At 58.9% G+C, this 461,373-nt stretch carries 368 protein-coding genes, 5 tRNA genes, 1 other RNA gene, 6 pseudogenes and 2 other annotated features (1 of these 382 running past the window's edge); of the genes and pseudogenes, 317 read left to right on the top strand and 63 right to left on the bottom strand.

Annotated elements, in window-relative coordinates; translation table 11 throughout:
* Positions 1-574 precede the first annotated feature (574 nt).
* The gene (locus tag BCM02_RS08855; protein WP_148928676.1) at positions 575-1,786 is read right to left on the bottom strand and encodes an MFS transporter; all 1,212 of its coding nucleotides are present in this window, start codon (positions 1,784-1,786) and stop codon (positions 575-577) included.
* A 187-nt stretch (positions 1,787-1,973) separates the two neighbouring features.
* On the opposite strand from BCM02_RS08855, the gene BCM02_RS08850 reads away from it, so the two are divergent.
* Positions 1,974-2,933, top strand: coding sequence for a LysM peptidoglycan-binding domain-containing protein (locus tag BCM02_RS08850; RefSeq protein WP_148928675.1), 960 nt, complete (start codon positions 1,974-1,976; stop codon positions 2,931-2,933).
* A 215-nt stretch (positions 2,934-3,148) separates the two neighbouring features.
* Positions 3,149-7,909, top strand: a complete 4,761-nt coding sequence (locus BCM02_RS08845; RefSeq protein WP_187434086.1) for an InlB B-repeat-containing protein — start codon at positions 3,149-3,151, stop codon at positions 7,907-7,909.
* 125 nt (positions 7,910-8,034) lie between these two features.
* Here BCM02_RS08845 and BCM02_RS35905 read toward each other — a convergent pair whose 3' ends face one another.
* Both BCM02_RS35905 and BCM02_RS08840 read right to left on the bottom strand, forming a co-directional pair.
* Positions 8,035-8,463 (bottom strand): RICIN domain-containing protein, encoded by a 429-nt coding sequence (locus BCM02_RS35905; protein ID WP_281288159.1) that lies wholly within the window; start codon positions 8,461-8,463, stop codon positions 8,035-8,037.
* 15 nt (positions 8,464-8,478) lie between these two features.
* Positions 8,479-9,831 (bottom strand): annotated as a pseudogene (locus BCM02_RS08840) (family 43 glycosylhydrolase); the annotation flags it as partial.
* 343 nt (positions 9,832-10,174) lie between these two features.
* Between BCM02_RS08840 and BCM02_RS08835 the strand changes: the two are divergent.
* From BCM02_RS08835 to BCM02_RS36575, 6 genes and pseudogenes are all read left to right on the top strand, one after another.
* Entirely contained in the window at positions 10,175-12,916 is a 2,742-nt protein-coding gene (locus tag BCM02_RS08835) for a glycoside hydrolase family 2 protein (RefSeq protein ID WP_148928673.1), read from the top strand.
* A 176-nt stretch (positions 12,917-13,092) separates the two neighbouring features.
* Positions 13,093-13,254: pseudogene (locus tag BCM02_RS08830) on the top strand (carbohydrate ABC transporter permease); the annotation flags it as partial.
* A 134-nt stretch (positions 13,255-13,388) separates the two neighbouring features.
* The gene (locus BCM02_RS08825; protein ID WP_148928672.1) at positions 13,389-14,369 is read left to right on the top strand and encodes a hypothetical protein; all 981 of its coding nucleotides are present in this window, start codon (positions 13,389-13,391) and stop codon (positions 14,367-14,369) included.
* A gap of 70 nt (positions 14,370-14,439) precedes the next feature.
* Positions 14,440-14,910 carry a hypothetical protein gene (locus BCM02_RS08820; RefSeq protein ID WP_148928671.1) on the top strand — a complete coding sequence of 157 codons (471 nt, stop codon included), beginning with the start codon at positions 14,440-14,442 and terminating at the stop codon, positions 14,908-14,910.
* A 91-nt stretch (positions 14,911-15,001) separates the two neighbouring features.
* Entirely contained in the window at positions 15,002-15,379 is a 378-nt protein-coding gene (locus BCM02_RS08815; protein ID WP_148928670.1) for a YkvA family protein, read from the top strand.
* A gap of 9 nt (positions 15,380-15,388) precedes the next feature.
* A pseudogene (locus BCM02_RS36575) lies at positions 15,389-15,832 on the top strand (GNAT family N-acetyltransferase); the annotation flags it as partial.
* 17 nt (positions 15,833-15,849) lie between these two features.
* Here BCM02_RS36575 and BCM02_RS35900 read toward each other — a convergent pair.
* A complete protein-coding gene (locus tag BCM02_RS35900) occupies positions 15,850-16,728 on the bottom strand; it encodes a hypothetical protein (protein ID WP_246183265.1) in 879 nt (292 codons plus the stop codon).
* A gap of 216 nt (positions 16,729-16,944) precedes the next feature.
* Here BCM02_RS35900 and BCM02_RS08805 point away from each other — a divergent pair, with 216 nt between their 5' ends.
* The 6 genes from BCM02_RS08805 to BCM02_RS08780 all read left to right on the top strand — a co-directional run bounded on the left by BCM02_RS08805 (position 16,945) and on the right by BCM02_RS08780 (position 23,514).
* Positions 16,945-17,973 carry an ROK family transcriptional regulator gene (locus BCM02_RS08805; protein ID WP_148928668.1) on the top strand — a complete coding sequence of 343 codons (1,029 nt, stop codon included), beginning with the start codon at positions 16,945-16,947 and terminating at the stop codon, positions 17,971-17,973.
* 33 nt (positions 17,974-18,006) lie between these two features.
* Positions 18,007-19,224 carry an MFS transporter gene (locus BCM02_RS08800; protein WP_148928667.1) on the top strand — a complete coding sequence of 406 codons (1,218 nt, stop codon included), beginning with the start codon at positions 18,007-18,009 and terminating at the stop codon, positions 19,222-19,224.
* 91 nt (positions 19,225-19,315) lie between these two features.
* Entirely contained in the window at positions 19,316-20,308 is a 993-nt protein-coding gene (gene desA, locus BCM02_RS08795) for a Delta(5) desaturase DesA (protein ID WP_148928666.1), read from the top strand.
* Between the two features lie 138 nt (positions 20,309-20,446).
* On the top strand, positions 20,447-21,169 hold the full coding sequence (locus BCM02_RS08790; RefSeq protein WP_148928665.1) for a DUF421 domain-containing protein: 723 nt from the start codon (positions 20,447-20,449) through the stop codon (positions 21,167-21,169).
* Between the two features lie 81 nt (positions 21,170-21,250).
* Complete coding sequence (locus BCM02_RS08785) at positions 21,251-22,204, top strand: glycoside hydrolase family 43 protein (protein WP_425466163.1); 954 nt, start codon at positions 21,251-21,253, stop codon at positions 22,202-22,204.
* Positions 22,205-22,389: 185 nt separating this feature from the next.
* Positions 22,390-23,514 (top strand): GntR family transcriptional regulator, encoded by a 1,125-nt coding sequence (locus BCM02_RS08780; RefSeq protein ID WP_148928664.1) that lies wholly within the window; start codon positions 22,390-22,392, stop codon positions 23,512-23,514.
* 139 nt (positions 23,515-23,653) lie between these two features.
* Here the strand turns inward: BCM02_RS08780 and BCM02_RS08775 are convergent, their stop codons facing one another.
* Positions 23,654-26,137: a family 43 glycosylhydrolase gene (locus tag BCM02_RS08775; protein WP_148928663.1), complete on the bottom strand. Its 2,484-nt coding sequence runs from the start codon at positions 26,135-26,137 to the stop codon at positions 23,654-23,656.
* Between the two features lie 387 nt (positions 26,138-26,524).
* Here BCM02_RS08775 and BCM02_RS08770 point away from each other — a divergent pair, with 387 nt between their 5' ends.
* The 15 genes from BCM02_RS08770 (at position 26,525) to BCM02_RS08700 (ending at position 45,390) form a co-directional block, all read left to right on the top strand.
* Positions 26,525-27,448 (top strand): ArsR/SmtB family transcription factor, encoded by a 924-nt coding sequence (locus tag BCM02_RS08770; RefSeq protein ID WP_148928662.1) that lies wholly within the window; start codon positions 26,525-26,527, stop codon positions 27,446-27,448.
* A 531-nt stretch (positions 27,449-27,979) separates the two neighbouring features.
* The gene (locus BCM02_RS08765) at positions 27,980-29,407 is read left to right on the top strand and encodes an ABC transporter substrate-binding protein (protein ID WP_187434084.1); all 1,428 of its coding nucleotides are present in this window, start codon (positions 27,980-27,982) and stop codon (positions 29,405-29,407) included.
* Positions 29,408-29,493: 86 nt separating this feature from the next.
* Complete coding sequence (locus BCM02_RS08760; RefSeq protein ID WP_148928661.1) at positions 29,494-30,387, top strand: carbohydrate ABC transporter permease; 894 nt, start codon at positions 29,494-29,496, stop codon at positions 30,385-30,387.
* A gap of 34 nt (positions 30,388-30,421) precedes the next feature.
* Positions 30,422-31,261 (top strand): carbohydrate ABC transporter permease, encoded by an 840-nt coding sequence (locus tag BCM02_RS08755; RefSeq protein ID WP_148928660.1) that lies wholly within the window; start codon positions 30,422-30,424, stop codon positions 31,259-31,261.
* A gap of 3 nt (positions 31,262-31,264) precedes the next feature.
* Positions 31,265-33,697 (top strand): family 43 glycosylhydrolase, encoded by a 2,433-nt coding sequence (locus tag BCM02_RS08750; RefSeq protein WP_148928659.1) that lies wholly within the window; start codon positions 31,265-31,267, stop codon positions 33,695-33,697.
* 67 nt (positions 33,698-33,764) lie between these two features.
* A complete protein-coding gene (locus BCM02_RS08745; protein WP_148928658.1) occupies positions 33,765-35,525 on the top strand; it encodes a glycoside hydrolase family 2 protein in 1,761 nt (586 codons plus the stop codon).
* A gap of 219 nt (positions 35,526-35,744) precedes the next feature.
* Complete coding sequence (locus BCM02_RS08740) at positions 35,745-36,164, top strand: GNAT family N-acetyltransferase (protein WP_148928657.1); 420 nt, start codon at positions 35,745-35,747, stop codon at positions 36,162-36,164.
* Positions 36,165-36,481: 317 nt separating this feature from the next.
* A complete protein-coding gene (locus BCM02_RS08735; protein WP_187434083.1) occupies positions 36,482-36,859 on the top strand; it encodes a GntR family transcriptional regulator in 378 nt (125 codons plus the stop codon).
* Between the two features lie 3 nt (positions 36,860-36,862).
* Positions 36,863-37,576, top strand: coding sequence for an ABC transporter ATP-binding protein (locus BCM02_RS08730; RefSeq protein ID WP_148928656.1), 714 nt, complete (start codon positions 36,863-36,865; stop codon positions 37,574-37,576).
* The gene (locus tag BCM02_RS08725; protein WP_148928655.1) at positions 37,577-38,320 is read left to right on the top strand and encodes a hypothetical protein; all 744 of its coding nucleotides are present in this window, start codon (positions 37,577-37,579) and stop codon (positions 38,318-38,320) included.
* 2 nt (positions 38,321-38,322) lie between these two features.
* Complete coding sequence (locus tag BCM02_RS08720) at positions 38,323-39,417, top strand: DUF4097 domain-containing protein (RefSeq protein WP_148928654.1); 1,095 nt, start codon at positions 38,323-38,325, stop codon at positions 39,415-39,417.
* 10 nt (positions 39,418-39,427) lie between these two features.
* Positions 39,428-40,357, top strand: coding sequence for an ABC transporter ATP-binding protein (locus tag BCM02_RS08715; RefSeq protein WP_148928653.1), 930 nt, complete (start codon positions 39,428-39,430; stop codon positions 40,355-40,357).
* Complete coding sequence (locus BCM02_RS08710; RefSeq protein ID WP_148928652.1) at positions 40,350-41,294, top strand: ABC transporter permease; 945 nt, start codon at positions 40,350-40,352, stop codon at positions 41,292-41,294. Before BCM02_RS08715 ends, BCM02_RS08710 begins: the two co-directional genes overlap by 8 nt.
* 143 nt (positions 41,295-41,437) lie before the next feature.
* A complete protein-coding gene (locus BCM02_RS08705) occupies positions 41,438-44,398 on the top strand; it encodes a hypothetical protein (RefSeq protein ID WP_148928651.1) in 2,961 nt (986 codons plus the stop codon).
* A gap of 47 nt (positions 44,399-44,445) precedes the next feature.
* Positions 44,446-45,390, top strand: a complete 945-nt coding sequence (locus tag BCM02_RS08700; protein WP_148928650.1) for a YbjN domain-containing protein — start codon at positions 44,446-44,448, stop codon at positions 45,388-45,390.
* Positions 45,391-45,460: 70 nt separating this feature from the next.
* Here BCM02_RS08700 and BCM02_RS08695 read toward each other — a convergent pair whose 3' ends face one another.
* From BCM02_RS08695 to BCM02_RS08685, 3 genes are all read right to left on the bottom strand, one after another.
* Positions 45,461-46,480, bottom strand: coding sequence for a FecCD family ABC transporter permease (locus BCM02_RS08695; protein WP_148928649.1), 1,020 nt, complete (start codon positions 46,478-46,480; stop codon positions 45,461-45,463).
* Complete coding sequence (locus BCM02_RS08690) at positions 46,477-47,484, bottom strand: FecCD family ABC transporter permease (protein ID WP_148928648.1); 1,008 nt, start codon at positions 47,482-47,484, stop codon at positions 46,477-46,479. Before BCM02_RS08690 ends, BCM02_RS08695 begins: the two co-directional genes overlap by 4 nt.
* Positions 47,485-47,563: 79 nt before the next feature.
* Positions 47,564-48,574: an iron-hydroxamate ABC transporter substrate-binding protein gene (locus BCM02_RS08685; RefSeq protein WP_148928647.1), complete on the bottom strand. Its 1,011-nt coding sequence runs from the start codon at positions 48,572-48,574 to the stop codon at positions 47,564-47,566.
* A gap of 301 nt (positions 48,575-48,875) precedes the next feature.
* Between BCM02_RS08685 and BCM02_RS36285 the strand changes: the two genes are divergently transcribed.
* The 6 genes from BCM02_RS36285 to BCM02_RS08660 all read left to right on the top strand — a co-directional run bounded on the left by BCM02_RS36285 (position 48,876) and on the right by BCM02_RS08660 (position 52,586).
* Entirely contained in the window at positions 48,876-49,010 is a 135-nt protein-coding gene (locus BCM02_RS36285) for a hypothetical protein (RefSeq protein ID WP_281288155.1), read from the top strand.
* 158 nt (positions 49,011-49,168) lie between these two features.
* A complete protein-coding gene (locus BCM02_RS08680) occupies positions 49,169-49,963 on the top strand; it encodes a hypothetical protein (protein WP_148928646.1) in 795 nt (264 codons plus the stop codon).
* A 194-nt stretch (positions 49,964-50,157) separates the two neighbouring features.
* On the top strand, positions 50,158-50,631 hold the full coding sequence (locus BCM02_RS08675) for a MarR family winged helix-turn-helix transcriptional regulator (protein WP_148928645.1): 474 nt from the start codon (positions 50,158-50,160) through the stop codon (positions 50,629-50,631).
* A gap of 64 nt (positions 50,632-50,695) precedes the next feature.
* Positions 50,696-51,880 carry an ArsA family ATPase gene (locus tag BCM02_RS08670; protein WP_148928644.1) on the top strand — a complete coding sequence of 395 codons (1,185 nt, stop codon included), beginning with the start codon at positions 50,696-50,698 and terminating at the stop codon, positions 51,878-51,880.
* Positions 51,881-51,888: 8 nt separating this feature from the next.
* Positions 51,889-52,188: a hypothetical protein gene (locus tag BCM02_RS08665; protein ID WP_148928643.1), complete on the top strand. Its 300-nt coding sequence runs from the start codon at positions 51,889-51,891 to the stop codon at positions 52,186-52,188.
* A gap of 23 nt (positions 52,189-52,211) precedes the next feature.
* Positions 52,212-52,586, top strand: a complete 375-nt coding sequence (locus tag BCM02_RS08660; RefSeq protein ID WP_148928642.1) for a DUF6463 family protein — start codon at positions 52,212-52,214, stop codon at positions 52,584-52,586.
* 92 nt (positions 52,587-52,678) lie between these two features.
* Here BCM02_RS08660 and BCM02_RS08655 read toward each other — a convergent pair whose 3' ends face one another.
* Positions 52,679-54,532 carry an ABC transporter substrate-binding protein gene (locus BCM02_RS08655; RefSeq protein WP_187434082.1) on the bottom strand — a complete coding sequence of 618 codons (1,854 nt, stop codon included), beginning with the start codon at positions 54,530-54,532 and terminating at the stop codon, positions 52,679-52,681.
* A gap of 136 nt (positions 54,533-54,668) precedes the next feature.
* Here BCM02_RS08655 and BCM02_RS08650 point away from each other — a divergent pair, with 136 nt between their 5' ends.
* Positions 54,669-55,442 (top strand): isocitrate lyase/PEP mutase family protein, encoded by a 774-nt coding sequence (locus tag BCM02_RS08650; RefSeq protein ID WP_148928640.1) that lies wholly within the window; start codon positions 54,669-54,671, stop codon positions 55,440-55,442.
* Positions 55,443-55,780: 338 nt separating this feature from the next.
* Here the strand turns inward: BCM02_RS08650 and BCM02_RS08645 are convergent, their stop codons facing one another.
* The gene (locus BCM02_RS08645; RefSeq protein WP_148928639.1) at positions 55,781-56,350 is read right to left on the bottom strand and encodes a hypothetical protein; all 570 of its coding nucleotides are present in this window, start codon (positions 56,348-56,350) and stop codon (positions 55,781-55,783) included.
* Positions 56,351-56,542: 192 nt separating this feature from the next.
* Here BCM02_RS08645 and BCM02_RS08640 point away from each other — a divergent pair, with 192 nt between their 5' ends.
* From BCM02_RS08640 to BCM02_RS08600, 9 genes are all read left to right on the top strand, one after another.
* The gene (locus BCM02_RS08640) at positions 56,543-58,687 is read left to right on the top strand and encodes a GAF domain-containing sensor histidine kinase (RefSeq protein WP_148928638.1); all 2,145 of its coding nucleotides are present in this window, start codon (positions 56,543-56,545) and stop codon (positions 58,685-58,687) included.
* The gene (locus BCM02_RS08635) at positions 58,684-59,364 is read left to right on the top strand and encodes a response regulator transcription factor (protein ID WP_148928637.1); all 681 of its coding nucleotides are present in this window, start codon (positions 58,684-58,686) and stop codon (positions 59,362-59,364) included. The genes BCM02_RS08640 and BCM02_RS08635 overlap by 4 nt, the downstream gene beginning before the upstream one ends.
* A 396-nt stretch (positions 59,365-59,760) precedes the next feature.
* A complete protein-coding gene (locus tag BCM02_RS08630) occupies positions 59,761-61,341 on the top strand; it encodes a response regulator transcription factor (RefSeq protein ID WP_148928636.1) in 1,581 nt (526 codons plus the stop codon).
* 13 nt (positions 61,342-61,354) lie between these two features.
* Complete coding sequence (locus BCM02_RS08625) at positions 61,355-63,160, top strand: cache domain-containing sensor histidine kinase (protein WP_148928635.1); 1,806 nt, start codon at positions 61,355-61,357, stop codon at positions 63,158-63,160.
* A gap of 144 nt (positions 63,161-63,304) precedes the next feature.
* On the top strand, positions 63,305-64,624 hold the full coding sequence (locus BCM02_RS08620) for an ABC transporter substrate-binding protein (RefSeq protein ID WP_148928634.1): 1,320 nt from the start codon (positions 63,305-63,307) through the stop codon (positions 64,622-64,624).
* 102 nt (positions 64,625-64,726) lie between these two features.
* On the top strand, positions 64,727-65,623 hold the full coding sequence (locus BCM02_RS08615) for a carbohydrate ABC transporter permease (protein WP_148928633.1): 897 nt from the start codon (positions 64,727-64,729) through the stop codon (positions 65,621-65,623).
* Positions 65,616-66,440, top strand: coding sequence for a carbohydrate ABC transporter permease (locus BCM02_RS08610; protein WP_148928632.1), 825 nt, complete (start codon positions 65,616-65,618; stop codon positions 66,438-66,440). The genes BCM02_RS08615 and BCM02_RS08610 overlap by 8 nt, the downstream gene beginning before the upstream one ends.
* 161 nt (positions 66,441-66,601) lie before the next feature.
* Positions 66,602-67,936: a GGDEF domain-containing protein gene (locus tag BCM02_RS08605; protein WP_148928631.1), complete on the top strand. Its 1,335-nt coding sequence runs from the start codon at positions 66,602-66,604 to the stop codon at positions 67,934-67,936.
* Positions 67,929-69,179 carry an extracellular solute-binding protein gene (locus BCM02_RS08600; protein ID WP_148928630.1) on the top strand — a complete coding sequence of 417 codons (1,251 nt, stop codon included), beginning with the start codon at positions 67,929-67,931 and terminating at the stop codon, positions 69,177-69,179. Before BCM02_RS08605 ends, BCM02_RS08600 begins: the two co-directional genes overlap by 8 nt.
* A gap of 112 nt (positions 69,180-69,291) precedes the next feature.
* Here the strand turns inward: BCM02_RS08600 and BCM02_RS08595 are convergent, their stop codons facing one another.
* The 5 genes from BCM02_RS08595 to BCM02_RS08575 all read right to left on the bottom strand — a co-directional run bounded on the left by BCM02_RS08595 (position 69,292) and on the right by BCM02_RS08575 (position 75,687).
* Complete coding sequence (locus BCM02_RS08595; protein WP_148928629.1) at positions 69,292-71,013, bottom strand: cellulase family glycosylhydrolase; 1,722 nt, start codon at positions 71,011-71,013, stop codon at positions 69,292-69,294.
* Positions 71,014-71,574: 561 nt separating this feature from the next.
* Positions 71,575-72,432, bottom strand: a complete 858-nt coding sequence (locus BCM02_RS08590) for a class II fructose-bisphosphate aldolase (protein WP_148928628.1) — start codon at positions 72,430-72,432, stop codon at positions 71,575-71,577.
* Between the two features lie 168 nt (positions 72,433-72,600).
* Positions 72,601-73,455 (bottom strand): carbohydrate ABC transporter permease, encoded by an 855-nt coding sequence (locus tag BCM02_RS08585; RefSeq protein WP_148928627.1) that lies wholly within the window; start codon positions 73,453-73,455, stop codon positions 72,601-72,603.
* 13 nt (positions 73,456-73,468) lie between these two features.
* Positions 73,469-74,353, bottom strand: a complete 885-nt coding sequence (locus tag BCM02_RS08580; RefSeq protein WP_148928626.1) for a carbohydrate ABC transporter permease — start codon at positions 74,351-74,353, stop codon at positions 73,469-73,471.
* 98 nt (positions 74,354-74,451) lie between these two features.
* Complete coding sequence (locus tag BCM02_RS08575; protein ID WP_148928625.1) at positions 74,452-75,687, bottom strand: sugar ABC transporter substrate-binding protein; 1,236 nt, start codon at positions 75,685-75,687, stop codon at positions 74,452-74,454.
* A gap of 303 nt (positions 75,688-75,990) precedes the next feature.
* On the opposite strand from BCM02_RS08575, the gene BCM02_RS08570 reads away from it, so the two are divergent.
* Positions 75,991-79,395 carry a GH36-type glycosyl hydrolase domain-containing protein gene (locus BCM02_RS08570; protein WP_148928624.1) on the top strand — a complete coding sequence of 1,135 codons (3,405 nt, stop codon included), beginning with the start codon at positions 75,991-75,993 and terminating at the stop codon, positions 79,393-79,395.
* 96 nt (positions 79,396-79,491) lie between these two features.
* On the top strand, positions 79,492-80,463 hold the full coding sequence (locus BCM02_RS08565; RefSeq protein WP_148928623.1) for a LacI family DNA-binding transcriptional regulator: 972 nt from the start codon (positions 79,492-79,494) through the stop codon (positions 80,461-80,463).
* 57 nt (positions 80,464-80,520) lie between these two features.
* Here the strand turns inward: BCM02_RS08565 and BCM02_RS08560 are convergent, their stop codons facing one another.
* Positions 80,521-82,101, bottom strand: a complete 1,581-nt coding sequence (locus tag BCM02_RS08560; RefSeq protein WP_148928622.1) for a response regulator transcription factor — start codon at positions 82,099-82,101, stop codon at positions 80,521-80,523.
* Between the two features lie 2 nt (positions 82,102-82,103).
* The gene (locus BCM02_RS08555; RefSeq protein WP_148928621.1) at positions 82,104-83,855 is read right to left on the bottom strand and encodes a sensor histidine kinase; all 1,752 of its coding nucleotides are present in this window, start codon (positions 83,853-83,855) and stop codon (positions 82,104-82,106) included.
* Positions 83,856-84,215: 360 nt separating this feature from the next.
* Between BCM02_RS08555 and BCM02_RS08550 the strand changes: the two genes are divergently transcribed.
* The 4 genes from BCM02_RS08550 to BCM02_RS08535 all read left to right on the top strand — a co-directional run bounded on the left by BCM02_RS08550 (position 84,216) and on the right by BCM02_RS08535 (position 94,714).
* Positions 84,216-85,124 (top strand): ABC transporter permease, encoded by a 909-nt coding sequence (locus BCM02_RS08550; protein WP_148928773.1) that lies wholly within the window; start codon positions 84,216-84,218, stop codon positions 85,122-85,124.
* Positions 85,125-85,141: 17 nt separating this feature from the next.
* Complete coding sequence (locus BCM02_RS08545) at positions 85,142-86,053, top strand: carbohydrate ABC transporter permease (protein WP_148928620.1); 912 nt, start codon at positions 85,142-85,144, stop codon at positions 86,051-86,053.
* Between the two features lie 287 nt (positions 86,054-86,340).
* The gene (locus tag BCM02_RS08540) at positions 86,341-87,915 is read left to right on the top strand and encodes an extracellular solute-binding protein (RefSeq protein WP_148928772.1); all 1,575 of its coding nucleotides are present in this window, start codon (positions 86,341-86,343) and stop codon (positions 87,913-87,915) included.
* A gap of 181 nt (positions 87,916-88,096) precedes the next feature.
* Positions 88,097-94,714: an S-layer homology domain-containing protein gene (locus BCM02_RS08535; RefSeq protein WP_148928619.1), complete on the top strand. Its 6,618-nt coding sequence runs from the start codon at positions 88,097-88,099 to the stop codon at positions 94,712-94,714.
* Between the two features lie 78 nt (positions 94,715-94,792).
* On the opposite strand, the gene BCM02_RS08530 is transcribed toward BCM02_RS08535, so the two are convergent.
* Positions 94,793-95,356: a DUF420 domain-containing protein gene (locus tag BCM02_RS08530; protein ID WP_148928618.1), complete on the bottom strand. Its 564-nt coding sequence runs from the start codon at positions 95,354-95,356 to the stop codon at positions 94,793-94,795.
* 176 nt (positions 95,357-95,532) lie between these two features.
* Between BCM02_RS08530 and BCM02_RS08525 the strand changes: the two genes are divergently transcribed.
* Complete coding sequence (locus tag BCM02_RS08525) at positions 95,533-96,165, top strand: LysE family translocator (protein WP_148928617.1); 633 nt, start codon at positions 95,533-95,535, stop codon at positions 96,163-96,165.
* An 18-nt stretch (positions 96,166-96,183) separates the two neighbouring features.
* Here BCM02_RS08525 and BCM02_RS08520 read toward each other — a convergent pair whose 3' ends face one another.
* Positions 96,184-96,816 carry a DUF1796 family putative cysteine peptidase gene (locus BCM02_RS08520; protein WP_148928616.1) on the bottom strand — a complete coding sequence of 211 codons (633 nt, stop codon included), beginning with the start codon at positions 96,814-96,816 and terminating at the stop codon, positions 96,184-96,186.
* Positions 96,817-96,970: 154 nt separating this feature from the next.
* Between BCM02_RS08520 and BCM02_RS08515 the strand changes: the two genes are divergently transcribed.
* The 11 genes from BCM02_RS08515 to BCM02_RS08465 all read left to right on the top strand — a co-directional run bounded on the left by BCM02_RS08515 (position 96,971) and on the right by BCM02_RS08465 (position 115,324).
* Entirely contained in the window at positions 96,971-97,369 is a 399-nt protein-coding gene (locus BCM02_RS08515) for a hypothetical protein (protein WP_148928615.1), read from the top strand.
* 324 nt (positions 97,370-97,693) lie between these two features.
* On the top strand, positions 97,694-101,008 hold the full coding sequence (locus tag BCM02_RS08510) for a discoidin domain-containing protein (RefSeq protein WP_425466162.1): 3,315 nt from the start codon (positions 97,694-97,696) through the stop codon (positions 101,006-101,008).
* Between the two features lie 186 nt (positions 101,009-101,194).
* On the top strand, positions 101,195-101,899 hold the full coding sequence (locus BCM02_RS08505) for a glycosyltransferase family 2 protein (RefSeq protein WP_148928771.1): 705 nt from the start codon (positions 101,195-101,197) through the stop codon (positions 101,897-101,899).
* 475 nt (positions 101,900-102,374) lie between these two features.
* Entirely contained in the window at positions 102,375-105,050 is a 2,676-nt protein-coding gene (locus BCM02_RS08500) for a discoidin domain-containing protein (protein WP_148928613.1), read from the top strand.
* A gap of 411 nt (positions 105,051-105,461) precedes the next feature.
* Positions 105,462-107,132, top strand: coding sequence for an extracellular solute-binding protein (locus BCM02_RS08495; RefSeq protein WP_148928612.1), 1,671 nt, complete (start codon positions 105,462-105,464; stop codon positions 107,130-107,132).
* A gap of 104 nt (positions 107,133-107,236) precedes the next feature.
* Positions 107,237-108,160, top strand: coding sequence for an ABC transporter permease (locus tag BCM02_RS08490; protein ID WP_148928770.1), 924 nt, complete (start codon positions 107,237-107,239; stop codon positions 108,158-108,160).
* Positions 108,161-108,170: 10 nt separating this feature from the next.
* Complete coding sequence (locus BCM02_RS08485; RefSeq protein WP_148928611.1) at positions 108,171-109,043, top strand: carbohydrate ABC transporter permease; 873 nt, start codon at positions 108,171-108,173, stop codon at positions 109,041-109,043.
* A 336-nt stretch (positions 109,044-109,379) separates the two neighbouring features.
* Entirely contained in the window at positions 109,380-111,725 is a 2,346-nt protein-coding gene (locus BCM02_RS08480; protein ID WP_148928610.1) for a helix-turn-helix domain-containing protein, read from the top strand.
* Between the two features lie 17 nt (positions 111,726-111,742).
* The gene (locus BCM02_RS08475) at positions 111,743-113,374 is read left to right on the top strand and encodes an extracellular solute-binding protein (RefSeq protein ID WP_148928609.1); all 1,632 of its coding nucleotides are present in this window, start codon (positions 111,743-111,745) and stop codon (positions 113,372-113,374) included.
* Between the two features lie 100 nt (positions 113,375-113,474).
* Positions 113,475-114,281: an AraC family transcriptional regulator gene (locus tag BCM02_RS08470; RefSeq protein ID WP_148928608.1), complete on the top strand. Its 807-nt coding sequence runs from the start codon at positions 113,475-113,477 to the stop codon at positions 114,279-114,281.
* A gap of 74 nt (positions 114,282-114,355) precedes the next feature.
* Positions 114,356-115,324 carry a proline dehydrogenase family protein gene (locus BCM02_RS08465; protein ID WP_148928607.1) on the top strand — a complete coding sequence of 323 codons (969 nt, stop codon included), beginning with the start codon at positions 114,356-114,358 and terminating at the stop codon, positions 115,322-115,324.
* Between the two features lie 181 nt (positions 115,325-115,505).
* Here the strand turns inward: BCM02_RS08465 and modB are convergent, their stop codons facing one another.
* Positions 115,506-116,174 (bottom strand): molybdate ABC transporter permease subunit, encoded by a 669-nt coding sequence (gene modB, locus BCM02_RS08460; protein ID WP_148928606.1) that lies wholly within the window; start codon positions 116,172-116,174, stop codon positions 115,506-115,508.
* A 27-nt stretch (positions 116,175-116,201) separates the two neighbouring features.
* Positions 116,202-116,987, bottom strand: a complete 786-nt coding sequence (modA, locus tag BCM02_RS08455) for a molybdate ABC transporter substrate-binding protein (protein WP_425466161.1) — start codon at positions 116,985-116,987, stop codon at positions 116,202-116,204.
* A 138-nt stretch (positions 116,988-117,125) separates the two neighbouring features.
* Between modA and BCM02_RS08450 the strand changes: the two genes are divergently transcribed.
* From BCM02_RS08450 to BCM02_RS08420, 9 genes and pseudogenes are all read left to right on the top strand, one after another.
* Complete coding sequence (locus BCM02_RS08450) at positions 117,126-117,419, top strand: ArsR/SmtB family transcription factor (RefSeq protein WP_148928605.1); 294 nt, start codon at positions 117,126-117,128, stop codon at positions 117,417-117,419.
* 44 nt (positions 117,420-117,463) lie between these two features.
* Positions 117,464-118,477 (top strand): NADP-dependent oxidoreductase, encoded by a 1,014-nt coding sequence (locus BCM02_RS08445; protein WP_148928604.1) that lies wholly within the window; start codon positions 117,464-117,466, stop codon positions 118,475-118,477.
* Between the two features lie 183 nt (positions 118,478-118,660).
* On the top strand, positions 118,661-119,761 hold the full coding sequence (locus BCM02_RS08440) for a metallophosphoesterase (RefSeq protein WP_148928603.1): 1,101 nt from the start codon (positions 118,661-118,663) through the stop codon (positions 119,759-119,761).
* Positions 119,762-120,303: 542 nt separating this feature from the next.
* Positions 120,304-121,056 (top strand): 4'-phosphopantetheinyl transferase family protein, encoded by a 753-nt coding sequence (locus BCM02_RS08435; protein WP_148928602.1) that lies wholly within the window; start codon positions 120,304-120,306, stop codon positions 121,054-121,056.
* 51 nt (positions 121,057-121,107) lie between these two features.
* Positions 121,108-123,453, top strand: coding sequence for an ACP S-malonyltransferase (fabD, locus tag BCM02_RS08430; RefSeq protein WP_148928601.1), 2,346 nt, complete (start codon positions 121,108-121,110; stop codon positions 123,451-123,453).
* A gap of 28 nt (positions 123,454-123,481) precedes the next feature.
* Positions 123,482-128,365: pseudogene (locus BCM02_RS36570) on the top strand (AprA-related methyltransferase); the annotation flags it as partial.
* Between the two features lie 186 nt (positions 128,366-128,551).
* Positions 128,552-130,207, top strand: a pseudogene (locus BCM02_RS36565) (type I polyketide synthase); the annotation flags it as partial.
* 33 nt (positions 130,208-130,240) lie between these two features.
* Positions 130,241-136,780: an SDR family NAD(P)-dependent oxidoreductase gene (locus tag BCM02_RS36560; RefSeq protein WP_425466160.1), complete on the top strand. Its 6,540-nt coding sequence runs from the start codon at positions 130,241-130,243 to the stop codon at positions 136,778-136,780.
* 60 nt (positions 136,781-136,840) lie between these two features.
* On the top strand, positions 136,841-142,222 hold the full coding sequence (locus BCM02_RS08420; protein WP_187434080.1) for a beta-ketoacyl synthase N-terminal-like domain-containing protein: 5,382 nt from the start codon (positions 136,841-136,843) through the stop codon (positions 142,220-142,222).
* A 102-nt stretch (positions 142,223-142,324) separates the two neighbouring features.
* Here BCM02_RS08420 and BCM02_RS08415 read toward each other — a convergent pair whose 3' ends face one another.
* Positions 142,325-146,215, bottom strand: coding sequence for a BREX system ATP-binding domain-containing protein (locus tag BCM02_RS08415; RefSeq protein ID WP_187434079.1), 3,891 nt, complete (start codon positions 146,213-146,215; stop codon positions 142,325-142,327).
* Positions 146,216-146,510: 295 nt separating this feature from the next.
* On the opposite strand from BCM02_RS08415, the gene BCM02_RS08410 reads away from it, so the two are divergent.
* The 11 genes from BCM02_RS08410 to BCM02_RS08360 all read left to right on the top strand — a co-directional run bounded on the left by BCM02_RS08410 (position 146,511) and on the right by BCM02_RS08360 (position 158,990).
* A complete protein-coding gene (locus BCM02_RS08410; protein WP_148928597.1) occupies positions 146,511-147,449 on the top strand; it encodes a ring-cleaving dioxygenase in 939 nt (312 codons plus the stop codon).
* A gap of 43 nt (positions 147,450-147,492) precedes the next feature.
* On the top strand, positions 147,493-147,726 hold the full coding sequence (locus tag BCM02_RS08405) for a DUF896 domain-containing protein (RefSeq protein ID WP_148928596.1): 234 nt from the start codon (positions 147,493-147,495) through the stop codon (positions 147,724-147,726).
* A gap of 65 nt (positions 147,727-147,791) precedes the next feature.
* Positions 147,792-148,199, top strand: coding sequence for a DoxX family protein (locus tag BCM02_RS08400; RefSeq protein WP_148928595.1), 408 nt, complete (start codon positions 147,792-147,794; stop codon positions 148,197-148,199).
* A gap of 150 nt (positions 148,200-148,349) precedes the next feature.
* Positions 148,350-149,372, top strand: a complete 1,023-nt coding sequence (locus BCM02_RS08395) for a hypothetical protein (RefSeq protein ID WP_148928594.1) — start codon at positions 148,350-148,352, stop codon at positions 149,370-149,372.
* 462 nt (positions 149,373-149,834) lie between these two features.
* Entirely contained in the window at positions 149,835-151,316 is a 1,482-nt protein-coding gene (locus BCM02_RS08390) for a sensor histidine kinase (protein WP_148928593.1), read from the top strand.
* Between the two features lie 9 nt (positions 151,317-151,325).
* Complete coding sequence (locus BCM02_RS08385) at positions 151,326-152,033, top strand: response regulator transcription factor (RefSeq protein ID WP_148928592.1); 708 nt, start codon at positions 151,326-151,328, stop codon at positions 152,031-152,033.
* A gap of 148 nt (positions 152,034-152,181) precedes the next feature.
* Positions 152,182-153,648 carry an S-layer homology domain-containing protein gene (locus BCM02_RS08380; RefSeq protein WP_148928591.1) on the top strand — a complete coding sequence of 489 codons (1,467 nt, stop codon included), beginning with the start codon at positions 152,182-152,184 and terminating at the stop codon, positions 153,646-153,648.
* Positions 153,649-153,982: 334 nt separating this feature from the next.
* Positions 153,983-155,506, top strand: a complete 1,524-nt coding sequence (locus BCM02_RS08375) for a spore germination protein (protein ID WP_148928590.1) — start codon at positions 153,983-153,985, stop codon at positions 155,504-155,506.
* Positions 155,503-156,702 carry a Ger(x)C family spore germination protein gene (locus BCM02_RS08370; RefSeq protein WP_148928589.1) on the top strand — a complete coding sequence of 400 codons (1,200 nt, stop codon included), beginning with the start codon at positions 155,503-155,505 and terminating at the stop codon, positions 156,700-156,702. The genes BCM02_RS08375 and BCM02_RS08370 overlap by 4 nt, the downstream gene beginning before the upstream one ends.
* A 235-nt stretch (positions 156,703-156,937) precedes the next feature.
* Positions 156,938-158,071, top strand: a complete 1,134-nt coding sequence (locus BCM02_RS08365) for a GerAB/ArcD/ProY family transporter (RefSeq protein WP_148928588.1) — start codon at positions 156,938-156,940, stop codon at positions 158,069-158,071.
* 124 nt (positions 158,072-158,195) lie between these two features.
* Positions 158,196-158,990, top strand: coding sequence for a Nif3-like dinuclear metal center hexameric protein (locus BCM02_RS08360; protein ID WP_148928587.1), 795 nt, complete (start codon positions 158,196-158,198; stop codon positions 158,988-158,990).
* 123 nt (positions 158,991-159,113) lie between these two features.
* Here the strand turns inward: BCM02_RS08360 and BCM02_RS08355 are convergent, their stop codons facing one another.
* On the bottom strand, positions 159,114-160,622 hold the full coding sequence (locus BCM02_RS08355) for a glycosyltransferase family 4 protein (protein ID WP_187434078.1): 1,509 nt from the start codon (positions 160,620-160,622) through the stop codon (positions 159,114-159,116).
* Positions 160,623-160,879: 257 nt separating this feature from the next.
* Between BCM02_RS08355 and BCM02_RS35190 the strand changes: the two genes are divergently transcribed.
* The 5 genes from BCM02_RS35190 (at position 160,880) to BCM02_RS08335 (ending at position 166,393) form a co-directional block, all read left to right on the top strand.
* A complete protein-coding gene (locus BCM02_RS35190; protein ID WP_187434077.1) occupies positions 160,880-161,119 on the top strand; it encodes a hypothetical protein in 240 nt (79 codons plus the stop codon).
* A gap of 25 nt (positions 161,120-161,144) precedes the next feature.
* Positions 161,145-162,287, top strand: a complete 1,143-nt coding sequence (locus BCM02_RS08350) for a GerAB/ArcD/ProY family transporter (RefSeq protein ID WP_187434076.1) — start codon at positions 161,145-161,147, stop codon at positions 162,285-162,287.
* Positions 162,220-163,644 carry a spore germination protein gene (locus BCM02_RS08345; RefSeq protein WP_148928584.1) on the top strand — a complete coding sequence of 475 codons (1,425 nt, stop codon included), beginning with the start codon at positions 162,220-162,222 and terminating at the stop codon, positions 163,642-163,644. Before BCM02_RS08350 ends, BCM02_RS08345 begins: the two co-directional genes overlap by 68 nt.
* Positions 163,641-164,846: a Ger(x)C family spore germination protein gene (locus BCM02_RS08340; RefSeq protein ID WP_148928583.1), complete on the top strand. Its 1,206-nt coding sequence runs from the start codon at positions 163,641-163,643 to the stop codon at positions 164,844-164,846. The genes BCM02_RS08345 and BCM02_RS08340 overlap by 4 nt, the downstream gene beginning before the upstream one ends.
* Before the next feature lie 137 nt (positions 164,847-164,983).
* Entirely contained in the window at positions 164,984-166,393 is a 1,410-nt protein-coding gene (locus BCM02_RS08335; protein WP_148928582.1) for a HEAT repeat domain-containing protein, read from the top strand.
* A 70-nt stretch (positions 166,394-166,463) separates the two neighbouring features.
* On the opposite strand, the gene BCM02_RS08330 is transcribed toward BCM02_RS08335, so the two are convergent.
* On the bottom strand, positions 166,464-167,285 hold the full coding sequence (locus tag BCM02_RS08330) for a helix-turn-helix domain-containing protein (RefSeq protein ID WP_148928581.1): 822 nt from the start codon (positions 167,283-167,285) through the stop codon (positions 166,464-166,466).
* Positions 167,286-167,503: 218 nt separating this feature from the next.
* On the opposite strand from BCM02_RS08330, the gene BCM02_RS08325 reads away from it, so the two are divergent.
* The 5 genes from BCM02_RS08325 to BCM02_RS36280 all read left to right on the top strand — a co-directional run bounded on the left by BCM02_RS08325 (position 167,504) and on the right by BCM02_RS36280 (position 173,105).
* Entirely contained in the window at positions 167,504-168,388 is an 885-nt protein-coding gene (locus BCM02_RS08325) for an ABC transporter ATP-binding protein (protein WP_148928580.1), read from the top strand.
* The gene (locus BCM02_RS08320) at positions 168,385-170,004 is read left to right on the top strand and encodes an ABC-2 transporter permease (protein WP_148928579.1); all 1,620 of its coding nucleotides are present in this window, start codon (positions 168,385-168,387) and stop codon (positions 170,002-170,004) included. Before BCM02_RS08325 ends, BCM02_RS08320 begins: the two co-directional genes overlap by 4 nt.
* Before the next feature lie 92 nt (positions 170,005-170,096).
* The gene (locus BCM02_RS35185; protein WP_187434075.1) at positions 170,097-170,255 is read left to right on the top strand and encodes a hypothetical protein; all 159 of its coding nucleotides are present in this window, start codon (positions 170,097-170,099) and stop codon (positions 170,253-170,255) included.
* Between the two features lie 833 nt (positions 170,256-171,088).
* Complete coding sequence (locus BCM02_RS08315; RefSeq protein ID WP_246183263.1) at positions 171,089-171,637, top strand: CBO0543 family protein; 549 nt, start codon at positions 171,089-171,091, stop codon at positions 171,635-171,637.
* 166 nt (positions 171,638-171,803) lie between these two features.
* Complete coding sequence (locus BCM02_RS36280) at positions 171,804-173,105, top strand: globin-coupled sensor protein (protein ID WP_187434074.1); 1,302 nt, start codon at positions 171,804-171,806, stop codon at positions 173,103-173,105.
* Between the two features lie 84 nt (positions 173,106-173,189).
* Here the strand turns inward: BCM02_RS36280 and BCM02_RS08305 are convergent, their stop codons facing one another.
* Positions 173,190-173,498 (bottom strand): hypothetical protein, encoded by a 309-nt coding sequence (locus tag BCM02_RS08305; protein WP_148928578.1) that lies wholly within the window; start codon positions 173,496-173,498, stop codon positions 173,190-173,192.
* A gap of 104 nt (positions 173,499-173,602) precedes the next feature.
* On the opposite strand from BCM02_RS08305, the gene BCM02_RS08300 reads away from it, so the two are divergent.
* Both BCM02_RS08300 and BCM02_RS08295 read left to right on the top strand, forming a co-directional pair.
* Positions 173,603-174,007, top strand: coding sequence for an immunity 22 family protein (locus BCM02_RS08300; protein ID WP_148928577.1), 405 nt, complete (start codon positions 173,603-173,605; stop codon positions 174,005-174,007).
* Between the two features lie 298 nt (positions 174,008-174,305).
* Entirely contained in the window at positions 174,306-175,172 is an 867-nt protein-coding gene (locus BCM02_RS08295; protein WP_187434073.1) for an AraC family transcriptional regulator, read from the top strand.
* Here BCM02_RS08295 and BCM02_RS08290 read toward each other — a convergent pair.
* Together BCM02_RS08290 and BCM02_RS08285 are read right to left on the bottom strand one after the other, a co-directional pair.
* Entirely contained in the window at positions 175,169-175,453 is a 285-nt protein-coding gene (locus BCM02_RS08290; RefSeq protein WP_148928575.1) for a barstar family protein, read from the bottom strand. The genes BCM02_RS08295 and BCM02_RS08290 overlap by 4 nt on opposite strands.
* A 75-nt stretch (positions 175,454-175,528) precedes the next feature.
* The gene (locus BCM02_RS08285; RefSeq protein WP_148928574.1) at positions 175,529-175,969 is read right to left on the bottom strand and encodes a ribonuclease domain-containing protein; all 441 of its coding nucleotides are present in this window, start codon (positions 175,967-175,969) and stop codon (positions 175,529-175,531) included.
* 291 nt (positions 175,970-176,260) lie between these two features.
* On the opposite strand from BCM02_RS08285, the gene BCM02_RS08280 reads away from it, so the two are divergent.
* The 9 genes from BCM02_RS08280 (at position 176,261) to BCM02_RS08240 (ending at position 195,390) form a co-directional block, all read left to right on the top strand.
* Positions 176,261-178,990, top strand: a complete 2,730-nt coding sequence (locus tag BCM02_RS08280; protein WP_187434072.1) for a winged helix-turn-helix domain-containing protein — start codon at positions 176,261-176,263, stop codon at positions 178,988-178,990.
* A 741-nt stretch (positions 178,991-179,731) separates the two neighbouring features.
* The gene (locus BCM02_RS08275) at positions 179,732-187,279 is read left to right on the top strand and encodes an S-layer homology domain-containing protein (protein WP_187434071.1); all 7,548 of its coding nucleotides are present in this window, start codon (positions 179,732-179,734) and stop codon (positions 187,277-187,279) included.
* Positions 187,280-187,565: 286 nt separating this feature from the next.
* The gene (locus BCM02_RS08270) at positions 187,566-188,729 is read left to right on the top strand and encodes an extracellular solute-binding protein (RefSeq protein WP_148928571.1); all 1,164 of its coding nucleotides are present in this window, start codon (positions 187,566-187,568) and stop codon (positions 188,727-188,729) included.
* Positions 188,730-188,732: 3 nt separating this feature from the next.
* Positions 188,733-190,424, top strand: a complete 1,692-nt coding sequence (locus BCM02_RS08265; RefSeq protein ID WP_148928570.1) for an ABC transporter permease — start codon at positions 188,733-188,735, stop codon at positions 190,422-190,424.
* Positions 190,421-191,641 carry an ABC transporter ATP-binding protein gene (locus tag BCM02_RS08260; protein WP_148928569.1) on the top strand — a complete coding sequence of 407 codons (1,221 nt, stop codon included), beginning with the start codon at positions 190,421-190,423 and terminating at the stop codon, positions 191,639-191,641. The genes BCM02_RS08265 and BCM02_RS08260 overlap by 4 nt, the downstream gene beginning before the upstream one ends.
* 1 nt (position 191,642) lies before the next feature.
* Positions 191,643-192,281 carry a metallophosphoesterase gene (locus tag BCM02_RS08255; protein ID WP_187434070.1) on the top strand — a complete coding sequence of 213 codons (639 nt, stop codon included), beginning with the start codon at positions 191,643-191,645 and terminating at the stop codon, positions 192,279-192,281.
* Between the two features lie 43 nt (positions 192,282-192,324).
* A complete protein-coding gene (locus tag BCM02_RS08250) occupies positions 192,325-193,260 on the top strand; it encodes a LysR family transcriptional regulator (protein WP_148928567.1) in 936 nt (311 codons plus the stop codon).
* 111 nt (positions 193,261-193,371) lie between these two features.
* Positions 193,372-194,235 carry a hypothetical protein gene (locus BCM02_RS08245; RefSeq protein WP_148928566.1) on the top strand — a complete coding sequence of 288 codons (864 nt, stop codon included), beginning with the start codon at positions 193,372-193,374 and terminating at the stop codon, positions 194,233-194,235.
* Positions 194,236-194,421: 186 nt separating this feature from the next.
* Entirely contained in the window at positions 194,422-195,390 is a 969-nt protein-coding gene (locus tag BCM02_RS08240) for an alpha/beta fold hydrolase (protein WP_148928565.1), read from the top strand.
* Positions 195,391-195,597: 207 nt separating this feature from the next.
* Here BCM02_RS08240 and BCM02_RS08235 read toward each other — a convergent pair whose 3' ends face one another.
* Positions 195,598-196,656 (bottom strand): glycoside hydrolase family 53 protein, encoded by a 1,059-nt coding sequence (locus BCM02_RS08235; RefSeq protein WP_148928564.1) that lies wholly within the window; start codon positions 196,654-196,656, stop codon positions 195,598-195,600.
* 217 nt (positions 196,657-196,873) lie between these two features.
* Between BCM02_RS08235 and BCM02_RS08230 the strand changes: the two genes are divergently transcribed.
* From BCM02_RS08230 to BCM02_RS08200, 7 genes are all read left to right on the top strand, one after another.
* A complete protein-coding gene (locus BCM02_RS08230) occupies positions 196,874-198,595 on the top strand; it encodes a sensor histidine kinase (protein ID WP_148928563.1) in 1,722 nt (573 codons plus the stop codon).
* Between the two features lie 102 nt (positions 198,596-198,697).
* Positions 198,698-200,254, top strand: a complete 1,557-nt coding sequence (locus BCM02_RS08225; RefSeq protein WP_148928562.1) for a response regulator — start codon at positions 198,698-198,700, stop codon at positions 200,252-200,254.
* 156 nt (positions 200,255-200,410) lie between these two features.
* Entirely contained in the window at positions 200,411-201,145 is a 735-nt protein-coding gene (locus BCM02_RS08220; protein ID WP_148928561.1) for a YheC/YheD family protein, read from the top strand.
* Positions 201,146-201,693: 548 nt separating this feature from the next.
* Positions 201,694-202,614, top strand: coding sequence for an ABC transporter permease (locus BCM02_RS08215; protein ID WP_148928560.1), 921 nt, complete (start codon positions 201,694-201,696; stop codon positions 202,612-202,614).
* Positions 202,615-202,632: 18 nt separating this feature from the next.
* A complete protein-coding gene (locus BCM02_RS08210; protein WP_148928559.1) occupies positions 202,633-203,565 on the top strand; it encodes a carbohydrate ABC transporter permease in 933 nt (310 codons plus the stop codon).
* 73 nt (positions 203,566-203,638) lie between these two features.
* Positions 203,639-205,216: a DUF3502 domain-containing protein gene (locus tag BCM02_RS08205; protein ID WP_148928558.1), complete on the top strand. Its 1,578-nt coding sequence runs from the start codon at positions 203,639-203,641 to the stop codon at positions 205,214-205,216.
* A 257-nt stretch (positions 205,217-205,473) separates the two neighbouring features.
* Complete coding sequence (locus BCM02_RS08200) at positions 205,474-209,766, top strand: glycosyl hydrolase 53 family protein (protein WP_148928557.1); 4,293 nt, start codon at positions 205,474-205,476, stop codon at positions 209,764-209,766.
* Positions 209,767-210,283: 517 nt separating this feature from the next.
* Here the strand turns inward: BCM02_RS08200 and BCM02_RS08195 are convergent.
* Positions 210,284-211,117 (bottom strand): helix-turn-helix transcriptional regulator, encoded by an 834-nt coding sequence (locus BCM02_RS08195; RefSeq protein ID WP_148928556.1) that lies wholly within the window; start codon positions 211,115-211,117, stop codon positions 210,284-210,286.
* Between the two features lie 134 nt (positions 211,118-211,251).
* Here BCM02_RS08195 and BCM02_RS08190 point away from each other — a divergent pair, with 134 nt between their 5' ends.
* Together BCM02_RS08190 and BCM02_RS08185 are read left to right on the top strand one after the other, a co-directional pair.
* Positions 211,252-213,309 (top strand): beta-galactosidase, encoded by a 2,058-nt coding sequence (locus tag BCM02_RS08190; RefSeq protein WP_148928555.1) that lies wholly within the window; start codon positions 211,252-211,254, stop codon positions 213,307-213,309.
* Positions 213,310-213,421: 112 nt separating this feature from the next.
* Positions 213,422-214,924, top strand: a complete 1,503-nt coding sequence (locus BCM02_RS08185; protein ID WP_187434068.1) for an MATE family efflux transporter — start codon at positions 213,422-213,424, stop codon at positions 214,922-214,924.
* Between the two features lie 471 nt (positions 214,925-215,395).
* On the opposite strand, the gene BCM02_RS08180 is transcribed toward BCM02_RS08185, so the two are convergent.
* A complete protein-coding gene (locus BCM02_RS08180) occupies positions 215,396-217,021 on the bottom strand; it encodes a sensor domain-containing diguanylate cyclase (protein WP_148928553.1) in 1,626 nt (541 codons plus the stop codon).
* 240 nt (positions 217,022-217,261) lie between these two features.
* Between BCM02_RS08180 and BCM02_RS08175 the strand changes: the two genes are divergently transcribed.
* The 9 genes from BCM02_RS08175 (at position 217,262) to BCM02_RS08135 (ending at position 230,859) form a co-directional block, all read left to right on the top strand.
* Entirely contained in the window at positions 217,262-219,580 is a 2,319-nt protein-coding gene (locus tag BCM02_RS08175; RefSeq protein ID WP_148928552.1) for an AraC family transcriptional regulator, read from the top strand.
* Between the two features lie 1,373 nt (positions 219,581-220,953).
* On the top strand, positions 220,954-221,940 hold the full coding sequence (locus BCM02_RS08170; protein ID WP_148928551.1) for an ABC transporter permease: 987 nt from the start codon (positions 220,954-220,956) through the stop codon (positions 221,938-221,940).
* A 143-nt stretch (positions 221,941-222,083) separates the two neighbouring features.
* Entirely contained in the window at positions 222,084-222,821 is a 738-nt protein-coding gene (locus BCM02_RS08165; RefSeq protein ID WP_425466156.1) for a carbohydrate ABC transporter permease, read from the top strand.
* Between the two features lie 102 nt (positions 222,822-222,923).
* The gene (locus BCM02_RS08160; protein ID WP_148928549.1) at positions 222,924-224,504 is read left to right on the top strand and encodes a type 2 periplasmic-binding domain-containing protein; all 1,581 of its coding nucleotides are present in this window, start codon (positions 222,924-222,926) and stop codon (positions 224,502-224,504) included.
* A 664-nt stretch (positions 224,505-225,168) separates the two neighbouring features.
* The gene (locus tag BCM02_RS08155; RefSeq protein ID WP_148928548.1) at positions 225,169-226,143 is read left to right on the top strand and encodes an ABC transporter ATP-binding protein; all 975 of its coding nucleotides are present in this window, start codon (positions 225,169-225,171) and stop codon (positions 226,141-226,143) included.
* A 15-nt stretch (positions 226,144-226,158) separates the two neighbouring features.
* Positions 226,159-227,142, top strand: a complete 984-nt coding sequence (locus tag BCM02_RS08150) for an ABC transporter ATP-binding protein (RefSeq protein ID WP_148928547.1) — start codon at positions 226,159-226,161, stop codon at positions 227,140-227,142.
* Positions 227,143-227,190: 48 nt separating this feature from the next.
* A complete protein-coding gene (locus BCM02_RS08145) occupies positions 227,191-228,870 on the top strand; it encodes an ABC transporter substrate-binding protein (RefSeq protein ID WP_148928546.1) in 1,680 nt (559 codons plus the stop codon).
* 78 nt (positions 228,871-228,948) lie between these two features.
* Positions 228,949-229,953, top strand: a complete 1,005-nt coding sequence (locus BCM02_RS08140; RefSeq protein ID WP_148928545.1) for an ABC transporter permease — start codon at positions 228,949-228,951, stop codon at positions 229,951-229,953.
* 12 nt (positions 229,954-229,965) lie between these two features.
* A complete protein-coding gene (locus BCM02_RS08135) occupies positions 229,966-230,859 on the top strand; it encodes an ABC transporter permease (protein ID WP_148928544.1) in 894 nt (297 codons plus the stop codon).
* Positions 230,860-230,931: 72 nt separating this feature from the next.
* Here the strand turns inward: BCM02_RS08135 and BCM02_RS08130 are convergent, their stop codons facing one another.
* The 3 genes from BCM02_RS08130 to BCM02_RS35175 form a co-directional block, all read right to left on the bottom strand.
* Complete coding sequence (locus tag BCM02_RS08130) at positions 230,932-231,279, bottom strand: hypothetical protein (protein WP_148928543.1); 348 nt, start codon at positions 231,277-231,279, stop codon at positions 230,932-230,934.
* A 405-nt stretch (positions 231,280-231,684) separates the two neighbouring features.
* Complete coding sequence (locus BCM02_RS08125; protein ID WP_148928542.1) at positions 231,685-231,867, bottom strand: hypothetical protein; 183 nt, start codon at positions 231,865-231,867, stop codon at positions 231,685-231,687.
* A 46-nt stretch (positions 231,868-231,913) separates the two neighbouring features.
* Positions 231,914-232,084 (bottom strand): hypothetical protein, encoded by a 171-nt coding sequence (locus BCM02_RS35175; RefSeq protein WP_187434067.1) that lies wholly within the window; start codon positions 232,082-232,084, stop codon positions 231,914-231,916.
* 121 nt (positions 232,085-232,205) lie between these two features.
* Here BCM02_RS35175 and BCM02_RS35170 point away from each other — a divergent pair, with 121 nt between their 5' ends.
* The 4 genes from BCM02_RS35170 to BCM02_RS08110 all read left to right on the top strand — a co-directional run bounded on the left by BCM02_RS35170 (position 232,206) and on the right by BCM02_RS08110 (position 234,580).
* A complete protein-coding gene (locus BCM02_RS35170; RefSeq protein WP_187434066.1) occupies positions 232,206-232,370 on the top strand; it encodes a hypothetical protein in 165 nt (54 codons plus the stop codon).
* A 116-nt stretch (positions 232,371-232,486) separates the two neighbouring features.
* Positions 232,487-233,014 carry a YcxB family protein gene (locus BCM02_RS08120; RefSeq protein ID WP_148928541.1) on the top strand — a complete coding sequence of 176 codons (528 nt, stop codon included), beginning with the start codon at positions 232,487-232,489 and terminating at the stop codon, positions 233,012-233,014.
* Between the two features lie 200 nt (positions 233,015-233,214).
* Positions 233,215-234,069 (top strand): MBL fold metallo-hydrolase, encoded by an 855-nt coding sequence (locus tag BCM02_RS08115; RefSeq protein ID WP_148928540.1) that lies wholly within the window; start codon positions 233,215-233,217, stop codon positions 234,067-234,069.
* A gap of 10 nt (positions 234,070-234,079) precedes the next feature.
* Complete coding sequence (locus tag BCM02_RS08110) at positions 234,080-234,580, top strand: CBO0543 family protein (protein ID WP_148928539.1); 501 nt, start codon at positions 234,080-234,082, stop codon at positions 234,578-234,580.
* A 62-nt stretch (positions 234,581-234,642) separates the two neighbouring features.
* On the opposite strand, the gene BCM02_RS08105 is transcribed toward BCM02_RS08110, so the two are convergent.
* Positions 234,643-234,951 (bottom strand): hypothetical protein, encoded by a 309-nt coding sequence (locus BCM02_RS08105; protein WP_148928538.1) that lies wholly within the window; start codon positions 234,949-234,951, stop codon positions 234,643-234,645.
* Between the two features lie 283 nt (positions 234,952-235,234).
* On the opposite strand from BCM02_RS08105, the gene BCM02_RS08100 reads away from it, so the two are divergent.
* The 20 genes from BCM02_RS08100 (at position 235,235) to leuS (ending at position 254,192) form a co-directional block, all read left to right on the top strand.
* Complete coding sequence (locus BCM02_RS08100) at positions 235,235-235,651, top strand: SRPBCC family protein (RefSeq protein ID WP_148928537.1); 417 nt, start codon at positions 235,235-235,237, stop codon at positions 235,649-235,651.
* Positions 235,638-235,976 (top strand): ArsR/SmtB family transcription factor, encoded by a 339-nt coding sequence (locus BCM02_RS08095; protein ID WP_148928536.1) that lies wholly within the window; start codon positions 235,638-235,640, stop codon positions 235,974-235,976. The genes BCM02_RS08100 and BCM02_RS08095 overlap by 14 nt, the downstream gene beginning before the upstream one ends.
* Positions 235,977-236,104: 128 nt before the next feature.
* Positions 236,105-236,683 carry a nitroreductase family protein gene (locus tag BCM02_RS08090; RefSeq protein WP_148928535.1) on the top strand — a complete coding sequence of 193 codons (579 nt, stop codon included), beginning with the start codon at positions 236,105-236,107 and terminating at the stop codon, positions 236,681-236,683.
* A gap of 203 nt (positions 236,684-236,886) precedes the next feature.
* Entirely contained in the window at positions 236,887-237,825 is a 939-nt protein-coding gene (locus BCM02_RS08085) for a TauD/TfdA dioxygenase family protein (protein ID WP_148928534.1), read from the top strand.
* A 344-nt stretch (positions 237,826-238,169) separates the two neighbouring features.
* Entirely contained in the window at positions 238,170-238,655 is a 486-nt protein-coding gene (spoVAC, locus tag BCM02_RS08080; RefSeq protein ID WP_148928533.1) for a stage V sporulation protein AC, read from the top strand.
* A gap of 2 nt (positions 238,656-238,657) precedes the next feature.
* Entirely contained in the window at positions 238,658-239,668 is a 1,011-nt protein-coding gene (gene spoVAD, locus BCM02_RS08075; RefSeq protein ID WP_148928532.1) for a stage V sporulation protein AD, read from the top strand.
* An 18-nt stretch (positions 239,669-239,686) separates the two neighbouring features.
* A complete protein-coding gene (gene spoVAE / locus BCM02_RS08070; protein ID WP_148928531.1) occupies positions 239,687-240,037 on the top strand; it encodes a stage V sporulation protein AE in 351 nt (116 codons plus the stop codon).
* 381 nt (positions 240,038-240,418) lie between these two features.
* Positions 240,419-241,375, top strand: coding sequence for an AAA family ATPase (locus tag BCM02_RS08065; RefSeq protein WP_148928530.1), 957 nt, complete (start codon positions 240,419-240,421; stop codon positions 241,373-241,375).
* Between the two features lie 4 nt (positions 241,376-241,379).
* Positions 241,380-242,621 carry a DUF58 domain-containing protein gene (locus tag BCM02_RS08060; protein WP_148928529.1) on the top strand — a complete coding sequence of 414 codons (1,242 nt, stop codon included), beginning with the start codon at positions 241,380-241,382 and terminating at the stop codon, positions 242,619-242,621.
* Positions 242,618-244,861, top strand: coding sequence for a transglutaminase TgpA family protein (locus BCM02_RS08055; protein WP_148928528.1), 2,244 nt, complete (start codon positions 242,618-242,620; stop codon positions 244,859-244,861). The genes BCM02_RS08060 and BCM02_RS08055 overlap by 4 nt, the downstream gene beginning before the upstream one ends.
* Before the next feature lie 125 nt (positions 244,862-244,986).
* Positions 244,987-245,574 (top strand): YqeG family HAD IIIA-type phosphatase, encoded by a 588-nt coding sequence (locus BCM02_RS08050; RefSeq protein WP_425466155.1) that lies wholly within the window; start codon positions 244,987-244,989, stop codon positions 245,572-245,574.
* A complete protein-coding gene (gene yqeH, locus BCM02_RS08045; RefSeq protein WP_148928526.1) occupies positions 245,571-246,692 on the top strand; it encodes a ribosome biogenesis GTPase YqeH in 1,122 nt (373 codons plus the stop codon). The genes BCM02_RS08050 and yqeH overlap by 4 nt, the downstream gene beginning before the upstream one ends.
* Before the next feature lie 55 nt (positions 246,693-246,747).
* Entirely contained in the window at positions 246,748-247,644 is an 897-nt protein-coding gene (locus BCM02_RS08040) for a shikimate dehydrogenase (RefSeq protein WP_246183262.1), read from the top strand.
* A gap of 42 nt (positions 247,645-247,686) precedes the next feature.
* Positions 247,687-247,977: a ribosome assembly RNA-binding protein YhbY gene (gene yhbY / locus BCM02_RS08035; RefSeq protein ID WP_148928525.1), complete on the top strand. Its 291-nt coding sequence runs from the start codon at positions 247,687-247,689 to the stop codon at positions 247,975-247,977.
* A gap of 59 nt (positions 247,978-248,036) precedes the next feature.
* Positions 248,037-248,630, top strand: coding sequence for a nicotinate-nucleotide adenylyltransferase (nadD, locus tag BCM02_RS08030; RefSeq protein WP_187434065.1), 594 nt, complete (start codon positions 248,037-248,039; stop codon positions 248,628-248,630).
* Positions 248,620-249,195: a bis(5'-nucleosyl)-tetraphosphatase (symmetrical) YqeK gene (gene yqeK, locus BCM02_RS08025; protein WP_148928524.1), complete on the top strand. Its 576-nt coding sequence runs from the start codon at positions 248,620-248,622 to the stop codon at positions 249,193-249,195. Before nadD ends, yqeK begins: the two co-directional genes overlap by 11 nt.
* Positions 249,192-249,539 carry a ribosome silencing factor gene (gene rsfS, locus BCM02_RS08020; protein ID WP_148928523.1) on the top strand — a complete coding sequence of 116 codons (348 nt, stop codon included), beginning with the start codon at positions 249,192-249,194 and terminating at the stop codon, positions 249,537-249,539. Before yqeK ends, rsfS begins: the two co-directional genes overlap by 4 nt.
* The gene (locus BCM02_RS08015) at positions 249,536-250,438 is read left to right on the top strand and encodes a CvfB family protein (protein ID WP_148928522.1); all 903 of its coding nucleotides are present in this window, start codon (positions 249,536-249,538) and stop codon (positions 250,436-250,438) included. The genes rsfS and BCM02_RS08015 overlap by 4 nt, the downstream gene beginning before the upstream one ends.
* Positions 250,439-250,580: 142 nt before the next feature.
* Positions 250,581-251,354, top strand: coding sequence for a class I SAM-dependent DNA methyltransferase (locus BCM02_RS08010; protein WP_148928764.1), 774 nt, complete (start codon positions 250,581-250,583; stop codon positions 251,352-251,354).
* 99 nt (positions 251,355-251,453) lie between these two features.
* Positions 251,454-251,700: a binding site (T-box leader), on the top strand.
* Between the two features lie 50 nt (positions 251,701-251,750).
* Positions 251,751-254,192 (top strand): leucine--tRNA ligase, encoded by a 2,442-nt coding sequence (gene leuS / locus BCM02_RS08005; protein WP_148928521.1) that lies wholly within the window; start codon positions 251,751-251,753, stop codon positions 254,190-254,192.
* Positions 254,193-254,244: 52 nt separating this feature from the next.
* Here leuS and comER read toward each other — a convergent pair whose 3' ends face one another.
* Positions 254,245-255,129 carry a late competence protein ComER gene (comER, locus tag BCM02_RS08000; RefSeq protein ID WP_148928520.1) on the bottom strand — a complete coding sequence of 295 codons (885 nt, stop codon included), beginning with the start codon at positions 255,127-255,129 and terminating at the stop codon, positions 254,245-254,247.
* Positions 255,130-255,423: 294 nt separating this feature from the next.
* On the opposite strand from comER, the gene BCM02_RS07995 reads away from it, so the two are divergent.
* The 7 genes from BCM02_RS07995 (at position 255,424) to holA (ending at position 263,921) form a co-directional block, all read left to right on the top strand.
* Positions 255,424-256,062 carry a ComEA family DNA-binding protein gene (locus tag BCM02_RS07995; RefSeq protein WP_148928519.1) on the top strand — a complete coding sequence of 213 codons (639 nt, stop codon included), beginning with the start codon at positions 255,424-255,426 and terminating at the stop codon, positions 256,060-256,062.
* 131 nt (positions 256,063-256,193) lie between these two features.
* Positions 256,194-256,727, top strand: a complete 534-nt coding sequence (locus BCM02_RS07990; protein WP_246183260.1) for a deoxycytidylate deaminase — start codon at positions 256,194-256,196, stop codon at positions 256,725-256,727.
* Positions 256,728-256,821: 94 nt separating this feature from the next.
* A complete protein-coding gene (locus BCM02_RS07985) occupies positions 256,822-259,554 on the top strand; it encodes a ComEC/Rec2 family competence protein (protein WP_148928518.1) in 2,733 nt (910 codons plus the stop codon).
* Between the two features lie 185 nt (positions 259,555-259,739).
* Positions 259,740-260,702, top strand: a complete 963-nt coding sequence (locus BCM02_RS07980) for a D-2-hydroxyacid dehydrogenase (RefSeq protein WP_148928517.1) — start codon at positions 259,740-259,742, stop codon at positions 260,700-260,702.
* A 215-nt stretch (positions 260,703-260,917) separates the two neighbouring features.
* On the top strand, positions 260,918-261,466 hold the full coding sequence (locus tag BCM02_RS07975) for an RNA polymerase sigma factor (RefSeq protein WP_148928516.1): 549 nt from the start codon (positions 260,918-260,920) through the stop codon (positions 261,464-261,466).
* Positions 261,463-262,614 (top strand): anti-sigma factor family protein, encoded by a 1,152-nt coding sequence (locus BCM02_RS07970; protein WP_148928515.1) that lies wholly within the window; start codon positions 261,463-261,465, stop codon positions 262,612-262,614. Before BCM02_RS07975 ends, BCM02_RS07970 begins: the two co-directional genes overlap by 4 nt.
* 284 nt (positions 262,615-262,898) lie before the next feature.
* Positions 262,899-263,921 (top strand): DNA polymerase III subunit delta, encoded by a 1,023-nt coding sequence (holA, locus tag BCM02_RS07965; RefSeq protein WP_342791301.1) that lies wholly within the window; start codon positions 262,899-262,901, stop codon positions 263,919-263,921.
* A gap of 548 nt (positions 263,922-264,469) precedes the next feature.
* Here the strand turns inward: holA and rpsT are convergent.
* Positions 264,470-264,742, bottom strand: coding sequence for a 30S ribosomal protein S20 (gene rpsT / locus BCM02_RS07960; RefSeq protein ID WP_148928513.1), 273 nt, complete (start codon positions 264,740-264,742; stop codon positions 264,470-264,472).
* A gap of 217 nt (positions 264,743-264,959) precedes the next feature.
* Here rpsT and gpr point away from each other — a divergent pair, with 217 nt between their 5' ends.
* From gpr to hemW, 6 genes are all read left to right on the top strand, one after another.
* Positions 264,960-265,961 carry a GPR endopeptidase gene (gene gpr / locus BCM02_RS07955; protein WP_148928512.1) on the top strand — a complete coding sequence of 334 codons (1,002 nt, stop codon included), beginning with the start codon at positions 264,960-264,962 and terminating at the stop codon, positions 265,959-265,961.
* A 354-nt stretch (positions 265,962-266,315) separates the two neighbouring features.
* On the top strand, positions 266,316-268,451 hold the full coding sequence (locus BCM02_RS07950; protein ID WP_148928511.1) for a methyl-accepting chemotaxis protein: 2,136 nt from the start codon (positions 266,316-266,318) through the stop codon (positions 268,449-268,451).
* Positions 268,452-268,583: 132 nt separating this feature from the next.
* Positions 268,584-269,912, top strand: coding sequence for a stage II sporulation protein P (gene spoIIP, locus BCM02_RS07945; RefSeq protein ID WP_148928510.1), 1,329 nt, complete (start codon positions 268,584-268,586; stop codon positions 269,910-269,912).
* Positions 269,913-269,966: 54 nt separating this feature from the next.
* On the top strand, positions 269,967-270,428 hold the full coding sequence (locus tag BCM02_RS07940) for a hypothetical protein (protein WP_148928509.1): 462 nt from the start codon (positions 269,967-269,969) through the stop codon (positions 270,426-270,428).
* Positions 270,429-270,495: 67 nt separating this feature from the next.
* Positions 270,496-272,310, top strand: coding sequence for a translation elongation factor 4 (gene lepA, locus BCM02_RS07935; protein ID WP_148928508.1), 1,815 nt, complete (start codon positions 270,496-270,498; stop codon positions 272,308-272,310).
* A gap of 90 nt (positions 272,311-272,400) precedes the next feature.
* Positions 272,401-273,561 carry a radical SAM family heme chaperone HemW gene (gene hemW / locus BCM02_RS07930; protein ID WP_148928507.1) on the top strand — a complete coding sequence of 387 codons (1,161 nt, stop codon included), beginning with the start codon at positions 272,401-272,403 and terminating at the stop codon, positions 273,559-273,561.
* Between the two features lie 161 nt (positions 273,562-273,722).
* Here hemW and BCM02_RS07925 read toward each other — a convergent pair whose 3' ends face one another.
* Positions 273,723-274,310 carry a DUF1572 family protein gene (locus tag BCM02_RS07925; protein WP_148928506.1) on the bottom strand — a complete coding sequence of 196 codons (588 nt, stop codon included), beginning with the start codon at positions 274,308-274,310 and terminating at the stop codon, positions 273,723-273,725.
* A 186-nt stretch (positions 274,311-274,496) separates the two neighbouring features.
* Between BCM02_RS07925 and BCM02_RS07920 the strand changes: the two genes are divergently transcribed.
* The 13 genes from BCM02_RS07920 to deoC all read left to right on the top strand — a co-directional run bounded on the left by BCM02_RS07920 (position 274,497) and on the right by deoC (position 286,022).
* Positions 274,497-274,964: an N-acetyltransferase gene (locus tag BCM02_RS07920; RefSeq protein WP_148928505.1), complete on the top strand. Its 468-nt coding sequence runs from the start codon at positions 274,497-274,499 to the stop codon at positions 274,962-274,964.
* Positions 274,965-275,209: 245 nt separating this feature from the next.
* Positions 275,210-276,235, top strand: coding sequence for a heat-inducible transcriptional repressor HrcA (hrcA, locus tag BCM02_RS07915; RefSeq protein ID WP_148928504.1), 1,026 nt, complete (start codon positions 275,210-275,212; stop codon positions 276,233-276,235).
* A 32-nt stretch (positions 276,236-276,267) separates the two neighbouring features.
* A complete protein-coding gene (grpE, locus tag BCM02_RS07910; protein ID WP_281288153.1) occupies positions 276,268-276,828 on the top strand; it encodes a nucleotide exchange factor GrpE in 561 nt (186 codons plus the stop codon).
* 72 nt (positions 276,829-276,900) lie between these two features.
* A complete protein-coding gene (dnaK, locus tag BCM02_RS07905) occupies positions 276,901-278,739 on the top strand; it encodes a molecular chaperone DnaK (protein ID WP_148928502.1) in 1,839 nt (612 codons plus the stop codon).
* A 215-nt stretch (positions 278,740-278,954) separates the two neighbouring features.
* Entirely contained in the window at positions 278,955-280,076 is a 1,122-nt protein-coding gene (gene dnaJ / locus BCM02_RS07900; protein WP_148928501.1) for a molecular chaperone DnaJ, read from the top strand.
* 83 nt (positions 280,077-280,159) lie between these two features.
* A complete protein-coding gene (locus tag BCM02_RS07895) occupies positions 280,160-280,312 on the top strand; it encodes a YfhD family protein (protein WP_148928500.1) in 153 nt (50 codons plus the stop codon).
* A gap of 15 nt (positions 280,313-280,327) precedes the next feature.
* Positions 280,328-280,522 carry a hypothetical protein gene (locus tag BCM02_RS07890; RefSeq protein ID WP_148928499.1) on the top strand — a complete coding sequence of 65 codons (195 nt, stop codon included), beginning with the start codon at positions 280,328-280,330 and terminating at the stop codon, positions 280,520-280,522.
* 192 nt (positions 280,523-280,714) lie between these two features.
* Positions 280,715-281,683: a 50S ribosomal protein L11 methyltransferase gene (gene prmA, locus BCM02_RS07885; protein ID WP_148928498.1), complete on the top strand. Its 969-nt coding sequence runs from the start codon at positions 280,715-280,717 to the stop codon at positions 281,681-281,683.
* A gap of 72 nt (positions 281,684-281,755) precedes the next feature.
* Complete coding sequence (locus BCM02_RS07880; protein ID WP_148928497.1) at positions 281,756-282,460, top strand: site-2 protease family protein; 705 nt, start codon at positions 281,756-281,758, stop codon at positions 282,458-282,460.
* A 119-nt stretch (positions 282,461-282,579) separates the two neighbouring features.
* A complete protein-coding gene (locus tag BCM02_RS07875) occupies positions 282,580-283,350 on the top strand; it encodes a 16S rRNA (uracil(1498)-N(3))-methyltransferase (protein ID WP_148928496.1) in 771 nt (256 codons plus the stop codon).
* 5 nt (positions 283,351-283,355) lie between these two features.
* Positions 283,356-284,714: a tRNA (N(6)-L-threonylcarbamoyladenosine(37)-C(2))-methylthiotransferase MtaB gene (mtaB, locus tag BCM02_RS07870; RefSeq protein WP_148928495.1), complete on the top strand. Its 1,359-nt coding sequence runs from the start codon at positions 283,356-283,358 to the stop codon at positions 284,712-284,714.
* A gap of 144 nt (positions 284,715-284,858) precedes the next feature.
* Positions 284,859-285,284 carry an NUDIX hydrolase gene (locus BCM02_RS07865; protein WP_148928494.1) on the top strand — a complete coding sequence of 142 codons (426 nt, stop codon included), beginning with the start codon at positions 284,859-284,861 and terminating at the stop codon, positions 285,282-285,284.
* A gap of 6 nt (positions 285,285-285,290) precedes the next feature.
* Complete coding sequence (gene deoC / locus BCM02_RS07860; protein WP_148928493.1) at positions 285,291-286,022, top strand: deoxyribose-phosphate aldolase; 732 nt, start codon at positions 285,291-285,293, stop codon at positions 286,020-286,022.
* Here the strand turns inward: deoC and BCM02_RS07855 are convergent.
* On the bottom strand, positions 285,949-286,974 hold the full coding sequence (locus tag BCM02_RS07855; RefSeq protein ID WP_148928492.1) for a Na/Pi cotransporter family protein: 1,026 nt from the start codon (positions 286,972-286,974) through the stop codon (positions 285,949-285,951). The two genes, deoC and BCM02_RS07855, sit on opposite strands and share 74 nt — an antisense overlap.
* A 131-nt stretch (positions 286,975-287,105) precedes the next feature.
* Between BCM02_RS07855 and BCM02_RS07850 the strand changes: the two genes are divergently transcribed.
* Entirely contained in the window at positions 287,106-288,569 is a 1,464-nt protein-coding gene (locus tag BCM02_RS07850; protein WP_246183258.1) for a class I SAM-dependent rRNA methyltransferase, read from the top strand.
* A gap of 55 nt (positions 288,570-288,624) precedes the next feature.
* Here the strand turns inward: BCM02_RS07850 and BCM02_RS07845 are convergent, their stop codons facing one another.
* The gene (locus tag BCM02_RS07845) at positions 288,625-288,933 is read right to left on the bottom strand and encodes a CD3324 family protein (protein ID WP_148928491.1); all 309 of its coding nucleotides are present in this window, start codon (positions 288,931-288,933) and stop codon (positions 288,625-288,627) included.
* A gap of 530 nt (positions 288,934-289,463) precedes the next feature.
* On the opposite strand from BCM02_RS07845, the gene addB reads away from it, so the two are divergent.
* From addB to BCM02_RS07820, 5 genes are all read left to right on the top strand, one after another.
* A complete protein-coding gene (gene addB / locus BCM02_RS07840) occupies positions 289,464-293,015 on the top strand; it encodes a helicase-exonuclease AddAB subunit AddB (RefSeq protein WP_148928490.1) in 3,552 nt (1,183 codons plus the stop codon).
* Positions 293,012-297,355, top strand: coding sequence for a UvrD-helicase domain-containing protein (locus BCM02_RS07835; protein WP_187434063.1), 4,344 nt, complete (start codon positions 293,012-293,014; stop codon positions 297,353-297,355). The genes addB and BCM02_RS07835 overlap by 4 nt, the downstream gene beginning before the upstream one ends.
* Positions 297,356-297,421: 66 nt before the next feature.
* Positions 297,422-298,627, top strand: coding sequence for an exonuclease SbcCD subunit D (locus BCM02_RS07830; RefSeq protein WP_148928489.1), 1,206 nt, complete (start codon positions 297,422-297,424; stop codon positions 298,625-298,627).
* On the top strand, positions 298,624-302,076 hold the full coding sequence (locus BCM02_RS07825; RefSeq protein WP_148928488.1) for an AAA family ATPase: 3,453 nt from the start codon (positions 298,624-298,626) through the stop codon (positions 302,074-302,076). The genes BCM02_RS07830 and BCM02_RS07825 overlap by 4 nt, the downstream gene beginning before the upstream one ends.
* A gap of 309 nt (positions 302,077-302,385) precedes the next feature.
* Positions 302,386-303,006 carry a hypothetical protein gene (locus BCM02_RS07820; RefSeq protein WP_148928487.1) on the top strand — a complete coding sequence of 207 codons (621 nt, stop codon included), beginning with the start codon at positions 302,386-302,388 and terminating at the stop codon, positions 303,004-303,006.
* Positions 303,007-303,090: 84 nt separating this feature from the next.
* Here the strand turns inward: BCM02_RS07820 and BCM02_RS07815 are convergent, their stop codons facing one another.
* A complete protein-coding gene (locus BCM02_RS07815; protein ID WP_148928486.1) occupies positions 303,091-303,993 on the bottom strand; it encodes an AraC family transcriptional regulator in 903 nt (300 codons plus the stop codon).
* Between the two features lie 117 nt (positions 303,994-304,110).
* Between BCM02_RS07815 and yicI the strand changes: the two genes are divergently transcribed.
* A complete protein-coding gene (gene yicI, locus BCM02_RS07810; RefSeq protein ID WP_148928485.1) occupies positions 304,111-306,438 on the top strand; it encodes an alpha-xylosidase in 2,328 nt (775 codons plus the stop codon).
* A gap of 149 nt (positions 306,439-306,587) precedes the next feature.
* Here the strand turns inward: yicI and BCM02_RS07805 are convergent, their stop codons facing one another.
* Positions 306,588-307,067: a C40 family peptidase gene (locus tag BCM02_RS07805; RefSeq protein ID WP_148928484.1), complete on the bottom strand. Its 480-nt coding sequence runs from the start codon at positions 307,065-307,067 to the stop codon at positions 306,588-306,590.
* Between the two features lie 388 nt (positions 307,068-307,455).
* Here BCM02_RS07805 and BCM02_RS36465 point away from each other — a divergent pair, with 388 nt between their 5' ends.
* The 27 genes from BCM02_RS36465 to rnpB all read left to right on the top strand — a co-directional run bounded on the left by BCM02_RS36465 (position 307,456) and on the right by rnpB (position 331,764).
* Positions 307,456-307,929: a hypothetical protein gene (locus BCM02_RS36465; RefSeq protein ID WP_342791298.1), complete on the top strand. Its 474-nt coding sequence runs from the start codon at positions 307,456-307,458 to the stop codon at positions 307,927-307,929.
* Between the two features lie 140 nt (positions 307,930-308,069).
* Positions 308,070-308,414 (top strand): histidine triad nucleotide-binding protein, encoded by a 345-nt coding sequence (locus BCM02_RS07795; protein WP_148928483.1) that lies wholly within the window; start codon positions 308,070-308,072, stop codon positions 308,412-308,414.
* Positions 308,415-308,536: 122 nt separating this feature from the next.
* A complete protein-coding gene (rpsU, locus tag BCM02_RS07790) occupies positions 308,537-308,710 on the top strand; it encodes a 30S ribosomal protein S21 (protein WP_005547957.1) in 174 nt (57 codons plus the stop codon).
* Between the two features lie 15 nt (positions 308,711-308,725).
* On the top strand, positions 308,726-309,169 hold the full coding sequence (locus tag BCM02_RS07785; RefSeq protein WP_148928482.1) for a GatB/YqeY domain-containing protein: 444 nt from the start codon (positions 308,726-308,728) through the stop codon (positions 309,167-309,169).
* Between the two features lie 127 nt (positions 309,170-309,296).
* A complete protein-coding gene (locus BCM02_RS07780; RefSeq protein WP_148928481.1) occupies positions 309,297-310,667 on the top strand; it encodes an NfeD family protein in 1,371 nt (456 codons plus the stop codon).
* A 52-nt stretch (positions 310,668-310,719) separates the two neighbouring features.
* Positions 310,720-311,709: a flotillin-like protein FloA gene (gene floA / locus BCM02_RS07775; RefSeq protein WP_187434103.1), complete on the top strand. Its 990-nt coding sequence runs from the start codon at positions 310,720-310,722 to the stop codon at positions 311,707-311,709.
* A 33-nt stretch (positions 311,710-311,742) separates the two neighbouring features.
* Positions 311,743-312,234, top strand: a complete 492-nt coding sequence (locus tag BCM02_RS07770) for a hypothetical protein (RefSeq protein WP_148928479.1) — start codon at positions 311,743-311,745, stop codon at positions 312,232-312,234.
* A gap of 246 nt (positions 312,235-312,480) precedes the next feature.
* Positions 312,481-312,759, top strand: a complete 279-nt coding sequence (yqfC, locus tag BCM02_RS07765; RefSeq protein WP_148928759.1) for a sporulation protein YqfC — start codon at positions 312,481-312,483, stop codon at positions 312,757-312,759.
* Between the two features lie 48 nt (positions 312,760-312,807).
* On the top strand, positions 312,808-314,001 hold the full coding sequence (gene yqfD / locus BCM02_RS07760; RefSeq protein ID WP_148928478.1) for a sporulation protein YqfD: 1,194 nt from the start codon (positions 312,808-312,810) through the stop codon (positions 313,999-314,001).
* 6 nt (positions 314,002-314,007) lie between these two features.
* Positions 314,008-314,976: a PhoH family protein gene (locus BCM02_RS07755; RefSeq protein WP_187434062.1), complete on the top strand. Its 969-nt coding sequence runs from the start codon at positions 314,008-314,010 to the stop codon at positions 314,974-314,976.
* Between the two features lie 181 nt (positions 314,977-315,157).
* On the top strand, positions 315,158-317,353 hold the full coding sequence (locus BCM02_RS07750) for an HD family phosphohydrolase (RefSeq protein WP_148928477.1): 2,196 nt from the start codon (positions 315,158-315,160) through the stop codon (positions 317,351-317,353).
* Positions 317,350-317,847 carry an rRNA maturation RNase YbeY gene (gene ybeY / locus BCM02_RS07745; RefSeq protein ID WP_148928476.1) on the top strand — a complete coding sequence of 166 codons (498 nt, stop codon included), beginning with the start codon at positions 317,350-317,352 and terminating at the stop codon, positions 317,845-317,847. Before BCM02_RS07750 ends, ybeY begins: the two co-directional genes overlap by 4 nt.
* Positions 317,847-318,209 (top strand): diacylglycerol kinase, encoded by a 363-nt coding sequence (locus tag BCM02_RS07740; protein ID WP_148928475.1) that lies wholly within the window; start codon positions 317,847-317,849, stop codon positions 318,207-318,209. The genes ybeY and BCM02_RS07740 overlap by 1 nt, the downstream gene beginning before the upstream one ends.
* Positions 318,210-318,234: 25 nt before the next feature.
* Complete coding sequence (gene cdd / locus BCM02_RS07735; RefSeq protein WP_148928474.1) at positions 318,235-318,690, top strand: cytidine deaminase; 456 nt, start codon at positions 318,235-318,237, stop codon at positions 318,688-318,690.
* On the top strand, positions 318,687-319,598 hold the full coding sequence (gene era / locus BCM02_RS07730; protein WP_148928473.1) for a GTPase Era: 912 nt from the start codon (positions 318,687-318,689) through the stop codon (positions 319,596-319,598). The genes cdd and era overlap by 4 nt, the downstream gene beginning before the upstream one ends.
* Positions 319,599-319,712: 114 nt before the next feature.
* On the top strand, positions 319,713-319,868 hold the full coding sequence (locus tag BCM02_RS07725) for a YqzL family protein (RefSeq protein ID WP_148928472.1): 156 nt from the start codon (positions 319,713-319,715) through the stop codon (positions 319,866-319,868).
* A 57-nt stretch (positions 319,869-319,925) separates the two neighbouring features.
* Positions 319,926-320,675 carry a DNA repair protein RecO gene (gene recO / locus BCM02_RS07720; protein ID WP_148928471.1) on the top strand — a complete coding sequence of 250 codons (750 nt, stop codon included), beginning with the start codon at positions 319,926-319,928 and terminating at the stop codon, positions 320,673-320,675.
* A gap of 389 nt (positions 320,676-321,064) precedes the next feature.
* Positions 321,065-321,952, top strand: coding sequence for a glycine--tRNA ligase subunit alpha (glyQ, locus tag BCM02_RS07715; RefSeq protein ID WP_148928470.1), 888 nt, complete (start codon positions 321,065-321,067; stop codon positions 321,950-321,952).
* Positions 321,945-324,026, top strand: coding sequence for a glycine--tRNA ligase subunit beta (gene glyS / locus BCM02_RS07710; RefSeq protein ID WP_148928469.1), 2,082 nt, complete (start codon positions 321,945-321,947; stop codon positions 324,024-324,026). The genes glyQ and glyS overlap by 8 nt, the downstream gene beginning before the upstream one ends.
* A gap of 11 nt (positions 324,027-324,037) precedes the next feature.
* Positions 324,038-324,859 carry a pyruvate, water dikinase regulatory protein gene (locus tag BCM02_RS07705; protein ID WP_148928468.1) on the top strand — a complete coding sequence of 274 codons (822 nt, stop codon included), beginning with the start codon at positions 324,038-324,040 and terminating at the stop codon, positions 324,857-324,859.
* A 108-nt stretch (positions 324,860-324,967) separates the two neighbouring features.
* The gene (locus BCM02_RS07700) at positions 324,968-325,441 is read left to right on the top strand and encodes a YaiI/YqxD family protein (protein WP_246183256.1); all 474 of its coding nucleotides are present in this window, start codon (positions 324,968-324,970) and stop codon (positions 325,439-325,441) included.
* Between the two features lie 41 nt (positions 325,442-325,482).
* Positions 325,483-327,333 carry a DNA primase gene (dnaG, locus tag BCM02_RS07695; RefSeq protein WP_148928467.1) on the top strand — a complete coding sequence of 617 codons (1,851 nt, stop codon included), beginning with the start codon at positions 325,483-325,485 and terminating at the stop codon, positions 327,331-327,333.
* A 32-nt stretch (positions 327,334-327,365) separates the two neighbouring features.
* Positions 327,366-328,496, top strand: coding sequence for an RNA polymerase sigma factor RpoD (rpoD, locus tag BCM02_RS07690; RefSeq protein WP_148928466.1), 1,131 nt, complete (start codon positions 327,366-327,368; stop codon positions 328,494-328,496).
* An 80-nt stretch (positions 328,497-328,576) separates the two neighbouring features.
* Entirely contained in the window at positions 328,577-329,404 is an 828-nt protein-coding gene (locus BCM02_RS07685; RefSeq protein ID WP_148928465.1) for a hypothetical protein, read from the top strand.
* A gap of 2 nt (positions 329,405-329,406) precedes the next feature.
* Complete coding sequence (locus BCM02_RS07680) at positions 329,407-330,192, top strand: tRNA (adenine(22)-N(1))-methyltransferase (RefSeq protein WP_246183255.1); 786 nt, start codon at positions 329,407-329,409, stop codon at positions 330,190-330,192.
* Complete coding sequence (locus BCM02_RS07675) at positions 330,159-331,280, top strand: Nif3-like dinuclear metal center hexameric protein (protein WP_148928464.1); 1,122 nt, start codon at positions 330,159-330,161, stop codon at positions 331,278-331,280. The genes BCM02_RS07680 and BCM02_RS07675 overlap by 34 nt, the downstream gene beginning before the upstream one ends.
* Positions 331,281-331,360: 80 nt before the next feature.
* An RNA gene (gene rnpB, locus BCM02_RS07670) (RNase P RNA component class A) lies at positions 331,361-331,764 on the top strand.
* Between the two features lie 94 nt (positions 331,765-331,858).
* On the opposite strand, the gene BCM02_RS07665 is transcribed toward rnpB, so the two are convergent.
* Positions 331,859-333,745: a S8 family peptidase gene (locus tag BCM02_RS07665; RefSeq protein WP_148928463.1), complete on the bottom strand. Its 1,887-nt coding sequence runs from the start codon at positions 333,743-333,745 to the stop codon at positions 331,859-331,861.
* A gap of 205 nt (positions 333,746-333,950) precedes the next feature.
* Between BCM02_RS07665 and BCM02_RS07660 the strand changes: the two genes are divergently transcribed.
* The 6 genes from BCM02_RS07660 to thiI all read left to right on the top strand — a co-directional run bounded on the left by BCM02_RS07660 (position 333,951) and on the right by thiI (position 338,629).
* Complete coding sequence (locus BCM02_RS07660) at positions 333,951-334,451, top strand: YpuI family protein (RefSeq protein ID WP_148928462.1); 501 nt, start codon at positions 333,951-333,953, stop codon at positions 334,449-334,451.
* A gap of 55 nt (positions 334,452-334,506) precedes the next feature.
* Complete coding sequence (locus tag BCM02_RS07655; RefSeq protein WP_148928461.1) at positions 334,507-334,716, top strand: DUF1540 domain-containing protein; 210 nt, start codon at positions 334,507-334,509, stop codon at positions 334,714-334,716.
* Between the two features lie 3 nt (positions 334,717-334,719).
* Entirely contained in the window at positions 334,720-335,118 is a 399-nt protein-coding gene (locus BCM02_RS07650; protein WP_148928460.1) for a hypothetical protein, read from the top strand.
* A 144-nt stretch (positions 335,119-335,262) separates the two neighbouring features.
* Complete coding sequence (locus BCM02_RS07645; protein ID WP_148928459.1) at positions 335,263-336,000, top strand: lytic transglycosylase domain-containing protein; 738 nt, start codon at positions 335,263-335,265, stop codon at positions 335,998-336,000.
* Positions 336,001-336,218: 218 nt separating this feature from the next.
* Positions 336,219-337,409, top strand: a complete 1,191-nt coding sequence (locus tag BCM02_RS07640) for a cysteine desulfurase family protein (protein WP_148928458.1) — start codon at positions 336,219-336,221, stop codon at positions 337,407-337,409.
* On the top strand, positions 337,409-338,629 hold the full coding sequence (gene thiI, locus BCM02_RS07635; RefSeq protein WP_148928755.1) for a tRNA uracil 4-sulfurtransferase ThiI: 1,221 nt from the start codon (positions 337,409-337,411) through the stop codon (positions 338,627-338,629). The genes BCM02_RS07640 and thiI overlap by 1 nt, the downstream gene beginning before the upstream one ends.
* A 34-nt stretch (positions 338,630-338,663) precedes the next feature.
* On the opposite strand, the gene BCM02_RS07630 is transcribed toward thiI, so the two are convergent.
* On the bottom strand, positions 338,664-339,365 hold the full coding sequence (locus BCM02_RS07630) for a TerC family protein (protein WP_148928457.1): 702 nt from the start codon (positions 339,363-339,365) through the stop codon (positions 338,664-338,666).
* Positions 339,366-339,510: 145 nt separating this feature from the next.
* Between BCM02_RS07630 and BCM02_RS07625 the strand changes: the two genes are divergently transcribed.
* From BCM02_RS07625 to BCM02_RS07595, 7 genes are all read left to right on the top strand, one after another.
* Positions 339,511-340,173: a TerC family protein gene (locus tag BCM02_RS07625; RefSeq protein WP_246183254.1), complete on the top strand. Its 663-nt coding sequence runs from the start codon at positions 339,511-339,513 to the stop codon at positions 340,171-340,173.
* A gap of 216 nt (positions 340,174-340,389) precedes the next feature.
* Complete coding sequence (locus BCM02_RS07620; protein ID WP_148928455.1) at positions 340,390-340,872, top strand: hypothetical protein; 483 nt, start codon at positions 340,390-340,392, stop codon at positions 340,870-340,872.
* A 48-nt stretch (positions 340,873-340,920) separates the two neighbouring features.
* Positions 340,921-342,762, top strand: a complete 1,842-nt coding sequence (gene typA / locus BCM02_RS07615; protein ID WP_148928454.1) for a translational GTPase TypA — start codon at positions 340,921-340,923, stop codon at positions 342,760-342,762.
* Between the two features lie 113 nt (positions 342,763-342,875).
* On the top strand, positions 342,876-343,205 hold the full coding sequence (locus BCM02_RS07610) for a YlaH-like family protein (protein WP_148928453.1): 330 nt from the start codon (positions 342,876-342,878) through the stop codon (positions 343,203-343,205).
* 60 nt (positions 343,206-343,265) lie between these two features.
* Positions 343,266-343,538 (top strand): hypothetical protein, encoded by a 273-nt coding sequence (locus BCM02_RS07605; RefSeq protein ID WP_148928452.1) that lies wholly within the window; start codon positions 343,266-343,268, stop codon positions 343,536-343,538.
* 15 nt (positions 343,539-343,553) lie between these two features.
* On the top strand, positions 343,554-344,585 hold the full coding sequence (locus BCM02_RS07600; protein WP_246183253.1) for an LCP family protein: 1,032 nt from the start codon (positions 343,554-343,556) through the stop codon (positions 344,583-344,585).
* 80 nt (positions 344,586-344,665) lie between these two features.
* Complete coding sequence (locus BCM02_RS07595) at positions 344,666-344,989, top strand: hypothetical protein (protein WP_148928451.1); 324 nt, start codon at positions 344,666-344,668, stop codon at positions 344,987-344,989.
* Positions 344,990-345,020: 31 nt separating this feature from the next.
* Here BCM02_RS07595 and BCM02_RS07590 read toward each other — a convergent pair whose 3' ends face one another.
* Positions 345,021-345,596 (bottom strand): YhcN/YlaJ family sporulation lipoprotein, encoded by a 576-nt coding sequence (locus BCM02_RS07590; protein ID WP_246183252.1) that lies wholly within the window; start codon positions 345,594-345,596, stop codon positions 345,021-345,023.
* Positions 345,597-345,682: 86 nt separating this feature from the next.
* Here BCM02_RS07590 and BCM02_RS07585 point away from each other — a divergent pair, with 86 nt between their 5' ends.
* Together BCM02_RS07585 and BCM02_RS07580 are read left to right on the top strand one after the other, a co-directional pair.
* Positions 345,683-347,014 carry a PhoH family protein gene (locus BCM02_RS07585; protein WP_148928450.1) on the top strand — a complete coding sequence of 444 codons (1,332 nt, stop codon included), beginning with the start codon at positions 345,683-345,685 and terminating at the stop codon, positions 347,012-347,014.
* 267 nt (positions 347,015-347,281) lie between these two features.
* A complete protein-coding gene (locus tag BCM02_RS07580; protein WP_187434061.1) occupies positions 347,282-348,550 on the top strand; it encodes an ABC transporter substrate-binding protein in 1,269 nt (422 codons plus the stop codon).
* 5 nt (positions 348,551-348,555) lie between these two features.
* Here BCM02_RS07580 and BCM02_RS07575 read toward each other — a convergent pair whose 3' ends face one another.
* Entirely contained in the window at positions 348,556-349,644 is a 1,089-nt protein-coding gene (locus BCM02_RS07575) for a coiled-coil domain-containing protein (RefSeq protein WP_148928448.1), read from the bottom strand.
* 159 nt (positions 349,645-349,803) lie between these two features.
* Here BCM02_RS07575 and BCM02_RS07570 point away from each other — a divergent pair, with 159 nt between their 5' ends.
* Complete coding sequence (locus BCM02_RS07570) at positions 349,804-350,922, top strand: class I SAM-dependent methyltransferase (RefSeq protein ID WP_148928447.1); 1,119 nt, start codon at positions 349,804-349,806, stop codon at positions 350,920-350,922.
* A 59-nt stretch (positions 350,923-350,981) separates the two neighbouring features.
* Here BCM02_RS07570 and BCM02_RS07565 read toward each other — a convergent pair whose 3' ends face one another.
* Positions 350,982-351,218, bottom strand: coding sequence for a DUF2626 domain-containing protein (locus BCM02_RS07565; protein WP_148928446.1), 237 nt, complete (start codon positions 351,216-351,218; stop codon positions 350,982-350,984).
* 290 nt (positions 351,219-351,508) lie between these two features.
* Here BCM02_RS07565 and BCM02_RS07560 point away from each other — a divergent pair, with 290 nt between their 5' ends.
* The 6 genes from BCM02_RS07560 to BCM02_RS07535 all read left to right on the top strand — a co-directional run bounded on the left by BCM02_RS07560 (position 351,509) and on the right by BCM02_RS07535 (position 358,029).
* Positions 351,509-352,156, top strand: a complete 648-nt coding sequence (locus BCM02_RS07560; protein WP_148928445.1) for an RsfA family transcriptional regulator — start codon at positions 351,509-351,511, stop codon at positions 352,154-352,156.
* 138 nt (positions 352,157-352,294) lie between these two features.
* Positions 352,295-353,245, top strand: coding sequence for a ketopantoate reductase family protein (locus tag BCM02_RS07555; protein ID WP_148928444.1), 951 nt, complete (start codon positions 352,295-352,297; stop codon positions 353,243-353,245).
* A 29-nt stretch (positions 353,246-353,274) separates the two neighbouring features.
* Positions 353,275-353,670 carry a DUF3397 domain-containing protein gene (locus BCM02_RS07550; RefSeq protein ID WP_148928443.1) on the top strand — a complete coding sequence of 132 codons (396 nt, stop codon included), beginning with the start codon at positions 353,275-353,277 and terminating at the stop codon, positions 353,668-353,670.
* A 139-nt stretch (positions 353,671-353,809) separates the two neighbouring features.
* Positions 353,810-355,453, top strand: coding sequence for a bacillithiol biosynthesis cysteine-adding enzyme BshC (bshC, locus tag BCM02_RS07545; protein ID WP_148928442.1), 1,644 nt, complete (start codon positions 353,810-353,812; stop codon positions 355,451-355,453).
* Positions 355,454-355,476: 23 nt separating this feature from the next.
* Positions 355,477-356,751 (top strand): adenosylhomocysteinase, encoded by a 1,275-nt coding sequence (locus BCM02_RS07540; RefSeq protein WP_187434060.1) that lies wholly within the window; start codon positions 355,477-355,479, stop codon positions 356,749-356,751.
* A 201-nt stretch (positions 356,752-356,952) separates the two neighbouring features.
* Positions 356,953-358,029 (top strand): DUF4349 domain-containing protein, encoded by a 1,077-nt coding sequence (locus tag BCM02_RS07535; RefSeq protein WP_187434059.1) that lies wholly within the window; start codon positions 356,953-356,955, stop codon positions 358,027-358,029.
* Between the two features lie 38 nt (positions 358,030-358,067).
* Here the strand turns inward: BCM02_RS07535 and BCM02_RS07530 are convergent, their stop codons facing one another.
* Positions 358,068-358,382, bottom strand: coding sequence for a hypothetical protein (locus BCM02_RS07530; protein WP_148928439.1), 315 nt, complete (start codon positions 358,380-358,382; stop codon positions 358,068-358,070).
* A gap of 226 nt (positions 358,383-358,608) precedes the next feature.
* On the opposite strand from BCM02_RS07530, the gene mraZ reads away from it, so the two are divergent.
* The 28 genes from mraZ to BCM02_RS07390 all read left to right on the top strand — a co-directional run bounded on the left by mraZ (position 358,609) and on the right by BCM02_RS07390 (position 389,847).
* The gene (gene mraZ / locus BCM02_RS07525) at positions 358,609-359,046 is read left to right on the top strand and encodes a division/cell wall cluster transcriptional repressor MraZ (RefSeq protein ID WP_148928438.1); all 438 of its coding nucleotides are present in this window, start codon (positions 358,609-358,611) and stop codon (positions 359,044-359,046) included.
* A gap of 60 nt (positions 359,047-359,106) precedes the next feature.
* Complete coding sequence (gene rsmH, locus BCM02_RS07520) at positions 359,107-360,039, top strand: 16S rRNA (cytosine(1402)-N(4))-methyltransferase RsmH (protein WP_148928437.1); 933 nt, start codon at positions 359,107-359,109, stop codon at positions 360,037-360,039.
* 63 nt (positions 360,040-360,102) lie between these two features.
* A complete protein-coding gene (locus BCM02_RS07515; protein ID WP_148928436.1) occupies positions 360,103-360,492 on the top strand; it encodes a cell division initiation protein in 390 nt (129 codons plus the stop codon).
* An 8-nt stretch (positions 360,493-360,500) separates the two neighbouring features.
* Positions 360,501-362,729 (top strand): penicillin-binding transpeptidase domain-containing protein, encoded by a 2,229-nt coding sequence (locus BCM02_RS07510; RefSeq protein ID WP_148928435.1) that lies wholly within the window; start codon positions 360,501-360,503, stop codon positions 362,727-362,729.
* A gap of 96 nt (positions 362,730-362,825) precedes the next feature.
* On the top strand, positions 362,826-364,754 hold the full coding sequence (locus tag BCM02_RS07505; protein ID WP_148928434.1) for a stage V sporulation protein D: 1,929 nt from the start codon (positions 362,826-362,828) through the stop codon (positions 364,752-364,754).
* 135 nt (positions 364,755-364,889) lie between these two features.
* A complete protein-coding gene (locus tag BCM02_RS07500; RefSeq protein ID WP_148928433.1) occupies positions 364,890-366,374 on the top strand; it encodes a UDP-N-acetylmuramoyl-L-alanyl-D-glutamate--2,6-diaminopimelate ligase in 1,485 nt (494 codons plus the stop codon).
* Positions 366,374-367,774 carry a UDP-N-acetylmuramoyl-tripeptide--D-alanyl-D-alanine ligase gene (locus BCM02_RS07495; protein WP_148928432.1) on the top strand — a complete coding sequence of 467 codons (1,401 nt, stop codon included), beginning with the start codon at positions 366,374-366,376 and terminating at the stop codon, positions 367,772-367,774. The genes BCM02_RS07500 and BCM02_RS07495 overlap by 1 nt, the downstream gene beginning before the upstream one ends.
* 17 nt (positions 367,775-367,791) lie before the next feature.
* The gene (mraY, locus tag BCM02_RS07490) at positions 367,792-368,748 is read left to right on the top strand and encodes a phospho-N-acetylmuramoyl-pentapeptide-transferase (RefSeq protein WP_148928431.1); all 957 of its coding nucleotides are present in this window, start codon (positions 367,792-367,794) and stop codon (positions 368,746-368,748) included.
* Between the two features lie 126 nt (positions 368,749-368,874).
* Complete coding sequence (gene murD, locus BCM02_RS07485) at positions 368,875-370,311, top strand: UDP-N-acetylmuramoyl-L-alanine--D-glutamate ligase (protein WP_148928430.1); 1,437 nt, start codon at positions 368,875-368,877, stop codon at positions 370,309-370,311.
* 44 nt (positions 370,312-370,355) lie between these two features.
* A complete protein-coding gene (gene spoVE / locus BCM02_RS07480; RefSeq protein WP_148928429.1) occupies positions 370,356-371,453 on the top strand; it encodes a stage V sporulation protein E in 1,098 nt (365 codons plus the stop codon).
* A 10-nt stretch (positions 371,454-371,463) separates the two neighbouring features.
* Positions 371,464-372,609, top strand: coding sequence for an undecaprenyldiphospho-muramoylpentapeptide beta-N-acetylglucosaminyltransferase (gene murG, locus BCM02_RS07475; protein ID WP_148928428.1), 1,146 nt, complete (start codon positions 371,464-371,466; stop codon positions 372,607-372,609).
* A 132-nt stretch (positions 372,610-372,741) separates the two neighbouring features.
* Positions 372,742-373,647, top strand: a complete 906-nt coding sequence (gene murB / locus BCM02_RS07470) for a UDP-N-acetylmuramate dehydrogenase (protein WP_148928427.1) — start codon at positions 372,742-372,744, stop codon at positions 373,645-373,647.
* A 15-nt stretch (positions 373,648-373,662) separates the two neighbouring features.
* Positions 373,663-374,967 (top strand): UDP-N-acetylglucosamine 1-carboxyvinyltransferase, encoded by a 1,305-nt coding sequence (murA, locus tag BCM02_RS07465; protein ID WP_148928426.1) that lies wholly within the window; start codon positions 373,663-373,665, stop codon positions 374,965-374,967.
* A 96-nt stretch (positions 374,968-375,063) separates the two neighbouring features.
* Entirely contained in the window at positions 375,064-375,828 is a 765-nt protein-coding gene (locus BCM02_RS07460) for a cell division protein FtsQ/DivIB (protein WP_148928425.1), read from the top strand.
* A 252-nt stretch (positions 375,829-376,080) separates the two neighbouring features.
* The gene (ftsA, locus tag BCM02_RS07455; protein WP_148928424.1) at positions 376,081-377,325 is read left to right on the top strand and encodes a cell division protein FtsA; all 1,245 of its coding nucleotides are present in this window, start codon (positions 376,081-376,083) and stop codon (positions 377,323-377,325) included.
* A 17-nt stretch (positions 377,326-377,342) separates the two neighbouring features.
* Complete coding sequence (gene ftsZ, locus BCM02_RS07450) at positions 377,343-378,476, top strand: cell division protein FtsZ (protein ID WP_148928423.1); 1,134 nt, start codon at positions 377,343-377,345, stop codon at positions 378,474-378,476.
* A 472-nt stretch (positions 378,477-378,948) separates the two neighbouring features.
* Entirely contained in the window at positions 378,949-379,875 is a 927-nt protein-coding gene (gene spoIIGA, locus BCM02_RS07445) for a sigma-E processing peptidase SpoIIGA (protein WP_148928422.1), read from the top strand.
* 51 nt (positions 379,876-379,926) lie between these two features.
* Entirely contained in the window at positions 379,927-380,649 is a 723-nt protein-coding gene (gene sigE / locus BCM02_RS07440) for an RNA polymerase sporulation sigma factor SigE (RefSeq protein WP_148928421.1), read from the top strand.
* A gap of 202 nt (positions 380,650-380,851) precedes the next feature.
* Positions 380,852-381,634 (top strand): RNA polymerase sporulation sigma factor SigG, encoded by a 783-nt coding sequence (gene sigG / locus BCM02_RS07435; protein WP_148928420.1) that lies wholly within the window; start codon positions 380,852-380,854, stop codon positions 381,632-381,634.
* 151 nt (positions 381,635-381,785) lie between these two features.
* Positions 381,786-382,064 (top strand): PRC-barrel domain-containing protein, encoded by a 279-nt coding sequence (locus BCM02_RS07430; RefSeq protein WP_148928419.1) that lies wholly within the window; start codon positions 381,786-381,788, stop codon positions 382,062-382,064.
* A gap of 55 nt (positions 382,065-382,119) precedes the next feature.
* Entirely contained in the window at positions 382,120-382,998 is an 879-nt protein-coding gene (gene pgeF / locus BCM02_RS07425) for a peptidoglycan editing factor PgeF (protein WP_148928418.1), read from the top strand.
* Positions 382,995-383,720 carry a YggS family pyridoxal phosphate-dependent enzyme gene (locus BCM02_RS07420; RefSeq protein ID WP_148928417.1) on the top strand — a complete coding sequence of 242 codons (726 nt, stop codon included), beginning with the start codon at positions 382,995-382,997 and terminating at the stop codon, positions 383,718-383,720. Before pgeF ends, BCM02_RS07420 begins: the two co-directional genes overlap by 4 nt.
* A 49-nt stretch (positions 383,721-383,769) precedes the next feature.
* Entirely contained in the window at positions 383,770-384,231 is a 462-nt protein-coding gene (locus BCM02_RS07415) for a cell division protein SepF (RefSeq protein ID WP_148928416.1), read from the top strand.
* Between the two features lie 7 nt (positions 384,232-384,238).
* Entirely contained in the window at positions 384,239-384,517 is a 279-nt protein-coding gene (locus BCM02_RS07410) for a YggT family protein (protein ID WP_148928415.1), read from the top strand.
* Positions 384,514-385,293, top strand: coding sequence for a YlmH family RNA-binding protein (locus BCM02_RS07405; RefSeq protein WP_148928414.1), 780 nt, complete (start codon positions 384,514-384,516; stop codon positions 385,291-385,293). The genes BCM02_RS07410 and BCM02_RS07405 overlap by 4 nt, the downstream gene beginning before the upstream one ends.
* An 84-nt stretch (positions 385,294-385,377) precedes the next feature.
* A complete protein-coding gene (locus BCM02_RS07400) occupies positions 385,378-385,875 on the top strand; it encodes a DivIVA domain-containing protein (RefSeq protein ID WP_148928413.1) in 498 nt (165 codons plus the stop codon).
* 47 nt (positions 385,876-385,922) lie between these two features.
* Positions 385,923-386,206, top strand: a binding site (T-box leader).
* 71 nt (positions 386,207-386,277) lie between these two features.
* On the top strand, positions 386,278-389,358 hold the full coding sequence (ileS, locus tag BCM02_RS07395; protein WP_425466159.1) for an isoleucine--tRNA ligase: 3,081 nt from the start codon (positions 386,278-386,280) through the stop codon (positions 389,356-389,358).
* 204 nt (positions 389,359-389,562) lie between these two features.
* Positions 389,563-389,847 carry a DUF5665 domain-containing protein gene (locus tag BCM02_RS07390; protein ID WP_246183275.1) on the top strand — a complete coding sequence of 95 codons (285 nt, stop codon included), beginning with the start codon at positions 389,563-389,565 and terminating at the stop codon, positions 389,845-389,847.
* A 26-nt stretch (positions 389,848-389,873) separates the two neighbouring features.
* On the opposite strand, the gene BCM02_RS07385 is transcribed toward BCM02_RS07390, so the two are convergent.
* Positions 389,874-390,584: a TraR/DksA C4-type zinc finger protein gene (locus tag BCM02_RS07385; protein ID WP_148928411.1), complete on the bottom strand. Its 711-nt coding sequence runs from the start codon at positions 390,582-390,584 to the stop codon at positions 389,874-389,876.
* A 198-nt stretch (positions 390,585-390,782) separates the two neighbouring features.
* Between BCM02_RS07385 and lspA the strand changes: the two genes are divergently transcribed.
* The 21 genes and pseudogenes from lspA to BCM02_RS07285 all read left to right on the top strand — a co-directional run bounded on the left by lspA (position 390,783) and on the right by BCM02_RS07285 (position 413,451).
* Positions 390,783-391,319, top strand: a complete 537-nt coding sequence (lspA, locus tag BCM02_RS07380) for a signal peptidase II (protein WP_148928410.1) — start codon at positions 390,783-390,785, stop codon at positions 391,317-391,319.
* Positions 391,294-392,256, top strand: a complete 963-nt coding sequence (locus BCM02_RS07375; protein WP_425466158.1) for an RluA family pseudouridine synthase — start codon at positions 391,294-391,296, stop codon at positions 392,254-392,256. The genes lspA and BCM02_RS07375 overlap by 26 nt, the downstream gene beginning before the upstream one ends.
* A gap of 402 nt (positions 392,257-392,658) precedes the next feature.
* On the top strand, positions 392,659-393,213 hold the full coding sequence (gene pyrR / locus BCM02_RS07370; protein ID WP_148928409.1) for a bifunctional pyr operon transcriptional regulator/uracil phosphoribosyltransferase PyrR: 555 nt from the start codon (positions 392,659-392,661) through the stop codon (positions 393,211-393,213).
* A gap of 17 nt (positions 393,214-393,230) precedes the next feature.
* The gene (locus BCM02_RS07365) at positions 393,231-394,130 is read left to right on the top strand and encodes an aspartate carbamoyltransferase catalytic subunit (RefSeq protein WP_148928408.1); all 900 of its coding nucleotides are present in this window, start codon (positions 393,231-393,233) and stop codon (positions 394,128-394,130) included.
* 23 nt (positions 394,131-394,153) lie between these two features.
* Positions 394,154-395,437 (top strand): dihydroorotase, encoded by a 1,284-nt coding sequence (locus BCM02_RS07360; RefSeq protein ID WP_148928407.1) that lies wholly within the window; start codon positions 394,154-394,156, stop codon positions 395,435-395,437.
* 142 nt (positions 395,438-395,579) lie between these two features.
* Entirely contained in the window at positions 395,580-396,725 is a 1,146-nt protein-coding gene (locus BCM02_RS07355; RefSeq protein ID WP_148928406.1) for a carbamoyl phosphate synthase small subunit, read from the top strand.
* Positions 396,712-399,921 (top strand): carbamoyl-phosphate synthase large subunit, encoded by a 3,210-nt coding sequence (gene carB / locus BCM02_RS07350; protein ID WP_148928405.1) that lies wholly within the window; start codon positions 396,712-396,714, stop codon positions 399,919-399,921. Before BCM02_RS07355 ends, carB begins: the two co-directional genes overlap by 14 nt.
* A 102-nt stretch (positions 399,922-400,023) precedes the next feature.
* Positions 400,024-400,755: an orotidine-5'-phosphate decarboxylase gene (gene pyrF / locus BCM02_RS07345; RefSeq protein ID WP_148928404.1), complete on the top strand. Its 732-nt coding sequence runs from the start codon at positions 400,024-400,026 to the stop codon at positions 400,753-400,755.
* Positions 400,755-401,402, top strand: a complete 648-nt coding sequence (pyrE, locus tag BCM02_RS07340) for an orotate phosphoribosyltransferase (protein WP_281288151.1) — start codon at positions 400,755-400,757, stop codon at positions 401,400-401,402. The genes pyrF and pyrE overlap by 1 nt, the downstream gene beginning before the upstream one ends.
* 206 nt (positions 401,403-401,608) lie before the next feature.
* Positions 401,609-403,348, top strand: a complete 1,740-nt coding sequence (locus BCM02_RS07335) for a methyl-accepting chemotaxis protein (protein WP_148928403.1) — start codon at positions 401,609-401,611, stop codon at positions 403,346-403,348.
* A gap of 251 nt (positions 403,349-403,599) precedes the next feature.
* Entirely contained in the window at positions 403,600-404,406 is an 807-nt protein-coding gene (locus tag BCM02_RS07330; RefSeq protein ID WP_148928402.1) for an ABC transporter ATP-binding protein, read from the top strand.
* Positions 404,372-405,451 (top strand): efflux RND transporter periplasmic adaptor subunit, encoded by a 1,080-nt coding sequence (locus tag BCM02_RS07325; RefSeq protein WP_148928401.1) that lies wholly within the window; start codon positions 404,372-404,374, stop codon positions 405,449-405,451. Before BCM02_RS07330 ends, BCM02_RS07325 begins: the two co-directional genes overlap by 35 nt.
* Positions 405,452-405,454: 3 nt before the next feature.
* The gene (locus tag BCM02_RS07320) at positions 405,455-408,385 is read left to right on the top strand and encodes an FtsX-like permease family protein (RefSeq protein WP_148928400.1); all 2,931 of its coding nucleotides are present in this window, start codon (positions 405,455-405,457) and stop codon (positions 408,383-408,385) included.
* Positions 408,386-408,391: 6 nt separating this feature from the next.
* A complete protein-coding gene (locus BCM02_RS07315) occupies positions 408,392-409,276 on the top strand; it encodes an ABC transporter ATP-binding protein (protein ID WP_148928399.1) in 885 nt (294 codons plus the stop codon).
* Between the two features lie 5 nt (positions 409,277-409,281).
* Positions 409,282-410,778, top strand: a pseudogene (locus BCM02_RS07310) (ABC transporter substrate-binding protein).
* A gap of 300 nt (positions 410,779-411,078) precedes the next feature.
* Positions 411,079-411,246 (top strand): hypothetical protein, encoded by a 168-nt coding sequence (locus BCM02_RS35165; protein ID WP_187434105.1) that lies wholly within the window; start codon positions 411,079-411,081, stop codon positions 411,244-411,246.
* 81 nt (positions 411,247-411,327) lie between these two features.
* A tRNA-Met gene (locus BCM02_RS07305) sits at positions 411,328-411,404 on the top strand.
* A gap of 23 nt (positions 411,405-411,427) precedes the next feature.
* A tRNA-Ile gene (locus tag BCM02_RS07300) sits at positions 411,428-411,504 on the top strand.
* Positions 411,505-411,523: 19 nt separating this feature from the next.
* A tRNA-Leu gene (locus BCM02_RS07295) sits at positions 411,524-411,609 on the top strand.
* 332 nt (positions 411,610-411,941) lie between these two features.
* Positions 411,942-412,595: a hypothetical protein gene (locus BCM02_RS07290; protein ID WP_148928398.1), complete on the top strand. Its 654-nt coding sequence runs from the start codon at positions 411,942-411,944 to the stop codon at positions 412,593-412,595.
* 145 nt (positions 412,596-412,740) lie between these two features.
* Positions 412,741-413,451 carry a uracil-DNA glycosylase gene (locus BCM02_RS07285; RefSeq protein WP_148928397.1) on the top strand — a complete coding sequence of 237 codons (711 nt, stop codon included), beginning with the start codon at positions 412,741-412,743 and terminating at the stop codon, positions 413,449-413,451.
* Positions 413,452-413,553: 102 nt separating this feature from the next.
* On the opposite strand, the gene BCM02_RS07280 is transcribed toward BCM02_RS07285, so the two are convergent.
* Positions 413,554-414,516, bottom strand: coding sequence for an S-layer homology domain-containing protein (locus BCM02_RS07280; RefSeq protein ID WP_148928396.1), 963 nt, complete (start codon positions 414,514-414,516; stop codon positions 413,554-413,556).
* A 240-nt stretch (positions 414,517-414,756) separates the two neighbouring features.
* Here BCM02_RS07280 and BCM02_RS07275 point away from each other — a divergent pair, with 240 nt between their 5' ends.
* Positions 414,757-415,059: a hypothetical protein gene (locus BCM02_RS07275; RefSeq protein ID WP_148928395.1), complete on the top strand. Its 303-nt coding sequence runs from the start codon at positions 414,757-414,759 to the stop codon at positions 415,057-415,059.
* Between the two features lie 43 nt (positions 415,060-415,102).
* Here the strand turns inward: BCM02_RS07275 and BCM02_RS07270 are convergent.
* The 3 genes from BCM02_RS07270 to BCM02_RS07260 form a co-directional block, all read right to left on the bottom strand.
* Positions 415,103-415,175: transfer RNA gene (locus BCM02_RS07270), tRNA-Val, on the bottom strand.
* Between the two features lie 5 nt (positions 415,176-415,180).
* Positions 415,181-415,256, bottom strand: a tRNA-Val gene (locus BCM02_RS07265).
* Positions 415,257-415,407: 151 nt separating this feature from the next.
* Entirely contained in the window at positions 415,408-415,599 is a 192-nt protein-coding gene (locus BCM02_RS07260) for a DUF2524 domain-containing protein (protein ID WP_148928394.1), read from the bottom strand.
* Positions 415,600-416,298: 699 nt separating this feature from the next.
* Here BCM02_RS07260 and BCM02_RS07255 point away from each other — a divergent pair.
* Entirely contained in the window at positions 416,299-416,583 is a 285-nt protein-coding gene (locus BCM02_RS07255) for a DUF3892 domain-containing protein (protein ID WP_148928393.1), read from the top strand.
* Between the two features lie 258 nt (positions 416,584-416,841).
* Here BCM02_RS07255 and BCM02_RS07250 read toward each other — a convergent pair whose 3' ends face one another.
* Positions 416,842-417,567, bottom strand: coding sequence for an MBL fold metallo-hydrolase (locus BCM02_RS07250; protein WP_246183251.1), 726 nt, complete (start codon positions 417,565-417,567; stop codon positions 416,842-416,844).
* A 186-nt stretch (positions 417,568-417,753) separates the two neighbouring features.
* On the opposite strand from BCM02_RS07250, the gene BCM02_RS07245 reads away from it, so the two are divergent.
* The 3 genes from BCM02_RS07245 to BCM02_RS07235 all read left to right on the top strand — a co-directional run bounded on the left by BCM02_RS07245 (position 417,754) and on the right by BCM02_RS07235 (position 419,155).
* Positions 417,754-417,966 carry a hypothetical protein gene (locus BCM02_RS07245; RefSeq protein WP_148928392.1) on the top strand — a complete coding sequence of 71 codons (213 nt, stop codon included), beginning with the start codon at positions 417,754-417,756 and terminating at the stop codon, positions 417,964-417,966.
* A gap of 197 nt (positions 417,967-418,163) precedes the next feature.
* Positions 418,164-418,727 (top strand): stalk domain-containing protein, encoded by a 564-nt coding sequence (locus BCM02_RS07240; protein ID WP_148928391.1) that lies wholly within the window; start codon positions 418,164-418,166, stop codon positions 418,725-418,727.
* Positions 418,728-418,846: 119 nt separating this feature from the next.
* A complete protein-coding gene (locus BCM02_RS07235) occupies positions 418,847-419,155 on the top strand; it encodes a DUF1292 domain-containing protein (protein ID WP_148928390.1) in 309 nt (102 codons plus the stop codon).
* Positions 419,156-419,232: 77 nt separating this feature from the next.
* Here the strand turns inward: BCM02_RS07235 and BCM02_RS07230 are convergent, their stop codons facing one another.
* Positions 419,233-419,655 (bottom strand): DUF1885 family protein, encoded by a 423-nt coding sequence (locus BCM02_RS07230; RefSeq protein ID WP_148928389.1) that lies wholly within the window; start codon positions 419,653-419,655, stop codon positions 419,233-419,235.
* Positions 419,656-419,786: 131 nt separating this feature from the next.
* The gene (locus tag BCM02_RS07225) at positions 419,787-421,256 is read right to left on the bottom strand and encodes an aminotransferase class I/II-fold pyridoxal phosphate-dependent enzyme (protein ID WP_148928388.1); all 1,470 of its coding nucleotides are present in this window, start codon (positions 421,254-421,256) and stop codon (positions 419,787-419,789) included.
* 654 nt (positions 421,257-421,910) lie between these two features.
* Here BCM02_RS07225 and BCM02_RS07220 point away from each other — a divergent pair.
* The 3 genes from BCM02_RS07220 to BCM02_RS07210 all read left to right on the top strand — a co-directional run bounded on the left by BCM02_RS07220 (position 421,911) and on the right by BCM02_RS07210 (position 427,618).
* Positions 421,911-423,170, top strand: a complete 1,260-nt coding sequence (locus tag BCM02_RS07220) for an MFS transporter (RefSeq protein ID WP_148928387.1) — start codon at positions 421,911-421,913, stop codon at positions 423,168-423,170.
* A gap of 19 nt (positions 423,171-423,189) precedes the next feature.
* Positions 423,190-424,377 carry an MFS transporter gene (locus BCM02_RS07215; protein WP_148928386.1) on the top strand — a complete coding sequence of 396 codons (1,188 nt, stop codon included), beginning with the start codon at positions 423,190-423,192 and terminating at the stop codon, positions 424,375-424,377.
* 232 nt (positions 424,378-424,609) lie between these two features.
* The gene (locus tag BCM02_RS07210; protein WP_148928385.1) at positions 424,610-427,618 is read left to right on the top strand and encodes an efflux RND transporter permease subunit; all 3,009 of its coding nucleotides are present in this window, start codon (positions 424,610-424,612) and stop codon (positions 427,616-427,618) included.
* Positions 427,619-427,742: 124 nt separating this feature from the next.
* Here the strand turns inward: BCM02_RS07210 and BCM02_RS07205 are convergent, their stop codons facing one another.
* Together BCM02_RS07205 and BCM02_RS07200 are read right to left on the bottom strand one after the other, a co-directional pair.
* Positions 427,743-428,411 carry a YktB family protein gene (locus tag BCM02_RS07205; RefSeq protein WP_148928748.1) on the bottom strand — a complete coding sequence of 223 codons (669 nt, stop codon included), beginning with the start codon at positions 428,409-428,411 and terminating at the stop codon, positions 427,743-427,745.
* A 33-nt stretch (positions 428,412-428,444) separates the two neighbouring features.
* Positions 428,445-428,984 (bottom strand): PCYCGC motif-containing (lipo)protein, encoded by a 540-nt coding sequence (locus tag BCM02_RS07200; protein WP_148928384.1) that lies wholly within the window; start codon positions 428,982-428,984, stop codon positions 428,445-428,447.
* A 116-nt stretch (positions 428,985-429,100) separates the two neighbouring features.
* Here BCM02_RS07200 and BCM02_RS07195 point away from each other — a divergent pair, with 116 nt between their 5' ends.
* The 8 genes from BCM02_RS07195 (at position 429,101) to BCM02_RS07160 (ending at position 437,769) form a co-directional block, all read left to right on the top strand.
* Positions 429,101-429,319: a hypothetical protein gene (locus BCM02_RS07195; protein ID WP_148928383.1), complete on the top strand. Its 219-nt coding sequence runs from the start codon at positions 429,101-429,103 to the stop codon at positions 429,317-429,319.
* Positions 429,320-429,495: 176 nt separating this feature from the next.
* Positions 429,496-431,457 (top strand): stalk domain-containing protein, encoded by a 1,962-nt coding sequence (locus tag BCM02_RS07190; protein WP_148928382.1) that lies wholly within the window; start codon positions 429,496-429,498, stop codon positions 431,455-431,457.
* Positions 431,458-431,618: 161 nt separating this feature from the next.
* Entirely contained in the window at positions 431,619-431,852 is a 234-nt protein-coding gene (gene yidD / locus BCM02_RS07185) for a membrane protein insertion efficiency factor YidD (RefSeq protein ID WP_148928381.1), read from the top strand.
* 359 nt (positions 431,853-432,211) lie between these two features.
* Positions 432,212-434,215, top strand: a complete 2,004-nt coding sequence (gene metG / locus BCM02_RS07180) for a methionine--tRNA ligase (RefSeq protein ID WP_148928380.1) — start codon at positions 432,212-432,214, stop codon at positions 434,213-434,215.
* Between the two features lie 173 nt (positions 434,216-434,388).
* Positions 434,389-435,399, top strand: a complete 1,011-nt coding sequence (locus tag BCM02_RS07175; RefSeq protein ID WP_342791297.1) for a metal ABC transporter solute-binding protein, Zn/Mn family — start codon at positions 434,389-434,391, stop codon at positions 435,397-435,399.
* A gap of 36 nt (positions 435,400-435,435) precedes the next feature.
* Positions 435,436-436,245 carry a metal ABC transporter ATP-binding protein gene (locus BCM02_RS07170; RefSeq protein WP_148928379.1) on the top strand — a complete coding sequence of 270 codons (810 nt, stop codon included), beginning with the start codon at positions 435,436-435,438 and terminating at the stop codon, positions 436,243-436,245.
* Positions 436,233-437,033: a metal ABC transporter permease gene (locus BCM02_RS07165; protein WP_148928378.1), complete on the top strand. Its 801-nt coding sequence runs from the start codon at positions 436,233-436,235 to the stop codon at positions 437,031-437,033. The genes BCM02_RS07170 and BCM02_RS07165 overlap by 13 nt, the downstream gene beginning before the upstream one ends.
* A gap of 22 nt (positions 437,034-437,055) precedes the next feature.
* Positions 437,056-437,769 carry a cytochrome c biogenesis CcdA family protein gene (locus BCM02_RS07160; protein WP_148928377.1) on the top strand — a complete coding sequence of 238 codons (714 nt, stop codon included), beginning with the start codon at positions 437,056-437,058 and terminating at the stop codon, positions 437,767-437,769.
* Here BCM02_RS07160 and splB read toward each other — a convergent pair.
* Complete coding sequence (gene splB, locus BCM02_RS07155; protein ID WP_148928376.1) at positions 437,766-438,836, bottom strand: spore photoproduct lyase; 1,071 nt, start codon at positions 438,834-438,836, stop codon at positions 437,766-437,768. The genes BCM02_RS07160 and splB overlap by 4 nt on opposite strands.
* A 247-nt stretch (positions 438,837-439,083) precedes the next feature.
* Between splB and mntR the strand changes: the two genes are divergently transcribed.
* Complete coding sequence (gene mntR, locus BCM02_RS07150) at positions 439,084-439,506, top strand: transcriptional regulator MntR (RefSeq protein ID WP_148928375.1); 423 nt, start codon at positions 439,084-439,086, stop codon at positions 439,504-439,506.
* 179 nt (positions 439,507-439,685) lie between these two features.
* Complete coding sequence (locus BCM02_RS07145; protein WP_148928374.1) at positions 439,686-440,624, top strand: patatin-like phospholipase family protein; 939 nt, start codon at positions 439,686-439,688, stop codon at positions 440,622-440,624.
* A gap of 5 nt (positions 440,625-440,629) precedes the next feature.
* Here the strand turns inward: BCM02_RS07145 and BCM02_RS07140 are convergent, their stop codons facing one another.
* Together BCM02_RS07140 and BCM02_RS07135 are read right to left on the bottom strand one after the other, a co-directional pair.
* A complete protein-coding gene (locus BCM02_RS07140; RefSeq protein WP_148928373.1) occupies positions 440,630-440,920 on the bottom strand; it encodes a hypothetical protein in 291 nt (96 codons plus the stop codon).
* Positions 440,921-440,957: 37 nt separating this feature from the next.
* A complete protein-coding gene (locus BCM02_RS07135; protein WP_148928372.1) occupies positions 440,958-441,929 on the bottom strand; it encodes a DUF1385 domain-containing protein in 972 nt (323 codons plus the stop codon).
* Positions 441,930-442,087: 158 nt separating this feature from the next.
* On the opposite strand from BCM02_RS07135, the gene BCM02_RS07130 reads away from it, so the two are divergent.
* From BCM02_RS07130 to BCM02_RS07110, 5 genes are all read left to right on the top strand, one after another.
* The gene (locus BCM02_RS07130) at positions 442,088-442,612 is read left to right on the top strand and encodes a YqhR family membrane protein (protein ID WP_246183249.1); all 525 of its coding nucleotides are present in this window, start codon (positions 442,088-442,090) and stop codon (positions 442,610-442,612) included.
* A 67-nt stretch (positions 442,613-442,679) separates the two neighbouring features.
* Positions 442,680-443,132 carry a type II 3-dehydroquinate dehydratase gene (gene aroQ / locus BCM02_RS07125; RefSeq protein WP_148928371.1) on the top strand — a complete coding sequence of 151 codons (453 nt, stop codon included), beginning with the start codon at positions 442,680-442,682 and terminating at the stop codon, positions 443,130-443,132.
* 48 nt (positions 443,133-443,180) lie between these two features.
* Complete coding sequence (locus BCM02_RS07120; RefSeq protein ID WP_148928370.1) at positions 443,181-444,254, top strand: M24 family metallopeptidase; 1,074 nt, start codon at positions 443,181-443,183, stop codon at positions 444,252-444,254.
* Between the two features lie 35 nt (positions 444,255-444,289).
* Positions 444,290-444,847 carry an elongation factor P gene (efp, locus tag BCM02_RS07115; protein WP_148928369.1) on the top strand — a complete coding sequence of 186 codons (558 nt, stop codon included), beginning with the start codon at positions 444,290-444,292 and terminating at the stop codon, positions 444,845-444,847.
* A gap of 186 nt (positions 444,848-445,033) precedes the next feature.
* Positions 445,034-446,287, top strand: coding sequence for an aspartate kinase (locus BCM02_RS07110; RefSeq protein WP_148928368.1), 1,254 nt, complete (start codon positions 445,034-445,036; stop codon positions 446,285-446,287).
* 79 nt (positions 446,288-446,366) lie between these two features.
* On the opposite strand, the gene BCM02_RS07105 is transcribed toward BCM02_RS07110, so the two are convergent.
* The 3 genes from BCM02_RS07105 to comA form a co-directional block, all read right to left on the bottom strand.
* Positions 446,367-446,828: a DUF441 domain-containing protein gene (locus BCM02_RS07105; RefSeq protein ID WP_148928367.1), complete on the bottom strand. Its 462-nt coding sequence runs from the start codon at positions 446,826-446,828 to the stop codon at positions 446,367-446,369.
* Positions 446,829-446,930: 102 nt separating this feature from the next.
* Positions 446,931-447,638, bottom strand: a complete 708-nt coding sequence (locus tag BCM02_RS07100) for a 2-phosphosulfolactate phosphatase (RefSeq protein WP_148928366.1) — start codon at positions 447,636-447,638, stop codon at positions 446,931-446,933.
* 44 nt (positions 447,639-447,682) lie between these two features.
* Entirely contained in the window at positions 447,683-448,549 is an 867-nt protein-coding gene (gene comA, locus BCM02_RS07095; protein WP_148928365.1) for a phosphosulfolactate synthase, read from the bottom strand.
* A gap of 234 nt (positions 448,550-448,783) precedes the next feature.
* Here comA and BCM02_RS07090 point away from each other — a divergent pair, with 234 nt between their 5' ends.
* From BCM02_RS07090 to xseA, 17 genes are all read left to right on the top strand, one after another.
* Positions 448,784-449,050 carry a YqhV family protein gene (locus BCM02_RS07090; protein ID WP_148928364.1) on the top strand — a complete coding sequence of 89 codons (267 nt, stop codon included), beginning with the start codon at positions 448,784-448,786 and terminating at the stop codon, positions 449,048-449,050.
* A gap of 152 nt (positions 449,051-449,202) precedes the next feature.
* Positions 449,203-450,210 carry a stage III sporulation protein AA gene (gene spoIIIAA, locus BCM02_RS07085; protein WP_148928363.1) on the top strand — a complete coding sequence of 336 codons (1,008 nt, stop codon included), beginning with the start codon at positions 449,203-449,205 and terminating at the stop codon, positions 450,208-450,210.
* Positions 450,203-450,721, top strand: a complete 519-nt coding sequence (gene spoIIIAB, locus BCM02_RS07080; protein ID WP_148928362.1) for a stage III sporulation protein SpoIIIAB — start codon at positions 450,203-450,205, stop codon at positions 450,719-450,721. Before spoIIIAA ends, spoIIIAB begins: the two co-directional genes overlap by 8 nt.
* A 15-nt stretch (positions 450,722-450,736) precedes the next feature.
* Positions 450,737-450,940: a stage III sporulation protein AC gene (gene spoIIIAC, locus BCM02_RS07075; RefSeq protein ID WP_110043494.1), complete on the top strand. Its 204-nt coding sequence runs from the start codon at positions 450,737-450,739 to the stop codon at positions 450,938-450,940.
* Positions 450,941-450,971: 31 nt separating this feature from the next.
* Positions 450,972-451,376, top strand: a complete 405-nt coding sequence (spoIIIAD, locus tag BCM02_RS07070; protein ID WP_148928361.1) for a stage III sporulation protein AD — start codon at positions 450,972-450,974, stop codon at positions 451,374-451,376.
* Positions 451,373-452,602 carry a stage III sporulation protein AE gene (gene spoIIIAE, locus BCM02_RS07065; protein WP_148928360.1) on the top strand — a complete coding sequence of 410 codons (1,230 nt, stop codon included), beginning with the start codon at positions 451,373-451,375 and terminating at the stop codon, positions 452,600-452,602. The genes spoIIIAD and spoIIIAE overlap by 4 nt, the downstream gene beginning before the upstream one ends.
* A 27-nt stretch (positions 452,603-452,629) precedes the next feature.
* On the top strand, positions 452,630-453,355 hold the full coding sequence (gene spoIIIAF / locus BCM02_RS07060) for a stage III sporulation protein AF (protein WP_148928359.1): 726 nt from the start codon (positions 452,630-452,632) through the stop codon (positions 453,353-453,355).
* A gap of 42 nt (positions 453,356-453,397) precedes the next feature.
* On the top strand, positions 453,398-454,048 hold the full coding sequence (gene spoIIIAG, locus BCM02_RS07055) for a stage III sporulation protein AG (protein WP_148928358.1): 651 nt from the start codon (positions 453,398-453,400) through the stop codon (positions 454,046-454,048).
* 45 nt (positions 454,049-454,093) lie between these two features.
* Entirely contained in the window at positions 454,094-454,753 is a 660-nt protein-coding gene (locus BCM02_RS07050) for a SpoIIIAH-like family protein (protein ID WP_148928357.1), read from the top strand.
* 290 nt (positions 454,754-455,043) lie between these two features.
* On the top strand, positions 455,044-455,541 hold the full coding sequence (gene accB, locus BCM02_RS07045) for an acetyl-CoA carboxylase biotin carboxyl carrier protein (protein ID WP_148928356.1): 498 nt from the start codon (positions 455,044-455,046) through the stop codon (positions 455,539-455,541).
* A 59-nt stretch (positions 455,542-455,600) separates the two neighbouring features.
* Positions 455,601-456,968 carry an acetyl-CoA carboxylase biotin carboxylase subunit gene (accC, locus tag BCM02_RS07040; protein ID WP_148928355.1) on the top strand — a complete coding sequence of 456 codons (1,368 nt, stop codon included), beginning with the start codon at positions 455,601-455,603 and terminating at the stop codon, positions 456,966-456,968.
* Between the two features lie 251 nt (positions 456,969-457,219).
* Positions 457,220-457,627: an Asp23/Gls24 family envelope stress response protein gene (locus BCM02_RS07035; protein WP_148928354.1), complete on the top strand. Its 408-nt coding sequence runs from the start codon at positions 457,220-457,222 to the stop codon at positions 457,625-457,627.
* 104 nt (positions 457,628-457,731) lie between these two features.
* Positions 457,732-458,289, top strand: a complete 558-nt coding sequence (gene amaP / locus BCM02_RS07030) for an alkaline shock response membrane anchor protein AmaP (protein WP_148928353.1) — start codon at positions 457,732-457,734, stop codon at positions 458,287-458,289.
* A gap of 11 nt (positions 458,290-458,300) precedes the next feature.
* Positions 458,301-458,531, top strand: a complete 231-nt coding sequence (locus BCM02_RS07025; protein WP_148928352.1) for a DUF2273 domain-containing protein — start codon at positions 458,301-458,303, stop codon at positions 458,529-458,531.
* Between the two features lie 122 nt (positions 458,532-458,653).
* Positions 458,654-459,106 (top strand): transcription antitermination factor NusB, encoded by a 453-nt coding sequence (nusB, locus tag BCM02_RS07020; RefSeq protein WP_148928351.1) that lies wholly within the window; start codon positions 458,654-458,656, stop codon positions 459,104-459,106.
* A 74-nt stretch (positions 459,107-459,180) separates the two neighbouring features.
* Positions 459,181-460,041, top strand: a complete 861-nt coding sequence (gene folD, locus BCM02_RS07015) for a bifunctional methylenetetrahydrofolate dehydrogenase/methenyltetrahydrofolate cyclohydrolase FolD (protein WP_148928350.1) — start codon at positions 459,181-459,183, stop codon at positions 460,039-460,041.
* Between the two features lie 7 nt (positions 460,042-460,048).
* Positions 460,049-461,373, top strand: partial view of an exodeoxyribonuclease VII large subunit gene (gene xseA / locus BCM02_RS07010; RefSeq protein ID WP_148928349.1) — the 5' portion only. The gene runs 28 nt beyond the window's last position; the window shows 1,325 of its 1,353 coding nt (coding positions 1-1,325); the start codon lies at positions 460,049-460,051; its stop codon lies beyond the right edge, outside the window.

Raw genomic sequence — 461,373 nt, 5'->3', positions numbered from 1 at the left:
AAAGAAGGGGGAGCCGGCGACTGCCGGCTCCCCCTTCTTCGCATGGCAATTCTGTCAGGTTAAGGAAAAACGTCGGATGAAGCCAACTAGGGCCGTTAGTTGATAGGCTTAAGTCTTAGGAGGACTTCAAAACCTGCTGAAGCTTTGTCCGTCAGGACAAAAGCGTGCCCCGCTCAAGCCCAATCGCCGACCGCGAACAAGTGGGACAGCACGAAAAAGGGAGTCCTGAGCGTTTTCAAAGGAAAACGCACTTCGGAAGCACACGCTTTGGTTCCCCTCGGCGGAGGGGGAAGGGGGAGGCGGTAACAAATCTCGGGTCAAAGGGCGGAGCCCTCTTAACCTGACGGCATTGCTTCGCATGGAGGTGAATGGAGATTGGCGGAGCTTGCCTCGCGGGAGTGCCGGGGACCGAGAGACGAGGCGTGCGCGACCGGCTAGTCGCGATCGTCGGAGCGGGAATCCTTGTCATCGACATAACCGTAATCGAAATCGTAATCGTCATCACCGTAATCAATCGTCGTAATCAATGGATTCATTAGCGGTACTAATCCGCCGGGATGACGTGCTATTCGGTTCACGCCTTTAATTCCCGCGAAGCGCCAGTGCCCGGTCCGCCAAGCCCGCTCTTGACCATGCAGAGGATCGCGGCCAGGACGAGCGCCACGGCGATGAGGAAGATCGACGGCGAGATGCCTCGGACGACGAGCGGGAACACGTAACCGACCATCGTAGCCGCCTGGGTGATGAGGACGTACAAGCTGGCGCCGAAGCCGGCGCGCGAGATGAACATGCGCTGGACGTAGCCCATCGCTACGCCATAGAAGATGGATACATAGAAGGAATGCAGCGGCTGCACGAGAAAAAACAGCGGCAGCGGCGGGCCGCTCGCGTACGCGATATAGCTGATAAGCCCGAACAAGCTCCCCAGCAGGATAATGCGTTTACTCCCATAGCGCATGGCCCAATAACCGGTCACCGTCATGAAGAGCAGCTCGAATACGGCCTGCACGCTCCATAAGTAGGACATGATCTCCGCCTGCCCGAACAGTTGGTTGACCACGAGCGGCAAATACAATCCGCGAATCGCGTCTCCGCAGCCGAGCAGCAGCAGCGCGGCGAGCATCCACGCCGAGAACGGTTCGCCAGCCGATTTGATCGCCGGCTTGATCCCTTCGTCCTCGGCCGGCTTGTAGAGTGCAAGTAGAACGAACAAGCAAGCGTAGCCGGCCAAATTGCCCCACAGCACCCCGTGAAACGAGGTCACCAAGTACAGATTCGCCCCCAGCAGCAGCCCGCCGAAGAAGCCGACGCTGAACGTCGCGCGCAGCCAGAGCAGCGCCATCTCGACGAGATCCGGCGCCTCCCGGGTAAAGCGGCTTCTCGCCAAGGCGTACAGCTGGCCGAGGATTAGCCCGGACGGCGAAGTCGCCAAGGCCATTCCCGCAAGGGCTGACCCGAAACCGTCCGCGCGCATGTACAGCAGTAAGCCGGCCATGCAAGCTCCGGCCGCGACGAGCGGGAGCATTTTGCGATTGCGCATGCGATCGCCGTAAATTCCCGCGATTAAGGTGACGACCATGTTCAGCAGCAGCGCGATCGCGAAGACGGCGGCGATCTCGCCTTTGGCGAGTCCGATCTGCTCCCGCAAATAAATGGCGTTCATCGGGGCTAATATGCCGGTCCCGATGCCGTAGCAGAACATGCCGGCCACGAGCGGCCGGGTTCCTTTGATCCGCGCGAACCGGGCGAGATCGCCTCGCGCCGCCGTTCCTATTCCAAGCCTCATGCCCAGCGTCCTCCTCGTCGATTCTAATGCGGCTATTATACCATTATTTAGCAGCATAATAGCAGGCTGCATTCGGCTTCGTCTAGGGCTTGCGGCCTGATTTTTCGGGCGATTCGATTCGCGAGGGGCAAATATAGTAGAATAATGTCTAGAGAAGCGATTTACTAGGGGAAAGGATGATTGAACGTTGAACGCAAATCAGCCAAGCAGCGGCCTCCAGCCGAGATCGGCGCGGAGCAAGAAGAACAAAACGCCTGCCCCGCCCCAAATGATCCTCGTATGCTTCCTGGCGTTGATTATTTTCGGCGGTCTTGTATATACCTTGACGTTATCGCCGAACGGTCCCGAGGACGTCTTGCAGCAGACGGTCGGCAAGAGCGGAGAAACAGCGGATGCCGGAGCGGCCAACGACCCGTCGGCGGATGCGGAGGCGGAAGGCAGCGGGGAAGAAGCGGCAGGCACGGGGGATGAGGACGGCGCGGATTCGGCGCCGTCGGGCGGCGATAGCGGCACGGATGGCAATGCGGCGATCGGTTCCGGAGAGAACGCGGGGCTTGGCGGCGTCGGCGAATCCCCGGCGGACGGTTCGGAGAACGGCGCGAACGCGGGCGATACGGGCGAGGCCGGGAACGCGGCCCAAGAGACGCCGACGTCGACTGCGGACGAACCGGAGACCGACGTCGAGAGCGCCGACGATGAGCCGGAGCAGACGACGGCTAAGCCGGTCGCGACGGCCAAGCCCGCGACGACGGACTACTCGAAGGTGGCGCTGCCGTATTCCTACACAGTTCGCAAGGGCGACACGCTTTATCGGCTCTCGCAGCTATTCTACGGTTCCAAGTCGCATGTCGGCGACATCGCCTCGCGCAACAAGCTGAGCAAGGACGCGGAGCTGACGGCCGGAAGCGTCATCGTAATCCCGGCGCCGTCGAAATCCCAAGGCGGCGATTCGAGCAGCGCGGACAAGCCCGCCTCCTCGGTCACGGCCGTCGTGCACACGGTGAAAGAAGGCGAGACGCTGTACAGCATCTCCCGGACCTATTTCGGGTCCAACAGCTACGCGAAGAAGATCGCGGCCTATAACAAGCTGGGCGACGGCGACGACGTCAAGGTCGGCACCAAGCTGAAAATACCGCCTAAGTCTTAAACGAGCGCAAGCTGATTCCGGGAAACCGGGGTCGGCTTTTTTTGTGCCTCGGCACAGGTGCGAATCTAGAAAGATACTCCTTTCTAGGTATAGAGATAGAGGGAGGATTGATCTATTATAAATAGGATTATTACGCAGACAGATGACATGACCGCCATGTAAACGGAATGAACGAGCGAACGCATAGAGAAGCGAAGACAGAGGAGCGGAGTTTGATGAATAAAAGGGGATTTATGGCGCGATGGGTTGCCTTCGCGCTGGCGATTATCATGATGACGAGCTTAGCGGGGCCTTACGCCTACGCGGCGGAGACGGCATTGCTGGATCAGAAGCAGGAAACAACGACGGGCGGATACATCTGGATGAACACGCACGCCGTCAAATATCAAACTTTCACGCCGGGAATTAGCGGGACGTTCGACCATGTACAGCTGCATATGGCTACCAAGAGCGGCAATCCGGGGGCAATTATCGTGAAGCTCTATAAAGAATCGAGTCTTTCAACCGTTCTCGCGGAGGGGAGGTCAACCGCGGCCACGAGCACGGGCTGGAACACGGTCGATTTTTCGGATACCGCCCCCTATCTAGATAAAGGAGTGGAGTACAGGCTCGCGGTATCGACGGAGTTCGGCAGCAGCACGGATTCATCAGTGGGCTTCTCGTGGTCCATCGCGACGGGCAATGCGTACCCTGGAGGGAAAGGACAAGGCGCTACTTTCGATTTTGCTTTTCGAACTTATATGATGCCGGATTATTCGGCATCGCCGACGAAAAGCAAACTTAGACTGGCGAAATCAAGCCTGAACGCGAACGGCGTCGACCAGACGGATATCATGTTGACCGTCTATGATGCGCAAGGAACCTTAATGTCAACGGGCGGCGCGGCGATTGCGATCACCTCGACGATGGGGACGGTCGGCGCCATTACCGACCATTTGGATGGTACCTACTCGGCAACGATAACCGCCCCGACTTCGGCGGGCACGGGGGTCATTAACGCGACGGTCGACGGCAAGCTGCTGACCGATAAGCCGAACATCGCGTTTACGCCGGTTCCGACATACAACCTTGTCTATGACGGCAACGGCAGCACGGGCGGCGCGGCGCCGCTGGATGCCGTCGGCTACGGCGCGGGCGATACCGTCATCGTAGTCGGGAACAGCGGAGGGATGACGAAGGACGGCTACGAATTCGCGGGCTGGAACACGGCGGTGGATGGCACCGGGACGAATTATGCTTCGGGATCGACGTTTGCCATGGCCGAGGCAGGCATGACGCTCTACGCGCGGTGGATAGCGGATCCGTCAGGTGTTTGGAAGTCGCTGGGCCCCGGGGAAATATCGCCGGCCAAGACCTTCTTCTCCTCGGTCGTTGTCGAAGACGGAACGCCATATTTTGCTTTTCAAGACTACGAGCATAACGGCAAAGCGACGGTGAAGAAATATGTCGACGGTCATTGGGTGACCGTCGGTTCCCCCGGTTTTTCGCCGGATAAGGCTACTTATATGAAAATCGCGGTCGACGGCGGCACCCCGTACGTGGGGTTCTCCGATCCTTCGAACGAGGGCAAAGAAACCGTCATGCGGTTTAACGGAACGGCTTGGGAGATGGTTGGCGCGCCTGGATTTTCCGCTGGCATGGCCACGTACAATTCGATTGTCGTCGACGACGACATCCCATACGTCGCTTATTCGCAGCTTGGCACCGGCAAGCTGGCCGTCAAACGGTTTTTCGCCGGAGAGTGGCAGGCTCTCGGTCCTCCAGAGGGGATAACGCCGGGGTATGCTTTTCAGGCTTCGCTGCATGTAGACAACGGGGTTCCTTATGTCGCTTATGAGGATGGGAGCTACTTGGACGACAAAATCGTCGTCCGAAAGTTCAACGTCGACAGCGGCAATTGGGAGCACGTCGGCGCGCCGGTCCCCGCCGCGGGAAGAGGCAGCTATCCTTCCTTGTATGTCGAGAACGGCACGCCATATGTTTCCTACGTGCAGCCAGACAACAAGTACCTATTGGCTGTCATGAAGTTCAACGGCAACGAATGGGAAAGCGTCGGGGACCTCTCCTTTATCGGGGGCGCCTCAGGTTCATCCTCATTGCGCGTGGTGCAGGGCATCCCCGTACTGATCTATCAAGGCACAGGTGCCAAAGCTTCGGTCGTGCGATATGTCGACGGACAATGGGAGATGGTCGGATCGGGCGGTTTCTCCAAAGGCGCAGCCGCCTATTTAACGGGGGATGTCGAGGGCGACCGCATTTATGCGGCTTATGCCGATCGCGCCAACGGGGATTTGCCGGTGGTCATGCGATATACGATCCCGCCGACCACCTATACGATCGACGCGCTAAGCGATTTGACGATGCGGGAGCTGAAGGGATCGTACGGAAGCGGCGCCCAGGAGACGAAGAGCGTTACGCTGACGCGGACCGGCACGGGCATCCTGGCGAATCTGGGAGTATCGCTGAGCGGGGCTAACGCGGATGCCTTCACGATTACGCAGCCTGCGGCGAGTACGCTGAATGAAGCGACGCCGTCCACCGCTTTCACGGTCAGAGCGAACGACGCATTGTCTCCCGGCACGTACGAAGCGATCGCCACGGTTCGCGCCGATCAGATGACGGACGTTGCCTTTCGCGTTCGGCAGGTTGTAAGCGAGCCGACCTATGCGGTCCACTATAACGGCAATGGACATACGGGCGGAACCTTGCCGACGGATGATAGTGCTTACGAGCAGGGCGCGACCGTCATCGTGGCGGGCAATAGCGGCGAGTTGGCTCGAACGGGCCATGGGTTCGCAGGTTGGAACACCGCGGCGGACGGCACGGGCACCGCATATGCGCCGGGTCAGAGCTTCGCGATGGGAGCAGCGAACGTGACGCTCTATGCTCAGTGGACCCTGGATGTCTACACGATTAACTTCGAAACGAACGGCGGCTCGCAGATGAGCAGCCAAACGGTGAACTATGGCGAGCTTGCGACGGCGCCGCAAACGCCGACGAAAGCGGGCCACACGTTCGGCGGCTGGTACGCGGACAGCGAATTAACGATGCATTTCGCGTTCACGACCGCGATAACAAGCGACACGACGCTGTACGCAAAGTGGACTGTCAACGCCTATACAGTGAGCTTCGAGAGTGACGGCGGCTCGCAGATGGGCAGCCAAACGGTGAACTATGGCGAGCTTGCGAAGGCGCCGCAAACGCCAACGAAAGCGGGTCATGCGTTCGGCGGCTGGTACGCGGACAGCGAATGGACGACGCCTTTCGCGTTCACGACCGAGATAACAAGCGACACGACGCTGTATGCAAAGTGGGTTGTGAACCAGCACACCGTGAGCTTTGAAACGAGCGGTGGCACAGCGGTAAACAGCCAAACAGTGAATTACGGCAGCGTGTCGATGGAACCGCAAGCGCCAACGAAAACAGGGTACGCGTTCGATGGCTGGTTCGCGAACAGTGAGTTGACGGCGCCTTTCGCGTTCACGACCGCGATAACAAGTGACACGACGCTGTATGCGAAGTGGACGGTCAACGCGTATGCATTGAGCTTCGAAAGTAACGGCGGCACGGCGTTGAATGGTCAAACGGTAAACTACGGCGAGCTTGCGACGGCGCCGCAAACGCCGACGAAAGCGGGCCACACGTTCGGCGGCTGGTACGTGGACAGCGAATTGACGACGCCTTTCGCGTTCACGACCGAGATAACAGGAGAGACGACGCTGTATGCAAAGTGGACGGTGAACAAGCAAATCGTAAGTTTTGAGACCAATGGCGGTTCGTCAGTGGGCAGCCAGACAGTCAATTACGGCGACTTGGCGAAGGAGCCTACAGCGCCAACAAAAGCGGGCCACAAGTTCGATGGCTGGTACATGAACGGCGAGTTGACGACGACATTCGCGTTCACAACGGCAATTACCGGCGACACAACGCTATATGCGAAGTGGACGCAAGAAAATACATCCACGGGCGGCGGTTCGAGCACGGCGACCGCGACGTCGCCGCCTCAAACGGTCAGCTCGACGAACGGACAACTTAAGCTGCTCGTCGGACAAGCAGGCGAGGTGAGTTTAGGTTCCGAGGTGAAACTGACCGTCCCGGCAGGCGCTTCAAGTATGGAGCTTGCCATTACGATCGAGAAAGTAACAGGCACGGACGAGCTGGTCGGAGACGATGCGAGCTTGGCCAGCCCAATCTTCGAAATGCTGAAGAACGATCCGAACCTGTTCCGCAAGCCGGTGACGATCAGCCTGATCTTCGATCCGTCGCGCATCCCAAGCGGGCAGCAAGCGGGCGTGTACTACTATGACGAAGTCGTGAAGGTATGGGTAAAGGTCGAAGGCGGCCAAGTAGACGGGAACCGGATTACGGTAAGCGTCGACCACTTCACGAAATTCGCCGTCTTCGCGGATGGTCAAGCCGAGACGGAGACGCCGGGGCGCGTAGTCCGCGATATCGGCGGTCATTGGGCGGAGGCAAGCATTCGGCAGGCGTTGGCCGGCGGTATTGTAAGCGGCTATGAAGACGGTACGTTCAAGCCCAATGCGACGGTGACGCGCGCGGAATTCGCGGTCATGCTCGTGAAGGCGCTGCAGCCGCAAGCCGAAGAAGCGCAGCTCGCCTTCACGGACGTCGGACAGATTGGCGTCTGGGCCAAGGCTGCGGTCGCCCGTGCGGTCAAAGCGGGCATCCTAAGCGGACTGCCGGACGGCACGTTCCGTCCGAACGCGGCGATCTCGCGCGCCGAGATGGCGGTCATGGTCGCCCGGGCGCTGGATCTGACGCTCGAGACCGGCACGGCGGCAGGCTTCGCCGACGAGCGGAGCATCCCGGCTTGGGCCAAGGGCGCCGCGGCCGCGCTCAAGCAGCTCGGCCTCATGCAGGGCGGACCGGCGGGCGCGTTCGCGCCGCTCGGCGAGTCGACGCGAGCCGAAGCAATTACCGTGCTGCTTAAAGCAATGGCGTACAAGAACGGCTAAGAGGCGGTTGAGCGGAGAGCACGAGGAAATACACACACCCAAAAAAGCGAGCCAGCGCATGACGCGCAGGCTCGTTTTTTGTGCTGCTTGTTGCCGATTTACGCCTAGCGGGAACGGACCTGCCTCTATTTCCGAACCAACTGCCACGTCTGCGCGGCGTTATTGGAATCCTGCCAAATTTGCACATTTGCTCCGTTCGCCGTGGAACCGCCCGAGATGTCGAGCGCTTTGCCGCTGTTCGGATTAATCAGCTTGAAGGCCCCGCCGGTACGTATGATCGCCCAGCGCTGGGCGGCATTGCCGCCGTAATCCTGCCAGATGTGGACATTCGTGCCGTCGGCTGTGCCGGTGCCGGCAACGTCGAGGGCCTTATTGCTGTTCGTGTTGACGAGCGTGTACGCGCCGTCGCCTAGACTCGCGATGCGCCACTCCTGCGCGGTGGAGTTATTATCCTCCCAGATCTGCACGTTCGTGCCGTTCGCCGTTCCGCCGCCCGAGACGTCCAGCGCCTTGCCGCTCGCCGGATTGATGAGCTTATAGACGGTTCCCGTCAGCGCAGCCGGCAGGTAAGGGGTAAGATCGAAGAAATCCAGCTCCGCATAGCCGTCTCCCTTGCCGAAGCGCACCGTGTTCCAGCCGGCGTTCAGCATCGTGCGGCGGGTCGACGTGCCCCAGTTCTCCCAGCCCTTATTGGTCACGTGGAGCGGCGCGGCCGCGCCGTTGATCGTCAGATTCAGCGTCGACCAGCCGCCGCCGGCCGTGCCGTTCGCCGTGCGCGCGGACAGCACGTATTCGCCCGCGGCCGCCGCATAGACCGAATAGTCAACGTAGGAGCTGGCCGTATCGATATGGCCGGCTTTGTTGCCGCCAGAGGCGCTCGTATCCGCGGAAGCATAAGCGCCGCCGCCGAACGCGCCCTCCTCGCCCTCATAACGGACCCGCTGGGATTCGCCCGACGGTACCGCGATCGGCGCGTTCGCCGGACTTGGCGCGCCGAGATTCGGCGTGTTGTCGCCGTTCCAGCCGAAGCGCTGGGCGCGGATCTCCCGGTTCCAGCCGGCGTTGTTGTACTTGGCGACATGGTAGACGATCCAGTCTTCCTTGCCGTCCGGCGAGGTCGTGAACGAGTGATGGCCGGGGCCGTATAGGCCGTTCGCCGACTTGAAGATCGGTTGGCTGCGCTTCGTCCAGGAAGCGGCGTTCAGCAGATTGCTGCTGGTGCTGGCCGTGATGAGTCCGAGGCAATAGTCGTTCGTCCAACTGCCGCTGGCGGAGTAGACGAGGCTGATGACGCCGCCGCGCACGATGACTTGCGGCCCTTCGTTCACGTTCGGAGAATGGTTCGTCTCCCAGGCGTGGACGGGGCGCGCGATTTCCGTCCGGTTCGAGCTGATCGTCCACGGATTGCTCATGCGGGCGATGTACAGGTTTTGCCGTACGTTCGTGTCGCCTTCCCAGCCGGACCAGATAAAGTACAGCTGGCCGCCCGTCTGCAGCACGGTGCCGTCGATCGCCCATTTGTTGGTCGAGTCCGTTATTTGTCCTTTGTTCACCCACGTGCCTTGCATCGGATCGGGGTTCGTGTTCTCGAGCACGTACATCCGGTGGTTGACGTTGTCGCCGTTATCCTTGGCGTAGTAGATGTACCAGGCGTTGTTAACGTAATGGATCTCCGGCGCCCAAACGTTGCAGCAGCCCGTCTCGATGACCCGGGACGGCGCGGCGTCGATGCCGGTGAGCGAAGGGCTTTTCCATATCGTCACGTTGCCGCCCGTCGTCTTCGTGAAGTAATAATAGCCGTCGGTGTGCTTGTAGACCCAGGGGTCAGCGCCGTCCTGCACGAGCACGTTGTAGAAATTGCTTTGGTGCGTGGCCGCGAAGGCCGAGCCGTACGGGATCAGCAGCATGCACAGGAGCAGCATCGCCAGTGTCAGTCTTCCGGTTCGGGTTAACGTTCTTCTCATCAATCATCATCCTTTCCGTTTGTCGGTCGTCGCCCGCATGGGGCGGGCGCACTTCTATCTATAGCAGGAGGCCGCGGAATAATAAACCGAGTCCCGCGATGTTCAAAAAATATGTCTACTTCTACTCCTATATATTAACTTGATGATTTATTAATTAACTTATGTATTGTTAAAACCCTAGCATTGTTCTAAACTAGCGTTGAATAAGCGGTTACATACACGATTAGTTAACTTCGATGTTGGTTCATTCTGAGGCTTACCACTTGAAATTCCATGACCAAGCAAAGGATGTGTTCGATCGATGACAACCCAAACGACATCGGCAGCAACCGTAAGACCGGAGTTCCCCCGGCCGGACTGGCAGCGCGCGGACTGGCATAATTTGAACGGCGCCTGGGCATTCCGCTTCGATCCGCAGGACGAAGGGAGCGGAGCGTCGTGGCAGGTCAGTCCGACGGCGGCGTTCGACCGCGAGATTATGGTGCCCTTCTCTTGGGCCAGCCCGCTCTCCGGCATCGGCGAGAATACGGCGGGCATCGGCTGGTATCGCCGCACGGTAGACTGGCAGCCGAAGCAGCGGGACAGCCGATTGTTCCTGCGGTTCGGAGCCGTCGATTATACGGCCGAGGCGTGGGTGAACGGGGTGTTCGCGGGCGTTCACCACGGCGGCTACGGCACCTTCGAGTTCGAGGTGACGGACGCCTGGCAGTCCGGCGGCGTCAATACGATCGTCGTCAAGGCAGAGGATCGCGACCGTGATTTCCAAACGCGCGGCAAGCAGGGTTATGGCGAGATTCGCGGCATTTGGCAGCCGGTATGGTTGGAAGCCAGACCGCGTACGTTCGTGCGCGATGCCAAATTCACGACGTCTCTGGACGGCACGATCCATGTGAAAGCCCGCATAGAAGCACTCGAGGCGGGTGCGGGGACGCTTTCGTTTGATTTTGCGCAAGGGGATGTGATGCACGAGGCTCAAGTGACGCTGGAGGCAGGCTTGAACGAAATAGATACTACGTTCCAGGTAAGCAGTCCGAAGCTATGGTCGCCGGAAAATCCGCATTTGTACGAAGGAGAGCTTCGGTTTGACGCCGCGGGGGGAGCGGACGTCGTACAGACGTACTTCGGCATTCGCGAGATCGGTTCGGCGCATTTCGGCGAGCGCGGCTACCGCTGGATTACGCTGAACGGCAAGCCGGTCTATCTGAACGGCACGCTGGATCAGTCGTACCATGCGACCGGCTACTTCACCTACCCGTCCGACGAGGAGATGCGGGACGAGATTTACCTCATGAAACGGCTCGGGCTCAACTTCGTCCGCATCCACATCAAGCCGGAAGAGCCGCGCAAGCTCTATTGGGCCGATAAGCTCGGCATTCTCGTCATGGAGGATATGCCGTGCTTCTGGGGCGCGCCGGACGAGGAAGCCCGCGGCGGCTACGAACGCGAAGCGCTGGAAGTGATCGAACGGGACTGGAATCATCCGTCGATCTTCTCCTGGGTCATGTTCAACGAGACGTGGGGGCTCAAGACGGAAGGCGCGAGCGGAGGTCTGACGGGAGATGCGGCGCAGGCGAGCAGCTACCGGCCGGAGGCGCAAGAGTGGGTCAGAAGCATGTACCATTGGGCGAAGCGGCTGGACCCGACGCGTCTCGTGGAAGATAATTCGCCGTGCAACTGGGACCATGTAGAGACGGACTTGAACACGTGGCACTTCTACATCAACGGCTACGAGCAGCTGCGCGGCCACGTGGAGGAGGTCGTCGCGAAGGCGGTGCCGGGTTCGGCGCACAACTTCATCGGCGGCAACGTGCAGACGGACGCCCCGCTCATGAACAGCGAATGCGGCAACGTCTGGGGCATCGAGGGCGGCGCGGGCGACAGCGATCTCGCCTGGCATTACCGGTACATGATGAACGAGTTCCGCAGGCACGACAAGCTGTGCGGCTTCGTCTTCACCGAATTCCGCGACGTGACGAACGAATTCAACGGCTATTACCGGCTGGACGGGACGGAGAAGGAGTTCGGCTACGAGGCTTTCGTGCCGGGCATGACGGTCGCGGATTTGCATGCGCCGGACTTCGTCGTCATCGACGCGCCGCCGTGTCAGACGATCGCGGCCGGCGAACGCGCGACGGTGACGCTGCTGCGCTCGAGCTTCTCGGATCGTTATCATGGACAGACGTTGACCGTGGCATGGGAACTAGCGTATGACAGTCTGGGGACGCGCACGACCGTTGCGTCGGGGACGCTGTCCGCGGCGTGGGAAGGGTACGGCGTCGAATTGCTAGGCGAGCTGGCCGTCATAATGCCGGCGGAGGATGCGGTGGCGGTGCTCGCGATCAAGCTGGTGGACGGCGACGGCCAGATTGTGACGCGCAACTTCACGACGTTCGACGTTCGGGGCGACCTGGCTTCCCGCGCGGATGGGGACGGCCTGTTCCTCCAGCTGCCGGTCGGCGGCTTCGGCGGCCAGACGTTCGCGCATCAATGGCAAGCGGTCGGCGGCGCCAAGACGACCGGCGCGGGAGCGGGCCGCTTCGCCTACGACATTACGCTGCCAGGTCAAGACGAGCTGGAGCTGATCGGGGAGCTTGCGATCGCGTTCGAAGCGGCCGCGTGCCGGCCGCTGGCGCGACATATCGAGGGCGCGAAGTTCGCGGATCATGGCATCAGCATGATGCACGGCGCATCGGCGCAGGTGGAGTATAATCCGAATACGTATTACATGACGGATGAAACGCGCCACGAATCCCGCGTGCACGTCCTCGTGGACGGCGAGCGGATCGGTTCGTTCGTACTGCCGGACGATCCGGCCGACAGCCGCGGCGTCTTGTCCTGGCATTATCAAGCGAAGCCGAATCGGCTGGACGAAGCCGGTTCGTACGGTTACTTGATCCAGGCGAAAGTGCCCGGCCGTCTGGCCGCCAAGCTGGACGCGCGCCGCTCGTTCAAGCTGGAGCTCGAGGCCGAGGACGGCGGCTTGTCGCTGTACGGCCGCAATGCCGGCCGCTACCCGATCGATCTGCTTATCCGCTGCCGCTAAGCATTCTTCGTCAAGTCCGAAGGCGTCACGCCGCTCGGGGGTGGTGCAAGCAAGCAATGCAAACCGTGTAACTCGGCTATTATGTAAATCTCATACCGGCAAGCCCAAAACCGTCTACGAAGACGGTTTTTTGTTTTGACTATGTAAATTCTACGTTTTAAATGCGCATTCTCTTTGCCGAGGGAGTCGTCATCGACAGCGCCTCGAGCGCGACCGCGTACCGCGAACTGGTCCAATATTGCACGATCGTCGTCTCGACGCTGCCGATTCTGACGGTGTATCCGTTCCTGCAGAAGTATTTCGTGAAGGGCGTGTACGTCGGGTCGATCAAAGGGTAGAAGAGAGCTGTCCAACGTCTAGCGGCGTTGGGCGCTTTTGTGCGTTCGTGACAGGAAATATCTGGGGTATTATTCTCGAATGTGCTACTATGATCGGGATGGTGATTAGCGGTAGAACCTAGGAGGAGGAACCAATGAGCACGACATTTCAAGTGTATCCGACAACCGCAAACATACCTCGATTGACGGAGCTTTTGGAGCTCGCGAACGAAAAGCTGCATGCCTTTTTGCGTTCGCTGGAATTAGAGATCACGCCGGTGATCGGCGTGCGGATCGGGGAGGCTACCATCGAAAGCGGTTCATCGAGTACGCTGACGGCTCGTTGGGATGCGGACTACGCCTGGTTTTTTGTGACACCGAGTGAGGATGGCGGAGGATCGGATGCCTATTTCAGCACCGTAGATGAGCTCGTGAATGATATGTGGAAGGAATACGAGGATAAAGAGGGGCCTTACGCGGAAGTGTTTAAGTCCCTTTCCATCGGGCACTACTGGGAGTTGCGCCGGTCGGTTGGTCAGCCTGCTATTATCAATGCGACGTATGGTTTTCTCGCCGCCGCGCTAGCGGAATTGACGAACGGATTTATTTATTCCGATGATGGAGCTTGGCCGGGGCCGCCTAAGCGGGCAGAACAGTTCGAGAGCGAATACTTCAATCCTTCAAAAGTGGCTTATTACGACAAAGCAAAATGGATTGTATACTGCATGGATAATATCGTCGAGGACTATAAAGGCGAGTCCTACGTTTCACCTATACGCATGCTTGTTGAGCACGAATGGCCGTTTGATGAGAGAGTCCGATTCGCCCCTTCGGGACGCATGCTGAAGGAAGGACCTGAGGAAGGCGATCAACTGATCATCGTCCATAGCGAGTATTTCGACTTTCCTTACCTTGTCGTCAATCGATTCAAGGTAAAAGCAGATCTACAAGAATGGCAGCGAATACATAGAGACCTGGTAATTAAAGACCGCCACCGAATTGGCCATTTGCTGACGAGCAAAGTGGCAGACGTCGACCTAAGGCCTTTGCAGGAGGAGAGAAACCTCACCTTCTGGGCGAACTCCCTGCTGGTCAAGGATATCGAATCGCTTCGCAAACAAATCCTCCGTGCATAGTCCACGTCCTTGTTACATAAGGCGCGAGCAACCGTAGAGTACAGCAGTAATCGCAAAAGGAGGTGCTCTCATGAAAAGACCGATTGCAAGTCTAGCGCCGCTAGGTCTGCTTCTCGCTGTTTTGCTAGTCTTGAGCGCATGCGGCAGCGGCACGAAACACGCGGAGCATGTGGAAGTATTCGTCGCGGAGACGCTGGAGCAGAACGAAGCGGGCTTCTACGAGACGACCGGCTTCAAGAAGGTGAACGCGGTCACGACGATCGAAGAAGGGAAGAACCACGTGAAGACGGACACGAAAACCATCGAGGACTACTATGATACGGCAGGTCGGCACATGAAAACCGAAATCGCCCACTCTTATCTGCATAAGTCCCACGTCACGCTGGCGGAAGACAAGGATCAACGCACGGCGACGCTCGAGGAACCGGCCGCCATCCTGATCCCCGACGGAGAGACCGGTCCGTTCAAAATGAACAAGATGACGGAAACCGAGAAAACGAAAGTCCGCGAGCATGTGCAATCTTTCATCGATAAATTATAAGCCGAGTCTCGATGAGATTGCGGATGTTCGATCGCCCCGACCGGTGAAGTTCATGCTACAATGAAGCATCTTGATTGCTAGGAGACCAGCCATGATCGCGCAATTGAAAACTTGGGCGAAGCAGCTCAAGAAACAAGTCTTCGTCCTCTATTTCGCCTACAAAGACGTCCGCACGCCGTGGTACGCCAAGCTATTCGCGATCTGCATCGTCGCGTATGCGTTCAGCCCGATCGATCTCATCCCCGATTTTATTCCGATCTTAGGCTACTTGGATGACGTCATCCTAGTTCCCCTGGGCGTCTTGCTCGCGCTCAAGCTGATGCCGGACGCCGTTCTCGCGGATGCAAGGGGGAAGGCGGAAGAGCGCATGAAAGGCGGCAAACCGAAGAACTGGTTGGTTGGAGGTCTGATCATCTTGATTTGGATTGCTGCCGTCACCGGACTCTTGATGGTATTCGTGAATCGATAGGGGGATTCGATGGATCTGAATCTATTCTTTACTAAGCCGCCCGTCTTGGAAACCGAGCGGCTATTTCTCCGGAAACTAGAGTTGGAGGATGCGCCGGCGTACTTCCGTTTTGCCCATGATCCCGCGGTGTCTGCCGCAACGTTGTGGGAGCCGCATGGGACGATTGAGGATACGGTGAAAGAGTTGAGGGACGTCATGCATAAATTCGACAGCAGACAAGCGATACGCCGGGGAATTTTTCTTCAAGCAACCGGGGACCTGATCGGCAGGACGGGACTTATTCGTGTCGATCCCGTCCATGACAACGCCCATCTTGGCTATGCGATTGCTAGCGAACATTGGAATCGAGGCTACGTAACGGAAGCGGCGAAAGAAGTCCTGCGATTTAGCTTTCTAGAAGCCGGACTTCATCGCATGGAAGCTCGCTGCAATTCGAATAACGCGGCTTCCTATCGCGTATTGGATGCTATTCACTCCGTGATTCTCTCCCGCGAGTTTCTTCTCCGGAACGGCAGCGACAACCCGACCGCAGCCAGCATCAGCAGTCCGCCCCCGCCGCTGGCGAACGGATACAGAATCGGGAAGAACAGACTTGGCCACACCTGCAAAATCCCCGACCGATAGCCGACCGAGACTGGCGTGGCGTTCGACTGATTGACGTAATTCGCGAGCTCCGGCTGGTCCTTCCATTCGCCATACGCTACCCGTTGTTCGGTAACGGCGCCGCGCCGATCCACGGATAGCATCCGCCAAGCCAACGTTTCCGGCTTGAAATTAAACCCGACGCCGTCCGCCCGCTGCACGAGCACGAGCCGTTCCTCGCCTTCCTCCCGTACGAGCAGCATCCCGTAGTACCCGTGATACCGATTCTCGTCCAAGTATGCAGGACGAACTTCCGCCTGGCCGCCGGTCGACCAATCCACGCCGTTTATCGTGATCTGCAAGGCCGATTGCGCTCGGCTGTCCCTCGTCACGTCGCCGGTCAAGAAGCGATCCGTCACGCGGATCGACTGTCCCTTCCAGCTGTATGCGCGTTCATAGACTGCAGCCTCATCGGACGGCAAGGCAATCTGTCGCGCGTAATCGTCAAGCGAGCGAATCGCAACCGTCTTGCCGCCATGCACAAGGCTGTTACGCAGCGAGAAGCCGGAGATCGGCACCCCCGTCCCTTCCCCCAGCACCTCGGCATCGCCGGGCTGCGCGGAATTGACATAGATACGGTCGATTATGAAATGGTTCCGCACCTTGGCGCTCGCCGCGTATTCCAGCCCCATCGCCACGATCGGCGGCGCGGAGAACAAGAGCAGCAGCGCCGCCCAGCCGGTCAACCACCATCGCCATTTGAACATGTTCGATCACCTCTTGCACTTAGTATAGGCATGCGCCTGCCGCTCCGTAAGTTCTATGTTTTGTAGGACCCTACCGCGAAAGCCCCGCTTAAACGCAAGAAATAATCCGCCGCGTATTGCCCGGATCCGCCGTTTCTGCTAAGATGATCAGGACTTATTTAACTTGTTTAAAAAGTAATAAATATGCGATTATGCGACGGAAGGCGTTGAGTTCACATGACCGATTTGCACACGACGCCGAAAGAGATGAAGAAGGCGATTATTCAGCGCATTCGGGCGGCGCTTATTATGATGGGCAGCGCGACGAAGGCGGAGCTCAGCCAGCGGCTGGGCATCAGCTTCCCGACGATCAGCAAGTTTCTGGCGCAGATGGAGCTAAACGGCGAGATCCGCTGCTCCGGGGAGGACGATTCCAGCGGCGGCCGGCGGGCGAAGCGGTATGCGTATGATCCTGAATATATGCTGGGCCTGGCCATCTTCGTCGAGAAGACGGAGACGAACTATACGATCTTCGATTGCGTCGGAGACATCAAGGAGCAGGGGACGACGCCAGGCGTCTTGCTGGAGAATTCGCAGCTGCTGGCCGATCATATCGAGGCGCTCATCGAGAAATATCCGAAGCTTCGCTCAATTGCGATCGGGGTGCCGGGCGCGGTCAACAACGGACGGATTATTTTCATCCCGCCGTACCCGCAGTTCCACGATTACGACTTGAAGGGCACCTTCGAATCGCGCTTCCAAATCCCGGTCGTCGTCGAGAACGACATGAACGCGGCGGTGCTTGGCTATGCGTCGAACATGGAGATCGAGGACGAATCGCTCGTCTACCTCTACTTCGGGCAGAACGGGCCGGGTTCCGGCATTATGATCAACGGCGACGTCGTGCGGGGGAGCACGTTCTTCTCCGGCGAAATCTCGCTCGTTCCGCAGTACGATGACCGGACCTTTCTTGAGGCGCTGCAGGAGGGGGATCGCAACCGGCGGGCCGTCCTGACCGGGGAAGGTCAGGTCGACGCGGTTGCCCGGCTTATCGCGACGTACGCCGTCATCACGAATCCGCGGGCGGTCGTCTTTTGCGATGACGAGGTGGATGAGGCGCTGCTGGCCCGGATAACGGAGCGGAGCACGGCGTATATACCGCGGGAGCATGTGCCGCTGCTGACGATGAGCGATTGGAAACAGGATTACTTGGGCGGGCTGCAGCATTTGGCGCTCGATCTAATGATTGCGGGAACCGATGCCTAAGCTTAGGCGTATACGAACGAATGGGGGAGCGACATGGCAACGTTTTTCTTGATCATCATCTATTTGGCTTTCATTAGTCTGGGACTGCCGGATTCGCTGCTCGGCACCGCCTGGCCGGTCATGAGGCAGGAGCTGGAGGCGCCCCTTAGCGCGGCGGGGCTCGTGTTCATGACGATCGCGGCCGGCACGATCGTGTCGAGCCTGCTGAGCGGCCGCGTGTTGAACCGCTACGGTACGGGGAAAGTAACGCTGATCAGCTGCATCATGACGGCGGGGGCGCTGCTCGGCTACGCCTTCGCGCCGTCGCTCGCGTGGCTGTTCGTCTTCGCCGTTCCGCTCGGGCTTGGCGCGGGCGCCGTCGATTCGGGGTTGAACAACTACGTCGCCGCCCATTACAAAGCGCACCACATGAGCTGGCTGCACAGCTTCTGGGGCGTTGGCGCCACGCTCGGACCGATCATTATGGCGCAGTTCATCACGGGGCGCAGCGACTGGCGCGATGGCTACTTGACGGTGGCCGTCATTCAATTCGCGCTCGTGGTTATTCTGCTCTTCACGCTGCCGCTATGGGATCGGGTCGCACGAACTGGCGGCGTGAACGGCAGCGATAAGGCGGAGGAAGAAGTCACGGTCTCGCATGCGAGCGACGCCCGCCCGACGAAGCCGCTGCGGATCAAGGGCGTCAAGCTGGCGATGCTGTCGTTCCTGTTCTACTGCAGCGTCGAGGCGACGGTCGGCTTATGGGGAAGCAGCTTCCTCGTCGGAGTGAAGGAACTGTCCGCCGCGCAAGCCGCGCAATGGGTGTCCTTCTACTACCTGGGCATTACGGTCGGCCGTTTCGTCACCGGCTTCATCACGTTCAAGGTTAGCAACCGCCGGCTCATCCGGAGCGGGCAGCTGACGGCGATGGCCGGCGCGTTGCTGCTCCTGCTGCCGCTGCCTTCGGTCTTCGCGCTCATCGGCCTCATCGTCATCGGCCTTGGGCTTGCGCCGATCTTCCCGTGCATGCTGCACGAGACGCCGGTCCGGTTCGGAAAGCGCCATTCGCAGACGATCATGGGCTACCAAATGGCGATGGCCTACACGGGCAGCACCTTCCTGCCGCCGTTCTTCGGCTTTCTGGCTTCCGCTGTCTCCATCGGCGCATTTCCTTGGTTCATTGCGGTCTCGGCGGCAGCGATGCTGCTCTGTTCGGAGCAGCTGAACGGACGGTTGGGCGCCAGGGAGTCCAAGCCGAATTCGCAATTTTAAGCTTATGGCATCGTTCGATTGGTTTTAACGGTCATCTTCGTGGTAAAATAAAGCAGACTGCATATTTTCCAATGAGAAAAAGGAGCTTGCAATGAAATTAACACCAGAGTACGGCCGTTTGAGAATGGATATTACGGCCCAAGGCAAACCGGATAGGCGGAAGAGCATCTGGCAAATGGTCAACACCATCATTCCCTTCATTTTGCTTTGGGCGGCTGCCTATTTATGCTTGTCGGTTTCCGTTTGGATCACTTGGGCGCTGGGAATCGTGGCCGCCGGTTTCCTGGTAAGGATTTTTATTATTTTCCACGATTGTTGCCACTTCTCGTTTTTCTCGAGCAAGCGCGCCAATGCGATCGTCGGCACGATCACGGGAATCCTTACTTTTTTCCCTTATGAACAATGGAAGAACGAGCATGCCATTCATCATGCCACGAGCGGGAACTTATCGCGTAGGGGCACTGGCGATATATGGACGCTGACGACGGATGAATACGCGGCGCTCTCGTTCTGGAAGCGCCTCGTGTATCGTTTGTACCGCAACCCGCTCGTGATGTTCGGACTCGGGCCGATCTATATTTTCCTGGTGGCGTATCGGGTGAACCGGCGGGAAGCCAAGCGCAAGGAACGGTTGAACACCTATTTGACCAACGTCTCCATTGCGCTCATGATGGCTATTCTCTGCTGGACGCTGGGATGGCAGGAAGCGCTGCTCGTCTATGTGCCGATTCTTTACGTAGCGGGCGCGGCGGGAATATGGCTCTTCTATGTGCAGCATCAGTTCGAGGATACGTATTTCGAGCACGCGGAGGAGTGGGATTACGTCAGCGCGGCCATGCAAGGGAGCTCCTATTACAAGCTGCCGAAGATCCTGCAATGGCTGACGGGGAACATTGGGTTCCACCACATTCACCATCTGGTGCCTCAGGCAACCAACTACCGGCTGGAGCATATCCACCAGAGTCATGAAGTGCTGCGGAATGTCCCGGCGATCGGTATCCGAATGAGTCTGCAGTCGCTCCGGTATCGGCTGTGGGACGAGACGAACAAACGTTTCGTGGGGTTCAGAGCAGTTAGAAGGTAACGCGCAAATAAGGTCGCTTCGCGGAAGCGGCCTTTTTGTGTTGGGCAAGGATCGGCGGAGGGAAGAGCATGAGCATAGGTTGGATAACGTTGGGGCATCCTACGCGGCAAACAAGCATGATGCGGAGGGATTGCAACGGTGGAGTTCTTCAAAAGCCAAGAGTCGCTGACGGCGTTACAGTGGATCCTGAGAAGCATCGTCGGCTTCGTCTTCTTGCTCGTCGCGGCGAAAATGCTCGGGCAGCGCTCGATTTCGCAGCTCCGCTTCCTCGACTTCATCATCGCCCTGACGCTCGGCAATATTATTGCCCACCCGCTGTCGGATGAGCATCTGGGGCTGAAGGGCTCGATGATTACGACGGTCATGCTGGTCGTCCTCTATATGGCCTCGATCTGGTTGAGCTTGAAGGTGCCGGTGTTCAAGCATTTTTTCGACCCGCCTGCCTTGACGCTCATCCAGGACGGCAAGCTCAATTACCGGAACTTAGGGAAGGCGAAACTGCCGATCGAGTTCTTGTATGCCGAGCTGCGCAAGTCGAACGTAGAAGATATCGCGAAGGTGGCGTACGCGGCGTGGGAGCCGGGCGGCACGCTGTCCGTCTTCGTCCATCCGGCGAATCAGCCGGTGACGCCCGAGGACTTGAAGCTGCCCGTGCAGCCGTTCAACCTGACGAAGCCGATCATTACGGACGGTCATATGAATCATGAGCTGCTGCGCGACATCGGCAAGGAACAGGCCTGGCTCGAGAAACAAATCCAGCCCGCGCGCTTGTCAGACGTTATTCTGGCGACGGTGGACAGCAAGCATACGGTGCAGGTGCACGCGGTGCGGGAGAACGGCAGCGGTTCATTTTATACTTAATTAAGGCTACTCGTCCGTTCCTAGCCCCGGTATGATGGTGTGGCGCACAGCGCACCGAATACGAGAAAAGAGGGGATTGCGATCGTGACAGCCACCTTCACGAACCCGATCATGTCGCCCGGCGCGGACCCATGGGTACTCCGGCATGACGACGGATTCTACTACTTCATGGTTACGCAGCGGGACCGATTGACGTTATGGCGCTCCCGGTCGCTCGCGGGAATCGCGGACGGAGAGCAGCGGATCATCTGGCAGCCGGAGCAGCCAGGACCATACAGCTTCAATCTGTGGGCGCCGGAAATTCACCGGCTGAACGGACGCTGGTATGTCTACTATACGGCCAACGATGGCGGCGGAGACGATACGCGGCGCGTATGCGTGCTCGAGAACGAAGCGGATAATCCGCTGGAGGGCGAATGGATATGGCGGGGCCCGCTCGCGACGGAGCGGCCGGGACTGGACGGCTCGGTGCTGGAGCACGGCGGATCGCTCTACTTCTGCTATGCGGGCTACGGGCATTTCCCGGACTATGGTTCGGCGCTGTATCTCGTGCGAATGACGGACCCGTGCACGCTTGCCGGACCGGAGGCGCTGCTCACGGCGCCGATGCTGGAATGGGAGAAGCAGGGAGGGATGGCGATCAACGAAGGACCCGTCTTCCTGAAGCGGGGCGGGCGCGTCTTTCTCGTCTATTCCGCCAGCACGACCTGGTCGGAGGACTACGCGCTCGGCCTGCTGACGATGGCGGAGGCGTCCGATCCGATGACGCCGGGGGCGTGGACGAAGACGCAAGAGCCGGTCTTCCGCAAATCCGCCGCGGCCGGGGTGTACGCCACCGGACATAACAGCCTTACCGTCTCCCCGGACGGCGCCGAGGATTGGATCGTCTACCACGCGCTGCCGGAGGCGGGGGCGGATACGAAGCTTCGCAGCACGTTCATCCAGCCGTTCGGCTGGCGGGAAGACGGCACGCCGGACTTCGGCACGCCTGCCGGATGGGGCGCGGCGCTGGCGCTGCCTGCCGGCACGGAATAAACAGGAGAGCGGGACGATTCCGCGGCCGTCAATGGATGGCTGAGGGATCGTCCTGTTTCGTTGCGCAAGATAATGGCATGTGGTCTTGCCGCAAGACGGTGACAACGCGTTAGCCGCGTGCCACTCGAAAAAGACGGCATTGTCCGACCGCCTTCGCCCGAAGTATAGTTAAAGTGGTGATCGCCATGAAGGACATGCCGTTATACAAACAAATTCAACGCGCCATCAAGGCGCAAATCGCGCTCGGCAACCTTCGTCCGGGCGACCGGATACCGTCCGAGAAGGAGCTAGCCGAGCAGTTCCACGTCAGTCTGATTACGACCAAGAACGCGCTTAGCGGCTTGGCAGACGAAGGCGTCGTCGTGCGCGCGAAGGGCAAGGGCACCTTCGTCGCCGGCGAGGCCGCCTTCGGGCTGCGCATGCCGCCAGCCGGGGAAGCGGCGACTGGCAAGCCGTTCTCCGTTCCTGCCGAAGAAGCCGCGCGCGCCGGCGGGATGATCGGCATGATCATCCCGTCGATGCGCACGAAGGTCGAGCAGCGGCTGCTGGACGGAATTGAAAGCGCGGTCAACGAGCGCGGCTATACGCTCGTCATCCGCGTCTCCCGCGGCAGCGCGGCGAAGGAACGCGAATCGATCGCCCAGCTGCGCGCGCTCGGCATCGCCGGCCTCATCCTGTTCCCGATCGGGGCGGCGCACGAGCGCCAGACGGTCGATACCGCGATCGCGCTCGGCTGCCCGCTCGTCCTGATCGACCGTTATTACGCCGATCTGAACGTCGCCAGCGTCAGCTCGGACAATCGGGCGGGGGCACGGATGGCGGTCGCGCATCTGGCCGGAGAAGGGCACCGGCAGCTTGCGCTGCTGACGCCGCCGCCGGAGCACAGCGTCGTCGTCGACCGTCTGGCGGGCATCGACGAGGCGCTGGCGGAGCAAGGCATTGCGGAGGCGTCGGTCCGTCGGCTGACCGTGCCTTATGAACGATTCAACGTCCCGCTGGAGACGGCGACGGATGCGCTGGAAGAATGGATGCGCCTCCATCATGCGGCGTTCGCGGCGATCGTGGCCGTCGACGTCGAGCTGGCGCGGGCGGCCTATCGGGCGCTCGTCCGGCTGTTCGGGCCGGTCGAGGCGCGGCGCAAGCGAATCGTGACGTTCGACGATCCCGAGATCGAAGGCATTGCCTACATCCGGCAGGCGATCGCAGCGATCGGCGAGCGGGCCGTCGCGCTGCTGATGGAGCAGCTTCGGACAGGGGCTGGGACGCGCGGGCAGCACGTCGTGCCGATGGCGCTCATGACATCCCCTTAACGAGGGTGAGTCGAAATGATCAAGACATGCCAATACGCGCAAGGGGCTAACCCGGGCGTCATCCGAGGATGACGCGCCGGGCTAGCCCCTTTGTCATGTAAACGTGCTTGTAGCTGCGGTCTGCGGCATGAATCGTACGTTAAGGCGAGACGCGGAAGTTATCGAACCGCGTGGCGTTGTTCATCGTCCGCAAGCCGACTTTGCCGTGCGTGAACGGATTCGCGCCGTTGTCGGTATACGAAATCTTCGGCGTGTTCATATCGCCGACGTACACGCGGATCGTCGTGCCGCTCGCGACGACCTTCATATGGTGCCAAGCGTTAGCCGCCAACGCGACCGGAGCGGAAGCAAGCGCCTCGTAGCCGTAGTTCATTTTGCCCAAGTAGACGCCATCCGGCTTGAGGAACGCATAGTAGCCCTGCACGTAATCCGGATTGTTCGCGAGCACCGTGCCGTTGGCCGGGTTATTCACGCGCACGAGCAGTCCGGCATCGCCCGTCGTATCGACGAGCTTAATATCCGATTCCGCCGTATAATCCGCCCACCGTTCGTTGCCGATCGTCGTCTTGGCGAACGCGCCGCCGCCCGCCGATGCCAGCTCGCCGCCCGTCACCGACCAATTGCCCTCGAAGCGCGTCCAGCCGTTGTCGTTGCCGTCGTTGAAGTCGTCGAGCAGCGCCGTCGTCGCGTCTCCGCGCGAGAACGTCATGCCGCTCAAGTCGAATTCGCCTTTCACGATCTCGAAGCGCAGCTCGTGGTTGCCGGCGGTTAGATATAGTCCCTTCTTGCCGACCGTCTTCCAGCTCTCCCAGTCGCCCGTGCTCGGCACAGGCACGATGCCGGTAAGGTCGGTCGCGCCGTCCCAGACGCGGAATGTCGCATCCGTGAACGTCGTCGCCAGGCGCACGTCCAGATCGTAGTAGCCGGTCTCGGCGACGTTCACCCGGTATTTCAGCCATTCGCCCGTCTGGTTCCAGCCGACGATGTTTTTGCCTTCCGCCGCGGAGCTCCGGATGTCGACGTCTCCGCCGCGGTATGCGCCGCCGAGATTGCCCGCCGACAGATCGTGGTATGCGCCGCCCTCGCCGCCGTTCATGTAATGCACGGCTTCTATCTTGCCGGGCAGCGGCTTATAAGCGTTCCAGGCGCTGCTGCCGTTGACCTTGTTGCTGAAGGCCGCATAGCCGAAGTCGGCGTGGGCGTCGGTCGTCGTATAGCCGATTTTGCCGCCGCCAAGTCCGCCGACCGTGCGCGTCTGCTTCTTCATGCCGTCCACGAACACGGTGAAGGCAGAACCCGCCTTCTCCACGCGGATGTTGTGCCACTTCGTGTAATCGTAACCGGCGGGAAGCGCCGCGTACTGCCAGCCCTGGCTGACGCCGCCGACGACGAAATTCGTCTCCAGCCGGTTCAGGTTGCGGTTCAGCACCGCGACGCCGTAATTGCTCTCGTTGGTATAAGAGAACACGGCGCCGAATACCGGATTCGCGCTCGTTCCCTGCTTGATCTGCTTGGCGTTGAATTCCGCGGTGTAGTCGGCGGCCGAGGAGGCGGCGGTCACCTGCCGGTACGTCGTCGTATTGCCGATCGTATCCTGCCACATCAGCTCTTGGTTGTAGATGCCCCACGTGCCGCCGCCGACGTTCGTCCAGCCGGCGCCGATCGCGGTCCGGTTGAAGCGGTCTTCGAAGTCCGGCAGCTCCGGATTCTGCTGAGCCGTCGTCGTCGGTCCGAGCACGAGCAGCTTGTCCCCGTTCCAGACGACGCGGTCCATGTTCATCTTGCGTCCCGGATAGACGGCGTTGCCGCCGTGGGCGTGCGAGTGGTAGACGATGTAATCGGAGTCGAGATCCGGGCCTTGGACCATGCCGTTGTGCCCGAGTCCCACATTCGTGCCTTCGGTATCGATCAGCACGGGATTCTGGCCGGAGGCCGGCGAGAAGCCGGTCGTCGGGCTTGCGCTCGTCGCGTAATCGACCCGGTAGACGGTGCTCCAGACGTGGTTGCCGGTATACGTCATGTAGTACTTCCCGTTCCGCTTGAACGTCGTCGAGCCTTCGGTCCAGCCGGCCATGGTCAGGCCGGTCGCGACCGGCGCGCCGAACGTCGTCGGCGTCGGCATCGGGCGGGCGATCAGCGTGTCGGCGCCCGTTGCGTAGAAATACCATTTGCCGTCGTCGTCGATGAAGACGTTGCCGTCGATGCCCATGCCGAGGTTGCCGGTCTGCGCCGTGAACGGGCCGGTCGGACTGTCGCTCGCCAGCACATAGTGGCCGCCGCCGCCCGGCGACGAGTACATGTAGAACTTGCCGTTCCAGTAGACGACTTCAGGCGCATAGGCTGCTTTGGTGACCGCTTCGGTCGTGCATAAGCCGCGGTACGTCCAGTCGACGAGGTTGGTGGACGACCATACTTTCACGCCGGTCTGGTCGTCGACGGTGCTGACGTACAGGTAGTAGGTGCCATTGAACTTCAGGATGTACGGATCGCCCTCGCCGTAGAAATCGTTGTTCGCCCATCGCCACGAGCTCGAAAGATTGAACGGGTTGCTGTAGGCGTAAGTGTGGACCGGCAGCAGCATGAGCGCCGCCGTGCCGAGGATTAGCGTTCGCCAAGGTTTCATATCGGATCATCTCCTTCAAGTTGGATAAGAATTGGTGTTGCTCCAGTCGGTATGGAGCCGCGGCACCTCCTTGCATCGAAATGATAGCGTTTGCAAGTTGGAGTATAGCAAAGGGGAGCCGCATCCGCTTATAACCGATTAGATATATTTTTTTGGGAATCAAAGGGAGGATGGAGGAAAGGGAATCCATGCAAGGAGGGAGAGGGGCATTAGGCTTGACGTTTCTAATCGGATTGATCTGGAATCGAACGGCAGGTTTAGGTTTGATTTGACATCTTATTTATATTAATTGGTTAATAAACTAACGTTTTATTACAATATATATGGACAATTCGAATGAGGGATGTTTAAATAACTGTAAGAAAACAAAAAAAGGGAGGTCTATCGTTGCTAGAGCTGACCATCAATGAACCGGATCGCCTGGTCAAGGTCGCGCATGCCTTGAGCACGCACACCCGCATCGGCATTATTAAGCTGCTGCTTAAGAGGCCCAACGTCAATATTATCGAGATCGCGGAAGAGTTGAACATCCCGGTCTCGACCGCCGCCACGAACGTGAAGGTGTTGGAGGAAGCGGAGTTGATCCTGACCGAGCTGCAGCCTGCCACAAGAGGCGCGATGAAGGTGTGCAGCCGGAATTTCGACGATGTGCGCATGATTCTCAACCCGATCGCATTCTATCAAAATACGAGCAAGCTGATCGAAGTCGAGATGCCGATCGGCCACTTCATCAACTTCGACATCCAGCCGACCTGCGGGATGGCGAGCGCGGCGGGCATGCTGTTCGCCGAAGACGAACCGGACAACTTCTACCATCCGGACAGCCGGACGGCCGAGATCATCTGGCTGCGCAAGGGCTGGATCGAGTACCGGTTCCCGAAGAAGCTCCCGCCCGGAGCGCGGATCGCTTCTCTCGAATTCTCGCTCGAGCTCTGCTCGGAAGCACCGAATTACAACAACGACTGGCCGTCGGAGATTACGGTATGGATTAACGACACGGAGATCGGCTCCTGGATCTCGCCCGGCGACTTCGGCGACCACCGCGGCAAGCTGAACCCGCCGTGGTGGAACGACTCCAGCACGCAGCACGGCCTGCTCAAGACGTGGGCGGTCGATGCCGCGCGCAGCACGGTCGACAGCGAGCGCTGCTCCAATACGAAGCTGGCTGATCTTCGCTTGGACGAGAAGCCGTACATTGCGTTCCGGATCGGCCTTAAGCCCGACGCCAAGCATCAAGGCGGCATGAACCTGTTCGGCCGGCAGTTCGGCGATTACCCGCAAGGCATTATCATGCGCATGCAATATGAATAGCGTTGACTGGCCCGCATCATGGCTGGTCCCAAAGTTTCAGATGTTTCGCGCTTGCGCGAGGATCTGAAACTTTTTTGTTGGGAGCTTAGAAATTCAAGCATCCGGTCATCTAGTAAATCAAAACGTAAAGAATGTCCGCGGGAGCGGATGAAAGCGAAGGTCAGCACGGATGTCACAGGTACTGAAGCTTTGTCCGCTAGGACAAAAGCGTGCCCAGCTCAAGCCGACCCGCCGACCGCGAACAATCGTAGCAGCACGAAGAGGGGTGACCAGAGGGCGAAGCCCTTTGGTTCCCCTCGGCGGAGGGGGAAGGGGGAGCGAAAAGAGAATGATTCACTTTTTTTGAAAGAAAGCGTTGACAAGAAGAATATGGCGCATGTATATTTTGGATACAAACAAATAAGTTGTAACAAAACAAAGAAAGTAGATGCGACCGTGAAGGCGGGGGAATCCGAACAACATGGTGAAGCGACGTTTTGATCCGGCTTATTTGTTTCAAACGGAATCATTCATCCTTAAGGGGGAAGCGAAATGGTGATTTGGAAGCAGAAGTGGTCTCATATGTCGGTAGCGGCGATGCTGGTGCTCTCGCTGGGCGTGACCGGCTGCGCATCGAACAACAATAACGGCGGCGGCAATACGGCGAATACGGGCGGCAACGCGGAGCAGGGGACGAACGACGGCAAGGCCGCGGAGGGAACGAATAGCGCCGGCGCGAATGCAGGCTCGTCCGCGGACGCGAAGTCCGAGATCGAGTTCATGGGCTGGGGCGGCGACACCGAGAAAGCGGTGTTCCAGAAGCTGATCGACGATTACATGAAGAAATATCCGAACAAGAAGGTCAAATATACGGTCGTGCCGCCGGGGGAGTATTACCAGAAGCTCGATACGCTCATCGCGGCGAAGAAGACGCCGGACGTGTTCTACGCGGGCGGCGCGCACTTCAACAAGCTCGTCAACAGCGACCAGTTATTGAACTTGGATTCGCTCGTCGAGTCGACCGGAGCGGTCGATCCGAACAACGTCTGGAAGGCTGGTCTCGACCGCTACCGCTTCGACGGCAAGACGGTTGGCGCGGGCAGCTTGTACGGCCTGCCGAAGGACGTCGGTCCATGGGCGATGGCGTACAACAAGGACCTGTTCGACAAGGCCGGTCTCCCTTATCCAAGCGCCAAAGCCGGCGAATATACGTGGGATGACATGCTGGCAGCCGCTCAGAAGCTGACGGTCAAGAACGCGCGCGGCAAGATCGACACGTTCGGCATCGCGGGCTTCTCCCTGGAAGCGGCGGTATGGGGCAACGGCGGCGATTGGATCGACTACAGCACGGGCACCGTCACGATCGACACGCCGGAGTTCGCGGAAGCGATGCAGTTCGCGGCCGATCTCGGCAACAAATACAAAGTTAGCCCGACGCCGGACGACGAGAAGGCGCAGAACGGATACGCACGCTTCGTAGCCGGCAAGATCGCCATGTTCCCGATGGGCCCATGGGATCAACCGGGGTTCTGGAACCTGCCGTTCAAGTGGGACATCGCGGCATGGCCGGCAAGTCCGAAGACCGGTAAAACGGCGACATGGCTCGGCTCGCTCGGCTTCGTCGTCGGCAAGAACACGGACTATCCGGAGGACGCGTTCCAACTGGCCGCATACCTAAGCCTGGATCGCGATTCCCAGAAACAGAACTACGAGCTCGGCCAAGCGGTACCGAACCTGATCGATATGGCGAAGGGCGAATTCCTCCAGATGGACAAAGCGCCGCAGACTCGCCAGGTGTTCCTCGACATTATCGAAGACTACGGCAGACCGCCGGTTGAAGTCGGTTCTAAGAACCTGAAATGGCTGGATACGTTCAACCAGGACGCCAGCCAAGTGTGGACCGGCAAGAAGACGGCCGCGGAATTCCTGAAGGAAGAGCAGCCGAAGCTACAGAAGCTGTACGACGAAGGCAACAAGTAAGGCCCGAATAGCGGACGGGAGTGGCGAAGAGGTCGGGCATCCGCACCTTCGCCCCTCCCGCATGCTTGCGGCAGGGGAGGATACTAATGAAGAAAAAAACAACCGGCTTTCGGCGCAAGGAGATGCTGTGGTCCTTGGCGTTCGTGGCGCCGCCCGTGCTGGGCTTCCTGATCTTCGGCCTGGCGCCGCTGCTCACCTCGTTCGGACTCAGCTTCATGTCCTGGGATATGATGACGCCGGCCAAATTCGTCGGAGCGGACAATTTCGTCAAGATGGCGGAGGACGAGAAGTTTTACAAGGCGCTGTATAACACGTTTTATTTGCTGCTCGGCATTCCGCTTGGCATGATCGTGGCGCTCGTGCTCGCGATGATGATGAACCGGCCGCTCAAGGGCATCTCGATTTTTCGGACGATCTATTACATTCCGGTCGTCTCTCCGATCATCGCGATCTCGCTGCTCTGGCAGTGGCTGCTCAACTACGATTACGGCATCATCAACGAATTCATCTGGCGCATCTTCGGCGTGCAGGGTCCGAATTGGCTCGGCGATCCGAACTGGGTGAAGCCGTCGTTCCTGATGCTCGGCCTGTGGGGCGGCGTCGGCGGCACGATGGTGCTGTACCTGGCGGGACTGCAGGGCATTTCCTCGACGTACTACGAGGCGGCCGAGGTCGATGGCGCGAGCCGCTGGCATCAATTCCGCCATATTACGCTGCCGCTCCTGTCGCCGATTCACTTTTTCGTCGTCGTCATGGGCATTATCGGCACGTTCCAGGCGTTCAGCCAAATGTACATTCTGACCCCGGACGGCGGACCGGAATACAGCGGGGGCACGATCGTGTTCTATATTTTCCAGGAAGCGTTCAAGTACTTCAACATGGGCTACGCGAGCGCGGTTGCTTGGGTGCTCGGCATACTTATCTTCATCGTGACGCTGATCCAATTCCGCTTCTCCAAGCGTTGGGTGTATCAGGACTAAGCGTAAGCACGACCGTTAGGAGGCGTGAAGGACAATGGCGAAAGAACGCCGGCTTATCAACTTGTTAGTCTACGGCCTGCTGCTCGTGGGCTCCATATTCATGCTAGGACCGCTCATCTGGACGATCTCGACGTCGCTCAAGACGCAAGCGCACGTGTTCGACGTGCCGCCGCAGTGGATTCCGAATCCCGTTACCTGGACCAACTATGCGGACGTGTGGGATAAAGCGCCGCTGCTGCACGGGTTCATGAACAGCGCGATCATCGTCGTGACGGTGCTCTCCGTTGGCCTGTTCGTCGCGGCGATGGCGGCGTACGCGTTCTCGAAATTCGATTTTCCGTTCAAGGAAGCGATCTTCATGGCGCTCCTCGGCACGATGATGATTCCGTATTCGGTCGTCATGATCCCGCAGTATATCGGCTTCTCCGAATTGGGTTGGGTCGATACGCTGCTGCCGCTCATCGTACCGGGGCTGTTCGGCAATATCGTCACCATCTTCTTCTTCCGGCAGTTCATGCAGGGCGCGATACCGAACGACCTGATCGACGCGGCCAAAATCGACGGCTGCGGCTACTTCCGCACGTTCACGACGGTGGCGCTGCCGATCGCGAAGCCCGCGATCGCGGCCCAGGCGGCGCTCGGCTTCATGGGTATCTGGAACGATTTCATGGGACCGCTCATCTATCTGCACACGCCGGAGAAGCAGACGATCCAGGTGTTGATCGCGAGCATGCAGTCGAACTACATTTCCAACTCCAATTATCCGTCCATGATGGCGGCGTCGATTATCGCTCTGCTTCCGGTCATTATCGTCTTCTTCCTGGCGCAGCGCTATTTCATCGAATCGATGGCGATCAGCGGGATCAAAGGGTAACGCATGAAGCGCCAGGCGAAGAAATGGACGCTCATCGGCGCGGGAGCCGCGGTCATCGCGGCTGCCGGAGGCGCGCTGTGGATGACCGACAACAACGAAGCAAGCGACAAGGTGGCGGTAACGATGGAGAGAACCTACGAGAACCCGATGACGCTGCCCGAAGAGTGGGAGGATTACGGCATCGGCGACCCTTACGTGCTGCGGCATAACGGCAAGTATTACTTGTATTGCAGCACGAAGGATTGGCGCGTCGGCGTCAAAGCGTGGAGCTCGGACGATCTGGTGAATTGGACGTATGCCGGACTCGTGACGGAGGAGCCGCTGACCGAGGGCGCTTACGCGCCGGAGGTCGTCTATTGGAACGGCTCCTTCTATATGTACACCTCGCCGGGCGGCAAAGGGCACTACGTGCTGCGCGGCGACAGCCCGACCGGACCGTTCGCGATCAAGACGGAGAACCTCGGCCAGACGATCGACGGCTCGGTGTTTATCGACGACGACGCGAGCTGGACGTTCACCCGGGCGGAGTCCGGCGGCATCGTCGCCAGCCGGATGAGCGATCCGTACACGATGGAGGCGGGCACGAAGCTGAACAGCTCGCTCGGCCATTGGACGGAAGGGTCGATGATTATCAAGCGGGGCGGGACGTATTTCCTGACTTACACCGGCAATCACGTGTTCAGCAAAGGGTATCGCGTCAACTACGCGGTCGGGCACGAGGCGCCGGACGGGATGTACGCGATCGCGGCGAACAATCCGATACTGATCTCGACGGCGAAGGATTTCAACGGGCTGGGCCACAGCGCGACTGTGCTCGGACCTGACATGGATGCCTATTATATCGTCTATCACAATCTGATCGGCCATTCGGCCGAAGGGCCGCCCGTGCGGATGCTGAACATGGACCGTCTGACCTTCAACGGAGACAAAATGTCGGTGCTCGGCCCGACGCACGGCGCGCCAACCGAGGCGCCCGCGCTTCCGGCCTTCCGCGATCCGCTCGGCGGCGAGCCGGAGGCGGAGCAATGGGAGCGGGCGTCCGAAGCGGATGGCGGCAGCTTCTGGGTGACGAAGGCGCAGACGGATGCCCGGTTCACCGCGGAGTTCAACGCCGTCATCCAGCCGAAGGGAACCGGCGCTCCGGCGGGAGAGTCGTTGTTCGAGACGGTGGTCTCCTTCAAGGACGAGCAGAACTACCGCAGCATCGGCATCGACCCGGCAGCGGGAACGCTGTCGCTGCGGGAGACTCGCGAAGGTCAGGCGGCCGCGCCGCAAGAAGCGAAGCTGCCGGACGGGACCGATCTCGCGGCGCTGCACGCGGTCCGAATCGAATCGGACGCCGCGGGAACGCGTGTCTATTGGGACGGCCTGCTGCTGGCCGAGCGTAAGGAATGGCAGGCGGCGGCTGGACGCATCGGCTATCGGTATGCGGAACCATTGCAGCCGGAGTTGCATTATACCGCTTTCTCCAACGAGGCGGGCGGCAGCAGCGACGCCAAGGCGATCAAGCCGGTGCCGGGCACGGTGGAAGCGGCGCATGGCCTGACCGGCGAAGGCGCGGCGGCTTCGTTATCCTCGGCCGAGACGCCGGACGGCAGCCGGGCGGCGAAGCTGGCCGAAGGCGGCGAATTATCGTTCCCCGTCGACGTGAAGCGGGACGGGACGTATGCGATTGCCGCCATGGTATCCAAGGCATCGGCCGGCGCGAAGCTTGCGGTTCATGCCGGCGATGCGAGCGAGCGCGTCACGCTGGACGCCGGGTCTTTCGTTGGCGAGGCCGATTGGGCCAAAGTGCCGATCGCGCGGCTGACGCTTACGAAAGGGACGCAGTGGCTGACTTTGACCGGTATGAAAGGCGAAGCCGACATCCGCTATATCGAAGCCGCCTTGTCGGTCGAGATCGGCGAAGCCGGGCCGGTTGCATTCGATCCGGAGGCGACCTTCGGCGATTGGCAGGCGACGGACGGAAGCTATGCGCTGGCGAGCGACGGACAAGATAGCAAGCTATACGGCGGCGATGCGCGCTGGGGAGACTACGAAGTTTCCTTCGGCTTGACGAAGACGGCGGAATCGCTCGGGGAAGCCTCGATTCTGCTGCGGATGACTAGCGAGTCGGATTTCCCGGATCAGGTCGCCGACGCCTTCATCGGCTACGAGCTGGCGTTCCGCAACGGCCGCGTCATCCTGCGCAAGATCAGCTACGAGGTGAACGAAGAGCTCGATTCCGCGCTGCTGGAGATCGGCGAAGGCCAGACGGCTCGCGTCCGGGTGAAGCTGGATGGACCGAAGCTTACGGTGTACGCGGAGGGCAGCGACGAGCCGCTCCTCGCCTATGCGGATAGCAGCGCGTTCCTGCACGGGCGAATCGGATTGCGCGCGGGCTCGGCGGGCTGGTCGTTCTCCGAGGTAACCGTCTCCCCGCCGGGTAAGGAATAGAACAGCACGACATTATAAAGCGCTCCGCGCTTAGCGAGTGCGCGATCATGGAGTAGGAGATCAGCATATGACGACGAAGATGTATATCAAAGATTACCCCCGCCCGCAGTTCGTGCGGGAGAACTGGACGAGCCTGAACGGCGCGTGGCGCTTCGGCTTCGACGATGCGAACGAGGGCGAGCGCGCCGGCTGGCCGTCGCAATTCGGCGGCGATCGGACGATCACCGTCCCGTTCACCTACGAGACGAAAGCAAGCGGTATCGGCGAGACGGCGCATCATCCGAACGTCTGGTACAACCGCGCGCTCGAAATTCCGGCGGAAGCGGCTGGCAAGCGCGTGCTGCTCCATTTTCAGGCGGTCGATTATATCGCGAAGCTGTGGGTCAACGGCAGTTATGTCGGCAGCCATCAAGGCGGCTATGCGGCATTCAGCTTCGACATTACCCCGTATATCGGCTTCGGCGCGGACAACCAAGTGACGCTGAAGGTCGAGGACAGCCTCGACGCGACGCAGCCGCGCGGCAAGCAGCGCTGGGTGCAGGACAATTTCGAATGCTTCTACGTGCAGACGACCGGGATCTGGCAGACGGTGTGGATGGAGTTCGTCGATCCCGCCCATGTCGATGCCGTCAAAATAACGCCGGACTTCGATGCTCGTTCCGTCCGGTTCGAATACCAAGTGAAGGGCGATTTGAACGCGGCAGACCTCCGGCTGGAGACGATCGTCAGCCTGAAGGGCAACCCGGTCAAGAAGGCGAGCCTCTCGATCGACCGTCCGTGGCTGCAGCTGGACGTCGATCTCGTCCACGAGGCGAACGGCCCGTGGAAGCATTGCCACTGGTCGCCGGCCCATCCGAATTTGTACGATGTCGAGTTCGTGCTCTACCGCGGCGACGAGCGGATCGACCATGTGTATTCGTACTTCGGCATGCGGAAGATTTCGATCGAGAAGGGCAAGGTGCTGCTCAATAACGCGCCGATCTACCAGCGCCTAATTCTCGACCAAGGCTACTGGCCGGAGTCGCACCTGACCCCGCCTTCGGAAGAGGCGCTCATCGCGGATATCGACCATATTCTCGCGATGGGGTACAACGGCGTGCGCAAACATATGAAGGTCGAGGACGCGCGCTTCCTGTACTGGTGCGACGTGAAAGGCGTGCTCGTCTGGTCGGAGATGGCGGCGACCTTCGAGTTCAACGATAACGCGGTGCAGAAGTTCACCAACGAATGGATGGAGATCGTCCGCCAGCAGTACAACCATCCGTCGATCGTAACATGGGTGCCGTTCAACGAATCGTGGGGCGTTATGAACATTCGACATGACATCCGCCAGCAGCAGTTCACCGAATCGGTGTACCACCTGACCAAAGCGTTCGACCCGCATCGTCCGGTCATTACCAACGACGGCTGGGAGCATACGGTCTCGGACATCCTGACGCTGCACGACTACGTGGAGAAGAAGGACGAATTCCTGAAGCGGTATGCGAACAAGGACGAGATTACGGGCAACGAGAAGTCGTTCAACCACTGGAAATACGCCTATGCCGTTGGTTACCGTTACGGCGGTCAGCCGATTATCGTCAGCGAGTTCGGCGGCATCGCCTTCAAGTCGGAATCCGGCTGGGGCTACGGTAATCAAGAGGCGTCGGAAGAAGCGTTCATCGCGAGGTTCCGGGGCATCCACGAGGCGATCAAGGCGACGGATTACATCGTCGGCTACTGCTATACGCAGATTACCGACGTGCAGCAAGAGGTGAACGGTCTCCTGACCGAGGACCGCAAGCCGAAGGTGCCGCTCGAGCTCATTCGGGAAATCAATCTATCGTAACCTGCGCGAATAACGAAGAAACAGGCTCCGGCGAGGGGCCTGTTTCTTTTTTTGTCCGTTCTTTCTCCTCTAAGTTTTGTCCATAATACGCATGTATCGATCTTGACGCGGCGCCGTGGCGAACTGGATCATTACAATCTCATGTAATTGGATCTTTTTTTCGGTCGCCTTATCCGTTATCGTTAACGCATACGAGCCCTCGAGAAGGAGTGAACCGGAATGACCGTCACCATCGCGCAGACCGATGAGCAAATAAGCGCGACATTCGCGATAATGAAACAGCTTCGTCCGCATTTGGCGGAGGATGCGTACGTGCAGACAATTCGGAGCTTGCAGGAGCAGGGCTACCGGCTGGCCGTCATCTTCGCGCAAGGCGAAGCCAAGGCCGCGGCCGGATACCGAATCGGCGCGAATCTGGCCTGGGGCCGATTCTTGTACGTGGACGACTTGATCACGGATGAAGCGAGCCGCGCCAGCGGATACGCCGGCGAGTTGATGGATTGGCTCGACGAGGAGGCGCTTCGCGCCGGATGCCAGTCTATGTACCTCGATTCGGGCGTGCAGCGGCACGATGCCCATCGCTTCTACTTGAAGCGGCGGATGCGGATCGCCGCGCACCATTTTGACCGCGTGTATTAATCGCTTGTACTCGCTTTCGTCCTGCATGCAGATTAGTGAAGATCGCCAACGAAGCCGCTTTTGCTTCGCGCGTCCCGAGTAGGGCGTTCGAGCTGAGGCGGCTTTTTGACATACAAGTATGTATAAGTTTCACGCTTATAAATCATCTTGTATTTCTCTGGAATGAAACGCGCCGCGCTGCCAAAAGACGGCTACGGCCGTTCCGCCTTGGAATGTTTGCCCAAAAAGTCGTTGACAATTCGGTCTAGGGCCATTAATGTTTGAAGTGCACTAGTAAGATAGTGCACTGGTTCGTTGAGGCGAAGGAGGGTAGAACGTTGCAGCTGAATTTCAACAGCCCCAAACCGATTTATTTGCAGATGGTCGACGAGACGAAGAAGGCGCTCGTCCGCGGAGAGCTCGCTCCGGGGGACAAAATTCCTTCGCTGAAAGAGAGAGCGCAAATGTCCAACGTGAATCCGAATACGGTACAGCGGGCTTATCAAGAAATGGAGCGGGAAGGACTGACGGAAACATTGCGCGGACAAGGGACTTTTATCAAGAACGACCCGGCATTGCTGCTGCATATTCGTTCGGAAATGGCGCAAACCGCCGTCTTGCATTTCATTGAGGAGATGCGCGGCTTAGGCATAGAGGCGCAAGAGATCGAGCGGATCCTGCGCGACCAATTATCGAAGGAGAAGAAGGAGGGTTAGCGCGTGTCTACGGAAGTTACGGAGAACATGATCGAGCTGTCCGGCGTGCAAAAGCGGTATTTGCTTAAAGCCGCCTTGACCGGCATCGACCTTCAAATTAAGAAAGGCAGCATCGTCGGGCTGCTCGGCCCGAACGGAAGCGGGAAGTCGACGCTGCTGAAAATTTTGGCCGGCCTCATCCATCCGACGTCGGGGGCGATCCGCATCGCCGGACGCGCGCCGGACGCCAGCCACAAGAAGCAGATCGCCTACCTGCCGGAGATCGACCATCTATACGGCTGGATGACGGTCGACGAGACGCTGCGGTTCATCGCCGGATTCTACGACGACTGGCAGGCGGACAAGGCGGCCGAGCTGCTCATGACGATGGATCTCGACGGCAGGCAGAAGGTGCGGAATCTCTCCAAAGGGATGCGCGCGCGCCTAAAGCTGATCGCCGCCCTGTCCCGGAACGTGCCGCTCGTGCTGCTCGACGAGCCGTTCTCGGGCATCGACCCTTCGTCGCGGGCCAAAATCATCCGGTCGATCGTCAGCGAATTCCAGACCGGGGAGCAGACGATCATTCTGTCGACGCATTCGGTCAGCGAGTCGGAGCCGATGTTCGACGAGGTCATCTTCCTGCACCATGGCAGCGTCAAGCTGTTCGATACGGCCGACAACCTGCGCTCGTCGTACGGCTGCTCGCTCGAGAACATTTGGGAGAAGGTGTACGCGTAGATGGGCTTCCGCAATTTATTCCGCAAAGAAATGAAAAGCTTGTTCCCGTTGTTCGCCGTCTACGGCATTGCGGTTACGGCCGCGCAGGTGATCGTGAAGTTCAAAAGCGGCGGGTGGGGAACCGACGCGCCGCTGGTCATCTCGCTCTTGATGCCTCTCCTATTCGCGGCTGTCCTAACCATCGGCGCCGGTTACTTTCAACTGAGCACGGAATGGCGGACAAATACGATTTACCTGCTGCTGTCGCTGCCGATCCGGGGTTGGAAAGTGCTCACCGCTAAGCTCGTCGCGCTGATGGTTCTGCTCGTCGGCACGCTGCTGTGGGTCAGCGGAAGCTTCAGTCTGATCCTGCTCCGAAGCATGTGGAAGACGCTGTTCAGCGATCAAGTGTTCGGCGAAATTCCCCTAACGATGCTCAACGTGGCAGGCAACAGCCTCTGGATGTGCCTGCTGACGATCGTGCTGTTTGTCATGCTCGCGCAGTTCGCGTTCTTGTGCGGCCAACTGGTCACCCGTTTTCGGTGGCTCGTCGCGCTGGCGGCCTTCTTCGCGGGACTGTGGCTGATCTTCCGCGCCGCGCCGCTCTTGTCGATGCTGCTCGCCTGGCTGCCGGATATTCGCTTCGGAGGCGAACTGGACGACGTGATCTATCTGCATTCGGGCATGTTCGTCGCGCTCGTGCTACTCGCCGCGGGTCTGATGTGGCTGAACGGTTATTTATTCGAGAAAGTCGTGGAGGTGTAAGGATGGCATTGCGAACGAATCGGATCGTCCTTCTCCTCTTGGTCGCGGCCGCGCTGGCCGGCATGATCGTCGACATCGGAATCGGCAAGGAAGAGATGTTCGAGGATTTCGGCCGTAAGCTGGTCAATGAACAGAAGACGAACGTGTACGAGGAAGCGAATCAAGACGCGACGAAGACGATAGAAGGGGAGCTGGCGGTTCAGCCGGGCGCGATCAAGAACGTGGCGCTGTCGGGGTGGAACGGCGATATGGACGTCAAGCCCGCGGACGGCGCGACGATTCAGCTGCGCTATAAGATAACGATCACCGCGCCAAGCGAGGAAGCGGCCGACCGGAAGCTGGCGAAGCTCAAAGTCGGCGAAGCGAGCGAGGGCGATACGCTGACGCTTGCGGCGACGCTGAACGGCGAACCCGTAGACGATGGTTTTATCTCGCTCGATTACGAGCTGCTGCTCCCCGCCGGCCTGAAGCTGATCGCGAAGAACCAATACGGCGCGTTGACGGTTACGGACACGAAGGGCGATCTCGACGTCCAGTCGGACAGCGGCATGCTGGAGATCGCCGGCGTTGAGGGAGAGATTGCGGCGGACGCGTCATACAGCAACGTGTTCATGCACGATATCGTAGGCGGCATCGACTTCAAGAACGACTATAGCGACGTCAATATCGAAGGCGTGCGCGGCGACCTCCGGCTTGCGAGCGACAACGGCGTGAACTATATCCGTTCGGTCGACGGATCCGTGACGGGCAGAGCGGAACTCGGCTCCGTCGTGCTAAGCGGCACGGGCGACGCCGACATCTCGGTCGTCGCGGGCAACGTCCAACTCGCCGGCATGCGGGGCGATGCGCGCATTCGGCCCGAGTCGAGCGACGTGACGGTCATGCTGGACGCGGGCGCGGGCTACGCGTTGGACGTTTCCGTTCAGGACGGCGGCATTCGTACTCGGCTTCCGCTAAAGGTCGAGCGCGATCCGCAGAATTTCGGCTTAAAGCGTCTCCGCGGCGAGGTAGGCGACGGCGCGCGCGCGATAGCCATCGATGGCGTCGCGTCGGACATTCATCTATATACCCGTGCGGCGGAGCCGCAGAAGAACTAGGAGGCAGACCATGATGAGCGAACCTATCGTAAGTCTTCGCAACGTGACGAAGCGAATCGGACGCAAGACGATTATCGACAACGTCTCGTTCGACGTGCCGAAAGGCGAAATTTTCGGCTTCCTCGGGCCCAACGGAGCAGGCAAGACGACCACGATCCGGATGATGGTGGGCCTCATGTCCATCACGTCCGGCACGATTACGATTCAAGGCAAGAACGTCGCGAAAGAGTTCGAGCAGGCGATCCGCCACGTCGGCGGCATCGTCGAGAACCCCGAAATGTACAAATTCTTGAGCGGCTACCATAATCTCGTTCACTATGCGCGCATGGTGCCCGGGGTGACGACAGAACGCATCCGCGAGGTGGTGGAGCTCGTCAAGCTGGAGGACCGGATTCACGACAAGGTGAAGAAATACTCGCTCGGCATGCGCCAGCGGCTCGGCGTCGCGCAGGCGCTGCTGCACCGTCCGTCGCTGCTCATTCTGGACGAGCCGACGAACGGGCTGGATCCGGCGGGCATCCGCGAGCTGCGCGACTACTTGCGTCAATTGACTCGCGAGGAAGGGATCACGGTCATCGTCTCCAGCCATCTGCTCTCCGAGATGGAGCTCATGTGCGACCGGGTCGCCATCATGATGAGCGGCAAGATCGTGGACGTGAAGCCGACCCGAGAGCTGATCGGATCGCACGATCAAGCGGCATCCTACTTGATCGAGGCATCGCCTGCCGAGCGCGCGTTCGCGGCCGCTGTCGAGTTCGCGGGAGCAAGCGCGGTGAAGGCGGTTCCGGAAGGCGTGGAAGTGACGGCGGACCGCGATCAGGTTCCGGATATTCTCGCCCATCTGATGCGTACGGACGTCCGTATCTACGGCGTGACGCCGATGCGGCAATCGCTGGAAGACCGGTTCTTGGAAATTACGGGAGGTGAGCGCGTTGGTTAACTTGATTCTCAACGAGAACATGAAGCTGTACCGCCGTTGGCGCACGTGGGTCATGGTGGCGCTCATGATCGGGGCCGTGCTGCTCGGCAGCTTCGTCGAGTGGTACTACGACGACAAGGACGCGCCGCCGGACGCCTGGCGGACCGAGATCGCGGAGGAGAAGGAACACTTTAACAAGCTGTTGGCCGATCCGGGGATGGACGAGGAGACGATCACGTACGCCAAAGACCAGCTGGCCATCGGCGAATACATGCTAGCGAACGACATCCGGCCCGAGTCGGGAACGATGTGGGACGGCATTAATGGTTCCGCGACGCTCGTGATCCTCATTACGCTGTTCACCGTCATCGTGGCGGGCGACAGTCTGGCCGGGGAATTCTCGACGGGCACGATCAAGTTGCTGCTTATCCGTCCCGCGAGCCGTTCGAAAATACTCGTCTCCAAATATATCTCCATGATCATGTTCGGACTGCTGCTGCTCGTCGTGCTGTTCGTCGTATCGGTCCTCTTCAACGGAGTGCTTTATCAGTTCAAGGACATTGGCCTTCCGCTCGTCACGACCGACGCCGCCGGCAACGCCGTGGAGAAGAGCATGGTCGCCAATTTGTGGCTGACGTACTTGTTGAACGGCGTATCGACCATCCTGTTCGTCACGATGGCGTTCATGATCTCGGCGGCGTTCCGCAGCAGCGCGATGGCGATCGGCTTCTCGATCTTCGCGTTGTTCGCGGGCACGCTCTTGACCGAGTTGATCCAGGCTTATTCGTGGGCGAAATACGTGCTGTTCGCGAACCTCGACTTGTCCATGTATTTGGTCGGGCGTCCGTATCAGGAAGGGATGACGCTCGTCTTCTCGATTCTCGTGCTGGCTGCTTACTTCGTCGTCTTCAATCTCGTGTCGTGGCTCGTGTTCACGCGCAGAGACGTTGCGGCGTAACCGCTGCATAGCTAAACCGGCTACCGTTTCTCGGCGGCCGGTTTGTTGGCGTTTGCCATATACGCTGATCAGCCCAGATGATACAATATTAATCGACATAAATCGATCGTTATCGGGTCTGAAGTCGTATAGGGGGCTGCATTGTGAGCGAGCACGCGTCCGCGCAGCGGACTACATCTAACCAAGCGCCGGTCCAGGCGCAGCCGGCTCGGACTGGCACGGCAACGACGGGGAGCGCGGACCCTCGGCAATTGACGGCCGCCAGCCTCATGCAGCTGCAGCGAACGGTGGGCAATCGCGCCGCGCAGGGAATCGTGCAACGGACGCAGGGCGGCCAGCCCGCGCTGCAGCGAGCCGGCGGGAACGCGCCGCCGCAAGGGCAGCAGCAGGGCCCGGGCGGCACGCCGTCCGCGCCGACGCTGACGCCGGAGCAGGAGCAGCGCAAGCGGGATTTCGAGACGGCGCGCGATGCCAAGGCCGGGGAACTCGCGACGGACGCGTTTACGAAAATCCGAAGCGGCGTTAAGCAACAATTGGACGTCTTCCTGACGTCCGATTCGGCGGCGGCGCCGATCCGCGAGAACGTGAAGGCGAAGGTCATCTCGGAAATCTCGGCGAGCATGTCGGGCGGCACGGACGATCAGAAGGCGGATGCGCTCAAGTTCGCGGAGGCGAGCGCGCCGGGCCTCATGCTGCGCAAGCTGAAGTCCTACGCGGAGGAGGTCGCCAACGCGCAATACGGCGATAATAAGAAGCCGGGCTTGGCCGCGGAAGCGAAAGGCGTGTATGATGCCGTGGCGCCGAGCGCAAGCGACGCCGCTTACGAGAAGCAGAAAACGAAGGCGGCAGCCGACGCGAAGAAGAAAGTGGACGGGCTGGTCAAGACGGCCGTCGCGGGGGCGGTTACGACGTCGAAGACGGTCATTGCCGCCAAGTTCGCGCCTTCGGCTTCGGGAGCCGCAGGCGGCTTCGACCGGATCGACGTCGGAACCGTCGGTCAAGACGAGCTGAACAAGCGGCTCGGCTTCGAAGACAAGCTCGTCGACCAGACGGTCGTGGAGACTGAAGATATCGGGAACAATCAGACGCGCGATATCAAGGATATGGAGCATATCTATCGCACGGTACTGGCCGCGCCGCTCAAGAAAGCGGTTCTCTCCAAACTCGGCGTCGGACGGAGCGGCTTCCGGCGGTCCAAGGAGTTGAACAAGTACCGCGATGAGCTGAAACAAGGGGCGCGCAGCAAGGTCAACACGCAGATCAATGCGGAGATCGCGAGCCGCTCCGGCGGGGCGATGTCTCCATCTCCGAACAAGGCCGAGTACATGAAGATGGCGACCAAGGTAAAGGCGCATAAAGAGTCGAAGAAGCTGGTCGACGACGTCATGGCGCTAGAAGCCGACGCGATCGTCGCGCGCCAAGTACCGAAGACGGAGACGCTCGATAAGCTGACCAAGCTCGCCAAGAGCTCGGCTTACGAAGCGGCCAGGCAGAGCAACGCGAACGCGGGCAGCCTGACGGACGCGCAGAAGGAGAAGATCCGGGCCGCGGGCGTCGAGGCGGCGACCGTGCACGCGAAGGAGCTGCTGAAGAAGAAGCAGGAAGCGGCCGTGCTGGACGCGCGCAAGATTACCAAAGGGACGAAGGCGACCGCGCAGGCGCCGGCGACCGGGCCGGATGCGGCGAAGACCGCCGAGATTCGCGGGGCGGTGGAGGACGACGGGAAGACGAAGGATATGGCCAAGAAGCTGATCGACGAGTCGATCGCGGCGCCCGACATTACGGGCGGCATGAGCCGGATCGGCCGGCTCATCGACCTGGCCGCGCCGAATCCGGGCGATGCCGCGTCGATGAGCGTCGAGCTGAAGATTCCGTTCGCTTCGGCGCACGGCGCCGCGCAGGGCTACTTCCTGTTCGGCTTCGGCGGCGAAGCCGAGCGCGAGGACGGCGAGCTCAGCGTAGGCACGGAAGTTACGTTCGGCGCGGGCTTCTCGACGTTCGGCCTGGACGCGAACTTCCGCGTCGGCGTGCATCTGGACGGGAAGGGCGCGGGCTCCGGTCAAGTCATGAACCTGCTTTCCTACGGCTTATATCGCGAGATGACGAACGTATCGAAGCCGGCCGCGCAGCATTTCTGGGGAAGCGGCGGCAAGTCCGGCGACACGAAGATGGTCGAGGCGGAGAAGTGGGCCATGATGATCGAGGAGCAGTACTTGACCGCGGGCGCGGAGGTCAGCGTCGGTTACTTGATGAAGATCGCGATGGAGGCGAACGTCGGCGTTGCCGAGTTCTCGGCGGATCTTGCGGGCAAGCAGCTGAGCACGTATAACATGGATGTGATCGGCAAGAAAGGCAAAGATGCGTCGGGACGCGCCTTGACGGCCGAGGAACGAGTGAACGCGGGCAGCATCGGCAAGGGAGAGATCCGCAACATCTACGACGCCTCGACGGAGGTGGAGCTCAAATTCGGCAAAGACAAGGTGGCCTTCGGACTCGAAGGATCGCTTACCCGAATCGGCAAGAAGCTTCGGGAGGCGAGTCTGACCCTGTCGGCCAGCATCCCTTCGCAATTCGGCGAGGAAGGCGGCGACATGACCATGTATGCGGGCAAAATCGTCACCGCGGCCGTCGGCGCCGGCAAGAACCTGTCCGCCCTGCTCGCGAAAGCGGCGCGTCCGGAGCATAACCGCGGCGAGCGCGCCACGGGCACCGTGCTGGACGCGGGCAGCGACGCGCTGTTCACCGGCAATTACTTCGACGACATCGGGACGAGCTTCTCGGAGAAAATCATGGGCGACGAGACGGTCAACGACACGATGCGCTCCTGGCTGCCGGGTCAGGACGACAGCGCCTCCGCCATCGAGCAGAGCGCCAAGATCGGGTTGTCCAACGCGCTTCAGCTTGCCGTCGAATTCAAGAAGGAATACGATGAGAACGGCGTGTCGGGCGGCTGGGAAGTGACGCTGTCGGCGAGTCAGGTGAAAGGGCTCGAGGTCGACGCCGAGGTCGTGAAGGTCGCGGTGGAGAAGGCGAAGCGGCTCGGCAAACTAACGTTCGGCGGCGGCAATCCGGTCGCGGTCGAAGGGCTTGGCTTCAGCCGATGAGGAAGCATGAAGCGAGAGAGACGTTTGATCGCGAAGGAGGTTAGCGAATGACGGAACATGACAACACCCGCGGCGACGCGCCGCGCGAGGAAGAGAGCCGCGCGTTCCGGTTCCGGACGTTGACGGGCGAGACGCTTGCGGCCGAGCTGCTCCGAGTCCGCTTGACGGACGAAAATGAAGAGCAACGCTGCTCCCTCTTGTTCAGCATGGATTGGGACACCTATCGTCAGCTTGCGAGAGGCGAGTGGATGGGGCTGCATGGGTATGCGCGGGACGGGGCTGCGGAGGCTGGCTTCGATGCCGGCAGGCCGATTGAGCTTGCGGCCGTCCTGAAGCCGGCCGTGATGGCCGCGGCGCTCGGAACGGAGCCGGAGGCGGAGCAGACGAGCGCGATCCTGCTCGGCGAAACCGATGCTTCGGCCATGCTGCGGCAGAGCGAGAGCTGGCTCGTGACGGAAGCGAAGCAGCAGGTCGTCCTTCCCGAAGAATTGGCGGGCGGTTCGCTCAAGCGCGGATACCGCACGATGTGGGCGGAGCGTCGCGATGGCGGCTTGGCGCCGGTCTCGCATCGCGCGTCGCTCAGCGAGGTCGTTCTGCAGGCGTTGGAGGGTATGGGGCTGGCGTACGAGCGGCTGACGGACGATCTAATTCGACTGTCTTGCACGGGTGAGAACGGGACTTGGATCGCGCTTGTCCGCACGGACGAGGAGGAGGGCCTATGTCTGGTCTATTCCGTCTTCCCCGAGCCGGTACCGGAGGAGCGTCGGGCGGAGGCGGCGATCTTCTTCGTCCAGGAGAACTACGATCTGACGGCCGGGAGCTTCGAAATGGACGGCGAGGACGGCGAGGTACGATTCCGGACGAGCTTGGCGGCTGGAAGCGTAGGGATGACGGTCGCGATGTTCACGCGGCTGTTCGACGTGAACGTATCGACGATGGATCGGTATTTCGCCGCGATCGAGGACGGGATTGTGAACGGATTCGCGGAATAACGGGAAAGGAGGCAGGTCGCCAAGGCGACCTGCCTCCTTTTTGTTCTTCGCATCACGTTATCTTAATTGGTTAACCCGCCGCTTTGTCTTTGCGCAGCAGCAGATAGACGAAATACGGTCCGCCGATCAGGGCGACGATAATGCCGGCCGCCACGCCTTCCGCGCTGCCGATGTTGCGTCCGATCGTATCGGCCACGAGCAGCAGGAGGCCGCCGACGAGGACCGAGACCGGCATGAACAGCTGGAAGCGCGGACCGACGAGCGCTCTGGCGATATGCGGCGCCATCAGCCCGACGAATGCGATGCCGCCCGCCACGGAGACGGCGGCCGAGGCTAGCGCGACGGCTGCCAGCAGCAGCCACGTCCGTTCTTTGTTCATCGAGACGCCGACGCCGATGACGACGGGATCGCTCAAGCCGAGAATGTTCAGCCGGTTCGCTTTGTAGAGGGCGAACGGCACGAGCACGACCAGCCAAGGAAGCAGCGCGTAGACGAACGGCCAATCCGTCCCCCAGATGTTGCCCGCCAGCCATTTGGCGATGAAGTCGACCTTCTCCCGTTCGGCGGAGGAGATCAGGACGAACATGAGACCCGAGAGGGCGAAGGCGAAGCCGATGCCGTTCAGCACGATGGCGATCGGCTGAAGGCCGTTTCTGCGGCTGTACGAGAACAGATAAATAAGCAGCGTCGTGATCATCGCGCCGATGAAGGCGACGAGCGGAATCATGTAGACGAACGAGCCGGGCTCGATCGGGAAGAACAGGAAGAACACGGCCACCCCAACGCCGGCCCCGGCGTTGATGCCGATGACGCCGGGATCGGCCAGCTCGTTGCGCGTTACCCCTTGGAGGAGCGAGCCGGATAGCGCGAGCGCCATGCCGGCGAGCAGCGTAATGACGATGCGCGGCAGGCGGATGGAGAAGAGGACGAAGTCTTCTTTGAACGTCCCTTGCCCGAACAGCGTCGGGAGCAGACGGTCATACGAGAGCTTCGCGGCGCCAAGCCCCATGCTGACCACGATCGTTGCCAGGATGAGCGCGAACAGGACGACGAGAATCAAGCGTTGTTTCCTGATTGCGGATTGTCTCATGCGAATGCCTTGCCCCCTTTACGCGCGACGTACAGGAAGAAAGGCAGGCCGATGATCGCGACGATCGCGACGACCGGCGTCTCGTACGGCGCGTTCAGCGTGCGGCCGATCGTATCGGCGAGCAGCATGAACGTCGCGCCGATGACAGCGGCGAGCGGCAGTATGTAACGGTAATCCGTTCCCGCGAACGCGCGCACGAGATGCGGGATCATGAGACCGACGAAGACGAGATTGCCGACGAGGGCGACCGCCGCGCCGGAGAGCAGGATGATGACGACGAAGAGCGCCATTTTGATCTTGGTCGTATTCTGGCCAAGGCCGAGCGCGACCTCTTCATTCAAGCTGAGAATCGTCAATTGGCGCGACAGCATGATCGCGACGAGGATGCCGACGGCAACGATGGGCGCGATGATCTGCAGCTGGCTCCACGTTGTGCCAACCATGCCGCCCGCGGTCCACGAGGAGACGAACTTGGAAATTTTATAATGAATGCCGACCCACTGCGACAGCGCTAATAAGAAGGCGGACACGGCGGATCCGGCCAGCACGAGCCGCACCGGCGAGAAGCCGCCTTTCTTCAGCGCGCCGATGCCGAAGACGAATCCGGCGCCGACGGCCGAGCCGATGAAGCAGGCGACCATCGTGGAGAACATGCTTCCCGCGCCGAAGGCGATCGATACGGCCAGCGCCGCGTTGGCGCCGGACGTTAGTCCCAGTAGGCCGGGATCGGCGAGCGGATTGCGGGTAATGCCCTGCATGATCGCGCCGGCGACGGCCAGCGCCGCGCCGACGACGATCGCCGCGATCTCGCGGGGCAGACGCATCTCGCGGATGATATTAATCGACTGGCTGCTCTCGCTCGAGGTAAGCGCCGCCCATACGTCCCGGACGGCGATGTCCGCCGCCCCGAAGGCCATGGCGACGACGAACATGGCCGCGAGCAAGACGAGGGAGCCGATGAATTTGATTGTGAACGTTATCGAACGCTGATTATTCTTCGCCATTATCACTCATCATTTCCTTCTTAGAATAGGGAAAAAGGAATTCTTAAAGTGGCTTTAAGAATTCCTCCCGAAGTATTTATTAGTTGCCGAGGAAAGATTTTTTGATGAATTCGAACTGTTTTTCGAGCGTTACAGGGTCGCTGAACGAAGCGCCTTCGCCTTGCATTTCGAAGACGTGGTTGTTCTTCACGGCCGGGATGTTTTTGTACATCTCGGTTTGTTGGAACGCCGCGTCGGCATCGGAGTATTTGCTCAGCAGGACGTAGTCGCCCATGTAATCCGGGAGCACTTCCGCGGAGAGGGTGTAGTATCCGGCTTCAAGCGCGTCGGCTTTGACTTTCTCCGGCATCTTCAGCTTCATGCCTTGGTACAGGATTTCGGTGCCGCGCGCCCAGTTCGCGCCGTATACGTACAGATCTTTGCCCCATGCTTCGATGACGGATACGGTCGCGTCTTCGCCGATTTTCGCGCGGATCTCGTTGCCGGCTTGCTCGACGCGGGATTTGAAGTCGTCTACCCATGTTTGAGCTTCTTGTTCTTTATTCAGCAGCTTGCCGATCTCGACGTGTTGTTGCAGGTAATCGAGTTTGCCCCACGTGTACGTAACGACAGGCGCGATTTCCTTCAGCTTGTCGAGGTTCTTGATATTGGAGAGACCGATGATAAGATCCGGGTTCAGCTCAATGATTTTCTCGAGATTCTCGTCGGATACTTCTACAACGTCTTTCATTTCTTCGGTGAACGTCGGGTTCGTCTTGGACCATACGTCCGCGCCGACGACAGGAACGCCGAGCTTGATGACGTTGCCCGTGAAGCCGGAGAGCATCACGACGCGCTGCGGGTCGGCGGGTACTTCTACCGGACCGGTCTCGGATTGATAAGTAATGGTGCCCGTTTTCGTCTCGGTCGCTGCCGCATTGCCCTCGGTTGCGTTGCCTTCCGCTGCATTGCCTTCAGCCGCCGCGTTGCTCTCTGTCGCGGCGTTGTTGCCGGCTGCCGAGTTGGCGTTGTTCGCGGTGTTGTCCTTGCCGCCGCATGCGCTCAGAACGAGCACAAGGATCAGGACGAACGGTACGAGTAACTTCTTCATTGCTGATGTCCCCTTTAATGTTTATAGGTTATTTCCTTGCTCACCAATTCTCGATGATAATGATTATCATTTCCAACGAAAACAAATATATCGCGATTCCAATACGGTGTCAACGGTTTTTGGACAAATCAAGGTTTTAGTTTGTCCATCCTTCAGAAATAATTTCAATAAAGGAAATGTAAGGGTTTACGACAATTGTTGACAATATTCTACCGATCCCCGAAAATGTGGGAGGCGGCTGCGAGAAGCGGTTTCGCCGGACTCCGCGAATGGCATTATAGATAACGTCGCGAGAGTATGAATGGAAAACAGTCAAGGCAAATGGCAAGAGACGGCGGAACCGTCGTACGACAGACCGATGGGCGTGACGCGGCTCTCGATTCTGCTGCTTATTGGAGAGGCAGACGGCATCCGGGCGGCATGGAATGCGCTATAGATCGCCTACTTGTGCCGGGAAACCGCTTCCTGGTATTTTAAAACGAACAATGAGAGCAAATAGAAGCCGCTGGCTGCCGTATTCGGCGCCGCGATCGCGGTGTTCGTAGTCGGAAGCCTCACCCAATAGGCGGCAGACATCTTGAGGAGGAACTACAAGTGAACCTATACAAACCGCGGGAAATTCTCGAACGCATCGAAAAGGTCGAGCTGGAGCTGACGAAGCTGAACGCGGCCCGTTCGCTGAGCGCCGCGCCAAGGCGTCTCGAGGTTCGGGATTCGGGGGATTGCAAGCTGCTGATGGACCACGGGGACAAAGCATCTCCCTACTATAATAGGATTAAAGGCTTCGGACCGCGGCGCGTCGCCGAGCTGGACAAGCTGCTGGCCGAATACGGCGAGGCGTCCCCGTCGTTCGAGCTCACGCCGGACGGCATGACGGAATCGGTTGCCCGGTCGCTAAACGAGCGCGGCTATATACCGGTTCAGCAATTGGTATACATGTATGCGGAGACGCGTGACGATGCGGACTGGCATTCGGAGTTCGAGATCGAGCGCGTGACGGAGGAAACTTCGGAAGCGTTCGTCGGTTGGATTCGCGAATCGCATGGCGGCGGCATGGTCATTACCCAGGAAATGATGGCGCGTTCCAAGCCTTATTTTCACCGTCCGGACTTCGCGAATTACATGCTGCGGATCGATGGCGCCGCGGCAGCGATGGGCTCCATGTTCATCTATGGTCAGTCCGGATACTTAGCCAACGATTATACGTTCGAGTCATATCGGGGAAGAGGCTGCCAGACATCGCTTATTCGCCGCCGATTGTCGGATGCGATGGCGCTCGGCTTGGACTTCGTCGCGACGGACGTGGAATTCGGCACGGCTAGCCACGGCAACATGCTAAAGGCGGGCTTCAAGACGGCGCACTTGAATACGTTCTGGATGAAAGGCTAGTCGAATAGCGGCGCTGACGAATGGAAACTCGATCCTATGGGACGAGCTTCCATTTTTTTGTTTGACAATAATACGATATCGTAGTAAATTAACGTCATAACTACTACGAATTCGTACTAAAAATGTGTTCGAAAAGTCGACGATTCAGCACCGGGAAAGCGACTTGTTGAACAACCCCTAAAGGAGCTTCCGGCATGCATCAGCTATATGACCTCTTTCTTCGAACCGGACTGCGCCCGTTCGCTTTTCTCGATTCGCACCCGCTTGAACAGAAGGTGACGCGTTCGGATCTATCGACGCTGCTCGTTCTGCTGTTCCGCGGCGATTCGACGATGACGGAGCTGGCGTCCGAGATGGGCGCGCCGCTCAGCTCCATGACGAGCATCGCCAAGCGGCTGGAGCGCAAAGGGTACATCGCCCGCGCCACGTCCGCGCAGGATCAGCGGGTGAAGCTGGTCACCCTGACGCAGGAAGGGCGCGCGATCGCCAAGGAGTCCGAGCAGATGATGCTGTCGGTGCTGGGCAAGCTGGAGACGGCGTTCACGCCCGAAGAGATGGAGCAGTTCACCGTGCTGCTGCTGAAGGCGGCGAAGGTGCTGCAGCAAGATGGACCGGCGCGGGCTGCGGAGACGCGCACGCCGGCGGTCAAGATTCGCATCGAGGAGTAACCGGGTCGAACCGGTTTCTTTTTTCGATAATTACTACGAAATCGTACTAAAAGGGGCTGGGGTTATGCGGATTATCATTTATACGGGCAAAGGCGGCGTCGGGAAAACGAGCATCGCGGCGGCGACGGCGGTAAAGTTGGCGAAGGCGGGGAAGCGTACCCTTATCCTCAGCACGGATGCCGCGCACAGCTTGGCGGATTCGCTCGCCATGCCGATCGGGCCGGATCCGGTCTGTCTCGCACCGAATCTGTGGGGACAGGAGGTGAGCAGCCTTCGCGAGACGGAGAACAATTGGGGCGCGGTGCAAGGGTGGCTGACGGCGATGCTCGACAAGGCGCAGCTGCGCGACGTGACGACCGAGGAGATGCTCGTGTTCCCGGGCTTGGAGGAGCTGTTCAGCCTGCTGCAAATCAAGAAGCATGCGCAGAGCGGCCAATTCGACGCGCTCGTGGTCGACTGCGCGCCGACGGGGGAGACGCTGCGGCTGCTCAGCTATCCGAACGTGCTGAATTGGTGGCTGGACAAAATTTTCCCGCACGAGCGCCGGCTGATCAAACTCGTCCGCCCGGTGTCGAAGCTCGTGGGGGGCGTCGAGCTTCCGTCGGACGACGTGCTGGATACGATCGAGCGGTTCGCGCGGGGGCTCGAGGACATGCAGCGGATCATTCTCGACCCCGCGGTCACGTCGGTGCGCATCGTCATCAATCCGGAGAAGATGGTGCTGGCGGAGGCGAAACGTTCGTTCACCTATTTGAACTTGTTCGGCTTCCACACCGACGCGGTCATCGTGAACCGGGTGCTGCCGGACGAGGCGGGCGATGGCTTCTTCGCGCACTGGCGCGCGCTTCAGAAGCAGTACGAGACGGAGATTCGCGAGAACTTCGAGCCGCTTCCGATTCTGAAGGCGCCGCTGCTGCCGAGAGAGGCGATCGGGACCGAGGTGCTCGGCGAGCTGGCAGAACTCGTATTCGGGGAACTGGATCCGTCGGCGATGCTGTTCGCCGGCAGAACCGAGGAGATCCAAGAGGCGGATGGCGAGATGCTGCTCACGCTGAGCATCCCGTTCGCCAGCAAGCAGGAACTCGATCTGACACAGAACGGCGACGAGCTGACGGTCAACGCGGGAGCGTACAAAAGGAAGGTCGTGCTACCGAGGCCGCTGATGGGGCGCGCCGTGCTCGGAGCCCGTTATGCGGAAGACCGGCTCGTCATCCGGTTCGGCAAGCGGGAAACGGCGGGAAGGAGCTGAATTCTGACATGCGAAGAAGAAAAGCACGGCTCGTCCGGCTGGCCGGGGGCGTATCTCTCGCGGCGGAGTTATTCGAGCGAATGGAGGAGCGCGGCGCGTTCCGGCATGCGCGGTCGGCCGCCAAGGAGTGGCTGCTCGCGTCCCGCACGGTGTTGGATAGTTTGATCGATGTCCTGGATGATGACGCGGAGGCAGGGCGGGGCGTGTCCGCGGGAGAAGGCGCGCCGTCCGGGCAAGGCGCTTCTCGCCAGCCTGTCGCGGCGAAGAGGGCGAAAGGCGCGCGCAAAATCGAGATCGCGGAAGAGTAACCAAGGAGAAGGAGCGAGATATCATGGCGAATCACGTAAACGGGCTGAAGAGGCAAATGGGGTTATCCCTCGTATTGACGGGGCTTCTGCACACCGTTGTTGGGCTGGCGATATTCACCTCGGATTTGATTCCCATCGTAACGGAGGGCTTCTGGAATACGGTGGTCGGGAATGAGCGGCTCATCAATCGAGAGAACGCGTTCTGGTTCATGATGTTCGGATTCGTCCTCATGCTGCTCGGTTACGCGGTGGATTGGATGCTGAAGAAGCTCGGGACTGCCCCGCCGCTCGCGTTCAGCTGGTTGTTATTCGCGACGTGCCTGCTCGGCGCGGTCATCATGCCGGTATCGGGTTTTTGGTTGGGGCTGCCGCAAGCTTGGATACTCGCGCGCCGATAAACGAACGGTCCGAAGACCGCCGACGGATTGACAGGAAATCAATAAGGCTGTTTCCTTCGCCCTTCGCAAGGGCGGCAGGGAACAGCCTTCTGTTAGGATGGGGAGCCGGCCGCGGCCTCCTGGGACGGAAACCATATTTGCCGGAAATCGACCCAGCCGTACGAATTAATGCGCACGCCGCGCACGGCTTGATGATACTGCGTGTTGTTCTTCTTGTGCACGAGGAACAGAACGGAGGCGCTATCTTGCAGGAGCGACTCCAGCTTGGCGAGATGCCGCGCCCGGACGCGTTCCTCCGGCTCCGCGCATGCCGTACGCACGACCTCCTCTACGTATGGCAGCATCGGTTCTTCGATGGCGGACAAGAAGTAATTCGGCTGCAAGTAGGCGCCCATCTCCGTAATTTCCGGGTGGATCGGCACGTAGCCGAATAACCGGCAATCGAATCCGTCCGGTTCGACGGCGCCCGCCTGTCCGGGGACTTCGTTCGTAATCTCGAGTTCGACTTGAATGCCGTACGCGCGGCAGCGTGCGATGATCCAGCTGGCCTCCGTCTCATGATAGACGTTGGACGATAGCCGCAGCGTCTCGCCCGCGTAGCCGCTCTCGAGAAGGAGCCGACGGACCGCATCGGCTTCGATCGTTGGCCGGCTTTCCGCCGCCATCTTGTCAGCGATCGCGGCAGGCCGGAACCCGCCCGCCGGCATGATGAGACTATCGCCCAGATCGGCGATCATCCGCTCTCGGTCGAGCAGAAGGTTCATCGCGTGGCGGAAGGACGGGGGCCGGTGCGGCCCGTCCTTGCGGAGGTTGAAGGCGAGCACGCTGCAGCAGATGTATCTAGCCTCCAGATCGTGCCAATCGTGAGGCGGAACCGTGTCCTCGGACGAAGACCGCCTCAGCGAACGGCCGTCCGAAGGCAGGACATCGTTCCAGTCCGGCTGCCGGATCCGGCCTTCCTCGATGCCCGGCAAGATGTAGACTTCGACGCGGTCGAGCAGCGGACTTCCGCGAAAGTGACGGGGGAATGACTCCAGCGCGCATAGCCCCTCGTCGAGCTGCGCGATGCGGAACGAGCCGGTGCCGACCGGCTGGCGGGCGAACGCGTCGCCGGAGGCGCGCGCGAGCTCTTCCGGGACGATGCTCATCGCCGCCGTGCTCAGGAAGCGCGGCAGCAGGACGTTCGGGCAGGCAAGCGCGATGCGAACGGTGCGCGGATCGACGGCTTCGATGGACGCGGCATCGCGCAGCATCCATGCGGCCGCGTACCGGTCCGCGCTCTGCCGAATCCGGTTGAGCGAGAACACGACGTCGGAAGCGGACAGCTCGCGGCCGTGATGGAACAAGATATGTTTGCCCAAGTAGAAGGTCCACGTCGCGGCATCCGGGCTGCTCGTCCACGTATGGGCAAGACAAGGCTTCAATTCCCGGGTGTCCGGGTCATATTCGACCAAGGTGTTGAACACCTGGCTAATGATGTGCGAGTCGAACGCGTAATAAGCGAGGGCGGGATCCAGCGTTTCGAGCGCGCGATGGACGGGGAGCCGCAGCGTATCCCGGGCATCGCCCGCGACGCGTCTGCGGGCGAATCCCATCTCGCCGGACAGCCAGTCCATGAGCATCTCCCGCGCGGTCGGCGTGCCGAAACGGTTCATCCAGTCTATCGCTTCCTTGATCTGTCCCTGTTCCATTTTGCGTTTGATCTCCGACGACAAGAGCTCGTTCTCGTCCGCGGTGAAAGCCAGCTGCGACGTATGTCCGCGCCCTCTGCCGGCCCGCCATTCGATCCACCCTTGCTCGGATAAGTCGCGGACGATTTTTTTGACGTATCGCGGCGTGCAGTACCAGACCTCGGACAGCTTCTCGACGGTAACGGGGAACAGATGTCGATCGGGCTGAGCGCGGTAGTAGGCACGAAGCTCGAAGAAGTGCTGCGCGATGTGCATGGGCGTGAATCCTCTCTTCGTTAAAAGGTGAACGGTTCTATGCAAATGATACACTTTTTGCTCATTCGCGGATACGCCATACTGAGTCCATGACGGCGCTTCGGCGCAAATGAAAACAAAGCAAAAGGTGAGGATCATGAACCGGATTCGAGTATTCGAGGAATTGCACCGCGGGGATGAACTATTGTTTCTGGGCAATGCGTGGGACGTGATGTCGGCGCTTGCCCTGGCGAAGTCGGGCTTCCGTGCCATCGGCACGACCAGCTGGGGCGTGGCAAGCGCACGGGGATTCGCCGACGGCGAGCGGATCGGGTTCGAGGTGCATTTGGAATTGATTCGGGCGATCGCAAGCCAGGTGAGCATACCGGTCTCCGCCGACATCGAAGCGGGATACGGCGCGGATGCGGAGACGGTCGCGAGCAACGTGCTGCGTCTTGCGGAAGCCGGGGCGGCGGGAATCAATATCGAGGATTCGTCGAAAGAACCGCGGGCGCTGAAGCCGATGGGCGAACAAGCGGTTCTGCTGCATGCGATCCGCTCCGCGCTTGATGCTAACGGGCATGACGGCTTCTTCATTAATGCGCGCGCCGATACGTATCTCCTCCTGGAGCAGCCGCTCGCGGAGACGATCGCAAGAGGCCAGGCGTATGCCGAGAGCGGCGCCAGCGGGCTCTTCGTGCCCGGTCTGCGGGATGAGGCGGACATCGCGGAAGTTGTCGCGAACGTTAGCTTGCCGCTGAACGTGATGTCTCTCCCTGGCTTGACGGACGCGGCGCGGCTGCAGGCGCTCGGCGTGAAGCGGTTCAGCTTCGGCAACGCCTTCTCGGACGCGGCGACGGCTTACGTGGAGGCCAAGGCGGCGGAGCTGTGGCGGCTGCGGAATACGTCCGTGCTGTATGATGCGCAATAGCGGCACAGGGCCGAATATCGCCCCCGCTCATAAACGAGAAAGCCGCTCGCACCGGGCAGACAGGCTGCCTAACCGGTGCGAGCGGCTTTTTGGACTTCGGGTGGATATGGCGGGGATGGACCGGTTGAGAGAGCGCGTGATGCGCTAAGGGGAGCGGTTGCCTACGCGCTGCGGGGATGGCAGGTCAAGGGGCTGCCGGCAGGCGCGAGCGGGGAGGGGGGATGGGGACCAATCTTCGCGATTGCTTTGTTTCTTTGTCGGGGTGGCCGTTAATCGTTGCGTGGTTTTTCGAAGCTAGAGGAAGCGTGGTGATTTCGTGAGTCTGAGCAAGCCGTAGGTTACGCCGGGAACTTGCTGCCTTCGACCGAACGCGGCGTCAGCTTGCCGATCCAGATGCACAGGCCGGCGCCGACGTAAGACAAGCCCCAGAAGAACGCGAAGTACTTGTTATCCTCGATCGGAAGGAAGATGCTCAGCAGCATGACGACGTGAAGGACCGCGACCCAGCGAGGGAAAACCTTGGCGCGGAAGGTGACGATGGCGTACAGCAGCGTGCCGCCGGCCATGCCGATCATGCCGATCATTTGAGTAATGCCCGCTACGGCGCTGCCTTCGGCGATTTCTTGGAAGCCGGGCAGGAACGAGGTGAATACGAGCGCCGTCGTCGTGACGTTGCCGATAATAATGGCGAGCGTGCTGATAAAGCCGAGGATGCCGGTCTCGCGGGACTGCACCATATATAGGGCGATGGAGCCGACGGACATGAGGATGCAGGCGATGAAGCCGAACGTCAGCTCCTGTACGCTGTCCGTGCCCCAAATCAGCGACGTCGGGGTCATCCCCATTCTCGCGATCCCCGCGATCAAACAAATCATGCCGAGCCACTGAATTACGCGATTAACATTCATTTTGTTCATTGCCTCCTAAGGTTGGTTTCGATCTGTTCTCATCATACCTCCGGCGCAATCACGGATGGCAGGGTAGGTCATCCTCGGTTTTCCAGGAAGATTCGGCGCCCGGAATCCGGGAAAATCGGGCATGACCCGGGAAAACGCGATTTTGGCATATTCACCCTACGCGACGCACGCTATAATGAAGGCATGAAAACGACGCGAATCTATATGCTGCTCGTCACCGTCTTCTTCCTCGCGACGGCAGCGCTCTACATCAATTGCATACCGAATTACTACCACGCTTTAATCGACCGCTGCATTACATCGGGGTGCGGCTTGTCGGTGCCCGCGCTCGGGATGGAGCCCGGCGGGATGCCGGTCCAGCAGACGGCGCTGTGGCTCGTGCTGATCGACGTTTCGTTCACGATGCTCTTCTACGCGTCGGCGGCCATTATTTTATGGAAGGGCGGCCGGGAGCCGATGGGACTGCTGGGCGCGCTCGCGCTCGTCGCCTTCGGCACGACGTTCCCTTCGCTCGTCATGGTCGGATCGGAAGGAACGCCGCTCCTGAAGCAGTGGTTCATGGGCGTCTCGACGATCGCGTGGTCGGCGGTCTCGCTGTTCTGCCTGCTATTCCCGAACGGCACGTTCGTGCCGCGGTGGAGCCGTTACGCCTTCGTGCTGATCATGCTTCAGAACCTGATCAATTTCTTTAGCGGCGGCAGCATGTGGGAGCACTACGGGCTGCCGATCGTTTTCCAGTTCGTCTGGTTCTTGTCCACGGTGGCGCTGCTCATCTATTCCCAGGTGCACCGGTTCCGCAACGTCTCCACGCCCGAACAGCGCCAACAGACGAAGTGGGTTGTCTACGGCGTCTCGGTCACGTTCATCGGCTTTGCCATCATCACCCTTATGTTCAGTCCGGTCGTGAACGACGGCTCGGCGACCATGTTCATCTGGCTGAACGCCGCGCTGCACATGACGCTCGCCGCGCTGCCGATTACGCTGACGCTCGCCCTGCTCAGACGGCGGCTGTGGGACATCAACCCGCTCGTCAACCGGACGATCGTGTACGGGGCGCTTACGCTCGCCATCGTGCTGTTGTACGCGGCCTCGGTCCTGTATCTGGGTAAAGTGCTGAACAACTGGAACCCGCTCGTCGTCTCGTTCATCGTCACCGCGCTCGTGGCGGTCGCGTTCGCGCCGATCAAGGAGTGGCTGCAGCGGCAGGTGAACCGGATGCTCAAAGGCCGTCACGACGATCCCTATGCCGTCCTGCTCGAGCTAGGCGTTCAGATGGCGGAGCCGCTGGCGCCGGAAGCGATGCTCGAGGTGATCGCGGGCAAGGTCAAGGAAGCGCTGCGTCTGCCGTACGTCGGCGTCGCGATCGGCGTCGAGGGGCAGGAGACGGTCATCGCGGAAGCGGGCGAAGGACGCGGGCAGCATGAGCTGCAGGCATTCCCCGTCGTTCATCGCGGACGCGCGCTAGGCACGGTATATGCGGCCAGCCGGTCCCCGGGCGAGGCGTTCTCCGCCGAAGACAATCTGTTCCTGGAGGTGCTGCTGCGCCATGCCGGTCCGCTCGTCAACAACGCGGACATGCTTCAGGCGATGCGCAAGCTGGCCGAGGATCTGCAGGAGTCGCGCGAGAAGCTGGTGCTCGCACGGGAAGAGGAGCGGAGGCAAATTCGCAACAATTTGCACGACGATCTCGCTCCGAGACTTGCGGCGCTTGCGCTGAACGCGGCCACCGCCCGCAAATTCGTCGAGCGGGATCCCGCCGCGGCGATCGCCATGCTGGATGAGCTGCGTTCGACGATCCGCTCCACGGTCGGCGATATCCGCACGCTCGTGCACGATTTGCGCCCGCCGGCGCTCGACGAGCTGGGGCTCGTCGGAGCAATCCGCACTCGCATGGACGAGCTGAGCAAGCCTGCTCTGCTGCTGGCCGGGGAGGAGAACGCGAAGCCGCTGCGCTTCGAGCTGGACGTGGAGGGCGCGCTGCCGGCGCTGCGGGCGGCGGTGGAGGTCGCCGTCTACCGCATCGTGACCGAATCGATGGTGAATACGGTCAAGCACGCGAACGCAACGGTATGCCGGGTGCAGCTGGCCGTCATGGAGCGGGAGCGGCTGTACGTCGAGATTCGCGACGACGGCGCGAGCAATCCGCAGCATCCGATTTGGTCGGGCATGTCGAGCGGCATCGGGCTGATGTCGATGCGGGAGCGCGCGGCCGAGATCGGCGGCGAATGCGGTTTCGAACGGCTGGAGACGGGCGGCATGCGCGTCTGGGCGCAGCTGCCGCTGAATCATACGGAAGCGAGCAAGGATAAAGGAGAGAAGCTGGCATGAGAATCGTGATAGCCGAGGATCACCCGATGTTTCGGAACGGGGTGCGCAGCCTGCTGGCGACGATCGACGGCATGGAGGTCGTCGGAGAAGCGGCCACCGGCGAAGAGGCGATCGCGCAGGCGGAGAAGCTGCTGCCGGATCTGATCCTGATGGATATCCGGATGCCGGGGATGAACGGTATCGAAGCGACGCAAGCGATTAAGGAGAAATACCCGTCGATCAATATTCTGATCCTGACCATGTACCGGGACGACCAATCGGTCTTCACCGCGATGCGCGTCGGGGCGAAGGGTTACGTGCTCAAGGACGCGGACGAGGAGGAATTGCTGCAGGCGATCCGGATGGTCGGCAGCGGCTGCGCCGTGTTCAGCACGGAGATCGCCGAGCGGATGATGCATTATTTCGCGGCGCCTCCCGCGCCGGAGCCCGCCGGGATCGGCGGCTTGTCCGCCAACCCGCTGTTCGCGGAGCTGACGCGCCGCGAAGCGGACATTCTGCAGTGCATCGCCGGCGGGGAGACGAACGCGCAGATTGCGGCCCGGCTGCACATTAGCGCCAAGACGGTCGCGAACAACGTCTCGAACATCCTGAACAAGCTGCAGGTGCTCGACCGCCACGAAGCGCGCAAGCTGGTCGAGCAATCGAGGACGATGCCGAAGCCGGGACGGCTGGGGTGAGCGGGAGCAAGGAAAGGTAAGAATCGAAGAGGAGAAAGGGCCGCCGCGGAGCGGCCTTTTGGCATTTCGCGACACGCGCCAGGCCGCGCCTCCGTTTCGCAAGAATGCTTGCGTTCGCCGCGTTAAGGTCTGGTCATTCGCCCAGCATCGATCGAATCGACGAGACGCGTCCGGCGCGCATCTTCTCCCGGGAGTTCGAGACGAGCTATCCAATCCAGGCACGCCTGTAGTAAAGTATGTATGCGGTTACATGGCGGGACGCCGGCATAGACGCGATCCGGAGACGTTTATCCGCGAGCGCGGGCGCATACGATCCCATATTCGCATGGAGACGCGAAGATTGTGAGCAGACCTTAATAAATAAAGCCGAAAAGGCTCGATTAGGAGGAGATGTCGATGGCGGCGAGAGAGCTGTGCAAAGTATTGATCGTGGACGACGAGATCCTGATCCGGCAAGGCATTAAACATTATATGAATTGGGAACAGGAAGGCTTCTGCATCGCGGGCGAGGCGGGCAACGGCAAGGAAGCGCTGGAGCTGATCGAGAAGGTGCGGCCGCATATCGTCCTGACCGATATCGTCATGCCGGTCATGGACGGCAACGAACTGACGAAAGCCGTCAAAGCGTCGTACCCCGGCATCGAGGTCGTCGTGCTGAGCAGCTTCGGGGACTTCGATTACGTGCGGGCGACGTTCCAGAGCGGCGTGGCCGACTATATTCTGAAGCCGAAGCTCGAGACAGAGGAGCTGCTCGGCGTGCTGCGCAAGACCGCCGGCCGAATCGGCTCGCTTCGCCCGATCGGCGCCGAGCGGGAAGACGGCCCGGATATTCGGCGGGAGATCGAGCGCATGATCGCGGGCTACGAGACGGAGTCGGATGCGGAAGAAATTCGCCGTGCCTTCCCCTATGGGGCGTTCCGGCTGCTCGGCATGGAGTGTTCGGCGAACGGACGGCAGACCGATGGAGAGGCGGTGCTGCGGACGATCGCGGAGGCGGCCGAGTCCGCGGCTTCCGGTTCGGCCGATATCCGGACGTACGTACTCCTATCCGAACCGAACGTCACGCTCGCCGTGCTGAATTATGACGCCGCGCAGGCGGAGCACGCGGCGGCAGCCTTGGCCGATGCGGCGGCGGCGGCGGTCCGGGAAGCCGATCCGCTCGCCTTCGTCGCGCTGACGGAACCGTTCGCCGGCTTCCATCGCTTGGGCGACACGTACCGCGGCAAACTGCGCGGCCTGTTGCAAGCCGGGTTTTATTTCCCGGAGCGGCATCTGATTGAAGCGGGCAAGCTCCCCGCGTCCGTGCCGGCAGCCCCTCCGTTCCCCTTGGACCGGTTCGCCGCGGACCTGGCCCGCAGGCAATTCGATGCCGCGTTCGGCCAGCTGCGCAAGCACGTTGCCGCGATGTCCGCCTGTTACACGACGGACGCGTTCGAATACAAATCATTTCTGAGCAACATCATCTTCAATATTATCGTCCTGTTGGGCAACGCGGGATACGACGTGAAGCCGCTTGAGCGCATCAAGTTCGCGTCGTTCAATGCGATCAACGAATCGCGCTGCGCCCAGGATGCCGCTGATCGGCTGTTCGCGTTCGTGGAAGAGGCGATTGGCTGCGCGGACGTCAGCATGGCAGCGGCCGAAGGCGGGACGGGGGGCGCGAACATGAAGCGGCTGCTCGACTATATGGAAGCGCATTACGCCGAACCGCTGACGCTGAAGGAGATGGCGAAGCATTTTCACTTCAATCCGTCGTATCTGTCGAGTACCTTCAGCGCGCATAACCCGGACGGGTTCGCGGGTCACTTGAACAAGATTCGCATCGGCAAAGCGGCGGGTTTGCTGCGCGAAGGGGAGCTGGCGATCAACGAGATCAGCGGGCTTGTCGGCTATTCGGACCATAGCTATTTCTGCAAAGTATTCAAGAAACTGACGGGACTGTCGCCGAGCAGCTACAGGCGTCAGCCGATGTCCTAAGGAAGCGGTGCGGATGAAACGATACTTCGAGAAGTTCAAATACCACGGCCTTTTCCTGAAAATGTTCATTATCCTCGTCGTCAGCATCATCGCCGTCTCCGTATCGGTCTCGTGGACGACGATCCGGATATCCGAGCGGTTGTTCATCAATACGTTCAGCATCACGAACGGGAAGGTGATCGGACAGATCAAATCCGGCTTCGAATCGCTGAACACCGCGATCGTCACGGCGGTCAACAACATTCAGCAGAGCGGCACGGTGAAGCAGTTTCTGACCGAGGGGGGCGGCAGCTCGCTGGCCTTGTCCAAAACCTATTACAACATGAACAAGCAGATGAAGCAGATCGCCTATAACGTGGATGCGTTCGAGATCGACATTAGCGTCACCGGCGCGAATGGCCGCGTCTACGCGACGAACCGGGCGAACTGGCCGATTGCCGACGAAGCGCTGAAACGAGAACCGATGACGGCAGCCGCCAAGGCGCAGCCGAGAAGGCTGCTGTACCAATATAGCGACGGGCTGGAGAACGAGAACGGCGAGCGGGAGCCGATCATCGCGGCGACGAAGGCGCTCATGGAGCGATCTAGCGGGAAAATCTATGGCGTCATGTACCTTGTCATGAAGGAGAGCCAGTTCAAGCGCTATTACGAGAGCTATACGAGCGAGGGCAACCATGTGGTCGTGCTGAGCAATGACGGCGTCATCGTCTCGAGCGACCGCGAGGAGCTGATCGGACAGCGGGCGCCGGACCTGCTCGCCCACGCGCTGGATATCGAGAAGCGGGAGATCGACTACAAGGACGCGCGGTTCATGGACAAGGACAACATTATGCTGGCCGATTACTTGTCTTTCTACGACATGCATGTCGTCAATCTGATCGATAAACAATGGGCGCTCGGGCAGTTGATCGATACGAAGTCGATCGTCCTCATCTGCATCGCGATCGTCGGCGTCGCGCTGATTATCGTGTTTCTCATATTCCGGCGGTTGACCCGGTCGCTGACGCGGCTCGTGAAGCAGATCTCGAACATCTCCAAGTACGACTTCCATCACTACGTCGCGGTGAGCGGCAGTTTCGAGACGCGGCAGCTGGCGCACGCGTTCAACTTCATGCTCGACGAGCTGCACGTCTACGTCGAAGAGCTGGTGAAGACGCAGAAGAAGCAGCGCAATGCCGAGCTTGCGGCGCTGCAGCGCCAGATCAACCCGCATTTCCTGTACAACACGCTCGCCTCGATCAAAATCATGGTGCAGCGGGGGAGCCGGGAAAAGGCGGCGGACACGATCAACGCGCTCATCTCGCTGCTGCAGAACGCGATCGGCAATGTCAGCGAGACGGTGAGCATCGAGCAGGAGCTGGACAATTTGAAGAGCTACGTCTTCATCAACCAGGTCCGTTACGGCGAACGGATTAAGGTGAACTATTTCGTCGCGCCGGATTGCATGGAGGCGCAGGTGCCGAAGCTGATCATTCAGCCGTTCATCGAAAATGCGTTCTTCCACGCGTTTAACGCGAAGCAAGAGGGTTATATCTATGTGCTCGTCGCCCAAGAAGGCGGGGACCTCGTCTGCGAAATCGCCGACAACGGCGACGGCATGGAGCTCGGAGACGGAAGCAAGCTGCCGAAGGCGTCGAGCAGCAGGCAGCTATTCACCGGCATCGGCGTGAGCAACGTGAACGACCGGCTGAAGTTGCTGTATGGGGAGTCGTACGGCATTGCCATTACGAGCGAGCCGGAGCAGGGCACGCAGGTGCGTATTCGGCTGCCTTTCCAGCGCGAACCTGAAGATAATACCAGTTTCCAACAATCTTCCTAATACGAGGCGGTAAGCGTCGGGCGAGGATGCGATAAAAGTGCTATTCCGCGCAAAGATATTCCTAACGATCGACGAGAGCGGAATGGTACGATGGCCTTGAGCTTAAGTAACCGCTTTCATTATGCTTTCACAGGGGGAAGATGGATGAAGAAGAAGTTGGCGACGGTGCTATTATCCGGGATGCTGCTGCTAAGCGCGTGTGCATCGAATTCGAACAACGACGCTGGAGGAACGAACGAGGAGGCTTCAGGCGGCGGGAACGCGAAGGCGGGCGCCTCGGAGGTGACCGTCTGGGCATGGGATCCGAATTTCAACATCAAGGCGCTCAACATCGCGGCTGACCTGTACAAGAAGGATCATCCGGATTTCAAATTGAACATCGTCGAGAACGCGCAGGAGGACGTCGTTCAGAAGCTGAACACCAGTCTCGGAGCAGGCACGACCAAGGGGCTGCCGAATATCGTCCTCATCGAGGATTACCGCTCGCAGAGCTTCCTGCAGGCGTTCCCGGACATGTTCCACGAGCTGACGGGTACGTTCAAGGCGGAAGACTTCGCGCAGTACAAAATCGGACCGACGAGCGTGGACGGCAAAAACTACGGCCTGCCATTCGATTCCGGCGTCACGGGATTGTTCGTGCGGACGGACTATCTGGAGCAAGCGGGGTATAAAGTCGCCGACCTGCAAAATCTGACGTGGGACGATTTCATCGAGATCGGCAAAAAGGTGAAGGAAGCAACCGGCAAGCCGATGATCAGTCTGGACCCGAACGACCTGGGCATCATTCGCATCATGATTCAGACGGCCGGTTCCTGGTACATGGACAAGGATGGCAAGGCGCCTTATCTGGTGGGGAACGAAGCGTTGAAGGAAGCGTTCGACGTCTACAAGCGCATTATGGAGGCGGACATCGTGAAGCCGCATTCCGACTGGAGTCAATTCCTGGCGAATTTCAACAGCGGCGAAGTGGCGTCCGTCCCGACCGGCAACTGGATCAACGCCTCGATTAAAGCCGAAGCGTCGCAGTCCGGCAAATGGGCGGTCGTGCCGATTCCGAAACTAGCCAGCCAGCCGGACACGGTGAACGCGTCTAACCTCGGCGGCAGCTCCTGGTACGTGCTGAACGTGGACGGCAAAGAGACGGCGGCCGATTTCCTCGCCAGTACGTTCGGCGCCAACGTCGATTTCTATCAGCAGCTCGTCACGGACATCGGCGCGATCGGCACGTACTCGCCAGCTTCGAGCGGCGCGGCGTATGAGGCGGCCGACCCGTTTTACGGCAACCAGAAGACGATCGCGGATTTCGCGAAATGGACCGATTCGATCCCGCGCGTCAACTACGGCTCCAGCACCTACGCGATCGAAGACGTACTTGTCGTGGAAATGCAAAATTTCCTGAGCGGCAAAGCGATCGATGACGTGCTGAAGGATGCGCAGCAGCAGGCGGAAGCGCAGATGCAGTAAGACGCGTCGGCCATTCCTGCAACACACCTGGCTTTAGCGAGCCGCGCCCGGGGCGTTCCCGGAGCGCGGCGGCTAACGCCGGCCGAAAGAGGAGAGGACCTTATGAGAGCTGCCAGACCCGCCATGAGCATGCAGCGGAAGGCGAGCGCGATCGGCTGGGCGTTCGTCATCTTGCCCGTCGTGCTGATTGCCGCTTTCTATTTCTACCCGATGATCCAGGCGTTCCTGCTGTCGCTGCAGAGCGGGAAGGGGACCAACCTGAGCTTCGCCGGCTTGGCGAACTACAAGCGCCTGTTCGCGGATTCGACGTTCATCACCGCCGTCCGAAACACGTTCGTCTATCTCATCGTCCAGGTGCCGGTCATGATCATGCTCGCGCTGATCATCTCCGTCCTGCTGAACGACAAAAATTTGAAATTCAAAGGCTTCTTCCGGACGGCGATCTTCCTGCCTTGCGTCACGTCGCTCGTCGCCTACTCCGTCGTGTTCAAATATTTGTTCGGCCAGGATGGCCTCGTCAACGTCATGCTGATGAAGCTGTCGCTCATCTCGGAGCCGATCGGCTGGATTACCGACCCGTTCTGGGCGAAAATCACGATCATCATCGCGATTACGTGGCGCTGGACGGGCTACAACATGATTTTCTACTTGTCCGCGCTGCAAAATGTCGATCATGCGATCTACGAGGCGGCCCGCATCGACGGCGCTTCGTCCATGGCGCAGTTCTTCCGCATTACGATCCCGATGCTTAAGCCGATCATTCTGTTCACGTCGATCACCTCGACGATCGGCACGCTGCAGCTGTTCGACGAGGTCATGAACATTACGAAAGGCGGTCCGGGGAGCGCGACGACGACGATCTCCCAATACATTTACAACCTTTCGTTCAAATACACGCCGGACTTCGGCTACGCGGCCACCGTGTCGTATTCGATCGTGGCGCTGATCGTCGTCTTCTCGTTCCTCCAATTCAAAGCGGCAGGTGATAAGCATGCCTAAGTTGAAACGGGCTTTCGCCTATGGGTTCTTGATTATCGCCGCCATCATCTCGATATTCCCGTTCCTATGGATGCTCGTCAGCACGACGAACAAGTCGGTCGACGTGACGAAGGGTCGGCTGCTGCCCGGCGGCGAGCTGGCGGGCAACGTGAGGCGGCTGCTCGATACGGTCGATCTGGTGCCCGCCCTGCTGAATTCGGCCAAAATCTCGATTACGACGACCGTGCTGGCGCTGCTGATCGGTTCGTTGGCCGGCTACGGCTTTGAGATTTACCGGAGCCGCGCGAAGGATATCGTCTTCAACATTTTGCTGCTGTCGATGATGATTCCGTTCGCCGCGCTCATGGTGCCGCTGTACCGGATGTTCGCGACGGTGTCGCAGCATGCGCCCGGCATCGGGATCGACACGGCCGCATCCGTCGTGCTCCCGACGATGACGACCGCGTTCCTCATCTTCTTCTTCCGCCAGAGCACCAAGATGTTCCCGAAGGATATGCTGGAGGCCGGGCGCATGGACGGTCTGAGCGAGCTGGGCGTCTTCTTCCGCATCTACGTGCCGACGATGAAGACGACCTACGCGGCCGCGTCGATCATCACGTTCATGTCGAGCTGGAACAACTACCTATGGCCGCTCATCGTGCTGCAGTCCGAGGAGAATAAGACGATTCCGCTGCTCATCTCCAATCTCGGCTCGGGTTACTCCCCGGATTACGGCGTTATCATGACGGCGATCGTCATCGCGACCTTGCCGACGGCGCTCGTGTTCTTCCTGATGCAGAAGCATTTCGTGGCGGGGATGATCGGGTCGGTCAAATAAGATTTGTCTTGAATGCTACAGCCGCTTTCCATCCGGGAAGCGGTTTTTGGCGTCCTGTCTCCAGGGGGAAATCCACCTTCTGGGAATGAACGAACGGGATTGAATGCACACTAATAAGGTTTCGGAAGAAAAGGCGCGCTCGACGACCGGAGGTTGGCAGCTTGGCACTCACGTTGCGCAAGAAATTATATTTAAGCTTTAGCGCCATTATCGCGTTATTCGTCACGACGGTGATTTTATCGGCGTATCTGTCGGGGAAGATGGTGGAGCTGACGAACGAGAGCGGCGCCTCCGGCAAACGGATGGAGGTGCTCCAACGGCTAAATTTGTTCGCTCGCGCCGCCAACGACAACGGCGCGCATTATTTGCTTGCGCCAGTCTACCTCGAGGCGGATTACGACTCTCGGTTCAGCTCGAACGTCCGCTACGTGAACGCGGAACTGAAGCGGCTGACCGAGACGACGAGCGATAAGCAAGGACTCGCTCAAATCCAGCGCTTCAAGGAAATGTGGGCGGACTACGTGACGGACAAACGCAGAACGATGGCGCTGAAAATACAAGGAGAAGCCGAGCAGGCGCGAGAAGCATACGCGAAGGACAGCTTCGACCCCATCGCGTTCGCGCTCCATGCGTTCTTTAAGAACGAGCAGGCGCGGGTGGACCGGAACAACCGCGAAGTCCGCGAGAACGGCGAACTGATCTCTAAGGTCAACTATACGATGGCCGGCTCCGCGTTCGCGCTGTCGCTGCTCATCGCATACCTGCTGTCCAACTACCTCGTCCACCGCATCGGGCTGCTTAAATCGTCGGCGCAGAAAGTGGCGGAAGGCGATCTGCAGGTGGCGGATTTAAGCTTCCGGGGACGCGACGAACTGCGCGAGCTGGCGGAGGCGTTCAACCGGATGACGCATTCGCTGCGGACCGTGATCGATTCGAACGCCTTTCTGACGCAAATCTCGAGCCGAGACCCGCTGACGGGGATCCCGAACCGCAGATGCTACGACGAAACGCTCGAGCGGGAATGGCGGCGTCTAGCCCGGGAAGCGAAGCCGTTGTCGTTGATTCTGTTCGATATCGATTACTTCAAGCGATATAACGACAACTACGGTCATCAAGCCGGCGACGAATGCTTGAAGCAGGTGGCCGCGATCGTGCAGGAGCAGGTCGGTCCCGGCGAGCTGGCGGCGCGTTACGGAGGCGAAGAGTTCGTGGTGCTGCTTCCGAATCAAGATGAGGCGGCCGCCTTCCGAACGGCGTCGCGTATTCAAGAAGCGCTGGCCGCGCGGCAAATTCCGCATGTCAACTCCGAGGTAAGCGACAGCGTGACGGTGAGCATCGGCATCGCGACCGCGCCGGCGCATGAGCTGGAGCATCCGCGCCGACTGCTGTTCGAAGCCGACCGTGCGCTGTATGCGGCCAAAGAGAACGGCCGAAACCGGATTCGCCTCTATACGCCGGCGGACGCCGGCCAGGAGGGGGAGGACGATCGTGACTAAACGCAGAGCGCTCTCGGCGTTGCTGTCGACTTTCGGGGCGTCGTTGGCGCTGTCGCTTGCTTCGTGCTCCAGCGCCGGCGAGCCGGAGGAACCGGTCCAGCTCACGTTCTGGACGACGACCGCCCAAGCGCAGACGACTTTCTTTCGCAACCGGATCGGAGCGTTCATGGAGGAGCATCCCGGCATCGAGGTGAGGGTGGAGCAGCACGAATTCCCGTTTGCCACGAACGAATTCAAAACGGCGGTGCTCGGCGATCAGACGGTGGACGTCTTCCGCGCGGACAACTCGTGGGTGCCCGAGTATGCGGATCTCGATATCTTGTATCCGTTGGACGAGCTGGCGCCGGCATCCCGGTGGAGCGGGTTCACGGCGTTCGCGATCGAACCGCTGCTGCACGAAGGGCGGTTGTACGGACTCCCCTCGGTTCTGGAGGTACCGGCCTTGCTCTATAACAAGCGGCTGCTGAGCGAAGCGGGCTATCCGTCGCCGCCGGCCACGATGGACGAGCTGCTGGCCATGGCGAAGAAGCTGACCGGGGGCGGGCGGTACGGGCTGTTCGTCACGGAAGATTCCTACTTTGCGCTTCCTTATCTATGGGCCTTCGGCGGCGGCATGCTCACGGATGAAGGCAAGATCGAGATCGCGTCCGACAATTCGCGGCGCGCGTTGGCCTTCATGGTCCGCTTGCGGCAGGAGGGCGTGACGCAGCCCTACTCCGATTTCACGGATTGGTACAGCCGGATGGTCGGCGACTTTACGAGCGGAAGATCCGCCATGATGATGAACGGGCCTTGGGCAATCGGGGATATTCAGTCGACAGGCGGCCAATTCCGAAACAACGACTACCTCGGCATCGCCCCGATGCCGAAGGGACCTGGCGGGCAGGGTTCTCCGGTCGGCGGCCACAGTCTGGTGATCAACAAATACAGCAAACACCCGAAGGAAAGCATGGAGCTGATTGCCTACTTAACGGATAGCGAGACGCAGGTGCGGCAAAGTCTGGCTTTCAAGACGCTGCCGACGCAATCCGCCGCTTATGCCGACGCGCGTCTGGCGAAGGATCGCATCGTGCAGGGGTTCGTCAAACAGCTGGCGGCGGCGAAGGCCGTGCCGTCCATCCCCGAGGGAGCCAAGTTGTTCATGGACTTTACGAACCATCTGAACGCGATGCTGCTCGGCAAGGAGACGGTTGACGTCGGGACGAGGAAGATCGAGGAGGCATGGAAAGCGCTACTGGATTAGGAGACGGGAGATGCGGGTTTCAAACTGCGCGAAATGGCAAAAGGGCATATCTCAGTCACCATGGGTAACCGAGATATGCCCTTTCGTTTGCGGCCGCTTCAGCGAGTGACGGTTAGGATGCCGTTCCCGTCACGCTCGCGCCTTGCTTCGCAATCGTATAATTGACGATCTCGCCGCTCCAGAAGTGGAGCTTCAAGTTTACGACGCCGTCATTCACTTCATTGAAGAAGTTCGCGGGCAGGACGACGGTGCCGGCCGCGTAATCCGGCGTGAACGCGTAGCCGAATTCCTTAAAGGAGGTCCAATTCTGCGGGCCGGCATTGCCGCCGACCGCGTAGACGGCTTCCATCGTGGCCAGGCGGTCGCCGTTGAAGGCCGTCGGGATCGCAAAGCTCTCGCTCGTGCCCTCGGCGCTTGCGAGCGTCGGCGCCTTATACGTGATGACGTCGAACGTCCAATCCGCGCCTTTGTTGAACTCGGCGACGAGCTCGGCGTTCTCGCCAAGTTGGCCGGAGGCGGTCAGCTTCTTCAGCAGGGCGGCCTTGAACGTCAGCGTATCGCCGGACAGCTCATAGTCTCTGCCTTTCTTCAGCTTATCCTTGCCCGCGCGGATGGCGGACAGCTTGTTGCCGTTCAAGTTCAGCGTCACCGACGCGTCTTGAATGTCCGCGCCTTGCTTCAGGAAGATCAGGTCGCTCGCGGCGGTTGCGGAGCGGCCTTTCCAGCTCGCTTTCATCAGATCGAACAGCTGCTGGTCTTTCCACGTCAGCTTCAGCCGGTCGAAATGCTGGCCGTTATCCCACAGCATATGGGTAATGTTCTTCTGGTTCAAGTAGTCGATCAGGAATTCGAAAAACTTCAGCTTCTCGCCTTGTTCGATCGTGCCGGTGTTCTTGTCGAAGCCCAGCAGGCCGAATTCGCCGAGGATGACCGGAATTCCCTTGGCCACGAACGAGTCGTAGACGCGGTCGAACGTATCGGTAATATCCTTCTGCGTCTGCTCCTCGAAGCGGGTGAAGCCGGCGATGTTGACGCTGAACGGCCAGAAGCCGTAATAATGGACGGTCGCGATCAGGTTCGGGTCGTTCAGGCTCTGGATCGTGCCGTACAGCTGGTCGAGCCGGTCTTGGCTGGCGTTCGTCTCGAGGGTCGGCAGCACGAGCGGACGGACGTCGTTCTTGCCGCCGGACGCGCGAACGATCTCATGGAAGGACGTGTTCAGCTCGGCCAAGTACGTGAAGAACGCGGACGAATCTTCGCCCCAGCCGCTAGTGAAGCGCGGCTCGTTAATGCTCTCGAACGACAGCTTGGTCGAGTAGTTCTTGAACCGGTCGGCGATCTGGGTCCACGCCGCATTGTAGCGCGCGAGCACCTCGTCATGCTCGGTGCCCATGTTCGTCACCCACAGCCAGGAATCATGGTGCAGGTTGATCATGACGTACAACCCTTCGTCGAGCGACCAGTCGACGACTTCTTCGACGCGGTCCAGGAACGCGGGATCGATGCTATAGTCCGGCGCGCCGCCCATATGCTGCTGCCAGGTGACCGGGATGCGGATGCTGTTGAAGCCTTGCTTGGCAATAGCTTTGATTTGCGATTTGGTTACGCGCGGGTTGCCCCATGACGTCTCGTCCGCGCCGGTGGCGTCGAACGTATTGCCGAGATTCCAGCCTGGCTGCATTTTCTTGACATAGGACTGAATGCCGGAGGCGCGGTCTTTGTCTCTCTCCCGCTCGGCGCCGTCCGAGGCGGAAGCGACGGCCGGAGTGAGCATGGCGACGAGAAGAAGAAGGGTGAGGACGAGCATGTGTCTAGGTCTGCGAAGCAATGGCATGATTCGATAAACCTCCTTGATAAAATGTCGTCATCTGGCATGAAAGCGTTGTCAACTGAAACTATAACATAGCGCGCGAAGAGGAAGACACCCGGACAATTACGGCGTATTTCATGAGGAAATTATTGGTTAAAGGCTGATTGGTTTGCGTTCACGGTCGAAAGACCGGGAATGCAGCATTCAGCCACAGCTGATTGGTTTGCGTTCACGGTCGAAAGACCGGGAATGCAGCATTCAGCCACAGCTGATTGGTTTGCGTTCACGGTCGAAAGACCGGGAATGCAGCATTCAGCCACAGCTGATTGGTTTGCGTTCACGGTCGAAAGACCGGGAATGCAGCATTCAGCCACAGCTGATTGGTTTGCGTTCACGGTCGAAAGACCGGGAATGCAGCATTCAGCCACAGCTGATTGGTTTGCGTTCACGGTCGAAAGACCGGGAATGCAGCATTCAGCCACAGCTGATTGGTTTGCGTTCACGGTCGAAAGACCGGGAATGCAGCATTCAGCCATAACTCAAAAAAGACCGGACAGAGTCCGGTCTTCGGGTCTTCTATGTGTATTACGCTTTGCCGGACGAACCGAATTCGCGCATTTTGCCGATAACCGTTGCTTTGATCGCATCGCGGCCTGGCGCCAGGAATTTACGCGGATCGTAAACTTCGAGGTCTTTCGTCAGGATTTCGCGCGCGACTTTCGTGAAGGACATTTGGTTCTCGGTGTTTACGTTGATTTTCGCTGTACCCAGGGATACGGCGCGCTTGATGTGCTCTGTCGGGATGCCTGTTCCGCCGTGAAGAACGAGCGGCAGGTTGATCGTTTGACAGATCTCTTCCATTTCCTTGAAGCCCAGTTTCGGCTCGCCTTTGTAAGGGCCGTGAACGGAACCAAGCGCCGGCGCGAGGCAGTCGATGCCCGTGCGCTCGACAAGCTCTTTGCACTCTTTCGGATCTGCGTAGATAACGCCGTCAGCGACGACGTCGTCTTCTTGGCCGCCGACCGTACCCAGCTCGGCTTCAACCGAAACGCCGCGCTCGTGCGCGTATTCGACGACTTGTTTTGTGATGCGAACATTGTCTTCGAATGGACCGTGCGAAGCATCGATCATGACGGACGTGAAGCCCGCGTCGATCGCCGCTTTACATTTCTCGAAGCTGGAACCGTGGTCCAGGTGGATGGCAACCGGTACCGTGATTTTCATTTCTTCGACCAGGGATTTAACGATTGCCGTTACAACCGTAAAGCCGCCCATATAACGAGCAGCGCCTTCGGAGACGCCCAGGATAACCGGGGACTTCTCTTCTTCGGCCGCCGCGAGGATCGCTTGCGTCCATTCCAGGTTATTGATGTTGAACTGGCCAACCGCATAACCTTCCTTCAAACCTTTGTTCAGCATGTCTTTCATCGAAACCAATGCCATTTTCTAGTCCTCCCTCAAGATACTTAAAGACGAATTCTTGTCCTATCCCAGTATATTATACTCATTTGTTTGTCAAAAATCGAATCATTCTATCGAGAAATGCGGCCGAATGTTAAGAAAAAACGAAAAAACAGCCCGGATGGCTGCTTTTTCGGCGGCGGCGCGCATTCATTTGATGCCGGAAATATTGTAATTCTCGATAATGTGCTTCTGCGCGAAGACGAAGAGGATCATGATCGGGACGACCATGAACGCCGCGCCGGCCATCTGAAGCGCATAGTTCGTGCCGTGCTGGCCTTTCAGCAGCTGCAGGCCGACCGAGAGCGTATATAGCTTCTCGTCGTTGGCGATGATGAGCGGCCACAGGAAGCTGTTCCAGCCGCCGATGAACGTCAGAATCGCTTGAACGGCGAGGATCGGCTTGGACATCGGCAGGATGATTTGCAGGAACAGCTTGTATTCGCTCGCGCCGTCGAGCCGCGTCGCCTCCATAATCTCGTCCGGCAGCGCGGACATGAATTGGCGGAAGAGGAAGATGCCGAACGCGCTGATGAAGCCGGGCAGCACGATGCCGATCATCGTATTGGTTAGGTTGACGCTGTTGAGGATCAGGTATACGGGAATCATCGTCACCTGTCCGGGAATCATCATCGTGGCGAGCACGAGCAGGAACAGCTTGTCGCGGCCCTTGAACCGGTATTTGGCGAAGCCGAAGCCTGCCATGGCGTTGAGCAGCAGGCCGACGAAGCTGAACAGCGTGATTAGCAGCGTGTTAACCAGATACGTCGTGAAGTCCATCTCCGTGAATAACCGGTGAAAGTTATCGAACGTGAACGTCTCCGGCCAAAGGGTGGGCGGGATTTGCTTGATTTCGCCTTCGGTCTTGAAGGCGGACAGCATCATCCAGACGAACGGCACGATCATCGCCACGCCGAAGACGGTCAGCGTCAATCCGACCAGCCACTGCTGAAGCCGGACGCCGGATGAAGCGGATCGCGCGGCATTGGAGTTGGAAGGTTGCATGACGGAACGCCTCCTATTCTTCGGCTTGCTTCCGCTGAAGCTTCAGCTGGAGCAGCGTAATCGCGATAATAATGAAGAAGAGTACGAACGAACCGGCGGCCGCATAGCCGAAATGGCTGTATTGGAAGCCGTTCTGATAAATGAACAACGAAGCCGAGACGGTTCCGTTCAGCGGTCCGCCCTGGGTCATGACGAACGGTTCCTCGAAGAACTGCAGCCAGCCGATCATCGTCGTAATCGAGACGAAGACGATCGCGTAACGGAGCATCGGAATCGTAATGCGCGTCAGCTGCTGCCAGTTGCTGGCTCCGTCCAGCTGCGCGGCTTCATAATACGAGCGGCTGATGCCCTGGAGCGCCGCGATGAAAATAATCATGTTCAGCCCGATTCCTCTCCATAGAGCAAGCAGGATAAGGGAAAGCTTCGCGATCGTCGGCTCGGTCAGCCACGGCACGCGGTCGAACCCGATCGAGGTCAGGATATAGTTGAACAGCCCGATTCCCGGGTTGTAGAGATAGCTCCACACGACGGCGACGGCGACGACGTTGGTCACCGAGGGCAGGTAGTAGACGACGCGGAAAATTTTGAACGCCCGGTTGCGACCGAAGTTGATCATCAGCGCGACGGCGAGCGAGCAGACGATGACCAGCGGTACGCCGATAATGACGTAGAACAGCGTATTGCGCAGGGAGACGAGAAAGATCGGATCGGACAGGATGTCGGCGTAATTCCGGAAGCCGACGAACGAGATATTCGAATAATCGGCGAGCCCGGCCAAATCCATGTCGGTCAAGCTAATATAGACGGCGACCAGGATCGGCAGCAGAGAAAATACGGTCAAGAGGATCAGGGTCGGTCCGATAAAAACGTATGGCGCGTACTTGGACGTTCCTTTCATAACATCACTTCCTTATCAAGTCATACGCCGGAGGTGCGGGCAGCGCCGGCTTTCGCCTAGTAGCGAAAGCCGGCGCCTATTCGGATGCCCGCGTGCGGCTATTTGTCCAGCAGCTGCTGCGACTGCGCGTTGAACGCCTTCAGCTGTTCGTTCAGATCGGCGTCGGCACGGTAAATTTGCTCGAACGTCTTCAGGAAGTTCTGCGAAATGTTGTCCCAAGCCTTGACGAGCGGCATCGGTTCGGCGTTCTTGAGCTGCTCGCCGACGACGGCCATGTTCGCGTCATCGCTCAGCTGCGGATCTTCCCAAGCTTTCATCGTAGCCGGCAGCTCGCCGGTCAGCTTCATCCACTCCAGCTGCTTCTCGGGCTTGCTGAGGAAGGCGATGAACTTCAGCGCCGCGTCCTTCTGCTCCGTGTAGTTGAAGACGGTCAGGTTGGAACCGCCGAGCGAGCTCATGTTGTTCTCCTTGGACGGCAACACCGCCGTCGCCCATTTGCCTTCGATATCGGGAATTTGGTCTTTGATCGTCTTGATCATCCACGGCCCGCTGATGAACATCGGGACCATGCCCTCGCCGCCGAAGCTCTGCGACGTATCGAGGCCGAGATCGACCGGCGCGTAGCCTTTCTTGAAGTAAGTATCCAAATAAGAGACCGCTTCCGCGAATGCCGGCTCTTCGAATTGCGCCTTGTTGTTCTCGATGAGTTTGGCGCCGTTCTGGCGGGCGAACATGAAGTTAAGCGTCGGCTCCTTCGGATCGAGTCCGATGCCGTATTGGTCTTTGCCGCGCGCGGTCAGCTTCGCGGAGGCGTCCAGCAGCTCATCCCACGTCGCCGGCGCCTTGTCGTAGCCGACGGACTTCAGCACGTCCGTGCGGTAGAAGAGGATGCGCGTCTCGGCGAGCCAAGGCACGCCGACCGTTTTGCCGTCGAACTGCGTGGAGGTGATAGTGCCTTTGAAGAAGTTATCCGGCGCAAGCTCGGGATAGTTCGGAATATCGTTCGTGAGATCGGCGATCGCGCCGGCGGAAGCGAACTCCGGCATCCAGGTCGTGCCCATCTGCAGCACGTCCGGTCCTTTCTTGGAGGCGACGGCGGTCAGCAGCTTGTCGTGGGCGCTGCCCCAAGGGATCGCCTGCACCTTGACCTTGATGGTCGGGTTCTCTTTCGTAAAGTCGGCGGCCATCTGCTCCATCGGCTTGCTGCTGTCTCCCATCGCCCATACGGACAGGGTGATGTCGCCGCTTCCCGAATCATTGCCGCCGGAGCAGCCGGCGAGCAGTCCTCCGAACACCGCAACCGCGGCGACCGTGCTTACGCTTCTTTTTCTCATTTCGGAATTTCCTCCCCTTCAATGTATCTTGACAACTGTTCGTTGAAACGTTTCGATTTCGATTATAGATCATTTTGAAATCGCATACAAGCGTTTTTTGCGGTCAACTTTTCCTACATTAATGGCCGATATGTCGTTCATATTCGTGGAATTTGACCGAAATGAAACGTTTGACTTCATTCCAAACCTGCGTTTATACTCTTTTTAACTGTTGTAGAAACGTTTCTATTACGTGGTGAAAGTCGTAGACAGTTGAGTTGGAAGTCTCCATATTTCTGGATTCACCGAGAGGAGGAACCGGTTTTGGCGGTTCACATGACATCAACCGGAACGTCGGTTTGGATAGTTGAAGAAGGCGGACTGCGGTTCGTATTCCATCCTTCCGGGGATTTATACGAGGCGTTGTCGGATAGCGGCATGATGCTGAATCAGGTGCTTGCCAGCCCCGTCGACGGCTCGCTGAACAATTTATATTTGCGCGTATACGGCGCGGACGGGAACATCGGCGGCGTGTATCCGCTCATCGGAATTCGTTCCGGGAGCAAGGTCGCCTGCGGATCGCGTCGCATCGAGTGGCGGGGAGAAGCCGGCGGAATCGATTACGCCGTGTCCTTCCTGCTGAGCGGGAAGGGCGTCTGGTTCTGGGACGTCTCGCTCGATGCCCGCGGGGCGTCCGTCTCGGCCGACGTCGTCTACGGCCAAGATATCGGCCTTGCCAGTCCCAGCGTCGTGCGCGGCAACGAAGCGTACTTGTCCCAATATCTGGACCATTCCGCCTACGAGCATGCCGAGCGGGGGTGGATCGTATGCACGCGGCAAAATCAGCCGCAGGACGGACGCTTCCCTTATATGCAGCAGGGGTGCTTGAGCGGCGCCGCGGCTTACGCGACCGACGGCTTTCAGTTCTTCGGCCTTTCATATAAGGATGCTTACCTGCCCGAGGCGCTCTGGCGCGGCGATCTGCCGAGCGAGAACTACCAATACGAATTCGCTTATACGGCGCTGCAATCTCGAAGGATGAACGCGGCCGAAGGCGCAAGAGCCGTCTTCTACGGCCTCTTCGAGGCGGACCATCCCGATGCGGTGCGGAAGGCGGGATTTGACGATCGGCTGATGGCGGCGTGGGAAGAAGTCAAGGCCATTCCTGCCGCCGATTCCGATGGTTTCTCGGCGGTACCCGCCCGCGCCGCGGATATCGGCGGACCGCTGCGCGCGCGCAAGCCGTCGCAAGCGGAGATCGAACGGCGGTATCCGCAGCGTCTCCAAGAAGAATGGGACAACGGCGAGCTGCTGAGCTTCTTCACGCCGACGTACGAGCACGTCGTGCTCAAGGCGAAGGAGATGCTGACGGAGCGGCCGCACGGCCATATTCTAATGAGCGGGGCGCCCGACCGGGCAGGCGCGGAGATGCTGACGTCGACCGCCTATATGTACGGCATTTTCCATTCCCAGCTCGTCGTCGGCAACACGTCCTTCAACAAGTTGATCGGGAATGCGCGCAACGCGCTTAACGTCCTTCACGTCTCCGGCATGCGGCTGTATGCGGAGGTGGACGGACGCTTCCGCCTGCTTGCCATGCCTTCGCTCTTCGAGATGGGCTTCAACTATGCGCGGTGGCTGTACGCGCTGGACGATGACGCCATTGAAGTGACGAGCTGGACGAGCGCCGAATCGCCGACGGCCGCGCTCTCGGTTCGTTCCGAGCGGAATCAGGCGCGACGGTACGTGCTGACGAGTCAGATGACGATGCACGAGCGGGAATACGAGTCACCATTCGAGATGGAACGGCAAGGGGATTCGTTCGTCTTCCGGGCTGCCGCCGGAACGCCGGCCGCGGACGTCTATCCGGCGCTCGGTTACCGGCTGACGCTCGAAGGCGCGGAGGCGACGGCGGCCGACGAACGCCGGCTCGTCCCGCAGCTTGCGCCGGGGGCCGCGCCGCTGTTCGTGCTGGAGACGGGCGCGTCTTCCGAATGGAGGCTGCGGATCGAAGGACGGCTGGAAGGATTGGAAGACGAGCCGGCACCCGTTCCGGCATTGGAACAGGCGTCCGAGCAATACCGGACGGGTATGGCCGAGCTCATGAACGGCTTTCAGCTGACGCATCCGGGGCAGCATGCCGCCGGCGCCATCGAACGATTGAACATTCTCGCATGGTGGTACACGCATAATATGCGCGTTCATTTTGCCGTGCCGCACGGGCTGGAGCAGTACGGCGGGGCGGCATGGGGGACGCGGGACGTCTGCCAGGGGCCGGCCGAATATTTTCTGGCGATGCAGCAGTACGACGCCGTCCGGGATATTATCCGGACCGTCTATTCGCATCAGTACGCCGAAGACGGCGGGTGGCCGCAATGGTTCATGTTCGACCGCTATCACCGGATTCAGCAGGAGGAGAGCCACGGGGATATTATCGTCTGGCCGCTCAAGCTGCTCGGCGACTACATCGCCGCGACCGGCGACCTTGCCGTCCTGGATGACCGGCTGCCTTATACGAGCCGCGCCTCGCATGATTTTACCGAGGTTCGCGAACCGCTGCTCGACCACGTGAAGAAGCAGGTCGCATATATTCGTTCGCATTTCCTGCACGATACGCATCTGTCGGCGTACGGCGACGGCGATTGGGACGATACGCTGCAGCCGGCGAGCGCGTCGCTGCGCGCCTATATGGCGAGCAGCTGGACGGTGGCGCTGACGTATCAGACGCTGCGCGGATTCGGCCGGCTGTTATTGGCGGACGCACAATCGGCGGATCAGGCGACTTTCGGCCGGGAAGCGGAGGCGCTTGCGGCCGGCATTCGCCGGGACTTCGGCACGTATATGGAACCGGAAGGAGTCATACCGGGGTTCCTGTACTTGGAGCAGCGGGACCGGCCGCAGAAGCTGCTGCATCCGGACGACGCGGGCACCGGCATCCGCTACCGGCTGCTGCCGATGACCCGAAGCATGATCGCCGAGCTGCTGACGCCGGAGCAGGCCGAGCGGCACTACGAGCTGATCAAGCGGGAGCTCTATTTCCCGGACGGCGTGCGGTTGATGGACCGGCCAGCCTCCTATGACGGCGGGGTGAGCACGCGATTCAAGCGTGCGGAGCAAGCCGCCAACTTCGGCCGCGAGATCGGTCTGCAGTACGTGCACGCCCATATCCGCTTCATCGAAGCGATGGCCAAGCTGGGCAAAGCGGACGAAGCGTGGCGCGCGCTACACGTCATTAATCCGGTCGGGCTGCGAGAGTCGGTGCCGAACGCGGAACTGCGCCAGAGCAATGCCTACTTCAGCAGTTCGGACGGCCGGTTCGCGAACCGGTACGAAGCCGCGGCGGGCTTCGAGAAGCTCAGAAGCGGGGGCGTCCCCGTGAAAGGAGGCTGGCGCATCTACTCCAGCGGCCCCGGCATCTACATGAACCAGCTCGTCTCGAACGTCCTCGGCATTCGGCTGACGCATGGCGAACTCGCGCTCGACCCGGTTCTTCCGATCGAACTGGACGGCTTGACGGTCCGATTCGCGATCCATGGCAAGCCCGTGCGCATCGTCTATCAGCTTACCGGAGGACCTGTGTCCGGCGTCAGCTTCAACGGCGCGGACATCGAGGCGCGCCGGTTGACCGGCGCTTATCGCGACACGGGCGCATGCATTCCGCTTCGGATGCTCGATCCGCTATGGAGGAACGACGGCGAACTTCTCAACGAATTGCTCATTCGGGCTTAACGATGCATCCCACGCCCGGATGGCAGTTTGATGACAGATTATCGAAGGAAAGTTGTGGTATAGTTGAGAAGCAAGCAAGCTACAGGAGGGATCGCGGTGGTAAGCATCAAGGATATCGCCAAGCATGCGGGCGTGTCGATCTCGACCGTCTCGTACGCGCTGAACGGCAGTCCTAAAGTTACGCCCGAAACGACTTCGCGCATCCTGGCGATCGCCAAGGAGCTGAATTATATTCCGAACGCCGCCGCCCGGCAGCTGAAGAAGCAGGAATCGCGCATCATCGGGGCGTTCCTGACCGATTTTACCGGCGCCTTCTACGGCGACCTGCTGCAGGGGATGAAGGAAGTACTGAACCGCAAAGGGTACGACCTCATCGTGTGCAGCGGTCTTCAGTCGCACCGGCTGCTGCCGGAGCGGATGATCGACGGAGCGATCATCTTGGATTTAACGTTCTCCGACGAGGAGTTGCTCGATTTCGCCGACCGCGGGCATAAGCTCGTCGTGCTCGACCGAGAGCTGAATCATCCGGCCGTCAATGAAGTGCTGCTCGACAATAAGGCCGGCGCGAATCTCGCGATGGACTATCTGATCCAGAGCGGCCACCGGAAGCTGTACGTCGTGACCGGACCGAAAGAGACGTTCGATTCCCGCCAGCGGATGATCGCGGTGCGCCAGACGCTCGACCGGCATCCGGAAGTCACGGCGGTGGTGCTGGACGGCGACTTCAACAAAGGCTCCGGCGAAGCGGCGGCGCGCGTCATCATCGACGAATACGACGGCCCGGTCGGCGTGTTCTGCCTGAACGACGAGATGGCGATCGGGCTGCACAACTACGCGACCGCGCAGGGCTTTCGGATCGGGGAGCACATCTCGGTAGTCGGGTTCGACGACATCGACCTGACCCGTTATCTCCAGCCGCGGCTCTCGACGATCCATTATTCCAAGCACCGCTGGGGCGCGATGGCGTCGGAGCAGCTGCTGCGGCTCATCCATGGCGAATCGGTCGAGCACGAGCGCATATACGTGTCGCTCGTCGAGGGCGAATCGGTAAGCAGAGTGAACGAATAGTACGAATAGACGAAAGGCGCCTTTTACGCGAATATCGCGGGAAAGGCGCCTTTGTCGTTATTGCTTCACTTTCTTATATTCGTTCGGCGAGCAGCCGACCTCCTGCTTGAACAGCTTGGAGAAATACGAATAGTTGTCGTAGCCGACTTTGCTTGCGATCGCGTAGACGGAGTGCCTGCTCGTCTCCAGCAGCAGCTTGGCCGCCGAGATGCGCGTCTGGATGACGTAGCTGCCGAGCGACACGCCCGTCTCTTTCTTGAATAGCCGGGCCAAATAATCCGGATGCAGGTACACGGTCTCGGCCAGCGCGTTGCGGGTGAGATCATGGCCGTAGTGGGATTGGATGAATTGCTTCACGGCTTCGACCACGGACGTCGGCTCGGCGGCGCTATGCCGATACTGCATGGCGGTGTTTACCAAGTAGCGCAGATATTCCTCCATGTCCTCCAACGAGTTGAGCGACTGCATGAGCAGCTGATCATGGATTTTGCCGGCATACAGTTGATGGACGGCGATGCCCTTATTTTTCAGGAAGGCGTAGACGAGCTGGACGATATCCAGCCGGAATCTGCTCAGTACGGCCGTGCTGAGCATCGATCTCATGTACCGGCTCGTCTCGCTCAGGAAGGCCGCCGGATCGTTCTGGTTCAGCAGTTCATCCAGCAGCGCCAAATCCGGCGGCGCATAAGCCGCGTCTTCCGTCAGGCGGTCGCGGGAGACGTGCAGGATGCGATTGCGGGATTTGGTGACCGCTTCGTTCATGTCCAGCAGCTGCTTCAAGATAGCGCCGATCCCGCCCAGCTCGCCGGCGGGCGCGACGTTGCAGCAGGCGTCGCATTTCAGGGCGCGATTGGCCTGATGAATGAAGGAAGCGCACAGCTCCTCGATCAGGCGGGCGTCGGGCGGCTGCGTCCATTTCAAGACCGCGATCCAATTGCGGGGCGAATGCTCCAGCATCGTCTCGACTGCGAAGGCGGGATGGCGGAACAGCTCGCCCAGCACGTTGAGCAGCGCGAAATCGAACAGATCCTTCTCTTCTTTCCCCATGCTTCCGTCATAAGGGAACAGATTGAGCAGCAGCGGCTGACACAGGTCCGTCATGCGGTAGTCGAGATGCTGCTCATGGACCGCATGCGCGATCGCGGCCGGCCTCATCGGGACGGAGCTGCTGCAGCTGGCCAGCTTACGCCAGAAGTGTTCCACGATTTTGCTTTGGTTCTTTTGCCAGAAGTAGCCTTCCTGCTGCGCTTTCGCCGCATGCCGCTGCTCGTTGGCTTTCGCCACGGCCTTCTGAATGATCAGCATCAGCTTGTCGAACTCGATTGGCTTCAGAAAGTACTCGAAGCTCTGCAGCTCGATCGCCTTCTGCGCGTAATTGAAATCCGCGTAGTTGGTCAGGAAGATGGTTTGCACGCTGTATTTCTCCTCCCGAATCCACGCAAGCAGCTCCAGTCCGCTCCCTTGCGGCATTTCGATATCCGAGATGAGGATGTGAATCTCCTGCTGCTTAATGATTTCCCGGGCTTGGGCGACGTTGTTCGCGGTATAGACGCCGTCGATGCGCAGGGATGTCCAGTCGATCTTCTTCTCCAGCGCGGTCACGACGAAATAGTCGTCGTCGACAAGCAGCGCGTTCATGGTCAGGCACTCCTCTCATGCGAATCCCCCGGCGGGTCCGGAATCGTCAACGTGACGCTGGCGCCGCGGCCTTCCCGATTGCCGAAGCGGACCGTCGCTTGTTTGCGATAGAGGTACTCCAGCCGGTGGACGGTATTCATAATGCCGATCTGCGTGCCCAGCGTTTGATCCAGCGGCTGGCCTTCGTTGAGCTTCTCCAGCACCTCCGGCGAGAAGCCGGGTCCGGTATCCGTAATCCGGATGACGGTGCAGGCTTCTCCCTCCGCCCGGCTTCGCTCGACCTGTACCCGGATTTGAACCTCTTGTTCCCTGGATACCGCATATTTGATCGCGTTCTCGATGAACGTTTGCAGCACGAGCGGCGGTATTCGGGCGCCTTCCGCGCCCTCGTCTTGCTCGATCCGGTAGACGAACGCATCCCGGTAACGATGTTTCTGGATTTCGAGGTAGATGCGGACATGCTCGAGCTCGTCGGCCAGCCGGACGAAATCCTGTTCGTTTTGAAAAATGTAGCGGAAATACTGGGACGTCGACAACGTCATCCGCTCGATTTCCGCGTGCATTTGCATTTGCGCCATGCTGTAGATGGTCGTCAAGCAGTTCAGGAAGAAATGCGGCTTGATTTGCAATTTCATATAATTGAGCGCAATCCGCTGCTTTTCCAGCTCGCGTTCATAAATATCGATTTTGTACGCTTTGATCTGCCGCACCAGATGCAGGAACTGTTTGTTCGCCTTCTCCAGCTCGATGATTTTGCTATGCTCCATATCGATCGGCTCGCCGTCCTCCGTCCAGCAGGTCAGGTTGTACGAGAAGTTCTTGATCGGCCCGAGCACCTTGTTCTTGAAATACAACAGGATAAAGCAGAGATTGCACGCGATAATGACGGCGAGCAGCACGATCAGCAGCTGGGCGATCATGATTTTCTCGAAGGCGCCGAATTGAATGACCAGATTCACGTGGAACGAGGCGTTCGTGAATTCGGCGTCGACGGTCGTCCGGGTTTGGAGAAGATCGAGCAGGAAGGGCGGCTTCGCATCCGATTTCGAATCCGAGTCCGCGTCGATCCCGTTGGCAGAGCCCGGACTCGTCACGAATTCGCCCTGCTCGCCGATGAGCGAGGCCAGCCCATGCTCGCCGAGATTGATCTGCCGCAGCGGCTCGATCAGATCGTCGGCCGCGATCAGACAGATCATGTAGCTGTTATGGTAAGGCACGATATTCAGAACATAAAAGGTTCCGTTCAGATTGAGCGTGGACCATCTGGAGTAGAACTTCTCGTATAAGTTTTTGTCCTGTACGTAAATTTCGATCTGCCGCTTGAGCGATTGGTATTGCGGATAGGTCATGGTGATGGGCGCGCTGTTCAGCAGCTTGTTCTGTTGGTCCAGGTAGAGGAAGAAATGATAGTCCTGCCCGTAAAATTTCTGGAGCTCGGTGAACCGCTTATATAAATTCCGGTTGGCTTTAATGAAGGCATAGTCGTTCACGTCCAGCGCGGACATCGTCTCCACGTTCTCGTCGTTGGCGAGCGTCCAGCCCATGAAGTGATTCATATAGTTGAAGTCTTTGTTGATCCGGTTGATATACAGATCCGCGGTGTCCCGCAAATAGCGCGAAGACTGCTGCTTGACGATCGTAATCGTGGCGAAGCTGATCGCGAAATCCAGGATAAGGGCGGAGAACGAGATGAAGAGCATGATTTTCACGTAGTGCTGGATCGGGTAGGTTTTGCCTTTCGCATGGTTAGCCATAGGCCGGCATGTGCTCCTTTCCGGTGCTTCTTGATTCCGAATAAAGCGGTTTCAAAGGATGGATAGGGTCTATTATAAGGCCGGCCTGTCGAAAAACATATCGCGATTTGCCGCTTGCGAAGGCAAAGGTCCGGATAGTGGCAGGAGAAGTCCGAATTCCGTCAGACGCGGCGGCGGCCGCGAGCTTGGCGAACGATGCGGCGGCCGCACAGGTCCGGATAGCGCGCGTACGAAGTCCATATAACGGCGGAGCGCGGTTCTATACTTGAGTTATCAAGGCGATGGATAAGCGTGAAGCTTATAAACGCTTGTATTTCAAAGAGAGAAAGGGGGATTGCTTTGAGAGCCAGCCAACCGAATATGAGCCTGCAGCGCGCGCTCGCTCGCATCGGCCGGAACTGGGGCTTGTATCTGCTGCTGCTGCCGGCCGTGACGCTGCTGATTTGTTTCACCTACAAGCCGATGTACGGCGTGGTGATCGCCTTCAAGGACTTCAGCCCGGCGCTCGGGATATCCGGGAGCCCGTGGGCGGGATTGAAGTACTTCGAGAAATATTTTCATTCCTATCAATTCGCGGTCACGATCAAGAATACGCTCGTCATCAGCTTGTACAGTTTCGTGTTGTTTCCGATCCCGATCATCTTCGCGCTGCTGGTCAATCAGATGCGGCAGAACTACTTTAAGCGCGTCTTCCAGACCGTCACTTACATGCCGCACTTCATCTCGACCGTCGTCATGGTCGGGCTCATGATGATCCTGCTCTCCCCGGGCAACGGGCTGATCGGCCATCTCTACGGCTTGTTCGGCGCGGAAGCCCCGAACGTCATGGGATCGGCGGGCCTGTTCAGCAGCGTGTACGTCTGGTCGGATGTGTGGCAGCACACCGGCTGGGACAGCATCATCTACATCGCGGCGCTGTCGGCGGTGGATCCGAGCTTATACGAGGCCGCCACGGTGGACGGGGCGAGCCGATGGCAGAAAATCCGCTACATCGACATCCCGATGCTCATCCCGACGGCGATTACGCTGCTCATTCTTCGCGTGGGCGGATTGCTCGGCGTCGGCTTCGAGAAGGCGTATCTGATGCAGAACAATTTGAATATTTCCGGCAGCGAGGTCATCTCGACCTACGTGTACAAAATCGGCTTGTTAAGCGCGCAGTACAGCTTCTCCTCGGCGATCAATCTGTTCAACACGATCATAAATTTCGTCCTGCTTATCCTGGTCAATTGGGTGTCGAGAAGATACAGCGGGCAAAGTCTCTGGTAATGGAGGAGGGAGGGAATATGGCAGCAACGGCAAAGCAAGCCTGGCCGACAAGGAAAGGAAGCACGTCCGACAAGATCACGGAGGTCTTGCTGTATGTATGGGCGGCGATCACGTTAATCGTCGTGTTGTACCCGATTTATTTTATCGTCATCGCGTCGTTCAGCGATCCGGCCGCGGTCGGCAACGGACAGGTGTGGCTCTATCCGAAGGGATTTACGTTCGACGGCTATCTGGAACTATTGAAGCACGCCAACATTTGGATCGGCTATCGGAACACGATTCTGTACACCGTCGTCGGCACGGCGATCGGGCTGGCGGTCAATCTGTCGGCCGCCTACGCGCTGTCGCGGAAGGACTTGTTCGGACGGAAGGCGTTGACGCTGTTTTTTATCTTTACGATGTTTTTCAACGGGGGGCTGATCCCCACGTTCCTGACGATCCGCGATTTTCACTTGTATGACACGTTCCTGGTCATGGTGCTGCCGTTCGCCGTCGGGGTGTTCGATATCATCGTTGCCCGGACGTTCTTCCAGACGAGCATTCCGGGGGATTTGTGGGAGGCGGCGCAAATTGACGGATGCGGCAACCTCCGTTACTATGTGGGGGTCGTCCTGCCGCTGTCGAAGGCGGTCGTCGCCGTGCTGGCGCTGTGGATCGCGGTCGGCCACTGGAATTCGTATTTCAACGCGCTCATCTATTTGCAAAATAAAAATCTGTATCCGCTGCAGCTCGTGCTGCGGGATATTCTGATCACGAACCAGATGCAATCGGGCATGGGGACGGGCGAGGCCGCCCAAATCGCGATGCGTCTGGCCAATATGCTTCGGTATTCCGTCATCGTGGTGTCGACCATTCCGATTATGTGCTTCTACCCGCTCGTGCAGAAGTACTTCAATCAGGGGGTGATGATCGGCGCCGTGAAGTCCTAGAAGTCCGGTGATAAACATGTGACCTACGGTCGGTATGGGCTTACACTCGCTGTTGTAACCGGATTTCTTTGATTTCAAGTTGTTTCAGAGGTAGAAATCCGTTTACAAAGGCGACCGCTGACGCTGTTTCAGCTCCATACCGACTCTCCGGCCACTTTTTCACCGGACATCTAGAACAACGAACCGCATGGTAGGGTAAACGAACCATTCACTATGAACGTTCAGGGGGATTGAACATGGAGAACAGATCGGCGAGAACGGTAAGCAGGAGGCTCATCGTCCTAGCGATGGCCACGACGCTCGGCACGTCCGCGCTGGCGGGCTGCAGCGGAGATAATATGAATAACGCCGGCACGGCAGCCGTCGGCGAGAGCGGGAATATGAACCCGGAGGGGCTTCCAATCGTCAAGGAGCAGGTGACGCTGAACGTGCTGACGGTCCGCTGGGGCAACATGGGGGACAGCTTCGTCAAGAATACCTGGCTGCAGGAGCTGGAGAAGAATTCCAACGTCAAGATCAATTGGCAGGTCATGTCCTCCAACGATTGGAACGACCAGAAGTCGGTCATGCTGGCCAGCGGCAAGCTGCCGGACGTCATTCTGGGCGATATCGCCTACGGGGATTCGGATATCGTCAACAATGCGGGCTCTTTCCTGGCGCTGGACGACTTGATCGACAAGCATATGCCGAATCTGAAGGCCGCGATGGAACAATCGCCTGAGCTGAAGAAGATCAGCACGTTCCCAGACGGGAAAATCTATTCGCTGCCGGCGCGTCTGCCGTCCAGGCCGGTAACCCAGAATCAGCCGGTCATCAACAAGGCGTGGCTGGACAAACTGGGCCTGCAAGCGCCGACGACTATCGAGGAGCTGTACGCGGTATTGAAGGCGTTCAAAGAGAAGGACCCGAACGGCAATGGCCAAGCCGACGAAATTCCGACGAGCAGCGCGGGCGATCTGGATCTGTTCCTGCTTACGCCGTTCGGCATTACCGATCTGCGGGCGAACCATATGATGATTCAGGACGGGAAGACGGTCTATTACCCGACGGCCGAGGCGTACAAGGAATCGCTCAAGTGGGCGCGCAAGCTGTACGAGGAAGGCTTGATCGACCAGGAGTCTTTCACGCAGGACAATACGATGCTGACGGCCAAACGGCAAAATCCCGACGTCCCGCTGATCGGCTTCACCTATCAATGGACGCCGGACGCCGTCTTCGGCAAGTGGAGCGACCAGTACGAGACGATCGCGCCGATCGCCGGACCGGACGGGAAGCGCTATCAGGAGGGCGATCCGAGCGGCCTCAGCTTCCGTCGCAACCAGCTGCTCATTACGAGCTCGAGCAAGTATCCGGAAGTTGCCGCGCGCTGGGCCGACCAATTCTATACGAACGAGGCGAGCATTCAGAATTTCTGGGGCGCGATCGGCACCTCCATCGAGAAGGGCGGGGACGGGACGTATTCCCTCATGAAAGCGCCGGAAGGCACCAGCGCGGACGCCTGGTATTGGGATAATTCGTTCCGGGATTTCGGTCCGAAATACGTCAGCCCGGACTTCGAGAAGAATATCAAGCTGGATCCGACGACCGGCGACGGCTTGAAGCTGCAGCTCGATGAGCTAGGCAAGGAGCATGTCACCGAGCCGTTCCCGAGCGTCATGTATACGGCGGAGGAATACCAGGAGCTGCCGACGCTGACGACCGATATCGACGGCTATATCGCGAGCACCCGCGCCGAATGGATCACGAAAGGCGGCATCGACGAGAATTGGGATGCTTACGTGAAGAAGCTCGAAGAGATGGGACTTGCGAAGCTGATCAAGATTTACGAGGATGCGTACGAGCGTTACATGAGCGTCAAATAGAGGCGGCATGCCCGTTAACATGCGACCGATGCCCGGCGGCCGAGTGCCGCCGGGCATTCGCATGCGCAACATCATAATAAAACACCTCATTATCCTAATAGGCGAACTCTTCGTGTAAGCCCTTACACTTTATGATGGAACATGTAGGCCATACACGAATACGAACGAGGAGGAGTAGGAAATGGCAAGCGGCAAGCGAATGGTTTCGGCCATTCTGGCGTTCCTGATGCTGTTGATGACGTATCCGGCATACGCATCGGATAACGCGGCAGCGGGCGAAGGAGGCGACGGGGCGGTCTCTTACGTTAGGATCAAGAACAAGTGGAAGAGCAATTATTTGTACGAAGCATCGGACGGGGTCGTCCGGTACGGGCTGACGGCCATGGGCGATCAGTCCTCGCACTGGCAGATCGAGGAAGCGAACGGTTTCAAGCGGATCAAGAACCGGGCGACCGGCCATTACATGACGATGGCGCAGACGCTGCAGCGGCGCGACCCGCTCTACAGCAAGGCCGTGGGGGAAAGCCAGGCGGCGGACCAGTGGCTGATCGAGGATGCCAGCCGTCCGGGCTATGTCATTGTGAAGAATGCGGTTAATCCGGCGGGAAATCTGGTCATCCACCAAGAGGACCAGCTCGGCTTCGCCGAAGTAAGCGGCGATATCAACATTACCTTCGAAAGCCCGCAGTGGATGCTGGAGCCGGTCGATCCGGCAGGCGAGCCCGTGCGCATCGTCAACCAATTCAAGGCCGGCCAATATCTCTACGAGGATGCCGAAGGGATGGTCAAATTCGGCGGCGACCGCGGCATGACGGATACGACGACCCATTGGTTCATCGAGAAGGTCAAGCCGGGGGAGGACGTCTCCAACGTACGGCTGCGCAACCGCGCGACCGGCCATTACATCACGCAGGGCGCCGAGGGCTGGATGCCCTTGGCGGCAAGAGCGATGGACGGCATCAAGAGCGAATGGATCATGGGTGCGGCGTCGACGGAAGGGTTCGTGACGATTGCCAATGCCAGCGCGCCCGCTTACGTGCTGAACACGCAGTTCCCGGACGACACCAACGTACGGGCGAACGATTGGGCGCAGCCCGCGTGGGGAAGCGCGCAATGGCGGATCGAGCTTGCGGCGGATCTCGAGCCGGTATGGATCTCCAACTATGCGGACAACCCGGCCGCGGCCGTCTATCTGTACGAGAACCAAGGGATCGTCAAGTATGGGGCGATCACGGGCGAGAATCGCGGCGATTATGCCTATCGTTGGATGCTGGAGGACTTCGACGGCAAGAAGCTGATCCGCAATCTCGCAACCGGCCATTACATACGCGGCGGCGCTTCGGCCGGTTCGCTGCAGACGGGTCCGATCGCGGCGATGGACGTTTCCTATCAGTGGTCGATGGCGTCTTCCGCCATGTATGACGATTACAAGACGTTCCAGAGCGCCGCGCAAGCAGGATCATACTTGAACATTGCGGCGGCTTCCGGCTCGGCGCAGTCGGGCGCGATCGATCCGAACGCGAATGCCGCCCAATGGCTGCTTGGCGATCCGGCGGCGGTCAACGACGGCTCTCCGCAATACGTGCGCATTATGAACGAGTGGCAATCGATGGTGCTGTACGAGGATACGAACGGGTTGCTAAAATACGGCAATACGCGGAGCGGCGACCAGCGAGACCAGTGGCTCATCGAGGTGTTCCAGGGCCGCAAGCGAATCAAGAACCGCGAGACGAACCATTACATCAACCTTGAAAATATGACCGACGGCCATATCGGCGTCACCGACGTGGAAGACGAGTGGAAATCGGCCGTCTGGGTCATCGAAGATACCGGCGGCGGTTCCAGGCTCATCCACAGCGTGCTGGATGCCAACGATCAAGAAGGCCAGCGGAAATATTTGCATCTGCAGAATTTATCCAAATTCGCGGAGTACGGCATCATCAATCCGAATTGGGGCAGTCCGCGCTGGCGGTTCGTTCCGGTTCCGAAGGATGCGCCGGGCTATATCCGGCTGAAGGGCAAGGCCACGGGCCAATATTTGGTCGAGGTAACCGAAGCGGGCGATGACCTCGGCAAAGTGAAATCGGCCGCGGTACCGGAATCCGACGCGTCCTCGATCTGGTTCCCGGAGGATGCGGGAGACGGAGTGGGTTCCGTCCGGTTGAGAAATTTGCGCACCGGCCACTACATCTCGATGGAAGGCGTCGGCGGCGCCGTCGAGCAGGATGCGCCGGCTTTCAAACTCGTGGCGGAGACCGTCTATCCGCAATGGGGCAGCGCCAAATGGTATGTGCAGAATAGCGCGAACGAAGGCTACGTCACGATCAAAAGCGCATGGGCCGGCCACTACGTCTATACGGCGAGCGGCGAGGATGCGGGCTATACGAAGGTCAGCAAGCTGGCGGCGGACGCCGACGAGGGGCAATTCGCGGTAGAGAACGTTACACCGCCGAAGACGCCGCTGCCTACTGCGCCGGTACGCATCAAGAACGCGGCGAACGGCCAATATTTGTATGAGAACCGCGGCGGGATCGTGTTGTACGGCGAAGTCGGCGAAGACAACGGATACGCCCACTGGCAGCTGGAGACGGAGAACGGGATCAGCCGCATCCGCAACCGCGCGACCGGGCATTACATGACGGTCGTCGGCGATTATTCGTATATCGCGGGCCGGGAGCTGGCGCCAGGCGGCGAAGCGGTCGGGCAATGGTCTATCGAGGAGCTGGGCGCGAACGTTCTGATTCGCAGTATGGCTGCCGGCTTCGACGACGAATATGTCCATGTGCAGGGAGGGACCGGGTACGCGGAACGGGGGTTGTTCCCGTCCTCTTACGGCACGCTGCAATGGACGTTCGAAGCCGCGCCGGAGGAATTCGCGACGCCGGAGACGGGCGAGGCGCGGAATGAAGCGACCGGCACGCCGGTCTTCAGCGATTCGAACGACGTCGTCATCGCATCGGGAGGCAAGACGCTCAAGGAGATCATCGGCAGCGCCGTCGCCCAGAACGGGAATGGCGCGGGGGCCCCTTCCGCGCAATGGCTGCTGCAAGATTACAACGGCCGGAAGCTGATCCGCAACCGGATGTCCGGCAAGCTGCTCTCGCTGGATCTGACGCTGAAGGACGGGGCGAACCCGACGGATGCCGAGCAGTGGCTGCTCGAGGAGCGCTTGGGACGTTTCATCATCGTCAATGCCAAGCAGTCCGGGGCGCTTTATATCGGAGACTCCGGATTGGCGTACGGCGAAGATGGTCTAACCTCGGATGCCACATGGGAACTGACGCCGGTAGCCGGAGATCAGGTCTACGAAGCCGAAGAGGCGTTCCGCAGCAGCACGCTGGCGGTCGTTTCTGAAGCGACGGGTTTCTCCGGAACCGGATATATCGGCGGCATGGCCAGCGAGTCGGAGCTGGTGCGTTTCACCGTGAACGCGGGAGAAGCCGGCGCTTACCATGCCAGCATGCGGTATCTCGCGGACGCATCGTCCGAGCTCGACATCACGATCAATGGCGAACCGGCCGGCAAGCTGGCCATCCCGGCGGCCGGCAGCTGGAGGGGAACGGCCTTGAAGCTTGACCTGCGCGCCGGCATCAATACGGTCGCCGTGCGCAAGGCGAGCGATGCGGGCGGCACTATCGCGCTGGACGCCTTGACCGTACGCGACAGCATCAACAAAGCCTACCGGGGAGCGACCGTGCCGTACGTCTCCTATGAGGCCGAGCACGCCGATACGAACGCGACGCTGATCGGGCCGTCGCGCGTCTATCGCGAGATGGCTTCCGAAGCTTCCGGCCGGCAGGCGGTGCAGCTGGACGCGACGGGCGAATACGTGGAATTCACGCTCGCGAAGCCGGCGAACGCCATCGTGCTCCGTTACGCCATGCCCGACAGCGCGGACGGCAGCGGCATCGAGGCGACGCTCGGCTTATACGTGAACGGGACGTTCCGCCAGAAGCTGCATTTGACCTCCAAGCATGCGTGGGAGTACGGCAGCTATCCATGGTCGAACGATCCGAAGCAAGGCAGCGCGCACCGGTTCTACGACGAGATTCACGCGCTGATCGGCGACGTGCCGCAGGGCGCCACGATCCGGCTGGAGAAGGATGCGGACAGCACGGCTGATTATTACGTCATCGACCTGGCGGATATGGAGCAGGTCGACGGTCCGTTGAATATGCCGGAGGGATTCCTTGACGTCGCCGAATTCGGCGCGACCGCAAGCGACGGCGTCGACGATACGGCGGCGTTCAAGACCGCGATGGAGGCCGCCAAGGAAGCGGGCAAGGGCGTCTGGTTCCCGGCCGGCACCTTCGAGCTGCGGCACGGTCTGCTCGATCTGAGCGATATCGTCATCCGCGGCGCGGGCATGTGGCATACGATGCTGCTCGGCGCCAAGTTCGCCGGACGCGGCGGACGCATCGAGATGTACGACCTGCTCGTCGACGGCGATCTGAACGTCCGGGACGACGAGGCGAGCACACACGGCTTCGAGGGCGAATTCGGCCCCGGATCGCTCATCCAGAACGTATGGATCGAGCATGCGAAGACGGGGCTGTGGCTGACCCGGATGAGAGGCAGCGACGGCATCGCGGACGGTCTGCACATGGTTGGCCTCCGGATGCGCAATCTGATGGCCGACGGCATCAACTTCTGCGTGGGCACGAGCAACAGCATGATCGAGCAAAGCGATATCCGTTATCCGGGCGACGACGGCATCGCGATGTGGTCGACCGGCGGTCTGGCCAGCACGAACAACACGGCCCGGTTCAATACCGTCTCGCTCCCTTGGCTGGCGGATAATCTGGTCATCTTCGGCGGCAAGGACAACAAGATGACGGATAATATAGGCAAGGACACGATCGTGAACGGCGCGGGCTTGGCGGTGTCGACCCGGTTCAATCCGGTGCCGTTCAGCGGCACGACGATCGTGGAGCGCAATACGCTGATCCGTACCGGCAGCAAGGATAGCGGCTACGGGGTGAACTTGGGCGCGATCTGGCTGTTCGCCAGCGACAAGGACATGAACGCGGACATTCGGGTCCGCGACAACACGGCCATCGACAGCACGTACGCGGGACTCATCGTCCATGGCGATTTCGCGATGAACGGCGTGGTCCTCGAGAACATCGTGCTAGACGGCGTCGGCACGAGCGGCATCGATGTGGCGCCGAACGTGAAGGGATCGGTCACGGCCGATAACGTAATCGTGCGCGGCGAGCGGATATCCGTCGTGAACGACGCCAATCCGCAGTTTGCGTTCGACGAGCGCAATGAAGGGTTCGCGAGTCTTCGGAAGCCGTTCGGCATCCGGTTGGGCGAGGCGGCGGCGGGGCCGTTCGATCTTGCGGCGGGTCAAGATGCCGCGCTGCGCGTCTTCGCCGCCGACGGGACCGAGGTGACGGCAGAAGCGCAAATTACGATGGCCGACGATGCCGTTGCCGCGCATGCGAACGAACTTCTGAAAGGGCTCAAGCCGGGCGTAACGGAATTCAAAGTGATTCACGACGCGGACATTCGCCGGTTTACGCTGCGCGTGACATCCGTTCCGGCGGATAACGGCAATGGCAACGGCAATGGCAATGGTAACGGACAGGGTTCCGTCTCCGGTCCGGGACCATCCGACGGCGACGGCATTGCCGCCTCGACCGACCATAAGGCGAACGATCAAGCGTTGGAACGCGCGCTCGACGGCGGCGATCCATCCGTTATGTTCCGCGTGGATTCACCTTCCGTAGACGGCAAGGCGGCATTCGGCGTGAAGGCGCTGCAGAAGGCGGCGCAATCCAAGCCGGCGGCGATGCTCGTCATTGCTTCATCTGACGCAGCCTATCGCTTCCCGCTCCGTCTGGTGGACCAGGTGCTGCGGGATCATGGAATCGCCAATGCCGAGGAGGCGATCATGCATTTCACGGCTCAAGCCGCCGCGTCCGATCTGGCAGCCAAGCTTCAGGGCGATGCGGCGAAGCAAGGCATAGAGCCCGTCGGCAACCCGACCGAGTTCGGCGTGACGATTGAGGCAGGCGGACGAACGATTGAAATCGTCAGCTTCGGCGGCAAGTACGTCGAGCGCACGCTTGCGATCGAAGGCAAGATGGACCACGCGCAAACGACCGTAATGACGTTTGATCCGGCAAGCGGCCGCTTCCGGTTCGTGCCGGCGACCTTTACGTTCGCGGACGGCGCGACGGTCGTGACGATCAAGAGCACGGGCAACAGCATCTACACCTTAGCGAAGCTTGCCCGCGCGTTCACGGATACGTCCGGCCATTGGGCGGAGCGCGACATCTCGCTGCTGGCCGACAAGGGTATCTTGAACGGCGTATCCCCCGCTTCGTTCGATCCTGGCCGCGCCGTCACGCGGGCCGAGTTCGCGGCGATGCTGGCGCGCGCGCTCGGACTTCGCGCTAGCGGCAAGCCGTTTGCCTTCCCGGACATCGCGTCCGGCAGCTGGTACGAGGAGCCGGTTCGGATGGCCGTCGGAGCGGGGCTGATGCAAGGTTACGCGAACGGCCGCTTCGGTCCGGACGACCGCCTCTCGCGCGAGCAGATGGCCGTCATGGCCGTTCAAGCGCTGGCATTCGCGACCGGATCGAAGCCGGCTGCCTCTAATACCGGCTACGCCGACGCGTCGGCCATCCATGCTTGGGCCGCTGAGGCCGTCGCCCAGGCGACCGCGGCGAAGCTGATGGAAGGCACGGCGGAAGGCATGTTCGTGCCGGGCGGAGTCGTTACGCGCGGCGAAGCGGCCGTCGTGCTGTATCGGTTGTTGGTCGCATCGGACTTGTTGAATGCACGTTAGGATAGGAGAACAAAAAGGTCGTGGATGCCGCGAGAGCGGCGAACCACGACCTTTTTTCTTTTGATGCAGAAGGTTCGCTTATCCATAGTAAGGCGAGATCATCAGATACACGATGACGCCCGTCAGCGAGACGTACAGCCAGAGCGGCATCGTCCAGCGGACGATCCGGCGGTGCTTCTCCACCTGCATGTTGAGACCGCGCGCCGTCGAGACGAGCGCCAGCGGCACGATGACGATCGCGAGCAGGATATGCGTGATCAGGATGAAGAAGTAGATGCCGCGCAGAATGCCCGTTCCGCCGTACGACGTCGATTCCGACAGCCCGTGGTAGGTGACGTACGAGATGAGGAACAGCGAGGTCGACGTGAAGGCGGCGAAGATGAACCGTTTATGCAGCTTGACGTTTTTCTTCATGATGAAATACAGCGCCGCGAGCAGGAAGACGAACGTGAAGCTGTTGAAGATCGCGTTCAGCATCGGCAGCATGTAGATGTCGAAGCCGACCTCTCCGTCGTAGCCCGGCAGGAAGAATAAAATCGCGACCAATACGTTGATGCCGATCGACAGCGCGACGATGAGCGGGGCGTAATTGCGCGTCCGGCCGGCCGGGACGTCCGGATGCGATGACTTTTTCGAAGACATGGGCGGTGCTCCTTTTCGAAGTTTGTCCTACCCCTCTACAGTAGTCGATCGCGCCTATGCCCCGCAACCGGATCGGGCCGGCAGTTCTAACAGATTTGTGGCGTCACGAGATTGACAAAAAGCGGGCCGCTCGGCTATGATGGCTCACAATCCACCATCGGAAGGGGGCGTGTCGCATGTTCGGCATTATGAATTACGAGGTGTTCCTCGTCTCGTGCATCCTGCTCAATCTCATTCCCGGCGCCGACACGATGTACGTGCTGGGCCGCAGCGTCACCCAAGGCCGCAAGGCCGGCGTCTATTCGGTGTTCGGCATCATTAGCGGCGCGCTCATTCACACGCTGTTCGTCGCTTGCGGCCTATCGGTCATTTTGATGAAGTCGATGCTGGTGTTCAACGCGATCAAAATCGCGGGCGTCGTCTATCTCGTCTATCTCGGCATCCGCATGTTCCTGGACCGGTCGACCCCGGCGTCGATCGAAGCAGGCGGACAGCCCGGCAACGTACGGGGCGTCTTCATGCAGGGCATCCTGACGAGTCTCGTGAACCCGAAGGTGTCGCTGTTCTTCCTGGCGTTCCTGCCGCAATTCCTCGCGCCCGGCGCATCCGGCCCGGTGCCGTTCCTGCTGCTCGGCCTGACGTTCTGCGCGACCGGCCTGCTTTGGTGCCTCGTCGTCGCGTACGGCTCCTCGTACATGAGCGGATGGCTGAAGGGCAGCCCGCGCGCGGTCGCGATCATGAACAAAGTAACCGGCGTCATGTTCATCGGGCTTGGCTTGAACCTGCTGCGGACGAAAGCGCCGCAATAATGAGCTTCGGAACCGCGTTCACCGATGGGAGATACCGGACAGCAGCGCCCTCCAGTGCGGATCGTTATCGTGAAAAGGGTCCGCGCACAGCGGGATTTGCAGCGCGCATACATGCGGGATGTGCCAGCCCATCGTCGCGACGGCGGAGACGGGGCCATGCTGCACGAACAGAATGCGGAAGTCGCCCCGCACCATCGCTTGCAGCGTGAGCGACAGCTCGAACAGCTCCGGATACGTGCCTTCCGCGCGAATGAAGAGCAACCGGTCCTTGGTCTGCATGTCGTCCAGCATCCGATCGGTTCGGCGCTTCATCTTCGCGCTGAACGACGGGTAGGGCAGCAGCGGATCGGCCGCGCCCGTCCCGACGGGGAAATCGTGGTTGGACACGATGCCGTAGGCGAGGTCCTTCACCAGGTAACAGCCGGCGTTTGGATCGATGCCGACCACGCTTAAGTTGGACAGCTTCATGAAATGCGCGAACCGGTCGTGCAGCGCCCGGGTGACGCCCGACAGCGGCGGCGATCCCATCCAATCGATCGGCCCGGCGTACCGCCGCAGCCCGCTGCGCGTCATTTGCACCCCCGGCAGGCAGTTGTGCCCCAGACTATAGACGGCGTCGTACTCGCCTCGCACCTCTTCCAGCGTCAGCATGCCGCACCCTCCTCTGCATTCGTATCTTATATACAATGCGAGAATGGTAGATTTGGAGATGGACGGGAGACGGGGAGCGTGGGAAGAGGGGCGAGTGTCATTTTGGAAATAAAGGATGTAAGTTAAGATGACCCACTTCGAATGAGCTGTTTTTTTGATTAACTTAGACAAACGGTTATATCAGGAGGCGTTCTCACTGAATAGGCTCGTCCCGCTAAAAATACCATCCGGCTGGTTGGTGAAGTATAATCACTTCCTCGAACTGGATGTCGATCGATTCACCGACCGTAACTTTCCGGATTGGATGGATTTTGATGAAGACTTGCTGATGCTCGTGTGCGATTTCCGACAAATCATTGTGGATCTGGGCTGGTATCCCATGGGCGACCCCAAGGGACAGTATACGATTATGGTCGTTGCGATGTCGGAAGATAAGGATCAGCAAGCGGATAATTGGCTAACACCATTGCTTACTTTTCGATCCCGCAGTTTGCCGGTTATTCAAAACCGGATCAACGAGATCATGGATGACGTCACATTAGGCAAACTATAAAGCTCCTTATCCTAAAGACCGCTCCCCGCGAGCGGTCTTTTCTTATTCCGCCTTAATCGGAAGACGCATAAGATTCCACCTGCTGATCGTAATAACGCACATTCTTTCGCCCAAGTATTGTTGCTACAATTAGTAATGTTCCTGCACATTGGATTGCCTAGCCCGAAGGGAGGAAGCAGCATTGTGCAAATTAGACAGCGCTTACATGCCTCGAAAGGAGCTGATTCCGACACCGGCCCGATGGTCAGACCCGCACTTTAATCTGTCAACCTAAAGGAGACGCGAATAATGAAGAAAACAAGTTTGTGGCTGTGCCTCTTCGCCATGATCATCAGCCAGGTGTTCCCGCTGCTGCAGCCGACGACGGCGCTGGCGGCTGGCGGGACGAATCTCGCCCTCGGCAAGACCGTGACGGCGAGCGGCCATGCGGACGTCTACAACGCGAACAACGTCAAGGACGGCAACCAAGGCACGTATTGGGAGAGCGTCAACAATGCCTTCCCGCAATGGGTTCAAGTTGACCTGGGCGCATCGGCCAACATCGACCAAGTGGTGCTGAAGCTGCCGGCCGGCTGGGAGACGCGGACGCAGACGCTGGCCGTCCAAGGCAGCGCGAACGGTTCGACGTTCACCACTATCATCGGTTCGGCGAACTACGTCTTTAACCCGGCCGTCGCCGGCAACGCGGTGACGATCAACTTCTCTGCGACCAGCGCGCGCTATGTGCGTCTGAACTTCACGGCGAACACGGCATGGCCGGCGGCGCAGCTGTCCGAGTTCGAGATTTACGGCGCCGGCGGCACGACGCCGCCGGTCGACCCGCCGCAAGGTACGAACGTCGCGGTCGGCAAGTCGATCTCGGCGTCCGGCAGCACGGGGACGTTCGTCGCGACGAACGCCAACGATAACAGCACGTCCACCTACTGGGAAGGCGCAGGCAATCCGAGCCAGCTGACGCTCGACCTCGGGGCGAACCACAGTATTACGTCCATCGTGCTGAAGCTGAACCCGGACGCGCAATGGGGACCGCGCAGCCAGACGATCCAGGTGCTCGGCCATAATCAGGACACGACGACGTTCAGCAATCTCGTGGCGTCCCAGGCTTACGCGTTCAATCCGGCGACCGGCAACACGGTCACGATTCCGGTGACGGCGACGGTCAAGCGCTTGCAGCTGAACTTCACCGGCAACACGGGCGCGCCGGCCGGTCAAGTCGCCGAGTTCCAAGTGTACGGCGCGGCGGCGGCCAATCCGGACCTGACGGTCACGAGCGTGACTTGGGCGCCGGCATCTCCGTCCGAGAGCAGCGCGATCGCGCTGAGCGCGGCGGTGAAGAATAACGGGTCCGCCAATGCGGCGGCGGCGACGGTGAACTTCTACCTGAACAATACGCTCGCGGGTTCGGCGCAGGTCGGCGCGCTTGCGGCAGGCGCAACGACGACGGTATCGGCGAACATCGGCGCCAAGCCGGCCGGCACCTATTCGGTCAGCGCCAAGGTCGATGAGACGAACGCGATCATCGAGCAGAACGAGACGAACAACACCTTGACGAATGCGTCCTCGCTCGTCATCGGCGCGACGCCAAGCTCCGATCTGGTCGCGACGGCTTCCTGGACGCCATCCACGCCGGTGGCGGGTAACGCGGTCGCCTTCAACGTCAACCTGAAGAACGAAGGCACGATCGCGGCGGCAAGCGGCGCGCACGGCATCACGGTCGTGCTCAAGAACGGCGCGGGCGCGACGCTCCAGACGCTGACCGGCTCGTACAGCGGCGCGCTCGCGGCGGGCGCTTCGGTGAACGTCGCCATTCCGGGCACGTGGACGGCGGCGAACGGCAGCTATGCGGTGACGACGACCGTCGCCGTCGACGCCAACGAGATTGCGGCGAAGCAAGCGAACAATACGAACAATTCCACGCTCACCGTCTATTCCGCGCGCGGCGCGAGCATGCCTTACTTCCGCTACGATACCGACGACGCGACGCGCGGCGGGGCGGCCGTCCTGAAGACGGCGCCGACGTTCGACCAGTCGCAGACGGCATCCGAAGCATCCGGCCAACGCTACATCGCGCTGCCGTCGAACGGTTCCTACGCGCAATGGACGGTTAGACCGGGCCAAGGCGGAGCAGGCGTGACGATGCGCTTCACGCTGCCGGATTCGTCGGACGGCATGGGTCTCACCGGCGCGCTGGACGTCTATGTGAACGGCACGAAGGCGAAGACGATCTCGCTGTCTTCCTACTATAGCTGGCAGTATTTCTCGAGCGACCATCCGGGCGACGCGCCATCCGCCGGCCGTCCGCTGTTCCGCTTCGACGAAGTGCACTGGAAGATGGATGCGCCGCTTCAGCCGGGCGACACGATCCGCATTCAGAAGAGCAACGGGGACAGCCTGGAATACGGCGTCGACTTCCTGGAGATCGAACCGGTACCGACCGCCATCGCGAAGCCATCCGGGGCGGTGTCCGTGACGGATCACGGCGCGATCGCGAACGACGGCCAAGACGATCTGCCGGCTTTCAAAGCGGCGGTGAACGCGGCGGTCGCCGGCGGCAAGACGCTCTACATCCCGGCGGGCACGTTCCACCTGGGCGGCATGTGGGAGATCGGTTCCGTCAGCAACAAGATCAACAACCTGACGGTAACCGGCGCGGGCATTTGGCACACGAACATCCAGTTCACGAATCCGAACGCGGCGGGCGGCGGCATTTCGCTGCGCGTCACCGGCAAGCTGGACTTCAGCAACGTCTACATGAACTCCAATCTGCGTTCCCGTTACGGGCAGCAGGCGATCTACAAAGGCTTCATGGATAACTTCGGGACGAACTCGGTCATTCGCGACGTATGGGTCGAGCATTTCGAGTGCGGCTTCTGGGTCGGAGACTATGCGCATACGCCGGCGATCTACGCGAGCGGTCTGGTCATCGAGAACAGCCGGATTCGCAACAACCTGGCCGACGGCGTCAATTTCTCCCAAGGCACGAGCAACTCCACGGTCCGCAATAGCAACCTGCGCAATAACGGCGACGACGCGCTGGCCGTCTGGACCAGCAACACGAACGGCGCCCCGGCGGGCGTGAACAACACGTTCTCGTACAACACGATCGAGAACAACTGGCGCGCGGGCGGCATCGCCTTCTTCGGCGGCGGCGGCCACAAGGCGGACCACAACTACATCATCGACTGCGTGGGCGGCTCCGGCATCCGGATGAACACGGTATTCCCGGGCTACCACTTCCAGAACAACGCGGGCATCACGTTCTCCGACACGACGATCATCGCCTGCGGCACGAGCCAAGACTTGTACAACGGCGAGCGCGGCGCGATCGATCTGGAGGCGTCCAACGACGCGATCAAGAACGTGACGTTCACGAATATCGACCTGATCAACACGCAGCGCGACGGCGTGCAGTTCGGCTACGGCGGCGGGTTCGAGAACATCGTGTTCAACAACCTCACGATCGACGGCACGGGGCTCGACGGCGTGACGTCTTCCCGGTTCTCGGGACCGCATAAAGGCGCGGCCATCTACACGTATACCGGCAACGGCTCCGCCACGTTCAAGAACCTGGTGACGCGCAATATCGCGTACCCGACGCTGTATTACGTGCAGAGCGGATTTAATTTGACAATTCAATAGGGTATCGGATTAGCGGGAGGGACGTTCTACGGAACGTCTCTTTTGCTATTTTGCCGGCTGGACCCGCATGTACGCGCTTCCTGCGGGAATCGTGACGATTCGCTATGCGTCCGCCGACACGGAATGGAAGATGTCCCATATCCTAAACTACCTACCATTAGAAGAAGAGGTGACATCTTGGGCAAAATGGCGACGGCGAAAGGCGTCTCGATCATCGTATGCACCAACCGGCCGCAATTTTTCGATAACCTGATTCGCAATTTCCTGTCCCAGCAGTATCGGAACAAAGAATTGATCATCATTCTGAACAAGGACAACATGGATCTGGGGTATTACCGGAGCAGGACGAGCGCGTACGCCAACATTAGCGTGTATCAGGTCCCCGAGCGCATCTCGCTGGGCCAGGCCTTGAACGGCGGCATTACGCGCACGAAGTTCCCGTTGATCGCGAAATTCGATGACGACGACTACTATTCTCCCTATTACCTGAACGAGCAAGTGAAGGCGCTCGCGCGGACGAACAGCGATATAGTCGGCAAACATTCCTGCCTGGTGCATTTGACGGCCAGCGGCAAGCTGCTCATTCGCTCGCCCAAGGAGCGAAACAAGCGCACGGTCTTCGTGCAGGGCGGGACAATTCTGTTCAAGCGGCGCGTGCTCGAGAAGGTGAGGTTCCCCGACAAGTCGGTGGGCGAGGATACCACGTTTCTTTTCGAGTGCGAGAAGAAGGGGTTCAAAGCGTACGCAACCTCGCCGTTCAACTACGTCTACATGCGCCGCGGCGACAAAAAGACCCATACGTGGCGGGCGAACGATACGTTTTATCTGCAGGGGAGCATTGTGCTCGGCGTCACGCAGGAATATCGGAAAATCGCGGATCGCAAAGCGTAGGGGCGTCGGAGCGCGCTGGCGCGATGGAAGGCTTAACATGACCCGCAGTGAGGCCTCGGCATAGGATGCCGAGGCGGTTCCTTGCCCAACTAACTAAGAACCGGGAGCTGCGGCTCCTCGCGCGATTAGAAGCCGTTCGAGCTTGCTCGGCGGCTTTCTTTTTTTGACTTGGAGGGCTGACACACCGTGGACAAGCCTATGCCGCGGCGACCGATGGCCGGGAAGCGATGGCGAATGTCTCCAATCTCCCGTCTACGCGCGTCATTGGGCGAATCGTCGATCCGGTTTTCATTTTGGTCGATCCGTGAACCAACCCGCGACGTTTCCGTCAATCGCAACGCGCGTTTTGCCCATATCCAATGGCTTCCAACTCGTTCCATACTAATGGGGCTGGGCTATCGCAATCGGAAAGGGGGACCGGCTGGGCGTGGTTTGCCGATGCAATCGCTACTAAATACAGGAGGAGGAAGTTAATATGAAGGGAAAAGCGCTGCCCTTGCTGGCTGCCATCTGTCTCGGTTTCGGCGCGATGCTGCCCGCTGCCGGAGATCAAGCCGCCCATGCCGCGGAGGAGGCGAGCGTGACGGCCGCCGGGGAGTTGCCGCTTGGCGCGGACGGGCGAAGCCGGCTTTATCCGTCGGACTGGTATCCGGGTTGGGAGGATGGGGAAGGGAGGTTCGTGCACGACTTCTCTTACGCCGGTTATCATCGGGGAGAGAAGCCCCTGCCGACCGTCGACTCGGCGGCTGGCGTCGATGTGACGAAGGCGCCGTATAACGCCGATCCGAGCGGACAGACGGACGCCACGGACGCGATCCAGCGCGCCATCGACGAGACGGCCGCGCATGGCGGAGGAGTCGTCTATTTACCGGCAGGGACGTATCGGCTAAGCCCGCCGGAGGGGCGGGCTTACGCGCTGGGAATACGGTCTAGCGGCATTGTGTTGAAGGGCGCAGGCGAAGGCAAGACGTTCTTGTACAACGCGGCGACCTACATGAAGCAGAAGGACATTATTCGCGTCGGGGGCGGCGATTGGGTCAAAACCCCGGTATCGACGAAGCTGCGCCGTTCCGCCTTGGAGCCGTCGTCGCTCCTGCCGGTGGAGGATGCGACGGGCTTCGCGATCGGGGATTACGTCATGGTCACGTTCGAGACGACGGAAGAATTCCTGGCGGAGTTGGGGATGCACAATAAGTGGGCGTCGCGCCTTGGCAAAGTCGAGCCGATCTTCTACCGTAGGATCGTCGCGGTCGATCCCGTTCATCGCACCGTGACCGTCGACATCCCGACCCGGTATCCGCTGAAGACGCGGGATAACGTCCTGATCACGAAGACGCAGCCGCCGGTATCCGAGGTGGGGCTTGAAGACTTCTCCATCGCGAACGCCCAGAATCCGAAGAGCGGCCTTGGCGAGGATGACTTCAAAGTCGAAGGCACCGCTGGCTACGAGACGGACAACGCCAAGGCGATCAACGTCATCGGCGCGGCCGACAGCTGGATTCGGGACGTGAGCACGTATAAGCCGGCAGGCAACGAGACGTACCACATTTTGTCCAAAGGCATCATTCTCGACCGGGCGAAGAACGTTACCGTCGACAACGTCTCGATGGCGTATCCGCAGTACCGCGGGGCGAACGGCAACGGATATTTGTACCAGTTGATCGGCAACGACAATCTTATTGCGCGCAGCAAGGCGGTCGGAGCGCGGCACAGCTTCACGTTCGCGAACTTCTCGGCCAACGGCAACGTCATGCACGACGTCTACGCCGAGAATTCGTCGCTGCTGACCGACTTCCATATGTATCTCAGCATGGCCAATCTCATCGACAACATGACGCTCAGCGGCGACGCCATCTCCGCGATCACGCGGGACTACGGCTCCTCGCCGACCAACCGGCACGGCGTCGTCACGACGCAGAGCGTGTTCTGGAACACGAACGGCTTGGTCGCGCACAAGAGCAAGCCCGGCGTTATCGTCGAATCCGAGCAGTTCGGCAACGGCTATGTCATCGGGACGAGAGGACCCGTCAGCGGAGTCAACACGCAGATCGCGGGCTCGATTCCGGAGGCGGATACGAAGCCGTTCGATATGGCCGAGGGCGTCGGCGAAGGCGATCGATTGTCGCCGGCGAGCCTGTTCGCCGATCAATTCGCGCGGAGAACGCAGGAGCTAGGGCTTGGGCTGTCTGCGCTGCTCGTGGACGGGGAGCCGGTGGATGGCATGCAATTCTTGAAGACGTCGTACGCGGTGACGCTGCCGTTCGGGACGAAGACGGCGCCGGTAATTTCGGCCGCCCCGCTTGCGGCCGGCGCTTCCGTTGAGATCGAACAGCCGGAGGGGCCCAATGGCACGGGAGCGATCCGGATCACGCATGGCGGGACGTCGAAGACGTACGCCGTCTCGTTCGAAGTCGCGGCGAATCCGGTGCTACCGAAGAGCATCGCGGTCTGGCCCGACCGGTCGGAGCGCGGCTGGCGCGCGGCCGGCGACGCGATCAGCGCGGGGAACGAGGGCAAGCTGCAGACGCGGATCACGCTGCACAACGGGGAGATCGTCGATCCGGCGCAGTCGGGCGTTCGCGTTAAGTACGAGGTCGTCGACAAGCGGCTTGGCAGCATCGCGCGGGGCGACGTCTTCAAAGCGAAACGGACCGGGACGGCGACGATTACGGCGACCGCGAAGCTGAACGGCGTCACGATAAGCGGGACGTTAACCGTGCAGGTGGTGGAGCCGATGCCGGAGCCGGAAGGGAAGCTGGCGGCGATCCGCGGCGCGACCGCGAGCGCAGATGACGGCAACGTGCCGGCCAACGCGATCGACCGGGACCCGGCGTCCCGATGGTCGGCGGAAGGCGACGGGCAATATTTGGTGCTCGAGCTCGAGAAGGCTCGGCCGATCGACGGCGTCAGCATCTTATTCTATAACGGCCATCAACGCTCCAGCGCGTTCGACGTGGAAGTGTCCGAGGACGGCGTGCATTACGTGAAAGCGCTGGCAGGCGCGGCGAGCGGCAAGCCGAATCCGAACGCGGCGGAGCGGTTCGACTTCGCCGCTCCGTTGAAGGCGAAGTACATCAAGTTCGTCGGCTACGGCAACGAGCTGAACGGCTGGAACAGCATCGTGGAAATTTGGGCGCACGAGGCGAAATAAGGTTAGCGTAATGTCGGGGTTGAGAGCCCCGGCATTTTTCTTTGTTGGGAAATGTCCATTGGACGGCGTTCGTTGCGTGTGTCCGAGTCACGCTAGTTAGGTGTTGCCAATTTTTGAAGTCCGGCGAGGGCTACGAGTAGCAATCGTGGTGCCCAGCGGACTATCGGAGCTCGTTGCGGCCAGTCGCGTCGCAGTAGCGGTACCCAGCCGACTATATCCATGGCCGCACCACTAACCTCAGCCCGCTTTCCGCCCCCAGATCAACCCGATTGTCGATTTCGTCACTCGCCGCCGCGCGAAATCGGCATGCCATTGACGTTTTTGCGCATATCGGCAGCGCGGCCGGACCCGTTAGTCTGAAGGCGTGGGGCATGACTCACGACAGACTTTATCGGAGAGGGTTGAATACAGATGATACACGTGCTGAAAACCGGCGTCCTCCTCCTGTTGGCCGGCTCGCTGCTCGCGGCGTGCTCGAACGGCGGGAACGGAGGCAACAACGGCGGCGCAAACGGCGGCGCAGCGAACAATACCAACAAGCCGGCGAACGACGCAGCCGCGGGCAATAACCAGACGGCGCCCGAAGGGACGACCTATCCGATCCAGACCGATAAGACGCTTACTTATTGGAGCGAGATTAGCGCCAACCTGATCGGTCTCAAGGCGACGCACGACGAAGTCCCGTTCTTCCAGGATTGGCAGAAGAAGACCGGCGTGAAGCTGAGCTTCATCGCGCCGCCGACCGGACAGGCGAAGGAAGCGCTGAACGTGCTGCTCGCCTCGGGCGACCTGCCGGACATGCTCGAATTCAACTTCCTCTCGTTCCCGGGCGGACCGGAGAAGGCAATCGGCGACGGCTACATCATCAAGCTGAACGACCTGATCGACAAGCACGCGCCGAACCTGAAGAAATTCCTGCAGGACAATCCCGACATCGACAAGATGGTCAAGACCGACAGCGGCAGCTATTATGCCTTCCCGTTCATCCGCGGCGACGAATATTTACGCGTCTTCCAGGGGCCGATCCTTCGGAAAGACTGGCTCGACGAGCTCGGACTGCCGGTGCCGGAGACGATCGACGACTGGACGGCGATGCTGCGGGCGTTCAAGGAGAAGAAAGGCGCCGCGGCGCCGCTGTCCTTCTCCAGCAAGCCGAGGTTCTTCAACGAATCCGGCAACGGGGCGTTCATCGGCGCGTACGGCGTCAGCCGCGGGTTCTACCAGGAGGACGGCAAGGTCAAATTCGGGCCGGCCGAGCCGGGCTTCAAGGAATACCTCCGCCTGTTCCAAGGCTGGTATAAGGAAGGTCTGATCGACAAAAACGCGGCGACGATCGATACGAAAGCGCTCGACGGCAACATCGCCTCCGGCGCGACCGGCGCGACGATCGGCAACGCGGGCGCGGGCATCGGCAAGTGGCAGCCGCTGGTGGCGGCGAACGATCCGAAGGCCGTGCTCATCGCCGCTCCGTATCCGGTGCTGAACAAAGGGGAGACGCCCAAATTCGGCCAGCGCAATCAGGCGTATTCGTCCGAAGGCACGGTCGCGATCACGTCGTCGGCGAAGGATCCCGAGCTGGCGGTCCGTTTGCTCGACTACGGCTACGGCGAGGAAGGCCGGATGTTCTTCAACTTCGGCACCGAGGGCGTCAGCTACAATATGGTGGACGGCTATCCGACGTACACGGACATGATTTTGAACAATCCGGATAAACTCGCGCCGGCGCAAATGATCTCGACGTATGCGCGCGGCAGCTACAACGGCCCGTTCATCCAGGACAAACGGTACGCCGAGCAATTCTTCGCCCTGCAGACGCAGCGCGACGCGATCAACGTGTGGGCGAAGACGGACGCGGCGAAATACCAGCTGCCGCCGATTACGCCGACGCCGGAGGAGAGCTCCGAATACGCGGCCATCATGAACGACATCGACACGCTCGTGGACGAGATGACGCTCAAAATCATCCTCGGCACCGAGCCGGTCGACGCCTACGAGAATTATTTGGACAAAATGAAGTCGCTGAACCTGGCGCGCGCCATCGAAATCCAGACCGCGGCGCTCGGGCGGTACAACAGCCGGTAAGCTAGCGGAGCAGGAGAAGAATCGGCCTGGACGTCATCCGCAAGTCTGCGATAAGCCGGTTCTTCCCGACTCCCGATTTGAAAAGAGGTGAGCGCTACGCCGTGATGGCCAATTCACAAACGTTCAAACACCGCTTCGTCCGGGATTTCCTGCTGAACAAATATTTATATCTGATGATGCTGCCTGTCCTCGTCTATTACATCGTGTTCCATTACGTGCCGATGTACGGGGCGGTCATCGCCTTCAAGAACTACTCGCCGATGAAGGGCATCCTCGGCAGCGACTGGGTCGGGCTGAAGCATTTCGCCGATTTCTTCAACAGCTATTACTTCTGGCGCATACTCAAGAATACGCTGCTCATCAGCCTGTACTCGCTGCTGTTCGAGTTCCCGGCGCCGATCATTCTCGCCTTGCTCATCAACGAGGTGCGGGGCCGGGCGTTCAAGCGCGCCGTGCAGACGATCACGTACATGCCCTACTTCATCTCGCTCGTCGTCATCTGCGGCATTATCACGGACTTCACGAACGCCGACGGTCTGATCAACCAAATCTTCGTCTGGCTTGGCTACGACGGACAGGCGATGCTGCAGAAGCCGGGATTGTTCCGCCCGATCTATATTCTGTCGGAAATCTGGCAGCGGATCGGCTGGGAGTCGATCATCTACATCGCCGCGCTTATGAGCATCGACCAGGAACAGTACGAAGCGGCGCGGATGGATGGAGCGAGCCGGCTTAAGCAAATCGTCTACATCACGCTGCCCGGGATCATGCCGACGATCGCGATCATGCTTATTTTGCGGATGGGCAACCTGCTCAACGTCGGCTTCGAGAAAATCATTCTGCTCTACAACCCGATCACCTACGAAACGGCCGACGTCATCTCCTCCTTCGTCTATCGCAAAGGGCTCTTGGAGTTCGGTTGGAGCTACAGCTCCGCGGTCGGCTTGTTCAATTCCGTCATCAATCTCGTGCTGCTCGTCACCGCGAACGCCATCAGCCGGCGGGTGAGCAAAAGCAGTCTTTGGTAGGGGTGAATTCATGCAAACATTTTTCGATCGAGCCTTCGACGTCGTCATCTATGCAATACTGACGCTGCTTGTCGTGGCGACGCTGTATCCGCTGCTCTACGTGCTGTTCGCCTCGTTCAGCGACGCCGGGCAGTTGATCGTGAACAAAGGCATTCTCTGGAAGCCGCTCGGATTCAGCTTAGAGGCATACAAGAGCGTGCTGGCCAATCCGGGCATCGCCATCGGCTACCGCAACACGCTGTTCATCGTCATCGCCGGCGTGCTCGTCAACCTGGTCATGACGTCGCTCGGCGCGTACGTACTTTCCCGCAAGAACGTCATGTGGAACAACGCCTTCATGTTTTTCATCGTGTTCACGATGTTCTTCGGCGGCGGCCTCATCCCGCTGTACCTCGTCGTGAAGGGCGTCGGCCTGCTCGATTCGCTCTGGTCGACGATCATTCCGTTCGCCGTCAGCACGTTCAACCTGATCATCATGCGCACCGCGTTCATGGGCATCCCGGACAGTCTGGAGGAATCGGCCAAAATCGACGGGGCGAACCATTTCACCATCCTGTTCCGCATCATTATTCCGCTGTCCATGCCGGTCATCGCCGTCATGATCCTCTACTATGCGGTGGACAAGTGGAACGGCTGGTTCTACGCGTCGATCTTCATCAAGAGCCGGGAGCTGTTCCCGCTGCAGCTAGTGCTGCGCGAAATTCTGATCGCCAACTCAACCGACAGCATGGCGGCCGGCGCGTCCGCAAGCGACCGGTTCCAGATCGGCGAGACGATCAAATACGCGACGATCATGGTCGCCACCGTGCCGATCCTGTGCATTTATCCGTTCGTGCAGCGCTTCTTCGTCAAAGGCGTCATGGTCGGGTCGCTAAAAGGGTAGGGCGACGCTCGGCAAGATGCCATGCCGTACGCCAAGCAATATGCTATCCTGAGCGCCATCCAGACGCATTCTCCTCATCTCCCCCATATCAGCCAGTTTTAGCCCGATCGGACGCATCCAGCGGTTCCATCGGGCCTTTCGCGTTCGCAAAAAGTGAGCGATATCCGGATTAAGTGGCGATTTGATCAATCGATTTGCGACTTTTAGCCATTCCGGGAGCGGGACATAACCCGGTATAATGAAGGTCTCTAGCGCAGGCGGATGTCCGACGTTCCGACCGGCGATCCTTGCGCGGAATGACCGTAACCACCATTTTGCAACCGGGGGGATAAGCGCTTGCCGACAATCCGATCGTTATGGCACAAACGCAAAAGCATCATCGTCGCGTGGCTGCTTTCGTACAGCGCGGTGCTCTTCGTCCCGATCCTCATCAGCCTCGTCATTTACGGGCAGGCGAGCGGTGCTCTCAAGAGCGAGATTCACCGCGCCAACGATTCGCTTCTCAAGCAGATGCGCTATACGATCGACAACCAGGTCGATCTGATGAAGCGGCTAAGCATGGAGATGACGTGGAACGAGAAGCTGCGCCAGCTCATGTACACGAACATGCCGGCGAAGGAAACGCCGTTCGGCGCCTACGAGGTCGCCAAGGCGCTGCGCTTCTACAAGACGTCGTACGCGACGATCGACGAATTTTACGTGGTGTGGAATGAAGGCGCTTCCGTTCTGCGGCCGGGCAACATACGGGATATGAAGACGGCCTTCCGAACGGTGCACGACACGGGGGCGATGACGTTCGAGCAGTGGTCGCAGGCGGTCGGACAGCGGGGCGGCAGCCGATTCGCCGTTCTGCCTCATCTGTACGCGAAACCGTCGCAATCCTCGATCGCTTACATTGCCACCCTGCCGAACGATCTGAGCGGACGAGGGACCGGGACGGTCGTCGTCATGGCCGACGCGGCTAGATTCCTGGGCGGGATCGAGAGCATCTCCGGTTTCAGCGGCGGGCTCTTGCTCATTCTGAACGAAGACGACAACATCCTGCTCCAGAGTCGTCCGGACGCGCCTGAGCTGGCCCTGTTCATGGATGGTAGTCGCGTTAAGCTCGCTTCCTCGCGTACGGGGGATTCCGAGCTGTTCACCATCGAATCGGACGTGTCGGATTTGAAATACGCGCTCATTCTGCCGGCCGGACTTTATTGGAAGAAAGCCGAATATGTCCGCCGGTTCACGTATGTCAGCATGCTGATCAGCGTTATCGGGGCGGGCGTCCTGACCTGGTTTTTCATGCGCCGCAATTATTCGCCGATCCAGGAGCTGATCCGACTGCTCGGCGGGCGGAGCGCAGCGCCGGAGCGGGAGGACGCCAACGAGCTGCGGATGATTCATCGCGCGATCCTGCGCGCCCGAAGCGAGAAGGACGAGATCGCCAGCCAGCTGCTGAAGCATCAGCACGCGCTGCGTTCGAACATGATCAACCGGCTCCTCAAGGGTCGGATAGACACGCCCGTGCCCTACGAGGAAGCGTTCCGCTCCTTCCGCATGACGATGCTGTCCGACGATTACGCCGTCCTGTTGTTCATGCTCGAGAACGAGGCGGAGCTGGACGCGAAGCTGCCGGGCATTGACGCGAGCGAGCGGAGAAGGCTTATTCCGTTCATTATCGCCAACGTCGTCGAGGAGCTGGCCGGTCGGCATGGCCATGCCGGCTATATGGCGGAAGCGGACGATATGATGGTCTGTCTCGTTAATCTCCGTCCGGACGCGGGCGATGCCGGCGTGGATCTCAGGAGCATCGCGGCCGAGGCGCAGAGCTTTCTGCGGCGGTATGAGATGGAGATGACGATCTCGCTAAGCGGCGTGCACGCGGCGCTGCCGGGCATTGCGGACGCTTACCGGGAAGCGGTGGACGCGATGGAGTACAAGATGGTGCTTGGCAAGAAAGGCATTATCGCGTACGAGGACATCCACATCAGTCCGGCCGGCGGCGGACAGACGGGGTATTATTATCCGCTCGCGGTCGAGCAGCAGCTGATCAACTTCATCAAGGTCGGCGACCGGTGCCAGGCTTCCGCGTACATGGACGAGATTACGAGCCGCAACTTCGATCAGCCGCGCATGCCGCTGACGCTGGCGCGCTGTCTCATGTTCAATCTCGTCGGCACGATGGTCAAGGCGGTCAACGAGCTGGGCGAGTCGGGCGGCGGCCCGCTGGCGGACGATCCGCTCCGGATGGATCGGATTCTCGTCTGCGATACGATCCAGGAGATGCGCACGGAGCTCCAAGCGCTGCTGCAAGATGTATGCGCTTTCGCGGAGGCGAAGCGCGCCGCCAACGTGTCGCAGGAGCGGGACGATTCGCTGCGCGACCTGACCGCTCAGGTCGCCCGCTATATCGAGGATCATTACACGGACGCGAATTTGAACGTGAACGGCATCGGCGACGCGTTCGATTTGAAGGGCAGTTACCTGTCGCGGCTGTTCAAGAACCAGACCGGCGAAGGACTGCTCGATTACATTCACAAAACCCGGATCGCCCAGGCGAAGGCGATGATCCGCGTCAAGAGGGAGTCGATCACGGAAATTTCGCGCATGGTGGGCTACAACGACGCCGCGACGTTCATCCGGGTGTTCAAAAAATACGAGGGCGTCACGCCGGGCAAATACAAGGAGATTTACTAGGGAGGAGCCGATCGGCTATGCGGGGGAGAAGTTGGAGGAACGCATTCGCGTTGTCGCTGGCGGCGGCAATTCTGTCATTGTTGCTGCTGGCATCGTGCGCCGGCGGAACGGCATCCGGTCCGGGGGCCGACGCGGAAGGCGGCGATCATGCGGCCGAAGCGGGCGGCGAGGGAGGCGCGCCTCTGACGTATTGGGCAGAGATGAACGGCAACGCGGCCGGCATCCGGTCCGACTTTCGGGACGTGCCGTTCTTTCTGGAGTGGCAGAAGCAGACCGGCGTCAAGATCGCGTTCCTCCGGCCGCCCGGCAACCAGTCGAAGGAAGCGATCAACGTGCTGCTCGCCTCGGGCCAGCTGCCGGACATGATCGAACACGAGTGGATCAACTACCCCGGCGGACCGGAGAAGGCGATCCGGGACGGGCATATTTTGCGCCTGAACGACCTGATCGAACGCTACGCCCCGAATTTGCGCCGCTATCTGGCCGAGCACCCCGACATCGACAAGCAGATCCGGACGGCGGACGGGAGCTATTACGCGTTCCCGTTCGTGCAGCGAGACGAGCGGCTTCGCACCTACCAAGGACCGATTATCCGTAAAGACTGGCTCGACGAGCTGGGGCTTCCGGTGCCGCAGACGATCGACGAATGGCACGAGGCGCTCCAGGCATTCAAGGCGCGTAAGGGCGCGGACGCGCCGCTGACCTTCCTCGGCATGCCGAATCCGCTGAACGGCATCGAGAACGGCGGCTTCGTCGGCGCGTTCGGCGTGAAGAAAGGATTCTACGTCGACGATGACCGCGTGAAATACGGGCCGCTGGGGCAGGGGTACAAGGACTTCCTCGCTCTCTTCCGCGACTGGTATGCCGAAGGGCTGATCGACCGGAATTTCGCGGCCGTCGATTCTGTTACGCAAGACGTGAGCATGCAGACGGGCCGCAGCGGGGCGAGCATCTGGAACGCGGGGGCGGGCATCGGCACTTGGTTGCCAGGGCTGCGTCAGCAGGATCCGAACGCGAAGCTGGTCGCGGCGCCGTATCCGGTGCTGCGCAAAGGGGAGAAGCCGAAGTTCGGCCAGCGCGCGCCTTCCGTCGGCGCGAGCGGCGGCGTCGCGATCGCCGCGTCGAGCAAGAATGCCGAAGCGGCCGTGCGCCTGCTCGATTACGGCTACGGACCGGAGGGACATATGCTGTTCAATTTCGGCACGGAGGGACTGACGTACGAGATGAAGGACGGCTACCCGACCTACACGGATCTCATTCTGCGCAATCCCGATGGATTGGCGCCTTCCCAGGCGCTGGCGTTGTACACGCGGGCGAGTTATTTCGGCCCGTTCGTGCAGGACGTCCGCTACATGGAACAATATTACGCGATGCCGGAGCAGCAGGAGGCGATCCGGGTGTGGGCGCGCACGGATGCGTCGGAGCATACCCTCCCCGCGACGCCGAAGACGGAGAAGGAGAGCGCCGAACTGGCGGCGATCATGCAGGAGGCATCCACGCTCGTGGACGATTTCTCGCTGAAAATCATCCTCGGCATCGAGCCGCTGGAGAGGTTCGATTCGTTCGCTCTGGAGCTGCGCGCGCTAAATATCGGCCGGGCGATCGACATTCACCAGCAGGCGCTGGATCGGTATAAGCAGCCGGAGTAATCGGGCCGGCAGGAAATCGAGGCGGTCGGGACGAAAAGATTCGAAGGAGCTGCCCGCCTAGGCGCGGGGCGTTTCAACATACGGCGAAGGGGGCTTTCGCATGGCGGAGGTTGCATTTTACCGCGACGAGGCGCTGCCTTTCCTCGAAGGCAAGCGCTGCACGCGCGGCGATTTGGCTTACCGGAAGCATTTTCACGAGGAGTATTCGGTCGGCTTGATCGACTCGGGCCGAACTCGAGCCTGGTGCGACGGGGCCGTGCATCAGGTCGAGAAGGGGCGCGTCATCAGTTTTCCGCCGCTTATGCTGCATGCCTGCCAGCCCGAATCGGATGCGGATTGGACCTATAGCATGCTGTTCATCCGTCCGGAGTGGATGATGCTATCGGAGGGCGGCGAGGCGGACCGGCTCGATATGCCGTACTTGCCCGGAGACGGGAAGAACGCGGCATGCGCGGCGCTGATTCGGGACGCGATGGACGCCATATCCGGCAAGGGTACTCCTCTCGAGGCGGAGACGGCGTTGATCGGACTGGTTCAGACGTTGTCCGGTTACGGCCGAGGCGACCGCGGACATGCGCGGCGTCCGCTCGGGGAGCGTAAGCACGCGGAGCGGGTGAGGGACTATTTGCAGACGCATTACATGGACCGGGTCACGCTGGAACAGCTAGAGGGAGCCACGGGCATCAGCCGCTTTCACCTCATTCGGCTATTCAAGCGGGAGTGTCATCTGCCGCCGCACGCCTACCAGAACTTGCTGCGGATTAATCACGCCAAGGCGGAGCTGGCGAAACGCCGTCCGATCGCGGATATCGCGGCCGAGACGGGCTTTTACGACCAGAGCCATTTCTCCCGGGCATTCGCCCGGATCGTCGGCGCCACGCCGGGGAAATACGCGGTATCCCGTTAACGCGCAATTTTGTACAATACGGCGATCCTTTCTTCCTGTACCTTGAACGGTATAGAAGCAAAGGAGTGGTTGCCATGAATCAAACCGTAGATTGGGAACGTCAAGCGACGGAAGCGTTGAAGCGGATCGCCAGAAGGCAGGATCTGAAGGCGCATGTCGAGCGAACGCCCGCGCTGAACGGGCTTCTGAGCCGCGCGGCCGCGCGTTACGTCGCCGGCGCATCGCGCAAGGACGGCATTGAAGCCGGCCGAAGGCTGCTGGCTCAAGAATACGCGATCTCGCTCGAATATATCGGCGAGAACACGACGGATGCCGAGGCGTGCATGGCGGCCGCGGAAGAGATGGCGGCGCTAATCGCGGAGCTGGGCGAGCTCGGCGCGGCCGCGCGCGCCTCGTTCGATCTGTCGCATATCGGCTTGGCCGTGGACGACGAGTTGGCGTTCGCGCAGCTGCTGCGGTTATCCAGGCAAGCCCGCGAGACGGGCATCGAGCCGTTCGTCAGCATGGAGGAATCCGCCAAGACGGATCGTATTCTGGCTGTCTACAAGCGAGCGGCCGCGGAGGAGCCGGGCATCGGGATTACGCTCCAGGCATACTTGAACCGGACGCCAGGCGATTTGGCGGGCCTTGCAGGGATTGGCGGACCCGTGCGCCTCGTCAAGGGCGCCTATGAAGAACCGCGGGAAGCGGCGATCGGCCGCTCGGCGGCTCTGAATGAACGGTACCTGTCGCTTGTCGAGTCCGCGCTTGCCCAAGGACGGCGCGTATCGGTCGCCACGCATGACGAAGCGCTCATTGAGGCGATCGTCTCGCGCGGTTGGGCACGCCATAGGCTCGAATTCGAGCTGCTGTATGGCATTCGTCCCGATCTGGCCGGGAAGTTGAAGGCATCGGGTTATCCGGTCCGCGTCTATGCGATCTACGGCGAGGAGTGGTATTTGTATCTGTGCCACCGACTGGCGGAGTTTCCGCCGAACCTATATCGCGCGATCGCGGATATCGCAGGCGGGGCGGCTGCCGACCCGATGTCGGAATATGCATGAGCAATGGGAAGCGGCGGGTCGCGACCGAATCAGTCGCCCTCGGAGGGCGGTACCATTGCGTCGCCGCGGCGATCGGAGATCGGCGGCACGTCGGCGCATGGATGGAGCATGTGCGATGAATATGGACGCCAATGAACGACAAAGGGTGAGCTTCGCCGATCGGCGGGGCTCGCCCTTTGGTTTAGTCGGGCTCCCGAACGACCCGGTTCGAGAGCAGCAGCATAAGGAAAGACAGCAGCAGTATCGCACCGGACCATGCCCAGGCCATCGTCATGCCGCCTCCGTCCGCCGCCACGTAGATCGCGGTCGGAATCGTCTGCGTCTTGCCGGGGATGTTGCCGGCGATCATGAGCGTGGCGCCGAATTCGCCGAGCCCTCGGCAGAAGCCGAGGATGTACGCCGACGTCAAGGCGCGGCCGGCGAGCGGGACCGAGATGTAGCGGAACACCTGCCATTCGGTCGCGCCCATCGCCCGGGCCGAATCCTCGAGGTCGCCGTCGACGCTCTCGAAGCCGGTCTTCATCGCCCGGTACGCGAGCGGGAAGGCGACGACGACGGCCGCGATCGCGGCCGCTCCCCACGTGAAGATGATCGGGCCCCCGAACAGCGCTTCGTACGCTTGGCCGATCCAGCTTCGCCGGCCGAGCAGGACGAGCAGGATCAGTCCGACGACCGTCGGCGGCAGCACGAGCGGCAGCAGGAGCAGCGTCTCCACGAGGCTTTTGCCGGCGAAGCGGGCGCGAGCCATCCGCCAAGAGGCGGCCAGCGCGATGAAGAAGACCGCGATGCTCGCCGCGATCGAGATTTGGATCGACAGCGCGATCGGTTCGAAGAAGGTGTTCCAGTCCAAGCCGTTTCAGTCCCGTCTATGTAGAAATTAGTCCGTTATGAATCCATATTTCGCGAAGACGGCAGCGGCTTCCTTCGTTTTCAGATACGCGAAGAACGCTTTCGCTTCCGCGGGGTGCTCCGTCGCCTTCACGATGCCGGCCGGATAGACGATCGGCGCGTGCGCGCGGGCGTCGACGTTGATCGCGATGCGCGCCTTCCTCGACGTCAACGCGTCGGTCCGGTAGACGAAGCCGGCGTCCGCGTTGCCGGTCTCCACATAGTTTAGCACTTGGCGCACGTCTTTGGCATATACCAGTTTGTCTTGCAGCGCATCCCATGTCTTGCGGGCCGTCAACGTCTCCTTCGCGTATTGGCCGGCGGGCACCGATTCCGGCTGGCCGATCGCCACTTTCTTGATCGACTTGGCGGTCAGTTCCTTCACGGTCGTGAACGCGAGGTCGGAATCCGAGGAGACGATCATGACGAGCGAGTTGCGGAGGATCGTCGCGCTGGTATCGACCAGCTCCTCCTTCTTCAGCGCGTCCATCTGTTTCTGCCCGGCCGAGAAGAACAGGTCGGCCGGCGCGCCTTGCTCGATCTGCTTCTGCAGAGTACCCGAGGAGCCGAAGTTGAAGGTCAGGTCGATATTCGCGTGCGTCTTCTCGTACTGCTTCTCGATATCGCCGAGACTGTCCTTCAGACTGGCCGCCGCCGAGACGAGCAGCTCGGTTTTCTTCGTTTTCGCGGCATTGGCCGGTACGGCCTGCGCCAATAGGGATGTCAGGGCCAACACGGCCGCAAGCGAAGCAAGCCATTTGATTCGCATTCGGATAACGCCTCCCGTAAGAATATGTCCATCATGGTAACATATCCCTACAACTTTTAGTAGTGTTTAGTTATAAGTGGTTATAATTAGATATAAATAGAGTGGGGATTTGACGGAGGGCAATGCCAAGAGTATGATAGTTCAATGACAATCAAACTATCGAGAGAAGACGATGAGAGACGGGTAAAAGTATTCAAGGCGTTGGCGGAAACCAAGCGCATCGAGATGATCCGCTTCCTTCGCCGTCATGAACGCGATACGACGTGCGGCGAGCTGGGCGACATGATGGGCATGGACAAGTCCAACGTGTCGTATCATCTCAAAATTTTATACGAAGCGGACTTGATCCGCCTCAGCCGAAGCGGACAGAACAAATACTCTTATTTGCGGGAGGACACGTTCGAGACTTTCCTGCCGGGCTTCCTGGACAGCCTATAGCTGACCGTTATAACTTTCTAAACAACATGAGGAGCTGCATACACATGACGCAACAATTGACGAGCAAACAAATCGTGCTGGCGAGCCGCCCGGTCGGCTTGCCGACGGACGCGAACTTCGCGTACCGCGAGATACCGGTCGCCGAGCCGGGGGAAGGACAAGTCGTCGTCCGTTCTATCTATTTGTCGATTGATCCTTACATGCGGGGCCGGATGAGCGATGCCAAATCCTATATCGAGCCGTACGGCTTGAACGAGGTCATCGTCGGCGGCGTGGTCGGCGAAGTCGTCGCCTCCAAGGCGGAAGGGTTGAAGCCTGGCGACCACGTGCTCGGCATGCTCGGCTGGCAGACTTACAACGTCGTCGATGCTTCGGCCGTGCGCCGGATCGACGGCACCGTCGCGCCGCTGTCGGCGTATTTGTCCGTGCTTGGCCTGACGGGGCTTACGGCTTACTTCGGCTTGCTCGATATCGGACAGCCGAAGGCCGGAGAGACGGTCGTCGTATCCGGAGCAGCCGGCGCGGTCGGCATGATGGTCGGCCAGATCGCGAAGATCCGCGGCGCGCGCGTCGTCGGCATCGCGGGCACGGACGAGAAGACGGCGCTGCTCACGGACAAACTCGGATTCGACGCGGCCATTAACTACAAGACGGTACCCGATATGCGGGCCGCGCTCGCGGAAGCATGTCCAAGCGGCGTGGACGTCTACTTCGACAACGTTGGAGGCGCGATCTCGGACGCGGTCATGACGCTGCTGAACGATTACGCGCGCATCCCGGTCTGCGGGGCGATTTCGTCCTACAACGTCACGGACGGCGATACGGGTCCGCGCGTGCAGACGAAGCTGATCAAGACGAGATCGCTGATGAAAGGGTTCGTGCTGAGCGATTACGCCGACCGGATGCAGGAAGGCGCGTCAGCCTTGGCGCAATGGCTGGCCGCGGGACAACTGAAGTACGAGGAGACGATCGTCGAGGGCTTCGAGAACGTGCCGAAGGCGTTCCTCGGCTTGTTCAAAGGCGAGAACGTCGGCAAGCAGTTGGTGAAGATCGGATAATAACGAAGTGGAAACGGCCGCTGGCAGCAGCGGCCTTTTTTTTGCGCATCCGAGGCTTGTCCGCTGTTGTCCGCCGATCGGCATGCTATTCACATAACCGTCAGAGCCTGCCCGTGTTCCGGGCCTTTTGTTTGTGTAAAATGGAAGGTATCGAACCAAATTCGAACGCGAGGAGAATTGCGCATGTTTATCGTCATCGGACTCATCGCCCTGCTGTCGTATGGCGGGCTGGTCTATTATATTGGCTGGCGCGGCTTCCGTTGGATGCGTCCCGGCGCGTCTAGCCGCAGATTCAAGCTGTTGTACGGCGCCGTCGTCGCGCTTGCCGCGAGCTCGCTTATCGTGGGACGAATCTCGGAAGCGCGCATATTGGGAATTATCGGCGCCTACTGGATGGCGGTATTCTATTTGCTGCTGCTGCTCGTGCCGCTCGCGCATCTGACCGTCATCGCGCTGCGGCTGACCCGGCTGCCAAGACGGGGGACGCAAGTATGGGCCGGTTTCATTACGCTGACGCTCTTGCTGGCGTTCCTGGCTTACGGTTCGTTCAACGCTTACAGCCCCGTCGTGCGGACGTACGATGTCCAGATGGAGAAAGGGGCTTCTACGCTAGAGAAGCTGCATATCGGGATGGCGGCGGATACGCATTTCGGGTTGTTGTCGGGAAAGGATCACGCGCAGCGCTTGGTGGACGAGATGAATGCGCTTAAGCCCGATCTCATTTTGCTGCCCGGCGATTTGTTCGACGATGACATTCGGCCGTTCATCGATCAGAAGATCGGCGATATTTTGGCCGGTTTGCAGGCGCCTTACGGCGTTTATGCCACGCTTGGCAATCACGACAAGCACGACGGCACGATGGAGGAACTGATCGGGACGCTGGAGGCTAGCGGTATTCAAGTGCTCTACGACGAGACCGCGGTCGTCGAAGGACAGCTTACGCTGATCGGACGCAAAGATCGCAGCGATCACGAGCGGAAGCCGTTGGCGGAATTAATGAAAGGCGTCGACATGACGAGGCCCGTCATCCTGCTCGAACATCAGCCATATGAGCTGGATATCGCGCAGCAAGCGGGCATCGGACTCGTGGTATCCGGCCATACGCACCGCGGTCAGGTATTCCCCGGTAATCTGATCACCGATGCCATCTACGAGAACGATTGGGGTTACGTCGAGAAGGAGCAGCTGCATTCCATCGTCACGAGCGGATTCGGCTTCTGGGGGCCGCCGATCCGGATCGGGACGCGTTCGGAAATCGCCAGCATTCGCATGCGGTTCGAATAAGAAGCGGGCGGCAGGCGGAATATGCGGATCGTTGTCGCGGGCGCGACGCGCTGTTTCGCCGGTTGCCTGCATCCGCGATCGCGGCCCGGTTCGACTTTTTGCGTGAATTCAGAGGAATAGATGGATGGAAGATGGACGGAAGAACCGTTCTTTGGCCGCGGCCGGAGACGGTTCTTTGTCGTTTCCTTGCAAGACGCAACACGAGAAGCTTCGCCTTGCGGCGCACGGGCAGCTTGTTTACTGTCGAAAAAAGGAAAAACCGTTCGAACTGCGAATATATGGGAGATAACCAAAAAGAGAAAATTTGCGCCATATCGACACGTTAGTTTCCGTATATAACCAGACCCGCATGTTTCTGTATAGATGGTCTTCTATCGTTACGTTATAATTGGTTCAATGGTATGAAGATCTTGGCAGGGAGGCATATCGGCTTAAATCGATAGACCTGTTCGGCTGATCATAGAGCGGATTTATGGGACGGAAACATAGACAAGAGGTGAGACGCAATCGCATCGAATGACAAGAAGCCGCTTAATACCCGCTTGTTCTCGTTCGGCGACGAGAATGCCGTCGCGATCTGCATGGCGAAGGCTGGGGTTTGGCCGGCGGCGGGCCCCTTGCTGGCCAGCCTTCATCCGGAAGAGCGGCTGTATTGGGACCAATTGAAGGCTGACAAGCGGAAGACGGCATATCTGCTCGGCAGGCATGCCGCCAAGCTGGCCGCGGGCTGCATCGCGCCGACTATTCCGCTCGACCGCATGCTGATCAGACCGGGTTTGTTCCAACAGCCCGTTCTGATTCACCCGGAGCTTGCGAACCGTCAGGTGAGTATTTCGCATACCGACCGGCTGGCGGCTTGTCTTGCTTTTCCCGAAATGGTCCCGGCGGGGATCGATATCGAGGAGATGCTGAGCGAGGAGCGTTCGGAGCTCGTGAAATCTTATTTGATGCCCGGCGAGCTTGAATTGGCGACGGCGGCGGGACTACCGTTCCGCGAGGCCGCGACGCTGCTGTGGACGGCGAAGGAGTCGCTGTCCAAATGTTTGCGGACCGGCCTGACCACGCCGCTGTCCGTCTATGAGATCGACCGCGTGGAGAGGGCCGGCCGCTGGATTGTCGGCGGTTTCGCGAACTTCCCGCAATACCGGGCCTTCTCGTGGTTGTTCCGGGAGGCGGCGATGTCGATTGTGCTCCCGATCAATTGCGAGCATGAGCCGCCGGACCTGTATCGATTACTGGAACCCGATTGGACGTGGCGGGATGGCGAGCATGGTTCGTTAGACCGGGAATGTTGATTCGGGCATCGGATGGCTGGACAGCGGAATAAGGGCTAGGGGGAGAGAAACATGCTCGTTTATTTGTTTCCCGGGCAAGGCTCGCAGCACAGAGGGATGGGCGGCGAATTGTTCGGACGTTTCAAGGCGCTGACCGAAGAGGCCGACGCGATCTTGGGTTATTCCATCGAAGAGCTGTGCCTGCGCGATCCGCGCGGGCTATTGGCGAACACGGCTTACACGCAGCCCGCGTTGTATGTCGTGAACGCGTTGACCTATTTAAGCCGGGTCGAGACGGCAGGGCGGCGCCCCGATTTTGCGGCGGGGCACAGCTTGGGCGAATATTCGGCCTTGTTCGCGGCGGGGGCATTCGACTTCGGCACGGGACTGCGGCTCGTGCAGCGCCGGGGAGCCTTAATGGCGGAGGCGCCGGAAGGCGCCATGGCCGCCGTGATCGGGCTTCCGCTCGACCGCGTGCACGACGTGTTGGCGCACAGGGAGCTGGGCGGGATCGATGTCGCGAATTATAATTCGCCGACGCAGACCGTCATATCGGGACCGAAGAGCGATATTGCGCGCGCGCAGTCCTTATTCGAGTCGGCCGGCGCGGGCATGTATATTCCTCTAAATGTGAGCGGACCTTTCCACTCCCGGTACATGAAGGAAGCGAGGGAGAGCTTCGAGCGGTTCATGCAGCCGTTGGCGTTCCGCGAGCCGTCGATAACCGTGATCTCGAACGTGGAGGCGCAGCCGTACGAGACGGAGCTGATCAAGGCGGGACTTGGCGATCAGATGACGAGCCCGGTCCGGTGGACGGATTCCGTTCGCTATCTGCTGGAATTAGGCGGCGATCCCGTCTTGGAAGAGGTGGGTCCGGGGAACGTGCTGACGAAGCTGGTCAGGGCGATCAGACAGGATTTCGACGCGAATCGGCCGCCATCGCATGCTGCTGCAACAGCGGACGACCCGGCATACACGGCGCGTATGGAAACGGCCGCCGCCATCGCGCGGGAAGACCGGGCAAGAGCGGAACAAGCGCGGACGTCGGGATCACGCGATGCGCGCTCATCTCTCATTACGGCGGAATCGCTGGGGGATCCGGCCTTCAAAGCGGACTACCGGTTGAAGTACGCCTATATGGCAGGCGCCATGTACAAAGGCATCTCCTCCGCCTCGTTTGTCGTCAAATGCGGCCGCGCAGGCATACTCGGCATTTTCGGCGCCGGTGGACTTGGTTTAAGCGAGGTCGACCAAGCGATCGCGGATATTCAATCCCGGCTTGGGGAAGGCGAGCCATACGGCTTTAATTTGCTCCACCAGCCCGGCGATTTCGCGGCGGAGGAGGCGCTCGTCCGATTGTACGCGAAGCGCGGGGTAAGCGTGGTCGAAGCGTCTTCGTTCTTGACCGTCACCCGCGCCTTGGTCTGGTACAAGGCGAAGGGGTTGCTTCGGGATGAGAATGGACGTTGGACGCAGAAGCACAAGATCATCGCCAAGGTCACAAGACCCGAGGTCGCCGAAGCGTTCATGAGTCCGGCGCCCGGGGTGATCATACAGGAGCTGCTGCGCGAAGGGCTTATCGCGCCCGGCGAAGCGGAAGGGCTGCGGAGTCTGCCCGTCGCGGACGACGTGATCGCATTGTCGGATTCCGGCGGTCATACGGACCAAGGCGCGACGGCCGTGCTGCTGCCCGCGATCGCTCGGCTGAGGGACGAGCTGTCGCGACGATACGGTTACGCCAAGCGGATACGCGTCGGGGCGGGGGGCGGCATCGGCACGCCCGAAGCGGCCGCGGCCGCATTCATGCTCGGCGCGGATTTCATCGCGACGGGTTCGATTAACCAGTGCACGGCGGAAGCGGCCGCAAGCGGCGAAGTCAAGGAGCTGCTGACGCGCGCGCAAGTACAAGACATGGCTTACGCCCCGTCGGCTTCGGGCTTCGAGAACGGCGCGAAGGTGCAGGTTGCCGGACGCGGCACGTTTTTCCCGTACCGGGCGGACAAGCTGGCCAAGCTCTACGAGAAACATGAATCGCTCGAGTCGATCGACGAGAAGACGCGAGAGGCGATACAGGCGAAATATTTGAAGCGAAGCTTCAGTGAAGCTTTCGAGGCCGCGACAGCGTCGGCGACGCGGGAGGAGACCGCAAGGGCGGAGCGCGACCCGAAGGCGAGGATGGCGCTCGTCTTCAAATGGTATTTGGACGAATGCGCGGACAAGGCGCTCAAGGGCGATCCGGACTGGCGGACGGACTATCAAATTTTCTGCGGTCCCGCGCTCGGGGCGTTCAATCAATGGGTGAGGGGAACCGAATTCGAAGCATGGAGCAGCCGTCATGTCGACCAGCTGGGGATGCTGCTCATGCGGGAAGCTGCAGAATGGCTGAACCGGCGTTTCGCCGCGATGACCGGCCTATAGATAGAGATCGAATGGGGAGGGAAACCGATTGTTAAGTATTTTGCACAACTACGCGAACGGCTTGATCGCCGTCCCGGTCCTTTTGGCATGCAGGCGGCACGGCTTATTCGAGCTGCTGGGCGCCGGGCATCCGGTTACGTTCGCTTCGCTGGCGGAGCGGCTCGGCGCGAACGGCGGTCATCTGCGGACGGCCCTCGCGATGCTGGAGTCGCTCGGCTGGGCGGAACGTGACGATCAAGACCGTTACGTAGGCACGGAAGACCTGGAGCGGCAGCGGCTTATACCAGGGGATATGGCCGAGCTGCTCGATTTCCCGATGCATGCCTACATCGAAGGCGAAGACCCTTCGCTGACGTTGGCGGACTGGGTATCGCGCGCGGCGTCGGGTTGGGGAATCGACGACCCGCTGCTCGGAGAATTTCTGGACGGCATGCTGTTCGTTCCGCTGATCACGCAGCTGAAGGGCCGGGCCGATCTGGACAGCCGGCGCGCTTCCGACCCGGACGCGCTGCTGACGGGGCTGTCCGGCCGCGTCCGAGACGAGGTTGCGGGTTTGCTTATTGCTAAGGGATGGCTAGAGCGCAAACCGCATGTCGACGAGCTGACCGAGCTGGGACGTTTTTTGATCGACCGCATGTATAACACGGCAATCCTCTATTCGTATAAACCGATGCTGCGGCAAATGAATCAGGTCATCTTCGGCGATTGCGAGGCGGTATTCCGGCGCGGCGACGACGGGCACGAGGCGCACATCGACCGGACGCTGAACGTCACCGGCAGCGGCTTTCAGCACGAGAAATACTTCGCGGACCTGGAAGCGGCCGTCCTGGCGATCTTCGACCGGGAGCCGCTCGCCGAACAGCCGGATTATATCGCGGATATGGGGTGCGGCGACGGCACGCTGCTGTACCGGCTCTACGAGATGATCTGCGCCAAGTCGCTGCGGGGCCGGCACCTGGACCGCCATCCGCTGCGGCTGATCGGCATCGACTACAACGAGAAGGCGCTGGAAGCGACGAGGGAAACGCTGAGAGGACTGAACCCGCTGACGCTGACCGGGGATATCGGCAATCCGTCGAAGCTAATGGAGGATTTGGCGGCGCTCGGCATCGACAAGCCGGAGCGAATTCTCCACGTGCGCTCATTCCTCGATCATGACCGGATCTATTTGCCTCCTGTCGCGGGGGACGAAGCGGTCTCGCACGGCGTGGACGAAGGGATATTCGTCGCGGCGGACGGGCGTGAACTCCCTGCGGGGGAGGCGTTCCAAAGCTTGACCGAGCATCTGCGCAAATGGTCGAACGTCGTCTCGGAGCACGGTCTCCTTGTGTTGGAAGTCCATAGTTTAAAGCCCTCCGCGCTGCGAGGGCAAATCGGCAAAAGCGAAAGTTTTCATTTCGACGCGTTCCACCGGTTCTCGCAACAGCTGCTCGTCGAGGCGGATCAATTCCTGTTGGCCGCCGCGGCCGCGGGTTTGTTCCCGCACGAGAAATACGGGCGCAAATATCCGAAGACGCTGAACTACGCGCGCATTACGCTGAATCGCTTCGAGCCGCGCGGATATATCGTCCGTACGGCATCGCCGGCGGATCTGGACGCGCTCGAAGCGCTGGAGCGGCAATGCTGGGATGCGTCCATTCGCGCCTCCAAAGAGACGCTGGCCGCCAGAATCGCCCGCTATCCGAAGGGACAGCTGGTCGTCGTGAAAGAAGGGCGGATCGTCGGATCGATCTACAGCCAGCGGATCGCGAGCGCGGACCTGCTGCTTCGCGCCTGCATCGACGACGTAGAGTCGCTGCATCAGCCTGGCGGAAGCGTCGTGCAGCTGCTCGGCATTCAAGTGCTGCCAGAGGCGCAGAACGAAGGCATCGGCGACCAGTTGCTCGAATTCGCGCTGCAGCTGGCTTCGGTTACGGGAGGAGTCGGCGAAGCCGCCGGCGTATCCCGGTGCAGGGATTATGCCAAGCAAACGGAGCTTGCCTACTCGCAGTATGTACAGTCGCGCAACCAGCTCGGACTGCCGAAGGACGCCACGCTCCGGTTTCACGAGATGCACGGCGCCCGAATCGCGGGAATCGTGACCGGCTACCGGCCGCATGACGCGGCGAACGAAGGGAACGGCGTGCTGGTGCGCTACGATCTTCGCGCGCGGCGCCGGTATGAGCGCGCGCAGGCGGCGATCGCGGAACAGTCGGCTGCGACGGCTGACGGTCAGGCGGCGAAGGCGAGAGACGCGCAGCCCTACCGCCGGTTTCTGGAGGCGACGATCAAGCTGATGTTAAGCGACCCCGATGGCTGCGAGCCGAATGTCCCGCTCATGGACATGGGGTTGGATTCGGCCGATCTGCTGGAACTAAGCGAGCATATCAACGCCAAGTACGGCGTGGCGGTCGGCACGACGTTCTTCTTCAAGTACGGCACGGTCGATAAAATGGCGCAGTATCTGAGCGAGCACGCCGCCGTGCAGGAGGACTGGGCGGAGGTGAACCGGGGTGAAGGGGGGCTGGAAGAGCGGCTTGCCCAAAGAAGTTCGGCCGCGTTCGAAGCTTCCGTGAACGGCGGGAGCTCGGAACATGCGACGTCCGAAACTTTCGGGAACGGCGATAGCGCAGTCAATAACGAGGCCTCCGCAGCGGGAAGAAGTCCCCTTGCCGGCGACGTGTCCGAAGGTGCGGCTATGTCTGCGGCGACCGGACGATCTCACGCTCCCCGTTCGGATGATATTGCGGCACGCGATGCAGGCGGCATCGCGCTCGTCGGGGCAGCTTGCCGGCTGCCCGGCGGCGTTCGCGACTTGGAGTCGCTATGGGAGCTGCTGCTCGAAGGACGCGACGCGATATCCGGGATGTCGGACCGGTGGCAATGGCCGTCGTCGATCGACCCTTCGGGCGAGAACAAGGGCATCGACCGCGGCGGTTACCTGGACCGGATCGACGAGTTCGATCCGGCGTTCTTCCGCATGCCGGCGAGCACGGCGGAGTGGACGGACCCGCAGCAGCGGATGCTGATGGAGCTGAGCTGGGAATGCCTCGAGCATGCGGGGTATCCGCCGAGCGCGCTATCCGGCTCTCGCACCGGCGTCTATATCGGCGCCAGCGGTTCGGACTATCATTTGCTGCTCGGCCGGTCGGCGGATGAAGTGGACGCCCGCTTCGGCCTGGGCAGCTCCATGTCGATGCTTCCGAACCGCATCTCGTACTATTACGATCTGCTTGGTCCAAGCCTCTTGATCGATACCGCGTGCTCGAGCTCGCTCGTTGCCGTCCACGAGGCGGTTCGCGCCATACGGCGCGGCGATTGCGACCAAGCGCTGGTCGGGGCGGTCCATCTCATGTGCGACGCGTCGAATACCGTCTCCTATTACAAGGCCGGCATGCTCTCCAAGGAAGGCGCCTGCCGCACGTTCGACCAAGGCGCGGACGGCTACGCGCGCGGGGAAGGCGCCGCGATGCTGCTGCTCAAGCCGCTTGAAAGCGCGGTAGCGGACGGCGATTCGATTCTGGCCGTTCTCGAAGGGACGGCGGTGAACCACGGCGGTCATGCGAGCGGCCTGACGGTGCCGAATCCGTCGCAGCAGGCGGCCCTGGTCAAGGACGCGCTGCTCGATGCCGGGGCATCGCCGGAGATGATCGGCTACGTGGAGGCGCACGGGACGGGAACGCCGCTCGGCGATCCGATCGAAGTGAGCGGACTGACCGAAGCGTTCGCGGACGAGACGACGGAGCCGGTCGCGGAGGCTTATTGCGGCATCGGATCGATTAAGACGAATATCGGCCACTTGGAAGCGGCGGCGGGTATGGCCGGCCTGCTCAAGGCGGTGCTGGCGATCCGCAACCGCACGCTGCCCGCGAACGTGCATTTCAATGCGTTAAATCGGGAGATCGACTTGGAGGGCGGTCCGTTCTACGTCGTGGATCGCGTGCGGGAGTGGCGGCTTCCGGCTGGCAGGCGGCTGCGTTACGCAGGCGTCAGCAGCTTCGGCTCTGGCGGCACGAACGCGCATGTCGTGCTGCGGGAGCAGCCGGAGCCGGAGGCATCCGGGCTGACGGGCCTTAGTCGGCCAGCCTATCTGTTCGCGTTATCGGCCAAAACGCCGGAGGCGTTGGCGCGCCGGATCCGCGACCTTGGCGGCTGGCTGGGGCGCGAAGCCGGGCGATGGTCGCCGGAGCAGGTCGGCGCGGCGCTGGCGATGGGACGGGAGCATTTTCAAGCGCGCAAGGCATACGTCGCGGCCGATCTCGAGGAGCTTCGCCGCCGGCTGGAGCACGATGCCGGCACGGATGCGGCTTACGGGCTGTCGGCCCTCGAGCCGAAAGACGGGACGACGGAGCTGGAGCAAGAAGGACGCGATCTAGCGGCGAAGCTGGCGACAGGCGCCGCAGGGACGGATGGTTACCTGAGGGGCATCGGCAGGTTGGCCGGCTTGTACGAAGCCGGCTGCGAAGTTCGCGCGCTGCTGGAGCCGCTCTATGAAGGCACCGCCTGGCGCGGCGTGCGGCCGCCGGCTTATCCGTTCGCGCGGGAGCGATACTGGCTGCCGAAGGCGGTTCGGGCGGCGCAGCATGCTCGCGAGTACGAACTGGCTGGTAATAAGCACGAGAAGGCTGTCCGAGGGGACGAACAGGCTGGCCATAAAGGCGGACAGGCCGGCAACGAGGAAGCGCCGAAAGTCGCAACGTCCTTCGCGTCGGAACGGGAAGGAACGCTGGAGACGCGAGTGCTGAATCTCTTGCTCGACACGGCTGCCGAGCTGCTGAACGCCGATCGGTCGATGCTGGACGGCGACACGGAACTGGGAGAGTACGGATTCGATTCTATTTTGTATTTGCAGCTATCCAGGCAATTAAACGGCATCTATGCGTTCGGGTTGACGCCTGCCGATTTCTTTACTTACTCGACGCTGGGCCGACTCGCGTCTTATCTAGCGGATCAGGGCGGGGAGTCGTTATCTCGTCGACTGTCGGAGGATACCGGGCGTCAAGCGGCGGCTTCGACGCGGCTTGATTCGGAAGCATGCTCCGCGACATCGGCCGGCGAGCGGCAGGCGAGTTTCCGGTCGGGCGAGAGCGCGTTGCTCCGCGCGGAACCGGACGCTGCCGTGATGGAATCGGGGATGACGCGGACAAACCCGGAAGAGGAGCTTGTCGCCATCGTCGGCATGAGCGGCGTCTTTCCGATGGCGCGCGACGTCGATGAATTTTGGCGCAATTTGCTGGAAGGGAAGGATTGCATCGGCGAGCTGCCGCGCGATCGGGAAGCGTGGTTCCGTAAGAGCGGCGATCCGGCGAAAACAAGCGGGAGCGCGGTGCGATGGGGAGGCTTCGTCGAAGACATCGACCTGTTCGACCCGCTGTTCTTCGGCATCTCGCCGAAGGAGGCGGAGCTGATGGACCCGCAGCAGCGGATGCTGCTGATGCAGGCGTGGAAGGCGCTCGAGGATGCGGGCTGCAATCCCCGCTCGCTCTCCGGCGGCAATACGGCGGTATTCGCCGGCATGATGAGCAACGGTTACAACGAGCTAATCGCGAAGTCGGATCATCCGATCGACGGCCACTACGCGTCCGGCACGATGGCGTCGGTCGGTCCGAACCGGCTGAGCTATTTCTTGAACATCCACGGCCCGAGCGAGCCGGTCGAGACCGCTTGCTCAAGCTCGCTGGTGGCGATCTACCGCGCGGTGCAAGCGATCCAGAGCGGAGCTAGCGACCTGGCGCTTGCCGGCGGCGTGAATACGCTGATCTCTCCGGACTACTACGAGAGCTTCGTCAAGGCGGGCATGCTGAGCCCGGACGGCCGATGCAAGACGTTCTCGGCCAAGGCAGACGGCTACGTGCGCAGCGAAGGGGCGGCGATGCTCGTTCTGAAGAAGCTGAGCGCGGCGGAGCGAGACGGCGACCATGTGTACGCGGTTATCCGGGGCGCCGCCGTCAACCACGGCGGACGCGCCAGCTCGCTGACCGCGCCGAATCCGAGAGCTCAGGCGGATCTGCTCGTGACCGCTTACGCGCAATCGGGCATCGACCCGCGCACGGTGACCTATATCGAGACGCACGGCACCGGGACCGAGCTGGGCGATCCGATCGAGATCAACGGGCTGAAATCGGCGTTCCGGGAGTTGTATGCGCAGCATAGCGGCGCGTCGGTCGCAAGCCCGACATGCGGTTTGGGCTCGGTGAAGAGCAACGTCGGCCACCTGGAGCTGGCCGCCGGCGTCGCGGGCGTCGTCAAGGTGCTATTGCAGATGAAGCACAAGAAGCGGGTCAAGAGCCTGCATTGCGATACGATCAACCCGTATATTCAGCTGGACGGCAGTCCGTTCTACATCGTCCGGCAGACGGAGGAGTGGGCTGCGTTGACGGATCGCGTCGGTCAGCCTATCCCTCGCCGCGCCGGCATTAGCAGCTTTGGCTTCGGCGGGGCGAACGCGCACCTCGTGCTGGAGGAATATGTGCCGCGGCGTCCCCCGGAAACAACAGACGCGGCTTGTATTAGCCCCGCTCGGCCAGGACTGTTCGTGCTCTCGGCCAAGGAAGAAGACCGGCTGCGCGAACAGGCGGAGCGGCTGTTGTCCGCGCTGGGCGGCCTGTCGGGAGACCGGCTGTCCGATGCCGCCTATACGCTGCAGACGGGGCGCGAAGCGATGGAAGAGCGGCTCGCGATCGTCGCCGGTTCCGTATCGGAGCTTACGCGGCGGCTAGCCGCATATCTGGAAGGAAAGTCGGACGACGGCATCTTCCGAGGGAGCGCGCGTCGAAGCGCGCAGCCGAAGCCGGATAACGAGCGAACCATGTACGAGGCGGCCAGATTGGAGCTTCTCGCCGCATCGTGGGTCCGCGGCATGGAAGCGGACTGGGCCAAGCTATACGAAGCGGGCCGTCGTCTGAACCGCGTTCCGCTGCCGACGTATCCGTTCGCGCGGGAGCGCTGCTGGGTCGAACCGCGGGCGAACGGCTACACAGCCGGCGGTCTGAATGGCGCGCTTCATCCGCTCGTTCACCGGAATACGTCAACGTTGGCGGAACAGCGCTACAGCGCCACGTTCGACGGTAGCGAATTTTATCTTTGCGACCATCGCGTGGACGGCCGGAAGTTGCTGCCGGGCGTCGCCTATCTGGAGATGGCGCGCGCGGCGGCGGCGCTGGCTTCGCAATCGCGTACGGCGCGCATCGAGGACGCGGTATGGGTTCGCCCGTTCTACGTCGACGGCAGTCCGCGCGCGCTTCACATCCGGCTGCAGCCCGGCGAAGCGGGATCTATCGCATGCGAGATGTTCAGCATCGCCGCGGAGGGAGAAGAGCTGCTCCATGCGCAGGCGATCGCTATCGTCGGAGAGCCTGACCGCCTTCCTCGGCCGGACGCAATCGACGTGCACGAGAGGTTGCGCCGCGCTTCCGGCCGGACGATGAGCGCAGAGGACTGCTATAAGCTTTTCGACGCCTCTGCTTTGCAATACGGACCGGCTTTCCGCGGGATTGACATGCTCTATGTAGGCGACAAGGAAGCGATCGCCAAGCTTACGCTGCGTCAAGAGACCGTACCCGGCGTGGAAGAGGGGTTCACGCTTCATCCTGGCATGATGGACGCCGCCATCCAAGCGTGCGTCGGTCTGATGGTCGAGAAGCTGGACAAGGAGCCGCACCCGTTCCTGCCGTTCACTGCGGCGGCAATTGAGGTAAGCGGGGGCACGGCGGAAGTGGCGTGGGCGCATGTTCGGCTCGCGGAAGGCGCGGTCGACCGGTTCGACGTCGCGTTGTGCGACGAGCGGGGCCGCGTGCTCGTGTACGTAAGGGAGCTGGTGTTCATGAAAGCGGCCGACGGCCGTCGTTCCGGCATGGAAAAGAGGAGCGAGGAAGCCATCCACTCAAACGCAGCCGCTCGTCATAACGCGCAAATTGCGACAGGCAATCCGGATTCGCTTGCGGATCGAGCGCAAGGTCCGATTGCCGCGCTAACCCCGGCGATGTTAGTCGGCGAAGCGCTTCTCGCGAAGCCTGAACGCACCGTCCCGTGGGACGAAGCCAGTTTGGCGACGCTCGACGATACGGAGCAGACCTTTGCCGGGCTGCTGTGGGGACAGCTGCATGCGGCCGGATTTTTCGAGCCGGGGCTGACGTCTGCGAGGTTGATGGAGAAAACGGCCGCGCTGCGGGCGCCTTTCGACCGATGGATGCGGGAGAGCCTGGCGGTGCTGGCGCGTGCTGGCTTCCTCATTCCCGCCGTCGACTCGTATGTGTCTGCTCGGCAGGACCGTCCGGATACGGCCGCGCTGTGGGAACAGTGGCGAGTTCGCAAGCCGCGCTGGCTGGCCGATCCGGATTTGGCGGCGCGCGTTAGACTAGCCGAGGCGGCGCTGCTGGCGCTGCCGGACATTTTGGCCGGGGCGGTCAAGCCGACGGAAATTTTGTTCCCGGGCGGATCGATGGAGCTGGTCGAAGGCATCTACAAGCATAATTCGACGGCCGATTACTATAACGCGGTCGTGGCGGATTTGGTGGAAGCATATGTGCAACGCAGCGCCGAGACCGGCATGCCGCCCGTTCGGATATTGGAGGTAGGAGCAGGCACCGGCGGCACGAGCGCCGAGGTGCTTCGCCGGCTGCAGCGTTACGGGACACGGGTGGAAGAGTATTGCTACACGGACTTGTCTCGGGCGTTCTTGATTCATGCCGAGCGGGAATACGGCGCCGCGAATCCATATCTGACGTATCGGATCTTGAACGCGGAACAGCGGTTCGAGGAACAAGCGCTGGACTGCGGGGGATACGATCTCGTCCTCGCGACGAACGTCCTGCACGCGACGCGCAACGTTCGACGGACGCTGCGCAACAGCAAGAGCGCGCTCAAGCCGGGCGGACTGCTCGTTCTGAACGAGCTGACGGAGAAATCGGTATTCGCGCACGTCACGTTCGGCTTATTGGACGGCTGGTGGTTGTACGAGGAGGAGCATGTCCGCCTCCCGGGTTCGCCTTGCTTGTCGGTCGCGCAATGGACGAACGCGCTCGAAGACGAAGGATATCGGACCGTCCGCTATGCCGCGAACGAACGGGGCGGCCAGCAGATTATTTGGGCGGAGAGCGACGGCGTGATCGGAGACTCGAATACGGTCGAACGATCGGTTCCAAGGTCCGAGCCTGCAGCCGCGCCGGCAATAACCGCCGTTCAAGCTATCGCGGCTCCGTCGACGCCCGTGCGGGCAGACGCGGTCATGGACCGGCAGCTGAAGGAGCGCTGCTGCGCCTATATCGTGCAAATTATCGCCGAAGCGGTCCGCCTGCCTGCCGGCAAGATCGATCCGGCCGAGCCGATGGAACGGTACGGCATCGATTCGATTCTGATCGTGCAAGTGAGCAACAAATTGGAGAAAGCGTTCGGCCACGTCGGCAAAACGCTGCTGTTCGAGCATCGGACGATCAACGAGCTAACCGGGCATTTCGTTGAGACAAGAGCCGAGACGCTGCGGACGTTCTTCGGGCTGGCGGCCGTAACGACGGCTCCGGCCGTTCAGGCAGCGGCTTCCTCTGTTAACGCGGCTGCGGAAACAAGCGGCGCTGCAGGCATGATCCGCTTCCTGCCTGCAGGAGCCAAGCCTGCGGCGCGCGCCTCTAGGCCCTTCGCTTTCGAAGACGAAATCGCGATCGTCGGCTTGGCCGGGCGGTATCCGGGCGCCGCGAACGCGGACGAATTCTGGTCGCTGCTAAGGGAAGGACGCAGCGCGATATCCGAGGTCCCCGCGGACCGTTGGGATTGGCGGGCGCATTACGCGCCGGGCAAAGGGCGGAAGGGCGTCGCCTATACGAAATGGGCCGGCTTCATCGACGGCCTGGAACGGTTCGATTCGCTGCTGTTCCAGATTTCCCCGGCGGAAGCGGCCGAGATGGATCCGCATGAGCGGGCGTTCCTTGAAGTGGCATATGAATGCCTGGAGGATGCCGGTTATGCCCCATCGTCCATGGGGACCAGCGGCAAAGTAGGCGTATTCGTCGGCGTCACGCATGGCGCCTCCGGGCGCGGAAGCCGCAACTATTCCGTCGCGAACCGGGTCTCGTACGCCTTCGATCTGAAAGGCCCGAGTCTCGCGGTCGATACGGCTTGCTCGTCATCGCTCACCGCTTTGCATCTGGCGTGCGACAGCCTGCGCGGCGGATCGAGCGATTGCGCGATCGCCGGCGGTGTGAATCTCATCATCAAGCCGGATCATCTCGTCGTGCTGTCCGAGTACACGATGCTCTCCGAAGGTCCCGAGTGCAGGGCGTTCGGGGACGGGGCGGACGGGTTCGTCGACGGCGAAGGCGTCGGCGCCGTCCTGCTGAAGCCGCTGTCGCGCGCAATCGCCGACGGCGACCATGTGTACGGCGTCGTCAAGGGAAGCATGATCAATGCCGGCGGACGGACGAACGGGTACACGGTGCCGAATCCGGCGGCGCATGCCAAAGCGATCGAAGGCGCGCTGGAGGCGGCGGGCGTGAAGGCGGACGAGGTATCGTACATCGAAGCCCACGGCACGGGTACCGCGCTCGGCGACCCGATCGAGGTAAGAGGGCTGACGCTGGCGTTCCGGCAGCATACGGACAAGACGCAGTACTGCGCGCTCGGCTCCGTGAAGACCAATATCGGCCACGGGGAGAGCGCGGCCGGCATTGCCGGGCTGACCAAGGTGCTGCTCCAAATGAAGCACGGCCAGCTGGCGCCGTCCTTGCACAGCGCGACGCTAAATCCGCATATTGACTTCCCGTCGACGCCTTTCCGGGTCCAGCGCGAATTAGCGGCATGGAATCGGCCGGCGGCAGTCGGGATGGGCTTCGAAGGGCAAGGCGTCCGCATCGCGGGCATCTCTTCGTTCGGAGCGGGCGGCGCGAACGCGCACGTCGTGATAAGCGAATACGCGACGGAAGAGATCGGACGCGACGAGGCGGTATTACTCGCGGGTCCGTTCGTGATTACGCTGTCCGCGAGAAGCGAAGGACAGCTTCTAGAACAGGCGGGACGCTTGCTCGCGGCGATAAGTCAAGGCAAGATTACCGAATCCAATCTAAGGGACGCCGCATACACGCTCCAGGTCGGCCGAGAGCCGATGGAGGAGCGGTTGGCTTGCGTCGTCGACAATGTATCCGAGTTGGACGGTTTGCTACGCGGGTATTTGGCAGGCGAGCGTCAGCACATTCACCGCGGCCAAGCGAAGCAGAACAAAGAGCTGCTCGCGCTGCTCCAGGACGAGGAGGCGCTTGGCGACGTCGTCCGGTCGCTGGCTGGCAGCCGGAACAGCCGCAAGCTTGCGGCGCTGTGGGCGCGCGGTTTCGCCGTCGATTGGGGTCTGCTTTACGAAGGCGCGCGGCCGCGGAGGATGAGCCTGCCGACGTATCCGTTCGGCGGACAGCGGTATCCGATCTGGCGCGGAGAATCCGCGGCGTCGACTGTTTTGGATCGCTCGGCTGCCGATATTCGCGCAGCGTATGAGGCCGAACCTTTATCCGCGCAGCCTCTGCCGGAACCTGAGGCAGATCCCGAACTTGCTTCGGCGAAGTCCGATACGGATGCGGAACAGGACACGGAGGCGTTAACGCTTATTCCCGTATGGGAGACGATCCCGGAGGCGGAAGCAAACGCGTTAGAGGCGGCATCGGAAGCAACCGGACGCATCGTCATGATCGGCGGGAGCGACTCGCTCCGAGCGGCGGTGCGTCGTCGGCATGCCGATGCGATCTTGCTGAACGTCGAGCCGCGCGCATCCATCGGGCAGCTAGCCGATAAGCTGGCCGGATTGGGTTCGATCGGCCGCGTCATCTGGGCGGCACCGGAGGAACAACCCGGTACGGCTTCCGACGAACGGTTGATCGAAGCCCAGGAGGAAGGGACGCTCGCCGCCTTCCGAGTCGTCAAGGCGATGCTGGAGCTCGACTATGGCACGAAGGAGCTGGCGTGGACATTCTTGACCTGGCAGTCGCAGCAGGTCCGCCCGGACGAGCAGGCAGCGCCGCATCATGCAGGCGTTCACGGCTTGGCGGGCGTCATGGCCAAGGAGTACCCGTTCTGGAAAGTCGTCTCGCTCGATCTCGAGCGCGGCGCGGACCCCGATCTAGCTGCCATTCCGGCTTTGGCGGGCGCCCAAGGGAGCTTCGCGCGGCGGGGAAGTCGGTGGTATCGGCAAATGTTGATTCCGCAGGAAGCTCCGTCCGGGCAGCCGGAGGGCAGTGCCTATCGTCATGGCGGCGTCTACGTGGTCATTGGCGGGGCAGGCGGAATCGGCGAAGCGTGGACCGAATATATGATCCGCCGCTATCGGGCGCAGATTGTTTGGATCGGACGCAGAGAAGAGGATGAAGCGATCCGCCGCCGGATCCGGGAGCTGTCTCGATTCGGACCGGCGCCGTTCTACGTATGCGCCGACGCGGCAGACCGTGCCGCGCTGGAAGGCGCAAGCGCAATTATCCGCGAGCGCTTCGGTGCGATCCATGGCGTCGTCCATTCGGCCATCGTCATGCTGGATCAAGGGTTAATGCGGATGGAAGAAGCGAGATTCCGCGCATCCCTAGCCGCCAAGATCGACGTCAGCGTGCGGCTGGCGCAAGTATTCGGCCGGGATCCGCTCGATTTCGTCTTGTTCTTCTCTTCGGTCAACTCGTTCATGCGCGCGCCGGGGCAAAGCAATTACGTCGCGGGCTGCCTGTTCAAGGATATGTTCGCCCGCGCGCTCGGCCGTGAGCGGCCATGCCCGGTGAAAGTCATGAACTGGGGTTATTGGGGCACGGTCGGCATCGTCGCCTCGGACGCTTACCGCGAACGATTGGCCCAAACCGGCCTTGCGTCCGTAACGCCGGAGGAAGGGATGCGGGCGGTGGAGGAGCTGTTGAGCGGGCCTTGCGTCCAAGCGGCGTTCATGAAATGCAATTCGCGTTTCGAGTTCGAGCTGATCGACCGGCGAACGCGAATGTCGTTCAACCCGGCTTCGGGAGCGTCGCGCATGGAGGCTTTGCGCCGAAGAACGGGCATCGCGCGGATTAGCGGTCCTGTCTACCAGGATGCGATTGCTGGAGACAACGCGCAGTCTGACCATCGGAGCCAATCAAGAGCGCTGTCCTCGGACAGCCTCGCCGCCGCGCAACTGGAAGAAGCGATTTTGGAGCTTGCCGCGGCAGACAGAGGCGTCGATCGCTTGGCCATGGACGCGGATGCTTCGCTCGCGGAGCAGGGAATCGATCCCGTCTCGTGGGCGCTGCTGCTCAGCAGATTGAGCGAGGAGGTTGGCGCGCCGTTGACCGCGCTGCCGGAAGACGTTCGGCTCACCCTTCGGGAGGCTGCGGCGTCGCTAAGCGAGCGTTATGGTCTCTAATCGAAGGGTCGCCTTTAGCAGGCGGCTTGCGGATTTATCAAGAAAGGATGCATGGAGCTCATGGAACAGATGTTAAACCGAATGCTATGGGGACAGCTTCATGCGGCCGGCTTTTTCGGGCGGGGGCGCGACCCTCGCTCGCTCATGGAGCAGTCGAATGCATTGCGGGCGCCTCACCGGCGGTGGATGCGCGAGAGTCTGGACGTCTTGACGCGCGCGGGCATTCTCGTCCGGACGGATGGAGGCTACGCCGCCGCGGAGGCAGCTCCTCCGGATGTTAGGGAGCTGTGGGCGCAGTGGGATCGGATGAGCGCGGGGTGGCTCGCGGATCCGGATTTGTCGGCGCAAGCGCGTCTTGCCGAACGGACGCTGCGCGCGCTGCCCGATATTTTGGCCGGACGGGTCAAGGCGACGGAGATTCTATTCCCCGGCGGAACGATGGAACTCGTGGAAGGCATATATAAGCACAATCGGACCGCCGACTACTATAATGGCGTGCTGGGCGACATGGTCGAAGCGTACATGGAAGAGATCGCGGCGGAGCGACGGACGTCTGGCACCGCAGCTCGCTTAGGCATACGCATTCTCGAGGTAGGGGCCGGCACGGGAGGGACGAGCGCCGAGGTGTTCCGCAGGCTGCGGCCCTATCGGGATCTCGTTCAGGAGTATTGTTATACGGATATGTCGAAGGCGTTCTTGGCGCATGCGAAGCGGGCGTACGGCAGCGAGAATCCCTACTTGAACTGCCGCATTATGAACGTCGAGCTCCCGTACGGGGAACAAGGATTGGAATGCGGCGCGTACGACCTTGTCATCGCGGCCAACGTGCTGCATGCGACCGTCAATATCCGCCGGACGCTGCGCAATTGCAAGGCGGCCTTGAAACAGAACGGGCTGCTGCTGCTGAACGAAATTACGTCCAACACCGTTTTCGCCCATGTGACGTTCGGGCTGCTGGACGGGTGGTGGTTGTACGAAGACGAAGCGATCCGCATTCCGGGCTCGCCTTGCTTAGGCGAGGCCGAATGGAAGCGGGCGCTGGAAGACGAAGGCTTCCGTTCCGTGCTGTTCGCGGCGGACGGCGGCAAGGGGCAGCAAATCATCGTCAGCGAAAGCGACGGTTTCATTCGGCGGCCGGCTGCCACTTCGCGGCCGGCGGAGGGCTCGCCTTCCGGGGATAAACAGGCGGCTGGACAAGTCGCTGCATCTGACAGGAACGCAGCTGCCGGGACGCCAGAACGGTCGGTCGATGCAGAGGGATCCGCATTGCAGGAGCGCCCGGGCGCGACCGTAGCTTCCGCTGATTTCACGCGTTCCCGGTCGGCCGAAGTTACGCCGGACGAAGTTCGCGCCTACGTTCGGACGGCGATTCGCGAACAGCTGGAGCAGTCGCTTCAGCTGACCGATGACATGATCGACGATGACGACGCCTTCTCCGATTACGGTTTGGATTCAATTACCGGCATTCAGCTGGTCAAAGGTCTGAACCAGGCGCTCGGCTGCAAGCTGTCGATCACGGATATCTTCGACTATAGTTCCGTGCATCAATTGGCCGGCCACCTCGTCGAACGCTATGCCTCCGACATCAGGCTGCCGATGCCTGCGGAGAGCTGGGGAATCGAGGAGGCGGCAGCTGCCCGGGAATCGAGTTTGGGCGACGAGGCTAACGCGACCGAATCGAGCTTGGCTGCCCGGCGCGCGGCAGCGGCTTCCGATGTTCGCGCCGACCAGTCGCAGGTAACATTCAACGAAGCAACGGGCACTCTGACAGGGACCGCGCAGGGGCAGTCAATGTCCGACGGTTGTATAGACGCGGAGATTCCTGCCGAAACGGCCACGAAAGCCGATGCGAGCACAGATGCTCGCGAAGACGTAGGCACTGCTTCAACTCGAGTTCCGGCCAAAGGACCGATCGCCGTTGTCGGCATGAGCGGCCGTTTCGCCGGGGCGGAAGACGTCCATCAGCTGTGGGCGACTCTGGCGGCGGGCGATGACTTGGTGAAGGAAGCGACCCGATGGGATCTTAGGCGGGCGTTCCCGAAACGCGAGCCGTTCGCGCTGCATGGCGGCTTCCTGGAGCGAATCGACGAATTCGACGCCGCATTCTTCAATATTCCGGGCCAAGAGGCGGATTACATGGATCCGCAGCAGCGCATTTTCCTGGAGGAAGCGTGGAAGGCGCTTGAGGATGCGGGCTATGCAGGCGATGCGATAGAAGGCCGACGCTGCGGCGTCTATGTCGGCTGCCAGAACGGCGAGTACCATCTGCTCTATGGAGAGGACGCCCCGTCGCAAGCGCTGTGGGGAATGTCGCCTTCGCTCATTCCGTCGCGCATCGCCTATGTTCTTGACCTGCAAGGGCCGGCGATCGCGGTGGATACCGCGTGCTCAAGTTCGCTCGTGGCGATCCATCTGGCCTGCCAAGGGCTGTGGGCGGGCGAGACGGAGATGGCGCTCGCCGGCGGCGTGTCGGTTCGGCTGACCCCGGATTTCCATGCGACCGGTTCCAATGCCGGCTTGCTGTCCGAGCGTGGGCGCTGCTTCGCGTTCGACGACCGCGCGGACGGGTTCGTGCTGGGCGAAGGCGCGGGCGCCGTCGTGCTGAAACGGCTGGAGGACGCGATCGCGGACGGCGACCATATTTACGGCGTCATACGGGGCTCGGGCATGAACCAGGACGGCAGAACGAACGGCATTACCGCCCCAAGCGCCAAGTCGCAGGAGCGGCTCGTTCGCGGCGTGTACGAGGATTTCGGCATCGATCCGACCACGATTCAGCTTGTGGAAGCGCACGGGACGGGCACGCAGCTCGGAGATGCGATCGAGATCGAGGCGCTAAGCCGCGTATTCCGCTCATCTACGTCGGCGACCGGAATTTGCGCCATCGGGTCGTTGAAGTCCAATACCGGCCATACGGCAACCGCTTCCGGCGTGGCCGGCTTGATCAAGCTTTTGCTGTCCATGCAAAAACGCCAGATGCCGCCGACGCTCCACTTCGAGAACGGGAACGCGAATATCGATTTCGGGAAGAGCCCGTTCTACGTCAATACCGTTCTGGCCCCTTGGGAGGCCCCGGCGGGAGCGAAGCGCCGTGCGGCGCTCAGCGCTTTCGGGCTGAACGGCACGAACGCGCATCTCGTGGTGGAGGAAGCGCCCTATCGGCCTTCTCCGATAGCGGACGGCGGGAGCCGGCTGATCGCGTTGTCGGCGAGAACGCCGGATCAGCTGCGCCTGCAAGCCGAGCGTCTGGCCGGCTACATTCGCCGGGAGCAGCCGGCTGGATTGGCGGACATCAGCTTTACGCTCCTTACGGGCAGGAAGCATCTCGGACATCGTCTAGCTTGCGCCGCGCGGACGCCGGGAGAACTGCTGCATCGTCTCGAACATTGGCTGGCCGGGGGAAGCGGCGGGGATGTCCACGTCTTCGATGGGGTTGTCCGCGGCGGAGCCAAGGATGAAGCCTCGCTCCGGTTGGGCCGCGATTGTCTGAGCCGATGCGTTGCGATGCCAGACGGCGAAGCTCGCGACGAATCTCTTCGGACGCTCGCGCGTCTCTATGCGGAAGGCTGCCCGCTGTCTTACGGAGAATTGTTCCGCGGCGGGCGCTACGCGCGCGTCCCGCTGCCGGTCTATCCGCTGGCGAAGGACCGGCACTGGCTGCCGGAGCAAGAATCGGAGCGCGGTTCCGCTCGCGGCGCTTACGCGGCGGAACCTGTCGCGCAAGAACCGATCGCGATCATTGGCACGAGCGGCTCGCAGCCGTTCGTCGCGGACGCGAACGAACGAGGGTTTCAGCCTCAGGTTGGAGAAGTTAACGCCGCCGCATGGGAAAGGTTCGATCCGCGGATCTTCGGTTTGACGCCGGAGCAGGCCGCTCTTGCGGAGCCGCATCATCGGCTGGCGTTAATGCACGGCTGGAAAGCGGTCGAGGCTGCCGGCTGCGCGCCGGGCGCGCTTGCGGGCAGCCGAACGGCCGTCTTCGTCGGCATGGGCCGAGGCGCGGCTGTCGATTCTTCTCGGCGCCTAGCTTTAACACTCAGCGACGAGCTGGATGCCGATTTGCCTACGCTGAACGTGGCCAATTGGCTCAGTTGGCTGCTCGATCTCCGCGGTCCAAGCGACGCGATCGATACGGCCGGCTCGAGCGCGCTATCCGCCATCGACCGCGCGGTTAAGGCCATTCGCGCAGGCGAGTGCGAAACGGCGCTCGTCGGCGGAGTCGACGCTAGCGCCGGTGTAGCGCAATCCGTCATCGGCATTCAGGAGACTGCCGCGACAAGCGAAGGCGGAAGCGGCTCCGTACAGGGCGGTCAAGAAGGCGTCGTGATGCTGCTGCTGAAGAAGCTTAGCGCGGCGGAGCGCGACGGGGATCCGATCGTCGGCGTGATCCGGGCTTCGGTCGCGGGCCACGGCGGACGTTCGCAATCCTATGCATTGCCAAGCGCGACCGCGTTGTCCGAGCTGCTAGCGACTGCTTACGACCAAATCGGTATCGTTCCTTCTGCGGTTGCTTACGCGGAGCTGGATAGCACGGATTTCGATTCGGTAGGCAAGAAGGCGCTGCAAGACTTAATGGGAGAAGCATTCGGCGAGATTGGTCGTACAACCGGAGACGTTGGTCGGCAGGAGTCGCAATATGGTATCCGCACGACCGGCTATGCTGGTCATGCGGCCGGTATGGCGAGCGTCATGAGCGTGCTTCAATGGTTGGCGCATCAGCAGGAAGCTGACCGTACCCAGACGTCGCAAGTATCTGCAGCGAAGTCCTTCGATGCTGAACGCGCGTTCGCGAATCGGAATGAACAAGACCAGGCGGGACCCCGCCTGGCAGGCGTAACGGCAATCGGGCGCGGCGGAGTATTTGCTCACGTCGTGCTGGAAGCTTACGAGCCGAAACCGCGTGAGCCAAGAGCCAGCGTCATTACGCCGGATCAGCCGGGCGTGTTCTTGTTATCGGCGATGGACGAGGACGCGCTCAAGATCCGGGCCGCCGAGATGCTATCGGCTGTCTCGACGCTTCCGGAGGAGCGGATCGACGACGTGGCGTTCACGCTTCAGACAGGCAGGGACGCGCTGGACGCGAGACTTGCGGTCGTCGCCGGCTCGTTACGAGAATTAAGCGCTATGCTAGACGCATTCGTATCCGGCAAATCCAGACAGGAAGGCGTCTATTGCGGTCAAGTTAGCCCGGACAACGAGGCGGTACGCCTGTTGGCCGCGGACGACGAGGATTGCAACGAGCTCGTGAGCCGGTGGCTGACAAAGCGCAAATTCGATCGTCTGCTCCCGTTATGGGTGCATGGACTCCACGTCGATTGGACAGGGATGTACGGAAGCGGCGATGCACGGCCTGGCCGGCTCTCGCTGCCGACCTATCCGTTCGGCGCGATGCGCACATGCACGGCGGAGTCAGCTGCCGCCGTGCATGCAAGCGCTCTGTAACGGTTCTGATTCGCAATGCAAGAAGGCCTGAGCGGCCGTCCTTCAAGGACGACTCGCTCAGGCCTTTTTATGTTCCATATATCCCATAGTCGCTCGCATTCGTTACGAGGAGCGGCCATCCAGTTGCCACATAATCGCTTCCGTTCGCGACGCTTCGTACGGCATATCGAGCTTGCGGGCATACTGCAGGCTGCGTTTCCACAGTTTGCGCGCGCGATCGCGGTCGCCCTCGTGCCAAGCGATCGCCCCTTCGCAGGCGTGGAGACGAGGGAGCGCGATCGGGAACGTCTTGGCGAACCGGCGCAGGATGCCGATCGCCTCGTCCATCGCGGAGCGGCTCTCGCTCCGATCGCCGCTCTCTTGCTGCCACAGGTCGATCAGCGTCTCCGCGAGCGCGGCGTATCCGTCGAACGAATAATACGTCGTTGCCGCGGATTGGTTGGTCAGCGTTAATCCTTGGCGGGCATAGCGCTTCGCCTCGTCGAGACCGCCGGCGCGTAGATGGACGAGCGCGAGCAAATTGTGCAGGCGGATCTCCTCCGTTAACCCGATATGGATCGGGATGAGCGCCTCCGCTTCGGACAGCAAGCGCAGCGCTTCCGGCGGCTTGTCGTTGTAGATCGCGTTCTCCGCTTGCGCCAGAAGCCCCCAGGATTTGGCCTGCGCGTTGCCGCTAAGACGGCCTGACTCGTAAATTTTCGCCGCGAGCGCCGTGCTTGCCGGGAAGTCCGCGTGGTGGTAAGCCAGCGCTTTGACCATCAGATAGGAACAAGCCTCCCAGTAGCGGCGATTGCCCATTTTCTCGTAAATGTCCATCGCGCGGCCGGAATAGTCCATCGACTCTCTCCACTGGGCGGTGCCGGTGAAATAAAGCGAAATGTTCATGCGCACCCAAGCTTCGGCCGACAGTTCCTCGATTTGGTTCATCGTCCGAAGCGACTGGTTGATATAGGCTTTCGCGAGCTTATGCAAAGACATAATGCCGGCCGTGACGCACATGTTGCTGGAGATCTGGGCCAATTCCGGCGAGATGCCGGCACGCTCGGCCAAATTCAGGCCGTGCAGCGTATGGTACAGATTATCGCCCGGCTTGTTCACGAAGAACGCGATCTCCGCCAGACGCCAGTAACACCGCGACTGCTCCAGAAGCAGCTCTCTTCGGCTTTGCGAGAAGGGGCCGACCAGACGCTCCGGGATAACGCGATGCAGCAGCTGGCGAGCCGCCTGCCTGGCGATGTCCCGCTTGAAGCGGCCCGGCGTTGAAGCGGGCGGCCGCCCGTACAGCGTAAGAGCGGCGCATAGCTGATCCGAGGCGTTGGCCATATCCCCAATGCCCATATAGGCTTCGCCGAGCATGCGGCGCCACTTCGCCATCGAGGCGGACGATTCGGCGAACGCTTCTCCGCCGACGAGCGCGGTGAACGCGCCAACCGCTTCCTGATAGGCACCCGTCCGTTGGGCCTGCAATCCGACTCTCTCCAAATAGTAGGCGGTCTTGTCGGTTTCCTCCGCCTTCGACCAGTGGTAGGCGAGCAGACCGAAATACGGCGACAGGTCGGAATACTGCGATTCGTACCAGCTGGCGAGCGTGCCGTGCAGCTGCTTGCGCTGGGAATGCAGCAGCAAGTTATAGCTGACCTCTTGCGTGATGACATGCTTGAACAGGTAGGTAAGCTCCGTATCGGACGGTTCGCGCAGCGTAAGGTTCGCTTCGGTCAGCGTCTCCAGCAAGGCCAGCAGCTTCTCGCCGCCGCCGGCGACGGGCATCGTCCCGTCCAGCGCCGAATAAGTGAAGATGCGGCCGATAACGCTGGCGACCTTCAAGACGAGCTGTTCCTCCTGGGGCAGACGGTCGATGCGGCTTCGGACGATACCTTGGATGGTCGTCGGAAAGTGCACGTCTGACAATTCATCCAAATTCCGCAGGACGCGGCATTGGCCGTCGCGGATCTCGAGGACGCCGCTGTCGCGCATCGCGTAGGCGAGTTCTTCGCTGAAGAACGGATGGCCTTCCGATTTGCTCAAAATAAACGCGCCGACCTCGTCCGGAAGCCGCTCGACGCCGAGCCGGTCGGCGATGAGCGCGAGCGACTCGTCCCGCGACAGCTCCGCTAGACGCAGCGTAAGGGCGGACGGCAGCTGCAGGCTTGCCTGTTCGCCCGCTTCCACTTGCTCGCTCTCCGGCCGGGAAGCGACGATAAGCAGCGCCTGAGGCAGCGCGCCAGCGGCTTGCAGCAGCAGCGACCAGGACGAGGAATCTGCCCAATGACCGTCGTCGAGCACGATAACGGCACGCTTCTCGCCGGCGAATTGGCCGAGGAGACGTACCATTAATGCGTGCGCGTTATCCGCTCGGATTTGACCGGTCATCGGTTTGGTCCACGCATTGTCCGCGATCGCGAACGGCAGCACCGGCGTCAGCAGGGGGGCCAAATGCTCGAGGTCGGGAGCGGAACGGCGAATCGTGTCCAGAACGGCCAGCAGCTTGGCGTCTTCCTCTTCGGGAAGCGCGTCCAATCGCAGCAACGCATGAAAAATGCTCCGCCACGGATAATACGGGGTTAACTGCTCGGCGGCGTCCGCGGCGCCCCGAAGGACGGTCATGTCTCGGGCAGTCGCCTCGCGCTGGACGAACTGGAGCAGATGGGACTTGCCGATGCCGGCTTCGCCGATGAGGCTAACATAGCTGCCGCTTCCTTGCGCGAGCAGGTCAAGCCGCTGTCTCAGCTCGGCGATCTCGGGCTCCCGGCCGACGAGCGTCTGTCCGCTGCTCCGGGCTTCGCCCGTTAGGCCGAGCGGCGTAAACAACGGCTGAGGTTCCTTCAGCCCCTTCAGCATGACGGGCGCTTCTTCCCGGAACCATACGCCGCCGCCGGCGGCTTCGCGCGTCACGGCGTCGCACCGGATCTCTTGTTCCGGCGCGTGCTGCATGAGACGGGCCGCCAAGTTCATGGCGTCTCCGAGCATCGTGTACTCCCGCTTGACGGCGTTGCCGATCGAGCCATAGAACACGAGACCGGTCGAAATGCCGATGCGATGGCCGAGGCCCTGTTCCTTCAATTGCTCCTGCATCGCGAGCGCGGCCCGGACGGCGCGGAACGCGTCGTTCTCGTGGGTATGGGCGGGAAGGCCGAGCGCGGCAATGAAGGCGCTGCCCTTATCGTCGTGACTGATCTTATGGATCGTGCCGCCGTGCAGCTTCATCGCCTGCTGGATGGCGATCGTCGCGGGCTGCAACTGCCCGATATCCAGCTGATTCGCGGGCTGCGTGAATTTCACGAAGAGCACCGTAATGAGCCGAAGCTCGGCGGACCAGTCGACCTGGGTGGCTTGGACGGTATCCGGAAGGATGGCGCCTTCGTCTTGCTTCGTATCGGATTCAAGCTCGTCGTGCTTCTCCTCGGAGAAGAAGGCGCTTCCGGCTTCGGTTAGTTCCGAAGGATAGCGCTTCCCAATTAACGCGCGAGCTTCCGGTGAGAGGAGGACTCGGCCCGCTTGGGCGTAGGCGCTGCAGGCGCGAATCTGGGAGAGCGCTTCGCCGGCCAGCGCGAGTTCCCATTCATTGTCCAGCCCGCCGACAAGCGCGCTCTCGATATCGCCTGCCCCGATGCTCATCCGAAGCGAGAGCAGGAGCCCCGGCAGCATCTCCCGGTCATGCAGCTGACGCTGCAGAAGCAATCCGCAGCGGGCGGCCGAGAGAACGGCTTCCTCCAGCGAATGCTCGTCCGGGTCGACGGTCCAGACGGCGAGCAGGGCGTCGCCGGCGAACTGCACGACCTCGCCGCCCATGCGATCGATGGCCGAGAGCATGCGGTCAAAATATGTATTCAGTAATATAGAGATTTGTTCAATGCCGGCTGCTCCCTGCGCGGTAAGCTGCTTGCTTAAGGAGGTGAAACCGTAGATATCGATGAACAGCGCGGCACCCGGGAACTGCATGCTGCGCGGCTCCATCCAGGATGAAGAATGGTCGTTCTCTTGATTTAGGCTCATATGGTAGCCACGACTCCCCGGTAGATTGATAGATACTACTATTATGACATCAATCGACATAAAGCGGGAGGGGGGCAACGAGAAAAAGAAATCAGCCGAAAACGATAGTCAGGCGTCGGCTATTAGGTGGGCGGTAATGTAACGCACGCAAAAGCGAAAAGAAGGTGTTGACAATTGATTCAAAGTAAAGTATCTTTAATTCAAGATAATTAAGCCAAAGACAACGACGAGCGGACACGACGACGAGGCGATAGATGAATAACCAAAACGAACCATATCAAGGGAGCGATTTAGGATGACGAACCGGACGGCAGGCATTCACCACATTACGGCTTTTGCAAGAAACCCGCAGGAGAACGTCGATTTCTACTCGGGAGTGCTCGGACTTCGCCTCATTAAGAAGACGATCAACTTCGATAATCCGCACACGTATCACTTGTACTTCGGCGATCAAGCGGGCATGCCGGGCACGATCATCACGTTCTTCCCGTATCCGCATGCCCGGCAGGGGCGCGTAGGGGGCGGGCAGGTCGGCGTCACGACGTTCGTCATTCCGCAAGGCGCGATGACTTACTGGGAAGAGCGGCTCGCGCTGCTGGGCGTGAACGCGACGAATACGGAACGGTTCGGCGAGACGTACTTGCAGTTCTCCGATCCGGACGGCTTAAGACTGGAACTGGTGGAGCGCCAGGAAGGCGCCGCGGCCGCGTCGACGAAGGGCGGAATTCCGGCGGCGATGGCGATCAAAGGCTTCGGCGGCGCGGTGCTCTACAGCGTGGATCACGCCTCGACGATGCGGACGCTGGAGCAAGTGCTCGGTTTCGTCAAAGTCGGCGAAGACGCGAATTACGCCAGATTCCAATCGACGGCCGAACTCGGCAACCGCGTCGACGTGCCGCTTCGCGACATGGAGTGGGGCGCAAGCGGCGCAGGCACCGTTCACCACATCGCATGGCGCGCCCGGGACGACCAGGACCACGAGCAGTGGAGGAACATCGCGATCGAGAACGGGTTCAAGGCGACGCCGATCGTGGACCGCAACTATTTCAAGGCGCTGTACTTCAGGGAGAACGGCGGCATTCTGTTCGAGATCGCGACCGATCCTCCGGGCTTCGCGCGGGATGAAGAGCCGGAGAAGCTCGGCGAGAAGCTGATGCTGCCGGAATGGTTCGAGGGGCAAAGAGAAGAGATTGAAGCGAATCTGCTGCCGGTTACGACCGTAGCGCCTTATTAAGTTAAGATAAGTTAAGTTAAACATTCATGGAGAGGTGACCGATATGAGAATCCCGGTTTTGGATCGTATTAACGAATTGAGCCGCATGCAGAACGGCGGAGGATTGACGGAAGAAGAGCGCCTCGAGCAAGCGAGCCTTCGCGAAGAATATTTGGGCTATATCCGAGGACAGGTGAAAACGATGATGCGCAGCGTGTCCGTCATGGATGAACACGGCAAAGACGTCACGCCGTTGAAACTAGCCGCCGAAAAATTCGCGCAGGGCGATCATAACTAAATACTCACGCCAAATATCTCTAAATAAAGATTATTAAAATAATACTAAAGAGGAGTTGTATTCAAATGATGGATTTCGGATTATTGATCGTTCGCGTAGTGGTAGGGGTACTGTTCGTCGGGCATGGAGCGCAAAAACTGTTCGGCATGTTCGGCGGCTATGGGCCGAAAGGAACGGGCGGTTGGATGGAGTCGGTCGGCATCAAACCCGGCGTCGTCATGGCGATAGCCGCCGGATTACTGGAGCTGGCCGGCGGGGCATTGTTCGCGGCGGGGCTATTCACGCCGGTCGCCGCGGCTTTCATCGCCTTGACGATGATCGGCGCGATCGTCAAAGTGCACGGGCGCAACGGTCTGTGGTCGACGGCCAATGGCTATGAATACCCGCTTGTCCTGCTCGCCGTCGCGATCGGCGCGGCGCTGACGGGCGCCGGCGAGTATTCGCTGGACGCGGTGTTAGGACTGTTCAAATAAGTCTGATATTGCATGCGTACGAGACGCGTATCGAATCCATCCGGAAGACGCATATTATCGATGCATAAGGAAGGCGCGTCCAGGGTATTGCAACTTTAGCGCTTCATAATCCGTCTAAATAGCTACTTTGTTGGATGTAGGAGGGTTCGTGTGGAAAGACAAACGCAATGGCGTTCTTACGCGGCGCCGTTCATGGCGATCATGCTTGCCGGCGCGCTTCTAGCGGGCTGCGGGAAGGAATCTAATCCGCAGCCGGATGGCGGTACGGCAAGCAACGGGCAGACGGGCTCGTCCGACAGCGCGACGACGAACGAAGGCGATGCCGCGAACGACCCCGATGGCGCCGATCAAGGCGAGACCGATCGGATCGTCTCCGAATATGAAGCGCTGCGGACGAAGCCGGCGAACGCGGCAGATCGCTTGGCATTTCTGAATGCCAACCTGGCCAAGCTGCCCAAGGACGCGGCGGACCGGATCATGCGGGACATGCTGGCGTTCTACGACAAGGATTTGGAGCCGGCGCAGCAGCGGCTGGCCGATCAGCGGATCGACGAACAGCTGGCGGCGATCGAATGGCCGATCACGCCGGAGAAGTTGAATCAGGTGACGGACGAGAAAGCTAAGCAGGCGATCAAGGACGTGTGGGCGCAAGGGTATAAGCTGGAGACGACGGAAGGGACGATCTTCCCGATCGTGGATTACGGCTTGCTGAAGAAATACGAAGGCGCGCTCTCGCCGGAGCTGTCCGCCTATATCGGGCTGCTGGCGCTCGAATCGGACGAGAAGTCGGCCAGCGACGCGGCGCTCGTCATCAGCTGGGATCAGCTTGCCGAGCGCGCGCTCGCCTATGAGGTTTATTCGAAACAATATCCCGATGCGCCGGAGACGTCCCAAGTGAAGCAGCTGTACCACAATTACCTGTCGATGTACCTGTACGGGCTGAACAACACGCCAGCCTACGACTTCGAGACGTTCAAGCTGGCGGACGAGGTGAAAGCGAGCTACGAGAAAACGGCCGCCGAGCATCCGGACACGAAGACGGGCGAGATCGTGAAGGGGTTTCTGGCGGTGCTGGAACAGCATGATTGGCAGGTGTTCGTCAACAAGAACGGCGAGCAGGCCGACGTGCCGGAAGTGAAAGCTTACCGGGAGAAGGTACTGGCGGAATTGTAAAAGGCGGCGGCATTCCGTTAGCGGCATTCAAATCCCGCGCCGGCGCGAAGCCCCATTTTCGCGGGAGGATCAACAGATCAAGCGAGCCGTCGCTTGGTCTTTTTTTATGTCCGTATGCTAGAATGGAGTGGATTCCCGTCATGATTAAGGCGTTTCAGGCTAAGGCCGGACAATCGGCCTAACGATATTATAGGAGGGATATGGATATGTTGGCTATTTTCGAACAAGCGGAGCGCGGCTATACCGCTCGTTTCGAGCGGCGGTTCCATTATCAGACGGAGGACGTCTGGGCAATGCTGACGGATAACGGGAAGCTGTCCCAATGGTTCGGCGAGCTGCGGCGTTGCTGGACGACCGGGCGACGCCGCAGCGCAAGGAAGCGTGGGCGGAGCTGTATGAGGAATACGGAAACTGACGGGACCTTATCTCGCTTAAGCAAACGAAAAGAAGGAGGATGTCCGCGTGTCGATTCGGTTTCGGCTGCTATTCTCGTTGACTTCGGTCGTCATCGTCTCGGTGACGCTGTTCATGCTGGCGGCATACCTGTTGTCCGTCGCGGCGACGGGCGATTACCGGAGCGTGCGAAGCTTTTATACGATTCATTATTCGCTTCATCCGTTATCCGAGGAAGAGGAGAACATCTTTCTCGATCTCAAATATTTGGCCAAGCATGATCCCGTCAAGCTGATGGAGCCGGCGCTGCTGAAGGATTACGATGCCCAGCTCAAAATGGTGCAGGCCGGACTACTCGTCCGCAAGGACGACGAGCTGCTCTATGCGACGCCGAACATGAAGGAGACTGATTTCGCCGGCGCGTTGCCCGCTTACGAGATGGGGAATTATCGGATCCGCGAGACGATGAACGTCGGCAGCCGCTTTTTCGCCTATGCCAAATTCGATTTCTATTTCAACGCGGCGCAGAAGGAGAAGGGGAGCATCTTCGTCATTCGGGAACGAAGCCCGTTCGCGGAGCTGGTGCGACAGATGCTGCCCGTCCTCGTCGGCTTGTTCGCGCTCATCGTGCTGCTGACCGGCATCGTGCTGTACCGGTACGTCACGCGCAAAATCGTCCTGCCGCTCGAAGGACTGCGCAACTCCGCGGAACGGATCAAGGAAGGCGATCTGACCGAAGAACTGCGGGCGACGTCCAAGGACGAGGTCGGGCAGCTCATCGCAAGCTTCGACGAGATGCGGCGGCGGCTGCAGGAATCGATCCGATTGCAGCTGCAATACGAGGAGAACCGCAAGGGGCTGCTCTCGAATATCTCGCATGACCTGCGCACGCCGATCACGACGATCAAAGGGTACGCGGAGGGCATCCGGGACGGCGTGGCGCGGACGCCGGAGAAGCTGGACCAATACGCGCGCGCGATCCATACCCGCGCTTCCGACATGGAGCGCATGGTGGAAGAGCTGTTCTATTACTCGAAGCTGGACCTGAACAAGGAACCGTTCACGTTCGAGGAAACGGATGCCGCGGCGCTGGTGCGCGGATTCGTCGACGAGCATGCGATCGACTTCGAACGGGCGGGCATCGCGGTCGAATGGGAGTCGATGCCGGAGAAGCCCGTCTTCGTGCGGGCCGACCGGGAGAAGCTGAAGCGCGTCGTCCGGAACCTGCTCGGCAACAGCATCAAGTTCATGGTGAGCGAGCCGAAGCAGATAACCGTCGGCATCCGCGCGGACGACCCTCATAATCAGGTGGCCGTCATGATCGCGGACAACGGACCGGGCATCCAGGCGGAGGCGCTGCCGTTCGTGTTCGACCGGTTCTACCGGGCGGACGACTCTCGCACGCCGGGGTCAGGCGGCGGGAGCGGGCTGGGCCTGGCGATCGCCAAGCAGATCGTCGAAGGACACGGCGGGACGATCACGGCCCGCAGCGAAGAGGGCCAAGGAACCGCGATTTATTTTACGCTGCCAATCTTACAGAAACGCCGGTGATACGAACAGATGAAACGCATACTGATTATTGAAGACGATCCGTATATCGCGGAGCTGCAGAAGGACTACTTCGGTCTGCACGATATAGAAGCGGAGATTTGCCACGACGGCGGCGAGGGGCTGAAGCAGGCGCTTGCCGGCGGCTTCGATCTGCTCATCCTCGATTTGCAGCTGCCGGGCGCGAGCGGCTTCGAGATTTGCAAGCAGGTGCGGGAGAAGCTGGACATTCCCGTGCTCATCGTGTCGGCCAAGAACGAGGAAGTGGACAAGATAAGAGGGTTCGGGCTCGGCGCCGACGATTTCGTCACCAAGCCGTTCAGTCCGAGCGAATTGGTGGCGCGGGCGAAGGCCCATTTGGCCCGGTACGAGCGATTATCGGCCCGGGACCGGGGATCGGAAGCGAAGCCGGCCGAGTCCGAGGTGATCCAGGTGAGGGAACTCGCGATCCACAAGGCGGCGTACCGCGTCTTCGTGCGCGAGCGCGAGGTGCCGCTGACCGCGAAGGAGTTCGAGGTGCTGCTGTTCCTGGCCGAGCATCCGAACCGGGTGTTCAGCAAAGAAGAGCTGTTCGAGCGGATCTGGGGCCTTGCGTCCAATGGCGAGATCGCCACGGTCACCGTGCATATTTCGCGCATAAGGGAGAAGATCGAAGCCGACCCGTCCAACCCGCAGTTTATCGGGACGGTATGGGGGGCGGGCTACCGGTTCACGGTGTAGCGGGCTATCGGCTTGACTCGTTCACGCGATGTTTCGGACTTGTTTATAAATTGTTTAGATCTCCTTTGAAGCGGGTTTAGGGTCGTCCCTTATGATGAAGTAGTCAAGGGAAACACCACTAAATCAGAGCCGAGAGGAAGATGAATAGATGAAGAAGCGTAACCAGCAAGCAGCCATGATCGCGATTGCCATGATGATCGGAGGAGGCGCGTTGCTGCCGTTCCAGGCGCCGTTATCGGCGGCAAGCGCGAGCAACGCGACGTCGGTAAGCGTCGAGCAGGCGATGGCGAAACTGGCGGAGCAAGGCGTCCTGCAAGGCGGGGGCGACGGAAAGCTGCACGCGGAGCGGCACCTGACGAACGCGGAATTCATCAAGATGGCCGTCCTGGCGCTGGGCTTGAACGTGGAAGTCGCATCGGAGCTGCCGAATGCCAAATGGTACGACGTTTACGTGAGCGCCGCGCTCGCCGGCGGATTGCTGGCGCAAGACGCGCAATTCCAGCCGAACAAACCGCTCGCGGCCGCCGACATCGCCCCGATGATCGCCAAAGCGCTGCAGCGCGACGTCAAATCGGCGCAATATTGGATGGACGCTCTGCGCATCGGCCAAACTAACATGACGCGCGGCGAAGCGGCACAGCTGCTTCTTCAAGCGCAGCAAGCGGTTCGCAGCGAGCTTGCATCGATCGTCTCGGTCAAAGCGTTGAACAAAATCACGCTCGAAGTCGTATTCGACCAGCCGATGACGCTGGCGGACGAAGCGACGGCCGCGGCTCAGGCGAACTTTATTTTCAGTAACGGCCTGAAGCTCGTGAACCAGCCGCGATTGAAGACCGGATCGGTCGCGACCTATATCGTGCCCGTCCAAACGATGAAACCAGGCGAGAGCTTCTCGCTTACGTATAAAGGCAAACAAACATTCAACGTGACCGGCGGCGAGGAAACGATCAAGCTCAAGGATGTCCGCCAAGTGACGAACGATACGTTCGAAGTCAGCTCCCTGCGCGAGGACGGCGTCATCGACTACGGTTACGTGATCTCCGCTTATGCCGGCGGCCGCGGCGCCAATGCCATCGTGCTCGAAGCGGACAACACGTTCCAAGGCAAGCCGCTCCAAATCATCTCTTCTTTGGCGACCCGCCAAGCGGTGCTCACGCCGGAGAACGGCGCGCCGATCACGGTCAACTACGTCGGCTTCACGCAATCGACCGACGGCAAGCAGGAGCCGAAATTCCGTCTGCCGGCAGGCACGTCGCTTCAGCCGGGCGTAACCTATACGGTAACTTCCGATTGGTTCGAGCTGGCGAACAAGACGTTCACCGCTCAACAGATCGCCCCGCTCGCGATCGCTTCCGCGGCCAACATCGACGGCGCGTCGATCAGCGTCTCGCTGACGGCCGATCCGGGCGACGAGCTGTTCGCTTACCGCTCCGTGCAGCTGAAGGGCAAGGACGGCTCGGTACTGACGGCGCAATACCGCGTGCAGACGCGCAAAGGCGAGATCGGCATCTTCGATATCCAGAACGGCGGCAAGCTGGCAGCCGGCATGACGTACGACGTAACGCCGGTCGGCACGTGGGCGACGGCCAATGCCATCGTGCTTGACGTGAAATAAGTACTAATCGCTTGCGAGATCCAGCGATAGATCCTTACACCGAATCGAGCAAACCTGCGGTTTACTCGATTCGGTGTACTCCTATTTCCAGGACGGCAGCTTGACGTTCTCGATCTCACTGACCGGTCGTTCGGTCGCCAAGACCTTGTCAGACGTATGAAGAAACATATGAACCGCCTGGCTCCGCTTAACGCGTGCTTGGCGGTTTTTTGGCCTTCAGCGTAGGCGGGAATCCTTCGAATGCGCCAGCGGTGTCACATGGTCTTCTTCATAAATCTTTACATATTGGGAATATTACTAAAGACCGAAATACCTTTTACTTAGGGGCGAACTTATGCTGTTTCATCCATTCCGACGGAAAAATCAACCAACGTCTCAGATCCAAGCGGATGAGCATTCGAAGCCGCTGCATTCCTCACTCCAAGATAACCTGGAACTGTTCCGGACCGCGTTCAACAATAGCTCGGATCTTGTCATTCGAGAGTGGAGCCTCGGGGAGAAACAAAGCATCCATGCCGCCCTGCTGTTTGTGGCCGGGCTTGTTGACGATCAAATCGTTAGTCAGTTCATTTTGAGCCCCTTGCTTCCGAACTGGATCCAGCAGGAGGAACGGAAACTTGATATTTTCAAGCAGCATTTGTTGCCGATTGGCGGGATGCATGAGACCGATGATTTCGACTCCTTGCTAACCGGCCTATTATCGGGAAATACCGTTCTTCTGTGCGATCATTGCGACCGCGGCTTGCTGATCAATTCGAAAGGCGGGGATAAAAGAAGTATCGAGGAGCCGAGCTCGCAAACCGTCATTCGCGGACCAAGGGATGGATTTACGGAAAGCTTGACGACGAATATCGCCTTGGTACGCCGCAGAATTGTCAATGCCAATCTTTGGTCGGAGCAATATCGGATTGGACAGGTCACAAGGACGGAGGTGTCGATGCTGTACATGCACGGCATCGCCTCCAAGAAAATCATTGATGAGGTTCGTGCACGATTACAGCGAATCGAGATCGACGGGATTCTGGAGAGCGGATATATCGAGGAACTGATCCAGGATCAACACGTTACTGTGTTTCCTACCGTATACAACAGTGAACGACCCGATGTCATCGCCGCCGGGCTCCTGGAAGGCCGTGTTGCTATTGTCGTGGACGGTACCCCGTTCGTGCTGCTGGTGCCGGCTCTGTTTACTCATTTCTTTCAGGCTGCCGAGGACTATTACCAGCGCTTCGACATTTCGACGCTCATCCGTTGTCTTCGTTATTTCGGATTTATAATCGCTCTTCTGGGTCCATCCTTGTATATCGCGATTACGACCTTCCACCACGATATGCTCCCGCCGCAATTGCTGATCAGTTTGACTTCTCAGCGCGAAGGCATCCCTTTCCCCGCCTTCATTGAAGCATTGATGATGGAGTTGACCTTCGAGCTGCTGCGTGAGGCGGGTATACGGCTCCCTCGAGCAGTCGGCCAATCGATCTCTATCGTCGGGGCGCTTGTCATTGGTCAGGCTGCCGTAGAGGCAGGGATCGTGTCCGCGGCCATGGTCATTGTCGTATCCATTACCGCGATTGCCAGCTTCACCATGCCAGCTTACAATATGGCGATTTCGGTCCGGATTCTACGATTCGGGATCATGGGACTGGCAGCCGGCTTTGGCTTATTCGGCATTGTGGCGGGGGTAATCGCGACGATCCAACATATGTGCCATTTGCAGTCTTTCGGGGTTCCTTATATGTCGCCGCTTGCCCCCGTTAATAAGGCCAAACAAAGAGATACGTTCCTGCGTGCCCCGTGGCGGCTCATGCAAAAGACAGATAGTAACGCCGAGCCGAACAAAGAAAGGAGCACAAATTGAAACCTACCTACGTTTTCATGCTGCTCGTAATCTGGTGCTCGCTGTTATCGGGATGCTGGAACCGTCGCGAACTGAATGAGCTGGCCGTATCGGTTGCGATCGGAGTGGATAAAAAAGAAAAGGGAATTCTTCTATCCGACCAAATACTGAACGCAGGAGCAATCGCGCAGCTTGGCAGCAGCTACGCTACGGTTAATTTATTTGAGCAGCCAGGCTTGAGTTTTCAAGAGGCCGCAAGAAGGATGACGACCAAGAGCACTAAAAAAATCTATGTGGGCCAGTTGCAGATGCTCGTGCTTGGGGAGAGTTTCGCCAAAGAAGGGGTAGCGCAGGTGCTTGACCACATCTCCAGAGATCATGAGTACCGGAACGATTTCCTTGTAGTCGTTGCCCGCAAAATCAAAGCACGCGATGTATTAAAAATACTTACGCCGCTGGAGAAAGCCCCTGCAACCAAGCTGAAAAATTCGCTCGAGGTATCTGCCGCTGTATGGGGGGAGACATCCGCAGTCGAATTCCGGGCGTTTACTTCCAACGTCATCAGCAAAGGCAAAGAAGCCGTCCTGACCGGTGTTACAGTTAAAGGTTCCATCGAAAAAGGAAACGACATCGGCAATGTAGGCAAAATTTTCCCGGGCGCCCGCTTGGCATACGCCGGAGGACTTGCCGTATTTAAGCAAGATAAGCTGATCGGCTGGCTGAATGATAAAGAAAGCATCGGCTACAATTTCACGCAGGGAAATATTAAGAGCACCGTCTTGCTGCTGCCATGTCCGAATAGCAGTCGTGTAATCAGCGTTGAGTTGCTCCGCACCAAATCTAAGATGACCGCTTCAATTAAGAATGACAGGCCGCTTGTACAGATCGTCGTAAAAGCCGACGGAGTAGTGACGGATGCCCAGTGTCCGATTGATCTGACAACCCCTGCTACGTTATCTAAACTGAAAGAAGCATCAAACGCCCAAATCAGCAGCTATATTAAGGCTACCGTCCGTAAAATCCAGCAGCATTACAATTCCGATATTTTTGGATTTGGACAACTGTTTAGACGAAAATACCCCGAATACTGGAAAAAACACGAAAAAGACTGGTATGAGGTGTTCCCGACGATAGAGGTCAACATTCAACCGAATGTAAATGTCAGGCAGATGTATAAGACGACCAAGTCAATAGAAGAACGGATGAAGGGGGGGTGAAGCATGTGGGGTGTAACTGCTGTGCTCGCAGCTGGCGCAATGATCTTCGCATTTGAAGTTCCTGCGTTATTCGTTCGGCGTTCCCGGCGGGCGTGGGCAGCTTTTCTCTTCCTATTGACCGCAGGCATCTCTATTCTATTGTGTATTGCGGCAGGGGTTGCAATCCCGAGCCCGCTGGAGCCGCTGCGAATGATTTTCGAACCGGTCGGCAGAGCGATACGAGGGGAGTGAAGGAATGGAACAGGAACGAATCAGTGCCGCACAGTTCAAGAAAATGGTGTTCCTGTATACGATAGGCACCTCGGTTATCCTTGTCTCGAATATGCTTGCTTCTGATGCGGCGAATGATGCTTGGTTCGCAGCGATCGTCGGTACGGTGGCAGGATTAGGGCTGGTCGGGCTCTATCTCGCCCTGGTCCGTCTCGTTCCGGGAAAAACGCTCGTGGAAATCTGCTTTGTGCTGCTCGGAAAATGGCTCGGCCTGTTCTGCGCTTTCCTGTTGTTTGTGTATTCTTTTGTCTTGACTACGCTCGTCATGCGAAATCTGGGTGATTTCCTGACGGCATCCTTGTTCCCGGAAACGCCAATCTATGCCATCCATCTGGTTTATCTCCTTATCGTATTAATCGGCGTCCGCTACGGCTTGTCTAATATTGCGAGAACAATGGATATTTTTTATCCTTTCATCTTTTTATTGTTTATCCTATTCGCGCTATTGCTTATGCCGGACGTTGATTTGAAGCAAATACAGCCTATTCTGCGGAGCGGAGCAAAGCCAATTGTAAATGCCGCTTATTCCTACATCAGCTTCCCCTATCTAGAGTTTATCTTGTTTCTCATGATTTTCTCGAAGATTGAGAATGCAAGGGATGGCGGGAAGGCTTTCCTGAACGGTACGTTTCTTGGCGGATTCGTCTTGCTTATTATTACAATCCTATGTATAACGGTCCTTGGAACGGAGATGACCGCAAGCAATCTGTATGCTAGCTACGAAATGGCAAAAACGATTAAAATCGGTGATTTCATTCAGAGAGTCGAGGCGATCATAGCAGCCATTTGGTTCGTTACGATTTTTTGCAAGCTGCTTCTTTGTTTTTATATGACGATCCAGTCCTTCTCTCAAACCTTTCATCTCGGCGAGTATCGTCCTTTTGTATTTGCAATGGGGGTCGTTCTCTTTGCGATATCCATTATTGTCGTCCCAGACTCGGGATATTTCATTTCATTCGACCGCTACGTATGGACGGTATATGCCTTAACTTGCGGCTTCGTCATTCCACTGCTGCTGCTGGTGGTCGGTTTCATCAGAAGAAAACGGAATGTACAGGAGAGCGCATCAGGCGGACTTGACAACACGCCAGATTACTAACCGGCTCGTTTATGAGCCGGTTTTTTTGCGGTTCCTCCGGCATGGCAGGCGCTAAGCCGCCGAACTTCATGCTATGCTAGGATTTGACATTCCTAATCTCGTCTCATGAAGGAGGCACCATCCATTGAGCATCACCGTTCAAACGATTATCGACCGTCTCGTCGCGCCGGTCGGACCGCTGGAGCAGACGGTCGACACGCTGAAGAGCGGCAGCCCGGGCAAGCCGGTGCGCAAAGTCGCGGTGGCGATGACCGCGACGTACGCGATCATTAAGCAGGCGATCGACACGGGCGCCGATCTGATCATCGCGCACGAGCCGACGTTCTACAACCATCTGGACGAGACGAACTGGCTCGAGGGAGACCCGGTCTACGAGAAGAAACGCGAGCTGATCGAGTCGACGGGCATCGCGATCTTCCGGCTGCACGATTACATTCACGAGTACGAGCCTGACGGCATCCTCAGCGGCATGCTGCTGGAGCTGGGCTGGGACGCGTACGCCGATGCCGAACATCTGCACCTGCTGACGCTGCCGTCGGACGAAGCGGAGACGGTCGGCGCCGTCGCGGCCCATCTGAAGCAGCGGCTCGGCATCGACAGCCTGCTGCTGGCCGGCGATCCCGCCATGGCCGTCAGCCGGATCGGGTTCCTTCCCGGCGCGCCGGGCGGACGGACGCAGATGGACGTCCTTCGCCAAGGCGGCATCGATCTGCTGATCGCGGGCGAGACGAACGAATGGGAGACGAACGAATACGTGCGGGACGCGGTCGATATGGGGTTCGCCAAGGCGCTGCTCGTCACCGGCCACCAAAAAAGCGAGGAGGCGGGCATGGCAACCGTGGCCGCCATGCTAAGGGAACAATTCCCCGAGCTGCTCGTCGACGTGATTGCGAGTCCGCCGGCGGTCAGACGAGCGTAGCGGCCGCGAACCGCCGCGAGCAACGCTTGTCTTAAGAAGCTATCGCCGCTTCACCCTACTAACGGTTCACCTGACAAAGCCCTCGGCCAGACTCGCGTCATCGCGACTGGCCGAGGGCTTTCGTCATGATCTCGCATGCGCATAGTATATCGATTCATACGCGTCCGCTTCCGCGCCGACGTCCGGAAGCGGCATGGCGCGTATGTTGTCCTTCAAGCCGTTCAGCAGCGCCGGATCGCGCGCGACCATGCGGATGCGCTCGGCGAGATGCCGCGCGTCCCCGGCCCGGAACGTGTAGCCGTTCAGCCCGTCGACGATTTTCTCCGCCATGCCGCCGATATTCGACGTCAGCACCGGCACATGGGCGGCGAGCGCCTCGTGCAGCGCAAGCGGGTAATTCTCGTACCAGACCGACGGAACGGCGGCCATATCGGCCTCTTGATAAAGGCGGGGGATGTCGCCCTCGGCATAGGGGCCGAGGAACGAAATACGCGAATCGCGGGCGGCGGCTCGGCGAATCGCGGCTTCGTAGACGGGTTCGCCGGACCCGTAAATATGCAGGCGAAGCCGGCGCGAGGGAACCTTCGCCAAGGCGGCGATGAGTACGTGCACCCCTTTATGCTCGTTCAGCGATCCGCCGTAGATCAGCGTGATCGGACTGCTTTTCCCGTAACGCTTCGCATTGGGAACGACCGTCTCCTGACGGATGCCGTGCGGCAGCACCTCGATCGGCAGAGCGGGCAACGCTTGCTTGACGAAGGAGGCGAGGAAGACCGAAGGCGCTACGATCCGGCTTGCGCCGAGAAGCAGCGGCATCTGGGCGTTCAATCGGTCTGCGGCGTACGGGATCTGGCAGTGTGTCATGCAGGCTACCCCTCCCTCGGGTCCGGCGCACAGCTGCTTGTCGACCCGAAGCAGGTTCGACCGGGGGCAGGCGAACCAGAAATCGGTTAACGTCATGACGTAAGGGATGCCTAAGTTACGCGCCGCTTGCACGAATTCCATGCCGCGCATCGCATGTCCGACGTGCAGCAGGTTCGGCTGCTCGCGGATGAGCATGCTTTCCGCGAGCGCCAGCAGCGAATGATCCCCGAAGCCGGCTGCCTGCGCGGGATCCTGCCCGCGGTGACGATAAGCCAGCACCGGGATGCCTTCGAATTCGTATTCATGGCCCAGCACGTCGCCGAACGCGAGCGGCGCTTCCTCCGGCACGAGTCGGCTGTAAGCGGCGACCTTGACGCGGTGGCCCCGCCGCTGCATCTCCTTGGCCATATTCAGCACGAATTTCTCCGTGCCGGTGTAGGACTCGGGGAAGAAGCCGTGCACGAGATACAGGATGGACAGCTTCGCGCCGGACAGCTGGCGTTCGTTCGGAGGGGCAGGGACATAACGCGAAACTTCTGGCAAGCTCAAGGCGGGCACCGGCAGCGCGGAGATCGCGAATCGCGCTTGGCGCCGCTTCCGCGTCGCTGCCTTTAAACCTTTCAGGGATCCGGCGCCTCGTTTGGATCGTTTCGAGACCGCTTTGCGTCCGGGGCCGAATCTCGAACGTCCTGATACTACTCGTTTGCGCTTGGCTGCGGCGGCGATTAGGCGCTTGGCGGCCGGCTTGCGGTTCATTGTACGTGCCACGGGCGTTCTCCTTCCCATCAACATTTGCTTATGGAGGTAGTTCAATCAGTAGTGCCTTCACGCCACCTTCTCGGTGCCGATTGGTCGACTGTTGTACTCGCATGAATAGGTGTCCCGTTATCTTATGTACGGCCGCTCCGGTTGTCGAGGGCGTTCGCCTCGGGGGAGAAAATCCCGCCGCGCTCGGGCGGCGTACATAATTAAGGCCGGACAAGCGCAATTTACCATGTATAGACGCGTTCGAGAGGAGCATGGAGATGACGGCGCTTGGCGTTTGGACCATCGCTTCGATGGGATTAATCCTGCTGGCCGGGCTGGATATGCTGGTGTACGGGGAGAGCTTTTACAAGGCATGTTGGCATTTGTTGTTCGATTATACGCACGTACCCGCTTTCGTCATGATCGGCGCGGCTCTCCTGCTTGCGGGCTGGGGGGATGCGGGGGCAGCCGTTCTGCGACGCCTGCGAGCCCTGCGGATACGGGAAGAAAGGAAGTGATCTGAAGGTGGCGGACGCTTCGAGAATGAACGTGGTTCATGGATATACGTTATTGCTCGTTTTTTTGCTCGGGACGTCCATTATTTTCGGACCGCCGCGGCTTGCGCCGGACGCCTGGCTCGTCGAGCTGATCGCGGTTGTTCCCGCGGGAGCGCTCTTCCTTCTCTTCGTGGGACTGGCCGCGGCCGGGAACGGGGGAAACCTATTCGACATGCTGGACAAGGCGTGGGGACGGACGATCGGGCGAATGTGGACATTATGCTATATTGTCTATTTTCTTTATATCGCTTCGCGCAACGTCCGCGATATGATCGAGCTTGTCATGACCTCCATCCTTCGTGCCACGCCGCCGTCGGTGTTGATATTCATGTTCGTGCTGGTTATCGCCTATGCCGCATCCGGAGGGATCGCGGCAACGGGCCGATTATCCGTTCTGATCGCGGCGCTTGTCGGCTTCTTCTTCTTCGCATTGGCGCTTCTCCTCGTGTTCAGCGGCTCCGTCGATACCGAACGGCTGCTGCCGTTTCTGTCTGAAGGGCTGGCGAAGGTGCTCGTAGTCCCGCTGAAAAGCTCGATATGGTTCCCTTACGGGGAACTGGTCGTTTTCCTCGTCTTCTGCTCCAGCTTCGGCACGGCGCGGACATTCCGGCGGACCGGCTGGCTGGCGATGATCAGCGCCTGTCTGCTGTTGACCTTCTCCGACCTGCTGCAGACGAGCGTGCTAGGGATGGAGAACATCGTTTTTTCGATTTTTCCGCTGCTGGACGCGGCGAGGATGATTAGCATTTTCAATTTCATCACCCGGCTGGATGCGCTCGTCGCGCTCCTTATCATCCTCGGCGTCCTCGTCAAATGCGCCGTATTCGTGCATGCCGCCACCATCGGGGCGAGCCGGACGTTCGGTCGCCATCGCCGCTTCGCGTTCTCTTCGGCGCTGCTCGTCGGCGCCTTCTCGATTCTGGTCACGCATAATAATGCCGAGCATTTCGAAGAAGGCTTGAAGTACGTCATCTATTGGCTTCATATCCCGGCTCAGCTCGTGATCCCGGCGGCGACGCTCATGCTGCTGCGGATCCGCTATCGCAAAGGAGAGAGAGAACATGAACCAAGGCGACTACACGACCGGTTGGAGCCCAATCGGACAAGACGGGGGCGGGCTGACGCTTGAGGCCGTGCGGGCAGCGCTGCGGATGACGTTCGGCGATACGGACGATCTGGCGCTCGTATCGCTCCGCTTCTGCGGCAAGGAAGGCCTGCTATGCTACTTCACGACGTTGACGAGCGCGTCGTTCATGATGAATTACGTGATTCAGCCGCTCGCGCAAGCGAGCGACGATCTGGCGGGCGAGGATGCGACCGCGCTGCTGAAGGAAGTGCGGGAGCGCTGCTTAAGCGGATTAAGCAGCGAGCTGTCCGACCAATTGCACGTCCTTCCCATGAAGCTCGGCCGGGGGTATGCCGCGCTGTTCGCGGAAGGGGCGCGCGATTGCCTGCTCGTCGACGTGAAGGAGCTTGTTACCCGCTCCGTGGAAGAGCCGACGTCGCAGAACGTCATCCGGGGGCCGAAGGAAGGCTTCACGGAATCGGCCGCGACGAACATGAGCTTGATTCGAAGGCGCATCGTGACGGACAAGCTTCGGTTCGAACGGTACGAAATTGGTGAGAAGACGAGAACCGAGGTCTATCTGGCTTACATCGAAGAAGAAGCGGACGAAGAGGTGCTGCGGCAGGTCAGGGAGCAGGTGCGATCTTGCAGAATGGTGAGCCTGTTTGATTCGGGGAGTCTGGAGTCGCTGTTCCGCCCGCGCGGTTATTGGCTGTTCCCGACCGTCTACAACAGCGAACGGCCGGATTCGGTCTGCTCCTGCCTGCTGGATAAGCGCATCGCCGTTATCGTGGGCGGCAGTCCGTTCGTGCTGATTGTGCCCGCGATCTTCCGCGATTTCTTCCAATCGCCGGAAGATCACTATCAATGGTTTCTGGTCGGCTTGTTCGCCAGGCTGCTTCGTTATGTCGCGTTCTTGTTGTCGCTGGTCGTCCCTTCGCTGTACGTCGCCATCACGAGCTATCATCAGGAGCTTATTCCGACGATTCTGCTGACGAGCATCGCGGCCCAGCGGGAAGGGATTCCGTTCCCGGCGGTAATCGAAATTCTGCTCATGGAGGCCGCCTTCGAGATTCTAAGGGAAGCAGGCACCCGCATGCCGCGCCTCGTGGGACAGGCGATCTCGATCGCGGGCGCGCTCGTGCTGGGCGAAGCGGCAGTGCAGGCGGGCATCGTATCCAACATCAACGTCATCGTCGTCGCGCTGACCGTCATCTCGAGTTATGTCGCGCCGGTGTATACGTTCGGCTCGAATATCCGGATTTTCCGTTACGGCTTGATATTGCTCGCGTCGTTCACCGGCTTGTACGGCGTCATTCTCGGCTGCGCCGTCCTCATGATCCATCTGTCGCGGATGGAAACGTTCGGCGTGCCTTATATGTCTCCACTCTCGCGAATGCTAGGCGGGAAGACGCCATGAAAGGCGTTCGCTGGTTGTGGACGGGACTGACGCTCGCGGCCGCATGCGCGCTGCTGTCCGGCTGCTGGGATTTGACCGAGGTGAACCGGTCGGCGCTGCTGACCGGCGTCGCCGTGGAGCCGGGGAAGAACGGCCGTCACCGCGTTACGTTCGAGGTGTTGAACGCGGCGGGGGCGATGCCATCCCAAGGGCAGGGCTCCGGCGTGCCGACCGTGCTCTATACGGTAGAGGGGAATTCGATCGCCGATACCGCATCGCGGTTGAACGAGAATGTCGAACGGCTCATGATGCCCTCTCACGTTAGGGTCATCGTGATCGATGAACGGACCGCGCGCAAAGGGCTCAACGCGTTCATCGACCTTGTTCAACGCTCGCGGTACGTCCGCGAGGACGTGCTGCTCTTAATCGCCAAAGACGTACCCGCTTCGGACATGCTTCAAGTGCTATCGCCGGGCGGGATTTACGCCAGTTGGAAAATCCAATCCCAGGTCGAGAATTTCCGCAAGGAATGGGGCGGCGTCCCGCTCAGCCGCTTGTTCGACTATACCCAGGCTATACTGGTCGAGGGGAGAGATCTGACGCTCGGGGCGATCACGGTGATCGGCAATGTCAAGGCGAACGACAAGGGACGAAGCTTCCAGTCGGCGATCCCCCAATCTAACGTTAAAATTGCGGGAGCGGCCGTATTCCGGGACGATCGATTGATCGGATACCTGTCGATTTACGAGACGCGGATCTTGAATCTGATCCGGGGCGAACTGGAGCAGACGGGGGTGGCTTTCCCGCTTCCCAACCATGAGGGGCACGCTTCCGTCCGGGTTAATCGCGCGCATACGCATGTGCGCGTCGCGATGAAGAACGGCTTGCCGTACATTCGATTGCGAATCGAAGGGGAAGGGCAGTTGAACAGTTTGGATGCCGATCTGCCCGTCCACAAGGTAGAGGGCTTCCAGGCGTTGGAACAGGCATTGTCCGAATACATGCGGGAACAAACTCTGCAGATGATCGGCCGCGTGCAGCGCCAATACGGCGTAGACGTCTTCGGGTTCGGGGAACATCTCTATCGCCATCGATATCGCGAATTCCAGCCGATCAGGAAGGAATGGAATGCCCTATTCGCCAAGGCGAAGGTGGAGGCGAGCGTGAAGTTCGTTATTACCGGCTCAGAGTTGAAGAACCGCAGTATTCGCAAGCAGCAATAACGATGAACGTGCCGCTGCGGGCGCAACGGGTTTGTTTTATGCAACAATCGCTTAGGATCGTTTATGTCTTGGCGGCCGCGCTATACCTATAATCAAGGTGAAAGCGACATCACTTCACCCATAGGGAGGCAGCCGTCATGAGCCAAGCGCCGATATTGTTGAACGACGAGCAAATGAGAACCTTCATCGCGGAAGGATTTCTGATTCTGCGCACCGATTTCCCGGAAGCATTCCACCGGAAACTGACGGAGGAACTGGACGCCATCTACAAGGAGGAAGGCAACCCGGGCAACAACTTGCTGCCGCGCGTCCGCGAAATCCAGCAAGTGTTCGACCATCCCGTCATCACGGGCGCGCTGACGAGCGTGCTCGGCCGCAACTACATGCTGCATGCGCACCGCCATGGGCATTATAATGCGCAGCCGGTTGCCGGAGGGTGGCATAAGGACAGCTACTGGGGCTACTCGCGCATCCGCAATCACCATCAATGGTGGGCAATGATTATGTATTTCCCGCAGGATACGCCGGTCGCGCTGGGACCGACGGGCGTCATGCCGGGGACGCAAAATTACGAGACGCGCACGTTCGCGGCCGACGACACCGAAGACGAGCAGGTGGCCAGCGGCGGCGCGGGCACGTTCGCGCTCATCCATTACGACATCTGGCACCGCTCGACGCCGAATGTGCTGGGCAATCCGCGGTATATGCTGAAGTTCGAGTTCATGCGGACGGAAGCGCCGGCGGCGCCGACGTGGGCAAGCGAGGAGCGGACATGGCGTGAGCCGGCCGGACTGCGCGTGCCGATCGCCCGTCATGAAGCAATGTGGGAAGAGAACTGGAACTGGCTGCACGGGCAAATCGGCAGCTTGGCGAATACGAGAGAGGCGGATGAGGCGCGCATCGAGGAGCTCGAACGGGGACTTGGCGACGCGTTCGAGCCCGCGGCGCTGAACGCGGCTTACGAGCTGGCGCGCTGCGGCAAGCCGGGCGTGGAGGCGCTGGAGCGTGCCTTGACGGGCGACGATGCCGCCGTATCGAGGCTGGCCGCCTACGGTCTGTCCGTCGCGGGCGAAGAAGCGGTGCCGGCGCTTCGGCAGGCGTTGCAGGACGGGCGCGAGGAGACGGTCCGGCACGCGGCGTTCGCGCTCGGCGAGCTGCGCGGCGCGGCCAAGGAGGCGCTGCCGGATCTAATCGCGCTGCAGGCGCATTCGTCCGCGCCGGTACGCTGCACGGCGATCGAGGCGCTTGGCATGATCGGCGCGCCGGAGGACGCGGTCGTCGCGGCGCTAGCAAGCGCGCTGGCCGACGCGGACACGCAGGCGCGCTTCACCGCGGGATTGTCGCTCGCGCAGCTCGGCACGGGCGCCGGCGCGGCCGTACCGGCTCTGGCAGAGGCGCTGGCCGACGACAACCGCTACGTGCGCGCCCATGCCTCCGAGGCGCTGCGCTATATCGGCACGGTCGAGGCGAAGGACCTGCTCATCGCGGAGCTGTTCAAGTCCAGATGGTGCGCGAGCACGACGCCGGCCAGCACGTTCTATCCGTAAGCGCATAAGAGCCTCCCCTGTCATCCGCGAGGGTGACGGGGGAGGCCTTCTTCGCGCTTCGCCGCTTAGCTTAGGCGAAGCTCTCCCGGTATTCGCTCGGCGCAAGGCCCGTATGCTCCTTGAACATGCGGGAGAAGTACGTCGGCTCCATGCCGAGCGAGAACGCGATGTTCGATACGCTTATGCCGGTGAAGGCAAGCTGGTGCCGAGCCTTGTCCATCCGCTTGCGGTTCACGTATTGGATCGGCGACAGGCCGGTCGTCCGCTTGAATACGCGGCTGAAGTAGTTCGGGTGAAAGTGGAGCAGGCTCGCCAGCTCCTCGACCGTCAGGTTATCGGCCAGATGCGCATCGATATAGGCCAGCACGGTCGTCATCTTCTGGATCGCGCTTTCCGGCGAGGCGCCGGCCGCCGGGCGCGATTGCTCGAGGAAGGCGGCCAAGATTTCGAGCAGCGCAGCCTGCTCGAGCATGCCGGCCGTCCAGTCCGGACTCTTGTGCGCGGCGAGCAGCCGGTCGAACAGCGCCTTCAGCCGGGCCGGATCGTCGACCTGGATGACGACGGGCGCCTCGAGCGCGTGGAACAGATGCATGCCGCCGAGCTTGGCCGTGAAGTGGCACCAATATTTGCTGAAGGTATGTTCGCCGACCGTGCCGTACGACTGCCGCCGCTCGGCCGGGAGCAGGCACAGGCTGCCGGGCTTCGGGTAGCGGCGGTCTTCGCCGACCGCGACGTAACCTTCTCCGTCCTCGATGAAATATAACTTATTAATGTCAGGCACGTAATCGTCGTCCCGCCAGGTGCGCGGCACCTTCGTGTAGGCCGCTACGGCTACGCTCAGTTGGAGCCCGGACAAATACGAACGCCAGAACGTTTGCTTCTCTTTATCCACGCGCTATCCTCCGTCTTCGGATCGGGTTATCGAATCTCTCTTATTCTATCATCATCCGTCCGGCGGCGGGGCAAGAGATCTTGCGCATCGATAGTGCGTTAACCAGAATTGGCTTCGGTTAGCAAAAATGGTTATTGAGAGCGTGCCAAATCTATGCAATCATTAGATGGATAGATTCATATATTCCAATAAATGGGTGTAGATGCGGGGGGCGCTTCATGGAATTGATTATCGAGCATGTAAGCAAGAAGTATAAGGGTGATTTTTACGGACTTCGCGATTTATCGCTGCACGTTCGCGCCGGCATTCTCGGTTTGCTCGGCCCGAACGGGGCAGGCAAATCGACGCTCATGCGCATTTTGTCCACGATCACGGAGCCGACGTCCGGCAAAATTACGTGGAACGGCGTCGATATCGTGCAAAATCCGAACGCGGTGCGTGCCGTGCTCGGTTATTTGCCGCAGGATTTCGGCGTGTATCCGAATTTGAACGCGGTGGAGTTTCTGGACTATTTGGCCGCGGTGCGCGGGCTTGATTCGCGCGTCGCCCGCAAGCGCATCGAAGAGCTGCTGCATCTGACGAACCTCTACGAGGCGCGGAACAAGCCGCTGCACGGCTTCTCCGGCGGGATGCGCCAACGGGTCGGCATCGCGCAGGCGCTGCTCGGCGATCCGAAGCTGCTCATCGTCGACGAGCCGACGGTCGGATTGGATCCCGAGGAGCGCATCCGCTTCCGCAACCTGCTGGCCGAGCTGTCGAGCGATCGGATCATCATTCTCTCCACCCACATCGTATCGGATATCGAAGCGACCGCCACGGATATCGCGATCGTCAATCAAGGGCGCACCATTATCCAGGCATCCCCGAGCGCCATTCTAGCCGAGGCCGAAGGCAAGGTATGGGAGTGGATGATGACGAGCGAGCAGTGGGTGGCTAAGCGTGGCGAGCTGGTGATCAGCGGCACCGTGCAAAGCGGCGAAGGGGTGAAGGTCCGGGTCATCTCCGATCGGCAGCCCGCGGCGGATAGCGCGCCCGCGGACCCTAACCTTGAAGACGCCTACTTGTATTACATCGCGGCAGGCAAGCAGGTGGCCGGCGCATGAACCGCTCCCGGATTTTGTTCCACATGATGAAAGCCGACTTCCTTGAACGAACCCGCAGATATAGCTTTCTCATTACCGTTCTCGTCTCCGTCTTCATTGTTTATAAGTTCATCCCGTCCGGTTCGGATGGTTACTTATCCCTTTCGCTGCATGACGTGCGAGGACTGTACAACTCGGCTTGGACCGGCAGCGCCGTCGCCGTTCTCGCCTCCATGCTGCTCAGCCTGCCGGCTTTCTATTTGGTGAAGGATGCGGTGGAGCGCGATACGAGAACCGGCGTCGGCCAGATTCTGGCGGCCACGCCGATGACAAGACTGCTCTATACGGTAGGCAAAATGTGGAGCAGCTTCGTCCTCTTGCTGGCCATCGTCGGCGTCTTGATCGTCTCTGCCCTCGCCATGCAGCTCATTCGCGGGGAGGTGCGGTCCGTCATCGTCCTAGAGCTGCTGCTCCCGTTCCTCTATGCGGCCGTGCCGACGATGGCGCTGGTCGCGGCGCTTGCGATCTTGTTCGAATCCGTCCCGCTGCTGCGCAAGGGGCTCGGCAACTTCGTCTATTTCATGGTGTGGATCGGCCTGCTGCGCATGTCGACGTCGGCCTCCCGGCCGATCGCCGACATGATGGGCATCTCGCCGGTGCTGAACGACATGTCGGCGGAAGCGAACGCGATAGCGGGACAGGCCGGCTCGGACGATCACGTTTTCGGCTTCACGCCGCTCAAGAACGAACTGGTCACGTATGATTGGCGGGGCGTCGATTGGACCGTTGCCATGTTCGCCGAACGGTACGTCTGGCTGCTGGCCGCCATCGGGATCGCCGCGCTCGCGTCGTTGTTCTTCCATCGTTTCGACGAAGCCAAATACGCCTCGAAACGAAGCCGCGGCAGAAACAAGAAGTCGGCCAAGCGGAAGACGGCCGAACGCGAAGAGCTCGCGATTCCGGCGAAGACGACCGGAGAGGCCGGCGTCCGGATCAAGCTCACGCCTTACGCGGGAACAGCCTCCGGCACGATGCTCTTTCGCACGTTGACGATGGAGCTGCGGCTCATGCTGAAGGGGCTGCAGGTCTGGTGGTATGGCATCGCGCTGCTCTTCCTCGTGCTTGGCGTCAGCCTGCCGCATGAGGCGGTCGCGGAGATCATCGTACCGCTCACCTTCGTCTGGCCGGCGCTGATCTGGTCCGGCATGGGCACGGGCGAAGCGCAGCACCGAACGCAGCAGCTCATCTTCACGGCGGCGCATCCGATTCGGAACCAGTTTCTGGCGCTGTCGCTTGCGGGGATCATCGTGAGCTATTTATGCGGTTTCGGCGCGCTCGTTCATTTTTCGATCATTGGCGCTTGGGACAACGTACTCGCGCTCCTGGCCGGCGCGCTTTTCATTCCCGGGCTGGCCTTGGCGCTCGGCATCTGGTCGGGCAGTCCGAAGCTGTTTCAGGTCGCGTATTTGCTTCTTTGGTATATCGGGCCGCTGAACAAGCTGCCCGAGCTCGACTTTCTCGGCACGACGCGGCAGTCGCTTGATCAAGGAGGGACGTGGTACGTGCTTGCGGCCGCGGCCGTCTTGTATGCGGTAGCGGCAGCCGGCAGGCTGCGGCAAGTTCACGGAAGCCGATAATTCGACTCGTTCTTTTTTTCGATCAATCGCTCGTATCTAGTTCAAAAGTCGTGGTATAATTTGTCTATTCCATACATAAGGGGGAACTGGGCATGTCCGAACAAGAGAAGCGGGAACAATCGTCCGACGAGGCATTGTTGTCCGATCTGGAGCAGGAACTGACGGTCGACGAGCAGCAGGACGTTCAAGGCGGCGAGGTGACCGTGACCGGCACGAGACCGATCGTGAAGAAAGTCAAAATTAATCCGTAAGGCGCGGCTAACCGTCGTTTTCAAGCAGCTCTTCCGTTTTGGGAAGGGCTGTTTTTCGTTGAACACGAGCGTTTATATGTTTCGCGCTTATAAAACAATTTGTATTTTCTCCGGAACAAAAACACGCCTCGCCATCAAAGACGGCGAGGTGCTAAGGAACTATTCATGTTTGGATAAAAACGCTAAGCCTGTCCGCGAGAGCGGACGAAAGCGAAGGTCAGCACGGAGCCGCATCAAGCAACCTTCTTACAGGACACCACCACAAGGCAAACCGTTTCGAGGGAAGCTCGAACAAAAGCTTTGTCCATCAGGACATCGCGGGCTCATCGCGAAAAGACACATCAACCACGGTCGCGAACCGAGTCACGCCGATTAGCACAGATGCTTAACCTTCTGGTTCCCCTCGGTGGAGAGCAATGTTGTCAGGTTCAGGTTATGGAATGTCTAAGAAGGATTTAAACCTACTGAAGCTTTGTCCGCCAGGACAAAAGCGTGCCCAACACAAGCCAATCCGCCAACCGCGAACAAACAGGCCAGCACGAACTAGGGAGTCCAGAGGGCAAAGCCCTTTGGAGCCTCCTCGGCGGAGGAGGTGGGAGGAGGGAGCAATAAAGTCGGGTCAAAAGGGCGTAGCCCTCTTTGCGGAGGGGGAAGGGGGAGCGAGAACGAATGATCCCGACGGGCGAAGCCCTATTGTTCGTTGCATGCAACCGATCGAACACGGCAAACGCTCCGAATGGGATGAGTAAAAATGGATTGACGGGAGAGAATAATTTCGACTACAACGAGAGCAAGGCGAGGGTTGCGGCTTGGGTGATAAGCAGGAACAAATATTGAAGGACCTAATGGACGCGTTATCGGCCAATGTGAACAAAGAAGCTCAATATTGGGAAACGTATTCAGGTATGGGCACGTGGCAGTTCTGGGTCGTGCTTGCCATGCTCGTCCTGCCGTTGATCGTGCTTGCGCTGAAGCTCGACCGTACGAAGGCGTTTCGGCTTGGCTTCTATGGATTCGCGATCCATATAATCGCGTTCTACTCCGATTTGTACGCCACGGCGCATAAATGGTGGGCGTACCCTTACCGGATAACGCCGTTCCCGTCGATGAGCTTTAGCCAGGAGGCCGCCTTGATTCCGGTGGTGTATATGCTAGTGTACCAGTGGACCATTAACCGGAGGAAAAATTATTATTTCTATCTGCTGCTCCTTTCGCTTGCATTCACGTTCGGGGTGAAGCCGCTGTTGGGCGCGGCCGGCTTGTTCTGGCTGTACGACTTCGAATACTGGCAGCTGCTGCCGTTCTACTACGTAGGCGGCTTAGCGGCCAAATGGGTGACCGACCTGTTTCATTGGGCCGAAAGAAATGCCCGCAGAACGTAGCGGCGCCGGCGATTGGCCCGAAAACGCCCGGCGAGGATGAGCTCGCCGGGCTGCCTCGGCGTTTGCGGCCTGATCGAGGCCCCGACTTTTTTCGGCGCTTCCGCTTCACGATTCGTACCTATCTTACGATATATAGAGAAGATGGATACGAAAGGGGCAACACTTGATGCTTTTCACCAAAGACAAAACGCGCGCGGCCTCGGCGATCAGCCACCTCATCGAACAAGAAACGCCGGCGGTCAAGCTTGAAGTCGAGCCGCATTCGGATCAAGCGGTCCAACTGGAGCTGATCGGCCTGGCGAAGGAAGACTTGGCGCTGCTTCGCGGGCTTCGTTCGATCGTGGCGAAACACATCGCGTCTATTTATAAGGAGACCATGAGCCACCAGCACAAGGGCGTGCGGGCGATTACGGATACGTCGCTGATCGGGATTACGACCGAGATGAGCCAGCAATACATCCTCACGCTTTTCGACGGCCAGATCGATGCCGCGTTCTTCCAGCGCCGGGTCACCGTTGGCCAAATGTACGTCCAGATCGGCGTGCAGATCCACTGGTTCATGTCCGTCTATAAGCTGCTCATGACGCGTATTTTGCAGCATGTTCAGAACGAACTGAAGCTCGACGAGCGCGAAGGCTTCCGGGTGTTCATCGCCGTGTCGAAAATCTTCAATCTCGAAATGCAGCTCGTCATCGCCTCCATGCAGCAGACGGAGCAGCGGAAGCTGGCCGGCAAGGAGGAGGAAGCCCGCAAGGAGCTGAAGGATTTCGTCGGCGGCTTCGTGGAAAGCCTGGCCGCGCTGACCGAGCAGACGGGCGCTTCGCTGGAGCAGGTCGTGCAGCAGTCGGTCTATATTGCGGATACGGCCAATAGCAGCCTTCGCACCTCCGTCGCGATGGAGCATCATTCGGAGAGCGGCAAGGATCAATTGGGCAAAGTCGTCTCCAATATGGCGGAGCTGAAGGACAACGTGCAGCGGATCACGGCGACAATCGGCAGCCTGGAGACGAATTCGAAGCAAATCGGCGAGATCGTGAACGTTATTACCGAAATCGCGAGTCAGACGAACCTGTTGGCGCTCAATGCCGCGATCGAGGCGGCGCGAGCCGGCGAGCACGGCAAAGGCTTCGCCGTCGTGGCCGACGAGGTGCGCAAGCTCGCCGAGCAGACGAGAAGCTCCTCCTCGAACATTACGACGCTCGTGCAGACGACGATCGCGCAAATTTCCGACGTCATTGCCCAAGTGAACGGGATTAACCGCGTCGTGGATGCCGGCAATGACGAAATCGGCAATACGTCGAACGTGTTCGAGCATATTTTGCAGAGCAGCACGGAGAACAAGGACATGAGCCAGAACACGGAAGCTAATATTCAGACGCTGACGACGCTGCTGAACGAAATCAACGAAGCGGTATCCAAGATGGCCGTATCGTCGGAAGAGCTGAATCAGACGGTTTCGAACTTTTAAGATGTTCGCGCCCGGCAATAAAACAACCTCCGATTCCGCGACAGGCGGGGTCGGAGGTTGTTCGGCGTTGCATGGCGCGCGGCGTTAACGCTGCGGGGAGTGCGGACGGTCGCTGCGAATCGCGCTCGCGACGAGCAGAACTCCCGTCGCAGCATGCATGAACCAACCGAGGAACGGAATCCAGGCGAGCAGGCTGGTCAGCAGGCCGAGGACGGAGCCGTATTTGGACGAGCGCTCCTTGATCGATAACAGAAGCGTGACCGCATGGGCGATGAACATGATCGTCAGGGGGATGTATCCGTTGGCGATGACGATCGCGCCGCCGAGGATCGGAATGGCCAAGAACAGCTCCGCCGCGCCGGTCAGCCACTTGAGAAGTTTGGCTGGGCTCATCGTATGACCTCCTTTTCGAGAAACGATTATGAAGAGCTGGGCAATATCTCCATTTTACCATAGTATAGAGGTATTCAAGCCTGTTGCGCAAAGGGAGAGATGACATGGAGAAGCGCGGATACGCGTCGCTTTGGACGGGACGCGTTCAATCGCAGGCGCAACTGGAAGAGCTGCTGCATATCGCCTATACGGAGGACGGAGACAGCCTGCCGTCGCCGTTCGCGGCGTATTTTGCGATCGAAGACTACGACGACGATTTCCGGGAAGCGGAATTTCGCGAGGAAGGATGCCGGAATTTGGACGAGCTGCTGGACGGCTTCTCCTACGCGGACGTTCTGCTGCCGCGGTTCCGAGACCGCTTTCAAGGCCGGTCGTTCGCGGACGTCAATGCGGTTATCCTGCTATACGACTTCGACTATGCGGGCACGATCCGCGAAGCGGTCGGGACGCAAGACGTCCTCCGCTTTGAGGGCTCGGTTAGCTATGCGGACGATGGCAGTCGCTTCTAATCGCTATTCACCGTTGCGGGCACGCCGCGAAACAAACCGTATGCAGACCGAGAATCGGGGCATATGGCTTGTTTCGCGTGAATCCTCCGGAGGCTGACCCAACATTTTGACAACAACATTCCGCTATTCTCAGAAGAGGACGCCAAGGAATATGCTTGCAATATAGCGATGGTCGACAGAATAGTGAAGAGTGGCGACCGTGAGCGTCCGAACATTTTGTTAATGACAAGCGATCAACAGTACCGGATACGATCGGCGCGCCGGACTGCTTGCGCGCGAGAGAGGCGGGATGGATCGGATGAAAGAATACGGACACGAGCTCGCGGCCTTTTGCTATTACGCGCCTTCCGCGTTCGAGAAACTGGGCGGCTTGTGGCCGATCCGTTCGGGCCATAATATCGCCAAGGCCGGCTATGCGGTCGGACCGCGCATGATCGAATGTTATTCGCTGCACGTCGTGCTGGACGGTAACGTGGAGTTTCAAGCGGGGGAAGCGCGCGCGACGCTTCGGCGGGGAGATCTGTTCTGCCTCTTCCCGGATCGCCTGCATAACTATCGGGCGGTCGAGTTCGCGGCGGATTCGCCGCTTCGCCTCCATTGGCTCGCCTTCGACGGTCCGCAGGCGGAAGAGCTGCTCGCGCGCGTCGGCATCACCGCGGAAGAGCCATACTTGCGCGGCAAGGCGAACGGGGAACTGACCGAGTTGCTCACGCGCCAGTTCGGCTGGATGACAGAAGGGAACCGGCCGGTCGAGCTGCAGATGTCGCTGTACCGGCTGTTCGCGCTGCTTGCGCCGTCCGATGCGCCGGACTCGAGCGGTTCGGTCGAACCGGGATGGCTTGAGCGCAGCGCGGCATACATGAAGAGTCATTACATGGAGCCGATCACGGTCGCGGACGCGGCGCGGCAGGCGGGCGTGCATCGATCGCACTTCTATCTTGCCTTTCAACGCCGTTATGGCATGAGTCCGAAACGGTATTTGATCCAGCTGCGGATGGAGAAAGCGGAGGAGCTGCTGCGGATCGGGAAACTGACGGTGACGGAAATCGCCTTGTCGCTCGGCTATGCCGATCTGTACGCCTTCTCGCGCGCCTTCGGACAATTTCACGGCATCGCGCCGTCGGCGTATCGGCAGGGGAGGCGCGGCGGGCCGGCGGACGGTTAGACGCTCTCGATCACAAGCTCCAGCCCGCTAATCTCGCCGGCCGCGTCGCGCAGCGTCTGCGCGAGGCCGTGCGCGCGGTCGCCAAGCAGACGAACGCTCTCGTCATAGTGCAGCCAGCGGATCGTCAGCGGCGGTGCGGCGTAGTCGTGCAGGCAGTCATACAGCGCGTCGAGATTGCGGCCGTAATGGCCGGGGAAATGCAGGCGGTTCTGGAACAGGTCGTGGAAGTCGCCGACGGTCGTCAGCGTACGGCCGTCCAGGATGATTTCGGATGCGGTCATGATCGGGTTCACTCCTCAAGGATGTTGTCTTAAGTAAACGGGACTTGTGCCGCCGGCGCAAGTCCCGTTCGTCTTTTACCACTTGGTGAACGTGGCGTAGTGGTCGCTCGTCGAGTAATACAAGCCATCGTTCGACCAGACGACGCGCTTCGAGCCGCGGCAGCCCGAGACGTAGTAAGCATCCGCTTCGTAGTAGACGCGGCCGGACTTGGCCGGCAGCAAGCCTTCGCGGTTGCCGAATACGTCGCCGCCGATGCTGTAGCCCGGCGCCACGGTCGCCAGATTGCACTTGCTCGACACCCAGCCGCGCGCGGTCGCTTGGCTTTTGGTCAAGAAGTTGGCCGGCAGCTTGTTGCCGTGCGTCTTCAAGTAGTTGATGATGCCCGCGAAGTCGGTTGGACCGAGCGCGGCCGCCTCGGCGACCTGGTTCCCCTGAAGCAGCGGCGACGCCGCGCTGCCGAAGACGAGCGTCAGAGCCATGGCGATCGAGGCGATCAGTCGGAGCAGTTTGTTCATTACAGATTCCTCCTTCGATTGGAACGATTTGGACTGCAAGGATTATTATAGCTGGCGGCAGAGGGATGTCCCGTTATTTTATTGTGAAGGAGCGGGCGAGCTTTACTTGAAATACAAACGTTATAATTGCATCGCCGCAAAGACGGCGCAGCCGTTTTACCTTCAACGTTATATTGTCGGAAGGGAAGCGGAGCAGGAAATCGGTTCGCTCGCGCCGAAATGGTAAAAACATGCAAGGCGAGACGGAGGATCGCCGTTCCGTCGCCATATTCGAGCCAAAGGACGATGTTCATGAACCCATTTCCCGCCGCTGGCGGACCGGAGCCTCCGGCAGCCGGTCACCCCGTACTATTCACCAAGCTGTACATCCCGCAAGATCCGGCCGGCCTGGTGGCCAGGGAGCGGTTGATGGCCAACATGTCGCGCGCGCTCCGGTGCAAGCTCACGTCGGTTATCGCGCCGCCCGGCTCGGGCAAGACGACGCTGGTCAGCAGCTGGATCCACCGCGACACCGTTCGCGCGGCCTGGATCTCGCTGGACGCGGGGGAGAACGACCTGCTCCGCTTCTGGAGCTACATGATCGCCGCCTTCGACCGTCTTCATGCCGGCGCCGGCAAGAAAGCGCGCTCCCTGCTGCAATCCTCGGTCGCCTTTCCGATCGATAAGCTGATCGCCTGGCTCATTAACGACCTGGTCGAGATCGAAGGACCGCTCGTGCTCATTCTGGACGATTATCATCTGGTCGACTCGGAAGAGGTTCACCGTTCGCTCGTCTATTTTCTGGAGCGCCAGCCGAGCCACGTCCATCTTTGCCTCATCAGCCGCAAGGAGCTGCCATTCCCCGTCTCGACGCTGCGGGTCAAAGGGCAGTTGAATACGGTCGGCTTGCCGGACTTGAAATTCACGGCGCCCGAGATCGCCGCGTTCTGGCTGCGGCAGACCGGCGCGGAGCTTGAGAGCGCTTCGCTGTCCCTGCTGTCGGACCGGACGGAAGGCTGGGCGGCCGGTCTCCAATTGGCCGCGCTCTCGCAAGCCAGCGGCCAGCTGGACAAACTGCATCACTTCTCGGGCAACCATCGCTTCGTGACGGATTATTTAATGGAAGAAGTGTTCCAGCGCCAGCCGGAGCCGATTCGTCGGTTTCTGATCCGGACGTCGATCCTGGAGCGGATGAACGGCGACCTGTGCGCCGCGATCACGGCCATGGAGGCGGCTCCGCAAATATTGAATCAGCTGGAGCAGGGCGGCATGTTCTTGATTCCGCTGGACGGGAACCGGTACTGGTTCCGTTATCATCATATGTTCGCGGACTTCCTGCGCGATCATTTGCGGCGGGGCGGCGCGGACGCTTCGGAGGCGGAGCTGCACGGAAGGGCGAGCGCTTGGTACTTGAGCCGGGGCTATCGCGAGGAAGCGGTGCGGCATAGCCTCTCCGGCGGCGATTTCGAACAGGCCGTGCAGTTGATCCAACTGGCCGCCCCGGAGATGCTGGGCAAGCGCGAGATGTCCACCGTGTACGGTTGGCTGGAGCGGCTGCCGGGACCGCTCCGCGAGCTGCCCGCCATGCTGGTCGTCCGGGTGTGGACGGAATTGTTCATGGGTAAATACGACCGGATTCCGGAGCACTTCGGCAAGCTGAATCAGATGTTGGGGATGCTTGCGGCGGCGGATGAAGCGCTCTTCCATAACCTGGTGGAGGAACTGAGCATTGCCGCGAACTTCCATGCCGTGTTATCCGGCCATTACGAGCAGGCTTATGCGCTGCTCGAACAGCTGTACCACCGCGAGAAGCTGGCCAATGGCGACGGGCTCGTGCTGAACAACGGCCTGGAGTTGAACGACGGGACGATTCCTTTTACGAGAGGCTACTACGGCTTTCACGGGCGGCTCAAGCACGCATGGAAGTATCACAAGCTGTACGACGCTTTTATCGACAAGCACGAGCTGCACCGGTATCCCTTCTGCGCGCACCAACGGACGGCGATCGGAGAGGTCTGCTACGAGCTCGGGGAGCTGGAAGAAGCGTCGCGGTTCATCGATTCGGCGCTGGCGACGGGCCGGATGTTCCGCATTGCGGGCGCGATCATCCCTTCTGTTATCACGAAAGCCCGGATCGTGAGCGCGCGCGGCGGGCATGAGCAAGCGTTCGAATTGGTCGAGGCCGAGCTTGCGGAGCTGCGCCGGCACGATCTTCGCGATTCGATGTGGTACGGTCTGCTGAACGCCGCGCTCGTCCGGCTGAAGCTGTCCGCGGGCGACCCGGCCGCGGGGGACGTCTGGCTTGCGGACTGCAAACTGAGCACCGAAGCGTCCGCCGATATTATGGGCACGCAGGAGTACGAGTGGCTGACCTATATTCGGGTCAACATCGTGCAAGGCAAGCTCGAGGCCGCGAAGACCTACGCCGAGCGGCTGCTCGCCGCTTCGACGCGCGGCCGGCGCCTCATGACCGAGCTGGAGCTGCATCTGCTGCTCGCCGCCATCCACGGCAGGTTGGAGCAGGCGTACGAGAGCATGCGGCATCTGCATGAAGCGCTGGCGATCGGCGAGCAGGAAGGGTATAAGAGCACGCTCTTGGACGGTTTGGATATCGCGGCGCTGCTGAATCAATATATAACCTTCCGCCAGAAAGGTTATATGCCGGAGCTGACCGAGCCGCGAGCCTCCGCTCAAGATCCAGCCGCGGCTGCCGGCGGGGCCGTGTCGCTCGGCTACGCTAAGCAGCTGCTGTCCGCGCTCAACGGGCAGCCTGCCGCGACGCTTGCGGCGCCGCAGCAGGCCGAGGCCTTGCGCGAGGCGCCGGCCGCACCGCGCGCGGCGAATCCCGACGCGCTGACCGCAAGAGAGCTGGAGGTGCTCCGGCTTATCGCGGAAGGCCTGTCCAACAAAGAAATCGCGCAACGGCTCGTTCTTAGCGAAGGGACCGTCAAGCTGCACCTGAACCGGATTTACGGCAAGCTGAAGGCGAAAGGCCGGGTCCAGGCGATCCATCAGGCCAAGCTGCAGCAGTTGATTCCCTAAAAGTTCGAACTACCTTTTATATGCAATCCGCGCTCAACCGCGCTTCCGATCCGACGGGCTCTGTTCACCGTTCGGCACGGAAGCGCGGTTTTTTAGTCACTTAGAAAAATAGTCATGTTGTGGATAAAAACGTAAAGCGTGGAGCGGACGAAAGCGAAGGTCAGCATAGGCTTAACCTTCTGGTTCTCCTCAGCGGAGGGCAATGCTGTCAGGTTAAGGAAAAACGGCTGGTGAAGCCACCGGCGGCCAACGGTTAACAGGCTTCAACATTCTAAGAAGGACTTACCTCCCCCTGAAGCTTTGTCCGTCAGGACAAAAGCGTGCCCAACGCAAGCCAATCCGCCGACCGCGAACAAACATGCGAGCACGAAATAGGGAGTCCTGAGCGTTTTCAAAGGAAAACGCACTTCGGAAGCATACGCTTGGGCGAAGTCCTTTGGAGCCTCCTCGGCGGAGGAGGTGGGAGGAGGGAGCAATAAAAGTCGGGTCAAAGGGCGGAGCCCTCTTAACCTGACAGCATTGAACGGAGGGGAAGGGGGAGGGAGAACTGGGATCCTGAAGGGCGCAGCCCTTTTGTACCATGCCCGGCGGGAGCGAAAAGATATAACCGTTCTATATAACCTTCGTTAGATGGGGATGGCTTCCAGATCTGATACGATGATTCAGGCGATAACGGTTAAGCCGTCATCACGATCAGTCAGTCGGAAAGCCAAGAATTCAAGCGAGGAAGGAAGACGTTCGATGGTAGGGAAATTCAATCGAAAATGGAGGCGGCCGATCGCGGCAATCATCGCAGCAGCACTTATGGCATCTGTATATCCGGCCCCATCCTGGGCAGATCCGTCTGCCGACATTGCCGCGCTGGAAGCGGCGTTGGAAGAGGCGATCGGCGTCATCCCATCCGCCGGCGCGGGCGACGCGGAGACGAGTCCAGCAGGAGCCGGCGAGCAATCGCCGTCAGGCGAAGCGCCCCAACAGGAAGCGCCTCAGGAGGAGGTCCGGCTGGCCGAAGCGCTCGCCGCCCCCGCTCCGGTCCTGCAGCCGCTTCGGGCGTACACGAACGAGGCGCAAGTCCGGCTTGCCGGTTCGGCCGAAGCGGGCGCGGCGGTCACCGTGTACCGCATCGATCCGAAGCGGATCAAGTCGGCCGTCGGCACGGTCGGCGCGGACGGCGAAGGCGCGTTCGCGATCGATGCGGCGTTGGAGACGGATGGACCGTATCAATTCACGGCCATTGCCAAATCGGGCGCGACGACCAGTCCGGAATCGGCGCCGGTTCAGCTGACGCTCGACCGGACGGCGCCGGCCGCCCCTCGGAAGGCCGAGTGGACGACGGAAGGGACGGATGCGATTACGCTCTCGTGGCAATCGGCGGAAGCGCCGGGCAGCCTGGCCTTCCATATTTTGCGCGAAGGCGAGGAAGTAGGCGTCACGAACGAGGAGCAATATCAGGATTCCGGGCTTGTCCCGCAGAGCCGCGTCCGGTACGGCTTGTTCAGCGAAGATCCGGCCGGCAACCGTTCGGCGGTCGTCGAGCTGACGGCCGGGACGCAGCCGGAACGGCTCATGCTCGTCGGTACGTCGGAGAGCGGCGAGGTGGCCAACAGCTATGTCAGCGGCAGCGCGATTAGCGCCGACGGCAGCGCGGTCGCGTTCTATTCGTCGGCCACCAACCTGATACCGGGCGTCGGGGACGGGGACCGCACGCTGCTGTACGTGAAGGACTTGAACACGAACAAAGTGGAGGTCGCCGAGCCGGAGCCGGATTTTAACGGCGGCAGCGAGGCGGCGCTCAGCGGAACGGGACGCTATTTGGTCTACAACCGGTACAACGGCGAGCATCTGGACCTTTATTTGAAGGATCGCGAGCAGGAAGGGCCGCCGGTCCGGATTACGAGCGGCGACGGCGACAGCCTTTCGCCGTCGATCAGCGACGACGGGAGCACGATCGTCTTCGTCTCCGCGGCAAGCAATCTGACCGCGGATGACGATAACCGGTTAACCGACGCGTTCGTGTATCGGACGGCAACCGGGACGATAACCCGTATCGCCCCGCCGCCTACCGGCTATGGCTACGACGTGCAGAAAGTCGTCTTGTCCGGCAACGGGCAATATGCGGCCTGGCTGCTCATGGAGTCCGGCGTGGAACCTGCTCGCGAGCAAACGGTTCTCTATTCGTTGGCTAGCGGCGCGGCGACGACGATCGCGGAGCAAGCCGACTCCGTCTCGATCAGCAGAGACGGCCGTTTCGCGGCCTATAGCGTCGGGTTGGAGCATTATCTCTATGACCGGACGACGGGCGAAGCGTCGTTGCTCTATGGGGAAAACAACGCGTCCCCGATCATAAGCGCGGACGGACAATGGCTGGCATACGGTGATGGCGGCCAAGCGAGCTGGGAGCATCTCGGGAGCGGCGACGCGCTGCTGCTCGGCAACCCGGCGACGGAAGATTACGTGACGGCGATGAGCGCGAACGGTCAGCGTCTGCTGTATCTCGGGGATTATCCGGCCGAGCGCAACGAATACGGCGGCTTCAGGTCGATGGCGTACGTCGTCTGTCCGATCACGTGCAGCGGCGATACGTCGGAAGATCGGCCGATCGAGAGCGTAAGCTGGACCGCGGCGGGGCGGATCAAGGATCAGCTCAAGTTCGGCTCCGAGCTGACGCTGACGACGGTCGGCGCGGCGGGCGGAAGTTCCTCCGTCGCGATGACGTACAGGACCGCGGCCGGCGAAGAGACGGAAGCCTTGGAGCGCGTCGTGACGCTGACCGAATCGTCGGTCAAACCCGGCACCTACAGCGGCAAGCTGAAGCTGGCGGAAGGAATGGCGCAGCTCATCTCCATCGTCGGAGAAATAACGGATCGGAATGGAATCTCCACGACCAAAGCGGCGGACCGGATGCCGGCGGCCGTGTCCGGCGCGATCGCGGCGGATATCGCGCTTCTGCCGGAAGGTGCCGATCCGAAGGCGCTCGAAGGCTCGCGTCTGGTGGCGTGGAGCGCGCAGCGGAAGAGCGGCGCGCAGCTGGCCTACTCGCAAGGGCAAGAGACGCTCTTGCTGCCGCTGGCGGCAGCGCCTGATTATAGCTTGAAGCTGGTCGCGGCGGACGGCACGGTATTGGCCGCTGGCGACCCGATCGAGGTCGTCCAAGGCCATGCCGCGGAACGGAAGCTGGAGGTTCGGCTGCCGGCGCACCTAGGCATTCGGATTTTGAAGCCGGACGGATCCGGGCTCGCCGGAGTCGAGATCGCCATGAAGGATGCGGAAGGAGAGCTGATCGGCAGCGGCGTGACGGATGCCTTGGGCAATGCCTCCATCGACAGCGGCTTCGCCGGGGAGAACGTCGCGTTGTCCTACGACATGCCGCGCCCTTATCTGTCCGCCGAGCCGGAATCCATCATGCTCGAGACGGTGACCGTCGTGACCAAGACGGCAGAGGTGAGGAACGGCATCGTGCAAGGCAGTATTAAGGATGAGCGCGGCAACGTCATTACGGGCGGCACGATTACGCTCTCGCAGCCGAATTCGGTGACGAGCGCGCCGATCGCCGCGAACGGCGCCTATTCGATCGAAGCGCCGGAAGGCATATCGAACTTCTCGATTCGAGCGGCCGATGGTTCGCAGATTACGCTCGGCCGGATCGAGGAGGTCGAGGTGAAGGCCGGGCAAACGACAACGGTCAATCTGGTCGTGCGCGGCGTTCCGCGGCAGGTGGAGATCACTTCGCTCGCGACGCGATACATCGGGGAACAGGCGCAGCTGCTGACGATCGGCCCTGCGACCGGCAGCGCTTACCAGGTACGGGTCGCGAACGCGGCAACCAACGCCTTATTGAAGACGAACGTGCTGAACGAGCCGATCGTCCGATTCAACTCGTACTCGGGCGAGAAGGTCGACATCTGCATTCAAGATATGCGCGGCAGGTTCGCGACCGTGTGCAGGACGGTCACGATCGGCGAGACCGACAAGCCGAAGCTCGCCTTCGAGCTGGTCGAACGCGCCGCCGTCAAAGGCATTCTGCCGGCCGGTATGACGGCCGTGAGCGTGTATCTCTATGAGCTAGCCGCCGACGGGAAGAAGACGGTGCGCGGTATCTACCGTAAGGAAGGCGCGTTCCGGTTGAGCCTGCCGAATCCGAGCACGTATACGTTCGAGGTGAAGGCGATGCTAGGAGACCGCGCGGTCGGCATTACCCGAACGTTCACGGCCGCGGAGGGCCAGGTGTTCGATCTGGGCTTGCTGGAGCCGCAGACGAACGGCGTCTTCCAGAATCGCGCCGGCAATACGCTGGAAGTCATCGGCATCGAGTCGACGCAAGGCGGCGTGATCCGCCTGCGGGGAACTTACCGGTACGACAATCAGACGAAGCCGCTGACGGAAGCGAAGCTGCTGCTGCCGATTCCGGGGGGTACCTCGCTCATCGCGGGCAGCGTCGTCGTGAACGGCAAGCCCGCGACCGTTGCCGGCGCCGATACGGCGCAGGCTACCGTCGAGCTGCCGGCGCCGATGAAGGAAGGCGACAACGGCACGATCTATTATGAGCTTCGCACGACGGAAGCGGCGGGGGAGTTCGTTCAGCCCGAGCTGAACATCCGTTTCGTCCAAGATGGCGCGGCGGCCAAAGAAGAAAATATCGGTCTTGCGCAAGCGAGCCTGGTTACGGTCGATCTGGATGCGCCGACCTATGTGACCAAACGGACGTTGCTTGTCAGCGGCCATGCGCCGGTCGGCAGCACGGTCATCATCGAGGATGGCGGCCTTCCGGTCGGCCATGCGGAGACGTCGCCGGGCGGCACGTGGCAGCAGACGATCACGCTGTCCGGCGCAGCCCAAGGCGCGAAACACAAGTTAACCGTACAGGCGCTGCGCGACGGCCAGGAATGGAGGTCGGAGCCCGTATTCACCGTCTATGATCCTAATCGCCCGGTTCCGCTCGAGCTGACGCTCGACCAGCCCGGCATTCGCAGCTACAAGGCGGATGTGTCCGGGGGCGTGGCGCGCTTCCCGTTCACGCTCAGTCCGAACCGCCCGATCTACTTCAGCGTCAAATTCAGCACGCCGAGCCGGGTCGAGAACGCGGTGCTGAAAGTCGCGGGCGACGAGTTCCCGCTCACGCTCAATCCGCTGACCGGTCTTCACGAAACGGTGAAGTTGACGTACCAATGGAAGCTGGGCGGAATCTCGGTCGCGTACGATGTCGTGCCGCTGCCCTACGAGGCAGGCAGTCCGACGGAGGAGGAAGTGAAAGCCCAGTTGCCGGAAGCGCTCCAGAACGCGAGCGTCCGCGTCACGGAGATTGAAGCCGCCCGGTCCAAGAAATTGGCCGCCGCGGCCGGCGAGTCTTCCCGCGTCTATGTCGCCACCGTCGAAGTGGCGGCGGCGGACGATCCCGAGGACCGGATCGAGTCGCGCTATTACTACGAGCCCGTGCCGGATTACCAGCCGCCGTCGCTGCCTGCGGGCAGTCCGCCGGTATGGGATCTGAAATACAGCTACGATGCTTCCACGAAAACCGGCGGTTTCAGCGCGATAGTGCCGGTGACCGAAGCCCGGAAGATGATGCAAAGTCTCGGCGTCGTCGCGCCGCTGGAAGCGGACGTTCATGCCATCATCCGCATCGGAGCCGATACGAAGTTCGAGATTAAGACGCCCGGAGCGGGCACGGCGCTCGGCCTCGCATCCGCCATCTACAGCGGCTACGAATTCCAGAGCAAGATGAACGAGCTGAACGCGATGATGGATCAAGTGATGGATTCGGGCTGCATGCCGCCGCATTACGGCCAATACTATAGCAACCAGCTGCAGGCGTTGTCGGAGCGGTTATTCAGCAATCTGGTCGTGAAATATTCCATGCAGCTCGGCGCGATGGGGCTGGCCGCAAGCGGCATCGGCTTCCTTGGCGGCGCGGCGGTGTTCGCGACATCGCTTGCGGTCGGCATGAAGATGGCCAGCGATTGGAACGACAGCTTCAATGAACTGAAAGCCGAGTTTGCCTCGGACAACGCGGAGTGCGAGGATGAGCCGCAAGATCCGTCGGATCCGCCGCCGGACGATCGGGACGATGACGGCTCGGATACGCCGGGCAACGATCCGGACACCGATCTCGATCTGGCCGATCCGGACTGGATTTACGACCCGAGCGGTTATGTGTTCGAAGCGGTCAAATCCAACCGGCTAGAAGGGGTCACCGCCACCATTATGCAAGAAGGCAAGGACGGCGAATGGTCGGTCTGGAACGCGGCCCGTTATTTGCAGATCAACCCGCTGGTCACGGACGGGGAAGGGCGTTACGGCTGGGACGTGCCGGAAGGCAACTGGATGGTGCGCTACGAGAAGGACGGCTATATCACCGGCTACAGCGAGAAGCTGACCGTGCTTCCGCCGCATTTCGACGTCAACATTCCGCTCGTCTCGCTGGAAGCGCCGGCGGTCGGCGGCGTCATTCAATCCGCCGGCAACAAAGCGCTTATCGTGGAATTCAGCAAATATATGCAGCCTGATACGCTGACGGCGGAGACGGTCCGCCTGCTGCTGCAGACGGGCGAAAGCGAGGAAACGGAGGTGCCGATCCAGATTGAACCGCTGGATGGGGAATACGATGCCGGCGGCCGACTGCTGGCCACGGGGTATCGCGTAATCGCGCAATCGCCGCTTGCGACGGGCAGCACGTACCGGCTTGTCATTGACGCGGATGTTCACAGTTATGCAGGCGTATCGCTGCAAAACGCATACGAGCAGACGGTCGCCATTGCGGATACGGCGCCTCCGGTGGCCGAAGCCGTGCTAGAGGCGAGCGTCGTTCCCGGCATCGAGGGCGTCGGCATTCAGTGGACGACGACAGAAGCTGCGGGGCCGGGCACGCAGCTGGCCATCCACTGGAAGCGCAAAGACGCGAGCGACCTTGAGGGGACGCTGACCGTCAAAGCAACCGATGGGTTCGCGGCGATCGACGGCTTGCGGGAAGGCGGTTACGAAATCCGTCTCGCGACATTGAGCCGCGACGGAGTCGAGTCGGCAGGCATTACGTTGGAAGGATCACCGCTTGGCCGGGAGCGGTTGCCGGTCGAGACGACGCCGCCAGCGGAGGTCGCATCGGCCGCCGCTTTGGCGAAGCCGGCCGCGATCGAGCTCGGCTGGACCGATCCGGGCGATCCGGATTTGCGCCACATCCTCGTCCGGCTGAGGAAGCCGGGGAATGCCGAGTTCGAATCGCCGGTCCGCGTCGCGGCTGGCGTCGGCAAGCAGATCTTCGCCGGCTTGTCGGCCGGTACGTACGACATTCGCGTGACAAGCGTCGATATTCGCGGCAACGAATCGGCAGGCATCGCGCTTCAGGCGATCGTACCTCCGGTCCAGCCGTCGGAAGAAGCCATCATCAAGATCGTGAAAGGGCAAGAAGTATACGAGGCGCTGGAGCGGAGCTTAAGTCTCCGGGTGGCGAAGGGAAGCCTTAGCGAAGGATCCGAAATTCGCGCGAATCGGCAAACGAAGCCGTCTCATGCGATCCCTGCGCCATACAAGCTGCGTTCGGCGCTGTATACGCTGACCAGTTCGGCCGTCCTCTCGAAGCCGGTTCAGCTGTCGCTTGCCTTCGACAAGAGCGGGCTTACGCCGCTCGAACTGCGCAAGCTTGGCATGTATCGCCAGGATCCGAAGAACCCGCTGAAGTGGCATTACGTCGGCGGCGCGATCGATCCGGCAACCGGCAAGTTCAAAGCTTCGATCGTCGAGTGGGGCGCCTATGCGGTGATGCTCTTCGACCTGAAGCCGAAGGATCTGGAGAAACATTGGAGCCGTCAGCTGGTAGAAGTGCTGCTGAGCCGGCACGTCATGCTGCGCGGAACGGAAGACGGCACGTTCGAACCGGACCGTGCGATTACCCGGGCGGAGATGGTCGGCGCCATGGCCGAAGTGTATGCGCGAAAGACGGGGCAGCCGTATTCGCCGGTCGGCCAGCTGCCGTTCAAAGACGTTCCGGCCGACGCGTGGTACGCGCCGGCCGTGGCGACGGCGCTCAAGGCCGGACTGCTCGCATCCGGCACGTCATTCCGTCCGAACGACGCGTTATCCCGCGAGGAAATGTCATTGTTCATCGCGCGTCTCATCAAGAAGACGGAGCCGGGCAATCGGGGCGCGGCGTCGGCGCTTGCGGAGGCGGGCGGAGCCCCGGTCGGCACGCCGACAGGTCCAGGCGCGCCGAGCCCGCTGCCTAAAGCTTCGCGCGCGGAAGCCGCGGTGCTCCTGTTCGCGGTACTTGAAATCGAGGCGCCCGGAGCCGGGAAGTAGCGGACGACGCAATTGGATTACACCTGGAATTCCAATAAAAACATGCAAGAGCAGCCGATCTTATCGATCGGCTGCTTTGTTGTGCGCTTACGGTTGGATGACCGGGTGCAGGTTCTGAAGAATAGCCGCCCAAGCCGCTCTATCGCCATAGAAAAATTCTATGCGCTCCTCAATATCCATCAACTTCTTTTAATAATCTCTTCGCTTTTCGTTGATCATCGCGTTACACAACGCCTGTACGCTTAACGTGTAGAGGGATAAGGAAGATCAATCGGGAGGGTATACGATGTTGAACCACTATCGAAACAAAAGCATGACCTTGGCGACCGCGATCCTGTTGACCATGGCGCTGTCGGCTTGCGGCAGCACGAACAATGCCGCGAGCAACGACGCCGCGGGCAACAACACGGCGGGCGGCAACGCCGCGGCAGAAGCGGCGGAGAGCACGACGGGGGCCGGCGGCAACGCGGGCGCGGCCGAGGCTGGCGCGACTAACGCGGCGTCGAACGCGACGAAATCGGACGAGCCGCTCGTCGTCTACTTGAACGATTTCGACGAGATCATCAAGCCCATGTTCGAGGAGGCGACCGGCTACAAGCTGGAATTGGTGACCGGCAACGGCGCGGAGCTCGCTTCCCGGATCGAGGCGGAGAAGGGCAATCCGCATTGGGACGTGCTCTGGATGGACTCGATGCCGATGATCGATCAGCTCGGCAAGAACGGCCAGCTGCTGGAGAACTGGACCCCGTCCAATCAGGATGGCCTGACAGACTTCGCCAAAGGGTTGATTCCGGCGTCCGGCGCCTACTATCCTACCGGCGCGCATGCGGCTTCGGTCATCGTGTACAACACGAAGGCTTACGACGCGGCCAGCGCGCCGAAGACGTGGCAGGAACTCGCGGACGCGAAATTCAAGGACGCGGTCGGCATGGCCGATCCGGCCGTCGCCGCGCCGGCTTACCCGTTCGTCGCGTGGTTCTTCCAGTCGCAGGGCACGGAAGCGGCGCAAGGGTATTTCGACAGCCTCATGAAGAACGGCCTGCGCGTCTATCCGAAGAACCCGAACGTCGCGAAGGCGCTTACCGGCGGCGAGATCAAGGCGGCCGCGCTGCAAGAGAGCAACGCCTATACGCTGAAGGCGAAGGGCGAGCCGGTCGACGTCATCTGGCCGGCGGAAGGCGCGCCGGCATCGGTCCGCGTCGCCGCGATCCAGAAGGAGACGAAGCATGCCGACGCGGCCCAAGCGTTCGTCGAGTTCCTGCTTGATCCGAAGACGCAGCAGGCGCTCATCGACCAGGGCGAAGAGAGTTATTTCGAGCCGTCGGCGCAAGGCGTGAAGGCGAAGGCGGACCGCGCGGCCGAAGCCAAGCTGGTCGTTGCCGAAGCGGCATGGGCGGGCGAGCACGAAGGCGAAATCAAACAATGGTTCGCGGATCAAGCGGTGAAATAATCGATGCGCGCCCTGTTCAAACAAGGCGACCGGTTGGGCTGGCTTATGCTGGCCCTTCTCGTCGTTCTCATCCTCCTTCCGCTTGCCGCCGTCGTCGTCCAGGTGCTGCTGCCGGGCGTCTTCTTCGGCCGCTTCGCGTTCGGCGACTTGTCGCTTCTGCTCGATATTTTCAAGCGGCCGCTCTGGTTCGCCTCCTTGAAGAATTCTCTAATGCTCGGCGTCGGCACGACCGTGCTGGCAACGCTGCTCGGCGGCGCTCTGGCCGCGATCCGCGCGCGCTGGGCGTTCGCGGGCGCGCGGCTGCTGGACATCGCCGTCTGGCTGCTGCTCGTGACGCCTTCGTTTATTCTCGCGCAAGGCTGGGTCATGTTCGCCTCGGCGGACGGACTCGCGGCTTCTTGGCTCGGTTGGAACTGGCTTCATGGTCTCGTGTTTCAGCCGGCTGGCCTCATCGCGGTCATGACGCTGAGCAAATTCCCGCTCGCGTATTTGGCGGTTCACGGGGCGCTCGCGTGGAAGGCGAGCCGCCTCGGAGACGCCGCGCGCATGTCCGGCGCCTCGCCGTGGACGGCGTGGCGGACGATCGAAGCGCCGCTGCTGCTGCCGGCCATCGCATCGGGCGCGATGCTCGTGTTCGTGGATACGGTCGGCGATTTCGGACTTCCGGCTTCGATCGCGACCGTGTTTCGGTTTCCGACGCTGCCGTACTCGATCTACAGCGCGCTCTACACGTCGCCGATCCGGTTCGATATGGCAGGGGCGCTGTCGTTCTACCTCGTGCTGCTCATCGTCTTGGCGATGCTCGTGCAGATGCTGGCGCTGCGCAAGGCGCGGTTCGATTTTCTATCGTCGCGGGCGGTCAAGAACGAACCGCGGCGTCCAAGACGAGGCGGCTGGCTGCTGGCGACCGGCAACGCGCTGTTTCTGGCAGCGGCGCTTGGCATCCCGCTCGGCGCAAACGCGCTCATGTCGTTCACGGGCAGCGCGGACGCGGGCGGCATGACGCTGGCGCATTACAAAGCGCTGTTCAACGAGAACGGCACGCTGCTGACCGGATTGCTGCATTCGCTCGAGATTGCCGCGGCGGCCGCCGTCTTCGCGCTGCTGATCGGTTTTCTCGTCGCTTACGTGCTGACCTATTCGCAATTCAAGTTCCGCCGGACGATCGACGCCATCTCGCTCGTCTCGCTGGCGGTGCCGGGCATCGTGCTCGGCATCGGCTATATATTCATCTGGAACCAGTCGTGGCTCGAGCATATCGGCTTGCTGCTGTACGGCACGCCGTGGATTCTCGCGCTGGCAGGCGTCGCGGGCGCGATCCCGGTCGTCACGCGGATGATTACCGGGGCGATGGCCCAAGTGCCGGGACAGCTGCTGGCGGCGGCGCAGATGCAGGGAGCGGGCTTCGCGCTGCGGCTGCGGACGATTCTCGCGCCGCTGACGAAGGGGGCGCTGCTGTCGGCCGCGCTGACCGCGTTCGGTTCGAGCGTCTTCGACCTGGCGATCTCCTCGATCCTCTATCCGCCGAATTACATGACGCTGCCGGTCGTCATTAACAAAGCGTTCGAGGATTTGAAGTTCGGCTATGCCGCGGCGGCGACGCTGACCGGGGCAGGGCTTGTTATCATCATCATACTCGCGCTGGAGCTCATCGTGAGGCCGGCGCGCAGATCGGAAAGGAAGACGGCGGCATGAGGAAGCCCATATTGGAAGCAGTCGGGCTTGGCAAGCGGTACGGCAAACAGGCCGCGCTGCAGGGCGTCGGTTTTGAAGTATACGCAGGGGAAATCATCAGCGTGCTCGGCCCGTCGGGCTGCGGCAAATCGACGCTGCTTCAGCTCATCGCGGGGCTTGCGCAGCCGGACGAAGGCGAGCTCCGCATGCGCGGGGCGGTCATCGCGAACGCCTCGCGAAGCGTCCCGCCGGAGAAGCGGGGCATGAACATGGTGTTCCAGGATTACGCGCTATGGCCGCATATGACCGTCTTCGATAACATCGCGTACGGCCTGCGGAGGCAAAAGAAAGCGGAAGCCGCCATTCGCGCGGAAATCGCGGAGCTCGTCCGGCTGCTGCATCTGCAGGGGCTGGAGGACCGCCTGCCGCCGCAGCTCTCCGGCGGCCAGCAGCAGCGGGTGGCGATCGCCCGGGCGCTGGCGACGAAGCCCGACCTGCTGCTGCTGGACGAGCCGCTGTCCAACCTGGACATGCGGCTGCGCATCGAGATGCGCGCGGAGATGGCCTATCTGTTCCGCCGCCTGGGCACGACGGTATTCCATGTGACGCATGATCCCGACGAAGCGTTCTCCATGGCGGACCGGATCATCATCATGCGCGCGGGCGGAATCGACCAGATCGATACGCCGCAGACGTGCTACCGGCGGCCGGCGACTCGCTCGGCGGCGCTGCTGCTCGGCGCGGGCAATCAGCTGCGCGGCCGGGCGCTGCGGCAGGACGGCTATGTCTCGGCGCTGGTGGACGGCGTCGAGATCCATGGGGTAACGGCCTCTGGCAGGGAGATTGTCCCCGGGGAAGAGGTATCGGTGCTGTGGCGACCGGATGCGGCGCAGTGGAGATCGGATTCCGTCTATGCGAAGGAAAGGGTCGAAGCGGTGACCTCCGCGCGGACGGAAACGGCGGCTGCGCTGGAGGCAGGGTCGAATTCGAATGGCCGGGAGGCAGGCGCAATTGCAGCGGCCGAGACGATGGCGGAGGTTTCCGATGGCGCAACCGCGCTGCCCGTCCGCATCGTGCACAGCGTGTTCGAAGGCGGCCATTGGCGGGTGCTGGCCCGGACGGCGGAAGGCCAGCAGCTGGCGTTCCTCCATGAAGATCCGCTCGCCGCGGGCGCGACCGGCCGTCTGCTGCTGCAGGCGGAGAGCGCGTTCATCTATCGAATCGAAGAGGAAGGGTAATATGAGCGGTTCTCGTTTGTTCGCGATTTCGGATATACACGGTCACGTCGAAGGGCTTCGGCTGCTGCTAAAGCAGGCGGGCTATCGGCCGGGCCAAGACGCGCTCGTGCTGCTCGGCGATTACATCGACGCGGACCCGGCGACTTACGCGGCGCTGCGGGATATACGCGAATTGGTGGCGGAAGGCGCCGTGGCCCTCGCGGGCAACATGGAATGCGCGCTGCTCGAGCGGTGTTCCCGCGATGACGGCGGAGAGGAGCTCGTGAGCAAGGCCATGCTGCAGTTCGCGAAGGCGCTCCCGCTCTATCATCGGCAGGGCGGCTACGTGTTCGTCCACGCGGGGCTTCGTCCGGGCGTGCCGCTAGAGCGGCAGCTGCCGCGCGATCTCATCGGCATCCGCGAGGAATTTTGGATGACGCCCTATGCGGGGGAGGAGCCGGTCGTATTCGGCCACACGCCCACTCGCCGCATAGGCGCGGCGCCGGGTGAGCTCTGGCTTGGCGCGGGCATGATCGGCATCGATACGGGCGCGAAGCACGGCCTGCGGCTCACCTTGGTGGAGCTGCACGGTCGGATGGCTTACTCGTGCGGAACCGGTCACGGGAATCGATACAGCGATTACCGGTGCGTGACTTGGTAGCGCTCAAGCAACTCACAACGCGATTCAGAAACGGAGGCGAAGCGTGAACATCAACCTGCTGAAATTCCAAATCGTGGAGCTGGTGGACAAACACCGCCGCATTACGGCCGTGGCGGATCTGCTCGGGCTGAAGCAGCCGACCGTCACGTACCATATGAAGACGCTGGAGCAGGAACTGGGCGTAAAGCTGTTCGAACCGCGCATGGACAAAATCATCCTCACCGAAGCGGGCAAGGCGCTGCTCCATTACGCGTCCAAAATCAACGCGCTCGCCGCGGAGGCCGAGCGAGTCGTCGGCGAATTCGGCGCGCTTGCCCGGGGAACGCTTCGGATCGGGGCCAGCTACGTGCCGGCTACCTATATGCTTCCGCGCGCGCTGAGCAGGTTCGCGGCTCATTTTCCCGGCGTTACCGTCCAAGTCGCGGTTAAGCCGTCGCCGATCATTCAGCAGATGCTGATGCAGCACGAGATCGATCTCGGCGTCATCTCGACCGAGCCTCTCCAGCTGCCGCCGCTCGCGCTGCGGACGATCTGCGAGGACAAGCTGGTGCTCATCTGCGCGCCCGGACATCCGCTCGAGGCCTACCCGATGCTTACGCCCGCGCTTATTTCTACCGCTAATCTAATCTTGCACGGCAAAGACTCGAGCACGCGCCAGATGACCGATCGCTGGCTTGCCATGTGGGGCATCAAGCCGCAGAGCCATCTGGAGCTTGATTCGCTGGAGGCGATCAAGCAGGCGGTCATGCAGGGCGGCCACGCGTCGTTCATCTCGAAGGTGGCCGTCCAAAGCGAGGTCGAACGCGGGCTGCTGGTCGCAAAAGAGATCCCCGAGTTCCAATATTCGCGGAGCATCTGCTGCGCGTATAACCGGGATCGGCATGCGTCGGACCTGCTGCATCATTTTATCGGCTACTTGACGCCGGCTATGACCGAGTCGCCGGCGGCCCCTGTAAAGGAAGTATTGGAGCGCATATAGTTTTTCTTTGCAAATTTAATGCAATGGCCGATCGCGCTTCATTCCCGATTGACAAGCCGCTTATATCCTTAACATGTAAGCGAGAAACCAATCGACAAGGGAGCTGAAGTAATGAAAGCACGGACATGGACGAAAAGAGCGGCTATTATGCTGATGGGAGCGGCGCTGCTCGCCCCGGCGCTTCCGGCGTCAACGCCAGCGCAGGCGGCCGGCGCGAACATGACGCCAAGTTACGAGGTAAAGCTGCTGCTGAACCCGAGCCTCGTGCTGGGCGCCGACCATAAGCCGACCGCGGCGCTCAAGAATGCGTTCGCGCTCGGCTCGGCTGCTGCGCTCGGCGTCGAGTACTTCGATACGGACGAGCTGGATCTGAACGGCGAAGGCTGGGACGTGCGCTTCCGCAAGAAGGCCAGCAAGAGCGAGTTCGAGATCAACTACAAGAAGCGGTACCCGATCGTAAACGGAGACGTTAACGCCGCGCTGACGCAGGCCAATCAAGACGGCTTCGACGCGGGCGACGACGATTTCGAAGCCGAGATCGACTGGAACTACGGCAAGCAGACGCTCAGCATTTCGACCGAAGAGACGAAGAGCGCTTCGGGATACAGCGGCACGACGCTGCCGTCGGAGTCGAAGGCGCGGAGCATCGCGGTCGACAAGATGCCGGGCGAGCTGGCGGACTGGAACGAGGACGGCTGGGGCGAGGATACGCTGGAGGATTCCCGCGCGCACGGTCCGATCACGGTCAGCAAGCATGAAGGCGAGTTCGGCGGCGTCGAGACCGACTTGGAAATTTGGCCGATCCGCAATGCCGCCGGCACGGGCACCGAATATATCGTGGAAATTTCGTTCAAGACGGACAGCGCGTCCGAGGCGACTTCGGAGCGTACGGCGCTGATCAACTATTTGCAGAGTAAAGGCTGGCTCGTCACGGCCGATTCGCTTAAGACGCAGCTCATCCTCAATCGCTATTAAGAAACAAGAACGTCATTCATCGAATCGACGCGGCAACCCGCGCTCGCCGCATGCGAGCAGCGGGTTGTTCCGCGTGCATGCGGCGTTCTCAAAATAGGAAATATCGCTGCTCTTAAATTCTCTTTTTCGCGGGAAGCTTCGCCTTTATGATGAGTCGTAGAAGAAGACTTGCGCGAGGTGAGCGAAATGAACGGAATCGAAGCCAAAGATCGCGCGCTTCGCGGAGCGCTCGCGATCGCGGGACTGCCGCTCAGCGCGGTGCAAGCGGCGTTATCCCGCTATGACGCAACCCGGTACGGGCCGGTGGGCGAGCTGGTGCCGTGCGGCGACGGGCAGCTCCACGCCATCGTAACCGGATCGGGCGGCCCGACCGTTATTTTGGAGTCCGGCATGGGCGGCTGCTCGCTCGACTGGACGCTCGTGCAGCCGGCGCTGTCCAAGTACGCGACCGTGCTTGCTTACGACCGCGCGGGCTTCGGTTGGAGTTCCTCGGCATCCGGCGTGCCTACGTGCGCTGGGAGCGTAGAGGAGCTGAGGGAGCTGCTGCGCGGACTTCATCTGGCGCCGCCTTACCTCTTGGTCGGGCATTCCTACGGCGGGATGATCATGCAGCTGTTCGCGGCCGCTTATCCGCAAGACGTGATGGGACTCGTGCTCGTCGACGCCGCGCACGCGGGCAGGTTTGCGCTGCATGCCGATAGCGACGCGCGTAGGGCGGAACGCGCCAAGCACCGAAGCCGGCTGCGGCTCGGGTATCTGCTCGCGCCGCTCGGCATCCCGAGGTACATGAAGCAGTGGATCGGCACGAAGCGGTTACCCGGCGATGCCGGACGGGCCGTCCGCTCGCTCGGCTACCGAAGCAGCGCGTACAAGACGGCCTACGCGGAGCTGATCGGGACCGCGGATAGCGCAGCGCAACTCGAACGAGCGCCGCGACTGCCGCCGCATTTGCCGGTCATCGTGCTGACGGCCGGACGGCAGACTGCCGAATGGCTGGCGAGCCAGCGGGCGCTCCTGCGGTTGACGGAGCGGACGAAGCAGATCGTCGTCCCAGACAGCTGGCATGCGATCCATATCCATCAGCCGCGGGCCGTCATCGAGGCGGTCGCGGGACTCATCAGCGCGGGCGTGGCGGGCGTCATGATGGAGGAGTAGAAGTTGGACGCCGCCATAATCGATTCCGCTGAGCGAAACGAATAAGGCAGACCACGAGGAAATCACGTGGTCTGCCTTATTTGCGTTTGTTCTATAGATTATCCGCCCGGCTACGGCCCGCTTTTTCGCCGAATCGTTGAAAAAGTATCGGTTTTCGTTGCTAACCTCGATGACGCGCGCCGCGAGGGACGTTTTACAATGAAGAGATTAGTTCAGGAATCCGTCGAGCGCGATCGTCGGCTTGCCATCGGCCTGCCAAGCGCCTTTGTTGTAGCCGCCGTTGTAGCCCGGCGTCGCTTGCGGTTCCCAATAGAACACGCCGAGTCCTTTGCCGCCGGAGATGTTGCGCACTTTCGTCTTGATGTCGGCGATGAAGCTTTTTGCGGCGGCCGGCTGATTGTATTCGAGGCCGATTTCGGAAATCATGACGCTTTTGCCGTATCGGCTGATCATATTATTCGCATTGCTGATCGTCTGCGTCACCTTGGCGCTCCAATCCGTCGCGCTCGGGTAGAGGGACATGCCGATGATGTCGAAGGTCGCGCCGTTCGCGATCAGGCCGCCGATATTCCAGACGAACAGCGCGTTATCGTAGCCGTTGGCCAGGTGGACGATCGTTTTGGTGGATGGGAAGATGCTCTTGACCGCGTTGTTGCCCGTGTTGACAAGCCAAGCGTAGTTCTTCATGTTCACCGAAGCACGGCCGTCGCTCCACAGCATGCCGTCGTTCGTCTCGTTGCCGACCTGCACCCAGTCCGGCGTGACGCCCGCGGTCTTCATCGTGTTCATGACGTAGACGGTGTGCGACCAGACCGCGTCCATCAACTGCGTGAAGTTGTAAGCTTGCCACGCGTACGGCTTCGTCTGCTGGCCCGGATCGGCCCACGAGTCGCTGTAGTGCAGCGTCAGCATGACGCTCATGCCGAGCGCCTTGGCGCGCTTGGCGAGCTTCGCCGCCGTGTCGGCGTTCATGTAACCGTTGAAGTAGTCGCTCATATTCGGATTGACCCAGACTCGCAGGCGCACCGAGTTCATTTGGTAATCGTTCTTCAGAATTTGCAGAATATCTCGCGTCGTGCCGTTCTTGTCCTTCCATTTGTACCCTTGCGCTTCCATCCCGGCGACCCAGCTAATATCGGCGCCTTTGGCGAACGTGGGCGCGGCGGCGGCTTGATGGCCGGCGGTGTACGGGAACGACGTGGTGAGCAGCAGAGCGGCGAGCAGCAGCAAGAACGGCTTCCATAACCTTTTGGAATGTTGAGACATGATGATTCCTCCTTTTGAACGGTGGGGTGGTTATCGGTTATTAAGGTCGCGACCTTCCGACAATTCAAATTGTAAGCGCTTTGATAACGCCGCTATAGATGAGGGCATCAACGTTTTGTTATACTAATGCAACAATTTCCATCGTTCGCGGCGCCGATGGGCATAATAAGCACGGGAAGACCGCGGGGATACGAACGGCCGGGGAGCGACACCGAAGATGAAGCGATACATGCCTTTTACGTACAAAATGATGCTGCCTTATCTGATTCTCGTCCTGTTGACGGATATCTCGATCGGGTATATCTCCTACACGATGCTCATCCAATCGCGAACCGAGATGGCGGAGACGAACATCCGCACCGCGATGGAGCAGTCGCGCAACAATATGACGTACAAAATGGACGAGATGCAGCGCATCTCGGACACGCTGTTCAGCAGCGTCCCGTTCCAGCGGGCGGTCCAGACGCGCGGCGAACCGCTCGAGATGTATTGGACGATGCTCGACGAGATCGTGCCGCAGCTGCAGGCGCCGCTCAAGCTGTACGGGAACAGCCTGCGGCTCATGCTGTTCACGATGAACGACGATCTGAACGCGGTCGAGGGCGATCCGGTCGCGGCGCCGATTCAGAAGAGCGATTATTATATCCTGCCGGCGCAGCGGCTGGCCGAAAGCGAGGGCTACCGCGAATTCCGCGAATTGGGCAAGGACAATACGTGGGTGCAGCTGGATTCGGACGAGCGGCTGGAGAACATTTCGCATCTGCGCAAGCTGGTGTCGTACAGCGATTACTTGACGGTCATCGGCTATGTGCGCATTACGACGCGGCTGGATGATCTGCTCGGGGATTTCAACGCGTTCCCGCTCGATGACGGCATCGTGCTTCGCTTGCAGGAGACGACGACCGGACGGACCGTGTTTCAGCGGGGCGAATCGGGCTCGAACCCGGGGGAACGTTCGCTGACGCTGATCGAGCCGATTCCCAGAACCGGTTATTCGATCGAGACGCTCGTGCCGTATTCGTATTTGAAGAAGGACGCGGGCAAGCTTCGTAATTCGATCATGCTCGTGTGCGCGGCCAGCTTCGCGGTCATGGCGTTCATCGGGGTCATCGTGGCAAGGCTGTCCGGACGCAAGATGAATCGCATCGTCAAAATGCTCCGTTCCTTCCAGGAGGGCAGCTTCCAGAAGCGGATTCGCTTCAGCGGCAGCGACGAATTCGTGCAGATCGCCGACGCGTTCAACGTCATGGCCGCGAACATCCAGGAGCTGATCAACCGCGTGTACGTGCAAGGGCTGCACAAGAAGCAGGCGGAGCTCGAGGCGCTGCAGGCGCAGATCAATCCGCATTTCCTCTACAATACGCTCTCGACGATCAGCTCGCTGGCGAACCTCGGGGAGACGCGCAAGGTGACGGAGATGGTGAAAGGCGTGGCGAAATTTTACCGGCTGACGCTCAATTCCGGCAAGGTGTTCATTCCGCTGGGCAAGGAGGTCGAGCAGGTGGAGACGTACCTGGATATCCAGCGGGTGAAATACGCCGACGCGTTCGCCGTCTATATCGATATCGAGCCCGGCATCGAGGACGTGCAGGTGACGAAGCTCATTCTGCAGCCGTTCGTCGAGAATATTTTCAAGCATGCGTGGTTCGGAGAGCGGATCGCGATCCGGATTACCGGAAGAAAGGTCGGCGAGTCGATCGAGCTGAAGGTCATCGACAACGGCGTCGGCATGAAGCCGGAGACGGTGCGCGGGCTGCTCGTCGGTCCTAGCCAGTCGGACAGCTACGGACTGAAGAACGTCAACGAGCGGATTAAGCTGCGCTACGGGGACGAATACGGCGTCACGATCAAAAGCGTTTACGGCGGCGGCACGACGGTGCAGCTGCTGCTCCCGTTCGAGCATCGCGAGGAAGCTGGCGCAGAGGAAGCTGCCGGATGATCGGCCGGATATGACGGATATGACGGATAAGCGGGAGCGTAAACGCGACGTCTTCGCGGCGGCGCGCGAATGGTGGATTACAGCAAGCGAGGTGCATACAGAATGAATATTTTGTTGGTGGACGATGAGGCTATCGATCTGGAATGGCTGCGGCGGAGGGTGGCGGGCAGCCACTTGAACGTGCAGGTCGTCGGGACGGCGAACAGCGGGTTCGCGGCGCTCAAACTGATGGAGGAGCAGCATGTGGACGTCATTCTATCGGACATCCGGATGCCGATCATGACGGGGCTGGAATTCGCACGGAAGGTGAGGGAGCTGCACCCGCTCGTGCAGATCGTCTTCATTAGCGGGCATGAGGATTTCGGCTATGCGAAGGAAGCGATGCAGGTGAACGCGGCGGGCTATCTGCTGAAGCCGGTGGACGACAACGAGCTGCACGAGATGCTCGAGAATTTGAGCGCGAAGCTCAGCCGGCAGCGGGAGCAGGACCGCTCCATGTCCGAGGCGCTCTCGCTCGTCAGCCAGGAGCTGCTGCTGCGCTGGTTTCAATCCGGCGACGGGGGGGCGGTGGAGCCGCATATCCGCGACTATTTGCATCCGTTCCTGCAGGCGGGCGCGACCGTGGCGGCGATGGAGATCGACGATCTGGAGTGGCGGGTGCCGGAAGAGGAGCGGGCCAGCGCGGCGCGCCGGATCGAGCTGCTGATCGCGGGCTTGGTCCAGGAGCGGGCGCTCGGGACGCTGCTCATGAGCGGCGCCTCGCGGTTCATCCTCGTCTCCTCCGTGCCGGAGGAGCGGCTGACGGCGATGCTGGAGGAGTTGATCGGCGCCGTGCGGAGCGGATCGCCGCTTACGATTACGGTCGGTCTTGGCCAATACACGACTTCGCTGACAGGGCTGCACGAATCGTACCGGCAAGCGCAGGCGGCCGTCAGCGCGAAGTGGCTGCTCGGCAAGAGCCGGCTCATTCGCGACGGCGCGGCCTCCTCGCCGCGACCTGCGCTGGGAGCGAGCGACGACGAAGTCGTCGACCGGATGCTGGAGGCGATCCTCGAGTATGATCTTGTCGCCATCGACGATTGCTTGCTCCAGCTGTTCAACCGCGACGTCTCCGGCAGCCGGAAGAGCGAGATCTACGACCTCATCATCCGCATCACCTCTAAGCTGCACGCGGATTTGCAGCGGCAGGGCGAGAACCTGTACGAGCTGCTCCAGTGGGAGTCGCACCAGCCGGTTATGCTGTTCCAATTCGAGACGATGGGCGACGTGCTGTCCTGGCTGCGCCGCCGGTTCTTCGAGTTGTCCGAGATGCTGTACGCCAAGAAGCAGCGCCAGAAGCGGAAACTGATCGAGGAAATCTACCGCTACGTCGACGATCATCTCGAGCATCGCGTCACGCTGAAGGAGGTCGCGGCGCATTTCGATTTCACGCCGAACTACCTGGGACACGTGTTCAAGGAGGACACCGGCCGGCACTTCAGCGATTTCCTGAACGAGCGCCGCATGAACCGCGTCTGCGAGCTGCTGCGCGACCCGCTGCTCAAGGTGTACGAGATCGCCGAGCGGGTCGGGTACAAGAACATCATTTACTTCAACCGCCAGTTCAAGCAGGCGATCGGGATGTCGCCGGGCGAGTACCGGAAGAAGCATAAGATATGAAGAGAGACCCGCGTCCGGGAGGATGCGGGTCTTTGGCTATACCGGGCAGATGGACGGTCGGGCGCACGGCGCATCGCATAGGATAGCCTGAAGCAGCCTGCTTCAATATAGACCCGATAGCGCGCAAGGCGAACGTCGGGGGAAGAGGTGGAACGAGTGGCCGGGTATGTTTGGAGCAAATGGAAGAAAACCGCCGCGCTCCGCAAGGAGCCGCGCATCGCCCGCTGTATTCCGGAGACGGCGCGGATGCGCAAGTCGACGCTGAAGCGCATGCTGGACCGCTATGGCATGGTGTACGTCAAGCCGGAGAAGGGCATGTGGGGCAACGGCGTCATGCGGGTGGAACGTCTAGGCACCGCTTACCGGTACCAGCATGGTACGAAGGTGAAGGAACACGGTACTTACGATTCGTTCTATGCCGCTCTCTTGAGAGAGACGCGACAGCGCAAATATTTGGTCCAGCGGGGCATCAACCTGTTGAAATATAAAGGCCGGCGGTTCGATCTCCGCGTCATGGCCCAGTTCTCTCCGCGCGGAACGTGGGAGACGACCGGCATCATCGGCCGCGTCGCCGACAAGCGGAAGATCGTCACGAACGCCCATAACGGCGGCGAACTCGTCGCCGCGGAGCGGCTGCTTGCGCCGCATGCCAAGCAGGCGGACGCGAAGCTGAAGGCGCTGGCCGAGCTTGGCGTCTTGACCGGGCAGACGCTGCGGAGCGCGTTCCCCGGCGTGCATAAGGTGGGCCTCGACATCGCCATGGACGCCACGCTGAAGCCGTGGATCCTCGAGGTGAACACGATGCCGGATCCGTATTTGTTCCGGAAGCTGCCGGATAAGCGGATTTTTCAGAAAGTGATGCGGTATGAGAAGGCGTATCGGGCGCGGTAGACAAGTGGCGGTACGAGCCGGAATCGTTTAAACTGAGTAGGCTTCGAGCGTCCGAGGCCTACTCTTTTTTTAAAGGAGCCTATCGTATGTTACATAACTACTTGAGATATTTGCAGCTGCCTACATTCTATGAGGATTTTCAGGTTGAGCCCATGCCGGGCGGAAACTTACATATAAATGATATCCGGGAAACCTCCGCCACGTTGTCTTATTCGGTAAACGGTCGGCAATGCGTATCCATTCAACTGCGAACCTTTGACCATATTTACGAGGAGCTGTCTATTGATTCACCGCCTTTCAAAAACCGGAAACGATGAGCTAGGACAAGCTTCCGGCGGGATCGTCGAATCGATCATCCATGCGGCATCGCGGGTATTCCAACCCGCGGCGCCGTTTTTTTATCCCTCCCCACGCTAAACTAAACTTCCTTATCCCAAATCATTGTTTTTGTACTACTTTTAGTTGCCCCCCTCAATCTTGCCGAAAGCGCTCCCTCGCTATAATTGGTTTATACACACAGAGAGCAACGCACGAGAGGAGACTAACGGATGAACCGGAATGGACTATTGGGGGAAATCAGAAAGAACCGGGCGCTGCTGCTGATGCTCGCGCCGGCCGTACTGTTCTTCCTCGTATTCGCCTACGTGCCGATGGCGGGCATCGTGCTGGCGTTCAAGCAGTACAACCATACGGGCGGCGTCTTCGGCAGCCCCTGGAACGGATTGGACAACTTCCGATTCTTCTTCGAGTCCGGCAATGCCTGGCTCGTCACGCGGAACACCGCGCTTTATAATATCGCCTTCATTATCGTGAACAACGTACTGCAGATCACGGTCGCGATCCTGCTGTTCGAGGTGGCGGGCAAGTGGTTCCGCAAAATCGCGCAGTCGGTCATGTTCCTGCCATACTTCATCTCCTGGGTCGTCGTCGGCGCGATCGCGTACAACCTGTTCAACTATGACGTGGGCACGATCAACTCGATTCTGACGACGTTCGGCATGGAGCCGATAGACATTTATAACACGCCATCGTACTGGCCGGTCATTCTCGTCATCGTATCGGCATGGAAGACGCTCGGATACGGCACGGTGATGTACTTGGCGGCGATCACGAGCATCGATACGGAAATGTACGAAGCCGCGGAGATCGACGGGGCGAATATTTTCCAACGCATCTTCAAAGTAACGATCCCGAACCTGTACCCGACGATTATCATTCTGGTGCTGCTGGCGATCGGCAACATCTTCCGCGGCGACTTCGGCATGTTCTACAACATGGTCGGCAACAACGGCCTGCTGTTCTCGAACACGGACGTCATCGACACCTTCGTCTTCCGTTCCTTGACCACGTCCAACGAAATCGGACTGTCGGCGGCGGTCGGCTTCTATCAATCGATTCTCGGCTTCGCGACGATCATGCTCGCCAACTACGCGGTGCGCCGCTACGACAAAGACCGCGCATTGTTCTAACAGAAGGAGGAATAACACATGAGCGCATCCGCAACGCAAACAAGCAGCAAGGCGCAGACCGCCGGCAAACGGCGCGGTACCGACGTGCTGCTGCTCCAAATCATTGGCTATATCGTTATTACCGTGCTCGCCGTGTTCTGCTTCGTTCCGTTCCTGCTGGTCGTCTCATCCTCCTTCTCGGAGGAGCAGTCGATCATCGAGAATGGCTTCCAGCTTATCCCGACGACGTTCTCGACCGAAGCGTACAGCGTCCTGTTCAAATATCCGGAGCAGATGCTCCGCGCTTACGGCGTTACGATCGCGGTGACGGCCATCGGCACCGTGGCGGGCTTGTTCCTCACGGCGATGACGGCTTACGTCCTGCAGCGCAAAGACTTTAAGTGGCGCAACCAATTCTCGTTCTTCTTCTTCTTCACGACGCTGTTCAGCGGCGGCTTGGTGCCATGGTACCTGATGATCATCAAGTACCTGCATCTGAAAGACACGCTGCTCGTCCTGATTCTGCCGATGCTGCTGAACGTCTTCTACATCATCGTCATGAAATCGTTCATGAGCAGCATCCCGGAAGCGATCACGGAATCGGCCAAGATCGACGGCGCTGGCGACTTCCGTATCTTCATGCAGCTCATCCTGCCGCTGGCCAAGCCGGCGCTGGCGACGATCGGCCTGTTCATCGCGCTGGGCTACTGGAACGACTGGTACAACGCGCTCCTGTTCATCTCCAACGAGAACTTGATGCCGCTGCAATACTATTTGTACAAAATGCTCGGCAACATGGAAGGCATGCGCAAAGCGATGATGCAGTCCGGCGCGGTCGTGAACGTCAGCCTGCCGACGGAGAGTCTCAAGATGGCGATGACGCTCGTCGCGACAGGCCCGATTTTGCTCGCGTATCCGTTCATTCAGCGTTATTTCGTCCAAGGTCTGACGATCGGTTCGGTCAAGGGCTAACATTTGGATGACCCTGGGCACCGCCCGGTTATCATATACTACACTTATCTACATTTTTAGGGGGAAGCGGTTCATGCAAACCAAGAAAAGATCAGCGATTCTGTTGCTGACCATCATCATGATGTTATCCATTGTGCTCACCGCTTGCGGAGGCAACAACAATACCGCAGGGACGAATAACCAAGCGGCGAACAACGGCGCTGCGAACGGCGCGGCGAATGCCGGCGCTTCGGATACGAGCGAAGAAGCGACGATCAAAATGCTGCTCGTCGGCGGCAAGCCGGCGGATTACGACCAAGTATTCGGCGAGCTCAACAAGCTGGTTAAAGAGAAAATCAACGCGACGGTCGAAGCCGAGTTCCTCGACTGGGCGGACTGGTCGCAGAAATACCCGCTGAAATTCGCGGCGAACGAAGATTTCGACATCGTCTACACGGCGAACTGGGCGTTCTACAACGACCAATCGCTCAAAGGCGGCTTCCTGGAGCTGACCGAAGATCTGCTGTCCAAGTATGCGCCGCAAACTTGGGCCAATATGCCGAAGGTCGCTTGGGATCAAGCGAAAGTCGGCGGCAAGCTGTTCATGGTACCGAACAACAACGTGGAAATTACGGACAAAGTCGTCCTGATCCGCGAAGATCTGCGCAAGAAATACAATCTGGAGCCGGTTACGAGCCCAGAGACGTATGCAGCGTACGTCAAAGCGATCGCGGCGAACGAGAAAGGCATCAACGCGTTCCAAGCGAAAGCGGCCGACGGCTGGAAATGGCATGAGCTCGACCAAATCATGCTCGAGCAGCAAAACGAGTGGAACCTGGTCGACTACAACTTCCCGCTCGCGTACAAAATGGACGACGCAACGGGCAAAGTGTTCAACGTCTACGACACGCCGGAATTCAAGCAATTGCTCGCGTATTACAAAGATCTGGCAGACAACAACGGCTGGTCCCGCAACGTAGTCAGCAACAAGAACGACGTATGGCAAGATATTAAAGCAGGCAAAGCGGCTTCCTACGCGCAAAACATCGGTACCGTTGCGGCCAACATCATGGAAGCGACGCGCGAGAACGTCGGCATCGAACTGGCCATCGCGGACCTGACGCCGGACAAGAAGAAAATCAGCGCGATCTCCACGCAGAACGGCCTGGCGATCCACGCGACGAGCAAGAACGTCGAGCGTTCTCTGATGCTGATCGACCTGCTCCAGAATGACAAGCAAATCCATGACCTCTCCATGTACGGCATTGCCGGCACGCACTATGAGGCGGTAGGCGAAGACAAATACAATGCGGGTCCAAGCGCGGCGAACTACTCGCCATCGGGCTTCTCCGCATGGGGCTGGAACTCGGCGCTGAACCGTCAAGACGCGGCGTATCCGAAAGTGGCGGACGACATGTTCAACACGTGGACGAGCAAAGTGTATCACTTCCCGCTCGAAACGTTCGTGTTCGATGACTCCAAAGTGAAAAACGAAGTGGCGAACATCGGCAACGTCATGCTCCGCTACGCGATTCCGCTCGAATACGGCTTGATCAAAGACCTGGACAAAGGCCAAGCCGACCTGATCGCGCAGCTGAAATCGGCGGGCATCGACAAGGTGCAAACCGAGCTGCAAGCTCAAATCGACGCGTTCCTCGCGGCGCAAAAGTAAGCGGCAATTGAAGAACGGAAGGCTGTCCCGCAACGAAAGTTCGGGACAGCTTTTTTCAAAAGCAAAGTAGATGGAACATATTGGGATCATGATGAGAGAGACCGAAACGTAACGACATGCCGTTTGACCCACCTACGGTTGCATACGCAACCCAAATCGCTTAGGCGAAAGCGCCTTTATTTTTAGCTTTTGCGATAGCGCTTACATATTGGGGGGCGGATCAGCGGCGACATTTTATTAACGAAGGAGTGGCTCAAATGCGTCGAGGTAGAAAGCATTTCGCACTGATCATGTCCTTGCTCCTCGCATGGGGAAGCATGGTATGGACCGCGCAGCCGGCCCAAGCGGCCGATGTTAATTTGGCGCAAGGGAAGACAGTTACGGCAAGCGGAGAAGATACGCAATGGGGGAATGTCAAAGAGAAGGCGGTCGATGGCGATCCGGGCACGCAATGGAGCGCGCCTAGCGCGATTCCGGCAGGCGGGACGCACTGGCTGCAGGTCGATCTCGGCCAGGCTTATTCGCTGGCGGGCACGGAGATTACGTGGAAGGATGCCGATAAGAACGTCAAATACAAAATCGAGGTGTCCGCGAACGGCACCGATTGGACGACGGCGGCCGATCGATCGAACAACGAAACAGCGGCTACGGTGGCCATGGATACATTCGAGCAAACCGGCATTCGCTACGTGAAGGTGTCCATCTCGTACTACGCCGGCAGCGGCTGGTGGGCGGGCATCAAGGAACTGAAGATTCGTGAGCTGGTCGACGGTCATGCGCCTAGCGCGATTACCGGCTACGATCCGGTTGCGCTGACGACCAAAGTCGGCATCGCGCCTGTGCTTCCTGCCAAAGTAACCGCTCGTTATGCGAACGGCACAAGCGGTGAAGTGGACGTCGCTTGGAACAGCGTAAACGCAGACCAGTATGCAGTGTCGGGCAGCTTTACGGTAGCCGGAACGGTTGAAGGCGCATCGGTTCAATCTTCCGCTACTGTTGATGTATCCTGGTACCGGGATGATTTTGTACGCGGCGTCGATATCTCGACATTGACCGCCATCGAAGATAACGGCGGCCGATATTTCGACGAGAACGGGACGGAGCGGGATCTGCTGGACATTCTGAAGGACCGCGGCGTCAACTACGTCCGTCTGCGGCAGTGGAATAACCCGACGAAGTCCGATGGCTACAACGATCTTGACGATGTAGTTCGGATGGCCGCGCGCGTGAAGGCGAAAGGGATGAAGCTGCTCGTCGATTTCCATTACTCCGACGATTGGGCGCATCCGGGCCAGCAGGTTCGTCCTGCGGCATGGAAGGATTATAATTTTGATCAGCTGAAGCAAGCGGTTTATGATTACACATTCGAAACGTTGACGGAATTGAAGAAAGTAAACGCGCTGCCCGATATGGTTCAGATCGGCAATGAGATCAATTCCGGCGTCCTGACCGGGCTCGGCGGTTCGGTCAACTTCAACGAGCAGGTTCAGCTGCTCAACAGCGGCTCCGAGGCGGTCCGCAAGTTCGAGACAGACGGCAACAAGATTCAGATCATGATCCACTTGGCCGAGGGTGGCCAAAACGGCACGTTCCGCAATTTCTTCGACGGCATAAGCGGGATGACGGCAGGCGTTACCGGCAAAGTCGATTACGACGTCATCGGGCTCTCGTATTATCCTTTCTGGCACGGCACGCTCGAAGCGGTCCAGAGCAATATGGACGACATTTCGAAACGCTACGACAAAGACGTTATTATCGCCGAAACCTCGTATCCGTTCTCGTATAAGGATGGCGACGCGCACGGCAACATCATCGATTCCGATGCGAAACTGGTCGGCGGCGCGATCTGGCCAGCTACCGTACAGGGTCAATATGACGCGATGAAGAAAATGATGGAGCTGCTTGCTTCCGTTCCCGACGATAAAGGAGCCGGATTCTTCTACTGGGAACCGGCCTGGATTCCGGCGAACGTTGGCTGGATCGCCTCCGAAGGCGATGCATGGGAGAATCAATCGATGTTCGACTACGATTCGTATCCGGAGAATGGCGGTTATGCTTATAAGGGCTACGCACTGAACTCGCTTGACGTGTACAAAGTCGGTATGGCGCAGTCCCCGGCGAATCGGATGGAGCTTGCTCGCGTCATTGCGAAGGCGAAGGCGCTCAAGGCGGAAGACTTTACGACGGCCAGCTGGCCGACGCTGGCGCCGGCGATCGCGGCTGCGGAAGCGGTCCATGCGAAAGCAAATGCTGCAACGGGACTGACGCAGCTGGAAGCCGATTCGGCCGCGGCGGCCTTGACGTCCGCGATCGACTCGCTCGACGTCATCCTGGCGGTGAAGACGACGCTCGCTGCCGCCATCGATGAAGCGGAAGCGTTGAACGAGGCTGACTGGACGGCGCAGACGTGGAGCGTACTGTCGTCGGCGCTCGAGACGGCGAAGAAGGTCTTCGCCAGCGTGAAGTCGACACAGACGGACGTGAACGAGGCGACGGCAACCTTGAATGCGGCGATCGATCAGTTATCCAATGTAGACAAGACGGCGCTGAATGCGTTGCTCGCCAATATCAGCAAGCTGAGCGGCTCCGATTACGTCGGCTCGACCTGGCAGTCGCTCCAAACGGCGTTAACGTCCGCCATCGCGGTACAAGCGAAAGCGGATGCCACTCAAGCGGAAGTGGATGCGGCTCTGAGCGCCTTGGAAGCGGCCAAGACGGCCCTCCTACCGCTCGTCGACTTGACGGAAGCCGAAGGCGTCGTGGCGACCTCATCATCGAGCGCGGGCAGCGGCGGCGGTCAAGACAATTCCCCGGAAGGCGCGATCGACGTGAATCCGAACACGTCATGGGGAACGGACCAAGGCGTGGGCAGCTGGTGGAGCGTTGATCTCGGCAAGCCGGCGCTCGTGAAGAAAGTCGCGATGAACCTGTGGTCCGGCATGAAGAAATTCAAAATCGAGGTATCGCAGGACGGCGAGACTTACACCGTAGCAGCAGACACGACGAACGATGTCATCGATCAATCTTCGGTCGTCTTGCCGGCTAATACGATGGCCAGATATATCAAGGTCACGGTGACGAACGGCGGCGACTGGGTTGGATTCATGGATTTCAGCGCAACGGGCCTGTTCCTGACGAACAAGACGGCGCTCGAAGCGGAAATCGCGAAGGCCGATGCGCTGCTGCAGAGCGCCTACACGAGCGACAGCTGGGCGAAGCTTGCGACCGCCCTCCAAGCGGCGAAGAGCATCGCGACGAGCCAAGAGGTCGTGCAGGATCAAGTGGACGGCGCAGCCGCGAAGCTGAAGACGGCGATGGCCTCGTTGGTTGCGGGACAGACATCTTCCGGTTCCGTTCCGGTGAGCGTGCCAGCTGCGCCATCCGTAACGGTCGATGGCTCGCACGTGAAGGTAACCGCGACCGGCAAGCCGGACGCGGAAGGCAAGGTGAGCGTCGAGCTTGGCGCGAACAACCTGCCGAAAGCCGCGGAAGGCGATAACAAGCGCATTGCCATCGCGATCGAGCTGCCTGCCGGAGCCAAAGGAGCGGAAGTCTCGCTGCCGGCGGACTGGATGGCGAATCTAACGCAGAAAGAAGTGAAGGCCGTCGAGGTTGCGATCGGCGACGTCCGGGTCAGTCTGGCTCCGTCTCTCCTGGAAGCGGCGCCAAGTCTGACTGGCAAGCCGGTAGAACTCTCGGTAGCGCAGGTCAACACGGAGACCCTGACTGCGGAAGCGCGCAGCTTGGTCGGCGATCGTCCGGTCTACGACTTCCATCTGTCCGTGGACGGCAAGAAACTCGAATGGAAAGGCAGCAAAATCGAAGTGGGCATGCCATACACGCTGAAGACTGGCGAGCGCGCGGATCAGCTGGCCGTATACTATGTCAACGAGCAAGGCGGCGTCGAAGCGGTCCGTCAAGTCCGCTACGATGAAGCGACGTCTACGCTTTATTTCTTACCGGAGCACTTCAGCCGGTATGCGGCCGCATATGCCGACCTGACCTTCAAGGACACGGCGGCTCATCCATGGGCGCAGACGGCCATCGCGGCGCTGGCGGCCAAAGGCATCGTCCAAGGCGTGAGCGCGGAAGCGTTCCAGCCAAGCGGACAAGTGACGCGGGCGGCCTTCCTGCACATGCTCGTGCAAGCAATGGGCAGCTCCGCCGTAGGCCAACCGAGCAAGTTCTCGGATGTAAAAGACGGTCAATGGTATACCGCATCCATTGCCGCCTCCGAGGCGCTCGGCATCGCCAAAGGCAAGCCGAACGGCACGTTCGGCGTGAACGACGCGATCACAAGAGAAGAGATGGCGGTACTGCTCCACCGCGCCATCCAAGCATCCGGCGCCAAGCCGGCCGCAGGAACGGCGACTAGCTTCACCGACGAAGCCAACATCTCCTCCTTCGCCCGCGAAGCGGTCACGGCCGTCCAGGCGCTAGGACTCATGAACGGCACAACCGGCGGTAAGTTCACGCCGCAAGCAACCGCAACCCGCGCCGAAGCGGCCGTGGTGATCCATCGGTTGATGGGCATGTTGTATGGGGAATAAGGTTGTAAAGCGTTCAGGAACATAAGCGAAACAACAAAAGCGTGGACCCGAGAGGGTTCACGCTTTTTACGTAGAGCGTGTCCGCGCAAGCGGACGTAAGCGAAGGTCAGCACTCTGTCTGCAAAGGGGAGCGGCTACCATGAACTGAAGCCTTGTCCGCCAGGACAAAAGCGTGCCATACACGAAACCAATCGCCAACCGCGCCCAACCGCGTTTCTCGAAAAGCGGGTGTCCAGAGGGCGGCAGCCCTTGGGGCCCCCTCGGCAATGCTGTCAGGTTAAGGAAAACCGTCCACTGAAGCCACCTGTGGCCAATAGTTGACAGGCTTGTGTCGTAGGACTTACTTCAACACCTACTGAAGCTTTGTCCGCTAGGACAAAAGCGTGCCAACACGGACGCCACCGCCAACCGCGAACAAACGTGTCAGCACGAAGAAGGGTGTCCAGAGGGCGAAGTCCTTTGGTTCCCCTCAGCGGAGGGGGAAGGGGGAGGTGAATTTATGGGTGTCCAGAGGGCGCTAGCCCTTATATTGTTTAGGCGTCTTCCCATAAGTCCGCTTAAACATCCGTATAAAGTAACTCGTCTCCATCCCGATCAGCTCGGCGACCTTCTCGACCGAGATGCCGGGCTGCTCCTCGAACAGCTGGACCGATCGGCGCATGCGCAGCTGGAGAATATATTGCTGCGGCGTAACGCCGAAGCTTTCGACGAACAGCCGGTGGAAGTGCTGCACGGAATAGCCGGCGGCGCGGGCGACGTTGGCCAGGAGCAAACGTTCATTATAATGGTCGTGAATGAGCTTGACGGCCGTCTGAAGCGCGGCGTTCGATTGGCCGGCCGGATAGACGTTCTTGGCCGGACGCTTCCCGGCGGTCTGCCCCTCCAAGGCGGAGAGCAGCAGACCGTACATCCGTTTGGACGATTCCCAGTAAGCTTGCTCGCCGTTCAAGCTGATCAAGTGCCACAACGATTCCAGCTGGCTCCATAGATCATTGAAGTTCGGCGCGGGGAGGACGGTTGTCACTAGATGCGCCATCTGATGCAGCAGCGGCGCGGCCGCGGATCCGTCGAAGGCGACGAAGCCCAAATCCCACGATTCGTCCGAACGGTCGGGATAATACTCGTGCGGCACCCCGGCTGGCAGAATTAGCAGCGTGCCGGGCGTCATTCTAAGATCCCCAAGCCCAGCGATGCGGAAGACGCCTCTGCCGCTGCGCGAGAGGAGGATTTGGTGGGCCGTGTAGCCGTCCGGCCGGTCCAGATGCTTCTGGGCATGGCTGCCGACGCAGGTGACGTAGAGCGGAAGAAGTTGCTCGAGATTGGCGAATTCCGCCAGCAGGAATGGCATCATCAGGAAGTCAGTCCGCCTTCCATGTTAAGATCGAACGATTTTTTGAAACATCTGTTCTATGAGTATAGAACGATTTCATTCTATAATCAAAATCAGATAAGCGGATATGACGATAATGCGAGGAGCGATCGAAGATGACGACCAAATTTGCCCCGATTAGCGATAAACTGACCGTGCTCATGCACGGCGCCGACTATAATCCCGACCAATGGCTGCACGATCCGAAGGTGCTGGAGGAAGACATCCGGCTCATGAAGCTGGCCGGCTGTAACGTCATGGCCGTCGGCATTTTCTCTTGGGCCGCATTCGAGCCGACCGAAGGCAACTTCACGTTCGAATGGATGGACAAGGTGCTCGACTCGTTCGCGGCGAACGGCATCTACGCATGGCTGGCGACGCCGAGCGGCGCGCGTCCGGCATGGATGAGCGCCAAGTATCCGGAGGTGCTCCGCACGGAAGCGAACCGCGTGCGCAACCTGCACGGCATGCGGCATAACCACTGCAACACGTCGCCGGTATATCGCGAGAAGACCGCGATCATCAACGGCAAGCTCGCGGAGCGCTACGGCAACCATCCGGCCGTGCTCGGCTGGCATATCTCGAACGAGTTCGGCGGCGACTGCCATTGCGACTACTGCCAAGAAGCGTTCCGTCAATGGCTGCAGAAGAAATACGGCTCGCTGGATGCGCTCAACAGCGCTTGGTGGACGACGTTCTGGGCGCACACGTACACCGATTGGAGCCAAGTGGAATCGCCCGCTCCGCACGGCGAGAACATGGTACACGGCCACAATCTCGACTGGCGCCGTTTCGTGACGGACCAGACGGTTGACTTCTGCCGCCACGAGATCGAATCGGTGCGAGGCGTGAATCCGTCGCTGCCGGCGACGACGAACATGCACATGATCGAAGGGCTCGACTACCGCAAATTCGCGGAAGTGCTGGACGTGATCTCCTGGGATGCTTACCCGACGTGGCACGAGCAAGTGGACGACAGCCAGCTGGGCGCATCGGTCGCGTTCTATCACGACCTGTACCGCTCGCTGAAGCACAAGCCTTTCTTGCTCATGGAGAGCACGCCGAGCTTGACGAACTGGCAGCCGGTCAGCAAGCTGAAGCAGCCGGGCATGCACCAGCTGTCGTCGCTGCAGGCGATCGCGCACGGTTCGGATTCGGTGCAGTACTTCCAGTGGCGCAAAAGCCGCGGCTCGAGCGAGAAATTCCACGGCGCGGTCGTCGACCATGTCGGCCACGAGCATACGCGCGTATTCCAAGATGTCGCGACGCTCGGCCAGACGATGAAGGATATCTCGGATGTCGTCGGCACGGTGACGCCTTCTCAGACCGCGATTCTCTTCGACTGGGACAACCGCTGGGCAATCAAGGATTCGCAAGGCCCGCGGAATATGGGGATCAAATACGAAGAAACCGTCTACGCGCATCATCGCGCGCTGTGGGAGCAAGGCGTGGCGACCGACATCATCGGCTCCGAGCAGGATTTCGCGGGCTACAAGCTGATCGTGGCGCCGATGCTCTACCTGTGCCGCGAGGAGACGGGTCGCAAGCTGGAGCAGTTCGTCGAGCAGGGCGGCACGCTCGTGGCCACGTACTGGTCGGGCGTCGTCGACGAGCACGACCTGTGCCACCTCGGCGGCTTCCCGGGTCCGCTTCGCAAGACGCTCGGCATCTGGGCGGAGGAGATTGAAGGTCTGTACGACCATGACCGCAACGGCGTCGCGCTGGCGGAAGGCAATGCGCTCGGCCTGCAAGGCGAATTCGAATCGGGCGAAATTTGCGAGCTGATCCACGCGGAAGCCGCGGAAGTGCTCGGCACCTATACGGGCAGCTTCTACGCGGGACGTCCGGCGCTGACGCTGAATCGGTTCGGTCAAGGCCGCGCCTATCACATGGCGACGCGGCTGAAAGACGATTTCCTCGGCGCGTTCTACAAGCGGATCGTGGACGAAGCGGGCGTTGCGCGCGCAATCGATACGGAATTGCCGGCTGGCGTCACGGCTCAAGTGCGCACGGACGGCGAGACGGAATTCGTCTTCCTGATGAACTTCAGCGGGGCGGAGCAGCAGGTTGAACTCGATGCGCGCGGCTACCGCGACATGGAGAGCGGCGAGCCGGCCGAGCAATCGGTGGCGCTGCCGGTCAACGGCATTCGTCTGCTGACGCGGCAAGCCTAAAGCTTCATCGCACATGACAAGCCGGGGCGCTGCGCTCCGGCTTGTTTTTGCGGCGCAGCGCGATGGGGACTGCGCTGCTTCAAACCGAAACGGAAAGAAAGTGAAGCCGCAAATGAAACGCACAAATTTAGGGCAGGAGAGAGAGCTCGGACAACTAGAAGGCGTCTCTTCCCCCGAACACCGTTCTTCGGATGCCTCAACCGGAACGTCAGGTTCATCTTCAGTCGGAGCCGCCGATGATCGCGAAGCCGCCAAGCTCGGCTTATGGCGCTTGTCCTGGCCGATCGGCATCGAGCTGATGCTGCAATTTCTAATGGGCACCGTCGATACGCTCATGGTGAGCCGGATCGGCGACAACGCGGTGTCCGCCGTCGGCGTCTCGAATCAAATTTTGCAGGCGGCGATGATGCTGTTTACGGTCGTCAACGCGGGCGCGGGCGCCATTCTGGCCCGGATGTGGGGCGCGCGGCAATGGGACAAAGCCCGCAAGACGGCGGCGATCGCGATCCAGGTGAATATCGCGTTCGGGCTTGCTGGCGGGGCGTTCTTCGCTTTCGGCTCCGGCTGGGTGCTGCGGCTGATGGGCGTGCCCGGAGAGGTACGCGGCTACGCGAGCGACTACCTGGCTATCGTCGGCACGGCGCTGATCGTCATCACGCTGCATCTCGTCGTGAACGCCTTGATCCGCAATACGGGCAACACCAAAGGGCCGATGGTCATTACCGTCGCCATGAACGGAATGCATCTGCTGCTCAACTACGCCCTCATCTTCGGCGCGGGCTCCATTCCCGCGATAGGTGTCGAAGGATCGGCGCTCTCCACCGTGATCAGTCGGCTAGCCGCGCTGGCGGCGGCGCTCTTCGTCCTGTGGCGAACGTTTCGGCCGCGCTTGGGTCGGGCGGATTTTCGCGGCGCGGGCCGCGGACTTATGCGGGAAATACTCGCCATCGGTCTGCCGGTTTCCGTAACGGCGATGTCGTGGGGCTTCTCTCAGCTTGTGCTGCTTGCCGTCATTTCGTCGCTCGGACCGGTTCCGCTCGCGGCGTACACTTACTTGCAGACGGTCGAGCAGTTCCCGTGGATGATCGCGTCGGCGGTCGGCGGCGCGCTGGCGATTCAGATCGGCCATTGGCACGGAGCCGGTTTGCATGAACGCGTGAGGCGCGGGCCTTTGCGGGCGATTCAAGCCGGCACGCTTCTTATCCTCGTCTCATCGGCGGGGCTCTGGCTGGCAGGGGAGCCGGTCTTGCGTCTATTCACGGGAGATGAGGCGGTCATTGCCGCATCGCTGCCGTTGCTCGCGTTATGCATCGCGTGGCAGGCGCTGCGAGTCATTCCTTTCTGCCTCTCTGGCGCCTTGAACGTGGTAGGCGGCGCTCGGCCGGTGGCGGCGATGTCCGTTATCGGCATGTGGTTCGTCTCGACGGGCGGGGCTTATGCGTTCGGCGCGGCGTTCGGCTGGGGGCTGAAGGGCGTGCTATTGGCCATGATACTGGACGAGATCGCGCGCGGCGTTTGCTTCGCGTTTTTATGGGTGCGGCGATATCGGAAGAGGATTGACACGGAACATATGTTCTCTTATAGTAAAAATGAAGAGTATTCCACGACGTCGTAAGATCGAATAAATTTGGGCTGGAGCAGCTCGGACAACGCATCAGGTCGTTGGCCGGCGAAATTCGGGTTGTACGCTTACGAACCGCCCTTCGGACCCGGACAGGATTTCGCGTACACGGCCGGGTTCGAAGCAGAGGAAGTGCCCGACGCGCTGCCGGAAGGCATGGTCCAATAGCGGCTCCCGGGCGGCGAGGCGGTCGTCGTAAGCTTCCGGGGCAAGCCGGCCGAATACGGTCAGGCGTGGATTATTTCCATCTGGTCTGGTTTTACGTCTCAGCAGACGTACGACGTCGTGGACGATTACGAGTTCGAGCGGCTGGACGAGTTTGCAGGCGAAGAGGATGGGATGTCGGTATTCGAACTCCATATTCCGCTGGAGCGTCGAACGTAGGACGCCGTCGAGCGCTGAGGGTCACGGCGGACGTCAAAGAGACTTGCCTTGCGGCAATGGACCGCGGGCAAGTCTTTTTGGTTATTCCCCAATCTCCGGCTGCGTAACCGTCTCCGCCGCTTCCTTCGAAATCGCCACGACCGTCCGGTTGCGTCCATTCTGTTTGGCTGCGTACATAGCCCGGTCGGCCGCGTCGATCAGCGCTTCCATCGATTCGGCATGGCACGGATATTCGGCAATGCCCATGGAGATCGTCACGTTACGGCCGATCGGCGTCGCCATCCGTTCGACCTTTCTGCGAATCCGCTCGGCCTGGGCGAACGCTTCGTTCGCATGCAAGCCCGGGAAGAGGAGGACGAATTCCTCGCCGCCGTACCGGCAGCAAATATCGCTGCGGCGGACGGACTGGCTCAATACGTGCGCGAGCGACTTTAGCACCTCGTCCCCCGTTGGATGGCCGAACGTGTCATTGACGGATTTGAAGTGATCGATGTCCAGAATGACGATGGAGAAACGCAAGCGCGCCTCGAACCAGCCTTCCATGATGTCTGTCATCGTGCGGCGGTTTTTCAGTTCGGTTAGCGGATCTGTGGAAGCCTCGCGGATGAGCTGCGTGTTGTTTTTGCGCATTTCCTCCATCGCGAAGATGACCGTCTTGGTCAGCAGCTCCGCCTCGCGGTTCCAGTGGGGCTTCGTATGCGCGATCGGCGCATAGGTACCCTCGGACATCTGCTTGACCGTGTCCGCAAGCGAGACGAATGGATGAGCCAGCTTGCGCGCGATGAAGACGACGGCCAGCAGCAGAAGCAGGAACGGCGCGAGCATGTAGAGCACCTGCTGGCGAAGATTGGCGGTAAGCTTCTCATGCACCGCGGCAACGGGCGTCTGTTGGACGACCCCCCAACGGTTTTGGTGAACGGATACATAGGCCGCCAGCATCGGAATCCCTTTGGTATTCGTCACTTGCTGCTTGCCGTTCAGTCCATCCCGCAGTTTATGGACAACGGGATTGGTATCGGTGTTGTCCCCGATCCGGGCATGGTCGGGGTGATACAGAATACGTCCGTCCGGCCCGGTGACATAGAAGTAGGAGCCGGTTTCGTCCACGACGTTGTTGCCGAGAATTTCGTATAGTATGTTGCTTTCCTGCAAGTAGATCGAACCGATCAATATGCCGCGGTATTCGCCGGCCCGATCGTACACCGGCTCCGTCAGCATAACGATTAAGCGGCCGCTCGGGGCAATATAAGGCTCGGAGGAATAGGGACGTCTAAGGTCGAGAGCGACCTTCGTCAATCCCGTATTGACCGTCTTGCCCTTGAGACCGACGCTGATCGGCGCGATGCTGTGCACGTAGCCGGTCTCGTCAACCCAGGTCAGCGAGTTGAAATAACGGCTCGTCGTCCGGATCAGCTCCAGTTCGGTCTGGATATCGCCGACTTCGAAATTGTCCGTGCCGGAGACGTATTCGGCCGTCGTCTTCAGGCTGCCGCGCATTGCCGTGAACAAGGAGTCGATCGTGCCGGCGATCTTGTGGGCGTTCGAGTAGTTGAGCGTCAAAGTCGTATCGATTAACGTGTCTTTCTCGGATTGGTACGAAGCGATCAGCTGAATAAGCAGCGCGGACAGAACGGCCGTCGCGACCAGCAGCGTCAATACCGCGGCCAGCCGGATGCCTCGCGTCTGAAGTTTGGGCAGAAGAGACATGCTCGCACATCCTAAACCGAATTTTTCATTGTCGACTATATTCGACAAAATGGGCGAATATCCTTTAATGCTTTCGTGGGTAAAAGTACCACGCAGAGGCGCCGATTTTCGCTTCGGGAACGGAAGCGCGGCGGCGTCTTTCGCGTCTTTTTTTGCTGCCGCGCAAGGGTATGAAGGAGGAGGACATGTACGCTATAATAGAGAAGATAGCCTAGACGTACATCTAGAGAGGGTGTCCCCATGTCGAAGTTCGCTCGCTTCCTGCCGCCTATCCGAATATTTCGTCCGAAACGCGATCTTCTCATGCGGCGGATGATTACCATTTCGATATTAGCCTCGGTTTTGCCGATCATATTCGTGGGCATCTTCAGCTACCTGTATTCATCCTCCACGATCAAACGCGAAGTGAGCGAATCGAACATCCGCTTGCTCAGCAATGCTTCCGCCACGATCGACCAGACGCTCGACCGGGTGCAGAACAACGCGATGCAATTGATGTTAAGCTCCTTCTTTTCCTCCGACTTGCAGGAATTGCGGGACGAGAATTATGCCTCCTTCTATTCCGGCATCTTTCAGAATCTGTCCGCGTTCCAAAGCGCCAATCAGGAAATTCGCGATATCGCCATGTATACGTGGGCGGACAGCTATATTCAGTCTCCGACGTTCGGCGGCGTTCGGGTGGACGCAACGGATCAAATCCGGCAATTATATGATGAATTAAGCGGCGAGGTTCGCTTTAAGTGGACGACCGAATCGTATCCATTCTTGCCATCGCCCAAGCCTTCGGAGGTGACGCTCGTACTGCGGGCGCCGCTGCAGACGGGTGCGGCCGTCGGCTTGATTTTTATCCGCATCGACGACGCTCAGTTCCGCACGATGATCGAGAAGTTCCGCACGTATGAGGGAGAACGGATCTTCATTTTCGGCGCGGATGGAACCATTATTGCCCATGTCGGGTCCGAACAGCCGCCCGAGCCGTTATATAAGAAGGTTCACGCGCAGGCGGAATCCGAACAAAGTTTCATCTACGAGTGGGACGGCGTCGATTATCAGGTTACGCCGATCAAGTCGGCCTTCAACGGTTGGACGTACACCGATATGATCCCGGTTCAGCAATTAAACAAGCAGGCGAACGGCATCGCATATATTACGCTGGCGATCGTCGTCTTCTTCCTGCTGCTTGGGGTCGTCATCTCCTCGCTCGGCACGCGCAAAGCTTATCAGCCGGTCGCCAGCCTCCTGACGCTCGTGCGCGGCGGGAAGGAAAGCGAAGGCATTCAGGATGAGATGGGCTACGTCAGCCGGAGGTGGAAGGAGCTCAGCGAGCAGGCGGTACAGCTAGAGGATTTGGTCAACCGCCAAATTCCGATCATTCGCGAGAGCTTCGCGCTTCAGCTGCTGCAGGGGCACTTCTCCCACTATTCCGAGCCGCAGCTGGCGCAAGTGTTCCAACGTTACAATATTCCGGCGTTCCGCCGGCACCGCGTTCTCCTCGTGGCGTACGATCCGTCGCGAGACGGGGAGAAGCGGTTCACGGAGAAGGACAAGGACCTCATCGTCTTCACGATCAAGAACATGGCGATGGATACGATCGCCGCGGAGGAGACCGGCCTGGACGGCATCGTCATTCAGCTGTTGGACGACCAGGTGGCGATCTGGCTCATGAACGACGAGGGCGAGGAGAGCAAGTGGCGCGAAGGAACCGAGGCGGCCGCCGAGCTCATGCGCGAGCGCTTCGCCAGTTACCTCAAAGTGCCGATCACGATCGGACTAAGCGAGATCGCGGACTCCGTCGCCGCCCTGCCTCAGCTGTACCAGGAGGCGGTGCTCGCGGTTCGATCCCGCTTCCTCGTCGGCAGCGGCAAGCTGATCAGCAGCTCCGACCGGTCGTATCCGAATATTCAGTACCGCTACCCGGTCGAGATCGAAGCGCAGATCGAGAACTCGCTGCAGCTGGGCGATTTGGCGGAGGCGCGGCGCATGTTGGATGAGTTCTCCCGCGCGCTCGCCCCGAACGTCAATCGGCCGGAACTCATCCGGATGACGTACCAGCAGCTGCTGACGACGCTGTTGCGCATGGCGTATTTGCTTGGCATCCAGTCGGATCAGCTATTCGCCCACGATTCGAACCCGTACGATGAGATGATTCGCCATACGACGGCCCAGGAATTGCACGACTGGATCGACGCGCGGCTGTTGACGCCGATTGCTTCCTCGGTGCAAGGCAGCCAAAGCCAGGCGTACGAGCATGTGGTCGATCAGGTGGTGCGCTATTTGGACGAGCATTATGCCACGGACGTGTCGCTGGATCAATGCGCGCAAATGTGCGAAATCAGTTCGCATTATTTGAGCAAACTGTTCAAGAAAAAGATGGGCATATCGTTCATCGAATATTTGACCGGCATCCGGGTCGACCAGGCGAAGCGATACTTGACCGAGACCGATCTGCCCGTGAACGTCATCTCCGAGAAGGTCGGCTATCAGCCGAAAAACTTCATCCGCGTCTTCAAGAAACAAGTCGGCGTCACGCCCGGCCAGTACCGGGAATCGGCTTCTTAGGGTTTCCTCCCCCTCCTCCGAGGGGAACCAAAGGGCTTTGCCCAAGCCTATGCTTCCGAAGTGCGTTTTCCTTTGAAAACGCTCAGGACTCCCTTTTTCGTGCTGGCGCACTTGTTCGCGGTCGGCGATTGGGTTTGAGCGGAGCACGCTTCTGTCCTGACGGACAAAGCTTCAGTGGGTGTTGAAGTCCGTCCTAAGACACAAGACTGTCAACTATAGGTCACGGTTGGCTTCAGTGGAGGTTTTTCCTTAACCTGACAGCATTGCCCTCCGATGAGGGGAACCACAGGGCTTTGCCCTAGCGTATGCTTCCGAAGTGCGTTTTCCTTTGTAAACGCTCAGGACTCCAGCTTTCGTACTGGTTCGCTTGTTCGCGGTCGGCGGGTTGCTTCGAGCTGGTACGCTTTTGGCCTGACGGACAAAGCTTCAGTGGGATTTCCCTATGAGAAGATATAAATTCTTTACTGTCGAAAAAGAGTCCGCAGCGCGGGCTCTTTTCGTGTTGGTTTGCGTCGCTTCGAGAGCAGAGGAAGGGGCGGTTTGATTTCCGGCAAGAAGCGCGCCAAAGAAGTGTGCTAATGAGGGGGAGGTACATTTTTCACCACATGCTCGGGATCAAGCAAAAAAAGCGACCTGAAGGGGAGTAGAACTCAAAGTAAGATTTGTCCACCAATTTTTGCTCATCCGCAGCCTTCCGCTCCGTCAATAGCGACTATGTCGTTATTGCTCATCCTCATGCCGTCCACACGGCCAATAGCGACGCCTGCATCGTTATTACTCATCCGATCGCCATCCACGCCGTCAATAACGACGCCTGTGTCGTTATTGCAACTCCGAATGCCGTCCATGAGGGCCGCACGAATGCCACCGCTTACCACCAACCCAACATGCCCGCAAGAAACCGGGAGTCCAGAGGGCAGCGCTTCAGTGGTTTCCGACGGAAAGCGCGCTTCGGAAGCATTAGCTTGGAGCCTCCTCGGCGGAGGAGGTGGGAGGAGGGTAGTTGTGCGGTCCAGAGGGCAAATCCCTCGGCTCCCGGAGGGACCTCAGAGGATCTTTTTTTGCCAAAAGGCGCTTAGAGGTCTAACGCCCGCGCGACATGCGGTGTCATCTTTTACTCTAAATGGGGTCCAAGGGGCGGAGACGCCCCAAAAAGGGATGCCCATTTCTCGTTTTTTGCCTGCCATACCGGCAAATCTTGCGACACCTGGCGTCCGCAAAGCCTTGCTGCGGCGGGATGTTAGCATCCTCGCCCGATGCGTGCAGATCCGCTCAAATAATGGTCATTGCGGCGTTTCTTGGCGGCGCGATACGATGCAGACATCACAAGGAGCGAGCGATTCCGGCTCGTCCAATAGCGGAGGGATGCTCAGTTGTCGTTACCAATCGAACGTGTGCAGGAAGGAGCCGCCTATCTTCCGTCGCAAGCGAAGCCCGGGAGCAAGCCGGGGGCGCTGCACGAGTGGAAGAAGGCATTCAAGCGGGACAAATATTTGTACCTGCTCGCCGTTCCCGGTCTGCTGTTCTTCTTAGTCTTCAAGTATTTTCCGATGTGGGGCCTCAGCTTAGCATTTCAGAATTACTCGCCGTTCCTTGGCTTCTGGGACAGCGAATGGGTAGGGTTCAAGTATTTCGCGGAGTTCTTCAGCAATCCGGACTTCATGATTCTATTCCGCAACACGATGGCGATCAGCCTGCTGAACATCGTCTTCTTCTTCCCGATTCCGATTATATTGGCGCTGCTCCTGAACGAGGTTCGGCTTATGGTGTTCAAGCGGATCGTGCAGACGATCGTGTACCTGCCGCACTTCCTGTCGTGGGTCGTCATCGCGGGGATTTGCTTCCTGCTCTTCGGCCAGGCGGACGGGATCGTCAACAAGCTGATCGAGCAGTTCGGCGGCAAGCCGGTCGCGTTCCTGATCGAACCGAACTACTTCTGGGGCATGCTGACGGCGCAGAGCATATGGAAGGAAGCCGGCTGGGGCACGATCATTTTCCTCGCGGCGCTCTCGGGCATCAACCAAGACTTATATGAGGCAGCTCGCATCGACGGGGCCAATCGCTGGAACCAAATGCGTTACATTACGATTCCGGGCATCAAGAGCACGATCATCGTTCTGCTCATCCTGCGGCTAGGACAAGTGATGGACGTCGGCTTCGAGCAAATTTACTTGATGATGAGCGGACCGGTCGCCCATGTCGCGGACGTCTTCGATACGTACGTGTACCGGGTCGGCATTCAGCAAGGCCGTTTCGGCTACGCGACGGTCGCGGGTATTTTCAAATCGGTCGTCGGTCTGATCCTCGTCGTCCTGACGAACCGGCTGGCCAAGAAATTCGGAGAGGAGGGTCTCTACTGAACCGCATTCACGAAGGCGCGAAGAGCGTCACATTCCTCACGTATCTCATTCTGACGCTGGTTGGTCTGGCGACCTTCCTGCCGTTCCTGTACGTCATTCTCGTCTCGTTCACCGATCCGGTCGAATACGGCAGCAAGTCGTTCGTGCTCATCCCGCAGACGTGGAGTCTCGCGTCGTACGAATACATTTTGTCGACCAAAACGTTCCTCCGTTCCATGGGCATCAGCGGCATTCTCGCCGTCGGCGGCACGCTGCTCTCCCTGATCGTCACGAGCTCGCTCGCTTACGTCCTCTCCAGAAGGCGGCTGAAAGGCAGGAAGTTCATCCTGTTCGCGATTCTGATCACGATGTTGTTCAACCCGGGCATGATCCCGAACTATCTGCTCATCGACAAGCTCGGGCTGATGGACTCGATCTGGGCGCTTATTCTGCCGTCGCTAACCAGCGCGTGGTATGTGTTCCTGATGCGCAACTTCTACATGGAAGTGCCCGACGAGCTGGAGGAAGCGGCCAAGATCGACGGCTGCTCGGACATCGGCGTCTACTTCCGCATCATGATTCCGGTCTCGGCGTCGGCCATGGCGGCGTTCGGCTTGTTCTTCGCGGTGGCCTACTGGAACACGTATTTCGCCGGCGTGCTCTACATCAACTCCGACGCGCTCCGTCCGATGCAGGTCATTCTGCAGTTGATGCTCGTCCAATCCTCGACGCAGGTCGCCGATCCTTCGGTGGCGCAGATGCTCGGCAGCGAACAGGTCATGCCGCCGCAGGTGATCAAGATGGCCGCGGTCGTCATCTCGTCGATTCCGATCGTCGTCGTCTATCCGTTCCTGCAGAAATATTTCACGCAAGGCATGATGGTGGGCTCTGTTAAAGGCTAGTCCGCCTGCCCTATACTTGAGAGGTGGTGGTATCCGGTACATTGTGGGGCAACACGACGGTAGAGGGTCAAAATCATGTACGAATACCAGGGAGGTCATTCCATGAAAAAGCTTCACACTCGTCTTGCGGTCTGCGTCGTCTGCGCCGCTATGCTGACAACGCTCGCCGCATGCGGCGGCAATAATACTAACGGCGGCAATAGCGCGGCATCGAACGCGGGAACGAACAGCGGATCGAACGCAGGGGCTAACGCCGGCAAAGAAGAGACAAAAGCCGAGCCGACCGATATTACGATCACGACGATCACGTTCGCGGAATCGCCGCCGAACGATCTGGAAGCGATCAAGCAGATCAACGAGAAGCTGAATATCAACCTGAAGGTCAATTATATCCCGGCGAACAACATCACCGAGAAGCTGACGGCGCTGCTCGCGGGCAACAACCTGACGGACGTCATGTTCGTCGAGGACCTCAATCTGACGCCGACATACGCCAATGCGATCGACCAGGGCGCTTTCTGGGATTTGACGGACTTCATTAAGGATTATCCGAACCTCGCCGCGTATCCGGAGAACATCTGGAGCAACGTGAAATACAAAGGCAAAATCATGTCGCTGCCGCGCGTTCGTCCGCTCAACGGCCAATCCGCGCTCATGTTCCGCCAGGACTGGCTCGACAAACTCGGCCTAAAGGCGCCGTCGACGATGGAAGAACTCGACAAGGTGCTGACCGCGTTCACGCAGAACGACCCGGACGGCAACGGCAAGAATGACACCTACGGCGCCGTATTCATGGGCTCCCCGAATCCGAATCTGCCGTACTATATGTTCGGCACGGGCACGAACTGGAAGGACGACGGAAGCGGCGCGCTCATTCCGGACTGGTGGACGCCGCAATTCAAGGACAACCTGGCGTTCTTCAGCGAAGAGTTCAAGAAGGGCAACATCATCCCGGATATGCCGGTACTAAAGAGCGTGCAAGTCAAGGAAAACATCCTGCAGAACAAAGCGGGCATGTGGTACGGCAACGTCAACGACGGCTGGAACTTCCAGTTCGAGTTGAACAAGACGAACAAGGACGCCGTCATCAAGGCGTATCCGTTCCCGGCCGCGGCGGACGGCAAAACGTACTACAACGAAGCGCCGGGCTTCTACGGCCAGCTGTTCGTCAGCAAGAAAGTCAGCGAAGAGAAGCTGAAGAAAATTCTGGAGTTCTACGACTACACGGCGACCAAAGAAGGCTACGATCTGATTTCGTACGGCATCAAGGACAAAGATTACACGGTGGACGAAGCGGGCTTCATTACGCAGACGGACGCAGGCAAAGCGGCCGGTTACGGTCAAACGAACCAAATGCTCTCCGGCTACTTTAACGAGTATGGCCGCGCGGAAGCGGCGGGCATGCCGGCCGACGTGCGCGAGTACAACCACCAGCTCGTCGATTCCATCAAGCCGAATGCGGTCGCGGATCCGACGTACGGCCTGCCGGCGACGGACGGCTTCAAGGAGAGAGGCGCGGACTGGAACAAGAAGCGCTTCGACATGATCGTGAACGTCATCATCGGCCAGAGCAGCCTTGAAGATTGGGACAAGTTCGTCGAGACGTTCAAGAACGACGCCAACTTCAAGAAGCACGTCGAAGACACGAACGCGATGTACAAAGAGAAAACGAGCCAGCAATAAGACGGCAAAGCACCTTTCATTTTCGAATGAAGGGTGCTTTTTTGGTTGCCGTCGTTAAGTCGGAGGATCCTAAACTACGATGGCGGAATTTCCAATTTAAGGGAGAATGGAGTAGTCCGAGCATCGCGACACTTAGTTACAACAAGATCCTAATATTCCCTGTAAGTAGGAGATTCAGTGTCAGCTAATCCGTCACCTTTACTCGGGCACCGTGCTGCCGTCTCAACGTCAAACGCTTTCAATTGACATGAACGAGCAGGTGAAGGTGGATATGAATGGAAAGACGGAGAAGATTCGAGCAGATCGGCGTCAATTGTGGAAATCCCTAAATTTGTAAGCGTTATTATGCAGGACATTATTATAAAAATACAAATTAGACGAGCTGTTTTGCGAGATAAGTGCTTTGTTTTTCTTTATGTAATTTAATTCCATATTCATAACGATGAATAATTATTAATAAATATGTATAACGAGAATAATGTTATTTAATATCACATAATTCATGAAAAAAATGAATTGACATAACTTTTAGTCTATTAATATACTGTTAATACGCAAAAATTAGAAATTAATACCGAATTGAGTCGTGATATATTACATAATTTAGTTTTTTGCAGGTGTCTTCATAGTTTACATAGAGTTGACACGTTATAGGGGGTAGAAAATGGGTCAGACGTTACTCGAAATTGCCAACTTGCAGACTCATTTTAAGACGGACCGGGGCGTCATTCCCGCCGTCGACGGCGTCGATCTGACGATCCGCAAAGGCGAGATCGTCGGCATCGTCGGGGAATCCGGCTGCGGCAAGAGCGTCACTTCGCTCTCGATCATGCAGCTGCTGCCCAAGCCGGTCGGCAGCATCGCGGGCGGCTCGATCCGGTTCAAGGACGAAGATATCGCGAAGGCCGGCGAGAGCCGGATGCGCCGAATTCGCGGCGAAGAGATCTCGATGATTTTCCAGGAGCCGATGACTTCGCTCAATCCGCTCCTTACGATCGGCGACCAGATCGCCGAGACGCTGCGCATTCATCGCAAGATCAGCAAGAAAGACGCGAAGGCGCACGCCGTGGCGATGCTGAAGAAAGTCGGGATTCCGCGCGCCGAACAGATCGTCAATGAATATCCGCATCGTCTGTCGGGCGGCATGCGGCAGCGCGTTATGATCGCCATCGCGCTCTGCTGCGAGCCGGAGCTGCTCATCGCGGACGAGCCGACGACGGCGCTCGACGTGACGATCCAGGCGCAAATTCTCGATTTGATGAAGAAGCTGAACGAGGAGACGGGCACCGCGATCCTGATGATTACCCACGATCTGGGCGTCGTCGCGGAGATGTGCCAGCGCGTCGTCGTCATGTACGCGGGCAAAGTGGTGGAGGAAGGCACGGTGGAGGAAGTATTCCGCAACCCGCAGCATCCTTACACCAAAGGGCTCATTCGCTCCATCCCGCGCATGGAAGACGATGTTCGCAGATTGTACTCCATCAAGGGCAGCGTGCCGCTCCCGGGGACGATCAAGCAGGGCTGCCGGTTCGCGCCGCGCTGCGAATTCGCCATGGACCGCTGCGCCGCCGAGCTTCCGGAGCTGGTACAGTCGGGCGAGGAAGCGGGACACCGGTCCCGCTGCTGGCTGAACGGGTAGAGAGGGGACGAGCACATGACACAGAACTTACTGGAAGTAAACGAATTGTCCACTTACTATCCGATTCGCAAAGGACTCATGCAGCGGGAGGTTGGGCAAGTCAAGGCGGTCGACGGCGTTTCGTTCGCGGTGAAAGAAGGAGAGTCCTTCGGTATCGTGGGCGAGAGCGGCTGCGGCAAATCGACGACGGGGCGGTCGCTGCTGCGATTGATCGAGCCGACGGCGGGACAAGTATTGTTCCAAGGCGAGGACGTGACGAAGCTCTCTAGGGAAGAGATGCGCCGCAAGCGCAGGGAGATGCAGATCATTTTCCAAGACCCGTTCGCTTCGCTTAATCCGCGGCACAAGGTTCGCAAAATCCTGGAGGAGCCGCTGATCGTTCACGGCATCGGCGATGCGAAGGAGCGCAAGAAGCTGGTTGAGGAGCTGATCGTCACGGTCGGCCTCAACGTCTCGCAGCTGGACCGCTATCCGCATCAATTCTCCGGCGGCCAGCGTCAGCGGATCGCGATCGCCAAGGCGCTCATGCTGAAGCCGAAGCTCATCGTCGCGGACGAGCCGGTGTCGGCGCTCGACGTATCGATCCAATCCCAGATTCTTAATCTGATGCAGGATCTGCAGGAAAGCTTCAAGCTGACGTACGTCTTCATCGCCCATGATCTTAGCGTCGTGAAGCACTTCTGCGACCGGGTCGCGGTCATGTACTTGGGACGCATCGTGGAGATCGCGGACAAGCATTCGCTCTACCGGGATCCGCAGCATCCGTACACCCAGGCGCTTTTATCCGCTGCTCCGTCACCGGAGCCGGGCGCCGCGAAGGAACGCATTTTGCTTCAGGGCGAAGTGCCGAGCCCCGCGAACGTGCCGGCAGGCTGCGTGTTCAATACCCGCTGCCCGGCCGCGACCGACCGGTGCCGCACCGAGCGTCCCGTGCTTCAACAGACGGGCGACGATCATTTCGTGGCTTGTCATCTCTATCCCGCCGCAGGGCAAGGATGAGATCGCGCAATCATACATAGCGACATCATATTAAGAGGAGTGGGTCTCATGAGCAACAAACAGTGGATGAAAGGCGGCGTGGCCGTCGTGCTGGCGACATCGGTCTTGCTGGCCGGCTGCAGCAGCAACGAAGGCAACAACACGGCTAATCAGCCGAAGACGGAGAATACGAACGCGGGCACCGAAGGCGCGAACAACGGCGCGGCATCGGAAGCTTCCACGCAAGACACGCTAATTGTTGCACGCGGCGGCGACTCGTCTGCGCTCGACCCGTCCATCGTCACGGACGGCGAATCGTTCAAGGCAACGCAGCAAATTTTCGACACGCTGCTGGACTACAAAGAAGGCACGACGGAAGTCGAAGGCGCGCTCGCCGAGAGCTGGGAGAATTCCCCGGACGGCCTGACGTACACGTTCAAGCTTCGCCAAGGCGTCAAATTCCATGACGGCACCGACTTCAACGCCGACGCGGTCGTATTCAACTTCAACCGTTGGCTCGATCCGAAGAGCCCGTTCAAATTCGAAGGCGATTCGTTCGACTACTTCGACTCCATGTTCGGTCCGGATGGCAGCCGCGTCATCAAGGAAGTGAAGGCGGTCGACGCGACCACCGTTCAATTCACGCTGAACAAGCCGCAAGCGCCGTTCCTCCAGAACCTGGCGATGCCGGCGTTCGCGATCGGCTCGCCGAAGGCGATCGAAGAGAAGAAGGAGAAGTTCAAGTCCGAGCCTGTCGGCACCGGCCCGTTCGTCTTCAAAGAGTGGAAACGCAACGAGTCCATCACCGTGGAGAAGAACCCGACTTTCTGGCAAGAAGGTCTGCCTAAGCTGAACCGCGTCATCATCACGGTCATCCCGGACAACTCCGCGCGCTTCACGGCGCTGCAGAACGGCGAGATCGACATGATGGAAGGCGTCAACCCGGACGACCTGAGCAAGCTGGAAGGCGATACGAATCTGCAGAAGATCGAGCGCGCGTCCTTCAACGTCGGCTACCTCGGCTTCAATCTGAAGAAGGCGCCGTTCGATAACGTGAAAGTGCGCGTCGCGCTTAACCATGCGGTCAACAAAGAAGGCATCATCAACGCGTTCTACGGCGGCCTTGCGGAGCCGGCGAAGAACCCGATGCCGCCATCGACGCTTGGTTACAACGACGACGTTCAGGATTACCCGTATGACCTCGAGAAAGCGAAGCAGCTACTCGCCGATGCAGGTTACCCGAACGGCTTGCCGGATCCGCTGACGTTCTACGCGATGCCGGTTGCGCGTCCGTACATGCCGGACGGCAAGAAAGTGGCGGAAGCGATCCAAGCGGATTTCGAGAAGATCGGCGTGAAGACGAACATCGTCTCGCCGGAGTGGGCGACGTACCTGGACGACACGCAGAAGGGCGACAAGGACGACCTGTACATGCTCGGCTGGCAGGGCGACAACGGCGACCCGGACAACTTCCTGTACGCGCTGCTCGACAAGGACAGCATCGGCAGCAACAACTACAGCTTCTATAGCAACGACGAAGTGCACAAGCTGCTCGTAGCCGGCCAGTCCGAGACCGATCCGGCGAAGCGCGAAGAGCTGTACAAGCAAGCGCAGGTGCTGATCAAAGCGGACGCGCCTTGGGTGCCGCTCGTTCACTCCACGCCGCTGCTGGCGGGCAAAGCGAACCTGGACGGCTATATTCCGTCGCCGACCGGTTCCGAAGCGTACGACACGATTTCCTTTAAATAAGAACAGCAAGTTTGGACTCCACGCGAGGCGGTAGGTCACCTACCGCCTTCTACTTTCTAATAAAAGGGTGACGGTTGCATGCTAAATTACACCGTTCGACGCTTGCTGATGCTCATTCCGGTTCTGCTCGGCATGACGATCATCGTCTTCGCCATCATCCATGCCATTCCCGGCGATCCGGCTGACGTCATTCTCGGGGAGAAGGCAAGCCCGGAATCGAAGGCGGCGCTGCGGCAGGAATTGAAGCTGGATGAACCGCTGTACGTCCAGTACGGCGATTATTTGAAGAAGCTCGTAACGGGCGATCTCGGCACGTCGATCAAGACGAAGGAGCCGATCGCCAAGGAAATCTGGCCTTACCTGGCGGCGACGCTCGAGCTGACGCTGGTCGCGATGGCGCTCGCCGTCTTCGTCGGCGTCAACGCCGGCATCATCAGCGCATGGAAGCACAACTCGTGGTTCGACTACTTGTGCATGCTCATCGCCTTGATCGGCGTGTCGATGCCGATATTCTGGATCGGTCTGATGGAACAGTGGATTTTCGCTCTGAAGCTGCACTGGCTGCCGTCCATCGGCCGTATGAACCCGCGCGATCCGATCGACGCCGTCACGAACCTGTACGTCATCGACGCCATAATCGCCGGTCGCTGGGATCAGATGTGGACCGCGATCAAGCATTTGATCTTGCCTGGCATCGCGCTGGGCACCATTCCGATGGCGATCATCGCCCGGATGACGCGCTCGAGCATGCTCGAGGTACTGCGCTCCGACTACATTCGCACCGCGCGTTCCAAGGGCTTGTCGCAATTCTGGGTCATCTACCGCCATGCGCTGCGCAATGCGTTCATCCCGGTACTGACCATCATCGGTTTGCAGACAGGGCTCTTGCTCGGCGGCGCGGTGTTGACGGAGACGATCTTTGCTTGGCCAGGAATCGGCCGGTATATTTTCGAAGCGATCAGCTCGCGGGACTATCCGGTCATCCAGTCGGGCATTCTCATCATCGCGTTTATTTTCGTCATGATTAACTTGCTGATCGACCTGCTCTACGCGGCCGTCGATCCGCGGATCAGCTATGATTAGGAGGAGTGCGCCATGTCTCAAACCGTAACGAACCTTCAACCACAGCAAGCGGGCGCGGCGGCTTCGACCTCTCCATGGCTGGAAGGCTGGAGAAGTTTTCGGAAGAACAAGATGGCCCTTGTCGGCCTCGGCATTATCGTCTTCTTCGTCCTTGTCGCCATCGCGGCGCCGCTGCTGACAAGCTATGATTATAAAGCGCAGGATCTGATGAACCGGCTGCAGAAGCCGAGCGGCGACCACTGGTTCGGCACGGACGACCTCGGCCGCGATATTTATACCCGGATCGTATACGGCACGCGGATTTCGCTCTGGGTGGGCATTAGTTCTGTCATCGGCTCCATTGTCGCCGGCACGCTGCTTGGCATCGCCGCTGGCTACTACGGCAAATGGCTGGACATGCTCATTTCCCGGACATTCGATATCCTGCTCGCGTTCCCGGGCATACTGCTCGCGATCGCGATCGTGGCGGCGCTCGGTCCGTCCCTGCAGAACGCGCTCGTGGCGGTGGCCATCGTCAACGTGCCGGTGTTCGGGCGTCTCGTTCGGGCGAGGGTGCTCAGCATCAAGAACGAGGAGTACATCACGGCGGCGAAAGCGCTCGGCATGAAGACGCCGCGAATCTTGCTTCATCACATTTTGCCGAACTGCATGGGTCCGGTCATCGTGCAGGGCACGCTCGGCGTCGCTACCGCGATCATCGAGGCGGCCGCGCTCGGCTTCCTCGGCATGGGGGCGCAGCCGCCCGATCCGGAGTGGGGCAAGATGCTGTCCGATTCGCGCCAATTCATCGCCAACGCGCCGTGGACCGTTATATTCCCGGGCTTGTCGATCATGCTGACCGTGCTCGGATTCAACCTGATGGGCGACGGGTTACGCGACGTGCTGGATCCAAGGATGAAGAGCTAGACGTCATAAGTATTAGAATTAGCATAAGACCGCAGCGATGCGGTCTTTTTGGCGTTCGCGGCAGGCGAAGGTTCACCCCCACTTCATGAGCACGAACCCGCCCACCACGGCGGCCATGCCCGCGTATGTCTTCCAGCTCGGCACCTCGTGCAGGAACACCCAGCCGAGCAGCACGCAGATCGCGATTTCGATCCCTTTGGCGAGCGAGAGGGAGAACGTCAGATTATCCGTCGTTTTGTAGCAGAATTTGATGCCGAAACCGATCATGACATTGGCGGCGAACATGAGCGGCACCCACTTGAACTGGAACCAGACCGTCGGCCAGAAGGCCGGATCGACATGTTTGCTTTGATAGGCGAAGAGCCCATTCACAACCAGAAGCCCGCCGAACAGCAGGGCAATGCCGTACGCCATCGTCATTCCGTGCGCCTCCTAAGCGTTGTCGTCTGCCAATAATGTTTCCCGGGCGCAAAATAATAATCGGTGAAATTCGCGCGTCTGATGAGGAAACCGCTGGCATGCGAATCGAAGCGCGGCCTGGCTCGGAGGAGTCATCCGCGGCACATGGCAAAAAGGCTTGCAGGTCGGCTTCGCCAATCTGCAAGGCTCTATCCTTAATGCCCGTTCAGTTCATTCAAGCCTTCACCGCCGGGATTTGCCGCAGCACGAGCCGGTCAAACAGCAGCGAGGCGCCCAAATCTTAACGCATCGCGCCATCGCTCGGATATGACTCAAGAGGGCTATAGAGGGAGGATCGTTCGGCCAACAAGAAGAACCCCCGCCGAAAGCAGAGGCTCTTCGCGCTTGCGGCGCATTTAAGGATCGTTATGGACGGACGCGGATGACGCCGAGCTCGTTAGCATTGATCGCGAAGGAGTTGCCGCCTTGGCCGACGAACGCGGTCGCGGTTTGTTTGGCATGGAAGCTCGTTTTGCTCGTTTCCACGTCGATGCGGTTACTCTTTTTCACGATTTTCTTACCGTGGTGTTTGCCGTGTTTCTTGCCCATGCGTAGATCACCTCCTACCCTTGGTAATGGCCGCCGATGGGAAGGGTTACTTGGCTCGGCGCCCTTTGGCTTGTTTCATGATTTGCACGTTGACCGCGTTGCTCGCGAGCGCGTTGCCGATTTCGGTGCGTGCCGCGGTCGTCTGATGAATGTTGATGACCACGTACGAATTTTTGCCGACGCGAAACCGGTGGGTGCTGATGCGGGACTTGATCATCCGCGTGCCTCCTTCAGAGTGATATTGTACTCAGTCTATGTCTCTCTCCTGCTGCCGTTGGCGGCGAATACAGTCGTCCATCCGCCTCTCCGCTCATCTCTCGGGATGATAGGCAGCCAAAATGACTCCAAGGAGTCATGCGCAGGGGGATGTCCTCAAAGATCTGCCTCCCGGCTTATGGCTCGATTATTTGGAGACGATCGTTTCGGAGGAAGTGCTGTTGCCCGGCGATATCGCAGGTTATATGCTGCGCGAATTCGCACGGCCGAAGGATGGAACGCCGTGATATTTCTACTTACGCGCTAGAGAAAGGATGGCGGCGTTAAAATATTGAGGAAAGAGGAAACGCTCCGGATGTGCCGAAACTTGTAACGTATACAAAATGAAGGAGCGACCTTACTCATGCAAGAGATGCAAGTAATTCGAGTTTCCGTCGTATTAACGTACCGCGATTACTTTCGGTTGAACCTGTGGCACAGCATACGGAGCCGTCTGGCTTCGCTGCTGCCGTACTTCGCGTGTTATATCGGCGTAGTGCTTTATTTAATGCGGGATATCGCGCTGGCCGACTCGCTTCCGCTTATTGCGGGGAGTGCCGTGGCGCTGAGCGTCGTTATCTATGGCCTGACATACGGCAGCTTGTGGCTGCGAAGCAAGCGTGTCTTCGATTCGGATCGGCTGCTGCGGCAAGAAATGCGCTATGCGTTTTCCGTAGAAGGCATCGCGTATGAACAATCTTCGGGGACCGGCATGCTGTCATGGGAAGATGTGTTCAAAGTGGCGGAGAACCGTGATTTTATGATCGTATATATGGGACCGTCACGAACCGTGATCGTACCAAAATCCGCGTTGGACGGGGAACAGGTTGCAGCGCTCCGTTCCCTGCTTAGAGACGCGATGGATCCGGCAAGATTGAAGCTTGCCGGATAACGCTGCGGCATCCGTTTATTGCCCGGGAAATTTCGACAAGATTCTGAAGGCTGCCTTTCGAGGCAGTCTTTTGACGTTATCGAGCGCGGGTAGGCGCTACTGATTGCGCATATTCATGAAGCGAATACATAGCCCGGCCAAAAAGTGGAACATTAACAGCAGCATGTGCATAACGAGCCAGAAGGAGACGAGGAGCAGCCATGAGCGAAGATCAGGAGATGACGTACGGAGAGGATTACGGTTATATTCCGGCAACGTCGGTTCGAAGCGGGGTAGGCGTCGAAGTCTCGGCGGATCTATACTGCCATGCGGTGCAGATCGTGAATATCGCGTTCGTCGGACAACCGGGCCGCGACGGCTACGTGTTGGTCGACGCTGGCATGCCCCGGTCAGCGGATGCGATCATCGAAGCGGCGGAGGAACGGTTCGGCGCCAATACGCGGCCAAGCGCGATCTTGCTGACGCACGGTCATTTCGATCATGTGGGCGCAATCATCGAGCTTATCGAACATTGGCGGGTTCCGGTCTATGCGCATGAGCTGGAGCTTCCTTATCTTACGGGCCGCAAGTCTTATCCCGAGCCGGATCCGAGCGTGGAAGGCGGCATGGTGGCGAAGCTGTCCGGCTTTTTCCCGAACGAGCCTATCGATCTCGGTCATCATGTGCAGCCACTGCCTGAAGACGGGACGGTACCGTTCCTGCCGGACTTCCGCTGGATTGCGACACCCGGACACACCGAGGGGCATGTATCCTTCTTTCGAGAGAAGGACCGGGCGCTGATCGCGGGCGACGCGTTCGTCGCCGTTCGGCAGGAGTATTTGTACAAGGTGGTAACCCAGCAGTTCGAAATTAGCGGACCGCCGCGTTATTTCACCCCCGATTGGACGCAGGCCAAAGCTTCCGTAGAGCGCTTGGCGGCGCTGCGGCCTCAACTCGCCATAACGGGACATGGCCGACCCGCCGGCGGAGAAGAACTTGCTGCAGGCCTGAAGAGGCTTGCGGACGATTTCGATAAAATGGCCAAGCCCGAATATGGCAAGTATATAGAAGTTTAAGGCGGCCGATATGATTCTGGTCATGAACGTACTGTTTGCGCTGGCCGTTTTGTTAACCGGTACTTGGCGCAAATGGCGGGATTACTACGATACGATTCTGCTGGTGTCGTTTTGGAACGTGTTCTACAACTTTATCTGCCATGATTATTTGACTTGGAAATTTCACCCTGATTTTCTGCTTGCCCATAAGCCTGCGGACATGACGAATACGTTCGTGCTGCTTCCGGCGACGACGTTGCTATACCTGCGTTTTTTTCCCTTTCGGCGCGTTCGTCAGCTGGTTTTTTATTTCGCCTGGGTGGCCGGTTATAGCGCGTTAGAGGGGATTTGGCTGCTAACGGGGTATATTTCATACGAACATGGGTGGTCGTTATGGTGGTCCGTCGCCTTCTATTTCGTCATGTTCGCGGTTATGCTGCTGCATGACCGGAGGAAGGGATGGGCGCTCGCGGCATGCGCGGTTTGCGTCGTGTTTCTGATCATGTACTTCGACGTTCCGATGCAGAAATGAAAAGACCGCGGCCCTCGCAAGCTGCGGTCTTTCGCGCGCATGGAACCGGGACGCGCTTAAAGCTAATCGACTTTATCGTAAAAGTTCTCCCAATGCTTGTTCCCTTTGTTGATCAGATCGGCGACGGTGCGCTCGATGACGCGGTACGCGGCTTGCCGCATCCAGGACATCTCCTCCCGGAACGTGTCTTCGGCGCCGCGGTCCACCTTGTACCCGGCAATGCCGTATTTGGCGTTGTTAACGAGATGTTCCTGCTCGTGCGTATCGACTTCGTCGAGCAGATGGTCGAACGCGAGCAGCACGTCTTCGTGTCCGGCCAGCCGTCCTTCTTCGATCAGCCGGGCCTTGAATTCTTCCAATCGCTGTCTCATCGTAATCGTCTCCTTCTTCCTAGAACGGTAGTCCGCGAAGCGTTAATCCGCGCTGCGATGAGTCTCTATGTGTTCACCATCATAGCACTTCACAGCTCAATGTTTCCGGCGTCGCGCTTCCTTATTTATGGGAATGCCGACCAAGACGGGAAATGCCCTTGACACGCAACCGAATGGTATCCTATTATAAGCATAAAATGAAACCAAATGGTTTCGCTTTTGAAGCCCAAGTCCGTTCGATCATTCGAATCACATGAACAATAAGAAATGGAGCGATTGAAAAATGAGCACCCAAACATTGCCCGACATTCGCAAGACGATCACGCTGCAAGCGCCGATCGAGAAAGTATGGAAAGCCGTCGCGACCGCCGAAGGCATCTCCGCTTGGTTTATGCCGAATGATTTCGAACCCGTCGTCGGTCACGAGTTCCATCTGGAAGCGGGCCACTTCGGCAAATCGCCCTGCAAAGTAACGGACATCGATCCGCCGAACCGGTTGTCGTTCACATGGGGGAAAGACTGGACGCTTACGTTCGAGCTTGCCGCCGAAGGCGAAGCGACGTCGTTCACGCTTATTCACGCCGGTTGGACGGCCGAGCAAGTAACCGAATTCGGCCAACCGCACGAAGCGGTGCGCGACACGATGTCCCAAGGCTGGGAAGGCATCGTAGGCAAACTCGCCGAGTATGTCCAGCGTTAAGCCGGACAAGCAGCAGCAGCATGACGTCTTTCAGGCGATCGCCGACCCGACGCGGCGGTCGCTGCTCCAGCTGCTCGTCGACCGGGAGCTCCCGGTGACGACGTTGACGGGGCATTTTCCAATGAGCCGAACCGCCGTCTCGAAGCACCTCCGCATTCTGTCCGAGGCAGGGCTCGTCACGGAACGCAAGGTCGGACGGGAACGCCGTTACCGGCTGGAGCCGGAACCGCTGCTGGAGCTGAAGCGATGGCTGGCATTCTACGACCGGTATTGGGACAATAAGCTGGATGCGCTTAAGCGGCTGGTGGAGAGCGACGAATCCTAATGCAGACCCCGGCGAAAGTTAGCGGACCAAGGCGCGATCTAATTGAGAATCGATTGAGAATGAACGCTCCGGTTTGGTACAATAGGATGAGCGTGTCCGACTAATTAGAAAGACTGGAGTGAGCGACAATGGAAGTGTTCGAGGCGATACACGGCCGCAGATCGATAGGCAAGGTCAAACAAGAGCCGATCGCGCGCGAGAAGATCGAGCGAATTTTGGAAGCGGGCATATGGGCGCCGAATCACCGGTTGACCGAGCCTTGGCAATTTTTCGTCATGACGGGCGAGGGCAGAGGCAAGCTGGGCGGTGCCTATGCGGCCATCGCGCGGGAAGGCGAGCAGGACAAGGATAGCGAAGAGAGCCTCGCGAAGGCCGAAGCGGCACGGAAGAAAGCGTTCCGCGCGCCGCTCGTCATCGGGGTGGCCGTGGCGCCCCGGGAGCGAACGGGCGTCATCGAGATCGAGGAGTACGGCGCCGTATTCGCGGCGGTGCAGAATATGCTCCTCGCGGTACACGCGCTTGATTTGGCGGCCGTCTGGCGGACGGGCGAGCCGTGTTATCATCCCCTCATGAACAAGGCGTTCGGTCTACGCGAACACGATCGCATGCTGGGACTGCTCTATATCGGGGAACCGGATATGGCGGCGCCGTCGCCTCGCCGACAGCCGGCTTCGTCCAAGACAGCATGGATCGAGAGCGTTGAATAATAAATCGCGCTTGACATCTTTTCCCATAGCCCATAATATATAACTAATCCAATCGGATTTGAATGCTATATCGATTGCTTACGAATCATCAGCCCACCAGGTGACTGGAGGCCGGACGCCGCATCATGCGGCGAACCGGCCTTTTTTATTTGCCGAAGCGATGGGCGGATGAACGGGAAGCGCCATTATGAGGAGGTAACGAGATGAGCATAGTCGAACAAAGCCAAGCGGCAGACCAAGGAATCGAAGTGGTACGGGTAGCAGGGAAAATCGGCGCCGAGGTGAGAGGGATCCGGTTGTCGGCGGATTTGGAACCGGCCAAGCTAGAGGCGATCCGCCAGGAACTGCTCCGTCACAAGGTACTGTTCTTCCGCGGACAGAACCATCTGGACGACGCCGGCCAGGAAGCGTTCGCGAAAGCGTTCGGAGAACCGGTTGCGCATCCGACCGTGCCGATCAAGGAGGGCACGTCGTATGTCCTCGAGCTCGATTCGCAGCATGGCGGCAGGGCCAATTCGTGGCATACCGACGTGACGTTCGTCGCCGCTTATCCGCAGGCATCGATCCTGCGCGGCGTGGTCATTCCGGAAGCGGGCGGCGATACCGTCTGGGCGAATGCCGCCGCGGCCTATGACGACTTGCCGCCTCATCTCAAGGAGCTGGCCGACAAACTGTGGGCGATTCATACGAACGATTACGACTATGCGGCGCGCAAGACGGCAGCGACGTCGGAGGAGATCAAGCGGCATAAAGAAGTGTTCGCCTCCACGGTGTACGAGACGGAGCACCCGGTCGTGCGCGTCCATCCGGAGACGGGCGAGCGCTCGCTGCTGCTCGGACATTTCGTGAAACGGTTCGTCGACTTGCCATCCTCCGACTCCGCTCATCTGTTCGCCGTCCTGCAAAGCTACGTGACGCGGCAGGAGAATACCGTCCGTTGGCGTTGGGCGGAAGGCGACGTTGTCATCTGGGATAACCGGGCGACCCAGCATTATGCGGTGAACGATTACGGCGATCGGCACCGCGTCGTGCGGCGCGTAACGATCGACGGCGATGTGCCGGTCGGCGTGGACGGCCGACGCAGCGTGACGCGCACGCCGCAGTCCGGCGAGGGCTCCGCTCCATCGGCTTCGGCATCCTAGGTTTCGAAAAAAACCTTGGCGTTTCCGCTTCCGCCCGTTCGCCTTTCTGCATAGGATGGACTATAAGCCCATTTTGACGCACGAGAGGAGACGCGATTGCGTTGCTGCGGGAATCGTTCCTTTTGCTTATCTTGATTTTGTACGTGCTGCTTGTCGTGCTGCTGCTAATCGCCTTGTTGTGAACCGAGCCTCCGGATGCTGGACTTCCGGAGGTTTTTCTGTTGCGGGCCTTTTACATAAGGTTAGCGGTTTTTACAAATACTTTTCTGTAGCGCAGCCTGCCGCAGCGGCGCATGAATCGGCCGCGGCGGCGTTAATCTTGCAGGAAAGGGATGAATGACGGGATGGCTACCAAGACCGGATCGAAATATAAGAAAATGACGATGTCGCCGCAGGAATACCAAACTTACGCGAAGACCCGGGAACCCGCGCGTTCCGTGCCCCAGAATTGCCTCCGCGCCTTTCTCGTCGGCGGGCTTATATGCACGCTCGGACAAGCGGTGCAGGACTTTTTCGCCTATGCGTTCGGGATGACGCAGCAGGAGGCGGGCAATCCGACGGTCGCGGTCATGATCATGATCTCCGTCGTGTTAACCTGCTTGGGCATCTATGACAAAATCGCGCAGTGGGCCGGAGCCGGGACGGCGGTGCCGGTGACGGGGTTCGCGAATTCCATGTGTTCCGCGGCGCTCGAGCACCGTTCGGAGGGACTCGTGCTCGGCGTCGGCGGCAACATGTTCAAGCTGGCGGGCTCGGTCATCGTCTACGGCACCGTCGCGGCGTTTTTCATCGGCATCATTTATATGGCGCTCGGTTTGGAGGGGCATTAACCATGCTGAGGGGCAAACAGACTTGGTGGTTCGATAAGCGACCCGTCATTATCGGGGCGGCGACGGTCGTCGGTCCGGACGAAGGCGACGGGCCGCTGGCCGCGGATTTCGATCTGGTGCACCCCGAGCTGGACATGCAGCAGAAAAGCTGGGAGAAGGCGGAGCGCCTGCTCATGGAGCAGGCTTCGGATTTCGCGCTCAAGCACGCGAAGGTCAACAAGCAGGAGTTGTCGTTCTACGTCGGCGGCGATCTGATGAACCAAATCATCAGCAGCACGTTCGCGGCCCGGTCGATCGGCGCTCCGTATTTGGGCGTCTTCGGCGCTTGCTCGACGTCGATGGAGTCGCTCGCGCTCGCCGCGATGATCATTAATTCCGGATCCGGGCAATATGCGCTGGCAGGCGTCTGCAGCCATAACTGCACGGCCGAGAAGCAGTTCCGGTATCCGACCGAATACGGATCGCAGAAGCCGCCGACCGCGCAGTATACGGTGACCGGCGCGGGCGCGGCCGTGCTTGCGCCGGACGGCGACGGCCCGGTCGTCGAATGCGCGACGATCGGCAAAATCGTCGATCTGGGCATCAAGGACCCGTTCAACATGGGCGCGGCGATGGCTCCGGCGGCCGTCGACACGATCCAGGCGCACTTCAACGACACGGGCAGGGAGCCAAAGGATTACGACTTGATCGTCACCGGCGACTTGGCGACCGTCGGACACGGCATCGCGAAGGATTTGCTCAAACGCGACGGCGTGCCGATGGAGGACACCGTGTTCGGGGATTGCGGCTTAATGGTGTATGACGTCGCCCGGCAGAAGGTACAGGCAGGCGGAAGCGGCTGCGGCTGTTCGGCCGTCGTGACGTACGGACATTTGCTGAAGCGGCTGAAGCAAGGCGACTTGAAGCGGATTCTCGTCGTCGCCACGGGCGCGCTGCTCTCGCCGCTGTCGTTCCAGCAGGGCGAGAGCATTCCGTGCATCGCGCACGCCGTCGCGATCGAGGCGAAACCATAAGAGACAGGAGGATTACCGATGCATTTTCTATGGGCCTTTCTCGTGGGCGGCGCCATCTGCGTCATCGGGCAGCTCATGTTCGACGTCGTGAAGCTGACGCCCGCCCATACGATGGCGACGCTCGTCGTGGCGGGCGCCGTGATCGACGGCCTCGGCTTCTACGAGCCGCTGGTCGATTTCGCCGGCGCGGGCGCGACGATTCCGATCACGAGCTTCGGCAATGCGCTCGTGCACGGCGCGTTGACCGAATATTACCGCGACGGCTGGATCGGGGTCATCACCGGCATTTTCGATTTGACGAGCGCGGGCATCTCGGCGGCGATCATCTTTTCGTTTCTAGCGGCGCTTGTCGTCAGGCCGAAAGGATAGGTCGCGGCCGGAAGCGGGATTCGATATCGTTGCAGAAGACGGTTGGGCAAGTAATCTTGCCCTTCCGTTTTTTTGCGTTTGCTGAACTTTGGCGTCTTCATACAGAGGAAAAATGAGTTTATTGTAACAAAATGTGGGATTGGCTCGTTGATAGAATAGCGCCTGCGAAGTCTAGGTCCATCGTAACGCCGAATGTCCGGGATCGATTCAATTCGTTGCGGAATTATACGGCGATATTAATCGGCGATTCGCGAAACGCAAGAAGCTCGGCGGCTGTAACAACCTCCAAATTTTTTCGGCAAAACCTCGTCTATACGGCCGTCTGAACATTTTGTAAAATAATAACATGGCGTTCATTTTCTATCATCCGGGAGGTATACCATGGAAGTAACACGCAAGGACTTTTCGCTCATTCAGCTCATTCGCGGCAATCTGGAACGTTGTATCCTGGGGAAGAAAGTGGAAATCGACCGGCTGCTGACCGCGCTATTGGCCGGCGGCCATGTATTGATCGAAGATGTGCCGGGCACGGGCAAGACGCAGCTTGTCAAAGCCTTATCCCGAACGATAGGCGGGCAATTCCGCCGCGTGCAATGCAACCCGGATTTGCTTCCGACCGATATTACCGGCGTCGCCATCTATCATCCGAAGGATGAGACGTTCGTCTTCCGCCCGGGTCCGGTTATGACCAATCTGCTGCTCGTCGACGAGATTAACCGCGCGACGACGAAGACCCAATCGGCGCTGCTCGAGGCGATGGAGGAACGTCACGTGACGGTGGACGGCGAATCGTACGCGCTGCCGAAGCCGTTCATTCTGATCGCCACCCAGAACCCGATCGAGTTCGAAGGCACTTATACGCTGCCCGAAGCCCAGCTGGACCGCTTCATGATGAAGCTCTCGCTCGGCTATCCGGACGCCGCGACCGAGCGTCAGATGCTGCTCGCCCCGGATTCGACGTCGCCCGCGGACAAGCTGGAGGCCGTCTCGGACAGCGGGGAGATCGCGGAGCTTATGGAGAAAGTCAGCCGGGTTCACGTCGACGAGGCGGTAGGCGATTACTTGGTTCGCATCGTGCGGGCCACTCGCGACCACTCGGGCGTCCAGCTGGGGGCGAGTCCGCGGGCGGCTATCTCCCTGCTTGCGGCGGCGAGAGCTTCCGCGTTCTTGCAGGAACGGGACTTCGTCATCCCCGACGACATCAAGGCGCTCGCCGGCACGGTGCTGGCGCACCGCATCGTCCTTCATACGGAAGCGCGGCTCGGCGGATTGACGACGGACGAAGTGATCGAGGCCGTGATCGGCCAAACGAGCGTGCCGGTCAGAATGGAAAGGTAAGCGCATGCTGACCTTTAGCCGCGCGCTTACCCGATGGCGGGTCATCGGCCTGCTGTACGTCTTCTCGCTGCTGTTCCTGCTCTTCCAAGGCGGGAAGACGTCGCTGATGTTGTTTTGTATTTTCAACGTGCTGTTGGCGTACTTGCTGCTTGGCCGCTTCAGCGGCATCGGCAGCGTGAGCGGCGGGCGCAAACTTCAGTTCGGCGGTCAATTCGCGGGCGGAGAGCGGGTATTGTCGGCCGGCTCCAGAGTCGAGGTCAGTCTTGCGGTGCAGCTGCCCGGCTTCTGGCCGGCGCCTTACGTGCTCGTCCGCGACAGGCTCGTTCGCCAGAACGGCTCGGAGCTGCCATTCGAAGCGTCGTTCGTTCCCAATTACAAGCGGATGGGCGAAGTATCCTACACGACGCCTCCGCTGGAGAGAGGAATCTACCGCTTCGCGCCTACCGTCTGCTCCACCTGCGATATATTCGGCTTGTTCGAACATTCGGGGAGCTTCGTGAACGCCGAGCCGTTCAGCGTCTATCCGCAGACGGTGCCGATCCGGTACTGGCCTCAGCTGCGCACCGGCGCTAAGGGACCGTATTCCACGTCGGCGACCCAGCGAGCCGCCAAGGAGACGACGCAGATCAACGGCGTGCGCGAGTATATTTACGGCGATCGGCTGTCCCGCATTCACTGGAACGCGACCGCCCGCACCGGGCAGTGGAAGTCCAAGGAATTCGAGCGGGAATCGCTGCCGCGCACGGTGTTCGTCTTGGACCGTTATGCGGGTGCCTACGCCAACGGCGACGAATTCGAGCTGGCCGTATCGGTCGTCGCCTCCATCGCGCAGTTTTCCTTCCGCAGTTCGACCTCGATCGGACTGTTGTCGGCCGGCGCCGCGAAGGAAGGGTTCTCGGCCAAAGCGTCGCCCGATCAGCTGGAGCTCATGATGAATCATTTCGTGCGCGTCCAGCCGGACGGCGCGACGCCGCTATACCGGACGCTGCGCCAGGCGGACGCTATGCTGCCGTACGGCTCGTTCGCGGTGATCGTCTCGCCTCAAGGGGGCGAAGAGACCGTGCGCGCGATGGAATGGCTGAACCGGCGGGGCATCGTTCCGCTCCTGATCCATATCCGGGGCAAAGAAAGCGACCAAGGAATGAACGCGGAATGGCTGAAGCTGCTGCGCCGCAGCGGGTTTGGCGTCTATTCCGTCGCCAGCTTGCAGGAACTGCCCGCCGTGCTGGAAGGAGGTAGCCAATGAGGAATTCGCCGCGCATCGCTTCATACTTAACCGTCAACGGATTCGAGCGGCTTTCTTACTTGTTCGCGGCCGGCATTATCGCCTTATGGGTGCAATGCTTCGGCGATTGGTGGTGGGAGGAAACGTATGCCGTCATTTACGGACAGTTGATAGCGGCCTCGCTGATGGCGTTGGCGGTTCCTTGGAGGCGGTTGTCGATCCCGCTGCAAGCCGTCGCCTTGATCGTCGTTAATCTGGCTTTTACCGAATTCCGCTGGTTCGGCGTGTACCCGAAGGAATTCGGACCTGGCCGGGTTCAAGCATGGTTATCCGATTTACTCGCGCCGCTGTTTCCTTTCTTCTGGATTAGTCTCGGCGTATGGCTGATCGTGCTGGCTTCGGTCGTGCTCGGCAAACGAAAATCGGGCCTCATTACCGTGGTCGGCGCCTCGCTGCTGTCGCTCTCGGTCATCGATTCCTTGTTTACGCCGATTTTCCTGTGGCAGGAAGTGGCCTTGATTATTACGATCGGCTTGCTCTGGCTGGTCGCCAGCCACTTCGAGCAGTTCAGGCAGAAGCATCCGGAGAGCTGGCGGGATTTGCTGAGCTATCCGCTCGGACTGGTTGCCTCCGTCGTATTGGTCATCGCGATCGTCATGGGGGCGGGCGTATTTGTCCCTTCTATCGATCCGATCGTGAAGGATCCATATACGGCGTGGAAAGAATCGCGGGGCGAAGCGGTCCCCTCGATGATCGGCGACAAGATCGGCATCGAGACGGTCGCCAAGAAGGGCGATAGCCGCTCCGGCTATGGCCGCAACGACACCTCGCTCGGCAGCGGCTTTACGTTCGACTACTCGCCCGTAATGGAAGTGACGACGAACCAGCGCGGTTACTGGCGAGGGGAGACGAAGGCGCTCTATACCGGCAAAGGCTGGGAGGATGCGAGAGACGAACGCGACGAGCCGACCATCACCGGCATCAAGGCCGAGCAGCAGCTCGAAAGCGGACAGCCGGAAGGGGTCGAGACGAGCCAAGTTTCTCAGACGGTCACGATGCTGCGCAAAGACAAGTTTCCGGTGCTGTTCGGCGCCGGCCCGATCTCTTCCGTCGTCATGATCGAGGAGGAAGGCAAGCCGCTGCCGCGTCTTCGCTGGCTGCCGAAGTCGTGGGAGCTTCGTCTGATCGGCAGGACGGAGACGATTCAGTATCCTCAGACGTATTCTATCGTGTCGGACGTGCCCCTGCTTGACGAGGCGGTCTTACGGAACATTTTGGCCGGATCAGACGCCGGCAACGTCGGCGCCATGTACCTGCAGCTGCCGAACACGCTCCCGGATCGGGTGCGGACGCTGGCGGCGGACATTACGCGCGATCAGGCGTCGGCTTACGATAAGGTCAAGGCGATCGAGGCATACCTCCAGAACAACTATACCTATAATAATGAGCCGGATTTGACCAACCGGACGAGCGAAGATCTGGTCGACGGCTTCCTGTTCCAGATGGAGGAAGGCTACTGCGACTACTTCTCGACGTCGATGGCGGTCATGGTTCGCACGCTCGGCATCCCCGCTCGCTGGGTCAAAGGCTACTCGCCGGGCACGCTGCCGGTCGATCCTTCGATGGCGGGTTTCCGCGGGGAAGAGATGGAATTCATCAATCCGGAGGGCGAAGGCACATATACGGTTCGCAACTCCGACGCGCATTCTTGGGTCGAGGTGTATTTCCCCGGCTACGGCTGGCTGCCATTCGAGCCGACGACCGGCTTCAGCTATCCGTACGCGCTGCCGGAAGACGCGCCTGAACCGGCGCCTATCGAGCTGCCCGCCGATCTGGACGCGGCGCCGTCCGTAACGGCGCCGGCAGCGGGGGAGTCTTCACCGTGGGGAACGGTCGCGTTGATCGCCGGTGCCGTCGCGCTGATCGCGGCAGCCGCGTTCGTCCTGTTCCGCTTCCGCCAGTCGTTGCCGCTATGGCCTTCCCGCGCGGTTCGCTACAAGAACGCCAACGAGCGGGTTGTCCGCGAAACGGAGCGGCTGCTCCGCTTCTGCCGCCGCAAAGGGTTCGACCGTATTGAGCACGAGACGCTGCGCGAAACGATCGACCGGTGGTCATCCCGCTTCTCGAGCTTGCAGCCCGAGTTCAGACGCGTGCAGCACGCGTTCGAGAAAGCGAAATACAGCGCGATAACGCTGTCGGAGGATGATGTGTCGCGCTTCGAGCAGGATGCGAAGGCCATCCGCGAGCGGTTGTCTTCTTAATATTGTAGCCATCGTGCCCGGGCTGCTCGCTTAGAGCCGGACGACGCGAATAACCTCCCTTGCCGCGGCCGCGCGAGGGAGGTTATTCGCGTCTGAATGCGGGGGTTGCGGCGGTCAGACAAGTTTTGCATGCTCTTCCGGTTGTATGGTATAGTTTCGGGTATAGCGATAGCAGGGGAGTCGAAACCATGTTTGAACGGCTGTTGCCGCATATGCGCGTCAAAACCATTTACGATATTGATCTGCATGCGCTGAAGGAACAGGGCATGAAAGGCATTATTACGGATCTGGACAATACGCTGGTCGGCGCCAAAGTGCCGCTGGCCACGCCGGAGCTGGTCAAGTGGCTGGACGTCGTCCGCGACTTGGGCTTCAAGGTCGTCATTGTCTCGAACAACAACGAAACGCGCGTGTCGAAATTCGCGGTGCCGCTGAACATTCCGTTTATTCACGCCGCCCGCAAGCCGTGGAACCGCGCGTTCAAGTCGGCGCTCGCGGTGCTGGATTTGCCGGCCGAACAGACGGCCGTCATAGGCGACCAGATGATGACCGACGTGCTGGGCGGCAAGCGAATGGGATTGCATACGATCCTCGTTCACGCGATATCGCCCGCCGACGAAGGTATCATGACGCGTTTCAACCGCTTGCTCGAGCGGGTTGCGCTGTCCAGGCTGCGCAAAAAAGGGCTTTGGCCCGAGGAGGATCGCAAGTGACCAAATTGCAACAAGAAACGAGCAGATGCGCCGGATGCGGCGTAACCCTGCAAATGGAGACGCCGAGCAAACCGGGTTACGTGCCGGAAGCCGCGCTCCAGAAGGAGCCTGTCATCTGCCAGCGCTGCTTCCGCATTAAGAATTACAACGAGGCGGCTTCGGTCGCGATCGATCAGGATGACTTCCTAAGGCTGCTTGGCGGCATCGCCGCTACGGACAGCCTTGTTGTGCATATCGTCGATTTGTTCGACTTCGAGGGCAGCATCATCCCCGGCCTGCAGCGTTTCGTCGGGAACAACCCCGTGCTGCTCGTCGTGAACAAGATCGATTTGCTGCCAAGAGGCATCAACACGAACCGGCTGCGCAATTGGGTGCAGAAGCAGGCCAAGGCGCAGGGCATTAAGCTGCTGGATATCATCTTGTGCAGCGCCAAGCGCGGCACCGGCTTCGAATACGTCATCGAATCGCTGGCGAAGCACCGGGGCGACCGGGACGTGTACGTCGTCGGCGCCACGAACGTCGGCAAGTCGACGCTGATTAATAGGCTCATCCGCGACTATTCCGATTTGGAGCGCGAGCTGACGACGTCCCGCTATCCGGGCACGACGCTCGACGCCGTTCATATCCCGCTCGACGACGGTCACGATATCATCGATACCCCGGGTATCGTCTACCAGCACCGGATGACCGAGATCGTGCCGCGCAACGTGTTGCAGGCCGTACTGCCCGAGAAAGAAATCAAACCGGTCGTTTACCAGCTTAACGAGCAGCAGACGCTGTTCATCGGCGCGTTGGCCCGCTTCGATTTCGTCGAAGGCGATCGCCAGTCGTTCACGTTCTACGTCGCCGGCGGCTTGAATTTGCACCGTACGAAGCTGGAGCGGGCGGATGAGCTGTTCGCGGAGCATAAAGGCGTCCTGCTGGCTCCGCCAAGCGCGGAGCAGCTCGAAGAGATGCCGGCATGGACGAGGCATCGCCTGACCGTGAAGCGCGGCTCCGAGGTGGACGTGTTCATCTCCGGACTCGGCTGGATTCACGTGAACAGCCAGGTGGGCGCGCTCATCGACGTTCATGTGCCGAAAGGCATCCGCGTCATGCTTCGCGACGCGTTGATCTAGCACGGAATTACGTCAAAGTTCGGACTCTTATTAACGCATGGGAGCGTGAACGGATTTGTTGGGGAACGAAGCGAAAGCCGCTGCCGGCGGCAATGCCGTCGACAGCCAAACGGTGCTGTACAGCGTGATCGGGGATCCGATCCGGCACTCCAAGTCGCCGGTCATGATGAATCGGGCTTTCCGGGAGACCGGGCTAAACGGCGTATATACGGCCTTTCACGTCGCGAGCGACCGGCTGGGCGACTTCGCCGCGGGGGTCCGGGCAATGGGCATTCGCGGGGTTAACGTCACCATCCCGCATAAGCTTGATATTATGGATCATCTAGACGCGATCGACGAGAGCGCGCGGATCATCGGGGCCGTCAACACGATCGTCAACGACGAGGGCAAACTGACCGGCTATAATACCGACGGATTGGGTTACGTGCGCTCGCTGAAGGAAGAAGCGGAGCCTGATTTGGCAGGCAAACGGGTGCTGATCGTCGGAGCGGGAGGCGCGACGCGCGGCATTCTGTACGCGCTGACCAAGGAAGGCGTGCGCGACGTAACGGTTGCCAACCGGACGGCCGCCCGCGCCGAGGAACTGGCGGAGCTATTTCGCGGCCGCGCCGATATCCGGACCGCCGCGCTCAATCGGCTGCCGGCCTTGTGCGGCGAAGCGGATATCGTTATTAATACGACGTCGATCGGTATGTTCCCGAATACGGATGAATCGCCCGTCGAGGCGGCTTGGCTGCGGGAGGGGGCCATCGCGAGCGATCTCATCTACAATCCGCTGAAGACGAAGTTTCTGACGGAGGCGCAGGAGCGGGGGTTGCGCATTCACGGCGGACTGGGCATGTTTATTTATCAGGGGGCCTATGCGTTCGAATATTGGACGGGCGTGGACGCTCCGGTGGCGGCGATGCGCGAGGCCGTGCTAGACGCGCTGGGCGCAAGCGCGACCGGCTAGGAAGAAGCAAGCTTTTATTAACGGAAAGAAGGAATCCAGCACATGTTGACAGGCAAACAAAAGCGTTTTTTGCGCTCGCAGGCGCATCATCTTAACCCGATTTTCCAAGTAGGCAAGGGCGGCGCCAACGATAATTTGGTGCGTCACGTCGTCGAAGCGATCGAAGTGCGCGAGCTGATCAAAGTATCGGTGCTCAACAACTCGACCGAAGATCCAAAGGAAGTCGGCCAATGGATCGCGGACGAAGCAGGCGCGGAGCTCGTGCAAGTCATCGGCAAGACGATCGTGCTTTACAAAGAATCCAAAGAGAATAAAACGATCGAGCTGCCATAAGCTTGACTAGGCGCGTTTGCATGGGGCGCGCGCCGCTTCGCAAGGGAGGCTAACCGAACATGTTGAAAGTCGGCATTATGGGCGGCACGTTCGACCCGATCCATGTCGGCCATCTGATCGCGGCGCAATCGGCGCTCGAAGCCGCAGGGCTCGACGAAGTGTGGTTCGTACCCTCTTACGCGCCTCCGCTCAAGGATCATGCGCCGGGGGCGGACGGACTCGCCAGGCTGGAGATGACGATGCTTGCGACCGAGCCGGAACCGCGTTTTCGCGTGCTTGATATGGAGCTAAGGCGCGGCGGCGTCAGTTACTCCGTCGATACGGCTCGGGAGCTTGCGTCGCGGCATCCGCGGCACGAGTTCGCTTATATTATCGGCTCCGACCGGGTGAACGACCTGGCGAAGTGGCATCGGATCGAGGAACTGGCCGCGTCGGTTCGGTTTATCGGCCTGGAGCGGCCGGGCGAGCCGCTGCCGGATCCGTCGGCATTGCCCTCATTCTTGCAGAGGCGTATCGAATTCGCGCCGATGCCGCATATCGATATATCGTCCACCGATATCCGCGCGCGGGCGACGTCGGGATTGTCGATCCGTTATTATGTACCGGACAGCGTCTATTTCTATATCCAAAGGAACGGTCTCTATGAATCGTAATACGATGATGGAAAAGGTAAGCGCCGAGATGCCGGCGAAGCGCTGGACCCATACGCTCGGCGTTATGGAGACGGCGGTCATTCTAGCCCGGCGGTTCGGCGCGGATCCGGACAAAGCGGATCAAGCCGCGATCCTGCACGATGTCGCCAAATATTGGCCGACGTCCAAGATGGAGACGATCATCCGGGAGCAGGGCATGCCGGAGGAACTGCTGTATTACGACAAGGAGCTGTGGCACGCGCCGGTCGGCGCGTTCGTCGCGGAGCGGGACTACGGCATCGCCGACATCGAGGTGCTTGATGCGATCCGCTTTCATACGTCCGGGCGCGAGCGGATGACGCTGATGGATAAGATCGTCTGTTTGGCCGATTATATGGAACCCGGCCGGGATTTTCCCGGCGTGCATAAAATTCGCGAATTAGCCGAGCATAGTGTTGAGCAAGCGCTGATTGCCGGATTTGACTCGACGATATCGTATTTGCTGGCCCAAGGAAAGCGGATATTCCCGCTGACCGTGGCCGCGCGCAATGATTTAATCTTACAATTACGGGAGGCTGAGCTATGACAGTAAACGCGGATGAATTGATGCGAATCGTCGTCGCGGCGGCGGAAGACAAGAAAGCGCACCAAATCGTGGCGCTGGATTTGAAAGGCATTTCGCTGGTGGCGGATTATTTCGTCATCTGCCACGGCAATTCGGACACGCAGGTACAGGCGATCACGACCGAGATCCGCAAGCGGGCGCAAGAGAAAGGCGTTCAATTGCGAGGCATTGAAGGCGTGGACGCAGGGCGCTGGGTGCTGGTAGACGTCGGCGACGTCGTCGTGCACGTGTTCCATCGCGACGAGCGCGAATACTACAACATCGAACGGCTCTGGTCTGACGCGAAGGTTGTGGAATTCGCATGACGCTAGTCGCGGGAGAGTTCGCGAAATTAAGGGTGGCACGCGAAGTGTCGCCCTTCGGCTATTTTTTGACGGATGGGACAAGCGAGGTGCTCCTGCATTATACGGAACTGGTCGGCAAGAAGCCGAAGCCGGATGCGGAGCTCGACGTGTTCCTGTTCTATGATACGGAAGACCGGATTGCGGCCACGATGCACAAGCCGCTCATCACGCTCGGGGAGATCGCCCGGCTCGTGGTGGCGGACACGCACCCGCGCATCGGCGCGTTCCTGGAGATTGGCCTTGGCCGTCAGCTGCTGCTGCCGCTCTCGGAGCAGCCCGAGCTGAAGACGCTTCGTCCGCAGCCTGGCGACGAGGTGTTCGTGAAGCTGACGCATGACAAAATCGGACGGCTTGTGGCGAATGTCGCGACGGAAGAAGATTTGTCCTCGCTTACGTTCCGCGCGCCGGAGTCGTGGAAGAACAACTGGGTGGAAGGCTGGGTAACGAAGACGCTGAAGATCGGATCGTTCGTGCTGATCGACGGCGGCGTGCTCGGCTTCGGCGCCTATGGGTTTATTCCCGCGGAGGACCGCACCCAGCCGCTGCGCATGGGCGAACGCGTTCGCGCGCGCGTGACGTTCGTCCGCGAGGACGGCCGCGTGAACATGTCGATGTCGCAGCGCAAAGAAGTCGGTCGCGTGGAAGACGCCGACCGGATTCTCGATTTTCTCAAATCGCGTCCGGCAGGCTCGATGCCGTATTCGGACGAGACGCCGGCCGACGTCATCAAGCAGAAGTTCGGTATCAGCAAGTCCGCGTTCAAGCGCGCGATCGGCAAGCTGATGCGCGAAGGGGTCGTCACGCAGGAAGGCAACTGGACGAAACTCAGCGCCGAAGCCGCGCAGCAGGCGGAGAACTAATAGACATCCGAGCGGGAAGCCGGGAGTCCGAGAGGGCTTCTCGGCTTTTTTTCTGTGCGTTGAAGAGGGGACGTGGCAACATGCAAATCCTACCTTCGCAATGCTATAATGGAGCGATCAAGATGAAGTAGGAGAGAACATGATGCACGCATATGGGCAATTTGCAACGGTGTACGACCGGTTGATGGAAGAGATGCCGTATCCCGATTGGATCCGGTTCGCGGGCGAAGCCTGGAGCAGGCTTGGCGAGCCGAAGGTGGTGGCGGACTTAGGCTGCGGGACGGGCAGTATCGCGATCCCGCTGGCGCAGGCCGGCAAGCAGGTGTACGCGATCGACCTGGCCGCGGACATGCTGACGGTCGGCCGGGCGAAGTGGGAGTCGCTGCCAGAGCGCGCGCTGCCCGCGGATGCCGGTTCCATCCAGTGGCTGCAGCAGGACATGCGGGAGTGGGAGGTGCCGGAGCCGGTCGACGCCGCGATTTCCTTTTGCGACTGCGTGAACTATTTGACCGAGCCGGAGGACGTGGAGGACGCGTTCCGGGCGACGTGGGCGGCGCTCAAGCCGGGCGGCACCTTTCTGTTCGACGCGCACGCGCCGATTCAGCTCGCGCGTTATGCCGAGGAGCAGCCGTTTACGCTGGACGAACGGGACGTGGCGTACATTTGGACAAGCGACTATGACGAGGATCGGATGGAGATCGAGCATCAGCTGACCATTTTCGCGCGGGACGGGGAGGCGGAGGATGCCAAATACGTCCGGATCGAGGAGACGCACGTCCAGCGCGCGTATGATCGGCATTGGCTGCAGGACGCGCTTTACGCGGCGGGCTTCTCGAAGGTCGACTGCTACGCGGACTTCGCGTTCGAGGCGCCGAATCCGGGGAGCGAGCGGCTGTTTTTCGTGTGCGTCAAGTAACGCGGCATCGCGCGATTCGCCTCTCGATTGGCCGCGAATCGCATCGTAACTTGACAGGCAAGCCGTTGCTTCTTTATAATCGAACTAACCATTTTTATGTAATGGGCGTCGATAAGGAGCAGTAGCTTCATACGCGGCTGGTTCAGAGAGACGGCGGGTGGTGGAAGCCGTACCAGCAGGGAAGCGAACTCGCCTTGGAGCCGCATGCGCATTCAGCCGTTCGTTCGCGGCGACTGACGAAGCATGCCGTAACATCTGCGTTAAAGATGTCGAGTGAGCGAGACGCCTTCGGGACGATTCGCTAACTAGGGTGGTACCACGGGAATTTCAACCTCTCGTCCCTAGCGTTATGCGCTTGGGCGGGAGGTTTTTTATGTTGATCAGGAGGGACTAGTCATGGCACAAGAACGCCAAGAGCCGCAAGGCTACAATCCCCAGTCCATCGAGCCGAAATGGCAGAAGTTCTGGGACGAGAACAAAACATTCGCAACGACCGAGGACGCGGGCAAACCGAAGTTTTACGCCCTCGACATGTTCCCTTATCCGTCGGGCGCGGGCCTTCATGTCGGCCATCCGGAAGGCTATACGGCGACCGATATCGTCTCCCGCTACAAGCGGATGCGCGGCTACAACGTCCTGCACCCGATGGGTTGGGACGCGTTCGGCCTCCCGGCCGAGCAGCACGCGCTCGATACGGGCGAGCATCCGCGCGACATTACGGTGAAAAACATCAACAACTTCCGCCGTCAGATCAAATCGCTCGGTTTCTCGTATGACTGGGACCGCGAATTCAGCACGACCGACCCGGATTATTACAAGTGGACGCAGTGGATTTTTATCCAACTGTACAACAAAGGTCTTGCTTACGTAGCGGAAGTCCCGGTCAACTGGTGTCCGGCGCTCGGCACGGTGCTCGCGAACGAAGAGGTCATCAACGGCCTGAGCGAACGCGGCAACCATCCGGTTATCCGCAAGCCGATGCGCCAATGGGTGCTGAAGATCACCGAGTATGCCGATCGTCTGCTGGACGATCTGGAAGAGCTGGACTGGTCGGAGAGCATCAAGGATATGCAGCGCAACTGGATCGGCAAGTCCAAAGGGGCGGAAGTGACGTTCGCCATCGACGGGCACGAGGACGCGCTCGTCGTGTTCACGACGCGTCCGGATACGCTGTTCGGCGCCACGTACTGCGTGCTCGCGCCGGAACATGAGCTGGTCGCGAAGATTTCGACGGCCGATCAGCTGGATGCGGTGAAAGCATATCAGGAGAAGGCGTCGCACAAGAGCGATCTGGAGCGGACCGACCTGGCGAAGGAGAAGACGGGCGTGTTTACGGGCGCGTACGCGGTTAACCCGGTTAGCGGCGCGAAGGTGCCGATCTGGATCGCCGATTACGTATTGGCCGGCTACGGCACGGGCGCGATCATGGCGGTTCCGGGCCACGACCAGCGCGACTGGGAGTTCGCGAAGCAGTTCGGCTTGCCGATCGCGGAGGTTGTCCAAGGCGGCGACGTCGAGAACGAAGCGTACGCGGGCGACGGTCCGCACGTTAACTCGGACTTCCTGAACGGTTTGAACAACGAAGCGGCGATCGCGGCGATGATCGAGAAGTTGGAAGCTTCCGGCAGCGGCAAAGGTAAAGTCACTTACCGTCTGCGCGACTGGCTGTTCAGCCGTCAGCGTTATTGGGGCGAGCCGATTCCGATCCTGCACCTGGAAGACGGCACGATGAAGCCGGTTCCGGTAGACCAGCTGCCGCTCTTGCTGCCGGACGTGGATCAAATCAAACCTTCGGGCACGGGCGAATCGCCGCTGGCGAACGTGACGGAGTGGGTGGAGACGGTCGATCCGGAGACGGGCATGAAAGCCCGCCGCGAGACGAACACGATGCCGCAGTGGGCCGGCAGCTGCTGGTACTACCTGCGCTTCATCGATCCGCACAACGACAAGGAAATTTGCTCGCCGGAGAAGCAGAAGGAATGGCTGCCGGCCGACCTGTACATCGGGGGCGCCGAGCATGCCGTGCTTCATCTGCTGTACGCGCGTTTCTGGCATAAAGTGCTGTACGACCTCGGCGTCGTCGCGACGAAGGAGCCGTTCCACAAGCTTGTCAATCAAGGGATGATCCTCGGCACGAACAACGAGAAAATGTCCAAATCCCGCGGCAACGTCATCAACCCGGACGATATCGTCGGCGAGTTCGGCGCGGATACGCTCCGGATGTACGAAATGTTCATGGGGCCGCTGGAAGCGACGAAGCCTTGGAACACGAACGGGGTCGAAGGGATGTACCGCTTCCTGTCCCGCGTATGGCGTCTGTTCATGAACGAGGACGGCTCGGTTAGCGCGAAGATCGGCGCGGGCGAGACGACGGACGCGTTCAAGCGCGTATGGCACCGCACCGTGAAGAAGATTACCGACGACTACGAGCACCTGCGTTTCAACACGGCGATCAGCCAGCTTATGATTTTCGTCAACGAAGCGTATAAGACGGACGTCCTCCCTCGGGAAGCGATGGAGCATTTCGTCCAACTGCTCTCGCCGCTCGCGCCGCATATCGCGGAAGAGCTGTGGCAGAAGCTCGGAGGCGAAGGCTCGATCTCGTACGTCGCTTGGCCTTCGTATGAAGAAGCTTGGACGATCGACGCCGAAGTCGAGATCGTCGTCCAGGTGAACGGCAAAATTATGGACCGCATCTCGATCGCGGCCGACACGAACGAAGCGGATATGGAGCAGCTCGCCAAGCAATCCGATAAGGTAGCGGAGGCGATCGCGGGCAAGACGATTCGCAAAGTGATCGCGGTCAAAGGCAAGCTCGTCAATATCGTCGCGAACTAACGCGCCGGACGAAGGATAAAGAGGTGAATGGCAGCTTAACGCAAAGCATGCGTTAGGTGCCGTTCACCTCTTTGCCGTATAAAAGGTCGTGTACGACGACGAGATCCTCCTCGTATTTGGCATGCGTCGTGCGAACGACCCCGTTGAACACGCCTTCGAGCTCCTTGTGCAGAAGCGCCAGCGCCTTGGCCGTGATGCCGCCCGGCACGGCGACGCGCTGCTGCAGCTGCTCCGGCGTCATCTCGCCTTCGGTCAGCAGCTTGCCCGTGCCATGCAGCATGGCGCTTGCGATCGCCGTCGCCTGCGCGCGGTCGATCCCGGTCTCTTCGACGGCGGCGTCGATAAATTTTTGCAGCACGAACGCGATGAACGCCGGGCCGCAGCTGGACAGATCGGAGACGATGCGGGTATGGCATTCCTCGATCTCGAGCGGGTCGCTGATGTACGCGAGCAGATCGAGCAGCCGTTTGCGGTCGGCAGGTTCAACCCGGGTGCCGAACATACATAGCGTCGCGCCTTCGTGCACATAGTTGGTAATGCTGGGAATGACCTTGGCGATTTTGCAGGGGAGACAGTCCTCCAGCTGGTTCAACAGGACGGGGCTGGTGATCGAGACGAGCAGCTGATGAGGCTGGAGGCCGTGGCGCAGCTCGTCGATGACCTTCTTATATTCGTGCGGCTTGACGCACAGGAATATAATGTCGCGTCCCGAAGCCGCTTCGGCGTTCGAAGGCACGGCGTTCAGCCCGGGATGCCGGACGGCGAGCGATACGGCTTTGGCGAACGTCCGGTTGCTGACCGTAATCTGTGAGGGGTCCAGCGCGCCGGTCGCGACGAAAGCGTCGATGAGCAGGCTACCCATGCTCCCGACTCCGATAAATCCGATGTTCATGGTTATCGACCTCCCAAAGCGTTTCACGCTAGTGAAACGCAGCATCGAAAGCATAAGCTTTAGTTTCACGCTAGTGAAACGCAGCATCGAAAGCATAAGCTAAAGCGTTTCGCGTAAGTGAAACGCAGCATCGAAAGCATAAGCTAAAGCGTTTCGCGTAAGTGAAACGCAGCATCGAAAGCATAAGCTAAGGCGTTTCGCGTAAGCGAAACGCGGCATCGAAAACATAAGCATTTTTCCATAATCCCATGGGCGGCTCTTATTACCGTATGCGGAGCGGCCCGGCCAACATGACGCTGATTTACAATTAGAACCATTTATCGCAAAGGAGAGACGGGAATGAAGGCACCTTTATTGGCGAAAAAGGGCAAGACGAATCTGTTCACCATCGTCCTGCTGCTACTCGGCGCAGGGCTAATGATCGGCGCCTGGGGCGAGACGAAAGCGCAGCCGCCCGCTGGGTGGACGGATGTAAGCAAAGAGGTCGGCGCCACGCTGGATGAACTGGATTTGTCGGCGGATCGACCGGACGGAGAGGGCAGCGGCAAGGAGGGCCAAGCCGCAACGGACGGCGGCAGAGCTGCTTCCGTGGACAAGAGGCCGAGTACAACCCCTTCGGTAGCAGCCGGTGAAGCCGGTACCAAGGGGACGGCTGTACAAGCGCATGCTGACGGAGCGCAGCGCACGGAAGCGAACGCGAGTCAGGCGCAAGATCCCGCCGCTTCGGATGTTCCGACAACCGCGGCAGGTGCGACTTCCTCCGAGGTTGCGGTGCAAGAAGGCCAAATCGACATTAACCGTGCCGCGGCGAACGAGCTGGACGCGCTGCCGGGCATCGGAGCCGCCAAAGCGCAGGCGATCGTGGCCGAGCGGGAAGCGGGCGGTCCCTTCGGATCGGCCGACGATTTGCTTCGCGTGAAGGGCATCGGCCCCAAATTGTTGGCGAAGTTAAAACCGCACGTTGTCGCTTTACCGTAATTATGCGACAATAGGAGGCAAAATGACCGGCTGATGCGGATTTCGGGATAGGGGAACCGCAACGCAAGTCCGGCGTAAGTGAGCCGAGCGTAGGTTAGGCGGCTCGCCTTGCGGGAGAGAAGGAGAAAGACATGATGGAAACGTTCGTCCAAGACCCGGCGCGCAAGGATTGGGATACTTACTTCATGGACATCGCCTATATGGTGTCCACCCGTTCGCGCTGCCCGCGTAGGCATGTCGGCGCGCTGTTGGTACAAGGGAAGAAACTGCTCGGGACCGCCTACAACGGCGCGCCGATGGGCGCAGCCGATTGCTCGGAGGCGGGCTGCATGATCGTGGAAGAGTACGAGCTGATGCTGGTCGAAGGCGCCGAGCAGGTCACCAAGAAGCAGCGCTGCATTCGTACCATTCACGCAGAGCAGAACTTGCTGCTGTTCACCGACCGGATCGACCGCGAAGGCTCGACGGTGTACGTGACGGACCAGCCCTGCTGGACGTGCGCCAATATGCTGGCGAACAGCGGCGTGAAGGAGATCGTCTATCATCGCGCGTACCCGAAAGACAGCGAGAAGGTGCTGAGCCTGATGGAACAGAAAGGCATTGCTTTCCGCAGGCTTGCCGCATACGAGCCGCCCTCACAGAGCGGCGTGAGCGTTATTTCATAAGAAGAAACGAAGAGGAAGAACCTCTGAATGTTCGCCGTTATGGCGAATTCAGGGGTTCTTTTCTTTGTTCTCTTGTAAGGAAAGGAGGAGGCGAATGAGCCGTCCTATTGTTTGGTTCACGGTATGCTGGGTCGCGGGAAGCGCGGCGGCCGCCGAACTATCCATGAACGGTTTTGCGCTGGCAGGAATCGCGATGACTATTCTGTTGTCCGCCCTGTTCGGTTTTAATCGCCGCGAAATCACGCTGACGCTGCTCTGCGTTCTGGCTTTCGCGGCAGCCGGCGCTCACCGGATGTGGGAGGATGCCGATAACGTGTCGGCGTTATCTCTTTCGCAATCGAACCCGGAATTAGCCATCGAAGCAACCGGCATGCTCGTCTCGGCCGTCGAGATCGATGGCGACCGGGTCCGGTTCACTTTGCGGACCGAGGAGATTGTCCTACAGAGCGAGAAACAGACGCGGAGCATGGGAGGGGAACGACTGCTCGTCCAAGTGAAGCTGGCTCAGGAATCGGAATTGCGAACGGCGGGAGCTTGGAAGCGAGGCCAACGCGTGCGGATTAGCGGCGTATTAAGCAACCCTGCCGGGGCGACGAATTTCGGCGGGTTCGATTATGCCGATTATTTGAAGCGTCAGCGCATTCATTGGGTAGCGTCCGTACAGGGGGCTTCTTCCGTCAAGCCTAGCGAAGCGAAGCTGGATACGGCGGCGGCTTGGCTGGGCATAGTCGATAGCATGAGGTCGAAGATGGCGGCCAAAATGAACGAGCTATATCCGGGCGAGCAGGGCGGGTATATGCAGGGACTTGTCCTCGGCATTGGCGACGAGCTCGATCCGGACCGTTTTCGGCAGTTCAGCCAGCTCGGGTTGACGCATATTTTGGCGATCTCCGGCCTTCATGTGGCGGTCTACCTCTATTTGATGAGCATCGTCCTGCGGCTGTTTCGCCTGACCAGGGAGCGCATGCAGACGGCGCTCATCGCGGCGGTGCCGCTCTATGTGCTGCTCTCCGGCTGTTCGCCTTCGGTCGTGCGGGCGGGGTTAATGGCGATGCTGGGGCTTGCGGCCGTGCGCTTCGGCAAGCTGAAGGACGGGCTGCATTTGCTCGCCGCGGCGGCGCTGCTCATGCTAATCTATGACCCCTATTTACTATATAACGTGGGGTTTCAGCTGTCGTTCTTGGTGACGGCGGGGCTGATCGTCTTCGTGCCGCCGGCGCGGCGTCTTCTGCCGTCAGGCGGGAAAATAGGGTGGCTGTACGATGCGATAATCGTAACGATCGTGGCGCAGGCGGCATCTTTCCCGCTAAGTATTTATTATTTCAATCAGTTCAATTGGCTGTCGCTGCCGGCGAACCTCGTGCTCGTCCCGTTCATCAGTTTTATCGTGATGCCGATCGGTGGCGCTTCGCTTCTGCTTGCTTCGATCTGGCAGCCGGCCGGAATGCTGCTCGCGGCTGCGGCAAGGGCGGCTAACGCGGCGACGTTCGCGGGCATCGACCAGCTTGGCGAGTGGACGTTCGGCATGATGATTTGGGCAACGCCGCCGATTTGGTGGATCGGACTCTATTACTTGGCGCTGTACGCGCTGCTTCAAGGAGCGTCGAAGCGGAAACATAACGCCGGTGACAATAGAAACTTATGGGCAGATGTTCCCGAAGTCGAAGGCAACGGGGAATGGCCTGTATCCCGACCGGATTCCAGCCGGACGTCTTCAATCGTCGTTTCCCATGCGGGGCAAGCAATGGATACGATACCGCTCATGCCTGCAAGGCAGGCTCTCGAACCTGTTCAGGACACCGGCATGTCCGAACCGATCGTAGGCCGACGCGTACGGTGGCCAACCTATGCCGCCGCAGCCGTCTACGGCTTGCTGCTGTGGTGGGCGTACAACCCGCATTGGAACGACCGAACAGCCGCGGTAAGCTTCCTTGATGTCGGGCAAGGAGATGCCGTGCTAATCCGCGCGGCTTCGGGCAAACACGTGCTGGTCGACGGCGGGGGCACCGTTCGCTTCGGGCGGGAAGGCGAGAGCTGGCGGGAGCGGCGCGATCCGTACGAAGTTGGGCGCAAAACCGTCGTGCCGCTGCTCTATAAGCGAGGCGTTCGCGAGCTGGATTTGCTGGTCATCTCCCATCTGGACAGCGACCATATCGGCGGACTGAAGGCCGTCGCCAACAGCGTACCGATCAAGGCGGTACTGTGGAACGGAACGCTGAAGGAATCGGACGATGCGATGTCGCTCATGCAGGAACTGGAGCGTCTCGACATCCCGTTGTATCGGGCGGCCTTGAACAGCGAGCTGACGCTGGATTCGGCGTCGTCGATTCGTATCGTCGGCGGCGCGGTTGAAGGGACGGCGCATCTTGCCAAGACGGAGGACGGTATTCCCATGGCGGAAGAACAGAACGGCCACAGCGTAGCGATGGTCGTTCGGCTGCACGGCCGTTCCTTTCTGCTGGCTGGCGATGCCGATGCCGAGCAGGAGAAGCGCATGATTCGCGACCTAACGAACGGCACCCCATCGAGCGCAACAGATTCGGATGCGGCAGTCGGCATTGATGTCATGAAAGCATCGCATCATGGTTCCAAAACCTCGACTACGCCTGATTGGCTTGCTTATTGGAAACCGGGATCCGCCGTTATTTCGGCTGGACGTAACAACACGTACGGTCATCCGCATCCGAGCGTTTTGCAGCGTTTGGCGGACTCGAATATCCCCGTGCTGCGTACCGATTTGGGCGGCGAAGCGCAGTGGCGCGCGCTGCCGGACGGCACGCTGTCTTACCGTACGAGGCTAACGAATGGGCCAGCAGCAATCGATTGACAGGCTATCGCAAGGCATGCTAAAGTGGCAGTACTTAATTGGAGCCGTTAACGGGCGATTGCCTAACCGATATGACCCGACCTGATCACTGGAGGCCAGAAATCCGTTGCGCGCACGGATCTTTCAAGCCTCTTTTTTATGCGGCGAAGACGGAAGTAAACGCGGACTTGAGGAGGATGGAACGTATGGGGAAAATCGTAGTCGTCAATCCTATTAAAGAGAAGCATATGCGGCAAATTCGCGAGCAGGCGCCCGGCTGGGATGTCGTCGCAAGCGAAGAGCGGTTCGAGAAAGGGCAGCTTCGCGCGCATTTGGACGGGGCGGAGATCGTCGTCGGCTGGAACATGACGGTGGAGGAAGCGGTGTCCGATCCGGCTTCCCGAGTCCGCTGGATACAGCACTGGGGAGCGGGCGTGGAGCATCTGCCGCTCGCGCTCTTGAAGGAGAGAGGCATCCGCCTGACGAACGCGACGGGCGTGCATGCCGATCCGATCTCCGAGACGATCTTCGGACTCATGCTGGCGTTCGCGAGGGATCTCCATAAGGCGATCCGCAGCCAAACGGAACGCAGCTGGGGCTCGTATGGCGAGCTTGGCGAAATTCACGGCAAGACCATCGGCATTCTCGGCGTCGGCGCGATCGGCGAAGAGACCGCCCGCATCGCGAAGGCGTTCCAGATGCGCGTGCTTGGCGTCCGGCGCTCCGGACTGCCCGCCGCGGGCGTGGACCGCATGTACGGCATGGACAGCCTGCATGACGTGCTCCGCGAGAGCGACTTCGTCGTGAATTGCTTGCCGCATACGCCGGAGACGGACCATCTTCTGGATCGCGCGGCTTTCGCGGTCATGAAGCCGACGGCATATTACATCAATATCGGCCGCGGGAAGACGACGGATACCGCGGCGTTGCTGGAGGCGCTGACCGACGGGAAGCTCGCGGGCGCCGGGCTGGACGTGTTCGAGGAAGAGCCGCTGCCGGCCGATCATCCGTTTTGGGGAATGGACAACGTCATCGTCACGCCTCATAACGCGGGCAGCACATACCGGTACACGGACCGGATCATCGACATTTTTACCGCAAATCTGGCGCAATATGCGCAGGGACTTGGTCCCGCGATCAACGAAGTCGAGCTTTCGCTCGGATATTGAGGCCGTGTCAATTGCGACGGAAGACCTTGAACCCGGGCTGCTCGGGCATGGTTAGCTTAGTGTATACGGTTGCATTCTTTTCTGATATCCTAAAGGTTGGGAATTAGGCACTAGGCCCGTCCCAACCTTAAATTTTTTTAAAGACAATTATCATTGCACTGCAACATATTTTCCGTCCTTTCCGTCTGAAAGGGTGCAAGAGAGGGGGATCCTTCGTGGTAGAGCCCGGCCTTATCAAAGCCGCGCAAGCGGGCGACGGCGACGCTCTTATATCTCTATTGCGAGAGATTGAAAACCATGTTTACCGGACAGCCTACTATATATTGAATAACGAGCAGGATGCGATGGATGCCGCCCAAGAGGCGCTCATCCGCATTTATACCAAAATCGGATCCTACGAAGAGAAGGCTCAGTTCAAGACGTGGGTGCAGCGAATCGTGACGAATATCTGCATCGATAAATTCCGACGGACGAAACCGACCGTTTCGATCGAAGAGCACGAAATGGTCTTCCGGGATACGCACAGCGTCGAGGAAGAGGTCCTTTCCGCTTACGCGAGCGAAGACATTCGCAACGCGATCGATAAATTGCCCGAGCACCATCGCGCGGTCGTCGTGCTCCGGTATTTGCAGGATTTCTCTTATAACGAGATTGCCGACTCGCTCGACCTGCCGTTAAACACGGTCAAATCCTATTTATTCCGGGCCAGACAACAGCTCCAAACTTACTTACATGATTATCAGAAAGGTGGTGTCCGAGGATGAATTGTCAAGAGGTGATGGATGACATGCAAAGACAGCTTGACGGCGATCTCGACGATCGCGAAAGCGAAGCCTTGATGACTCATTTGCGGCATTGCCCGGATTGCGCGGCTATGTTCGAACGTCTTCAGCTGCTGTCGAGCGGATTAGAAAATTTGCCGAAAGTAACGCCGCCGTACAGCCTGGTCGATGCGATCCTGCCTCGTCTGCCGCTGATCGCGGCGGAGTCGGATGAGACGCCGGCTGCAGAAACGACGATCGCGGAAACGCCGCGCGTCGCCGACGAACTGACGGAGCGCCGCGCGAAGCGGACGCGCAAATGGACGGACAGCTACGCGGTGCGGGCGCTCGGAGGCGTATTCGCCGCAGCCGTCGTGGCAGGCCTGTTCATGGTCACGTATTCGCCGGGCGGTTCCATGAACGACAGCGCGGATACGGCGCAATACGCCGCCGATGCGGCCGATTCCGGGGCTGACGAAGCCGCAACGGAGAGCACGGCCGTATCGCCAATGATGGAGAAAATGGACGCGCCGCAGGAGAAAGCAACCGCTTCTTCCGCCAATGAAGAAGCGAGCGGCGGTTCCGAGCCGCAGCCGCAGCAGCCGGAAGAGCTCTCGCGTACGTCCGACGAGGGGGATGGCGGAGCTGCGCCCGCGCAAGAAGGCACGACGACGGATTCGACGGCAGGCGGTTCCGAGCCAATCGTCAGAAGCCAGACGCCGAATCAGGTTATCGAGGTTCCGTCCGATACGGATGCGGGCGCGAATAGTTCGGATAGCGCTGATTTGGACGCGAAGGATGCGGGTAATCAGCAAGACGCGTCGACCGACGGCGCGGATGCGCCGAAAGGCGAAACGGAGGATTCGGATAAGAAGATGGGGATTACGTCCATGACGGCGGAAGTTCCGCTTCAATCGCCGGATGGCGTCTATGCGGCCAGCATCGAGCAGAACGTGCTGACGATTTTCCTAAGCGCGGACAATCGCTTCGTGCTCAGCACGAACGCGGCGCCGGGAGGCATCCGAATCGTCGAATGGGCGACCGACAGCAAGTCGCTCACGTACGAAGCGACAGCCGAAGACGGCACGAAAGCGACGTATCGCATTGACCTTGTCAAAGAAACGATCACGCAACTGCAAAATACGCCATAACCCGCAATAAACTGACGCATCGGATGCACACTTTTCGTGATACTTGCGTATACTGGACTATAGATACAACGTCAGAGGGCGATGCCTTAACGTCGTATGACCATTCGCAGCCCAGTACCATGGGCTGGAGCTGCGGAATGTTTATATAGATGTTCAGGGACAAAGGGATGAAGCGGCTTCAAGCTTCATCCCTTTGTCGCGTTCGCAGACTGGTGCGCGCGGTACGCCCGTCATGGTATGATAGTCGGTAACAGTCAAGGAACATGGAGGAATCACACGTGGAAATGAAAGACGCCGTCAAAGAGTGGAAGTCCGGCAGCTTCCGCCCGGTGTACGTGCTGTATGGGAAAGACCGCTACCGGATGCGGCAGTTCGTTCAGCAGCTGACCGAGAAGCTGCTGCCGGAGGACGAACGCGATCTAGGCATCGTGAAATACGACATGTCGGAGACGCCGGTGGAGGAAGCCGTCGCCGAAGCGGACACGCTGCCGTTCTTCGCTTCCCGCAAGCTGGTCATCGTGCGGGATCAATCGGTGCTTGCGGCGGCCGCCAGCGCCAAGGAAGGCGGGAAGATCGACCATCAGACGAACGCGCTCATCGACTACATTCACCGGCCGAACGAGACGAGCGTCATCGTGTTTCAAGTGCATGCGGAGAAGCTCGACGAACGCCGCAAAGTCGTAAAGCTGCTGAAAGATAAAGACGCCTTGCTCGCGTTCGCGGAGCTGTCGGAGAACGAGCTGCTCGCCTGGACGATTAGACGGGCGGAAGAACAAGGCCGGCGGATGCGCAAGGAAGCGGCTGAACTGCTGCTGGCCCGCACCGGCACGAACATGCAGCAGCTTGCCCACGAAGTGGACAAGCTGTGCCTGCACGCCGGCGAAGGGGGCTCGATCGACGAGCAGACGGTAGAGACGCTCATCGCCTCCACCGTCGAGGAGGACGTGTTCGCGCTGATCGACGCGATGGCTTCGCTTCAAGTCGAGCGGGCGCTTAAGCTGTACGGCGAACTGCTGCTGCGCCGGGAAGAGCCGATCAAGATCGCGGCGCTGATCGCCCGCCAGCTGCGCATCATGCTCCAGGTGAAGGAACTCGAGCAGCATGGCTATTCGCCGCAGCAGATGGCCGGCCAGATTGGGCTTCATCCGTACGCCGTGAAGCTGGCGGCCGAGAAGGGGAGACGGTTCACCGTGCCGGTGCTGGGCAAGCATCTAAGCCGCATTGCCGAATTGGATTACAAAATGAAGACCGGCCAGGTGGACAAAACGCTGGGCCTGGAGCTCTTCCTGCTATCGCTCGCCGCGTGAAGCGGCGAGCAAGAATAAAGAGCTTCGCCCTTCGAGAACCCTTTTCTCTCCCCGTTCCCCCTCCACCGCAATGCTGTCAGGTTAGCGGAAACGTTCGGGTGAAGAATCCGCGGCCTACGGTTGATGTGGGCTTCCACTCGCTGTTGTCTTCGGATTTCGATGAATCTTCTAAGATTGGGGAAGAAATCCGAAGATAAAGGCGACCGCTGACGCTGTTCCATCTCCACACCAACTCTCCGGCCGCTCTTTCCCCCGTCTCGACGTGCTTAACCTGACAGCATTGCCCTCCGCCGAGGGGAAACCAGATGGCTAGAGCATATGCTTCCGAAGTCGTTTTCCTCCGAAAAACGTTCGCCTCTGGACACCGCTAACGAGCGTACTCGTTGCGTGGCCGTCTTCGATGTGTCCTTCGTGCCTAGCCCGCTCTTGTCCTAAGGGACAAAGCTTTGTTTATTTATCTGCAAGTCTTAGGTCATCATCATTTCCTAAACAAACAAAAAAGTCCTGCCGGGCTCCCGAAGGAGCAAGGCAGGACTTGATTTCGTTTATTAAGCTTGAGCTGCAAGAGCATTCAGCTTTTTAGCAAGACGAGACTTTTTGCGGGCAGCCGCATTTTTATGGATCAGGCCTTTCGTCACTGCTTTGTCCAGCTTCTTCGTAGCGACGATCAGAGCTGCTTTAGCAACTTCTACATCAGTAGCGACAACAGCTTGGTCAGCAGCTTTAACGGCCGTGCGGAGCGCGGATTTTTGCGAAGCGTTCAAAGCGCGGCGTTTCTCGATCGTTTTGACACGTTTCACAGCGGACTTAATGTTTGGCATAGCATTCACCTCCCGTAAAAGGAAAACCATTGTTACAACACAACTTTGAACATTCTATCATGCGCTAGTCCAAAAAGCAAGTGCCAAGCCACGGGGGAAACGCTTATCGACTATGGCCATTCATGCTGGATAGCGGCAAGGCGAAGCGCGAATCGTATAAGAAACGTCCGCATTGGCGCACACTAACCGCAAACGGTAATGGAAGGGGCCTCAATAGGTGAAGGAACGACTGGATTTGCAGGAGTATTCGACGCATATCGATTTGGCGTTGGAAGCGAAAGAGCTCGCGGAGGCGGGGGGCTCGGGTCCGATTCCCGGCATCTTGTCGGACTTCTCGGAGGATAACGGGATCAAAGTCACGCGGCTGGAGGTGCAGAACGAGCAGGGCTCGAAGGCGATCGGCAAAATGCCCGGACATTACGTCACCTTCGAGGTGCCGGAATTACGCAAAGGGGACTCGGGCCTGCAGGACCGAGTGGCGACGGCTCTAGCGCAAGAATTCGCTTCGTTCCTGCAGCGGATCGGCATCGATAAGAAGGCCAACGTGCTGATCGTCGGCCTCGGCAACTGGAACGTCACGCCGGATGCGCTCGGACCGCTTGTCGTCGAGAACGTGATGGTGACGCGCCATTATTTCGAGCTCATGCCGGACCAAGTGGCGCCTGGTTACCGAAGCGTCAGCGCGGTCGCGCCCGGCGTGCTCGGCATCACGGGCATCGAATCGAGCGAAATCGTGCAGGGCATCGTGGAACGCTCGAAGCCGGATATTATCGTCGCCATCGACGCGCTGGCCTCGAAGGCGCTGGAGCGGGTCAATACGACGATCCAGATCGCGGATACGGGAATCCATCCTGGGTCGGGCATCGGGAACAAACGCCGCGGCCTGACGAAAGAAATTTTGGGCGTGCCGGTTATCGCGATCGGCGTGCCGACCGTCGTCTACGCATCAACGATCGTGAACAACAGCATCGATCTGGTTCGCGAACATTTGAAGCGGCACACGTCGAATACGAACTTCGGCCTGCTTGATTCGGTCGATGAGCAGGAACGTCTGCAGCTCGTCCGCGAAGCGCTCGGTCCGCTCGGCCACGATCTGCTCGTCACGCCGAAGGAAATCGACCAATTTATCGAAGATATCGCCAACATCATCGCGAGCGGCTTGAACGCCGGCCTCCATGACGCGGTGGATTCCTCGAACGTCGCCGCCTATACGCACTAAGCGCCTAAGACGCAATTCCAAGGAAGAGCAGCGCCTCGAACCGGGACAGGTTCGAGGCTTTTGTGCGTTCCGGTCAGAGCGGAGTAGCAGGATTGGACGGGTTTGCGGAATCTTAACATTCGCGCGGTGTGCTTGCGCATGCAGCGCCTAACGTGTCCGCAATGATGCGCGTAACGCGGATATGGGATAACGCGCTCCTATGCGCCGGGGTATCGCCGCAATAAAGGGAACGGATCACGCATGTGACGAAACGTAACGCAGCTATTTACAATGTAAATTTTGGTGTGCTATAAACTAGTATCATCAGATTTTGTCGAATGTGGCGATTCGACGAGCAACCAGAGGAGAGAACCTATGAAGCGCAGCGCATCCGTCTCGCTCTTGACGAGCACCAGTTCCATCCTGCTCCGGCCGGGAGCGGCAGTCATGAAACGACTGAATTACCTGTTCAAATTTCTCGTCATCGGCATCATTCTACTCGTTCCGCTCGTAACGGTATCCGTGCTCTACGGCTTGAACGTGAACGCAAGTTTGCAAGTGAAGCAAGAAGAACGAGAAGGAATGGCCTATCTGCAGCGGCTTGAACCGGTGTTCGCTTCGTTCATCGCCCACCGCTCCATGCTGGTAACCGATGTCCGGGACGAGGCGCGGCAGGCGCGGATTCAGGCGGTGCAGCAGCAAGCGGCGGCCGCGATTCAAGCGTTGGATCAATATGCGGAAAGCGGCGCCATCGCCGGAACGGCGGACCAATGGGAACGCGTGAAGAGAGGTTGGGCGGAGATCGTCGCGGAATCGGCAGATCTGTCGCCTACGGAAAGCTTGAGCTGGCATAAATCGCTGCTGGACGACGTGCTCCGGCTCGTCGATCTCGTCCGGAACGAGCAGCATCTTGTGCTGGACTCGGACTTGAACCTGTATTACTTGAAAGACAACGCCACGCGCCAGCTTCCGTTCTTGCTCGAGCAGGCTGGCGAGCTGCAGGCGCGTTCATACCGGATCGCGTTCGCGCAGGAATTGGAGGACACGGACCGGAAGGCGCTCGAAGAGCTGCTCAACGCGATCCGGATGACGAACCGGACGTTGGCCTCCAATACGCAAACGATGCTCGATGCCGATAACGACGAACAATTGGACTCGCTCATGGAATCCAATAGCGCGGCTATCTCGGGCATGATCGAGAAACTGAACGCGGGCATGATCAATTCGACCAGGCCGCAGCTGACCGGCGAAGAATTAACCGCGCTGTTCGGCGTCGCGATCGGATCGCTGCAGAAGGTGAGCGCCTATCAGACGCAGCTGTACAGCGCCAAGATCGCCGATGCGATCGATGGCGGGCGTCGCGACCTGTTCGTCGTGACGATCGCGATGAGCGCCGTAATCGCGGCGGCCCTCTACTTGTTCCTCTCGTTCTACTGGACGGTGAGGGTGAACGTGAACGAGCTGCGCAACGCGTCGGAGCGACTGGCCGAAGGGGATTTGACGGCACGCGCCGAGTTGGATACGAAGGATGAGATGAAGCATATCGCGCACGCCTTCAATCGAATGGGCGAGGCGTTCCGGACGATGATCGGCGCGAACAAGGAAATGTCCGCGCAGGTTGCCCTGGCTTCCGACAACTTGGCTTCCTCCTCGGGCGAATCCTCGGCCGGCAGCGAGCGGATCGTGGAGCTGCTGCAGCGCATAGCGGCCGGCTCGGACGAGCAAGAGGCGACGGCAACCGGCACCTCCCGCGTCATCGGCGAAATGACCGCCGGCATCGCGCAGATGGCTTCCGCGTCCGATACGGTCGCACGGTCGGCGTCGGATGCGGAAGCAGCCGCGCTGTCCGGGGTAGAGACGGTGCGGCAAGCGTCGCGCCAGATGGAGGAGATCGGCCGAAGCGTCGAAGTGTCCGCCGGCATCGTCAAGCTGCTATCGGAACAATGCAAGGAGATTGACGCGATCGTCAAATTTATTTCCGAGATTGCCTCGCAAACGCAGCTGCTGGCGCTGAACGCGTCCATCGAAGCGGCCCGGGCGGGCGAGCACGGCGCGGGCTTTATGGTCGTCGCCACGGAAGTGAGGAGTTTGGCCGAGCAGACGAAGCAGTCCGCGGGCCGGATCGTAGGCGTCGTCCGGGCGATCAACGCCTCGGGAGCCGAAGCGCTGCAGTCGATCGAAGCAGGCGTGAGCGAGACGGGCAAAGGGCGGCAGTCGATGGCCGATACGGCAGAGGCTTTCGAGCGCATTAAGGAAGCGGTGCGCAGCGCGGCCGGTCAAATGCAGGAAGTATCGGCCGCCTCGCGACAAATGGCTTCCAGCACCCAATCGGTATCGGAGGCGATCGCGGATATGGTGAACGTCGCTTCGGAAGCGAAGTCGCATACGCACGCGGCATCGGCTTCTTCGCAGGAGCAGCTGGCCATCATGGAGGAGATCACCGCTTCTTCGGAGGATTTGCGCGCCACGGCGCACGAGCTGCAACAGCTGATTGCTAGATTCAAGGTATGATCATAGAGGGATTTCCATCGGAAGGCGCGCTCGCGGAGCGCGCCTTTTTTACGTTTCTACCAAAAGTGGTTCTATTGCTAGCGTTTGTCCCATAGGTTAGTAGCGGCCAACAAGTTGAAGGAGGATGCTCGTATGAAACCACCTATCCTGACATGGAACCTGGGTAAAGGAAGCCGGCGTCTGAAGCAGCTGCTCGTGACCGGTCGGATGTTCGCGTTGTTGTCGGTCGGATCGATGGTCATGGTGCTCGTTATCGGGATCGGCCTGATGATCCAGCAGAAGTCGCAGACTTCGCCCGTTTCATCCATGAAAGGATTCGCGGCTTCGGTCTCGGGCGGGACGTTCGCCAGCATGCTGGCGATGGAAGTGCCGGGGACGGAGACGGCGGGCACGCCGGCGTCGTTCTCGACCAAGCAGATGGGCGCGTTCCTCGTGCGCGTGCTGACCGACATTAATCCCCATGATCCGAAAAGCCTGCTAGCTACGGAATATCCGGGCATGGCATCCGATAATACGGTTTTGATTCGTCCGGGGGAAGTCGCCGGCGCGGATGTGGAACCGGAAGACAACCAGCCGATACATGACGGCAGCGACGATCCGGGAGATTTGGAGCCGGACGGCCAAGCCGGAGAATTTCCGGGCGATGGCTCGGGCCGACCGGGTCCGGAAGGCGAACAACCCGCGGAGGAGAAGACGGAGCAAGGCGACGGCGCAGCCGGTCAAGCGGACGGAGAGACGACGCCCCCCGTCGGAGCCGAGGCGGGCGGAACGGATGAGGGGAAGACTGACGGTACGCCCAACTCGTCGGCGCCGAAGCGCAACAGTGTTTTCATCTACCACTCGCACGCCCGCGAATCGTGGAATCCGGTCTTGGGTAAGAACGTGACCGACCCGCAATCGACGGCGAAGAACATCTCGCTGCTCGGCAAGCGGCTGGAGCAGAAGCTGGAAGAGCAGGGGATCGGCGCGATCGCTTCCGCAACCGATTATCCGTCGGCGATTAAATCGTATAAATGGGTGCTATCCTATAAATATTCCAAAAAAACGGTGACCGAAGCGATGGCGCAGCACAAGGATCTCCAATATTTCTTCGACATTCACCGCGATTCGCAAAAACGGAAATACACGACGGCGACGATCGGCGGCAAGGATTACGCCCAGGTATTCTTCATCGTCGGCCACGGCAATCCGAATTGGGAGAAGAACGAAGCGTTCGCGAGCCAAATCCACGAGGCGCTGGAGAAAGCGTATCCGGGCATCTCGCGCGGCATCTGGGGCAAATCAAGCAAGAACGGGAACGGCGAGTATAACCAGTCGCTCTCGCCGGAGAGCTTACTGATCGAAGTCGGCGGCATCGACAACACGCTCGAAGAGTCGAATCGGACGATCGACGCCTTGGCGAAGGTCATTGCGGGACTATATTGGAAGGACGAGAAAGTCAACGCGAAGGTAGCAAGCTAATAGAAGGGCGGTCTCCCGTAGAACGCCGGATGGATGAGGAAAGGAGCGGATAAGATGCGCAAGCAACCGTTGAAATGGGGAATCGTCGGCGGGATGATCGTCTTGATGGTCATGTTCGGCATCGATGTGGCGACAAGCGGGGTGGAACGGATTTATGGACCGGTTGAGCAGCAGGAAGCATCGCCGGTGGCGAGCCAAGGGGCGGGCATTTCGGAGAACGCGGGCCTGCAGCCGGAACCGGGATATTACCCCCGGGAGAGGGCGCAGGAGCCGGTCGTGCCGGTCTATCGGCCAACCGTGGGCGAGGCGCAGCGCTATCCCGAACGGGCTGCCGAGGCGGATGCGCGCGCTTACGAGCTCCAGGAGCGCGAGAACGAGCGGCTGCCCGGCATACCGGATTTGCGGGACGACACGACGGTCGACAAGCTGGCCGACGGCACGGCCGGCGCGCTGCAGTCCCTCTCGTCGCAAGGCATTCGCTTCGTCGTTTCCCTCTTCGAATCCGTTACGGATTGATGGCCGCCACGCGAACTGATATACTGTATAGAATGGCTAGCAATATCGTAATTTCTGGGGGTTAGGCATGGCTGACGTACGTGACCGACAAAAGAAAATCCGCAATTTTTCCATCATTGCCCATATTGACCACGGCAAATCGACGCTTGCGGATCGGATTCTGGAATACACCGGAGCGCTGACTTCCCGCGAAATGCAGGAACAAGTGCTCGATCAAATGGATTTGGAACGAGAACGCGGCATCACCATAAAGCTGCAGGCCGTTCGGCTTAATTACAAGGCGGACGACGGCGAGACGTATATTTTGAACCTGATCGATACGCCGGGACACGTCGATTTTACGTACGAAGTATCCCGAAGCATGGCGGCCTGCGAAGGCGCGCTGCTCGTCGTCGACGCGGCGCAGGGCATTGAAGCTCAGACGCTGGCGAACGTCTACTTGGCACTCGACAACAATCTCGAAGTGCTTCCGGTCATCAACAAGATCGACCTGCCGAGCGCGGAGCCGGAGCGGGTGAAGCAGGAAGTCGAGGACGTGATCGGCCTGGACGCGAGCGACGCCGTTCTGGCTTCCGCGAAGGCGGGCATCGGGATCAAAGAAATTCTCGAGCAGGTCGTGGCGAAAGTACCGGCGCCGACCGGCGATCCAGACCAGCCGCTGAAGGCGCTTATCTTCGACTCGCACTATGACCCTTACAAAGGCGTTATCGTGTACGTGCGCGTCATGGACGGCAGCATCAAGACCGGCAAGAAAATCCGCTTCATGGCGACGGGAGCCGAATTCGAAGTCATCGAGGTCGGCGCGTTCAAGCCGCGCATGGGCATCGTGGACGAGCTGGCCGTCGGCGACGTCGGCTTTGTCGTGGCGGGCATCAAGAACGTGAAGGACACGCGCGTCGGCGATACGGTGACGGAAGCGAAGAATCCGGCGTCGGAGCCGCTGCCGGGTTACCGGAAGATCAACCCGATGGTATACTGCGGCCTGTACCCGATCGAGACGCAGGACTACAACGATCTGCGCGAAGCGCTCGAGAAGCTGGAGCTGAACGACGCTTCGCTCAGCTATGAGCCGGAGACGTCCACCGCGCTCGGATTCGGTTTCCGCTGCGGCTTCCTCGGCCTGCTCCACATGGAGATCATCCAGGAGCGGATCGAGCGCGAATTCAATATTCCGCTCATCACGACCGCGCCGAGCGTTATTTACAAGGTCACGCTGACCAACGGCGACGTGCTGTCGATCGACAACCCTTCGAACTATCCGGAGGTTGGCAAGATCGACTTCGTCGAAGAGCCGTATGTCAAAGCGGGCGTTATCGTCCCGAACGATTACGTCGGCGCGATCATGGAGCTTTGCCAGAGCAAGCGCGGCGAATTCGTGAACATGGAGTACCTGGATACGAATCGCGTCACGCTGACGTATAACATTCCGCTGTCGGAGGTCGTCTACGACTTCTTCGATCAGCTCAAGTCGAGCACGAAGGGCTACGCTTCGTTCGATTACGAGCTGTCCGGCTACCGTCAATCGAAGCTCGTCAAGATGGACATCATGCTCAACAACGAGCAGGTGGACGCCTTATCCGTCATCGTGCACCGCGATCGCGCTTATCAGCGCGGACGCATCATTTGCGAGAAAATGAAAGAATTGATTCCTCGCCAAATGTTCGAGGTACCGATCCAAGCTTCCATCGGCAACAAGGTTATCGCCCGCGAGACGGTCAAAGCGATGCGCAAGAACGTCTTGGCCAAGTGCTACGGCGGCGACATCAGCCGGAAGCGGAAGTTGCTCGAGAAGCAGAAGGAAGGCAAGAAGCGGATGAAGCAGGTCGGTAGCGTCGAAGTACCGCAGGAAGCGTTCATGGCCGTCCTGAAGATCGACGAATAGGTCTACAAGCGCACGTCCATATCAACCAGAGCTCTTACGAAAGGGTCACCGCCAGCGTGGCCCTTTTTCAATGGAAAGGGGGCAGGAGGAATGCTGCTTCATACGCCTCGCGCGTTATATATTCACATTCCGTTTTGCACGAACAAATGCCATTACTGCGATTTCACGTCCTATGTCTTGAAGGGCCAGCCCGTCGACGAATATTTGGAGGCGCTCGAGCGGGAGATGGTCGCGACCGTGGAGGCGATGCCGCCGGAGGAGATCCGTACCGTATTCGTCGGCGGCGGGACGCCGACCGTGCTGACGCCGCCGCAGATGGAGCGATTCTTGGCGATGGTCAAGCGGCACTTCCCGCTCGCCGCGGACGTCGAATTCTCGATGGAAGCGAACCCGGGGACGGTGGAGCCGGACAAGCTGGCGGCGATGCGCGAAGGCAGCGTGAACCGGATCAGCTTCGGCGTGCAGTCGTTCGATAATGCGCTGCTTGAGCGTATCGGCCGCATTCATAACGTGGACGACGTCTATCGGAGCATTGAGCAGGCGCGTTCGGCGGGCTTCGCCAATTTGTCGATCGACCTCATGTTCGGCCTTCCGGGACAGTCGGTGGAGACGCTGGCGGATAGCGTGTCCCGGGCGCTCGCGCTCGAGTTGACGCACTACTCGCTGTACGGGCTGAAGGTCGAGGAGAATACGCTGTTCCACAAGCTCTACGAGCGCAACGAGCTGCCGTTGCCGCCCGAAGAAGACGAGCTGGCGATGTATATGCACCTGATCGAACGCCTGACCGGCGCGGGCTACGGCCATTACGAGATCAGCAACTTCGCCAAGCCGGGGTTCGAGAGCCGGCATAACATCACGTACTGGCGTAACGAGCCTTATTACGGGCTCGGCGCGGGCGCGCACGGCTACGCAAAGGGCTTGCGGCACGTGAACGTGAAGGGCGTGCAGCCGTATATCGACGCCACGCTATCCCGTCTGCCTCGCTTGAGCACGGAGACGGTGGAGGAGCGCGAAGCGATGGAGGACTTCATGATGGTCGGTCTTCGCATGCTGCGCGGCGTGAGGAACGCGGACTTCATGGCGCAATTCGATGGCCGCCGGATCGAGGACGCGTTCGAGGGGACGGTCGGCCGCCTCGTGGCGGATGGGCTGCTTGATCGAGCGGCGGACGGCGATGGCGGCGGCTACAAGCTGTCGGCCAAAGGCGTACCGCTCGGCAACGAAGTGTTCGGCGCTTTCCTAGGCGAGTAACGCGATCCGATTGCTCGTTAAGCGGATTTGGCGATGTACATGCCAGATTAGCGCAATGATGAACAACGAAAGACAACCATTTTCTCGCGGAGAAGATGGTTGTCTTTTTACTTTAGTAGTAAGTTGTGCGGGCTCAACCCCCATCGGCTGCCTTTCGAGGGCTAGCTCTTATGGCGTTCCGCCGTTCCCGTGCCTTTGGCGGCATTGAACGCGTTCGATCCGCCCTTCGGAATGCTCAGCGTTTGCCAGGCTGACGAACGGTACGCTTTAGCCGCATAGACCAGCTGGCCGACATGATAGCCGTAATGCGAGATTTGACGGTGTATCGCTTGAACGACCGTATGCGCTTCGCCGCGAATCGTGACCGTCCGCAGCAGATCGTCCGGCGTGAGCGTCGTAAGCGTGCCTAGCAGCGCCGCCCACCCCTGTTCCCATTTGGCGAGCAGCTCAGAGGAGGGTGCGTCGTCATCCTCGAATTCCGCGTCGCGGTTGCGGCCGGGCTTCTCGCCGTCGGTGGTGAGAAAGTCCGTCCAGCGGGAAAGCATATTGCCGTGCAAATGATTGATGATGATCGCGATGTTGTTCGACTCCGGTTCGGGCCTCCATCGAAACCCGGCTTCGGGCAGCTGAGCGAGCGATTTGTCGCCGAGTTTTTTCAACCCTTGAAAATCGCTCCTCGATTGCGCTAAGACATGCTCGGCAAGATCGAAATTCGGTTCACGGTTCACTGAATTCACACTCCCATTCATTTACCAATAGAATAACGCGCGGCCGCTACGGTGGATAGACAAAATCATTTATCGCCCTGATTAATACTTCTTCATGCGGTGCGCTAGATCGCCGGAGGAACGGGAAATTTGTGCTTGTGTACTCATACACTCTGTTGTATATTTATTCATATTAAAAAGACGGAGTACCGGGTGGAGGCGAGCGCGATGCAAGCAGTGGTCACATGCAGAAAAGCGGGAACGCAGGACGTAGAGGCGTTGTTTACATTAATAGAAGGTTATGCACGACAAGGGATCATGCTGCCGCGATCGCGCGCCGCCCTGGAACGGATGATACACACGTTCGTCGTAGCCGAAGTGGACGGCGTCGTCGTCGGCTGCGGTTCGTTGTTTAAATTGGGAACCGATCTGGTCGAGATCCGCTCTCTCGGGATGACGGATGGGTATCGCGGTCTCGGCATCGGCAACAAGTTGGTCGAGTTTCTGCTTCAAGAAGCGAAGGAGCAGGGGCTGCATAAAGTAATGGCGCTGACGTACGCGGTGAATTTTTTCGAGCGCAACGGCTTTCACGTGGTGAACAAAGAGATTTTTCCCGAAAAGGTGTGGACCGATTGCGTCAACTGCGCGAAGCAGCACGCATGCGATGAGATCGCGGTATTGAAGGTGTTGAATTAAATAGCGACCGTTTCATTCCTGGCATGACTTGAATGAAGCGGTCTTTTTATATGCGGATATCAGGACTCTGTCGCGGCGAAAATACAAGTGACGCTCTTGAATGCATTCGCAACTTTAACCGCCGAACCGACTTGACAATCCGCGAGCGGTTTTGGTATTTTTGTATTAGTGATTAGCACTCGACGACACTGAGTGCTAACGAAGTGATAAGACGGTATGCCAGCAAGGGAAGAGGGGGAGTATGGATGCTAACAGAACGCCAAAGAATGATTTTGAACGCCATCATCGATGATTACATCCGCTCCGCTGAGCCGGTTGGCTCGCGCAGCATTTCCAAACGGGGCGATGTCGGATTCAGCGCCGCCACGATTCGTAACGAAATGGCCGATCTGGAGGAGCTTGGTTTTCTCGAGCAGCCTCACACGTCGGCAGGACGCGTCCCTTCCACCAAAGGCTATCGGTATTACGTCGACCATTTGGTGAAGCTCGGCGAAGTGAACGACTCCGATTTGACGAAGATCCGTTCCTTCTTTACCGAGAAAATGACCCAAATGGAAGAAGTCATTCAGCACGCGGCAACGATATTATCGAGCTTGACCAATTATACGTCGATTGTGCTGGGTCCCGAATCGTACGCGAATTCGCTCAAGCATTTTCAGCTCGTGCCCATTAGCGACGATGCCGCGGTGGCGATTATCGTCACGAATACGGGCCATGTCGAGAATCGGACGATTTCGATTCCGCCGGATATGTCCATGTCGGACATCGAGCGGGCGGTTAACATTTTGAATACGAAGCTGATCGGCGTGCCGCTGATTCGGTTGAAAGCCAAAATGCATACCGAAGTCGGTCAGGAGCTCGGCCGCTACGTCGACCAGTGCGAGCGTCTGCTTGGCGTATTGGACGATGCGTTTAATACGGAGGACGAGAACCGCGTATTCTTGAGCGGCACGACGAACATGCTTACCCAGCCGGAATTCAAGGACGTCGACAAGGTGAAGACGCTGCTCGATCTGTTCGGGGAGACGCCGACGCTCATGCGCATGTTTGCCGGACAGCCGGTCGGTATCCAAGTACGCATCGGCAGCGAGAATTCCCATGAGGCGATCAGCAATTGCAGCTTGATCACGGCTACTTATTCGGTAGACGGGGTGTCCGCGGGTACAATAGGAATATTAGGGCCGACGCGGATGGATTACGCGAAAGTCATCGGGCTGCTCGATGTCTTGTCCAAAGACATGGCCGTGCTGCTCGGCCGTTGGTACAAGTGATCTTATACGATTAGCAGGAGGTGAAGCGACACGTGAGCGCGAACGAACAGCCATTAACGGAAGAACAAGTACAGAACGAAGAAACTACGGTGGACGCTTCCGAGGCGGCTCAAGCCGAGGCGCAAGACGCCGGCGCGGTGGAAGATTCTCGTATCGCCGAGCTAACCAAGCTTGCGGAGGAGAACCAGCAGCGCTATCTGCGCGCGCAGGCGGATTTTGATAATTTCCGTCGCCGCACGCAGAAGGAGAAAGAAGATTTGGCCCGCTATGCTTCCGAGCAGCTGATCAAGCAGCTGCTGCCGGTGGTCGATAACTTCGGCCGCGCGCTGGAAGCGTCGAAGAACGGCGGAGATGCCGAATCGTTCGCCAAGGGCGTGGACATGATTTTCCGCCAACTGGAGCAGACGCTCGAGTCCGAAGGGCTCAAGGCGATGGAAACGATTGGCCAGCCGTTCAACCCCGATTTTCACCAAGCGATCATGCAAGTGGAGTCGGACGAGCACGAGGAAGGCGTCGTCGTCGAAGAAGTGCAGAAGGGCTACGTCCTGAAGGACCGCGTTCTGCGTCCCGCGATGGTGAAAGTAAGCGGCTAATCCGGCGCTTCATATAGCGAACTAACGAACTACAACCTATACTTATCGAGATCTTGAAGGAGGACACTTATTATGAGTAAAGTAATCGGTATTGACTTGGGTACGACAAACTCCTGCGTAGCAGTAATGGAAGGCGGCGAAGCCGTCGTTATCCCGAATCCGGAGGGCAACCGCACGACGCCATCGGTCGTCGGTTTCAAGAAAGACGGGGAGCGCATCGTCGGCGAATCCGCTAAGCGTCAAGCGATCACGAACCCGGACCGCACGATCATCTCGATCAAGCGCCACATGGGCACGAACCACAAAGAAACGATCGACGGCAAGGACTTCTCGCCGCAAGAGATTTCCGCGATCATCCTGCAGAAGCTCAAATCCGATGCCGAAGCCTACCTTGGCCAAACGGTAACGCAAGCGGTTATCACGGTACCGGCTTACTTTAACGACAGCCAGCGCCAAGCAACCAAGGATGCGGGCAAAATCGCGGGTCTCGAAGTACTGCGTATCGTCAACGAGCCGACGGCGGCCGCGCTTGCATACGGTCTGGAGAAATCCGAAGACCAAACGATTCTCGTCTATGACCTCGGCGGCGGCACGTTCGACGTCTCTATCCTGGAGCTTGGCGACGGTTTCTTCGAAGTTAAAGCGACAAGCGGCGACAACAGCCTCGGCGGCGACGACTTCGACCAAGTGATCATCGACTACCTGGCAACGGAGTTCAACAAAGAACACGGCATCGACCTGCGCAAAGACAAAGCAGCCGTACAACGTCTGAAAGACGCAGCCGAGAAAGCAAAGAAAGAGCTGTCCGGCGTCCTGACGTCCACGATCTCCCTGCCGTTCATCACGATGGTAGACGGCGTGCCGCAGCACTTGGAGACGACGCTTACGCGCGCCAAGTTCGAAGAACTGTCCGCTTCGCTGGTCGAGCGTACGCTTGGCCCGACTCGTCAAGCGCTTAGCGATGCAGGCATGACGCCAGCCAATATCGACAAAATCGTGCTGGTCGGCGGCTCCACGCGTATTCCGGCCGTGCAAGAAGCGATCAAGAAGCTGACGGGCAAAGAGCCGCACAAAGGCGTAAACCCGGACGAAGTCGTCGCCCTCGGCGCAGCGGTTCAAGCTGGCGTCTTGACCGGCGACGTCAAAGACGTAGTCTTGCTCGACGTTACTCCGCTCTCCCTCGGCATCGAGACGGCAGGCGGCGTATTCACGAAGATGATCGACCGCAACACGACGATCCCGACAAGCAAATCGCAGGTATACTCGACTTATGCGGATAACCAGCCTAGCGTAGAGATCCACGTGCTCCAAGGCGAGCGTCAAATGGCGGCCGGCAACAAAACGCTCGGCAAGTTTACGCTGGGCGATATCCCGCTCGCGCCGCGCGGCGTTCCTCAAATCGAAGTGACGTTCGACATCGACGCCAACGGCATCGTGAACGTATCGGCGCTGGATAAAGGCACGGGCAAGAGCCAGAAGATCACGATTACGTCCTCGAGCGGCCTGTCCGACGAAGAGATCGAGCGCATGATGAAAGACGCCGAGCTGAACGCGGAAGAAGACCGCAAACGCCGCGAGCTGGTCGAAGCGAAGAACAACGCGGATCAACTCGTGTACTCGGTCGACAAGACGATCAAAGACCTCGGCGACAAAGTAGATGCCGGCGAGATCGCCAAAGCGGAAGAAGCGAAAGAGAAAGTGAAAAAAGCGCTGGAGTCCGACAACCTCGAAGAAATCACCGCGGCAACGAACGAGCTGACCGAAATCGTGCAGCAGCTGTCCGTGAAGCTGTATGAGCAAGCATCGCAAGCGCAACAAGGCGCGGAAGGCGCGGCTAACGCCGGCGGCGAAGCGAAAAGCAAAGATAATGTTGTTGACGCCGACTACGAAGTCGTGGACGATAAGAAGTAATCGAAGCGTGACGGGGGAGCCCTTCCGGGCTCCTCCTCCGTTTTAATCAAGATCAGAGAGTGACGTTTTTTCTTGCGTACACTCGTCTGATCTTTTTGGCGAGAAGAGTTCGGACGAATCCGCTAGGATGGCGAGAGAAGAGACCGCGGCTTTTGAGGGCGATATGCGCGCAATAGAGGCCGGCGGGTTAAACAAGTGGACGGGGTGAACGGGTTTTGGCAGACAAGCGGGATTATTACGAGATACTCGAGCTAGGCAAGAATGCCTCGGAGGACGAGATTAAGAAGGCGTACCGGAAGCTGGCGCGTCAGTATCATCCGGACGTGAACAAGGCGGCGGACGCGGAGACGAAGTTCAAGGAAGTAAAGGAAGCGTACGACGTCCTGAGCGACAGCGGCAAGCGGGCGACCTATGACCAATACGGACATGTGGACCCGAATCAAGGATTCGGCGGCGGCGGAGCAGGCGACTTCTCGGGCGGCTTCGGCGATATTTTCGACATGTTCTTCGGCGGCGGCGGCGGTCGGCGCGATCCGAACGCGCCGCAGCGCGGGAACGATCTGCAGTATACGATGACGATCGAATTCAAGGAAGCGATATTCGGCAAGGAAACGGAAATTACGATTCCGCGCACCGAATCGTGCGACACGTGCCATGGTTCGGGCGCAAAGCCGGGTACGAAACCGGAGACTTGTTCGGTATGTAAAGGCTCCGGCCAACAGGAAGTCGTGCAGAACACGCCTTTCGGCCGCATGGTCAACCGCCGCGCCTGCACGAATTGCAGCGGTTCCGGGCGCATCATCAAGGACAAATGCGGCACGTGCCATGGCGCGGGCAAAGTGAAACGTCAGCGCAAAATCAACGTCCGCATTCCGGCCGGCGTAGACGAAGGCGCTCAAATCCGCCTCTCCGGCGAAGGCGAAGCTGGTCAGCGAGGCGGCCCGGCAGGCGATCTGTACATCGTCATCCGCGTGAAATCTCACGAATTCTTCGAACGCGAAGGTGACGACATTTATTGCGAAGTGCCGCTGACGTTCGCGCAGGCGGCGCTCGGCGACGAAATCGAGATCCCGACGCTGACCGAGAAAGTGAAGCTGAAGATTCCGGCAGGGACGCAGACCGGAACTTATTTCCGCCTGAAAGGCAAGGGCGTTCCGCGTCTTCGCGGCTACGGACAAGGCGATCAGCACGTCAAGGTGACGGTCGTCACGCCGACGAACCTGACCGAAGACCAAAAGGAGCTGCTGCGCCAGTTCGCGGGCGTAGCCGGGGAGTCGACAAGCGAGCATCACGAGTCGATCTTCGAGAAAATGAAACGCGCGTTCCGCGGGGACTAATCCGCGCGGCGAATAAGCATAGTTTCGCCTTCCGCTGCTCATCCTAGTTGTTGGTGTTCATTCCGATATAGGAGGCGGCAACAATGACGGAACAGGAATTTAAGGAAGGCAGCTTTAGCCATTTGCCGATCGGCAAGAACGAAGACGTGGAATTTTCGGCGGAATTGGCGGATGCGGACGATATCGAAGCCCAGAAGCGCGCCGCGGCAGCCGACGCCCGCGCCGAGAAGGCGTAAGGGAGCGTGCCGGAAGTGGCGACACAGATCGAAGCCAGTTTTCCTGCGGGAGGCTCCACGCGCGAGGCGGAGCTGAAGCTGCAGGCGCTGCGCGCCCGCGAAGTGACGGCCGGCGAAGAAGGCGTGATTCGAGCCACAGTGGACGACGATCAAGTCGACCGCGTGCTGCATGTCATCGCCGAGCTGGGCGGCACGCCGCAGCTTAATTAGTCCGATACGCGAGAGCGAATCACTTTAGAGTGGAAAGGTCATGTGCGAAGCTATCAGGGTTCTAACCGGCCCAAGGCTTATGCGCATGGCCTTTTTGTGCGCAGGGCGCGTTCTGTTGTAATATAGAGAAGATGGGTTGACGAGCTTACGGGCAATCGGACGCCACTACCATATTCGGGAGGCAGTACATAGATGAAATGGCATGAGATAACGGTCGAGACGACGGAAGAAGCGACCGAGATGATTTCGAATTTTTTGCATGAACTGGACGCCGGCGGCGTATCCATTGAAGAATCCGGTACGCTGAACAAGCCGCGCGACACGTCGCTGGGCCAATGGTACGAGCATCCGCTGAACGATATTCCGGAAGGCCAGGCGGTTATTAAGGCGTACTTCTACGAGGAAGCAGATCCGGAGGAGATCATGGAGACAATCCGGCCGCGCATCGAACAGCTGCGCGAATTCGATATCGATCCGGGGGATTTTATTATTTCGGCGGCGCTGGTCGACGACGAGGACTGGGCGAACGCTTGGAAGCAATACTTCAAGCCGATTCGCGTGTCGGAGCGATTGACGATCAAGCCGACGTGGGAAGACTACGCGCCTGGTCCTGACGAGCGAATTATCGAGCTGGATCCGGGCATGGCCTTCGGTACCGGCACGCACCCGACGACCGCGCTTTGCTTGCGAACGCTGGAATCCGTTATCCAAGGCGGCGAAGAAGTTATCGACGTAGGCACCGGCTCAGGCGTCCTGGCGATCGGCGCGATGAAGCTGGGCGCGAAGCGCGTGCTGGCGCTCGACCTCGACCCGGTTGCCGTGTCGTCGGCAACGGAGAACACGCGGCTGAACGGGCTGGAGGACAGCATTCAAGTCCATCTGAGCGATCTGCTCGGCATTTTGCAAGCGAAGGAAGAGAGCGGCCCGGTGAACGTGTCGGTACCGGTCGACGTCGTCGTCGCGAACATTTTGGCGGAGATCATTCTGCTCTTCCTTGATGACGTATACGCGGCGCTGAAGCCGGGCGGTACGTATATCGCGTCGGGCATTTGGAAGAACAAAGAAGCGGACGTGGAAGCGGGCTTGCTGAAAGCGGGCTTCACGATCAAAGACCGCCAGCGGGATCAGGACTGGATCGCGTTCGTGGCCGTGCGTCCTTAGTAGCCAAGAGTATACACAATTTCACGGCCTGCCGGGAAGGGCAACCTTCCCAGGTCTCGCGGGAGGCGAAGCATGAATTTCTTATGGTATCCGTTGGAGGACATCCCGTTTATCTTTATCGTGCTTGTCCTGTCGTTCTCGCTCCATGAATTTGCGCATGCTTACAGCGCTTATAAATTCGGCGACCGAACAGCTTACGACGCGGGGCGCGTCACGTTGAATCCGCGCGCTCACATCGACGTATTCGGCACCATTCTCATTTTACTTGCCGGTTTCGGGTGGGCGAAACCTGTGCCGGTGAACCGGGGGAGATTCAAGCATCCGCGGTTGATGGGAATCATCGTGTCTGCCGTTGGCCCCCTGAGCAATCTGCTGCTTGCCGTTATCGGGATTCTCGGCGTGCTGGTGCTCAACCAGTTCGGCGTTTTCGAGACAAGTTCGGTCGGCGTAAGAAAGGCTCTTGTTCATTTCTTTTATTATCTAATCAATATCAATGCGATTTTGCTCGTGTTTAACCTTATCCCGCTTCCGCCCCTCGACGGCTACCGGATTATTCAGGATCTCGTTCCTTTGAGAATACGTTACAGGATGGACATGAACGAGCAATGGGGGTTCTTTATTTTTCTCCTGCTCGTGTTTATTCCGCCGCTTAATGCCGTTACGATCGCGCCGCTTTATGCGCAGGCGACGGAATTTGTTTGGGGAATACGGGATTCGTTGGCACCGATGTTCGACCCGGTCGATTGGGATCAATTCGTTCGGGATTTCGCGACGTGAATATGAACTTCGGCGTCTGCCAAATGTTTAAAGTGCTAGCGTGGCGGGCATAAAACGTGTATGATGTAGGTTGAAGTTTTTATGCGGTTTAAAGTTTACGACGAAGGGTATTTCGAACCATGCAGCGATACTTTGTAACGCCGGAGAGCATGTCCGATCAGGACGTCTTGCTCACCGGCGACGATGCCCATCATGCGGCGCGCGTCATGCGCATGGAACCGGGCGATGAAATGTTCGTCAGCGATGGACAGACGAGAACCGCGCGTGCGTCCGTACGTGCGGTTTCGCCTTCCCGGGTGGAGGCGGACATCGTGGAGTGGCTGCCGATGAGCGGAGAGCCGAACTGGTCCGTGACGGTGGCGCAGAGCTTGCCGAAGGGCGATAAAATGGAACTCGTCATTCAAAAAGGTACGGAAATCGGCGCGGCGGCGTTCATTCCGTTCGAGTCGGAGCGGATGATCGTCCAGTACGACGCGAAGAAGGAAGCGAAGCGGCTCGAGCGTTGGGGCAAAATCGCCAAGGAAGCGGCCGAGCAAGCGCACCGCAGCCGGATTCCCCGGGTGGAAGCGGTCCGTTCCTGGCGGAAGCTGATCGAATCGGTCGGCGAGTACGAACTGGTATTATTTTGTTACGAGAAGGAAGGCGGATCGGTCGGCGCGGGCATTCGCGACGCGGTTCAGGCTTACCGGAGCGGAGAGCGCGCCGCGTCGCCGCGCGTGCTGCTGATCGTCGGACCGGAAGGCGGTTTTACCGAACGCGAGGCCGAAGAAGCCGAAGCGGCGGGCGCCGTAATCGTCGGTTTGGGCAAGCGCATCCTGCGCACCGAGACGGCGGCCATGGTTGGACTCGCCTGCCTGATGTATGAATCCGGAGAAATGGGAGGCGTTTAACAGACATGCCGTCAGTTGCTTTTTACACGCTGGGCTGCAAAGTAAACTTCTATGATACGGAAGCGATTTGGCAGCTGTTCAAGAATGAAGGGTACGAGCAGGTGGATTTCGAAACGACGACCGCGGACGTGTACCTGATTAATACATGTACGGTTACGAATACGGGCGACAAGAAGAGCCGCCAAATCATCCGCCGCGCGATCCGCCGCAATCCGGACGCGATCGTAGCCGTCACGGGCTGCTATGCGCAGACGTCGCCGGCCGAGATCATGGCGATCGAAGGCGTCGATCTGGTCATCGGCACGCAGGACCGGGACAAGCTGATGGGTTACGTCGCTCAGCTGCAGGCCGAGCGCAAACCGGTCAATGCCGTGCGCAACATCATGAAGACGCGGGAGTTCGAAGAACTGGACGTGCCGGATTTCGCCGACCGTACTCGCGCGTTCTTGAAAATTCAAGAAGGCTGCAACAACTTCTGCACCTTCTGCATCATTCCTTGGTCGCGCGGTCTCTCCCGCAGCCGCGAAGCGGAGAGCATCATGAACCAGGCGCGCCAGCTCGTCGCGGCCGGATACAAGGAAATCGTGCTGACGGGTATTCATACCGGCGGTTACGGCGATGATATGGAGAATTACAAACTTTCCGATCTGCTGTGGGATTTGGATAAAGTGGAAGGACTGGAGCGCATCCGCATCAGCTCCATTGAAGCGAGTCAGATCGACGCCGACATGATCGACGTGCTGAACCGTTCGCCGAAGATGTGCCGCCACCTCCACATTCCGCTGCAGGCGGGCGACGATTCCGTGTTGAAGCGGATGCGCCGCAAATATACGACGGCCGAATTCGCCGAGAAGATTCGTCTGCTGCACGAAGCGATGCCGGGCGTGGCGATCACGACCGACGTCATCGTCGGCTTCCCGGGCGAGACGGAAGAGATGTTCGAAGCCGGCTACAAGTTCATGGAAGAGCTCGGTTTCGCCGAGATGCACGTCTTCCCTTATTCCAAGCGGACCGGCACGCCGGCAGCCCGCATGGAAGAACAGGTCGACGAAGAAGTGAAAAACGAACGGGTCCACAAGCTGATCGATTTGTCCGAGAAGATGCAATTGGCGTACGCGCAGCAGTTCATCGGCGAAGTGGTCGACGTCATTCCGGAGCGCGACTACAAAGGCGCGCCGGGCAGCGGCTTTGTAATGGGCTATTCGGGTAACTATTTGCAAGTCGTCTTCGAAGGCTCGGAGGCGCTTATCGGACAGCTGTGTCGGGTAAAAATAACCGAAGCCGGCGTAAACGAATGCAAAGGCCAGCTGGTTCGCGTCCTTGATGAACGGACGGCGGCCGTGCGCGGCAGCGAAGCCAGCTAAGCATGCCATACAAGCGTTAGCGCGCCGAAGCGCGACGTGAATAGCAATACCCCGAGTCTACAAGGATTCTGTCTCCTCATGAGGGAAGGCGGAATCCTTGCTCTACATACGCGCTATTATCGGATGAGACAGGAGGCGAAGAGCATGAAGGAAATTTCGGCGGGCGGCGTGGTGTTCCGCCGCGAAGGCGGCGTTCTGCAGGTGCAGCTCATTCAGGACCGTTACGGCAAAATTTCGCTGCCGAAGGGCAAGATGGAGCCGGGCGAAACCGTGGAGGAAACCGCGCTTCGCGAGATTGCCGAAGAGACCGGCCTGCAGGGAATGATCGTCGCGCCAATCGACCAAATTAAGTACAAGTACAACCACGAGTCCAAAGGTACCGTCGACAAAGAGGTTCACTATTATCTCGTGGAAGCTATCGGCGGCAAGCTACAGGCGCAAGTCGAAGAAATTCGCGGCGTGGAGTGGTTTGAGCCCATGGAGGCTTGGCGGCGTCAGCGCCAGTCGGGGTACAGCAACAACGACCAAATTTTGTCGGGGGCGCTTAAGCTGCTCGGCCTGGAGGTTTAACGACGGATGTTAGAGAAATGGGAACCGGGAACTCCGATCGCGAAGTTTATCGATCATACGCTGCTGAAGCCGGGCGCGACGGAGAAATACATCATCAAGCTTTGCGAAGAGGCGGCCATTCATCAGTTCTACAGCGTGTGCGTCAACGGGGCATGGGTGTCGCTTTGCCGAGAGAAGCTTGCCGATACCGGTGTCCATATCGCGGCCGTGGTCGGTTTTCCGTTGGGCGCGATGTCAACGAAAGCCAAAGTCTACGAGGCGCAGACGGCGGCTCAGGACGGCGCGAGCGAGATCGACATGGTGCTGCCGATCGGCGCCGTCGTCGAAGGCCGATACGGCGTCGTGTCCCACGATATCGCGTCGGTTGTCCGTGCCGTGGAAGGCTCGGCGATCGTGAAGGTCATACTCGAGACCGGCATGCTTAATCAGGAACAAAAAGCCGAAGCATGTCGCGTGGCGGAGGCCGCAGGCGCGCATTACGTCAAGACGTCGACCGGCTTCGGCACGGTCGGGGCGACCGAAGCCGACATTCGGCTGATGCGGGCTTCCGTCACCTCCAGGATCGGGGTGAAAGCATCGGGTGGCATCCGGGATGCCGAGACCGCCATCCGCATGTTGCAAGCGGGCGCGAATCGGTTGGGCACCAGCGCGGGCGTGGCGATCGTCAACGGACAGTCATCCGCCGAATCATCGGAAGGTAACACAGCGGAAGAGCAAGAAGCGAGCACGCTATATTGAATATCGTCTGCGCATGGGCGATTTGCGCGGCGGGCGAGGCGCCGAACCAAGCGGCAACCGTCTGAAGCTCGCCGGTGAAAGGCGCGAACAGCGCCGCCCCGCCCACGTTGAGCAGCGCATGCGACCAGGCGACGAAACGTCCGGATTTGGGGCCGCCGAACGAGACGAGGAGCGCGGTAACGCAGGTGCCGATGTTGGCGCCGAGCACGATGGCGATGCCGATCGGCACAGGCAATGCGAGCGCGCTGGCGAGACCCATGATAATCGCGATGACCGCTGCTCCGCTATGTACGGCTGCGGTTAGAATCGCGCCAGCCGCAATGCCCCAGAACACGCTGTTTTCCGCACGGCTTAGGAAGGCGTCGAACAAGCCGCTCGCTTCGACCGCGGGGCCGACCGATTGCATGAGAGCCATGCCCACGAGCAGCAGCGCGAAGCCGCCTCCGATGACCGAGCCGCTGCGCGCGGCCTGCATCCAGCGCTCGCCGGCGGATGGCGCGCCGGAGGCGGATCCGCCTCCGATCCGAACGCTTCGGAAGCCGAACAATAGCTGACCGAGACCAAGCTCGCGGAGCAGCGCCGTCGTCAACCAGAGCGCGAGGGAGAAGGTGAGCAAGGGCCAGGCCATGCTGCTAATGTTGAGGCCGATTAATTCCGTCGTCAGGCAGGTGCCGATGTTGGTGCCCAGTATAATGCCGAGCGTTCGGGGGAACGTGAGCAGCTTGGCGTTGACCAGGCCGATCGTCATAACCGTAACGGCCGTGCTGCTCTGCAGAACGGCCGTTGTTGCCGTTCCGATGAGCAGCCCGTGGAGCGGAGTGGCCGTCATTCGCTCCAGGATCGTCTGGAGATGGCGGCCGACGGACTGATGAAGCGCGAGTTCCATAGCTTTCATGCCTACCAGGAAAATAACGAAGCCGAGCGTCATCGGCAGGAGAATGTCTTGAACCATAAGGCTGCACTCCTTTGATCGGTAAAATCAACATTCAGATCAATTTATGCGGTCGAAGAAACAAGCATGACAAGCTCACGTCGGCAGGGATGCATCGAGGCGTCTTGCAAGGGGATTAGGGGAGAGGACGGATGAAGGTAATGGAGCGTCTTAAAGCGATATTGAAGAAAGAAAGAAAGAAGCGGACGGAGGGCGGTCACCCGTGGGTGTTCGCCAGCGAAATCGAGCGGATGGACGGAGAAGGACGGCCGGGGCAACTCGTGGACGTCGTGAATCATCAAGGCCGCTACTTGGCGACGGGATATTGGAATCCGCAATCCCAGATCGCGGTCCGGATTGTCGACTATAAGCCGATCGAAGCGATGGACGAGGCGTTCTTCGCCGAACGCTTCCGGCAGTGCGCGGAGCACCGCGGCCGTTTCGTGAACGGGGAGGACTGCCGGCTCGTTTATGGCGAGGCGGACTTCCTGCCGGGCCTGATCGTCGACCGTTTCGGCGGCGTACTCGTCATCCAAGTGCTGACGCTCGGGATGGAGACGCATCGGGAAGCGCTCGTGAACGCCCTCATTAGCGTGTTCGAACCCAAAGGAATCTACGAGCGGAGCGACGTCTCCGTCCGCAAACTCGAGGGACTGGAGGAACGGACGGGCGTGCTGTACGGGGAGTGCCCGCGCATCATCGAAATCCGGGAGAACGGCCTTCTGATGGAAGTAGATATCGTAGAGGGACAGAAAACGGGATATTTCTTCGATCAACGCGAGAACCGGGCTTCGATCGAACCGCTCATGCGCGGCTGGGGCGCGCGCAGCGGCATCAAGCTGGAACGCCGCATGCGCGAGGAGCTGCCGGCCGGCGGCGAAGCGGTCGCGCGCGAATTGGGCGGAGCGGCTGGCGACGATACCGGAGCGGCGCCGGCGCCCGAAGTACTGGTACCGGTCAATGCCAACGGCAAAGTGGTTACGTTCCCGCATTGGGACGGAGCGACGGTGCTGGAATGCTTCGCGCACACGGGCAGCTTCACGCTCCACGCCTGCAAATTCGGGGCGAAGAAGGTAACCTGCTTGGACGTCTCCGAACACGCGATCGAGACGGCGCGGCGGAACGTGGCGAGCAACGGGTTCGAAGACCGAGTGGAATTCGTCGTCGCGGACGCCTTCGATTATTTGCGGATGCAGGTCAAAGGTCAGGAGGAGCGCGCGGAACGCGCTCGCGCCGGCGCGGCCGGCACGACGAAGACCGATACGTCGAAGGCGCTCGGCGGCGGCGGACGGACGTGGGACGTCGTTATTCTCGATCCGCCAGCCTTCGCGAAGACTAAGAGCGCGGTAGCCGGCGCGGTGCGCGGCTACAAGGACATCAATTTGCAGGGGCTCAAGCTCGTGAACGAAGGCGGTTACCTGGTAACGGCAAGCTGCTCGTACCACATGCAGCCTGATCTGTTCCTGGAGACGATCCAGGCGGCGGCCGCCGATGCGGGCAAAATCCTGCGATTGATCGAGTGGCGCGCGGCGGGCAAGGACCATCCGCAAATCGTCGGCGTCGGCGAAGGCCACTACTTGAAGTTCGGCATATTCGAAGTGCGCAGCCGATCGTAGACGATAAAAAGGCTTCCCAACCGGCGAAATCGATTCGCGGGCGGGAAGCCTTTTTTTATGAGTAAGCGCCATGGGCGCTGGCCTGATGAATGGAAGTGCGGCGCACTTTCACGATGATTTTGCGAATGCTCTCGCCGGAGAGGTGGAATTTGCGCTCCAGCTCCGTCACGGAAGTGCCGCCGATGAAGCAGCTGTAAATCTCCTGGTTGCGAAGGGTCAATTGCTGGCGCGAGCCGCTTTTCTCGCCCCATGCCGCGCGCTGCTCCGTCTGTTTCGGGATATAGACTAGTTCCCCTTGTATGTAATGCTGCAGCTCTTTCAGTAAACTAGGGGGCAGCACATCTTTTCCATTTTTGTAGTTCAAGGTTAAGCTCCTCCTCGGATGGGTATCGAACTTGAGTGCCTACGGTCGTTGTTACGGTCCATACCATGCTTAGCCGCCTCCTTTAGTTTAATGGTGTAGCCTAAAACGCAAAAATCACGATACGTATGGCGCATCGTGGCCAAGCAACGGCGCTGCTCGCGTCCGTCCTTGTCATTATCGGGTATCGGTATATGGAAGGAGACGGGGGTTAGCCGCCTCCTCCGGAACGATTTTCGCGATTAAGCGAAAATCACCTCAGCGCTTTTCAATGCAATCAGCTCCTTTCGCGCGGTATTCGTCGGGCCCGACATCTATATTAACTCATATTTCCAAATGGGTCGCAAGCGAAAAAACGGCTATAACCGTTCTTTGCACGGGATCTCCGGCGCTGCATCGATTTACCGGTCATGAATGCGAACGTTTGTTTGTATTTCAGCGTGAAATAGGAGACTCCCTGTGATAGAATAGAACAATCGAATAGAATCGGCCGGCTCACGGGTAGACGCGGCTAACAAGAATGAGGTGAGGGTATGACGCTACGGTTTGTGATCGGACGGGCGGGCGCGGGCAAAACCCATTTGTGCCTGCATGAGATCAGGCAGCGCATTCAAGCGCAACCGGCCGGCGAGCCGTTGATTATGCTCGTTCCCGAGCAGGCGACGTTCCAGACGGAATACGCGATGCTGGGCGGAGGCGTCGCGGGCACGATTCGCGCGCAGGCGCTCAGCTTCCGGCGTCTGTCGTTCCGCGTCATGCAAGAGACGGGCGGCACGGCGCTCGTGCCGATTAGCGAGAGCGGCAAGAACATGTTGTTGTACAAGATCGTGAACCGGTTGCGCAGCGACCTATTGCTCTATCAAGGCAGTGAGAGCCAGCATGGCTTTATCGAACGGCTGGGCGAGCTGTTAACGGAATGGAAGCGGTACGGCGTGGACGACGAACGTCTGCGGCAATTCGCGGACGAAGGGCTGGCGGGGCCGCAAAGCGCGCTGCTGAGCCGGAAGCTTCACGACCTTCAGCTCGTCGGCGTGCAGCTGGAGCAGGAACTCGCGGGCTTGTACGTCGATTCCGAAGCGTACTTGGATTGGCTCGTCCGCGGTTTTCGGGATTCGCCGTCCATGAAGCAAGCGCAATTTTGGATCGACGGTTTTCATGGGTTTACGCCGAAGGAGTATGAAGCGCTGGCCGCGATCATTCGTCACGGCGCCAAGGTTACGGTAACGCTCTGTCTGGATCGGCTCTACGGCCACGGCGAGGTGCCGCATGAACTGGAATTATTCCGCCCGACGGCGGAGACGTATTTGAAGCTGCGGGAAATCGCGGACAATGTCGGGGTGGAGGTTGCCGATCCGGTGCTGCTGCCGGACGAGCCGCCATACCGGTTCCGCGGTCGTCCGATGTTGGCTCATGCGGAACGCCATTACGCCGACCGTCGGCCGCTGCGGCTTGCGCCGGGCGAGATTTACGACGGCAGCGTGTCCCTGCATGCCGCCGCCAATCGCCGGGCAGAGGTCGAGGCGGTGGCGCGGGATATAACGGAGCGGGTGCGAGCGGAAGGGCTGCGCTACTACGACTTCGCGGTTATGGTGCGCAATGCGCCGGATTACGCGGAATACTTGAAGGCCGTCTTCGACGATTACGGCATTCCGGTCTTCATGGACCAGAAGGAGGCGGCGCTCCATCATCCGCTGTCCGAGTTCATCCGCTCGGCGCTCGAGATCGCGGTTCGCGGCTGGCGTTACGAGGCGGTATTCCGCTGCATCAAGACCGAGCTGCTCATGCCGGACGAGTCGTCGGGCAGCAGGCTGACCCGCGAGACGTTCGACCTGTTGGAGAACTATGCGCTCGCGGCGGGCATCGACGGCAACCGTTGGCTGAACGCCGACAAGTGGAAGCCGCTCGTGCGGGATACGCTCGAAGGCGAGCCGGTACAGGCCGGGGAGCGCGATCAACGCCTTTTCCGTGCGATTCTAGCCGCGCGCGAAGCGGTCGTCGAACCGCTGCTGCGGTTCACGAAGCGGCTGAAGAAATCGCCGGACGTGCGCGGCATGTGCGTCGCGCTGTATAAGCTGTTATACGAGATCGGCGCGCCGGACCGTCTCGAGAAGTGGAGTCTCGAGGCCGCGTCGCAAGGCGATACGCAGCGGTCGCGGGAACATCGCCAGCTATGGGACGGCGTGCTCGGGCTACTCGATCAGCTCGCCGAGATGACCGGCGGCGAGAAGCTCCCGTTCGAGCTGTTCGCGGGCATGGTCGACACGGGGCTCGAGAGCTTGAAGCTGGCGGCCGTGCCCCCTTCGCTCGACCAGGTGCTCGTGGGCAGTATGGACCGAACGCGCTCGGGCAAGGTCAAAGTCTGTTATTTGCTCGGGGCGAACGATGGCGTCATGCCGCAGCGGATGCAGGAAGACGGCGTTCTAACAGAGCAGGAACGCGAGACGCTGGAACGCGGCGGGATTGCGATGGCGCCAGGCGTCCGTCGAAGACTGCTGGACGAGCGATTTCTTATTTACAATGCGCTATCGACGCCTAGCCGACATCTGTGGATCAGCTATCCGCTCGCCGACGAGGAAGGCAAAAGTCTTCATGCTTCGGAAGTGATTCGTCACGTGAAGAGCATGTTCCCGGGCATCGCGGAGCGCCAGATCGCCATCGAGCCTGCTCACGGTATGCCGAAGGAGGAGCAGCTTTCCTATGTCGCGCATCCGCAGCGGACGTTGTCTTACTTGACCGCACAGCTCCGCGCTTGGAAGCAAGGCGCGACGATCGCGCCCCTGTGGTGGGAGGCGTTCAACTGGTATGCGGTGCGTCCGGATTGGGAGAGCCGGCTTAAGCGTCTCGTCAACTCGCTGGATTATGCCAACGAAGCGCAATTCCTCACGCGCGATACGGCAGACCGGCTGTACGGCGAAGTGCTGCGAGGCAGCGTGTCGCGTATGGAACGTTTCGTAGCTTGCCCGTTCCAGCATTTCGTCATCCATGGCCTTCGGCTGCGGGAGCGCGACGTCTTCAAGCTGGCGGCGCCCGACATCGGGCAGCTGTTCCATGCGGCGCTTAGCAAATTGACCGAGACGCTCGGCGATCGGTTCGGCGAATTAGACGCCGACGAGATTCGAGCCGCGGCCGCGAGCGTCGTCGACGAGTTGGCGCACCGGCTGCAATCGCAGATCCTGTTCAGCAGCAGGCGTCATCAATACGTCGCGCGGAAGCTCAGGGACATTATCGCGCAGGCAGCCGTTATTCTGGGCGAACATGCTCGCCGGGCGGCGTTCAAGCCCGTCGGGTTGGAGATCGGCTTCGGTCCCGACGGACCGCTGCCGTCGCTCCGGATCCCGCTCGTTCGCGAACGCACGCTCGAGATGGTCGGTCGGATCGACCGCGTCGATGCCGCCGAGACGGAAGACGGCCTGCTGCTGCGGGTCATCGATTACAAGTCGAGCGCCAAGCAGCTGAGGCTGGAGGAAGTCGCTTACGGACTTGCGCTTCAGATGCTCACTTATTTGGACGTGCTGGTGTCCGCCTCGGAAGACTGGCTCGGCCAGCCGGCGAGAGCGGCCGGGGCGCTCTATTTCCACGTGCATAATCCGATGCTCTCTTCGAGCAATACGATGTCGGCGGAGCGGGCGCGCGCGGACATCTTGAAGCGGTTCAAGCTGAAAGGTCTCATCCTGGCCGACGAGGATACCGTCCGCAAGATGGATAGCGGCTTGACGACCGGGTACTCGGACATTCTGCCGATCGCGCTCAAGAAGGACGGCGGCTTCTATAGCAGCTCGTCCGTCGCGACGGGCGAGCAGTGGGGAACGCTGCGCAAATCCGTTCGTTCGACGCTCAAGCGCATCGGCGACCGGATCGTGGACGGCGACATTTCGATCGCGCCGTACCGGCTCGGGCCCCGGACGCCTTGCCAATTTTGCGCGTACAAGCCGGTATGCCAGTTCGATCCGCTCATCGAAGGCAACGCGTTCTCGAAACTTGCGAAGCCGAAGAAGGACGAGGTGTGGGACATGCTGGCGGCCGGCGCCGAAGATGAGAAAGAAGCTTCGGCACATAGAACGACTCAAGAGGAGGGGACGCCATGAGCGGCGGCGCGGAGATGAACCAAAAGCCGGCGGGCAGCACATGGACCGACGATCAGTGGAAAGCCATCGTCTCCGGTGGAAGGAATATACTGGTCGCGGCGGCGGCCGGTTCCGGCAAGACCGCTGTGCTGGTCGAGCGGATCATTCGCAAAATATCGGCCGATACCGACGTGGACCGTCTGCTTGTGGCCACCTTCACGAAGGCGGCCGCCGCGGAGATGAAGGAGCGTATTCGGATCGCGCTGGAGAAGGAACTCGCCCGCAATCCGGAATCCGAGCATTTGCGCCGTCAACTCGCCCTCATGGGCCGGGCTTCGATAACGACGCTTCATTCGTTCTGTCTGGACGTCATACGCCGGTATTACTCGCTAATCGGGCTCGATCCGGGCTTCCGCATCGCGAACGAGACGGAAGCCGAGCTGCTGCGCATCGACGTGCTCGACGCCTTGTTCGAGGAGCGATACGAGGCGGCCGAGGCGGGCGAGCCGGAAGGAATGGCGTTCGCCTCGCTGGTCGACCGCTTCGGCGGCGAACGAGGCGACGAGCCGGTATACGGTCTCGTCATGAAGCTGTACCATTTCGCGCAGAGCAATCCGTGGCCGGAAGCTTGGCTGCGGGAGACGGCCGCGTCCTTCGATGTTGAGGATGCGGCCGCGCTCGGCGCCTCGCACTGGGTGGAAGGGCTGCGCGGCGTCGTGACGCTGGAACTGGAAGGCGCGATTGCGCAGCTGGAACAGGCGATGGGCGCGACTCGGCAGCCAGGCGGTCCGAGCGCATATGCCGTAACGTTCGAAGAAGATGCGGCGATCGTACGGGGCTTGTTGTCGCAGGTGACGGGCAAGCCGTGGGAGACGTGGCACGAGGCGTTCGCATCCGCGGTCTTCGGCAAGCTCAAGAGCCAGCGAGGCGACGACGTGGACAAAGCGATCCAGGAACGGGCGAAGGAGCTTCGTGAGAACGCCAAGACGATCGTGGGCGATCTGAAGGACAAGCTGTTCGGACGCTCGCCCGATGCGTTCGCCGCGGAGCTGCGCGAGCTCGCGCCGTTCATGCGCGCGCTGGCCGAGCTCGTCATCGCGTTCGGCGCGCGGTTCGAGGCGGCCAAGCGGGAGCGCGGGCTGCTCGATTTCGGCGATATGGAGCACTATTGTCTGCGAATCCTGCGCGATCCGGCTTCCACGCCGGAACTAACGGTTCCATCGTCGGCGGCGCTGGAGTACAGGCGGCAATTCGACGAGATTTTGCTCGACGAGTACCAAGACACGAACATGGTGCAGGAAGCGATCGTAGAGTTGATCGCGCTGCCCGGAGCGGGCAATCGCTTCATGGTCGGCGACGTGAAGCAGAGCATCTACCGGTTCCGCTTGGCGGAGCCGAATTTGTTCCTGCGCAAATACAAGGCTTACGGAGTTGGAGAAGACGATGCGACGCGGACGGCGAGCGCTGAAGTGGCCAACTCAAGCGCGTTCGAAGTTGGATCGGGCGGAGAGCAGACTCCCGAGAGCGGGATTCGCATTGATCTGGCCCGCAACTTCCGCAGCCGTCAGGAAGTCGTCGACGGCGTCAACGTCGTGTTCCGCGCGATCATGCGCGAGAACGTCGCGGAGATGGACTACGACGCTCGCGCCGAGCTCGTCTGCGGCGCGTCGTATCCGCCCGCATCCGACGGGGGACCTCCGGAGCGCTACGCGATCGAATTCGCGCTGCTTGACCGGGGCAACGGCGCGTCCGACGATGCCGGGGACGATGAAGCCGAGGATAACGGCGAAACAGGCGTTGAACGCGAAGGCGCTGCCGAACCGGCCGAAGATTTGCAAGTCGTTCAGCTCGAAGCAAGATATATCGCGGAGCAGATTTTGCGGCTGCGCGGACAGGGGGCGGACGATGGCGGCGATAGCGCCGCTAGACCGTTCATGCCGTTCGACGGTCGGCGAGGCGGCAAGCGTCCGCTCGCTTGGCGGGATATCGTGATTTTGCTCCGCGCGGACAAGCAGTGGGCGCCGGTGCTGATCGAAGAGCTGCAGCAGCGCGGCATTCCGGCTTACGCGGAGCTCGGCAGCGGTTATTTCGAGGCGACCGAAGTAGAGACGATGCTGTCGCTGCTTCGCGTCATCGATAACCCATACCAGGACATCCCGCTCGCCGGCGCGCTCAGGTCGCCGCTCGCCGGCTTGACGGCGGAAGAGCTGGCGCTCATCCGGATCTCGGCCGGTCATGGCGGCTCGTTCTACGACGCGGTACGGATCGCCGAGACGGGAAGCGAGCTGCCGGAGACGACGCGCGCGAAGCTCGGCGAATTTCTGGTCCATCTAGAGCGTTGGCGGGAAGAAGCCAGAGCCGGCGCGCTCTCCGAGCTGCTCTGGCGCATTTACCGCGAGAGCGGCTATTACGATCTGGTCGGCGGCATGCCGGGCGGCCTGCAGCGCCAAGCCAACTTGCGGGCGCTATACGATCGGGCGCGTCAGTACGAAGCGACCTCGTTCCGCGGCTTGTTCCGGTTCCTGCGTTTCGTGGACCGGATGCGGGAGAACGGCGGCGACCTGGGAACGGCCCGCGCGCTCGGCGAGCAAGAGGACGTCGTGCGCATCATGTCCATTCACAAGAGCAAGGGGCTCGAGTTTCCGGTCGTCTTCGTGGCGGGACTCGGCAAGTCTTTCAACAAGCAAGATCTGAACGCGTCCTTCCTCATGCACAAGCAGCTTGGGTTCGGTCCGAAATTCATTGACACCGACATCCGGGTGACGTATCCGACGCTGCCGTATTTGTCCATCCGGGAACAGATCCGCAAGGAGACGCTCGCCGAAGAGATGCGGATCTTGTATGTCGCGCTCACTCGGCCCAAGGAGAAAATGTTCCTGGTCGGAACGGTTCCGGACGCGGCGAAGACGTTAGAGCGGTGGCAGAGCTCCGTTGCGGATGACGGCGGCTTGTCCGATTTCTCGCTGTCGCAGGCTAAGCGGTTTATTGATTGGATCGGTCCGCTCGCGATGCGAAGCGGCGTTCAGGTGGACCTCTATGAAGGCGATCTGCTTGGCGGCGGGGAAGCGATGATCGAGCCGGCCGGGCTAACGGTAGAAGAGGCCGTTCTGGATGTCCTGGGTGGCGCGGTTGACGACGGAATCGCGGGACGCGCGGATGGTCGTTCCGGTCAACCTGCGGCGACTGGCGACGGGGCGGCGGACAAGGCGGATTCGGACATGGCAATCGGGGATACGGCAGGTATGGGGATAATCCGGCGGTCGGGCGAATCGTTCGCCAGTTGGAGAAGCGGCGTCGTCCCCGCGTCCGTACTCGGGTTCGAGGCGGCGGCAGCGGCCGAGCCTGACGAAGCGGCCGTCCGCGCCTTCGAGGAACGGCTCCAAGCAGTCCGGAATCTCGTTCCCGTGATGGAGCCGGAAGTCAGCGGCGAGGAGATCGAGCGGAGGCTTAATTGGTCCTACCCTTATCGCGGAGCTACCGTTATGGCGGCAAAGACCTCGGTCACAGAGATGAAGCGGCTGCACGCGGATCCCGCAGCCGATGAGGAATCGGTTTTGCTGCCTATGTTGGAGGAGCGGATGGTGCCGGATTTGTACGATCGGGATATCGTTTCGTTCGAAGGTGAACGCGGTCCGAGAATTTCGATCGAGAACGAAGCGACGGTCGGCATCGATGCCGCGGCATCGCAAGCCGTGCAGGCGGAATGGTCGTTCGGGGATGAGCTCGAATCGGCGGAGGATAGCGCCGCTTTGAACGAGGAGCCGTTTGCGGCGGTAGCCGATCAACGCGACTTTACGTTCCGTATGCGCAGGCCGAAGTTCATGGAAGAAGTGTCGCTAACGGCCGCCGAGCGCGGAACGGTCCATCACCTGGTCATGCAGCATATGCCGCTGGAAGGGATGATGGACGAGGAGCAAGTGAAAGGCGTTCTGCGATCGCTAATCGAACGTCAAATGCTGACGGCGAAGCAGGGGGAAGCCGTCGACTCGGCTGCCGTCGCCGCGTTCTACCGGGAGCCTGTCGGCCAGCGGCTGCTTCGCGCCAAGTGGGTGAAGCGAGAGACGCCGTTCAGCTGCGCGTTCGCGGCTTCCCGGGTGTACCCGGATGCCGCGGAAGGCGCCGGCGACGAGCCGATCATGATCCAAGGGGTCATCGACTGTCTGTTCGAGGACGAGGGCGGACTCGTGCTGCTCGATTACAAGACGGACCGGGTCGCCGAGGATCGCTATGCCGAAGCGGCGGAGAAACATCGTTTCCAAATGAAGCTCTACGCGGAAGCGATCGGCATGATTTTGGGGCGGCCGGTGGACGCTTGTTATTTATTTTTCTTAAACGGCGGGAGAGCCGTTCAAATGTTTTAAAGTCTGTTTTAAAGTCGGCTGGTCGCGCGAATGAGACGTGCGGCCAGCCTGGACGGAGGGGAAACGGTGCGAATATTGCATACGGCGGATTGGCACTTCGGGCGGTCGCTCGAAGGACGCAGCCGCATGGAGGAGCAGGAGGAATTCGTCGAGGAGCTCGTCGGCATCGTGCGCGATGAGGCGATCGATCTGGTCATGATCGCCGGCGACGTGTACGACTCGGTGAACCCGCCGGCCGCGGCGGAGCAGCTGTTCTACGAGGCGCTGTCCCGCCTGGCTGACGGCGGGAAGCGGACGGTAGCGGTCATCGCGGGCAATCACGATCATCCCGAACGCGTGGCCGCCTCGTCGCCGCTGGCGGCCAAGAGCGGGATTCGGCTGGTCGGTTTGCCGTCGGCCGAACCGATAATCGCGGATGTTAGCCGTACGGGCGAGCGGGCCGTCATCGCGGCCTTGCCGTATCCGTCGGAATCTCGGTTGCGCGAGCTGCTCAGCGAAGCGACCGACGAAGCGGCCTTGCGCAGCGCGTACTCCGAGCGCGTCGGGCGCTTAATGACGCGTCTTGCCGGGCATTATCGGCCGGATACGGTCAATCTGGCCATGAGCCATATCTATGTCCTGGGCGGATTGGAGACGGATTCCGAACGGCCGATCCAGGTAGGAGGCGCGTATACGGTCGATCCGTCCGCGCTGCGCGTAGGCGCGCAATACGTTGCGCTCGGCCATCTTCATCGCCCGCAGCAGACCGCGGGCGACCCGCGCATGCGCTATAGCGGATCGCCGCTCGCGTACAGCTTCTCGGAAGCGGGGCAGGCGAAGTCGGTTACGGTGTTCGATGCGACGCCCGACGTAGTGATCGAGCCGCGCGAAGTTCTCCTTCGCTGCGGAAGACCGCTCGTGAAGTGGACGGCCCGCGGCGGTCTCGAAGAAGTGTACCGCTGGCTCGAAGAAGGAAGGGACGCGCGGGCATGGGTCGACCTGGATATCTGGATGACGGAGTCGATGACGATCTCCCACATTCAGCAGCTGCGCAAGCAGCACGAAGGTCTCGTGCATATCCGTCCCGTCTATCCGGAGACCGCGGCGGCCGACGAGGCGGATGCCAGGTCGCGCGAACAGCTGCCGGCCGAGGAGTTGTTCCGGCGCTTTTTCGCGAAACAGACCGGCGGCGCGGAACCGGATGCGGATACGATACGGCTGTTCCTTGAACTGATCGCCGAAGACGAAGCGGACTTCGGCCGCGAAGACGCGGAAGGAGGCGATGCGGAATGAAACCGATTTTGCTTCGTTTAAGCGGATTGCAGAGCTACCGCGAAATGCAGGAAGTTGATTTCGCAAGGTTGTGCGAAGCGGGCGTGTTCGGTATTTTCGGCTCGACCGGAAGCGGCAAATCGAGCATCCTCGATGCGATGACGCTCGCCTTGTACGGCAAGGTCGAGCGTGCGGCGAACGGCACGCAAGGCATTATGAACCAGGCGGAGAAGCAGCTGTCCGTCGCCTTTACGTTCGAGCTGTCCGGCGGCGGCGAGCTTCGCCGCTACCGGGTGGAACGGCAGTTCAAGCGCGGCGGCGACGTTTCGGTCAGCAATACGCTGAGCCGATTCGTCGAGCTGACCGAGGACGGCGAGATCGTCCATGCCGATAAGTTGGCGGACGTCACCCGCATGGTCGAATCGCGCATCGGTCTAAGCATGCAGGATTTCACCCGCGCGGTCGTGCTGCCTCAAGGCAAGTTCGCCGAGTTTTTGTCATTGACGGGCAAGGACCGGCGCCAGATGCTGCAGCGGATATTCCGGCTGGAACGATTCGGCGACGGGCTCGCGCTCAAGCTGAACCAGCGGATGAAAACGGCCGAAGCCGCGCTGAACGAAGCGGCCGCGGAGCAGCTTGGCTTGGGCGACGCCTCCGAGGCGGCCGTCAAGGCGGCCGAAGAGCGCCATCTGCTAGCCTCCGCCGCTTCGGCGAACGCCCGGGCCGAACTAACCGCCGCGGAGCGCCATCATGCGGAGCAGCTTCACGTTCGCGAGCGGCAGGAAGCGCTGCGGGCGAAAGAGCAGCTGCACACGAATCTGCTCGTCCAGGCTCCGCAGGTCGCGGCGCTGGAAGGAGAGCTGGCGCGTCTCGCCTCGGCGGAGCGGCTGCTGCCGGTATTAGACGCGCTGGAGTCGGCCGAGATTGCGCACGCCGCGGCAAGCGAGCGCTTGAAGGCGGCCGAAGCGCGTTACCAATCCCAGCTTTCCGCGGCAGCCGCCGCGGCCAAGACAGCGGCGGAAGCGGAAGCGGCCGCTGCCGAAGCGGAGCCGCGGCTGGCGCATCGCTTGGCGGAGTTGGCAGCAGCACGCAAGACGGAAGCGGAAGCAGGCGCGATCAGAACCGAGGCCGAGAACGGCGAGCGTCGGCTGGAGGACGCTCAGAGGCAGCGGCGGGAGAGCGCCGAGCAAGCGGCCAAAGCGGAAGAACTGCTCATACGCGCGGTCAATCGGCAGAACGAACTGAAAGCCGAGCTCAAGTCGGTCGAGCTTGGCAAGGACGAGCGCGAGCGCCGCGGCGCGATGCAGAAGATGCTCGTTCAGGCCGAGAGCGTCCGCGCGCAAGCGGAAGCGGCGTCCGCCGAAGCGAAGAAAGGGGCCGAAGCGGTCCGTCATGCGCGAGAGACGCTGGCGCGCGCGGAGACGGCGGCGGAATCGAACGCGGATGCGATCGCGGAAGCCTTACGTCGGCTGGCTCCTGTCGTCAACGGTTACAGGACGCTTGCGGGCAGCCTGCAGACGTTTAGCGACCTGCTGCCGGGCCGCATGGAGGCTGCGCGTGCGGCATATTGGCGCCAGCAGCGCAACGAACTTGCCGCGCGGCTGGCAGAAGGGCTGCGCGAAGGCGACGCGTGTCCGGTCTGTGGATCTTGTTCGCATCCCGCGAAGCACGATGCGCTCGCCGCAGGCGGACAGGCTGCCGGCGCGGAATCGGAACTAGCCGCGTGGGAAGCGGCGGCGAAGCAAGGCCAATCGCTCGTGATTCGGTCTTCGGGTGAGCTGGCCAAAGCCGAGCGCGTCTTCGAACGGCTTCGGGAATCCATGCCGGCTAATCAAGCGGCTGAACGCGGGATCGATAACGCCGCAGAATCGTACTTCTCGTGGATGAACGAAGCGGCGGCGGCGTCGAATCTCGCCGCAGAGTTATCGGTGGAGGCGACGAAGGCCGAAATGGCCGCCGCCGCCGAGCGGTTGACGGCGTTGGATCAAGCCTTCGCGACGGCCGAGCAAGGAAGCGAAGCGTTTCGTTCCGCGCTTGCAAGCGCGGAACGGGCGCGCGAATCGGCGGCGAGCGAGCTGTCGGCGCAGCAAGCGGTCGAAGCGAGGCTGATCGCGAAGGAAGCCGACCTTGCGGCCGCATACGGAAGAGAACGTGCCGAATGGTTTGACCGGTTCGGGCACGAGCTGGATGTTGCGGCGGCGCATCGCCAGCTAGGCCTCTTCGACGAGCGTGAACGCGCCGCGGAAGAGATCCGCGCGAAGTTAGAGAAAAGCGTCGGTTTCATCGAAGAGAAAACGGCGGCCAAAGAAGCGCAGCTTCGGGCCGAACAAGAATTGCGGCTGGCCGCCGCGCAGCTAGAAACGAAGCTGGACAGCTTGCGCGCCCAGCTGGCGCAGCGCATGGAGCAGCTCTTAGCCTGCACGGACGGCGAACCTGTAGCGGTGCTCGTAGCTGCGGCCGAACGAGAGCTGAGCGAGATTCGCGCGCGTTTGAAAGACGCTAAGGCCGCTAATGAACGCGGGCAGGAGCGGCATAGGGAATCATCCGAAGCTCGCATCGCCGCATTCGAGTCCGAGAAATCCCTCGCGCAGCGCGCGGAGGAATGCCGACGCGCTTGGCAGGAGACGCTCTCGCGCTCCCCGTTCGGCACGGCCGACGAAGCGCGTCATCTTCGGCCGCTGCTCGGCCAGCAGGAGCGGATGGCCGCCCAAATCGCCGAGTACCGCGAGGCGGAGCGAGAGCTTGCGGCTGTCATATCGATGCTGCGCGGCCAGTTGGACGGCCGATCCGTCACGGACGAGGAATGGGAGGCGTGCGTGGGTGCTCTGCATTCTGCGCGCGGCGCGGGCGAGAGCGCCTTGGCCGCGCTTGCGAAGGCGGAACGCGACCTCGAAGAGCTGCGGCAGAAGCAGGAACGCTGGCTGAAGCTCGAAGCGAAGCGGGCGTCCATGGAGGCGCTATGCGTCCGGTTGAAGTCGCTGCAATCCGTCTTCCGCGGCAACGCCTTCGTCGAATACGTCGCGGAGGAGCAGCTCGTTCAAGTATGCCGCGCAGCTTCCGAACGGTTAGGTTATTTGACGAAGCGGCGCTACGCGCTGGAGGTGGATTCCGGCGGCGGCTTCGTCATTCGCGACGACGCGAACGGCGGCATCCGGCGTCCGGTGTCGACATTATCCGGCGGCGAGACGTTCTTGGCCTCCCTTGCGCTCGCGCTCGCCCTGTCCGGACAGATTCAGCTGCGCGGCAAATATCCGCTTCAGTTTTTCTTCCTGGACGAAGGGTTCGGCACGCTCGATCCCGAGCTGCTCGATACGGTGATCACGGCGCTGGAGAAGCTGCATAACGACCGGTTGGCGGTCGGCGTGATTTCTCACGTGCCGGAGCTGCGCGCGCGACTGCCTAGAAGACTCATCGTCACGGCCGCGGAGCCGTCAGGCCGCGGAAGCACGGTCGCGCTCGAGACGATGTAACCGATTGTTCACACCCATCCCGTTGCATCTTGAGGGCGAACAAGGTAACGTAAACAGGAGAACCGCCGTCGCGTCAGGCCCCCAGAGGTTGTTCAATAAGTCGATATTTGATCGCGAAGCAGATCATGAGGTATCTTGGCATCGAATCTTGCGTGTGGGTTGCTTAAAGTCCGGTGCTCATTTAGGTTTGACTAAACTTTGTTCCTCCTTCTTCGCCTTCACGCAACCTTCTCGGTGCAAGTCGACTTTTTGAACTCGTACTTTTAAGTAACCCGCCGCGGCGGCCATGAGACTGTGGAGGTATACATCGTGACCGAAGCCAATTCCCCGAAGCGTTCCTATTTCGTGCCCGTCCTGCTGCTGCTGCTCGTCGTCAGCTTGACCGGCAACGTCATTCTGTATACGCGGACGATCGTTCATACGCAGGACGAGCGCGCGGAACGGGGCGAAGCGATCATGAACGCGGGATACCAAACGAAGCAGCATATCGCGGACGTGCTGCATACGATCGAGCTGCTGACGAACAGCGCAGACATCGCGAGCCGGCTTGAAGCGAAGAGCCGGTTGGCCGACGCGTTCGACGATCGGCCGGAAGTCGAGTATTTCTTCGCCGAGGCGGAAGCATCGGGCGACAAGCCGCTACAAGACGGCGCGCGTTCGCCGAAGGACTTTCTGGCCGGCGTAGAGCTGGGGCTGGAGCAGGCCGGTAATCATGAGGGCGAGTTGACGCGCGGCGAGCGCGACTACCTTACGATGCTCGGCGGCGTTTATGCCAAGCTTCAAGAGACGGCCTCCGATCTCATCTACGACGGCGAAGTCCCGAAGCGCGACGAAGCGCTTACGGCGCAAGCGGACAAGCGATGGATCGAGATCGCCGCAGCGCTGATCGCCATCATGAACGAGCCGGAACGACTCGAACTTGAGCCCTAACGGGCATGCGAACGAACGCGAACGACCCGCAACCGGGCCGCTTGAGATCATCAAGCGAACCGGTTGCGGGTCGTTTTTGGTTGGTTACGGTGTCGATGGTTCGCGTTCCTGCTGGCGCTTCCGGTACGCCGCCGGCGTCATGCCGAAATGCTGTTTGAACACGCCGATAAAATAGCTCAAATTGTTGAATCCTACATCAAGCGCGATTTCCATCGTCTTCTTGTCGGTCTCTCGCAGCAGAACCGCGGCTTGCCGAACTCGGTATTGGTTCACATATTCAAGGGGGCTCTTCGCCGTAATCGATTTGAAGAACCGGCAGAAATAGGCTTCGCTCATCGCGACCTGTGCGGCGAGATCGCCCAGCTTAACCGGTTCGGCGTAATGTTCGTGAATGTAATGGAGCACGGTCTTGAGCCGTTCGATCCGATAATCGTCCGAATGCGGACGGCTTCGTTCGCCGGTGGCGGGAGTACCGAGCCGATATAGCTTGGCCATCATTATGAGCAGCAGCCCTCGGGTCGTCAGTTCGTAAACCGGAGGTCTGTCCGTATTGAGCTCGATTAACTGTTCCGTCATGTCCAGTATGTCCGCGGCGAGGGGGTCTTCGCGTTTCAGATGAACCGGCACGGCCCATTTCTTGCGCACGACCGGTTGAATGTACTGCTCCTGGGTTAGATCGATTGTGCCGCCGCCGAGCAGATCGGGGTGGAATACGACCGCGACGAAGGCGCATGCCGCTTCGCCCTTGACGTAGCCGGAGTGGAGGTCGCCCGATGCGACGAAGATCGCCTCGCCCGCACTCACCTCGTAGTCGGTCACATCCACGCGGAACACCGCTTGGCCGCTCGTGACCAGAAGCAGCTCCAACTCGTCATGCCAATGCAAATCGAGCAGCGGCTGATCGGCCGGACAATCGATCGGATAGATGCTGAGCGGATACAGCGCATGGCCGTGTATTCTGGATTCTTTTAGCGTCGCTCGGTCCATTGCAGTCTCCTTTCCATGAGATAATGTCAAAATCCTTATATTAATAAGCAAAATTTTTAAAGATAACGCTTACCGAAGTCAATATGATTATAGTATAAACACGCGGAGGGATACGACATGAAATTTACCGACGGTTATTGGATGGTCAAAGAAGGCACGACGATGCATCACCCGATCGAAATTCGGGATATCCGCGAGAGTGCGGACGGCGTCACGGTTCATGCCGCATGCCGGAATGTGCAGATCAAAGGCGATACGCTCAACGCGCCGCTGCTGCAGGTGGAGTTGAGCGCCCCGCGCAAGGACGTCATTCGCGTACGGTGGACGCACCATGCGGGCAAGAAGGCGGTCGGCCCGAATTTCGAGCTGTTCCCCGAAGCGGGATTTAAGCCGGACATCGCAACCGACGCAGATGTGTTGACACTCACGAGCGGCGGCTTAAGCTTGAAGCTGAGCAAACAAGGTCCGTGGAACATGGCTTTCACCAACTACGGCAAGTACGCGACCGGATCGAGTCATAAGCGCACCGCCTATATTCAAACGAAAGATAAGCAAGCGTTCTTCCGGGAACAGCTGGATCTCGGCGTTAGCGAGCGCATTTACGGCCTTGGCGAGCGATTCACGCCATTCGTGAAGAACGGCCAAGTTGTCGATATTTGGAACGAAGACGGCGGCACGTCCAGCGAGCAGGCGTACAAGAACGTGCCGTTCTACCTGTCGAGCGAAGGCTACGGCATTTTCGTCAATCATCCGGAACGCGTCTCGTTCGAGATCGCCTCGGAGAACGTCTCCAAAGTTCAGTTTAGCGTGCCGGGCGAATCGCTCGAGTATTTCGTCGTCGGCGGCGAGACGCTCAAGGACGTGCTGGGCAACTATACGGCGCTGACCGGCAAGCCTGCGCTGCCTCCGGCATGGTCGTTCGGCTTGTGGCTAACGACGTCGTTCACGACCGACTACGACGAGGAGACGGTGAACAGCTTCATCCAAGGGATGGCGGACCGCGATCTGCCGCTGCACGTTTTCCACTTCGACTGTTTCTGGATGAAAGAGTACCAATGGTGCGACTTCGAATGGGATCCGGCGGTATTCCCGGAGCCGGTCCAAATGCTGAAACGGCTGAAGGACCGCGGTCTGAAGATCTGCGTCTGGATCAATTCCTACATTGCGCAGAAGTCGCCGCTGTTCGATGAAGGCATGGAGAAGGGGTATCTCGTCAAAACGCCGTCCGGGGACGTTTGGCAGTGGGACCTGTGGCAAGCCGGCATGGGGCTGGTAGACTTCACGAATCCGGACGCGGTCGAGTGGTACAAGGATCACCTGCGCCGTCTCGTCGACATGGGCGTGGACTGCTTCAAGACCGATTTCGGCGAGCGGATTCCGACGGACGTCGTCTACTTCGACGGCTCCGACCCGGCCAAGATGCACAACTACTACACGCAGCTGTATAACAAAGCCGTCTTCGAAGTGTTGGAGGAGAAGCTCGGCAAGAACGAAGCGATGTTGTTCGCCCGTTCGGCGACGGCCGGCGGCCAGCAGTTCCCTGTTCATTGGGGCGGAGACTGTTCGGCGACGTATGCGTCCATGGCGGAGACGATCCGAGGCGGACTGTCGCTCGGATTGTCCGGCTTCGGCTTCTGGAGCCACGACATCAGCGGCTTCGAGAGCACGGCGCCGCCGGATATTTACAAGCGCTGGGTCGCTTTCGGCCTGCTGTCCTCGCACAGCCGTCTTCACGGCAACGAATCGTATCGGGTGCCTTGGCTCTTCGACGAGGAAGCGGTCGACGTGCTGCGCCGCTTCACGAAACTGAAAAGCGCGCTGATGCCGTATCTGTTCGGAGCTGCGGTGGAAGCCTCGACGCAAGGATTGCCGATGATGCGGGCCATGGTGCTCGAGTTCCCGGAAGATCCGACGACGCATGCGCTCGATCTTCAGTACATGCTCGGCGACCGCCTCCTCGTGGCGCCGATCTTCCGTCCGGACGGACGCGTGCAATATTACGTGCCGGAAGGACGATGGACGAATTATTTGACCGGAGAGACGGTCGAGGGCGGCAAATGGCATGCGGAGGAGCACGGCTACATGACGCTGCCGCTGCTCGTTGCCCCGAACACGCTGCTGGCCGTCGGCGCGAACGACCAGAAACCGGATTATGACTACGCGGACGGCATTACGTTCGAGCTGTTCGAGCTCGCGGACGGCGCCAGCGCGAAGGCGCCCGTCTATACGCTTGGCGGCGAGCTGCTCTATACGGCCGAAGCCGTGCGCAGCGGCAACCGAATCGTCGTTACGGCGGAGGGCGCGCTGAAGCCTTGGAACTTGCGTCTGGCCGGGATCTCCGAAGCATCCGGCGTGGAAGGCGGCCAAACGGCCGCGGGCGAGCAAGGGCTGCTTGTCAACGCCGCGGCAGGTTCGCAGCGCATCGTGATCTCGTTAGCCGAATAAAAACAAACAGGGCGTCCCTCGCTTGAAGTGGGACGCTCTGTTCTCGTTCAACTATGAGAAGTTATAAGTTACACGTATATTCTATTTCTCCGGAACGAAACGCGCTGCGCCGCAAAAGACGGCGACGGCCGTTTCGCCTTGGTGCTTATCTACAGCTTGACGCGTCGAGCCGTGACGTAGCTATTCTTCCAATAGGACGAATTCATGCTTGTCAGCACGACGCCTTTGCTGCTCGAGCTGTGAAGCATCTGGTTGTTGCCGGCATAGATCCCGACGTGGCTGATGCTCCTGCCATTGGTCTTGAAGAAGACGAGGTCGCCGACGCTGAGGCTGCCTTTATCCACCTTGGTGCCGACCTTGGCTTGGGCGGTCGAGGTGCGCGGGAGCTTGATGCCGTCGGATTTGAAGACGAATTGCGTGAATGAGGAGCAGTCGAACGCGGATGCCGTGCTGCTGCCGCCGATTTTATATGGAGTTCCGATATATTCTTTGCCGAAGTCGATGAGTTCCAAGGATTCTTCCGTTGCCGCGTGTCCTTGCCCGGGAGCGCAGAAGGCCATCGCTACGAAGCCCGCTGCCGCGCACAATCCGGTTACTGCATATTTGCGAAGCCGCCGAGTGTTATGCATCGTTCTTGTTGTCCCTCCGTCTGCTAATCTTTGGTCTTGTTGGCAATAGTATAGCACCCTCGAAAAATGGGTGATTTTGACATAGAGCGCGCAAACCAAGGATTCCCAACGATTCTGAGCCGTTTATGAGATTTCCGTGAGAATTTTCTCATTTCGTTTCGATAGAGATGAATGAAGTTTAATAATAGGGTCGAGCCTACCCGACATAATTTGCGTCATGCCAAGCGGGAAACTTAAACGCGCCGCATCGGTCGTTCCGATTTTCTACTCGGCGGTTCAGCCCGCCTATTTTTTGCCGAACCAGTAGCCGATTGCCCACGGGCGAATATCATACTGCAGTGAGCAACTCGCCGCACACCAAGATATCGACCTGGGAGGTCCGTTCAGAATGGAGAACAACGCTACATCGCCTGTAACCGCAGCGCCCGCTGCGCCGATGACCAAGACGCCGACGGCGCCGATCGCCAAAGCGCCGACCGCGCCTATGATGCCGCCGGTCATGCCGCAAGTCATGCCGCCGATGATGACGCTGCCGGCGGTGCAAGAGCCTGCGCCGGTCGCGCCGACCAAGCCGATGGAAATGCCCGAAATCAAACATTTCTGCAAAAGCCATATGCACCGCTACGTGCTCGTCCACACGAAAGACGGCTTCTGCTGCGACGGCTTCGTCGAGCACATCGACGACGAAGTCGTTTGTATCGCCGTTATCCACGGCGGCGGCATGGACCCGCGCGCGTTCCTGCCAGGTTTCGGTTACCCGCCGCTTTATCCCTATCCGTATTTCCCTCGCCGCCGCTTCTACCGTCAAGTATTCCCGCTCGCGGCGCTGCTGGGTTTGTCGCTGCTTCCGTACTATTACTAAGCCCCAATCGACAGGGTGAGGAGACCGGGGACCTTTGGGTCGCCGGTTTTTTGGCCCCTATTGGACGAGCCGCCTTTTTTTCGCTATCATAGAAGGATAGGTCAAGAACGCTGAAGACAGCGAACAAGGGGGGCAAGTGAATGGATTGTATTTTCTGCAAAATCGTCGAAGGCAGCATTCCTTCCAAAAAAGTATTCGAGAACGAGCGCATTCTCGCGTTCCACGATATACAGCCCGCGGCGCCGGTCCACGTCCTGATCATTCCGAAGAAGCACATTCCGACGATGAACGACGTAACGGGCGAAGACGACGCGGTAATGGCGGAAATTTTCGCGGCATCCCGGCAGATTGCCAAGGAACTCGGCGTGGACGAGTCCGGCTATAGGCTGATCAACAACTGCAATCCCGACAGCGGACAAATCGTATATCACCTGCATTTCCACCTGGTCGGCGGTCGGAATTTGGGCCCGCTTCTTGGTTCTTAGCTTCTCCTTAAGAATCAATTAGCAGTCCAAGTTGACAGAGGCTTTCGTTTTAGCCTATAATGTAGTTTGATAAACCGTGTATGTTCTTCTTGGACGGTCTGTTTCGGAGGGAGGGAAAACTGGTGTCTGAAACAAAAGTTCGCAAAAACGAGACAATTGATGCTGCACTCCGCCGCTTCAAACGTTCCATCGCTAAAGATGGCGTATTGGCAGAGGTTAAGAAACGCAAGCATTATGAGAAGCCTAGTGTGAAGCGCAAGAAAAAGTCCGAGGCTGCGCGCAAGAGAAAGTTTTAGGAGGATCCTTCCACAATGAACCTTAGCGAACGATTGAACGACGATATGAAACAAGCTATGCGTAGTCAAGAGAAGTTCAAGCTGACGACGATCCGGATGCTTCGCGCATCCATCAAGAATCAGGAAATTGAACTGAAGCGTCCTCTTGAAGACAGCGAAGTGCTTGATATTCTAGGTCGTGAAGTCAAACAACGTAAAGATTCCCTCCAAGAATTTGAAAAAGCGGGCCGCGACGATCTTGCGAAAGACATCGCAGCAGAAATTGAAATTATTAGTGTATACCTGCCCAAGCAGCTTACCGAAGAAGAGATCAAAGTGATCGTTCAACAGACCATCCAGGAAACCGGTGCTTCTTCGAAAGCGGAAATGGGAAAAGTCATGACCGCCCTTATGCCGAAAGTCAAAGGGCTTGCAGACGGTAAACTAGTAAACTCGCTCGTGCAGCAATTTCTGCAATAACATAGGCTGACCGCCAAACACTCTCCCGCAAGGGAGGGTGTTTTTTCGTTGGGGCTCGTTCGGAATGAAACGCTTACGGGCATCCTATCGTATTAGTGGACACATCAATCGCGAGGGGGAGGGAGCTATGGCTGTTAACAGGGCGCTGCGTATGGGGCGACAGGCAGGCGCCTGCTTATTGGCAACGGCAATATTGTTGGCGGGCCTCGTCATCCTGACGGCATCGGCGCATGGTCAAGAAACGGCGGGCGCGGTATACGTCGTGCACGCCGAGCAATCCGTAGAGAGCGGTCTGCAGTCGTATTTGGAACGGGCTTACGCGGAAGCGAAGGAGGCGAAGGCCGAGCGGGTGATTCTGGTGCTCAACACGTTCGGCGGCCGGGTGGACAGCGCGGAGGCGATCGGACATCTCGTACGCTCGAGCCCCGTGCCGACGACCGCGTTCGTCCAGGGGAAGGCGATCTCGGCAGGCACCTATATCGCGCTGAACGCGAAGAAGCTGGCGATGCAGCCGGGCAGTACGATCGGCGCCGCGGCCGTGGTGGACGGTTCGGGCGAATTGATCGACAATCCGAAAGTCGTCTCCATGTGGAGAGAGGAGATGCGCGAAGCCGCGGCGTTGAACGGCCGGGATCCGGAAATCGCGGCCGCGATGGTCGACCCGAACGCCGAGCTGAAGCTGGATACGATAGGCAAAGTTAAGCGGCAAGGCGACATTTTGACGTTGACGGCGTCGGAGGCCGTGAAAGTCGGATATGCGGATTACACCGCGGACACGCTGGATGATGTCATGCGGCAAAGCGGTTTGGAAGAGCGCGAAGTCGTTACCGTATCGCCGACCTTCTCGGAGAAGCTGGCTCGGTTCCTCATGATGCCGGTCGTGATGACGTTGCTGTTTATCATCGGGATCGCGGGGATCGCCATCGAATTTTTCATTCCCGGATTCGGTTTCCCGGGCATTCTGGGAACGGCGGCGTTCGGATTGTACTTCTTCGGCCATTACGTCGCGGGCTTTGCCGGAATGGAGGATATGATGCTATTTATCATCGGAATCGTGCTGCTCGTGATCGAAGTGTTCGTGCCGAGCTTCGGCATACTCGGTCTGCTCGGGTCGGGCGCGATCGTGGCCGGCATCGTCATGGCGTCGCCGGATATCGAGACGGCGATCGTGTCGCTGGCCGTCGCGCTTGTCGTGTCCGCGGTGATCGTCTATCTCATCGCCAAACGGTTCAAACATCGGGGCATATGGAACAAGTTGATCCTGCGCGACCGGTTGACGACGGAGGAAGGGTACGTATCGAACGTGAACCAGACCGAACTCGTCGGCCGCACGGGCGAAGCCTATACGACGCTGCGTCCGTCGGGTACGGCGGTCATCGACGGCAACCGGTACGACGTCGTTACGTCGGGGGATTTTATCGCGGCCGGGGCGGTCGTCGTCGTCGTGAAAGTCGAAGGCACCCGCATCGTGGTGCAGCGCCACAGTACGGGAAATTAGCGGCAATAGCAATTTTGGCAGGGGCAAACAAAAGGAGGAATTCGCGTTGAATTTGGATCCAACGGTATCCATTATCATTATCGCCGTCCTGGCGATCATCGTCGTCTCGGTGTTTCTTAGTTTCTTCCCGATTATGCTCTGGATCTCGGCGCTGGCGTCCGGCGTGCGCATCTCGATCATCACGCTCGTGGCCATGCGTCTTCGCCGGGTTGTTCCGAGCCGGATCGTCAATCCGCTCATCAAAGCGACCAAGGCGGGGCTGGGTCTTACGATCAATCAGCTGGAAAGCCACTTCCTCGCGGGCGGCAACGTCGATCGCGTCGTCAATGCCTTGATCGCGGCGCAGCGCGCCAACATCGAGCTCGTGTTCGAGCGCGCGGCTGCGATTGACCTGGCCGGTAGGGACGTCCTGCAGGCCGTGCAGATGAGCGTTAACCCGCGCGTCATCGAGACGCCGATCGTGGCCGCCGTCGCGAAGGACGGCATCGAGGTTAAGGTCAAGGCCCGCGTCACGGTCCGCGCCAATATCGAACGTCTCGTCGGCGGCGCCGGCGAAGAGACGATTATCGCCCGCGTCGGCGAAGGGATCGTCACGACGGTCGGTTCGTCCAATTCGCATAAAGACGTGCTCGAGAATCCGGACCTCATCTCCCGCACGGTACTGGGCAAAGGTCTTGACGCCGGTACGGCATTCGAAATTCTCTCGATCGATATCGCGGACGTGGACGTCGGCAAGAACATCGGGGCGCATCTGCAGACCGAGCAGGCGGAAGCGGACAAACGGATTGCACAGGCGAAAGCCGAAGAACGCCGCGCCATGGCCGTCGCGCAAGAGCAAGAGATGAAAGCGCGCGTCGTCGAGATGCGCGCGCGGGTCGTCGAATCGGAGTCGGCGGTGCCGCTCGCCATGGCGGACGCGCTCCGTACGGGCAAGATCGGCGTGCTCGATTATATGAACCTGAAGAACTTGGAAGCCGATACGCAAATGCGCAATTCGATCGGCAAGACCGACGTCGCCCCGACGGACGAAGATGAGCGATAGCAGCCTAACGGCGAACGGGGGTGACGGTCGTTCATGAGAACATTGATCGAACTGCTGTTGGAGAACATCTATATCGTGATCGTCGTCGTCGGATTTCTGCTGTCGATGGTCTCCAAAGCCCGGAAGCAGGGCGGAGGAAGCCGGATGCCGAGTTTCGGGGGCGATTCGTCCTCCACGCGCTCCGAGTCGACAGGAAGCGGCAGAAGCAGCGAGGAGGAAAGGGAGCGCATGGCCGATTGGGAGGAAGACAGTGCCTCCAGAACTTACGGCGCGCCGAGCGCGGAGCTTGAGGCGCCTATCCGGGATGCGCGACAATCGGTAAAGGCGCCTCCGATCCGGCACATGCCGGCTCAATCGAAACCGCCGTCAGGCAGAGGGAATTCGCCCGCGAAGGCTCAGGATCGCACTTCCGAGCGCCGAGACGGCTCGTTCCCGCTGCCGCAGGCGGACGATCTGAAGCGGGCGGTGGTCATGGCGGAGATTCTTGGTCCGCCTCGCTCCAAGAAGCCGCTGAGGCGCCCTTAGCCGGACGCAACTTCCAAACCCTTAATCTAGCCCTTTGGTGCCCCAGAACGGCTGTAGAGCCGCCCGGAGCGTCCGAGAGAGCTGTTATATGATCTATTGGCCAGCCCGGTTCAAGAGGGCTGGCCATTTTTTTACTTAGACATGTCCGCCCTGCTGCGAGCGGCTGCGCGGCCGGTTAAAAGCGTCATGAATCGGAGGTCGCGCGCATAGGTTGGTACAGTACGGGAAGGGGGCATGGAGCCAACTATGGGCCGCATCAACCGCAAACTCCGCAAAATGGCAGCCGATCTGCTCGATCTGCCGCAGGATGTCGTATTTGATTTGCCACGCGTGACCATGATCGGCGACCGCCAGCTCTACATCGAGAACCACCGCGGCGTGCTTCACTTCTCCAGCGATAAATTACGGCTCGCGCTCAGCAAAGGCGAACTCGAAGTCATCGGCGATGGCCTTGTCATCCGCACCATTTGGACCGAAGAGGTGTTCGTCGAAGGCCAGATTAAACATATATCGGTCCGCGAATAGCGTGCCGCGCCAATTAGGTTCCGAACGAATAACAGAGGGGGAGTAACGATGAATGCCTCATGGTTGCAGTGGGTGCGCGGGATCGTGACGATTCGCGTCCGCGGCGAAGGGCTCGAGCTGCTGGTTAACCGCGCATTGGCGAAGGGACTGCAATTATGGTCCATCAGCCGGACAAGCGGGGGGGAGCTTGTTTGCCAAGTCACGGTCGGCGATTTCTTCAAGCTGCGTCCGCTGCTGAAAGAAACGGGATGCCGCGTGCACGTCGCCGGACGGAAAGGAATGCCGTTCTGGCTGCGCCGCGTGGAGAAGAGGCTTTTTTTTGGCGCGGGGCTCGTCCTATTCTTCGTCGGCATGTACTTGCTGTCGTCGCTGATCTGGTCGATCGACGTGAAGGGCAATGAGAAATTATCGGAAGAGCATATTCTGAAAGTGGCCAAGCAGCAGGGGTTGTACCCGTTCCAATGGTCGTTCCGGCTGCCCGACACGAGCGACCTGCAGCGGGATTTGACGCGCAGCTTGCCGGGGGCGGCCTGGGTCGGGGTCGAGAAGCGCGGCACCAAAATCACGATTCAGATCGTGGAGACGACGAAGCCTGCGCCATCGCCGCCAGTCGACCCGCGACATATTATTGCGGCCGCCGACGCGGTCGTCACCGATATTCAGGCCGAGACGGGAAGGCCGGTCGTCAACCGGAACCAGAAGGTGAAACGGGGCGATGTTCTGATCTCGGGCATACTCGGCGACGAGAATCATAACATGCTCGTCCCGGCGCACGGCAAAGTGAGAGGGCTCGTATGGCACGAATACGAAATCGCCTCCCCGTTGACGCGCAAGGTGCAGGTCTACACGGGCGAGACGATGACCCGCTGGTACGGGGTCGCGTTCGGGCGCGCGCTCAAGGTAAGCGGCTACGGGAAGATCCCGTATCAATATTTCGAGACGATCCGTCACGAGGAGCAGGCCGCATATCGGACCTGGAGCCTGCCGCTTGGCCGGATCAAAGAGACGATCCGCGAGGTGCGCCTCGACAAAATTCCGGTCCCCGCCGCCGAGGCGAAGACGATCGGCTTGAACCAGGCGCGCGCCGATATTCTGTCGAAAGCGGGCGCGGACGCGGTCGTGCGCGCGGAAAACATTTTGCATGAAAAGACGGAGAATGGTAAAGTTTATATGAAAGTGCTTTTTGAAGTCGAACAATCGATAGCGGCGGAGCAACCGTTAGTACAGATGCAAGGAGAATGAGCCTTTTTGCTGAATGAGACGAAGGTAGTAAAGATCCCGCTCGCGAACGCGGCGGAAGGGCTTGCGCTATTCGGCCCGCAGGACAAGTATTTACGGTCCGTTCAGGACCAGACGAGCGCGGACATCATGTCGCGCGATGCGGAGATCATCCTCTCCGGTCCCGCGCCCGAGGTGGATTCCCTCGAGCAGCTTTATACGGTTCTGCAGCAGCTTGTCCGGGGCGGCTACACGCCGTCGGAGCGCGATATCGCGTACGCTTACGAGCTGGCGCGGACGCTGCAGGCGGATCAACTGCTGGATTTGTTCAAAGCGGAAATCACGACGACGTTCCGCGGCAAGCCGATCCGGGTGAAGACGATCGGACAGCGTCATTACGTCAAGACGATCAAACGCAAGGATGTCGTCTTCGGCATTGGCCCGGCGGGTACGGGCAAGACGTATTTGGCGGTCGTGCTCGCGGTTGCGGCGCTGAAGGAAGGCTCGGTTAAGAAGATCATGCTGACCCGTCCCGCCGTCGAAGCGGGCGAGAATCTCGGCTTCCTGCCAGGCGACCTGCAAGAGAAGGTGGATCCTTACTTAAGACCGCTCTACGATGCGCTCCATGACGTTCTCGGGCCAGACCAGACGGCCAAGGCGTTCGAACGCGGCTTGATCGAGGTCGCGCCGCTCGCGTACATGCGCGGCAGGACGCTCGACGATTCCTTCATCATCCTCGACGAAGCGCAGAACACGACGCCTGAGCAGATGAAGATGTTTCTGACTCGTCTTGGCTTCGGCTCGAAGATGGTCGTGACGGGCGACGTTACGCAGATCGATTTGCCGCGCGGCAAAAACTCGGGGCTAATCGAGGCGTCGCGCATACTGAAGAACATAGAGGAAATCGGATTTATTCATTTCACCGATCAGGATGTCGTTCGGCATACGCTCGTGCAGAAAATAATTATGGCGTACCAGTCGGACGCCGAAGAGAAGTAGACGGATTATCCCGCGCCGGCAGCCGGCGCGGGATAATCCTTCATTCGGATGCGCCCGCGAAAGCCGAAGTTGTTCGATCCCCTCAAGCATCAGCGCGTTACCGATCATATAAAGGGATAGGGGTCGCGAGGGCGACTCCATATTCCTAACTGGGGGATGTCCATCGCAGGAGGAGATCACCATGTTAAGCAGCTGGAAGCACAGCCCGGCGGTACGTTGGGTGCTGCTGCTTCTGTTTGTCGTATTATTCTACTTCAGCCTTGCGCCGCATGTTCTTCCGACGACCTACGACATCGAACCGGGCAAGCGCAGCGACCGGGACGTCATCGCCCCGAACGCGAAGGAAGACAAGAAACGGACGCTCGCCGCGCAAGAACTTGCCGCCGAGCAGGTTGAACCGCTCTATACGGTCGTTAGTCTGAAAGGCGATGCCTTGCTGGAACAGATTTTCAAGCGGATCGAACAGTTGAACCAAGACGACCAGGTCACGGAACAGAACAAAGTGAATATTTATCGCAGCGAAATTCCGCAGTCCTATCATGATTACGTAGACCGTTTCGCGCAGTTGAACCGCGGCAACGACGCCTACAACGATACGCTGCTGGAGGACATGGCGCAGGGCGCCAAAGATCAGGCGTACCGCCTGCCGGAGGAGACGTATTACAAGCTGCCGTCGCTTAGCGCCGAGCAGTTGACGGAGATGCGCGACGTGGCGGTCGTGATCGTGAAGAAGCTGATGGGCGAAGGCTTGCGCGACGCGGAGACCGCCCGGTCGAAAGTGGCCGAGCTCGTCAACGCCAGCACGCTGACGGACCGCAAATCGCGCGAGATCGTGCAGGAACTGGCCCGTTTCGCGATCATGCCGAACCGGTTCCTGAACAAGGAAGCGACGAACGAGGCGAAGGTTGCGGCGAAGGAAGAGACGCCGCCGGTCATGATCAAGCAAGGGGACGTCGTCGTCAAGAAGGGCGATATCGTCACGCTGGAGAATTACGAGATGTTTTCGGATTTCAACTGGCTGCAGGACAAGAAGACGTATTGGCCGCAATTCGGACTGCTCCTGCTATCGTTGCTCTTCGTCATCGTCATCTACAGTTACATGGAGAAAGGCGCCACGCCCGGCGGGGCCAAATACAGCAACGCCCAGTTCGTCATGCTTTGGTTGATTTATCTGCTGAATCTGCTGGCGATGGAGATCGTTCAGTTGACGCAAACGGATACGATGCCGTTTGTCGGTTATTTAGCGCCGACCGCCATGGGGGCGATGCTGATCGCGATTTTGTTGGACGTGCCCCTTGCGGTCGTCAGCTCGTTTTTGTTCGCGATTGCCGGCAGCGTAATCTTTAATACGAGCACGGACGCGATTTTCGACTTTAATTTCGGCTTCGTCATTGCCGTCGTCTCGTTCGCGGCGATCTTCGGCATTCATCGCGCGGGCCAGCGTTCGACGATTCTGAAGGCAGGCATTATGGCGAGTCTGTTCGGTTCGGCCTCGGTGCTCGCGATCGTCATGCTCGGCGAGCTGCCGCAGAAGAGCGAACTGGTGCTGACGGTAGCGTTCGCGTTCGCGAGCGGACTGCTGACTTCGATTCTCGTTATCGGACTAATGCCTTTCTTCGAAGTGTCGTTCGGCATTCTCTCGGCGCTGAAGCTGGTCGAGTTGTCCAATCCGAACCATCCGCTCCTGCGCAAGTTGTTGACCGAGACGCCGGGCACGTATCATCACAGCGTCATGGTCGGCAATCTATCGGAGGCGGCGGCCGAAGCGATCGGCGCGAACGGCCTGTTATGCCGCGTCGGTTCGTTCTACCACGATATCGGCAAGACGAAGCGGCCGAGCTATTTCATCGAGAACCAGTCCAACATGGAAAATCCGCATGACCATATCGAGCCGAAGCTGAGCAAATCGATCATTATCGCCCATGCGCGCGACGGGGTCGAAATGCTGAAGGCGCATAATATTCCGAAGCCGATCCGCGATATCGCGGAGCAGCATCACGGCACGACGTTCTTGGCGTTCTTCTACCATAAGGCGGTCAAGCAGGCGGAGGAGGAGGGCGTCGATCCCGACTTTACCGAGGATGATTTCCGCTACCCGGGGCCGAAGGCGCAGTCGAAGGAAGCGGCGATCGTCGGCATTGCCGACTCGGTCGAAGCGGCGGTCCGCAGTTTGCGCAGCCCATCCGTGGAACAGGTGGAGACGATGATCGCGAAGATTATCAAAGGACGCCTGGATGACGGGCAGCTGAGCGATTGCGACTTGACCTTGAAGGAGCTGGACAAGATCGCGCAGACGTTGAAGGAAACGGTCATCGGCATTTTCCATTCCCGGATTGAATACCCGGAAGAGGTCAAATCAAAGGAGCGACTAGCATGAGCATACAGCTGGATTGGAGCAACGAACAGGAGAAGGTCGAGCTGCCGGAAGCATTCGTCGGCAAGCTGGAAGAGCTGTTGAAGCTGGCGGCGCAGGCGGAAGGCATTGAAGACGGCGAAGTTTCGCTGACGTTCGTCACGGACGAAGAAATTCATTCGCTCAACCGCGAGTATCGGAACATCGACCGTCCGACCGACGTCCTGTCGTTCGCCATTCAGGAAGTGACGGACGAGGAGCTGGATATCGTCTACGAGGTGGAGAGCGAGGACGAAGAGGTGCCGCTCGAGGGCATGCTGGGCGACATCATCATCTCGGTCGAACGGGCCGCCGCGCAGGCAGAAGAGTACGGGCATTCGCTGGAGCGCGAGCTCGGGTTTCTGTTCGTGCACGGCTTCTTGCACCTGATCGGCTACGACCACCAGGACGACGAGAACGAAGCGGTCATGACCCGGAAGCAGGAAGCGGTGCTTTCCCAGGTCGGTCTCACGCGCTAATGCGCCGTTTCTGGCAAAACGTCGGCTTTGCCGTCGAAGGGTTGCGCTATGCGACGCGAACGCAGCGCCACATGCGGATTCATTGGATCGCCTCCGCGCTTGCGGCGGCCGCAGGCTTCTGGCTTGGTCTCACCGGACTGGAATGGGCCGTACTTGCGCTGCTGATCGCCGTCGTGCTGGCGGCAGAGCTGCTAAACACGGCCGTCGAATGCGTCGTAGACTTGGCGAGTCCGCAGCGGCATCCGCTAGCCAAGGCCGCCAAAGATACCGCCGCCGCCGCCGTCCTCGTGATCGCGGCGGCAGCCGTCGTTATAGGCGCAATCCTGTTTTTGCCGCATCTGGCGGTTAAGTTCGGATTGTAATCATAACTCGGATGGAGAGATGGACATGAATCAACCTCAAGCCGGACATAAGGACAACCTCCCGGCCGAGTGGCGGGCACTCGCCGAAGCCGCGCTCGTAGCGCGGAAGCGCGCGTACGTGCCGTATTCGAATTTTCAAGTAGGCGCCGCCTTGCTGGACGAGCAAGGCGCCATTCACTTCGGCTGCAACGTCGAGAACGGCGCTTACAGCCCGACCAACTGCGCGGAACGTACGGCGCTTCACCGCGCCATCGCCGACGGCCATCGGCCGCGCTCGTTCCGAGCTCTCGCCGTGACGGGAGAGACGCACCTGCCGATTACGCCATGCGGCGTCTGCCGCCAAGTAATCGCGGAGCTGTGCTCGCCGGACATGCCGATCATTATGACCAACACGAAAGGCGACTGGCGGATCACCACCATCACGGAACTGCTGCCGGGCGCATTTTCATTGGAAGACGAAAGGAATCAAACGCAATCATGAACCAACCCTCCAAAAAAGAACCGTTCCGTTCCGGCTTTGTCGCGATTATCGGCCGGCCGAACGTAGGCAAGTCCACGCTGATCAACGAGATGATCGGACAGAAAATCGCGATCATGTCGGACAAGCCGCAGACGACGCGGAACAAAATCCACGGCGTATATACGGCGGACAATTATCAGATCGTGTTTCTGGACACGCCGGGTATTCATAAGCCGCAGCATAAGCTCGGCGATTTCATGAACAAGTCTGCGGTCGGCACGCTGGGCGAAGTCGACGCGGCGTTCTTCCTGATCGACGCGGCCGAAGGATTAGGCGGCGGAGACCGTTTCATCATCGAGCAGTTGAAGAAGGTGAAGACGCCGGTCTTCCTCGTCATGAACAAGATCGACAAGATTCAGCCGGAGGCGCTGCTTCCGCTGATTACGGAATACAAAGATCTGCACGACTTCGCCGAGATCGTGCCGATCTCGGCGCTGCAGGGCAACAACATCTCCACCTTGCTGCAGACGCTGACTAAGTATTTGCCGGAAGGACCGCAGTATTATCCGGCCGATCAAGTGACGGATCATCCGGAGCAATTCGTCGTCGCCGAGCTAATTCGCGAGAAAATCCTGCATATGACGCGCGAGGAAGTGCCGCATTCGATCGCGGTCGCCATCGAGGATATGAAAGTGCAGGAGAATGGCGTCGTCCATATCGGAGCCGTAATTTTCGTCGAACGCGATTCCCAGAAGGGCATCGTTATCGGCAAGCAAGGCGCGGTGCTGAAGGAAGTCGGCAAACAGGCACGCAAGGATATCGAGCTGCTTCTCGGGTCCCGCACGTTTCTGGAGCTGTGGGTCAAGGTGAAGAAGGATTGGCGGAACCAAGACCGGATGCTGAAGGACCTCGGTTTCCGCAACGACTAGCGCGGCCGGCGTCATAGGACCGGTTCATCTAACCAATTTATGCTTGGGATAGCTCGCGGACAATTATCGCAACCTAAGACCCTAGATCATTTCCATTGACGGAGGGGAATACGGGTGCGAGATTTTTCGTGGAAGTATTTTACACTGACCGGAGACGTAGACGCTTTTTTGCTCTATAAGGAAATGGATCAATTATCGGCCGCCGGCTCGGCGGAGAGCCAGGCGGAGCTGGATGCCGCGGTCGAAGCGGCGGAGGAACTTGCGCCGTAAGGATCGAACGCCTCTTCCGCTCATTCGGCTCGCGCGGCCGGTTAAGGGGAGAGGCACATGCAATATCGGGTCGAAGGCTTGGTTATCCGAAGCATCGATTACGGGGAAGGCAACAAAATCGTCACGTTGTTGACGAATACGCAGGGCAAAGCAGGGGTCATCATCCGCGGGGCCAAGAAGGCGAAAAGCAGGCACGGCTCGCTGGCCCAGCTTTTCACGCACGGCGAATTCATCTTTTTCCGTAATACCGGCCTAGGCACGCTGACGCATGGTGAGATCATCGAATCTCACCATGTTTTGCGTGAAGGGCTGGAGCTTACCGCCTATGCGTCTTATGCGGCAGAGCTGACGGATCGCGCGCTGCAGGAAGAGGAGGCGGGCGCCTATGTATTCGAACAGCTGAAGAGCTGCTTCGCGGCTCTCCAGGAAGGCAAGGACCCGGAAATCATCATTCAGTTGTACGAAATCAAAATCTTGGAGTTGACCGGCTATGCCCCGGACTTCGAGACGTGCGCGTCCTGCGGCAACGTCGTCGGTTCGATGGCGCTCAGCGCACGGGCAGGCGGCGTCTTGTGCAGCCGCTGCTCATACCGGGATCCGCAAGCGCTGCAGCTCACGGACGGCGCCCTTAAGCTTCTGCGGTTGTATCGCCGGATGGATATGAGGCGGATGGGGCAAGTGCAGGTTAAGCCGGAGACGAAGAAGCTGCTCAAGCAGGCGATGCGGCAGCTGATGGATACGCACGTCGGGTTGAATCTCAAATCGCGCTCGTTTCTGGATCAGCTGGACAAGTACACGATGGAGTAGCGGTTTCGTCCCAAGTTGACTTTTTGGCCAAATATGGCTATGATAAGGCATTATGAATACGGGCAATGAGGGAGAAAGTAATCGATTTGGTCGCGTGGCCAGCGAGCCGGGGATAGTGCAAGCCCGGTCTAGATCAATCGGCGAAGGGCGCTCCGGAGTCCGGCAAGCAGGAAAGAAAGCGGGTTCTCGGACAAGCTGGCGTCGCGCGGCTTCGCATGGGAACCAAGTAGGGTGGAACCGCGGGAGATATGCTCTCGTCCCTATGTCTGTTCATTGGACATAGGGACGGGAGCTTTTTGCTTAGAGGACGGAGTCGTTTCGCCTCGCCCGCAGCTAGTCTGATGACCAAGCACGACCCCATACCACGAAGAAGGGAAGTTACGCGAGAGATGAATTTTCAAAACATGATTTTGACGCTCCAGCAGTTCTGGGCGGAGCAAAACTGTATTCTCGTTCAGCCGTACGATACCGAGAAAGGCGCCGGCACGATGAACCCGATGACGTTCCTTCGCACGATCGGGCCGGAGCCGTGGAACGTGGCTTACGTCGAACCTTCGCGCCGCCCTGCGGACGGTCGTTACGGGGAGAACCCGAACCGTCTCTACCAGCATCACCAATTCCAAGTCATCCTGAAGCCGTCTCCGGACAACATTCAAGAGCTGTATCTCGAGAGCTTGAAGCGCCTTGGCGTCGATCCGCTTCATCACGATATCCGTTTCGTCGAGGATAACTGGGAATCGCCGACGCTCGGCGCATGGGGCCTGGGCTGGGAAGTATGGTTGGACGGCATGGAGATTACCCAGTTCACATACTTCCAGCAGGTCGGCGGGATCGACGCGAACCCGGTCGCGGTCGAAATTACATACGGCATGGAGCGTCTAGCTTCCTACATTCAAGACAAAGAGAACGTGTTCGATCTGGAGTGGGTCGACGGCGTCACGTACGGCGACGTGTTCAAGCAGCCGGAGTACGAGCATTCCAAGTATACGTTCGAGACCTCCGACGCGACGATGCTCTTCCAATTGTTCAATATGTACGAGGATGAAGCGAAGAAGACGATGGAGCAGAAACTAGTCTTCCCGGCTTACGATTACGTGCTCAAATGCTCCCATACGTTCAACCTGCTCGACGCGCGCGGCGCGATCAGCGTCACGGAGCGCACGGGTTACATTATGCGGGTTCGCAACTTGGCGCGCGCCTGCGCGGCGACGTACTTGGAAGAGCGCGAGCGTCTCGGCTTCCCGCTGCTTAAGAAAGGAGTGAGCGCAAATGGCTAAGGATTTACTGCTGGAAATTGGACTTGAGGAAGTGCCGGCGCGTTTCGTGCGCGGAGCGATGAACCAACTGAAAGAGAAGACCGTCAAATGGCTGGAGAACGCGCGCATTCCTCACGGCGACGTGAAAGCCTTCGCGACGCCGCGGCGTCTGGCGATCCTCATTCAAGACGTGGAAGAGAAGCAAGCCGACGTGAGCGAAGAAGTGAAGGGCCCGTCGCGCAAAATCGCGCTGGACGAGAACGGCGCTTGGAGCAAAGCGGCGCTGGGATTCGCCCGCAGTCAAGGCATTGATCCGGCCGACTTCTTCTTCAAAGAACTCGGCGGCGTAGAATACGTGTATGCGAACAAGAGCAGCATCGGTACCGTAACGAGCGAAGTGCTGCCGGAAGGCTTGAGCGGTATCGTGACGTCGATGTCGTTCCCGAAAAACATGCGTTGGGGCGCGTACGATTTGAAATTCGTCCGTCCGATCAAGTGGATGATCGCCTTATTCGGCTCGGAGGTCGTGCCGTTCGAGATTACGGGCGTACATACCGGCAATACGACGCGCGGCCACCGTTTCCTGGGCGGCGAGACGCCCGTAAGCGAGCCTCGGCAATACGAGGCTAAGCTGAGAGAGCAGCAAGTAATCGTCGACGTCGAGGAACGCGAGCAGCTGATTCTCGATCAGATCGCGTCGCTAGCGGCCGACAAAGGCTGGAATATCGCGGTCAAGGAAGATTTGCTGGAGGAAGTATTGTTCCTCGTCGAATATCCGAACGTGCTGTTCGGCACTTTCGATCCGACTTTCCTTAACATTCCGCAAGAGGTGCTCATCACGTCGATGCGCGAACATCAGCGCTACTTCCCGGTGTTGGACGGCGAAGGCAAGCTGCTGCCGTTCTTCGTAACGGTTCGCAACGGCGACCGCACGTCCATCGAGCAGGTGGCCAAAGGCAACGAGAAGGTGCTGCGCGCTCGTCTATCGGATGCGAAATTCTTCTATGAAGAGGACCAGAAGCTGGCGATCAACGACGCGCTCGCGAAGCTTGCGGCGATCGTTTATCACGAGGAGCTTGGGACGGTTGCGGACAAGGTGCGGCGCATTCAAGTAACGGCGAGCAAATTGTCGGACGCGCTTCGCGTAGACTCGCGCATGCTGGACGACGTGACTCGCGCGGCCGCGATTTGCAAATTCGATCTCGTTACCCAGATGGTCTACGAGTTCCCGGAGCTGCAAGGCGTCATGGGCGAGGACTATGCCCGCAAGGCCGGAGAGCGCGCCGAAGTCGCGCAGGCTATCAATGAACACTACCAACCGCGTTTCGCGGGCGATCGCGCGCCGAGCTCGCTCGTCGGCGCCATCGTGAGCATCGCGGACAAAATCGACACGATCGTAGGCTGCTTCTCGATCGGCATTATTCCAACGGGTTCGCAAGATCCGTATGCGCTCCGCCGCCAAGCCGCGGGCATCGTGCAAATCATTCTCGCGCACGGTTTGAAGCTGCCGCTCGATACGCTGTTCAATCTTTCGCTCGACGTGCATCAAGGACGCGCTTTGAAACGCGAAGCCGGCGACATTCGTAAAGACCTGCATGAATTTTTCGGCCTGCGCGTAAAGAACGTGCTTTCGGAGCAGGGTATCCGGTATGACGTCATCGACGCGGTCATGGCTGCCGGCTATGGCGATTTGCGTCACGCGATCGACCGCGCTTCCGCGCTGACGGCTGCCGCGGCAGGCGAACGTCAAGCCGACTTTAAGCTTGTCGTCGATGCGCTGACGCGCGTGGGCAACTTGGCCGCGAAGGCGACGACGCGCGAAGTGAATCCGGAACTGTTCGCCGAAGAGGTCGAACATGCGCTGTACCAAGCGTTCAACGTGGTGAAGCCGAAAGTAGACGCCGCGCTGGAAGCGGGGGACTCGGCCGTCGCGCTCCGCGAGCTATCTGTTTTGAAAGATGCGATTAACGGTTATTTCGACCGTGTAATGGTAATGGCTGAAGAGGAGAACGTCCGCGGGAACCGGCTGGCCACGCTTGCCTTGATCGCGGAGCAAACGTCGCGAATCGCCGATCTGTCCAAATTGGTTTGGTAGGAGGATATGCTATGGCTGCCAGTACGCAAGCTGAAGTGATCATCTATGTGGTTTCGGATTCCGCCGGCGATACCGGGGAGCTCGTCGTACGGGCGGCCGTCGCCCAGTTCCATCCGATCTCGGCCGACATTCGCAGGGCGCCCTTCGTTCAAGACGAAGCGGCCGCCGCGCGGATCGTCGAGCTGGCGAAGGAAGCAGGCGCCATCATTCTCTACACGCTCGTCCTCCCGCAGCTAAGGGAGTGCCTGGATAGCTTGGCGCAGGAGCACGGCGTACCGGCCATCGATTTGCTCGGCACGCTTGTGGGCAGCCTCGAGCAGAAGACCGGACGCAAATCCCGCCAAGAACCCGGGCTTAACCACGTGCTCGACGAAGATTACTTCCGGAAGGTCGAGGCCGTCGAATTCGCGGTCAAATACGACGACATGCGGGATACGACGGGCATCACGAAAGCGGATATCGTGCTCGTCGGCGTCTCGCGCACGTCCAAGACGCCGCTCTCGATGTATTTGGCCCACAAGAAGTTTAAAGTCGCGAACGTGCCGCTCATGCCGGAGCTCACGCCGCCGGACGAACTGTTCCGCATTCCGAAGGAGAAGATCGTCGGGCTTACGATCGGCGTCCATTATTTGAACGTCATTCGCAAGGAACGGCTGAAGGCGCTCGGTCTGCCGGATAGCGCGGCGTATGCCACGCCGACCCGGATCGAACGAGAACTGGCGCACGCGAACGAAATCATGACGAAGCTGGGCTGCGTCGTGATCGACGTGTCGCATCGGGCGGTTGAAGAGACGGCTAGTTTGATCATGGAAAGCATCGTGAAATCGTCCTAACATTTTTTGCGAAGAAAGTTTGTAATGTGCCCTTGACAAGCAGGATTTTTTTGTTCTTTGCCGTATATAATAGTACGGTACTTTACCAGAAAATGCGGTGAACCTAGAGTGGCGACAAGGTCTGAACCCCTTATAGTCGTGGATGCGGACGCTTGTCCGGTCAAACGGGAAATCGTGCAGGTCGCGCGCACGCTCGCGGTGGAAGTGCTGATGATCGCTTCGTTCGATCATCGGTTGGAAGCCGAGCCGGGGGTGCGCGTCGTTCAGGTCGACAGAAGCGATCAGTCTGTCGACCTTTACATAGCCAACCATGTTGGAAGGGGAGACATCGTGATAACGCAGGACTTCGGTCTTGCGGTCGTCGTGCTGGCGAAAGGCGCGACCGCGCTTTCGCCGCGCGGGCAAGAGTATGACGAGCGGAATATCGATTTTCTGATGGAACGCCGACATGAGCTTGCCAAGCGACGCCGCAGCGGCGGCAAAACGAGAGGACCCAAGGCGATGACGGACGAGGATCGTTACCGGTTTCAGCAAAAGCTGACAAAAGTTTTGCTCCATCGGCAGGAGATTGGTGAACAATAGCGAATAGTATTACGTGTCATTTTGGATGAAGGTGAAGTTCATTGGCTTACGAGAAAATACCGGATTCCGTCATTGAAGCGGTACTTCGGCATCATGATATCGTAGATACGGTGGGCAAATACGTTCAGCTTTCCAAGCAGGGGAAATATATGAAAGGGCTATGCCCGTTTCATTCCGAGCGTACGCCATCGTTCACGGTCACGCCGGAAAAACAAATTTTTCACTGTTACGGATGCGGAACAGGCGGCAACGCCATCAAGTTTATTCAGGAAATCGAGGAATACTCGTTCCCTGAAGCGGTGAAAGTCATGGCGCAGGAGGCTGGCATCCCCTTCGATTGGACGGCGAGCGATGCAGCCCCATCGCCGGCGGATCTCGAGCGCGAGAAATTGATCGAAGCGCACGAGCTGACCGCCAAATTGTACAACTATTTGTTGAAGAACACGACGCACGGTCAGCAGGCCATGGCTTATCTACGCAATCGGGGCGTCACCGACAAGCAGATCGACCACTTCAACATCGGCTATGCGCCTCGGGAATGGGATACGCTGGTTCGTTTTCTCGATCAGCGCAAATTCGATTTGGCCCTTATGGAGAAGGGCGGATTGATTATCGCCAAGCAGGACGGAAGCGGCTACGTGGATCGGTTCAGGGAGCGCATTATGTTCCCGCTATGGAGCCGGGAGGGCAAGACGATCGCGTTAGCCGGACGCCTCATGGGCGAAGGGCAGCCGAAGTATTTGAACTCGCCGGAGACGCGGTTGTTCAACAAAAGCCGGAACTTGTATAATTTCCATCATGCGAGAGTGGACATGCGCAAGCATCGGCGAGTTGTTTTATTCGAAGGGTATATGGACGTCATCAAGGCATGGAGCGCCGGGGTGAATAACGGCGTGGCTTCCATGGGGACCTCGCTGACGGAGGAGCATGCATCGCTTCTTCAGCGGAACGCGGACGAAGCCATCATCTGTTACGACGGCGATAATGCGGGCATGGCCGCCGCGCTCAAGACGATTCCGCTGCTCGAGAAGACGGGGCTTAAAGTACAAGTGGCTGTGCTTCCGCAAGGGATGGATCCGGATGAATATATCGAGAAACATGGCGCGAACGCATTCATGCGCGAGATGATCGAGCATCCGGTGTCAGCCACGAAATTTAAGCTAATATATGCCAAGAAAAACCATATACTCCTAGAAGAAGAAGGGCGCAAAAATTACCTGCTCGAAGCGGCCGGCATCATCGCCGCGCTGGACTCCCCGATTGAACGGGAAATCTATCTCAAAGATTTGTCCCGGGAATTCGATATATCTATTGAGGTGCTCAAACAGGACGTCTTCCATCACCGGGAAAAGTCTTACAAAATGAAACCGCAAAGGGATAATAACGACAATTGGTGGAATACTGGTAGGAATGAAAACCGTCGTGTGCCCAATACGCCCGCAATCCCGCAAGCTCCGCCGGTTTTGCCGGCTTACCAGTCCGCCGAACGCAGGCTGCTGGCCCGGATGCTGCAGGATGCCGAAGTTGCCCAGGCCGTGCACGACAAGCTCGGAGACGCATTTAACGTAGAGGATCACGCAGCGCTTGCTGCTTATTTATACGCTTATTATGCGCAAGGCCATGATCCCGATGTCAGCCGGTTTATCGCCTCGCTCCAAGACGATCGTCTGGAACGGACAGCCGCTTCGATCCTGATGACAGAGGATCACTTCCCTTTCGACGAGGGACTGCTGGAGGACTTTATCCGAGAAATTCGCAAAGTGCCGCTGCAGAGGGAGATCGAACGGAAAAGAGAAGAAATGGTGCGAGCAGAGCGCTCCGGCGACATGTTATTGGCTGCAAGAATTGGAATTGAGATCAATACCCTAGAACGCAATATGAAGCAACGGTAGGCTTATATTTCTAGGGGGGAGGGAGTCGTATTATGGCGAACGATCAACATACTGAATTGGATGCTGAACAGAAGCTGGATCTTGTCAAGGAACAGCTGATTGAACAGGGGAAGAAAAGATCCACTTTAACGTACAAAGATATCATGGAGAAGCTTTCCCCGTTTGATCAAGATCCGGAACAAATCGACGAGTTCTTCGAGCAGCTCGACGATCACGGCATTGAAGTGGTAAATGAGAGCGACGAAGATCACCGCCCGAGCATTGGGGGGGACGACCAAGAACGCGAGCATGACGACTTCAATTTCGATGACGATTTGGCACTCCCGCCAGGCATCAAAATCAATGATCCGGTACGGATGTATTTGAAAGAAATCGGCCGCGTGCCGCTGCTCTCCGCCGACGACGAGGTCGAACTCGCGAAGCGGATCGAGCATGGCGACGAAGAAGCGAAGCGCCGTCTGGCCGAAGCCAACCTTCGTCTGGTCGTCAGTATCGCCAAGCGCTATGTCGGCCGCGGCATGCTGTTCCTTGATCTGATTCAGGAAGGCAACATGGGCCTGATCAAGGCGGTCGAGAAGTTCGACCACACGAAAGGCTATAAATTCAGTACGTATGCGACATGGTGGATTCGCCAAGCGATCACGCGTGCCATTGCGGACCAAGCGCGCACGATCCGGATTCCCGTTCATATGGTCGAGACGATCAACAAACTCGTACGCGTATCCAGACAACTGCTGCAGGAGCTCGGCCGCGAGCCAAGCCCGGAAGAAATCGCGCAGGAGATGGACCTGTCCACCGAGAAGGTACGCGAAATTATGAAAATCGCGCAGGAGCCGGTATCGCTGGAGACGCCGATCGGCGAAGAAGACGATTCGCATCTGGGAGATTTCATTGAAGACCAGGAGGCGCTCGCGCCAGCCGATGCGGCCGCTTACGAGCTGCTGAAAGAACAACTGGAGGATGTGCTCGATACGCTTACGGAGCGCGAGGAGAATGTGCTTCGCCTGCGGTTCGGACTGGATGACGGCAGAACCCGCACGCTGGAGGAAGTCGGCAAAGTGTTCGGCGTTACGCGCGAACGGATTCGCCAGATTGAAGCGAAAGCGCTGCGTAAGCTGCGTCACCCGAGCCGGAGCAAACGACTGAAAGATTTCCTGGAATAATCGAAAGGGGACCCCTCTGCATGCAAGCAGCGAGGTCCCTTTTCCTTCAAGGGCAGCGCTAACACGAGGGGAAGACTTACATGGATCAGGAGCGTCGTAAAACGATCATTCGGGAAATCGAGCATTGGCAGCGGAGCAAGCTGCTCCCGGAGCATTACTGCGATTTTCTGCTCAACTTGTATCTCGAGACGGGAGAAGTGAAGGAACCCGTCTATTTATCGGGCAAAGCGGTGAAGGCCATTAAAACGGCTTCCGGGCTTAGTTGGCTCCTTGCTTTTGGCATTTTTTCCTTGATCTGTTTCGTTGTACTTCATTTTAACGCTTTTCACCCTCTATTGCAAATTGGGGTAACGGCCTCGTTTGTCCTCATTTTATTGCTGCTTGGCCAACGTTTTCGGGATAAAAACGAGGCGGCCGGCATCGGATTGATCGGGGTCGGGATGCTGCTTATGCTCGGCGCCGGTATCTATATGCTGCAGCTCCATGGGCTGGAGAAGTGGGGCTGGCAGGTCGGTTGGCTCGGCATCTGCTCGTTGTTCTGGGTGGCGGTCGGCATATTCGCGCGCATTCCGCTGCTGCATCTGGGAGGATGGATCGCGTCGTTCCTTGTTTACGGCCTGCTGATTTCCCGCAACGCGAACGATCCGCAGTGGTACGAGGTGCAAATTTTCTGGCTGCCGCTGTCGATCGTGTTCGGCTGGTGCAGCTGGTTTTTCCATCGATGGTCCAAGAGCATCGCCGCGGTCCTGTTGGCGACCGCCGCGATCGTGTGGCTGATGCCGGAGCTGTATACGGCGGTATTCATGGAGGAGCAAGGCTGGTTTCAAATACAATTAATCGTTAAAATCGTGGTGGAAGGCGGATTGCTCTTCGCCTTGCGAAAAAAATGGATTGCGTGGGTTGCATAAGCATGATGAAGTTATCGAAACGATTGCAAACAATCGCGGATCGGGTCACGCCCGGTTCGCGCACGGCGGATATCGGCTCCGATCATGCGCTGCTGCCGGTCTATCTCGTCCAGAGCGGCAGAGTGCCGTCCGCTATTGCGGGCGAACTGAATGCGGGGCCTTACCAAGCGGCATGCAAAGCGGCGGCAAGCGCCGGGCTGACTGCCGTTATTTCGGTGCGCCAAGGCGACGGCTTGTCCGTACTTCAGCCTTGCGAGGCTGATACGGTGACGATCGCGGGAATGGGCGGCAGTCTCATGGCCGATATCTTGGAAGCCGGTAGGGTCGCCGGCAAGTTGGAAGGCGTCCGCGAACTCGTGCTTCAGCCGAACGTGGGCGAGGAATTCGTTCGCCGCTGGCTAGTGCGGCATGGCTGGACGTTGACGGACGAGACGGTGCTTGAAGAGGATGGCCGGTTCTATGAAGTGCTGCACGCCGTGTTATCGCCGTCCGCGGACGTTGAGAACGCGGGTCTATATGATCCGGCTTTCTTGAGCAAGCTCGATTCGGAATCGGCGATGTGGACGGACTGGCTCTACCGCATGGGGCCGCATTTGCTCCGGAAGCCTACCGGTATTCTCCATAAGAAGTGGGAGCTGGAAATCGGGAAGCTGGAGCGGATCCTTGCGCAGATGGCTGGCTCGGATACGCCGGACGCTCGCGCGAAGGAAGCCGCATTCAGGATAGAGATCGCTCAAATCCAGGAGGTGCTCGCATGTACGCCAACGGACAAACCGTCATCCAATTAATGGAGCAGCTGGCTCCGAAACATTACGCGGTGGAGAATGACCGGATCGGCCTTCAGCTGGGCACGCTGCAGAAGGACATCACGAAAGTGCTGATCGCGCTAGACGTGACCGACGAAGTGGTCGAGGAAGCGATTCGAATCGGCGCGGAGCTGATTATCGCCCACCATGCGATTATTTATCGTCCTCTGGCCAAGCTCGATACGTCCACGCCGGCCGGCAAGCTCTACGAGAAGCTCATTAAACACGATATCGCGGTGTATATCTCGCACACGAACCTCGATGTAACCGAAGGCGGCATCAATGATTGGATGGCCGATATGCTCGGCATCGACGCTGAGAAGCGCGCGGCGCTCGAAGACGTACATACGGACAAGTTGAATAAGCTGGTCGTATTCGTACCGCAGGATCATCACGAGCAGGTGCTGCAGGCGCTATGGAAAGCAGGAGCGGGCGAGATCGGCAATTATAGCTGCTGCAGCTTCAACATCGAAGGCACGGGCACGTTCGTCCCCGGCGACGGGACCGATCCGTTCATCGGCGAGCAGGGCACGCTTGCGCGCGTCGCGGAGATGCGCATCGAGACGATCGTGCCGCAAAGCGTGCAGAAGCGCGTCGTGCAGGCGATGTTGAAGGCTCACCCCTACGAGGAAGTCGCGTACGACCTTTATCCGATGGATTTGAAAGGCCGTACATTCGGCCTTGGCCGGGTCGGAAAATTGGCGGAATCGACCACGCTTGGCGAGTTCGCGGATCGCGTCAAGAAGGCGTTCGACGTCCCGGCGGTTCGCACCGTGGGCGAGTCGGGGCAAGCGGTCCGCAAAGTCGCGGTGCTGGGCGGCTCCGGCGCGCGGTACGTCCGCCACGCGCTGTTCGCTGGCGCGGATGTGCTCGTCACCGGCGATATCGATTACCATACCGCGCACGACGCGTTGGCTGCTGGGCTTGCGATCGTCGATCCCGGCCATAACATCGAGAAAATCATGAAGCCTCGCGTGGCCGAATGGCTAGGCAAACAATTGGCTGCGCGCAAATACGCGACCGTGGCGGTGGCCTCGGACATCTCGACCGAGGTGTTCCGTTTCGTGTAGTTGGCATAGGATAGGCGGTTCCGCCAATCGTTACCCGCTTGAGCTTCGCCACCATTCCGTGTATACTAGCTAAGCACCGGAAAGTTTGACAGACAATCGCTGGCGGCTTCGGCCGCGAGAGGAAAGTCCGGGCTCCATAGGGCAGGATGCTGGATAACGTCCAGTCGGCGCGAGCCGAAGGATAGTGCCACAGAAATGGACCGCCGATGGCCGGCCGCAAGGCTGGCACAGGCAAGGGTGGAACCGTGGTGTAAGAGACCACGAGCGCCGTTGGCGACAACGGGGCTGGTAAACCCCATCTGGAGCAAGACCGAGAGAACGCAGCGCGTTTACGCGCGCCCTTGCCCGGGGAGCGTTCGGGTGTGTCGCTTGAGCGTGTCAGCAATGGCAGGCCTAGATAGATGATTGTCGCTTCAATGGTGGGAGGGTTGTTCCCGTTCGGACCACCGGAAGAACAGAACCCGGCTTACGGCAAACTTTCCGTAACACAATTAAACAGAACAAGGCTGCCCGCTTCCGAAGGAACCCTTCGGCGACGCGGACAGCCTTTTTTGCATGCATCCGATTATTTCATGCTGCTACCCGTGCTTAGGACTCGAACCGTTCTCCGCGCTCAACTGAGCGAGCCGACGCTCCACCATTTGCGGGAACCGCTGCAGCGATACGGCCGTTTCTTTCGCGGCTTTCAGGGCGCGGACGATGTCGATTTGCCCGTAGCCGAAGTACTGGTCTTTCCCTGGGTCTCCCAGGTCCTTGGCGGTGTTGCGCATAATATCCATGACTTCCACGTTCGTCAGCTCCGGATTGAGCGATCGAATCAAGCCGGCAAGCGCCGCGACATGCGGACTCGCCATCGACGTGCCGGATAATGCGGCATACTGGCTGCCCGGATAGGTGCTGGCAATGCTCGCGCCCGGCGCGGCAACATCAATATAATCGCCGTAGTTGGAGAAGGACGACTTGGCCCCGTCCGGATCGGTCGACGCGACGGCGAGCACTTCCGGATAAGCGGCCGGATAGCCCGGTCGAATCGTATTGTCATTGCCGCTGGCGGCGATGAGGACGACGTCGTGGTCATAGGCGTATTTAATCGCGTCGTGCAAGAACTCGGCTTCGGCATAGTTGCCCAGGCTCATATTTATCACTCTGGCCCCGTTGTCCGTGGCCCAGATGATGCCTTCCGCCACCGAATACGTCGATCCTGCGCCGCTTGAATCGAGCACTTTGACCGGCAAAATTTTATTGAACCAAGAGATGCCCGCGACGCCTTCGTTATTGTTCACGTTCGCGGCGATAATGCCGGCGACGTGCGTGCCATGACCGACGTCGTCGTCGGGCGGCGAGTCCGGCGTCACCATATTGTTGCCTTCGGCCAGCTTGCCGGCAAGATCGGGATGATCCAATTGCACGCCAGTATCGAGCACGCCGATCAGTACGCCGGAACCTTTAGAGACGCTCCAGCCTTTCTCGGCTTCAATGGAAGGCAGATTCCATTGATAATCCGAATACAGCACGTCGTTCGGCACGATGGAACGATTCGCGTTGTCGGCCGTATCATTGGTTAAATACAAATAATGCGGCTCGACATACAGCGGATCCCAGTTTTTCTTAAGATACGCCATCATATCTTCGGTCAGCTTCTGAGAAGAGCGTATGACGTACGTATAGCCGAGCTTGCGGATGAACTGCGCCTCGAGATCTCGCTTGATTCGGGCAAGGTCGTCTTCGGTTGGCGTTTGACGGAATTTGACCACGACTTCGTTAATATGGTAATGGCTCGCATTGCCGTTGTCCTCGCCGCTGTCGACCGTCGTGTCCTGCATCGTATTCGGTTTAACCGACTCGATTTTGTATTTGCCCTCGGCCGGGTAAGGAACGAGCCTTAAGTTGCGGCGTTGGTGCATGCCGATGTTGTTGACCAAGTCTTGACGAATGATGCCGACGATGCCGTCGCCCTTCATGCGATAGCTCGGGACGGTCATGACGACGTAACGATGTCCGCCCGGTTCGATCGTGTTCGAGTGGTATTCTTTGCCTTGTTGCAGATGGAGCCGCGCGGTAGCGAGCGCTTCGCGCATGTCGGGAAACTGCGCGTAAGGGACGACGCCCCGCGTCGTCGTGTCGCCGTGTTGCAGCCATTGCACGTAGACCATCTGTTTATGCATTTCCATCATGTGGCGCAAATGCTCGGATTTCGCTTTTCCTTTGGTCGATGAAGTCATCAGCTTGCGGAAATTGATGCCGCATTCGCTCGAGCACAACATCGCCGTCGCTTTCATGTCTTCCTGAACCGTGCGGATTTTCATCGAGTGCTCGCGGTGCGCGTTCAGCGTTTTGACTTGATCGGCCTGCAGCCCCTTCAGTTTGCCGTCGTTGTCCGTAGGCGCGCCGAACCAAGGCGTGATCGGAATGAGGAAAGCAACGGCCGCGGCCGCGGCGAACCAGCCTATCCATTTGCGTCGCATGCGTAATCAGGCTCCTTTATCCCTATAATGTGATGGAAAATGAACTCGAAGCCGTCCTGATCGGTTTCGTTCACGCTTAACATTCAGCCCAGACCATGAAATTATACGGTTATCCGGCGCAAACGGGAGTACCATCCCCCAGCATTTTGTGGTACTATGTTGTTGCCTTGAAGTTTTGTTTTGGAGAATGAAAGGGGATCTACCTATGCCATCGACAAACGTGAAACCGCTCAGCGAATCAACCAGGGAGAAACTGAAGCAAGCGATTGGCCAATTGGAAACGTTCTTGAACGCACACGCGCTTCCACAGCTTGCCGCAGAAGATGAAAGCAATGAAGCAGAGCTTTTTTATAAAGGGTTGCTATCCGACCTTCGTCATCTTCTCGTATTCTCGGAAGTGGCCGTCGAGAAGCTCGGCGTTGCGCTGAGACGTCCAACGTTTGATATCGAGTTTGCCGAACGCGCGTTGTACGAAGTGTATCATCAATCCGTGAATGCCTTTTTCTATCCGAAGAACGAATGCTACTCCGAAGACGGACGCTATGCATATACGGGTCAAGACGCGATCCGATTCCGCAGCAAGCCGGTACGGCCTGCGCGCGATATCGTGCTTTCCGTTTCCAAAATTTACGAAGAGCTGCGCGACGACCTCGCTTATTATGAGAACGACTACATGACGGCACGCAGAATGCAAGGGCAAAAATAAACAGTCATAACGCACCCCCGCATCAGGGCAACTTGATGACGGGGGTGATTTATTTATGCCGAATGGCGTAAGCTGCAGCGTGTCCAACTGTTCATTCTGGGGTCGGGGCAATCAGTGCAACGCGAATGAGATCCATGTGGAGATCGACCGGCATGCGCATTCCGATTTTGGCGCGGAGATGGCGGAGGAAGGCTTCCTGCATCACGACAAGGCGGCGGATTCCGCGACGACGTGCTGCCATACCTTTAAGCCGAAGGGGGAATAGCGGATGGAACGCGATCGAACACGGGAATACAGCCCATATGACGATACGGAGACGTGCCCGCATATGGAGCGGTGCGACCACGCGGACAAGAATGCCTTCAAGGAAGAAATGGCGGCTGAACTCGCCGTGCCGGTGACCGGTCTGAACAGGTCGTCCCGCAGCCGGGAAGAAAGCGCGCGCGCGACGCGTTCCGCCGGCAGGGCAGCAGGTTGGACGGGCTTGATCATCGCGATCATGTCGTGGTTCGTTTGGCCGGTGCTGCTGGGTCTTTCCGCCGCATTCATCGGATTCGTCGCTTTTCGTCAAGGCAGCCGGGGGCTCGGCATTTGGTCGATAACGCTGGGACTCATCGCGGCGGCTTCCTATCTCGTCCTCATTCCTCTATATTATGCGTTAACCTGAATGAAGGCCGGTGGGGATACCCGCCGGCTTTTCCATATAAAAAAAGACCGATACGACTAGCGGACAAGCGCGAAAAAATGTAGAATAAGGACAGACTTTGTCATCATCCATATCGCTGACATACCGATCAGAGGGGGCGAAATAATGAATATCGATCCGCGCGTGCTCAAGACGCTGCTTCAACTTCAAATGTCGACGAACCTGAACGCAAACGGGGCTAACGCGACCGGCGCGTCCGATAATGCATCCATGTTTAATGCGGTGCTTCAGCAACTGATGTCGAGCTCCGACAACAGCGCCGCGCTATCCGCCTTGTCGGACGCGGGGGCGCTGAACAACGAGTCGACCTCTGCGATGTTTCTACAGCCGCTCGTAGCCGCATCTTACGGAAGCTCCTCGGCGTTGCAGGGAGTCTCGGACATTGGCGGCACGGAGTTGAGCTCGGCCCCGGTATCCGCCGGCTCGAACGCGGCGTATGACGATCTCATTAATCAGGCAGGTGCGAAGCACGGCGTATCGCCGTCGCTAATTAAAGCGGTCATCGACACCGAGTCCTCGTTCAATGCCAATGCAGAGTCCCATGCGGGGGCGAAAGGCTTGATGCAGCTGATGGACGGAACGGCTAGAGGCCTCGGCGTAACGGATTCCTTCGATCCGCAGCAGAATATCGAAGGCGGAACGAAGTTTTTGGCGTATTTGTTGGAGAAGTATGACGGCAACGAGAAAGCGGCGTTAGCGGCTTATAATGCGGGTCCGGGACGAGTCGACCGCGCCGGCATTAAGACGAACGAAGACTTCACGGCGCAAATGGGCAATTTGCCGAAAGAAACGCAGAAATACGTCGGCAAGGTACTCGGCGCATTGAACGAATATACGGCGTAAGGATTAGAGTCCGAGTAAGCAGGAGGATCACGTCAGCCGCGCAGCGCGCCAAGTTCGCGTCATGCGCCGGAACGTGGTCTTTCTTTATTTTTTATAATATATGAGTTTTATAAGTTTCACGCTTATAAATGATCTCATATTTCACCGGAATGAAACGCGCTGCGCCTCCAGAGGATGGCGATAGCCGTTTCACCTTGCATAAGGGAGGGGATCCATCCATGCATTACTTCGATCATTGCGCCTCCACGCCCCCCAAGAAAGAAGTCGTCCGCACGATGGCGGAAGTCATGGAACGGCATTACGCGAATCCGTCTTCGCTGCACCGGGCGGGGCTGGAGTCGGCGAAGCTGCTGGCTAGGGCGCGAGCCGTGATCGCGGATGCCTTCGGCACCGGGGCGAATCACTGGACGTTCACGTCCGGCGGAACGGAGAGCAACAACATGGCTATCCTCGGCGCGGCGCGGCAAAATAAAGGAAGAGGCCGGCATCTCGTGACGACCCGCATCGAGCATGCATCGGTCTATGAAGCTTTCGCCGCGCTGGAAGCGGAAGGGTTCCGGGTGACGTATTTGCCGGCGAACGAGGATGGTGGCGTAGATGCGGAGCAGGTGGAAGCGGCGCTTGCCGACGACACGATTTTGGTGAGCGTCATGCACGTGAACAACGAAACGGGCGCGGTTCAGCCGATCGAAGAGATTGGGAAGCTGCTCCGCGGCCGCAGACGGACGCTTTTCCATGTAGACGGGGTGCAGAGCGCCGGCAAACTCCCGGTCCTTCTCCAGGAATGGGGCATTGACTTATTCACCGCCTCCGCGCACAAAATCGGCGGGCCTCGCGGCTGCGGCTTGCTGTACGCCGCAGAAGGCGTCGCCCTCGCTCCGATTCTTGCCGGCGGAGGCCAAGAGAGCGGGAGACGGCCGGGGACGGAGAACGTCCCCGCGATCGTGGCCACGGCCAAAGCATTCCGCATGACGATGGAGGAGCAACCCGAACGGTTCCGGAAGATGAGCGAATTGCGACGGCGGTTGGTCGGCTTTCTGAATGACATTCCCCAGCTTCGGCTATCGGGAAGGGATGCCGTGCTGGACGAGTCGGGCAGGATCGTCATGGCCCCGCATATCGTGCATTTCTCCTACCCCGGCATGAAGCCGGAAGTCGTGATTCACATGCTGGAGGAACGAGGGTTCCTCGTATCGACCCAATCGGCCTGCTCCTCCAAGAGCAGCAAGCCTAGCCGGGTGCTCGAGGCGATGGGGATGCCGCGAGCCGTCGCTGCAAGCGGCATCCGGGTGAGCTTCGGCGACGAGCATGACGAGCAAGCGGTCGAAGGCCTCGGGCGCGCGCTCCGGGATACGGTAGCGGCGCTCTCGCCGCTCGAACGCAAGGAAGGAAGGATTGAAACCACATGATGGTACCCGACATGATATTGATTCGTTTTGGCGAGTTTACGATAAAAGGACGCAACCGCAAGCAATTCGAGAAGCGAATGGTGGAGCAGGTGCGGCGCGTCGTCGCGCCTTTCCCGGCAGCGAAGCTGATCCAGACGTTCGGCAGGCTGTATATCCAGCTGAACGGCGAATCTTACGAAGCGGTAGCGGTCAAGCTGAAGCACGTCTTCGGCATCGTCTCCTTCTCGCCGGTACGACATGCGGAGATGGACTTAGAGGCCATTCGCGCCGCCGCGCTGGACGTCATGCGCGCGCAGCCGACGGAGCCGCGCACGTTCAAGGTGTCCGTCCGCCGGGTCGTGAAGACGTTTCCGCACGATTCGCAGGAGATGAATCGTCTCGTCGGCGGCCACGTGCTCCGAGCCATGCCCGATTTGAAGGTAGACGTGCGTAAGCCGGAGGTACATCTGCGGGTCGAGTTGCAGCCGGAAGGGGCGTTCGTCTTCAGCGACGTCGTGCCCGCGGCAGGCGGCTTCCCGTATGGCACGAACGGCAAGGCGATGCTCATGCTGTCCGGGGGCATCGACAGCCCGGTAGCCGGCTATCTAGCCATGCGCAAAGGACTGGAGATCGAAGCGGTCCATTTCCACAGCTATCCGTTCACGAGCGAGCAGGCTAAGGAGAAGGTCATCACGCTCGCCCGCAGGTTGTCCGAGATTAGCGGCGCGACGCTGAAGCTGCACCTGGTGCAGTTTACGGATATCCAGACTTCCTTCACGCAGTGCAACCAGGACCATCTGATCATCACGCTGATGCGTCGTTCGATGCTGCGGATCGGGCAGCTGTTGGCGGAGAAGAACGAGGCGCTCGGCATCGTGACGGGGGATAGCTTGGGGCAGGTCGCAAGCCAGACGCTCGGCAGCATGAACGTCATCGGACGAGATATCGATCTGCCGCTGCTGCGCCCTTTGATCATGACGGACAAGCAGGAGATCATTAATCTCGCGGAGGAGATCGGCACGTACGAGACGTCTATTCTGCCGTACGAGGATTGCTGCACGCTGTTCGTCCCGAGGTCGCCAAGCACGAATCCGAACCTGAACGTCGTGCGGAAAGTCGAATCGTTCGTGCCTAATCTGGCGGGAATGATTGAAGAAGCCGTGCGCGGGACGGAGACGATGCTGATCAAGCCGGACGATCTGTCGCAGGCGCACAAGACGGGCGAGGAAGACTGGTTCTAAAAGACGGCTGTAAAGCAAAAAGAAGCAGAGGACCCTAGTGGGTTTCTCTGCTTCTTTCTGCTGCGCGCTTCGCGCTCGCGTTGTTCTTCCAAAGACCTGAAGCGATGATGATGATGACGATCAGTATCATGAACGACCAGCGGAACAGTTCGTTCGCGTCGAAGAACGACGCAATCTTCTGTTCGTGCGTAATCATCTTCGCCGCGGTGTAGGCGAGGACGGCCGAGCCGACGTACACGATCCAAGGGAAACGCCCGATCAACTTGATGAAAAGCGTGCTGCCCCAAACGACGATCGGAATGCTGATAATGAGCCCCAGCACGACGAGCAGGTAGTCGCCATGCGCGGCGCCGGCGACGGCAATGACGTTGTCCAGACCCATCGCGGCATCCGCGATAATGATCGTGCGCACCGATTGCCACAGCGTATTGCCGGCCTTGATATTGTCGCCATGGTTGGCATCGTCCACCAGCAGTTTGTATGCGATCCACAACAGCAGGATGCCGCCCGCGAGCAAAAGCCAAGGAATATCGAGCAGGTATACGACGAGCATCGTCGCGACGGCGCGAATGCCGACCGCGCCGACAGTACCCCAGATGACCGCTTGCTTCTGCTGATGTTTCGGCAAGTTCCGCGCGGCCAGACCGATGACGATCGCGTTATCGCCCGCAAGAATCAGGTCGATGAACACGATGGTGAGCAAGGCCGAGAAAAACTCTAATGAGAATAATTCCAACTTCTATTGCCCCTTTCTTCTACATCTACATAGACTACAATAATTACGGCATAAGTCCAAGAGAGATTCAAAAAAAAATTTGGGACATATCCCTCCCCGGCCGGACATACAAGTTACATATAATCCTTTTATGCGGGAGGTTCCCTTGGACAGCCTTGTAACGTTTATTGAGATTGTGTTTATCAACGTCCTGTTAAGCGGCGATAACGCGGTCGTCATCGCGCTGGCCGCCCAGCAGCTGCCGAAGGAACAACGCAAGAAAGCGGTGTGGTGGGGAGCCGGGGCAGCGGTCGCGCTGCGCTGCTTGCTGACCTTGGTTGCGATTACGCTCCTCGAGCTGCCTTTTATCCAAATCGCCGGCGCGCTGATGCTGTTCGTCATCGCGGTCAAGCTGGTGACGGACGCGGCGGGCGGCCATCTCGAGGACGATGCCAAGCAGGTGCGCAAAGCCGGTTCGCTCGGACAAGCCGTGCGAACGATCATCGCGGCGGACTTTATTATGAGTTTAGATAACGTGCTGGCCGTCGCGGCCGTTGCAGAGGGCGAGCCGGTACTTATTCTGCTCGGAATCGGGCTCAGCATTCCGATGATCATTTGGGGAAGCCAGCTGCTCAGCAAGCTGCTCGTCAAATTTCCGCTCCTCGTTTATTTGGGCGGCGGTCTGCTTGGTTTCGCGGCGGGCGAAATGCTCGTGCACGATCCGGTGCTGCTTCCGCACCTTGCCCAGCTGCGCACGCTGGAGCACGCGATACCGGTTCTATGCGTGCCGCTCGTCATCATTGTCGCATTGCTTCGTCTTCGCAGATGAAGCGGTGCGTCTTTTTTTGTGGCGAAAAAGATCGAACCGTACTGGTTTTTTGCCTTCCGTTCCATTAAACTATAGGAATGACAAGAAGAAACGGCTTACGACCGGTACTTGCATGGGTTTGGATGTTTCTGCCTTTGGGGAATATAAGCCGTGTATAAGCAGATGTCTTATACGTTCTTATATTGTTAATATCGCGTCGAGAGAAGGGAAGCTTGCATGTCGAGAAATAATTACGCGATCGGCATCGTCTTTTTGATCGCCGGAGCGGTTATTTTGCTCGGGAAGCTGGGGTTGTTCGCGTTTATCGGAACGAATTTCTGGCCGCTGTTCGTTCTGATCCCCGGTATTTTGCTGCACGTGCTGTTTTTCGGCCGCATTTTGCCGACAGTCGCGCTTATTCCCGGGGCCATTCTAACGGTCAGCGCCTTGATCTTTTTCTTCTGCATCGCATTCGGATGGCACCATATGCAGGTCTTATGGCCGCTATTGGTGTTCGGAGGCGCCGTCGGCTTGTACGAGTATCATCTGTTTGAAATGTCCCATCCTAAGGTGCCGCTTACGGCGGCCATCATTTTGGCGCTGGTATCCATCTCGTTCTTCGTCATCATGCTGTTCTGGGGCTGGGGGCTTTATTTGATCGCGGCAGCGCTGATTGTGGTCGGCGCATGGCTTGTCGCGGGTCGGAGAACGCGCTGGTAGTCGGATTTTAGAAGTAAGCAAACTTTAACATTTGGAGTGGATTAGAACATGCAAGCAAGAGAAAACATTCGGAACATCGCCATCATCGCGCACGTTGACCATGGCAAAACAACGCTCGTCGATAAGCTGCTGCAGCAGTCCGGGACGTACCGGGACAACGAAGCGGTGCAGGAGAGAGCGATGGATTCGAATGACCTCGAACGCGAACGCGGCATTACGATTCTCGCGAAGAACACGGCGATTACCTACAAAGACTACCTGATCAACATCGTCGATACGCCGGGACACGCCGACTTCGGCGGCGAGGTAGAACGGATTATGAAAATGGTCGACGGCGTGCTGCTCGTGGTCGACGCGTTCGAAGGCTGTATGCCGCAAACGAAGTTCGTGCTTCGCAAAGCGCTCGAGCACCAGTTAACGCCGATCGTCGTCCTGAATAAGATCGACCGTCCGAACGCGCGTCCGACCGAAGTGGTTGACGAAGTGCTGGATCTGTTTATCGAGCTTGGCGCCAACGACGAGCAGTTGGAATTCCCGGTTGTGTACGCATCCGCGCTGATGGGCACGTCCAGCCTGGAACCCGAGAAGCAAGACGAGAACATGCAGGCGATGTACGAAACGATCGTCAGCCACATCCCTTCGCCAACGGAGAGCGTAGACGAGCCGCTGCAATACCTCGTTACGTTGCTTGATTATAACGAATACCTGGGCCGCATCGCGATCGGTCGCGTCAACCGCGGCAAGATCCGTCAAGGCCAATCGGTTGCGGTCATGACTCGCGAAGGCGCGACTAAGCAAGCGCGCATCGAGAAGCTGTTCGGCTTCCAAGGCTTGAAGCGGATCGAGATCGAAGAAGCGGGCGCGGGCGACATCGTCGCGGTCGCGGGCATCAGGGAAATCAACATCGGCGAGACAATTGCCGATCCGGCCAATCCGGAGGCGCTGCCGGTTCTGAAGATCGACGAGCCGACGCTCCAAATGACGTTCCTTGTTAACAATAGCCCATTCGCGGGTCGCGAAGGCAAATGGGTCACTTCCCGCAAGCTGCGCGAGCGCCTCTTCAAAGAGCTGGAGACGGATGTAGCGTTGCGCGTTGAAGAGACCGACAGCCCGGATGCATTCGTCGTCTCCGGACGCGGCGAGCTTCACCTGGGCATTCTTATCGAGAACATGCGCCGCGAGGGCTACGAGCTGCAAGTATCGAAGCCTGAAGTTATCATCAAGGAAATCGATGGTTCGAAGATGGAGCCTTACGAGCGCCTGATCATCGACGTTCCAGAGGAGAGCACAGGTTCTGTCATGGAGAGCCTTGGAACCCGCAAAGCCGAAATGGTGAACATGATCAACAACGGCACGGGACAAGTTCGCCTGGAATTCATTATTCCTGCGCGCGGTCTGATCGGCTACCGTACGCACTTCCTGACGCTGACGCGCGGCTACGGCATCATGAACCACGCGTTCGACAGCTACGGTCCGCTTGCGGGCGCATCGGTCGGCGGACGTCACCAAGGCGTGCTCGTATCTAGCGATAACGGGACAACGACGTTCTACGGTATGATGTCCGTGGAAGACCGTGGTCTTCTCTTCATGGAACCGGGGACAGAAGTGTATGAAGGCATGATCGTCGGCGAGCACAACCGCGATTCCGACATCATCGTCAACATCTGCAAAGAGAAACAGCTGACGAACATTCGCTCCGCGACGAAGGACGACACCGTTCGCCTCAAAACGCCGGTGTTGTTCTCCCTCGAGCAAGCGCTGGAATACTTGAATGACGACGAATATTGCGAAGTGACGCCGAAGTCGATCCGCCTTCGCAAGAAACTGTTGAACAAGTCCGAGCGCGAGCGTGCCGAGAAACAACGCAAAATGGCGCAATCCAACGCATAAGCATTGAAACTTTTGGCCTCGGGCCGTCGTCTAACAGATGGCAGCCCGGGGCCGATCAAATTTTCGCTGCGGCGTAAGCGCACGCGGCCGAAGACCCGAGAGGAGCGTCCAAGATGCAACAGTGGCTGCATGACCATCCCGTCATCTCTTATATTTTGATTTTCTGTTTTGTCGTGTACATCTTCAACAGCGTATTCCGTGCCCAGAAGCGGCTGCCGATTCTGAAGGAAATTCTCGTTCACGTCATCATGGCGATCGGTTCGTTCGTCCTGTGGATTTTACAGTACGATCTGCTCCCGATCATTCAGTGCATGGCGGTGGCGGTCGGCATGATGCTCATGCTGCGCGGTCGTCAGCTGTATGACAAGTGGAAGGGCAACGGCAAGACAGAGGCGAAGCCGGAAGCCCAGACAGGCGCGGCGGCGGAGAATAAACTCGGTTAGCATCAGCGTTTAGGCAATCGATGGCAAGGGAATTCTTCATGTCAGGGGGCCTTTCATCTCATGCGATTCGAAGATGCGTTATTTAACTGGCTGCAAATTCAAATGGTTGCGCAGGCGCGCCCGGACGATCGCGCCGCCGCCGATACGCTGGACTTCTTTCGCGGGCTGCTAAGAGAAGACCACGAGGTTACGGAAATACGGGTCGAGCGTGTCGACGATACGATGATACATATCCGCATCGAGCAAGGCGGACGTTCGAAGCTGCAGATGATCGACCGGTCGGCCGGCGAGCAGCTGCTCGCCGACATTAACTCGAACCCGAAATATAACTAACAAGGTGAAACGTACATGAGCAGTCAAAAAACGATGGATTCGCGAGGTTCTCGCAGGTCGGCTAAACCTCGAAAGCGGCGCGGCGCGGTTTTGTTCAAACGATTTATGGTACTGTTACTGCTTGTACTAGTCGGCATTGCGGGCTACTTGTACTATTTGTTCGACAAATCTAAGGACGCGCTGACAATGGCCACGGCCGACGCAGAGCCGGGGATCGTCGTGCCTGCGGAGGAATCCGTCAAGGTCAAGCCGGTCGGGATCATGCTGTTCGGCATGGATACCCGTAAGGAGACCGGAAGTCTCAATACGGACGTCATGATGGTGGCGGTCATGAACCCGACGACCAAATCGGCGGCCGTCGTGACCATCCCGCGCGATACCCGCATCGAGCTGGACGGTTACAAGAGCCGCAAAGCCAATTCGTATTATGCCAAATTCCGCGCCATCGCGATTGACGATGGATTAAGCGTCAAGGACGCCGAGAAGAAGGCCAAGCGCCAAGTGCGCGAGATGCTAGGCAAATATTTCGGCATCGACATCGCGTACACGGCGACGATCAACTTCCAAGGCTTCGTCGACGTCGTTGACGCTCTCGGAGGCGTGGAGGTCGATGTCGACATGGATATGCATTACGTCGATAACGCGGATGGGACGAAGATCGACCTGAAGCAAGGACACCAGCAGGTAAACGGGGACCAGGCGCTCGATTTCGTCCGCTACCGGAAGTCGAATGACGGCACCAACATGTCGAGCGATTTCGACCGCAATAAGCGGCAGAGCGAGGTCATCGGCGCGATCGCAGACCGGATGAAGTCCTTCTCCGGCGTGACGAAGCTCGGCAACGTCATCGAAGCGGTTGGCAATAACATGCGAATGGACATGCCGTCCAGCGAGGTGCAGAACTTAATCGAGACGTATTTCAAGATGGGCAAGAGCGACATTCAGTTCACGGCGCTGGAAGGCACGTGGCGGAGTCCGTATGTTTATGTCGACGATGAAAGTTTGCGTAAAGCAAAACAAATTCTTCAAGCGAAGATGGCGGAATGACTGTATTCGCCCGGAAGCCGCATATGCTATAATAAGCTCACCGTAGTATCCATGCTAATTCGCGCAAGGGGGCCATGCGGATGCCAGTAGTCATCGCGGCAATGATCGAAGCTCTATGCAACCATATGGATCGTGCTCTATCGATGGCTGCCGACGTTACCGCTTGCGGCACTCCGGAGGCGGTTGCATGGGCTGCTTCGGCAAGCGCCAACCTGCTGCGCGCTGCTTGCGGCGGAGCAATGCTTGTCCCGGGCGGCGACGGGGCGACAACTGAAGAGAAGAAGGCTGCAGACAAGCGTCCGGCAGCCATGTTTAAAAAGCCTAGTGAGCATTCACTAGGCTTTTTGCGTCCATCTAGCGGATTTTTCGTCGAATCCATCATACTTTCCCGCAAAGGACGATAGGATAAAACTTACAGCGCTTGTCTGAACGAGCCTACAGCGGCTTATTGATTTTCGGGGAGGCCTCTTCATGACCCCGCGTTCGCTCCGGCATCGTATCACGCGGCAGCTGCGGTACGATCCGGCCGATGATATCGGCCATCTCCTCGGCGAAACCGGCAACGGGACGGCCGCGATTCCAATCCGCCCGGACTTCCTGCAGCCGGTGAGCGAGATCCATATCCGCGGTGACGATGGCGTCAACGCCGTAAGGATCTTTGCGGAACGCCTCGGCTACCGCATATTTGAGCGTTCCGACGCGGGAGCGTTCCAGCTTGCCGTCCACATCGATGCCGACGACGGCCGTATTGCCCATCACGACGCAGTGAGCGCCTTTCACGCCTGGAATTTGCTTCGCGAGGAGCTCCAGATGCGCGGCCACTTGCTTCGGACTGCTGATCTCTTTTTTGCGCGGCGCCGTCTGCTGCGCACGGACGCGGTCATCATTTTGCGGAGAGGGTGATGTCTCATTGCGGGCGACCGTACCGCAACCTGTCGCCAGCAAGCAAAGGAGCATAGCCGCTACCAGCCATTTGCCCATAATCGCCACCTGACCTTTCCTTATTCGCATAACAGCTTGTTCCCGCATAGTTTGCCACACGGCAGGTTCTGCTATGTACGCCTTTGAATGAAATTCCAACGCCGGGAGGGCTCACGATGAAAAAAATATTCGTGCTCGATACCAACGTGCTGCTGCACGATCCGCAAGCCATTTTTGCGTTCGATGATAATGAAGTTGTTATCCCCGCGGTGGTGTTGGAAGAAATCGATTCAAAGAAAAGGCTCGCCGACGAGATCGGCCGCAATGCGCGCTCCGTCTCCAGATTGCTCGACGGCATGCGGGAGGACGGACATTTGCACGAAGGCATTCCGCTTCGGGGCGGAGGCGTGCTGCGCGTGGAGCTGAACCATCGCAGCTTTGTGCGCGTGCAGGAGATGTTCGGCGAGATGTCGAACGATAACCGGATTTTGGCGGTAGCGCTCAATTATTACTTGGAGGAGCAGGAGAAGACCGAGCCGCGGGACGTGGTGCTGGTCAGCAAGGATGTGCTTGTCCGGATCAAGGCGGACGTTCTCGGCTTGGACGCCCAGGATTATTTGTCCGACCGCATCGTTCAGCATTCCGAGGTGTACGGCGGATATGTGACGCTGTTCGTGCATCCGTCCGTGATCGACGAATTTTATACCTACCGATTTCTGGCGGTCAAGGCGCTGCAGCTGACGACGAAGCTGCATCCGAACGAATTTATCATCCTGCGGGATGAGATGGGCACGAGCAAATCGGCGCTGCTTAAAGTAAGCCAAGACGGAGCGAGGCTGGAACCGCTCTATCTGAGCAACGATCCCGTATGGGGCATTACCGCCCGCAACGCCCAGCAGCGGATGGCGTTGGAGCTGCTGCTCAACGACGACATCCCGCTCGTCACGCTGACGGGGAAGGCCGGGACGGGCAAAACGCTGCTTGCGCTCGCAGCCGGACTCTCCAAGGTCGAGGATGAGCATAAGTATAAAAAGCTGTTAATCGCGCGCCCGGTCGTGCCGATGGGCAAGGATATCGGTTATTTGCCGGGCGAGAAAGAGGAGAAACTGCGTCCGTGGATGCAGCCGATTTATGATAACTTGGAGTATTTGTTCGATACGAAGAAGTCGGGCGATATCGATAAAATTTTGATGGGACTCGGCAGCATCCAGGTGGAGGCGTTGACGTATATCCGCGGCCGTTCGATCCCGGGGCAGTTCATCATCATCGACGAAGCTCAGAACTTGAGTCGACACGAGGTGAAGACGATCGTATCGCGCGTCGGCGAAGGCAGCAAGATCGTTCTGATGGGCGATCCCGAGCAAATCGATCACCCGTACTTGGATGCGGTCAGCAACGGCTTGACGCATATTGTGGAGCGGTTCAAGCAAGAAAGCAGCAGCGGCCACATGACGCTTGAGAAAGGCGAGCGTTCGAAGCTGGCGCAGCTGGCTGCGGATCTGTTGTAGCTTGCCGGGTCATGGCCGAACGTCGATTATTACCCTGCTTCATATCCGCTGAATCGGGGTAATTCTTGTCTTCTCGACAAATGTTGCGACTGCATGTCAGCTTTGGCTTCGCAAGAGGGCTGCCGGCTCATCCGGCGGCCTTTCTTATGCGGCTGAGCTGCCAATAAGAGAAGATGAGCGGGTTAAACGCGGCGCAAATCGCACGCGACAAGGCTATTAAATGTTGTTACAATACGGGTAAGCCAAATGTGGGAAAGGAAGGAAAAAGTGTCACGCAGAAAAGTAGTGATCATGCTTCTCGGCGTATTTACTGCCTCTGTAGCACTCTTATTTCCGATGTTCGCCGAGCAAGGGCTACGAGACGCGCCGTCGCAGGACGAACCGAACGCCAAACAACAAGCGCAGCTGGACAAGACGTGGACGCCCGTCGTCCGCATTCGCGTCGAAGTGTCGATGACCGAATCGGAATTCGAGGGGTGGAGAATGCGCAACGAACGGTTCAACGCGAATCAGCGGGAGGTCGAAGCGGAGCTCGTTAACCAGACCCGCGAGCCGATGGACGCATGGCAGCGACAAGCTCAGCTTGGACAAGCGGGCGACATTTACATGATGGATAATGGCATGGTGGAAGCGTTCGCGGTACAAGGTTATTTACGTCCTTTGGATGATTATTATACGGGTGAACGTGCGGGCGAAATTTTGAAAGCGTTCACAGGATCTTTGCTATGGAACGGCTCCTTGTGGGGCGTGCCGCTCGACGGCGATCCGGCGCTGCTCGTCTGGAACAAGGAACTTATGCAGCGCGGCGGCCATCCTGAACCGCCTTCGCAGTGGCCGGCGTTCACGGAGCTGGCGGAGAAGCTGGTCGGCATCGATCCGGATCTCGCTTCGCTGCGCGTGCCGATTCAGGACGGCAGGCTGATGCTAGCGTGGCTGAGCGCGTTCGAGGCGGACCGCGGCGGCGCGGAGAAGTTGAAGCCGCTGAGCGCGGAGGAAGCGAATCGCGTGCGTTATCTTGCCGCGATCCCCCCTGCCGATGTTCTGCCTTACGGCCCGGGCGAGCTGGAGGAGCGCTTCCGTTCGAACAAGCTGCTTGCCGCCCCGCTTACCTGGTCGGAGTATGTGAAGCTGACGCCTGATGTGCGGAGGAAGCTCGTGCTCGGCCTAGGGAGAAGCCCGGCTTGGACGGGAGGTAGGAGCTTCGTCGTCTCTTCGCTCACGACGGAGCCGGAAGCGGCTCTCGCTTGGATTAAAGCGATGACCGAACCGAGCGAGCAACTGAGCAGCTATGCAGCGGACGGCAGGCTGCCGGCCGAGAAGACGCTGTACCGGTCCGTATACGATAACGGGGATGCCGCCACGCGGCCGCCGCAGGAGGCTTTATTGTGGCTGGAACGCGAGGGGCAGACGCCAGACCCGTTGTGGTGGGCGCGTCTGGAGCGCTGGCTGCGTCATTGGTCGCATGCGCAAACAGCCCCGTTCACGGCGAACGAGGCGGAGCGCTTGATCCAGTCCTGGAATCAGAACGCCGAATAACCGGTCTAGAGATGGATCGATAATTTGATGATGAGGTTGCCGTCTTTCACTTGCACGGAGTCGGCTCTTAGGAACGAAACGATTTTTTGCGGATAGAAGCCCAAATCGAATTCCTTCTGCAGCGATTGACGCGTCGTATCCGGCAGCGCGAGCCCGTTGAACAACAATTCGTCGACGTGGAAGTATATGCCGTTCTTCGGTTCGTTCTCGACCGTATAATGACCGCTGAGCTCAACCTCCAGCCCGTCGCGTTGGCCGGCCACGGTGACGACGTCGTCGCCGAACCGGAAGACGAGCGACTGGAATAACTCGTTCTGCTCGCGCAGAAATTCGTTCAGTTTGTCTTCCGGAATCGTCATCGTGTAGTTGAACCCGTCGATGGCGAGCATGTCCTTGTTCTCCTGCACCCAAGACGGGATGTTTTTCATCGCTTGCGACAAGGCTTTGAAATAACGCTTCACTTCATAGAAGCCGACGTTCTTCCAGAAGTTCGTCATTTCATCGATCAAGAGGCGCAGCTTCTCCTCGTCGGATCGACCGCTTAGGTTGGCATCGACGTCTTGCTGAAGCGCCACCAGGCGCTCGCGCTGCGCGCGAAGCTGGAATTCGATATCGGCAAGCTGGTTCGTCTCGTTCTCGAGCGTACCGACCGTTTTCTTGATCTGCTGATACTGGCCGGCATAGGCATGAAGCGATTTGCGATCGCTGGCAAACAGGACGTCGAAATAATCGAGCGTCGCCAGCAGCTTGTCCAGCGTCTTGGAGGAGACGAGCGCCGTCAACAGGAAATCGCGGTCGCCCATATAATAAGCGCGCAGGACGCGGCCGGCATCCTCCCGTCGCGCGGCGATCGAAGATTCCTGTCTAACGAGCGCTTCGCGCGAAGCATCCAGCTTCTCGGCGACCTCCGTCTTTTGTTCCGCGATGCGGGCGATCTCTTTATCGAGCTCGACGACCGACAGGCTCTTCTCCAGCAGTCGGCGGATATCCTCCTCTTCTTGGGGAGCCGCGACGATCGGGAAGACGGATAACCATAGGGCGGCGGCGCCGATCGCGGCTGCGCTCAGGCCGCGCCGGATAGTTCCACTTGGCACTGAAGGGAGATCTCCTTTCTTTTGCGAGTCGGTACGAATAGGACGGCGTACCGCCGTTTCACCTTGCCGGATCATGTTGGACTACTATATGCTTGCAATCTTTCTATTATATCTTGATTTGGCATTTTTGTCCGGTCGAATGGGAGGAGTCTGGCTTGGATGGGAATCGCGGAACGGATCGCGGCGGGCATGAAGATGCAGGATGTCAAGGGGCGGAAGTGTATAACCTTTCACGATTATATGGCGCTCTGTCTGTATGATCCGGAATATGGCTATTATCGGCAGGGGAATATTCGGGTGGGGCGGAATGGCGATTTCTATACGAGCTCGTCGATTGGCACCATCATGGGCGAGAAGATTGCGGCTTGCTTGGCGGAATGGCAGGCGCGATTCGGAGGCAGAGCGGATGCCGCCGAATGGGGGGCTGGTACGGGCATGCTCTCCAAGCATATTTTGCAGGAATTGGCGAAGTGCGATCCTGCGGAAAGCGATGCGATGCGCTATGCGTTAATCGATGATTCACCGGTGCATTTGGCCGCCGCAAGAAGGCTGCTGGATTCGTTTTCAGGCTCGGATCGCTTGTGTCTTCTGACGGCGGATCAAGGCTGGGCAGGCTTATGGCGTCGAGGCGGTCCGCTCATGATCGTCGCCAACGAACTGTTGGACGCCATGCCGGTTCATCGCGTCCTTATGAAGGAGGATCGGCTGTGGGAAATCGGCGTAACGCTGACGGATCGTCCCGAAGCGCCTTATGCGGAGACGCTGCTGCCGCCAAGCGATCCGCAAATCACGCGGGTGTTGGAATGCGACGGCATCGCGCTTCGCGAAGGGCAGCAGGCGGAAGTGAATCTGAATGCCGAACGCTGGATCGCAAGGATCGGAGAGCAAATGGAAGAAGGCGTGCTTATTCTCATCGATTACGGCCATGACGCGGAGGAGTTGACCGCCGGACACCGGATGAACGGAACGCTACTCTGTTACGCCGGCCACTTGGCGCATGACGATCCGTACGCGCGGCCCGGCGAACAGGACATCACGGCGCACGTCAACTTTACCGCTTGCCGTCGGGCGGCGGAAGCGGCCGGTTTCCGGGCGCATTATTATGCGACCCAGAAGCAGTTTCTGCTGGACTACGGCGTTCTGGATGACTTGACGGCCCATGCCGGCGTCGATCCGTTCGGACCGGCAGCCAGGCGGAACCGCGCCATCCGGCAGCTGCTCCTGAGCGACGGAATGAGCGAGACGTTCAAAGTGATGGTGCTGCATAAAGGTACATGAAAAAAAGGCTGTTCCGGGAAGCTTGTCTGCCCGGAACAGCCTTTTTATGTATGCGGATCTTAGAACGGATTACCCATCACGAAGATGGTCCAATAGGAGAAGCCTACGAACGTAACCACCATATATCCCCAGAACATTAATACGTATGTTCGTTCGGAAAAGTTCAAGTAGCCTAAAAGGACGAAAACGGCTGTTTGGATAAAGAACAAGAGCGCCATCTCCATCATGTCGCCAGCGAACGCCATCAGACCGATGATCAGCGTCCAGAATCCGAGCACCCGAAACATGCGTGCCATGTGATACAAATCCCCCTCTCGTCAGTCTCGACCAGATTTCTATTGCCCATTATAACGTTTCGTCAAACCAGTGTAAACATTCATCCACGAAGAAATGGCAAATTTTTTGGCTGGTTTTGGATGCATCCATCGTCCTAGATCAAGTTTGCGCTAGCCAGAATGAAAATATGTATGAGCCCTCAAAAAAATGGATATACAAATTAGTATCCGATAGATTCTATGAACTCTACCAAGGGCATAGTGATAAGTAAGCGATAAGTAAGCGCCTAACGTTAGGAGGTTTTCATTGCATGACAGCAGTCAGACAAGATGCGTGGAGCCCGGATGATGACCTCATTCTCGCCGAGGTGACATTGCGGCATATTCGCGAGGGAAGCACCCAGCTGGCCGCGTTCGAGGAGGTCGGCGAACGGATCGGCCGGACGTCCGCGGCATGCGGGTTTCGGTGGAACAGCTGTGTCCGCAAGCGGTACGACGATGCGATCCAAATCGCGAAACAGCAGCGCCAGAAGCGCAATTATTTGAAGAAGCAGACATTCGTCGCGACTTCGCATGTTTCGTCGGTCGGCACGGCCGAGACGGAAGAGAGGTCTTATAAGCATGATCCTGTTACAGAAGAATCGTTATCCGTCGATTCCGTTATCCGCTTCCTTCGCCAGTGGAAAACGACATACCAGGAGCTTAACCGGCAAATCAAGTCGCTCGAACGCGATTTGAGGGACCGCGAGGAAGAGTTATATTTACTGCGGGAACAGAACGAGAAGCTCTCGCACGAAGTGAACAACGTGCAGACCGATTACCGGGCCGTGAACGACGATTACAAAACGCTCATTCAAATTATGGACCGGGCTAGACGGCTGACCGTTCTGAACGAAGAGGACGAAACGAAGCCGCGTTTCAAAATGGATGCGAACGGCAATCTGGAACGCATCGAGTAACCGGGCAATGCCCGCTCATAGGATGTCCCGACGCCTCTTCTTGAAGGCGAACGGGACATTTTTATTTTTGCCGCGGCGGAGGATTTGTTACGATAGAGAGGAGCGGTCGGACACGGCGAGTTTAAAGGAGTGATCAAGGTGCGGATTTTTATCGTAGGCGCGGGATCGCTCGGCATGATGTACGGGCTGAGGCTGGCAAGGGGGGGCGCTAGAATCACGTTCGTGACAAGGAGCGTCGAACAGGCGAGCTTGATCGCCGGGAAGGGCGGAAAGCTGGTCGAGGATGGCGAGGAGTTTGTCGTCGTCGCGAAAGCCGTCTCCATGTCCGATGGCATGGCCCTTGCGGAGGACGAGCTTCCGGGAGCCGGAGATTGGATTTGGATAACTGTAAAGCAGGCGCACTTGACCGACGAGCTGCTGGCCTCTGTATCATCATTAAGCGCGCGTGGCGCTGCGGTATTGTGTTTGCAAAACGGCATTGGTCACCTGCCCCGAATCGCGGCCGCGCTACCGGCCGGCACGCTTATCGTGCCGGCGATTTCGACCGAAGGCGCGCTGCGAGAATCCCCCGACATAGTTCGCTATACCGGACGAGGCACGCTAATGTTCGGTCCGCTGCGGCCGGGCAAGACAAACGCGGAAGAAGAGGAAATAACGCAAAAAATGTTAGTAAGTGTACTCGAGGAGGCAGGAATTACCGCTGAACTGTCGAATCAAATGGAGAATCGCATCTATGAGAAGCTTCTCATAAATGCCGTCATTAATCCGCTTACCGCGATTTTTGGCGTCAAGAACGGCGAACTGCCGCTTCATCCGTCGCGCTTGCGGCTGATGTCGGCATTGTTCATGGAAAGCAGGGCGATACTCGCTCGTTCCGGCTTGAACGAGGAGTACGGTTCGTGGGAGAAAGTGCTCGCCGTATGCGAGGCGACGGCGGCGAACGAATCCTCCATGCTGCGGGACGTGCAATCGGGACGAGCGACCGAGATCGATTGGATCAACGGGGGAATCGCGGGTCTTGCCCGCGAAGCGGGGATTCCTTCGCCGCTTAACGATGCCGTCGCCGCCATGGTGAGGGCGCTTCACTAAATGACCATCCGCGAGAGGGGCAGTCTGTCGTGCAGTGGATTTGGGAGAGCATCAAACATGTCTATGCGGTATTGGCGGTCGTGCCGATCGTCCCGTTTTTGCTCGTTTATTTCGGGTTCGGCGCCTTCACGGGCGACCGCAATCGGGCTTTTCGAACCGCGATGGATGTCACCACGATACTCCTGATCGGCTGCGTGGCCGTGCTGTTCAACGTGATTTTCAGAAGCAGCTTCGGATTATACGGCATTTTGCTCGTGCTTCTGCTAGGCGGAGGACTGCTGGGCAACGTGCAATATCGCAAGCGCGGCGCGGTCGACGTCAAGCGAATCGCGCGCGCGATCTGGCGCCTCGGTTTCTTCGTGATGGGCGTATTCTATGTCCTGCTTATGTGCATCGGCATCGGCAAAAGCGTATTCGCGATCTAGCCGCTATGGACTCATATATCGAAGCGCGACAATCGGTTCTCTTGGCGGGACCGATTGCTTGTCGTTTTGACGCTCCGGTTGTTGCCGTGTAAAATGAGAAAAATGGCTAAGGCGATCTGAAAGAAGGTTGACATTATATATGGAACTCGAATCATTCCCTCTGCCTTCGAATCAACCGCTGGCGGAGGCTTATTGCCTGCAATCCGACTCCCGTATCGCGGGTTTGTTCGGCGGACATCCTTCGGATGAAGGGGTTTGGCAAGCGCGCAGCGCATACTTGCGCGAGCAACGGGACAGTCGCGTCCCCGCCGAGTCGCTGGCGCGCGTGCTCTTGGACTACAATCGGCGGTTCGGAAGCGAAGGAACCGTTGCGCAGAGTATCGAGTCGATTGCGCAAGGGGCATCGGTCATTGTCGGCGGCCAGCAGGCTGGCCTATGGACTGGCCCGCTGCTCGTCATTCATAAGGCCGTCACGATCATTCAAGCAGCCAAACATGCCGAAGCGCGAGTCGGCCAACCGGTCGTGCCGGTATTCTGGATCGCCGGAGAAGACCACGATTGGGAAGAAGCCAATCATGCATACATACAAGCGGATGCGCCTCGCAAAATCGCGATCGCCCATCCGGGCGGCGCGAAGACGTCCGTCAGCCGGACGAAACTTACGGCAGCGGAGATGAAGGCTGCGCTGCAAGAGCTTGCAGCCGTGTTGCCCGACACGCCGAACAAGCAGCCGATGCTTGCCATGCTGCAAGCAACCGCGGACGGATCGGCGACGTTGACGGACTGGTTCGCGCACGTGCTGACGCATCTGTTCGGCGAGCATGGGCTCGTCCTGTTGGATGCCGACGACCCGGCGCTTCGAAAGCTGGAATCGGACATGTTCCGAACGCTGATCGAACGGGGCGGAGAACTCGAAGGCGCGTATCGTCAAGCAGGCGCGGCGATAAGGTCGCTGGGCTACAAGGTACAGGCGGAATCGGCGGAAGGCTGCGCGAATTTATTTCTGTTTCACGGGAATCCGGCAGACGGCGGCCAAGAGAGAACGCTGCTCTACCGGCGTGAAGGCGAGTTTGCGAATCGGCGCGGCACGGTGCGCTTGACTGCTGACGAGCTGATCGGTATAGCGGAACAAGCGCCGGAGAGGCTAAGCAACAACGTGCTGACGCGTCCGCTCATGCAAGATTACGTCCTGCCCGTGCTGGCGACGGTGCTCGGGCAAGGCGAGATCGCGTATTGGGCGCAGACGTCCGAGTCGTTCCGGCTGCTTGGCATGGAGATGCCGATCATCGTGCCGCGGATGTCCTTCACGCTTGTCGAACCTCACCTCCCGAAGCAGATGGACAAATACAGCCTTGGTTTTAACGAAGTCATCGAACGGTATGCCGCGAAACGGCAGGCTTGGCTGGACGAGCGGGAAGAGTGGGCGATCGGCGAGAAGTTCGGCAAGACCAGAGCGCAATTCGAAGAGCTGTATGCGCCGTTAATCGAGCTTGTCTCGTCCTTGGAGCCTGGGCTTGGCCGGTTAGGCGATACGAACCGTGAGCGCATTTTGCGGGAGATCGCGTATTTGGAGCAGCGGGCGAAGGATGCGCATGAAAGACGGTTCGATGCCGCCCTGCGGCAGATGGACCGCGTCGCGCATTCGCTCTGGCCGGGCGGCAAGCCGCAAGAACGCGTGCTGAACGCGATGCAATTGTACAATCAATACGGAGTCGATTGGATCAAGCGGCTGCTCGAAGCGCCGTTCGAACCGGACGGCAGACACCGTCTCGTCTATCTCTGATCGAAGTCACATCGGCATATATAATGAGGAGGAATGGAATCGTGAGTGCAAGAGACAACAGCATTGTCGCCAATATGGCGTTAGCGCACGAAGGGCATCTGAAAATCGATTGGGCGTCGGCCCACATGCCGGTGTTGAACCGGATCCGCGCGCAGTTCGAGAAGGAGCAGCCGTTCAAAGGGCTGAAAGTCTCGATCTGCCTGCACTTGGAGGCCAAGACGGCTTATTTGGCCAAAGTCGTGCAAGCGGGCGGCGCGGAAGTGACGATTACGGGCAGCAACCCGCTGTCGACCCAGGACGATGTCTGCGCGGCTCTGGTGGAGGACGGGATTACCGTCTTCGCGAAGTACAACCCGGACCCCGAGGAGTTCAAGTCGCTCATCGTGCGGGCGCTCGAATCGAAACCCGATCTCATCATCGATGACGGCGGCGATTTCGCGACGATTCTCCATGGGGAGCGTCAAGACCTGCTGCCTCAAATCCGCGGCGGCGCGGAGGAGACGACGACCGGCATTACGCGGTTGAAGGCGCTGGAGAAGGAAGGCACGCTCAAGCTCCCTATGGTGGCGGTTAATGACGCCTACTGCAAATATTTATTCGACAACCGTTACGGCACGGGCCAATCCGCGTTCGACGGCATTATGCGCACGACCAACCTGATCATCGCGGGCAAAAACGTCGTCGTCGTCGGCTACGGCTGGTGCGGCAAAGGCGTGGCGATGCGCGCCAGAGGTCTCGGGGCGAACGTCATCGTCACCGAGGTGGACGCGATCAAAGCGGTCGAAGCGCATATGGACGGGTTCACCGTGCTGCCGATGATGGAAGCGGCCAAAGTCGGCGAGCTGTTCATTACGGTCACCGGCGTGAAGGATGTCATTCGCGGCGAGCATTACGACGTGATGCGCAGCGGCGCGATCCTATGCAACGCCGGTCATTTTGACGTCGAGTGCAACAAGCCGGAGCTGGCGGCGCGCGCGGTGGAGAAGCGCACGGTGCGCAAGAACATCGAAGAATATCGTCTGGAGGACGGACGGAGCATCTATCTGCTGGCGGAAGGCCGCCTGGTCAATCTGGCCGCGGGCGACGGACACCCGGCGGAAATCATGGATACGACGTTCGCGCTTCAAGCGCTGTCGCTCAAGTACGTGAACGACAATTATCAATCGATCGGCGCCAAAGTCATCAACGTGCCGTACGAACTGGATGATCAAGTCGCCCGGTACAAGCTCGAATCGCTGGGCATTTCGATCGATACGCTGACGGACGAACAGAAGAAATACCAGGAGAGCTGGACATAAAACGCCGGCTTGTTCCATGCAAGGCTGCCTGCGGGCGGTGTGTTCCCAACGAGGGAACATGCTGCTTGCAGGCAGCTTTTTTATTTGCATCTTTTTCGCTCGAATTGTAACATTTCCCAGTCGCTGGCGTCTATGATGTTGATGGCCATTAGAAAAATAAGGGGTGCTTATCGGATGCGGCAAAGAAAGTGGCTTACGGCAATGAGTTGCGCGGGTTTGCTCTTGATGCTCTTGGCATTGGCGAGCGGGTGCAGCAGCGCGGACAACTCGGATAGCGGAGGCGGCACGAATCAGAAGGCCGCAAACTCGCTGATGTATTCCGAGGAAAGCGTTGCATTGGAAAGGGCTGCCGATTCGGATGGAGGCGCGGATCAGGCGGCTGCGTCGGAAGGTGCGCCGGCAAGCGCTGGTTCATCCGCTAGCAAAGCTGATGGCACTGATGGTCAGACGGGATCGCCGCTCGGCGCGATCGCCGACCCGGATGGCTTCAATCGGAAAATCGTTTACAGAGGCAGCGTCTCCATGGAAGTCGAGGATTACGCGGCGACCCAGCGTTCGGTCAGCGGCGCGATTACGGCCTCGGGCGGCTACATTTTGCAATTTACCGATCAGCAGACGTCCACTGAACTTGGCGGTACTTATACGATCAAAGTGCCGGCGAACGGCTTCATGTCATTCTTGGCCGGGATGGAGAAGCTGCCGCATCTCGCGTTCGAGAAGAGCATGCAGGGCACGGACGTGACGGAGGAATACGTCGATCTGGAATCGCGGCTGAAGGCTAGAGGCGTCGTCGAAGCGAGATTGCTGGCGTTCATGGAGAAGGCCGAATCCGCGACGGCGCTGCTTCAATTCTCGAAGGAGCTCGGCGAGGTGCAAACGGAGATCGAACGGATTAAAGGGCGGATGCGGTATTTGGATCAAAACGTCGCGTATTCCACGATCGAACTGCGCATCTATCAGAAGTCGGCCGTGCCGATCCAGGCGCAAACGGAAGAAAAGAGTTTCGGGGCCAAAATTAGCGGCGCATGGAGCGGCAGTTTGTCGTTTCTCGCGGAAGCCGCGCAGGTGATCGTCATCGCCTTGACAGCGCTGCTGCCGGTTGCCGTCGTATTGGCGGTCATTGCCGTTCCGGCTTATGTGGTCTATCGGAGAAAGAGACGCCACGCCAAGCAGCAACCGCGCGAGGAAGGGATTCCTGCTTCGGCAGCTTTGCAGGACGATCCCGCGGAGTCTTCGCAATCAGCAGCCGAGCTAGACCGAGATAGATTGGACGACTAAGTAAACGCGGCAAAAATAACAAGAGCCGGATCGCGCCTTCATACGAGGGTGGGCGATACCGGCTCTTTATGTTGGAGGCAGCAGGACAGCGCCAGCGAGCAGCGGATCGCTTCCTCGCGGGCCATGCGTCTTCTCTCTTCTTCGCTCGTCCGAACGAATCGGGGCTGCCGGTACAGCGCGAGCAGCGCTTCTTCGCTGGCCGCCGCGGCGGCCGTCTCGTTGCCGAGCAAATAATGGGCGATTTCGTAGCACAGCTGCTCGACCGGACGGAGCAGCTCGATTCGTTTGCAGGCAGCCTCTTCGTTCGGCGCGGAGAATTCCCCGCCGGAGGCGCCGATCATTACGTTGTTCATCCTGGTTCTCTCTTCTCCTTTTCTAGCGTCAGGTTCTAGCTTACACGAAAGAAGCGTCCAAAAGGTTTCAAAACCGTAACAAAGTTTTTACACGTTTAAGTACATAAAATATTTTTAAAATGATTTCTTACAAGCAGGAATTGCTAAAGGGGTGGCGAATAGAACAAACCAAGTGGTGAAAAGTGGTGGCAAGTGGAGGCTTTGGGGGAAGGAGTGGAGCGGCCGCATGTTTATGGGGGAGTATCAGCACAGCATCGACGATAAGGGCCGACTCATCATTCCCGCCAAATTCCGCGAAGGGCTCGGGGAACGTTTCGTCGTCACCCGAGGTTTGGACAACTGTTTGTTCGTTTATCCGATGAGCGAGTGGGGATTGCTGGAGCAGAAGCTGAAGTCGCTGCCGCTCATGAAATCCGATGCCCGCGCGTTCTCGCGCTTCTTCTTTTCGGGGGCGACGGAATGCGAGCTGGACAAACAGGGAAGGGTAAATTTACCGAACATATTATGCGAATACGCCAAGCTGGACAAGGAGTGCGTCGTGCTGGGCGTATCGAATCGGGTGGAAGTGTGGAGCAAGCCGATTTGGGAAGGCTACTTCCAACAGTCGGAAGAGACGTTCAACGAAATCGCCGAGAAGCTGGTCGATTTCGATTTTAATTTTTAGGAGGCGGCCGCCGGGTGACCGGATCGGCAGGCCGATCCTTAGAGCCGGGAGGGCTGCAGCTTGTTTCAACATATAACGGTGCTCAAGGAAGAGGCGGTCGATGGCCTCGCCATTAAGCAGGACGGCATTTACGTCGATTGCACGCTCGGAGGGGCGGGACATAGCGAATTGATTGCGTCGCGTCTAGGTCCGCAAGGGCGATTGATCGCGTTCGACCAAGATGATTGGGCGCATGATAACGCGCGCGTAAGGCTCGCGCCCTATATGGACCGGGTAACGCTCGTGCGAAGGAACTTCCGGTACTTGGAAGAGGAACTAGGGAAGCTCGGCATCGACGGCGTCGACGGCGTATTGTTCGATCTGGGCGTCTCCAGCCCGCAGCTGGATGAAGCAGATCGGGGATTCAGCTACAACCATGACGCGCCTCTCGACATGCGGATGGATCAGCATGGGATGCTGACCGCCGAGATGATCGTGAACGAATGGGAGGAGCGGGAGATTTCGCGGATCATCGCCGATTACGGCGAAGAGAAGTTCGCCCGCCAGATCGCGCGCAAAATCGTGAACGCCCGGGCGGAGAAGCCGATCGAGACGACCGGCGAGCTGGTCGAGCTCATTAAGTCCGGCATTCCGGCCGCGGCGAGAAGAACGGGACCGCATCCGGCCAAGCGCACGTTCCAGGCGCTGCGCATCGCGGTGAACGACGAGCTCGGCGCGGAGGAGACGGCGCTGGAACAGACGGTGCGCGTGCTCAATTCGGGCGGCCGCGCATCGGTCATTACGTTTCACTCGCTGGAGGACCGGATTTGCAAGCAGCTGTTCGCCAAGTATGTCGAACGCTGTACGTGTCCGCCGGATTTTCCGATGTGCGTCTGCGGCGGGACCGGCCAATTGAAGCTGGTCAACCGCAAACCGATTTCGCCTAGCGAGGAGGAATTGGAGTTGAACCCGCGCTCTCGTTCCGCAAAGCTTCGCGTTGCCGAGAAACTATAACGAATCTTATTTTAACCATACTATGAATCAACCATTAAAGCTTAATTTAGGAGGGGACACGAATTGGCTTATACGAATGGCAACCTGGCGCTTCAGCCCAAACGCAAACCGGAGCAGCTGCCGTCTTACCGGGAGAAGAAGACGAAAGTCACGAAGCGCAAGCCGTTGCCAACGCGGGACAAGCTGATCATCCTCATGACGATCGTGCTTGTCTTCTCTACGCTAGCTTTTATTAATTACCGGTATAATCAAATCTATGCGATGAACTACAAGGCTAAGGAAGCGACGAGGGCGCTTGGCAAGCTCGAAGTGGAAATCGGCGAGCTGCGCAAAGTCGTCGAGACCGAGAGCAGTCCGGAGAGAATCGCCCAGAAGGCCAAGGAGCAAGGCATGATTCCATCGCCCGGCAATGACATTATCGTGGACAACTCGGCAGCCGGAACGAAAGAATAGGTGAGCTTATGACAAAGCGAATCAAATTACGGACGTTATTGGTCGGAGGGGTAATTACCCTCCTTTTTGCTGTCCTGTTCTCGAAGATCTACTGGGTGCAAGTGGTCGAAGCCGACTTCTGGTCCGACAAGGCGCGCCAAGTATGGTCGAGCTCGCAGACGCTCAAGGCGGTGCGCGGCACGATCACCGACCGCGACGGCACCGTATTGGCCATGGATTCGGCCGCTTATATCGTGGCGGTCAACCCGGAGGTCATACATAAGCTTGGCACCGAGGATTTCGTGGTCAGCAAGCTCCATTTGATTCTGGGCAAGCCGGAATCGGAGCTGCGCGAGATTATTGCGGCCAAGAAGGAAGACGGCGAATATTTTACCCAGCGCGAGGTTCGGCCGGAAGGGTTCAAGATCGACAAGGCCACCCATGATCGGGTCGTAGCCTTGACCGAAGAGCTGAAGAAAATGAAGCCGAAAGCGAACGACGTCGGCATTTATTTGCTGCCGGAGACGAAGCGCTATTATCCGAAAGACACGTCGGCCGCGCACGTGCTCGGCTATATCAACAAGGACGGCAAGGCGGTTGGCGGCATCGAGTCATATTTGAACAAAGAATTAAGCGGCACGGAAGGCAAGATCAAATACGAGCGTGACGGCAACGGCATCATTCTCGAGGACGGCACCGTCGAGTTCGTACCGTCGAAGGACGGCAGCAACGTGAAGCTGACGATCGATGCCGACATTCAGCATTATGTGGAGGAAGCGATCCAAGAAGTATACGACAAATACCAGCCGCACAGCATATCGGCCATCGCGGCCGATCCGCAGACGATGGAAATTTTGGGCATGGCGAATTTGCCGAGCTACAACCCGAACGAATATTGGAAGTCGTCGCAGGCCGGCTTTTTCAACCCTATCGTGCAGTCCCAATACGAGCCGGGATCGACGTTCAAGATCGTCACGCTGTCCGGCGCGGTAGAGGAAGGTTACTTCAATCCGAACGCCGAATACATGTCAGGTTCGATCAAGGTCAGCGGTAAAATTATTAACGATATTAAGCGCGGAGGCTGGGGCGAAATTTCCTATTTGGAAGGCTTGAAGAAGTCCTCCAACGTTGCGTTCGTCAAGCTTGGCTATGAGATGCTGAAGACCGACAAACTGCTGCAGTATATCCAGGACTTCGGCTTCGGCGTCAAGACCGGCATCGAGCTGCCGGGCGAGATTAAAGGGGACGTCTCCATCGACCGCAACATCCCGCGCGACGTGGCGACCGTAACGTTCGGACAGAACGTCGCCGTCAGCCCGATACAGCAGGTGGCCGCGATCGCGGCGGCGGCTAACGGCGGGCGTCTGCTCGAGCCTCATATCGTGAAGGAAATCGAAGATCCGGCGACGAACAAGACGGTCGTCAAAGAGCCGAAAGTGATCCGCCAGGTCATCTCCAAAGAAGCTTCGAAGAAGGTCAGCGAGTATTTGGAACAGGTCGTCTCCGACGGTACCGGCAAGAACGCCTATATTCCTGGCTATCGGGTGGCGGGCAAAACCGGTACGGCGCAGAAGGTCGTGAACGGCAAATATTCCGAAGACGAATTCGTCGTGTCCTTCATCGGCTACGCGCCGGCGGACAATCCGAAGATCATCGTCTACGTCGTCGTGGACAGCCCGAACGACAAGGAATTAGGCGGCGGCGCGGTCGCAGCGCCCGTGTTTAAGAACATCGTGCAGAACAGCCTTCGCCATATGGGCGTGGCCCCAAAGCTGCCCGATACGGACGAGGAGACCGGCGCAAACCAGAAGGACCCGATGGTCAGCGTGCCCGACTTGAACGGCAGTTCGCTGGAACAGGCGAAGTCGAAGCTGGATTCAAGAGCGCTGAAAGCCGAGATTGTCGGCAAAGGCAAAACCGTCAAGCAGCAAATCCCGGCCTCGGGCACGAAGCTCACGCTCAATCAGACGGTATACTTGCTGACGGAAGAACGTTCCGAGTTGGCGGTTCCGAATATGAGGGGCAGTTCCTTGCGCGAAGCGCTCGAGATCTGTTCGCTGCTCGGCATTCAGGCCGTCGCGGAGGGCCAAGGATTCGTGACCGACCAGACGCTGGCGAAGTTGAACGGGAAGCGGGTTCTCAAATTAACGCTGGCACCGCCGGATACGGAAGAATCCGCGGAAGGCGACCAGAGCGGAGAAGCGGGAGAAGAAGCACCCGAAGATGCTTCGGAGGCAAAAGCGGAGAGCGGTAGGTAGGCTTGTTCTAACCGTCACACGCTCCGAATAGGCTTGGATTAGGATAAGCATTGACTGCTGCCTGATTTTGTACAGCCGATCGGAGGGGAGTTACGGTTGAAAGTTTCGAATGTCACGGTCCGCAGGCGGTTGTTTGTCGCGCTGATCATATCCATATTGGCTTTCTCGGCGCTCATTGCAAGGTTAAGCTACGTTCAGTTGGTGAAAGGCGAGGAGCTGGCGGCCAAGGCGGAGGAATCGTGGCGGCGCGAAATTCCGTTCACCGCCAAGCGCGGCGAAATTTGGGACCGAAACGGCGTCAGGCTTGCGTACAATATAAGCTCGCCGACGATTATGGCGCTGCCGGTGCAGATCAAGGATGCGAAGGGAACGGCGGCCAAGTTGGCGGGCGTGCTCGGCATGACGCAGGAGAAGGTCTACGCGCTGCTCAAGAAGAAGGCGATGATCGTCAATATTCAACCTGGCGGCCGCCAGATCTCGACGGAGAAGGCGCAGCTAATCAAGAACATGAACTTGGACGGCATCGTCGTGGCGGAAGACAACAAACGGCATTATCCGTATGAAGATTTGGCCTCTCACATTTTGGGCATCGTCGGCTATGACGGCGGATTGACCGGCGTTGAAGCCAAGTACAACAAATATTTGGCCGGCATGAACGGCCACGTGGCGTTCTTGTCGGACGCGGCGGGGCGGACGATGCCTGGCTCTTCGGATACGTACGAGAAGCCGAAGGACGGGCTCAACATGGAGCTGACCATCGACAAGCATATCCAGACAATTATGGAACGCGAGCTAGACCAGGCGATGGTCAAGACGCAGGCCGACAATATTATCGCGATCGCGATGGATCCGGACAACGGCGAAATTCTCGGCATGGCGAGCCGCCCGGCGTTCGAGCCCGACAAGTTCCGGGACGTGGACGCATCGGTCTATAACCGGATTTTGCCGATTTGGAAAACGTACGAGCCCGGTTCGACCTTCAAGATTATTACGCTCGCGGCGGCGCTCGAGGAGGGGAAGGTCGACCTGAAGAAGGAGACTTTCTTCGACAAGGGCGCGGTCATGGTCGGCGGCGCGCGGCTTCGCTGCTGGAAGCGGGGCGGGCACGGCAGCCAGACGTTCTTGGAAGTCGTGCAGAATTCTTGCAACCCGGGGTTCGTCGAGCTCGGCAACCGGTTAGGCAAGGACACGCTATTCCAATACATTCGGGATTTTGGCTTCGGCAAGAAAACCGGCATCGATTTGGGCGGCGAAGAGAACGGTATTATGTTCAAATTAAACCAGGTCGGGCCGGTGGAGCTGGCAACGACCGCGTTCGGTCAGGGCGTCTCGGTCACGCCGATCCAGCAGATCACGGCCGTGTCGGCGGCGATTAACGGCGGCACGCTATACAAGCCGCATGTGGCGAAGGCGTGGATCAATCCCGAGACGGGCGAGACGGTCGAGACCGTCAAGCCGGAAGCGGTACGCAAAGTCATTTCCGAGCAGACGAGCGCGCAAGTGCGCGAAGCGCTCGAGAGCGTCGTCGCCCTTGGCTCCGGCCGCAACGCGTTCCTTGACGGCTATCGCGTCGGCGGCAAGACGGGGACCGCCCAGAAGGTCGTGAACGGCCGTTATTCGCCGAACGAGCACATCGTATCGTTCGTCGGTTTCGCGCCGGCGGACGATCCGGAGATCGTGGTGTACGTCGCGGTCGACAATCCGCAGGGCATCCAGTTCGGCGGCGTGGTTGCCGCGCCGATCGTGCACAACATTTTGGAAGACGTGCTTCCTTACATGGGCGTGAAGTCGCGTACGGAGCAAATTCCGAAGACGTACAAGTATGGCGATTTGACGCCGCCGATCGTCACCGTGCCGAATCTGGTCGGCAAGACGGTCAGCGAGATTTACGAAGACTTGAACATGAACTTCACGCTCGCCTCGGCGGGAACGGGCAATACGGTCATTCGGCAGGCGCCCGCCGCGGGGACGCGCGTGGAACAAGGCTCGACGATCCGGATATATTTGGCACAAGACGGGGACTAAAGGATTGAATCCGAATTAGCGTATAATGGTAACGAACAATAGCAAGGAACAGGAGCAGCCGCGCGGCGCCCGGCCGCTTTCCCGCAGGAAGGCCGCCGGGCGCCCGGCTCATCCAAGCTTAGGAGGAAACGCAGCATGAAATTGGAACAATTGGCGGGCTTGCTTCGGATGGCAAGGCTGACCGGCGGCGTCGATATCGACATTATGGACATCCAGACCGATTCCCGCGCGGTGAAGGCGGGCGATCTCTTCATCTGTCTGCCCGGCCACACGCAGGATGGCCATCTATATGCGCCGCAGGCGGTGGAGAAGGGAGCGGCGGCGCTCGTCGTAGAGCGGCGGCTCGAACTGGCCGTGCCGCAATTGATCGTGAAGAGCGCGCGGCTTGCGATGGCGGTGCTGGCCGACGCGTTCTTCGGACGGCCGAGCCAATCGGTCAAGCTGATCGGCATTACCGGCACGAACGGCAAGACGACGACGACGTATTTGATCGAACGGATCCTGCAGGACGCCGGGCATGCGCCTGGCGTCATCGGCACCGTGGAGCGGCGGTTCGCCGGACAATCCCACCCGATGGCGCGCACGACGCCGGAAGCGCTGGAGCTCCAGCGCTATTTGGCCGAGATGCGGGATGCCGGCACGGATTACTGCGCGATGGAAGTGTCGTCCCATGCGCTGGAGCAGGGCCGCGTCAAGGGCTGCAGATTCCGCACCGCGGTGTTCACGAACCTGACCCAGGATCACCTCGACTACCATGAGTCGATGGAACGCTACGCGCAAGCTAAGGGGCTGTTGTTCAGCAGACTGGGCAACGAATACGGCGCGGAAGAAGGCGAACGCGCGTACGCGGTGCTCAATGCCGACGACGCGGCATCCGAGACGTTCGCGAAGATGACGGCCGCGGAAGTCATTACATACGGCGTCGACGCGCCTGCCGACGTGCGGGCGTCCGACATCCGCATCACGGCGCACGGTACGTCCTTTCGTGTAGATACGTTCCAAGGGTCGATCGATATCACGCTGAAGATGGCCGGCAAGTTCAACGTGTACAACGCGCTCGCGGCGATCGCGGCCGCGCTGCTCGAGAACGTCGAGCTTGCGCAAATCCAAGCCAGTCTCGAAGCGCTGCCGGGCGTTCCCGGACGAGTCGAAGCGGTGCAGGCTGGCCAGCCGTTCGCCGTCATCGTCGACTATGCGCATACGCCGGACGGCTTGGAGAACGTGCTGAAGGCGGTGAAGGAATTCGCCGTAGGCAAAGTGATTTGCGTATTCGGCTGCGGCGGCGACCGCGACCGGACGAAGCGGCCGATCATGGGCCGGATTTCGGCGCGCTACGCGGACTATTCCTTCGTCACTTCGGATAATCCGAGAACGGAAGATCCTCAGCGGATTTTGGCCGATATCGAAGCGGGTTTGCAAGCCGATTCCGTGTCAACCGAGCGCTACGAGCTCGTCGAAGACCGCCGCGCGGCGATCCAAAAAGCGGTTGAAATGGCCAGCCCCGACGATGTAGTATTGATTGCGGGGAAAGGCCATGAAACCTACCAAACAATCGGCAGCGTCAATTACGACTTTGACGATAGGGAAGTGGCCAAAGAAGCGATAAGGAGTCTTGCGTAGTGATAAAACGAACGTTAGCCGATATAGCGGCCATGAGCGGCGGAACGCTGCGCCATGAGAGCGGCCAAGGCGAGGAGATCGCCGGCGTGACCACGGATTCCCGCAAGGTCGGCGCAGGGCAGTTGTTCGTGCCGCTTGCCGGCGAGAATTTCGACGGGCATGATTATGTCCGCGGCGCGCTGTCCGCAGGGGCGAGTGCCGCTTTCTGGCAGGTAGCAAGACCGGTGCCGGCCGAGCTTGAGGATGCGGCGCTCGTGCTGGTCGAGGATACGCTGGGAGCGCTGCAGCGCCTCGCATCCGCCTACCGCGAGCAGTTGAGCGTGCGGGTCGTGGGCGTGACGGGCAGCAACGGCAAAACGACGACCAAAGATATGATCGCGGCCGTGCTCGCGAGCACGTTCCGGGTACATAAGACGGCCGGCAACTATAACAACCATATCGGCTTGCCGCTGACGGTACTCGCAATGGACGAGGACGTGGAAGCAGCGGTGCTCGAGATGGGGATGAGCGGATTCGGCGAGATCGAGCTGCTCACACGCATCGGCCGGCCGGACGTGGCCATCATTACGAACATCGGGGACGCCCACTTGCTTCAGCTAGGATCCCGCGAGGGCATCGCGAAGGCCAAGCTCGAGATCGCGGCGGGCATTCGAGAAGGCGGCTTGCTTCTGTTCAACGGCGACGAGCCGCTGCTTCACGCGGGAGCGGCGTCCTTGCCGGCATCCATCGAGAAGGAGACGTTCGGACTCGGCCAGACGAACGATTGGCGGGCGGACGGCGTACAGGTGGAAGCCGTCACATCCGCGTTCGATGTTGCCGGCAAGAACGGCGTGAACATCCAAGGCATTACGATCCCGGTGCCGGGCCGGCACAACGTATCGAACGCGCTGGCGGCTATCGCCGCCGGCCTTCATCTTGGCGTGCCCGCCGAGCGGATTGCGGACAGTTTAGCGGCATTGTCGCTAACGGGCATGCGAATCGAGCCGGTGCGCGCCTATAACAACGCGCTTGTGCTTAGCGACGCATACAATGCGAACCCGACGGCGGTACGCGCTGCTATCGATCTGGTTGCCCAACTGTCCGGGTACCGCCGGAAGTGGCTCGTGCTTGGCGACATGCTCGAGCTTGGACCGGAAGAAGAGGCGCTGCATGCCGGCATCGGCGACTACGTCACGGCGGCCAAGGCCGACCGGGTGCTGACGTTCGGCCCGTTATCGAAACACACGGCAGCGGCCGCTTCGCGCAACCTCGGGCAGGACGGCGCCGTGCGCGCGTTCGAATCGAAGGACGAACTGATCGGATGGCTGCTCGATAGGCTTGCGCCGGAAGATCTCGTACTAGTGAAAGGGTCGCGCGGCATGCGCATGGAAGTAGTCGTACATGCGCTGCAGCGCGGATAAGAGGTGAGAATCAAGTCATGGACATCAAGGTCATTCTACTGTCAATCGGCGCTTCATTCTTGCTTGCGGTTCTGCTCGGACCTTTGTTCATCCCGTTGCTGAGAAGAATGAAGTTCGGCCAGCAAATCCGGACGGACGGTCCCCAGAGCCACTTGAAGAAGAAAGGGACGCCGACGATGGGCGGCATCATCATCATGCTGGCCGTTCTGCTTGCTTTCCTGAAGTTTTCCGACAAAACCGCGGAGTTCTGGGTGCTGCTCGTCTCTTCGCTCGGCTTCGGGCTCGTCGGTTTTCTCGACGATTATATCAAGATCGTGTTCAAACGCTCGCTCGGCCTAACCGCGCTGCAGAAACTGATCGGACAGCTTGTATTCGCCATCATCGTATGCGTCCTGCTGATCCAGATGCACCACAGCACGGCGGTCTCGATCCCGGGGACCGATACGATGATCGAGCTGGGCTGGCTGTATTACGTGCTCGTCGTCATCATGCTGTTCGGCACGACGAACGCCGTTAACTTCACGGACGGCGTCGACGGATTGCTGGCCGGCACCGGCGCGGTGGCGTTCGGCGCCTTCACGCTGCTGGCGATGCATGCGAGCGAGCACGAGTCGGCCGTGTTCTCGGCGGCGATGATCGGCGGTCTTCTCGGTTTTCTCGTCTTTAACGCGCACCCGGCGAAAGTGTTCATGGGAGACACCGGCTCCCTCGGCATCGGGGGCGGCATGGCGGCCGTGGCCATTTTGACCAAAACCGAGTTTCTGCTCGTCATTATCGGCGGCGTGTTCGTCGTCGAGATGCTGTCGGTCATCCTGCAGGTCGGCTCGTTCAAGCTGCGCGGCAAGCGGATTTTCAAAATGAGCCCTATCCATCATCATTTCGAGCTTTCGGGCTGGAACGAATGGCGGGTCGTGACGACGTTCTGGGCGGTCGGCATCGTGCTGGCGCTTATCGGCGTCTTGCTCGGCAGATAAGGGGTTAAGCTGTTTCGCGAAGAGGCGCGGCGGGTGAATAGGTAAAGGAGTCTGTCCTTTACGTCCCGGGGCCTCTTTGCTTTTACGTATCAGAGATAAATTATGTCGAAGAGTTGGGGGTACATCATGGAACATCCTTCCGCGTACAAAGGCCGGCGCGTCGTCGTGCTGGGTTTGGCCAAGAGCGGCGTCAGCGTCGCCAAGCTTTTTCATAAATTAGGCGCAATTGTCACGGTCAACGATCAAAAGGAACGCCAATTATGCCCCGAAGCGGACGAGCTGGACGCTTTGGGTGTTTCTGTTCTATGCGGGGGACATCCGGGCGACCTGATCACGGCGGAGACGGCGCTCGTCGTGAAAAATCCGGGCATCCCGTACACCGCGCCGCCCGTCAAGCAGGCGCTCGCCCTCGGGCTTGACGTCGTGACTGAGGTGGAGGTCGCTTATTTACTCTCATCCGCGCAGCTGATCGGCATAACCGGCTCGAACGGAAAAACAACGACGACGACGTGGATCGGCGACATGCTGGAGGCGTGCGACATGAACGCGATCGTCGCGGGCAACATCGGGACGCCGCTTAGCGAGGTCGCGTTGTCCGCGCGGCCGGACGACTGGATCGTCGCCGAGCTGAGCTCGTTCCAGCTGAAGGGCACGCAGGCGTTCCGCCCGCACGTCGCGGTGCTGCTCAACGTCTCCGAGACGCATTTGGACTACCACGGCGACATGGACGACTACGTGGCTTCCAAAGCGAAGCTGTTCGCGAACCAGACCTTCAAGGACACGGCGGTGTTGAACGCCGACGACCCGGTATGCCGGCAATTGATGGCGAGCGGCACGCTTCGCGCGCGCGTGCTTCCGTTCTCGGTCACGCAACGTCTGGATTACGGCGTGTTCGTCGATCCGCCGTTCCCGTCCGAGCTGGCCGATTCGGCTGGCGACGAGAAGCGAGTCATTCGCTATGTCGACCAAACCGGCGGAGACCAAACGATTATCAATGTCGAAGAGCTCGGCATTCCGGGCAGGCATAACGCGGCCAACGCGGTAGCCGCCGTCGCGGCGTGCATCGCGGCCGGCGCGGAGCCGGATCTGCTGGCATCCCCGCTGCGCGGCTTCCGCGGCGTCGAGCACCGGCTCGAATTCGTGACGGAGAAGAACGGCGTGAAGTTCTACAATAACTCCAAGGCAACCAACGCGGCGGCGACGATCATCTCCCTGCATTCTTTCCCGGGAAATATCGTGCTGATCGCGGGCGGACTCGACCGCGGCTCGGACTATGCGGAGTTGGTGCCGCATTTGCAGACGCAGGTGAAGGGCGTCGTCGCGCTTGGAGAGACGAGGGGCAAAATCGCGCAAGCCGCGGAGCTCGCGGGTTTATCGGCAGTCAAAATCGTCGAACCTGATGAGGACGCCGAAGCCACGCTGCGCTTTGCGGTGCGCGAGGCCGCCTCCATGGCGCAGCCCGGGGATATCGTGCTGCTTTCCCCGGCCTGCGCCAGCTGGGATATGTTTCAATCTTACGAGATCCGGGGGCGCATTTTTAAACAAACGGCGCATACGTTGTAAGTAGGGGGCTTGTCCCTACTTACGCTTGCAGAGGTGTTTGCGCTATGGCAAAAGCCAGGTCCGCACCGGACGTCTGGATGATCGTCTCCATTTTTCTAATTCTCGCGCTTGGACTGGTCATGGTCTATAGCGCGAGCGCGGTGCTCGCCTTCCACGAGTTCGGCGACCGGTTCTATTATGTCAAGCGGCAGTCGCTATTCGCGGTTCTCGGTATCGGCGCCATGTTCCTGACGATGAACGCCGATTATTGGGTGTGGAAGAAGTGGGCGAAGCTCGGCCTGCTCGTATGCTTCGGCCTGCTCGTCATCGTCCTCATACCGGGCGTCGGCGTCGTGCGCGGCGGAGCGCGAAGCTGGCTGGGCATCAGCTCGTTCGGCATTCAGCCGTCGGAGTTCATGAAGCTCGCAATGGTGCTGTTCATGGCCAAGCTCCTGTCCGAACGACAGCAGGTGGTGACCAGTTTTACGAAAGGACTGCTGCCGCCGCTCGGCATTCTCGGTCTTGCGTTCGGCTTGATCATGATGCAGCCGGACTTAGGGTCCGCCGCTGTCATGGTCGGGGCGACGCTCATCGTCATCTACACGTCGGGCGCGCGTACGCGGCATTTGGGATCGCTCGCGATGGTTGGCGTCGTAGGCCTTGTCGGACTTATTCTGGCGGCGCCGTATCGCATGAAGCGGATAACCGGCTTCTTGGATCCCTGGTCCGACCCCCTGGGAACCGGATACCAGATCATCCAATCTTTATATGCAATCGGTCCCGGCGGCTTGGTCGGATTGGGGCTTGGGATGAGCCGTCAGAAGTTCAGCTACTTGCCCGAGCCGCAGACGGACTTCATCTTCGCGATCGTGGCCGAGGAATTGGGTTTTATCGGCGGGGCGACGATCATCCTGCTGTTCGCGATTCTCGTCTGGCGGGGGATGCGCACGGCCATGGCCGCGCCCGACTCGTTCGGCAGCCTGCTTGCCGTCGGCATCGTCGGGATTATCGCGGTGCAAGTCTTTATTAACGTCGGCGTCGTCATAGGTATGATGCCGGTTACCGGCATAACGCTGCCGCTCGTCAGCTACGGCGGTTCCTCGCTGACGCTGCTGCTCACGGCGCTGGGCATTCTGCTCAACATTTCCCGATACTCGAGGTGACGCAAAGCGGATGCGAATCGTACTGACCGGCGGAGGGAGCGGCGCTCATGTCTATCCGGCGCTCGCGATCGGCAGACAGCTGCTGGAAGAGGAGCGGGGCAGCGAAATTTTATACATAGGTTCGAAGACTGGCGCGGAGGCCGCCATCGTGCCGCCCGCGCCTATGCGGTTCGAGACGTTGGACATCGTGCGCGTCGGACGGAGGATTTCGTTTGATCACGTGCGAGGCATTATCAGGTTCATCCGCGGCGTAAGACGTTCCAAAACGCTGCTGCTCGACTTCAAGCCGGACGTGGTTGTCGGTACGGGCGGCTCCGTGAGCGGCCCGGTCGTTTATGCCGCGGCCAAACTAGGCATTCCGACGCTTCTTCATGAGCAGAACGCCGCTCCGGGACGCGCGAATGCCGCATTATCCCGGTATGCGGACGTGGTGGCGGTCAGCTTCAAGGATTCGGCGGATTCGTTCAAGCGCGCGCGCAGGGTGCTGGCCGCCGGTAATCCCTGCGCGGCGAACGTGCTGCGCGCGAACCGCAACAAAGGATACGCTTCGCTCGGCATTCCATACGGGAGCGTAATCGCGCTCATATATGGAGGTAGCCGGGGATCGAAGGCGATCAACGACGCGATGGTGGACATGGCGCCGCTGCTGCAGCGGCTGCCGAACGTCCATTTTGTATTTGTAACGGGAGAAAGCTATTACGACGGCACGATGGCGCGGATGAAAAAGGTGCTGCCAGCCCTATCCAACTACATCCACGTGCAGCCGTATTTGCATAATATGCCCGACGTGCTGGCGGCGACGACGATTGCCGTATGCCGGTCGGGCGCTTCTGCGCTGGCGGAGCTTACGGCGCTCGGCATTCCGGCCATTCTGGTCCCGTCGCCGAACTCGGCGAATCATCGCCAAATCGCGAACGCCAGCAGTTTGGTCGAAGCGGGGGCCGCCGAAATGATCGCCGAATGGGAGTTGACGGGGGCGGGCCTGTTCTCGCGTTTGCAAGCCCTTCTTCAGGATGGCGAGCGGATGGCGCGCATGGGCGCGGCAGCCCTGAATATGGGCGAGCCGCGCTCGGCCGCGCTTCTCGTCAGCGAGATTCGCAAGTTGGCGAATATACGAAAAGCAACGGAAATGGGCGATTGTCACACACCCGTGTGAGAGGGCATAGAATACTCCATAATCGTGACCGTCACCCGGCAGGGGCCGCTTCGGAAGTTGGCGCCTTCCGCCTTGGGTGGACGATTCGCGAAGTCCTCGCGACAATCGCCGGAGCATAAGGAGGTACGACAGATGGAGCAGTTCATAACGGAACTTGGGCAAACGGAAGCCGGAGACGTACATTTCAATAAACCGCTGGCCAGCTACACGACGTGGAAAATCGGCGGGCCGGCCGACGTGCTCATCGTTCCGCACACGACGGAGCAGCTGATTCGGGTCATCAGTCTGCTGCGCAAACACGGCATGACATGGACCAACCTCGGAAGAGGCTCCAATATGCTCGTCAGCGATAAGGGGATCCGCGGGGTCGTCATCCAGCCGGGCAGAGAATTCGATTATGCGAAGTTCGATGGAACGCTGGTTCATGCGGGAGCCGCATATTCCTTCATCAAATTGTCCGTCTTGGCGGGCAAAGAGGGATTATCGGGCCTGGAATTTGCAGGGGGGATTCCAGGGTCGGTAGGCGGTGCCGTTTATATGAATGCGGGAGCTCACGGGTCGGATGTGTCACGTATCTTTCAATCGGCCGATATCGTGCTCGAGACAGGGGAATTGGTGCATTACGGAGCGGAGAACATGAAGTTCTCCTATCGCCACACGGTGCTTCAGGAGCAGCCGGGAATCGTCGTCTCGGCGACGTTCAAGCTGGCGCTTGGCGACCGCAAGGAGATCGCCGCGGCACTGGCCGCGCATAAGGATCGCCGGCGCCGCACGCAGCCGCTGCAGCTGCCCAGCGCGGGAAGCGTGTTCCGCAATCCGCCGGGCGACCATGCCGCAAGGTTGATCGAAGAGGCGGGGCTCAAGGGCTTCCGCGTCGGCGGAGCCGAAGTATCCACGCAGCATGCCAATTTCATCGTCAATATCGGGAAAGCGACGGCCGAGGACGTTCTCACCCTCATCGCGAAAGTTCAGTCCACGGTTGAAGACCGTTACGGCATTCAACTAAAACCTGAAGTATTGGTGGTGGGTGAGCGGTAACTCGGAGGTGATAAATTGGACAAATTGGTGATTGAAGGCGGGAGACCCCTGTCAGGATCCATTGCAATCCAAGGGGCGAAGAATGCCGCTTTGCCGATTTTGGCTGCCAGCATGCTGGTAGAAGGGAAAGTAACGATCGATCAAGTACCGCGCTTGCTCGACATCGAAGTGATGCTTAACATTCTGCGCGATCTCGGATGCAGGGCGGAGCACGAGAACCAGACGGTCACGCTGGATACGTCGGGGGCGAGTTCCTCGCATATTCCGGAGACGTTAATGCGGCAAATGCGCTCCTCTATTTTTCTAATGGGGCCGCTGCTTGCCCGCTACGGCGAAGTGACGATCTATCAGCCAGGGGGCTGCGCGATCGGCGAACGCAAAATCGACCTGCATTTGCAGGGACTGATTGCGCTCGGCGCCGAGATCGTAGAAGAGGGCAGCCGAATCGTCTGTTACGCCAAACGTTTGAAGGGAGCCGACGTGCATCTGGACTTCCCGAGCGTCGGGGCGACGGAGAACATCATGATGGCCGCCGTGCTGGCCGATGGCGTGACGACGATTACGAACGCCGCGCGCGAGCCGGAAATTCAAGATCTGCAGCGGTTCCTTAACGCGATGGGGGCCAAAGTAATCGGCGCCGGAACGGACACCATTACGGTGGAAGGCGTCGATAAGCTTACCCCATGCCGCTATACCGTCATTCCCGACCGGATCGTGACGGGCACGATCATGGTGGCTGCGGCAGCGACGAAGGGAAGCGTAACGCTTCGTAATACGTACCCCGCCCATCTGACCTCGCTCATCCATGTGCTGCGGCGCGCAGGTGTTCAAATCGAGGTCGACGGTGATATAATCAGGGTAGGAAGCGCGAGCCGGCCAAGGTCGATCGACCGGGTCGTGACGAGCCCGTATCCGGCGTTCCCGACCGATCTGCAGTCTCAGGTCATGGTGCTCTTGGCGCTGGCAGACGGCGTCAGCGTGATGAAGGAGACGATCTTCGAAGGCCGTTTCAAGCATGTTGACGAACTCGCCCGCATGGGAGCGGATATCCGTGTCGATCTGAATGCGGCCATTATCCGCGGAGTGCCTCGCCTGTACGGCGCGACGGTGGAAGCGACCGACTTGAGGGCCGGAGCCGCGCTCGTTATCGCGGGGCTGGCCGCGCAAGGAAAGACGGTCGTCGAACAGATCCATCATATCGACCGCGGCTACGACGGCATCGAGACGATGCTTCAGCAGCTAGGTGCCCGAATTACGCGCGCGAAGGCGATTGCGAATAACCCGGTACTGCCCAAAGCGGTCCGTTCACTAAACGAATAATCGCGGCCGGCAGGGAAGACGCTGCCGCCTCCCGGAGACGGGGGGCGGCGCAGGCGCTTTTCGGCCGTTTCCGTTCCCGCGAAAAGAGGACAAGCCATGCAAGAGAAAATACCGGTTCTGAAAGAGCCCATCCGCAGGCGCGGCGCGGGCAAGAAGCTTTTGACCGTGCTAGTGCTGCTTTTTATTGTTATATTAAGCGTCCTGTTTTTTAATTCCTCCATTAGCAAAATATCGGAAGTGACCGTGGAAGGCGCGCGTTTCAATCCGCAGACTACCATTCTGGAGACGGCCGGCGTGAAGGCGGGCGACGCGTTCTTCGGTACCCGGGAGAGCACGATCGCAGGCCGCGTGAAAGCATTATCCTCCGTTAAAGACGTCAAGGTGACGAAGTCGTTCCCGGGGCGCGTCCATATTTCGGTCACGGAGCATCCGGCTGTCGCCTACGAGTTGTCCGCCAAGGGAAATCTGACCGCGATTTTGTCGAACGGGACGAGCATTTCCGCAGGATCCGACAACGTTGTCGACAAACCGGTGCTCACCGGCTGGAAGGACGATGACGCGATCAAGGGCAAATTAGGGATTGCGCTGGCGCAAATTCCTGCCGAGCAACTGTCCGACCTCTCGGAGATCATTCCGCTCCCTTCCAAGGCCTATCCGGATCGGATTAAGATTTACACCCGCAGCCGTTTCGAAGTCATCACGGCGGTATCGCTGCTGAAAGATAAAATCGGCACGCTGAACGCCGTCGTGGAGTCGCAAAACCCCGGCGTCGTGACGATGCTGCTGGCGGATAGTTATGTCTCTTTCGATCCGGAAACGCCGGAAAATGAGGATTCGGACCAAAAAGAGACTACTCAATAGCCCTAAAGAATGATAGAATTTTAGTTATGCTAGTTTACGCGGACCTGATCATGCATTCGTTTTCAACCCGCCCGGCAGAGAGTTTTCCCGGACTGGAAATATTTACGCGAGCCGAAAAAAATGTAGAAAAAAGAGGGAAAATATAAAACGCGTTGAATATGGTTGAAAGCAGATCTAATGCGCTCATATAAACTTTACAATAAGTATGAAACAGGCAAAGAAATCCATTAGTTGAAACGGAGGTGCCGCGGGTTGAGCAGCAACGACATCATCGTCAGTTTGGACATCGGTACATCCAAGGTTCGGGCTATTATTGGGGAAGTGACGAACGGTTCCATTAATATCATCGGAGTTGGATCTGCCGACTCGGAAGGTATTCGAAAGGGCGCAATCGTTGATATTGACCAGACCGTGCAATCGATTCGCAACGCGATAGAGCACGCCGAGCGCATGGTCGGCATTGAGATAAGCGACGTATACGTGGGCATTCAAGGGAATCATATCGGACTTCAGACGAACCATGGCGTAGTGGCGGTGTCGAATGAGGATCGGGAAATTGGCGATGACGACATCGAGCGGGTGCTTCAAGCCGCGAAGGTCGTTGCGCTGCCTCCCGAACGCGAAATTATCAATCTCGTGCCAAAGCAATTTTTGGTGGACGGATTGGAAGGGATCTCGGATCCGAGCGGCATGATCGGCGTCCGGCTCGAAGTCGAGGCGACCGTCGTCACGGGCGCCAAGACGGCCATTCACAATCTCGTCCGCTGCGTCGAGAAGGCGGACCTGAAGATCGCCGGCATCGTTTTGATGTCGCTCGCTTCCGGTCAGATGTCCTTGACGAAGGACGAGAAAATGATGGGCACGGTTCTGGCCGATATCGGCGCGGGCTCCTGCACGATCGCCATCTTCGACGGCGGGAGCCTTGCGGCGACGTCGACGCTTCCGATCGGCGGCGAATACGTGACCAGCGATATCTCGTACGGCTTGCGCACGCAGACCGAGCACGCGGAGAAGATCAAGCTGAAATTCGGCTGCGCCATGGTAGGCGACGCGGCCGAGGATCAGAAGTTCAAAGTGATGCGCATGGGCAGCAATGTCGAGAAAGAATTCACGCAGGTTGATTTGGCGAATATTATCGAGCCGAGGATGCAGGAGATTTTCCATCTCATCCGCATGGAAGTGAGACGGCTGGGTTATGGCGATAAAGTGAACGGTTACGTGCTGACGGGCGGTTCGGTTTCGATGCCCGGCACACTGGCGCTCGCGCAAAGCGAGCTGGAATCATCGGTCCGTATTGCAGTCCCCGATTTCATCGGCGTTCGAGACCCAGCGTACACAAGCGGCGTAGGCATTATCCAATACGTCTCCAAATATATGGGGATACGCGCTTCGGGCGCCGCTCCTAAGAAGAGTGCGCCGCGCAAGGCGGCTGCGGCCACATCGTCCAAGCCAGGATTGATCGAACGACTGAAAAACATGTTTAGCGAATTCATTTGATCGGGGGAAATTATAGAATGTTGGAGTTTGATTTTGAGAACGAAACGCTCGCGCAGATTAAAGTCATTGGTGTAGGCGGCGGCGGCAGCAACGCCGTAAACCGCATGATCGAGAACGGCGTCAAGGGCGTGGAATTCATTACGGTGAATACGGACGCGCAGGCATTGCACATGGCGCGTTCCGAGCAGAAACTGCAGATCGGCGATAAGCTGACGCGGGGTCTCGGAGCAGGCGCGAATCCTGAAGTGGGCAAGAAGGCGGCCGAGGAATCCCGCGAAGCGATCAGCAATACGCTGAAGGGCGCGGACATGGTATTCGTAACGGCAGGCATGGGCGGCGGCACCGGTACCGGCGCGGCACCGGTCATCGCCGAGATCGCGCGCGAATGCGGCGCCCTTACGGTGGGCGTCGTTACGCGTCCGTTCACGTTCGAAGGCCGCAAGCGTTCCGGACAAGCCGAGCTTGGCATCGAAGCGCTCAAGGAGAAAGTCGACACCCTCATCGTTATTCCCAATGACCGACTGCTTGAGATCGTCGATAAGAAGACGCCGATGCTCGAAGCGTTCCGCGAAGCGGACAACGTGCTTCGTCAAGCGGTACAAGGCATTTCCGACTTGATCGCCGTGCCGGGTCTCATCAACCTGGACTTTGCGGACGTCAAGACGATCATGACCGAGCGCGGCTCGGCCCTGATGGGCATCGGTTCGGCGACCGGCGAGAACCGCGCGGCGGAAGCGGCGCGCAAAGCGATCCAGAGTCCGCTCCTCGAGACATCCATCGACGGCGCGCGCGGCATCATCATGAACATCACGGGCGGTGCGAATTTGTCGTTGTATGAAGTTAACGAAGCGGCCGAGATCGTCATCTCCGCTTCCGATCCGGAAGTCAACATGATCTTCGGCGCGAGCATCGACGAGAACTTGAAAGAAGATATTAAAGTAACGGTTATCGCAACCGGCTTCGAGCACCGCAACGCGGCTCCGATCCGCCGCGCTCCAGGCGCTCAGCCTGCAGCCGAACCGGCCGCGGATCCTCGCGGCGCGTCCGCAGGTTCCGCGGCGCCGAAGCCGTTCAGCGGCAGCGGCTCCGTATCGAGCGATCAGCTGGACATCCCGGCGTTCCTGCGCAACCGCCGCAACAACGACCGCTAAGAATAGAATCTGCAGCATGCTTGCCGCATAGCGAGATAAGATGAACGCTCCCTCTTAAGAGGGAGCGTTTTTGCGTTCCGCGATCGTGCCCGGTCTTTGAGAGAATCTAGCAAGACAAGCGCGTAAACATCGGTTCAAGATACGCGCCAGGCTCGTATTCGCGCGGCCGTCTGTCAGATTATCGGGAGTGGAATCGCTCGTTTCGAGAGGGTCAGACACGATCCGAGCGCCGGACGTACAAGACGTCAACCAACCCCAGTGCATGCGGACGCCGCGAAGTCAGAGGGATTGCGCCGTTGCTGCTTGTCCAGCCGCCGACGATATCGCGAGCTTCTACCTCGACAAAAAAAGATCGCTCCTGACGGCATGTTTAGACAGACATTGTAATAGGCTTTAACTATACTAGACACAAGCCGCCCCACCTTCATAGCGTGGATTAGAAGCGGCAACCTAGGGCCTGTTTGGCAGGAAGGTGAACGCCCTGGCTCCTGTTTATATCGACGTCTATTTCATGGTGAATCTGTTGTTTAACGGCGGGGCTTTGCTGATGACGGCCTGGATACGAGGGGTAAAGGCTTCGTGGTGGCGGACATTGCTTGGCGCGTCGTGCGGCGCTCTCTATGCGGCCGTCGTTCTCTTCCCGCAGCTGGACATGATGCTCTCGGTTCCCGTAAAGGTGCTGTTCTCGCTTGCCATGCTGCTTATCGCGTTCGGCTTCGGCAGTCTGCAGACGTTCATGCGGCTGATCGGCTCGTTTTATATGGTGAATTTCGCGGCGGGTGGCGCGGTATACGGGCTTCACTACTTGTTGATGGACGCCGGTAGCAGTTACCGTCATGTACTTGGGTTTCTGGCGGGTTCGGCGCAGCCGGAAATCAAAGTCGCCGCGGTGTTCGTATTCAGCGTCGCTTGCGTGTCGCTCTACGTGCTGCGCTCGGTGATCACCTTTCGCAAGGAGAAGGCGCTGGTTCAGCAGCATCTGGCCAGCGTGACCGTCACGATCGGCGGACGGCGACAGCAGTGCATAGGGTTGATTGATACGGGCAACCAGCTCTACGAGCCGCTGACGAGGACGCCGGTCATGGTCATGGAAGCATCGCTCTGGCAGGATGATTTGCCGGCTTCTTGGATGAAGGGCATCCGGGAAGCGCAGGTAGATAAACTGATTGCGCGGATGAGCGGCGACACGTTCGAATGGCAGGACCGGCTCCGGCTTGTTCCTTTCCGGGGCGTGAACCGCGGAGCGCAATTCATGCTGGCGCTCAAACCCGATCGAGTCGTCATCGAACGCGAGGGAGAAACCTTTGAATCGACCAAGGTGTTAGTCGGCCTGGATGCCGGCAAATTAGTCGCAGATGGGGCCTACCAGGCAATTATCCATCCGTCACTGCTCGGTTAACCGAGCGCGTCTGCACTTTAGCCACAGTACTTCGGGGAGGGATGGAGCACCATGCTCGTCAAATGGAAATTGATCCTGCAGTTATATTATTATCGCGTTTTGTTTTTATTCGGCCTGAAGAGCGAAGAAATTTATTATATTGGCGGAAGCGAAGCGCTGCCGCCGCCGCTCACCCGGGAAGAGGAAGAATACCTGCTGGGGAAGCTGCCTTCAGGGGATACGGCGATCCGAGCCATGCTCATCGAACGCAACCTGCGGCTCGTGGTCTACATCGCCCGGAAGTTCGAGAATACCGGCATTCATATTGAGGATCTTGTTTCCATCGGCGCCATCGGCCTCATCAAGGCGGTCAATACGTTCGATCCCGAGAAGAAGATCAAGCTGGCCACGTACGCCTCCCGGTGTATCGAGAACGAGATTCTCATGTATTTACGGCGCAACAGCAAGACGAGAACGGAAGTTTCTTTCGATGAACCGCTCAACATCGACTGGGATGGCAACGAGCTCCTTCTCTCCGACGTGCTCGGGACGGAGAACGATACGATCTATCGGGGCATCGAGGAGGAAGTCGATCGCAAGCTGCTGCACAAGGCGCTGGATAAGCTGACCGAACGCGAACGCATAATCATGGAGCTGCGCTTTGGCTTGGCCGATGGCGAGGAGAAGACGCAGAAGGATGTGGCGGATTTGCTCGGCATCTCGCAATCGTACATCTCCCGGTTGGAGAAACGGATCATTAAGCGGCTGCGCAAAGAGTTTAACAAAATGGTCTGACCCCGGCACAAACCGCGAGAACGAGCGAAATTATTTTGTCAAGAAAGGCGGTGCGCCAAGACGGTCAACGCCTGCCAATGACAGTGTTCATACGGCTTTCCGCCATCGTTAGGATGGACGGGAGGCCGTTTTGGCGTTCGGAATAAATTGGGGGGGCGGGGAGATAATGAACATTAATGTTTCTCCTTGGGAGGTAATCACGTTGACCCGAAACAAAGTCGAGATTTGTGGAGTGGATACCGCGAAACTGCCTGTTCTAACGAATGCCGAAATGCGCGAGCTGTTTACCGCGCTTCAAACGAAAAACGAATGGGCAGCAAGAGAGAAATTGGTCAATGGCAATCTGAGACTCGTGCTCAGCGTCATCCAACGCTTCAACAACCGCGGTGAATTCGTCGATGATTTGTTCCAGGTCGGCTGCATCGGCTTAATGAAGGCGATCGACAACTTTGACCTTAGCCAGAACGTCAAATTTTCCACGTATGCCGTCCCGATGATCATCGGGGAAATCCGCCGTTACCTGCGCGACAACAATCCGATCCGCGTATCGCGGAGCCTGCGGGACATCGCGTATAAGGCGCTGCAGGTCAGAGACAGCCTGACGAACAAAAACTCCCGGGAGCCGACGATCTTCGAAATATCCGAAGCGCTGAACGTCCCGAAGGAAGACGTCGTGTTTGCGCTCGATGCGATTCAAGACCCGGTCTCATTGTTTGAACCGATTTATCACGACGGGGGCGACCCGATCTATGTCATGGATCAAATCAGCGACGACAAGAACAAAGACGTGTCCTGGATCGAGGAAATCGCGCTCCGCGAAGCGATGCACAAGCTGAACGAACGCGAGAAGATGATTTTATCGATGCGTTTTTTCGAAGGCAAGACGCAAATGGAGGTCGCCGACGAGATCGGCATCTCGCAGGCGCAAGTATCGAGGCTCGAGAAATCGGCCATCCAGCAAATGCAGAAACACGTCAAAACGTGAACAGCCCGGAAGGGCGAACTTAAGGCCGGCATCCGCGACGATGCCGCCTTTTCTTTTTGTCTTGCGGGGAGGACATATTGCCTAAATGAAACATATGATAAAAGTAAGCGGGCGTAAGTGATATTCCCCATGGAAGCGTGGTGACGGGCGCGTGAAAATATCCGACTTTCAAACGAAGGACGTCATAAATATTGTGGACGGGCGCAAGCTCGGTCAAATCAGCGATTTGGAGCTAGATCTTAGGCAGGGGCGCATCGACTCCATCGTCGTGCCGAATTACACGAAGTTCTTCGGCCTATTCGGCGGCGGCGGAACCGATATGATCATCCCTTGGCGCAATATCGTCAAGATCGGGACGGACGTCGTCCTCGTCCGCATTGACGACGCGAAAGCCTACCGGAGCGACGAAGAGGAGAAGGAAGCGCGGTAAGGGCGCGCTCGCGGGCGATGCGGGCGTATGGTACACTGGGCAAGGGGTGAGAGAGATGGAACCGTTCGAATCGACAACTGCAGCGAAGTCGCCTTCGCTTTTTTTATTGCCGTCTTGGACCAAGGCGGATGACCGGTTAACGGCAGGCTTCAGTAGCCGCCTGGGAGGCATTAGCGCCTCGCCGTGGAACGAACTTAACGTCGGACTTCATGTGGGCGATAGCGCGGAAGACGTCGTACGCAACCGCGATCTGATCGCCGAAGCGCTCGGGTGGCCGTTTGAAGCGTGGACATGCGCCGAGCAGGTGCACGGCAGCCGCGTGCACCGCGTAACGGCGGAAGATCGGGGACGCGGAAGGGAAAGCCGAGAGAGCGCGATCGGCGACGCCGATGCGCTGATGACGAACGAGCAGGGGATTTTGCTGGCGTCCTTTTACGCCGATTGCGTGCCGCTGTATTTCTGGGACCCGCGTCGGGAGGCCGTCGCGCTCGCCCACGCGGGCTGGAAAGGAACGGTGGCGGAGATTGCCGTTCGCACGGTGGAAGCGATGGTGGAGGCGTATGAGAGCCAACCGGCGGATATTCTGGCCGCGATCGGACCTTCCATCGGCGGCTGTTGCTACGAAGTGGACGAGAACGTGCTTCGGCATGTCCGGCCATTGCTGGAAGAGCTGAGCGCGCACGGTATCGCGGAGGCAGGGAGCGAGGAGCGGGTGGCCGTTAATCCGTCGTCACCGGGCAAGGCGCGGATCGACTTGAAAGAAATAAACCGACAGATTATGATAAAAGCAGGAATTTTGCCGACGCATATCGAAATAACACAGTGGTGTACCGGCTGTCGGACGGACCTGTTTTTTTCGCATCGAACGGAACAGGGGCGGACCGGCCGGATGGCCAGTTGGATCGGATTGGGAAGAGGTGCAGCACGCGCATGACAATGGCAGAGCGGATCGAAACGGTAGAGCGCCGGATCGCCGAAGCTTGCCGCAGAAGCGGCCGGGATCGGGAAGAGATTCAAGTGATCGCCGTCACGAAATACGTAGGCGTGGATACGACCCGGGAAGCGCTGCGGCAGGGACTACGCCATCTGGGCGAGAACCGCTGGCAGGATGCCTCCGGGAAGTGGCGCGAGATTAGCGGCTCGGAGGAAGGTGCAGCCGAATACGAAGCGGCCGGGAAGCAGGCGATTTGGCATTTTATCGGCTCGCTCCAGACGAACAAAGTGAAGGACGTCATTGGCAAGTTCACATACATACATTCCCTGGACCGCGACTCCTTGGCGGAGGCCATCGATAAACGGGCGGAACAGCTGGGCATCGTCGTACCCTGCTTTATCCAAGTGAATGTGTCAGGAGAAGAAAGCAAGCATGGGCTGACGCCGGAAACGCTTCCGGCCTTCGCCCGGCAATTGGCGGGTTATCGGCATATTCAACCGGTCGGCTTAATGACGATGGCGCCGCTGGATGCGGAGGCGGAACAATCCCGGCCATACTTCCGCGCGCTGCGGGAGCTGCGGGATTCGCTGAACGGACAGGCTTTGCTCCGCGAGCCAATACGCGGACTGTCGATGGGCATGTCCGGCGATTTCGAGGTCGCGATCGAAGAAGGCGCGAACTGGCTTCGCCTCGGCACGGTACTCGTGGGCAAGAACGGGTAATGAGGGTATAAGGACAATTACACTTCCGTTAATCGGAGGAGGAGCGTGAATGAGCATGATCAATAGATTTATGAATTTTCTCGGGCTTCAGGAGGAAGAGGAGATTATCGAGAAGGAGCGGGTCGACACGGGCGCGGATCAAGAGGAGCCGGATCATGAAACCACCCCGTTCGAAGCGCGTAGACATACAGCGAAGGCGAACAACGTCGTCAGCATTCACTCGCAGAAGAACGTCCGCGTCGTGCTGAACGAACCGCGGTCCTACGACGAAGCGCAGGACATCGCGGACCATTTGAAGAGCCGCCGCTCCGTTGTCGTGAATTTGCAACGGGTTCGAATGGACATTGCCGTGCGGATCGTCGATTTCTTGGGCGGAACCGTGTACGCGCTCGGCGGCAATATGTCGAAGCTGGGTCCGAATATTTTCTTGTGCACGCCGGATTCGGTTGATATTCAAGGCACCATTTCGGAAATGCTGACGGAAGAGGCCGACTACAAAAAAATGAGGTGACCTTGGATTGGAAGATGTCGTAAGGGTTATTTATTATCTGGAATCGATTTATCGATACATGATTATCGGTTATATTCTGCTCTCCTGGCTGCCTAACGCGCGCGAGAGCTTTATCGGCGAATGGCTGGCTAAGCTTGTCGAGCCGTACTTGACGCCGTTTCGGCGCATTATCCCGCCGATTGGCGGCATGCTCGACATATCGCCGATCGTTGCCTTGTTCGCGCTACATTTCGTGACGTACGGCATTATCGCGATCGTGCAATTCATCGCCAACATGTTCGTATGAAGCAGGAAGCCTACGTTCATTTTCATCCCGATGAGCGTCCGTTCGTCGATCGCGTCGTCGAATGGATGGAGCGGGCAGTGCACGGTCATGAGCTGAAACGGACGGATTTCCTCGATCCGCGACAAATCGAGATCGTAAGCTCGATCGCCAACCGGTACGACGTTACGGTCCGATTGTCCGGTGGCTACGCGGAAGCGGAGCGTCGCAGGGCGTTGATCGCGCCGGATTACCGCTTCCTGGACGACGAGCCGGAAGGCATTTCGCTGCTCGAGATCACAAGCGACACGCAAGGACATTTGGAGCTGGATCATGGCGATTACTTGGGGGCGCTGCTCGGACTCGGCATTAAACGAGACCGGGTCGGCGATCTTCACGTGCATCCGGAGTTTTGCCACTGTCTGCTGGATGAAGCCATTGCGGAATACGTCAACATTCATTTGCGGCAGGTACACCGGGTGCATGTCTTGACGGAGCTGCTCCCGCTTACGCGGCTGCATCCGGCGCAGACGCAGCTGGAGACGATGAGCTTGTCCGTCGCGTCGATGCGATTGGACGGAATCGCTAGCGACGTGCACCGGATTAGCCGGACGAAGATCGTCGATCCGATTCGGGCGGGACGCTGCCGCGTGAACTGGAAAGTCGAGGAGGATCCTTCGACGCCGTTGAGGGAAGGCGATGTCGTCTCGATGCAAGGTTTTGGCCGATTCAAGGTCCTGAGCGTCGAAGGGATTACGAAAAAAGGCCGACAGCGCGTCGTCGTGGGCAAATATCTATAAGACAGATGCAGGAATTTGAATGAATCTGTCGAATCCTACAGGTAAAATTCGGATTTATGCCCATCACATTCTGGAGGTGCGCCAATGCCGCTTACGCCGTTGGACATACATAACAAGGAATTTGGCAGAAGTTTTCGCGGATACGACGAAGACGAAGTGAACGAATTCCTCGATTTGGTCATTAAAGATTACGAAGCGCTAATTCGCGAGAACAAAGAATTACAGAATCAGGCGCTTGCGCTGCAAGAGAAGCTGAACCACTTCAGCAACATCGAGGAGACGCTCAGCAAGACGATCATCGTGGCGCAGGAAGCGGCCGACGAAGTGAAGAACAACGCGAAGAAGGAAGCGCAGCTAATCGTGAAGGAAGCGGAGAAGAACGCGGACCGCATCATCAATGAATCGCTCTCCAAGTCGCGGAAGGTCTCGCTGGAAGTGGACGAGCTGAAGAAGCAAGCTTCGATTTACCGCGCGCGGTTCCGCACGCTGGTCGAAGCGCAATTGGACTTGCTCGGCCAAGAGGGCTGGGATACGCTTGACGCCGGCCCGGCTGCGGGCGCGGGCGAATTGTCCCGCGGGTAATCCGCATTGACTTTTGCCGCAGAATAACGTATAAATAACAGTAATAATTACCGTCGATGACGAGAACGAGTACGCCAATGGGTTTGTTCCCCAGAGAGCCGGCAACTGCTGTGAGCCGGCGTTCAAGCCGTGGCCGAATATCCTCTCCGAGACGCGTCGCCGAAGCCGTGCGATTGGCATGGGAATAAGCGATGCCGGGTGTCCGCCGTTACAAGGAACGGAAGACTGCGGTCTTCTTGCTAAGGTGCCGCGCGCATGCGTTCGTTTAAGGTCTATGAATGCAGACGTGTCGGAACAAGGGTGGTAACGCGAGCCAAGCCTCGTCCCTTTCAGGGATGGGCTTTTTTTTATGCCCGGAAAGCAAAATGGTCAAAGGAGTTGTACATCATGCAGCGCATAGACGTGAAAGAGAAAGCCAGAGCCCGCGAGCTTCGGGTGCTGGGACAATGGAAACAAGACGACACATTCAAGAAATCGGTGGATAACCGCGAGGGCCGGCCGAATTTCGTCTTCTATGAAGGACCGCCTACGGCGAACGGCAAGCCGCATATCGGGCACGTATTGGGCCGCGTCATCAAGGACTTCATTTGCCGTTACAAGACGATGTCCGGCTACCGTGTCGTCCGCAAAGCGGGCTGGGATACGCACGGCCTGCCGGTCGAGCTGGGCGTCGAGAAGCAACTCGGCATTTCCGGCAAGCAGGAGATCGAGAACTACGGCGTGGAAGCGTTCATCAAGAAGTGCAAAGACAGCGTATTCGAATATGAACGTCAATGGCGCGAGCTGACCGAGGCGATCGGATACTGGACGAACATGGACGATCCGTACATCACCCTCGACAACAACTATATCGAGAGCGTGTGGAATATTCTCTCCACCATCCACGGCAAAGGCTTGCTGTACCGGGGACACCGCGTAAGCCCGTATTGCCCATGCTGCCAAACGACGCTCAGCTCGCACGAAGTGGCGCAAGGATACGAAGACGTGAAGGACTTGAGCGCGACGGCGAAGTTCAAACTGGTCGACGAGGACGCGTTCGTGCTCGCATGGACGACGACGCCGTGGACGCTTCCGGCGAATGTGGCGCTTGCCGTCAACCCGGCATTGGATTACGTGCGCGTGCAAGCGAACGGCGAGACGTACATCGTGGCGAAGGGGCTCGTCGAGAGCGTGTTCAAAGGCGAGCATGAGGTGCTGTCCACCGTGAAAGGCGCCGGCCTTGTCGGTCTTGCCTATCAGCCGCCGTTCGCCTACGCGACGGTCGAGAACGGCCACCGCGTGATTCCGGGCGATTTCGTCACGGAATCGAGCGGTACGGGTATCGTTCACATCGCGCCGGCTCACGGCGACGACGACTATAAGGTCGCGCGTCAGAACGAGGTCGGCTTCCTGAACGTGGTCGACAACGCAGGCAAGTATATGGACGTCGTGACCGACCTGGCGGGGCGTTTCGTCAAGGATCCGAACACGGACATCGAGATCGTCAAAATGCTCAGCGAGCGCGGCTTGTTGTTCTCCAAGGAGCGTTACGAGCACAGCTACCCGTTCTGCTGGCGCTGCAAGACGCCGCTCATCTACTATGCGACGGAGAGCTGGTTCATCAAGACGACGGCCGTTCGCGACCAGCTGATCGCCAACAACAACACGGTCGACTGGTACCCGGGCCACCTGCGCGAAGGCCGTTTCGGCAAGTTCCTCGAGGACTTGGTGGATTGGAACATCAGCCGCAACCGCTATTGGGGAACGCCGCTCAACGTCTGGGTGTGCGAGAGCTGCGGCCAAGAGCACGCGCCGAACAGCCGTGCGGATCTCGCCGCGCGTTCGGTTCATCCGATCTCCGAGGACATCGAGCTCCATAAGCCATACGTGGACGAAGTGAAACTGAATTGCCCGCATTGCGAAGGCGGCGTCATGACGCGCACGTCCGAAGTCATCGACGTCTGGTTCGACAGCGGATCGATGCCGTTCGCTCAGCAGCACTATCCGTTCGGCGACGCGTCGAAGTTCGAAGAGCAGTATCCGGCGGACATCATCTGCGAAGGCATTGATCAGACGCGCGGCTGGTTCTTCAGCTTGCTGGCGGTATCAACGCTGTTCAACGGTAAGGCGCCGTATAAAGCGGTTCTCTCGACGGGACATATTCTCGACGAGAACGGCCAGAAGATGTCCAAATCCAAAGGCAACGTCATCGATCCGTGGGAGATCATCGAGGAATACGGCACGGACGCGTTCCGCTGGGCGCTCCTCGCGGATAGCGCGCCATGGAACAGCAAGCGTTTCTCGCGCGGCATCGTCGGCGAAGCCAAATCCAAAGTGATCGATACGATCGTGAACACGCACGCGTTCTTCGCGCTGTACGCATCCATCGACGGATACGATCCGGCAACCGCGGCTCCTCGCGTTTCGAACGCGAAGCTCGACCGTTGGATTGTTTCGCGCTTGAACAGCTTGATCCTGACCGTGGAGAAAGGTTTGGCCGTGAACGACTTCCTCAACCCGGCCAAGGCGATCGAAGCGTATGTCGACGAACTGAGCAACTGGTACATCCGCCGCTCCCGCGACCGCTTCTGGGGCAGCGGCTTGACGGACGAGAAGCTCGATGCGTACGCGACGCTGCAGCACGTGCTCGCGACGCTCGCCAAGCTGATCGCGCCGTTCGCGCCGCTCGTGGCGGATGATCTGTACACGAATCTGGGCGGCGGCGGCAGCGTGCATTTGACCGACTATCCTCAAGCCGACGAGTCGGCGATCGACGCCGCGCTCGAGCAGGACATGGAGACCGCGCGCCAAATCGTCGAACTGGCCCGCAACGTTCGCAACGAGACGGGACTGAAGACGCGTCAACCGCTCTCCGAGCTGATCGTCGCGCTTGACCGCGATTTCGCGCTAGCCGAATACGAAGCGATCATCAAGGATGAGATCAACGTGAAGTCAATCACGATCGCGAGCGGCGACAGCGGCTTCGTCGACTTCGCCTTCAAGTTGAACCTGAAGGTAGCGGGCAAGAAGTACGGCAAGCATGTCGGACCGATCCAAGCGCATCTCAAGTCGCTGACGTCCGAGCAGACGGCAGCCGCGGTTCGCGCTGGCGAATTGGCTTATACTTCGGGCGAAGGCGAGACGTTCACGATCGCGCTTGACGAGCTGCTCGTCGAGAAACAGGCGAAGGCCGGATTTGCCTCGGCATCGGGCTATCAGTTAACCGTCGCGCTCAATACGGACATTACGCCGGAGCTGGTGCAAGAAGGCCATGTTCGGGAAGTGATCCGCGCCGTACAGGATACGCGCAAGAAGTTGGATCTGCCGATCGAGAAGCGGATCGATCTCGTGCTGGACGTGGACGGCGAGCTGCGCAGCGCGCTGGAAGCGTTCGAGACGGTGCTGTTCGAGAACGTCTTGCTGAGCAGCGTTCGTTACGAGAAGGCCGATGCCATGGAGCGCGTGCAGCTCGGCGACAAAGAAATCGGGATTCAAATCGGATAATCCGGGCATAGTAACCTGTGACAACCAGGCTCCGGACGCTCGTTATACGCAAATAATCGGAGGCCGGGGATAACGAACGCCCATGCTACGATGCCTGCCCGCGGCAATAGGCCGTAGGCGGCATGGTGGCATGGGCGTTTTTTAGTGGGAGGGGGCGCTGGTTTGACCGATGAAGTGAAGGATATGAGCGCGATTCGGCGTTCGATGGATTTGCTGGACCGAAGATTGATGAAAGTTGCCGAGGACATGGAAAGGTCGCAGATGGCCGAGTACGTGGATTTGCTGAACCGCCCGTTCTCGCTCATTTGGCGCAATTTGTTGGCCGGCACGGCGAGAGGCGTCGGCATCGCGGTCGGATTCACGTTCTTCGCCGCCACGATTGTTTACGTGCTGCAGATGCTCGGCGCATTGAACCTGCCGATCATCGGAGACTATATCGCGGATATCGTTCGGATCGTCCAGCACCAATTGGATGTCAAAACGTATTAGGCCGGGCTTGCATGCCCGGCCTAATTTCATGAGTATTCGAGACCGTGATCGCCTTCGTCATTCTCCATGTAATTGTAATATTCGCGGTTGCGAATGACGCTGACTTGGCTGCCCGTAATATCCGTGGCCAAAAAGCTCTCGATCGCTTCCACATATCCTTCGGGTTCGCCGGCTTCGATGCCGACGTAATCATAGGAGTCGACGTCCCTGTTCTCGGACATGGCCGGCGAGTCGGAGTTGCCCCAGCTCTCCACGATCTGCCAGGCATCTTCGCCGTCGAAGCCATTATACTCATGTTCGTCAAGACTCGACCGGCCGAAAGGCGGATATAAAAACTTTTCTTCTACCGGGCGATTGGAAGACAGTTCCTGACGCGGGGCATGCTCGACGCTGAACAGCGTTTCGGGTATCGCTTGCAGACGCTCGTACGGAATCGGTTGGCCCGTTGCTTGACATATGCCGTAAGTGCCGTTGTCCATTGCGGCCAGCGCGGCCGTTATCCGGGTTAAGCGAAGATCCTCCTGCTCCAGCAGGGCAACGTCTTTCGCGCGTTCGAACGTTTCGGTCGCCACGTCGGCGGGGTGGTTATCGATGGTCGAAAGCTCGCCGCTTTCATCGCGCTGCGAGCCGGCGAGACCGTAATGTTCATTATTGGCGAGCCTTTCCTCGATCCGCCTTTTCTCCGTTTCGAGCCGGGCTCGAAGTTCGCTAAGCTGAGCAGCCGTCAAATCCGTCAATCGAAGCACTTCCTTTCATCGGGCATGGCGGAACGCTTTACGTCGTTTAGTCTGGTCTTTGCCGATTGGTTTTAGAATGCGGGAACACCATCAATTGAAGGCATGGCAGGGGGAAATTGCCGGTTAAGGACGAAAATAAGCCGAAACCGCTTCCTAAGCCCGGTAATCGCTGGTCGATGGACTGGTGATTATGCTACAATGTTTGGGACGAGGGGGAGTGGTGTCTTGCGATTTTATTACTACTGGATCGCATTGTTCGTATTTGTCATTGACTACGTGTCCAAGAAGGTGATCGAAAGCAAGCTGGAGCTTTACGAGATCATTCCGGTAATCGGCGATTTCTTCGTCATTACCTCGATCCGTAACCGTGGCGCGGCATTCGGCATCCTTCAGGAACAGAGATTTTTCTTTATTGCGATAACCCTTGTCGTCGTGTGCGCCATCGTCTGGTACATTCACCGGAACCGAAACGGGCGGCCAACGCTGCTGATCGGGCTGGGGCTTGTTCTTGGCGGGGCGGTCGGCAATTTTCTGGATCGTGCGCTTTATGGCGAAGTCGTTGACTTTTTGCAATTTACTTTCGGCAGTTACGTGTTTCCGATCTTCAATCTCGCGGACACCGGCATTTGCGTGGGCGTCGGCCTGATTTTGCTCGATTCGTTCCTGTCGATGAAGAATGAGAACCAAGAAACGAGTGACACGCGTGAACATGATGGACAGCAACCTATTCAATAACGAAGATGAGAACATCGGCGAAGAACCGGTCGAGTTCGTCATTCGCGGCGAAGAAGCCGGGGAACGCCTGGATAAATTCGTAACGGAGAACATGTACGATGATGCCATCTCCCGCACGCAGGTACAGGATTGGATCAAGAACGGGAACGTGCTCGTGAACGGCCGTACCGTGAAGCCGAATTACAAAGTCGCGGATGCAGACGTCATCGTCGTGACGGTTCCGGAGCCGGAGAGCGCGGTCATCGAGCCGGAAGCGATTCCGCTTGACGTCGTATACGAAGATCGCGACGTGATCGTTATCAATAAGCCGCGCGGCATGGTCGTTCATCCTGCGCCCGGCCATTCTTCCGGCACGGTAGTCAACGCGCTTATGCACCATTGCCAGGATCTGTCCGGTATTAACGGCGTTTTGCGTCCGGGGATCGTGCATCGCATCGACAAGGATACGTCAGGTCTGCTCATGGTGGCCAAGAACGACCTCGCGCATGCTTCGCTGGCGGCTCAGTTGAAGGAGCACTCGGTTACGCGGAAGTACATTGCGCTCGTTCATGGCAACGTGCCGCATGAACAAGGCACCGTGGACGCGCCGATCGGCCGGGATCCGAAGGACCGTAAGTTGTTCACGGTCACGGAGAAGGGCAGCAAGCACGCGGTGACGCATTTCATGGTCGTCGAGCGCTTCGGCGATTACACGTTGATGGAGCTGCAGCTCGAGACAGGGCGCACGCACCAAATTCGCGTTCATATGAAATATATCGGTCATCCGATGGCGGGCGATCCGGTATATGGCCGCAGCAAGACGATCGGACTGAAAGGGCAGGCGCTCCATGCCGCGGTATTGGGCTTCGTCCATCCTCGCTCGGGGGCGGAGCTTGTGTTCGAAGCGCCGATGCCGCCCGATATGGAGCATGAGCTCGATATTCTTCGCAAACGTTAAGCGAGCAAATAAGCCTCTAATCGACGAGCAATCGGCCGGTTGGAGGCTTTTATCATTTTAGATGAAGTTGAGGCGACCAGTATTTCGCTTGCAAGGATTTGTCGAAACAGAGGGGATGTTATAGTTGACATCCCTTACGAACCATGGCATAATTCCAGTAATGAACTTCAGTACCTTTAAGATCAGTCCAGAGAGGCTGGCAAGGTAGCGTGAATAGTTGAGCCCCTGCGGCGACATAGCAGATTCCTTTGTCGAACCTTCGTACATCGGCATCTTCTGTTTGCCCTCGCATGCTCAGATTTGACTCTCACACTCCTTGCCGATACGGCAAGGAGTTTTTTGTTCGCGCCAAAAGCACGCAAGTTTCGCGACAAAGCAGAAGAACGGAAGGAAGGGAATGCATTGAGCAACGAACGCATTCTAATGGACGAGACGGCGATCCGGCGGGCGTTGACGCGAATCGCGCACGAAATCGTGGAGAAGAACAAAGGCATCGAAGGCTGCGTGCTGGTCGGTATTCGCACAAGAGGCATTTATCTGGCGCAGCGAATCTCGGAACGGATACAAGAAATCGAAGGCCTTCCGATCGAAGTGTGCGAGCTGGACATTACCTCTTATCGCGACGATCGCAACTCCGGCATCGGCGGTGCCGCCAAGGCGGAGACGGCTGCAGCCTCCGAGCAAGCCATGCGGCGCAATCATGTGCAGGACAAGCGAGTAATCCTGTTCGATGACGTGCTGTATACGGGACGGACGATAAGGGCGGCGATGGATGCCGTCATGGACTGCGGTCGGCCGCAGACGATCCAACTGGCCGTGCTTGTGGATCGGGGGCACCGGGAGCTGCCGATCAGACCGGATTATGTCGGGAAGAACGTACCGACCTCTAAACAAGAGGAAATCGAAGTGTCGCTGATGGAAATCGATCAGGAAGATAAAGTAACGATTCTGCATTAAAAGGGGGCAAGCTTAAGATGACCATGACAACATTGAAGCAGCGTAGTTTACTCGGTTTGAAAGAGCTTGATCAAGAAGAAATTCGCTCCATCCTAGACCGTGCGGCCTATTGGGAAGCCCAGCAGGAGAAAGTGAAGCCGGTATTGCCCGGGAAATTCGTCGCCAATATGTTCTTCGAGAACAGCACGAGAACACGGTTTTCCTTCGAAGTCGCCGAGAAGCGGCTGGGCGCGGAAGTGCTGAACTTCTCCGCCGCCGTATCGAGCGTGCAAAAGGGCGAATCGATCTATGATACGGTGCGGACGCTTGAATCGATGGGCATCGACGCAGGGGTCATCCGACTGAAGCCGATCGGGGTACTCGCCGAACTGGCAACGAAGATTCGAATCCCTCTTATTAATGCAGGCGATGGCAACAACGAGCACCCGACGCAGGCGCTACTGGATCTTTACACGATGCGCAAGCAGTTCGGCGAACTTCGCGGACTCAACGTTTCGATCATCGGCGATGTACAACATAGTCGCGTAGCTCGCTCGAACCTATGGGCGCTGCGCAAGTTTGGCGCCAACGTCTCCTTCTGCGCGCCGGAAGGCATGACGGCCGCGGAGCTCGATGCGCCGCATATCTCAATCGACGAAGCGTTGAAAGCCGACGTGATCATGATGCTGCGCGTGCAGTTGGAGAGACACGAGAACGGATTAATCAAGTCCGCGGAGGAGTACCGCCAGCAGTACGGTCTAACCGTCGAACGCGCCAAGCGGATTGCCCCTCATGCAATTATCATGCACCCGGCACCAATTAACCGCGGCGTCGAAATCGACGACGAGCTGGTTGAATCCCCGCAGTCGAGAATTTTCCCGCAAATGCAGAACGGCGTGCCGATCCGAATGGCCGTCATTGAACGGGCGCTTAGCTAATAAAGGAAGGGAGATAGACAAGCATGGCACTTTGGATATTGAACGGAAGCATCTGGGACGAGAATGAAGCGAAACTGGTGAAGAAGCATGTGCGCATCGAAGGCGGCATGATCGAAGCGATCGCCGACGGTAACGACACGCCGGATACGAACGGGCACGAAACGATCGATGCGGCGGGCAAGCTCGTATCGGCCGGATTTATCGATATGCACGTCCATCTTCGCGAACCGGGTTTTGAATATAAAGAAGACATTGCAAGCGGCACTCGCTCGGCGGCGAAAGGCGGCTTCACGACGATCGCCTGCATGCCGAACACGCGGCCGGTCATCGATACGCCGGAGACGATTCGCTACATACTGGATAAAGCGAAGAGCGAAGGGGTCGTCAAGGTGCTGCCTTACGCGGCGATTACAAAGAACGAGCTCGGCCGCGAGCTGACCGATTTCGCGGCGCTGAAGGAAGCGGGCGCGATCGGCTTCACGGACGACGGCGTTGGCGTGCAGAATGCCCAGATGATGAAGAACGCCATGAAGCTGGCGCACTCGATGGGCATGCCGGTTATCGCGCACTGCGAAGACGATTCGCTGGTAGAAGGCGCTGCCGTAACGGAAGGCAAATTCGCCGAGAAGCACGGTCTCAAAGGAACTCCGAACGAATCCGAAGCGATTCACGTCGGACGCGATATTCTGCTCTCCGAGGCGACGGGCGTGCACTATCATGTCTGCCACGTTAGCACCGAGCAGTCGGTCCGCTTGATCCGCCAAGCGAAAGCGATCGGCATCAACGTCACGGCCGAGGTTTGCCCGCATCACTTGATCCTGTCGGATGAGGATATCCCTAGCATGGACGCCAATTGGAAAATGAACCCTCCGCTCCGTACGCCGCGCGACGTGCAAGCGGTCATCGAAGGGCTGGAGGACGGCACGCTCGACATCGTCGTCACCGACCATGCGCCGCACAGCGCGGAAGAGAAAGCGCGAGGCATGCAGCTGGCGCCGTTTGGCATCACGGGCTTCGAGACGGCGTTCCCGCTGCTCTACACGAAGTTCGTCGTCACCGGAAAATGGACGCTCGGCTTCCTGCTCAAGCGGATGACGCAAGACCCGGCTCGCGTATTCGGTTTGGCCGAAGGCAAGCTTGCGGCGGGCGCGCCGGCGGATCTGACGATCGTCGACCTGGAGAGCGAGCGCGAGGTGCAACCCGAGACGTTCCTCTCGAAAGGGAAAAATACGCCGTTCGGCGGATGGAAGCTGCAAGGCTGGCCGACGGCGACGATCGTGAACGGCAAGCTGGTTTGGTCCGAGTAAGAAGAACGAATTGAGAAATGGCCGGCAACGGCTGTCCTTATAGATGACATAGTTACCGAAGCGCCGAATGCCCGGGCGGAGCTGCCGCTCCAGGCAAGGCGCGCATAACAAGCAGGCACAGAATTCAGAAGGAGTGATAAGCATGCAAGCAAGACTGCTGCTCGAAGACGGAACGCTGTTCACAGGCGCTTCGTTTGGCGCCGAAGCGCAATCCGCAGGCGAGGTAGTGTTCAATACGGGAATTACAGGCTATCAGGAGGTACTGTCCGACCCGTCCTACTGCGGCCAAATCGTCACGATGACGTACCCGCTTATCGGCAACTATGGCATTACGCGCGATGACTTCGAAGCGGTTCGCCCGTTCATCCACGGCTTCGTTGTAAGACGCCACGAAGAAGTGCCAAGCAACTGGCGCGCGGAATACTCGCTCGGACGATTGCTCAAGGAATACGGCATCCCCGGCATCAGCGAGATCGACACGCGCATGCTGACCCGCAAACTACGTCACTTCGGTACGATGAGAGGCCTGCTGACCACGGGCAACGAGCGCATTGAAGAGCTTCAAGAGCGTCTGCTCGGCACGACGCTGATGCGCGATCAGGTCGCCCGCACGTCGACGAAGGGCGTATTCTCGAGCCCTGGCGACCGCGAGCGCATCGTGCTGGTCGACTTCGGCGCGAAGAGCGGCATTTTGCGCGAGCTGACCAAACGCGGCTGCGACGTCGTCGTCGTACCTCATGACACGACGGCCGACGAGATCCGCCGCCTTAATCCGGACGGTATCCAACTATCTAACGGACCTGGCGACCCGAAAGACGTACCTTACGCGGTCAAGATGATCCAAGAGTTGCTCGGCGAATATCCGATCTTCGGCATCTGCCTGGGCCACCAGCTGTTCGCGCTCGCATGCGGCGCCGATACGTCGAAGTTGAAGTTCGGCCATCGCGGCGGCAACCATCCGGTGAAGGAGCTGGCGACCAACCGCTGCTACATCACTTCGCAGAACCATGGTTACACGGTTCTTGACGACACGATTGCCGGCACGAAGCTGGAAGTGACGCACATCAACAACAACGACCGGACGATCGAAGGCTTGAAGCATGCGGAATTCCCGGCATTCTCGGTGCAGTACCATCCGGAAGCGGCGCCTGGGCCATTCGATTCCAGCTACTTGTTCGACCAATTCCTGGATATGATCCGCGACCATAAAATGAACAACCCGCAAAAACCGCGCCAAGCACAGCTTGCGGAGGCATTGAGAGGAGAACTGCAATATGCCCAAAAATAATGAACTCAAAAAAATTCTCGTCATCGGGTCCGGTCCGATCGTTATCGGTCAAGCAGCGGAATTCGATTATGCCGGCACGCAAGCTTGCCAAGCGCTGAAGGAAGAAGGCTACGAGGTCGTCCTGATCAACAGCAACCCGGCAACGATTATGACGGACACGAACATGGCCGACAAAGTATACATTGAACCGATTACGCTCGAGTTCGTCACGCAAATTATCCGCCAAGAGCGTCCGGACGGCTTGCTGCCGACGCTCGGCGGTCAAACCGGACTGAACATGGCCGTCGAGCTGGCGCGCGCCGGCGTGCTGGAGCGCGAGAACGTGAAACTGCTCGGTACGCAGCTGACCGCAATCGAAAAAGCAGAGGACCGCGACCTGTTCCGCGATCTGATGCGCGAGCTCGAGCAGCCGGTGCCAGAGAGCACGATCGTCACGACGGTTGAAGCTGCCGTGGAATTCGCGAATGAAATCGGCTATCCGATCATCGTACGTCCGGCATATACGCTGGGCGGCACGGGCGGCGGCATCTGCGCCAACGAAGAGGAACTGCTGGAGACGGTTGCTTCCGGTATTCGTTACAGCCCGATCAGCCAATGTCTGATCGAGAAATCGATCGCGGGCATGAAGGAAGTCGAATACGAAGTCATGCGCGATGCGAACGATAACTGTATCGTCGTCTGCAACATGGAGAACTTCGACCCGGTCGGCGTGCACACGGGCGACTCCATCGTCGTTGCGCCGAGCCAGACGCTGTCCGACCGCGAGTACCAAATGCTGCGTTCGGCCTCGCTCAAGATCATCCGCGCCCTGAACATCGAGGGCGGTTGCAACGTACAGTTCGCGCTGGATCCGTTCAGCTACCAATACTACGTCATCGAAGTGAATCCGCGCGTTAGCCGCTCTTCCGCGCTGGCGTCGAAGGCAACGGGCTACCCGATCGCCAAGATGGCGGCCAAGATCGCAATCGGCTACACGCTCGACGAGATCGTTAACCCGGTTACGGGCCAAACTTATGCTTGCTTCGAACCGACGCTCGACTATATCGTATCGAAGATCCCGCGCTGGCCGTTCGATAAATTCATTAATGCAAACCGCAAACTCGGCACGCAGATGAAAGCGACGGGCGAGGTCATGGCAATCGGCCGCACGTTCGAAGAGTCGATGCACAAGGCGGTAAGATCGCTCGAGATTGGCGTGCACCGCATTCACTTGAAAGAAGCGCACGAGTTGTCGGAAGACGTGCTTCGCACCCGGCTGCAGAAGCCGGACGACGAGCGCATGTTCTTGGTTGCGGAAGCGTTCCGCCGCGGCTATCAGCTGCAAGAGATCCAAGATCTAACCAAGATCGACTGGTGGTTCCTAGATAAGCTCGAAGGCATCGTCAAGTTCGAGAACGAGCTTCGCGCCGCGGCTAGCCTGACGCCGGAACTGCTCTACCAAGCCAAGCGCAAAGGTTTCTCCGACCGCTCGATCGCCGAGATCCGCACGGAAGGCGGCAATGCGCTGAACGAGCACGACATTCGCGCGCTTCGCCTGTCGCAAGGACTGAAGCCGGTATACAAAATGGTCGACACGTGCGCGGCAGAGTTCGAAGCGACGACGCCATACTACTACTCGACTTACGAGACCGAGAACGAAGTGACCGAGACGACGAAGCAGAAGGTGCTCGTGCTGGGCTCTGGCCCGATCCGCATCGGCCAAGGCATCGAGTTCGACTACTCCACGGTTCACGCGGTATGGGCGATCCAGAACGCGGGCTATGAAGCCGTCATAATCAACAACAACCCGGAGACGGTCTCCACGGATTTCTCGACGAGCGACCGCCTCTACTTCGAACCGCTCTTCTTCGAAGACGTCATGAACGTTATCGAACAAGAGCAGCCGATCGGCGTCATCGTGCAGTTCGGCGGTCAGACGGCGATTAATCTCGCGGCCCCGTTGACCAAAGCCGGCGTACGTATCCTCGGCTCCGATCTCGAGAGCATCGATGCGGCGGAAGACCGCAAGAAATTCGAAGCGCTTCTTCGCAAACTGAATATCGCGCAGCCGGAAGGCAGCACGGTAACGTCGGTAGATGAAGCGGTAGGCACGGCGCAGAAGCTAGGTTATCCGGTGCTCGTTCGCCCGTCGTACGTTCTTGGCGGCCGCGCGATGGAGATCGTCTACTCCGACGAGGAGCTGCTGAACTACATGGTCGAGGCGGTCAAAATCAATCCGGAGCATCCGGTTCTGATCGACCGCTATATGCTGGGCAAGGAAGCGGAGGTCGACGCGATCTGCGACGGCGATACGGTGCTCATCCCTGGCATCATGGAGCATATCGAGCGCGCCGGCGTTCACTCCGGCGACTCCATCGCGGTGTACCCGCCGCAGCATCTGTCCGCCGAGTTGAAACAGCAGATGATTGACATCACCATCAAGATCGCGAAAGAACTGCGCGTTATCGGTCTGGTCAACATCCAGTTCGTCATCTTCCAGGATCAAGTGTACGTCATCGAGGTCAACCCGCGTTCCTCGCGTACGGTGCCGTTCCTGAGCAAAGTAACGAACATCCCGATGGCGAATCTGGCGACCAAAGCGATCCTCGGACAGAAGCTGGCTGATCTCGGCTACCAAGAGGGCCTCGCGCCGGAAGCGGATTACGTATCGGTTAAAGTACCGGTATTCTCCTTTGCGAAGCTGCGCCGCGTCGACCCGACGCTGACGCCGGAGATGAAATCGACGGGCGAAGTCATGGGCCGTGATAAACAGTACGCGAAGGCGCTGTATAAAGGCTTGATCGGCGCGGGCATGCGCATTCCGCCAACGGGCGCGATCATTGCCACGGTGTCCGATAAAGACAAACCGGAAGCGATCGAGATTCTCCGCGGATTTTACGAGCTGGGTTACAACATCATCGCAACGGGCGGTACGGCCGATGCGCTGGAAGGCGCAGGACTTCGCGTTAAGCGCGTCAACAAGTTGACGGAGGGCACGCCGAACATCTTGGATCTCATCCGCGACGGCCAGGCTCACTTCGTCGTCAACACGCTGACGAAAGGCAAAACGCCGGAGCGCGACGGCTTCCGCATCCGCCGCGAGGCGGTCGAGAACGGCGTCGTCTGCATGACGAGCCTGGATACGGTTCGCGCGCTGCTCAATATGCTCGAGGCGATCAATTTCTCCTCGCATCCGATGCCGGTACTGCAACAGTAATTAACGAACAATGGGCCGTCCTGGCCGCGTCAGCCTGCTAATTGGCAAGCTGACGCTACGGGACGCCTTTTTTATGGACATCTATAGTAAGGGGTGGATACGATGAGCGGCCTTACACGAAATGAAGCGGCAGGCAGTATCATGGTCGCGCTGGATTATCCGGATGCCATGGCGGCCGAGCGATTGCTGGATGCCCTTGACGGCATTCCCTGTTATATGAAAGTGGGCATGCAGTTGTTTTATGCGGCGGGACCTGCTTTCGTGGCCAGTCTGAAGGAGCGCGGCTATCAAGTGTTTCTGGACGTGAAGATGCACGATATTCCGAATACCGTCAAAGGCGGAGCGAACAGCATCGCGCGCCTTGGCGTCGATATGTTCAACGTGCATGCGGCCGGCGGACGAGACATGATGGAAGCTGCGTTGGAAGGCGTTGACAGCGCGCTAAGCAGAGGAGGCGCGCGCCCGTTGGTTATCGCGGTCACGCAGCTGACGAGCACGAATCAGAGCGTATTGAACGAAGAGATCGGCATCGCAGGCAGCGTGGAAGACGCGGTTATCCGTTACGCGAAGCTGGCGCATGCGGCCGGACTGGACGGCGTCGTGTCGTCCCCGCAAGAGGTAACGGCGATCAAAACCGCGTGCGGCGCCGCGTTCAAGACGGTAACGCCCGGCATTCGCCCGGCAGGAGCCGATATGAACGATCAATCGCGCATTCTTACGCCGCGGCAAGCATTGGACCAAGGAACGGACTTCATGGTCATCGGACGTCCCATCACGGCCGCGCAGGACCCGCGTGCATCTATTGAATCGATTATTGAGGAGCTGATTCGCTAATGACTACGATCAAACTGGAACAATTGCCGCAGCATATCGCGCTTAACCTGCTGGAAATCGGAGCGGTCGCGCTCCGTCCGAACGACCCGTTCACGTGGTCTTCCGGCATGAAGTCTCCTATCTACTGCGACAACCGTTTGACGATGTCGTATCCGGACGTACGCGACGCGATTGCCGAAGGCTTCGCGACCGTGATTCGCGAGCAATTCCCGGACTGCGAAGCCGTAGCGGGTATCGCGACGGGGGGTATCCCGCACGCCGCATGGGTGGCGCATAAGCTGAACCTGCCGATGCTTTATGTGCGCGATAAAGCGAAAGGCCACGGCAAAACGAATCAAATCGAAGGCAACTTCAAGGCCGGCCAGAAGGTCGTGTTGATCGAGGATCTCGTGTCGACGGGCGGCAGCTCGCTGAAAGCGGCCGTGGCCGTTCGCGAAGCCGGCTGCGAAGTGCTCGGTACCGTCGCGATTTTCACCTATGAATTCCCTCAGGCGGCCGCGGCGTTCGCGGAGCAGCAAATTCCGCTCTTCACGCTCTCCAACTACTCGGCGCTGATCGATACGGCGCTTGCCGCAGGCAAAATCGAAGAGGCGGACGTGTCGTTGCTGCGCAAGTGGCGCGAGAATCCGCAAGCTTTCGGTCAGTAAACGACGCCGGAACAACTTGGCTGTTAAGCACCATCCACTCCTTTTCCGTTCATCCGGATAAGGAGTTTTTTTATGCGTACACAGTGGAGTTTCGACAAAAGTTATCATAATTCAACAAATGCTATTATTATTCCTTTACATATAACCGATGTATGTAGTAAAAGGGCTTACTGATAGCCAGATGCTAACGTAGAGGATGATCCGCCATGAAGAAAAGACGTATTTCTCTCTCCTTGAGGGCCAAGCTGCTCCTATTAATGTCACTTCCCATCTTGATGTATGCGGGCAGCAACGTCTATATTTTGAGCAAGTACGGTGCGGACATGTCGAATGCGAACGCGTTGTTCGAGCAGACGAACGAAATCACGACGAACGTATTGAACGCCGATCGCGATTTGTACCAGTCCCTTTCGGCCTACCAGCTGTTGAAATCTGGTGGGATGAGCCAGGATCGAGCATCTCTTGCGCAGGAAGACATGCTGGCCAATGTAAAGCAGGCTTCCGAACGACTGCAGAAGGCGGAAGAGATCGCGAATTCCGCGGGCATGATGGAACTCAAGAAGAGCGACGGCGACACGACGGTCCAGGAGATTATCGCTTCCTTCCGCGAGAACTTTAAAGTCTGGGTGGACGATCTGGGCAGCTCCCTCGCCGTTTCGGACGGAACCGCGCCGAACGAGGACTTTATGAATCGGTTTATCGAACTGCGGGGCAGCTTGAATACGATCGGCGAAATTTTGGAAGAGTACGCGGGCGCGCAGTCGGAGCTATCCAAGAAACAACTGGAGGACTTCAAGCTTCAATCGTACATCGGGATCGCGGCCTGCGTCATCGCGATCGGCGTGGTCAGTTTCTTCATTATCCGCAACCTGTACCGCGTCGTCGGCTACATGATCAGTCTGACGCGCGCGGTGGCCGATGGCGATTTGAGACCGCGTCCTGCATTTAAACGGGGCAACGACGAGCTGGGCAAAATCGCCGACTCGATCGAAACGATGGCCAGCAGCCTGCGCGGTCTCATCGGCACGATATCGGAGAATGCCGATCATGTGAGCGCATCCTCGAAACAAATGCAGCTGACGTCGAAGCAATCGACGGAAGCGGCTTCCAGCGTGGCGGTGGACATTCAGAGCGTGAGCGACGGGATGGAATCTCAGACGCGGGGGGCGGAAGAATCCGCGCGGGCGATCGTGGAGATGGCCGTCGGCATTGCCCGCGTCGCCGAGAACACGTCTTCGATATCGGAATATTCGACGGCCACCTCGCAGAAGGCGGAGCAAGGGCAGCAGCAAATCGACCTGCTCGTGAGCCAAATGCAAGGCATCAAGAGCGTCATACAGAGTCTCTCGGGCATCGTCGATAGCTTGAATGAACGTTCCCGCGAGATCGGCCAGATCGCCGAGCAGATCACGTCATTCTCGAACCAAACGAACATTCTGTCGCTCAACGCCTCGATCGAGGCGGCGCGCGCGGGCGAGCATGGCCGCGGCTTTACGGTCGTGGCCGGCGAAATCCGCAATCTTGCCGCAGCTTCTCTGCAGTCTGCCACTACGATCAACGAGCTGGTCGCGGCGACGCAAGGAGAAGTGGCCAGCGCGACCGGCGTGATGACCAAGACGCTGACGGAAGTCGAGCAGGGCAGCAAGCTGCTCGCGAACGTGACGGAGAGCTTCACGCAGATCCGCGGCTCGATTGAGAGCATCGCGTCCCAGATTCACGACAACTCGGCGATTACGGAACAAATGTCGGCGAGCTCCGAGCAGGTAAGCGCCACGATGGAGCAATCCGCTCATACGGCGCAGCTGACGCTCGACAGCACGCGCAGCGTAGCGGCGGCCACCGAAGAGCAGCTGGCTCTCATGGAAGACATTACGTCGGCCGCGGACCAGCTCCAGCGAATCGTCTCGCAGCTGACGGAATCGGTCACTTCGTTTAAAGTGAAATAACGCAAGCTAAAGCCCGGGTGGAAACGAATGCGAAAGCCGTTCTGGTCCACCGGGGCTTTCTGCGTCCATAACAGCCTGTCTTAGTCGAGTTTTGTCGAGTCGAGGCGGATAAAGCCGGAAAAGTTTGCTTTAACAAATATTTATGTTTTCTTTCTACTTGAAGCGTAACTTTTTTGGTAAACGTACCGTCTATAAGATAGTTTTCATTTTATGAAAAATTTTTAATGCGAAGGGAGTCCTGGGATACAGCCATGGCATGGTTCAAAAAAAGCAAGTCGCAAATGGCGGTTGCCCAGAACGCGATCACACCTGAAATGGAAGACTCCGCGGCTTTGGAGGCTGCGGTGACGTTGAACCCGGCCAAGGTGGAGGAGGCGCCCGTGGAGAAAGGGCCGATTTTGACCGTGGAAGCGGTCGAACGTACCTTCCAAGTGGGCGGATCGCCGCTGCATGTTTTGAAGGGAATCGACATGGAGCTTCAACCGACCCAGTTGGTTATGCTGCGCGGCCGCTCCGGGTCGGGCAAGACGACGCTGCTGAACATGATCGGCGGGCTGGATCAGCCGTCGAAAGGGCATATATTTTTTCGCGGATTGCCGTTCCATGACATGAGCGACGATGAGAGGACCGTAGTCAGGCGCAAACAGATGGGGTTCATTTTCCAGGCGTTCGCGCTCATGCCGCTGCTCTCTGCTTACGAGAACGTCGAGCTGTCTCTGCGCATGGCCGGCGTGCCGGGTAACCAGTGGAAGGAGCGGGTTACGGAATGTTTGGAGCTGGTCGGCTTGGGCAAGCGGATGCACCACCGTCCCTTCGAGCTGTCCGGGGGCGAGCAGCAGCGGGTGGCGATCGCCAAAGCGATCGCGCACAAGCCGAAGCTGCTGCTGGCCGACGAACCGACGGCCGAGCTTGATTCGCAAATGGCCGCGCAGGTGATGAATGTTTTTCGGACGATCATCCAGACGGAGCAGGTTACGATTTGTATGACTACGCACGATCCCACGATTTTGGAGGTTGCCGATCATGTTTACGAAATGGTTGACGGAAAATTCATTTAAGCGTTGGGCCGCGGTGCTGCTCAGCGCATCGATGCTGTTTGCTAGCGGCTGCTCGCTGCTGCCGAAGGAGGCGGAGGAAGAGGTACTGCCCGAGATTAACCCGCCGGCGATCGCGAAGAAACCGGAGTACGAGGTCACGACGACGACCTTGGAGACGAAGGTGCTGGGCAGCGGCAAGCTGATTTCGCTGAAAGAGGAGACGCTCTATTTTACGCTCGACGGCAAACGGCTGAAGGAGTTGAACATCAAGGCCGGCCAGAAGGTAACCGCAGGTCAGGTCATCGGATCGCTGGACGTCGATGATTTGAAGAAAACGCTCCGAACCGAGCAGTTGAACTTCAAGAAAGCCGAAGTCGAGATGAAGAAAACGTTGCGCGAACGCGACACGATGGATCCGATCGCCTACGAGATGGCCGTCATTAACTTCGAGGAGAATCGCCAGAAGCTCGCCGACATGCAAGAAGAGATCAACAAGGCGACCTTGGTCGCGCCGTTCGCCGGAACGGTCGTGCAGCTCAACGTGATGAAGGGCGATCAGATCAAAGCCTACGATCCGATCTGCATCATTGCCGACGGCAGCGATCTCGTCGCGGCCGTGAACATGACGCAAGACGAGCTGAACGGCGTCACCGTCGGCATGCCGGCTTCCGTCGAGATCAACAACGGGGGCACGGTCGCGGGCAAAGTGAAACAGCTGCCGATCGTCACGGAAGAGAACGGCAACGGGAACGGCAATGGAGGCGTCGGCGGCAACAACGGCCAGAACATTGAACGTCCGGAGAAATATTTGCTCGTCTCGCTGAATAAAATCCCGGCCGGCGTCACGAGAGGTAGTCTTCTGTCGCTGAATATCATTACGAAACGCAAAGAGAACGCGATCGTCATTCCGCCCTCCGCGCTGCGTACGATCGGCTCGCGCACCTACGTGCAAGTCGTGGAGGCGGAAGGCAAACGGGAGGTCGACGTGGAGGTCGGCCAGCAAACCGCAACGGAAATCGAAATCGTGAAGGGCTTGACGCCGGGGCAGAAAGTGGTAGGTCGATAGCTGATGGGGATGCCGTTAATCCGATTTTTGTTCCGCAAAATGTGGAATACCCGTTGGCTGACGCTCAGTTCCCTCGTCGGCCTCATCATCGCGGTAGCGTTCGCGACGAGCATCCCGATGTATGCGGACGGCGCGCTCAAGCGCGTCGTAGGCGAATCGCTGAAGCAGGAGAGCGGCGGCTTGCCCGCAGGGTCGCTGCTGATGCGTTACCAGTCGGTAGGCGGCGCCAAGACGGATCCGGCCAGTCTCGCCGAGGTCACGCGCTACATTAGGGAGGATGTCCCGAAGGAAATCGGGTTCCCTCAGAACATGTTCGTGCAGAACATGCTGCTCCGCAGCACCGAGATTACGCCGGAAGATCCAAAGAAGGTGGACGCGAGCCGGGTTAGGCAGATGTCGCTCATGACGATGTCGGAGCTGGATAAGAACGCGGAGCTGGCGCAGGGACGCTGGTTCGCCGACTCCGTCGGCGAAGGCGACTTGGTCGAGGCGGTCATGATGGAAGAGGCTATGTACCGCAGCGATATCCATATCGGCGACGTCTTCTATTATCCGATCTATGGCGGGCTTAACCTGAACCTGAGAGTCAAAATCGTCGGCGCCTACAAGCCGCTCGACGATACGAGCGCGTACTGGTATCAAGGGCTGGAAGGCATTATGAATACGCTCATTATCGGCGAGAACGCGTTCACGAAAGGATTGGTGACGGAGCGCAAAGTTCCGGTACACACCGCCAATTGGTATTATGCTTTCGATCTGAAAGACATTCAGACGAGTCAGCTCTCCCCGCTCGGCCGCACGCTCGACAGGCTGAACGTGGAGCTGTATCAGAAGCTGAAGGACACGAAGGTCGAAATTTCGTTCGCGAAGCTGCTCGGCCAGTTCCGGACGCAAAGCTTGCAGCTGCAAGCGCTGCTCTTTACGCTTGCCGCGCCGATGATTGCGATGGTGTTCTACTTTATCGCGATGAACGCCAGGCAATCGCTGGATAAACAGCGCAGCGATATCGCGGTGCTTCGAAGCCGGGGCGCGGGCACGGGGCAAATTATCCGGATTTATTTCCTGGAGGGGCTGCTGCTCGGCATAATCGCGCTTGTCATCGGTCCGGCGCTCGGTTGGTTCATGGCCAAGAGCATCGGTTCGGCGAATGGTTTCCTCGCGTTCGTCGACCGCAAATCGATCCCGATCGGCTTCGGCATCGAAGCGATCCTGGCGGGGATCGGCGCGGTCGTGCTGGCGATGCTGGCGACAATCGTTCCTGCCATCATATACGCGCGTTCGTCGATCGTCGGCTACAAGCAGGCGCTGGCAAGATCGGACCGCAAACCGGGTTGGCAGCGCTGGTTCATCGACGTGCTGCTGCTAGGGGTGGCCGCATACGGTTGGTACCTCTTCAATGAACGCCAAATGATCACGTTCAAAAGCGGCATGACGACGGATCAGTTGAACGTTCAGCCGTTCTTGTTCTTCGTGCCGGCGATCGCGATATTCGCGCTCGGATTGTTCTTTCTACGGATTTTCCCTTGGATGCTGAAGCTGTTCAATTGGCTCGGCCGCAGGATACTGCCGGTTCCGCTGTATTTGACGCTCACGCAGCTGTCGCGATCGTCCAAGGGCTATTATCCGCTCATGATTTTGTTGATTCTAACGCTCGGGCTTGGCGTATATAATGCCTCTGCTGCCCGCACGATCGATCTTAACTCCACGGAGCGCACGTTATACAAGTTCGGCACGGACGTCGTCGTTCAGACCGTCTGGGAGGGCACGACCGAGCTCGTGAACAACGGAGGCAATCAAGGCGGCGGAGGGAACGGCGGCCAAGGCGGCAATGGGGGCCAGGGCGGCAACGGCGGCGGCCAAGGCGGCAATGGAGGCAATGGGGGCAATGGAGGTAATGGCGGAGGTCAAGGCGGCGGGGGCTCGGTGCCGACGCGCACGATATACTCCGAACCGCCGTTCGAGATTTTCCGCGAGCTGGACGGCGTCGAAGCGGCTGCCCGCGTCCTGCAGACCAAAGGCAACGTCGTCGTTTCCGGTCGGTCCGTCGGCCAAGGCACGCTGGTCGGCATCGACAACGTCGACTTCTCCAAAGTAGCTTGGTTCCGCAATGATTTGTATGAGCGGCATCCGTTCCATTACTTGAATTACCTAGGTCTATACGAACATGCGGCCATCGTGCCGTCCAACGTCGCGGAGAAGTACCAGCTCAAGCTGGGCGACAGCGTATCGGTCGGCTTGACCGACGGCATGATCGAATTCGTCATCGTCGGCATTGTTCCGTACTGGCCGAGCCAGTATCCGGAGCAGTCGCCTTTCGTCATCGCGAACCTGGACTATATTTACGATCAGGTGCCGATTATTCAGTACGACGTCTGGCTGAAGATGAAGCCGGGCGCGAAGACCGCGCCGATCATTACCGCGTTGCATAGCAAAGGGATCGAGCTTGCATCGGTGCAAGACGTGCGCCAGGAGCTCGTAACGCAATCGAAGCTGCCGACGCGCGGCGGCGTATTCGGAATTTTGAGCTTAGGTTTCCTGGTCTCGATTCTGATCTCGCTCGTCGGTTACATTTTGTACTGGTTCTTTAATTTGTCGGGGCGGATCGTGCAGTTCGGCGTTCTCCGGGCGATGGGCTTGTCGCGCAAGCAGTTAACCGGCATGCTGCTGCTCGAACAAATTTTTACCGCGGGCTTGTCGATTATTCTAGGCATCGCCATCGGTAAGATTACGAGCTTGCTGTTCCTGCCTTTCCTGCAGACGGCGGAGAACGTCACCAATTCGGTGCCGCCGTTCCGCGTCGTGTTCGATTCGCAGGATACGAACCAGTTGTATATCGTCGTTGCCGGCATGATGCTCATGGGCGCGTCGCTGCTGCTCGTTCATATTCGCCGTCTTCGCGTGCATCAAGCCGTGAAGATGGGAGAGGAGCGTTAAGACGAAGTGATTGAGTGCGAAGGACTCGTTAAAATTTACAAATCGGATGATCTGGAAGTCGTTGCGCTCCAAGGCTTGAACTTGAACGTGCAGGACGGCGAGATGATGGCGATCATCGGCAACAGCGGCAGCGGCAAATCCACGCTGCTAAACATTCTGGGCGGCCTAGATCGGCCGTCTGCGGGTTCGGTAAAGGTTGGACCGTGGGATCTGCTCAAGATCACGGACGAACAGCTTGTCGAGTACAAGCGCGACACGGTCGGCTTCATTTGGCAGAACAACGCGCGCAACCTGCTGCCGTATTTGACGGCGATCGAGAACGTCGAGATGCCGATGATGCTCTCCGGCAAGCTGGATCGGGCTTATGCCCGCCAGCTGCTGGAGTGGGTCGGTCTGAAGGAACGAATGCACAACAAGCTGCATCAGCTCTCCGGGGGCGAGCAGCAGCGCGTCGCGATGGCGATCTCGCTGTCCAACCGACCGCAACTCGTGCTGGCGGATGAGCCGACCGGCTCGGTAGACTCGCGGACCTCGGACATGATCATGGATATATTCCGCAGACTGAACCGCGAACTTGGCATTACGATCGTCATCGTTACCCACGATTTATCGTTGGCGGGCAAGGTCGACCGCGTCGTGGCGATTCGCGACGGTCTCACGAGCACTGAGTTTATCAAGCGCAATCCGAACTTGGATGAGGCGGAGGCGCTGGGCATCGGCGGACATGGCGGCATCGGCGAGGTGCACGAGGAATACGTCGTCGTCGACCGCGTCGGGAGACTGCAAATCCCGAAGCACTATTTGACGGCGCTGAATATTACGGATAAAGCATCGATGGAATTCGACGGCGAGCGGATTATTATCACGACGCCGAAATCATTGGAGGGGTAAAGCATATGAACACAACATGGGGAGCAAAAATGCGCAAGACGGCGGTGTTGGGCCTGTCGCTGACGCTGATGGGATCGGCGCTTGCGGCATGCAGCAAGGGCGCGGACACGAGCGCGGAGAAACGCGTGCTGCGGATCGGATTCCTGTATTCCAGCCAGGACAGCGAACAGTATCTTCGCCAGCAGTATACGGACAGCTACGAGCTGATGCATCCGGAGCTCGATATTCAAATCGTGAGCGCGATGAACTACGACGACCAGCGCTTCCAGGAGCAGCCGGACCCGAGCAAGCCGGTCGCGCAGCCGGATCCTTACGATAAGCTGAAGGAGTTGCTGAACGGGACGAATCCGGTCGACGTCGTCGTTCTCGATTCTTCGGGCACGAACTATCTGAAGCGTCTTGTTCAAGACAACATGCTGAAGCAGCTCGATCCGATCATCCAGGAGAAAGAATTCGATATCGATGATTATGTGCCGACCGTCATCGACGGCATTAAGGAAGCAGGCGACAACGGCATCTACGCGCTGACCCCGACGTTCAACTCGGCGGCGTTGTACTACAACAAGAAGATATTCACCGATGCCGGCGTCGAAGTGCCGAAGGACGGCATGATGTGGGACGATGTATTCGCGGATGCGAAGCGCCTGGCCAAAGGCGAAGGCGCCAAGCGTGTATTCGGCCTGCAAATGAACCGTTGGGGCGGCGACGCGTTCAACGACATGCAGCAGTATTATCTGCCTGCGCTGCAGCTCAAAATGTTCGACGACAAAGGCGAGTAAATGACGGTTACCGGTCCGCAATGGGAGAAAATCTTCAACACGTTCGCGCCGCTCTACAAGGACAAAATTATTCCGACGGGCCAAGACATGTACGACACGGGCGCGACCGACGGCAAGCAAGCATGGAATCCGTACCAGGGCGACCTATTCCTTAATGGTCGCGCGGCGATGACCGTCTCCGGCTTCGATTATATTACCGAGCTGACAAGAGCGAAGGAACAGAACGCGAAGAACAGCAAAGTGCCTTCCGTCGATTGGGGCGTCGTGACGATTCCGCAGCATACCGAAAATCCGGGCTACGGCAGCTCGATCAACTTGAGCGCGCTCATGGGCATCAACGCGAAGGCGGCGAATGCAGACGATGCGTGGGAATTCATCTCGTTCAACAACAGCAAGGAATGGGCGAAGTTGAAGTCCCGCAGCACATATGAGCTAATCGCGCGCAAGTCGATGATCAAGCCGCGCGATGGTCAAGACTACAACGTGGAAGCCTTCTACACGTTGAAGCCGGTACCGCCGACGAGCCTTGATTTGGAGAAGCTGTATCGCGAGAAGCCGGGTATCTACGAGGCTCAGTACATGGGCACGCAATCGCTGCAGCAGGTAATCGAAGGCAAAATGACCGTGCAGCAAGCGCTGAAGGATTGGGAGACCAAAGGCAATGAGGCGCTCAAGCGGACGAACGACGGATCCGGCGGCGGCATTGTGCGGCCGCTCGGCTAAGGAAGAATGGACAGTTGCCAATATAGGATGCTATTCGAGAGACCGCGCGCTAGCGCGGTTTCTCTTTTTGTAATGATCGGACTGCAAGAGGCATGATTCACCAGCTGGCGCCGCGCAGGAAGTCAATCGCGATACCACGCCCTACCGTTTGTGCCTGCGAGGGAAGGTCGTATCGGACGTTACGCGCCCATGAAGGGTAAAGGAGGGGGAAAGGGGGATGGATTGAAATAAGGGCGTATATGCTTGTTTTTCCGCATCTTGGGGTAATCTAAGCTCAGGAAGAAGAGGAGGGATAAGCTTATGATGCGTTGGGTGTATTGGGTCCGGTTGTATGAGACGAAATTTCAAGCGGGATGTCTCGTGCGTCGGATGGAGAACGATTGGTGGGTCTACGGATACGATTGCCCCAAAGAAGTCGAAGTGTTCCAGTCTCGTAAAGGGAGATACGGCGTTCGTTTCGTACCCTAAAAAAGTGGTTGACTTTCATGCTTCGATTATTGTATATTTAATCTTGTCGCCATTGATGACGTTCTAGTTTGTTGGTACTGCCGCGGGGTGGAGCAGCTCGGTAGCTCGTCGGGCTCATAACCCGAAGGCCGCAGGTTCAAATCCTGCCCCCGCAACCAACCTTTCGATATTTATATCGCGAGGGCCCTTAGCTCAGTTGGTTAGAGCGGTCGGCTCATAACCGATTGGTCGGGGGTTCGAGTCCCTCAGGGCCCACCATCTAGAGAACGTTCACCTTGCCGGGGTGGCGGAATTGGCAGACGCACAGGACTTAAAATCCTGCGGTGGGTGACCACCGTACGGGTTCGACCCCCGTCCTCGGCATTACATGATTCAAATGAAGAGCCCCATTATGGTATTCAACCATGACGGGGCTCTTTTCGTATGTATAAGCAAGCTGCCGAGTCGATCGGGTTGCTCGCCATGAAGGCAATCAAAGCGATGCAATCTCATGTGATTGGAGGAATATAGCAGAGAATATGCATTGTACGTTGTATGTATCTTAAACTCGACCTTTGGGAATACGTTTTTAGGTATATTTAATCAAAAACCGATCATTTCCCTCGTTCCCAAGTCTTGTGAAATGGTCTATAATAACTACAAATATCCATTGAGAATCGGGACTGGATAAACGTAGATAGAATGGGGAATTCATCATGAGGTCGTCGGTAGTGGACAAACATTACGATGTCTTGATCGAACAAGAGGCTGTGAAGCTAGAAGACATCAAGAATAAGATGGAAGATATTAAGCGATATTTTTTGAGCAGTTCTGCTGATTTCACAAGGCAGTGGTACGAGCAGCAAGCTAAGCAGCTCGTCATGAGCAACCCGGATGCCGCAACGCAAATGCCCAGCGAGCAATTGAGAGCGGTGAAAGACGATGTGCGGCATTTAATGGCCAATAGCGGGCTACACGTGGAAGCGTATTTGAACCGACATTCATTATGGTGGCATCTCGCCCAGAATGACAAGACCTATCCAGCCTACTTGAGCAAATTGCCGGAGTTTTTCTCGGATCCGTTCAAGTTAGTCCTGGGCAAGCTGGGGGCCGTGTTTTCGAAGCACCAATTCATTCAGCTTCCCGAAGAACAATATGGGGAGACGTATGGGCATGAGTCGCACGATTTTGTTCTGATTGAGGGCACGATTCAATATCGCCACGCTATCGCATATCCGGATCAGCTGACGCATGCGATGCAAGAATACGGTATTTTGCATGAAAAGGCCAAGAGCATCCTTCAGACCGTCGAACGCCTCCAGCTTCAGAAGAAGAAGGAGCAAGTCGGAGAACTGTGGGATTCGTTATAATTCGTCGTTTGAGCCGGAGTTGATTGACTTTTTCGGACAAGTCCGGTATCGTTACATACGCAATACTAACCATTCATGCTGCTCCTTCGCCGATCTGAACGCCTTCAGAGGCGAGGGAGTTTTTTGTTGAAAGGAAGATGCCGGAATGAACGCGATATTCAAAAACGACTGGGCTTCCGTGTTGAACGGGGAGCTTGACAAACCATACTATCAAAAGCTGCGAGGCTTTCTAGCGGAACAGTATCAGACGGAGACCGTCTATCCGAGCATGCATGATATATTCAACGCGCTGCATTATACCTCTTACTCGAACGCGCGCGTGGTCATCATCGGTCAAGACCCTTATCATGGCCCGGGGCAGGCGCACGGGTTCAGCTTCTCCGTCAAGCCTGGCGTTCGGACGCCGCCCTCGCTCCAGAATATATACAAGGAGCTTTACGATGACGTAGGCTGCGCGATACCCGATCATGGACATTTGCTGCCTTGGGCGAAACAAGGCGTTTTGCTCCTCAACAACGTCCTGACGGTTGAAGCCGGCAAGCCGGCCTCGCATCAAGGGATCGGTTGGGAGGCTTTCACCGACGCGGTAATAGCCGCACTGGATAAACGCGAGAAGCCGCTTGTGTTCATGCTATGGGGCAAGCACGCGCAGGAGAAGGCGGCTTCGATCGAGAAGACCAAGCACTGCGTGATCGCTTCGGCGCATCCAAGCCCGTTCGCCGCGCATCGCGGATTTTTTGGCAGCCGTCCATTCTCGCGGGCGAATGCGTTCCTGCGCCAGACCGGTCAGGAGGAGATCGATTGGTGCCTGCCAACGCTCGCGGAGTTGGAAGCAGCTGCAGGTGAAGAAGGGTAGTCGTAGCTAGCTGTAGGCCCTCTGCATGCGAATAACCCCTGATATCTGCTGAGCAGCAGATATCAGGGGTTTAGTTCGTTGACCGGCAAATCGCACAGGTTATTACTGAGCCTTGGCTTCGCTGCTTATAGCCGCTGAAGAAGAAGAGGAATTTGAACCGCCCGCGATTTCAGGTATATAAGCGGCGTCGATGTAAGTCGTGACGTGAACATCGGTGATGACCTGCGGATACATCTGGCCTTTCTCTGGAAGAACAGGTTCGACGTGTATAATCGCCCGACTGCCTTCGAACGTAATGGATGCGATGCGAATGCCATATCCGGGATGCGGGACTTGCGCGGTAAGCGTCACTTCATGAATGCGTTCGTTCACGGCTTTGGTCGATAGCGTGAGATCGTACAACGGCGACGAAGGCGTTTCTTCCTTTGGCCCGTTCTCGCCATGTTCTTTCAAATATGCGATGGCATCGTGCGTCCAAGCGGCCGCATCGCTGCGCGTAACCGGCTGAGTCGGATTAAAGTTTTGTTTGGCGTCGAGTTTGACGATGCCCGCAATGAGCAGATTTTGAATACTGCCCATATAATCGGCCGTAATTTTGTCTTCATCGCCAATGAGCTTGTAAATTTCGATGAAAGCCAAATCTTGCTTGGCGATCATCGCGCGGAACAGGTAGTGCGCGAATTGCTCGCGAGTCATCGCGGCAGACGGATTGACATCGCGCGGAATACCGAGGTCATTGATGCCAGCCAGGACGAAGGCGTTCGCATACCAAGCTTTATTATCGACCGTATCGAAGTAATCGGTCGCTTGCGGTGCTTTCACGAACACCTTGTCGCCGTAGTCTAGTTTCAGCCCTTTGGCGATCAACGTCAGTCCTGCCGCAAAGGTAAGGCTCTCTTTCGGAAGAAACTTTCCGTCTTTATTTCCCGACACGACACCCTGTTGCTGGAGCTGCGTGATTTTGGCCGAGTTGGGATCCTGATTCGTATCCGAGAACGCGAAGGCGCTCGTAGCGGATGCGAAAGCAAGAAGCGCAAGGCTTGCGGCCATTAGCGTCTTTTTCATAAGCTCACCTCTTCATCTGTATGGTTTTCCTTCGTATGTATCTTTTTAGACGTGAGCGGGGCGGGGAATGTTGCAATATCTACTAGTCGGGCCCCCATACTTCTGTTGCCATAGAATTTATCAAAGAGCAGGTCGTGCATATGGAGCGTGGTAGCGTTGCTGCTGCGTTATAGTAGAAGGTAGATAAATAGTTCGATAAGGTATATAATACGAAAAAATGATGTAGGAGAGGTAACACCCATGCCCGGAAACACCCATTGGACGCTGGAGGAGAACGCGATCATCGTCGGCGTTATTCCGGAATATCGATACTTGCTCAACGACTTGGCCGCCAAGCGGGATCCCGCGCGGACGCTGGCCCGGAGGCTGCTGGATTTCGATTCGTCGAACATGCTGTGGCGGAGAAGGGAAGCGACGGGGCGCGTCAAAGACGAGGAGGATACGATCGCGCAGCATATCGTGCATATGGAGCAAGTCGTCGCGGGCGTATTGGCTGCGGAGCGCGAGAACGAGAAACCGTGGTTTGGATTGTTGCCGCGGTAATAAAAAAACAAAACCCTTGATGATCAAGGGTTTTGTTATCGTATGATCTGTAGTGGGCTCGAACCACTGACCCCCACCCTGTCAAGATGGTGCTCTCCCAGCTGAGCTAACAGATCAAGTATGGTGATCTGTAGTGGGCTCGAACCACTGACCCCCACCCTGTCAAGATGGTGCTCTCCCAGCTGAGCTAACAGATCATTTCATATGTACAATCGTGCGTGTTCCGCAGTGACAAGTAATAATATATCAAGATTGAAAGGCGAAGTCAACATTTTTTTAATAAAATAATAAAAAACTCCGGACCGCAGGGAATTCTGCAGCCGGAGCATGTTGAAAAAGTCATGTTTATCAGCCTTTGGCGCTTGGAATATCGCATTTGTTGGCGATAAAACGGATCTGATTTTCGATCCGGTTGATTTCTTCTTGCTGCTCTGACGAGCTGTTGCCTGCGGCATACAGCGAATCCAGCTGCTGCTTCAGTTGATGAAGATCGCCCGATGCGTTCGCGCAATCGTAATTGCTCTCCAATTGGTCCACCACGTAAAAGCCTCCTGACCTGTTTAAGAATGGGTTCCCGCATAGTATGGTCGCAAAATGTTCAAATATGTACGTTCTAAACCGTCACGCCGAATACTAAATCGCGCGGACTCCTCATATGCATATACAACTATCGGCGGCGAGAGGCAGGTTGGTGCGGTGAAGGAAGCAGCCCATTTGGTCGTTTGGCTTATTGCGCTATTCGGCATTGTCGGAATTGTGAGCTGGGGCGTGGCAAGGGTGGTTATCCGGGACTCGTTTTCTTATGATGAACCGTTCGTATGGCAACGCAAGGTATCGAGAGCAGAGAACGCGCATCGCAGGAAATAAGCGCCTCATGTCCAAGGATCATACGATCTTGCAGGAATGTTCTTCTAAAAGTGGACGTCTTGCATCCACCAATAGCGAGAAATAAAAAATCCGGCACCCATGGAAGGAAAGCCGGATTTGAACTTATTCGTCGTCCTCCCATTTGCGGGAGTAGGCTTTCTTGGTCACCCATAGGAATAGGCCGGTCAAGCCTAGCGCCAGAAGGATGGCCAGCACATAAACGGTCGTCAACGGAATCTCATCTCCTTACGCGCATGAACGATGTTCCTCTTATCATACTTGAAACGGTCGGATAAGAGAAGCGCCGATAGGGGAACCTAGCTCGTGGAAGCCCATGCAGCGAGATGCTGCGGGCCGAAGGAGGAGATAACGATGCAAGCAGGCGACAACTTATTCCCTCAGGCGGCTGCGGGAGGCGTTCCGGCAGACAATCGGGAGACCTTCGTGGCGGTGCAAAAGAACGGGGATGGCGATTTGACGGCGTTCCAAACGTCGTCCGGCAGAATGCTCGCGTATAACGAAGCGCTGCAAGAAGTGCAGGCCGGCCGAATCGCGGGCGTGAACGCGTTCAAGGGACGAGACGGCGAGACGTATATTCGCGGCGATGCGGATGGCGACCCGTCGAACAATCTGGATAACTTGCCGACGTTCGGATAATCGACGCATAGAAGGCCCGCGCCGGGTGGCGCGGGCCTTCTTCGACGTATAGGAAGGTATAAGTTTCAGATGAACGCAAACCAATCCGCTTATCCGGAATGAAACGCGCCTCGCCGATAAAAGACGGCGATAGCCGTTTCGCCTTGAAATACAAGAATGTATAAGTTTCACGCTTATAAAACAACTTGTATTTCTCCGGAACGAAACGCGCCTCGCCACTAAAAGTCGGCGATAGCCGTTTCGCCTTGTGCGTGCGAGTTAGAACGAATAGACGCGATGCTGCTCGACGAACCGCATGGCGCCCGTCTTCCCTTCGTAATCCGGCATTGTATCGTCATAGTGCATCAGCCAGATCCGCTCCTGCAAAACGGGAGGCAGGCTTAGCAGCTGCTCGAGCGTCGTGTGGACGGCGCCGGGTGGTTTCAACTGGCAATCGTGGAAAATCACCTGACAGCCCCCCGCGACGAGCGCGTGCAGCAATTCGGCATCGAACTTCATATCGGCCGAGTAGAAGAAGGTGTCGTTCACTACATACGAATAACTAGGCTTGCCTGCAATATGCTTCGTTCGAATCGGACGGATGGCAAGACCGGGAAGGATCTCGCAGCTCTGGCCTTCCAGAAGCGGACGAACTTCGAAGTAATCGTCCAAAGTCTGACACTCTTCCTGCATCAGCCCGCCTTTCAGCGTCGTTTCCCAAAGCGGTTCGATCAGCGGAGCGGGAACGAACAGGGGCACGCTTCGCTTGTACACGAACTTCATTTGGAACGCGAATTCCTCCATGCCGCCGACATGGTCGGCGTGAATGTGGCTGATGACAAGCGCATGGATATCGTTAAACGTCTTGCTGAGCTGATGGAGGGCCATCGGCGCGGTAATCCCGCAGTCCAACATGGCGGTTTGTCCATCCGAAAACAATAGCGCGTTGTTATTATAGTAGCGTTTGGCAAACGCCGATCCGGTGCCGAGCATTTGGATGTTCAACTTCGATGGCTCCCCCTTGAGCGTTGGGCATTATTACCCAATTTATCATTTCCTCAGCAAATTGAAAAGGTTAATTGTCGAGAAATAAATGATCGTGTCGACATCCCGGCCTCGGTACGCAACTGTCCGTCATCGCATACAATACATCATCTTTTCATCGAAACCGGGGCAGGTGGTGGGCGCGTCATGAGCAAAGCAAAAGGAAAAAACACGAAAGTCGCGAAAAAAAATCAGCATGCCAATGAACGGAAGCAAGCAGTATTGAAAGTCGTCTTATCCAACACGTGCGAGGTATGCAAAACGCCTTGCGCGAGAGGCATGCGTTACTTGGAGAACATGAAGCAACCGGGGGCGGTCGGCAAAGGCGTGCCGTGTATCTTAACGCGCACTTACGTGTAGGTGCTGGGCCGGGGAATAACGGAATATTGCGAACCGGAGCGACGCGGCTGCCCGGACGTTTTTTTCAACCGAGACGTACGCGTGCGCATCTCCCCGTATCGGGATTTTACAATAAAAAAGTTTAGACGCCGCGCAACTTTAGTGACGCGCCGGAGTATAACCTTTCATCCAGACAAACGGGATGGAGGGTTACGATCATGAAGTTCAGAAGGCTTCTCGTCTTGCTGCTGGTGATGTCGTTATGGGGCGGTACGATGATGTTTGCCGACTCGGCAGCACAAAAGGTAAGGGTCATCCTCAACGGTACGGAATTGGACGACGCCGGCATCATGTCGGAGGGCAAGACGTACTTGGCCATCAGACAGTTGGCTAATACGCTGCAGTCGATCGTCGTTTGGGATGAGAACGCGAAGAAAGTGTCCATTTTTAAACCGAATGTGCATATGTTCCTTTTTCAGGACTCTACGATATTCGGCAATGTAAACAAAGGCAATAAGTATACGTTCAAAGTGTTCGCGCAGGTAGACAGCTTGACGACGGACATCGCGGCCGTGAAAGTATCGATCTTCGATCCGGAAGGCACGGAGAAGATAATCCAATCGGAGAACGAGAAAATTTCGAAGGACAACTTCTGGTTTCGGACGGGGGACGTGAAGTACAACTTCGATCAAGCGGGCAAGTACGCGGTATGTTTCTATATGAAACTGAACGCGAGCGACGATTGGAAGTTGGTATCGGAGAAAGTGATTACCGCGCAATAACGCGGTATTTAAGCCTTCGGCGGGAGCGCTTCCGCGAAGGCTCTTTTGTTTGACCGGGCAATGCGTCTCATGTTACGATACGAAAGAAAGGCAATTAGACTTTGAAATGAGGGTATACCATGAGCGAACATCAACATGACGACAATTGCGGATGTGGCGAAGACCACGAGCATGAGGAGCATGTCTTTGTCGTAACCGATGAAGAAGGAACCGAGCGTGAGATGGTTATGGTCTACACGTTTGAATCGGAAGAGCAAGCATATGCTGTCTTGATCGACCGCAATGATCCGGAGGAAGACGGCGTTATTTTCCGTATTGAAGAAGAGAATGACGAAGCATTCCTCGTAGGAATCGAAGACGATGCGGAGTGGGATCGCGTAACGCGGATCTACGACGAAATCGCGGCGCGCGAGAACGGACAGGCTTAATAGGCGATATAACAGCAAACACCGGACCCTAGGGTTCCGGTGTTTTTTGTGCGCGGCGGCACGAGCGACGACATGCTCTATTTGCGCGGATTATAATAGATGGTCCGGCCGTTAAAAAGGCGCAGTTCCGCCTTCAAACTCTTGGCCAAATGCTTGCACAGCTCATTGCCCTTGGCTTTGTCGCCATGAGTGGCATCGTCGGGCAGCGCGACTTGAATATAATGCGCGGATGGCGTGGTCTCATCCACGACGGAGCGGGTGCCGATGCCGAACAAAATATAGCGGTAAAGCGGGTCGGAGCCTTTCAAATAAAACCATGCCTCGCCGGGTTTCGTCTCGATGGTGTACGGGAAGGCCGCATCCGCGTAGGACCAGCCTAGCTGACGGCCGGTCAAGGCAAGCTGTTCGCGATACGCATGCAGTCGTTCCTTCACCTCTTCCAGCGTAAGCCTGTTCGTCACGGAGCCGTTAACCAAGGTTATGTAAGCGCTTTGACTCATTCCAACCTCACCCCCTTCTCATCTTAGCACGAGGTTCCGAAAGGATACAATATGGAGAGCCGCGCAAAAAACCGAGAGCATGACGCTCTCGGCAGATTGTTCGAAGGGGACCAAGACCATGAAGGGTTGTCCTAGAAAATGGCCTCTTCTTCGACGATGACTTTCACGAATTGGATGCTGCGGTCTTCCGGTCCTTTGACCGGCAATCCGACTTCGACGTGATCGACGATGTAGTCGATATTCTCTTGCGAAATAACCTCGCCCGGCAGGAGGATCGGAATGCCCGGGGGATATACATAGATAAATTCGGCAATGATGCGGCCGGCCGATTCTTTGAACGGCACGACTTCCGTATCGCCGTAGAACGCGTCGCGCGGCGTGAGGGAAAGCTGCGGAATTTCGGGAATCTTGACCACGAGTTCCTGCACTTCGTTGCGTCCTTTATGCGCGTCGGCCATGGCGCGAAGCGCCGCGACGAGCGTATTCACGGAGTCCTGCGTATCTCCCGGCGTGACGAGGGCGAGAATGTTGTACATATCGCTCAATTCGACTTCGAGGTTAAAGTTGTCGCGCAGCCAGTTCTCGCATTCGTAGCCGGTAATGCCGAGATGGCGGACATGAACGATGACTTTCGTCGGATCGAGGTCGAATGTGGCTTCGCCGCCCAGAATTTCTTTGCCCGGGCTATAGAGACCCGGAATTTCGTTAATTTGCGCGCGAGCGGCTTCCGCCAGTTCGATCGCGTTGCTGGCGATAGCATGTCCATTCAGCGCCAGATGACGGCGGGACGTGTCCAGCGAGGCGAGCAAAATGTAGGATGTCGACGTCGTCGTCAGCATGCTGATAATCGTCTGCACGCGATGCTGGTTGACCCGGCCTTTGCGAACGTTCAGCACGGAGCTTTGGGTCATGGAGCCGCCGAGTTTGTGCACGCTGGTCGCCGCCATATCCGCCCCGGCTTGCATGGCCGACATCGGGAGGTTCTCATGGAAGTGAATGAGCACGCCGTGCGCTTCGTCGACGAGGACCGGTATGTCGTAGCTGTGGACCAGATCGACGATTTCTTTCAAGTTCGCGCATATGCCGAAGTAGGTCGGGTTAATAACCAGTACGGCTTTGGCGTCGGGATGCTTCTCGAGCGCTCGCTTGACGGAGCGCGTCGTAATGCCGTGATCGATCCCGAGATTCGCGTCGCGCGCCGGGGAGATGAATACGGGACGCGCGCCGGCGAAGATGATCGCGGACATAATCGATTTATGCACATTGCGCGGCACGATGATTTTGTCGCCCGGCGAGCAGACCGACATAATCATCGTTATGATCGCGCCGCTTGTTCCTTGAACGGAAAAAAGGGTATAATCGGCTCCGAACGCATCGGCTGCCAATTTTTGCGCTTCTTCAATGACGCCTGTCGGTTGGTGCAGGTCGTCAAGCGGCGCGATGTTAATCAAATCTATCGACAGCGCGTTATCGCCGATAAACGCCCGGAATTCAGGGTCGCTGCCCTGGCCTTTCTTATGTCCGGGTATATGGAATTGCACGGGGTTCTGTGCCGCATGTTCGCGCAGCGCGCTGAACAGCGGGGTCCGGGTATGATCCATTTCGCTTCATCCCAGCCTTTCGTCAAATTATCGTCTTACTCGCAAACAAGCTTGAGTATAGCAAAATCAGGGGGGATTGCAAGCAACTTTTTTGTTGACACTGAAGGAGTACCGGAATTCGCGAAGCTTCAGCAGCGGCGCGGCTTTCCCCGTCGTTTCCTGACGGAGCCGGACCGCGGGCGTCCGCGTTCTTTTCCGAAATACATGAATGCATAAGTTTGACGCTTATAAAGCAACATGTATTTCTCCGTCGCGGAATGTTGCATTCCTAATTTCTTGGAGTGTGAACGCAAGCCAATCCACTTAGGCGAAGCCGGTTCACTCGAAATACAAGAATTTATATGTTTCACGCATATAAGTCATCTTGTATTTCTACGGAACGAAACTAATATCGCCGTTATAAGACGGCGACAGCCGTTTCGCCTTGAAATACAAGAATTTATAGGTTTCACGCATATAAGTCATCTTGTATTTCTACGGAACGAAACTAATATCGCCGTTATAAGACGGCGACAGCCGTTTCGCCTTGAAATACAAGAATTTATAGGTTTCACGCATATAAGTCATCTTGTATTTCTACGGAACGAAACTAATATCGCCGTTATAAGACGGCGACAGCCGTTTCGCCTTGATCGTACCGAAAGGGGAGTCCATATGAAAATTTCCGCCGGCTGGGCAGGCAAAAAGGTGCTGAGTTCGCCGTTTGTCCTCCAGCTACTCATCATCATGTTTCTGGTCGAGTTCGTGAAGGGGGCGCTCATGGTCTCTATCTTGCCCGTCTATATGGGGACGGTGCTCGGATTCTCGGCTTACGCCATCGGCTGGGCGCTTGCGCTTCAATATATAGGCGATAACGCGTTCCGAAGCCCGCTCGGGTGGATCATCGACCGTCTAGGCTATAGGATGGTTATGTTGTTCGGAGTTATACTGACGTTCGCGTCCGTGGCGATCGTGTCGCTAACCGAAGGCGTTGGGTGGATCGTGCTGGCTTGCCTCCTGTTGGGCGTGGGCACATCCCCGCTGTGGCCGTGCGTAATTACGGGCGCCACTGCCGTTGCGGGCAACGAAGCGAGCGGATCGATCATGAGCGTCGTCTACATGGCTTGGTTGACGGGCGTCGGGATCGGACCGGTCGTTATCAACTTCTTCATCTTGCATTCCTTCGCGCCGGCATTTCGTCTTTTGATCGGCATGATGGTCGTCGTCGTGTTCGTTGCGCTGCTGCTGCCGGGCCGCTCGAAATCTCGCGAGATCGAAGGGAAGGAAGCGCCTGCGGTCCTTCATGCCGGAGGAGAGCGCAAAGCGCCGCTGGGGGAGCGAATCGGAAGTTATTTTGCGCAAGTCCGCGCCTCCGTGCATGCCAGTTGGCTGCTTTATCCGGCGATGTTCATTCAGAACTTCGCGCTCGGCCTGCTTACGCCCGTGCTGACGCTATATGCCCGCACGGTGCTTCATCTGACGCCGCAGCAATACAGCATGTATTTGGTAGCGGGCGGCGCGGTGACGGTGCTGGGGCTAATCCCGGTGGGCAAATGGGTCGACAAAGTCGGGACCAAATGGTTTCTTCATGTCGGTTTCATTCTGTCCGCCATCTCGCTGCCGATGCTCGGCTTCACGCGCAATCTTCCGCTCGTGCTCGCCATCGTGGCGGTTGTCGGGCTTGGCTATGCGATGATTATTCCGGCGTGGAACGCGTTGATCGCCGAAGCGATTCCGAAATCCGAGCGCGGCGCGGTGTGGGGATTCTTCCTGACGATCGAAGGATTGGGCGTCGTCGCGGGCAGCATTTTGTCGGGCAGATTGTTCGATTCGTTCGGTCCCCACGCGCCTTTCTTGGTCAGCGGATCGGTCATGCTGCTGTTGTTTGTTCTTCATTTGTTCATAACCAGACGCCCGGCGGTTGTGGTACGATAACAGGGTGGAGGAATGGATAATGAAGGATAAACGACTTCTCGTTGTCATGCTGATCCTGATGACGACCTTCATCGGGTTCGGGATCATCATCCCGGTATTGCCGGAGCTGATCAAGGCCTCGAGTCCGGGCGCCTACGAGCTGCATACCGGATGGATGTTATCGATTTATTCGGCGATTTCGTTTTTGCTTTCGCCGCTATGGGGCGGATTGTCGGATCGGATCGGACGGCGTCCCGTCATACTCGTTGGGGTGCTCGGCTTTGCCGCGAGCTTCCTCGTCTTCGGCATAGCCGACGGCAATATGGTGTTAATGTACGTTTCCCGCATTGTGGGCGGGTTGTTCTCCGGCGCGGTGACGTCGGTCATCGTCGCTTACGTGGCGGATATTACGCCGCCGGACCAACGCACGAAGGGCATGGGGCTGGTCGGCATGTCGATCGGACTGGGTTTCACGATCGGTCCCGGTTTCGGCGGTCTGCTAAGCCTGGTGTCCAATAATACGCCGTTCTACGCCGCGTCCGCGTTGGCGCTCGCGACCTTCCTGCTTGCCGTCACGCAGTTACCGGAATCACATCCGCCGGAGAACAGGACGCAAGGCGAACGGAGGGCATCGCGCTGGACCGCGTTCACCGGTTCGGTCAAATATTTGTACGTGCTGGCGCTGTTCGTCTCGTTCTCCCTTGCGGGGCTCGAGTCGACGCTCCAGCTCTTCGGAATTGTACGATTCGACGTGACGCCGCTTGACGTCGGCGTGATGTTCCTCATCTGCGGGCTGGTCGGCGCGCTGATCCAAGGCGGTGTCGTCAGACGCATGATTCGCAAAGGGGACGAGCCTAAGTACATCGCGATCGGTCTGGTCGTCTCCGCGGCAGGCTTTCTCCTGCTGATGACGGCGCATAGCTTCTGGACGGCGACGACCTATTTGGCGATCTTCGGAATCGGCAACGCGTTAATCCGCCCATGCGTCACATCGTTGATTACGCAGAAGACGACCGTGGGCACGGGAACCGCCTCCGGTCTCAGTTCCTCGATGGACTCGCTCGGCCGGATTATCGGACCGCTGTTGGGCACGTTTTTGTTCAGGCTTGATCTGCAGCTGCCTTTTCTGGTTGGCGGCCTGCTCTCGCTGGCAGCGCTGCTGCTGCTCATGCGCTTCCGGATGATCGACCGTTCGGCCGCGCCGGCCAAGACGACGGCTGCTTCTTAGCGGCTTCTCGATACCGCCCCATCCATGACCGTTATTCTTGCTTTCCCGCTACCGGGCAAGCGAGAATAACGGTTTTTTACATACGCGTTTCAACCTTCAGCCGGAAGGAGGCATCCGTCCCGAGACCGGGGCAAAGATTAGTCTGCAGACGTTTTTGACGCTCCGGCGAAAACGGTAAGCTTTAGCAAGAAGTTCTCCGAGTAGAAAGAAGTTGAAGGGAGCCAAGAGGGGCATGCAAGCAATTACGAAGTGGGCGTTCAAGAACAGAGCGGCGATGATCATCGTCGTATTGATGGCGCTTGTCATGGGGGTCGTCAGCTATTTTCGTCTGCCGATGGAGTTTCTGCCGGAGGCGGATAATCCGCAGGTGACGGTCGCGGTCATCGGGCAAGGGTACGACGCGAAATCGATGGAAACCCAGGTTACCGCCAAACTGGAGGAGGCGCTCCAGTTTACGAAAGGCAAGACGACGATGGAGTCGACGACGGGCAACGGTTTTTCGCAGGTGAACCTGAATTTCGATTCCGATACGAATATGAAGGATGCGAAAGCGGAAATCGAGCGGGCCGCAGCGGCCGTTCAGCTGCCGGAGAACGTATCCGCGCCGTATGTCGTGCAATTCAATACGTCGATGATTCCGATCTCCTTGGTGACGTTCGCGTTTGATGCCAACATGAGCAAGGCGGAACGAGAAGAGGCCGAGAAGAAAATCGTGAACGATTTCAAGAAAATCGATGGAGCGGGCGAGGTTAGCTTGAGCGGCAAATCGCAGCCTACCGTATCCATCGTGCCGGATACGAAGAAGCTGGCGGAGAAGGGAATCCCCGTTCAAGCGCTGATGGGCGTGCTGCAAAATCGCTCGGCGCAGGCGGCCGTCGGAGAGAAGGACATCGCCGGCGAGTCGAGCAACATTAACGTGAGCGCCGATATCGCCGATATAGAGACGCTGCGCAAGCTGCAGGTCGCGCCGGGCATCGCGCTTGGCGACGTCGCCGAGGTGAAGCTGAGCGAGCAGCAGGATAGCATCAGCAGCCTCGCGGGCAAGGACGTTCTGATGCTGAGTATTTCCAAGACGGCGAACGCCAATGCCGTCTCGGTAGGCAAAGACGCGGAAGCGCTGGCCGACAAGATCAATGAAGAGATGAAGGGCGTCGAAGCCAAAGTATTGCTTAGCACGGCGGATCAGGTCGTCCATTCGGTCAATTCCATGATGCGAGAAGTGCTGATGGGCGCGCTGTTCGCGACAATCGTCATCCTATTGTTCATGCGCAACATCCGGGCTACGCTCGTCACGATCGTGTCGATCCCGCTGTCCCTCGGCATTACGCTGTATCTGCTGCACGCCTCGGGCGTCACGCTGAACATCATTACGCTGGGCGGCGTAGCCGTGGCGGTCGGCCGTCTCGTCGACGATAGCATCGTCGTCATCGAGAATATCTACCGGCGCTTGCAGAAGGAGTCGTTCTCGCCGCAGCTTATCATCGACTCGACCAAAGAAGTCGCGTCGGCGATTACGTCCTCCACGCTCGTGACCGTTGCGGTATTCATGCCGCTTGGCCTGCTCGGCGGTTCGCTGAAAGCGTTCCTGCTTCCGTTCGCGCTGACGGTAACCTATTCGCTGCTCGCTTCGCTGCTGGTCGCGCTGACGGTCGTGCCGCTGCTGAGCGCCGTATTCCTACGTGGCACGCGCATGGTCGAGCACGAAGGCTCGAAGCGGTTCTCGCGCTTCTTGACGTGGAACCTCAAGCATAAATGGGTGCCGCTGCTTATTGCCGGCTTGCTGTTCTTCGGTTCGATCGGCGCGTATTTCGCAATGCCCAAGGCTGCTCTGGATTCGTCCAGCGCGGAGAGCTTGAACGTTACGCTGGAATATCCGTCGAAGACGCCGCATGCGCAAGTGCTGGAGAACGGCCGAAAGCTGGAGAAGACGCTTAACGAACGAAACGAAGTGGAGTGGGTGCTGCTCTCCAACGGCAACAGCGCGGATAACGCGAAGTTCGGTCAAGTGTCATCCCCGACGCTCGTTACTTACAACGTGCAGATGAAAGACGGCGCGGACGCCGAGAAAGTGATCGAGGCCGTTAAAGCCGAGCGCGCGAACTATGCGGGCGCCGAATTGAACGCATCCGCTGCCAGCATGATGGGCGGCGGCGGTTCCACCAGCGTCACGGTCGACATTGTCGGCGATGATGCGACAACGCTGGAAGACGGAGCGGCGCAGGTGATGGCCGCCATCCAGCCGGTGAAGGACGTCTTGAAAGTCAAATCGAATCAAGAAGAGAAGAAATCGGTCTACACCTTCGCGCTGGACCCGGTCAAAGCGAAGGGGGCTGAGATCGCTTCCCAGCTTCAGGCGCTGCTCAATCCGATCCCGGTTGGCGCCGTGTCCTTGGAAGGTCGCCAAACGATGGTCATCCTGCAGCCATCGGTCAATCCGGCGAGCGAAGCCGATTTGAACGGCTTGACGGTCATGGCGGACAGCGGGCCGGTCGCGGTGTCCGCGATCGCGAAGCTGACGCAGACCGAAGAAGCGACGACGTTCTACCACAAAGACGGCAAGCCGTATATCCGCGTGACGGCAGAGGTCGAGCCTAGCCGGTTGTCGGTCGTCGGCGCGGAAATTACGAAGAAAGTCGATGCGCTCCAAGCGCCGGAAGGCGTCGAGTTCGTGATCGGCGGCGCATCCGCTCAGCAAGCGAACGACTTCGCGGATCTTGGCATGACCGCGCTCATCTCGATCGGGATCGTGTACCTCATCATGGTCATTACGTTCCGGACGCTGCGAGCGCCGCTGGCCATCATGTTTTCGCTGCCGCTGGCCGCAATCGGAGCGATCGTCGGGCTGCTCGTCTCGGGCATTTCGCCGGACTTCACGGCGATGTTCGGCGCGCTCATGTTGGTGGGCATCGTCGTCACCAACGCGATCGTGTTGATCGACCGGGTGAAACAGAACGAGGAGACGATGACGGTGCGCGACGCCCTCGTCGAAGCCGCGTCCACGCGGATGCGCCCGATTCTCATGACGGCCGTCGCGACGATCTGCGCCATGCTGCCGCTCGTATTCGGCTCCGCCGAAAGCGGTAGCATCGTCTCCCAGAGCCTGGCGATCGTCGTCATCGGCGGTCTGACGGTGGCAACGGTGCTGACGCTCGTCATCGTGCCGGTGGTCTACGAGTTGTTCTTCTTCCGCAAATCGAGAAGAGAACGCCGCGCGGCCAGCCGCATCGAGCATGCGGCATAACGGAACGATCTCGCGAAGTATCCGAAAAAGACATGAGCAAAAGAGCACCGTCCCGCCTGGGACAGTGCTCTTTTGCTTGTCTCGCCGCCGAAAGGAAAAGACGAGTCTATGTGGCGACACGTTATTACCAGGACATTTTATACAGCGGCAGCACGGTGCGGAACGTCTCCAAGGTTTTGGCGACGAATGCTTCGCCGTCTTGCAGCAGCGGGTCCTGGCGGTCGATGATAATGCCGCAGAGCGCCTCGGAAGCTTTCACTTTCTTCAATCGTTCCAGCAGCGCCCGCAGTCCTTCCTCGCCGAGCTCGCCCTGCAGGTCGCCGCCCGGCACCATGTGATCGCCCGACCACGCGTAGTGCGCGGGGATATGCGTCATGATATCGTCGATTTGCTTCAGCGCATGATCAGCGAATACGGTCTTCTTGTCCGATTCATAGATAATCGCGAACTGGACGAATACGTGGGAGCCGAACAGGCCGATTTGAAAATGGGGGAAAGCTTTGTAGCCGCGCTTGTTCGGCGCGTAAGCGACCCACGTGTCGTTCGGCGGATTAATCGTGCGGCGCGCGTGCTTGGCGACATGCGCGTAGATCGTCTCGCCGCACAGCTCGGTCAGCGCTGGCGCTAGACGGTCGCCAAGCTCGAACAGCTTGGGCCGAATCCGCTCGATAAGCAGCGACATGCGAGCCTCAAGGCCCGGTACGGCGAATACGTCGAAATCGTCTTGGTTAAATCCGGCGAACGGCGCTGTCGGCGCGCCTGCCGAAGGGGATGAAAGTTGTTCGTTTGCCATCGTCATCGGTGCGTATTCCTCTCTTTGTTGTTCTTAGGAAGCCGGCGGAATTGGGGTATCCGTCGCATATTGGGCTTGCGAACTGTATTTGGTCTCGATCGCGCTGCGAATGTCCGCGACGCTTTTGCCTTCTTGTTTCATGACGGCGGCTTGAACCGCGATCTCCATGCACGTGCCGCAGCGGGTGCCGTGATCGTCCCACGTCACCGATCCGTCGGGCTTCGTCTCGTTAATGAAGCATTCCAGGTTGCTGCGGTGGCCGGCCGAATCGCCGCAGCCGCAGTAACACGGAATGTAGGCGAGCACGTCTTGCGAAGCGGCCGCGGCTTGGTAAGCCTGGACGATTACGCCGTGGGCGTCGGTCAGAAAACCCGGCAGCGTCTCAACGCCGGCCGTCGTTTGACGCAGATCGCCGTTTGGCAAATGCGCATCTTCGTGGCCTGCATGGGCGTTGGCGTTCGTCGAATTCTTCGTCTCTCCGGCGCAGCCGCTTAGCGAGATCGCCAGCGCAGCCGCGCATGTGCCGTAAATAATGGTTCGGCGTAATACGAGCAAGGTCCGATTAGTCTTCATGTGTAGCTTCCTCCCGCTAGCAAATGCTTAAACTGCGGTTGCAATCCTCCGCGTAATCCGATACAGTCTAGTCTAGTTGAAGCGTTATGCTTTGTCCAATTGGAGGTTGATTATACGTGTGGCAGCAAATTTGGTTTCTCGTTAACCTGGTCTTTGTCGCGCTGCTGATTTTCTATATGTTCGCGCATCGAACGGTCGCGATCAGGCGGCTGGAAGGACGGGCGGAACCGCTTCGCAAAGCGATTCTTACCCGGAATATCGCGGGCATTCTCACCGCGGTTGCGTTTGTCTGCATGGCGGCAAGCTTCCTGATCAATATGCGCGTGAACGGCTAATGCCGGATCGGCATCCATTCCTGAGAATTGTGTCCATCTAATGTCTTTTCGACAAGAGAGCGAAACTTTATCGCTCTCTTTGACGTTTAAGTTGGCGTGGGTTTGACCGGCGGACGGGAATCGCGTTCGCCAATCACGAACATCAGCGTTCAACTAGCGGAAGAAGGAGACAAGACATGAAATCTTTGAAATGGTTGCTGAGTTTGTCGCTGTTGGCCGCACCGATCGGTGTCGCCGGCGCTTCGGTATCGGCGGCCCAAGGGGCGAATCAGCTGATCTTGAAGCTGAACAGCAAGATGATGATCAAGAACGGCGTCAGTTCGATGTCGGCCCAACCGGTTACGGCCAAGAGCGGCACGTCCTTCATTCCGCTCAAGTCGGTAGCCGATCAATATGGCTATAACGTCTCGTATGATGCGAAGACGAGGGAATCGGTCGTGAAGAACGCGCTGCACGAGTTTCGTTTCAAGGCGGACCGGAAGACGATTACGCGTGATGGAAAGGCGGTCGTGGCGCCGCTTGCGCCGTTCGCGCTGGGCGGCTCGATGATGGTGCCGATTCGAACATGGTCCAACATGACGGATAGCCAACTGAATCTGACGGGGACGACGATTACGCTCGCCTGGAGCACGAAGCCGACGGCGAATTTCGAAGTGACGACGTCCAAAATTTACGCGGGCGAAACAATCGTGACGTATGTCGATCGGTCGACGAATCAGACGGGGCAGCCGTTCGTGAATGAACAATGGACGGGCAAAGAGGAGATTTTCTACGAGGCGGGCATTCATACGATTACTCGGCAGGTGCAGGACGTAACGGGGGAATGGAGCGTTCCGTATTCGGTCACGATAGAGGTATTGCCGCCGAATCAGCCGCCTGTGGCGGAATTCAAGGTAGAGCGCGAAAAGTACCGGATCGGGGAGAAGATTTTGTTCACCGATCTCAGTACGGATGACGAGAATGCGATCGTCAAGACGAAATATATCGGACGGCCGGACGGCGACGCGTATTTCGAAGCGGGGGACAAATCGGTCACGCTGGAAGTAACGGATAGCCACGGGCTGACAGGCACCGTGACGAAGACGATTACGGTGACGGAAGAAGTGCTTTATACGAAGGAAGAATATGGCCGTCTATTCGCGAACGTGGGCGATAAGTTCACGGTGAACGGCGCCGCCGTATTACAATACCCTTCGATTAAATATGCCATTGAATCGGATACGGCGCAGTTGGTGCGCAGTAATAGTCCGGAGACGCTCATCAGCGAAGGCATCGCTTACGAGGATCAGCTGACAGGCCACGTGCGCTTCTTGTTTCACAACTACAACCAAATCGGGTACCCGGTTCGTATGTATCTGCTGGCGACGAACCGGAACGGCACGACGGCCAATGTCAATACGAGCACGTTCGGCATCGGCGGCCCGGATGCCTATGTGGAAAACACCGGCAAACTGTCGGTCGTTCGCTACCTGCAGTCGATCGCGAACAACGCCTCGCCGAACTGGACGGCGATCAAGCCGGGCCAGACGGTCGTGCTCCTGCCCGAGCTGAGCAAAGTGCCGATCAAAGCAAATCAGATCTACTCCGCGTATGCGGATCTGTATTCGGACCAGGAACTGGTCTACGACGTCGTCGTCGTGGCTGCGGACAAGGATCCGATCGCTTATCTGCCTTGGCTGACGGTGATGCCGCGCGACGGCAAGCATGTTCGGGGCACGTTCAATAACGCCAACCGGACGATCGAGATCAACGACCAGCTTGGCTATGAAGCGAACAGAATCACGCTCGGCGACCGCACGATGGACTCGTATTTGTTCGGCTATGATTACACGAGCGGCGTCAACGAGCTGAACGTCGGCAATTTCGGCGTCATGTACACGATGAAACTGAACCACGTCGCGCCGAATACCGTTATTGCGCTTAACCCTCGCGGCGGCGTATATACGGGCGCGTTTCTCGTGAACGGGCAGCTCGTCACGGTGACGAATAAGTCCGTCCTCTTGAACAACAGCGAGGCAGCCGTTCTCTACCGGACGGGCAGCACCGAGGAGACGGTCGAAATCAAATTCACGCTCGCCTCGGGCAGCTTCCTGCCGCTGGCGATGCTGTTCTTGCCAATGCCAGAAGTGAGATACTAAGTTTACAGCACTTTTTCAACTTATTTGCATGAACCGGAAGCCCGCCGTCCCCGAGATGGCGGGCTTCTTTCATTGGACGAGGCAGACGGGCAGGCGTGCTTTCGCCTCGAGAATGATTTACAATAGTCGTACGCATACTGCTTGAGGAGAGAGGAAGACTCATGCGCAAAGTGATCCAGGGACCTATTCATTTCTACCGCAAATTTATTTCGCCGATCAAGCCGCCGACATGCCGGTTCTACCCGACTTGTTCCGCCTATGCGCTTGAAGCGATCGAGAAGCACGGCGCGGCGAAGGGTTCATGGCTGGCCGTGAAGCGGATTTGCCGCTGCCATCCGTTCCATCCCGGAGGGCTCGATTACGTGCCGCCGGCTTCCGAGAAGCGACGCGCTTGACATTGGTTTGTCCGATTCGGTATCATTTGGAATAAGAGGTTTCAATACCATTTTCGATGAACGGATAAGTACACGGGATAGGTCCTTCTCAGAGAGCCGGGGCAGCTGCGAACCGGCAAGGCCCGCTTGTGGAAGATGGTCCGGGAGAATCCGCTTTCGATCCGCGTCGGCGGCTAGGGGGCGGCGTTTCGGCCGCGTTACAGGTCATCCGCTCGCCCTCGCGGGGTTGAGCGATTCATGAGCTTTCGCCTGGAAGGGCGGATGGAATTTGGGTGGTACCGCGTGAGCTTACAAGCTTTCGTCCCATACGGGATGGAAGCTTTTTATTTTGCCCATTAACTATAGGAGGCGATCTTGCCATGAGCGACAAGAACAACACATTCTATATTACGACCCCGATTTATTATCCGAGCGACAAGCTGCACATCGGTCACGCGTACACGACGGTGGCCGGCGATGCGATGGCGCGTTACAAGCGGCTTCGCGGCTACGATGTTTGGTATTTGACCGGCACGGACGAGCATGGGCAGAAGATCGAGCGCAAGGCGAAGGAGAGCGGCAAATCCTCGCAGCAATTCGTGGACGATATCGTCGTCGGCATTCAGGACCTGTGGCGCAAACTGAATATTTCCAACGACGACTTTATCCGCACGACGGAAGTTCGCCATAAGGAAGCGGTCGCCAAAATTTTCGATCGCCTGCTGAAGCAGGACGATATCTACAAAGGCGAATACGAGGGCTGGTACTGTACGCCGTGCGAGTCGTTCTTCCTGGAGCGCCAGTTGGTCGACGGCAACAAGTGTCCGGACTGCGGCCGCCCGGTCGAACTCGTCAAGGAAGAGAGCTATTTCTTCCGGATGAGCAAATACGCGGACAGATTGCTTCAATTTTATGAAGAGAACCCGTCGTTTATTCAGCCGGAATCGCGCAAGAACGAGATGATTAACAATTTCATCAAGCCGGGCCTCGAAGACTTGGCGGTGTCTCGCACGACGTACGACTGGGGCGTTAAAGTGGAAGGCGATCCGAAGCACGTTATCTATGTTTGGATCGACGCGCTCTGCAACTATATCACGGCGCTCGGCTACAACTCGGCCGACCCGAGCCAATACGACAAGTTCTGGCCGGCGGACGTGCATCTGGTCGGCAAAGAAATCGTCCGCTTCCATACGATTTATTGGCCGATCATGCTGATGGCGCTGGACTTGCCGCTGCCGAAGAAGGTTTTCGCGCACGGCTGGATTTTGATGAAGGACGGCAAAATGTCCAAGTCCAAAGGCAACGTCGTCGATCCGGTAACGCTAATCGACCGTTACGGCCTCGATGCGCTTCGTTACTTCTTGCTCCGCGAAGTGCCGTTCGGCTCGGATGGCTTGTTCACGCCGGAGAGCTTCGTGGAACGCGTCAACTTCGACCTTGCGAACGACCTTGGCAACCTGCTGAACCGGACGATCGCGATGATCGGCAAATATTTCGATGGCGAGATCCCGGCTTACGATGGCAGCGTTACGGCGTTCGACGCGCCGCTCGCCGAGCTGGCGACGAGCACCTCCGCTCAAGTCGAAGCGGCGATGGACAACATGGAGTTCTCGGTGGCGCTGACTCAAATTTGGCAGTTGGTTAGCCGCACGAACAAATATATCGACGAGACGCAGCCTTGGACGCTCGCGAAGGATGAGGCGAAGCGGGGAGAGCTCGCTTCGGTCATGTACCATCTGGCGGAATCGCTGCGGATCATCTCCGTGCTGCTGCAGCCGTTCCTGACCAGCACGCCGGCCCGTATCCGAGAGCAGCTCGGACTGCCGGAGGATGCGAGTCTCGCCGGATGGGAGAGCGTCAAGACGTTCGGCTTGATCCCGGGCGGAACGCGCGTGACGAAGGCCGAGCCGATCTTCCCGAGGTTGGACGCGGAGGAAGAAATTGCGTATATTGCCAATGCAATGAAGGGCGGAACAACGGCATCGGAAGAAGCGCCGGCGGCCGCAGGAGCACCGGCTACGGTACAGGGGGCGGCGGAAGGCGAAGCCGTCGAGCATAAAGACGAGATCGCGATCGACGATTTCGCCAAAGTCGAGCTGCGCGTGGCGCAGGTCATCGCGGCCGAACCGGTGAAGAAGGCCGACAAGCTTCTGAAGCTCCAGCTCGATCTGGGCTACGAGCAGCGTCAAGTGGTGTCGGGCATCGCGAAGTTCTACACGCCCGAGCAGATGGTCGGCCGCAAAGTCATTTGCGTCGTGAATTTGAAGCCGGTGACGCTCAGAGGAGAGCTGTCGCAAGGGATGATTCTCGCGGCGTCGCACGGCGATCAGCTGACGCTGGCCACGGCGCCGGACGAAATGCCAAATGGCGCGATTGTGAAATAACAGTGAACGTCCCCGGAGGCTGCACGCATGCGTGCAGCCTCCATTTCGTTGACAAGGCGAACAACGGCCGATATAATGTGAAACGTAAGTCTTACGATTAACGTTTTTGGTTATACTAAGGTATTGTTCATTTTATCTACGATATGAGGTGCAAGTAAGTGAGAAGAATGCGTATGAGCAAAAAGTTGACGGCGACCGTGCTGGTCGCTTTATTGTTTGTTATGGCGGGCTGTGGCAAGAATGAAGCGGCAACCGGACTGAAGGATGACCAGATGAATGTCGTGACGAGCTTCTATCCCGTGTATTTCCTGGCGAAATCGATCGGCGGCGATGCGGTCAACGTCGTGAACCTGATTCCAGCCGGCGTGGAGCCGCACGATTGGACGCCGAAGAGCCAAGATTTGAATACGGCATCCAAAGCGCAGCTTTTGTTGTATAATGGTGCAGGGCTTGAAACTTGGGTAGATGATTTTCTCCAAGGCCTGCCGAAGGACGGTGCGCTCAAGACCAAAGCGGTTAGCGAAGGCATTGCCCTCATCGAGGCGTCCGGCGAAGAGCACGCCGAGCATGCGGAAGAGGAACACGCGGCGGACGAACACGCGGAAGAGGAACATGCAGCCGAAGAGCACGAAGAGGAAGAGCATGCGCACGATCATGCCGGCGAGCACGACCCTCATACCTGGGTAAGCCCCCGTTCCATGCTCGTGATGGCCGATAACGTGCTGAAGGCGCTGAGCGAAGCGGACGTGGCGCATCAAGCGGCATTCGAATCGAATTACAAGACGCTCAAGGAACGTCTGACGAAGCTGGATGCGGACTTCACCGCCAAGCTCGGCGCGGCGAAGAAGAAAGACATCGTCACGACGCATCAGGCATTCGGTTATCTTGCCCGCGACTACGGATTGAATCAGGTGGCGATCATGGGCCTGTCGCCGGACGCGGAGCCGAAGGCGCAGGATTTGCTGGAGATCGCGAAATTCGTGAAAGAGAAAGGCATCACGCATATTTTCTTCGAGGAACTCGTATCGGCCGAGCTAGCCCAGACGCTCGCGAGGGAGACCGGGGCCGAGACGCTGGTGCTGAATCCGGCCGAAGGATTGACCAAAGAACAAGAGAGCGCTGGCGACGATTACGTCACGCTTATGGAACGCAATCTGGAGAACCTGGTCAAGGCGCTCCAATAATATCGACATATCAGGTCGGACAAGGAGGCGGCGGCGATGCTTAACGTCATTCAACAGCCGTTCTGCCATCAGAACATTATTGAAGTGAACGATTTGTCGTTCGCGTATCAGCAAAAGCCCGTTCTATCGAATTTGAGCTTTGCGGTGCAAGAACGCGATTTTGTCGGATTGATCGGGTCGAACGGCGCGGGCAAGACGACGCTGCTAAAGATGATCGTCGGCCTGCTCAAGCCCGATAGCGGCAGCATCAAGCTGTTCGGCGAGCCAATCGAGCGTTTCCGGGGATGGAACCGGATCGGCTACGTGCCGCAGAAGAACAGCTTTAACCCGCTGTTTCCGGCGACGGTACGCGAGGTTGTACTATCCGGGCTTTACAATAAGAACAAGCTGTTCAAGCGGGTGACCAAAGCGGATCAACTAAAATGCGACGAGGCGCTTCATGCGATGAACATCGAGGATTTGGCGTCCAAGCGGATCGGGGAGCTGTCCGGAGGCCAGCAACAGCGGGCTTTTCTGGCCAGAGCTTTGATTAATAATCCGGCGCTGCTTATTCTGGACGAGCCTACCGTCGGGATCGACGCGGAGACGCAGCAAGGATTTTTCCACTTGATCAAGCATATGCATCAACATCATAACATCACGTTTCTTCTCGTGTCCCACGACATGGATTGGGTTCGTTCTTACATTGGGGAGCAGCCGAAACAAGAGAGCGGGAAGATCAAGCTGTACGTGAAACACTCCCATGATTTAGAAGACTGCCGCGAGTCCAATTTGACGCACAGCCTTCGGGAGCTGCGGCAGCGATCGGAGAACGGGAAAGCGAGCGTGTCCAGTTGGAAATCTTAACAAGCGAATTTTTTCAAAGAGCGCTGATCGGCGGCATTCTGATCGGCGTGACAGCCCCGTTAATGGGGTTGTTCCTCGTGCTGCGCAGGCTATCGATGATCGGCGATACGCTCTCGCACGTCTCCATTGCCGGCGTTGCGCTCGGGTTTATTATCGGCGTCTACCCGCTCGCGGTGGGTCTCGTATTCGCGCTGGCGGCCACCTTCGCGATCGAGAAGCTCCGCAAGGCGTACAAGTCCTACGCGGAGCTGTCGATCGCCATCATCATGTCGGGCGGCGTGGCGCTGGCATCGTTGCTGTTCTCGCTCGAGACGGGACCGGGCATCAACGTGGAAGGGTATCTGTTCGGCAGCATTTACACGCTGGACGATTTGGATCTCATGCTGATCGGCATCGTGACGCTCGTCGTATTGGTCGCCGTTGCGCTCCATGCCAAAGAACTGTTTCTTATTTCGTTCGACGAAGATGCGGCCGCGGTGAGCGGGTTGCCCACGAAATACTTCAATATGATGATCAGCGTGCTAACCGCGCTCGTCATTAGCGTCTCGATCAAGATCGTCGGCGCGCTGCTCGTATCGGCGCTGCTCACCATTCCGGCAGCCTGCAGCCTCGTGTTCGCCAGAAGCTTCAGACAGTCGATCGTGACGGTCGTCGTCATTGCAGAGATCGCCGTCATCGGAGGTCTGATTATGGCGGGCGTGTGGAATTTGGCGCCGGGCGGCACGATCGTCATGCTGCTCATCGCGATGCTTCTGCTGCTGCTTACCTTCCGAAGACGCAAAGCTTAATGCCAGGTGGGAGTGGATACACATGTCTGACGTAAATATTTGGATGGCGTTCGGGGCGGGGTTCGCCTCGTTCATCTCGCCATGCTGCTTGCCGCTGTACCCATCGTATCTGTCGTACATAACCGGCGTATCCGTGACGGACCTCAAGAGCGACAAGCCCGGGGCAAGCATACGGATCAAAACGATGACCCATACGTTGTTCTTCATCCTTGGTTTCTCGATCGTGTATTACACGCTGGGTTACGGCACGAACGCCTTCGCCGATTTGTTCTCCGAATACCAGTCGCTCATTCGCCAACTATCGGCCGTATTGATTATCCTCATGGGATTGATCTTGACGGGGCTGATCCAGCCCCGCGTCCTGCTGAAGGAACGCAAGTTCGATACGCGGATGAAGAAATCCGGCTATTTCGCCTCGTTGATCTTCGGCATCGGCTTCTCCGCCGGCTGGTCGCCGTGCACGGGACCGATACTCGCCGCCATTCTGGCGCTGGCCGCTTCGGAGCCGGGAACCTGGTTCCAACTGACGACCGCTTATTCGCTCGGATTCGCGATTCCGTTCTTCGTCCTGGCCTTCTTCATCGGCACGGCGCGCTGGATCGTCAAGTATTCCGCTATCATGATGAAGGTCGGCGGCGCCGTCATGATCTTGATGGGCTTCCTGCTCTTCACGGACCAGATGACGCAGATTACGATTTACCTCAACGGCATTACGCCGGAATGGCTGAAGTTCTAAGTGAAATAATCGATCGTGGCATCGGGAAAATGGTCAAAGATGCGCTCCGAGATATACATGCGGAGCGCATCTGCTTGTTCATCGGGGTATACATACTTGCCCTGCCCCCAGCGGCCCCATTTGTACTTGCGCTTCTCGATGTCCATCTCCAGCTTCGTCTTCGGGTACCGCTTCTCGATAACGCCCTTCGCCGTCTTCGTGAACCGGTGTTGAATGAGCTCGAAGGTCAGACCGGCGTGCGCATCCCGGGGCAGCGCCTCCGCAAGCGATGCGAATAACTCGGCGTAACCTTCCTCCCAACCTTCGTGCCAGATGATCGGCGCGACGATGAAACCGAGCGGATAGCCGGCGCGCGCGACTTTCGCCGCCGCTTCGATCCGATCCTCGAACCGAGACGTAGACGGCTCGAAGTGTTTAATGACATATTTATCGTTCACGCTGAACCGTATGCGCGTATGACCGTTATGGCGCAGACCGAGCAGCGAGTCGACATGGTGGAATTTCGTGACGAAGCGCAGTCTGCCATGCTCCTGATCCGCCATGAATTCGATCAGCTCCGCCAGACTGCCCGTAATCGGTTCCAGCCCGACGGGGTCCGACGTGCAGGCAGCCTCGAATCGGGTGATCTCCGGCTCGCGTTCGGCAATGTAGGCGCGCGCGGCCTCGATGATTTCGTCCGTATTGACGTAGACTCGAATATACGGCTTGGCCCCGAGCGTCGTCTGCAGATAGCAGTAGTGGCAGTGGCCCATGCAGCCGGTCGCGATCGGAATGGCATATTCGGCGGATGGCTTGGACGTGTCGAATTTGAGCGTTTTGCGCAGGCCGACGACGAGCGTGCGCTTGGCGATTTTATATTGTTCCAGCTCGGAATCGCCCGGCAAGTTGGTGATCCGATTATGCGATGTCGTCATCCGATAGGGGATGCCGGTTTGCTGTACCCACTCCATGATGCGCTTTCCTTTCGGATATTCCAGGGCGGCCGGCTCGAAAAACACGAGCTCCGGCACGAATGACGATGCGGCTTTGCGGGCGGCTGCTGGACGTTCCAGCGTGGTCGTGCTCATTTGCGGCTTCCTCCTCGGGCAGATTCTGTACCTGCGGCTAGTTTACGCCGACGAAGGAAGGGACAAACATGGAAAGTTCCGCTCGAGGTTGCTTCGGGCGTCCGCGGCATTGTATGATACATAGAGTGTAAAAGCGGGTGGCCCGCTTGCGATGGACGAGCCGTGCGCCCCGAAGAGATGAGGGCCGTGGCAGGAACACGCGGCCTTGGCACTGCGTAAGGACGATGGTTGAATGGGGGTTCTTTCAATGCCGACGCCAAGCATGGAAGACTACTTGGAGCGCATTTATAAGCTTATTGACGAGAAAGGTTACGCGCGCGTATCCGATATAGCGGAAGGATTGGAAGTGCATCCGTCCTCCGTGACGAAGATGATTCAGAAGCTGGACAAGGACGATTACTTGATTTACGAGAAGTATCGCGGACTCGTCTTGACGAACAAAGGCAAGAAGATGGGTAAGCGGCTGGTCGACCGGCATCAGCTGCTGGAATCGTTCTTGACGATGATCGGCGTCCAGGAAGCCAATATTTACGCAGACGTGGAAGGAATCGAGCACCACTTGAGCTGGGATTCCATTACATGCATCGAGACGCTCGTCGAGTATTTCCGGCGCGACCCGCATCGACTGGAAGAATTGCGCGCGCTTCGCTCCGAGTTGGATAACGAATAGCGAGTCTTGGCATCGGCCGCCCGCCCCGACTGGGGAGGGGCGGTTTTTTTTGTTGCCGCATGTTTGCCCGGGCACGACCAGTGCCAAGCTTCGCCCGCATATACATGACCTGACGCTTCAGCGCGAAAGAAACGCCGACATTCGGCACCGAAGAGCGCTGAAGGGGCGGGAGGGAAGCGATGACGACCATTAATGCCGTCTTCGAGGGCGGAGGCGTAAAAGGAATTGGCTTGGTTGGCGCGATCAAAGCGACGGAAGAGAAGGGGATCGCGTTCGGTCGGGTGGCGGGTACCTCGTCGGGTTCGATCATTGCGGCGCTGCTAGCCGCTGGATATACGGCGGAGGAATTGAGGCGTATCGTGGAGGGGACCCCGTTCCGGTCGTTTTTGAGCCGTGGAGGACTTTACCGGGTGAAGCTGATCGGCCCGGCCGCGAGGTTGTTCATTAAGGGCGGCTTATATAGCGGCGAAGGATTAACGTATTGGATAACGAGCCTGCTTGCTGCCAAGGGGATCCGCACATTCGACGATTTGCCGGCAGGGAAGCTCAAGATCGTCGCATCCGATATCACGAACGGAAAGCTGTTGGTTCTTCCGGACGATATCGCGGATTACCAGCTCGATCCCGGCCGCATGCCGGTAGCCGCGGCCGTGCGCATGAGCGCGAGCATTCCGTATTTCTTCGATCCGGTTCGGCTGAGGTTGCCGCGGCAGCAGCGGGGAGATAATAAGAGCGCTCGCCGAATGTGGGCGTATATCGTCGACGGCGGGCTGTTAAGCAATTTTCCGCTCTGGCTGTTCGATCCGGAACAGGGAGAAGGGGGACGGAGGACGCCGGTCGTCGGCTATCAGCTCGTCGGAAAAAACGAAACCGAACCCCGCGTCATCCGAGGTCCGGTTACGATGTTTCAAGCGATGTTCGAGACGATGCTGCAGGCGCACGACGAGCGGTACATCGAGAAGCAGAACCGCGAGCGCGCGATCAAAATCCCGACGCTCGGCATGCGTTCCACCGACTTCGATCTGACGACCCAGGAAAGCGATGCCTTATACAAGTCAGGGTACGATGCGGCCCGGACGTATTTCGCCAAGCCGGGCTGCCGCGTCTTCATCCCGTGAATGATTTAATGATACTTCGGCAGGTTGTCGTCGTCCTTGCCGCCTTCGATGACGCGGAACGGCATGGTCTTCCGCGTCTTTGGCTTGCTTTGCGCCGGCTGCTGCGCCCGCATATGGGGTTTAGCCTTCGGCTTGGCGCGACGGCCGCGCATTTGGTAGAAGTACGCGGCGAAGATCGCGCCGAGCACGATGACCGGAAGCAGCAGCCGTCCGGGAAAAAAGATCAGCTGATAGACAAGACCTAATCCGGCGAGAACTAAAACGGCGACGAACAGAGGACTCATTTTTCGCGGCATGAAACTCACCCTTTCTCCCGATGTTAAGCTGAACGATTTAAGCGGTTTTACCCATTTGGCGGTCAATCTCCAGCATCCGTTCGAACGAGGCGATCGAGACGGCTACCTGCTCGTCGTTCGGTTCCTTGGTCGTCAGCTTTTGGAGCCAGAGGCCCGGGAAGCCCAAGAAACGAAGCACGGGAACATCGCGGAGCGCGTTCGTGAATCGCAGCGTCTCATAGGACACGCCCAGCACGACCGGCAGAAGGAGAATACGGATGTAGACCCGCTCCCACAACGAATCCCACGTGAAGAAGGAGTAGATGATGACGCCGACCAGCACGGAGAAGACGATAAAGCTGCTGCCGCACCGGTAGTGCAAGCGGGTGAAGCGCTGCACGTTCGCGACGGTGAGCGGCACGCCCGCTTCGTAGGCGCTGATCACCTTGTGCTCCGCGCCATGGTACTGGAACAGCCGTTTGACGATCGGCGTCAAGGAGATGACGTACAGATAGGTAAGGAGGAACAAAATCTTAATAAGACCTTCAATCAGGTTGTGTACTATTCTATTCGAGAACGTTTGTCCAAAGATCAACTCTTCCACGACCGCGGGAACGACCGTGAATACGAGCTTGCCGGCGATGAAGGACAAGATGCCGGCAACCGTGACGCCGACGATCATGCTGAGGCTCCAGCCGCTTTTCTCCGGCTTGTCCGCCTTAGCCGGCGGCGCGTCATCGTCCTGCGTTTCGTCCTCCGCGTAAGCTTCCATCGAGAAGTTCAAATGCTGGGAGCCCTTCGCGCTGGATTCGAGAATGCCGACAATGCCTCGAATGAGCGGGATTTTCTTCAATTTCTGCAAAAAGGGCTGGGACGTGCGCGGCACTTCGTAGAACATGATCTCGTTATTTTTGCGTCTAACCGCCGTGACATTGACATGCTTGCCCGCAAACATGACGCCTTCGATGACGGCTTGCCCCCCATAGATATTGCGCGGTTCCTGCGACAAGGGCGAATCACCATCCTTCATGATCAAATCTTCTTCTATTGTACTTGATTCGCGTAACGATTGCGAGCGGCATCCATTGCCGCCGTCAACCCGGAAAGGTCGTTTAGTGGAGTGGAAAATGCGCCATACTAATCCGGTAGCAACGTATACGGTGTATTTATAACAGGAGGTCGAATCGAGTGCGCATTACTCATAGACAGGCCTTGCGCCGGAGGCGGCACAGAACCAACCCGATAATGTTCGGACTTAACCTGGGTTTTTTTGCGGGCTTGATTTGGGGAGCGCTGCGCTGGCTGCTGTACAACATGAATTTTACGAACGCGCTGCCGGGATTCATGCTGGACTCGTTTTTCCTGGCATCGTTTTTGAGGTCGGGCTGGGGGCAGTTGATCGGCATCGCGAGTTTTATCGGATTTTCGATCGTGGCCACGTTTCTGTACATGTTTCTGCTCGGCCGGTTCAGAGGGCCTTGGGCTGGCATCGCGTACGGCGTGATATGGTGGGGCGCGCTGTTCATCGCGCTAGGACCGCTAATCGGCATCGTCGAGCCGATCCGCCAGATTGGATATAACACGCTGGCATCCGAGTTGGCGGTGTTTACGCTTTGGGGCGTGTTCATCGGATACACGCATGCGTTCGAATATCACGACGAGGCATCGAGGGAACCGCTGATGAGCGGCGCCGGCCGGGCGGGAGCGAGATAAGCTACTTCTCAAAGCAAGGGTCATTGTGGTAAAATGGCAATTGATCTATGCGCCGGGGAGGTACCTGATGCTATCCATACTCGTATTAAACGGACCGAACCTGAACATGCTCGGCGTTCGCGAACCCGGTGTTTACGGCACGTCGACGCTGAGCGACATCGAGTCGCTGCTGCGGGAGACCGCGGCAAGCCTTGGCGCGACGCTGTCGTTTTACCAATCGAATCACGAAGGTTATCTTATTGACCGGATTCACGAGGCTTACGGCAACGTAGACGGGATCGTCATCAACCCTGGCGCGCTGACGCACTACAGCTACGCGCTGCGCGACGCGCTTGGCACGGTGGCGATTCCGTTCGTCGAAGTTCATCTCTCCAATATCCATAAACGCGAGCCGTTCCGGCATGTTTCCGTAACGGCCGAATTGGCGGTTGGTCAGATTGCGGGCTTCGGCGCCCAAAGCTACGTGCTTGGCCTAACCGGCCTTGTCCGTCATCTGGAGACGGCTGGCGCGAAAGGCTAACCCCGCATGGCGGGCAGAAGCGCGGAAGCCATGGAAAGGATGAAGGATATGACGACCAATCGCGTAGCCGGCATTCGTCGGCGCTTGAGCGAGCTGGGCCTTGACGCCCTGTTGGTGACAAGCGCGGTGAACCGGCGTTATGTAAGCGGATTTACCGGATCGGCGGGCGCGCTGCTGTTGACCGGGACGCAGAATTATCTCGTAACCGACTTCCGATACCGTACCCAAGCGCCAGAGCAGGCTCCTGCGTTCACGGTCGTCGAGCATGGCGTCAAGCTGATGGATACGGTTGCGGAGCTGGCGAGCGCAGCCGGCGTGAAGCGGCTCGGCTTCGAACAGGACCACGTCGTCTTCTCCGAGTATATCGCCTGGAAGGAAGGTTTGGCGGGCGTAGAGCTCGTCCCGGTATCCGGCGTGATCGAGAAGCTCAGAATGTTCAAGGATGACGCGGAACTAGCCGTGATGCGCGAAGCGTGCGCGTTGGCAGATGCGACGTACCGGCATATTCTGGGCGTGATTAAGCCAGGACTTCGGGAGAGCGACGTCGCGCTGGAGATGGAGACGTTCATGCGCAAAGGCGGCGCCTCCGGCCCTTCGTTCGAGACGATCGTGGCTTCGGGCGAGCGTTCCGCGCTGCCTCACGGCGTAGCCAGCAACCGAATAATTGGCGACAATGAATTCGTGAAGTTGGATTTCGGCGCGTATTACAACGGCTACTGTTCGGATTTGACGCGCACGGTCGTGGTGGGCAAGCCTTCCGAGAAGCATCGCGAAATCTACGCGATCGTGCTCGAGGCGCAGATGACGGCTCTTGCCGGCATTAAGCCAGGCATGACCGGACGCGAAGCGGACGCGCTGGCGCGCGATGTCATCGCGCGTTACGGGTACGGGGATCATTTCGGCCATGGCACCGGACACGGGCTAGGCATGGAGATCCACGAATCGCCGCGTCTGTCGAAGATGAGCGATACCGTGCTGGAGCCGGGGATGACCGTAACGGTCGAACCGGGCATTTACTTGCCGGGCTTCGGCGGCGTCCGCATCGAAGACGATATCGTCATTACCGCCGGCGGCAACGAACGGTTAACGGCTTCGCCAAAGGAACTACATACGATAGCGTAAGACCAAGGTTTACTACCTTTAGGAGGGAATTTGCAGTGATTTCAGTCAATGATTTCAAAACAGGTCTGACCGTCGAAGTGGACGGCGACATCTTTACGGTAATCGATTTTCAACACGTTAAGCCAGGCAAAGGCGCGGCGTTCGTCCGCTCCAAGCTGAAGAACCTCCGCAACGGCAATACCGTCGAGCGCACGTTCCGCGCCGGCGAGAACATCGGTCGCGCGATCATCGAGAACCGCGCCGTGCAATATTTGTACAACTCCGGCAGCGAGTATTCGTTCATGGATAACGAGTCGTTCGACCAATTCACGCTCGAGAAGAAACAACTGGAGTGGGAAGTGAACTTCCTCAAAGAAAACATGACCGTCAACATCACGAGTTACCAAGGCGAGATTATCGGGATTAACATGCCGAACAGCGTGGACCTGAAAGTCATCGAGACCGAACCGGGCGTGAAAGGCAACACGGCGCAAGGCGCGACGAAGAACGCGACGGTCGAGACGGGCCTGAACGTGCAAGTGCCGCTCTTCATCAACGAAGGCGACGTGCTGCTGATCGATACGCGCGAAGGTAAATACATCTCGCGTGCATAATTATGCATAAACGGCCGTCCGGGTAGTGTCCGGGCGGCTTCGTTCTATATAGGGAGAAATCCCCGCAACAGGCGCAGTATGGCGGTTTATGTCGATTTCCGTATACCCAAATAGGAATAATTGTGCTATAATTTCACCTTGTATAACGTTAAAGAGTTAAAGTAATCGTTAGGGAGTGGATCAGCGGTGTCGTTGATTGTGATGAAGTTCGGCGGCAGCTCCGTCGGCACGACTGAACGGATGCAGCGTGTCGCCAAACGGATTGCCGATTATAAAGAAGCGGGTCACCGGGTCGTCGTGGTCGTATCCGCGATGGGTGATACGACGGACGATCTGATTGACCAGTCGAAGCAGTTGAATCCGAATCCGCCGGCGCGCGAGATGGATATGCTGCTGACGACGGGAGAGCAAATTTCGGTCGCCCTGTTGTCGATGGCGATTCATGCGATCGGTCATCGCGCGGTATCGTTCACGGGCTGGCAGGCAGGCATCCGCACGGAAGCGGTTCACGGCAAAGCGAGAATTTCGGATATTACGCCGGATCGTATTTTCGGAGCGCTTGACGCCGGCAATGCCGTCATCGTGGCGGGTTTCCAAGGCATGACGGACGACGGCGAGATCACGACGCTCGGCCGCGGCGGTTCCGATACGACGGCGGTAGCGCTGGCAGCCGCGATCAAAGCGGACGTGTGCGAAATTTACACCGACGTGGACGGGGTCTACTCGACCGATCCGCGCGTCGTGAAGTGCGCGCGCAAACTGGACGAAATCTCGTACGACGAGATGCTGGAGCTGGCCAATCTCGGCGCGGCGGTTCTGCATCCGCGTGCGGTTGAATATGCGAAACATAACAACGTGCGGCTTGTCGTGCGTTCGAGCTTTACGCAGAACGAAGGAACGACGGTGAAGGAGGAAGCGGTCATGGAACAGGGAGTCGTCGTGCGCGGCATCGCGTTTGACAAGAACGTAGCAAGAATCAGCATCTTGGGCGTGGAGGATGAGCCGGGCGTGCTGGCGAAAGTGTTCGGCGCGCTTGCGGAAGGCGGCATCGACGTCGACATTATCGTGCAGAGCGGCGTGCTCGGCGGCAAAGCGGACTTCTCCTTCACGGTCTCCAAAGACGACCAGGAGAAGGCGACGCAAGTCGTGGAGAGCATCCGCGCTTCCGTTCCTTACCGTGAAGTCACTTCCGAAGTCGACCTCGTGAAAGTTTCGATCGTCGGCGCGGGCATGGTCAGCAATCCGGGCGTCGCGGCCAAAATGTTCGACGTGATCTCGAAGCTCGGCGTCAGCATCAAAATGGTCAGCACCTCCGAAATCAAAGTGTCCTGCGTAATTGCCGCCGAAGGCGTGCAAGACGTTATTCGCGGCTTGCATACGGCATATGGCTTGGACACGGCGGAACAAGTATTCGTCGGCGGACCGCAAGACCGCCGTTAATCTCTTAGCTGGACAGCACGAAGCCAGCCACTCTTTCGCATCCGCGAAAGAGTGGCTGGCTTTTTTGCTGTCCGCCGCGCTAGAATCGCCCCCCAATGAGACTGAACAGTTTGAACAAAATGGCGGTAATGCCGGCCGCCATTAGCGGGCCGACCGGAATGCCGCGGAAAAACACGATGCCGATGATGGAGCCGACAACGAGGCCGACGACCAGCTGGGGGTCGAACTTGAGCATTTCCAGTCCTTTGCCGTTCACGTAAGTGGCGAGCGCGCCGCCGGCGAGGGCCAGGATGCCGGGCCATGAGGTCAGCGCGGCCGTGATATCCTTCGTGGAAATCCGGCCGGAAGCGAAGGGGACGAGCACGCTGAACGTGAGGAACAGCAGCCCCAGCTCGAGTCCTCGCCGTTCGATGGTCGGTAAGTAGCGTTCCAAATGTATCAGCTTTACGATTAACAGCACGCAAGCTGCCGTCGAGATGATCGGCGACCGGCCGATCAAGCCGATAATAATCAGAATAACGAGAATGACTTGACCGTTCATGGCTGTCCGCTCCTTGGCTACGAGTGTCGCTTTCCGCCGCATGCGAGCCGGGCATAAGCGTCGTGCGTTAATAGAGCATATGGAACAAGCCAGGCGGATATGTCAGCCGAGTACGAGCGTATCGCCCTGCAGACGCGGTACCGCTTCGCTGGCATCCACCTGCGCGCAGCGTTCAATCTCTCGCGCGCAGCCCAGTTTGACGAGACGTCTGCCGGTAGTGCCCTGCAGCATCGTCTCGGTCAGGAACGGCCGGGCGTCCCGGTAGAAGCCTCGCATGGACGCGCCGAAGTCGTTCGTTTCCGTCGGGATGCCGAGCGCTTGCAGGCGGTCGATAATCAGCCCTGCGCACAGGCCGTCCTCGATGGCGAACTCGTCATGGCTGCCCGCGCAGAGAATGACGACATCCCGGCGCAAATCGGCAGCCGCCTTCGCGCATGCCGAAGCGTTCAACAGCGAACCCGCCAGCACGGAATCAGCGCGAAGCGCCTTGTGCAGGGCGCGCGTCCCGTTCGTGGTCGTCAAGAGGATGCGCCGGTCTTTTACCGCATCGGGCGTGAATTCGAACGGGGAATTACCAAGGTCGAAGCCTGCAATCTTGCGGCAGAACCGCTCCCCTGCCATGACGTCGCCGGGACGCTGCAACGCGCGGGCTTCAAGCACCGTCTCGACCGGCACGATGCCGGATGCGCCGGCTTCAAGCGCGGTCACGATCGTGCTTGTGGCTCGCAGCACGTCGATGACGATCGCCGTCCGCTGCGTCAGCCGCGCCTCTCTTGCTTCGTTTACGGAAGATACGACTTCAATATGCATAACCTTCTTAGACCGCCTTCCTCTATCGCCCAGTCCATGGGCGTCTAAATCATATATTCAATGCATTTTCGATTTTCGGGCGTATCCCCGAACCCGAACGTATCCGAGCGCAGTCCGCGCCGCATCGTCTCGAGCGCCAGCGCGTCGCCGGGCGGAATGTTGCCCAGATGGACGCCGGGGCCGAACGTTTGCAGCAGCAGCACCTGCTGGTGTTTGAGCGGCGCTTCCCACATGAGCCGGCCAGGATCGGAGACGAACCGGCAAATACCGTCGAGCATATCTTCCCGGCAGTTGCCCTTGTCGTCGAACAGACCGACGCCGACGCCCGATTCGCGGGCCTCCACCGTAACGTATTTCGCCCCGGCGGCGAGGTCGACCTCCGCCGTCTCGACCAGCTCCGAGGCATCGACCAGCGAACCGGTTAGCTTCTTGCCATATTCGGTCACGACCTGCAGGCCGTTTCGAATCCCTTCTTGGATGAGCGCCGTCCGCAAGCCGCGGCTTAGTTCGATCGTGCCGTCCGATACTTCGATGGCGTTGAACCCGAATTTGCATACCGTATCGAAAAACTCCGGCACGAGCTCTTGTTTGACCGCGGTCTCGAGCAGCGTTCCTCCCGGCATGATGAGCAATCCGCGAAGCTTAGCCTGCTCGATTTTGTACAGAAGCAGCTCCGTCTTCGAGAGCGGCGCCGTACCGAAGCCGATTTTGATGCAATCCATATAATCGCCGGCCGTCTCCAGCAAATCCGCGAACGCGTAACGTCCGAGCCCCTTGTCGATAATCATCGTCTGTCCGCGTCCGTCCGCACGGTCCGAGCCGCTCGTTTGCGCGGGATGCGCGACGGCCGCGCGAAGACCGCTCGGATCCAACAGCGCGGGCGGCCATATGCTCCGCGTTAAATCCTTCATGCAGCATTCTCCTCGCCTAAAGACTCTCTTGCTCTTGCTCCGATGTCATGAGCATCTTATGCACCGTCTACCGGGCATGTGCCCGTATTGGCGAATGGGCGATGAATCGGTCTGGCGGTCGGGACAAAAATCGGCATGAAGATCAGACAAGCACGCATACAATCTCATAGAAACGTCCTTATCCGAAAGTGGACAGACTGGTAGATTCGATCGCTAGGAAAGGAGGAATCGGTCTTGATCAATAAAATCGTGCTTAGCATGGCGACGCTTCGAATCATATCGGGCTCGATTGAAATCTGCGCGGCACTGCTTATGCTGCGTCTAAATCAGATCGATAAAGCGCTCGTCGTCAACTCGTCGCTCGCGTTCGTCGGCCCGCTAATTCTAATCGCGACGACGACGATCGGGTTGGTCGGCATGTCCGATAAGCTGTCAATGACCAAGCTGGCGTGGATCGGAGCGGGCATAGCCTGTCTGATGATCGGGATTCTCAAAAAATAGCGGAGGAAGATCGAATCGGACGAAGGCAGTAGGCCGGAGAGACGGACAGGCCAATGGCATAATTCACAGGTTGTCCGCATACGATGGTGTAGCGACAAAAGCAGGCATGAGCCTCGCGCATCGCGGCTAGATTGGATCGGGAGGGACGAGAAATGCTGACACGTGTCGTGCATCTGCTGCCGGCGGAGCTTGCGGCTGTGCTGGAGCGAATGCCGGATCAAGTGAAGGACAAGCTGGAGGAGATTCGCATCCGGGAAAGCCGCGCGCTAGAGATCGGGTTCGATGGGGGATTCCGGTACATCGCGCCCGACGGCACGCCGATGTCGCGGCCCGACGGCGCATTCCGGCCATCCGGGGACATTTGCCGGAAGCTTTTGGAGCGGGTGACGAACCATTCGCTTTACGCCATGGAGGAAGAACTGCGCAGAGGCTATATTACCGTCGCGGGCGGACACCGGATCGGGATCGCCGGGCGAACGGTTCTCGAAGGCGGCCATGTCCGGGGCATACGGGACGTCGGCGCCTTCAATATCCGGATTGCCAGGGAAGTGATCGGCGCGTCGGCCAAGCTGCTTCCGAAACTGCTGGATTTCAACCGCCGCTCGATTCTCCCGGCGCTCATCGTAGCGCCTCCGCAGCAGGGCAAGACGACGCTCGTGCGGGATATCGCGCGCGCGGTCAGCTCCGGGCTTTGGGGACATGCCGCGGCGGCGGGCTGGGAAGGGCGCAAGGTCGGGATCGTGGACGAACGCTCCGAGATCGCCGCTTGCGTGCGTGGCGTGCCCACCTTTGATATCGGCCCGCGCACGGACGTAATGGACGCGTGCCCCAAAGCAGAAGGCATGATGATGATGCTGCGCTCGATGTCGCCGGACGTGCTGATCGTCGACGAGATCGGCCGCGCGGAGGATGCCGAAGCGATTCTGGACGCAAGTCACGCGGGCATTGCGGTGATCGCGACCGCGCATGCCAAAGATCTGGATGAAGCCCGCGGCAGACCGGCGATCGAACGGCTGCTTGCGGCAGGGGCGTTCGACGTGTGCGTCGAGCTGCGCAAGAACGCGGACGGGTTGTCCAGCCGCGTCGTGCGCGCCTTGCCGGCGGCGCGAAGTCCGTCGGCCTTGGAGCGGACGCCGGCGGGAGGGAACGGGCATGGTTAAGATGATCGGCGCGGTGCTCATCCTATTCGCCGGCACGATGATCGGTTTCCAGCAGGCGGCCCGTTTCGCGATGCGGCCGCGTCATATTCGGCAATTGATCCATGCGCTGCAACGCCTCGAGACAGAGATCGGGTACGGTTACACGCCGCTTCCCGAAGCCATCGAGCGCACGGCTGAGCATATGCAAGGCGCGATACGCGCCATGTTTCAATCTGTCGGCGATACGCTCCATTCGGACAAGGAATGCAGCTTCCGGGAGTGCTGGGAGCAAGCGGCCGCCTCCCATTGGCCGCGCACCGCGATGAAAGCGCCGGAGCGTGCCTCCTTCATACGTCTTGGGTCTTCGCTTGGCATTAGCGACCGGGACGACCAAATCAAACATTTGCGGCTTGCGGTTCAGCAGCTGCAGGCGGAAGAGGAGGCGGCGAGAGACGATCAAGCGCGGTACGAGAAGATGAGCAAGAGCCTCGGCGTCCTGGTTGCCGCGCTTGTCGTCATATTGATCGTTTAGTGGGGTGCCGCAGGGATGAACATTGATGTTAGCGCCATTTTTCAAATCGCGGGCATCGGCATCATCATTGCGATGATTCATACGGTGCTGAAGCAGATGGGCAAAGAAGATATGGCGCATTGGGTAACGCTGATCGGTTTCGTCGTCGTGCTGTTCATGGTCGTCCGGCTGCTGAATGATCTGTTTCAGGAGATTAAGACGATCTTTTTGTTCCAATGACGGATAATGGCAGACGAGGCGGTGAACCCGGATGGAAATCATTCAAATTGTCGGACTCGGTTTGATTGCGGCCGTGCTCATTCTCGTCGTTCGGGAACAAAAGCCGATGTTTGCCTTTCTCCTGGCCGCATTTACCGGACTATTCATCTTCTTGTACATGATCGGCAAGATCGAAGCGGTCATTACGGTGTTGGAATCGCTCGCCGAGCGTTCCGGCATCCCTTCGATCTATTTAAAGACGATTCTGAAAATTATCGGCATCGCCTATATCGCGGAATTCGGCGCCCAGATCGTCCGGGATGCGGGGCAGGAAAGCGTGGCGTCCAAGATCGAGTTCGCGGGCAAGGTGCTGATCCTGGTCATGGCCGTGCCGATCATCGGCGTCATCGTCGAAACGGTTATCGGCCTGCTGCCGGCGGGGAGTGGTCAAGGATGAATCGCTTCGTTCGCGTCATCGCCGGATTCGTCTTGCTGCTCGCGCTATTCGCTTCTTACGTCCCCATCGCCTGGGGGGCGCCGGAGGCAACGTCGGCCGGACAAGTTCCGGATGCGGCCGCTCGGGAGAGCGGTCCGCAAGAGCTGTCGGAGGAAGAACTCCACGGCATTGATACAACCGCGGTCGAATCGTATTGGAACAAGCTGATGGCCGAATACGGGGGACTGTTCCCGGACCGCGAAGTGCCGAGTTTCATGGAGATGATCATCCCGGGCGGCGAAGGTCTCAAGCTTACGACGGTGCTTCGGGGATTGTTGGAATACGTGCTGCACGAGGTGCTGTATAACGGAAAGCTGCTCGTGACGATCGTGCTGCTCACCGTCTTCAGCATGATCTTGGAGACGCTTCAGACGGCCTTCGAGCGCAATACGGTCAGCAAAGTGGCGTACAGCATCACCTATATGGTGATGATCGTCATCGCGGTGAACAGCTTCAACGTGGCGATCGGCTATGCGAAGGACGCCATCAGCGGAATGATTCAGTTCATGATGGCGATGATTCCGCTATTATTGGCTCTGCTCGCCAGCATGGGGAACGTCGTTACGGTCACGGTGATGCATCCGCTCATCATCTTCATGATTCATGCCGTCGGAACCGTCATCTATACGATCGTCTTCCCGCTGCTCTTCTTCTCCGCTGTGCTGCACATCGCCAGCGCCGTGACGGACAAGTTCAAGGTGACGCAGTTGGCCAACGTGCTGCGGAATTTCGCGGTCGGGCTGATGGGCATTATGCTGACGATCTTTCTCGGCGTCATTTCCGTTCAGGGCGCAACGGGTTCGGTGACGGATGGCGTGACGATGCGAACGGCCAAATTCGTGGCCGGCAATTTCGTGCCGGTCGTGGGCCGGACGTTCTCGGATGCGGCGGATACGGTCATGTCGGCTTCCCTGCTCGTGAAGAACGCCATCGGGCTGGCCGGCGTCATCATTCTCATCTTGTTATGCGCGTTTCCGGCGCTCAAAATTTTGACGCTGGCCTTGATATACAATGTGTCGGCAGCGGTCATGCAGCCGCTCGGCGACAGCCCGATCGTCGGCTGTCTGCAAACGATCGGCAAAACGCTCATCTACGTCTTTGCCGCGCTGGCGGCGGTCGGACTCATGTTCTTCCTGGCCGTCACGATCATTCTGACCGCCGGCAATGCGGCGATCATGATGCGATGACCGCTTGCGGGAAGGGGGGAGGGCGTCATGTTGGACTGGCTGGCCGGCTGGCTGAGGCAGATCATCGCCGTCGTATTGTTGGCCGGCATCGTCGATTTGCTGCTGCCGAACAAGGCGATGCAGCGATACGTCCGGCTGGTCGCAGGCTTGATCATCTTGCTAACCATCCTATCGCCGATCATCGGCATGCTGCACGGCGACTTCGGCATGAAGCTGCACGAGCGTTTCGACGTTTGGCTGACCAGCGCGCCGGACAAGCAATACAAGATGCCGACGCTTCAGGACATCCAGCGAGACGCCGAGGAGATGAAGCGGAAGCAGGAGGATGCCGCGGCGGCGCTGGCGGAGAAGAATCTGGCGGCGGCGATGGCCGAGGAAATTACGAAGAAGACGGGGCTGGCCGTCGAACGCGTGAAGGTGAGCTTGGACCGGGAGGGGTCGGCGAGCGAGGCGAAGCTTGCGTCGGTTGCGGTCACGTTAATCCCGCCCGAAGAGACGTCGAGCCCCGGCGTGAGCAGCGAACGGCCGATCGGCGAGGTTGGCGCCGTGCAGCCTGTCGAGATCAAGGTGAATGGCGACGGCGCGTCCGATGACGGCGGCGACAAGCGCGGGACGGCCCGGCAAGAGGCTGTCGAAGCATTCTCCCCAGTTGACCAGCGACGAGCGGATGCCGTCCGGCAGGCGTTGAGCGACGGATTCGGCGTGCATCCTTCCATCGTAAGCATTAGCGGTTTCGAACCTGTGCGAAGCTGAAGGCGCGGCAAGGCGGAAGGAAAGCGGGAAGGAGTGATTACGGTGGCCAAATGGCTGGAAGGGTTCGAGAAGCTGGTCGGCGGCGGGCCGGGAGGGGAGAAGCGCGTGAAAACGATGCGTTGGTTGCTGCTGATCGGCGCGATCGGAATCGGTCTGGTCCTGTTCAACTCGTTCCTGACCGTCCGCACGGTGGATACGACGCTCGATGCGGATCCGGCGCCCCAGACGGCGACCGGGGGAGACGAGGCGGCTTTTCTCGGGAACGGGGGAGGCGAAGAAACGCCTTTCGACGCGATCGAGAGCCGACTCGAGAGCCGGCTGAAAGAGATTTTGGAGAAAATCGTGGGCGTCGGCGACGTCGACGTGTTCGTCACGGTGGATTCGACCGAAGAGAGCGTGCCCGGACGAGACGAAAGCGAATCGCAAGACGTTACGAGCGAGAAAGACAAGAACGGCGGCAGCCGGAATATTACTTCGATCACGCGGGACGGAACGATCGTCATCTACGAAACGGAAGAGGGGAAGAAGCCGTTTATCGTGAAGACGATTAAGCCTCGTATTCGCGGAGTCATGATCGTGGCCAAAGGGGCGGAGAACCTGACGGTCAGACGTCTTCTCCTGGACGCGGTCCAGAAAGGACTCGATGTGCCGCAAAACAATATTTCTGTCATTCCTCGCAAACATGCGTCATAAGATAGGACAAGTAAACAAGGACAAGTATAAGGGAGGCTAAGGTTCATGAATACGAAGAGGCAAACGGTTTGGCTCGTGTCGATGCTCAGTTTGATGGTGATCCTGTCCGCGTATTATTTGTTCACCGAAGATGTCAGCACGTCTCCGGATTTGCTGACGGAGGGAACGAAACAGGAGCAGCCGGTAGACGGCGCGACGGAAGTAACGGCAGGCAGCGGCGCGAAGAACGACGAGGTCGTCGTGAACGAAGTGACGCAGGAAGGCGCTGCGGAAGGCGTCCTGACGGGGGATGCGGCGAAAGCGGCGGCCGATGCGGATGCCAAAACGCTGCAGCAAGTAGAAGAGCAGGGGCTTGCGAGCAACGTGTTCGACGAGCTGCAGCTCAAGCGCAGCCAAGAGAACGCCGAGGAAGAATCGCGCCTGATGGCGGCGCTCGGCGATACGAAGCAGAACACGGACAACGCGCTGCAGGCGATGGAGGAGCTCTCCCAGTTGGAAGAGAAGAACACCAAGGTGACAAGCCTCGAAGAAGAACTCGCCAAAACGTACAAATCGGTCATTATCACGCCGCAAGCGGGCGACAAATACAAAGTAGTCGTGCAAAGCGAGAAGGTCGACAGAAGCCAAGCGGACGACATCCTCGTCAAGGTGGTCGGCGCGCTCAATTTGAAGGCCGAGCAAGTTTCGGTGCAGTTCGTGCAATAATACTACCGCGCTCGGCGCGGGCAAGCCCTCTGCTGCGGTCGATCCGTTCAGGGGGCTTCTTGCATTTCGTGCATGTAAATATTTCAGTTCGTGTTCAGAAGGGTTTATGCTATAATGACTCTGTTATGTGCAACTTTTGGCATCCGCATTGGAGCGGCCGGTTGTCAACCTTCGGGGCGCAAGGCTCCGTCCTTCGGCCCGGCGGCGTTTTTCGCGCGGGTGCTTTCGAAACCGGTTTCCCGTTTTCGGGGCACCGACAGGCAGCACAGAAACCTTTTAGGAGTGAAGTCATGTTTAAGCTGAACGAGATTAAAGAATTGATCAAATTGGTCGATCAAACGTCCGTACACGAGCTCGAAATCGAAAACGAGGGCACGCGTCTGCTCATCCGCAAACCGGGCAAAACCGAAGTGGTGAACGTGCAGACTGCCCCAGTACCTACATATACGCAGCCTCACGTTGCCGTGGCTGCGCAAGCGGCTGCCGCGCCGCAAGCAGCGCCTGCCGCTCAGCCGTCCTCGGCTTCCGCGGCGCCGCAGGCGGACAACCTTCACCGAATCGTGTCGCCGATGGTCGGCACCTTCTACCGCGCTTCCTCGCCGGACAACCCGCCGTTCGTCAGCGTGGGCGACCGCGTGAACGAGAAAACGGTCGTTTGCATTTTGGAAGCGATGAAGCTGATGAACGAGCTGGAAGCGGAAGTGAAAGGCGAGATCGTCGAAGTTCTCGTCGAGAACGGACAGCTTATCGAATTCGGGCAGCCTTTGTTCCTTGTCAGACCGGAATAGGAAGGCAGGCTGTATAATGGCCGAAGCCGGAACAAAGCGCGCGAAAGGAGCTCTACTACGTGAAATTCAATAAAATCTTAATCGCCAACCGCGGTGAGATCGCCGTGCGGATTATCCGCGCATGCCGCGAACTTGGCATTGGCACGGTAGCTGTTTATTCGGAAGCGGACAGAGAGTCGCTCCACGTCCGACTGGCGGACGAGGCGTACTGTATCGGGCCGACGGCTTCCAAAGACAGCTATCTGAACTTGACGAACATTATGAGCGTGGCGACGTTAACGGACTGCGACGCGATTCACCCGGGTTACGGGTTCTTGGCGGAGAACGCCGATTTCGCGGAAATTTGCGAGTCGTGCAACGTTGCGTTCATCGGTCCATCTCCGCAAGCCATCACGAAGATGGGCGACAAAGCGGTTGCCAAGCTAACGATGAAGGAAGCGGACGTACCGGTCATTCCGGGCTCCGACGGACTCGTCGAGGATATGGAAGAGGCGGTTCGCGTCGCGCGCCAGATCGGATATCCCGTTATCATCAAAGCGACGGCGGGCGGCGGCGGCAAGGGAATTCGCATCGCCGAGAACGAGGATGCGCTCGTATCGCAAATTACGACCGCCCAGCAGGAAGCCCAGAAGGCGTTCGGCAACGCCGGCGTATATTTGGAGAAATATTTGACGGGCATGAAGCATGTCGAGATCCAGATCATGGCCGACAAGCACGGCAACGCGGTGCATTTGTTCGAGCGCGATTGCTCGGTTCAGCGCAGACGCCAGAAGCTCGTCGAAGAAGCGCCTTGCCCGGTGCTGTCCCCGGCGCTCCGCGAGCGGATGGGACAAGCGGCCGTCCGCGCGGCGCAAGCCGTTAACTACGCGGGAGCGGGCACGCTGGAGTTCTTGCTTGGACCGGAAGGCAACTTCTACTTCATGGAGATGAATACGCGCATCCAGGTGGAACATCCGGTAACGGAAATGATTACGAACGTCGATCTGATCAAAGAAATGATTTCCGTCGCCGAAGGCAATCCGCTTTCGTTCAAGCAAGAGGATCTTCGCATCAACGGATGGGCGATCGAGTGCAGGATTAACGCCGAGGATTCGGACCGCAACTTCATGCCGTCCCCGGGCAAAATCGATTTCTATTTGCCGCCGGGCGGACTCGGGGTGCGAGTCGATAGCGCCGCTTATCCGGGCTACACGATCTCGCCTCATTACGATTCGATGATCGCCAAGCTAATCGTATGGGGAGAGACGCGCGATGAAGCGATCTCGCGAATGAAGCGGGCGCTGTCCGAATTCGCGATCGACGGCATCCGAACGACGATCCCGTTCCATTTGAAGCTCCTCAATCATCCGAAATTTTTGAACGGGAATTTCGACATCAAGTTCTTGGAAGAACATGATGTCAATAATCCCGTCGCGGACGAATCGTAATCAATCAGGCGTGGCCTGTGAAGCTTCGGAGAGGGAATGCTTGCAAAACGGAGGGAGCGTCTATGCTCCCTCTTGTCGCGAGCGGAGCCTTAGGCGAGTCGTCGTCTCCCCATTAGGGGAGCGGCTTCCCTTTGTCCTCGAAGGTTTGTCATAATTCCCGCCGGATGCTATAGTATAAGAATAGGAAGCGGATGAGCCCTGCCGGCTGAGGGCCGGTTGGTACGCTACTTTACGGGAGGTGTAAGAAGACCATGAGCACGCTTGCGGCAGATTATGAGAAGACAGACATGGGCACGATTCAAATTGCACCCGAAGTCATTGAAGTGATCGCTGGCTTGGCCACGATCGAAGTTCCTGGCGTAGCGGGCATGAGCGGCGGTTTTGCCGGCGGCATTACCGAACTGCTTGGACGCAAGAACCTGGCGAAAGGCGTTAAGGTCGAAGTCGGTCAGCGCGAAGCGGCCGTCGACGTCTCGATCATTATCGAATACGGTAACCGCATCCCCGAGATTGCTTCGGATATCCAGCGCAACGTCAAACGTTCCATCGAGATGATGACGGGCTTGCACGTCGTCGAAGTCAACGTACATATCCATGACGTTCACTTTAAGACGGCGGAGAAACCGGAAGAGGAAGATACGGCGCATCGCGTGAAGTAAGCCGGTATTTTTGGATCAATTTGATCGTAAACCCCCTGTGGATGGGCTTGCCGCTCGGCGCCAGGGGGTTTTTATTCAGTCCGGCCACAAGGAGGATTCTGCTCGTGATAAGAATGTTGGACAAGCTGCTGTTATTCATTTACAGCCTTGCGGTCGGTACGATCGCCGTCCTTGCCTTTTGCGCCGGTTTCAAATGGCTGCCCAAGGAATGGCTCAGCGACGGCGTAGACGAGCTGTATAGGAATGAAGCGATTCAAGCTTCTGTCATTATCGTTTCGGCGATCGTATTTCTCATCAGCCTGCGCTTTTTCTATGTTTCGCTCAAGCGCGGCGCCGCCTCGGCAATGTCGATCGACCAGCGTACCGAATTCGGCGATATTCGCATTTCGATCGAGACGGTCGAGAATCTCGTGCTGAAGGCTGCCGGCCGTCAGCGCGGAGTGAAGGATTTACGCGTCCGGATTCGCTTGACTGACGCCGGCGTTGACGTGACGATTCGCGCGATCGTGGACGGCGAAACCTCGATACCCGCGATGACCGAAGAAATCCAGCGATCCGTCAAAACCCATGTCGAAGAGATTACGGGGATACCGGTTGCGGACGTATCCGTATTCGTCGCGAACATCATCCAGTCGTCCAGCGTGAAGCCCCGCGTGGAATAGGAGGATATTCGATGCGGAGAGAGATTTGGGAGACATACGGAGGACGAATAATTGGCGTTGCCACCGGCATTATACTTGGCATTCTCTACTTTATCGTCGGATTCTGGGACATGCTGTTCTTCGCGCTTTTGCTATGCGTCGGCTACACGGCCGGCAAGAGCAAGGACGAGGGCAGCGGGCCGTTCATCCCTTGGGGTCGGCTGATGGAATGGCTTATGCAGCGATGGAGACCATTTAAATAGCGGTATGATCTCCTCCGTACTCCGGACGAACGGCAGGTATGACGTTCGGGGCAGGGAGGAGATCATATTTTTATGAAGAGCGTGACAGACTCACCAAGATAGACCATTGTTAGGGAGGACCTATGAAACGAAGGCTAGCACGGGAAATTGCGGTACAGAGCTTGTACCATATGGAAATGAACGAGGTTACGGCAGCGGACGCGGTGAATATGCTTGCAGACGAAGCGCGCGACGACGAGAACGAGATCGGCGCATCCGCTGCGGACATGTCTGCGATCGATGTTTACGTGCGTGAATTGGTTCACGGCGTCATTGAACATAAACAAGCGCTAGACGATATACTCCAAACCTACTTGACGGGGTGGCAGGTAGACCGCCTCTCGCGCGTCGACCGTCAAATTTTGCGGCTTGCCGCTTATGAAATGGTGTACCGTACCGACGTGCCGCCGAAAGCGGCGATCAACGAAGCGATCGAGTTGGCGAAGCACTTCGGCACGGACGAATCAGGCAAATTCGTAAACGGCGTACTGGGCAAGCTGCTGCTGGCGCTCGATGAGTTGAAACCGAAAGCGTAAGGGGAGCCCTTACGCTTCTCGTTTTGACATGAGGTTCGCGAACGTACATAAACGGATAAGGGAGAGGGAATAACGTGACGGCACAGCGTATTGAAGGGAAAGTAATTTCGGATGAAATTCGCTCGGAACTAAAGGTGGATGCGGCTCGACTGGCGGCAGACGGGATCGTACCTGGACTAGCCGTTATTCTTGTGGGCGAAGACAAAGCATCGCAAGTCTACGTGTCCAACAAGGCGAAGGCGTGCGAACAGCTCGGTTTCTACTCGGAAGTACACCGTCTAAGCGGCGATACTTCGGAGGCGGACCTGCTGGCGCTAATCGATACGTTAAACCGTCAGTCCAGTATCCATGGCATTCTGGTACAGCTCCCGCTACCTTCGCATATTGAAGAGAAGGCGGTCATCGATGCGATTAGCGTCGAGAAGGACGTCGACGGGTTCCATCCGGTCAGCGTCGGCAATATGGTCATCGGCGACGACAGTCTTCTTCCTTGCACGCCGGCCGGCGTCATCGAATTGATTAAACGGAGCGGCAATTCGATCGCGGGCAAGCATGCGGTCGTGATCGGGCGCAGCAATATCGTCGGCAAGCCAGTATCCATGCTGCTTCTGCGCGAGAACGCGACCGTCACGATCTGCCATTCGCGCACCGCGGATATGGAAGCGATCGCGCGCACGGCCGACATCCTCGTCGTTGCGATCGGTAAGCCGGAAGCAATCGGCGCAAGCTACGTCAAGCCCGGGGCGATCGTCATCGACGTCGGCATCAATCGTTTAGCGGACAACAGACTCGTCGGCGACGTGGATTTCGAAGCGGCGAGAGAAGTGGCTGGTTACATTACGCCGGTACCCGGAGGCGTCGGTCCCATGACGATTACGATGCTGCTCGCGAACACGCTGAAGGCGGCGAAGGCTTCGGCGGCGCGCAAGGCGTGATACGGCCATGAAACAAGATGCCAAAGTATATTCGATTAAGGAAATTACGCGCTATATCAAGATGAAGCTCGAGTCGGATCACGTACTGGGCGACGTGTGGGTACGCGGCGAAATTTCCAACTTTACGCACCATTCCAGCGGACATATGTATTTTACGCTGAAAGATCCCGACAGCCGGCTAAAATGCATCATGTTCGCTTCCCATAACCAGCGCCTTCCTTTCAAACCGAAGGAAGGCGCGAAGGTGCTGGCGCGCGGTAACTTCTCGGTCTATGAGCGCGACGGCAATTATCAATTCTACGTGATTCAGATGCAACCTGACGGGATTGGCAGCTTATATTTGGCATTTGAACAGCTGAAGCGGAAACTTGAGGACGAAGGGCTTTTCGCCGCATCGCGAAAACGGGCAATTCCGAAGTTTCCGAAGGCCGTTGGCATCATCACTTCTCCGACCGGCGCAGCCGTCCGCGATATTATCATCACGCTGCAGCGCCGCCACCCTTCCGTGCCGGTGCTGCTTTTTCCTGTCCTCGTCCAAGGGACGGGCGCGGCGCCCGCGATCGTCAAGGCGATCGAAACAATGAACCGATTGGCGGAAGTCGACGTATTAATCGTAGGGCGCGGCGGCGGCTCGTTGGAGGAGCTGTGGGCGTTCAACGATGAACGCGTGGCCCGCAGCATCGCGGCTTCGGCGATCCCGGTTATTTCCGCGGTCGGACACGAGACGGATTTCACCATCGCCGATTTCGTCGCGGATCTGCGGGCGGCCACGCCAACCGCGGCGGCGGAACTCGCCGTGCAGAACGTACAAGAATTAAGAACGCAGCTCGCGCAGACGAACGCAAGGCTTGCGCAGGCGTTAAAAACCGCGGTCAGAACGCGGGGCGAGCGACTCGCAAGGCTGCGGCGATCGCCGGTATTCCTCAATCCTCGCCGCTATTTGCTGCAGCAAGCCGAACGGCTCGACCGGCTTAAGGAGCGGCTGGAGAATCGTACGGTGCGTCGTGCGGAACGAGGCAGGGAACGATGGCTCAGAGTTCAGGCGAAGCTTACCTCGGCCCATCCGGGCGAACGCGCGGCAATCGAAGCCAAACGAGTCGAGACGCTGACCCGCCGAATGGAAAGCGCCATGAGCGGCACGATGAAAGAGCGTCAGATGATGCTGGTGTCGGCCATGAAGCAGCTGGATGCTTTAAGTCCGCTTAAGGTCATGTCGCGCGGCTACGGTCTCGTCTACGATGAAGCGGAGAAGCGGCTGTTGAAGTCGATCAAGGACGTGCAGCCAGGCGATATCGTGAAAGTCAAATTAGCCGATGGCCAGCTGGATTGCCA

The organism is Paenibacillus methanolicus, assembly GCF_008124765.1.
Lineage (GTDB): Bacteria > Bacillota > Bacilli > Paenibacillales > Paenibacillaceae > Paenibacillus_Z > Paenibacillus_Z methanolicus.
This window is presented reverse-complemented; position numbering and strand designations above follow the sequence as displayed.

Excerpts from the sequence above, each read along its gene's own strand:
- BCM02_RS08240 (WP_148928565.1), top strand. The coding sequence starts at position 194,422 with ATGAACGGAATCGAAGCCAAAGATCGCGCGCTTCGCGGAGCGCTCGCG.
- BCM02_RS08230 (WP_148928563.1), top strand. The coding sequence starts at position 196,874 with ATGAAGCGATACATGCCTTTTACGTACAAAATGATGCTGCCTTATCTG.
- BCM02_RS07780 (WP_148928481.1), top strand. The coding sequence starts at position 309,297 with ATGGCTGTTAACAGGGCGCTGCGTATGGGGCGACAGGCAGGCGCCTGC.
- BCM02_RS07390 (WP_246183275.1), top strand. The coding sequence starts at position 389,563 with ATGGATTTGCTGGACCGAAGATTGATGAAAGTTGCCGAGGACATGGAA.
- BCM02_RS07665 (WP_148928463.1), bottom strand. The coding sequence starts at position 333,745 with ATGCGACGCAAATGGATAGGCTGGTTCGCCGCGGCCGCGGCCGTTGCT.
- BCM02_RS08725 (WP_148928655.1), top strand. The coding sequence starts at position 37,577 with ATGGGCTTCCGCAATTTATTCCGCAAAGAAATGAAAAGCTTGTTCCCG.
- spoIIIAF (WP_148928359.1), top strand. The coding sequence starts at position 452,630 with ATGTTGGACTGGCTGGCCGGCTGGCTGAGGCAGATCATCGCCGTCGTA.
- BCM02_RS08715 (WP_148928653.1), top strand. The coding sequence starts at position 39,428 with ATGATGAGCGAACCTATCGTAAGTCTTCGCAACGTGACGAAGCGAATC.
- BCM02_RS08535 (WP_148928619.1), top strand. The coding sequence starts at position 88,097 with ATGGCAAGCGGCAAGCGAATGGTTTCGGCCATTCTGGCGTTCCTGATG.
- BCM02_RS08550 (WP_148928773.1), top strand. The coding sequence starts at position 84,216 with ATGAGCCTGCAGCGCGCGCTCGCTCGCATCGGCCGGAACTGGGGCTTG.
- BCM02_RS07655 (WP_148928461.1), top strand. The coding sequence starts at position 334,507 with ATGCCGAATGGCGTAAGCTGCAGCGTGTCCAACTGTTCATTCTGGGGT.
- BCM02_RS35185 (WP_187434075.1), top strand. The coding sequence starts at position 170,097 with ATGTCCGAACAAGAGAAGCGGGAACAATCGTCCGACGAGGCATTGTTG.
- BCM02_RS07565 (WP_148928446.1), bottom strand. The coding sequence starts at position 351,218 with ATGGCACGCATGTTTCGGGTGCTCGGATTCTGGACGCTGATCATCGGT.
- BCM02_RS07805 (WP_148928484.1), bottom strand. The coding sequence starts at position 307,067 with ATGCATAACACTCGGCGGCTTCGCAAATATGCAGTAACCGGATTGTGC.
- BCM02_RS07530 (WP_148928439.1), bottom strand. The coding sequence starts at position 358,382 with ATGAACAACGTAATGATCGGCGCCTCCGGCGGGGAATTCTCCGCGCCG.
- BCM02_RS08085 (WP_148928534.1), top strand. The coding sequence starts at position 236,887 with ATGAGCATAGTCGAACAAAGCCAAGCGGCAGACCAAGGAATCGAAGTG.
- BCM02_RS08350 (WP_187434076.1), top strand. The coding sequence starts at position 161,145 with ATGAACGTGGTTCATGGATATACGTTATTGCTCGTTTTTTTGCTCGGG.
- spoIIIAE (WP_148928360.1), top strand. The coding sequence starts at position 451,373 with ATGAATCGCTTCGTTCGCGTCATCGCCGGATTCGTCTTGCTGCTCGCG.
- yqeK (WP_148928524.1), top strand. The coding sequence starts at position 248,620 with ATGAATCGTAATACGATGATGGAAAAGGTAAGCGCCGAGATGCCGGCG.
- BCM02_RS07240 (WP_148928391.1), top strand. The coding sequence starts at position 418,164 with ATGAAGTTCAGAAGGCTTCTCGTCTTGCTGCTGGTGATGTCGTTATGG.
- BCM02_RS07365 (WP_148928408.1), top strand. The coding sequence starts at position 393,231 with ATGACCATGACAACATTGAAGCAGCGTAGTTTACTCGGTTTGAAAGAG.
- BCM02_RS08185 (WP_187434068.1), top strand. The coding sequence starts at position 213,422 with ATGAAACGCACAAATTTAGGGCAGGAGAGAGAGCTCGGACAACTAGAA.
- yqfD (WP_148928478.1), top strand. The coding sequence starts at position 312,808 with ATGAATGCCTCATGGTTGCAGTGGGTGCGCGGGATCGTGACGATTCGC.
- thiI (WP_148928755.1), top strand. The coding sequence starts at position 337,409 with ATGGTACCCGACATGATATTGATTCGTTTTGGCGAGTTTACGATAAAA.
- yhbY (WP_148928525.1), top strand. The coding sequence starts at position 247,687 with ATGTTGACAGGCAAACAAAAGCGTTTTTTGCGCTCGCAGGCGCATCAT.
- BCM02_RS08845 (WP_187434086.1), top strand. The coding sequence starts at position 3,149 with ATGAATAAAAGGGGATTTATGGCGCGATGGGTTGCCTTCGCGCTGGCG.
- BCM02_RS08175 (WP_148928552.1), top strand. The coding sequence starts at position 217,262 with ATGTCGAAGTTCGCTCGCTTCCTGCCGCCTATCCGAATATTTCGTCCG.
- BCM02_RS07510 (WP_148928435.1), top strand. The coding sequence starts at position 360,501 with ATGACAAAGCGAATCAAATTACGGACGTTATTGGTCGGAGGGGTAATT.
- lepA (WP_148928508.1), top strand. The coding sequence starts at position 270,496 with ATGGCTGACGTACGTGACCGACAAAAGAAAATCCGCAATTTTTCCATC.
- BCM02_RS08180 (WP_148928553.1), bottom strand. The coding sequence starts at position 217,021 with ATGTCTCTTCTGCCCAAACTTCAGACGCGAGGCATCCGGCTGGCCGCG.
- ftsZ (WP_148928423.1), top strand. The coding sequence starts at position 377,343 with ATGTTGGAGTTTGATTTTGAGAACGAAACGCTCGCGCAGATTAAAGTC.
- BCM02_RS08560 (WP_148928622.1), bottom strand. The coding sequence starts at position 82,101 with ATGAACGCGCTGCTTGTCGACGACGACTATTTCGTCGTGACCGCGCTG.
- spoIIIAC (WP_110043494.1), top strand. The coding sequence starts at position 450,737 with ATGAACATTGATGTTAGCGCCATTTTTCAAATCGCGGGCATCGGCATC.
- pyrE (WP_281288151.1), top strand. The coding sequence starts at position 400,755 with ATGACTACGATCAAACTGGAACAATTGCCGCAGCATATCGCGCTTAAC.
- yqfC (WP_148928759.1), top strand. The coding sequence starts at position 312,481 with ATGGGCCGCATCAACCGCAAACTCCGCAAAATGGCAGCCGATCTGCTC.
- BCM02_RS07335 (WP_148928403.1), top strand. The coding sequence starts at position 401,609 with ATGAAGAAAAGACGTATTTCTCTCTCCTTGAGGGCCAAGCTGCTCCTA.
- BCM02_RS07620 (WP_148928455.1), top strand. The coding sequence starts at position 340,390 with ATGTCGAGAAATAATTACGCGATCGGCATCGTCTTTTTGATCGCCGGA.
- BCM02_RS07285 (WP_148928397.1), top strand. The coding sequence starts at position 412,741 with ATGAACGCGATATTCAAAAACGACTGGGCTTCCGTGTTGAACGGGGAG.
- BCM02_RS07990 (WP_246183260.1), top strand. The coding sequence starts at position 256,194 with ATGATGGAAACGTTCGTCCAAGACCCGGCGCGCAAGGATTGGGATACT.
- BCM02_RS08095 (WP_148928536.1), top strand. The coding sequence starts at position 235,638 with ATGTCCAGCGTTAAGCCGGACAAGCAGCAGCAGCATGACGTCTTTCAG.
- spoIIIAB (WP_148928362.1), top strand. The coding sequence starts at position 450,203 with ATGGTTAAGATGATCGGCGCGGTGCTCATCCTATTCGCCGGCACGATG.
- BCM02_RS08855 (WP_148928676.1), bottom strand. The coding sequence starts at position 1,786 with ATGAGGCTTGGAATAGGAACGGCGGCGCGAGGCGATCTCGCCCGGTTC.
- BCM02_RS08245 (WP_148928566.1), top strand. The coding sequence starts at position 193,372 with ATGAAAGCACGGACATGGACGAAAAGAGCGGCTATTATGCTGATGGGA.
- BCM02_RS08255 (WP_187434070.1), top strand. The coding sequence starts at position 191,643 with ATGAGCGGTTCTCGTTTGTTCGCGATTTCGGATATACACGGTCACGTC.
- BCM02_RS07105 (WP_148928367.1), bottom strand. The coding sequence starts at position 446,828 with ATGAACGGTCAAGTCATTCTCGTTATTCTGATTATTATCGGCTTGATC.
- BCM02_RS07170 (WP_148928379.1), top strand. The coding sequence starts at position 435,436 with ATGCTTAACGTCATTCAACAGCCGTTCTGCCATCAGAACATTATTGAA.
- prmA (WP_148928498.1), top strand. The coding sequence starts at position 280,715 with ATGAAATGGCATGAGATAACGGTCGAGACGACGGAAGAAGCGACCGAG.
- BCM02_RS07740 (WP_148928475.1), top strand. The coding sequence starts at position 317,847 with ATGCGCCGTTTCTGGCAAAACGTCGGCTTTGCCGTCGAAGGGTTGCGC.
- BCM02_RS08440 (WP_148928603.1), top strand. The coding sequence starts at position 118,661 with ATGTTTATCGTCATCGGACTCATCGCCCTGCTGTCGTATGGCGGGCTG.
- BCM02_RS08125 (WP_148928542.1), bottom strand. The coding sequence starts at position 231,867 with ATGGGCAAGAAACACGGCAAACACCACGGTAAGAAAATCGTGAAAAAG.
- BCM02_RS07225 (WP_148928388.1), bottom strand. The coding sequence starts at position 421,256 with ATGGATCATACCCGGACCCCGCTGTTCAGCGCGCTGCGCGAACATGCG.
- sigE (WP_148928421.1), top strand. The coding sequence starts at position 379,927 with ATGCTCGTCAAATGGAAATTGATCCTGCAGTTATATTATTATCGCGTT.
- BCM02_RS07595 (WP_148928451.1), top strand. The coding sequence starts at position 344,666 with ATGCCAGTAGTCATCGCGGCAATGATCGAAGCTCTATGCAACCATATG.
- hrcA (WP_148928504.1), top strand. The coding sequence starts at position 275,210 with ATGCTAACAGAACGCCAAAGAATGATTTTGAACGCCATCATCGATGAT.
- BCM02_RS08280 (WP_187434072.1), top strand. The coding sequence starts at position 176,261 with ATGAACCCATTTCCCGCCGCTGGCGGACCGGAGCCTCCGGCAGCCGGT.
- BCM02_RS07175 (WP_342791297.1), top strand. The coding sequence starts at position 434,389 with ATGAGCAAAAAGTTGACGGCGACCGTGCTGGTCGCTTTATTGTTTGTT.
- BCM02_RS08540 (WP_148928772.1), top strand. The coding sequence starts at position 86,341 with ATGGCCACGACGCTCGGCACGTCCGCGCTGGCGGGCTGCAGCGGAGAT.
- BCM02_RS08200 (WP_148928557.1), top strand. The coding sequence starts at position 205,474 with ATGCGTCGAGGTAGAAAGCATTTCGCACTGATCATGTCCTTGCTCCTC.
- BCM02_RS07875 (WP_148928496.1), top strand. The coding sequence starts at position 282,580 with ATGCAGCGATACTTTGTAACGCCGGAGAGCATGTCCGATCAGGACGTC.
- BCM02_RS07570 (WP_148928447.1), top strand. The coding sequence starts at position 349,804 with ATGGGAATCGCGGAACGGATCGCGGCGGGCATGAAGATGCAGGATGTC.
- BCM02_RS08700 (WP_148928650.1), top strand. The coding sequence starts at position 44,446 with ATGACGGAACATGACAACACCCGCGGCGACGCGCCGCGCGAGGAAGAG.
- cdd (WP_148928474.1), top strand. The coding sequence starts at position 318,235 with ATGAATCAACCTCAAGCCGGACATAAGGACAACCTCCCGGCCGAGTGG.
- BCM02_RS07280 (WP_148928396.1), bottom strand. The coding sequence starts at position 414,516 with ATGAAAAAGACGCTAATGGCCGCAAGCCTTGCGCTTCTTGCTTTCGCA.
- BCM02_RS08815 (WP_148928670.1), top strand. The coding sequence starts at position 15,002 with ATGATCGCGCAATTGAAAACTTGGGCGAAGCAGCTCAAGAAACAAGTC.
- spoVAD (WP_148928532.1), top strand. The coding sequence starts at position 238,658 with ATGCTGAGGGGCAAACAGACTTGGTGGTTCGATAAGCGACCCGTCATT.
- BCM02_RS07770 (WP_148928479.1), top strand. The coding sequence starts at position 311,743 with ATGAGAACATTGATCGAACTGCTGTTGGAGAACATCTATATCGTGATC.
- BCM02_RS07980 (WP_148928517.1), top strand. The coding sequence starts at position 259,740 with ATGGGGAAAATCGTAGTCGTCAATCCTATTAAAGAGAAGCATATGCGG.
- deoC (WP_148928493.1), top strand. The coding sequence starts at position 285,291 with ATGTTAGAGAAATGGGAACCGGGAACTCCGATCGCGAAGTTTATCGAT.
- BCM02_RS07415 (WP_148928416.1), top strand. The coding sequence starts at position 383,770 with ATGAGCATGATCAATAGATTTATGAATTTTCTCGGGCTTCAGGAGGAA.
- BCM02_RS08015 (WP_148928522.1), top strand. The coding sequence starts at position 249,536 with ATGACGCTAGTCGCGGGAGAGTTCGCGAAATTAAGGGTGGCACGCGAA.
- rsfS (WP_148928523.1), top strand. The coding sequence starts at position 249,192 with ATGACAGTAAACGCGGATGAATTGATGCGAATCGTCGTCGCGGCGGCG.
- BCM02_RS08640 (WP_148928638.1), top strand. The coding sequence starts at position 56,543 with ATGAAAACGACGCGAATCTATATGCTGCTCGTCACCGTCTTCTTCCTC.
- BCM02_RS08805 (WP_148928668.1), top strand. The coding sequence starts at position 16,945 with ATGACCGATTTGCACACGACGCCGAAAGAGATGAAGAAGGCGATTATT.
- fabD (WP_148928601.1), top strand. The coding sequence starts at position 121,108 with ATGCTCGTTTATTTGTTTCCCGGGCAAGGCTCGCAGCACAGAGGGATG.
- BCM02_RS08065 (WP_148928530.1), top strand. The coding sequence starts at position 240,419 with ATGGAAGTAACACGCAAGGACTTTTCGCTCATTCAGCTCATTCGCGGC.
- BCM02_RS08760 (WP_148928661.1), top strand. The coding sequence starts at position 29,494 with ATGAAGAAAAAAACAACCGGCTTTCGGCGCAAGGAGATGCTGTGGTCC.
- BCM02_RS07100 (WP_148928366.1), bottom strand. The coding sequence starts at position 447,638 with ATGCATATTGAAGTCGTATCTTCCGTAAACGAAGCAAGAGAGGCGCGG.
- BCM02_RS08130 (WP_148928543.1), bottom strand. The coding sequence starts at position 231,279 with ATGACGATGGCGTACGGCATTGCCCTGCTGTTCGGCGGGCTTCTGGTT.
- pgeF (WP_148928418.1), top strand. The coding sequence starts at position 382,120 with ATGGAACCGTTCGAATCGACAACTGCAGCGAAGTCGCCTTCGCTTTTT.
- rpsT (WP_148928513.1), bottom strand. The coding sequence starts at position 264,742 with ATGCCAAACATTAAGTCCGCTGTGAAACGTGTCAAAACGATCGAGAAA.
- BCM02_RS07135 (WP_148928372.1), bottom strand. The coding sequence starts at position 441,929 with ATGAAGGATGGTGATTCGCCCTTGTCGCAGGAACCGCGCAATATCTAT.
- BCM02_RS08595 (WP_148928629.1), bottom strand. The coding sequence starts at position 71,013 with ATGCCATTGCTTCGCAGACCTAGACACATGCTCGTCCTCACCCTTCTT.
- typA (WP_148928454.1), top strand. The coding sequence starts at position 340,921 with ATGCAAGCAAGAGAAAACATTCGGAACATCGCCATCATCGCGCACGTT.
- BCM02_RS07355 (WP_148928406.1), top strand. The coding sequence starts at position 395,580 with ATGCAAGCAAGACTGCTGCTCGAAGACGGAACGCTGTTCACAGGCGCT.
- recO (WP_148928471.1), top strand. The coding sequence starts at position 319,926 with ATGCAATATCGGGTCGAAGGCTTGGTTATCCGAAGCATCGATTACGGG.
- mraZ (WP_148928438.1), top strand. The coding sequence starts at position 358,609 with ATGTTTATGGGGGAGTATCAGCACAGCATCGACGATAAGGGCCGACTC.
- BCM02_RS07585 (WP_148928450.1), top strand. The coding sequence starts at position 345,683 with ATGAAAAAAATATTCGTGCTCGATACCAACGTGCTGCTGCACGATCCG.
- BCM02_RS08345 (WP_148928584.1), top strand. The coding sequence starts at position 162,220 with ATGAACCAAGGCGACTACACGACCGGTTGGAGCCCAATCGGACAAGAC.
- splB (WP_148928376.1), bottom strand. The coding sequence starts at position 438,836 with ATGAGCACGACCACGCTGGAACGTCCAGCAGCCGCCCGCAAAGCCGCA.
- ybeY (WP_148928476.1), top strand. The coding sequence starts at position 317,350 with ATGAGCATACAGCTGGATTGGAGCAACGAACAGGAGAAGGTCGAGCTG.
- BCM02_RS07950 (WP_148928511.1), top strand. The coding sequence starts at position 266,316 with ATGAAGCGCAGCGCATCCGTCTCGCTCTTGACGAGCACCAGTTCCATC.
- BCM02_RS35170 (WP_187434066.1), top strand. The coding sequence starts at position 232,206 with ATGACTCCAAGGAGTCATGCGCAGGGGGATGTCCTCAAAGATCTGCCT.
- BCM02_RS07320 (WP_148928400.1), top strand. The coding sequence starts at position 405,455 with ATGGGGATGCCGTTAATCCGATTTTTGTTCCGCAAAATGTGGAATACC.
- BCM02_RS08380 (WP_148928591.1), top strand. The coding sequence starts at position 152,182 with ATGAAGAAGCGTAACCAGCAAGCAGCCATGATCGCGATTGCCATGATG.
- glyQ (WP_148928470.1), top strand. The coding sequence starts at position 321,065 with ATGAATTTTCAAAACATGATTTTGACGCTCCAGCAGTTCTGGGCGGAG.
- BCM02_RS36280 (WP_187434074.1), top strand. The coding sequence starts at position 171,804 with ATGCTTTTCACCAAAGACAAAACGCGCGCGGCCTCGGCGATCAGCCAC.
- BCM02_RS08745 (WP_148928658.1), top strand. The coding sequence starts at position 33,765 with ATGACGACGAAGATGTATATCAAAGATTACCCCCGCCCGCAGTTCGTG.
- BCM02_RS07685 (WP_148928465.1), top strand. The coding sequence starts at position 328,577 with ATGGATCAGGAGCGTCGTAAAACGATCATTCGGGAAATCGAGCATTGG.
- BCM02_RS07825 (WP_148928488.1), top strand. The coding sequence starts at position 298,624 with ATGAAACCGATTTTGCTTCGTTTAAGCGGATTGCAGAGCTACCGCGAA.
- comER (WP_148928520.1), bottom strand. The coding sequence starts at position 255,129 with ATGCTGCGTTTCACTAGCGTGAAACGCTTTGGGAGGTCGATAACCATG.
- aroQ (WP_148928371.1), top strand. The coding sequence starts at position 442,680 with ATGCTATCCATACTCGTATTAAACGGACCGAACCTGAACATGCTCGGC.
- BCM02_RS08405 (WP_148928596.1), top strand. The coding sequence starts at position 147,493 with ATGAGAATCCCGGTTTTGGATCGTATTAACGAATTGAGCCGCATGCAG.
- BCM02_RS08365 (WP_148928588.1), top strand. The coding sequence starts at position 156,938 with ATGGAACAGGAACGAATCAGTGCCGCACAGTTCAAGAAAATGGTGTTC.
- BCM02_RS07705 (WP_148928468.1), top strand. The coding sequence starts at position 324,038 with ATGGCTGCCAGTACGCAAGCTGAAGTGATCATCTATGTGGTTTCGGAT.
- murD (WP_148928430.1), top strand. The coding sequence starts at position 368,875 with ATGGAACATCCTTCCGCGTACAAAGGCCGGCGCGTCGTCGTGCTGGGT.
- BCM02_RS07675 (WP_148928464.1), top strand. The coding sequence starts at position 330,159 with ATGTACGCCAACGGACAAACCGTCATCCAATTAATGGAGCAGCTGGCT.
- BCM02_RS08155 (WP_148928548.1), top strand. The coding sequence starts at position 225,169 with ATGGGTCAGACGTTACTCGAAATTGCCAACTTGCAGACTCATTTTAAG.
- BCM02_RS07330 (WP_148928402.1), top strand. The coding sequence starts at position 403,600 with ATGGCATGGTTCAAAAAAAGCAAGTCGCAAATGGCGGTTGCCCAGAAC.
- BCM02_RS08275 (WP_187434071.1), top strand. The coding sequence starts at position 179,732 with ATGGTAGGGAAATTCAATCGAAAATGGAGGCGGCCGATCGCGGCAATC.
- BCM02_RS08190 (WP_148928555.1), top strand. The coding sequence starts at position 211,252 with ATGACGACCAAATTTGCCCCGATTAGCGATAAACTGACCGTGCTCATG.
- BCM02_RS07895 (WP_148928500.1), top strand. The coding sequence starts at position 280,160 with ATGACGGAACAGGAATTTAAGGAAGGCAGCTTTAGCCATTTGCCGATC.
- BCM02_RS08415 (WP_187434079.1), bottom strand. The coding sequence starts at position 146,215 with ATGAGCCTAAATCAAGAGAACGACCATTCTTCATCCTGGATGGAGCCG.
- BCM02_RS08325 (WP_148928580.1), top strand. The coding sequence starts at position 167,504 with ATGGAATTGATTATCGAGCATGTAAGCAAGAAGTATAAGGGTGATTTT.
- BCM02_RS07190 (WP_148928382.1), top strand. The coding sequence starts at position 429,496 with ATGAAATCTTTGAAATGGTTGCTGAGTTTGTCGCTGTTGGCCGCACCG.
- BCM02_RS07460 (WP_148928425.1), top strand. The coding sequence starts at position 375,064 with ATGCAAGAGAAAATACCGGTTCTGAAAGAGCCCATCCGCAGGCGCGGC.
- BCM02_RS08335 (WP_148928582.1), top strand. The coding sequence starts at position 164,984 with ATGAGCCAAGCGCCGATATTGTTGAACGACGAGCAAATGAGAACCTTC.
- murB (WP_148928427.1), top strand. The coding sequence starts at position 372,742 with ATGGAGCAGTTCATAACGGAACTTGGGCAAACGGAAGCCGGAGACGTA.
- BCM02_RS08800 (WP_148928667.1), top strand. The coding sequence starts at position 18,007 with ATGGCAACGTTTTTCTTGATCATCATCTATTTGGCTTTCATTAGTCTG.
- BCM02_RS08775 (WP_148928663.1), bottom strand. The coding sequence starts at position 26,137 with ATGAAACCTTGGCGAACGCTAATCCTCGGCACGGCGGCGCTCATGCTG.
- BCM02_RS07025 (WP_148928352.1), top strand. The coding sequence starts at position 458,301 with ATGCGGAGAGAGATTTGGGAGACATACGGAGGACGAATAATTGGCGTT.
- BCM02_RS08120 (WP_148928541.1), top strand. The coding sequence starts at position 232,487 with ATGCAAGAGATGCAAGTAATTCGAGTTTCCGTCGTATTAACGTACCGC.
- BCM02_RS08260 (WP_148928569.1), top strand. The coding sequence starts at position 190,421 with ATGAGGAAGCCCATATTGGAAGCAGTCGGGCTTGGCAAGCGGTACGGC.
- mntR (WP_148928375.1), top strand. The coding sequence starts at position 439,084 with ATGCCGACGCCAAGCATGGAAGACTACTTGGAGCGCATTTATAAGCTT.
- BCM02_RS07605 (WP_148928452.1), top strand. The coding sequence starts at position 343,266 with ATGCGATTCGAAGATGCGTTATTTAACTGGCTGCAAATTCAAATGGTT.
- BCM02_RS07920 (WP_148928505.1), top strand. The coding sequence starts at position 274,497 with ATGCAAGCAGTGGTCACATGCAGAAAAGCGGGAACGCAGGACGTAGAG.
- BCM02_RS08115 (WP_148928540.1), top strand. The coding sequence starts at position 233,215 with ATGAGCGAAGATCAGGAGATGACGTACGGAGAGGATTACGGTTATATT.
- BCM02_RS07205 (WP_148928748.1), bottom strand. The coding sequence starts at position 428,411 with ATGGCAAACGAACAACTTTCATCCCCTTCGGCAGGCGCGCCGACAGCG.
- metG (WP_148928380.1), top strand. The coding sequence starts at position 432,212 with ATGAGCGACAAGAACAACACATTCTATATTACGACCCCGATTTATTAT.
- spoVAC (WP_148928533.1), top strand. The coding sequence starts at position 238,170 with ATGGCTACCAAGACCGGATCGAAATATAAGAAAATGACGATGTCGCCG.
- BCM02_RS08655 (WP_187434082.1), bottom strand. The coding sequence starts at position 54,532 with ATGCACATCGCGCAGCACTTCTTCGAGCTTCGTGCCTACTACCGCGCT.
- BCM02_RS35900 (WP_246183265.1), bottom strand. The coding sequence starts at position 16,728 with ATGTTCAAATGGCGATGGTGGTTGACCGGCTGGGCGGCGCTGCTGCTC.
- BCM02_RS07640 (WP_148928458.1), top strand. The coding sequence starts at position 336,219 with ATGCATTACTTCGATCATTGCGCCTCCACGCCCCCCAAGAAAGAAGTC.
- holA (WP_342791301.1), top strand. The coding sequence starts at position 262,899 with ATGAAAGACGCCGTCAAAGAGTGGAAGTCCGGCAGCTTCCGCCCGGTG.
- BCM02_RS08110 (WP_148928539.1), top strand. The coding sequence starts at position 234,080 with ATGATTCTGGTCATGAACGTACTGTTTGCGCTGGCCGTTTTGTTAACC.
- BCM02_RS08265 (WP_148928570.1), top strand. The coding sequence starts at position 188,733 with ATGCGCGCCCTGTTCAAACAAGGCGACCGGTTGGGCTGGCTTATGCTG.
- BCM02_RS08645 (WP_148928639.1), bottom strand. The coding sequence starts at position 56,350 with ATGAATGTTAATCGCGTAATTCAGTGGCTCGGCATGATTTGTTTGATC.
- BCM02_RS08215 (WP_148928560.1), top strand. The coding sequence starts at position 201,694 with ATGAACCGGAATGGACTATTGGGGGAAATCAGAAAGAACCGGGCGCTG.
- BCM02_RS08420 (WP_187434080.1), top strand. The coding sequence starts at position 136,841 with ATGGAACAGATGTTAAACCGAATGCTATGGGGACAGCTTCATGCGGCC.
- BCM02_RS08235 (WP_148928564.1), bottom strand. The coding sequence starts at position 196,656 with ATGTCTCAACATTCCAAAAGGTTATGGAAGCCGTTCTTGCTGCTGCTC.
- BCM02_RS08470 (WP_148928608.1), top strand. The coding sequence starts at position 113,475 with ATGGCGGAGGTTGCATTTTACCGCGACGAGGCGCTGCCTTTCCTCGAA.
- BCM02_RS08105 (WP_148928538.1), bottom strand. The coding sequence starts at position 234,951 with ATGAGACAGCGATTGGAAGAATTCAAGGCCCGGCTGATCGAAGAAGGA.
- hemW (WP_148928507.1), top strand. The coding sequence starts at position 272,401 with ATGCTGCTTCATACGCCTCGCGCGTTATATATTCACATTCCGTTTTGC.
- BCM02_RS07290 (WP_148928398.1), top strand. The coding sequence starts at position 411,942 with ATGAGGTCGTCGGTAGTGGACAAACATTACGATGTCTTGATCGAACAA.
- BCM02_RS36465 (WP_342791298.1), top strand. The coding sequence starts at position 307,456 with ATGGAGAACAACGCTACATCGCCTGTAACCGCAGCGCCCGCTGCGCCG.
- leuS (WP_148928521.1), top strand. The coding sequence starts at position 251,751 with ATGGCACAAGAACGCCAAGAGCCGCAAGGCTACAATCCCCAGTCCATC.
- comA (WP_148928365.1), bottom strand. The coding sequence starts at position 448,549 with ATGAAGGATTTAACGCGGAGCATATGGCCGCCCGCGCTGTTGGATCCG.
- spoIIP (WP_148928510.1), top strand. The coding sequence starts at position 268,584 with ATGAAACCACCTATCCTGACATGGAACCTGGGTAAAGGAAGCCGGCGT.
- BCM02_RS08210 (WP_148928559.1), top strand. The coding sequence starts at position 202,633 with ATGAGCGCATCCGCAACGCAAACAAGCAGCAAGGCGCAGACCGCCGGC.
- BCM02_RS08320 (WP_148928579.1), top strand. The coding sequence starts at position 168,385 with ATGAACCGCTCCCGGATTTTGTTCCACATGATGAAAGCCGACTTCCTT.
- BCM02_RS07215 (WP_148928386.1), top strand. The coding sequence starts at position 423,190 with ATGAAGGATAAACGACTTCTCGTTGTCATGCTGATCCTGATGACGACC.
- BCM02_RS08135 (WP_148928544.1), top strand. The coding sequence starts at position 229,966 with ATGTCTCAAACCGTAACGAACCTTCAACCACAGCAAGCGGGCGCGGCG.
- BCM02_RS08590 (WP_148928628.1), bottom strand. The coding sequence starts at position 72,432 with ATGGCATTGGTTTCGATGAAAGACATGCTGAACAAAGGTTTGAAGGAA.
- BCM02_RS08635 (WP_148928637.1), top strand. The coding sequence starts at position 58,684 with ATGAGAATCGTGATAGCCGAGGATCACCCGATGTTTCGGAACGGGGTG.
- carB (WP_148928405.1), top strand. The coding sequence starts at position 396,712 with ATGCCCAAAAATAATGAACTCAAAAAAATTCTCGTCATCGGGTCCGGT.
- BCM02_RS08090 (WP_148928535.1), top strand. The coding sequence starts at position 236,105 with ATGGAAGTGTTCGAGGCGATACACGGCCGCAGATCGATAGGCAAGGTC.
- BCM02_RS07970 (WP_148928515.1), top strand. The coding sequence starts at position 261,463 with ATGAATTGTCAAGAGGTGATGGATGACATGCAAAGACAGCTTGACGGC.
- BCM02_RS08695 (WP_148928649.1), bottom strand. The coding sequence starts at position 46,480 with ATGAGACAATCCGCAATCAGGAAACAACGCTTGATTCTCGTCGTCCTG.
- BCM02_RS08690 (WP_148928648.1), bottom strand. The coding sequence starts at position 47,484 with ATGGCGAAGAATAATCAGCGTTCGATAACGTTCACAATCAAATTCATC.
- BCM02_RS08400 (WP_148928595.1), top strand. The coding sequence starts at position 147,792 with ATGATGGATTTCGGATTATTGATCGTTCGCGTAGTGGTAGGGGTACTG.
- BCM02_RS08765 (WP_187434084.1), top strand. The coding sequence starts at position 27,980 with ATGGTGATTTGGAAGCAGAAGTGGTCTCATATGTCGGTAGCGGCGATG.
- BCM02_RS08630 (WP_148928636.1), top strand. The coding sequence starts at position 59,761 with ATGGCGGCGAGAGAGCTGTGCAAAGTATTGATCGTGGACGACGAGATC.
- BCM02_RS08520 (WP_148928616.1), bottom strand. The coding sequence starts at position 96,816 with ATGCTGACGCTGGAAGAGGTGCGAGGCGAGTACGACGCCGTCTATAGT.
- BCM02_RS08555 (WP_148928621.1), bottom strand. The coding sequence starts at position 83,855 with ATGGCTAACCATGCGAAAGGCAAAACCTACCCGATCCAGCACTACGTG.
- rpoD (WP_148928466.1), top strand. The coding sequence starts at position 327,366 with ATGGCGAACGATCAACATACTGAATTGGATGCTGAACAGAAGCTGGAT.
- BCM02_RS08290 (WP_148928575.1), bottom strand. The coding sequence starts at position 175,453 with ATGACCGCATCCGAAATCATCCTGGACGGCCGTACGCTGACGACCGTC.
- BCM02_RS07600 (WP_246183253.1), top strand. The coding sequence starts at position 343,554 with ATGAGCAGTCAAAAAACGATGGATTCGCGAGGTTCTCGCAGGTCGGCT.
- BCM02_RS08340 (WP_148928583.1), top strand. The coding sequence starts at position 163,641 with ATGAAAGGCGTTCGCTGGTTGTGGACGGGACTGACGCTCGCGGCCGCA.
- lspA (WP_148928410.1), top strand. The coding sequence starts at position 390,783 with ATGTTTGGGACGAGGGGGAGTGGTGTCTTGCGATTTTATTACTACTGG.
- BCM02_RS07325 (WP_148928401.1), top strand. The coding sequence starts at position 404,372 with ATGTTTACGAAATGGTTGACGGAAAATTCATTTAAGCGTTGGGCCGCG.
- BCM02_RS07200 (WP_148928384.1), bottom strand. The coding sequence starts at position 428,984 with ATGAAGACTAATCGGACCTTGCTCGTATTACGCCGAACCATTATTTAC.
- BCM02_RS08270 (WP_148928571.1), top strand. The coding sequence starts at position 187,566 with ATGTTGAACCACTATCGAAACAAAAGCATGACCTTGGCGACCGCGATC.
- BCM02_RS07500 (WP_148928433.1), top strand. The coding sequence starts at position 364,890 with ATGAAATTGGAACAATTGGCGGGCTTGCTTCGGATGGCAAGGCTGACC.
- BCM02_RS07050 (WP_148928357.1), top strand. The coding sequence starts at position 454,094 with ATGAATACGAAGAGGCAAACGGTTTGGCTCGTGTCGATGCTCAGTTTG.
- spoVE (WP_148928429.1), top strand. The coding sequence starts at position 370,356 with ATGGCAAAAGCCAGGTCCGCACCGGACGTCTGGATGATCGTCTCCATT.
- BCM02_RS08375 (WP_148928590.1), top strand. The coding sequence starts at position 153,983 with ATGCTGTTTCATCCATTCCGACGGAAAAATCAACCAACGTCTCAGATC.
- BCM02_RS07400 (WP_148928413.1), top strand. The coding sequence starts at position 385,378 with ATGCCGCTTACGCCGTTGGACATACATAACAAGGAATTTGGCAGAAGT.
- BCM02_RS08610 (WP_148928632.1), top strand. The coding sequence starts at position 65,616 with ATGCCTAAGTTGAAACGGGCTTTCGCCTATGGGTTCTTGATTATCGCC.
- BCM02_RS07985 (WP_148928518.1), top strand. The coding sequence starts at position 256,822 with ATGAGCCGTCCTATTGTTTGGTTCACGGTATGCTGGGTCGCGGGAAGC.
- BCM02_RS08720 (WP_148928654.1), top strand. The coding sequence starts at position 38,323 with ATGGCATTGCGAACGAATCGGATCGTCCTTCTCCTCTTGGTCGCGGCC.
- BCM02_RS07535 (WP_187434059.1), top strand. The coding sequence starts at position 356,953 with ATGAGTTGCGCGGGTTTGCTCTTGATGCTCTTGGCATTGGCGAGCGGG.
- dnaK (WP_148928502.1), top strand. The coding sequence starts at position 276,901 with ATGAGTAAAGTAATCGGTATTGACTTGGGTACGACAAACTCCTGCGTA.
- BCM02_RS08160 (WP_148928549.1), top strand. The coding sequence starts at position 222,924 with ATGAAAAAGCTTCACACTCGTCTTGCGGTCTGCGTCGTCTGCGCCGCT.
- BCM02_RS08490 (WP_148928770.1), top strand. The coding sequence starts at position 107,237 with ATGGCCAATTCACAAACGTTCAAACACCGCTTCGTCCGGGATTTCCTG.
- BCM02_RS08625 (WP_148928635.1), top strand. The coding sequence starts at position 61,355 with ATGAAACGATACTTCGAGAAGTTCAAATACCACGGCCTTTTCCTGAAA.
- BCM02_RS07405 (WP_148928414.1), top strand. The coding sequence starts at position 384,514 with ATGAAGCAGGAAGCCTACGTTCATTTTCATCCCGATGAGCGTCCGTTC.
- BCM02_RS08575 (WP_148928625.1), bottom strand. The coding sequence starts at position 75,687 with ATGAGAAAAAGAAGCGTAAGCACGGTCGCCGCGGTTGCGGTGTTCGGA.
- BCM02_RS07275 (WP_148928395.1), top strand. The coding sequence starts at position 414,757 with ATGCCCGGAAACACCCATTGGACGCTGGAGGAGAACGCGATCATCGTC.
- BCM02_RS07660 (WP_148928462.1), top strand. The coding sequence starts at position 333,951 with ATGCCATCGACAAACGTGAAACCGCTCAGCGAATCAACCAGGGAGAAA.
- BCM02_RS07590 (WP_246183252.1), bottom strand. The coding sequence starts at position 345,596 with ATGCGAATAAGGAAAGGTCAGGTGGCGATTATGGGCAAATGGCTGGTA.
- BCM02_RS08410 (WP_148928597.1), top strand. The coding sequence starts at position 146,511 with ATGACGAACCGGACGGCAGGCATTCACCACATTACGGCTTTTGCAAGA.
- BCM02_RS08525 (WP_148928617.1), top strand. The coding sequence starts at position 95,533 with ATGTTCGGCATTATGAATTACGAGGTGTTCCTCGTCTCGTGCATCCTG.
- BCM02_RS08300 (WP_148928577.1), top strand. The coding sequence starts at position 173,603 with ATGGAGAAGCGCGGATACGCGTCGCTTTGGACGGGACGCGTTCAATCG.
- BCM02_RS08450 (WP_148928605.1), top strand. The coding sequence starts at position 117,126 with ATGACAATCAAACTATCGAGAGAAGACGATGAGAGACGGGTAAAAGTA.
- BCM02_RS08660 (WP_148928642.1), top strand. The coding sequence starts at position 52,212 with ATGGCGAATCACGTAAACGGGCTGAAGAGGCAAATGGGGTTATCCCTC.
- BCM02_RS08445 (WP_148928604.1), top strand. The coding sequence starts at position 117,464 with ATGACGCAACAATTGACGAGCAAACAAATCGTGCTGGCGAGCCGCCCG.
- BCM02_RS07925 (WP_148928506.1), bottom strand. The coding sequence starts at position 274,310 with ATGAATGGGAGTGTGAATTCAGTGAACCGTGAACCGAATTTCGATCTT.
- BCM02_RS36560 (WP_425466160.1), top strand. The coding sequence starts at position 130,241 with ATGTACGAGGCGGCCAGATTGGAGCTTCTCGCCGCATCGTGGGTCCGC.
- BCM02_RS07210 (WP_148928385.1), top strand. The coding sequence starts at position 424,610 with ATGCAAGCAATTACGAAGTGGGCGTTCAAGAACAGAGCGGCGATGATC.
- murG (WP_148928428.1), top strand. The coding sequence starts at position 371,464 with ATGCGAATCGTACTGACCGGCGGAGGGAGCGGCGCTCATGTCTATCCG.
- mraY (WP_148928431.1), top strand. The coding sequence starts at position 367,792 with ATGGACATCAAGGTCATTCTACTGTCAATCGGCGCTTCATTCTTGCTT.
- BCM02_RS07680 (WP_246183255.1), top strand. The coding sequence starts at position 329,407 with ATGATGAAGTTATCGAAACGATTGCAAACAATCGCGGATCGGGTCACG.
- BCM02_RS08650 (WP_148928640.1), top strand. The coding sequence starts at position 54,669 with ATGAACCGGATTCGAGTATTCGAGGAATTGCACCGCGGGGATGAACTA.
- BCM02_RS08740 (WP_148928657.1), top strand. The coding sequence starts at position 35,745 with ATGACCGTCACCATCGCGCAGACCGATGAGCAAATAAGCGCGACATTC.
- BCM02_RS07865 (WP_148928494.1), top strand. The coding sequence starts at position 284,859 with ATGAAGGAAATTTCGGCGGGCGGCGTGGTGTTCCGCCGCGAAGGCGGC.
- BCM02_RS07940 (WP_148928509.1), top strand. The coding sequence starts at position 269,967 with ATGCGCAAGCAACCGTTGAAATGGGGAATCGTCGGCGGGATGATCGTC.
- BCM02_RS07880 (WP_148928497.1), top strand. The coding sequence starts at position 281,756 with ATGAATTTCTTATGGTATCCGTTGGAGGACATCCCGTTTATCTTTATC.
- BCM02_RS08485 (WP_148928611.1), top strand. The coding sequence starts at position 108,171 with ATGCAAACATTTTTCGATCGAGCCTTCGACGTCGTCATCTATGCAATA.
- BCM02_RS08510 (WP_425466162.1), top strand. The coding sequence starts at position 97,694 with ATGATCATCAGCCAGGTGTTCCCGCTGCTGCAGCCGACGACGGCGCTG.
- BCM02_RS08010 (WP_148928764.1), top strand. The coding sequence starts at position 250,581 with ATGCACGCATATGGGCAATTTGCAACGGTGTACGACCGGTTGATGGAA.
- BCM02_RS08295 (WP_187434073.1), top strand. The coding sequence starts at position 174,306 with ATGAAAGAATACGGACACGAGCTCGCGGCCTTTTGCTATTACGCGCCT.
- BCM02_RS08585 (WP_148928627.1), bottom strand. The coding sequence starts at position 73,455 with ATGCAACCTTCCAACTCCAATGCCGCGCGATCCGCTTCATCCGGCGTC.
- BCM02_RS08820 (WP_148928671.1), top strand. The coding sequence starts at position 14,440 with ATGAAAAGACCGATTGCAAGTCTAGCGCCGCTAGGTCTGCTTCTCGCT.
- BCM02_RS07650 (WP_148928460.1), top strand. The coding sequence starts at position 334,720 with ATGGAACGCGATCGAACACGGGAATACAGCCCATATGACGATACGGAG.
- BCM02_RS07035 (WP_148928354.1), top strand. The coding sequence starts at position 457,220 with ATGAGCACGCTTGCGGCAGATTATGAGAAGACAGACATGGGCACGATT.
- BCM02_RS07750 (WP_148928477.1), top strand. The coding sequence starts at position 315,158 with ATGTTAAGCAGCTGGAAGCACAGCCCGGCGGTACGTTGGGTGCTGCTG.
- BCM02_RS07560 (WP_148928445.1), top strand. The coding sequence starts at position 351,509 with ATGACAGCAGTCAGACAAGATGCGTGGAGCCCGGATGATGACCTCATT.
- BCM02_RS08305 (WP_148928578.1), bottom strand. The coding sequence starts at position 173,498 with ATGAGCCCAGCCAAACTTCTCAAGTGGCTGACCGGCGCGGCGGAGCTG.
- BCM02_RS07230 (WP_148928389.1), bottom strand. The coding sequence starts at position 419,655 with ATGAGTCAAAGCGCTTACATAACCTTGGTTAACGGCTCCGTGACGAAC.
- BCM02_RS08100 (WP_148928537.1), top strand. The coding sequence starts at position 235,235 with ATGAGCACCCAAACATTGCCCGACATTCGCAAGACGATCACGCTGCAA.
- glyS (WP_148928469.1), top strand. The coding sequence starts at position 321,945 with ATGGCTAAGGATTTACTGCTGGAAATTGGACTTGAGGAAGTGCCGGCG.
- BCM02_RS08225 (WP_148928562.1), top strand. The coding sequence starts at position 198,698 with ATGAATATTTTGTTGGTGGACGATGAGGCTATCGATCTGGAATGGCTG.
- BCM02_RS08145 (WP_148928546.1), top strand. The coding sequence starts at position 227,191 with ATGAGCAACAAACAGTGGATGAAAGGCGGCGTGGCCGTCGTGCTGGCG.
- BCM02_RS08205 (WP_148928558.1), top strand. The coding sequence starts at position 203,639 with ATGCAAACCAAGAAAAGATCAGCGATTCTGTTGCTGACCATCATCATG.
- spoVAE (WP_148928531.1), top strand. The coding sequence starts at position 239,687 with ATGCATTTTCTATGGGCCTTTCTCGTGGGCGGCGCCATCTGCGTCATC.
- BCM02_RS08620 (WP_148928634.1), top strand. The coding sequence starts at position 63,305 with ATGAAGAAGAAGTTGGCGACGGTGCTATTATCCGGGATGCTGCTGCTA.
- BCM02_RS08580 (WP_148928626.1), bottom strand. The coding sequence starts at position 74,353 with ATGAAAGGAACGTCCAAGTACGCGCCATACGTTTTTATCGGACCGACC.
- BCM02_RS07855 (WP_148928492.1), bottom strand. The coding sequence starts at position 286,974 with ATGGTTCAAGACATTCTCCTGCCGATGACGCTCGGCTTCGTTATTTTC.
- nadD (WP_187434065.1), top strand. The coding sequence starts at position 248,037 with ATGTTGAAAGTCGGCATTATGGGCGGCACGTTCGACCCGATCCATGTC.
- mtaB (WP_148928495.1), top strand. The coding sequence starts at position 283,356 with ATGCCGTCAGTTGCTTTTTACACGCTGGGCTGCAAAGTAAACTTCTAT.
- BCM02_RS07795 (WP_148928483.1), top strand. The coding sequence starts at position 308,070 with ATGGATTGTATTTTCTGCAAAATCGTCGAAGGCAGCATTCCTTCCAAA.
- BCM02_RS07160 (WP_148928377.1), top strand. The coding sequence starts at position 437,056 with ATGTCTGACGTAAATATTTGGATGGCGTTCGGGGCGGGGTTCGCCTCG.
- addB (WP_148928490.1), top strand. The coding sequence starts at position 289,464 with ATGACGCTACGGTTTGTGATCGGACGGGCGGGCGCGGGCAAAACCCAT.
- BCM02_RS36285 (WP_281288155.1), top strand. The coding sequence starts at position 48,876 with ATGGAAAACAGTCAAGGCAAATGGCAAGAGACGGCGGAACCGTCGTAC.
- desA (WP_148928666.1), top strand. The coding sequence starts at position 19,316 with ATGAAATTAACACCAGAGTACGGCCGTTTGAGAATGGATATTACGGCC.
- BCM02_RS08500 (WP_148928613.1), top strand. The coding sequence starts at position 102,375 with ATGAAGGGAAAAGCGCTGCCCTTGCTGGCTGCCATCTGTCTCGGTTTC.
- BCM02_RS08150 (WP_148928547.1), top strand. The coding sequence starts at position 226,159 with ATGACACAGAACTTACTGGAAGTAAACGAATTGTCCACTTACTATCCG.
- accB (WP_148928356.1), top strand. The coding sequence starts at position 455,044 with ATGTTTAAGCTGAACGAGATTAAAGAATTGATCAAATTGGTCGATCAA.
- BCM02_RS08750 (WP_148928659.1), top strand. The coding sequence starts at position 31,265 with ATGAAGCGCCAGGCGAAGAAATGGACGCTCATCGGCGCGGGAGCCGCG.
- BCM02_RS07375 (WP_425466158.1), top strand. The coding sequence starts at position 391,294 with ATGATGGACAGCAACCTATTCAATAACGAAGATGAGAACATCGGCGAA.
- BCM02_RS35190 (WP_187434077.1), top strand. The coding sequence starts at position 160,880 with ATGACGGCGCTTGGCGTTTGGACCATCGCTTCGATGGGATTAATCCTG.
- BCM02_RS08060 (WP_148928529.1), top strand. The coding sequence starts at position 241,380 with ATGCTGACCTTTAGCCGCGCGCTTACCCGATGGCGGGTCATCGGCCTG.
- BCM02_RS08670 (WP_148928644.1), top strand. The coding sequence starts at position 50,696 with ATGCGGATTATCATTTATACGGGCAAAGGCGGCGTCGGGAAAACGAGC.
- BCM02_RS07850 (WP_246183258.1), top strand. The coding sequence starts at position 287,106 with ATGAAGGTAATGGAGCGTCTTAAAGCGATATTGAAGAAAGAAAGAAAG.
- yidD (WP_148928381.1), top strand. The coding sequence starts at position 431,619 with ATGCGCAAAGTGATCCAGGGACCTATTCATTTCTACCGCAAATTTATT.
- BCM02_RS08505 (WP_148928771.1), top strand. The coding sequence starts at position 101,195 with ATGGCGACGGCGAAAGGCGTCTCGATCATCGTATGCACCAACCGGCCG.
- BCM02_RS07540 (WP_187434060.1), top strand. The coding sequence starts at position 355,477 with ATGAGGAGGAATGGAATCGTGAGTGCAAGAGACAACAGCATTGTCGCC.
- BCM02_RS08675 (WP_148928645.1), top strand. The coding sequence starts at position 50,158 with ATGCATCAGCTATATGACCTCTTTCTTCGAACCGGACTGCGCCCGTTC.
- bshC (WP_148928442.1), top strand. The coding sequence starts at position 353,810 with ATGGAACTCGAATCATTCCCTCTGCCTTCGAATCAACCGCTGGCGGAG.
- BCM02_RS07145 (WP_148928374.1), top strand. The coding sequence starts at position 439,686 with ATGACGACCATTAATGCCGTCTTCGAGGGCGGAGGCGTAAAAGGAATT.
- nusB (WP_148928351.1), top strand. The coding sequence starts at position 458,654 with ATGAAACGAAGGCTAGCACGGGAAATTGCGGTACAGAGCTTGTACCAT.
- BCM02_RS08835 (WP_148928673.1), top strand. The coding sequence starts at position 10,175 with ATGACAACCCAAACGACATCGGCAGCAACCGTAAGACCGGAGTTCCCC.
- BCM02_RS07610 (WP_148928453.1), top strand. The coding sequence starts at position 342,876 with ATGCAACAGTGGCTGCATGACCATCCCGTCATCTCTTATATTTTGATT.
- BCM02_RS08615 (WP_148928633.1), top strand. The coding sequence starts at position 64,727 with ATGAGAGCTGCCAGACCCGCCATGAGCATGCAGCGGAAGGCGAGCGCG.
- BCM02_RS07220 (WP_148928387.1), top strand. The coding sequence starts at position 421,911 with ATGAAAATTTCCGCCGGCTGGGCAGGCAAAAAGGTGCTGAGTTCGCCG.
- BCM02_RS07815 (WP_148928486.1), bottom strand. The coding sequence starts at position 303,993 with ATGGACCGAGCGACGCTAAAAGAATCCAGAATACACGGCCATGCGCTG.
- BCM02_RS35165 (WP_187434105.1), top strand. The coding sequence starts at position 411,079 with ATGATGCGTTGGGTGTATTGGGTCCGGTTGTATGAGACGAAATTTCAA.
- pyrF (WP_148928404.1), top strand. The coding sequence starts at position 400,024 with ATGAGCGGCCTTACACGAAATGAAGCGGCAGGCAGTATCATGGTCGCG.
- spoIIIAA (WP_148928363.1), top strand. The coding sequence starts at position 449,203 with ATGCTGACACGTGTCGTGCATCTGCTGCCGGCGGAGCTTGCGGCTGTG.
- spoIIIAD (WP_148928361.1), top strand. The coding sequence starts at position 450,972 with ATGGAAATCATTCAAATTGTCGGACTCGGTTTGATTGCGGCCGTGCTC.
- BCM02_RS07420 (WP_148928417.1), top strand. The coding sequence starts at position 382,995 with ATGACAATGGCAGAGCGGATCGAAACGGTAGAGCGCCGGATCGCCGAA.
- era (WP_148928473.1), top strand. The coding sequence starts at position 318,687 with ATGAACCAACCCTCCAAAAAAGAACCGTTCCGTTCCGGCTTTGTCGCG.
- BCM02_RS08055 (WP_148928528.1), top strand. The coding sequence starts at position 242,618 with ATGAGGAATTCGCCGCGCATCGCTTCATACTTAACCGTCAACGGATTC.
- BCM02_RS07120 (WP_148928370.1), top strand. The coding sequence starts at position 443,181 with ATGACGACCAATCGCGTAGCCGGCATTCGTCGGCGCTTGAGCGAGCTG.
- BCM02_RS08195 (WP_148928556.1), bottom strand. The coding sequence starts at position 211,117 with ATGATGCCATTCCTGCTGGCGGAATTCGCCAATCTCGAGCAACTTCTT.
- BCM02_RS07140 (WP_148928373.1), bottom strand. The coding sequence starts at position 440,920 with ATGCCGCGAAAAATGAGTCCTCTGTTCGTCGCCGTTTTAGTTCTCGCC.
- BCM02_RS08140 (WP_148928545.1), top strand. The coding sequence starts at position 228,949 with ATGCTAAATTACACCGTTCGACGCTTGCTGATGCTCATTCCGGTTCTG.
- BCM02_RS07835 (WP_187434063.1), top strand. The coding sequence starts at position 293,012 with ATGAGCGGCGGCGCGGAGATGAACCAAAAGCCGGCGGGCAGCACATGG.
- BCM02_RS08685 (WP_148928647.1), bottom strand. The coding sequence starts at position 48,574 with ATGAAGAAGTTACTCGTACCGTTCGTCCTGATCCTTGTGCTCGTTCTG.
- BCM02_RS08665 (WP_148928643.1), top strand. The coding sequence starts at position 51,889 with ATGCGAAGAAGAAAAGCACGGCTCGTCCGGCTGGCCGGGGGCGTATCT.
- yicI (WP_148928485.1), top strand. The coding sequence starts at position 304,111 with ATGAAATTTACCGACGGTTATTGGATGGTCAAAGAAGGCACGACGATG.
- BCM02_RS07645 (WP_148928459.1), top strand. The coding sequence starts at position 335,263 with ATGAATATCGATCCGCGCGTGCTCAAGACGCTGCTTCAACTTCAAATG.
- BCM02_RS08545 (WP_148928620.1), top strand. The coding sequence starts at position 85,142 with ATGGCAGCAACGGCAAAGCAAGCCTGGCCGACAAGGAAAGGAAGCACG.
- BCM02_RS08465 (WP_148928607.1), top strand. The coding sequence starts at position 114,356 with ATGAATCAAACCGTAGATTGGGAACGTCAAGCGACGGAAGCGTTGAAG.
- BCM02_RS07995 (WP_148928519.1), top strand. The coding sequence starts at position 255,424 with ATGAAGGCACCTTTATTGGCGAAAAAGGGCAAGACGAATCTGTTCACC.
- BCM02_RS08825 (WP_148928672.1), top strand. The coding sequence starts at position 13,389 with ATGAGCACGACATTTCAAGTGTATCCGACAACCGCAAACATACCTCGA.
- BCM02_RS07785 (WP_148928482.1), top strand. The coding sequence starts at position 308,726 with ATGAACCTTAGCGAACGATTGAACGACGATATGAAACAAGCTATGCGT.
- BCM02_RS07235 (WP_148928390.1), top strand. The coding sequence starts at position 418,847 with ATGAGCGAACATCAACATGACGACAATTGCGGATGTGGCGAAGACCAC.
- BCM02_RS35175 (WP_187434067.1), bottom strand. The coding sequence starts at position 232,084 with ATGATCAAGTCCCGCATCAGCACCCACCGGTTTCGCGTCGGCAAAAAT.
- BCM02_RS08530 (WP_148928618.1), bottom strand. The coding sequence starts at position 95,356 with ATGTCTTCGAAAAAGTCATCGCATCCGGACGTCCCGGCCGGCCGGACG.
- BCM02_RS07255 (WP_148928393.1), top strand. The coding sequence starts at position 416,299 with ATGCAAGCAGGCGACAACTTATTCCCTCAGGCGGCTGCGGGAGGCGTT.
- BCM02_RS08495 (WP_148928612.1), top strand. The coding sequence starts at position 105,462 with ATGATACACGTGCTGAAAACCGGCGTCCTCCTCCTGTTGGCCGGCTCG.
- BCM02_RS08385 (WP_148928592.1), top strand. The coding sequence starts at position 151,326 with ATGAAACGCATACTGATTATTGAAGACGATCCGTATATCGCGGAGCTG.
- BCM02_RS08780 (WP_148928664.1), top strand. The coding sequence starts at position 22,390 with ATGAAGGACATGCCGTTATACAAACAAATTCAACGCGCCATCAAGGCG.
- BCM02_RS08475 (WP_148928609.1), top strand. The coding sequence starts at position 111,743 with ATGCGGGGGAGAAGTTGGAGGAACGCATTCGCGTTGTCGCTGGCGGCG.
- BCM02_RS08755 (WP_148928660.1), top strand. The coding sequence starts at position 30,422 with ATGGCGAAAGAACGCCGGCTTATCAACTTGTTAGTCTACGGCCTGCTG.
- BCM02_RS07245 (WP_148928392.1), top strand. The coding sequence starts at position 417,754 with ATGAGCAAAGCAAAAGGAAAAAACACGAAAGTCGCGAAAAAAAATCAG.
- BCM02_RS08285 (WP_148928574.1), bottom strand. The coding sequence starts at position 175,969 with ATGAACAAACTGCTCCGACTGATCGCCTCGATCGCCATGGCTCTGACG.
- BCM02_RS07360 (WP_148928407.1), top strand. The coding sequence starts at position 394,154 with ATGGCACTTTGGATATTGAACGGAAGCATCTGGGACGAGAATGAAGCG.